General features: G+C 58.9%; 429 protein-coding genes, 10 tRNA genes and 9 pseudogenes (2 of these 448 only partly in view). 234 read left to right on the forward strand and 214 right to left on the reverse strand.

The window, feature by feature from the left end:
• Positions 1-1,323: the 3' portion of a S9 family peptidase gene (locus CU048_13240; GenBank protein ID QBR72071.1), read on the forward strand. It extends 648 nt beyond the left edge of the window; the window shows 1,323 of its 1,971 coding nt (coding positions 649-1,971); its start codon lies beyond the left edge, outside the window; it ends in the stop codon at positions 1,321-1,323.
• Between the two features lie 28 nt (positions 1,324-1,351).
• On the opposite strand, the gene CU048_13245 is transcribed toward CU048_13240, so the two are convergent.
• The 3 genes from CU048_13245 to CU048_13255 form a co-directional block, all read right to left on the reverse strand.
• Positions 1,352-2,029 carry a DUF1345 domain-containing protein gene (locus CU048_13245; protein ID QBR72072.1) on the reverse strand — a complete coding sequence of 226 codons (678 nt, stop codon included), beginning with the start codon at positions 2,027-2,029 and terminating at the stop codon, positions 1,352-1,354.
• Positions 2,030-2,183: 154 nt separating this feature from the next.
• Positions 2,184-3,950, reverse strand: a complete 1,767-nt coding sequence (locus CU048_13250) for a hypothetical protein (GenBank protein QBR72073.1) — start codon at positions 3,948-3,950, stop codon at positions 2,184-2,186.
• A gap of 175 nt (positions 3,951-4,125) precedes the next feature.
• Positions 4,126-5,058, reverse strand: coding sequence for a geranylgeranyl pyrophosphate synthase (locus CU048_13255; protein ID QBR72074.1), 933 nt, complete (start codon positions 5,056-5,058; stop codon positions 4,126-4,128).
• Positions 5,059-5,234: 176 nt separating this feature from the next.
• Between CU048_13255 and CU048_13260 the strand changes: the two genes are divergently transcribed.
• Together CU048_13260 and CU048_13265 are read left to right on the forward strand one after the other, a co-directional pair.
• Positions 5,235-5,930 carry a monofunctional biosynthetic peptidoglycan transglycosylase gene (locus CU048_13260; GenBank protein ID QBR72930.1) on the forward strand — a complete coding sequence of 232 codons (696 nt, stop codon included), beginning with the start codon at positions 5,235-5,237 and terminating at the stop codon, positions 5,928-5,930.
• A 132-nt stretch (positions 5,931-6,062) separates the two neighbouring features.
• On the forward strand, positions 6,063-6,251 hold the full coding sequence (locus tag CU048_13265; GenBank protein ID QBR72075.1) for a 50S ribosomal protein L32: 189 nt from the start codon (positions 6,063-6,065) through the stop codon (positions 6,249-6,251).
• A gap of 37 nt (positions 6,252-6,288) precedes the next feature.
• On the opposite strand, the gene tal is transcribed toward CU048_13265, so the two are convergent.
• The 8 genes from tal to CU048_13305 form a co-directional block, all read right to left on the reverse strand.
• Positions 6,289-7,245 (reverse strand): transaldolase, encoded by a 957-nt coding sequence (tal, locus tag CU048_13270; protein ID QBR72076.1) that lies wholly within the window; start codon positions 7,243-7,245, stop codon positions 6,289-6,291.
• 190 nt (positions 7,246-7,435) lie between these two features.
• Positions 7,436-7,855 (reverse strand): hypothetical protein, encoded by a 420-nt coding sequence (locus CU048_13275; protein QBR72077.1) that lies wholly within the window; start codon positions 7,853-7,855, stop codon positions 7,436-7,438.
• Positions 7,856-8,050: 195 nt separating this feature from the next.
• Positions 8,051-8,821: an energy transducer TonB gene (locus CU048_13280; GenBank protein QBR72078.1), complete on the reverse strand. Its 771-nt coding sequence runs from the start codon at positions 8,819-8,821 to the stop codon at positions 8,051-8,053.
• Positions 8,818-9,306 carry a TonB system transport protein ExbD gene (gene exbD, locus CU048_13285; GenBank protein ID QBR72079.1) on the reverse strand — a complete coding sequence of 163 codons (489 nt, stop codon included), beginning with the start codon at positions 9,304-9,306 and terminating at the stop codon, positions 8,818-8,820. The genes CU048_13280 and exbD overlap by 4 nt, the downstream gene beginning before the upstream one ends.
• 6 nt (positions 9,307-9,312) lie before the next feature.
• Complete coding sequence (exbB, locus tag CU048_13290) at positions 9,313-10,341, reverse strand: tonB-system energizer ExbB (GenBank protein QBR72931.1); 1,029 nt, start codon at positions 10,339-10,341, stop codon at positions 9,313-9,315.
• Between the two features lie 708 nt (positions 10,342-11,049).
• On the reverse strand, positions 11,050-12,222 hold the full coding sequence (locus CU048_13295; GenBank protein QBR72080.1) for a glycosyl transferase: 1,173 nt from the start codon (positions 12,220-12,222) through the stop codon (positions 11,050-11,052).
• Between the two features lie 83 nt (positions 12,223-12,305).
• Positions 12,306-12,494: a hypothetical protein gene (locus CU048_13300; GenBank protein QBR72081.1), complete on the reverse strand. Its 189-nt coding sequence runs from the start codon at positions 12,492-12,494 to the stop codon at positions 12,306-12,308.
• Positions 12,495-12,566: 72 nt separating this feature from the next.
• Positions 12,567-13,235 carry an exopolysaccharide biosynthesis protein gene (locus tag CU048_13305; GenBank protein QBR72082.1) on the reverse strand — a complete coding sequence of 223 codons (669 nt, stop codon included), beginning with the start codon at positions 13,233-13,235 and terminating at the stop codon, positions 12,567-12,569.
• Between the two features lie 414 nt (positions 13,236-13,649).
• Here CU048_13305 and CU048_13310 point away from each other — a divergent pair, with 414 nt between their 5' ends.
• From CU048_13310 to CU048_13325, 4 genes are all read left to right on the forward strand, one after another.
• Positions 13,650-14,129 (forward strand): glutathione peroxidase, encoded by a 480-nt coding sequence (locus CU048_13310; protein ID QBR72932.1) that lies wholly within the window; start codon positions 13,650-13,652, stop codon positions 14,127-14,129.
• 127 nt (positions 14,130-14,256) lie between these two features.
• Positions 14,257-15,558: a histidinol dehydrogenase gene (hisD, locus tag CU048_13315; GenBank protein QBR72933.1), complete on the forward strand. Its 1,302-nt coding sequence runs from the start codon at positions 14,257-14,259 to the stop codon at positions 15,556-15,558.
• Entirely contained in the window at positions 15,555-16,043 is a 489-nt protein-coding gene (locus tag CU048_13320; protein QBR72083.1) for a hypothetical protein, read from the forward strand. The genes hisD and CU048_13320 overlap by 4 nt, the downstream gene beginning before the upstream one ends.
• A gap of 41 nt (positions 16,044-16,084) precedes the next feature.
• Positions 16,085-16,540, forward strand: coding sequence for a low molecular weight phosphatase family protein (locus tag CU048_13325; GenBank protein QBR72934.1), 456 nt, complete (start codon positions 16,085-16,087; stop codon positions 16,538-16,540).
• Here the strand turns inward: CU048_13325 and mtnA are convergent.
• Positions 16,535-17,644 (reverse strand): S-methyl-5-thioribose-1-phosphate isomerase, encoded by a 1,110-nt coding sequence (gene mtnA / locus CU048_13330; GenBank protein ID QBR72084.1) that lies wholly within the window; start codon positions 17,642-17,644, stop codon positions 16,535-16,537. The two genes, CU048_13325 and mtnA, sit on opposite strands and share 6 nt — an antisense overlap.
• A 66-nt stretch (positions 17,645-17,710) precedes the next feature.
• Positions 17,711-18,055, reverse strand: coding sequence for a hypothetical protein (locus tag CU048_13335; GenBank protein ID QBR72085.1), 345 nt, complete (start codon positions 18,053-18,055; stop codon positions 17,711-17,713).
• A 152-nt stretch (positions 18,056-18,207) separates the two neighbouring features.
• Here CU048_13335 and CU048_13340 point away from each other — a divergent pair, with 152 nt between their 5' ends.
• The gene (locus tag CU048_13340; GenBank protein ID QBR72086.1) at positions 18,208-19,080 is read left to right on the forward strand and encodes a hypothetical protein; all 873 of its coding nucleotides are present in this window, start codon (positions 18,208-18,210) and stop codon (positions 19,078-19,080) included.
• A gap of 79 nt (positions 19,081-19,159) precedes the next feature.
• Here the strand turns inward: CU048_13340 and CU048_13345 are convergent.
• Positions 19,160-19,236 (reverse strand) — tRNA-His (locus CU048_13345).
• A 165-nt stretch (positions 19,237-19,401) separates the two neighbouring features.
• Between CU048_13345 and CU048_13350 the strand changes: the two genes are divergently transcribed.
• The 21 genes from CU048_13350 to CU048_13450 all read left to right on the forward strand — a co-directional run bounded on the left by CU048_13350 (position 19,402) and on the right by CU048_13450 (position 44,229).
• Positions 19,402-20,799, forward strand: coding sequence for a hypothetical protein (locus tag CU048_13350; protein QBR72087.1), 1,398 nt, complete (start codon positions 19,402-19,404; stop codon positions 20,797-20,799).
• Between the two features lie 77 nt (positions 20,800-20,876).
• Positions 20,877-21,065, forward strand: a complete 189-nt coding sequence (locus CU048_13355) for a hypothetical protein (GenBank protein ID QBR72088.1) — start codon at positions 20,877-20,879, stop codon at positions 21,063-21,065.
• A 256-nt stretch (positions 21,066-21,321) separates the two neighbouring features.
• Complete coding sequence (locus CU048_13360) at positions 21,322-21,816, forward strand: division/cell wall cluster transcriptional repressor MraZ (protein QBR72089.1); 495 nt, start codon at positions 21,322-21,324, stop codon at positions 21,814-21,816.
• A complete protein-coding gene (locus tag CU048_13365) occupies positions 21,813-22,853 on the forward strand; it encodes a 16S rRNA (cytosine(1402)-N(4))-methyltransferase (protein QBR72090.1) in 1,041 nt (346 codons plus the stop codon). Before CU048_13360 ends, CU048_13365 begins: the two co-directional genes overlap by 4 nt.
• 1 nt (position 22,854) lies before the next feature.
• Positions 22,855-23,247, forward strand: a complete 393-nt coding sequence (locus CU048_13370) for a hypothetical protein (GenBank protein QBR72091.1) — start codon at positions 22,855-22,857, stop codon at positions 23,245-23,247.
• A 33-nt stretch (positions 23,248-23,280) separates the two neighbouring features.
• On the forward strand, positions 23,281-25,092 hold the full coding sequence (locus CU048_13375) for a penicillin-binding protein (GenBank protein QBR72092.1): 1,812 nt from the start codon (positions 23,281-23,283) through the stop codon (positions 25,090-25,092).
• On the forward strand, positions 25,092-26,549 hold the full coding sequence (locus CU048_13380; protein QBR72093.1) for a UDP-N-acetylmuramoyl-L-alanyl-D-glutamate--2,6-diaminopimelate ligase: 1,458 nt from the start codon (positions 25,092-25,094) through the stop codon (positions 26,547-26,549). The genes CU048_13375 and CU048_13380 overlap by 1 nt, the downstream gene beginning before the upstream one ends.
• On the forward strand, positions 26,546-28,003 hold the full coding sequence (locus CU048_13385) for a UDP-N-acetylmuramoylalanyl-D-glutamyl-2, 6-diaminopimelate--D-alanyl-D-alanine ligase (GenBank protein ID QBR72094.1): 1,458 nt from the start codon (positions 26,546-26,548) through the stop codon (positions 28,001-28,003). Before CU048_13380 ends, CU048_13385 begins: the two co-directional genes overlap by 4 nt.
• Position 28,004: 1 nt before the next feature.
• Complete coding sequence (locus CU048_13390; protein ID QBR72095.1) at positions 28,005-29,087, forward strand: phospho-N-acetylmuramoyl-pentapeptide-transferase; 1,083 nt, start codon at positions 28,005-28,007, stop codon at positions 29,085-29,087.
• Positions 29,088-29,089: 2 nt separating this feature from the next.
• The gene (locus CU048_13395) at positions 29,090-30,484 is read left to right on the forward strand and encodes a UDP-N-acetylmuramoyl-L-alanine--D-glutamate ligase (protein ID QBR72935.1); all 1,395 of its coding nucleotides are present in this window, start codon (positions 29,090-29,092) and stop codon (positions 30,482-30,484) included.
• 11 nt (positions 30,485-30,495) lie between these two features.
• Complete coding sequence (locus CU048_13400; GenBank protein ID QBR72096.1) at positions 30,496-31,638, forward strand: cell division protein FtsW; 1,143 nt, start codon at positions 30,496-30,498, stop codon at positions 31,636-31,638.
• Positions 31,635-32,747, forward strand: a complete 1,113-nt coding sequence (murG, locus tag CU048_13405) for an undecaprenyldiphospho-muramoylpentapeptide beta-N-acetylglucosaminyltransferase (GenBank protein ID QBR72097.1) — start codon at positions 31,635-31,637, stop codon at positions 32,745-32,747. The genes CU048_13400 and murG overlap by 4 nt, the downstream gene beginning before the upstream one ends.
• Entirely contained in the window at positions 32,744-34,144 is a 1,401-nt protein-coding gene (locus CU048_13410; protein ID QBR72098.1) for a UDP-N-acetylmuramate--L-alanine ligase, read from the forward strand. Before murG ends, CU048_13410 begins: the two co-directional genes overlap by 4 nt.
• 46 nt (positions 34,145-34,190) lie before the next feature.
• Positions 34,191-35,111, forward strand: a complete 921-nt coding sequence (locus tag CU048_13415; protein QBR72936.1) for a UDP-N-acetylenolpyruvoylglucosamine reductase — start codon at positions 34,191-34,193, stop codon at positions 35,109-35,111.
• A 102-nt stretch (positions 35,112-35,213) separates the two neighbouring features.
• Positions 35,214-36,137, forward strand: coding sequence for a D-alanine--D-alanine ligase (locus CU048_13420; GenBank protein ID QBR72099.1), 924 nt, complete (start codon positions 35,214-35,216; stop codon positions 36,135-36,137).
• Positions 36,104-37,081 (forward strand): cell division protein FtsQ, encoded by a 978-nt coding sequence (locus CU048_13425; GenBank protein QBR72100.1) that lies wholly within the window; start codon positions 36,104-36,106, stop codon positions 37,079-37,081. The genes CU048_13420 and CU048_13425 overlap by 34 nt, the downstream gene beginning before the upstream one ends.
• Entirely contained in the window at positions 37,078-38,394 is a 1,317-nt protein-coding gene (gene ftsA / locus CU048_13430) for a cell division protein FtsA (GenBank protein QBR72101.1), read from the forward strand. Before CU048_13425 ends, ftsA begins: the two co-directional genes overlap by 4 nt.
• Before the next feature lie 107 nt (positions 38,395-38,501).
• Positions 38,502-40,235: a cell division protein FtsZ gene (locus CU048_13435; GenBank protein QBR72102.1), complete on the forward strand. Its 1,734-nt coding sequence runs from the start codon at positions 38,502-38,504 to the stop codon at positions 40,233-40,235.
• 716 nt (positions 40,236-40,951) lie between these two features.
• Positions 40,952-42,751 (forward strand): PQQ-dependent dehydrogenase, methanol/ethanol family, encoded by a 1,800-nt coding sequence (locus tag CU048_13440; protein ID QBR72103.1) that lies wholly within the window; start codon positions 40,952-40,954, stop codon positions 42,749-42,751.
• Between the two features lie 156 nt (positions 42,752-42,907).
• Complete coding sequence (locus CU048_13445; protein ID QBR72104.1) at positions 42,908-43,372, forward strand: c-type cytochrome, methanol metabolism-related; 465 nt, start codon at positions 42,908-42,910, stop codon at positions 43,370-43,372.
• An 11-nt stretch (positions 43,373-43,383) separates the two neighbouring features.
• Positions 43,384-44,229, forward strand: coding sequence for a quinoprotein dehydrogenase-associated putative ABC transporter substrate-binding protein (locus tag CU048_13450; GenBank protein ID QBR72105.1), 846 nt, complete (start codon positions 43,384-43,386; stop codon positions 44,227-44,229).
• Positions 44,230-44,265: 36 nt separating this feature from the next.
• Here the strand turns inward: CU048_13450 and CU048_13455 are convergent, their stop codons facing one another.
• Entirely contained in the window at positions 44,266-44,856 is a 591-nt protein-coding gene (locus CU048_13455; protein QBR72106.1) for a hypothetical protein, read from the reverse strand.
• Between the two features lie 380 nt (positions 44,857-45,236).
• Here CU048_13455 and CU048_13460 point away from each other — a divergent pair, with 380 nt between their 5' ends.
• The 4 genes from CU048_13460 (at position 45,237) to CU048_13475 (ending at position 47,962) form a co-directional block, all read left to right on the forward strand.
• Positions 45,237-45,626 (forward strand): 4a-hydroxytetrahydrobiopterin dehydratase, encoded by a 390-nt coding sequence (locus CU048_13460; protein QBR72937.1) that lies wholly within the window; start codon positions 45,237-45,239, stop codon positions 45,624-45,626.
• Between the two features lie 50 nt (positions 45,627-45,676).
• Positions 45,677-45,889 carry a hypothetical protein gene (locus CU048_13465; protein QBR72107.1) on the forward strand — a complete coding sequence of 71 codons (213 nt, stop codon included), beginning with the start codon at positions 45,677-45,679 and terminating at the stop codon, positions 45,887-45,889.
• Between the two features lie 253 nt (positions 45,890-46,142).
• The gene (locus CU048_13470) at positions 46,143-46,646 is read left to right on the forward strand and encodes a transcriptional repressor (protein QBR72108.1); all 504 of its coding nucleotides are present in this window, start codon (positions 46,143-46,145) and stop codon (positions 46,644-46,646) included.
• Positions 46,647-46,900: 254 nt separating this feature from the next.
• The gene (locus CU048_13475; protein QBR72109.1) at positions 46,901-47,962 is read left to right on the forward strand and encodes a ferrochelatase; all 1,062 of its coding nucleotides are present in this window, start codon (positions 46,901-46,903) and stop codon (positions 47,960-47,962) included.
• Between the two features lie 48 nt (positions 47,963-48,010).
• Here CU048_13475 and CU048_13480 read toward each other — a convergent pair whose 3' ends face one another.
• Positions 48,011-48,643 (reverse strand): nicotinamidase/pyrazinamidase, encoded by a 633-nt coding sequence (locus CU048_13480; protein ID QBR72110.1) that lies wholly within the window; start codon positions 48,641-48,643, stop codon positions 48,011-48,013.
• On the opposite strand from CU048_13480, the gene CU048_13485 reads away from it, so the two are divergent.
• Both CU048_13485 and CU048_13490 read left to right on the forward strand, forming a co-directional pair.
• A complete protein-coding gene (locus tag CU048_13485; GenBank protein ID QBR72111.1) occupies positions 48,636-49,838 on the forward strand; it encodes a hypothetical protein in 1,203 nt (400 codons plus the stop codon). The two genes, CU048_13480 and CU048_13485, sit on opposite strands and share 8 nt — an antisense overlap.
• A 205-nt stretch (positions 49,839-50,043) precedes the next feature.
• Positions 50,044-50,475: an inosine-5-monophosphate dehydrogenase gene (locus tag CU048_13490; protein QBR72112.1), complete on the forward strand. Its 432-nt coding sequence runs from the start codon at positions 50,044-50,046 to the stop codon at positions 50,473-50,475.
• A gap of 15 nt (positions 50,476-50,490) precedes the next feature.
• Here the strand turns inward: CU048_13490 and CU048_13495 are convergent, their stop codons facing one another.
• From CU048_13495 to folE (CU048_13505), 3 genes are all read right to left on the reverse strand, one after another.
• Positions 50,491-51,528 (reverse strand): NTE family protein rssA, encoded by a 1,038-nt coding sequence (locus CU048_13495; GenBank protein ID QBR72938.1) that lies wholly within the window; start codon positions 51,526-51,528, stop codon positions 50,491-50,493.
• A gap of 287 nt (positions 51,529-51,815) precedes the next feature.
• A complete protein-coding gene (locus CU048_13500; GenBank protein QBR72113.1) occupies positions 51,816-52,241 on the reverse strand; it encodes a phosphoribosyl-AMP cyclohydrolase in 426 nt (141 codons plus the stop codon).
• Positions 52,242-52,359: 118 nt separating this feature from the next.
• On the reverse strand, positions 52,360-52,995 hold the full coding sequence (folE, locus tag CU048_13505; GenBank protein QBR72114.1) for a GTP cyclohydrolase I FolE: 636 nt from the start codon (positions 52,993-52,995) through the stop codon (positions 52,360-52,362).
• A gap of 181 nt (positions 52,996-53,176) precedes the next feature.
• Here folE (CU048_13505) and CU048_13510 point away from each other — a divergent pair, with 181 nt between their 5' ends.
• Positions 53,177-53,623 carry an iron-sulfur cluster assembly scaffold protein gene (locus tag CU048_13510; protein QBR72115.1) on the forward strand — a complete coding sequence of 149 codons (447 nt, stop codon included), beginning with the start codon at positions 53,177-53,179 and terminating at the stop codon, positions 53,621-53,623.
• A 27-nt stretch (positions 53,624-53,650) separates the two neighbouring features.
• Here CU048_13510 and CU048_13515 read toward each other — a convergent pair whose 3' ends face one another.
• Positions 53,651-54,484, reverse strand: coding sequence for a hypothetical protein (locus CU048_13515; GenBank protein QBR72116.1), 834 nt, complete (start codon positions 54,482-54,484; stop codon positions 53,651-53,653).
• 120 nt (positions 54,485-54,604) lie between these two features.
• Here CU048_13515 and CU048_13520 point away from each other — a divergent pair, with 120 nt between their 5' ends.
• Positions 54,605-54,919 carry a membrane protein insertion efficiency factor YidD gene (locus CU048_13520; GenBank protein ID QBR72117.1) on the forward strand — a complete coding sequence of 105 codons (315 nt, stop codon included), beginning with the start codon at positions 54,605-54,607 and terminating at the stop codon, positions 54,917-54,919.
• Here CU048_13520 and CU048_13525 read toward each other — a convergent pair.
• Positions 54,916-55,755 carry a 23S rRNA (guanosine(2251)-2'-O)-methyltransferase RlmB gene (locus tag CU048_13525; GenBank protein ID QBR72939.1) on the reverse strand — a complete coding sequence of 280 codons (840 nt, stop codon included), beginning with the start codon at positions 55,753-55,755 and terminating at the stop codon, positions 54,916-54,918. The two genes, CU048_13520 and CU048_13525, sit on opposite strands and share 4 nt — an antisense overlap.
• A 229-nt stretch (positions 55,756-55,984) precedes the next feature.
• Here CU048_13525 and CU048_13530 point away from each other — a divergent pair.
• The 4 genes from CU048_13530 to CU048_13545 all read left to right on the forward strand — a co-directional run bounded on the left by CU048_13530 (position 55,985) and on the right by CU048_13545 (position 58,770).
• Positions 55,985-56,069, forward strand: a tRNA-Tyr gene (locus tag CU048_13530).
• Between the two features lie 44 nt (positions 56,070-56,113).
• A complete protein-coding gene (locus CU048_13535; GenBank protein ID QBR72118.1) occupies positions 56,114-57,517 on the forward strand; it encodes a histidine kinase in 1,404 nt (467 codons plus the stop codon).
• 85 nt (positions 57,518-57,602) lie between these two features.
• Positions 57,603-58,235, forward strand: a complete 633-nt coding sequence (locus CU048_13540; GenBank protein ID QBR72119.1) for an SAM-dependent methyltransferase — start codon at positions 57,603-57,605, stop codon at positions 58,233-58,235.
• A 67-nt stretch (positions 58,236-58,302) separates the two neighbouring features.
• Entirely contained in the window at positions 58,303-58,770 is a 468-nt protein-coding gene (locus CU048_13545; GenBank protein ID QBR72120.1) for a hypothetical protein, read from the forward strand.
• Here CU048_13545 and CU048_13550 read toward each other — a convergent pair.
• Positions 58,767-62,024, reverse strand: coding sequence for a multidrug transporter AcrB (locus CU048_13550; GenBank protein QBR72121.1), 3,258 nt, complete (start codon positions 62,022-62,024; stop codon positions 58,767-58,769). The genes CU048_13545 and CU048_13550 overlap by 4 nt on opposite strands.
• Complete coding sequence (locus CU048_13555; protein QBR72940.1) at positions 62,021-62,956, reverse strand: efflux transporter periplasmic adaptor subunit; 936 nt, start codon at positions 62,954-62,956, stop codon at positions 62,021-62,023. Before CU048_13555 ends, CU048_13550 begins: the two co-directional genes overlap by 4 nt.
• A gap of 119 nt (positions 62,957-63,075) precedes the next feature.
• Between CU048_13555 and CU048_13560 the strand changes: the two genes are divergently transcribed.
• The 5 genes from CU048_13560 to CU048_13580 all read left to right on the forward strand — a co-directional run bounded on the left by CU048_13560 (position 63,076) and on the right by CU048_13580 (position 66,375).
• Entirely contained in the window at positions 63,076-63,381 is a 306-nt protein-coding gene (locus CU048_13560; protein ID QBR72122.1) for an ArsR family transcriptional regulator, read from the forward strand.
• A gap of 18 nt (positions 63,382-63,399) precedes the next feature.
• Complete coding sequence (locus CU048_13565; protein QBR72123.1) at positions 63,400-63,603, forward strand: DUF2892 domain-containing protein; 204 nt, start codon at positions 63,400-63,402, stop codon at positions 63,601-63,603.
• 118 nt (positions 63,604-63,721) lie between these two features.
• Positions 63,722-65,038 carry a pyridine nucleotide-disulfide oxidoreductase gene (locus tag CU048_13570; GenBank protein ID QBR72124.1) on the forward strand — a complete coding sequence of 439 codons (1,317 nt, stop codon included), beginning with the start codon at positions 63,722-63,724 and terminating at the stop codon, positions 65,036-65,038.
• A 34-nt stretch (positions 65,039-65,072) separates the two neighbouring features.
• Positions 65,073-65,438, forward strand: a complete 366-nt coding sequence (locus tag CU048_13575; protein QBR72125.1) for a carboxymuconolactone decarboxylase — start codon at positions 65,073-65,075, stop codon at positions 65,436-65,438.
• A 55-nt stretch (positions 65,439-65,493) separates the two neighbouring features.
• Positions 65,494-66,375 (forward strand): acyltransferase, encoded by an 882-nt coding sequence (locus tag CU048_13580; protein ID QBR72126.1) that lies wholly within the window; start codon positions 65,494-65,496, stop codon positions 66,373-66,375.
• On the opposite strand, the gene psd is transcribed toward CU048_13580, so the two are convergent.
• The gene (psd, locus tag CU048_13585; protein QBR72127.1) at positions 66,269-67,204 is read right to left on the reverse strand and encodes a phosphatidylserine decarboxylase; all 936 of its coding nucleotides are present in this window, start codon (positions 67,202-67,204) and stop codon (positions 66,269-66,271) included. The genes CU048_13580 and psd overlap by 107 nt on opposite strands.
• Before the next feature lie 35 nt (positions 67,205-67,239).
• On the opposite strand from psd, the gene CU048_13590 reads away from it, so the two are divergent.
• Positions 67,240-68,946 carry a glutamate-1-semialdehyde 2,1-aminomutase gene (locus CU048_13590; protein ID QBR72128.1) on the forward strand — a complete coding sequence of 569 codons (1,707 nt, stop codon included), beginning with the start codon at positions 67,240-67,242 and terminating at the stop codon, positions 68,944-68,946.
• Here the strand turns inward: CU048_13590 and CU048_13595 are convergent.
• The 3 genes from CU048_13595 to CU048_13605 form a co-directional block, all read right to left on the reverse strand.
• Positions 68,943-69,557, reverse strand: coding sequence for a hypothetical protein (locus CU048_13595; GenBank protein ID QBR72129.1), 615 nt, complete (start codon positions 69,555-69,557; stop codon positions 68,943-68,945). The two genes, CU048_13590 and CU048_13595, sit on opposite strands and share 4 nt — an antisense overlap.
• Positions 69,558-69,736: 179 nt before the next feature.
• On the reverse strand, positions 69,737-70,417 hold the full coding sequence (locus CU048_13600) for an SAM-dependent methyltransferase (protein ID QBR72130.1): 681 nt from the start codon (positions 70,415-70,417) through the stop codon (positions 69,737-69,739).
• Between the two features lie 161 nt (positions 70,418-70,578).
• Complete coding sequence (locus CU048_13605; protein ID QBR72131.1) at positions 70,579-71,607, reverse strand: alpha-mannosyltransferase; 1,029 nt, start codon at positions 71,605-71,607, stop codon at positions 70,579-70,581.
• A gap of 453 nt (positions 71,608-72,060) precedes the next feature.
• Between CU048_13605 and CU048_13610 the strand changes: the two genes are divergently transcribed.
• The 4 genes from CU048_13610 to CU048_13625 all read left to right on the forward strand — a co-directional run bounded on the left by CU048_13610 (position 72,061) and on the right by CU048_13625 (position 76,611).
• Positions 72,061-72,852, forward strand: a complete 792-nt coding sequence (locus CU048_13610) for a hypothetical protein (GenBank protein ID QBR72132.1) — start codon at positions 72,061-72,063, stop codon at positions 72,850-72,852.
• A 689-nt stretch (positions 72,853-73,541) separates the two neighbouring features.
• Positions 73,542-74,147 carry a phosphatase PAP2 family protein gene (locus CU048_13615; GenBank protein ID QBR72941.1) on the forward strand — a complete coding sequence of 202 codons (606 nt, stop codon included), beginning with the start codon at positions 73,542-73,544 and terminating at the stop codon, positions 74,145-74,147.
• Positions 74,148-74,413: 266 nt separating this feature from the next.
• On the forward strand, positions 74,414-75,958 hold the full coding sequence (locus CU048_13620; GenBank protein QBR72133.1) for a hypothetical protein: 1,545 nt from the start codon (positions 74,414-74,416) through the stop codon (positions 75,956-75,958).
• A 134-nt stretch (positions 75,959-76,092) separates the two neighbouring features.
• Complete coding sequence (locus CU048_13625; GenBank protein ID QBR72134.1) at positions 76,093-76,611, forward strand: hypothetical protein; 519 nt, start codon at positions 76,093-76,095, stop codon at positions 76,609-76,611.
• A gap of 25 nt (positions 76,612-76,636) precedes the next feature.
• On the opposite strand, the gene CU048_13630 is transcribed toward CU048_13625, so the two are convergent.
• On the reverse strand, positions 76,637-77,467 hold the full coding sequence (locus CU048_13630; GenBank protein ID QBR72135.1) for a hypothetical protein: 831 nt from the start codon (positions 77,465-77,467) through the stop codon (positions 76,637-76,639).
• On the opposite strand from CU048_13630, the gene CU048_13635 reads away from it, so the two are divergent.
• The 7 genes from CU048_13635 to CU048_13665 are packed head-to-tail and all read left to right on the forward strand — an operon-like array spanning position 77,466 to position 84,071.
• Positions 77,466-77,822 carry a hypothetical protein gene (locus CU048_13635; protein QBR72136.1) on the forward strand — a complete coding sequence of 119 codons (357 nt, stop codon included), beginning with the start codon at positions 77,466-77,468 and terminating at the stop codon, positions 77,820-77,822. The two genes, CU048_13630 and CU048_13635, sit on opposite strands and share 2 nt — an antisense overlap.
• A gap of 30 nt (positions 77,823-77,852) precedes the next feature.
• The gene (locus CU048_13640) at positions 77,853-78,566 is read left to right on the forward strand and encodes a DNA-binding response regulator (GenBank protein ID QBR72137.1); all 714 of its coding nucleotides are present in this window, start codon (positions 77,853-77,855) and stop codon (positions 78,564-78,566) included.
• A 9-nt stretch (positions 78,567-78,575) separates the two neighbouring features.
• The gene (locus CU048_13645) at positions 78,576-79,976 is read left to right on the forward strand and encodes an ATP-binding protein (GenBank protein QBR72138.1); all 1,401 of its coding nucleotides are present in this window, start codon (positions 78,576-78,578) and stop codon (positions 79,974-79,976) included.
• 49 nt (positions 79,977-80,025) lie between these two features.
• Positions 80,026-81,126, forward strand: a complete 1,101-nt coding sequence (gene ccmI / locus CU048_13650; protein ID QBR72139.1) for a c-type cytochrome biogenesis protein CcmI — start codon at positions 80,026-80,028, stop codon at positions 81,124-81,126.
• Positions 81,127-81,132: 6 nt separating this feature from the next.
• A complete protein-coding gene (locus tag CU048_13655) occupies positions 81,133-81,597 on the forward strand; it encodes a cytochrome c maturation protein CcmE (GenBank protein QBR72140.1) in 465 nt (154 codons plus the stop codon).
• A 21-nt stretch (positions 81,598-81,618) separates the two neighbouring features.
• Positions 81,619-83,601: a heme lyase NrfEFG subunit NrfE gene (locus tag CU048_13660; protein QBR72141.1), complete on the forward strand. Its 1,983-nt coding sequence runs from the start codon at positions 81,619-81,621 to the stop codon at positions 83,599-83,601.
• Between the two features lie 2 nt (positions 83,602-83,603).
• Positions 83,604-84,071 (forward strand): cytochrome c-type biogenesis protein CcmH, encoded by a 468-nt coding sequence (locus tag CU048_13665; protein ID QBR72142.1) that lies wholly within the window; start codon positions 83,604-83,606, stop codon positions 84,069-84,071.
• Between the two features lie 142 nt (positions 84,072-84,213).
• Here CU048_13665 and CU048_13670 read toward each other — a convergent pair whose 3' ends face one another.
• On the reverse strand, positions 84,214-84,837 hold the full coding sequence (locus CU048_13670) for a L,D-transpeptidase (protein ID QBR72942.1): 624 nt from the start codon (positions 84,835-84,837) through the stop codon (positions 84,214-84,216).
• Positions 84,838-84,961: 124 nt separating this feature from the next.
• Here CU048_13670 and CU048_13675 point away from each other — a divergent pair, with 124 nt between their 5' ends.
• Positions 84,962-85,420, forward strand: a complete 459-nt coding sequence (locus CU048_13675; protein QBR72143.1) for a hypothetical protein — start codon at positions 84,962-84,964, stop codon at positions 85,418-85,420.
• A 26-nt stretch (positions 85,421-85,446) separates the two neighbouring features.
• On the opposite strand, the gene CU048_13680 is transcribed toward CU048_13675, so the two are convergent.
• Both CU048_13680 and CU048_13685 read right to left on the reverse strand, forming a co-directional pair.
• Positions 85,447-87,855 carry a copper-translocating P-type ATPase gene (locus tag CU048_13680; GenBank protein QBR72144.1) on the reverse strand — a complete coding sequence of 803 codons (2,409 nt, stop codon included), beginning with the start codon at positions 87,853-87,855 and terminating at the stop codon, positions 85,447-85,449.
• Positions 87,804-88,481: a leucyl/phenylalanyl-tRNA--protein transferase gene (locus CU048_13685; GenBank protein ID QBR72145.1), complete on the reverse strand. Its 678-nt coding sequence runs from the start codon at positions 88,479-88,481 to the stop codon at positions 87,804-87,806. Before CU048_13685 ends, CU048_13680 begins: the two co-directional genes overlap by 52 nt.
• 145 nt (positions 88,482-88,626) lie before the next feature.
• On the opposite strand from CU048_13685, the gene CU048_13690 reads away from it, so the two are divergent.
• Both CU048_13690 and CU048_13695 read left to right on the forward strand, forming a co-directional pair.
• A complete protein-coding gene (locus CU048_13690; protein ID QBR72146.1) occupies positions 88,627-88,947 on the forward strand; it encodes a hypothetical protein in 321 nt (106 codons plus the stop codon).
• 85 nt (positions 88,948-89,032) lie between these two features.
• Positions 89,033-89,572, forward strand: coding sequence for a transposase (locus CU048_13695; GenBank protein QBR72147.1), 540 nt, complete (start codon positions 89,033-89,035; stop codon positions 89,570-89,572).
• Positions 89,573-89,633: 61 nt separating this feature from the next.
• Here CU048_13695 and CU048_13700 read toward each other — a convergent pair whose 3' ends face one another.
• Both CU048_13700 and CU048_13705 read right to left on the reverse strand, forming a co-directional pair.
• The gene (locus tag CU048_13700; protein QBR72148.1) at positions 89,634-90,497 is read right to left on the reverse strand and encodes a hypothetical protein; all 864 of its coding nucleotides are present in this window, start codon (positions 90,495-90,497) and stop codon (positions 89,634-89,636) included.
• A 30-nt stretch (positions 90,498-90,527) separates the two neighbouring features.
• On the reverse strand, positions 90,528-91,577 hold the full coding sequence (locus CU048_13705; protein QBR72149.1) for a GTP 3',8-cyclase MoaA: 1,050 nt from the start codon (positions 91,575-91,577) through the stop codon (positions 90,528-90,530).
• Between the two features lie 89 nt (positions 91,578-91,666).
• On the opposite strand from CU048_13705, the gene CU048_13710 reads away from it, so the two are divergent.
• The 3 genes from CU048_13710 to CU048_13720 all read left to right on the forward strand — a co-directional run bounded on the left by CU048_13710 (position 91,667) and on the right by CU048_13720 (position 92,559).
• Positions 91,667-92,044 (forward strand): hypothetical protein, encoded by a 378-nt coding sequence (locus CU048_13710; GenBank protein ID QBR72150.1) that lies wholly within the window; start codon positions 91,667-91,669, stop codon positions 92,042-92,044.
• 152 nt (positions 92,045-92,196) lie between these two features.
• Positions 92,197-92,430, forward strand: coding sequence for a DUF1467 domain-containing protein (locus CU048_13715; GenBank protein QBR72151.1), 234 nt, complete (start codon positions 92,197-92,199; stop codon positions 92,428-92,430).
• A 53-nt stretch (positions 92,431-92,483) separates the two neighbouring features.
• Positions 92,484-92,559: transfer RNA gene (locus CU048_13720), tRNA-Lys, on the forward strand.
• A gap of 572 nt (positions 92,560-93,131) precedes the next feature.
• Here the strand turns inward: CU048_13720 and CU048_13725 are convergent.
• Together CU048_13725 and CU048_13730 are read right to left on the reverse strand one after the other, a co-directional pair.
• On the reverse strand, positions 93,132-93,323 hold the full coding sequence (locus CU048_13725) for a hypothetical protein (GenBank protein QBR72152.1): 192 nt from the start codon (positions 93,321-93,323) through the stop codon (positions 93,132-93,134).
• A 226-nt stretch (positions 93,324-93,549) separates the two neighbouring features.
• Complete coding sequence (locus CU048_13730) at positions 93,550-93,732, reverse strand: hypothetical protein (protein ID QBR72153.1); 183 nt, start codon at positions 93,730-93,732, stop codon at positions 93,550-93,552.
• Positions 93,733-93,992: 260 nt separating this feature from the next.
• On the opposite strand from CU048_13730, the gene CU048_13735 reads away from it, so the two are divergent.
• A complete protein-coding gene (locus CU048_13735) occupies positions 93,993-94,460 on the forward strand; it encodes a hypothetical protein (GenBank protein ID QBR72154.1) in 468 nt (155 codons plus the stop codon).
• A gap of 4 nt (positions 94,461-94,464) precedes the next feature.
• Here the strand turns inward: CU048_13735 and CU048_13740 are convergent, their stop codons facing one another.
• On the reverse strand, positions 94,465-94,890 hold the full coding sequence (locus tag CU048_13740; GenBank protein ID QBR72155.1) for a hypothetical protein: 426 nt from the start codon (positions 94,888-94,890) through the stop codon (positions 94,465-94,467).
• Between the two features lie 105 nt (positions 94,891-94,995).
• A complete protein-coding gene (locus CU048_13745) occupies positions 94,996-95,622 on the reverse strand; it encodes an autoinducer synthase (protein ID QBR72156.1) in 627 nt (208 codons plus the stop codon).
• Positions 95,623-96,137: 515 nt separating this feature from the next.
• Here CU048_13745 and CU048_13750 point away from each other — a divergent pair.
• Positions 96,138-96,623: a hypothetical protein gene (locus tag CU048_13750; protein ID QBR72157.1), complete on the forward strand. Its 486-nt coding sequence runs from the start codon at positions 96,138-96,140 to the stop codon at positions 96,621-96,623.
• A 106-nt stretch (positions 96,624-96,729) separates the two neighbouring features.
• Here CU048_13750 and CU048_13755 read toward each other — a convergent pair whose 3' ends face one another.
• The 8 genes from CU048_13755 to CU048_13790 form a co-directional block, all read right to left on the reverse strand.
• On the reverse strand, positions 96,730-96,960 hold the full coding sequence (locus CU048_13755; GenBank protein ID QBR72158.1) for a hypothetical protein: 231 nt from the start codon (positions 96,958-96,960) through the stop codon (positions 96,730-96,732).
• 822 nt (positions 96,961-97,782) lie between these two features.
• On the reverse strand, positions 97,783-98,154 hold the full coding sequence (locus CU048_13760; protein QBR72159.1) for a hypothetical protein: 372 nt from the start codon (positions 98,152-98,154) through the stop codon (positions 97,783-97,785).
• An 81-nt stretch (positions 98,155-98,235) separates the two neighbouring features.
• Positions 98,236-98,658 (reverse strand): hypothetical protein, encoded by a 423-nt coding sequence (locus CU048_13765; GenBank protein QBR72160.1) that lies wholly within the window; start codon positions 98,656-98,658, stop codon positions 98,236-98,238.
• Between the two features lie 511 nt (positions 98,659-99,169).
• A complete protein-coding gene (locus CU048_13770) occupies positions 99,170-99,445 on the reverse strand; it encodes a hypothetical protein (GenBank protein ID QBR72161.1) in 276 nt (91 codons plus the stop codon).
• A gap of 54 nt (positions 99,446-99,499) precedes the next feature.
• Positions 99,500-99,952 (reverse strand): hypothetical protein, encoded by a 453-nt coding sequence (locus CU048_13775; GenBank protein QBR72162.1) that lies wholly within the window; start codon positions 99,950-99,952, stop codon positions 99,500-99,502.
• A gap of 238 nt (positions 99,953-100,190) precedes the next feature.
• Positions 100,191-101,819 carry a hypothetical protein gene (locus CU048_13780; GenBank protein ID QBR72163.1) on the reverse strand — a complete coding sequence of 543 codons (1,629 nt, stop codon included), beginning with the start codon at positions 101,817-101,819 and terminating at the stop codon, positions 100,191-100,193.
• On the reverse strand, positions 101,812-102,261 hold the full coding sequence (locus CU048_13785) for a hypothetical protein (protein ID QBR72164.1): 450 nt from the start codon (positions 102,259-102,261) through the stop codon (positions 101,812-101,814). The genes CU048_13780 and CU048_13785 overlap by 8 nt, the downstream gene beginning before the upstream one ends.
• A 230-nt stretch (positions 102,262-102,491) precedes the next feature.
• On the reverse strand, positions 102,492-102,740 hold the full coding sequence (locus CU048_13790) for a hypothetical protein (GenBank protein ID QBR72165.1): 249 nt from the start codon (positions 102,738-102,740) through the stop codon (positions 102,492-102,494).
• Positions 102,741-102,820: 80 nt separating this feature from the next.
• Between CU048_13790 and CU048_13795 the strand changes: the two genes are divergently transcribed.
• Positions 102,821-103,006 carry a hypothetical protein gene (locus CU048_13795; protein QBR72166.1) on the forward strand — a complete coding sequence of 62 codons (186 nt, stop codon included), beginning with the start codon at positions 102,821-102,823 and terminating at the stop codon, positions 103,004-103,006.
• A 119-nt stretch (positions 103,007-103,125) separates the two neighbouring features.
• Here CU048_13795 and CU048_13800 read toward each other — a convergent pair whose 3' ends face one another.
• The 7 genes from CU048_13800 to CU048_13830 all read right to left on the reverse strand — a co-directional run bounded on the left by CU048_13800 (position 103,126) and on the right by CU048_13830 (position 110,061).
• On the reverse strand, positions 103,126-103,788 hold the full coding sequence (locus tag CU048_13800; GenBank protein ID QBR72167.1) for a hypothetical protein: 663 nt from the start codon (positions 103,786-103,788) through the stop codon (positions 103,126-103,128).
• Positions 103,785-105,896 (reverse strand): hypothetical protein, encoded by a 2,112-nt coding sequence (locus CU048_13805; GenBank protein ID QBR72168.1) that lies wholly within the window; start codon positions 105,894-105,896, stop codon positions 103,785-103,787. Before CU048_13805 ends, CU048_13800 begins: the two co-directional genes overlap by 4 nt.
• Complete coding sequence (locus tag CU048_13810; GenBank protein QBR72169.1) at positions 105,523-106,413, reverse strand: hypothetical protein; 891 nt, start codon at positions 106,411-106,413, stop codon at positions 105,523-105,525. Before CU048_13810 ends, CU048_13805 begins: the two co-directional genes overlap by 374 nt.
• 4 nt (positions 106,414-106,417) lie before the next feature.
• A complete protein-coding gene (locus CU048_13815; GenBank protein ID QBR72170.1) occupies positions 106,418-106,651 on the reverse strand; it encodes a hypothetical protein in 234 nt (77 codons plus the stop codon).
• A gap of 127 nt (positions 106,652-106,778) precedes the next feature.
• Positions 106,779-107,264 carry a hypothetical protein gene (locus CU048_13820; protein ID QBR72171.1) on the reverse strand — a complete coding sequence of 162 codons (486 nt, stop codon included), beginning with the start codon at positions 107,262-107,264 and terminating at the stop codon, positions 106,779-106,781.
• A gap of 35 nt (positions 107,265-107,299) precedes the next feature.
• The gene (locus tag CU048_13825) at positions 107,300-108,556 is read right to left on the reverse strand and encodes a hypothetical protein (GenBank protein QBR72172.1); all 1,257 of its coding nucleotides are present in this window, start codon (positions 108,554-108,556) and stop codon (positions 107,300-107,302) included.
• 647 nt (positions 108,557-109,203) lie between these two features.
• A complete protein-coding gene (locus CU048_13830) occupies positions 109,204-110,061 on the reverse strand; it encodes a porin family protein (protein ID QBR72173.1) in 858 nt (285 codons plus the stop codon).
• Between the two features lie 522 nt (positions 110,062-110,583).
• On the opposite strand from CU048_13830, the gene CU048_13835 reads away from it, so the two are divergent.
• Entirely contained in the window at positions 110,584-111,447 is an 864-nt protein-coding gene (locus CU048_13835; GenBank protein QBR72943.1) for a short-chain dehydrogenase/reductase, read from the forward strand.
• Positions 111,448-111,517: 70 nt separating this feature from the next.
• On the opposite strand, the gene CU048_13840 is transcribed toward CU048_13835, so the two are convergent.
• From CU048_13840 to CU048_13865, 6 genes are all read right to left on the reverse strand, one after another.
• A complete protein-coding gene (locus CU048_13840) occupies positions 111,518-112,123 on the reverse strand; it encodes a hypothetical protein (protein QBR72174.1) in 606 nt (201 codons plus the stop codon).
• A 71-nt stretch (positions 112,124-112,194) separates the two neighbouring features.
• Entirely contained in the window at positions 112,195-112,488 is a 294-nt protein-coding gene (locus CU048_13845; GenBank protein QBR72944.1) for a GlsB/YeaQ/YmgE family stress response membrane protein, read from the reverse strand.
• Positions 112,489-112,662: 174 nt separating this feature from the next.
• The gene (locus CU048_13850) at positions 112,663-113,451 is read right to left on the reverse strand and encodes a metallophosphoesterase (GenBank protein ID QBR72175.1); all 789 of its coding nucleotides are present in this window, start codon (positions 113,449-113,451) and stop codon (positions 112,663-112,665) included.
• A complete protein-coding gene (locus CU048_13855) occupies positions 113,448-114,359 on the reverse strand; it encodes a diacylglycerol kinase (GenBank protein QBR72945.1) in 912 nt (303 codons plus the stop codon). The genes CU048_13850 and CU048_13855 overlap by 4 nt, the downstream gene beginning before the upstream one ends.
• Positions 114,360-114,478: 119 nt before the next feature.
• Complete coding sequence (locus CU048_13860) at positions 114,479-115,186, reverse strand: PA-phosphatase (GenBank protein ID QBR72946.1); 708 nt, start codon at positions 115,184-115,186, stop codon at positions 114,479-114,481.
• Positions 115,187-115,380: 194 nt separating this feature from the next.
• Positions 115,381-116,262 carry a polyphosphate kinase gene (locus tag CU048_13865; protein QBR72947.1) on the reverse strand — a complete coding sequence of 294 codons (882 nt, stop codon included), beginning with the start codon at positions 116,260-116,262 and terminating at the stop codon, positions 115,381-115,383.
• A gap of 115 nt (positions 116,263-116,377) precedes the next feature.
• Between CU048_13865 and CU048_13870 the strand changes: the two genes are divergently transcribed.
• Complete coding sequence (locus CU048_13870) at positions 116,378-116,953, forward strand: hypothetical protein (protein ID QBR72176.1); 576 nt, start codon at positions 116,378-116,380, stop codon at positions 116,951-116,953.
• Positions 116,954-116,995: 42 nt separating this feature from the next.
• On the opposite strand, the gene CU048_13875 is transcribed toward CU048_13870, so the two are convergent.
• From CU048_13875 to CU048_13885, 3 genes are all read right to left on the reverse strand, one after another.
• On the reverse strand, positions 116,996-118,420 hold the full coding sequence (locus tag CU048_13875) for a hypothetical protein (GenBank protein QBR72177.1): 1,425 nt from the start codon (positions 118,418-118,420) through the stop codon (positions 116,996-116,998).
• Positions 118,421-118,521: 101 nt separating this feature from the next.
• On the reverse strand, positions 118,522-118,821 hold the full coding sequence (locus tag CU048_13880; protein ID QBR72178.1) for a hypothetical protein: 300 nt from the start codon (positions 118,819-118,821) through the stop codon (positions 118,522-118,524).
• Between the two features lie 199 nt (positions 118,822-119,020).
• A complete protein-coding gene (locus CU048_13885) occupies positions 119,021-121,987 on the reverse strand; it encodes a hypothetical protein (protein QBR72179.1) in 2,967 nt (988 codons plus the stop codon).
• A gap of 42 nt (positions 121,988-122,029) precedes the next feature.
• Between CU048_13885 and CU048_13890 the strand changes: the two genes are divergently transcribed.
• The 3 genes from CU048_13890 to CU048_13900 all read left to right on the forward strand — a co-directional run bounded on the left by CU048_13890 (position 122,030) and on the right by CU048_13900 (position 123,970).
• Positions 122,030-122,272, forward strand: coding sequence for a hypothetical protein (locus CU048_13890; protein QBR72180.1), 243 nt, complete (start codon positions 122,030-122,032; stop codon positions 122,270-122,272).
• Positions 122,273-122,332: 60 nt separating this feature from the next.
• A complete protein-coding gene (locus CU048_13895) occupies positions 122,333-123,505 on the forward strand; it encodes an FAD-dependent monooxygenase (GenBank protein QBR72181.1) in 1,173 nt (390 codons plus the stop codon).
• 66 nt (positions 123,506-123,571) lie between these two features.
• The gene (locus CU048_13900) at positions 123,572-123,970 is read left to right on the forward strand and encodes a hypothetical protein (GenBank protein ID QBR72182.1); all 399 of its coding nucleotides are present in this window, start codon (positions 123,572-123,574) and stop codon (positions 123,968-123,970) included.
• Positions 123,971-123,980: 10 nt separating this feature from the next.
• Here CU048_13900 and CU048_13905 read toward each other — a convergent pair whose 3' ends face one another.
• The 4 genes from CU048_13905 to CU048_13920 form a co-directional block, all read right to left on the reverse strand.
• Positions 123,981-124,535 (reverse strand): carboxymuconolactone decarboxylase, encoded by a 555-nt coding sequence (locus CU048_13905; GenBank protein ID QBR72183.1) that lies wholly within the window; start codon positions 124,533-124,535, stop codon positions 123,981-123,983.
• A 12-nt stretch (positions 124,536-124,547) separates the two neighbouring features.
• The gene (locus CU048_13910) at positions 124,548-126,272 is read right to left on the reverse strand and encodes a thiamine pyrophosphate-binding protein (protein QBR72184.1); all 1,725 of its coding nucleotides are present in this window, start codon (positions 126,270-126,272) and stop codon (positions 124,548-124,550) included.
• 103 nt (positions 126,273-126,375) lie between these two features.
• A complete protein-coding gene (locus CU048_13915) occupies positions 126,376-129,636 on the reverse strand; it encodes a cellobiose phosphorylase (GenBank protein QBR72948.1) in 3,261 nt (1,086 codons plus the stop codon).
• Between the two features lie 43 nt (positions 129,637-129,679).
• Entirely contained in the window at positions 129,680-130,744 is a 1,065-nt protein-coding gene (locus CU048_13920; protein ID QBR72185.1) for a hypothetical protein, read from the reverse strand.
• 136 nt (positions 130,745-130,880) lie between these two features.
• On the opposite strand from CU048_13920, the gene CU048_13925 reads away from it, so the two are divergent.
• Both CU048_13925 and CU048_13930 read left to right on the forward strand, forming a co-directional pair.
• Positions 130,881-132,263 carry a tyrosine phenol-lyase gene (locus tag CU048_13925; protein ID QBR72186.1) on the forward strand — a complete coding sequence of 461 codons (1,383 nt, stop codon included), beginning with the start codon at positions 130,881-130,883 and terminating at the stop codon, positions 132,261-132,263.
• 228 nt (positions 132,264-132,491) lie between these two features.
• Positions 132,492-133,325, forward strand: a complete 834-nt coding sequence (locus CU048_13930; GenBank protein QBR72949.1) for a hypothetical protein — start codon at positions 132,492-132,494, stop codon at positions 133,323-133,325.
• 42 nt (positions 133,326-133,367) lie between these two features.
• Here the strand turns inward: CU048_13930 and CU048_13935 are convergent, their stop codons facing one another.
• Positions 133,368-133,829 (reverse strand): hypothetical protein, encoded by a 462-nt coding sequence (locus tag CU048_13935; protein QBR72187.1) that lies wholly within the window; start codon positions 133,827-133,829, stop codon positions 133,368-133,370.
• A 394-nt stretch (positions 133,830-134,223) separates the two neighbouring features.
• On the opposite strand from CU048_13935, the gene CU048_13940 reads away from it, so the two are divergent.
• Positions 134,224-134,922: a hypothetical protein gene (locus CU048_13940; GenBank protein QBR72188.1), complete on the forward strand. Its 699-nt coding sequence runs from the start codon at positions 134,224-134,226 to the stop codon at positions 134,920-134,922.
• A 152-nt stretch (positions 134,923-135,074) separates the two neighbouring features.
• Here CU048_13940 and CU048_13945 read toward each other — a convergent pair whose 3' ends face one another.
• The 5 genes from CU048_13945 to CU048_13965 form a co-directional block, all read right to left on the reverse strand.
• Positions 135,075-135,476, reverse strand: a complete 402-nt coding sequence (locus CU048_13945) for a hypothetical protein (GenBank protein QBR72189.1) — start codon at positions 135,474-135,476, stop codon at positions 135,075-135,077.
• A gap of 34 nt (positions 135,477-135,510) precedes the next feature.
• On the reverse strand, positions 135,511-136,233 hold the full coding sequence (locus CU048_13950; GenBank protein ID QBR72190.1) for a bb3-type cytochrome oxidase subunit IV: 723 nt from the start codon (positions 136,231-136,233) through the stop codon (positions 135,511-135,513).
• A 122-nt stretch (positions 136,234-136,355) separates the two neighbouring features.
• A complete protein-coding gene (locus CU048_13955) occupies positions 136,356-137,018 on the reverse strand; it encodes a cytochrome-c oxidase (GenBank protein ID QBR72191.1) in 663 nt (220 codons plus the stop codon).
• On the reverse strand, positions 137,015-138,790 hold the full coding sequence (locus CU048_13960) for a cytochrome c oxidase subunit I (GenBank protein QBR72192.1): 1,776 nt from the start codon (positions 138,788-138,790) through the stop codon (positions 137,015-137,017). Before CU048_13960 ends, CU048_13955 begins: the two co-directional genes overlap by 4 nt.
• Before the next feature lie 133 nt (positions 138,791-138,923).
• The gene (locus tag CU048_13965; GenBank protein QBR72193.1) at positions 138,924-139,742 is read right to left on the reverse strand and encodes a cytochrome-c oxidase; all 819 of its coding nucleotides are present in this window, start codon (positions 139,740-139,742) and stop codon (positions 138,924-138,926) included.
• A gap of 217 nt (positions 139,743-139,959) precedes the next feature.
• On the opposite strand from CU048_13965, the gene CU048_13970 reads away from it, so the two are divergent.
• Positions 139,960-141,498 (forward strand): AAA family ATPase, encoded by a 1,539-nt coding sequence (locus tag CU048_13970; protein ID QBR72194.1) that lies wholly within the window; start codon positions 139,960-139,962, stop codon positions 141,496-141,498.
• A gap of 152 nt (positions 141,499-141,650) precedes the next feature.
• On the opposite strand, the pseudogene CU048_13975 reads toward CU048_13970, so the two are convergent.
• Positions 141,651-141,767: pseudogene (locus CU048_13975) on the reverse strand (SAM-dependent methyltransferase).
• A gap of 51 nt (positions 141,768-141,818) precedes the next feature.
• Between CU048_13975 and CU048_13980 the strand changes: the two are divergent.
• From CU048_13980 to CU048_13990, 3 genes are all read left to right on the forward strand, one after another.
• A complete protein-coding gene (locus CU048_13980; protein QBR72195.1) occupies positions 141,819-142,037 on the forward strand; it encodes a cobalt transporter in 219 nt (72 codons plus the stop codon).
• Positions 142,038-142,047: 10 nt separating this feature from the next.
• Positions 142,048-142,785 (forward strand): hypothetical protein, encoded by a 738-nt coding sequence (locus tag CU048_13985; GenBank protein ID QBR72196.1) that lies wholly within the window; start codon positions 142,048-142,050, stop codon positions 142,783-142,785.
• A gap of 67 nt (positions 142,786-142,852) precedes the next feature.
• Positions 142,853-143,950: a beta-N-acetylhexosaminidase gene (locus CU048_13990; GenBank protein ID QBR72197.1), complete on the forward strand. Its 1,098-nt coding sequence runs from the start codon at positions 142,853-142,855 to the stop codon at positions 143,948-143,950.
• A 58-nt stretch (positions 143,951-144,008) separates the two neighbouring features.
• Here CU048_13990 and CU048_13995 read toward each other — a convergent pair whose 3' ends face one another.
• From CU048_13995 to CU048_14005, 3 genes are all read right to left on the reverse strand, one after another.
• Positions 144,009-144,938 carry a metallophosphoesterase gene (locus CU048_13995; GenBank protein ID QBR72198.1) on the reverse strand — a complete coding sequence of 310 codons (930 nt, stop codon included), beginning with the start codon at positions 144,936-144,938 and terminating at the stop codon, positions 144,009-144,011.
• Between the two features lie 64 nt (positions 144,939-145,002).
• A complete protein-coding gene (locus CU048_14000; protein QBR72950.1) occupies positions 145,003-145,197 on the reverse strand; it encodes a hypothetical protein in 195 nt (64 codons plus the stop codon).
• A gap of 235 nt (positions 145,198-145,432) precedes the next feature.
• Positions 145,433-146,887: an amidase gene (locus CU048_14005; protein QBR72199.1), complete on the reverse strand. Its 1,455-nt coding sequence runs from the start codon at positions 146,885-146,887 to the stop codon at positions 145,433-145,435.
• Between CU048_14005 and CU048_14010 the strand changes: the two genes are divergently transcribed.
• A complete protein-coding gene (locus CU048_14010; protein QBR72200.1) occupies positions 146,886-147,071 on the forward strand; it encodes a hypothetical protein in 186 nt (61 codons plus the stop codon). The two genes, CU048_14005 and CU048_14010, sit on opposite strands and share 2 nt — an antisense overlap.
• Positions 147,072-147,110: 39 nt before the next feature.
• Positions 147,111-147,875, forward strand: coding sequence for a DUF1499 domain-containing protein (locus CU048_14015; protein QBR72201.1), 765 nt, complete (start codon positions 147,111-147,113; stop codon positions 147,873-147,875).
• Here the strand turns inward: CU048_14015 and CU048_14020 are convergent.
• From CU048_14020 to CU048_14045, 6 genes are all read right to left on the reverse strand, one after another.
• Entirely contained in the window at positions 147,849-148,382 is a 534-nt protein-coding gene (locus CU048_14020; protein ID QBR72202.1) for a hypothetical protein, read from the reverse strand. The genes CU048_14015 and CU048_14020 overlap by 27 nt on opposite strands.
• Positions 148,383-148,413: 31 nt before the next feature.
• Complete coding sequence (locus CU048_14025; protein ID QBR72203.1) at positions 148,414-149,331, reverse strand: MBL fold metallo-hydrolase; 918 nt, start codon at positions 149,329-149,331, stop codon at positions 148,414-148,416.
• A 162-nt stretch (positions 149,332-149,493) separates the two neighbouring features.
• Positions 149,494-150,864, reverse strand: coding sequence for a UDP-N-acetylglucosamine-peptide N-acetylglucosaminyltransferase (locus CU048_14030; GenBank protein QBR72204.1), 1,371 nt, complete (start codon positions 150,862-150,864; stop codon positions 149,494-149,496).
• A 137-nt stretch (positions 150,865-151,001) separates the two neighbouring features.
• The gene (locus CU048_14035; protein ID QBR72205.1) at positions 151,002-154,565 is read right to left on the reverse strand and encodes an error-prone DNA polymerase; all 3,564 of its coding nucleotides are present in this window, start codon (positions 154,563-154,565) and stop codon (positions 151,002-151,004) included.
• 14 nt (positions 154,566-154,579) lie between these two features.
• Positions 154,580-156,196, reverse strand: a complete 1,617-nt coding sequence (locus tag CU048_14040) for a hypothetical protein (GenBank protein ID QBR72206.1) — start codon at positions 156,194-156,196, stop codon at positions 154,580-154,582.
• The gene (locus CU048_14045) at positions 156,108-156,983 is read right to left on the reverse strand and encodes a hypothetical protein (GenBank protein ID QBR72207.1); all 876 of its coding nucleotides are present in this window, start codon (positions 156,981-156,983) and stop codon (positions 156,108-156,110) included. Before CU048_14045 ends, CU048_14040 begins: the two co-directional genes overlap by 89 nt.
• Before the next feature lie 382 nt (positions 156,984-157,365).
• Here CU048_14045 and CU048_14050 point away from each other — a divergent pair, with 382 nt between their 5' ends.
• On the forward strand, positions 157,366-160,854 hold the full coding sequence (locus CU048_14050) for a hypothetical protein (protein QBR72208.1): 3,489 nt from the start codon (positions 157,366-157,368) through the stop codon (positions 160,852-160,854).
• 122 nt (positions 160,855-160,976) lie between these two features.
• Positions 160,977-161,564: a cysteine methyltransferase gene (locus tag CU048_14055; protein QBR72209.1), complete on the forward strand. Its 588-nt coding sequence runs from the start codon at positions 160,977-160,979 to the stop codon at positions 161,562-161,564.
• A 58-nt stretch (positions 161,565-161,622) separates the two neighbouring features.
• Here the strand turns inward: CU048_14055 and CU048_14060 are convergent, their stop codons facing one another.
• Positions 161,623-162,567 carry a cation transporter gene (locus CU048_14060; protein ID QBR72210.1) on the reverse strand — a complete coding sequence of 315 codons (945 nt, stop codon included), beginning with the start codon at positions 162,565-162,567 and terminating at the stop codon, positions 161,623-161,625.
• Between the two features lie 13 nt (positions 162,568-162,580).
• Complete coding sequence (locus CU048_14065; GenBank protein ID QBR72211.1) at positions 162,581-163,228, reverse strand: cobalt transporter; 648 nt, start codon at positions 163,226-163,228, stop codon at positions 162,581-162,583.
• 67 nt (positions 163,229-163,295) lie between these two features.
• Between CU048_14065 and CU048_14070 the strand changes: the two genes are divergently transcribed.
• Together CU048_14070 and CU048_14075 are read left to right on the forward strand one after the other, a co-directional pair.
• On the forward strand, positions 163,296-163,703 hold the full coding sequence (locus tag CU048_14070) for a MerR family transcriptional regulator (protein QBR72212.1): 408 nt from the start codon (positions 163,296-163,298) through the stop codon (positions 163,701-163,703).
• Between the two features lie 68 nt (positions 163,704-163,771).
• Complete coding sequence (locus tag CU048_14075) at positions 163,772-164,737, forward strand: nitronate monooxygenase (protein QBR72213.1); 966 nt, start codon at positions 163,772-163,774, stop codon at positions 164,735-164,737.
• Positions 164,738-164,748: 11 nt separating this feature from the next.
• Here the strand turns inward: CU048_14075 and CU048_14080 are convergent, their stop codons facing one another.
• From CU048_14080 to CU048_14090, 3 genes are read right to left on the reverse strand one after another with little or no spacing between them, the layout of a single operon-like run.
• Entirely contained in the window at positions 164,749-165,504 is a 756-nt protein-coding gene (locus CU048_14080) for a carbonate dehydratase (protein QBR72214.1), read from the reverse strand.
• A gap of 60 nt (positions 165,505-165,564) precedes the next feature.
• Entirely contained in the window at positions 165,565-166,239 is a 675-nt protein-coding gene (locus CU048_14085) for a tellurium resistance protein TerC (GenBank protein ID QBR72215.1), read from the reverse strand.
• 9 nt (positions 166,240-166,248) lie between these two features.
• Entirely contained in the window at positions 166,249-167,025 is a 777-nt protein-coding gene (locus CU048_14090) for a hypothetical protein (protein ID QBR72216.1), read from the reverse strand.
• A gap of 394 nt (positions 167,026-167,419) precedes the next feature.
• Between CU048_14090 and CU048_14095 the strand changes: the two genes are divergently transcribed.
• The gene (locus CU048_14095) at positions 167,420-168,613 is read left to right on the forward strand and encodes a hypothetical protein (protein ID QBR72951.1); all 1,194 of its coding nucleotides are present in this window, start codon (positions 167,420-167,422) and stop codon (positions 168,611-168,613) included.
• A gap of 578 nt (positions 168,614-169,191) precedes the next feature.
• The gene (locus CU048_14100; GenBank protein ID QBR72217.1) at positions 169,192-169,596 is read left to right on the forward strand and encodes a hypothetical protein; all 405 of its coding nucleotides are present in this window, start codon (positions 169,192-169,194) and stop codon (positions 169,594-169,596) included.
• Between the two features lie 51 nt (positions 169,597-169,647).
• Here CU048_14100 and CU048_14105 read toward each other — a convergent pair whose 3' ends face one another.
• Genes CU048_14105 through CU048_14120 form a run of 4 tightly spaced genes read right to left on the reverse strand, consistent with a single transcriptional unit; the run spans position 169,648 to position 173,001 of the window.
• Complete coding sequence (locus CU048_14105) at positions 169,648-170,202, reverse strand: hypothetical protein (GenBank protein ID QBR72218.1); 555 nt, start codon at positions 170,200-170,202, stop codon at positions 169,648-169,650.
• Positions 170,157-170,888 carry a phosphoadenylyl-sulfate reductase gene (locus CU048_14110; GenBank protein ID QBR72219.1) on the reverse strand — a complete coding sequence of 244 codons (732 nt, stop codon included), beginning with the start codon at positions 170,886-170,888 and terminating at the stop codon, positions 170,157-170,159. Before CU048_14110 ends, CU048_14105 begins: the two co-directional genes overlap by 46 nt.
• Positions 170,875-172,533 carry a sulfite reductase gene (locus tag CU048_14115; GenBank protein ID QBR72220.1) on the reverse strand — a complete coding sequence of 553 codons (1,659 nt, stop codon included), beginning with the start codon at positions 172,531-172,533 and terminating at the stop codon, positions 170,875-170,877. Before CU048_14115 ends, CU048_14110 begins: the two co-directional genes overlap by 14 nt.
• Positions 172,534-172,572: 39 nt before the next feature.
• Complete coding sequence (locus CU048_14120; protein ID QBR72221.1) at positions 172,573-173,001, reverse strand: hypothetical protein; 429 nt, start codon at positions 172,999-173,001, stop codon at positions 172,573-172,575.
• Between the two features lie 349 nt (positions 173,002-173,350).
• On the opposite strand from CU048_14120, the gene CU048_14125 reads away from it, so the two are divergent.
• The gene (locus CU048_14125; protein ID QBR72952.1) at positions 173,351-173,920 is read left to right on the forward strand and encodes a hypothetical protein; all 570 of its coding nucleotides are present in this window, start codon (positions 173,351-173,353) and stop codon (positions 173,918-173,920) included.
• A 53-nt stretch (positions 173,921-173,973) separates the two neighbouring features.
• On the opposite strand, the gene CU048_14130 is transcribed toward CU048_14125, so the two are convergent.
• Together CU048_14130 and CU048_14135 are read right to left on the reverse strand one after the other, a co-directional pair.
• The gene (locus CU048_14130) at positions 173,974-174,843 is read right to left on the reverse strand and encodes an oxidoreductase (GenBank protein ID QBR72222.1); all 870 of its coding nucleotides are present in this window, start codon (positions 174,841-174,843) and stop codon (positions 173,974-173,976) included.
• 38 nt (positions 174,844-174,881) lie between these two features.
• Complete coding sequence (locus CU048_14135) at positions 174,882-175,646, reverse strand: ABC transporter substrate-binding protein (protein QBR72223.1); 765 nt, start codon at positions 175,644-175,646, stop codon at positions 174,882-174,884.
• A 101-nt stretch (positions 175,647-175,747) separates the two neighbouring features.
• On the opposite strand from CU048_14135, the gene CU048_14140 reads away from it, so the two are divergent.
• From CU048_14140 to CU048_14150, 3 genes are read left to right on the forward strand one after another with little or no spacing between them, the layout of a single operon-like run.
• Positions 175,748-176,005 carry a hypothetical protein gene (locus tag CU048_14140; protein QBR72224.1) on the forward strand — a complete coding sequence of 86 codons (258 nt, stop codon included), beginning with the start codon at positions 175,748-175,750 and terminating at the stop codon, positions 176,003-176,005.
• Between the two features lie 6 nt (positions 176,006-176,011).
• Complete coding sequence (locus CU048_14145) at positions 176,012-177,100, forward strand: sodium:proton antiporter (protein QBR72225.1); 1,089 nt, start codon at positions 176,012-176,014, stop codon at positions 177,098-177,100.
• 56 nt (positions 177,101-177,156) lie between these two features.
• On the forward strand, positions 177,157-177,420 hold the full coding sequence (locus CU048_14150; GenBank protein QBR72226.1) for a hypothetical protein: 264 nt from the start codon (positions 177,157-177,159) through the stop codon (positions 177,418-177,420).
• Positions 177,421-177,494: 74 nt separating this feature from the next.
• Here CU048_14150 and CU048_14155 read toward each other — a convergent pair whose 3' ends face one another.
• On the reverse strand, positions 177,495-177,704 hold the full coding sequence (locus CU048_14155) for a hypothetical protein (GenBank protein QBR72227.1): 210 nt from the start codon (positions 177,702-177,704) through the stop codon (positions 177,495-177,497).
• Between the two features lie 208 nt (positions 177,705-177,912).
• Between CU048_14155 and CU048_14160 the strand changes: the two genes are divergently transcribed.
• Positions 177,913-178,098, forward strand: coding sequence for a hypothetical protein (locus CU048_14160; GenBank protein ID QBR72228.1), 186 nt, complete (start codon positions 177,913-177,915; stop codon positions 178,096-178,098).
• A 73-nt stretch (positions 178,099-178,171) separates the two neighbouring features.
• On the opposite strand, the gene CU048_14165 is transcribed toward CU048_14160, so the two are convergent.
• Positions 178,172-178,450 (reverse strand): hypothetical protein, encoded by a 279-nt coding sequence (locus tag CU048_14165; GenBank protein QBR72229.1) that lies wholly within the window; start codon positions 178,448-178,450, stop codon positions 178,172-178,174.
• A 138-nt stretch (positions 178,451-178,588) separates the two neighbouring features.
• Here CU048_14165 and CU048_14170 point away from each other — a divergent pair, with 138 nt between their 5' ends.
• A complete protein-coding gene (locus tag CU048_14170) occupies positions 178,589-180,238 on the forward strand; it encodes a hypothetical protein (protein QBR72230.1) in 1,650 nt (549 codons plus the stop codon).
• On the opposite strand, the gene CU048_14175 is transcribed toward CU048_14170, so the two are convergent.
• Positions 180,191-181,084 carry a hypothetical protein gene (locus CU048_14175; GenBank protein QBR72231.1) on the reverse strand — a complete coding sequence of 298 codons (894 nt, stop codon included), beginning with the start codon at positions 181,082-181,084 and terminating at the stop codon, positions 180,191-180,193. The genes CU048_14170 and CU048_14175 overlap by 48 nt on opposite strands.
• Before the next feature lie 309 nt (positions 181,085-181,393).
• Between CU048_14175 and CU048_14180 the strand changes: the two genes are divergently transcribed.
• Together CU048_14180 and CU048_14185 are read left to right on the forward strand one after the other, a co-directional pair.
• Complete coding sequence (locus tag CU048_14180; GenBank protein ID QBR72232.1) at positions 181,394-182,059, forward strand: XRE family transcriptional regulator; 666 nt, start codon at positions 181,394-181,396, stop codon at positions 182,057-182,059.
• Between the two features lie 192 nt (positions 182,060-182,251).
• A complete protein-coding gene (locus tag CU048_14185) occupies positions 182,252-182,560 on the forward strand; it encodes a hypothetical protein (protein ID QBR72233.1) in 309 nt (102 codons plus the stop codon).
• Between the two features lie 145 nt (positions 182,561-182,705).
• Here the strand turns inward: CU048_14185 and CU048_14190 are convergent, their stop codons facing one another.
• The gene (locus CU048_14190; GenBank protein QBR72234.1) at positions 182,706-182,933 is read right to left on the reverse strand and encodes a hypothetical protein; all 228 of its coding nucleotides are present in this window, start codon (positions 182,931-182,933) and stop codon (positions 182,706-182,708) included.
• A 316-nt stretch (positions 182,934-183,249) separates the two neighbouring features.
• Between CU048_14190 and CU048_14195 the strand changes: the two genes are divergently transcribed.
• The gene (locus tag CU048_14195; protein QBR72235.1) at positions 183,250-183,576 is read left to right on the forward strand and encodes a hypothetical protein; all 327 of its coding nucleotides are present in this window, start codon (positions 183,250-183,252) and stop codon (positions 183,574-183,576) included.
• Positions 183,577-183,595: 19 nt separating this feature from the next.
• Here CU048_14195 and CU048_14200 read toward each other — a convergent pair whose 3' ends face one another.
• From CU048_14200 to CU048_14210, 3 genes are read right to left on the reverse strand one after another with little or no spacing between them, the layout of a single operon-like run.
• Positions 183,596-184,315, reverse strand: a complete 720-nt coding sequence (locus CU048_14200; GenBank protein QBR72236.1) for a glutathione S-transferase — start codon at positions 184,313-184,315, stop codon at positions 183,596-183,598.
• 25 nt (positions 184,316-184,340) lie between these two features.
• Positions 184,341-186,002 (reverse strand): hypothetical protein, encoded by a 1,662-nt coding sequence (locus CU048_14205; protein ID QBR72237.1) that lies wholly within the window; start codon positions 186,000-186,002, stop codon positions 184,341-184,343.
• A gap of 31 nt (positions 186,003-186,033) precedes the next feature.
• Entirely contained in the window at positions 186,034-186,327 is a 294-nt protein-coding gene (locus tag CU048_14210; GenBank protein QBR72238.1) for a hypothetical protein, read from the reverse strand.
• A 114-nt stretch (positions 186,328-186,441) separates the two neighbouring features.
• Here CU048_14210 and CU048_14215 point away from each other — a divergent pair, with 114 nt between their 5' ends.
• Together CU048_14215 and CU048_14220 are read left to right on the forward strand one after the other, a co-directional pair.
• Positions 186,442-187,317: a hypothetical protein gene (locus tag CU048_14215; protein ID QBR72239.1), complete on the forward strand. Its 876-nt coding sequence runs from the start codon at positions 186,442-186,444 to the stop codon at positions 187,315-187,317.
• 62 nt (positions 187,318-187,379) lie between these two features.
• On the forward strand, positions 187,380-188,591 hold the full coding sequence (locus CU048_14220; GenBank protein ID QBR72240.1) for a hypothetical protein: 1,212 nt from the start codon (positions 187,380-187,382) through the stop codon (positions 188,589-188,591).
• A 127-nt stretch (positions 188,592-188,718) separates the two neighbouring features.
• On the opposite strand, the gene CU048_14225 is transcribed toward CU048_14220, so the two are convergent.
• Complete coding sequence (locus tag CU048_14225) at positions 188,719-189,210, reverse strand: dehydratase (protein QBR72241.1); 492 nt, start codon at positions 189,208-189,210, stop codon at positions 188,719-188,721.
• Between the two features lie 280 nt (positions 189,211-189,490).
• Here CU048_14225 and CU048_14230 point away from each other — a divergent pair, with 280 nt between their 5' ends.
• The 7 genes from CU048_14230 (at position 189,491) to CU048_14260 (ending at position 194,354) form a co-directional block, all read left to right on the forward strand.
• A complete protein-coding gene (locus CU048_14230) occupies positions 189,491-189,769 on the forward strand; it encodes a hypothetical protein (protein ID QBR72242.1) in 279 nt (92 codons plus the stop codon).
• Between the two features lie 215 nt (positions 189,770-189,984).
• Entirely contained in the window at positions 189,985-190,224 is a 240-nt protein-coding gene (locus CU048_14235) for a hypothetical protein (GenBank protein QBR72243.1), read from the forward strand.
• Positions 190,225-190,648: 424 nt separating this feature from the next.
• Complete coding sequence (locus CU048_14240) at positions 190,649-191,830, forward strand: MFS transporter (protein ID QBR72244.1); 1,182 nt, start codon at positions 190,649-190,651, stop codon at positions 191,828-191,830.
• A 152-nt stretch (positions 191,831-191,982) separates the two neighbouring features.
• Positions 191,983-192,573 carry a hypothetical protein gene (locus tag CU048_14245; GenBank protein QBR72245.1) on the forward strand — a complete coding sequence of 197 codons (591 nt, stop codon included), beginning with the start codon at positions 191,983-191,985 and terminating at the stop codon, positions 192,571-192,573.
• Positions 192,573-193,298 carry a hypothetical protein gene (locus tag CU048_14250; protein ID QBR72246.1) on the forward strand — a complete coding sequence of 242 codons (726 nt, stop codon included), beginning with the start codon at positions 192,573-192,575 and terminating at the stop codon, positions 193,296-193,298. Before CU048_14245 ends, CU048_14250 begins: the two co-directional genes overlap by 1 nt.
• A 244-nt stretch (positions 193,299-193,542) precedes the next feature.
• Positions 193,543-193,755, forward strand: coding sequence for a hypothetical protein (locus CU048_14255; protein QBR72247.1), 213 nt, complete (start codon positions 193,543-193,545; stop codon positions 193,753-193,755).
• A gap of 167 nt (positions 193,756-193,922) precedes the next feature.
• Positions 193,923-194,354 carry an inosine-5-monophosphate dehydrogenase gene (locus CU048_14260; protein QBR72248.1) on the forward strand — a complete coding sequence of 144 codons (432 nt, stop codon included), beginning with the start codon at positions 193,923-193,925 and terminating at the stop codon, positions 194,352-194,354.
• Between the two features lie 42 nt (positions 194,355-194,396).
• Here the strand turns inward: CU048_14260 and CU048_14265 are convergent, their stop codons facing one another.
• The 3 genes from CU048_14265 to CU048_14275 form a co-directional block, all read right to left on the reverse strand.
• Positions 194,397-194,873 (reverse strand): transcriptional regulator, encoded by a 477-nt coding sequence (locus CU048_14265; GenBank protein ID QBR72249.1) that lies wholly within the window; start codon positions 194,871-194,873, stop codon positions 194,397-194,399.
• Between the two features lie 88 nt (positions 194,874-194,961).
• A complete protein-coding gene (locus tag CU048_14270) occupies positions 194,962-195,189 on the reverse strand; it encodes a hypothetical protein (protein QBR72250.1) in 228 nt (75 codons plus the stop codon).
• An 8-nt stretch (positions 195,190-195,197) separates the two neighbouring features.
• Positions 195,198-195,524 carry a hypothetical protein gene (locus CU048_14275; protein ID QBR72251.1) on the reverse strand — a complete coding sequence of 109 codons (327 nt, stop codon included), beginning with the start codon at positions 195,522-195,524 and terminating at the stop codon, positions 195,198-195,200.
• Positions 195,525-195,882: 358 nt separating this feature from the next.
• Between CU048_14275 and CU048_14280 the strand changes: the two genes are divergently transcribed.
• Positions 195,883-196,233 (forward strand): hypothetical protein, encoded by a 351-nt coding sequence (locus CU048_14280; protein ID QBR72252.1) that lies wholly within the window; start codon positions 195,883-195,885, stop codon positions 196,231-196,233.
• A 46-nt stretch (positions 196,234-196,279) separates the two neighbouring features.
• Here CU048_14280 and CU048_14285 read toward each other — a convergent pair.
• Both CU048_14285 and CU048_14290 read right to left on the reverse strand, forming a co-directional pair.
• A pseudogene (locus CU048_14285) lies at positions 196,280-196,396 on the reverse strand (thioredoxin reductase).
• A 126-nt stretch (positions 196,397-196,522) separates the two neighbouring features.
• Positions 196,523-198,286 (reverse strand): hypothetical protein, encoded by a 1,764-nt coding sequence (locus CU048_14290; GenBank protein ID QBR72253.1) that lies wholly within the window; start codon positions 198,284-198,286, stop codon positions 196,523-196,525.
• Positions 198,287-198,782: 496 nt separating this feature from the next.
• On the opposite strand from CU048_14290, the gene CU048_14295 reads away from it, so the two are divergent.
• From CU048_14295 to CU048_14325, 7 genes are all read left to right on the forward strand, one after another.
• Positions 198,783-199,520, forward strand: a complete 738-nt coding sequence (locus tag CU048_14295) for a DNA-binding response regulator (protein QBR72254.1) — start codon at positions 198,783-198,785, stop codon at positions 199,518-199,520.
• Entirely contained in the window at positions 199,507-200,946 is a 1,440-nt protein-coding gene (locus tag CU048_14300; GenBank protein QBR72255.1) for a sensor histidine kinase, read from the forward strand. Before CU048_14295 ends, CU048_14300 begins: the two co-directional genes overlap by 14 nt.
• A 105-nt stretch (positions 200,947-201,051) precedes the next feature.
• Positions 201,052-204,237: an RND transporter gene (locus tag CU048_14305; GenBank protein QBR72256.1), complete on the forward strand. Its 3,186-nt coding sequence runs from the start codon at positions 201,052-201,054 to the stop codon at positions 204,235-204,237.
• Positions 204,238-204,253: 16 nt separating this feature from the next.
• On the forward strand, positions 204,254-205,471 hold the full coding sequence (locus tag CU048_14310; GenBank protein ID QBR72953.1) for an efflux RND transporter periplasmic adaptor subunit: 1,218 nt from the start codon (positions 204,254-204,256) through the stop codon (positions 205,469-205,471).
• A gap of 236 nt (positions 205,472-205,707) precedes the next feature.
• The gene (locus CU048_14315; protein QBR72257.1) at positions 205,708-205,983 is read left to right on the forward strand and encodes a hypothetical protein; all 276 of its coding nucleotides are present in this window, start codon (positions 205,708-205,710) and stop codon (positions 205,981-205,983) included.
• Positions 205,984-206,077: 94 nt separating this feature from the next.
• On the forward strand, positions 206,078-206,362 hold the full coding sequence (locus CU048_14320) for a hypothetical protein (protein QBR72258.1): 285 nt from the start codon (positions 206,078-206,080) through the stop codon (positions 206,360-206,362).
• Positions 206,359-206,667: a hypothetical protein gene (locus tag CU048_14325; protein QBR72259.1), complete on the forward strand. Its 309-nt coding sequence runs from the start codon at positions 206,359-206,361 to the stop codon at positions 206,665-206,667. Before CU048_14320 ends, CU048_14325 begins: the two co-directional genes overlap by 4 nt.
• Before the next feature lie 2 nt (positions 206,668-206,669).
• Here CU048_14325 and folE (CU048_14330) read toward each other — a convergent pair whose 3' ends face one another.
• Positions 206,670-207,242 carry a GTP cyclohydrolase I FolE gene (gene folE, locus CU048_14330; protein QBR72260.1) on the reverse strand — a complete coding sequence of 191 codons (573 nt, stop codon included), beginning with the start codon at positions 207,240-207,242 and terminating at the stop codon, positions 206,670-206,672.
• A 351-nt stretch (positions 207,243-207,593) separates the two neighbouring features.
• Between folE (CU048_14330) and CU048_14335 the strand changes: the two genes are divergently transcribed.
• Entirely contained in the window at positions 207,594-207,797 is a 204-nt protein-coding gene (locus CU048_14335; GenBank protein QBR72261.1) for a hypothetical protein, read from the forward strand.
• A 10-nt stretch (positions 207,798-207,807) separates the two neighbouring features.
• On the opposite strand, the gene CU048_14340 is transcribed toward CU048_14335, so the two are convergent.
• Positions 207,808-208,038 carry a 50S ribosomal protein L31 gene (locus CU048_14340; protein ID QBR72954.1) on the reverse strand — a complete coding sequence of 77 codons (231 nt, stop codon included), beginning with the start codon at positions 208,036-208,038 and terminating at the stop codon, positions 207,808-207,810.
• A gap of 292 nt (positions 208,039-208,330) precedes the next feature.
• Here CU048_14340 and CU048_14345 point away from each other — a divergent pair, with 292 nt between their 5' ends.
• From CU048_14345 to phoB, 10 genes are all read left to right on the forward strand, one after another.
• On the forward strand, positions 208,331-209,626 hold the full coding sequence (locus tag CU048_14345; protein QBR72262.1) for an adenylosuccinate synthase: 1,296 nt from the start codon (positions 208,331-208,333) through the stop codon (positions 209,624-209,626).
• 57 nt (positions 209,627-209,683) lie between these two features.
• Entirely contained in the window at positions 209,684-211,369 is a 1,686-nt protein-coding gene (locus CU048_14350; GenBank protein ID QBR72263.1) for a hypothetical protein, read from the forward strand.
• Between the two features lie 299 nt (positions 211,370-211,668).
• On the forward strand, positions 211,669-212,832 hold the full coding sequence (locus CU048_14355; protein QBR72955.1) for a lysylphosphatidylglycerol synthetase family protein: 1,164 nt from the start codon (positions 211,669-211,671) through the stop codon (positions 212,830-212,832).
• A 216-nt stretch (positions 212,833-213,048) separates the two neighbouring features.
• Entirely contained in the window at positions 213,049-214,101 is a 1,053-nt protein-coding gene (locus CU048_14360; protein QBR72956.1) for a two-component sensor histidine kinase, read from the forward strand.
• A gap of 228 nt (positions 214,102-214,329) precedes the next feature.
• Entirely contained in the window at positions 214,330-215,373 is a 1,044-nt protein-coding gene (locus CU048_14365; protein QBR72264.1) for a phosphate ABC transporter substrate-binding protein PstS, read from the forward strand.
• A gap of 134 nt (positions 215,374-215,507) precedes the next feature.
• The gene (gene pstC / locus CU048_14370; protein ID QBR72265.1) at positions 215,508-216,491 is read left to right on the forward strand and encodes a phosphate ABC transporter permease subunit PstC; all 984 of its coding nucleotides are present in this window, start codon (positions 215,508-215,510) and stop codon (positions 216,489-216,491) included.
• Between the two features lie 3 nt (positions 216,492-216,494).
• Positions 216,495-217,337, forward strand: coding sequence for a phosphate ABC transporter, permease protein PstA (pstA, locus tag CU048_14375; GenBank protein QBR72266.1), 843 nt, complete (start codon positions 216,495-216,497; stop codon positions 217,335-217,337).
• Entirely contained in the window at positions 217,334-218,242 is a 909-nt protein-coding gene (locus tag CU048_14380; GenBank protein QBR72267.1) for a phosphate ABC transporter ATP-binding protein, read from the forward strand. The genes pstA and CU048_14380 overlap by 4 nt, the downstream gene beginning before the upstream one ends.
• 25 nt (positions 218,243-218,267) lie before the next feature.
• Positions 218,268-218,981 (forward strand): phosphate transport system regulatory protein PhoU, encoded by a 714-nt coding sequence (phoU, locus tag CU048_14385; GenBank protein ID QBR72268.1) that lies wholly within the window; start codon positions 218,268-218,270, stop codon positions 218,979-218,981.
• A gap of 55 nt (positions 218,982-219,036) precedes the next feature.
• Positions 219,037-219,753 carry a phosphate regulon transcriptional regulatory protein PhoB gene (gene phoB, locus CU048_14390; protein QBR72957.1) on the forward strand — a complete coding sequence of 239 codons (717 nt, stop codon included), beginning with the start codon at positions 219,037-219,039 and terminating at the stop codon, positions 219,751-219,753.
• Between the two features lie 40 nt (positions 219,754-219,793).
• Here the strand turns inward: phoB and CU048_14395 are convergent, their stop codons facing one another.
• Positions 219,794-220,324: a GcrA cell cycle regulator gene (locus CU048_14395; protein QBR72269.1), complete on the reverse strand. Its 531-nt coding sequence runs from the start codon at positions 220,322-220,324 to the stop codon at positions 219,794-219,796.
• Between the two features lie 583 nt (positions 220,325-220,907).
• On the opposite strand from CU048_14395, the gene CU048_14400 reads away from it, so the two are divergent.
• From CU048_14400 to CU048_14415, 4 genes are all read left to right on the forward strand, one after another.
• A complete protein-coding gene (locus CU048_14400; protein QBR72270.1) occupies positions 220,908-221,114 on the forward strand; it encodes a hypothetical protein in 207 nt (68 codons plus the stop codon).
• Between the two features lie 176 nt (positions 221,115-221,290).
• Positions 221,291-222,607, forward strand: a complete 1,317-nt coding sequence (locus tag CU048_14405; protein ID QBR72271.1) for a hypothetical protein — start codon at positions 221,291-221,293, stop codon at positions 222,605-222,607.
• 45 nt (positions 222,608-222,652) lie between these two features.
• The gene (locus CU048_14410) at positions 222,653-224,197 is read left to right on the forward strand and encodes a heme biosynthesis protein HemY (GenBank protein ID QBR72272.1); all 1,545 of its coding nucleotides are present in this window, start codon (positions 222,653-222,655) and stop codon (positions 224,195-224,197) included.
• Positions 224,198-224,298: 101 nt separating this feature from the next.
• Positions 224,299-224,374 (forward strand) — tRNA-Thr (locus tag CU048_14415).
• 255 nt (positions 224,375-224,629) lie between these two features.
• Here the strand turns inward: CU048_14415 and CU048_14420 are convergent.
• Together CU048_14420 and CU048_14425 are read right to left on the reverse strand one after the other, a co-directional pair.
• A complete protein-coding gene (locus CU048_14420) occupies positions 224,630-225,613 on the reverse strand; it encodes a PAS domain S-box protein (protein QBR72273.1) in 984 nt (327 codons plus the stop codon).
• Between the two features lie 431 nt (positions 225,614-226,044).
• Positions 226,045-226,791 (reverse strand): SDR family oxidoreductase, encoded by a 747-nt coding sequence (locus tag CU048_14425; GenBank protein QBR72274.1) that lies wholly within the window; start codon positions 226,789-226,791, stop codon positions 226,045-226,047.
• A 114-nt stretch (positions 226,792-226,905) separates the two neighbouring features.
• Between CU048_14425 and CU048_14430 the strand changes: the two genes are divergently transcribed.
• Complete coding sequence (locus CU048_14430; protein ID QBR72275.1) at positions 226,906-227,217, forward strand: hypothetical protein; 312 nt, start codon at positions 226,906-226,908, stop codon at positions 227,215-227,217.
• A 47-nt stretch (positions 227,218-227,264) separates the two neighbouring features.
• Here the strand turns inward: CU048_14430 and CU048_14435 are convergent, their stop codons facing one another.
• From CU048_14435 to CU048_14460, 6 genes are all read right to left on the reverse strand, one after another.
• Positions 227,265-227,660 carry a hypothetical protein gene (locus CU048_14435; protein ID QBR72276.1) on the reverse strand — a complete coding sequence of 132 codons (396 nt, stop codon included), beginning with the start codon at positions 227,658-227,660 and terminating at the stop codon, positions 227,265-227,267.
• Between the two features lie 189 nt (positions 227,661-227,849).
• A complete protein-coding gene (locus tag CU048_14440; protein ID QBR72277.1) occupies positions 227,850-228,677 on the reverse strand; it encodes a hypothetical protein in 828 nt (275 codons plus the stop codon).
• 41 nt (positions 228,678-228,718) lie between these two features.
• Positions 228,719-229,063, reverse strand: a complete 345-nt coding sequence (locus CU048_14445) for a hypothetical protein (protein ID QBR72278.1) — start codon at positions 229,061-229,063, stop codon at positions 228,719-228,721.
• Between the two features lie 17 nt (positions 229,064-229,080).
• Positions 229,081-230,391, reverse strand: a complete 1,311-nt coding sequence (locus CU048_14450) for an HlyD family type I secretion periplasmic adaptor subunit (GenBank protein QBR72279.1) — start codon at positions 230,389-230,391, stop codon at positions 229,081-229,083.
• Positions 230,388-232,298: a type I secretion system permease/ATPase gene (locus CU048_14455; GenBank protein QBR72280.1), complete on the reverse strand. Its 1,911-nt coding sequence runs from the start codon at positions 232,296-232,298 to the stop codon at positions 230,388-230,390. The genes CU048_14450 and CU048_14455 overlap by 4 nt, the downstream gene beginning before the upstream one ends.
• A gap of 96 nt (positions 232,299-232,394) precedes the next feature.
• Complete coding sequence (locus CU048_14460) at positions 232,395-234,014, reverse strand: hypothetical protein (protein QBR72281.1); 1,620 nt, start codon at positions 234,012-234,014, stop codon at positions 232,395-232,397.
• On the opposite strand from CU048_14460, the gene CU048_14465 reads away from it, so the two are divergent.
• Complete coding sequence (locus CU048_14465; GenBank protein ID QBR72282.1) at positions 233,991-234,398, forward strand: hypothetical protein; 408 nt, start codon at positions 233,991-233,993, stop codon at positions 234,396-234,398. The two genes, CU048_14460 and CU048_14465, sit on opposite strands and share 24 nt — an antisense overlap.
• 645 nt (positions 234,399-235,043) lie before the next feature.
• Here the strand turns inward: CU048_14465 and CU048_14470 are convergent.
• The 5 genes and pseudogenes from CU048_14470 to CU048_14490 form a co-directional block, all read right to left on the reverse strand.
• Positions 235,044-235,342 (reverse strand): annotated as a pseudogene (locus CU048_14470) (hypothetical protein).
• Between the two features lie 10 nt (positions 235,343-235,352).
• Positions 235,353-235,538 (reverse strand): hypothetical protein, encoded by a 186-nt coding sequence (locus CU048_14475; GenBank protein ID QBR72283.1) that lies wholly within the window; start codon positions 235,536-235,538, stop codon positions 235,353-235,355.
• A gap of 81 nt (positions 235,539-235,619) precedes the next feature.
• Positions 235,620-235,958 (reverse strand): hypothetical protein, encoded by a 339-nt coding sequence (locus tag CU048_14480; protein ID QBR72958.1) that lies wholly within the window; start codon positions 235,956-235,958, stop codon positions 235,620-235,622.
• A gap of 196 nt (positions 235,959-236,154) precedes the next feature.
• Positions 236,155-236,970 (reverse strand): hypothetical protein, encoded by an 816-nt coding sequence (locus CU048_14485; protein ID QBR72284.1) that lies wholly within the window; start codon positions 236,968-236,970, stop codon positions 236,155-236,157.
• 303 nt (positions 236,971-237,273) lie between these two features.
• The gene (locus tag CU048_14490; protein QBR72285.1) at positions 237,274-239,529 is read right to left on the reverse strand and encodes a hypothetical protein; all 2,256 of its coding nucleotides are present in this window, start codon (positions 239,527-239,529) and stop codon (positions 237,274-237,276) included.
• A 380-nt stretch (positions 239,530-239,909) separates the two neighbouring features.
• Between CU048_14490 and CU048_14495 the strand changes: the two genes are divergently transcribed.
• Positions 239,910-241,868 (forward strand): FAD-dependent oxidoreductase, encoded by a 1,959-nt coding sequence (locus tag CU048_14495; protein ID QBR72286.1) that lies wholly within the window; start codon positions 239,910-239,912, stop codon positions 241,866-241,868.
• A gap of 333 nt (positions 241,869-242,201) precedes the next feature.
• Here CU048_14495 and CU048_14500 read toward each other — a convergent pair whose 3' ends face one another.
• A complete protein-coding gene (locus CU048_14500; GenBank protein ID QBR72287.1) occupies positions 242,202-242,594 on the reverse strand; it encodes a hypothetical protein in 393 nt (130 codons plus the stop codon).
• Positions 242,595-242,712: 118 nt separating this feature from the next.
• Between CU048_14500 and CU048_14505 the strand changes: the two genes are divergently transcribed.
• Both CU048_14505 and CU048_14510 read left to right on the forward strand, forming a co-directional pair.
• Positions 242,713-243,108, forward strand: a complete 396-nt coding sequence (locus tag CU048_14505) for a hypothetical protein (protein ID QBR72288.1) — start codon at positions 242,713-242,715, stop codon at positions 243,106-243,108.
• A 202-nt stretch (positions 243,109-243,310) separates the two neighbouring features.
• The gene (locus CU048_14510; protein ID QBR72289.1) at positions 243,311-243,799 is read left to right on the forward strand and encodes a hypothetical protein; all 489 of its coding nucleotides are present in this window, start codon (positions 243,311-243,313) and stop codon (positions 243,797-243,799) included.
• A 63-nt stretch (positions 243,800-243,862) separates the two neighbouring features.
• Here the strand turns inward: CU048_14510 and CU048_14515 are convergent, their stop codons facing one another.
• The 4 genes from CU048_14515 to CU048_14530 form a co-directional block, all read right to left on the reverse strand.
• A complete protein-coding gene (locus CU048_14515) occupies positions 243,863-245,047 on the reverse strand; it encodes an acetate kinase (GenBank protein QBR72290.1) in 1,185 nt (394 codons plus the stop codon).
• A 3-nt stretch (positions 245,048-245,050) separates the two neighbouring features.
• Positions 245,051-246,451 (reverse strand): enoyl-CoA hydratase, encoded by a 1,401-nt coding sequence (locus CU048_14520; protein ID QBR72959.1) that lies wholly within the window; start codon positions 246,449-246,451, stop codon positions 245,051-245,053.
• A 39-nt stretch (positions 246,452-246,490) separates the two neighbouring features.
• Positions 246,491-248,152, reverse strand: a complete 1,662-nt coding sequence (locus CU048_14525) for a poly-beta-hydroxybutyrate polymerase (GenBank protein ID QBR72960.1) — start codon at positions 248,150-248,152, stop codon at positions 246,491-246,493.
• 385 nt (positions 248,153-248,537) lie between these two features.
• Positions 248,538-248,948, reverse strand: a complete 411-nt coding sequence (locus CU048_14530; protein ID QBR72291.1) for a hypothetical protein — start codon at positions 248,946-248,948, stop codon at positions 248,538-248,540.
• 218 nt (positions 248,949-249,166) lie between these two features.
• On the opposite strand from CU048_14530, the gene CU048_14535 reads away from it, so the two are divergent.
• Positions 249,167-250,732, forward strand: a complete 1,566-nt coding sequence (locus CU048_14535; protein QBR72292.1) for an aminoglycoside phosphotransferase — start codon at positions 249,167-249,169, stop codon at positions 250,730-250,732.
• On the opposite strand, the gene CU048_14540 is transcribed toward CU048_14535, so the two are convergent.
• The 4 genes from CU048_14540 to CU048_14555 form a co-directional block, all read right to left on the reverse strand.
• Positions 250,729-251,724 carry an alcohol dehydrogenase gene (locus CU048_14540; protein QBR72293.1) on the reverse strand — a complete coding sequence of 332 codons (996 nt, stop codon included), beginning with the start codon at positions 251,722-251,724 and terminating at the stop codon, positions 250,729-250,731. The genes CU048_14535 and CU048_14540 overlap by 4 nt on opposite strands.
• Positions 251,725-251,773: 49 nt before the next feature.
• Positions 251,774-252,583: a universal stress protein UspA gene (locus tag CU048_14545; protein ID QBR72294.1), complete on the reverse strand. Its 810-nt coding sequence runs from the start codon at positions 252,581-252,583 to the stop codon at positions 251,774-251,776.
• A gap of 72 nt (positions 252,584-252,655) precedes the next feature.
• The gene (locus CU048_14550) at positions 252,656-253,069 is read right to left on the reverse strand and encodes a hypothetical protein (GenBank protein QBR72295.1); all 414 of its coding nucleotides are present in this window, start codon (positions 253,067-253,069) and stop codon (positions 252,656-252,658) included.
• 2 nt (positions 253,070-253,071) lie between these two features.
• Positions 253,072-253,266 carry a hypothetical protein gene (locus tag CU048_14555; protein ID QBR72296.1) on the reverse strand — a complete coding sequence of 65 codons (195 nt, stop codon included), beginning with the start codon at positions 253,264-253,266 and terminating at the stop codon, positions 253,072-253,074.
• 98 nt (positions 253,267-253,364) lie between these two features.
• On the opposite strand from CU048_14555, the gene CU048_14560 reads away from it, so the two are divergent.
• Positions 253,365-254,852 carry a PAS domain-containing sensor histidine kinase gene (locus tag CU048_14560; protein QBR72297.1) on the forward strand — a complete coding sequence of 496 codons (1,488 nt, stop codon included), beginning with the start codon at positions 253,365-253,367 and terminating at the stop codon, positions 254,850-254,852.
• 3 nt (positions 254,853-254,855) lie between these two features.
• Positions 254,856-255,476, forward strand: coding sequence for a DNA-binding response regulator (gene fixJ, locus CU048_14565; GenBank protein ID QBR72298.1), 621 nt, complete (start codon positions 254,856-254,858; stop codon positions 255,474-255,476).
• A gap of 4 nt (positions 255,477-255,480) precedes the next feature.
• On the opposite strand, the gene CU048_14570 is transcribed toward fixJ, so the two are convergent.
• On the reverse strand, positions 255,481-255,945 hold the full coding sequence (locus CU048_14570) for a host attachment protein (protein QBR72299.1): 465 nt from the start codon (positions 255,943-255,945) through the stop codon (positions 255,481-255,483).
• Between the two features lie 65 nt (positions 255,946-256,010).
• Positions 256,011-256,469, reverse strand: coding sequence for a heat-shock protein (locus tag CU048_14575; GenBank protein ID QBR72300.1), 459 nt, complete (start codon positions 256,467-256,469; stop codon positions 256,011-256,013).
• A 221-nt stretch (positions 256,470-256,690) separates the two neighbouring features.
• Here CU048_14575 and CU048_14580 point away from each other — a divergent pair, with 221 nt between their 5' ends.
• Positions 256,691-256,993: a hypothetical protein gene (locus CU048_14580; protein ID QBR72961.1), complete on the forward strand. Its 303-nt coding sequence runs from the start codon at positions 256,691-256,693 to the stop codon at positions 256,991-256,993.
• Between the two features lie 88 nt (positions 256,994-257,081).
• Here CU048_14580 and CU048_14585 read toward each other — a convergent pair whose 3' ends face one another.
• From CU048_14585 to CU048_14610, 6 genes are all read right to left on the reverse strand, one after another.
• On the reverse strand, positions 257,082-257,729 hold the full coding sequence (locus tag CU048_14585; protein ID QBR72301.1) for an ornithine aminotransferase: 648 nt from the start codon (positions 257,727-257,729) through the stop codon (positions 257,082-257,084).
• A gap of 111 nt (positions 257,730-257,840) precedes the next feature.
• Positions 257,841-258,974 (reverse strand): ABC transporter permease, encoded by a 1,134-nt coding sequence (locus CU048_14590; protein QBR72302.1) that lies wholly within the window; start codon positions 258,972-258,974, stop codon positions 257,841-257,843.
• Between the two features lie 12 nt (positions 258,975-258,986).
• The gene (locus tag CU048_14595; GenBank protein ID QBR72303.1) at positions 258,987-261,731 is read right to left on the reverse strand and encodes a multidrug ABC transporter ATP-binding protein; all 2,745 of its coding nucleotides are present in this window, start codon (positions 261,729-261,731) and stop codon (positions 258,987-258,989) included.
• Entirely contained in the window at positions 261,712-262,869 is a 1,158-nt protein-coding gene (locus CU048_14600; GenBank protein ID QBR72304.1) for a secretion protein HylD, read from the reverse strand. Before CU048_14600 ends, CU048_14595 begins: the two co-directional genes overlap by 20 nt.
• Before the next feature lie 118 nt (positions 262,870-262,987).
• Positions 262,988-263,677, reverse strand: a complete 690-nt coding sequence (locus CU048_14605) for a transcriptional regulator (protein QBR72305.1) — start codon at positions 263,675-263,677, stop codon at positions 262,988-262,990.
• A gap of 159 nt (positions 263,678-263,836) precedes the next feature.
• Entirely contained in the window at positions 263,837-264,310 is a 474-nt protein-coding gene (locus tag CU048_14610) for an osmotically inducible protein OsmC (GenBank protein QBR72306.1), read from the reverse strand.
• A 157-nt stretch (positions 264,311-264,467) separates the two neighbouring features.
• Here CU048_14610 and CU048_14615 point away from each other — a divergent pair, with 157 nt between their 5' ends.
• Complete coding sequence (locus CU048_14615) at positions 264,468-264,944, forward strand: MarR family transcriptional regulator (protein QBR72307.1); 477 nt, start codon at positions 264,468-264,470, stop codon at positions 264,942-264,944.
• Complete coding sequence (locus CU048_14620) at positions 264,937-265,410, forward strand: hypothetical protein (protein ID QBR72962.1); 474 nt, start codon at positions 264,937-264,939, stop codon at positions 265,408-265,410. The genes CU048_14615 and CU048_14620 overlap by 8 nt, the downstream gene beginning before the upstream one ends.
• A gap of 236 nt (positions 265,411-265,646) precedes the next feature.
• Here the strand turns inward: CU048_14620 and CU048_14625 are convergent, their stop codons facing one another.
• The 3 genes and pseudogenes from CU048_14625 to CU048_14635 form a co-directional block, all read right to left on the reverse strand.
• Entirely contained in the window at positions 265,647-266,009 is a 363-nt protein-coding gene (locus CU048_14625; protein ID QBR72308.1) for a phasin, read from the reverse strand.
• Between the two features lie 620 nt (positions 266,010-266,629).
• A pseudogene (locus CU048_14630) lies at positions 266,630-266,836 on the reverse strand (hypothetical protein).
• Between the two features lie 327 nt (positions 266,837-267,163).
• Positions 267,164-267,239: transfer RNA gene (locus CU048_14635), tRNA-Asn, on the reverse strand.
• A 186-nt stretch (positions 267,240-267,425) separates the two neighbouring features.
• Between CU048_14635 and CU048_14640 the strand changes: the two genes are divergently transcribed.
• Positions 267,426-267,499: transfer RNA gene (locus CU048_14640), tRNA-Cys, on the forward strand.
• A gap of 39 nt (positions 267,500-267,538) precedes the next feature.
• Here the strand turns inward: CU048_14640 and CU048_14645 are convergent.
• A complete protein-coding gene (locus CU048_14645) occupies positions 267,539-267,835 on the reverse strand; it encodes a hypothetical protein (GenBank protein QBR72309.1) in 297 nt (98 codons plus the stop codon).
• 340 nt (positions 267,836-268,175) lie between these two features.
• Between CU048_14645 and CU048_14650 the strand changes: the two genes are divergently transcribed.
• From CU048_14650 to CU048_14670, 5 genes are all read left to right on the forward strand, one after another.
• On the forward strand, positions 268,176-268,784 hold the full coding sequence (locus tag CU048_14650) for a hypothetical protein (protein QBR72310.1): 609 nt from the start codon (positions 268,176-268,178) through the stop codon (positions 268,782-268,784).
• On the forward strand, positions 268,742-269,191 hold the full coding sequence (locus tag CU048_14655; protein QBR72311.1) for a hypothetical protein: 450 nt from the start codon (positions 268,742-268,744) through the stop codon (positions 269,189-269,191). The genes CU048_14650 and CU048_14655 overlap by 43 nt, the downstream gene beginning before the upstream one ends.
• Before the next feature lie 216 nt (positions 269,192-269,407).
• The gene (locus tag CU048_14660; protein ID QBR72312.1) at positions 269,408-270,883 is read left to right on the forward strand and encodes a hypothetical protein; all 1,476 of its coding nucleotides are present in this window, start codon (positions 269,408-269,410) and stop codon (positions 270,881-270,883) included.
• Positions 270,884-270,892: 9 nt separating this feature from the next.
• Positions 270,893-271,804: a hypothetical protein gene (locus CU048_14665; GenBank protein QBR72313.1), complete on the forward strand. Its 912-nt coding sequence runs from the start codon at positions 270,893-270,895 to the stop codon at positions 271,802-271,804.
• Between the two features lie 175 nt (positions 271,805-271,979).
• On the forward strand, positions 271,980-274,202 hold the full coding sequence (locus CU048_14670) for an adenylate/guanylate cyclase domain-containing protein (GenBank protein ID QBR72314.1): 2,223 nt from the start codon (positions 271,980-271,982) through the stop codon (positions 274,200-274,202).
• A gap of 47 nt (positions 274,203-274,249) precedes the next feature.
• Here the strand turns inward: CU048_14670 and CU048_14675 are convergent, their stop codons facing one another.
• Entirely contained in the window at positions 274,250-274,462 is a 213-nt protein-coding gene (locus CU048_14675) for a hypothetical protein (GenBank protein ID QBR72315.1), read from the reverse strand.
• A gap of 325 nt (positions 274,463-274,787) precedes the next feature.
• Here CU048_14675 and CU048_14680 point away from each other — a divergent pair, with 325 nt between their 5' ends.
• From CU048_14680 to CU048_14700, 5 genes are all read left to right on the forward strand, one after another.
• Positions 274,788-275,165: a hypothetical protein gene (locus CU048_14680; GenBank protein ID QBR72316.1), complete on the forward strand. Its 378-nt coding sequence runs from the start codon at positions 274,788-274,790 to the stop codon at positions 275,163-275,165.
• Positions 275,166-275,470: 305 nt separating this feature from the next.
• Positions 275,471-275,680, forward strand: coding sequence for a cold-shock protein (locus tag CU048_14685; protein QBR72317.1), 210 nt, complete (start codon positions 275,471-275,473; stop codon positions 275,678-275,680).
• A gap of 161 nt (positions 275,681-275,841) precedes the next feature.
• Positions 275,842-276,729 (forward strand): efflux transporter periplasmic adaptor subunit, encoded by an 888-nt coding sequence (locus tag CU048_14690; protein ID QBR72318.1) that lies wholly within the window; start codon positions 275,842-275,844, stop codon positions 276,727-276,729.
• A 43-nt stretch (positions 276,730-276,772) separates the two neighbouring features.
• The gene (locus CU048_14695; GenBank protein ID QBR72319.1) at positions 276,773-277,975 is read left to right on the forward strand and encodes a hypothetical protein; all 1,203 of its coding nucleotides are present in this window, start codon (positions 276,773-276,775) and stop codon (positions 277,973-277,975) included.
• A 31-nt stretch (positions 277,976-278,006) separates the two neighbouring features.
• Complete coding sequence (locus CU048_14700) at positions 278,007-279,059, forward strand: hypothetical protein (protein ID QBR72320.1); 1,053 nt, start codon at positions 278,007-278,009, stop codon at positions 279,057-279,059.
• 12 nt (positions 279,060-279,071) lie between these two features.
• On the opposite strand, the gene CU048_14705 is transcribed toward CU048_14700, so the two are convergent.
• From CU048_14705 to CU048_14735, 7 genes are all read right to left on the reverse strand, one after another.
• A complete protein-coding gene (locus CU048_14705; GenBank protein QBR72321.1) occupies positions 279,072-280,733 on the reverse strand; it encodes a hypothetical protein in 1,662 nt (553 codons plus the stop codon).
• Between the two features lie 436 nt (positions 280,734-281,169).
• Entirely contained in the window at positions 281,170-282,438 is a 1,269-nt protein-coding gene (locus CU048_14710; GenBank protein QBR72322.1) for a cytochrome P450, read from the reverse strand.
• Between the two features lie 7 nt (positions 282,439-282,445).
• Positions 282,446-283,744: an FAD-dependent oxidoreductase gene (locus CU048_14715; protein ID QBR72323.1), complete on the reverse strand. Its 1,299-nt coding sequence runs from the start codon at positions 283,742-283,744 to the stop codon at positions 282,446-282,448.
• Entirely contained in the window at positions 283,741-283,953 is a 213-nt protein-coding gene (locus tag CU048_14720) for a ferredoxin (GenBank protein ID QBR72324.1), read from the reverse strand. The genes CU048_14715 and CU048_14720 overlap by 4 nt, the downstream gene beginning before the upstream one ends.
• Before the next feature lie 27 nt (positions 283,954-283,980).
• The gene (locus CU048_14725) at positions 283,981-284,286 is read right to left on the reverse strand and encodes an acylphosphatase (GenBank protein QBR72325.1); all 306 of its coding nucleotides are present in this window, start codon (positions 284,284-284,286) and stop codon (positions 283,981-283,983) included.
• A gap of 2 nt (positions 284,287-284,288) precedes the next feature.
• Positions 284,289-285,539, reverse strand: a complete 1,251-nt coding sequence (locus CU048_14730; GenBank protein QBR72326.1) for an MFS transporter — start codon at positions 285,537-285,539, stop codon at positions 284,289-284,291.
• A gap of 100 nt (positions 285,540-285,639) precedes the next feature.
• On the reverse strand, positions 285,640-286,500 hold the full coding sequence (locus CU048_14735) for a pantoate--beta-alanine ligase (GenBank protein QBR72327.1): 861 nt from the start codon (positions 286,498-286,500) through the stop codon (positions 285,640-285,642).
• A gap of 193 nt (positions 286,501-286,693) precedes the next feature.
• Between CU048_14735 and CU048_14740 the strand changes: the two genes are divergently transcribed.
• From CU048_14740 to CU048_14760, 5 genes are all read left to right on the forward strand, one after another.
• On the forward strand, positions 286,694-289,024 hold the full coding sequence (locus CU048_14740) for an NADP-dependent malic enzyme (protein ID QBR72963.1): 2,331 nt from the start codon (positions 286,694-286,696) through the stop codon (positions 289,022-289,024).
• A gap of 132 nt (positions 289,025-289,156) precedes the next feature.
• On the forward strand, positions 289,157-290,215 hold the full coding sequence (gene gmd, locus CU048_14745) for a GDP-mannose 4,6-dehydratase (GenBank protein QBR72328.1): 1,059 nt from the start codon (positions 289,157-289,159) through the stop codon (positions 290,213-290,215).
• Between the two features lie 9 nt (positions 290,216-290,224).
• A complete protein-coding gene (locus CU048_14750; protein QBR72329.1) occupies positions 290,225-291,187 on the forward strand; it encodes a GDP-fucose synthetase in 963 nt (320 codons plus the stop codon).
• Between the two features lie 165 nt (positions 291,188-291,352).
• A complete protein-coding gene (locus CU048_14755) occupies positions 291,353-292,630 on the forward strand; it encodes a hypothetical protein (protein QBR72330.1) in 1,278 nt (425 codons plus the stop codon).
• 286 nt (positions 292,631-292,916) lie between these two features.
• The gene (locus CU048_14760) at positions 292,917-293,369 is read left to right on the forward strand and encodes a hypothetical protein (protein ID QBR72964.1); all 453 of its coding nucleotides are present in this window, start codon (positions 292,917-292,919) and stop codon (positions 293,367-293,369) included.
• Positions 293,370-293,576: 207 nt separating this feature from the next.
• On the opposite strand, the gene CU048_14765 is transcribed toward CU048_14760, so the two are convergent.
• Both CU048_14765 and CU048_14770 read right to left on the reverse strand, forming a co-directional pair.
• Positions 293,577-295,832: an RND transporter gene (locus tag CU048_14765; GenBank protein ID QBR72965.1), complete on the reverse strand. Its 2,256-nt coding sequence runs from the start codon at positions 295,830-295,832 to the stop codon at positions 293,577-293,579.
• Positions 295,833-296,223: 391 nt separating this feature from the next.
• Complete coding sequence (locus tag CU048_14770; GenBank protein QBR72331.1) at positions 296,224-296,838, reverse strand: TetR family transcriptional regulator; 615 nt, start codon at positions 296,836-296,838, stop codon at positions 296,224-296,226.
• A 732-nt stretch (positions 296,839-297,570) separates the two neighbouring features.
• On the opposite strand from CU048_14770, the gene CU048_14775 reads away from it, so the two are divergent.
• Positions 297,571-299,223 carry an energy-dependent translational throttle protein EttA gene (locus CU048_14775; GenBank protein ID QBR72332.1) on the forward strand — a complete coding sequence of 551 codons (1,653 nt, stop codon included), beginning with the start codon at positions 297,571-297,573 and terminating at the stop codon, positions 299,221-299,223.
• Positions 299,224-299,365: 142 nt separating this feature from the next.
• Here CU048_14775 and CU048_14780 read toward each other — a convergent pair whose 3' ends face one another.
• Positions 299,366-300,442: a hypothetical protein gene (locus CU048_14780; protein QBR72333.1), complete on the reverse strand. Its 1,077-nt coding sequence runs from the start codon at positions 300,440-300,442 to the stop codon at positions 299,366-299,368.
• A gap of 622 nt (positions 300,443-301,064) precedes the next feature.
• On the opposite strand from CU048_14780, the gene CU048_14785 reads away from it, so the two are divergent.
• The 3 genes from CU048_14785 to CU048_14795 all read left to right on the forward strand — a co-directional run bounded on the left by CU048_14785 (position 301,065) and on the right by CU048_14795 (position 304,003).
• Positions 301,065-302,360, forward strand: coding sequence for an ergothioneine biosynthesis protein EgtB (locus CU048_14785; GenBank protein QBR72334.1), 1,296 nt, complete (start codon positions 301,065-301,067; stop codon positions 302,358-302,360).
• Entirely contained in the window at positions 302,360-303,340 is a 981-nt protein-coding gene (gene egtD / locus CU048_14790) for an L-histidine N(alpha)-methyltransferase (protein QBR72335.1), read from the forward strand. Before CU048_14785 ends, egtD begins: the two co-directional genes overlap by 1 nt.
• An 84-nt stretch (positions 303,341-303,424) precedes the next feature.
• Entirely contained in the window at positions 303,425-304,003 is a 579-nt protein-coding gene (locus CU048_14795; GenBank protein ID QBR72336.1) for an NADPH-dependent FMN reductase, read from the forward strand.
• 27 nt (positions 304,004-304,030) lie between these two features.
• On the opposite strand, the gene CU048_14800 is transcribed toward CU048_14795, so the two are convergent.
• Both CU048_14800 and CU048_14805 read right to left on the reverse strand, forming a co-directional pair.
• On the reverse strand, positions 304,031-306,304 hold the full coding sequence (locus CU048_14800) for an exopolysaccharide biosynthesis protein (protein ID QBR72337.1): 2,274 nt from the start codon (positions 306,302-306,304) through the stop codon (positions 304,031-304,033).
• Between the two features lie 498 nt (positions 306,305-306,802).
• Positions 306,803-307,054 (reverse strand): hypothetical protein, encoded by a 252-nt coding sequence (locus CU048_14805; GenBank protein QBR72338.1) that lies wholly within the window; start codon positions 307,052-307,054, stop codon positions 306,803-306,805.
• Positions 307,055-307,282: 228 nt separating this feature from the next.
• On the opposite strand from CU048_14805, the gene CU048_14810 reads away from it, so the two are divergent.
• Together CU048_14810 and CU048_14815 are read left to right on the forward strand one after the other, a co-directional pair.
• Positions 307,283-308,113 carry an RNA methyltransferase gene (locus tag CU048_14810; GenBank protein ID QBR72339.1) on the forward strand — a complete coding sequence of 277 codons (831 nt, stop codon included), beginning with the start codon at positions 307,283-307,285 and terminating at the stop codon, positions 308,111-308,113.
• A gap of 113 nt (positions 308,114-308,226) precedes the next feature.
• Complete coding sequence (locus CU048_14815) at positions 308,227-308,958, forward strand: hypothetical protein (GenBank protein ID QBR72340.1); 732 nt, start codon at positions 308,227-308,229, stop codon at positions 308,956-308,958.
• A gap of 53 nt (positions 308,959-309,011) precedes the next feature.
• On the opposite strand, the gene CU048_14820 is transcribed toward CU048_14815, so the two are convergent.
• Entirely contained in the window at positions 309,012-310,448 is a 1,437-nt protein-coding gene (locus CU048_14820) for an MFS transporter (GenBank protein ID QBR72341.1), read from the reverse strand.
• Positions 310,449-310,655: 207 nt separating this feature from the next.
• Here CU048_14820 and CU048_14825 point away from each other — a divergent pair, with 207 nt between their 5' ends.
• On the forward strand, positions 310,656-311,513 hold the full coding sequence (locus CU048_14825) for a glutamate racemase (GenBank protein QBR72342.1): 858 nt from the start codon (positions 310,656-310,658) through the stop codon (positions 311,511-311,513).
• 59 nt (positions 311,514-311,572) lie between these two features.
• Positions 311,573-311,677, forward strand: a pseudogene (locus tag CU048_14830) (IS481 family transposase).
• Between the two features lie 25 nt (positions 311,678-311,702).
• On the opposite strand, the gene CU048_14835 reads toward CU048_14830, so the two are convergent.
• On the reverse strand, positions 311,703-313,271 hold the full coding sequence (locus tag CU048_14835) for an exodeoxyribonuclease VII large subunit (GenBank protein ID QBR72343.1): 1,569 nt from the start codon (positions 313,269-313,271) through the stop codon (positions 311,703-311,705).
• Between the two features lie 231 nt (positions 313,272-313,502).
• Here CU048_14835 and CU048_14840 point away from each other — a divergent pair, with 231 nt between their 5' ends.
• Both CU048_14840 and CU048_14845 read left to right on the forward strand, forming a co-directional pair.
• On the forward strand, positions 313,503-315,320 hold the full coding sequence (locus CU048_14840; GenBank protein QBR72344.1) for a potassium transporter TrkA: 1,818 nt from the start codon (positions 313,503-313,505) through the stop codon (positions 315,318-315,320).
• A gap of 98 nt (positions 315,321-315,418) precedes the next feature.
• Complete coding sequence (locus CU048_14845) at positions 315,419-315,829, forward strand: hypothetical protein (protein ID QBR72966.1); 411 nt, start codon at positions 315,419-315,421, stop codon at positions 315,827-315,829.
• A gap of 179 nt (positions 315,830-316,008) precedes the next feature.
• On the opposite strand, the gene CU048_14850 is transcribed toward CU048_14845, so the two are convergent.
• Positions 316,009-317,292: a DUF3422 domain-containing protein gene (locus tag CU048_14850; GenBank protein ID QBR72967.1), complete on the reverse strand. Its 1,284-nt coding sequence runs from the start codon at positions 317,290-317,292 to the stop codon at positions 316,009-316,011.
• A gap of 161 nt (positions 317,293-317,453) precedes the next feature.
• Positions 317,454-317,699, reverse strand: coding sequence for a preprotein translocase subunit TatB (locus tag CU048_14855; protein ID QBR72345.1), 246 nt, complete (start codon positions 317,697-317,699; stop codon positions 317,454-317,456).
• Positions 317,700-317,741: 42 nt separating this feature from the next.
• Between CU048_14855 and mobB the strand changes: the two genes are divergently transcribed.
• From mobB to CU048_14880, 5 genes are all read left to right on the forward strand, one after another.
• Positions 317,742-318,287, forward strand: a complete 546-nt coding sequence (gene mobB / locus CU048_14860; protein ID QBR72346.1) for a molybdopterin-guanine dinucleotide biosynthesis protein B — start codon at positions 317,742-317,744, stop codon at positions 318,285-318,287.
• A gap of 8 nt (positions 318,288-318,295) precedes the next feature.
• The gene (locus tag CU048_14865) at positions 318,296-319,552 is read left to right on the forward strand and encodes a molybdopterin molybdenumtransferase MoeA (protein ID QBR72347.1); all 1,257 of its coding nucleotides are present in this window, start codon (positions 318,296-318,298) and stop codon (positions 319,550-319,552) included.
• Between the two features lie 98 nt (positions 319,553-319,650).
• Entirely contained in the window at positions 319,651-320,046 is a 396-nt protein-coding gene (locus tag CU048_14870) for a fluoride efflux transporter CrcB (protein QBR72348.1), read from the forward strand.
• 3 nt (positions 320,047-320,049) lie between these two features.
• Positions 320,050-320,400, forward strand: coding sequence for a hypothetical protein (locus tag CU048_14875; GenBank protein QBR72349.1), 351 nt, complete (start codon positions 320,050-320,052; stop codon positions 320,398-320,400).
• Positions 320,401-320,605: 205 nt separating this feature from the next.
• Positions 320,606-322,285 (forward strand): MFS transporter, encoded by a 1,680-nt coding sequence (locus CU048_14880; protein ID QBR72968.1) that lies wholly within the window; start codon positions 320,606-320,608, stop codon positions 322,283-322,285.
• A gap of 42 nt (positions 322,286-322,327) precedes the next feature.
• Here the strand turns inward: CU048_14880 and CU048_14885 are convergent, their stop codons facing one another.
• The 3 genes from CU048_14885 to metC form a co-directional block, all read right to left on the reverse strand.
• Positions 322,328-322,522, reverse strand: coding sequence for a hypothetical protein (locus CU048_14885; protein QBR72350.1), 195 nt, complete (start codon positions 322,520-322,522; stop codon positions 322,328-322,330).
• A 306-nt stretch (positions 322,523-322,828) separates the two neighbouring features.
• Positions 322,829-323,632, reverse strand: coding sequence for a hypothetical protein (locus CU048_14890; protein ID QBR72351.1), 804 nt, complete (start codon positions 323,630-323,632; stop codon positions 322,829-322,831).
• Between the two features lie 747 nt (positions 323,633-324,379).
• Positions 324,380-325,567: a cystathionine beta-lyase gene (metC, locus tag CU048_14895; protein QBR72352.1), complete on the reverse strand. Its 1,188-nt coding sequence runs from the start codon at positions 325,565-325,567 to the stop codon at positions 324,380-324,382.
• A 190-nt stretch (positions 325,568-325,757) separates the two neighbouring features.
• On the opposite strand from metC, the gene CU048_14900 reads away from it, so the two are divergent.
• The 3 genes from CU048_14900 (at position 325,758) to CU048_14910 (ending at position 328,311) form a co-directional block, all read left to right on the forward strand.
• Positions 325,758-326,771: an amino acid ABC transporter substrate-binding protein gene (locus tag CU048_14900; protein ID QBR72353.1), complete on the forward strand. Its 1,014-nt coding sequence runs from the start codon at positions 325,758-325,760 to the stop codon at positions 326,769-326,771.
• A 347-nt stretch (positions 326,772-327,118) separates the two neighbouring features.
• On the forward strand, positions 327,119-327,421 hold the full coding sequence (locus CU048_14905; protein ID QBR72354.1) for a hypothetical protein: 303 nt from the start codon (positions 327,119-327,121) through the stop codon (positions 327,419-327,421).
• 89 nt (positions 327,422-327,510) lie between these two features.
• Entirely contained in the window at positions 327,511-328,311 is an 801-nt protein-coding gene (locus CU048_14910; GenBank protein QBR72355.1) for a hypothetical protein, read from the forward strand.
• 55 nt (positions 328,312-328,366) lie between these two features.
• Here the strand turns inward: CU048_14910 and CU048_14915 are convergent, their stop codons facing one another.
• Positions 328,367-329,338 (reverse strand): transcriptional regulator, encoded by a 972-nt coding sequence (locus CU048_14915; protein QBR72356.1) that lies wholly within the window; start codon positions 329,336-329,338, stop codon positions 328,367-328,369.
• A gap of 250 nt (positions 329,339-329,588) precedes the next feature.
• On the opposite strand from CU048_14915, the gene CU048_14920 reads away from it, so the two are divergent.
• The gene (locus CU048_14920) at positions 329,589-333,047 is read left to right on the forward strand and encodes a DNA polymerase III subunit alpha (protein ID QBR72357.1); all 3,459 of its coding nucleotides are present in this window, start codon (positions 329,589-329,591) and stop codon (positions 333,045-333,047) included.
• Between the two features lie 24 nt (positions 333,048-333,071).
• Positions 333,072-333,671 (forward strand): glutathione S-transferase family protein, encoded by a 600-nt coding sequence (locus CU048_14925; protein QBR72969.1) that lies wholly within the window; start codon positions 333,072-333,074, stop codon positions 333,669-333,671.
• Between the two features lie 11 nt (positions 333,672-333,682).
• Here CU048_14925 and CU048_14930 read toward each other — a convergent pair whose 3' ends face one another.
• The 3 genes from CU048_14930 to CU048_14940 all read right to left on the reverse strand — a co-directional run bounded on the left by CU048_14930 (position 333,683) and on the right by CU048_14940 (position 336,727).
• On the reverse strand, positions 333,683-335,170 hold the full coding sequence (locus tag CU048_14930; GenBank protein QBR72358.1) for an FAD-binding oxidoreductase: 1,488 nt from the start codon (positions 335,168-335,170) through the stop codon (positions 333,683-333,685).
• A 107-nt stretch (positions 335,171-335,277) separates the two neighbouring features.
• Positions 335,278-336,087 carry a hypothetical protein gene (locus CU048_14935; protein ID QBR72359.1) on the reverse strand — a complete coding sequence of 270 codons (810 nt, stop codon included), beginning with the start codon at positions 336,085-336,087 and terminating at the stop codon, positions 335,278-335,280.
• Complete coding sequence (locus CU048_14940; GenBank protein QBR72360.1) at positions 336,077-336,727, reverse strand: restriction endonuclease; 651 nt, start codon at positions 336,725-336,727, stop codon at positions 336,077-336,079. Before CU048_14940 ends, CU048_14935 begins: the two co-directional genes overlap by 11 nt.
• A 245-nt stretch (positions 336,728-336,972) precedes the next feature.
• On the opposite strand from CU048_14940, the gene rpsB reads away from it, so the two are divergent.
• The 4 genes and pseudogenes from rpsB (at position 336,973) to CU048_14960 (ending at position 340,251) form a co-directional block, all read left to right on the forward strand.
• The gene (gene rpsB / locus CU048_14945) at positions 336,973-337,995 is read left to right on the forward strand and encodes a 30S ribosomal protein S2 (protein QBR72361.1); all 1,023 of its coding nucleotides are present in this window, start codon (positions 336,973-336,975) and stop codon (positions 337,993-337,995) included.
• 123 nt (positions 337,996-338,118) lie between these two features.
• Complete coding sequence (locus CU048_14950) at positions 338,119-339,048, forward strand: elongation factor Ts (protein QBR72362.1); 930 nt, start codon at positions 338,119-338,121, stop codon at positions 339,046-339,048.
• A gap of 861 nt (positions 339,049-339,909) precedes the next feature.
• A pseudogene (locus tag CU048_14955) lies at positions 339,910-340,089 on the forward strand (hypothetical protein).
• A 45-nt stretch (positions 340,090-340,134) separates the two neighbouring features.
• Positions 340,135-340,251 (forward strand): annotated as a pseudogene (locus tag CU048_14960) (SAM-dependent methyltransferase).
• Here CU048_14960 and CU048_14965 read toward each other — a convergent pair.
• Positions 340,249-340,815, reverse strand: a complete 567-nt coding sequence (locus tag CU048_14965) for a hypothetical protein (GenBank protein QBR72970.1) — start codon at positions 340,813-340,815, stop codon at positions 340,249-340,251. The pseudogene CU048_14960 and the gene CU048_14965 sit on opposite strands and share 3 nt — an antisense overlap.
• Before the next feature lie 239 nt (positions 340,816-341,054).
• Between CU048_14965 and CU048_14970 the strand changes: the two genes are divergently transcribed.
• From CU048_14970 to CU048_14985, 4 genes are all read left to right on the forward strand, one after another.
• Entirely contained in the window at positions 341,055-341,786 is a 732-nt protein-coding gene (locus tag CU048_14970) for a protein-L-isoaspartate O-methyltransferase (protein ID QBR72363.1), read from the forward strand.
• Between the two features lie 278 nt (positions 341,787-342,064).
• Entirely contained in the window at positions 342,065-343,522 is a 1,458-nt protein-coding gene (locus CU048_14975) for a channel protein TolC (GenBank protein QBR72364.1), read from the forward strand.
• 466 nt (positions 343,523-343,988) lie between these two features.
• Complete coding sequence (locus tag CU048_14980; protein ID QBR72365.1) at positions 343,989-344,417, forward strand: hypothetical protein; 429 nt, start codon at positions 343,989-343,991, stop codon at positions 344,415-344,417.
• Positions 344,418-344,582: 165 nt separating this feature from the next.
• Entirely contained in the window at positions 344,583-347,423 is a 2,841-nt protein-coding gene (locus CU048_14985) for a valine--tRNA ligase (protein QBR72366.1), read from the forward strand.
• A gap of 8 nt (positions 347,424-347,431) precedes the next feature.
• Here the strand turns inward: CU048_14985 and CU048_14990 are convergent, their stop codons facing one another.
• A complete protein-coding gene (locus CU048_14990; GenBank protein QBR72367.1) occupies positions 347,432-348,760 on the reverse strand; it encodes a divalent metal cation transporter in 1,329 nt (442 codons plus the stop codon).
• 223 nt (positions 348,761-348,983) lie between these two features.
• On the opposite strand from CU048_14990, the gene CU048_14995 reads away from it, so the two are divergent.
• The 4 genes from CU048_14995 (at position 348,984) to CU048_15010 (ending at position 353,530) form a co-directional block, all read left to right on the forward strand.
• On the forward strand, positions 348,984-349,448 hold the full coding sequence (locus CU048_14995) for a transcriptional regulator MntR (GenBank protein QBR72368.1): 465 nt from the start codon (positions 348,984-348,986) through the stop codon (positions 349,446-349,448).
• 446 nt (positions 349,449-349,894) lie between these two features.
• Positions 349,895-351,625, forward strand: coding sequence for a dihydroxy-acid dehydratase (ilvD, locus tag CU048_15000; GenBank protein QBR72369.1), 1,731 nt, complete (start codon positions 349,895-349,897; stop codon positions 351,623-351,625).
• Entirely contained in the window at positions 351,612-352,445 is an 834-nt protein-coding gene (locus CU048_15005) for a sel1 repeat family protein (protein ID QBR72370.1), read from the forward strand. The genes ilvD and CU048_15005 overlap by 14 nt, the downstream gene beginning before the upstream one ends.
• A gap of 287 nt (positions 352,446-352,732) precedes the next feature.
• Entirely contained in the window at positions 352,733-353,530 is a 798-nt protein-coding gene (locus CU048_15010; protein QBR72371.1) for a DUF72 domain-containing protein, read from the forward strand.
• Between the two features lie 37 nt (positions 353,531-353,567).
• Here the strand turns inward: CU048_15010 and xth are convergent, their stop codons facing one another.
• Positions 353,568-354,344 carry an exodeoxyribonuclease III gene (gene xth / locus CU048_15015; protein QBR72372.1) on the reverse strand — a complete coding sequence of 259 codons (777 nt, stop codon included), beginning with the start codon at positions 354,342-354,344 and terminating at the stop codon, positions 353,568-353,570.
• Positions 354,341-355,651 carry a ubiquinone biosynthesis protein UbiH gene (locus CU048_15020; GenBank protein ID QBR72373.1) on the reverse strand — a complete coding sequence of 437 codons (1,311 nt, stop codon included), beginning with the start codon at positions 355,649-355,651 and terminating at the stop codon, positions 354,341-354,343. The genes xth and CU048_15020 overlap by 4 nt, the downstream gene beginning before the upstream one ends.
• A gap of 264 nt (positions 355,652-355,915) precedes the next feature.
• Here CU048_15020 and CU048_15025 point away from each other — a divergent pair, with 264 nt between their 5' ends.
• Entirely contained in the window at positions 355,916-356,461 is a 546-nt protein-coding gene (locus CU048_15025; protein ID QBR72374.1) for a hypothetical protein, read from the forward strand.
• Between the two features lie 60 nt (positions 356,462-356,521).
• Positions 356,522-358,609 carry a hypothetical protein gene (locus CU048_15030; GenBank protein ID QBR72375.1) on the forward strand — a complete coding sequence of 696 codons (2,088 nt, stop codon included), beginning with the start codon at positions 356,522-356,524 and terminating at the stop codon, positions 358,607-358,609.
• Positions 358,610-358,612: 3 nt separating this feature from the next.
• Here the strand turns inward: CU048_15030 and CU048_15035 are convergent, their stop codons facing one another.
• A complete protein-coding gene (locus CU048_15035) occupies positions 358,613-359,149 on the reverse strand; it encodes a GNAT family N-acetyltransferase (protein ID QBR72376.1) in 537 nt (178 codons plus the stop codon).
• A 192-nt stretch (positions 359,150-359,341) separates the two neighbouring features.
• Between CU048_15035 and CU048_15040 the strand changes: the two genes are divergently transcribed.
• A complete protein-coding gene (locus CU048_15040; GenBank protein ID QBR72377.1) occupies positions 359,342-361,615 on the forward strand; it encodes a hypothetical protein in 2,274 nt (757 codons plus the stop codon).
• Here the strand turns inward: CU048_15040 and CU048_15045 are convergent.
• Positions 361,352-362,164, reverse strand: coding sequence for a bifunctional 3-demethylubiquinol 3-O-methyltransferase/2-polyprenyl-6-hydroxyphenol methylase (locus tag CU048_15045; protein QBR72378.1), 813 nt, complete (start codon positions 362,162-362,164; stop codon positions 361,352-361,354). The two genes, CU048_15040 and CU048_15045, sit on opposite strands and share 264 nt — an antisense overlap.
• A gap of 76 nt (positions 362,165-362,240) precedes the next feature.
• Here CU048_15045 and CU048_15050 point away from each other — a divergent pair, with 76 nt between their 5' ends.
• The 7 genes from CU048_15050 (at position 362,241) to CU048_15080 (ending at position 371,092) form a co-directional block, all read left to right on the forward strand.
• On the forward strand, positions 362,241-363,479 hold the full coding sequence (locus CU048_15050; GenBank protein ID QBR72379.1) for an aspartate kinase: 1,239 nt from the start codon (positions 362,241-362,243) through the stop codon (positions 363,477-363,479).
• A gap of 261 nt (positions 363,480-363,740) precedes the next feature.
• A complete protein-coding gene (gene ptsP, locus CU048_15055) occupies positions 363,741-366,005 on the forward strand; it encodes a phosphoenolpyruvate--protein phosphotransferase (protein ID QBR72380.1) in 2,265 nt (754 codons plus the stop codon).
• A gap of 153 nt (positions 366,006-366,158) precedes the next feature.
• A complete protein-coding gene (locus CU048_15060; GenBank protein ID QBR72971.1) occupies positions 366,159-367,232 on the forward strand; it encodes a peptide chain release factor 1 in 1,074 nt (357 codons plus the stop codon).
• Between the two features lie 5 nt (positions 367,233-367,237).
• Positions 367,238-367,675, forward strand: coding sequence for a transporter (locus CU048_15065; GenBank protein QBR72381.1), 438 nt, complete (start codon positions 367,238-367,240; stop codon positions 367,673-367,675).
• A gap of 171 nt (positions 367,676-367,846) precedes the next feature.
• Complete coding sequence (locus CU048_15070) at positions 367,847-368,689, forward strand: transglutaminase (protein ID QBR72382.1); 843 nt, start codon at positions 367,847-367,849, stop codon at positions 368,687-368,689.
• A gap of 263 nt (positions 368,690-368,952) precedes the next feature.
• Positions 368,953-370,227, forward strand: a complete 1,275-nt coding sequence (locus CU048_15075) for an esterase (protein ID QBR72383.1) — start codon at positions 368,953-368,955, stop codon at positions 370,225-370,227.
• Between the two features lie 238 nt (positions 370,228-370,465).
• Positions 370,466-371,092 carry a hypothetical protein gene (locus tag CU048_15080; GenBank protein ID QBR72384.1) on the forward strand — a complete coding sequence of 209 codons (627 nt, stop codon included), beginning with the start codon at positions 370,466-370,468 and terminating at the stop codon, positions 371,090-371,092.
• Here CU048_15080 and CU048_15085 read toward each other — a convergent pair.
• The gene (locus tag CU048_15085) at positions 371,086-373,020 is read right to left on the reverse strand and encodes a hypothetical protein (GenBank protein QBR72385.1); all 1,935 of its coding nucleotides are present in this window, start codon (positions 373,018-373,020) and stop codon (positions 371,086-371,088) included. The two genes, CU048_15080 and CU048_15085, sit on opposite strands and share 7 nt — an antisense overlap.
• 160 nt (positions 373,021-373,180) lie before the next feature.
• Complete coding sequence (locus tag CU048_15090) at positions 373,181-373,966, reverse strand: Crp/Fnr family transcriptional regulator (GenBank protein ID QBR72386.1); 786 nt, start codon at positions 373,964-373,966, stop codon at positions 373,181-373,183.
• Positions 373,967-374,221: 255 nt separating this feature from the next.
• Here CU048_15090 and CU048_15095 point away from each other — a divergent pair, with 255 nt between their 5' ends.
• The 3 genes from CU048_15095 to CU048_15105 all read left to right on the forward strand — a co-directional run bounded on the left by CU048_15095 (position 374,222) and on the right by CU048_15105 (position 381,134).
• A complete protein-coding gene (locus tag CU048_15095) occupies positions 374,222-377,395 on the forward strand; it encodes a calcium-binding protein (protein QBR72387.1) in 3,174 nt (1,057 codons plus the stop codon).
• Positions 377,396-377,521: 126 nt separating this feature from the next.
• Positions 377,522-379,720, forward strand: a complete 2,199-nt coding sequence (locus CU048_15100) for a type I secretion system permease/ATPase (protein QBR72388.1) — start codon at positions 377,522-377,524, stop codon at positions 379,718-379,720.
• Positions 379,707-381,134 (forward strand): HlyD family type I secretion periplasmic adaptor subunit, encoded by a 1,428-nt coding sequence (locus CU048_15105; GenBank protein QBR72389.1) that lies wholly within the window; start codon positions 379,707-379,709, stop codon positions 381,132-381,134. Before CU048_15100 ends, CU048_15105 begins: the two co-directional genes overlap by 14 nt.
• A gap of 243 nt (positions 381,135-381,377) precedes the next feature.
• On the opposite strand, the gene CU048_15110 is transcribed toward CU048_15105, so the two are convergent.
• Together CU048_15110 and purH are read right to left on the reverse strand one after the other, a co-directional pair.
• Positions 381,378-381,665: a hypothetical protein gene (locus CU048_15110; GenBank protein ID QBR72390.1), complete on the reverse strand. Its 288-nt coding sequence runs from the start codon at positions 381,663-381,665 to the stop codon at positions 381,378-381,380.
• 156 nt (positions 381,666-381,821) lie between these two features.
• Complete coding sequence (gene purH, locus CU048_15115) at positions 381,822-383,414, reverse strand: bifunctional phosphoribosylaminoimidazolecarboxamide formyltransferase/inosine monophosphate cyclohydrolase (protein ID QBR72391.1); 1,593 nt, start codon at positions 383,412-383,414, stop codon at positions 381,822-381,824.
• Positions 383,415-383,690: 276 nt separating this feature from the next.
• Here purH and CU048_15120 point away from each other — a divergent pair, with 276 nt between their 5' ends.
• Positions 383,691-384,017, forward strand: coding sequence for a hypothetical protein (locus CU048_15120; GenBank protein QBR72392.1), 327 nt, complete (start codon positions 383,691-383,693; stop codon positions 384,015-384,017).
• 21 nt (positions 384,018-384,038) lie between these two features.
• Here CU048_15120 and CU048_15125 read toward each other — a convergent pair whose 3' ends face one another.
• Complete coding sequence (locus CU048_15125; GenBank protein ID QBR72393.1) at positions 384,039-384,248, reverse strand: transporter; 210 nt, start codon at positions 384,246-384,248, stop codon at positions 384,039-384,041.
• 991 nt (positions 384,249-385,239) lie between these two features.
• Here CU048_15125 and CU048_15130 point away from each other — a divergent pair.
• From CU048_15130 to CU048_15140, 3 genes are all read left to right on the forward strand, one after another.
• On the forward strand, positions 385,240-385,440 hold the full coding sequence (locus CU048_15130) for a hypothetical protein (GenBank protein QBR72394.1): 201 nt from the start codon (positions 385,240-385,242) through the stop codon (positions 385,438-385,440).
• A 61-nt stretch (positions 385,441-385,501) separates the two neighbouring features.
• Entirely contained in the window at positions 385,502-386,236 is a 735-nt protein-coding gene (locus CU048_15135) for a DNA-binding response regulator (protein ID QBR72395.1), read from the forward strand.
• A 175-nt stretch (positions 386,237-386,411) separates the two neighbouring features.
• A tRNA-Arg gene (locus CU048_15140) sits at positions 386,412-386,488 on the forward strand.
• Between the two features lie 26 nt (positions 386,489-386,514).
• Here CU048_15140 and CU048_15145 read toward each other — a convergent pair.
• Together CU048_15145 and CU048_15150 are read right to left on the reverse strand one after the other, a co-directional pair.
• Positions 386,515-386,835, reverse strand: coding sequence for a hypothetical protein (locus CU048_15145; protein QBR72396.1), 321 nt, complete (start codon positions 386,833-386,835; stop codon positions 386,515-386,517).
• A 6-nt stretch (positions 386,836-386,841) separates the two neighbouring features.
• On the reverse strand, positions 386,842-387,132 hold the full coding sequence (locus tag CU048_15150; protein ID QBR72397.1) for a hypothetical protein: 291 nt from the start codon (positions 387,130-387,132) through the stop codon (positions 386,842-386,844).
• Positions 387,133-387,270: 138 nt separating this feature from the next.
• Here CU048_15150 and CU048_15155 point away from each other — a divergent pair.
• Both CU048_15155 and CU048_15160 read left to right on the forward strand, forming a co-directional pair.
• Positions 387,271-387,346 (forward strand) — tRNA-Ala (locus CU048_15155).
• Positions 387,347-387,532: 186 nt separating this feature from the next.
• Positions 387,533-388,252 carry an extensin family protein gene (locus tag CU048_15160; protein ID QBR72398.1) on the forward strand — a complete coding sequence of 240 codons (720 nt, stop codon included), beginning with the start codon at positions 387,533-387,535 and terminating at the stop codon, positions 388,250-388,252.
• Positions 388,253-388,315: 63 nt separating this feature from the next.
• Here CU048_15160 and CU048_15165 read toward each other — a convergent pair whose 3' ends face one another.
• Positions 388,316-388,516: a hypothetical protein gene (locus CU048_15165; GenBank protein ID QBR72399.1), complete on the reverse strand. Its 201-nt coding sequence runs from the start codon at positions 388,514-388,516 to the stop codon at positions 388,316-388,318.
• A gap of 384 nt (positions 388,517-388,900) precedes the next feature.
• Positions 388,901-389,575, reverse strand: a complete 675-nt coding sequence (locus CU048_15170; GenBank protein QBR72400.1) for a histidine kinase — start codon at positions 389,573-389,575, stop codon at positions 388,901-388,903.
• 305 nt (positions 389,576-389,880) lie between these two features.
• Here CU048_15170 and CU048_15175 point away from each other — a divergent pair, with 305 nt between their 5' ends.
• Complete coding sequence (locus CU048_15175) at positions 389,881-391,500, forward strand: anion permease (protein QBR72401.1); 1,620 nt, start codon at positions 389,881-389,883, stop codon at positions 391,498-391,500.
• Between the two features lie 28 nt (positions 391,501-391,528).
• Here the strand turns inward: CU048_15175 and CU048_15180 are convergent, their stop codons facing one another.
• Together CU048_15180 and CU048_15185 are read right to left on the reverse strand one after the other, a co-directional pair.
• The gene (locus CU048_15180) at positions 391,529-392,563 is read right to left on the reverse strand and encodes a hypothetical protein (protein ID QBR72402.1); all 1,035 of its coding nucleotides are present in this window, start codon (positions 392,561-392,563) and stop codon (positions 391,529-391,531) included.
• Positions 392,564-392,811: 248 nt separating this feature from the next.
• Complete coding sequence (locus tag CU048_15185; protein QBR72972.1) at positions 392,812-393,810, reverse strand: aldo/keto reductase; 999 nt, start codon at positions 393,808-393,810, stop codon at positions 392,812-392,814.
• A gap of 166 nt (positions 393,811-393,976) precedes the next feature.
• On the opposite strand from CU048_15185, the gene CU048_15190 reads away from it, so the two are divergent.
• Positions 393,977-394,921, forward strand: coding sequence for a LysR family transcriptional regulator (locus tag CU048_15190; GenBank protein QBR72403.1), 945 nt, complete (start codon positions 393,977-393,979; stop codon positions 394,919-394,921).
• Positions 394,922-394,962: 41 nt separating this feature from the next.
• Here the strand turns inward: CU048_15190 and CU048_15195 are convergent, their stop codons facing one another.
• Positions 394,963-395,688 (reverse strand): class I SAM-dependent methyltransferase, encoded by a 726-nt coding sequence (locus CU048_15195; protein QBR72404.1) that lies wholly within the window; start codon positions 395,686-395,688, stop codon positions 394,963-394,965.
• 112 nt (positions 395,689-395,800) lie between these two features.
• On the opposite strand from CU048_15195, the gene CU048_15200 reads away from it, so the two are divergent.
• Positions 395,801-397,096 (forward strand): MFS transporter, encoded by a 1,296-nt coding sequence (locus CU048_15200; protein QBR72405.1) that lies wholly within the window; start codon positions 395,801-395,803, stop codon positions 397,094-397,096.
• Positions 397,097-397,647: 551 nt separating this feature from the next.
• Positions 397,648-398,670, forward strand: coding sequence for an aldo/keto reductase (locus CU048_15205; GenBank protein QBR72406.1), 1,023 nt, complete (start codon positions 397,648-397,650; stop codon positions 398,668-398,670).
• A 33-nt stretch (positions 398,671-398,703) separates the two neighbouring features.
• Here the strand turns inward: CU048_15205 and CU048_15210 are convergent, their stop codons facing one another.
• Together CU048_15210 and CU048_15215 are read right to left on the reverse strand one after the other, a co-directional pair.
• Positions 398,704-399,528 (reverse strand): SAM-dependent methyltransferase, encoded by an 825-nt coding sequence (locus CU048_15210; protein QBR72407.1) that lies wholly within the window; start codon positions 399,526-399,528, stop codon positions 398,704-398,706.
• Between the two features lie 102 nt (positions 399,529-399,630).
• A complete protein-coding gene (locus tag CU048_15215; GenBank protein ID QBR72973.1) occupies positions 399,631-399,933 on the reverse strand; it encodes a DUF4242 domain-containing protein in 303 nt (100 codons plus the stop codon).
• A gap of 151 nt (positions 399,934-400,084) precedes the next feature.
• On the opposite strand from CU048_15215, the gene CU048_15220 reads away from it, so the two are divergent.
• On the forward strand, positions 400,085-401,074 hold the full coding sequence (locus tag CU048_15220) for an AraC family transcriptional regulator (protein ID QBR72408.1): 990 nt from the start codon (positions 400,085-400,087) through the stop codon (positions 401,072-401,074).
• A gap of 116 nt (positions 401,075-401,190) precedes the next feature.
• Positions 401,191-401,283, forward strand: a pseudogene (locus CU048_15225) (SAM-dependent methyltransferase).
• Here CU048_15225 and CU048_15230 read toward each other — a convergent pair.
• Positions 401,281-403,701 (reverse strand): penicillin-binding protein, encoded by a 2,421-nt coding sequence (locus tag CU048_15230; GenBank protein QBR72409.1) that lies wholly within the window; start codon positions 403,699-403,701, stop codon positions 401,281-401,283. The pseudogene CU048_15225 and the gene CU048_15230 sit on opposite strands and share 3 nt — an antisense overlap.
• A 350-nt stretch (positions 403,702-404,051) precedes the next feature.
• The gene (locus CU048_15235; GenBank protein ID QBR72410.1) at positions 404,052-405,383 is read right to left on the reverse strand and encodes an N-acetylmuramoyl-L-alanine amidase; all 1,332 of its coding nucleotides are present in this window, start codon (positions 405,381-405,383) and stop codon (positions 404,052-404,054) included.
• Positions 405,384-406,215: 832 nt separating this feature from the next.
• Here CU048_15235 and CU048_15240 point away from each other — a divergent pair.
• Positions 406,216-409,188 (forward strand): ribonuclease, encoded by a 2,973-nt coding sequence (locus tag CU048_15240; protein ID QBR72411.1) that lies wholly within the window; start codon positions 406,216-406,218, stop codon positions 409,186-409,188.
• A gap of 53 nt (positions 409,189-409,241) precedes the next feature.
• Here the strand turns inward: CU048_15240 and CU048_15245 are convergent, their stop codons facing one another.
• Entirely contained in the window at positions 409,242-409,760 is a 519-nt protein-coding gene (locus CU048_15245; GenBank protein ID QBR72412.1) for an SRPBCC family protein, read from the reverse strand.
• Between the two features lie 6 nt (positions 409,761-409,766).
• Entirely contained in the window at positions 409,767-410,879 is a 1,113-nt protein-coding gene (locus CU048_15250; protein ID QBR72974.1) for a 1-aminocyclopropane-1-carboxylate deaminase, read from the reverse strand.
• A gap of 334 nt (positions 410,880-411,213) precedes the next feature.
• On the opposite strand from CU048_15250, the gene CU048_15255 reads away from it, so the two are divergent.
• The gene (locus CU048_15255; protein ID QBR72413.1) at positions 411,214-412,050 is read left to right on the forward strand and encodes a disulfide bond formation protein DsbA; all 837 of its coding nucleotides are present in this window, start codon (positions 411,214-411,216) and stop codon (positions 412,048-412,050) included.
• A 21-nt stretch (positions 412,051-412,071) separates the two neighbouring features.
• Here CU048_15255 and CU048_15260 read toward each other — a convergent pair whose 3' ends face one another.
• Positions 412,072-413,232: an adenylate cyclase gene (locus CU048_15260; GenBank protein ID QBR72414.1), complete on the reverse strand. Its 1,161-nt coding sequence runs from the start codon at positions 413,230-413,232 to the stop codon at positions 412,072-412,074.
• 44 nt (positions 413,233-413,276) lie between these two features.
• On the opposite strand from CU048_15260, the gene CU048_15265 reads away from it, so the two are divergent.
• Positions 413,277-413,642 carry a hypothetical protein gene (locus CU048_15265; protein QBR72415.1) on the forward strand — a complete coding sequence of 122 codons (366 nt, stop codon included), beginning with the start codon at positions 413,277-413,279 and terminating at the stop codon, positions 413,640-413,642.
• 96 nt (positions 413,643-413,738) lie between these two features.
• Here CU048_15265 and CU048_15270 read toward each other — a convergent pair whose 3' ends face one another.
• The 5 genes from CU048_15270 to CU048_15290 all read right to left on the reverse strand — a co-directional run bounded on the left by CU048_15270 (position 413,739) and on the right by CU048_15290 (position 418,492).
• A complete protein-coding gene (locus CU048_15270) occupies positions 413,739-414,080 on the reverse strand; it encodes a hypothetical protein (GenBank protein ID QBR72416.1) in 342 nt (113 codons plus the stop codon).
• Positions 414,081-414,309: 229 nt separating this feature from the next.
• On the reverse strand, positions 414,310-414,516 hold the full coding sequence (locus CU048_15275) for a hypothetical protein (protein ID QBR72417.1): 207 nt from the start codon (positions 414,514-414,516) through the stop codon (positions 414,310-414,312).
• Between the two features lie 706 nt (positions 414,517-415,222).
• Positions 415,223-415,300 (reverse strand) — tRNA-Trp (locus CU048_15280).
• Between the two features lie 114 nt (positions 415,301-415,414).
• Positions 415,415-416,749 carry a nitrate ABC transporter ATP-binding protein gene (locus CU048_15285; protein QBR72418.1) on the reverse strand — a complete coding sequence of 445 codons (1,335 nt, stop codon included), beginning with the start codon at positions 416,747-416,749 and terminating at the stop codon, positions 415,415-415,417.
• A gap of 9 nt (positions 416,750-416,758) precedes the next feature.
• On the reverse strand, positions 416,759-418,492 hold the full coding sequence (locus CU048_15290) for a sulfonate ABC transporter permease (protein QBR72419.1): 1,734 nt from the start codon (positions 418,490-418,492) through the stop codon (positions 416,759-416,761).
• A 293-nt stretch (positions 418,493-418,785) separates the two neighbouring features.
• Here CU048_15290 and CU048_15295 point away from each other — a divergent pair, with 293 nt between their 5' ends.
• The gene (locus CU048_15295) at positions 418,786-419,583 is read left to right on the forward strand and encodes a glycosyl hydrolase family 25 (protein QBR72420.1); all 798 of its coding nucleotides are present in this window, start codon (positions 418,786-418,788) and stop codon (positions 419,581-419,583) included.
• A 4-nt stretch (positions 419,584-419,587) separates the two neighbouring features.
• Here the strand turns inward: CU048_15295 and CU048_15300 are convergent, their stop codons facing one another.
• The 3 genes from CU048_15300 to CU048_15310 form a co-directional block, all read right to left on the reverse strand.
• The gene (locus CU048_15300; GenBank protein QBR72421.1) at positions 419,588-420,178 is read right to left on the reverse strand and encodes a hypothetical protein; all 591 of its coding nucleotides are present in this window, start codon (positions 420,176-420,178) and stop codon (positions 419,588-419,590) included.
• 236 nt (positions 420,179-420,414) lie between these two features.
• Positions 420,415-421,614, reverse strand: coding sequence for an L-2-hydroxyglutarate oxidase (locus tag CU048_15305; GenBank protein QBR72422.1), 1,200 nt, complete (start codon positions 421,612-421,614; stop codon positions 420,415-420,417).
• Positions 421,615-421,637: 23 nt separating this feature from the next.
• Complete coding sequence (locus tag CU048_15310) at positions 421,638-422,930, reverse strand: hypothetical protein (GenBank protein ID QBR72423.1); 1,293 nt, start codon at positions 422,928-422,930, stop codon at positions 421,638-421,640.
• 175 nt (positions 422,931-423,105) lie between these two features.
• Here CU048_15310 and CU048_15315 point away from each other — a divergent pair, with 175 nt between their 5' ends.
• Together CU048_15315 and bioD are read left to right on the forward strand one after the other, a co-directional pair.
• Positions 423,106-424,305 (forward strand): 8-amino-7-oxononanoate synthase, encoded by a 1,200-nt coding sequence (locus tag CU048_15315; GenBank protein ID QBR72424.1) that lies wholly within the window; start codon positions 423,106-423,108, stop codon positions 424,303-424,305.
• The gene (bioD, locus tag CU048_15320; GenBank protein QBR72425.1) at positions 424,287-424,964 is read left to right on the forward strand and encodes a dethiobiotin synthase; all 678 of its coding nucleotides are present in this window, start codon (positions 424,287-424,289) and stop codon (positions 424,962-424,964) included. The genes CU048_15315 and bioD overlap by 19 nt, the downstream gene beginning before the upstream one ends.
• Before the next feature lie 52 nt (positions 424,965-425,016).
• On the opposite strand, the gene CU048_15325 is transcribed toward bioD, so the two are convergent.
• Complete coding sequence (locus CU048_15325) at positions 425,017-425,367, reverse strand: hypothetical protein (protein ID QBR72426.1); 351 nt, start codon at positions 425,365-425,367, stop codon at positions 425,017-425,019.
• 494 nt (positions 425,368-425,861) lie between these two features.
• On the opposite strand from CU048_15325, the gene CU048_15330 reads away from it, so the two are divergent.
• Positions 425,862-427,595 (forward strand): class I poly(R)-hydroxyalkanoic acid synthase, encoded by a 1,734-nt coding sequence (locus tag CU048_15330; protein QBR72975.1) that lies wholly within the window; start codon positions 425,862-425,864, stop codon positions 427,593-427,595.
• Between the two features lie 87 nt (positions 427,596-427,682).
• On the opposite strand, the gene argC is transcribed toward CU048_15330, so the two are convergent.
• From argC to CU048_15345, 3 genes are all read right to left on the reverse strand, one after another.
• Positions 427,683-428,594: an N-acetyl-gamma-glutamyl-phosphate reductase gene (argC, locus tag CU048_15335; protein QBR72427.1), complete on the reverse strand. Its 912-nt coding sequence runs from the start codon at positions 428,592-428,594 to the stop codon at positions 427,683-427,685.
• A 210-nt stretch (positions 428,595-428,804) separates the two neighbouring features.
• On the reverse strand, positions 428,805-429,284 hold the full coding sequence (locus CU048_15340) for a 30S ribosomal protein S9 (protein ID QBR72428.1): 480 nt from the start codon (positions 429,282-429,284) through the stop codon (positions 428,805-428,807).
• A gap of 1 nt (position 429,285) precedes the next feature.
• Positions 429,286-429,756 carry a 50S ribosomal protein L13 gene (locus CU048_15345; protein QBR72976.1) on the reverse strand — a complete coding sequence of 157 codons (471 nt, stop codon included), beginning with the start codon at positions 429,754-429,756 and terminating at the stop codon, positions 429,286-429,288.
• A gap of 246 nt (positions 429,757-430,002) precedes the next feature.
• Here CU048_15345 and CU048_15350 point away from each other — a divergent pair, with 246 nt between their 5' ends.
• Positions 430,003-430,440, forward strand: a complete 438-nt coding sequence (locus CU048_15350; GenBank protein QBR72977.1) for a CoA-binding protein — start codon at positions 430,003-430,005, stop codon at positions 430,438-430,440.
• Positions 430,441-430,466: 26 nt separating this feature from the next.
• On the opposite strand, the gene CU048_15355 is transcribed toward CU048_15350, so the two are convergent.
• A complete protein-coding gene (locus CU048_15355; GenBank protein ID QBR72429.1) occupies positions 430,467-431,552 on the reverse strand; it encodes a heme A synthase in 1,086 nt (361 codons plus the stop codon).
• A 142-nt stretch (positions 431,553-431,694) separates the two neighbouring features.
• On the opposite strand from CU048_15355, the gene CU048_15360 reads away from it, so the two are divergent.
• Complete coding sequence (locus CU048_15360; GenBank protein ID QBR72430.1) at positions 431,695-431,910, forward strand: DUF2842 domain-containing protein; 216 nt, start codon at positions 431,695-431,697, stop codon at positions 431,908-431,910.
• Positions 431,911-431,927: 17 nt separating this feature from the next.
• Here the strand turns inward: CU048_15360 and CU048_15365 are convergent, their stop codons facing one another.
• The gene (locus tag CU048_15365; protein ID QBR72431.1) at positions 431,928-433,457 is read right to left on the reverse strand and encodes a hypothetical protein; all 1,530 of its coding nucleotides are present in this window, start codon (positions 433,455-433,457) and stop codon (positions 431,928-431,930) included.
• Positions 433,458-433,522: 65 nt separating this feature from the next.
• On the opposite strand from CU048_15365, the pseudogene CU048_15370 reads away from it, so the two are divergent.
• A pseudogene (locus CU048_15370) lies at positions 433,523-433,645 on the forward strand (SAM-dependent methyltransferase).
• A 37-nt stretch (positions 433,646-433,682) separates the two neighbouring features.
• Here the strand turns inward: CU048_15370 and CU048_15375 are convergent.
• Positions 433,683-434,663 (reverse strand): bifunctional methylenetetrahydrofolate dehydrogenase/methenyltetrahydrofolate cyclohydrolase, encoded by a 981-nt coding sequence (locus CU048_15375; GenBank protein ID QBR72432.1) that lies wholly within the window; start codon positions 434,661-434,663, stop codon positions 433,683-433,685.
• Between the two features lie 45 nt (positions 434,664-434,708).
• Positions 434,709-435,428 (reverse strand): hypothetical protein, encoded by a 720-nt coding sequence (locus CU048_15380; GenBank protein ID QBR72433.1) that lies wholly within the window; start codon positions 435,426-435,428, stop codon positions 434,709-434,711.
• A gap of 242 nt (positions 435,429-435,670) precedes the next feature.
• Here CU048_15380 and CU048_15385 point away from each other — a divergent pair, with 242 nt between their 5' ends.
• The 4 genes from CU048_15385 to CU048_15400 all read left to right on the forward strand — a co-directional run bounded on the left by CU048_15385 (position 435,671) and on the right by CU048_15400 (position 439,810).
• Entirely contained in the window at positions 435,671-435,853 is a 183-nt protein-coding gene (locus CU048_15385; protein QBR72434.1) for a hypothetical protein, read from the forward strand.
• Between the two features lie 97 nt (positions 435,854-435,950).
• Positions 435,951-438,281, forward strand: a complete 2,331-nt coding sequence (locus CU048_15390; protein ID QBR72435.1) for a histidine kinase — start codon at positions 435,951-435,953, stop codon at positions 438,279-438,281.
• Positions 438,278-438,643 (forward strand): response regulator, encoded by a 366-nt coding sequence (locus CU048_15395; GenBank protein QBR72436.1) that lies wholly within the window; start codon positions 438,278-438,280, stop codon positions 438,641-438,643. The genes CU048_15390 and CU048_15395 overlap by 4 nt, the downstream gene beginning before the upstream one ends.
• Positions 438,644-438,658: 15 nt before the next feature.
• Positions 438,659-439,810, forward strand: a complete 1,152-nt coding sequence (locus CU048_15400) for an adenylate/guanylate cyclase domain-containing response regulator (protein ID QBR72437.1) — start codon at positions 438,659-438,661, stop codon at positions 439,808-439,810.
• 28 nt (positions 439,811-439,838) lie between these two features.
• Here the strand turns inward: CU048_15400 and CU048_15405 are convergent, their stop codons facing one another.
• Positions 439,839-442,970, reverse strand: coding sequence for an ABC transporter permease (locus CU048_15405; GenBank protein ID QBR72438.1), 3,132 nt, complete (start codon positions 442,968-442,970; stop codon positions 439,839-439,841).
• Positions 442,970-443,902, reverse strand: coding sequence for an efflux transporter periplasmic adaptor subunit (locus CU048_15410; GenBank protein ID QBR72439.1), 933 nt, complete (start codon positions 443,900-443,902; stop codon positions 442,970-442,972). Before CU048_15410 ends, CU048_15405 begins: the two co-directional genes overlap by 1 nt.
• A 343-nt stretch (positions 443,903-444,245) precedes the next feature.
• On the opposite strand from CU048_15410, the gene CU048_15415 reads away from it, so the two are divergent.
• The 4 genes from CU048_15415 to CU048_15430 all read left to right on the forward strand — a co-directional run bounded on the left by CU048_15415 (position 444,246) and on the right by CU048_15430 (position 451,633).
• Complete coding sequence (locus tag CU048_15415; GenBank protein ID QBR72440.1) at positions 444,246-445,889, forward strand: B12-binding domain-containing radical SAM protein; 1,644 nt, start codon at positions 444,246-444,248, stop codon at positions 445,887-445,889.
• A gap of 259 nt (positions 445,890-446,148) precedes the next feature.
• Positions 446,149-448,887, forward strand: coding sequence for a hypothetical protein (locus CU048_15420; protein QBR72441.1), 2,739 nt, complete (start codon positions 446,149-446,151; stop codon positions 448,885-448,887).
• 56 nt (positions 448,888-448,943) lie between these two features.
• A complete protein-coding gene (locus CU048_15425) occupies positions 448,944-451,067 on the forward strand; it encodes a hypothetical protein (GenBank protein QBR72442.1) in 2,124 nt (707 codons plus the stop codon).
• Between the two features lie 80 nt (positions 451,068-451,147).
• Positions 451,148-451,633 (forward strand): DNA repair protein MmcB-related protein, encoded by a 486-nt coding sequence (locus CU048_15430; GenBank protein ID QBR72443.1) that lies wholly within the window; start codon positions 451,148-451,150, stop codon positions 451,631-451,633.
• Between the two features lie 10 nt (positions 451,634-451,643).
• Here CU048_15430 and CU048_15435 read toward each other — a convergent pair whose 3' ends face one another.
• Both CU048_15435 and CU048_15440 read right to left on the reverse strand, forming a co-directional pair.
• A complete protein-coding gene (locus CU048_15435) occupies positions 451,644-453,626 on the reverse strand; it encodes an AI-2E family transporter (GenBank protein ID QBR72444.1) in 1,983 nt (660 codons plus the stop codon).
• Positions 453,627-453,815: 189 nt separating this feature from the next.
• Entirely contained in the window at positions 453,816-454,031 is a 216-nt protein-coding gene (locus CU048_15440) for a hypothetical protein (protein ID QBR72445.1), read from the reverse strand.
• A 310-nt stretch (positions 454,032-454,341) separates the two neighbouring features.
• Here CU048_15440 and CU048_15445 point away from each other — a divergent pair, with 310 nt between their 5' ends.
• The 3 genes from CU048_15445 to CU048_15455 all read left to right on the forward strand — a co-directional run bounded on the left by CU048_15445 (position 454,342) and on the right by CU048_15455 (position 455,178).
• Positions 454,342-454,527 (forward strand): DUF465 domain-containing protein, encoded by a 186-nt coding sequence (locus tag CU048_15445; GenBank protein ID QBR72446.1) that lies wholly within the window; start codon positions 454,342-454,344, stop codon positions 454,525-454,527.
• A 222-nt stretch (positions 454,528-454,749) separates the two neighbouring features.
• A tRNA-Arg gene (locus tag CU048_15450) sits at positions 454,750-454,826 on the forward strand.
• 91 nt (positions 454,827-454,917) lie between these two features.
• Entirely contained in the window at positions 454,918-455,178 is a 261-nt protein-coding gene (locus CU048_15455; GenBank protein QBR72447.1) for a hypothetical protein, read from the forward strand.
• Here CU048_15455 and CU048_15460 read toward each other — a convergent pair.
• The 3 genes from CU048_15460 to CU048_15470 form a co-directional block, all read right to left on the reverse strand.
• Complete coding sequence (locus CU048_15460; protein QBR72448.1) at positions 455,172-456,116, reverse strand: tRNA nucleotidyltransferase; 945 nt, start codon at positions 456,114-456,116, stop codon at positions 455,172-455,174. The genes CU048_15455 and CU048_15460 overlap by 7 nt on opposite strands.
• A 63-nt stretch (positions 456,117-456,179) precedes the next feature.
• On the reverse strand, positions 456,180-456,608 hold the full coding sequence (locus tag CU048_15465) for a (2Fe-2S)-binding protein (GenBank protein ID QBR72449.1): 429 nt from the start codon (positions 456,606-456,608) through the stop codon (positions 456,180-456,182).
• A complete protein-coding gene (locus tag CU048_15470) occupies positions 456,601-456,819 on the reverse strand; it encodes a hypothetical protein (GenBank protein ID QBR72450.1) in 219 nt (72 codons plus the stop codon). The genes CU048_15465 and CU048_15470 overlap by 8 nt, the downstream gene beginning before the upstream one ends.
• 399 nt (positions 456,820-457,218) lie before the next feature.
• Between CU048_15470 and CU048_15475 the strand changes: the two genes are divergently transcribed.
• A protein-coding gene (locus CU048_15475; protein ID QBR72451.1) for a thioredoxin reductase crosses the window boundary here: on the forward strand, positions 457,219-458,404 show its 5' portion. Its footprint extends 488 nt past the window's final position; 1,186 of the gene's 1,674 nt are visible here — the first part of the coding sequence; the start codon lies at positions 457,219-457,221; its stop codon lies beyond the right edge, outside the window.

Below are 458,404 nucleotides of genomic sequence, written 5' to 3' on the forward strand. Positions count from 1 at the left end.
CTCGTGGCGGGTGAAACGCCCGAATCCATCGTGCAACCTCAATGGTCCACGGCGGGCGTCCTGCATTTTTGTTCCGACCGCACCGGCTGGTGGAATCCTTATCGCTTGCGGGGCACTGAGGTTGAAGCCTTGGCGCCGGTGGAAGCCGAGATCGGCGGCCCGCATTGGGTGTTCCGGCAGCGCTATTATGATTTTTTGCCTGACGGACGGATTGTCGTGGCGATTGTGCGCGAGGGGATCCGTACCGCCGCCGTGATTGCGGAAGGGCAAATCGAGCCGCTCGAGATTGGCCAGGTCGCGGACTGTCCGCGCGTGATCGGCGAGGGTCTCGGTTTTGTTGCTGCCCGCTCGGACGCAGCGCCCTCGGTCGACCTGCTGCCGAGGCTTGATGGCGGGGAGGCCATCGTCCTGCGCAGGGCCGCGCCCGATGTCCTGCCCAAGGAAGCGATTTCGATCGGTGAGCCGATCTCGTTCATGACGCCCCGCGGCCTTGGGCATGCGTTTTGGTATCCCCCAAAAAATCTCGATCACAGAGGTCCCGAGGCGGATCGGCCGCCGCTGATTGTCTTGTCGCACGGCGGCCCGACCAGCATGACGACAAACAGTTTTTCGCTGGCGATCCAATGGTGGACCACCCGTGGCTTTGGCGTCGTCGATGTCAATTATGGCGGTTCAACCGGCTTTGGCCGCGCCTATCGCCGCCGTCTCGATGGAAAATGGGGCATCGTCGATGTCGAGGACTGCGCCGCCGCCGCGACTCATCTTGTCGAACGTGGGCTCGTCGATGGAGCGCGCTTGGTTATTCGTGGCGGCAGCGCCGGGGGCTTCACCACCCTTGTCGCACTGACCTCGCTCCATCTCTTCAAAGCCGGCGCCAGCTTTTATGGGGTTGGCGATCTGATGTTACTGGCGACGGACACTCATAAGTTTGAGTCGCGCTATCTCGACCGGCTGATCGGCCCCTTGCCGCAGGCGCGAGACCTCTATGCCGAACGATCACCGATCCATCATATCGATCGGCTCTCCTGCCCCGTCATTTTTTTTCAGGGCGAGGATGATAAGACCGTGCCGCCCAACCAGGCACGGACCATGGTCGACGCCATGACGGCGAAGGGCTTGCCGGTTGCCTATTATGCTTTCGCCGGGGAGGGCCACGGCTTCCGCAAAGCCGAAACATTGCGTCACGTGCTCGAACTGGAGCTCGATTTCTACGGCCGAGTGTTCGGATTCCTGGCGCCGGGCTTGAGCGAACGGGTCAGGATTGCGAACTTTCCCAATGAGCAGCAGATGAAAACGGCCGAGGCGCAAACCCGCAGGACATGAGGCTACCCTGGTTAATTGGCCCCAGGCTTTAAATGAGTCCCGCGGCGATATTGATGGTAAGGGCCAGGACCGCGCTATTGAAGAAAAACGCAAGCACGCAATGAACAAGCGCGGTGCGCCGCATCGGCGACGAGGTAATATCGACGTCGGCGGTCTGACAGGCCACGCCGATCACATAAGAGAAATACAGGAAATCATAATAGTCGGGATCCGGGGTTCCAGGGAACCTCAGACCACCGCGCTCGGCCGGGGGTTTGCCGGGCTCCGTTTCAATTTCGTCGAAATAATCATGGGCGTAGTGCAAGGCGAAGGTCAGATGGATGAACAGCCACGCGCTGACGATCGTCGCCGCAGCGAGCCCCACGTGCAGGCTCTTGCTCAACCCATGGAGCTCCCTGACCGCGGCGAGCTGGGCGACGATGGCTGCGATGCTGGCAAGCGCGGCAAGGCTCGTGAACACGAGAATGAAAAACCTTCCCTCATCGGTCTGCTTCGCCCGCCGCTTTATCGATTCGGGCGAAGCACGGGCGATCATGATGCTGGAGGCAATAAAGTAGAACCAGGTTCCGGCATTCCAACCGATCAACAGTCTGGCTGAAAGTTGGGATTGAGCCGGCAGGAAATAAAACGCCAGAAAGCCGACCACCAAGCCCAAAAAGAGACGCGGATGGCCTCGCACGACGAGGTATGGAACGAGAGGTTTCATCAAGGCTTGTCTGGCAACCGTGATCAAGGATAGGCCGGTCGGCTCGCCCCCTCATCTGCGAGGCACGCTGGTCGCCGCTGCGGGGCGAAGATAGGCGCCCCTCAAAAGCTTGTCCAGCTTCAACCCATTCTGCGAATCGCCTGCTAACGCGGCTTCAGCTCTTGCCGAACCAGAATGCGAGTTCGCGTAGACGGCGCTTATCGTAACTTTGGGTCTTGGCGTCGGCGCCAGGCGCACCGATTTGCCATGCGTCATTGTCGGCGAGGCCGGACCAGCGCTGGGCTTCCGGCGCGGTTTGCCGCGAGGCGCGCCAGCGGTATTGATTGTAGATTTCCATGATCTTGGTCGCGTATTCGGAGGCAAGTTCTCCATTGCCTTCGATGATGACGAAATTTTCGTCGTTCACGCCGCTCGCCCTTGGCCCCATGTTATGGGAGCCGGTCATGAGCACGGGACGCTCGCCAAAGGGGTCGATGACGATGACCTTGCTATGGACCATCGCATGGGCGGTCGGCAGTTTCAGGAGTTCCTTGGTCCAAAATTTCAGCCGCTCGTTGATGGCGGCGGGGAGAACCACGTCGGCATTGGCCTCGATCCGGTCGCCCCGGTTGAAGAGGGTCACGGGATTCTTGGCTGTCCCGGGATTTTGGTTGACGACTCCCTGGATATAAAGATCGGGATTGAAATTTTGGCTCGAGGGCGCGGCGAGTTCGATGATGTCGTTCAGCAGCGTCCCGCGCGGTCCTGGATTGAACATCAGGAAGAGGATGCCGTTTTTCGCATTGGCGATCAGTTCGCCCGCCTGTTCGAGATCGTTGGGTTCCGTCATCGGCGTGAACCATAATGTCAGGCCCTTCGCGCGGGCTATCTTGTGCGGGGTTTCATTCTCCGCCTTTAGACTCTGAGGCGTATCGTCGGCCGCCTTGGCAATCGCCTTCCACTGATCGAGATAGGCGCTTGCAACGGCCGGATTTTCGATGACAAGCCCGTTGTTCGCCTGAGTGCAGAGCCCCGTCACCGTCCAATTGGTGCTTCCCGTCCAGACGGCCAGCGGATTCTTGTCGGCGTCGCAGATGATCAGGAACTTATTATGTGCGAGCGCGCGCGGCGCCGAAAAGCGATCGCGGACATCGCAGACCTCGGCGAGCTCTTGGCGCGCATCGGCGTTCTCGTCGTCGCCCTTCTTCTTGACGCTTCCATTGCCGAGCACAATATGCGCGCGCTTGCGGAGCAGCTTGAGAAGGGGGATCAGCTCGGGATCGCCAAGTTCGAACAAGGCCGCATAGACGTGTCCCTTCGAAGACTTGGCGTCATCGAGCAAACTGACGAGCTTCTCCCGCAAGGGACCTGCGAGAAAATTGCGGACGGTGTCTCCCGGTGTGGCGATGATCTCGGTGAGCTTTTCACCCTTTGCGGTTGAATCTTTTTTCGGATCCGGATCGGATGGCAGAAGCCGCGCCAACCATTGGCTCGCGACGATCCCCCGGTTGAAGAAGCAGGACATTCTGCCTTCAGTCATCGCGCCGATGCCGACATCGGGGCTCCACGGCGACGCAAGCCCTGTTTCTTCCCGCAGGGCGTTCCGGGGTCCGACCATCGCACCGACCTGATAGGATACGACGTCGCCCGCATTGACCGCAAAATCCGACCACAAATATTTCTGGATCGGCCAAATCGTCGTGGGTTCCCTTGTTCCTTCTGGAACATCCGGCCCATCCGCGAAGCCGACCCAGCTCGCCACGATTTCTTCGACGAAACCCTCAGGATCGGGGGCCGTCAGCGTGTTCGGACTCGGGGCACTCCCCGGGCCGCGCTTGACGCGCCGCCGCAGGACGAAGCCACGGCAATCCGGAATGAATTCAGAACTCCATGCGATGAACGCCTCGTCGGAGCCGGCATGCACCAAAATATCGATGCCCATGGCGGAAATCCCTCATGAAATAGACAAAAAATATACAAAGACGACCTATTATGACTCTGTCATTACGCCGAGCGGAATCCTTCTCGTGGCCCGGAGCTGTTGAAAACTCGATCCTACGGCGGGTCATTAAGATGACTATGAGACCCTAAGAATGACCTTTTAAAGTCGGCGGTCTCTAATGATGCCGTGCCGCGACAAAGCGCGCCGCCTCTTTCAGAATGCCGGTGTCGGCACCTGAGGGGAGGGCGTCGAGAGCGGCGATCGCGGATGCCACGAGGCTGTCACGGCGTTGCCGCGCCGCGTCGAGGCCGAGCGCGGCCACCAAGGTCGCCTTATTGCGTTCGGCATCTTTTCCGGCGCGCTTGCCGAGGGCCAGTTCGTCCGCCTCCACATCGAGGATGTCATCGGCGACCTGGAAGGCGGCGCCAAGAGCCAGTCCATAGGCGGAGAGGGCGGCGCGCGCGGCCGTTGGGGCGCGCGCCAGAATGGCACCGCCTTCAACCGCATAGTGCAAAAGCGCGCCGGTCTTCATCGATTGAAGCTTGATGACTTCGTCGGCGCGGTGCGGCTCGACCGCTTGTTCAGCTTCAAGATCGAGAACTTGGCCGCCGATCATGCCGCCAAGACCGGCCGCGCGCGCCAAAGCGAGGACGAGTTCGATGCGAACCGCTGGATCGGGATGGGTTGCCTCATCCGCCGTCACGTCGAAGGCATAGGTCAGAAGACCGTCGCCGACAAGAATAGCAGTGGCTTCGTCGAAGGCTTTATGGGTTGTGGGCCGTCCCCGGCGCAGATCGTCATTGTCGAGAGCCGGAAGGTCATCATGCACGAGCGAATAGCAATGAATCATTTCGAGCGCGGCCGCCGCACGCAAGACACCGGCTCCTTCGACGCCCAGCAGACGGGCGGTCTCGATCATGAGAAAGGGCCGCAGCCTTTTGCCGCCGCCGAGACTGGCGTAGCGCATGGCTTCGAGAAATCGCGCGGGCCGCGCCGTTTCACCCGGCAGGGTGCGAGGGCTCAATAGCGAATCGAGCATATGCTCCGTCGCATCGGCAATTTCCGTCAGCCTTGCCTCGAATTCGCTTACATGCGTGCGACCGCTCATCGTCTCGCCATCGTGCTGTTTTCCTCGTTGCATCCAAACTCCCGAAGTCCGAGTGGATCGGTTGGTCGATCGCCGTTTGGAAAAACCGGACATCAAGGGCTGCGCCGTGCCGCCAAAATGGCAACAAAGCCGAGGTTCGGCTTGCCCGATTGGGCGTGATCGGTCAAGGCTCGGGCATGGCATCAAAGTCCCGTCGCCGCGGTTTATTGGCCAATATCATCAGATTTCTCCTGATAGCAGGCTTGGCCCTAGCAGTTATCGCGGCTGGTTTAACCCTCCTTTATCGGTTTGTGCCCCCGATTTCGACGCTGATGCTCGCGCGCTGGCTGCAAGGCGAACCGGTCGACCGCCGCTATGTTCCGCTAGATCGGATTTCCGAATTTCTGCAGGTCGCCGTCATCGTCTCGGAGGACGCGCGTTTTTGCCGACACAGCGGAGTCGATTGGGGCGCGCTGCGCGAGGTGATTGACGAGGCCGACGGCGAAGGCCCGACGCGCGGCGCATCCACCATCGCCATGCAGACTGCAAAAAATCTCTTTCTCTGGCCGTCCCGATCCTATCTCCGCAAAGGGGTGGAAATCCCTCTTGCGCTGCTGATCGGAGTGGAGTGGCCGAAGCGACGCATTTTGGAGGTCTATCTCAATGTGGCCGAATGGGGCGACGGTATTTTTGGCGCCGAAGCGGCGGCGCGGCACTATTTCAATAAAAGTGCGGATCGGCTGGATGCGCGGGAAGCGGCGCTCCTCGCGACCGCCCTACCGGCTCCCTCGCGCCGCAATTCCGCACGGCCGAGCCGCCGACATGCCGGGCTTGCCGCGCGGATCGTGGCGCGCGCCCACAGCGCCGAGACGCTGGCCGAATGCGTTGAATAATCAGTATCTTGCATCCCTCCGCGGTCGTCTGAGCATTTTAGGATGGTCAAGTCCAGGATTTCATTGTAAGAGGCACCAACTCTTAATTTATTAGGCTTCGTGCCTGCATAACCCTAGTATCGAGACAGTGACATGGCCGTTCCGAAACGCAAAACATCCCCGATGAAGCGCGGGTTTCGCCGCTCAGCGGATGCTCTCAAGGCACCGACCTATGTGGAAGATAAGGATTCCGGCGAATTGCGGCGGCCGCATCACGTCGATCTGAAGACGGGAATGTATCGCGGCCGGCAGGTCTTTACGCAAAAGACCAAGGAAGCGTAACGCCAGCGAGGCTGGCGTTCGCAAAAAACGCGTGCCGCTAGGCAGCCTCAAGCAGGCGTTTTGAGACCAGCTCACGAAGGGCTCGCATATCTCGGGCGAAAACGCGGATCCCTTCGGAGAGCTTCTCCGTTGCCATGGCATCCTCGTTCAGCATGAAGCGGAAGGTCTTTTCGTCGAGCGACAGAAGCGCAGGGGCATGCTGCGCCGCCGACTTCGGTTCGAGCGCGCGTGGCAGATTGCCAGAATCCTTGGCGAGTTCTTCCATCAATTGCGGCGAAATGGTCAGACGGTCGCAGCCGGCGAGGGCCTCGATTTCGCCCTTGTTGCGAAACGACGCGCCCATGATCACCGTCTTGATGTCATGGGCTTTGAAATAGCTGTAGATTTCCCCTACGGAGCGCACGCCCGGATCGTTTTCCGCCGTGTAAATCTTGCCCTCCGTCTTGGTGTACCAATCCAGAATCCGCCCCACGAAGGGGGAGATCAGAAAGGCTCCGGCATCCGCACAGGCCGCCGCCTGCGTGAGTGAGAAGATCAAGGTCATATTGCAGTCGATACCCTCGTTCTGGAGGATTTCCGCTGCCCTTATGCCTTCCCACGTCCCGGCGATCTTGATCAAAATCCGGTCCCGGCTCAGGCCGAGTTTTTCATATTCCGCGATGATCGAGCGCGCTTTGATGACGGTTCCGTCGATGTCGAACGACAAATCCGCGTCGACTTCGGTTGACACACGGCCCGGCACGATCTTGGCCAGTTCCACGCCGAATTTAATGGCCAGCCGCTCGGTAATCTCGCTCGTGAGATGGCTATGGCTCCGTCCCCAAAGCACCGCCTCATCCAAAAGATGGGCGTAATGCGGCATGTTCGCGGCTTTGAGAATCAATGTCGGATTTGTCGTGGCGTCGACAGGTTCGAAACGGCGAATTGCGTCGATGTCGCCTGTGTCGGCGACGACCACCGTCATTGTTTTGAGTTGTTCGAGCTTGGAGGGCATGACCGGTCCATTGGAAGGGGGCGGATCTCTTTTACATAGGTCCTATTGAGCACCGCGCAAGCGCATGACGGGTTTTGCGCGGGACATTACGAGCCGAAAGGGGGGCGGGACCGCCGCTTGTGCCTGAGTTGGCCGGCACTTTCGCTATGGATTCGCTCCCGCCTTGTTGAGCCCTCCGAAATTGCGCGAACTATTCTTGGATCAAGCGAAGCAGCGCGCGGCCGGCTTTGGAGTGAAGTTCCTTGGAATCAACTGTCCCATCCTTGTCGGGGTCGGCAGCGGCAAAGAGCTTTTCAACCAAGGCGAGATATTCGTCCTTGGTCAAGGTTGCGTCATTGTCGGGATCCGCGGCCTTGAGTTCCTTCTTGGACAGGCGCTTGCGGAGCTCCTTGACGTCAAGCGTCGAGTCGCTGTCCTTTTCGAGCTTGTCGAAGACAAGTCCCGCGGCGGCTTTCGCTTCGGCGAGATCGAGCGTCTTGTCATTGTCCTTGTCCAAAGCCGCCATCGCGGAGGACGCGGCAAAGGCAGCTGGCCTTGTCAGGAGCGGGGCAATTGCCAGCGTGAGGCAGCAGGCCGAAAGTCCAGCCATTACGAGGCGACGGTCGATCATGAATTTTCTCCGTTTTGCGTGGCCCACGCTAAAATATGCAGCGTAAAACGAGCGCGACTATCTTTGGTTTTCCTACAAAAGTAAAATTTTAGGGCTCAAAGACGCAGGCGCTCTGGGGCCATCGAAACTTCGATAGCACCCTCCGCCCGCAATACCGCAAGGCAGAGCGCGCGCGAATCGCTGCGGTTCTCGCCGCTATCTGGCGCTGAAGTGGACCGGAACGCTAAAGGTGAAGGAGCCACCACCAACTTCTGGCGGCGGCGGCGGGAACGGATTCGCCCGATGGACCATTTCAAGCGCCTTGTGATCCAGAACCGCAGACCCGGCGCTTCCAGCCAGCCGCGTCGCAATCACGCTCCCGCTGCGGCTGATCGTAAAGGAGAGCGAGGCGGTTCCGCTGCCATCCGCGCTTGACGTACCGGGCTTGTGGCGAACGAGATGCGCATAGACTTGATTGCGCCAAGTCGCGTTCGAGGCCGCGGAACCGGCGGAGCCCTGCCTTGGCGCTGCTGCCGTGTGCGCTTGCGCGGACGCACTGCGGGTTGGCGCCGTCGTGCGGGGCGCCGGCGGCTCGTGATCAGGCTTGGGCACTTTCTTCGCGACTTTTTTTACCGGCTTCGGCTTGGGTTTCGGCGCTGTGATCAAAACAGCGTCCGGCTTTGGCGCCTTAGGCAACTCCTGAACCGCTATGGTTTGCTCCGGTTCGACTTCTTCCGGCTCGGCCAATGTCATTTGCGGACCCGGCTCGACCTCCGTCGGTGCATCGGCCGCCGGAGCGACGGCCAGCGGCGCAAGCTCGATCATCAAGGCTGCCGGCGGTTGTCCCGCGGACGTGTTCGGCTCATGCAAATACAGAAACAAAAACACGACTGCCGCGTGGATGAGAACGACGGCGACGGCGGCGATCATCCACCGCCGCAAAAAGGGCTCGTTTCCCGCAGGCAGAACTGTTCTGGCAACCGTCATGGTTTCGTCCCCGGCTGGATCTCCGGAGGAGTTGGAGTGGGTTGGCCGGCACTTGCGGCGCTGCCAGGTGGACCCGCTTCCAACGCGACGAGGCCGATCTTGAGATAACCGCCGGCACGCAGGAGATTCATGAGTTCCATGATTTCGCCATAGGCGACGACACGGTCGGCTCGAACGAAGACGCGCTGCTCCTTGTCGGCTTGCGTCGCCGCATCGAGCGCAGCTGTCAGGCCGTCCCGGCTGACGGTGGCTTCGCCGAGCGCAAGGGAGAGGTCCGATTTCACCGTGACGAAAAGCGGCTTCTCCGGGCGCGGCACGGGTTGGGCGGTGGAGGCCGGGAGATCGACATTGACGTCGACGGTGGAGAGGGGGGCGGCCACCATGAAGATGATCAGGAGAACGAGAATGACGTCGATGAACGGCGTGACATTGATCTCATGGGTTTCTTCGATCGTGTCCTCTTGAAGGGAAAGCCGAATAGCCATCTGACTTCACTCCGCCGATTGGCGCATCGGGACGACCGGAGCACCTTCGTGTTGCGGCAGCGCCTCTCGGTCGAGATCGCGTGACAGATGGCGAAGCACTTCCGCCGCCGCATCGCCGAGTTGTGCGCGGTAGCCTGTAATGGCGCGTGCAAAGGCATTGTAGAGCACGACCGCGGGAATAGCGGCTAGAAGGCCCATGGCCGTGGCCAACAAGGCTTCGGCGATACCCGGCGCCACCACGGCGAGATTGGTCGTGTTGCTCTTCGAAATGCCGATGAAACTGTCCATGATGCCCCAGACCGTTCCAAACAGACCCACGAACGGCGCCACGGCGCCGATCGTCGCGAGAATTCCCATTTCCCGTGAAATCGCGCGCGCGCCCTGTGCCTCGATGCGGGACAGCAAGGTCGCCGCGCGGTCCTTGATGCCCTCCGAAGCAAGCCCCTCGGAACGGTCGGCTTCTCCGACAGCGGCGGCGACGAGGCGGCCCACGGGAGATTTCGTTTGTCCGAATTCCTTTTCAGCCCGATGCAGGCTGGGCGCATGGGCAAGGATCTCAAGGCCACGCCGCGCCGAGCGCTTCGCGTACCAGAGTTCAACGATCTTCGCGAACATCACCGTCCAGGTCACGAGAGACGCGATGGCAAGCCCGACCATCACGATCTTGACGGTCAGCACGGCATTGAGAAACATCCCCCAGGGCGAGAGGTCCTGCGGCAGGATGGAGGGCGGCAAACCATTTGCGCGCGGCAAATGTCTGGTTTCCTCCATGACCGGCTCGGGCGCGGTCGCAGGCTGAGCGATCGGACCCGGCTCGCTTTGTACGGGCGAGGCCTGGGCGGGCGAGGCCGGCTCGGGAGTTGGGACCGCGGCATCCAGCATCGGCGGCGCTGCCACTTGAGGCGCCGCCGATGTCTGCGCCAGTGCGGCGGCGTTGCCGAGAATTGCACATAAGGCGGCGGCCGAGAAAAGCGTTGCGATCCTGCTCCTCAGCGGGCGAGGTTCCTGCCTGAACTCATTTTTGTTACTGATCATTTTTCGGTCCTTCTTCCCCATTCCTCCGATGGCCACGCGGGTTGGGGCCGGAGGCTCGGTTGTTGGGCGTGCAAAGTCGGGTCGACTTCGGCGAATTGTGATAGGGCGCGACCGCGCGTCAAACTCCCGCGAATATCGCCCAGGAGCTGTAGTGCCGACATTTGATGTAAGATTGAGGCAAGTCGCAAGGCGCACGAAAACCCTCGGGTTGCAGCCGGCATCGCGTCGCGGCGACTGGCCACCCGAGCTTTCAAACGCACTCTTGGAACACGAACGATCACTTAAACTGAAACGTCTGGTCATTGGAAATCACGACAGGAAGCCATCGGCATTTGTCACCCAATCGCCGGGCCTTGACCGGAGATAAAGTCGGAGCGAAGTCTCACGCAAATTCGATGCCGCTTATATCTATTTCTACGTCTAGGGATCAATAAAAAAGCCACTTTGTAATTTTTATAAATAAAAACCAGTGTCGGCTGGATAGTATTGCTCCTCTTATACAAAGAAATTTCAGGATTATATTCTATTTAACAAACGGCTACGAAGCTATGTATTTGTAAATGTAGCTCTACGTGAAATTGTAGCGCCTGCACGTAAGAAACTTCGCGGCGCAATTGCTTTCGTGCGCGCAGAATCCGTGGGAGGCTAAATATTTTCGCTGCAGCGAGGATCGGGCGCTCAGAAGAGCGCTCGCCCATTCTTGCTGCCTCACGCGCAATGAGGCTCGGCGGCTTTCGGCGAGACGGATTCCACGCCGCCGTGTGTAAACTCGCGCGGAAGGTTCAGGAAGCGCTCGTAGCCGATCTTGGTTTCGAGGAATTGGATGAACTCGGATTTGAACCGGTTTGTAGCGAATTTCTTGGCTTGCAGTTTGATTTCGCGGGGGTCGAAATGCATTGTCTCGAATTCGCGAACGGCGCGCTGGATCGCGGCCGCGGACTGCTCCTGAAAAAACCAACCCGTCACGCCGGCCGTCACCGTTTCGGTCACGCCGCCACGGTCATAGGCGATCACCGGCCGGCCGCTGGCCATGACTTCGACCGGGATGATCCCAAAGTCTTCTTCGCCCGGGAATACAAGTGCGCGGCAGTGCGCATAATGGTGACGCAAAATGCTGAACGGCTGTGGTCCCAACACTTTGACCGTGGGCCCAGCCATATTGCGGATCGCGTCAAGCATCTCCCCGCCGCCGATGACGATCAGACGACGACCCATCGTGTTGAAGGCTTGGACGGCAAGGTCCGGCCTCTTATAGGAAACGAGTTCGCCGGCGAAGAGGTAATAATCCTCGACGTCCTCCGCCGGAACGCTTTCGAACAGGTCGACGCTGACGGGCGGATGGATCACGGTCGCATCCCGCCGGTAGTATTTTTCGATGCGGGCGGCGACGGTCTGCGAATTGGCGATGAAATGATCGACCCGCATCGAGGCCACAGCATCCCAACTGCGCAGGTAGTGGCAGAGCGGCGGCATGAGAAGCCGGGTCAGGAGGCCCGCGCGCTCGCGGTAATCATGGAACATGTTCCAAATGTAACGCATCGGCGAATGGCAATAGCAGACATGGACCGCGCTGGCGGGCGGTATGATCCCCTTGGCCGGCCCGGATTCGCTGCTGATGATCAGGTCGTAACCGCGCAAATCGATTTGCTCGAGTGCGATCGGCATCAAGGGAAGATAACGCTTGTAAAAGCGCCGGGCGCGAGGCAGCGAATTGATGAAGGTCGGAATGATCCTGTGCTTCCGTATCGTCTCGGAAATCATGTCAGGATCGTAGACGTGGGTAAAAATATCCGCGTCCGGGAACAGCTCGCACAGCGATTCGAGGACTTTCTCGCCCCCTCGCATGGAGACCAGCCAATAGTGGACGATCGCCACGCGCATCCGAATACTCCCGCCTGGGATTGGCAAAGCGCGGAACCTTCAAAGTCAGGCGCCGGCCGACGAAGGGCCCCTGCCGGCCATACCTAGAGCCTGTTCCGAAAAAGTTGACCGACTTTTTCGATCAGAACATGCTCCAACTCGTTGAACTTGAGCGATTCCTTTTCGATCAGATGATTCCATCTGATCGGGAAGCGCTCTAGAGCCAGGCTATAAATGAAATAGCGCCCAACTGACGAATGCCTTCTGATGAAACCCCTCAGAGGTATCGCCAATTAGGGGCTCGAAGTCAAACCTGACTGCCGAAGGGACGCTGCGAATGCAGGCCTCTCAGGTTCCGTTCAGCCTCAATAACTGCCCTTGCGTGTAAGGACGGCAACAAATGTGCGGATCAGTATAGAGATATCGGCAGCGAAACTCCAATGCCGGACATAATTGGCGTCCATTTCGATTCGCTTTTTATATTCGCAATCGTTGCGGCCGCTGATTTGCCAGATCCCCGTAATACCGGGGCGAGCCTGCAAGTACAGATCAAGCTTATCGCCATATCGCGGCATCTCCGCGGGCACGATGGGGCGGGGTCCGACCAAGCTCATGTCACCGCGAATGACATTGAGGAGCTGGGGCAATTCATCGAGACTCGATTGGCGCAGAAATTGGCCCATGGGGGTGATGCGCGGATCGTTAATTAGCTTTTGCGTGCGCATCCATTCGTCCCGCCGCTCGGGGTCGTTCTCGAGCACGGATTTCAACACTTCGTCCGAGTTGACCACCATCGATCGGAATTTGATGCAGGGAAACCGGCGCCCCCCACGCCCAACTCTGACATGGTGGTAAAAAACCGGGCCGGGGTCGGTCAACTTTAAAGCAATAAACACGCAAAAGAACAGGGGTAACGCTGCGATAAGTGTAGCTATCGCAACCAATACATCAAAAACCCTCTTAGTTTTGCCACCAACTGTATATTGGCTATTATTCGACTGCCTCAATAACATTGATAATTCGGCGTCAAACATAATTCGTTCCTATTAATATGACATTCCGTTAAATGTAAGCATGTAATGCTTAAGACTTAGCCACTTGTTCTTGTCATAAACCCGAAGTTAACCGATTCAATCCCGCCTAAAGCTACTGAAATTTAACCTCTGTTGCAACCGGATGCGCAGTTAACTCAATTGGACCATGCTTAGTCATTAAGTAGGAATCGTATTAATCTCTAGGCCCAAAAGGGTCATGTTTATGCTGGTGTGCCGTTGAGCACCCGAAGCGCTGCCAATGCGGGGGGAATTGGGCTTGATTCGATGATGCTTTTCAGCCGCTCAAACGAGCGCGTGGCCCTTGGAGCCAGGTTAGTTTATGGTCGCGCGAGCAATCCGCCTTTTTGCAGAAAGGCCCTTCCCGTGCAAGGACTTGCCGACGTGGAGATGGCTATGGGGAACCTCTATGATTTTGCCGCCAACACGCTGCAAGGCGCGCCAAGATCCCTTGCCGATTTTTCCGGGCAGGTCGTCCTTATCGTCAACACGGCGAGCAAATGCGGCTTTACGCCACAATATGCGGGGCTTGAATCCCTCTACCGCAAATACCACCCAAGGGGCTTTGCGATTCTCGGCTTCCCGTGCAACCAGTTTGGTGCCCAGGAACCCGGTGACGCGACTGAAATTGCGCAATTTTGCTCGCGAAGCTACGAGGTGACTTTTCCATTGTTTGAAAAGATCGACGTCAACGGCGCCGACGCCCATCCGCTTTTCCGGTTTCTGAAGGGAGAGGCGAAGGGAGTCGTCGGAACCGAGGCCATTAAGTGGAATTTCACGAAATTTCTCGTGGATCGCAAAGGTGCGGTGAGCGGACGTTTCGCACCCACGGTGACCCCGGAGGCGTTGGAAAAGGACATAGAGAAGCTGCTTTGACCGGCGCTGTCCTGTCGCCCCTCATTTTTCCCGGGCCGCTCGCGGAGCGCCTCTAACAAGTTGCATCCCGCCATTAGTCGGTAGATACAGCGGGCGGCAAATGATGCCGCATCAAGGAGACGATCTGATGCCCTTGCGGCTGGATACGCGGAGCCCCGATTTCGAAATTGCGTTCAAGTCCCTCCTTACGATGAAGCGGGAATCGGCCGAAGACGTCGATCGGGCGGTTCAGGCGATCATCGCCGATGTCATGGCGGAAGGCGATGCCGCGCTCATTAGCTATTCAAGGAAATTCGATCGGGTCGACCTCAATCAGCTGGGGTTGGAAGTTGGCGCGACCGAGATCGATGCGGCGCTCGCGCAATGTCAGCTGGATGATCTGGAGGCCCTGCGCCTCGCGCACGCCCGAATCACCGCCTTTCATGAGCGGCAACGTCCGAACGATGAGCGCTTTACGGATCCGCTGGGGGTCGAGCTTGGCTGGCGCTGGCTTGCGGTCGACGCGGTCGGACTTTACGTGCCCGGCGGCACCGCCAGCTATCCTTCATCGGTTCTGATGAATGCAATTCCCGCCAAGGTTGCGGGCGTTCAGCGCATCGTCATGGTGGTCCCGGCGCCGGACGGTCGAATCAACCCGCTGGTGCTGGCGGCGGCCAAGCTTTCCGGCGTGGATGAGATTTATCGCGTCGGGGGCGCCCAGGCGATCGCGGCCCTGGCTTATGGGACGCAGACAATTGCGTCGGTCGCAAAAATCGTCGGCCCAGGCAACGCCTATGTGGCCGCGGCCAAGCGGAGAGTCTTTGGCACCGTCGGCATCGACATGATTGCGGGACCTTCCGAGGTTTTGATCATCGCCGGCGGCGACGCCAATCCGGAATGGATCGCCGCCGATCTTCTCGCCCAGGCGGAGCACGACGTTGCGGCTCAATCGATCCTGATCACCGATGATGAGCCTCTTGCCGATGCCGTGGAGGCCGCGGTCGAGCGGCAATTGGCCAGCCTCGCGCGGAAGGACATCGCAGCGGCAAGCTGGCGTGATTTCGGCGCGATGATTATCGTCGGAGATCTCGAGGAGAGTTCGGGGCTTGCCGACCGGATCGCTCCCGAACATCTTGAATTGATCACTCCGAATGCGGAGGCGCTCAGCGAAAGAATCCGCAATGCCGGCGCGATCTTCTTAGGCCCCCATACGCCCGAGGCCATCGGCGATTATGTAGGGGGATCGAACCACGTCCTGCCGACGGCACGATCCGCGCGATTTTCGTCGGGCCTCAGTGTTCTCGATTTCTTGAAACGAACGTCGATCTTGAAATGCACGCAGAGCAGTCTCGAAAAGCTGGGTCCGGCCGCGATTACGCTCGGGCACGCCGAAGGCCTGGACGCTCACGCGCGCTCTGTTGCACTCCGGATTGATCATCGAGCATCATGAGTCGCGACGACCCAAACCAGCGCAATCGCCTCATCTCCGTGACCCTTGATGAAGCCTCGATTGGCCGCGGGGCGGCAGACCAGGAGCATGAGCGTCAGATTGCGATCTATGATCTCATCGATGAAAACAGCTTTGCGCTGCCGGGGCGGGATGCCGGCCCTTATGGTCTGAAAATCGCTTTGCAAGATGCAAAGCTCGCGTTGGAAATCATCGATGAATCAGGTGCGCCGCTTGTCGTGCATATTCTGTCGTTGACGCCGTTTCGCGGTCTTCTCAAGGACTATTTCATGGTCTGCGAAAGCTATTACGCGGCGATTCGAACCGCGTTGCCGAGGCAGATCGAAGCAATAGATATGGGACGCCGCGCGCTCCACAATGAAGCTGCGGAACTTCTCATGGAAAGGTTGAAGGGCAAGATCGTCTGCGACCATGATACGGCCCGGCGGATTTTCACGCTTGTCGCCGCCTTGCATTGGAAAGGCTAAGGACCGATGCCGGCGGTGCAGGACGCCGAGGCACCGTCGAGATGAAGCCAGCGGTAAAGAACCGCCCGCAATCCGTGCTTTTCGCTTGCACACTCAACACGGTGCGCTCGCCGATCGCGGAAGCGCTCGGGCGGCACTTCTTCGGCAAAGGCATTTACTTCGCATCTGCCGGCGTCAAGCGCGGCGAAAGCGATGGATTTGCGGTTGCGGTGATGGAGGAAATCGGCGTCGACATGACCAAGCATCATCCGCATGATTTCGAGGATCTGGAAGATTCCAGTTTCGATCTCATCGTCACTCTGTCGCCGGAAGCGCATCACAAGGCGCTCGAATTCACCCGTACGCTTGCGACCGAGGTCATTTATTGGCCGACGTTGGATCCGACGGCGGTCGAAGGGTCGCGCGAACGGATCCTCGACGCCTATCGCGGCGTGCGCGACAGCCTTCTTCAGCGGATCAAGCAGTTGCTGGACTATCAGCCCATGGGCAATTTATGACGGCTCACGAACTTTCGCGACGGGCTCGGGGAAGGTTTTGGCGAGCGCGGTGCGATTGGCCTCGATCACGCCGCGCTCGGTGATCAGTCCTGTGACGAGACGGGCCGGGGTCACGTCGAAGGCGTAATTCAAGGCCTCGCTTCCGGACGGGGTGAGGCAAACGGTTTCGATGCGACCGTCGGCGCTGCGCCCGGTCATGTGGGTGATCTCTCGCGCCGATCGCGTTTCTATCGGGATTTCCGCGACGCCATCCTCGATCGCAAAATCGATGGACGGCGAAGGCGCGGCGACGAAAAAGGGCACGCCATTGTCCATGGCGGCCAGCGCTTTCAGATAGGTGCCGATCTTGTTGCAAACATCGCCTGAGGCGCTGGTACGATCGGTGCCAACCATCACCATGTCGACCATCCCATGCTGCATCAAATGGCCGCCGGCATTATCCACGATGATCGTATGCGGCACTCCATGTTGGCCGAGTTCCCAGGCCGTCAGCGATGCGCCCTGATTGCGCGGCCGCGTTTCGTCCACCCAGACATGCAGGTCGATCCCTTCATTATGCGCCTTATAGATCGGCGCGGTCGCGGTGCCCCAGTCGACGGTGGCGAGCCAGCCTGCATTGCAATGAGTTAGAATATGAATCCTGTCGCCCTTGGCGCGCGCCATCTCCCGGATAAGCTGCAGCCCATGCTCGCCGATCGCCTCGCAAAGGTCCACGTCTTGTTCGGCAACGGCGGCGGCGTGGGCGAAGCCCGCCGTGCCACGTTTAGATGCAGGCAAAGCCAAAAGATATTGGCGCATCGCCGCAAGCGCCCATTGCAGATTGACCGCGGTTGGCCGCGTTGCGGCAAGGAGGGCGCACGCTGTCTCGAGATTCGCATCCGAGGGATCGGCATTCATGGCAAGCGCCAAACCGTAAGCGGCGGTCACCCCAATCAGCGGCGCGCCCCGCACTTGCATGATCTTGATGGCGCGGGCAGCCTCATCCACCGTGCGGATCGAAAGGATTTCGAATTCATGCGGCAGCCGTGTTTGGTCGATGATTTCGAAACTGGCGCCGGTGCTGCTTGGCCAAATGGTTCGATAGGCTTTGCCTGCGACGCGCATGGACCTGCTTCCTCATTCGTCTCTGACTTTAAGCCGATGGCGTCCAGTTCACGCCGGTGCGCCCCTTCAGTTACAATTGGCGCAGATGCCTTGGTCCAGCTTATCGTCTTCTTGCTCGATCCGCCGGTCGAGGTCTGTGGTCGGGCCGCCTTGCGACTCGCCGGGGTGAGCGACCGTCTCGCCGGTGGGGGTCAAATATTTTTTGTTCAGCAATTCCCTAGCCTTGGGTGGTGTACCGGGGGCGCCTCTGTCTGAGCTACCCGACTGCGCTTGAACGGCGAAGGTTCCAGCGGCGGTCGCGAGCAGCGAGCTCAAGAGCAATGCCTTAATCATAGCCTGTCCCCCAAGGGTCAAAATAATGTTTTGACGGTATCGAAGTCGTCCGACGGATTTCGTCTTAAGTGCCGGCATTCTTTAATACAACTTTAATCGAATTCGCTCAGAGCTGTTAAGGAGCTTTAACCATCTCTGGAGGCGCCCGCATGGATGACACTCCGGACGACGCCCTGCCCGAACCTGGGCATTCGGGCGAGTCCCATGGGAACGTCCCCACTCCAAGAGGAGTGGTGCCGCCGCCGCGAAGCGGGCAGGGCTGGGAAAAACGCGGGTCTTCCGTCCTTGTGCCCTTCATCGATCGAGGCGACGCGGGTCCGAGGCGACAGATGGGGTCGCGGCTCGACCAGTTCTTCGCTTACAGCTCGCATGCGGCTTTGGCCGCTTTGCTGTTCGGTCTTGCCTGGATGGCCGGGTCACATTTTTCTGGCGATCATTCGCTGTTTGACACCCAAACCGCACCGCCGGCGCAGACGCAACGCGAAACCGCCGAGCGTGCGGAAATGCTGCGCGCGACGCAGAAGATGTCCGAGGACATTCGGATCCTCAAATCAAATGTCGAAGTCTTGCGGGCCTCACTCGCCCAGACTCATGCCGCCAACAAAGAAGCCTCGGCGCTCGATGCCCTGAAGGCTCGTATCGATGCCGTGAAGACCGGCACCAATGCTTCGATCGCCGAGCTTTCGAGCAAGGTCGAGCATATGCAACGCGAGCCAGCGGCAAAACTTGCCCAGGTCATCGAGCGGTTGGATCGGATCGAGCGGCAAACCGCGGCCCCGGTTGCCGCGGCTCCCCCAGGAAATGCTCCGATAGCGGCCAAGACCACGGTCGGAAAGCCCGCGCAAACTGCCATCGCACAGACAAAATCCGATGACGGGGCCAGTGAGCCAAAAGGCCCGCAATTGATCACCGATTGGGTTGTGCGCGATGTCTATGATGGGATTGCCCTCGTGGAGAATTCCCGGGGCGCAATCGAGGTCATGCCGGGCGAAACCATTCCCGGCGCGGGCACGGTGAAATCGATTCAAAGACGGGGCGGCGGATGGATTGTCATTACGAGCCGCGGTCTCGTCGATACCGCTCGCGACAGTTTTCAGCCCTGATGCCACGGACCGGTCGGGCGGGCGTGCGACCTGGGTCGACCAAAAAGGGTGGTCTTGAGGGGGAGTGCTGACCGAAATCTGGTACCGCCACCCCGGCTCGAACGGGGGACCTCTAGATCCACAATCTAGCGCTCTAACCAACTGAGCTATGGCGGCGTGGTCAATGGCGCCGGACCGTAAGATGATCGCTCCGCGATTGCAAGGCCCTGGGCCACCTTGCAAGAGCGGGAACGCCAAAAAAGGCCGGGCGCCGCTACGTTGGCGGGTCGCCTGAAAGACGGATAGAATAAGTCATCAAATGTACGGACCCGGCGCGTCAGCATGCCTAGTTTCGTCAAAGGATTCTTATTTTTTTGCCTTGCCTTTGCCGCCGGGAGCCTCGCGCTCGCGGCTCGCGTTCTGGATTGGAGCGCCCGCCACCTGCGAAATCTTGTCTTGAAAAAGCGAATCGCCGAACGGCCCGCCGACGTGGTCGCTTCGGTGACTTGGGACGCCCGTCGGCAGGACGTGGCAACCGGGCGCTGGACGGCGGCGCCCTCAACCGAATTTGAACGCACAAGTCTTGAAGCGGAGCTCCGCCGCCAGAAGAGCGAGGCGCGCGAGTTGAGCGCTATCCTGGATACGGCGATGGACGGGGTTGCCGTGCTCGATTCGCAAGGGCTCATCCTGAGCTTGAACCGTTCCGGCGAGGCGCTGTTCGGTTATGATCAGAACGACGTTATTGGCCGGCCCTTCACCCATTTGATCGCACCGGAAAGTCGGGCGCCCGCAAAAGACTATCTCGAAGCCGTGCAATCGAGCGGCGTGATCAGCCTTTTCAATCAGGGACGCGAGATCATCGGCCTCGCGCGCCAGGGCGGCACGATTCCGATATTCATGACGCTCAGCCGGATCGGCCCAGGCATCGGCGGCGATCCACGCAAGGAGATCCGCTTTTGCGCGCTCCTGCGGGATTTGACCCATTGGAAGAAAGTCGAGGGCGACCTTGAAGGGGCGCGCAAGGAAGCCGAGCGGGCGAATGCGCTGAAATCGGATTTTCTGACCCGAGTGAGCCATGAAATCCGGACGCCCCTCAATGCAATCCTTGGCTTTGCCGAAGTGATGATGGAGGAACGCTTCGGGCCCATCGGCAATGAGCGTTACAAAGCCTATCTGAAAGACATCCATAATTCGGGCTCGCTGGTGATGAGCCTTGTCAATGATCTGCTCGACCTCTCAAAAATCGAGGCGGGCAAGCTCGATCTCGATTTTGCCCCGATCGACGCCAATCGCATTGTCTCGGACTGCGTCTCGATGATGCAGCCTCAGGCCAGCAGCGAGCGGGTGGCTATCAAGCTCACCTTGTCGCCGGCATTGCCGAATGTTCTGGCCGATGAACGTTCGCTTCGCCAGATCGTGTTGAACCTTCTCTCGAACGCGGTCAAATTCAACCGGTCCGGCGGCTGCGTCATCGTAACCACCGCGCTCGCTGACGCGGGCAATGCCGTGATCCGTATTCGCGATACCGGGATCGGCATGTCCGAAGCCGAGCTCGACGTGGCATTCGAACCCTTCCGCCAGCTTCCGACATCGCGGTCGTCCGCCGGCACCGGCCTCGGTCTCCCGCTGACCAAAGCCTTGGTGGAAGCCAACCACGCCTGCTTCTCGATCAAAAGCAAGAAGAATGAAGGAACCGTGGTCGAGGTCGCTTTCCCTCCCGCGCGGGTCTTGGCTGAGTAGCGGTCTTTTGAAATAGGGAACACTGAGGCGGGTTCGCCGTTCCTCCAGCTGACAAGCACGTCCAGTTGGAGACAAGCATGGCCGACACCAAACAGCCCACGTCCAAAGAAAAAGCCGAAAAAAAGAAAGAAGAAGCTCGTGAAGAGCAGGAGGAACTGCTGAATAGTGAACTTGAGGATTCTTTTCCCGCCAGCGATCCCCCTTCGATGACGCAGCCGACCACCGAAATGGGCGGCCCGGACCGTAAGCGCCACAAAGACAAGTAGCGCACTCTTCAAAATCCGGAGCGCGGACCTTCCGGATCGCCTTGATCCGAAAGGACGCGCCTCCTTCCTCCTCCCATCGCCGCCATCTGCGAATTTCCCATCAAAGATCGGGAAATAGCTAGGCGATTCCATTGACGCCCAAATTTTCCCATGTTATCCCAAATTTTCCCTGGCCGTGTTCAAGACGCGGCTACGTGGCGCTTCAGGCGCATAGCTGCAGCGTCGCGGGGAGGGGATCGCGCAGGCGGGGTTTGGAGTGGAGGGATTTCTCTCAAATGCCAAAAGCCGGCTCGATGCCAAAGGCCGGGTTTCCATCCCCGCCGCGTTCCGGGCGGTGCTGGCACGCGACGGTTTTGACGGTCTTTATGTCCATCCCTCGCTTGATGAGGAGGCAGTCGACTGCGGGGGAAACGCCCTGCTGGCCGAAATTCACGATCTTCTTGGCAGGCTCTCTCCCTATTCGGAAGAGCGCGACATGTTTTCTACGGTTCTCCTCGGCACGAGCGAGATCTTGAAAATCGATTCGGAGGGAAGGGTGGTCCTGAGCGAAAGCATCAAGGCTCATGCGGGCATCTCCACCGAGGTCACGTTCGTCGGGCAGGGCAATAAATTTCAGATCTGGGAACCGGGACGTTTTCTCGCGCATCTGGCGGAGGCCAAAAGCCGGCTGCACGATTTTAGAAAACAGCTCAGTGCCAGACACGTGGCGCCGGAGGTTCCGCCGCCGCGATCACATGGAGCACGGGAATGACATCGGGTCGCGGCGATGAGGATTTTCTCGCCGCTGGCGGACCGGCCCGGCACGTTCCCGTGCTTCGTGACGAAGTCATGGCCGCGCTCGCTCCGTGCGAGGGCGGCCTCTTTCTCGATGCGACTTTTGGCGCGGGCGGCTACTCCCGCGCTCTACTGACCAATGCGGCAAAGCGGGTCCTGGCGCTCGATCGGGACCCCAACGCGGTGGCCGGCGGAGCCGAGCTTGTCCGGCAAGCGGAGGGACGCCTGGAGCTCGTCAACGAACGGTTCGGGAAGCTCGATGTGGTGGCACGGGAGCGGGGGCTTTCGGAGTTTGACGGTGTCGTGCTCGATATCGGCGTGTCGTCCATGCAGGTCGATGATCTGCAGCGTGGGTTTTCTTTCCGTGGCGATGGGCCGCTCGACATGCGCATGGATTGCACCGGGATAAGCGCCGCCGATCTCGTCAACACGGCGGAAGAAAAGACCCTGGCCAATATTCTGTTTTATTTTGGCGAGGAGCGCGCGTCCCGCCGCATCGCCCATGCCATTGTGACCGACCGCGCCAAGGCGCCTTTCACCTCGACCGCCACGCTGGCTTCGATGATCGCGCGCGTTGCCCCGGGAAAGCCGGGAGAAATGCACCCGGCCACTCGCGCGTTCCAAGCGCTCCGCATTGCGGTCAACGACGAACTCGGCGAATTGGTGCGGGCGCTCGTCGCCGCCGAAGCGATCTTGAAGCAGGGCGGGCGGCTCGTGGTGGTCACGTTCCATTCGCTCGAAGACCGCATCGTGAAGCAGTTTTTTGGCGCACGGTCGGGGCGCGGCCAAACGCGATCCCGACGCTTGCCGCACGAAGCTGCGCCGCCCGAGCCCACCTTCGACGTGCCAGGCAAGCAACCGGTCACGCCTTCGGCGCGAGAAATCAGCGCCAATCCGCGCGCCCGTTCGGCCAAGCTTCGCCATGGAGTTCGCACCGGTGCCGGCGCGCGCGGACTCGACGAAGGCCTGATGGCTCTGGCCAGAATTCCTCAAACCAATCCGGGAGGCGGCTGACGTGGTGAGGTTATTGAACTTTTTTGCGATCGCGGCGCTCATCGGTTCGGCGATCTATGCCTATACGATCAAATATGAGACGATCTTTCATGCCGAGACGATCTTGAAGCTGAAGCATGAGATCAAGGCGGAGCATGACAAGATTGGCACGTTGCGCGCCGAATGGGCGCATTTGACCCGGCCCGAGCGCGTCCAGGCGCTGGCCGATAAATTCCTTGATCTGCAACCCGTCGCGCTGAACCAGATCGTGAGCGCGGATGCCTTGCCCGGCAAGGCTCCGAGGATCGACGCCATTGGCCGCAAGCTCGAGGCGCTCGGATTGGCGGAACCGACCAACACGCCGGTGGATATCAATGCCGCCGGGGCCGGCGCGTCTTCTACACCGGCGAGATGAAGAACGCGCAAACGAGAGGACGCACGCAAGAAGATGAGCGACGGCTTCGACCCTCGGTTTCAAGATACGGCAAAAAGCGGCGCGCGGTTGGCGCCGCTTCGCGGCCTTTTGCATTGGCTTGCGCGTCTCATCTCGAGTCTTTTTTCGACGCGGCTCGATAAAAGCGCCAAGCGCATAAAACTCGTGGCGGGCATATTTCTGATCGTTTTCGTAATTATCGCCGCGAAGCTGATCCAATTCGGAATGCGTCCGGAACCTCCCCCCACCGTCAAGCGCGCCGCTGCCGACGCTGTCGCCGTGGCCCGCCCGGATATCCTCGACCGCAACGGCGAAGTCCTGGCAACCGACATCAAAGTCATGTCGGTCTTTGCCGAACCGCGCCGCATCATCGACAAAGACGAAGCAGTTGAATTGCTCACGGCCGTCCTTCCCGATGTCGATGCGCGCGAGCTGCGGGAGCGTCTCGGTTCCCGCAAGGGTTTCGTTTGGGTCAAGCGCGCCATTACTCCCAAACAGCAGCTGGAAGTCTATCGGCTCGGTCTGCCTGGCGTCGGCTTCCTGCCGGAAAACAAGCGCGTCTATCCCAACGGCCCGCTTGCCGCGCATGTTCTGGGATTTGCCAACCTCGACGGTGTCGGCATCTCCGGCCTCGAAAAATATGTCGATGGCCAGGGGCTTGCCGATCTGCACGGTGCGGGTTTCAGCCTGACGCCGGACAATTTGACCCCCATCACGACTTCGCTCGATCTCAAGGCGACCTATGCCGTTCGCGAGGAACTCGCCAAGGGCATCGCCAAGTTCAAGGCGAAAGCCGGCGCCGCCGCCATTCTCGATGTGAATACCGGGGAAGTCGTCGCGATGGCGTCCTTGCCGGATTACGACCCCAACACGCCGGCGGATGCGCTCGACCCGAACCACATTAACCGACTGTCGGTCGGCGTCTATGAAATGGGCTCAACCTTCAAGGCGATTTCGGTTGCCATGGCGCTTGAACTGGGCAAAGTGAATTTACGATCGCGCATCGACGCGCGCGATAATTTGCGCTACGGCCGTTTCACGATCCATGATTTTCACGCCACCCATCGTGTGCTAACTGTCCCCGAAGTTTTCACCTATTCGTCCAATATCGGCGCCGCCCGCATGGCTCTGATGGTCGGAGTCGAGGGGCACAAGAATTTCTTGGGTAAAATGGGGCAGCTCAGCCGTCTGCGAACCGAGCTGCCCGAGTCGGCTGAGCCGCTTGTTCCGAGAAACTGGGGCGAGCTTAATACGATGACAATTGCGTTCGGGCAGGGCCTTAATGTTGCTCCCTTGCAGGCGATGATGGCGGTCGGCGCCCTCGCCAACGGCGGATTGCTGATTACCCCGACCTTCTTGAAGCGCAACGAGGAGGATGCCAAAAAGAACGCTCCACGGGTCGTTAAACCCGAAGTTTCGGAGTCGATGCGGTATTTGATGCGGCTCAATGCGGAAATCGGTTCGGCGAAAATGGCCGACGTCAAAGGCTACTTCATCGGCGGCAAAACCGGTACGGCCGACAAGATTGTTCATGGCCACTATTCAAACGACAGGGTGTTAACGACATTCATGGCGATCCTTCCGGCCGATAAGCCAAAATATCTTTATTTGACTTTGATGGACGAGCCGCAGGGGCTGCCGGAAACTGCGGGCTATCGCACCGCAGCCTGGAATTCGGGGCAGGTGACGGGCCGGATCATCGAGCGGACGGGGCCGCTGCTTGGCATCGCGCCGCGCACCGAACCGCCGACGCAACCTTTTCCGCTCCTGGCGAAGCTTGGCTATGCCATCGCCAATCAACCGGCCAGCGGCACGGGCGGGCATTGATGCGCCTTGCCGACCTTTTTCCGCAGGCAGAAATTCCGGCGGCTTTCGCCGGGCGCGAGGTCAAGGATGTCAGCTCCGACAGCCGCGCCGTGAAACCGGAGATGGTGTTCTTCGCGGTGCCAGGAACAAAAACCGACGGCCTCGCCTACGCGCCGCAAGCGGTGCAGCGCGGGGCTGTCGCGATCGTTGCCGAGCGCGAACCGACGAGCCCGTTGGGGACGGCTACCTTCATCAAGGCCGATGACGTCCGCAGCGAATTGGCTCGCGCGGCGGCGCGCATTTATCCACGCCAGCCGGAGATGATCGTCGCGATCACCGGAACCAGCGGCAAAACATCGGTCGCCGCTTTTGTGCGCCAGATCTGGGCGGCGCTCGGCGCCAATTCTGCCTCGCTTGGCACGCTTGGCGTCGTGGCCCCGTCAAAATCTATCGCGGGTTCGCTGACGACGCCCGATCCGGTGACCCTGCATAAAATCCTTGATGGACTTGCGCAAAGTGGCGTCACGCATCTTGCGCTGGAGGCGTCGTCGCATGGCATTGTTCAGCGCCGGCTGGATGGGGTTCGACTGAAGGCTGCGGCCTTTACCAATCTCTCGCGCGATCATCTCGATTATCATGCCGATCTCGAAGATTATCTTTGCGCCAAGTTGCAGCTGTTTGATCGGCTGCTTGAGCCCGGCCAAGCCGCCATCGTCGATGCCGACAGCGATGTGTCGGAAAGAGTCGTTGCGGCTTGCGAAAAACGCGGTCTTCGCGTCTTTTCGACGGGATATAAAGGCACGGCGCTAAGGCTCCTTGACGCCGAGCCGGATGATTTTGCGACCAGGCTTCGGATTTCCCATGAAGGCCGAACTTATTCGGTTCGGCTTCCCCTCGCGGGCGCGTTTCAGGCGTCAAACGCGCTGGTGGCCGCGGGTCTCTGCATCGCGACCGGAAGTCCAGTGGACGCGGTCTTCGCGGCGCTCGAAGGACTCGAAGGCGCACCAGGCCGTCTCGAACTCGTCGGCAGACGAAAGGGCGCGCCCATTTTTGTCGATTATGCGCATAAGCCCGATGCCCTGGAAAAAACCCTGAAAACGCTGCGGCCCTTCGTGCCGGGAAAACTCATCGTGGTGTTCGGCTGCGGCGGCGACCGCGATGCCGGCAAAAGGCCCCTCATGGGCGAGATTGCGGCGCGCTTGGCCGATCGGGTTGTCATCACCGACGACAATCCGCGCTCGGAGGACCCAGTGTCGATCCGCAAGGCGGTGCTTGAAGGGGCGCGCGGTTTTGACAATCTTGAGGAGATCGGCGACAGGGCGCAGGCGATCTGGCGGGCGATTGCCAGGCTCGACCAAGGTGACGGCCTTCTTATAGCCGGCAAGGGCCATGAAACCGGTCAGACCATTGGGACGACGACACTCCCCTTCTCCGATGCCGACTGCGTGCGCGCCGCGCTGAAAGAAATCTCTGCATGAGCGAAGTTGCCACCGATGAAACCATATGGACAAGTCTTGGACTTGTGTCGCCGCTGGACGCGCGGGTGAGCGGAACTCTGCCACGCGGTGGCGCGACGGGAATTTCAATCGATACCCGCACGCTGAAAAAGGGGGATCTCTTTTTTGCAATCAACGGGGTCGGTTCGGACGGCCATGATTACGTCGAGGCGGCATTTGCCAAGGGTGCCCTTGCCGCGGTTGTCGATGAGGCCCATTCCGGAGCCCTGTCTTCGCTCGGGCCACTCTACGTTGTCCATGAGGTTCTCCCCGCGCTCGAACGGCTTGGGCTCGCCGCCCGCGATCGTTCGTCGGCCCGTATCGTCGCTGTGACCGGTTCGGTCGGCAAGACCTCGACCAAGGAGGCCTTGCGGCTGGTGCTTGGGCAAGCGGGGCCAACGCATGCCTCGGTCGCTTCCTATAATAATCATTGGGGAGTGCCGCTCACTTTAGCGCGGATGCCGAAGAGCACAAGGTTCGGTGTTTTTGAAATCGGCATGAACCATAAGGGCGAAATCCTGCCCCTCGTTGGGATGGTGCGGCCGCATATTGCCATCATCACGACGGTTGCTCCCGTTCATCTCGAATATTTCGAAAGCATCGACGACATAGCCGACGCCAAGGCCGAGATTTTCTCGGGTCTCGAGCCTGGGGGTGTCGCGATCCTGCATCGTGATATCCCCCAGTACGAGCGCCTCCTTGCGCATGCCAAGGCTTCAAGCGCTGGCTATGTCGCAAGCTTCGGCGAATATTCGGGTGCCGACGCCAAATTGGTGAGCGTGAAGCTTGCCGCCGATCATTCCATCGTCAAGGCGGAAGTCTGCGGCCGTTTGCTGACCTATCGTATCGGCGCGGCGGGACGCCACCTTGCGGTGAATTCGCTCGCGGTTTTGCTTGCTGCGAAAGCTCTCGGCGTCGATCTCGAAGCGGCCGCTGCCGCGCTCGCGTCTTTCTCGGCGCAGCCGGGGCGGGGCGAACGGCTACAGCTCTCCACCGAGGACGGCCCGTATACACTCATTGACGAAAGCTATAACGCAAACCCCGCGTCCATGCGCGCAGCCGTCGCTTTGGTCGGCGCCCTTCCTTTGCCGGGAAAGGGACGCCGCATTGCAATCCTCGGCGACATGCTTGAACTTGGAGAAAATGGCGGCACGATGCACGCGGAACTTGCCGATGAACTTGCGGCCCATCACATCGATCTCGTCTTTGCGGCCGGCCCTTTGATGAAACACCTCTACGATGCCTTGCCCCAAAAATTAAAAGGGGCGTGGCGTGACCACGCCAGTGACCTTGTGCCGATTGTCGGCGCGGCGGTTCAAAGCGGCGACATGGTGATCGTCAAGGGCTCTAATGGCATTCGAATGCGCGCGATCGTCGATGCTCTCAAGCAAAACGCCGGTACCGGTCACCCGGCGCAAACCGGTCAGGAAGGTTGAGATGCTAACTTGGCTAGCCGAATTTTCGAGCATCTTTAGCCCCTTCAACCTGTTTCGCTATATTACCTTCCGCACCGCCGGCGCCACGGCGACGGCTTTGTTCTTCGTTTTCTTTTTCGGGCCGTCGATCATTTCCGCCCTGCGCCTCAAACAAGGCAAGGGCCAGCCTATTCGCGACGATGGACCGAAGTCGCATATTCTGACCAAGACCGGGACGCCGACCATGGGCGGCTTGATGATCTTGTCGGGCCTCATCGTCTCCACCTTGCTTTGGGCGAATCTCCGTAATCATTTTGTGTGGATCGTGCTTCTGGTCACGACCGGGTTCGGCGCCATCGGCTTTTACGATGATCTTCTGAAGGTGACGAAACAGACTCATAAGGGGTTCTCCGGCCGGCGCCGGCTGGGCTTGGAAGTGGCGATCGGGGTGATTGCCTGCGCCGCGATGATGAAGCTTGGGACGCCCCACACGACTGCCTTGGCGTTTCCAGCCGTCAACGGGTTTGTCGCCGATCTCGGGATTTTCTTTCTGGCTTTCGGGGCGTTCGTGATCGTTTCCGCCGGCAATGCGGTCAATCTCACCGATGGCTTGGATGGGCTTGCGATCGTGCCCGTGATGATCGCGGGGGCGGCGTTTGGGATCATCGCCTATCTCGCCGGCAACGCGATATTTTCAACCTACCTCGGAATTAACTTTGTCCCTGGCGCAGGCGAACTCGCGGTCGTTTGCGGGGCGCTGATCGGCGCAGGTCTTGGGTTCCTATGGTTCAATGCGCCGCCCGCGCAAATTTTTATGGGCGATACGGGTTCGCTCGCACTCGGCGGGGCGCTTGGCACGATTGCCGTCGCCGTCAAGCACGAGATCGTGCTTGCCATTGTCGGCGGTCTTTTCGTTCTCGAAACCTTATCGGTCATCGTCCAAGTGGTTTCGTTCAAGCTGACCGGCAAGCGCGTTTTTAAAATGGCGCCGATCCATCATCATTTCGAGCAGTTGGGTTGGTCCGAGCCACAAGTCGTGGTTCGGTTTTGGATCATTGCTTTCATTCTCGCTTTGATTGGCCTCTCGACCTTGAAACTGAGGTGATGATGACACCCGTCACTTGCTGCCAGGGCAAGCATCTTGCCGTCTTCGGACTCGGCGGTTCTGGCTTCATCACCGCACAGGCGCTCGTCGCGGGCGGCGCGCGCGTATCGGTCTGGGACGACAATGAACATGCGCGGGAAAAGGCTCGCGCGGCCGGTCTCCGGATTGAAAATCTTGCTCTTGCAGACTGGCGAAATTTTGCTCTGCTGGTTCTGGCTCCTGGCGTACCATTGACGCATCCGGCGCCGCATTGGACCGTTTTGAAGGCCAGGGAAGCCGGGATCGAGATCGTCGGCGACATTGAATTATTCTGCCGGGAGCGGAATAAGATCGCGCCCGGCGCGCCGTTCGTTGCCATCACCGGCACCAATGGAAAATCGACGACGACCGCGCTCATCGCGCATCTCTTTCGGAATTTCGGTTTTGCGGTTCAGGTGGGAGGCAATATTGGGACACCCATCCTGGCGCTGCCGCCGCCCTCGCCCGAAAATGTGCATGTGATCGAATGTTCTTCGTTTCAGATCGATCTTGCGCCCTCGCTCAATCCCTCCGTCGGCGTGCTTTTGAATGTTACGCCCGATCATTTGGATCGGCATGGCACGATGGAAAATTACGCGGCGATCAAGGCACGGCTGGTACAGAAGGCGGATCGGGCGGTCGTCGGACTCGACGACGACATTTCAAGCGCAATCGCCGGTGAACTCCTCCGGGCCGGCCGCAAGACGACATGCATCTCGGTCACGCGGACCGACATCGAGGACGGCATTGTTCTCGACGGCACGCTGCTCCTGCGCCGGGACGGGGGCCACGCGTCACCGATCGCCGATCTTGCCGGGATTAGCTCGCTGCGCGGCACGCACAATGGGCAGAATGCCGCCGCCGCCGCCGCGGCGCTGGGGTCGCACGCGCACGATCTCGATCGTTTGAAGAAAGGTTTGCGGAGCTTTCCGGGGCTTCCGCATCGCCTGGAGGAGGTCGGCCGGCAGGGGAAGGTACTCTTTATTAACGATTCGAAGGCCACCAATGCTGATGCTGCCGAAAAGGCGCTGCTTTCATTCGACAAGGTTTTTTGGATTCTGGGCGGACGGGCGAAAAAGGGCGGCATCGACTCGCTGCGGTCCTTATTTCCTAAGGTGGTCAAAGCCTATTTGATTGGCGAGGCGAGCGAGCTGTTTGCGCAAACGATCGGAAACGCGTTCCCTTACGAGGTCTGCGAAACGCTGGAAGTCGCGGTTCCGCGTGCCGCGAGCGATGCCATGGCCAGTGGTATCGCGGATCCGGTGGTTCTGCTTTCGCCTGCCTGCGCTTCGTTCGACCAGTTCCCTGATTTCGAGAAGCGCGGCGATCGCTATCGCGAACTGGTCCAGGCTTTGCCGGGCGTAGAAAAACTGGGCTGAGGAGATCCGAAATGGTATCGCGCGCGGAACGTTCGGCCCCGGCCAATTGGTGGTGGACCATCGACCGTTGGCTGCTGGCGTCGGTCGGCTCGCTGATGGTTCTCGGCCTTGTGTTGACGATGGCCGGCAGCCCGCCGGTCGCCGAACGGCTCGGCCTTTCGACCTTCCACTTCGTCCATCGCCAAGTGCTGTATCTCTTGCCGTCGATTGTGGTTCTCGTCGCCGCCTCTTTTCTTTCCCCGCGGCAAGTCCGCCGCGTTGCGCTCTTGGTGTTTTTGGTGTCGATGACGTTGATCATCGTCGCGCTTCTTTACGGTCACGAAGTCAAAGGCTCGCGCCGCTGGATTTTTGGTCTCCAGCCTTCCGAGTTTTTGAAGCCGGCTTTCGTTATTCTTGTAGCCTGGGCCTTTTCGGAGGGCGGTCAGCGACGTGACCTTCCGGGAAATATCATCGCCGGCCTGCTCTTGCCGATCACAATTATCCCCTTGATTCTACAACCTGATTTCGGTCAGACGATGCTTGTCTCGCTGGTCTGGGCCGCGCTGTTCTTTATGTCCGGGGTGCATTGGTTTTGGATCGCGGGCATCGGGGGGGCGGGGTTCGGTGCCGCCTTGATCGCCTATCAATATGTGTCGCACGTGCGTGCGCGCGTCCTTAAATTCATCGATCCCGGGGCGGGCGGCGGCATGATCGATACGTTTCAGGTCGATACCGCGCTCGACAGCTTTCTATCGGGCGGTTGGTTCGGCAAGGGACCGGGCGAAGGGACGATTAAGCGCATCCTTCCCGACGCCCATACCGATTTCATTTTTGCGGTGACCGCCGAGGAATTCGGCGTGCTCGCTTGCCTTGTGATCGCTTCGATCTTCGCCTTTATCGTTTTGCGTGGCCTATTCGTGGCAGCGCGCCAGGAGGATCCGTTCTGCCGTTTCGCGGCGGCCGGATTGGTGATCCTTTTCGGCGTTCAAAGCGCGATCAACATGGCGGTCAATCTTCATCTCATTCCAGCCAAGGGCATGACTTTGCCGTTTATCTCCTACGGCGGCTCGTCTCTTATCTCGCTGGCACTCGCGATTGGTTTTTTGATCGCGGTCCTGCGTAAACGACCAGCGTCCGAGGTTCTCGCAAAGTCCCAGGCGGAAGCCTATTCATGAGCAGCCGGCACCCGATCGTGGTCGCGGCGGGTGGCACCGGCGGACATCTTTTTCCAGCGGCTGCCCTGAGCCATGCCCTTATGGCACGCGGTTTCGATGTCGAACTCATCACCGACGACCGGGCCGGCAAATATGATGGCGATTTTCCCGCCCGTGCCGTTCATAGGGTTGCGGCGGCCACCCCGCGCGGCGGCGGCTTGGTTTCGCGGGCGCTGGCCGTGGCAACCCTTGTTCGGGGGACTTTCGCCGCCCGGCGGCTGGTGAAGGCAATCGCCCCTCGTGCGCTAATCGGCTTTGGCGGATACCCGACGGTTCCCCCTGTATTGGCGGCCACCCAGCTTCGTGTGCCAACGATCTTGCATGAAGGAAACGCCGTGATCGGCCGCGCCAACCGGTTTCTGGCAGGACGGGTCGATGCGATCGCCAAGGGCTTTGAACTCCTCGGCGGCCTGCCGGAGAAGATTGCGGCTAAGACGCATTTGACCGGCAATCCGGTCCGCCCGATGGTGATTGAGGCGGCCCGCATCGCTTTTCCCGATATTGCCGAGGGCAAGCTTCGAATCCTGATTACCGGCGGTTCGCAAGGCGCCAGAATCTTTTCCGATATCGTGCCAGCGGCGATCGAACTCATGCCGGCGGCCGCAAGACAAAAACTGATGATCACCCAGCAGGCCCGTGGGGAGGACCTCGACAGAGTGCGCGAAGCCTACCGCCACCTTGGCGTTGACGCCGAGGTCGCGCCGTTCTTTTTCGATCTGCCGCTGAGGATCGCGAAGGCTCATCTCGTCATAGCTCGAGCGGGAGCTTCGACGGTGGCCGAACTGTCGGTCATCGGACGCCCCGCGATTCTGGTGCCACTTCCGCATGCGCTCGACCAGGATCAGGCCGCCAATGCAAAGCAGTTTGCCGCAACCGGTGCCGCATTTGTTGTGGCGCAGAGCGTATTTTCGCCGCAATGGCTGGCGACCACTCTCTTGGAGGTGCAAGGCGATATGGCCGGTCTCGCGCGCCGCGCCGTCGCGGCAAAGCGAGCCGGGATTACCGACGCCGCCGATCGATTGGCCGATCTTGTGCAAAGTCTCGTTGCTGCAAAGGAAAAGAATCGATGAAATTGCCGGCCGAGCTAGGCCCCATCCATTTTGTTGGAATTGGCGGCATAGGCATGTCCGGCATTGCCGAGGTTCTGCTGAATCTTGGCTATCGCGTGCAGGGTTCCGATACCTCCGAAAACGCCAATGTCGTGCGCCTGCGCAGCAAGGGCGCTCTGGTTAACATCGGCCATCACGCCGACAATCTGGGCGCCGCGCAGGTCGTCGTGGTCTCGACCGCGATCAAGCGCGACAATCCCGAACTCATCGCCGCCCGAAAAAAGCGTCTGCCGGTGGTGCGCCGCGCGGAAATGCTCGCCGAGCTTATGCGGCTCAAACAATGTGTCGCCATTGCCGGAACGCATGGCAAGACAACCACGACCTCGCTCGTTGCGACTTTGCTGGAAGCCGGCAAATTCGACCCGACCGTCATCAACGGCGGAATCATCAACGCCTACGGAACCAACGCCCGGCTGGGTGCCGGCGACTGGATGGTGGTCGAGGCGGACGAAAGCGACGGCACCTTCCTGAAACTCCCCGCCGACATTGCTGTCGTCACCAATATCGACCCCGAACATCTCGATTATTTCAAGACATTCGATGCGATCAAGCAGGCATTCCGGGCCTTCGTCGAAAATATCCCTTTCTATGGCTTCGCGGTCATGTGCCTGGATCATCCCATCGTGCGAGAGCTTGCCGGTCAGATCGAGGACCGCAGGGTGATCACCTATGGGGAAGATCCCGAGGCCGATGTCCGATTGGTCGACATTGACTTGAGCAACGGCGTTTCGCGGTTCACGGTGGTTATTCGGGATCGCGAGACCGGGCGCAAAACGGCGCTCGAAAAAATAGTCATGCCCATGCCCGGCCATCACAATGCGCTGAATGCGACCGCCGCCATCGCCGTCGCGCATCGGCTGGGCATGAGTGCCGACGTGATCAGGAAGGCGCTCGGAGGATTTGGCGGCGTCAATCGCCGCTTTACGCGGACCGGCGACTGGAACGGCGCGCTTATTTTCGATGATTACGGTCATCATCCGGTCGAGATCGCCGCGGTTCTGCGGGCCGCGCGCGCCTCCACCAAGGCCCATGTTATCGCCGTCGTTCAGCCCCATCGCTATACACGGCTCCACTCGCTTTTCGATGAATTCGCCAATGCGTTCAACGATGCCGACACGGTGATCATTGCCGATGTCTATTCGGCGGGCGAAGCGCCGATCGAAGGCGCCGATCGCGATTCTCTGGTTGCCGCTTTGAAGAAGCGGGGACATGGTCATGCGCTCGGTCTGAAGCGGCCGGAGGATCTGCCTGTCCTCATCCGTTCGCTCGCAAAGCCCGGCGACTACATCGTTTTTCTTGGCGCTGGCAATATTACCCAATGGGCGCATGCGCTGCCGGGCCAGCTCGCGGCGGCATAGGAGCACGGGTTCCATGCTGCCGTCCGCAACGGACAGGGATCGCTTCCTGCTCCTTCCCGACATCACGCCAAAACTTCGCGAGCAAATGCCCGATCTGCGAGGAAGGCTCGCCGGCAATGTCGCGATGGCGGGGCTCTCGTGGTTCAAGACAGGCGGCCCGGCGCAAGCCTTGTTTGAACCTGCCGACGAGAACGATCTCGCCTATTTCCTCAGCCGGCTCGATTCCGAAATTCCGAGTCTGGTGCTGGGCGCGGGCTCCAATATTCTGGTGCGTGACGGTGGCGTCGAGGGTGTCGTCATCCGCCTCGCCAAGGGTTTTCAGGACATCGCCGTCGCTGGTCTGCGGGTGACGGCGGGGACCGGCGTGCCCGATGTGAAACTGGCTTCGGCCGCCGCCAAGGCGGGGATCGCCGGACTGTCTTTTTATCGGGGCATCCCTGGCTCGGTCGGCGGCGCGCTGCGGATGAATGCCGGCGCTTATGGATCAGAGACGAAAAATGTCCTCGTCTCCTGCCGGGGCGTGGATCGCAAGGGCGAACTCCTTGAATGGTCCAACGCCGACATGGGGTTTACCTATCGCCATTGCGGCGTGGCGGAAGACGTCATTTTCACGCGGGCGACTTTTGCGGGGCAAGCCGGCGATCCCCAAGCGATCCTGGCGGAAATGGCGGACATCACGCGAGCCCGTTCGGAAACCCAGCCCGTCAACACCCGCACCGGCGGCTCGACCTTTAAAAACCCGCCGGGCCAAAAGGCTTGGGAATTGGTCGATAAGGCCGGTTGCCGGGGTTTTTCGATCGGCGACGCCCAGGTCTCGGAACTGCATTGCAATTTTTTGATCAATCGGGGGCATGCCACCGCAGCCGATATCGAAACGCTGGGAGAGACGGTTCGAGCCCGCGTTCTGGAGACGAGCGGCATCGCACTCGAATGGGAAATCCTGCGGGTGGGACGCGCGTCGTGCTGAAATTGAAACGCGGTGGTGTTTCCTTGGGTTTCCTTGAACCTATTGTCTTCAAAGAGAACCGAACCTCGAATTAAGCCTCACCAAACGAAGTGGACCGTAAATATGACCAAACACGTCGCCGTGCTCATGGGCGGCCTTTCGGCGGAGCGCGACGTGTCGCTGCGCTCGGGCGAGGCCTGCGCCAAAGCTCTCGAGGCCTTGGGTTTTGCCGTGACCCGGGTCGATGTCGACCGGAAGATTGCCGAAACACTGGCAAAACTTCGCCCCGATGTCGCCTTCAACGCCCTGCACGGGCGCTTCGGCGAGGACGGAATCATGCAGGGCATTTTGGAAATGCTGCGGATTCCCTACACCCATTCAGGGGTGCTCGCCTCGGCATTGGCGATGCAAAAGGACCGCGCCAGGGATCTTTTTCGCGCGGCTGGGATTCCCGTGGCCGAAGGGGTTACGGTCGATCGGCTGACTGCTTCCAAGAAACATGTCATGCCGCCTCCCTACGTCATCAAGCCTGTTAAGGAAGGATCTTCCGTCGGCATTCTGATCGTCCGGGAGGATCAAGCCCACCCTCCACAGGAATTAACGCGGGATGATTGGGAGCATGGTGATCTGCTCCTTATCGAACGCTTTATTCCCGGACGAGAGCTAACCTGCGCTGTGATCGGCGACAAAGCCTATGACGTCATAGAGATACGCGCGGCCGACGGCGGCTGGTACGATTATAATGCAAAATACGCAAAGGGAGGCTCGATCCACGTCCTTCCGGCAAAACTTAAAGAAATTATTTACCAAAATGTTCAAGAATTGGCCCTAGTGGCGCATAGGGCGCTCGGCTGTCGCGGCGTGAGCCGGACTGATTTCCGGTACGATGATTCACCCACGGGAGCGGGGGAGCTCGTCGTTTTGGAGGTCAATACCCAACCGGGGATGACCGAGACCTCGCTTGTGCCCGAAATCGCGGCCTATGCTGGCCTCAAATTCGGTGAGCTTGTTCGATGGATGGTCGAGGACGCCTCCTGCGATCGGTAAAAGTCGGGGACATGGGTTTCGCGCCGGCGGCTTTGGCCTATGCCGGCGCGCTGCGCGTGCCGGACCGGGACTCTGTGCGATCAAAAAACTATCCGCCCCTGCGCCAGCCCCGGCGGGGTTTGCGGCGCCGGATTCTCAACCGGTTGGCAGGCCCGGGGACCGGTATTTGTTTTTCGTTCGTGATTTTTTTGATCGTGGGTGCCTATGGAATTGTGAAAGGCGGCCACTACGAGGCTTTTGTCGCGTCCGAAGGGCATCCGGCCGAGGTGATTGCCAAAGCGCTCGGTTTTTCGATCAAGGCGGTGACGATCGCGGGCGAAAGTGAAATCAAGGAGCAGGATATTCTTGCGATCGCCGGGGTCGGTCCCCGCAATTCGCTCCTGTTCCTCGATGTTGCGAAAATCAGGGAGCGGCTGAAACAGCTGCCGCTCGTCAAGGAAGCCGCGATCACCAAACTTTATCCGGATCGGCTGCTGATCGAAATCGAGGAGCGCCAGCCGTTTGCCCTTTGGCAAAGCGGCGGCGTCGTCCAGATCGTCGCCGCCGACGGGGTTCCGATCGCCCATATGCGCGACCAGCGATTCATTCATCTTCCGCTCGTCGTGGGCGCCGGAGCCAACGAGCGGCTTCCCCAATATTTGGCGCTCCTGGACGCGGCCGGAGACCTGCGGGAGCGGATCGTGGCCGGCTTGCTGGTCGCCCGGCGCCATTGGACCCTCAAAACCACCAATGGAATCGACATTCTCTTGCCGGAAACAGATCCGGAGGGGGCGCTTGCCAGACTCTTGGAACTGCAACGCGCGTCGCATGTCCTCGACAAGGATCTTCTGTCGGTCGATCTTCGTCAGCCGGGCCGCATGGTCGCGCGCCTCTCCGAGGAAGCTGCCGCCGAACGCAATGAAACAATGGCCCATAAGGGCAAGGCAAAAGGCGGCCGCACATGAGTTCAAGACCGTTACCGCCGCGTCTGCCGCCGTTGTCGGCCCGAAAAACCGCGGTCCTTTCAGTCCTCGACATTGGGACATCGAAAATTGTCTGCCTGATCGCGAAACTCAATCCCAGCGATCCGTCCGAGACCTCGCGCGGGCGCACCCACCGGTGCCGAATCCTCGGCATCGGACATCAACGCTCGCGCGGCATAAAGGGTGGCGCGGTCGTCGATATGGACGCGGTCGAGGAAGCGATCCGCTTCGCCGTCGATGCGGCGGAACGCATGGCGGGCGTGCAGGTCGAAAGCGTGATCGTCAATGCCACCGGCGGGAGGCTTGCCTCGCGGCTCTTTGATGCAAAGGTTTCGATTGCCGGCCGCGCCGTCACGCAAGCCGACGTCCATCGCGTGCTGGAGGCTTGCACCACGCGCGGCGGGCTCGAGGGCCGGGCGGTCCTGCACTCGCTTCCAATTGGTTTCGCATTGGGAGAGACCCGTCACATTCGCGATCCGCGGGGCATGATCGGCGAGGAATTGGGTGCCGATATGCATGTGTTGAGTTGCGACGCCGCGGCGGCCCGCAATTTGATCCTTGCGGTCGAGCGATGCCACCTGACCGTCGACGCGATGGTCGCGACGCCCTACGCCGCCGGTTTGGCGGCATTGGCCGATGATGAGGCGGAACTTGGCGCCGCCTTGATCGATATGGGCGCGGGCACAACATCGGTGAGCGTTTTTTCCGGCGGCCACTTAACCCATGTCGATGCCTTCGCCGTCGGCGGCAATCATGTGACCATGGATGTCGCGCGCGGCCTCGGCATCAGGCTCGCCGACGCCGAACGTTTGAAAACCCTCTATGGCGCCTGCCTGACCTCGGTTTCCGATGAAAGCGAGACGATCGCGGTGGTCCAGGTGGGGGAGGAAGGCGAGCGTCCGGTGCATTTGCCGAAGGCGCAGCTGATTGGAATCATCAAGCCGCGGGTCGAGGAAATACTTGAACTCGTCCGTGACCGGCTTAAGAACGTAGGCCTGCCCGAACATGCCGGGCGCCGGCTGATTCTTACCGGCGGCGCCTGCCAACTCACCGGGATGCAGGCGGCGGTGAAACGAACCGTTTCCGGGCAGGTCCGGATCGGCCGTCCGCTGGGTATCAAGGGGCTTCCCGAATCGGCAAAGAATCCGGCCTTCGCGGCCGCGATCGGGCTTCTGGTCTATCCGCAAGTGAGCGGCATCGAGCATTTCCGTCCAGCGCGCCGACCCTCCCCTCAGGAGGCGGAAGCGAACGGATATTTCGGGCGGGTGGGGCGATGGCTCAAGAGTAGTTTCTAAGTATGCGTGCGGCGAGTGAAGGCGCGGCGTTTTTTTTCGCGCCGTGAAGAATGTAAACCAAAACCTGAGCGTCCTTGAACGGCGCTCCAACGTCGAGAGGCCAGACGATGACGATCAATCTTAAAGCTCCTGAGCTCAGGGAACTCAAACCACGTATCATGGTGGCCGGCATTGGTGGCGCGGGAGGCAATGCCGTCAACAATATGATTGTCTCTGGGCTGATCGGAGTCGATTTCATCGTCGCCAATACCGATGCTCAAGCGCTGACCGCCTCGAAGGCGGAGCGAATCATCCAGATGGGCCTTCAGGTAACAGAAGGTCTCGGCGCCGGGTCGCAGCCCGAGGTCGGCCGTGCGGCGGCCGAGGAAGCAATCGAAGAAATTCGGGATCATCTTTCCGGCGCGCATATGTGCTTTGTCACCGCCGGCATGGGCGGCGGCACCGGCACGGGTGCCGCGCCGGTCATCGCGCGGGCGGCCCGGGACATGGGTATTTTGACGGTCGGCGTCGTGACCAAGCCGTTTCAGTTCGAGGGCGCGCGGCGGATGCGCGTTGCCGAGGCCGGAATCAACGAATTGCAGAAATCCGTCGATACGCTGATCATCATCCCCAACCAAAATCTCTTCCGGATCGCCAACGAGAAAACGACCTTCGCCGATGCGTTCGCGATGGCCGACCAGGTGCTTTACTCCGGCGTTGCCTGCATCACCGACCTGATGGTCAAGGAAGGCCTGATCAATCTCGATTTCGCCGACGTTCGCGCGATCATGCGCGAGATGGGCAAAGCCATGATGGGCACGGGCGAGGCTTCCGGCGAAAAGCGCGCGATCCTCGCCGCAGAGGCCGCGATCGCCAATCCTTTGCTCGACGAAGTCTCGATGAAGGGCGCGCGCGGACTGCTCATTTCGATCACCGGCGGCAACGATCTTACCCTTTATGAGGTCGACGAGGCGGCGGGCCGGATTCGGCAGGAAGTGGATGAAGACGCCAATATCATTCTGGGCGCGACCTTCGACCAAAGCCTCGACGGTATCGTCCGCGTCTCGGTTGTCGCAACCGGAATCGACCATGTGGCTGGCGCCTATGAACCGACGGCCGCGGAGGCTCGGATCAATGAAGTCGCCAACCGCTTGAGGGCGCAGACGTCGCCGCGTCCGATCGACACCGCGCAGCCGCGGTTTGCCAATGCCCAACCCGAATACGGTCAGGGCCAGCACGAGCCGCGCTACGAAGACCGGGTTTTGCAGGCACCCGCTCAGCATGCTCAGCAATTTGCCGGGCCCGATGGATCCCAGCAGGGCGTCTATATTCAGGAAGTTCCGCAGCACGCGCGTCATTATGCGGAGCCGACCCAACAGGGAATACGATCCAACGAGCAATATGATTCCGGCCCGTTTATTCCTGCGGCGCCCGATTCGCCAGTTGTGCGGCCGCAAAGAATGCCGCAAATCGCCGACCTCCCGCTGCCCGCACAAAACCAGATACGCGCGCACCGTGGAGAATTGGCCAACGAACAGCATCCCGAGGCCAAGCGCCGTTCGCTCCTGGAAAGGCTCGCGTCCTTTGGCATCAGCCGCCAGGAAGAGGTGGCCGCGGCGCCCCCGCCACGGGAGCGCAGAGCCGCGCACGGCGCGCCGCAGCCGGCGCCTGGGCAAAGCCAACGGCCGCAGCAGCAGCCCAATCCGGTGCATGCCGAATATGGCAAACGCGCGCAGCATCCGCCGGCCCCTCAAAGGCCGCAGCTTCCGCTCGATACGCACGGCCGAGGTGCCTATCAATCCCGGGGGATTGAGGAAGACCAGCTCGAAATTCCGGCCTTCCTGCGCCGCCAATCGAGCTGATCGCCAGGGGATATGGGAAGCGGACGGCGCCGTGCCGACCGCTTCATTCATACGAAAGCTGCGACCTTGAAAACGCGGATAGCTTGCGTCCAAGGTGGCGTAAGTCGTTGCGGGCGCAAAACGCGACGGCGGTACGGGAGAACTTGGATTTGCGAACGGCTGGGGACGCGCTTTGAAAGACAACGGACGACCCTTCGCCTATTGATTTCCCAAGTTTAAGCGATGGATCTGTCGCCAAACTGACATTGTTTTCCCTTCACTCCCCCTCGGCTGGGTCGCGGCTAAGCTCCCCTCGCGAGCCCCGCTGCCCACGCGCGAAGATGCCGCCTTACCGCCACAATTCGGTTGGGATCGCCCAACCGTGGGCAAGGCCGGGCTTTACTGGCCGCATAGCGGGCGGATTCCCGAGCAAAATGGCGACCGGCCGGGAAACAACTTTTGCGAGGCAGAATGACTTGTATCAACGCGAACGCCAATATATACACTGGGCGGAGTTTTCCGACTTCACGGCATGAGCGGACAGGGCCGCTATTGCTTTTCGAAGATGAGGCGCGACTGCTTGCGGACAGCGCCTTACTGTGGAAACTGTCTTATTAGTAGATGCACTGTCTTGCCGACGTCCTGACTCGTTGTCGGCAAAGACAATCAAAGATAAGGCGCCGCCGACGCAATCTGAGCGTTCCAGGTGCCGCGCACAGAGTGTCCGGAGGAAATTAATGCGCAAGTTCCTGCTTATGTCCTGGGTCGCCGCCGCCGCGTTTTTCGCGCACGGCGCTGCCTATGCAAATGATGAATTGATCCGCCTTTCGCAAGACCCAAGGCAATGGGTCATGCCGACGGGTGACTACGCCAATCAACGCTATTCGAAACTCGAACAGATCAATTCCGACAACGTCAAGCGTCTGGTTCCGGTTTGGAGCTTCTCGACCGGCGTTCTGCGCGGCCACGAGGGCGGCCCCCTGGTGATCGGCAGCGTCATGTATTTCAGCACGCCGTTCCCCAACATCGTCTATGCGCTCGACTTGAACCACGACGGCAAGATCATCTGGAAATATGAGCCCAAGCAGGATCCCAATGTCATTCCCGTGATGTGCTGCGATACGGTCAATCGCGGCGTCGCCTATGGCGAAGGCAAGATTTTCCTGCATCAGGCCGACACGACACTGGTCGCACTCGACGCGCAAACGGGTGCGGTTGTTTGGTCTGTGAAGAACGGCGATCCGGCCAAGGGCGAGACGGGCACTTCGGCACCGGCGGTCATCAAGGACAAGGTTCTCGTCGGTATTTCCGGCGGCGAATTCGGTGTTCGCGGCTCGGTAACCGCCTATAACATCAAGACCGGCAAGAAAGTCTGGCGCGGCTATTCGATGGGACCCGACTCCGACATCCTGGTGGACCCGGCCCGCACGATGAGCCTCGGCAAGCCGGTTGGCCCGGATTCCGGCACCAACACCTGGAAGGGCGATCAATGGAAGATCGGCGGCGGCGCCACCTGGGGCTGGTTCTCCTTCGATCCTGAATTGAACCTCATATACTATGGCTCGGGCAATCCTTCGACCTGGAATCCGACGCAGAGGCCGGGCGATAATCGCTGGTCGATGACCGTTTGGGCGCGCGATGCCGACACTGGCATGGCAAAGTGGGTCTATCAGCTGACGCCGCATGACCAATGGGATTATGACGCGATCAACGAAATGATCCTCGCCAACCAGGAAATGCGTAAGGTCCTGGTCCATTTCGATCGCAACGGCTTCGCCTATACGATCGATCGTGAGACGGGCGAGCCGCTGGTCGCCGAAAAATTCGACGCGGCGGTCAATTGGGCGACCAAGGTCGATTTGGATAAGAACTCTCCGAACTACGGACGCCCGCTCGTCGTTCCCGAATATTCGACGGAACATAATGGCGAAGACGTCAATTCGCAGGGCATCTGCCCGGCGGCGCTTGGTTCGAAGGATGAGCAGCCGGCCGCTTATTCGCGGATCACTGGACTGTTCTATATTCCGGCCAACCACGTCTGCATGGACTACGAGCCGTTCCATGTGAGCTACACCGCAGGCCAGCCCTATGTCGGGGCGACCTTGTCCATGTACCCGCCGAAGGGCGATACCAACATGGGCTATTTCACGGCTTGGGATGCCAAGGCCGGGAAGATCGTCTGGCAGAAAAAGGAACTGTTCTCGGTTTGGTCGGGCGCACTTGCGACCGCCGGCAACGTGGTCTTCTATGGCACTTTGGAAGGCTATCTGAAAGCGGTGGATGCCAAGACCGGCGACGAACTCTTCAAGTTCAAGACGCCGTCCGGCATTATCGGCAACGTCTCGACCTACGAGCATAACGGCAAGCAATATGTCGCCGTGCTCTCGGGCGTCGGCGGCTGGGCCGGCATCGGTCTCGCGGCCGGCCTGACGAAGGGCACCGAGGGCCTTGGCGCGGTCGGTGGCTACGCCGCTCTGTCCAACTATACGGCGCTCGGCGGTCAGTTGACTGTCTTTGCTCTGCCGGCCGGCCTCTAAGTCTCGGCAAGGCGTACCAAACCTTAAACGCCCGGCGTTCAATGGCGCCGGGCGTTTTGGCAACTGGTTTCTTCTAACAAGGATAGTTTCGTGCAAATCAGCTCAGCGGTGCGGGCCTTGTCCCTGACCCTTCTTTTCGCGTGTGGGACTGCCGCCATGGCCGAGGCCCCCGGAAATTCAAAAGCGGTTAAGCAAGACGACAAAGGCAAATATCTCGACGAAAAAGGCGATCCCACGTTCAACGTCAAAGCCGATGGGGCGGTCGATTGGTATAGCTATTCCGGCTTTCGCCGTTACCATGCCGAATGCCATGTGTGTCATGGTCCGGATGGCGAGGGCTCGACCTACGCGCCAGCGCTCAAGGATTCAGTGAAGCGCATGAACTACGCTGAATTTTATGGGATCGTCGTCGGCGGCAAGCAGGATCTCGCTGGCGGCGAGAACAAGGTCATGCCGGCGCTTGGCGACAACAAAAACGTCATGTGCTACATCGACGACATTTACGTTTACCTCCGTGGCAGATCCGGCGATTCGCTCGATCGCGGCCGACCGGCAAAACACGAAGAGAAACCGCAAGCGGCAGCGGATGCGGAACGCGCATGTCTTGGCGAAGCCAGCTAAGCGTAAAGCGCATGAAATTTTGGCGGAGCTTGCTCCCGTTGGCGCTGGTTTGCTCCGTCTCATCGATCGGGGCAGACGTTCTGGCGCAAACCGCGGACGAGACCTCGATCGAGCTGGTCGACCCAAATGTGTTGCGGGTCTGCGCCGATCCCCGCAATCTGCCTTTCTCGAACGAAGCCGGCCAAGGGTTCGAGAATAAGATTGCCGAGCTTCTCGCCCAAAAGCTCGGTAAATCCTTGGCCTATGAGTATTACCCCGGCGCCACCGGATTTTTGCGTAATACTTTGAACGCGCATCGCTGCGACGTCGTTATGGGGATGCCGCAAGGCGATGATTCCGTTCAAGGGACCAATCCCTATTACCGGACGACCTATGCTCTCGTCTCGAAAGCGGGCGCCGGGCTCGAAGCGATCGACAGCCTCGAAGATCAGCGCTTGCAGACAAAGAAGATCGGCATCGTGGCCGGCACCCCTCCGGCGACCAATCTCGCGATCAATGGTCTTTTGGGAAACCTCAAATCCTATCCGCTTGTTGTCGATACCAGGTTTGATGCCCCGACCCGGTCGATGATCGAGGATCTCCAGGAGGATCGCATCGATGTCGCGATCCTATGGGGGCCGATCGCCGGCTATTTCGCGAAACAGTCGAAGACTCCGTTGAAGGTGACACCGCTCATCAAGGAAACGACCGGACCGCGCATGATCTATCGCATCGGCATGGGCGTGCGCCATTCCGACCAGGAGTGGAAGCGTCTCCTCAACAAGATGATCGCCGACAACCAGGCCGAAATCACCCGTATATTGATTGATTATGGCGTTCCGCTTCTCGACGAGAACAATGGCTCCGTGACCCATTGAGGAGGCCTTGCGCGCAAGAGCGCATGAGCATCTGGCCTAATCAAGATTGCGTTCGATGATTCTGGCGAGCGCGAAAAGTCTTTGCTCGATGAGTGTCGGCGATTCGCACACATAGGTGAGCGACTTTTGCCGTTCATCGAAAATCCGGAGATCCCATTCCAAATCTTGCGCCGCGGTTTGGCCGGTTGGCCGGCTTCTGTCCGCAGGGGGGGCGGCCGGTCCCTGGTGGATCTGGGCATTCTCGGCACGAATTTTTTCGGCCAGCTCCTTTTGTTTTGCGCCGAAGCGAAGAAGCCCTTCCATCACCTGGGCGCGTTCGTCGTTGAGCGTTTCGAATAGGCCGGCGAACACCGCGACGAGCTTTGCCTTCTTCGCGGCACCGCCAGTTTTGGCGAAATCCTCGATGGCATGTTCCGCCTCATCGAGCGGCGTGCGGCGTGCCGCCATTCTTGCCACCAGATCGGCAACAGCCTGATCGCTCCGCCAATTGGAACTCTCGATCGCAGGGCCGGACCAAACCGTGGCCAGGGAGACCCGGGGCACCATGATTTGACGGCAAGGCCAGTTCGGCTGGGTTGCTGTCTTTGGTTCAACCGCAACGGCCCCGGCAGAACCAAGCGCCACCATTAGCACGAGGCCGCTAAGCGCACGTGCGAGCCGGGATAATGAGGATCGGTGCCTAGCAAAGGGATCCGACGGCGCGTGCATGTTGACTCCGAGATCGGCTGTTTAGAGCATGTTTGGGGAGAGAGCGAAACCATGGCCGAAAAATTGCGTGCCAAGCACGGCCGGCATCTTTTGGCGTTTGGGGCGTGGATAAAGCAGAGCAGGAGCAGGTGAGCGGGATCGCAAGCGGAACGCTCCCCGCCCTTTTGCGTTTGAAGAGGATCGGCCGCGTTCTGGCTTCTGTGGCGAAGCCGGTGATTTCCCCTGGTTGCGGACTTCGTATTAGAGTGAATGCTGCGCCATTGGTCTGGCGTAAGGGCCACGAGCATGGGAACGCGAAGATGAGCGAAGCCGGCAAGGAAAAGGAAAAAACCTATAGCGAAGCCGAGATCAAGGCTCGGCTTGAAAAGGAGCTGCCGCGCTGGGTCTATGAGGGGGGATGGATCCGTCGCACGTTCAAGACCACCAGCTGGAAAGGCACGCTCATGGTGATCAACACGGTTGGCCATCTTGCCGAAGCCGCGTGGCACCATCCCGATCTCACGGCGTCTTATGCATGGGTTGAAGTGCGGCTGCAAAACCATGCGGCGAAGGGAATCACCGACAAGGATTTTGAACTCGCAAAAAAGATCGAGGAAGTCGTTCTTTGGCAGCCCGGCTTGGCGGGCGGCGCCTTGGAGGGAACGCCGGCCGATCACCGCTTTTCCTACATCGACTACAAAAAGAGCTGAGCGTCTTGCGGCCAAGTTGAATCAAGGACGGCTTCTAAAAGGAGAGACCGATGGGCCTGATTGAATTGATCCTGACAGTTTACAGCCTCGCCCAGCCGGCGGCTTGCGAGGAACGCCACCTTTCCTTTGTAGATAGCGGTTCGCTGAGGCAATGCATGGTCCAGGCGCCGCCGACCCTGGCCGAATGGTCGAACAGTCACCCTGGCCGCCAAATCATGAAATGGCGATGCAGCTATCCGGAAAAGGAAGGGAATGCGATTTGAGGGGATCCGCCCGTTGACCCTCTTGGAGGACGGCCCCGGAATTCCCTAAAATCGAGGCCGAATGGAATGTTCGTTGGAAATATGAGTATTCAAATAAGGTTTTGGTAGTGTTTAAGCTTAAAATTCGCCCTCAATCGCGGCTTCGGGTCAACGGTCCGCCTTTCTTGGCAAAGGTTGCCGCCCGCCGTCCCGTTCTCTATATTTGGCGGATGCGCTTGCTACCTCGTTATGGAACTGGCTGAAGGGACGAGACATGGTTTCTCGCAAGAGCCAGCAAACCGCGCCAAAGCCGCGCCGTGGCGCCGAAGCTCGCCCGGCGACTCCGCTCGGTCTGCTCGCCGGCTGTCCCTTTCACGACGTCCGCATGAAGCTTTGTTCGGCCGGACTGCGACCAACGCGCCAGCGATTGGCCCTTGGCTGGCTGTTGTTCGCGAAAGGCGATCGCCATCTGACAGCCGAGAATCTCCAGGAGGAGGCGCAGGCCTCGCGCGTCTCGATTTCGCTCGCGACGATCTACAACAGCCTGAACCAATTTACCCAAGCCGGCTTATTGCGCGAAATTGCCATTGACGGCTCCCGGACCTATTTCGATACCAATGTCTCCGATCATCATCACTTTCTCGTCGAAAGCACGAATGCCCTGATCGACATTCCCCGCGTTGCCGTCGATCCGCGCGGCTTGCCGCAGCCCCCCGATGGCAAGTGGATCGCCGATGTCGAAGTTATCGTCCGGCTGCGCGACAGGCCGAGTGATTGAACGCCGCCGTCACACGGGTGCAGCGTCCCCTTGACATTTTGAGGATGTTTCCGATCCGCTGAACATATTCCGGTTCATGTGGATAAGCCGTATTCGTTGGTTTCGCTTGTCTTTTAGGTCACGAGCTCGGGCGAGCGGGAAGAAAATGTGGAAACATCCTGGATTGCGGGGTTTCGGGTTTCCGTTTTGCGGCAAAGCACCCTAAAGGTGATGCGGCATTGGATCATCACGGACGAGCGGGGAATTATTGATAAATGGCCATCAATCTCTTCGCGAACAATAATAAGCAGGTTTTGCCGGGGAAGATCGGCATCCTTCTCGTCAATCTCGGTACGCCGGACTCTCCTAAATTTTGGTCGGTGCGCCGTTTCCTGAAGGAATTCCTGTCAGATCGGCGGGTTGTCGATCTGCCCCGCATTTTCTGGTGGCCTATTCTATATTTTTTCGTCCTGATCCTGCGACCGGGCCGGCTATCCAAGCAATATGCCGCGGTCTGGAACAAGGAGACAGGGGAGGGCCCTCTGAAGGCGACGACCAGGTCGCAAGCCGAGAAGCTGGCCGCGTGGATCAGCGCTGGCGGCCTCGATCCGAAGGGTCACCAGGCGGGCTCCGATCGGTTCTTCATCGCCTGGGCCATGCGGTACCGCAAGCCGGACATCGCGGAAGGAATCGTGAGCCTGAAGGATCATGGCTGCACGAGAATACTTGTCGTTCCGCTCTATCCTCAATATTCGGCGGCCACGACGGCAAGCGTCTACGATAAGGTTTTCGAGACCTTGAGAGCGATGCGCTGGCAGCCCGCCGTGCGGATCGCGCCCCCTTATTACAACGACCGCACGTATATCGACGTTCTGGCGACATCGCTTCGCGCCGGCCTATCGCGTCTCGATTTCGTGCCCGATATGATCCTCACCTCTTTCCACGGCTTGCCGAAAGCCCAGGTCGACAAGGGTGACCCTTATCTCGATCAGTGCCTCGAGACTTGGCGGCTGCTGTGCGAGGATTTGGGGCTTGGCTCGGATCGGATGCCAATCAGCTTCCAATCGCGTTTTGGTTCGGGGGATTGGTTGCAGCCTTATACGGCTGCGAGGGTCAAGAGCGCCGCGGCCCAAGGCTTGAAAGGCCTGGTGATCATATCGCCCGGGTTTTCCGCGGATTGTCTTGAAACACTTTATGAACTCGATGCCGAAAATCGCGCCATTTTCCTTGAGAATGGCGGCAAAAACTTCGCTGTAATTCCTTGCCTCAACGATAGCGAACTCGGCATGATGCTGATCTACGATCTGGTCTCACGCGAATTGAAGGGTTGGGTGTAGGCCCACGCCCAGCAAGCTGTGGCCGGTCTTTAGAAAGAGAGACCGCGCCTAAAGAAACCTTTGGGTCGTTAAGGCCTCGATCCCACGCGCGGCAAAACTCCGGCGCGCCTCGTTGATGGATCCCGCGACATCAAGGCCGCGGCAGGCGTCCTCGATGACGAAAACCCCAAAGCCTTGGCTATGGGCGTCCTCCGCCGAAAAGCGCACGCAATAGTCCAAGGCGAGCCCGGCAATAAAAATCCGCTTAAAGCCACGCTCGCGGAGATAGCCGGTAAGCCCGGTCGGTGTCGTTCGATCGTTTTCAAAGAACGCCGAATAGGAATCGATGGACGGTCGGAATCCCTTCCGCAAAATGAGTTCGGCATGGGGGATCTGAAGCCCGGCGTGGAAAGCTGCGCCCGGCGTATCTTGGACGGTGTGATCCGGCCAAAGGATCTGTTTCCCATAGGCCAATTCGACCGTCTCATAGGGCTGGCGGCCGCTGTGGGACGAGGCAAATGACTGATGCCCGCGGGGATGCCAGTCCTGCGTCAGAACAACATGATCAAAGCGGCTGGCAAGCCGATTGACCAGCGTAATAATTTCGTCGCCTTGCTGCACCGGCAGGCGGCCCCCGGGGCAGAAATCATTCTGGATATCGACGACCAGAAGAAGGTCGCTTGACTGGGTTTTATTGTTCATCGGCAATCCCTCTCGGGTTGCGAGTCTTTCCGAAGCAAGCGTAGGTGCGAGCGCGCACAACGCTCCTTATCGATTTTGGGCCATTCGCATATTTGTCCAAAATGAAACAAACGATCACAAACGTTATTTCACTGCCCTTAACCTTTACCCCTATCCCCTTCTGCGGCAAACTCAGCCCATGCTCGAATTAAAAAACTTTTGTTTGCGCAGTCTCATCTTCGGACTCTCCTTGGCTTGCGTGGCGGTTGCGAATGCGCAAGGAGATGTTCTGGCGCGCGTGAAATCCCAAGGCGTCGTCCATTGCGGGAGCGTAGCGCGGCCCGGTCTTGCCGAGCCAAACCCCGACCGATCCGACCCTTTTGCGCCAAGCGGTGAATGGTTCGGTCTCAATGTTGAGATCTGTCGGGCCATTGCGGTTGCGGTTCTTGGAACTTCAGGGCGGTTCGAATTTCGAAGCTACGAAACACGAAGAGATTTCGACGCAGTCAGAAAGCAAGAGGACGATATTTTCTTCCTGACCGGCTCGGATATCGTCGAGCAAGATCTTGGCGGGGCGCTTTTGCCGGGACCCAGCGTTTACTACGAAACGCGCGCCGTGTTGGTGCCTGAGATTTCGGCGGTGAAGCGTCTTGAAGACCTCAAAGGCGCAAGAATTTGTTTTGTGAACGGCACCAGCACGCAGCGCAGCCTTGAGGTCTATTTCGAGGCCAAGCACCTCGCTTTCGCCCGCCTCGGGTTCAGCCAACCGGACGATATGTTTGCGGCCTATCAGGCCGGGCAATGCGACGCTGTTGCTGATGAAACGACTGCGCTTGCCAAATCGCAATTGCACAGACACGCCCAGGCCATCCCCGGTCGGATCTTGGCGCAGCCACTTGCTGCTTTTCCCATTATGGCCACCACCTCTGCCGCCGACGCCAATTGGGCTGCTATTGTCAGCTGGGCCATACATTCGCTGATGCGGGATGAAATCCGAGAAGGCCGCTGGCTTGCCGATGGTGCGCGCGCGCCGCCGATCGAGGCTTCTTATCTAGGGCTCGGCCTGGGATGGCAAAGGCGGATGATCGAAGCGCTCGGCACTTACGCCGACATTTTCAGCCGGACGCTCGGTGCGAAATCGATTTACGGGGAAGCGCGGGGCCTGAGCGTGCGATCGCGCGACGCCGGGCTCTTTCTCTCCCCCTACGCGGACTAACGCCGGACTCAGCAGAGCAGAAAGCTGCCGCAGGGCTTACGATCGGGGTCGGCTGGAAGTTGCGGCGACCGACCCCTCAAGAACCAAGTCTATTGTTGCATGCGTTGAAGAACGGGTGCATTCTTTAGCGGAGATTTATTGCTGTACTACAGCTCAGGCCAGGAAGTTATTGGAGGCCGACAAGTATATTCTCAGGGAGGAAAGTATGACCGTTGCGCTTATTCTCTCCATGAAGGGAAGGGACGTGGTCGTCACGCAGCCCCATCGGACGTTGGCCGAAGCTGCCGCGATCTTGACTGCGAAAAACATCGGCGCGGCCGTGGTGGTCGATCCTCACGGCCGTGTGCTGGGATTGTTGGGAGAGCGTGACATCGTGCACGCGGTTGGCGTCGTCGGCGCCCTCGCCCTGTCCGATCCTGTTTCCAAATATATGATCACGGAGGTGGTCACAGCGCCCGAAGACGAATGCGTTGACGACACGATGCAAAAGATGACTGAGCGGCGATTCCGCCATATCCCGGTCGTCGACGGGGAAAAGCTGGTCGGCATCGTGTCGATCGGGGACGTCGTCAAATATCGGCTCGATCAAATCCAACACGAGCATCAGGCAATGCGCGAATATATCGCGACGGCATAAGCGCGCGGCGACGGCTTATGCCTTGGAGACGGCGCTCTCTGTGGGCGTCAATGCGATGTCTTCGGCGATGTCCGGAAGCACCCGACGCGTCGCTTCTCGGCCGATTGCGATGAGTTCCTCCGCGCGGTGAAAATCGAACAGGCCGACTTTGCCGAGCCGCGCATTGATCAGAACGTCCGGTGGATCGCCCGCGAGACGCGACCGCGAGATTCGTCCTTGCGCAATATTGAAAGCATCCATCATCGCATTGGCGATGCCGGGGGCTCCGTCCTCGCGATGGCCGAACAGCCGTCGCAAATTTCCGCCCATCCCGCCAAAAATTCGCGCGCTCAAGGTCCGCTCCGCTTCCGGGGGAGTGAGGGTGAAACTTTCCAGCGACCGCTCAATCGAGAGCGGATCATGGATGGTGGTTCCGCGGAAAGTTGTGTCGCTCACCAGATTGACGGCGACAACCACCTCGGCTCCAAGCGCGCGGCAGACCGTGACAGGGATCGGATTGACGAGCGCACCATCGAAGAGCCAGCGGCCATTAATCTTCACCGGCTCAAAAATCCCCGGCAAGGCGTAAGACGCGCGAATGGCGTCGGCGAGATTGCCTTTGGTCAGCCAAATTTCGTGCCCCGTGCCGGACTCGGTCGCGACGGCAGCGAAACCTTTTTCCAGATCCTCGAAGCTTTTCCCTTCCAGCTCTTTTTCGAGCGCCAGCCGCAGCTTTTCGCCCGCAAGAAAGCTTACGCCTGAAAATGATAAATCCATCAGGCTCATGACACGCTTCTTGGTCAGGCCACGCGCGAAGGCCTCAATGGCCTTGAGTTTGCCCGCCGCATAGCACCCGCCGACCAAGGCGCCGATCGAGGTGCCGGCGACAACATCTGGATAAATCCCGTGCTCGTTGAGTTCCAGCAAGACGCCGATGTGCGACCAGCCGCGGGCCGCTCCAGCGCCAAGCGCGACGCCGACCCTCGGTCCGTGCTTACGTACCTTAAAGGGATGCTTGCCCACGACTCCGTAATCGCCCGAAGTGTCCGGGTTTTGGCGGTAGAGCGGGGGCATTTCACTCAATTCATGAGGTTTCGCGGGCGGATTTTCGCGCGAAAACGCATTCTTTGGCGAAGTCAGCGATGAATCCTTGGCCCTAAATATCAACATGGTTGCCTCTTCGCGAGCTTGCCTCTTGTTGGTTGAAAAACTTTGAATAATCCCAAAGCAAGGGCGTAAAACTCGGACAAAACTCTTCACAGCTCCTAGGCACCGATTTCGCCACTTCCGGAACTCACGACGGTAACGGCTTATCGGCGCCAGAATATGGTTAGAATCATTCTATTTAAATCGGTGTGGCCTCAGTCGAAAACAAGCGTCACTGCCGCGCCGTCGAACTCGATTTTGCGGTAGAAACACGAGCGCCGTCCTGTGTGGCAAACGCCGCCATCGCCTCCGGGTTCAACCGTTAGAAGCAATGCATCTTGGTCGCAATCCGTCCTGATTTCAGTGACTTTTTGCACTTGTCCGGAGGTGTCGCCCTTGCGCCATAGGCATTTTCGCGAGCGGGACCAAAAATGTGCAATGCCTGTCTCAATCGTTAGGCGAAGGGCCTCGTCATTCATGTAGGCGAGCATGAGGACTTGGCCGTCCTGCACGGCCCGGACCACACAGACAATGAGGCCGTTCTCGTCGAATCGCGGCGAGAAAGTCGCTCCCTCCTCCTGTTCATGCTTCGCGGCCGGGTTGATGTTTGGCCCAGGCGGTGACGAGGAGGGCGAGCCCATGTCGGATGTCCTGCGTGGCCCCGCATCTTCGCGGGAGCCATTCACGTAAGATTGTCGCGTGCGGTTGCCATGTCGGACGCACCGCAAGCGATGCTGTTTCAGCCGATGCGCAGCCGGATTACTTGCCGCGCACCATGGTCAAGAACCTGACCTGCTCAGCGGGATCGTCCCGAAAGATGCCGGTAAATTGCGTCGTCACGGTGTCCGAGCCGTGTTTGCGGACGCCGCGCATCGACATGCACATATGCTCGGCCTCAAGCATCACCGCGCAGCCCCGAGGGCGCAATTCCCGGTCGATGGACCCGACGATCTGCGCGGTCAACGCCTCCTGGGTTTGCAGGCGTTTGGCATAGATGTCGATCAGCCGTGCGAGTTTGGAGAGGCCGACGACGCCCACTTCCGAGGGATAATAAGCGACATGGGCCACGCCGAAAAAAGGGACCATGTGGTGCTCGCAATGCGAAAAGAACGGGATGTCCCGCAGCAGCACCATATCGTCATAGCCATGGACTTCCTCGAACACCCGCGCCAGAACGCTGTTCGGGTCTTCGCGATAGCCGGAAAAGAACTCTTCGAACGCCTTGGCAACCCGTTTCGGCGTATCGCGTAAACCTTCTCGCGAAGGGTCGTCGCCAGTCCAGCGCAACAGAACGCGCACGGCCGCCTCGGCCTCCTCGCGGGTTGGACGGGTAACCGGGGAAGAATTGGGTTGCGGCTGCGGACGTTCAAGCAAGGACTTAACCACGGCATCCATGTGGCGCCTCCGTTAGAGTTCGAATGAGCGTCCTAGATCATGCTCCCGACAATCGAGCACCGGACGGACGTTTGTCCGGGGAGTTTCGCATGAAATGTGCCAGATCTCGTTCGCCAAACCCGATGCTCCTATATAGTATGCGCAGGGGTTCGTCACCTGGACCTTTGTCTCAAGCGAAGCCATGCTCCCAGACATATATAATCATCGAATTCTCGACTTGGCAGGAAATATTCCGCGGCAGGGGCGCCTTGCGGTTCCGGATGCGACCGCGAAAGCGCACTCCAAACTCTGCGGCTCGACGGTGATTGTCGATCTTGTCATGAAAGACGGCCAAGTCGCTGATTTCGCGCATGAAGTGAAAGCCTGCGCCCTTGGCCAGGCGGCCGCCTCGATCATGGCGCGCAACGTCATTGGCGCGACTGGACCGGAGCTTCGGGCGCTACGCGAGCAAGTGCGCGCCATGCTCAAGGAAAATGGCCCGCCGCCGGAGGGGAAATGGGCCGACATCGCCATGCTTGAGCCGGTGCGGGATTACAAGGCGCGACACGCCTCGACGCTTCTCACCTTCGATGCGACGGTCGATTGTGTCACGCAGATCGAGGCCAGGACGCGGGCGGCCGCAGAATAGGCCGCCTCGCCGACACCGACAAAAATGTCAGAACCCGTTCCAAACAAAGGAATAAGCTAGGATCGCACCGGCCGTGACATTGTTGAGCGAGCCGATCCGATTGGGGATCGGGCTGCCGCCGGGGCTGCTGACATAGCGGGTGACGCCGCCGAAAACCGTCGTGCTCCACGCGGGCGAAAACTCATATTTGACGGCGCCCAGCCCACCGACCGAGGTCAGCCCGCCATGCGCTTGATAGGGGTATACACTGCGGTTTAGGAATGCCTCGCCGGGTGTCACAGAGAAATAGGCGCGGTTGAATTGATCGTCGCCAAACTGGAAGCGCGGGCCAGCCGAAAAGGTGAAGGCGCCCAATCTCTGTACGTAATCCAATTCGATGTTGCCATCGAAGCCTTGCGCGCCGGTGATGCCCTGGCGTGCCTCGAGGCGGATACGGAAATTTTCGGTTGGCCAGAGTTCCAGAAAGCCGCCGAGCTCAGCGGTAAATCCGACATTATGCAGACCGTAGAAGCTCCAATTGCTGCCGCCCAGGAACCCACCGCTGAGGCCACGCCTTTCTATGAAGCGCGCGACCGGACCTGCTTTGATCCAGCCGAGATCGAGTAGCGCGATGCCGAGCCCGTCGTCCGGTGAAATGAAGGGTGCCGGGTCGCCGGGCCGGTGGTAAGAGATATAGCCGGTCGGCCAAACCGAATAGCTCTTCGCGCCGGGGAATGAGGTGAAAACATTGGGACCGACTCCCAAAGTTATGACCCAGCCTTCAACGGGGGCGGGAGCGACCGGAGCCAAATCGGCCGCGCGAACGGAAGACGTCGAAAGCGCAAGGAGGGTCGCAAGGCCAAAGCGTGAGGAGAAAGACACTTACGCACCTCGAATCTGGGAGCCAATTGGAATTGCGGCCATTATGTGCTTTCAGTTAAAAGCTGCCAGTGCATTTCTGCCACAGTTGATCTGAATGTGGGGCACCCGACGTTAATCGACATGCAACGATTGTCTCGTTTCGGCCGCCGCGCCGCGCATATGGCTATCCGCGGCTATCAGCTCACTTTGTCCTCGATCGCCGGGACCCACTGTCGCCACCTGCCGACATGTTCGTCCTATATGGACGAGGCGATCGCGCGGCATGGGCTTTGGGCGGGCGGCGTGATGGGCCTTGCGCGGCTTTGCCGGTGTCATCCCTGGGGGTCTTCAGGCTTCGATCCCGTGCCGCAGACCCTGCCTCCGCATGCCCACTGGCTGCGGCCGTGGACGTTTGTCACGCGGCCGACAGCAGACGGCGACAAGAAACAGTCTTAGCCGGCTGAGCGCTGGTGCAACAGGGCAAGGGCCACGGCGCAGGCATTGGACACATTGAGACTCTTGATGGCGCCGGGCATGTCGAGCCGGACCAGCAAATCGCAATTCTCCCGGCTGAGCCGACGCAGCCCCTTGCCTTCGCCGCCAAGCACAAGGGCGATGGGGCGCCGCAGCGGCGCCTCCGCGAAATTGTCTGCCGCGTCCGAGTCAAGCCCGACGCGCAGATAGCCGCTTTCCCCCAATTCTTCGAGCGCGCGCGCCAGATTGACCACGCTGACGATGGCGACATGTTCGAGACCGCCGGATGCGGCTTTGGCGACAACGCCGGTCATCTCCGGCGCATGGCGCTGGGTCATCACCACCGCGTCGACGCCAAAAGCTGCCGCGGTGCGCAAAATAGCGCCGGCATTATGCGGATCGCTGATCTGATCGAGCACCAGCACGATCCCGCTCTTTGAAACGATGTCGGAAAGATCGAGAGGCTCCAGCCGAAGCGTTTCAAGCATGACGCCTTGGTGGACGGCTCCGGCGCCAAGCCGGCGCGCGAGATCCTGGGCTTCGACAATGCGGGGCTGCAAGCCGGCGCCGGCGATTTCCTCGGCCAGCCGATCGGCGGCGGCCTTCGTTGCATAAATATCCAGGAGTTTGCGGCGCCCCGCGCGCAATGCCTCGCGAACGGCGTGGAACCCATAAAGAACGACGAGGTTGCCGGCCGCATGCCGGAACGCCGGTGCCTGGGCGTGATTTTGTTCGCCGGGCGCGGGTCGGGGCGTCGTCGACGGCTTGTGGCCCGTGACCCAGCTTTTGCCGGGGGCGGTGGGTCGGGGCGCGGCAATGCCGGCATGCTTATGCTTGCCGAATGCGTTGCTGTTGGCGCCGAAGCCCTTCGATCTGTCTCGTGTCAAATGCGCGGCTCCGGAAATTGAAGGATCCTTAGTACCTGTCACGGCGAACCGGGCCGCGCAATGTCCGGATCGTGGCAGCTGGGTGGTGGGAGCCGTTTTTGGTTGACAGCGGCGAGGCCGGTTCGCATAAGCGCGGGGATGAATGCCCTTTGGGGTGTTTGGGGGAGTGTCCCGAGCGGCAAAGGGGGCGGACTGTAAATCCGCTGGCTACGCCTTCGTAGGTTCGAGTCCTACCTCCCCCACCATCGCTCTCGCCGGCCGTTGTTGGCCTTATTGCTGAAGCGATCCTATGATGCTTTCGTTTATGCGGGCGACCGCCTCGATGCGGACGCGCCTGATCGTCATTCCGGCGGCCCTGTTGTTGCTGGGGATGGCAACCGCCATCCTCGTGACCCTTTTCGACGCCCAAAGCCGCATCCGTTCCGAGAGTGCTTCCGGTATCAAACACGGCAGCCTTGTTATTGAATACGCCCTCGACGATGTCGCCGCGGCGTCCGATCCCGACGCCGCCCTGCGGCGATTGCAGGCCGAACTCAAGCACGTCCGGCATATTTCGGTCCGTTATCTGCCCGAGGATGCGGCCTCGAAAAACGAGACGATCGAATCCGGCTCCGATACGGGCGTGCCGAAATGGTTTTTGAATTTCTTCGTGGGGCCGCAGATCGTCAAATCCTACCCGGTGACGATCAAAGGCGAACCGCATGGCGAACTTGTTATGTCGACAAAGCCCGCCGACGAGGTCGCGGAAATCTGGAACGACCTTTCCTTCCTGACCGTCCTTCTGGCCGCAATTTCGGCCGGCATCATGACGCTGATCACGCTGACCACGCACCAGACGCTCAAGCCGCTGAACGAATTGGTCGACGGGCTGTGCCGCCTGCAACGCGGGGAGTTCAGCGCCCTCAACGAAATCCGTATCCTTGAGCTGCGGCAAATAGGTGAACAATTCAATCGTCTGGCGCGGTCCTTGGCGCGAACCGAAGCCGACAATCATCTGCTCGTCGACCGGCTGATGTCGATTCAAGAGGCCGAACGCAAGGAACTCGCGCGCGAATTGCACGATGAATTCGGCGCCTCCTTGTTCGGGATCAGAGCCGCCGCGTCCTGCATCATGGAGGATGCCGCCGTCGGTCTCAATGAAGACGGCGTGCGAGAGATCGTGGGCCGTGCGAAGGCCATATCGAGCCTTGCCGATTCGATTCAAAAGCAGAATTACCGAATTCTCGAACGGGTGCGGCCGGTCATCCTGCATCAGGTCGGCCTCGTCAACGCGACCCGCGATCTCGTCGAGCAATGGCGGATCGCGCATCGCGACATAGCTTGCGAGGTGAGTCTTCCGGCGGAGCCGCCGCCCTGCGACGAAGACGTCAGCCTAACCGCCTACCGCATCGTTCAGGAATGTCTGACCAATGTCGCGCGGCATGCGAAAGCCAAGCATGTACGGGTCGTCATGGCGTGCAGCGGGGGAGATGCGAACCCAACGAGTCTCCCTGAGATGGGCCATCGCGCGATTCATGTTTCGGTTGAAGATGATGGCGTCGGGCTTGCGGACGACCTCCAATTTGGTTTCGGTTTTTTGGGAATGACCGAGCGGGTTCGCAAGCTCGGAGGACATTTCAAGATTTCGAACAGCCAACGTGCCGGGACCTTGATCGAAGCGATCATACCCTTGGCAGAGCGCGCGGCCGGGTAATCCGGGAAAGTCAATTGGCCCTCGGCTTGCTTTCTTTGAGTTCTCTTGTTTCGCGGCTGATGCTGGGCCACATGATCGGGTTGCCATGAAATTGAATTCGCGGGAACTGCAACAAATCGTCCACGTCACGCTGGAGCATTACGACCGGCGCGCCGAAGAATTCTGGGCGGGAACGCGTGACCACAATGTCAGCCAGAACATCGCGTCGTTGCTGCACCACATCGAAGGCGAGCCACCCTTCAGGATTCTCGATTTCGGCTGCGGACCGGGACGCGACCTCAAGACCTTTAGGGAACTTGGTCATATTCCCACGGGTTTGGAAGGCGCCGGACATTTCGCTGCCATGGCGCGCGCCTACAGCGGCTGCGAAGTGTGGCAGCAGGATTTCCTTAAGCTCGAACTGCCGGAGGATTATTTCGACGGTGTCTTCGCCAACGCCACGCTATTTCATGTCCCACGCCAGGAGTTGCCGCGGGTGCTGCGGGACCTGCGCGCGGCGCTGAAGCCGGGCGGCGTGCTGTTCAGCTCGAATCCGCGCGGTGAAAACCAGGAGGGCTGGAACAATGGGCGCTACGGCGTATATCATGACCTTGAGGCTTGGCGCCGTTATCTGGCGGCTGCCGGGTTCGTCGAACTGACGCATTACTACCGGCCCGAGGGCGTGCCGCGCGAACAGCAGGCCTGGTTGGCGAGCGTCTGGCGTAAATTGGCGTCCTGATCGCCGCTTTCCTCGGGCGAGCGCGAACTGATCGGTGAGTTCGTTCGCAAGCAGGAAGGAGCGATATATGAGCGAAGGACTTGCGCACAGCTCGCTTGCACCGCAGCGCAATGATTATGCGGTCGTCGAGGGCTCGCGCGGGCCGCGCCGCGATTTCAGGATCACGGTCGGATTGCGGGAAGGGTGGGATCCGGAAGGGCGGGTCTATGATGTGTCGGAGGCTGTGCGCACGGCGCGGGCCTGGATGAGCCGCAGGGTAGGAGCCGGCCTGCCGGCGCTGTCCGGCATGTTCACCCGCGCGGAGGTGACCTATGCCTGGCCTCGTCCCGACGGTTCGACCGGATCCGACCGGGAACCTGTCGCCGTCTTCACCGGGGAGGCCGTGCATGCCTATCTCGGACATCTGCCGGATGCGGAAATCGAGGCGATGCTGAACGAGCTTGCCGTCGAACTCGGCGCCGCCTTGGGGCAGGAACGACTCTATGTCGCTTTCTGCGATCGAACCTGGATTCTTGATGCCGGCGAGCGCGATTAGCCCTGCGTGGGCCTCTCCGCCGGCAAATATTCTTCCATTCCGTGATGATCGTCGCGCAGCCAGACATAGACCGCCGGGATCACAAGAACCGTGAGGGCAGTCGAGGAGGCGAGGCCGAAGACCAGTGAAATGGCAAGGCCCTGGAAAATCGGGTCGGCCATGATGAAAGCGGCGCCGATCATCGCCGCCGCGGCGGTCAGGAAAATCGGCTTGAACCGGATCGCGCCCGCTTCGAGCAGCGCTTGGCGCAGGAAGGCTCCCTCGGCCCGCCGATGGCGGATGAAATCGACGAGCAGGATTGAGTTCCGCACAATGATGCCGGCAAGCGCGATGAAACCGATCATCGACGTGGCCGTGAAAGGTGCTCCCATCAGCCAATGGCCCAACACGATTCCGATCAGAGTCAGCGGCACCGGAATCAGGATAACGAGCGGCAGACGGAATGAGCCGAATTGGGCGACCACCAGAAGATAGATTCCGAGAATGGCGACCGCGAAAGCCCCTCCCATATCGCGGAAGGTGACATAGGTGACTTCCCATTCGCCGTCCCACAGCAGGGAGGTCTTCGATTCGTCGAGCGGCTGCCCGTGGTAAAGGATTTGCGGTGGTCCGGCCTTGCCCCAATCCATTTTCTTGATCTGATCCTCGACCGCGAGCATCCCATAGATGGGGGCTTCGAACTCGCCGGCAACTTCCGCCTGGATCATTTCGGCGAAGCGGCCGTCACGCCGGAACAGGCTGTAGGAGGCCGGTTCACGTTTGACCGTGACGACATCGCCAAGCTCCACATTCCGGCCTTGGCGTGTCGTGCCGCCGGCGGGCAATGGCGTCGAAAGAATGCGCTCGCCCATCCAGGCCGCGCGCTTAGGCAGTTTGACGTCGATCTCGATTGGCTTGGCGCCAAACCCGCGTTGCGAGTAACCAACTTTCACCCCCCCAATGATGGCGGCGATCGTGTCATAGACGGCTTGCTCGTCAACCCCGTAGAATTCGAGATTTTCTTGGTTGATGGAAAAGCGGAGCCGTTCGCCCGGCTGATGGAAGGTGTCATCGATGTCGACGACAAAGTTCACCTTCCTGAAGGCGTCCCGCACTTTGAGCCCCGCGGCGCGCCGGGTCGCCTCGTCGGGTCCGTAGATTTCGGCAAGCAGGGTGGCGAGAACAGGCGGGCCGGGAGGTACCTCGACGACTTTGACGATGGTGCCCTCGGGCTTTGGCAGATCGGACAAACGGTGCCGGACATCGAGTGCAATAGCGTGGCTTGCCCGGATCCGCTCGCCCTTCGGCTTCAAATTGATCTGCAGATCCCCTTGCTCGGGGGCGCTGCGAAGATAGGAGTGCCGCACGAGGCCGTTGAAATTGAATGGTGAGGCGGTGCCGGCATAAGCCTGGATCGATGTGAGCTCCGGCAGATCCTTGAGCCGCTCGGAGGCGGCCATGAGAAAGCGTTCGGTGTCCTTCAGCGTCGTGCCACGCGGCATGTCAACCACGACCTGCAGCTCCGACTTGTTGTCGAAGGGCAACAGCTTGACGGTCACGTTCTTGGTCGCAAACAGAACGCAGACTCCGATTGTCGCGGCCGTAACAGCGAGCAGGAAAATGATGGAGCGTCGCCGGCCGGTCAGCAGCGGGCGCGCAATTTTGCGATAGAAGCGCCCCATGACGCCAATATCATGCGCCTCATGCGTTGGCGCTCCTGCCGGTCTTGGAGCTTCGAACCGGCGACGGGCAATATGATAGAGAAGCCAGGGCGTAATGGTGACCGCGACGAAGAAGGAGAACAGCATTGCCATCGAGGCGTTCGCCGGAATCGGGCTCATATAGGGACCCATCAGACCGGAGACGAACATCATCGGCAGCAAGGCCACGATGATGGTGAGGGTCGCCACAACCGTCGGATTGCCGACTTCGGCGACGGCCTCCACGGCCGTCGTGATCAGGTCCTTGTCGCCGCGCGACTGCCAATGGCGAACGATGTTCTCGACCACCACGATCGCGTCATCGACCAGAATGCCGATCGAGAAAATGAGCGCGAAAAGGCTCACGCGGTTGATCGTATAGCCCATCATCCATGAGGCAAAAAGGGTCAGGAGGATGATCGTCGGGATGACGACAAGCACCACGATTCCCTCACGCCAACCAACCGCCAGCGTGATGAGCGCGACGATCGAGAGGGTTGCCAAAGCGAGGTGAAACAGGAGTTCGTTCGCTTTCTCGGTGGCGGTCTCGCCGTAGTTGCGGCTCACCGTCACCGAAATGTCCTTCGGCACGAGGCGGCCTTCGACGGTCTTCAGCCGCGCAAGCAGCTGGTCGGCGACCACCACGGCGTTGGCGCCCTTGCGTTTGGCGAAGGCGACGGTCACCGTCGGGCGCCGCTCAAGCGTTCCAGAAGCCGTGGGGGTGAGGGTCCAAGCACTATGATCGGGCTCGGCCGCGCCCACGATGATGTCGGCGACGTCTTTGACATAGACTGGACGTCCCTCGCGGGAGGTTAGAAGCAGAAGACCGATGTCCGGCACACCTTGCAGGGTTTGCCCGGCAACCACCGGCGTGTTCCGATTGGTTTGGTCGAAGGCGCCGACCAGGAACGAGCGATTGGCATTGGTCAATTTGTCGACGAGTTGATTCAGGGTAATCCCGTAGAGAGCAAGCCGCTCGGGATCTGGCTCCACACGGATTTGGTTGCGGCTGCCCCCCACAATATAGGTGAAGCCGATTTCATCGGATTTGACGAGTTCGTGCTGCAGTTCTTGGGCGATCTGGTAGAGCCCATTGTCGTCCCACCGGGCCGCGGCCTCCGCTTTGGGCTCGAGGGTCAGGGTAACGATGGCGACATCGTTGATCCCCCGGCCGATGATGACGGGCTCGGGAATGCCTTTGGGCAGATCGGAGATATTGGCGCGGATCTTCTCGTGCACGCGCAGAAGCGCGGTGTCTTCGTCGGTTCCCACGAAGAACCGCGCCGTCGTGACGACGGAATCGTCCTGAGTGGTTGAATAGACGTGTTCAACTCCATTGATCGCCTTGACGATATCTTCGAGCGGCTTGGTGATGAGCTCGATGGCGTCGCCGGCTTTGTAGCCGTTGGCGGTGACCATGATATCCACCATGGGCACGCTGATTTGCGGCTCCTCTTCGCGCGGCAAGGCGAGGAGGGCGATCCCGCCGACGATCAGGGCCGCCAGCAAAAGAAGCGGAGTCAGCGGCGAAGTGATGGAGGCGCGGGTCAGAACCCCGGATATTCCGAGCTTCATGGCTTGACCACTAGGTCGTTCTCGTGGAGACCTGCGAGGATTTCGATGCCGTCATCCACAGGCAGTCCGACTTGAACGACGACCTCCGTTCCATCCGCGAGCTTGGCGTAGGTGACTCCAAACCTTCGATAAAGGTAGTCTTTCGGAATGACGAGCGCCTCGCGCGTTCCGGTGGCAATGTAGACGCGCGTGCGCTCGCCGACGAAATAATCGCCAAGGCCCTGGACCTCGACATCGGCGATGACCCGGCCTTGCTCGATAGCCGGATAGACGAGAACCACGCGTCCGCGCCGTAGCATTTCCTGCTCCTGCACCTGAAGACCCCGCGCGCCGATTAAAATCGTGTCTCCAGCCTTCAGGAACTGGGCATGCCGTTCGGGAAGCTGCAAACGCAAAATATAATTGTTGATCGCAATCGTGGCGATCGTCTCTCCCGGCATCACCACGCTGCCTTCGGAGACGGGCACCTTGAGCACGCGGCCCGTGGCCGGTGCAAGGACTGCACCTTGTGAAATTTGTTCTTCGACCACCTGGCGGTCGGACAGCAGCGCCTGAAGGGTTCGTTCGGCGACGTCGAGGCGGGTCCGCGCCAAGTCCAGCTGGGCCTGCGACGAAGTGCCTGTCGCCCGCAATTGCTGCACGCGGCCAAAATCGATCTGTGCCTGATCCCGATTGGCCTGTTGCGCCTGGATGCGCGACTGAAGCCCCTGAATCTGCAGCAGCAGTTTCTGGTCCGCAATCACGGCGATTCGGTCGCTCGCGTTGACCCAATTCCCTTCCTTGATCGTGAGCGAGGTGATCGTTCCCCCGATCCGGGCTCGCGCGAGAAGCTGACGGATCGGTTCGACCGTGGCGATCACGGCCTTTTGGTCTCCGACGGTCTGCTGCTTCACGGTTTGCTCCGCGGAATTGGCGGGCAAGAAACTGTTCATCGCGAAGAAGGCGCCGGCGAGGCTGGCAAGGGGAAGAGCGGAAGAGAGGCGGGCCACGTGTTGGCTCCTTGGGTTCATCGGTCTTGACACATATATTATAAGATACTAAATTAGCAAGTATGGATATAAGAGCGATGCAGAGTAACGCCTGCGCAGCGGCCGGCTTTCTGAAAATTCTCGCCAATGATCGGCGGCTGATGATCCTCTGCGAACTTTTGAAGGGCGAGCGCTCTGTCGGGGAACTCGAAAAGATTGTCGGCCTCAGTCAATCGGCTCTGTCGCAGCATCTTGCAAGGCTGCGACAGAGCCATCTGGTGAAAACGAGACGCGAGTCTCAGACGATCTATTACTGCATTGCGGACCCTGGCGTGACCAAGGTCATTGGCGCGCTTTACGACCTCTATTGCGGCCCCCAAGGCCGCTAACTCGGAAAGGACGAAGAAATGTCGATTGATCGTGCCGTCATGATATTTGCTGGTTGCATGGTGCTTTTTAGTTTGGCCATGAGCCAGCTCCACAGCCCTTATTGGTTGTTCCTCACCGCTTTCGTGGGCGTTCAACTAATCCAGTCGTCATTCACCGGCTTTTGTCCGGCGGCCATGGTTTTCAAACGGCTGGGGCTACGGCCGGGAAATGTTTTTCCCTGAAGCCTTTAAACTTTTCGAGGCCTGATCGAGCAGGCTCGAACTTCTGCCACTTGGCGCGTGTTGGCGGCCTCGCCAATGTGATCAAACTCCAAACAAAAAGCTGAAAAGGGAGAAAACAGTGACGGAGATTGTCGTATTAGGCGCCGGAATCGGCGGGATTTCGATGGCTTATGAGCTGCGGGCGCTCGTCGGTCGCAAGGCCAATATCACCCTTCTGTCGGATTCGGAGTGGTTCCATTTCGTCCCCTCCAATCCCTGGGTGGCGGTCAAATGGCGCGAGCCGAAAGACATCAAGGTTCACCTCCCGGAAGTTTGCAAAAAGCTGAAAATTGGCTTCGATGCGACCGGCGCCAAGCATGTCCTTCCCGGAGAAAACGCGATCGAACTCGATGATGGCCGCCGTCTTCCCTACGATTACCTTGTCATCGCGACCGGACCGGCGCTGGCCTTCGATGAGATCGAGGGGCTCGGCCCGCAGGCCAACACCAGTTCGATCTGCCATGTCGATCATGCGAAGGACGCCGCCGAGAAATGGGAGCGCTTTTGCAGTGATCCAGGCCCGATTGTTGTCGGTGCCGTTCAAGGCGCGTCCTGCTTCGGACCGGCCTATGAATTTGCCCTCATCATGAATGCCGATCTCCGCAAGCGAAAAATCCGCGACCGCGTGCCGATGACTTTCGTCACCTCTGAGCCCTATGTTGGCCATCTCGGCCTCGGGGGCGTTGGCGACACCAAGGGCGTTCTTGAATCGGCGTTCCGTGATCGCGACATCAAATGGATCACCAATGCCAAGCTCGACCGCGCCACGGCCGAGTCCGTGGAGATCACGGAAGTCGGCGAGGATGGACAACCAAAGCGTCAACACAGTCTCCCGTCCAAATTTACCATGTTCATTCCCGCGTTTCGCGGGGTTTCCTGCCTGATGGGAGAAGATGGCAAGGGGATCGCCGGTCTTGCCAATCCGCGCGGCTTTGTCCTGGTCGACAAATATCAGCGCAATCCAGCCTATAAGAACATATTCGCGGTCGGCGTTTGCATCGCCATTCCACCGTTCGAGCCAACGCCAGTGCCGGTCGGCGTTCCAAAAACCGGATACATGATCGAATCGATGGTCGCCGCCGTCGCCGAAAACATTCGCGATCTGATCGCCGGCAAGGAGCCGTGCCGGAAACCGACCTGGAGCGCCGTTTGCCTCGCGGATTTCGGCAATAGTGGCGTCGCCTTCGTCGCTGTGCCGCAGATCCCGCCGCGCAATATCAATTGGACCGGGGAAGGCTACTGGGTCCATTTGGCGAAAGTGGCGTTCGAAAAATATTTCATGCGCAAAGTCCGCAAGGGTCTGACCGAACCTGTTTACGAGCGCCTGATCATGAAGGCCATCGGTGTCAACCGGCTGCACCCTGAAACGCCGCCGGCGGCGCCTGGCTCCGTGTGAAGGGGTGAGCGTTGAAGTCGTAGAGAGAGACAATATGAATAAGGACTGGTCTGATATCACGGTGGAAATGTCGGCGGCGGTCAGGGAACTCCGCGCCGGGACGCCAAACGTCATGAAGGGCTTCTCGGCGCTGGCGCGCGCGGCTCTCGAACCACAGGCTCTGGATGTCAAAACCAAGGAACTGATTGCCCTGGCAATTTCCGTGGCGACGCGATGCGATGCTTGCATTGCGTTCCACGCGGAGTCCGCGGTCAAGCAGGGAGCGACCCGCGACGAAGTCATGGAGACCATGGGAATGGCCGTCTATATGGGCGCCGGCCCTTCCGTCATGTATGCGGCGCAAGCTGTCGAGGCTTATGACCAGTTCAAGAAACAGCTTGCTCCCGCGACGGTAGACTGATTTTCCAGTACCGCCCCGGCGCCAGAGGGTTTTTTGCAATCGTCATCAGTTGGTCATGCGCCGGGATTATCCGATTCGCATGGACGATTATTTGTTCAGTTATGCCGCGCCGTCGGATCCGCCCGTCAAGCGCCAGCTGATCCGGTTCGTCGAAAAGGCGACGGGTCAGCCGGCTCTTAAGCGCCTTTATCTTGACAATCACCGATCTCCACGGCCGGCCGAAAGCTTTTGGGCGGCGGCGATCCGCTGTTTGGCGCTCAATGTGGTCTACGACGCGGCAGCTTTGGCGCAGCTGCCCAGCACGGGGCCGGTGGTCGTGGTCGCCAACCATCCTTATGGCGTACTGGACGGCATCGTGATTTCCTGGCTTGTACAGAAGGTGAGGCCGGATTTCGTGGTGCTCACCAATGCGGTGTTGATGCGCGCCGAGGAAATCCGCGACTTCATTCTTCCGATTGATTTTTCCGACACGCCTGAGGCTCGCGAGATCAATATCAAATCGCGCGCCGCGGCCCGGGCTCATTTGGACAATGGCGGCGCGGTCGTCGTGTTTCCCGCGGGTGCCGTGTCGACCGCGCCCGATCGGCTGGGGCTCCGCCCGGCGGTCGACTCCCGCTGGCAGCCATTCGTCGCCCAGCTCATTCAAAGATCGAAAGCAACGATTGTGCCGTTCTGGTTCGGCGGTCAGAACAGCCGTCTGTTTCAAATCGCCAGCCACATCAGCCAGACATTGCGTCTTTCGTTGATCTTTCGCGAAGTCAAAACGAGGATCGGCGCGACACTGCCAGTGGTGATCGGGGCCCCGATTCCGTTCGAGGAAATTGCCGATATCAAGGATCGCCAGCTCCTGGCGGATGCCTTGAGGTCGCGCACCTACGCCCTCGCGCCTCAGCGTCCTCCGTCAGCAATCGCATCAGCCTTTGCCCAACACGAATAGTGCTTCCCTCCCGAATATTTTCGCACAAGGTAAAACCGTCCGGCGCGAAAACAATGATTGTGGAACCGTGCTCGAACCAGCCCATCTCCTCACCCTTCCGGAACGGTGCGTCGCAGGTAAAAATATCGGGCCCTCGATGCTTCGCGTTGAGCAGAACATTGAGGAAATGCAGCCGGATGCTTGCGACGAGGATCGCCGCGACCGGGACCAATGTGACGACGTGGTCGGTCTTTGTCAGCCTGGTTTTGAGCAAGGCGCGCTCATTCTTGCAAAACAGTCTCTCGATCCGTTTCAGCGCGATTGGATTGACGTTCCAGGTGTCCCCCGAAATATAGGTCACCTGTTCCACGTGGCAGTCGTAAGGGGCGTGGAAGCGATGGTACATGCTGGATGTCAGCCGCAAGGTCACGTAGCGCCCATTGCGATAGAGGCGCACGAGATCGGGATCACAAAGCAGATCCGGCAGCGTGTAGGGAAACCCTTTAATCTGGAGCAATTCGGTGCCGGCGATCGAGCCGGACGCACCAATGATTGCATCGCACGGGCTGACGAGCACAGTCGCGTCGGTCTCGATCGGGCGGGCGCCGTCCTTAAGCTGCCGGGTGAAGCAATCATGCATGCTCTTGAACTGCGTCGTCTTGGCTTCGCTGAGATCGAGGTCTGAGAAGAGCCGCCAAATGCCGATTGACAAATCTCGAATAAGGGGCTGCTCAATTTGGCTGAACCATCCCATAAACTGCGTCGCCAGACGGCGTGGAATTCGGTTGGTCAGAAGAAAATTGAGGTCCTCCTGTTGGGAGACCTGGTTGATGAGAGATCGAAGACTCATGATGCGCAAACCCTGTCGCGATAGGCATTGAATTGATGGCGTCGGACTACACAACAATCACATTGTACGCGCTGGGTGCAGCCGCTGTGACGGTGGCCCTGGCGAAATTGAAGACCAGGCTTGAGCTGTCGAAGGCAAAGCACCGGTCTTTGACCGGGCACGCCCGAATGGCGCGCCGGATCGCGTCGCTCATACCCTTCTATGAATATGACGAGGCGCGGTTCTTCCGCTCCGACAATCCGCCGGAAGAAATCGCGGCGCAGCGACGTGCCGGGTTTCAACGCCTGTCGGAACTCTATCGCGATCGGTTCGCAAAGACGCGAAAGCTCACGGAAGAGGTCAAGGAAAGCATTTCCGACCTTCAATTCACCGACGCCTATCGGGTGCCATTCCAATATAGCCGTTTCGTGCGCGAACATCTCGGCGCCGGCGCATTTGTGCAATCCTCCTGCGGTGTCACCCTCACCGATCTGGACGGCAATTGCTTCTACGATCTGACGGGCTCCTATGGCGTCAATGTGTTTGGCTATGATTTTTATAAGACTTGCATCGAGCGTGGCAGTCAACGTGTCCGCGAGCTCGGTCCGGTTCTTGGCCCTTATCATCCCGTGATTGCCTACAATGTGAGGCGGCTGAAGGAGATTTCCGGGCTCGACGAAGTTTCGTTTCACATGTCCGGAACCGAGGCGGTCATGCAGGCGGTGCGGCTCGCGCGCTACCAAACACGGCGATCTCATCTGGTGCGCTTCTGTGGCGCCTATCATGGTTGGTGGGGCGACGTGCAGCCTGGCATGGGCAATCCCGTTCCCGCGCATGAGACATACACTTTGCAGGACATGTCCGACGCTGCGCTTCATGTGCTGCGGAGCCGCCGTGATATTGCGTGCGTCTTGATCAATCCTCTCCAGGCGCTTCACCCGAACGCCGGCGCGCCGGCCGACTCCGCTCTTGTCGACAGCTCCCGAAGCACGCATTTCGACAAAGACGCCTACACGGATTGGCTGAAACGCCTGCGGTCGGTCTGCACCGAGCGCAACATCGTCCTGATCTTCGACGAGGTCTTCGTCGGCTTCCGCCTGGCGCCCGGCGGGGCGCAGGAATATTTCGGCGTGCGGGCCGATCTTGTCACCTACGGGAAGACTCTGGGCGGCGGCCTCCCGATCGGCGCCGTCTGCGGTCGCCGCGAGCTGATGAGGCGCTACCGCGACGACCGCCCCGTGGACATCTGTTTTGCGCGCGGAACGTTTAACTCCCATCCCTATGTGATGGGCGCGATGCATGAGTTTCTTGAGAGGCTCGACACGCCCGAGATTCGCGGATTGTATCGAAATCTGGATGCGGTGTGGGCAGATCGGGCCGACCGACTCAATCGGTTGCTGGCGAACAAGGGGCTGCCCGTCCAGGTGGCGAATATGTCCTCCATCTGGAGCGTCTTTTACACGCAGCCCTCGCGTTACAATTGGATGTTCCAATTCTATCTGCGTGCCGAGGGATTGGCGCTGAGTTGGGTTGGAACGGGAAGGATCATTTTCAGTTTAAATTATACCGATGCGGATTTTGAAGCGGTCGCGGAGCGCTTTGTGGCCGCCGCCAAAGCCATGCAGAACGACGGCTGGTGGTGGGGCGACGGGGTTACGACGAACAAATCGATCAAGCGGCAGATCCTGCGCGAAATGATCGCTCGCCGCTTCTCACCGGGGCGGCGCCCCGGCGAGCCATCGAAACCTAGCCGCAGCCCCTAATCGTATACGTGCTGTTCGGGGGTCATCGTATCGAACAGTTCGCCCCGCAGCAGATAGAGTGGGGCGCGGTGATACAGTTTGATATCGTGATAGGGATCGGTCAAAATCTTTGTCATCCATACCAGCCCGGTCTGGACGTCTTTGATAAAAAACAATTGCACGGTTCGGTAAAGGAGCCCGGCCGCGGCAAGGAATAGCCAAAGCAGCCCCATGTGCCGCACGAATTCTTCGGTATTGGCCGGCGGGTTAAAAATACCAAACAGTGTCGGATAGAAATAAAGCACGAGCGGGGATAACGCCCAAATCGCCAACAGAATGACTTTGCGCTTCAAATTATAGCCAACCTTCACGTCTTCCTTGTACTCATGCGTCGCATGATTCACTTCGTCGTAGCCGTCGGGCTCGAAGAAGAAGTGGCCGATCTGCCGAGTCGTCATGGCTGCCAGCCAGCCTGCCAATGCGGCCGCGACCGGATCGGTGAACACCAGCACATAGGCGCAAATGAAGCTGATTGCGCTGACCAGATGCAGGGCCTGGTTGATCCGGCTGTGATGATAATAGCGATGATCGTCCCATCGCTGCATCCTAAGTACCTCAAGAAAGCGGGCCATAATCCTCCCCTATTTACTTTTTGGTCTAAGCACCAAATGTGACAGTCCCGGAACGGTTTCCCAACGAACATCAACTGTGTGGAAGTTCTGCTCGGTTCCTGTCGGACGACAGGAGAGAGCGCTGTTGGGAAGGTCCAAGCGGCGTTTCGCGGTGAAGCGAGATGTGAAGAATTGAGTTTTTAGACGGGCTCCTCCAACCGAATCTCTTGCTTGGCGCGCGCTGCGACCTTGCCAAAACGGATGAGAGAGAAATGGCCGAATGGCGGCATTGGAGTATGCTCGAGCAAGCGCACGCGCTGCTGGCGTTCCGTCCAGCGTGCATAGCGCGCCCAAGGGAATTCCAGCCGCCAGCCGATCCTGTTGGTGATCGGCGTCAGACCCTGTTCGACAAAGCGACGGAAGCCTTTTTCCGCGCCGACGCGGCTCACCAGCACGATCTCACCGCCGGGTTTGAGCACCCGGACGAATTCATCGAGCGTCGCTTCTGGATTTGGAACCGTGGTGACGACCAATTGGGCGACGATGACGTCGAAGGATTGATCGGCGAAGGCCATCCGCTCGGCATCCATGAGCGCCAGGCCCTCGACATTTTTCAAAGATAATTCCTGGACCTTTTCCTGCGCCTTGCGCAGCATTGGTTCGGAGAGGTCGACCCCCACGAGGCGAGTTGAGCGTGCATAATCCGGCAGCGATATGCCGGTTCCGACCCCGACCTCAAGGACGCGTCCGCCAATCCGTTCAGCCGCCTTGATGGCCGCGCGCCGGGCCTGGGCGAACACCGCGCCGAAAACCAGATCATAGATCGGCGCCCAGCGGGCATAAGCCTTCGAAATCGTGTCTTTAGTAACCACCGTCCCCATCGCCCCTCCTTATCCCACAGGCACCCTTTTTGCGCCCGGGACGGCCACCAAGCGGTGGCCAGTTCGCGCTTCTCTAGATCACGATGATGAACGTGATCGATTCCAAAAGTTTAGAGCGGAATGCCGACGGAAAATCGGTTTCCACTTTTCCTCATCCCGCTCTAGGCAAGCCGTGGCTTGCGAGAACCGCCGATTACGACTTTGTTGATGTGCCCGATGAACTGCAGCGCACTCTTCTCCCACGAGCGGGTCAGGGCGAAAGCCCGGCACGCCTCGCGGGAGATTTGAAGCGCGCCCAAGCAAGCCGCGCGGAGATCGTCGTTGAGTACCCCGATGGGATGGTTTCCAACGACGTCTCTAGGGCCGGTCACGGGGAAAGCGGCAATCGGGACGCCGCTTGCAAGCGCTTCAAGCTGCACGATCCCGAATGTGTCGGTACGGCTGGGGAATACGAAGGCGTCGGCGGCAGCCACATGCGCAGCCAAAATTTCACCCTCCAACAACCCAAGAAATTTGGCGTCGGGAAAGCGATGCCGCAACTCGGCCTCCTGGGGGCCTTCGCCGATGACGACCTTGGTGCCGGGGAGGTCCAGCGAGAGAAACGCCTCGAGGTTCTTTTCGACCGCTAGGCGGCCGACGCTCAAGAAAATCGGGCGGGGAAAATCGAGGTCGATCGCGCGTTCCGGCTTGAACGCTTCGGTGTCGACGCCGCGCGTCCACATACCGAGATTCTTAAATCCCCGGTGCGCAAGCTCGGTCATCAGGGAAGGGGTCGCGGCCATCGTGACGGTGGCGGCGGAATGGAAGCGGCGCAACACCGCGTAGCTCCAATCCTCCGGGATCGGCAGACGCGCCGAGATGTATTCGGGAAATCGAGTCGTATAGCTGGTGGTGAACGGCAGTCCGTTTTTCACGCAATAGGCACGCACCACGTGACCTATCGGACCCTCGGTCGCGATATGAATGGCGTCGGGGCATGCTTGCTCGATCCGCCGCACGATTTCCCGCCGGCCTGGCAGAGCCAGCCGCAGATTGGGATCGGTCGGCAGGGGAATGGCATAAAAGCCTTCGGGCGAAAGAAAATCGATCGTGACCCCGAGGCTGCGGGCGCTGCGGGCGAGCGACGCCAAGGTGCGCACGACGCCGTTGACTTGGGGATGCCAAGCATCAGTGGCGATAAGTACTTTCATCGGTTCGCGCGCGCCTCATCCACGAGGTCTCCCCCCTTGTAGATTGCGCCCGGATCGTGACATCGAAGTAAAGTCACAGATCCTGGTGCAACGCTACGCTCGGGAGCCGAGAGATAAACGAAGAACCGGGGCTCTGCCTCCAGTTAGTGGCGGCTGAATGTCCCCCGTTTCGTTGCCGAACGGCAGGCAACAACAATTTCAACTTTGTGTTTCAGCCGTATGACGCTGCGGAACACTATTTGTTGGGCCCGCAAATCGCTCGTGAATTCACGCGCAATGCAATGCGCGGATGACAATCGATTGGAGAAACGACTCCGAATCGGCTCCGAAAATCACGAATCATGAGCCCGCCGCGGCGATTCGATTCGGACGGTACAGACCAAGCGCACGCGGATTGATTTGCGGGACGCGAGCAATCCTGTATGAACGCCGCTAAGAAACTGGAACAAAATTATGTGCTGGAGTGGAGAAGCGTCGGGGGTCCTAGCGGCAGCCGGCATCATTGGAGCTGGATATGCTGCCCTTAAGCGCAATCCCGAGCCACCTGCCCTTTGGGGGTGCCTTCTTTATTTCTCCAGCATGGAGGCGCTGCAAGGCGTGAGCTATGCCGTGGTCAACCAGTGCGGCACCCCGCTGAATCAAATTCTGACCCTGCTGGGTTATCTGCACATCACTTTTCAGCCCTTTTTTATCAACGCGGTCGCGCTGTATTTCATGCCGAAGGAGCTTGCCGCGCGGATTGCGCCTTGGGCTTTTACCGCCTGCTTCTTCGGCGCTCTGACCATGCTTTTGCAGCTTTATCCGTTCGATTGGGCGGGCCACTGCGAGCCAGGCCGGCCGCTCTGCGGCAAGATCCTGTGTACGGTTCGCGGCGAATGGCATTTGGCTTGGCTTGTCCCGACCAATGGGATCGGCAACAGCATGGCGCAGATCGCTTGGCTCGGGAACGGCTTTCCCGGCTATCTCTTTACCGCGTTCCTGATGCCCGCTCTCTATGGCAGCTGGCGTTTCATCTTATTTTCTTATGTCGCGGGGCCGTTCGCCGCCAATCTGACGACCTCCAATATCAATGAGTGGCCCGCGGTCTGGTGCCTGTTCAGCATCGCTCTCTGCTTGGCCATCATAAAAACCCCGCTTCGACGCCATCTCTATGTGGTGACGCCTTATTGGCGTCTCGCAGCATGGCTGCGGCGCAAGGCGGGTTCGACTCCAATGCCTCTGCCGGTCAATGAGGGCGGCGAATAGCGGCAGCTATCAAGTCTCGACGATGCGGCCGTTTGCCATGCGGATCCGCCGATCGGCAATTTCGCAATATCGGTCGTCATGTACGATGGCGATGATGGTTCGACCCTGCCGACGCAGCTCGGGCAGCAATTGTCAGAAGGCTCGATTTAACGGCGAGCATCTGAGAGGTTTGAAACCCTGAGAATGCCAACGGATGCCCCAAGTTGGCCTATGGCTGCGCTTAGGCTAAAGTACAGAGAGAACTTGACAGGGGGGTGAACGAACTTGTCGCGATGCCTGGCTCCTCCATATGCGGCCAAAGGGGCCAATCGGGCCCTTAAACCGCTGCCGTACGCGAAACTGGACGATCAAGCCCACTGCCGATATTTTGGCCCCAGTTTCCCGGCGGGACGATCATCGGTCAAGAAAGTGGTTGAAAATGAGATTTTCACTAAAGACACCCCTCATGAGCAAGGTATTGTTCCTGGCAATTCTCGTTGCGGGTGTGATCATATGGCGGCTTGGTGCTAGCTATCTGGAGACCTCTTCCTCGACGGAAGAGGAGCCGAGCCAAGTCGAACGATTCGAGATTAAGCCGCTCTGAGCTCTTTGAAGCATCGCGGACTAAGCGCGGCAGGGGGTATGCATTGGCAGCGAGCACTGTCACGAAAACGCCGTGCCGATGCTCTATTTGTTGCCAAATGGATTTTATGCCCAATCATTTGGCCATGCCAGACCACTCTGCTCAGCTTCGCGCGGTGCAAGGCGAAGCTTCTCCCAAGGCGTTGTGGACGGAAAAATTTCTGAGGGCAGACCTCGCCGCGGTTCGGATCATTTCTCGTTCAGCAAACTCGACCGTTGGACGCGTTTTCGCCGTCTCCATCAGCCGATTGGGGAATGGTTGGCTCTATCCGCTGATGGGGCTGATCATTTTCGAATGCTTGGGCCGCGCGGGATTGCGAGTTGCTGTCCTTGGAGGTCTGAACGCGGCCTTGCTGCACTGCCTTTTTCCCTACATCAAGCGCCGTATCGGTCGCCCTCGCCCCTTTCGGGTTGATCCACGCCTTCCGTCCTTACTCGCCGTTCTCGACGAGCACTCGTTTCCAAGCGGGCATGCGATGACATTGTCCGGTGTGCTCGTGCCAATCGTGCTTGTGTGGCCTGCGGCCGGCCTCTCGGCCGTCGCATTGATGACGTGCATGGCCTGGTCGCGAATCGCGACGGCGCATCATTATCCAAGCGATATTTTTGCCGGTACGGCCCTTGGCGTTTTTCTAGCCTATCCGCTGTCCATAGGTTTTCTCGCCGTTTGGTGAGTTACCGGCACGCATGAGCCTTGGACCGGCAAAAATTGGTCTGCTCTTCCAAATTGCAACCTCAAGCCGTTTTCGGCATTCCCCTGCTATCAAACGCGAGTTGCCAAGCCATTTCGCTGGGTATTAAGCTTTTCGCCGTCTTTTAAATGGTGTCACGCCGCGAACCGGCCCTATCGGGTTTCAACGAAGAGACATTCAACTTCGTGAAACGGTCCATTCGCGGCGGTCGTTGATTTTCTCAAAGAAATTTATCCGGGGAGGAACAAATGGAAAAGTATCGCAAGCCTGCGTTCGCCGGCCTTCAGCGCCGAAACCTGCTCAAGTTCATCGGTACGTCTGCGATCGCCATGGCTGGCTCCGCCACCGTATCCTTGGAGGCGTTTGCGCAAGGCTCGGACGATCCATCGGACTGCACGCCTCCAGGTACCGCCGGCAAGACCCCGGTTGCATTCAGACCCAATCCGCAATTGCCGGTCCGGACGCGAAAGAGCGCGTTTGAACTTTCGGCCGCGGAAGTCGACAGGCTGAAATCGGCCTATGCGGCATTGCGGAAGCTGACGACGCAACATCCCAGCGATCCACGCGGCTGGCTGCGCCAAGGCCATGTCCACTGCTGGTATTGCGGGGGCGGCAGCAACGGCGAGGCGGGAGAGGAAATTCACGGAAGCTGGCTCTTTTTCCCTTGGCACCGGGCGTTCCTTTACTTCCACGAACGAATCCTCTGCAAACTGATCAACGACGACACATTGGCCTTGCCTTATTGGGATTGGGATTCGCAAGGCAGACAGACCTTCCCCCGCGTCTATGGCGATCCCAACGACCGGTCCAACCCGCTCTTCGACATGCTGCGCTCGGCAAAACCGACAAGCCGCATCCCCTCCAGCGTGGTGTCGACGCGGATCATGAATTTGACCATGAATGCGCCGACGAACAGGCTTTTCATGGGAACCCAAAATGGAAGTTCGGGCGCGATGGAAAACCAGCCGCATGGGCCCGTGCATATCTGGACCGGCGACACGACTTTGCGCGCCGCCAATAATGACATGGGGGTTCTTGCGACGGCAGCGCAGGACCCGGTATTTTTCAGCCATCATGGCAATATCGATCGACTCTGGAGCGTTTGGCTTGCGCTTTCGTCGCAGCATCAAAACTTCACGGATGCGTCCTGGCTGACGCATGGCTGGGATTTTTACGACGAGAATTCAGTCTGGACGCGCATTGCCATTTCCGATGTGATCGATCCGGTAAATTCGCTGCGATGCGATTATCAGCCACCGAGCGTAAATCCGATCTGGACGTTTACCCCGCGGCCTCTGCGCCCAGCGATTGCCGCTTCGGAGGCGCTTCCGGCCCTTACCGCCCAAAGCGCAGCCGCCACGACGGCTTTAGGTTCGGCGCCGGTGACGCAATCGATCGCCTTGCCCCAGCCGGTCGCCGAAGCCTTTGCCGGTCTCGTGCCGGAAGCGGCCCCTGAATATGTCCTGCATATCGAGGGAATCGAGGTTCCCCCTACGGCTCAGACTTTCTTTCAAGTCTATCTCAATCTGCCGGACGCCACTGCGAAGACCGGGGTCGATGTCCCGAATTTCGTCGGAACGGTCACGATCCTCGCGAAAAACAACAAGGGGGAAGGAAAGGGACACGATCATCCCAGCACGAACGCCGCTTTCGATATTACCGAAGCCCTTGCCAATGTCGCCAAGGGACTGGCGGACAGTTTGACGGTCACTCTCGTGCCGGCTGCAGCCGAAGGCGAGGAGCCTGCGGCCCAGGGCGCGAGCTTTAAAAAGATCTACATCGACAGAATTTAGCGCCTGTCGAAAGCCTCGCCCTGAGAGTGCAATGTCCCGATCGGAGGCGTTTATCCGGTCGGGAGAAAAGGCAGGCTAGCCCACTTGTCACCCGGGAGCCTCGATATCCTCGCGTCAATGCATAAATAAGGGGGATGACCCGTTTTCTTTCTTGGACGGTTTTGCTTGGCGCTCTGGTTGCGGCCACCTCATCCGTCACGCTGGGACAGAATTTGCCGCTCACAACCACTGCCACGGGAGTTATGCTTCACGCGGCACCGGCGACCGTGACCTTGGCGCCGTTGCCCGCGTTTGCGCCCGCCTTAACAAACGCGCAGGCCGACAGGGTTCCCATCGTTCTAGCGATTGAAGGGGTGGCCGGGCAGCCAGCCCAGCCGGTGCGCATCAACGTCTTCGTCGGCAAGCCCGACGCGGACGCGAACACCTCGACCGACGATCCGCACTTCGTCGGATATATTGCGATCGCTCCCAAATATGGCGCGGACAAATCGAGCGGCCGGGAGATTGGCCGCAGTTTCGATGTCTCGAACTTGGATTTTGGAACGGGGACCACCGGATTGCCGGTGACGCTTGTCCCGGTGACCGGGATTGCGGAGGCTCCGCAGGATTTATCCTTGAGCGTGCGCCAGATCGGTTTCCATCGCGGCGAATAGGGCAGTCAACATGCCGGGGGTCTATTTACGGCACCACGCGCCCGGTCGAGTCCCAGCCCCGCAGCGTCCGACGGATCCAGGGCATTTGCGGCGTGATCTGTACCGCTTCGGTCATGGCACCGCATAGAAAGCCATTTTCCCCCTTGGCTTTGATTGCCACCGCAACAAGACGCGGTTCATCCAGAGCAAACACCGGCGCTCCCGAATCGCCCGTACAGCCGCCAAGGCCGGCGTCCTCAGGGTCCCTAAGCCAAACAAGCGCCGGCGATTTCGGCGGGTTGGTCACCACAACGCCCTGCCGCAAGACGCCCGACGTCCCGCCCCTTGTTTCATCCGCGCGGCCAAAACCCACGAGTCTCAGCAAGTCACCGATTCGGACCGCCCCAATGTCGGAGAGTTTCACCGGCCTGAATGAGGCGGGGAGGGGCGTGGCGAGCCGCAGCAGCGCAAGATCGATGGAGACGATGTGCTGGCGCCCAATGTTGGGCCGATAGCCCGGATGAATGGCGATCGTCGCAACACCGAAGGGAACCAGTTCCCCCTGCGCGTCGCGGTAGAAAACTTGCGTGTCGTCAAGGTCGGTAATGCAATGGGCGGCGGTCAGAACGACATTTTGCGAAATCACGCTGGCGGTACAAAAGTCGGCCTCGCCGCCGCTCCGGTTCATCACCATCACAACATAGGGGGCAAATTCGGGGGCCTGGTAGGCGGGACCGACGAGAGTGGTCGCGGGCGTCGCCAACACCATGGCGAACACCCACGTCAGCAGGGCGCGCACCCCAAAGCTTTGGGCCCTCGAACCGGCCGTTGCGGCCTTGGCGGAATAAAAATAACTGCGCATGCTCGCAATATTCATGGCTCATTCATTGTCGGCGCGCCAGCCTCGAAAAATGGTTTTTTTTGTCGTGGTCGCTTTGGCGAGTTATCTCAGTCTTGGCAATTATGTTCGGGCGGAGCCCGAGCGATCCCATATTTGCTTTTCTACGGCGGAGACGCGCGAAAAGATTGTCGTACATGAGCTTTCAGAGCCTTTTCATCTGATGCGGAGCACAGCGGGTCGGTTGAAGGCCGAGGCCATAGGTGTAAAGCTTTGTCGATTGGATGAGAATCTCGTCTATGAGATCAGCCTGTTGCGTCACGACGGACGGGTCATCAAGACTTTTGTCGATGCAAAAACCGGCGAAGCCATCGATTTAAAAAATGGACCGTGAACGGTTCGTCGGCCTGGAGGATTGCGGATCGTGCGGCTGCTCGTGGTGGAGGACGACAAGGATCTCAATCGCCAGATGGTCGCTGCGCTTTCGCAGGCGGGCTATGTCGTCGACCGCGCCTTCGACGGTGAAGAAGGGTGGTTTTTGGGCGATACCGAACCTTATGACGCCGTGGTTCTCGATCTGGGCCTGCCCAAAAAAGACGGCACCTCCGTGCTGATGGAATGGCGGCGGGCCGGCCGGCTCATGCCGGTATTGATTCTTACCGCGCGCGATCGGTGGACCGACAAGGTTCAAGGTTTCGACGCCGGAGCCGATGATTATGTGGCCAAGCCGTTCCATATGGAGGAGGTTCTGGCGCGGGTACGTGCGCTCCTGCGGCGCGCCGCCGGCCATGCACGGAGCGAATTCAGCTGCGGTCCGCTGCATCTCGATACCCGCTCAGGCCGGGTTGCTGTCGACGGCAATCCGGTCAAGCTCACGTCGCATGAATATCGGCTTCTTTCCTATTTGATGCATCATCACGGCCGGGTCGTTTCCCGCAGCGAGATCGTCGAACATCTTTACGATCAGCATTTCGACCGGGATTCCAATACGATCGAGGTGTTCGTCGGGCGGCTGCGCAAGAAACTCGGCGTCGATGTCATCCAGACGATCCGCGGTCTCGGCTATCTCCTGGCCGAGCCGGAAACCAAGATCACGGACGGCAAACCCCCGCGGGCCGATCCCTCCGCCGGCAACTGAGGCCGTTCCATGCGATCGGACGACGTTCCGGCAAAGCCGAGGCCACACTCGATCGCGAAGCGGCTGTTTTTTTCGGCGGCGCTTTTGAGTTCGGCGATCCTGCTCGTCGCGGGACTGGTTCTTTCGACCATCTACCGGCGCACGGCCGAGGCCAATTTTGATGAACGCCTCAGCGTCTATCTGCACGCTCTCGTCGCCGACATCGCAACGCCGAGAGAAGACAGCCGGACCGCGCCGGGCCAGCTTGGCGAACCGCAATTCGAACTGCCCTTATCCGGCTGGTATTGGCAGATCACGCGTCTCGACTTGGACAAGCCCGAGATCAGGAGTTCGCGCTCGCTGTTTGCGGCCAAGCTTCCACGGCTTTCCGAGAGCGGCATTCCCGCCGGTATCGGCGGTGCCCGCAGAGGCTATGCAAAAGGGCCGGACGAGCGCGTTCTGCGGCTGCTCGAACGCATCATCGATACCGGCGATCAAGGCATTTATCTTGTTCAAGTGGCCGCCAGAACCGACGAAATCGATACTCAGATTTCGCGGTTCGAGATCGAACTCATTATCACTTTTTCGGCTCTTGCTCTGGCCCTCGTCATGTCCTCCGCGGCCCAGCTTCGTTATGGCCTGAAGCCGCTTTGGCAATTACGGGAAGGCGTCGCAGCGATCCGGCGCGGCGAAGCCGAGAAGATCGAAGGCGATTTCCCGCAAGATCTGGCGCCGCTGGCGGGCGAGCTCAATCTGCTGATCGGGGCCAATCGCGAAGTTGTGGAGCGTGCCCGCACCCAAGTCGGCAACCTTGCCCATGCCCTCAAAACGCCGCTCAGCGTGATCGTCAACGAGGCTGCGATCGATCCCGGCCCGCTCGCCAACAAGGTCGAGGAGCAGGCGGCGATCATGCGCGACCAGGTGTCCTATTATCTGAACCGCGCCCGGGCGGCAGTGCGGGCCAGGACGACCGGTGGGGTGACCGAGGTCGGTCCAGCGGTGGAAGGCTTGGTCAGGACCTTTGAAAAAATCTATGCGCAGCGGGCAATCGAGTTTTCGGTTCTTATGCCGAGGCTGGTGAGGTTCCAGGGCGAACGTCAGGATTTCGAGGAGATGGTTGGCAATCTCGTCGATAATGCCGGTAAATGGGCGCATGAGCAGGTCATGATCGGCATTGTGGCGGAGCCCTGGCGCAACATCGCGGAGCGTCCTTTTTTCCACGTCACCATTGAGGATGATGGGCCGGGCCTTGCCGCCGAGCTGCGTCAGGCGGCGCTTGCCCGCGGCCAAAGGCTTGACGAAACAAAACCTGGGTCCGGCCTTGGGCTCGCCATCGTCGCGGATCTGGCCTCGCTTTATGGCGGCCAACTGACCCTCGACGATAGTCCCAAGGGGGGGCTCCGCGCCGACCTCAGGCTTCCCTCGGGGTGAAAACGAAGGCGGCCCTTGCATGCGCCGGGGCAATGGCTATTAAAGCTGCATGTTATGGGTGATCTTCGCGGTTTTGACCGCAATTGCTGTCATGGGCGTGCTGTGGCCGCTTGCAAAAGCCCCGCGCGGCAGGGCGCGGGCTGAACTTGATATTGCCCTCTATAAGGCTCAGCTTGCCGAAATCGGCCGGGATGAATCGCAGGCGCTGGTGACGCCGGAGGATGCCCAGGCCGCTAGGGCGCAAGCCGCCCGCCGGCTGATGGGCGTCGCGGAAAGCGCAACCGAACCCTCGCCGGCCACATCCGTAACCAGGGTCAGGCTTGCCGCCGTCGCCGTCCTTATCTTTGTCCCGGCTCTCGCGCTCGGTCTTTATTTAATGATAGGCCGGCCGGAATTGCCGGATGCGCCGCTTGCCGCCAGACTCGAAAATCCGCCCTCGCGCACGGATTTTGCCGCTGCCATCGCCAAAATCGAGGCGCATCTTGCGGAGCATCCGGAAGATGGGCGCGGCTTCGAGGTTCTGGCGCCGGTTTATCTGCGGATGGGGCGCCCCGAGGAGGCCGCGCGCGCGGCCCGCGCCGCGCTGCGTCTCCTGGGCGAGACGCCGGAGCGGCTCATTCTTTATGGGGAGGCTTTGGTGAATGCCGCCCATGGCAGCGTGACGCCGGAAGCCAAGCAATCTTTCGAAGCTGCGCTCGAAAAAGCCCCCTCAGCCGAAAAGCCCCGCTTCTTCCTTGGGCTTGCCGCCGAGCAGGCGGGAGACAAGGCAGGTGCCGCGGAATTTTGGAACAAGCTGATCGCAGATGCCCCCGCGGATGCGCCCTGGGTGCCCGTGCTGCGGGAGCGGATTGCGGCGCTCGAAGGCGTCGCCGAGCCACGCAACAATGAATTGGCGGCAAAGATCGAGGCGATGCCCGATGCGGACCGCATGAGCGCCGTTCGTTCCATGGTCGATGGGCTGGCCGCGCGGCTCGCTCAAAACGGGCAGGATCTCGAAGGCTGGCTTCGCTTGGTTCGCTCCTATACGGTTCTTCACGAACCCGGCAAGGCTCGCTCCGCTCTCAACGATGCAAAGCGCAATCTCGCAAGCGATCCGAGCGCCATTGCGCGCATCGATGCCTTGGCGCGCGAACTTGGACTCGAAAGTTAATCGCCCATGACGCGCAAGCAACGCCGTCTCGTCTTGATTTCTTCGGCGCTTGCCACGCTCGGATTCGCCGTGGGCCTCGTTCTGCTCGCCTTGCGCGACAATATCGTTTTTTTCTACGGGCCGACCGAGCTTGCGCAAAAGGCGCCGCAACCGGGCCAGAGGCTGCGCATCGGCGGTCTCGTCAAGCAAGGCTCCCTGGTTCACGAAGCCGGGCAAACCATTCGCTTTGCCGTCACGGATTCCAAGCAACAGGTCGAGGTGACCTACACCGGCTTCCTGCCGGATTTGTTCAAGGAAGGGCAGGGCGTGGTCGCCGAAGGCACGCTGGGCACGGATAAGATCTTCCATGCCGACAGCGTCCTTGCCAAGCACGATGAACGTTATATGCCGCGCGAGGTCGCCGATGCCTTGAAGAAGCAGGGTGTCTGGCGGGAGGGCGAGGACGTGCCCCATGCCGATGTTGGCAAGTGAGACTTTGCGAATGAGACTCGAATGATTGTCGAAACCGGTCACTACGCGCTTGTCCTCGCCCTGGCGCTTGCGCTCGTCAATTCGGTTTTGCCGATCTGGGGGAGTATCGCGCGGGACCAGCGGCTGATGGCTGTTGCCCCTCCGTCCGCGATTATCGGCTTCGGACTTGTCGCTTATGCCTATTTCGCCTTGACCGTCGCGCATGTCGTTTCCGACTTCTCGCTCGTCAATGTCGTCGAGAACTCGCATTCGGCGAAACCGTTGATCTATAAAATCACCGGCGTCTGGGGCAATCACGAAGGCTCGATGCTTTTGTGGGTGCTGGTTCTCTCGCTGTTTGGCGCAGCGGTCGCTGCGTTCTCGCGATCGATGCCGGAGGATTTGCGCGCCAATGTGCTGGCCGTGCAATCCTGGATCGCCGCGGCCTTTCTGTTGTTCATTCTTCTGACGTCCAATCCTTTCGCGCGGCTCGCGGGAGCCCCCGCCGAAGGAAATGATTTGAATCCGCTCCTGCAGGATCCGGGCCTCGCGATCCATCCGCCTCTGCTTTATCTCGGCTATGTCGGGCTCTCGATCACCTATTCCTTTGCTGCGGCAGCTTTGATCTCGGGCCGAATCGACGCGGTCTTCGCGCGTTTCGTGCGCCCCTGGACCCTGATCGCCTGGATCTCGCTGACGCTCGGGATCGCGATGGGGTCTTATTGGGCCTATTATACTTTGGGATGGGGCGGCTTCTGGTTCTGGGATCCGGTTGAGAATGCCTCGCTGATGCCCTGGCTTGCCGCGACCGCGCTCCTGCATTGCACGGTGGTGATGGAAAAGCGCGATGCCTTAAAAATCTGGACGATCTTTCTTGCGATCCTAGCCTTTTCCCTGTCGCTGCTTGGAACTTTCTTGGTTCGCTCCGGCGTTCTGACCTCGGTCCATGCGTTTGCCAACGATCCCCGGCGCGGGGTTTTCATTCTTCTCATCCTGGTGGTCTTCATTGGCGGTTCGCTTGCCCTGTTCGCTTTGCGGGCGGGCGGCCTGAAGCAGGGCGGCCTCTTCGCTCCGATCTCCCGCGAAGGCGCTCTCGTCGTCAACAATCTCCTCTTGACCACCTGCTGCGCGACGGTCTTCGTCGGCACCCTGTATCCGCTCGTGCTCGAGGCCCTGACCGGGGAAAAAATCTCGGTCGGCGCGCCCTTCTTCAATCTGACCTTTGTGCCACTCTTCATTCCGCTGTTCATTCTTATGCCGGTTGGACAGTGCCTGCCTTGGAAACGCGGCGATCTCGCCGCTGTCGCGCAAAGGCTCACCGCCGCTTTCGCGGTCGGGCTTGCCTACATGGCCCTTCTCTCGATCTGGCGCGGCGGTCCGGCGATCAGCGTGATCCTCTCCGGTGTCGCGGTTTATGTGATCCTCGGCTCTTTCGCCGATCTCGGCAGGCGCCTTTTCGGCGGCGGCTACTCTGCCGACATGGTCAGCCAGCGCCTGCGGGGGATCCCGCGCCATGCCTTCGGCACGGCCTTCGCCCATGCTGGGCTCGGCGTGACCTTGCTCGGCCTTGCCGCTACCGGCTGGGGCGCCGAAAAGATTACCGCCTTGAATCCCAGCGAAAAAATTGAGATCGGCCCTTACGAATTGACATTCGAAAGCGTCGTGCCGCGCAATGTGGCGAATTATTCCGAACTCGTCGGCCGCACGGTCATCCGCTCCAAGGGGGCCGTGGTCGCGACGATCGAACCGTCGACCCGCTTCTATCCTGCCCGCCGCACGAGCCGGTCGGAGGCCGGTATTGCGACCCTCGGCCTTGGTCAAGTCTATATGAGCATTGCCGACGTGGCGCAAAATGGCTCGGTCAATGCGCGGATATTCTGGAAGCCGCTCGTGTCCTTGATCTGGATTGGGGCCTTGGTCATGGCTTTTGGCGGCGGCCTATCGCTCAGCGACCGGAGCTTCCGAGTCGGCATCGCGCGGCGCGCCCGCAAGGCCCAGGCGCCGCACCCGCAGCCGGCCGAATGACAATGTTTGCCCGAGCTTTCATTCTTGCTTGCGTTTTTATGCTGATGCCGCTCGCGGCCCGCGCGGTTCAGCCCGACGAAATCATGGCGGACCCGAAGCTGGAGGCGCGGGCCCGCGCACTCTCTGCTGAATTGCGCTGCATGGTGTGCCAGAACGAGTCGATCGATGAATCCAACGCCGATCTGGCCCGCGATCTGCGCCTGCTCGTGCGCGAAAGGCTCCTGGCGGGCGACAGCGACGAGCAAATCCGCGCCTTCCTGGTTCGCCGCTATGGCGATTTCATTTTGCTGAAACCGCCGTTCAAATCCGAGACCTGGTTGCTCTGGGGCGCGCCCTTTCTCATTCTGATTGCGGGCGGGGCGGTGATCCTGTTCGCAAGGCGGCGGCAATCGCAGTCTGCCTCGGCAAGCGTCTTGACCGAGGCCGAACGCGCCAAGCTCGACACTTTGCTCGACGGCGACGGCTCGTAAGAAATTTTTGGTCCAATTATCCGCGTCAATCGTACCAAAATGTTTCACGTGAAACCTTTTGGTACGATGGGCGTATTATGCGCCTCGCCTGTGCCAACGCACTCCTCCGAGGTCGTCTCCTATAAGCGCGACAACTTGGCCTTCACCAAGGTAAAGAGGGCCATGGCGATCCATAGTAACCTTGGGATCCATTGTAATCAGGAACGCCAGACGAGCGCCCGGCCCCCGCCCCGCGCGGACTTGTCTGACCCCGAGCGACCACCTTATACTCGCCGCCCGGGCTCACGCCGGTCAGCGCCACCTGCGTATTCTCCAGGCCATTCTGCTTCACCAGCTCAAAAAGTGTGGCGGCATTCTCAGGCGAGATACGCACGCAGCCATGCGAGACGGGTCTGCCAAGATTCTTTAGGTCGTAGCTGCCGTGGATGGCATGACCGTCTTTCATAAAGAAAACGGAATGTGGCATGGGGGCGTTTTCCCACTGTTTGCTATACCAAATTTCGTTCATAGAGGTGGCAGTATAGGTTCCCGATGGAGTTGAATATCCTGCTCGGCCAGTTGATACCCGCCATCGATATGTTTCTGCCCCATTCAAATAAACTGTCATCAGTTGATTTGTTTTGTCGATGTTGACGAGGACGGCGACCCTCTTGGCTCCGGCCACACCCGCGTCATTCGCTCTGCGGAAGCCGGAGCCCGCACGAGCCGTCACCGGAAAGAGGACCAATGCCGCGTCAATGGCGATCAACAAGAGCGCAATTCTCATCAATTGATTTAAGGATGTGCACATATGCCCCCCCCAAGGCTGCGGAAATGAGCATATGCCCCGCCGCTTCGTAGCACGTTAGCCGGAAACCCCGGGATAAACGCCGAACCGGCACAGATAGTTCCTGCTTTCGGCTGGACCGGAGGCCGAATGCTGGGAGTGGACGGTTTTTAGCGGCGTTTGCCCGCCTGAGCGGCGTCTGGCCGCGCATGCCGACGTTTTTCCGTCATTTGGACGCAATCCCCCCGTGGGTTGGGCTCGAGGCGGCGACAGCGAGGAACAGATTCGCGCCTTCCTGATTCGCCGCTATGGCGATTTCATTTTGCTGAAACCGCCGTTTAAATCCGAGACCTGGTTGCTCTGGGGCGCGCCCTTTCTGATTCTGATTGGGGGGCGGGGCGGTGATCCTGTTCGCAAGGCGGCGGCAATCGCAGTCTGCCTCGGCAAGCGTCTTGACGGAGGCCGAACGCGCCAAGCTCGACACTTTGCTCGACGGCGACGGATCGTAAGAAATTTTTGGTCCAATTATTGTAAGTGCCGATCGTACCAAAATGTTTCACGTGAAACCTTTTGGTACGATTGACGCGAAGACTGTCACCGTCTTCATGGTTAGTCGATCTTAACGGTCCGCAGCCGGAGCGCATTGCCGATCACGCTGACAGAGGACAGCGCCATGGCGGCCGCCGCGATGATCGGCGACAGAACAATGCCGAAGCTCGGATAGAGAACGCCGGCGGCGACCGGCACGCCCGCTCCATTGTAGATGAAGGCGAAGAACAGATTCTGCCTGATATTGCGCATCGTCGCTTGCGAAAGCCGGCGCGCGCGCACGATCCCCTGCAAATCGCCCTTGAGCAGCGTAACGCCCGCGCTCTCCATTGCTACATCGGTGCCGGTCCCCATGGCGATGCCGACATCCGCCGCGGCCAGCGCCGGGGCATCGTTGACGCCATCGCCGGCCATGGCGACGATACAGCCTTGCGCGCGCAATTTTTCGACCACGGCGCTCTTTTGCTCGGGCAGAACCTCCGACTTGACATCTTCGATGCCAAGCCGGCGCGCAACCGCCTCGGCGGTGATCTTATTGTCGCCGGTGAGCATCACGACGCGCAGGCCTTCGCCTTGCAGCGCCTTGACGGCCTCGGGCGTCGTCGGCTTGATAGGATCGGCGATTGCCAATAGCCCAACGGCGTTGCCATCGATTCCGACAAAAATAACGGTGGCGCCTTCGGCGCGCAATTCATCCGCTTGGGTCACCAAATCCGCGGTCGCGATACTATCGGATTCGAGGAAGCTGGCCGTGCCGATGGTAAGTCTATGCCCGTCGACCGTCCCCTGAACCCCTTTTCCGGCGGGCGCTTCGAAGCCGGACGGTTCCGATAATTCGAGCGTCCGCTCCTTTGCAGCTTCGACAACCGCGCTGGCCAGGGGATGCTCGCTCGCGCGTTCGAGGCTGGCTGCGAGGCGCAGAAGTTCGTCTTCGCGATAATCGCCCGTGCTTCGTACCGCTACGACCTTGGGCTTGCCTTCGGTGAGCGTCCCAGTCTTGTCGATGACCACCGTGTCTATTTTTTCCATGCGCTCCAGCGCTTCGGCGTTCTTGATCAGAACACCCGATCGCGCGCCACGTCCGACGCCGACCATGATAGACATCGGCGTCGCGAGCCCGAGCGCGCAAGGACAAGCGATGATCAAAACCGAAACCGCCGCGACGATTGCATAGGCCAAGCGTGGCTCGGGGCCAAACAGCGCCCAGGCGGCGAAGGCGAGCAAAGCGATGCCGATCACCAAAGGCACGAACCAGGAGGAAACCTGATCGGCAAGGCGCTGGATCGGCGCCCGGCTTCTTTGCGCCTTCGCGACCAATTGCACGATCTGGGACAGCAGCGTATCGGCGCCGACCTTCTCGGCCCGCATGATGAAGGAGCCGCTTCGATTGAGCGTGCCGGCAATCACCTTGGCGCCGGCCTCCTTGCTCACCGGCATGGATTCGCCGGTGACTAAGGATTCGTCGATGGACACGCGCCCCTCGACAATCGTTCCGTCAACCGGCACTTTTTCGCCTGGTCGCACGCGCAGGCGGTCGCCGACCGCGATGGCTTCGAGCGGCACTTCCTCGTCGGTGTTATCCGCGCGGATACGCCGCGCGGTCTTCGGCGCGAGGTCGAGCAGGGCTTTGATGGCGTTTGAGGTCTGTTCGCGTGCCCGCAGTTCCAGAACCTGGCCGAGCAGGACGAGAACGGTGATGACGGAGGCCGCCTCGAAATAAATGGCAACCGAGCCGTCCGCGCCACGGAAGGCTTGCGGAAAAAGACCCGGCGCCAGGGTTGCGACGATGCTGTAGAGCCAAGCGACCCCGGTGCCGAGGGCAATCAAGGTAAACATATTGAGGTTGCGCGTGACGAGCGACTTTGCCCCGCGTTCGAAGAAAGGCCAGCCGGCCCACAACACGACAGGCGTGGCGAGAAGCAGCTGGATCCAGTTCGAGGTCTTCTGCCCGATCAACATATGAAGATTGAAAAGATGACCGCCCATCTCCAGAACGACAACCGGCAGGCTGAGCGCGAGCCCGACCCAGAAGCGCCGCGTCATATCCGCAAGTTCGGGGTTCGGACCCTCATCGGCGCGGGCCAGTTCGGGCTCAAGGGCCATCCCGCAAATCGGACAATGGCCGGGACCGATCTGACGAATCTGCGGATGCATGGGACAGGTGTAGATCGTTCCCTCCGGCGGCATGGGACGATCCGGGGCCTTGCCACTATCCTGCGCGTCCGGACGCGCTTCATGATGGGAGTGGTCATGCATTGACATTGGCTGGCTCCAACTTATTCCACTAATTCTGCGCACGTAGGTTCGTCGGTGTCGACTCGGCCTTGTCAGATAGTCGCGCAAGCTCTCGATGCCAAGGAGGGCAGGGGCTTCTTTATGATTGCGGTGACTGTGGAAAAGCGCGCCTGCCTCCGACGTCAACGGGCGGAGTTCGGCAGAGCCGCGAGCGCTTCGCGGCCGGAAACGCATTTGCCTTTCGGCCAACTCCAAAAATTGCCGAGATGCTCCATCGCATCGGCGAGCCTTCGCCGGTAGGTTTCCTTCGACACTTCGACGGCACCGAGCGAGGCGAGGTGGGGCGTCACAAATTGCGTATCGAGCAGGCGAAAGCCGCCGCGCGCCAGCCGCGCGACGAGATGGACCAGCGCGACTTTCGAGGCATCGCTTTTACGATGAAACATGCTTTCGCCGAAAAATGCGGCGCCCAAATGGACGCCATAGAGTCCGCCGACGAGCTCGCCATCGGCCCATGTCTCCACCGTATGCACACGGCCCATGTCGAACAATTGCCGATAAAGAACGCGAATTCGCCGGTTGATCCAGGTCTTGTCGCGTCCCTCATATGAGGCCGCGCAGGCGTCGATCACAGCGTCGAAGTCGTAATCGATTTTGACTTCGAAACGGTCCGAGCGAACGGCCTTGGCGAGGCTTTGCGATACGATCAAACCGTCGAGCGGGAAGATGCCGCGCAGTTCCGGATCGACCCAGAACAGATTTTCGTCCTCGGCGCTCTCCGCCATCGGGAACAGCCCGATAGAATAGGCGCGCAGCAAAATATCGCTGGTAATTTCGAACTGGTCGCGGGCACGGCTCATGTCACAAGAGTGGGGGCGAGGCAAAATCCCGTCAAGCGCGAAAACAGCGAGCGGGGCACCCCGAGCCTTGCCGCAGGCGGTAGCTTGACAAAAGCTCGATCCATGCTTCTTTCAAGAAAGCAACATATTCAGCTGAGCTTTTCCCATGATGGTTTCAACGACAAACGATGTGGCAGGCTTCAAGGTTGTTCGGCATCTTGGGATCGTGCGTGGGATTACCGTGCGTTCGCGCAGCGTCGTGGGCAATTTCGTCGGCGGGATTCAATCTCTTTTCGGAGGGCAGATCGGCGCTTATGTCGAACTTGCCGAAGCCGCCAGGCAGGAGGCCTTCGATCACATGTGCGCGCATGCAAACCAAGCCGGCGCCAATGCGGTCATTGGTATGCGGTATGACGCCAATGATATCATGGATGGCATTACCGAAGTCCTCGCCTATGGCACGGCGGTCGTGGTCGAGCCGGTCTAGGGCGTCGTCCCCATTTCAGGTCAAACTGCATCGGCAAAGCCATCGCTGGCCCGTCTTCCCAAATATCTTGAGTTCATTTTTCTCCATGTTGTCCGTGATCATCCTTTGCGAAGATAAGTTGCCAGCCGCACGGCCAGGAGGCGGAGATGCGGCGGAGATTTTGGCCCGTACACTTGCCTCTCTGGTGACGGCAAAAGTTCATGGCCTGCTTGCCGATGTCCGGATTGCCGGACCGTTCGAGATGAACCTTGGTATTCTTGCCAATCATGCCGGCTGTGCCTTCGTCGAAGCCGAGAAGGAAGCAGACAGGCTCCATCTCGGGTTGACGGCGGCGCGCGGTTCAGATGTTTTGTTGCTGCGTTCCGGACAGGCGCTCGATCCGGCCTTTATCGAGGAAGCCGGCGATTTCCTGACGCGGCGGCAAAGGGACAAGTCGAGCGCGGCGCTTCTCCGGGCGGCGCCCGAGACTTTCCTTGAGCGGATTTTTCCAACGTTCGCGCCGGCTTCGGGCCTGATTGCCACGCGCGATCTTATGCTGCGCGCGCCGCGCGGCGGCTTCCAAAGCCTTGCAAGCTTTGTCGCGCCGGCAACGACTTTTCGGGTGCGGACACGACCTATCGTCTGATGAGAAGCGGCTCTGCCGAGGATGATTGCTTCGGAAACGGCAGGCTCGACGGCGTTCCTGCTTACCGCGCAAATGTATTGCACGAATCGATTTCACCGGATTTCAAGCCGGCGTTGAGCCATTGAGCCCGTTGGGCCGAGGAGCCATGCGTAAAAGAATCCGGCACCACATATCCCTGAGAGGATTTTTGCAAACGATCGTCGCCGATGGCTTGAGCGGTCGTGACCGCCTTTTCAATGTCGCCCGGCTGAAGAAACTGATATTTGCGCTCCGCACTTGCGGCCCAGACGCCGGCGAGACAATCCGCCATGAGTTCAGCACGCACCGATAGATTATTGGCGACGCCGCGGCTGACAGCGCGCTGCTGAGCCGCTTGAACCTTGGGGAGGATACCGAGCAGATTTTGAACGTGATGGCCGATCTCATGCGCAATGACATAAGCGTAGGCAAAATCCCCGCCGCCGCCGAGGCGCCGCTTCATATCCTGAAAGAAGGATGTGTCGAGGTAGACCTTTTGGTCTTTCGGGCAATAAAATGGCCCCATGGCGGCCTGGGCGCCGCCGCAGGCGGAAGCCGTGCTCCCACTATAGAGGACGAGCTTCGGCTTGATGTAGGCGATGCCCTTCTGATCCGGCAGAACCTCGGACCACACATTTTCGGTGCCGGCAAGAACGGCGGCGACGAACTGGCCCATGTCATCGGATGGTGTTCCGGTCGATTGCGGCTGCTCTATCGAGCTCTGGCGCATGTTGTTCAGTCGTTCCGCGCCGCCGATCAACAAAAGAGGATCGATTCCGAGCGCCCAACTGAGAAGACCCAGGACCACGACCGTGCCGATACCGAGACCGCCTCCGCCACCTAGCATGCCACCTGAGCTGCGCCGGTCTTCGATATTTTCCGAACGGCCAAAATCCTGCCACTTCATGCCAAATACCCGTCTGTCAGGTGGGTCGCTTTATCCGCCGGTCACGCTCATGTGCCGCGTGACCGCAGGTTGGGTATGTTCACGATCGATGACGAAATCATGTCCCTTGGGTTTTCTCGCGATGGCGGCTTCGAGCGCTTCGTGCAAAAGCTCGTCGGATTGGGACGCCCGCAAAGGCGCGCGCAAATCGGCCGCATCTTCCTGACCGAGGCACATATAAAGCGTGCCGGTGCAGGTCACTCGCACGCGATTGCAGCCTTCACAGAAATTATGTGTGAGCGGTGTGATGAAACCAAGCCGGCCGCCGGTTTCCTTGACATGCACATAGCGCGCGGGGCCCCCGGTCTGATAGTCGAGGGCCCGCAGGGTGAAGCGTTCCATGAGCCGCGCCTCGACCACATTCAAAGGCAGATATTGATCGTCGCGCTCGCCGTCGATGCTGCCCAGCGGCATGACTTCAATCAAGGTGAGATCGAGCCCGCGCCCATGAGCCCATTCGAGCATGGGCACGATCTCGGCCTCGTTGACGCCTTTCAAGGCCACCATATTGATCTTGACCGATAGGCCGGCCGCCTGAGCTGCATCGAGTCCCGCCATCACTTCGCTGTGATTGCCCCAGCGCGTTATAGCCTTGTATTTGGCCGGATCGAGCGTATCGAGCGAGACATTGATGCGGCGGACGCCGGCCTGCGCGAGGTCCCGTGCAAAATGCGCGAGGCGCGATCCATTTGTGGTGAGCGTCAGGTCAGTCAGCGCGCCGGAGTCGACATGGCGGGACAGGGCCTGGAATAGGCTCATGATGTTCCGCCGAACGAGCGGTTCGCCGCCGGTGATCCTGATCTTGCGGACGCCGCGGCTGACAAAGGCCGCGCATAAACGGTCCAGCTCTTCCAGGCTGAGCAAATCGCGCTTCGGCAGAAAATTCATGTCTTCCGACATGCAATAGACGCAGCGCATATCGCAGCGGTCGGTCACCGAGACACGAATATAGGTGATCTCACGTCCAAAAGGATCGATAAGCGGCGCTGAGGCTTGCGCGAGCAACCGTTCGGATTTGGTATGCAAGACCGGGACGTTCATGGACCAACATTTACATAGGCGGGAGCGGGAAAGCCACGACTAAATGATACATAGGGGCAGGGGCGACAGGTTGCGAGGCGGGTAAACCAATGGCCGAAAATCGTCAATGGCCAAGCGAACTGCGGCTGCGGGAGAATGGCCGGGTCCTGCGGATCAGTTTCGAAAACGGCGCCGCTTTCGATCTGTCGGCTGAATATCTGCGGGTCATGAGCCAGAGCGCGGAAGTGCAGGGTCACCGGCGCGAGGATCGCTTGACCGTTGGGGGCAAGCGGGACTGCCGGGTGATCGGAATCGAAGAGGTCGGCACTTATGCGGTGCGGCTCATCTTCGACGATCTGCATTCTACGGGAATCTATACCTGGACCTATCTTTACGAGCTTGGTTCTCGCTATGATGAGAAATGGGGCTCCTATCAATCGGAACTTCAAGCCAAGGGATTGAGCCGCGACAGGCAGGGACAGGCATAGAGTTCAAATATCGAGCCAAGAAGGCGCATTCGAGCCGCTTTTTCTGCTACTTTGGGCCACGACGCCAAACGGTCTCGGTTCAGCGTAGCGATCCGCGACCCGTCCAAGATTTATATAGCGCGGAGATGCGCTGCTGATTTCAGGATCGATCCATGCCTTTTTCCACGCCGATGGCCGCAGCAATTTATTTGACCATCTGGTTTACGGTCTTGTTCGCGGTGCTTCCTTTCGGGGTCCACTCGCAGCATGAGCGGGGCGATTTCGTCGCTGGAACGGATCCCGGCGCGCCGGTCGCGCCTCGGCTGCTCCCGAAAATGATCTGGACAACTTTGATCTCCGCCGTCATTTTCGGGGGATTGGCCGCTTTTGCTCATTATGCCGGCTGAGGCTCCTATTGACCCCCCGCACCGATGAGGCTACTTCAGCGACGCCCCTTGTGGAGCGCGTAGCTCAGTTGGTAGAGCATCTGACTTTTAATCAGAGGGTCATGGGTTCGAATCCCATCGCGCTCACCAACAAAATCAATCAGTTATGCTAGTTTTTTGTCTCTATTGCCAAGCCAATTGTCGGCTGGGGCAACGCTTGGGGCAACGCTAGCTGTTCGCGTGGCCACCCTTACCCTGCGCCTTATGTTCTCGCCAGTTTGGCCGCACATCGATGGGCCTTTCCCTGCATGCGGAGCACCGCAGCAGCCTCCGAAGGTCTGGCAACTGCACCAAATCGTCTAGCCCGTCAGCGTCAACCAATGCGCTATGGCCGCAGCCGCATGTTACTTCGATCGACGTGACGCCGTGCGAGCGCATATTGCCAATCGTCATCGCCGGTCCGGTACAGCGATTCGCAGCCATTGACGCCTCGCATGGAACTTTCAAAGCCTTAAAGAGATATCTGGACTTCGCGGTGGCGTTGTGACGCCGCACCCGAAGAAGCCATGGGTCTTTCCCCCCGTTCGTGCCCAAGGCGCAGCCCCTGCTCTGCCGGAGGTACGCAGAGCAGGGGCTTTTCTGTTGGGCGTGAGGGGGTTTAGACACGGGCTAGAAAATACCCCACGTGAAAACGATTACGAACCTACGCCGTGCCCAAACGTTCAGGCGGTCGCACATTCAGACTTGGCGTCGATCTCGGACATCACGGCCTCGCGCACATCGTCGAGCTTTTCCGCAATATGTTCCATCAGAGAATTCATTGCATTGGAATTGTCCCCGAGGCCATGCGTCGCCAGACAAGCGGCTTCTATAAGGTGTGCCACCGTGTCCAGGTCGTCTTTAATTCGGATCATAGGTATCATTGTAAAACTCCCGTTGGGTTATTTGGTGGAAGGTTTGGGTGCCCAAACGTTCAGGCTGCTGCTTTTTCCGCGCGATGCCGTGCGTGTTCTTGAATTGCACAAATGGTGTCCAAAAAATTGGACAGATTGTCCAACGCGACGGAATTTACGCGCCATTGGAATCGTAAATCTCCGCAAAGTCGACGGAACGCGAGCTATGCAGCCTTGGGCGGCAGGATCAGGCTAACCATGTAAAGCGCTTGCTGCGGCGTCGCGCCGCCGCCCCATACCGCGTAGACGGTCGGTGCTTGATCCGCGACGTCGGCCAACGATCACCGGCCAGCTCGCGAAGCTCGGCGAACCAATCGGCAAAGGTCACGTCTTGCCTGCGCGCGATATGCTTTTGGATTGCCCGTGCCATTGTGGATTGCTCCCTTCGTTGATTGCAATTTTGCCTAACATATGCTAGGCGTATATGTATACGTATACGATTGCAAACAGGAATGCAATGCCAAAGTCTGAAAAAGGTCCGCCCCCCGCTGTTGTCCTAACTGCACGGATTCCCCAAGACGTGAAGGCGGCGCTTGATAAAGCCGCGCGCGAGGACGCCCGGACGACATCAAGCTTTGTGGCAAAAATTTTGGTGGATTGGCTGGCAGCCAAAAAGAAAAAGATGCCGAAATGAGACCGAAAGGCCTCCTCGCACCCACCGCTGTCTCATTAATGGACGCAGGCTATCGGTTTCGCGCACTGATCGACACTGCCGACAGATCAGCGCGGGGTGACCAATTTGAATTCTTCCCCGCTGGATCGTGCGGGGCCGTGTCAGAAATGTTTGGAAAGCACCTCATAGACACTTATGGCATCGACTCCGTTTATGTATCGGGTCGCTCTTCTAGCGGCGCAAGCCATGCGTGGATTGAGTGCCTCGGATTGATTATTGATTTGACCGGAGATCAATTCCTTGACGATCCCCTACCGCCTGTATTCGTATCTTCTGATCAACATTGGCACGCGCGCCGCTGGTCTGAGGATCAATTAAGATCATCCATTAGCGAAATCCTTCGCGACAATGTGGCCCAATGCCATTGGGCATGGGGCATAGCCTATCGACATTTGGCCGTAGCGCTGGGCAGCGAGGCCGCCTGATTTATCATCCACGAAATGGCCGCGCGCCAAGGGTGTGAAAATGGAACATACTGTCAAGGTGTGGGATAAGCCCCACGTAGTCAGCGTCCATCGGCAGTCGAAAAGTGTTTGGATTGCCGTAGGCAATTATATGGGAGAGCGTATTGAGGTAAAGGGGCGTAGCGAATCTGCGGCCGTCGCACAGTGGCGGGAAGCCACACGATACAAGGGCAACTGAAAGAGTGTTCCACGGTATGAGGAAGTGCCCAAGCGGCTGGCCCGTCCGGGCAAGGCCCACGAGCGTGGCGCTTTGGGAATACCTGAATTTAAAAACTTGGCCAAAAGGTTTGGACTGCACCCGCCAATTGGGGAGGAGCTGGCAAGGCGAGTTAATCGCCAACCGGGCGGCGAACTGATTGTAGTGGCGGGCTACCTGGAGATAGGCACCCATTCCAGCGTGCGGCGGTGGAGGCAGCACAAGCCTACAGGTACATTCAAAAACGCCGCTTTCTATCGCCAGCTTTCTCATGCACCCACGGAACGCAGTCTCTGCTTTTCACGCATAAAGCGGATCGGGATGGTGAGAATTTCCGACAAGGACGTTCTTTTTGTCAGCCCTCATCTCATGGATGCGATTGAGCGTCCGTTCATCGAAGCTAAGTATAACCGCCAACATCTCTTGCCCACCAATTTTCTGCGGTAGGCCAAGAGGAATCGGCTTGAAGTGGAGACTGACGAGAGGAATTAAACAGTCAGGCTCAATTTCTGTGATAAAGTTCGAAATACCGCACTCAAGTCCCCATTCAACCAAACCTGCCCAAAGGGCGGTAGCTATTTTACAACTTCCTGGAGCCCTATAATTCGGTTGAACGCATTGACGCGAAAGCTCGCAGACGTGAGCGCCAACCGGCGGACTGACTTCGCATAGTTCCGGCGAAACCTCCGACAATAAATTTGGCCGGCTGGTAGGAACTATTCGCTGATATCCACGCACCTTGCTACGATTAATGTAAAGCATATGCACGGCGTGGATGTTATCGAAGCGATCAAACTCGCGCCCTGGAAGTGGGGCCCGGCCGCGCAAACGCTTATTTCCTACCGAGATTCGATTTTGCAACCGGAAGGCCTGATCCATCTCATTTCGATAATGGTGTTGGTTTGCAAGCGTCACGAGGCGAATCATTTGGGTTCTCCAATCAAACGTTCTGGAGACGTCGGTGATAACGCTGCACCGGTAATTTCCAGCATGACGATAATCGGAAAATCAGGAGGACGCCGATAGTACCTCTTCCCGTACCTTTTTGCAGCGTCTGCCAAGTGCACCTCAAGAGTTAGCAAATCGACGGGCGATTGCTGCGCCCTTGGGTACAGGGGACCGGATAGGAAAAGCGTCGGCTGGGCGAATATGGGGAGGTCTGCAGCTTGCCTCCTGCGACTCGCTGTACCCCAGAAATACCGAACGCTGGCTCGGCGATGCCGCTGCCTATGGTGTGAAGGCTCTCAAATCGAAGAGGGCGCAGTGACTGCACACATTTGCTAGGATGATAGGGTCACCCCATGTGCGGACGCTTCACTCAAAGCTACAGTTGGCGTGAGCTGGTCGCCGTCGGAGGGTTGATCGCAGGAATGCCGCATTCGTCATACAGAATCCTGCCAGCTTGACCTGAATCGCGGGGCTATTCGCGTCACCCGACAGAAATGCAACGACGTCGTTCACCGACAGTCAAAACCCCGCACTGGCTTTCCATGTGGGTAAGCCGGCCAAGCCATCATCTTAAAGACAAACCGCACCTTCTGGAGGACTCTATGGAGTTTCGAAGAACGCCGATAGTTCTCATCGCAGAGGATGAGAGTTTAATCGCGATTTCGTACGAAGAAATGGTCATCGAAGCAGGTGCCACAGTGGGCGGATCGTTTCCGACGTGCAAATCTGCAGAGGAATGGCTGGACTTCCATCATCCCGACCTGGCCATCATCGACATAGAGCTACGAGACGGTTCCAGTGTTGAACTTGCGAAAAAGCTGTGCGGGAGGAATATTCCGTTTTTTATAGTATCTGGCTATCCCGCCAGCCAAGAAGTTGACGACGTTTTCAAATCTGCGCCATGGATCGAAAAGCCCCTGGTGTTCGGGGCTTTGCAATCCGCGTTGAGCGATCTGCTTTCTTCTAAGCAAATCCACTAAGCACGCGGCAGCTTGCGAACTTGCACCTCGCCGCTTCTTTGGAACAAAGCGCATGAGTGGAGTGGGAGCCGCCAATCGGCGACTCCCCGTATCATTTCAGCCTGCTTTACCTAATATCGCCACCTGGGGAGCGATACTCACTCGGCAAGCCCGTATCGTTGTATGCGGGAGCTAATTTTATCTCCTCTTGCGTGCGACTAATCACTAGCCAACTCTTGCCGTCACGCATGGAGACTTTCAACTCTTCGAACGGAACGACGATATCCTTTTGAGTGACGCCGGGGATAGTGCCGACGCGGATGATCGCACCCGATACCTTGCCGTCGCTTTCGATCATAAGATCCTTAACCGTTCCGGCTTTTTTTCGGAAGGATCGTAGATGCTGGCCTTATAGACGTTCGAGAGCATTGAAGGGGTTGCTACCCGAGCGCCCTGTGGTGTTCGGGCTCTCTGCAAAAGCGAAGCTACCAGCCAAGCTGAGAACCGAGGCGGAAATAGCAAGCATTTTTAACATTTTGACTCCTTTGCAGTTCCGACACCCATCGGGGTCGGTTCGCAAACGTCGGTCAAAATTCTTGGTTCCCCTATGGCGGCGCAAGGCCTTTAGGGCTCAGGCCAAGCCGCTGACTTTTATACTCGCTAACGCAACGGCCTGTGGGTGCTCGCGCACAACAGCTCGCAAATGCAATTCGCAGGACATTTCCGCGCGCAGCCGGGCACCCTTCGTTTGGCGCGTGAAGAGAGCGCCAGTTCTTGGGCAGTCGCGGTGGCCTTCGCTGCGGTTATCTCTCATAGTCCTCGGCTACAACAACAAATAAAAAATGATGAGCCAAGTGATGGCTTAGAAGACCTTCGACGGGCTGTTGAGAGGATACTAGATGAAAAGATCGATTATCATCAGCGCGTTAATAGGAACTATCATCTTAGTAATAACAAGATACTTCGTTCTCGCAGAAATGAAACCAAACGATCCACCCACTGCGAGCGGTAATTACGATCCTGCAACATATGGAAAAAAGAATCGCTTGTGGAAATAGAAGGGATGGTTCTTGGGGTGCCAACACTTATGTTTTCCGTAAAACCCTGGCTATGTTTGCATGTGCTCTTCGCAACCGCGAGCGCTCGAACCATGCCGATCCAGATGTAGGGCGAAACACGTTCAAACTACCAATGGGTCTTCAGCAGCCGCTTCGTGGCGCCTTTCCGAGAGCCTTCGCTCGAACGCTGAGTCGATGATAGCGGCTACGATCATATCGAAGTCGCCCTTTTCGGCGGCGAGTAAGGGAGCTAGTTGGTTAAGCTCGTTGCGGGCCACGGTCCTCACCGTTTCTATTGCGGTATTTTTCTCAGTTTCAAAACATTCACGGCTGATGTCCTCTGCCACGAGATGGTCGAAAAAAATGTCGGCCATATCCCTTGCGTCAGCCCAATAGAGCTTGAGCAACTGTTCGAACGTTTCGACACCAAGTCCGTGCGCCAGAGTGGCACTGAAGCGGGCTCGCCGCTTTTTCATTTGCAAGATAATGCTCATCTGATTGCCTTAAGCTGCATGCAACTCAAGGACCCGACAACGGGTAGATTTCGAGTTACTGAGGAAGCAGCAGAGCTGCATCTACCGTTTTGCATTTCGGAGGATATTGAATCGGAAATTTCTTAGAATTCTGCCCATCATAACACCAGCAAATTGGGCCATCAGCAATCCGCTGAAAGCGAATAACTTCATCCAGAATCTCACGATGTCCCAGTTCTCAGAGATGGGAGCATCTTCTGGTTCTGCTCCTAATCTCGCTTGTAGATAGGTGATGTCTTTGTCGACATCTGATTGGAGAAGACGATCCGCATCTTTCTTAACTTTCGCTTCTTTAAATGTTGAGGCCTTCGGCCTCGGCTGTGCTTGAGCGTTCATAATACCCTCGCCGCTCGAGCACCGCACGAAACCCGCCGGGCATGCTCGATTCAACATTTTGTTGTGAGCGCAACTCTTCGCCGCAGACTTGTAGCCAAACGGAGCGAATAGCGGTTGCGAGATTTTCATTACTGTCGATCATCGAAAGTTTTCAATAGAAAATTGGGCGACTGCAGTTAAATATTCCACCGTTGAGTGTGTTTAAAAAGACCCAAATAGGACTTTGCCAAAGCGCTCTACCAATCGAGACGCGCGTGCCACTTCAAGCGGGGTGGTAACCTCTCGTAACAACGGACATATTAACTCAGGGATGTTGACTCTGACCGCAAGATGCGTGCGCTCACACCTGCTGTGGTTAGCGTCACAAGGGGATCGTTTCTGAATAAGCAGCCGCAGTTCTCGCAAGCACGTACGCTTCGTTCGGGAACATACGATCTAGCGAACTCATAAAGTGCATGCGCGCCATGCTCGCCTATCATCGGCCAATGCCCATTTCAAAAAAAAGGCGGCGGCGGGTAAAAGGAACAAAACCCCGCCGCCGCCCAGTTCACCCCACAGTAGGTGGGACACCGCGGGCCAGTTCGGGAACCCGCGGCGCCCCTATCGACCGCAGCGCCGAGCAACGCAGCGGCCAATCTCATCAAACCCCAGCGTCTGCAAGGATTGCGAGGGCAAGTTCGCGTGCGCAGGTATGGCCACAAATATCCGCGGCTCTCGCGGTCGCTTTGGCCGCATCGACGCCAGCTCCAACGAGGGACGCTTGGATAACGGCTTGAACAGCAACTTTGATGACTGGATCCGCCATACCAGCGCCAGGAGCTCCGGGATGCAGAGCGTCTTTCAGCCCCGACAAGCCCCAAGGAAACAAGCGCCCAAACGCCCGCTGATCGGCGGCTGCAAGCGCGAAATTTTCCACGGGTTGCGGGGTGGAGACGCCGTCTACCCGGCACGTAAATTGAATTGTCATTTTTTAAACCCCATCAATTTCGCGAACGAATTTGTCGACAAGGGATGTGAACGCGGGTTCGCTTAGCCCAGATGCATCGCGCAACGTGCCAAGGGCCAAATCGTACGCGGCGCCGACGATCTCTAAGTCACTGTCGAGCACCTCAATCTCCGCGATCTCGGGGCCGAATTTCTCGGCGATGAAAGCATCACGGACGCGCTGATATTGATCTTCTGGCAGCCCACTCAGCGCGGCCGGCATAGCCAGCACGGCTAGAGGATGCTCAAGAGCAAAAACGAGGCGCTCGCCGATCGGTAGGCCTTTAATGTGATCCCGAATTTCCCGCCGTTGAAGCTCTCCGACAAGATCGTCCCGCGGCGGTGTTGGCGGCCTCAATGCGTCTTTGCGATTCGCATTCCAGCGCATCGCCTTTCGTGCCGGCCCCGTCCTTTCAACGACCGGGCGAATGGTGTCCATAGCAAATTTTGCCACTTCAGCCTTGCGGCCCGCGTCGGATAGGTGGGGGTTGCCGTCAGCACGCTTTTTTGCGGAGTCTACGGTCTCCCCAAGCAAGAAAGTTGAGTTCAAAATCGCTCTGAAGCCTTCTGCATGCGGGGCATTCGAAAATCGTTTCAGCAATTCGTTTTTTGCGCTCGGGTTCAATTGAGTGTCTCCTCGGGGTTAATCATTCGATTGTGGTCATGAATTATTTCGTTCAAATCCAGTTCGTTGCGCGGATCGCCTGGCGGGTATCTGTCGCCTCGATCGACCCATGCGGCTTGGGCAATGGGCCTGCCTCCGCCGTAGCAACCGTGTTCGAATTTGCGGGCCTGCTTGACGATATTTCCGTAGGGACCGCGCTCACCAATGCGATAGACACCAGGCGTCTCAGGTAGGCCGCCGACATCGACACCGCCGGTCGAGAATTTCCCGACCATGGCCACGGGGCCTCGATAGCCCACAGCCCCAACCAGACGCACTGCAATGCCAGCAACAGCGGCCGCAAGGTCGTCATGCCCCCCCCCACGGGGTGCCCAATCGTATCCTTGCCACCTGATCGGTTCGTCCGGCGCTCAAGTGCACATAGCTGCGAAGCGAGGCGCTTGTTGTCCAAGAGCGACACCTTTCCCGAATTCAAGATCGGCAGGAGGCCAGCAAAGTATTCTGACGTCGTCAGCTCGGCGCGGTCGTACATAATGCCGCAGTTAGCGAAGCCATCGACCACAAAACCCGCCGCATACCTGTCGCCGGATACTTCGAACAGGCCATAGCGTTTAAGCGCCTCTGCGCACCGTGCCACGGCATCGAGTGGCTTGCCGCCCTTGTCCTCCAAGAGGAAGTCAATGATCGCCGCATCGCCCTCCTTATGACCGATACAGAGCGTAAAGGAGTCGGCGCCGCCACCACTAGGATCGGCATGCGCGATGTAAACGTGCTGGGGCTCATAGGGGCGAATGACGACGCCTCGCGCCGTGCACGCATTTACCGTCTCTGGCGCAACATAGGACTCTAAGTCGCTGCGAAATTGGCCGCCCCATTCCGAGGCAGCAACCGCGGGATCGTCCTCATATGCACGATCGATAACGCTTTGTTTGATGGTCGGGTTAAAAACCCGCGTCGGGCCGTTGGCAACCAGGATTTCCGGGCTGCCGTTGGGACCAAAATGCCTGTTAAACGTCTTCCATGTCTCGCCGCGCCGAGCATGGGGAGAGCCAATAGCCAGTAGCGGCCCGCTAGTAGTTGCCAAGGCCGGCCGAGCGGCGGCCAGGATCTCTTTGTCGGCATTCCGGGAGCCGAATTCGTCGGAAAGCCACATTGAGCATTCCTCGGCTATAATCGCAACGGCCGAGATCCCGCGAATGGTTCGAAACGATGCAGGGCGGATTGATATGTCGATGCGGGTTTTCAAGCTGACCGTATCGCTGGTTTGATTCTCGACCAGCGCCCCGATCCTTGGCACCTTCGCAAAGATGCCCGAGACATAATTGAAGATCGTTCGCGCCTGCAGCGTCGAGGCCGCCAGGATTGGAAGAATGCCGCGCTCGCCGGGACCGAGTACCGCCCTGTAATCGCAGCAGGCGGCTAGATAACTGGCGATGATGGCGATAATCAGCGACTTGCCCGACCGGCGGCCGGCGATGATCCACAACTCGCCGCATGGCTCGGTCGGCGCAACGGTGCGACCGGTCACCGACGTGAAGATGACCATTTCCTCGGACGTCAGCGGCTCGCCAAAAGCGGCGACAAGCAGGATCCGCATGACGCGATAGGATTCGCCACCGACGATGGCACCGAACCAGGCAGGGCTCTCAAGGGCTTCTCTGACCGATACGAGCCTATTCATTGGACGAGGTCTTCGGCCGGACAGGCTTGGCGAAGTAGTCAACCAAAAGGGAATCGCTGTTAACGGGCTTGGCACGGCGCTCGAGGCCAAGGGTTTCAAGAACCCGGCGTTCATGACCCGCGATCCGGCCGAACTGATCAAGGTCGACGGCGAGCCCCATGGACAGCTTGCCCTCGATGATCTCGCGCTCCGTGCCGAGCGATGCTGCCAGTCGACAAAGGCTGTAGGCCACTGTGGAAACCGCGTCAGGCCCGCCCTGATCCGAAATGTACATGTGCATTAGGTCGCGATGCCGGCGGGCCCACTGGCTGTTGCCGTCTCCCACGACAAAGCTGCGCTTTCCGTTCGTCACGGCCGATCGGATACGCTTCGGGCGCGCGTCTTGATCGTCCTGCGCGGGACGGATCGCCGTCATGGTCTGAACGGTTTCGAGGGTTTCCAAGGTCTTTTACGCCGTCCAAATGGCCACATACGATGCCCAATTGTTGCCCGAAACGGCTGAAAACGCAACGCTATCAGCAGATACCGTTGATTAACAAGGGTTTTTATTTTCACAGCACAGGATGGATAGTCAGGCGATGACCAAGGTCCGGCGCAATTCAACGTGCGTGGCATGTGGATAGGCCGAGGCTGCGCTCAGGCTTTCGGAGCCGAAGAAAGTGATGGGTAAGCTTAGCTTTTCGCGAAGGGTCCGGGGGTAATCTCCTTGACGCTGCCGGGACTCATTCCTTGGCCGATCAATTCACTCTCGGAAACTTCCTTGACGGCCTCAGCGAGTTCGCCCTGATTTACGGGAACGTAAGCAATCACCAGCTCTAGGGCGGTTTGCTTATCAGCCTCGTAGGACAGGAAATACCGCACGATCTCCGGGTTGCCGACGCAGCTGAACGTCGTGGCACGAACATTCCATCCTGCCGACATCGACCCCTCCCTTATGCTGCCGTAGCGATCAGTGTGGTCAACTCTTAATCAGTAGGCGCCGTTCCGTAGAACCAGCATTTATGTGGCTCAAGCCGTGTCTTGTGCAGGATGATGGCGACGACTATGGCCCTGGCCTCGGCGCTTCCCTCAAGACTGTTCTCGGAAAGCCCTTTTTGGAATATTTGGACAAGCCCCCCCCCGTCGCATTTGCGGTCTCCGAGGCCGGCACGGCCGTTTTTTCTGTAGAGATCTTTATTGGTCGCTAAATTTTTTGCGTCATGGGCCCTTATTGGCTGCGAAACTTTTTGCGGCGAAACTTTTTGCGTCACGGCCAAAAAAATGGCGTTTTCCCCTATTGGTCGCTAAACTTTTTGCGTCACTAATTTCAATGCAAAATCCGGTTTGCGCTCACGGGCTCCGAAATCGTGGCGCTATCCATCAGTTCAGGAAGCGTACCGGCCGCCCGGCGCCGTTCCCATGTTCGGCGCGACATCGCAAGCTTCTTCCATGGCTTTGTGCGACTTAGGGATTGATCGTGCGGCTTGGCTCCGTTCGCTCGCTTCTTGTCCCTCGCACGGCACCTCTGGCGTTCGGTGTATTGCTGCATCAGCTCTTCCCGGGTCACTCCATATGGTACGATTGTCCATGCTGCAGCGTCCCTCCGAACCTCCGCTGTGATCCCTAGTAACCGGCCGATGGTATCGCCGCGCATGGCGACGTAATGGTTCCTACCAAGGCGAACGCTCTCTTTTCCGCGCCATTGCTCGGTAGCAGCTACTTGGGCGCGGATGTGATCAAGATCGACGCTCAGCCCAGCTCGCCGCGCCGCCAGCGACAGGGTGGACACAGAGAGGCCAAACCATTCTGGGGCGCTTCGCGCCTTCCTGTCGCCGAGCCATTTCTCAGGTGCGGCGCTGAGGAGGTTGGCGAACACAATGAGCCAGGGCGCGGGGTCGAGGATTTCTCCTCGATCCTTATGAAGTTGCGCCACCCTGTAAAGCTGCGAAAGCTTGATTGCGATGTCCCGCCGCCGGGACAAGCGACTCATGCGCCGCTCCCTTTCGAGAAGGCGATGTGCCGCGACCGAATCCAGTTCCGCGTCTTGACGTCGGGCGGCACTGCCGCCGCGCTTTGCACATAGCCCCACGAGCCTGGCTTTCGGCCAAACTTTTCCTTAAACTTATTCCACGCAAAGCCGTCGGGGTTCTGATATCCGCGCTCTTCAGCATACCCCTTGAGCATTTTTATAAATGTCGACGGGTCAGCCTTTGACTCGCTATCGCCAGGAGCTCCGGATCCATATTCGACCAAATCCCCGTCGAGCTCTGCAACTTTCGTGATGGCGAAAAACACATGGCCGCATTCGGGACAAGCCCGCACCGCCGGAGGGACCACGACGCGGCATTCAGGACAAAGCTTGATGCCGGGCTCGACCGCGATTTTGCCCGTATCAAAGTTCTTATTCCCTTCGCCATCATGGAGCGCGGGAACGTCAATTTCAGTAACGATCCCGAGGCGCTCAGTATTGCCCGCGTGGTCAAGTATAATGCAATGGTCTTTGCCTTCCGCTATCCTCAGGCCGCGACCAATACTTTGCACGTGCCTGATCCGGGACCGGGTCGGTCGCGCGTCGATGATGCATCGCACATCGGCGTCGAAGCCGGTGTCGATAGTGCCCACGTTGCAGAGGATCTTTGTCTCGCCGGACGCGAAGCGATGGAACATGTCATCGCGGTCGAGCTGGATTGTGTCGCAGTCGAGATATTCAGCCGCGACTCCTGCTTCGATGAAGCGCTCATGCAAGTGCTGGGCGTGCTTTCGGTCGACGCCATAGCAAACGGTTGGCATTCCTTCGCCCCGCTTTTTCCATGTGTCGATGACGTCGGCGATGATTTCACGCCGATTGCAGATGTCGCTTAGTTCGTCGTTTCTAAACTCGCCCTTGTCAATGTGAACCGAGCCAAGTTCGGGCGGCGGCGGGGCAAAGATCTTGAACCGAGATAGACGCCCGATGCTCATGAGGCCCGTCATCGACACCGGCTTGATCAGATCGTCATAAACCCTCCCAAGCCCGCGCGACCAGGGCGTCGCGCTTAGCCCGACAACGATGGTGTTTTGCATCTCCGGAGAAGCAAACCATTTCTTCACTGCGTCGAATTGCATGTGCGCTTCGTCGACGATGACGAGACCGAAATTTTGCGTCGGACGCCGAACTAGAGTTTGTTCAGAGGCGACGACGACTTGTTTCTGACAGCTATCCCTTCCCCTCATGCCTTGGAGGACGCCAACATCAGGAACTCCCCCGCGCCGAAAGTTCTCGACAGTCTGTTCAATAAGCACGGTGCGCGGCACTAGGAAGGCCACACGATGCCCCTTAGCAGCCGCGCTCCGTGCGATATTCATCGCGATCTCGGTTTTGCCCGATCCAGTCGCGAGTTGAAGCATCGGCCGCCTTTTTCCAGCCGCGATCGACTCCCGCAAGAGATCGATGGCCAGTTTCTGGTGGTCGTAAAGCTCACGTGGGGGAGTCACCTGCGGGGTTTGGAAGAGCGCATTCATTTCGCGCTCCCTTCGACCCGCTCTGCGAGTTCCTTCGCGTCTGCGGAAATCGATTGCCAATGCGCCCGCGCCCGCCTCAAGAAATGCAGCAGCCCTGCGTCCGATTTGACCGCGATGCAGGGCATTGCCGCGTCGAGTTCGCGGTGCAGAATATCGATGGTGTCGCCAATGTTTTGGCGAAGCTGCTCGCGGCAGATCTCGATGGCTTGGGGTGAGGGCGCGCTCATCGTGCGCCCCCTTTGCGGCGTCGCCGTTGCGGTCTGGGCGCCGTCTCAACTTCACTGATCGCGGCAACAATTTCCGCTTCGGAAAGCGCGCTGTGTTCGGCCGAAAACCCGCGCCATAACGATTTGGATAAGTCGTCGAGCTCCTGCATCCCAGTGCGTTTTCTAAATGCGTCGCCCTCTGGGCCGAGCCATTCATCAACATTTTGAAAAGGACGCTGCAAAATCCACTCAACGTGCATCCCGGCGCCTTCGGGGTCGCGCCAGCTCCGCGCGGCAAAGAGCGTGAAAATCGCCCACTCGCGCCGTTCGTCATCAGACCGGCCATGAAATGGGTCGTACCCAGGACCCTGGATGACGCCGATGTCTGCATCGAGGCAGGCTTTCAGCAGATCCTCGCCGTCGAGGCTCTCGATCTCTTTTGCGAAGCGAAAAAGCTTTCGGACGTCAGACGACAGCACGAGCAGGGCCGCTGCCTCGTTGAGGGTCAAATCCGCAATAGGTTGCGCATTTGGCCCCTCGATCTCAGTGCGGTTCCGTGCAAGGCGCATATAAAGTTGCGAGGTTCGCTCGCTGATTGAACAATGGTCGCGCAACCAGGGAAGCCACGCACCGTGCGGCACCATTTCTTTGGCTTCAATCAGCAATTCCCCGGCGGCGATCGAGTGACCGAGACTTTCGCGCAGGGCCAACGATACTGCGGTATGCTCGGCTCGAATCCGGGCCGCGAGTTCCGGGAGGGAATTTGAGAAGGCGATAGCGCCGTCATTTCCCCCTTGCTTATCAACGTCGTTTTTGCTATTTTCCGCATCGTCAGTCCTGCCGGAAATGACACGCAGATCCAGAGCCGCTGGCGTCGCAACCGCCGGCGGCTTTTCCCTTTGATGCATGGCGTCAAACGGTTTCCGTCAGGGAGGCTTGGACCGCTGGTTTGCCGCCGGTCTTCGGCGTCCGCCGCGGACGCTGGGCAAGCCATGCTTCGACTTCGTGGATATCCCACGCGATGCTGTTCGGGCCCATTTCGATAGGTTTAGGAAACCCGGCCGCCACCTTTCGGGCCGCGTCCATGCGATCACGAAAAACGCCCCGCTCGGCGAGCTCTTTATAGCGGACATACTGCTTCGACATATTCAATCCTCATTGCGCAACCGCGACCACGGCGTTGCTCATGTGAACTGAATATGCACGACAGAAACATCTTGTATATCAACTGGTTAGGGCACTCTTAAGAATGTCCGGACACTCTTAAGGAACGTCATGTGGACAACTTTTTTACCCATCGGTCCATGATGGTCTTCTCATCTCTGCGAGGCAGCTTGTCCGCTTCTAGACGAATGTTGACTCTGTCAGTTATCTCCCGCCTGCTTCCCCCTTTTGCAAGCTCCGCCCGCAAGATCGAGAGTTGCCGTTCCCTTCTTTGGGGCGAGTTGGCCGCACGTCGATCGCGGGCGCGCCCGAGCTTCTCGAATTCGGCAAGCTTTTGCGCACTGTCGCTCATCGTTCCCATGCTGCTGATCGAGACCGCCGCTGCTATGAAGTGGTGGATCTGTTCGTACCCGTAATCCGCACGGGATGGCTTTGTCTGTCTCAATGGCTCGATGAACCATTTTGCGAGCTCATCAAACGCCGGACGCAATCGGGTCAGCGCGGCTTCAAGTCTAGCTCGATCGGCAGGCGTTACGACTTTTTCAGCTTTCGGCGACAGCGCACCAAGTGCCATCTTTTCGAGATAATCGAGCATCGTTAGCGCGCCTGCCTTGCAATCGCTGCTTTCGCTCATCCTTGCTCCCTCATCTTGATGACGTTCGTGGGATCGCCAGGTTCGACGATCGACATGACGCGATTGGCCCACGCCTCGAACGCGTGCCTTTTCTCGTCAAGATAGCTGTGTTGATCATAGATCTTGTGCAGGCCCTTTTGGCTATGAGCGATGCAAAGCTCGCTGACGTTATCCGCGATCCGCAGCGAAGAAAGCCCGGTTCGCATTGTTCGCCGCAGATCATGGAACCGCCAAGGAGCTACGTCGGGGATCAGGGCGTCGATCTTGGCTTTCAAGCCGCTGAAATTTGCGATCGGCCGGCGCCCGCCGGTCGTCGTGAGGACGAAGGGGCCAGGCCACCGCGGCAGGCCGGCGAGGATCGCAATGGCTTCCGGCGCCAGGGGCACAATATGCGCCGTATCAGCCTTCATGCGATCGGCTGGAATGACCCATAAGCCTTTCGCGAGGTCGATTTCGGACCACGCCATTTCCCCGACCTCGCGAAGGCGTTGACCGGTCAAAAGCAAAAGGCGCACGAATGGGCCAGTCGGATAAGATAGGTCGCCCGCAGACTTCCATAGCGCCGCCAGCTCACTATCCGTGAGAACCCGAACTCGTGGGCTGGGCTTGCCAATCAAATCCTTGGCGGAGAGCGCGGCGCACGGCGACGCTGCCAGGCCGTAGCAGCGCTGCGCCAGCGCCCAGCGATAAAACTTCGAGAGGTATGCGAAGAGGTGCCGCGCTTGATAGGGGCGGTCCTTCGCAACCGCCTTCAGTAGCTTTGCGATTTCGAGGTCCGTGATCGAGGCAACGGGGCGTTTTCCGAAGGATGGCAGGATTTCACGCCTAAACGCGGCCTCGACCTCGGCGGCGGATCGCAAGCCGGCAACGTGATCCTCAAAGAAATCCTTAGCGACCGCTCCGAACGTCTGTTTCGCGGCTTGGGCCTCCGCCTCTTTTGCTGCCTCTCGTTTGGCTTTGGGATCAATGCCGCGACTTATATCGAGGATCGCGGCGCGGGCGTCCGCCCTGGCGTCGGAGAGTGCGTAGGGCAAAGGATGGGCCGCTGGGAACGGTACGGTCCAGCCGAAGCCGATTAGTCGGCGAATCAGCCTGCCATTTGGCAGGCGCCGCATTACATTGAAACTTGCGGCCCCGGTGTCGGTAACACGGACGCAGAAGCTAGGAATGGCGCTATCCCAAATTACCGTGCGCTTGCCAGCCGGGGCGGGTTTGAGCCCTCGCAATGCTCGGTCGGTTAACAGAGTTTTCATGGTCGCCCAAAAAATCAGATGCTGATATAGGTCAACTATGGGGCAACACTCAATATGTGTCAACGGGTGTTAGCGGATATTAACGGGTGATTGGATTGTGGGCATTAATATGCTGTGAAAACAAGGTCGAAGGCTGTTAAAATGTTGTGCAGTGTTAAGAGGTGATATGAAGCGCGACGGGACTTTTAATCAGAGGGTCATGGGTTCGAATCCCATCGCGCTCACCAACAAAATCAAAACATTATATCGCATCCACGAAAGATAGTCAGGCGAGGCGCTGGCTTGGTAAGCGTGCGGTAAGCAGAAATCGGAAATTCGGGGAAAATCGGACGCTTCATACGACACCCCCCAAGGTGCCCAGCGGCTGGTAGCCCCTATTTGTCTTCATCCGCCCCGAGAGACGGCAGTTTGCCGCCCGCGCTTTGACAGAAGGCTGCCAACTGGTGCGCCAGCATCCCACCTAGTTGGCGCGATGTTGTATCGAGGTGGCAAGTTCCGCGCCGGCTGGGTCAGCCGGTAAAGCTCGACCAGCTCACGCCACGTGTAGCTCTAGGTGAAGCGTCCGCACATGGGGACTTTTATTAGCGGATAACCCGGCCATTCCAATTGTACTGTTGGAAATTAGTCGAGACTGAGACCTGGGCGGCTTAATAGGGAGCCAAAGTGTCGAACCTGTAGCTGAAGCCGACCTGCACTTGGTTCTGCGTCAAATGATGGCGTACGGAAAGGAGGCCGCCCATGGGCGCAAACAAAGCCGCGAACGGATAGTCCGTGGTGCTGCCGAAGTCGGAATAGCGGTATTCGGCCCTGACCGACCAATTGTTGGTGACCGCATATTCGAGACCGCCGCCGACCGTCCATCCGGCGCGTGTTTTCGAAATGCTCTCGTTGAGGAACAGGGGGCCGGCAAGGCCGAACGAATAGGTGTTCTTGATGCCGGTGAAAGCGGCGCCGCCGGTTGCGTACAACAGGACCCGATCGAACGCGACGCCGGCGCGGGCGCGGATCGAACCTTGAACCTGCTCGCGGTTTGTCGAGGTGATGCCGAAGGGAATGAAAACTGTCTTGCTCACGCTCGTTCCGTCGACCGTGCCTTCAAGACCAATCACCCATTGGTTGATCTGCAGATTATATCCGACATGGGCGCCGCCGATCACCCCTTGCGGTTTTGTGCCGAATGGGGCGGAGAGGAATAGCGCGGAGGTGCCTGGGGTACCCGGCGTCGCGGGGACTGCCGGGGTTAGGATACATTGCGGGCTCCCAGGAGGGAAATCGCAGTTTGGAACCAGTACGGCGGGCGTCCCAGGCGTCCCGGGTGTTCCAGGCGTCCCAGGAACGAACGAAGTCGCATTAGCGGCATCGTTTGCCCAGGCGTATCCGATTTGACCACCGAGATAGAGGCCGGTCCAGCTGAACAACGGAACGGGCTGCGGTGGAGCCGCTAGCGCCGCCGATCCAGTGAGGGCAACGGCACCAGCCGCCGCCATGAGGACTTTACGGAACATGAGCCTCTCCTTAAGGGAGCGTGAATTCTGACAAAGCTACGCCCTTTCTGAAGGCCAGCAATCTTTTTCCGTCTTTGAACACTTGCTTTTTGAACAACTGTGGCGGCGGTGCAACTGACGGGAATAACGAAGACCGGGGCCGGATCGACCAAGCAAATTGCGAACGAGCCGAGGAACAGAGTGGCCGTCAGCAAAACTTAAAATAAGATCGGCGCCATCCGCTTCACTTGCCCCTCTTTTGTTCGAAGCCTTCAGCAATCTGATGCCAGGTCCAAGGCATTTTGGGATGAATTCGATATCTGCTGATTCGAGAGGGAAGCGGATTACATCGATTGTGCGCCCCCTCAAGGCCTCTCCCTTTTTTCGGTCGCCTCTCGATGTAACGCCGGATATTGGGAGGACTCTGCAGCCTATCAGTGGTACGCGGGGATTTGAAGGTCGCGCCGGCCTCGGTCGATGCGGCAAGCAGAACTCAGATGATCAAGCCCTCCGGCTGGCGTAACTCAGGCCTTCTGCATGATGATGACCCGCGTTCAAGCCAAGGTTCGCGCGCGCGACCCCGTTCTCATCACCGGCTGCTCGACCGGTGTCGGCCGCGCCGCGGCGATCATGTTCCAGGCTGCCGGCTTTGTGACCTTCGCCACCGCGCGAAATCCTGCCACGCTTGAAGAGCTGCGCGCCGCCGGCTGCCGGACTCTTGCTCTCGACGTGACGGATGAAGTCTCCCGGCAGGCCGCGGTCGAAACAATCGAGAAGCAATTCGGCTCGGTCGGTATTCTCGTGAACAATGCGGGCTATGGCCAATACGGCCCCCTCGAGGAAATATCGCTCGAGGCGATGCGGCGACAGTTCGAGACCAATGTTTTCGGCGCGATGCGTTTGTCTCAGCTGGTATTGCCGGGTATGCGTCGCGCGGGAAGGGGTCGCATTATCACCGTGAGTTCCGTCGCGGGTCGCGTCAGCATCATCGGCGGCGGGGCCTATCACGCAAGCAAATTCGCCCTCGAGGCTCTTGCCGATGCGCTGCGCCCCGAAGTCGAACCCTTCGGCATCGACGTGGTGAACGTGCTGCCGGGGCCGATTGCGACACATTTCGAGGCAACGCTCCTAAGGACTATCCCGAATAGGGACGAGGGCAGCCCCTATAGGCCGTTCAAGAAAAATCTTGCGCGGCGGATGCACAGATTTCTCACACCGGGCGGCTTCGGCGTCATGACGGCCGAGCATGTCGCGAGGGTTGTTTTCAAGGCGAGTACGGTGTCGCGTCCGCGCCCACGCTACAGCGTCGGTTTCATCGCAAAACTTGGCCCGTTCGGTCGCGCGCTGGTGCCCGATCGCTTGGTGGACAGGGTGACCCGTTTTGTGATGTCGGGGAAACTTGGCTGACTTCTCGGTTCAATCAAGGCGGAGTTTTAAGTCTCCGCCCTGTCCTACTTTTGCTGCAACCGCTCCGCGGTTAGGCCATCCGGGCGGCTTCCTCCGGGGTCGGGAGCCGACCTTTGGGCGTGAGCTGATCGATCAGCTCGGGCAGATGCTGAGCCAGGGAGGCCAGCAATTCCTCCTTGCCGAGGCCCGTCCGCTGGCTCAATGCGGCAAGCGCCTCGCTGCCCAGCACTTTTTCCAAGTCAGCCGGCGTAATATTCTGGTTCGGGCCGGTGCCGATCCAAGATTGCGCCAGGCGTCCCAGTCCGCCCTTTTGAAAATCATTGACAAGATTGCCGAGCCCGCCGCTCAGAACGCCGCCGGCTGCCGGGCCAAGGACCCCGCCAAATCTTTCCCGTATCATGTCGGCAAGGTTGCCACTGGGCGCCGGAGGCGGCGGCGCCGATCTGCCGCCGCTGCCCAATAGCCCGCCCAGGATGTCGCTGAGCCCACCAGCGGAATTGGGGACAACGGGGGGAGGGGCAGCCTGAGCGCCGCTCCCCTTCATCGCCTTATAGGCGAGAAGACCAAGGAGGGCTATCATGATGGGCGACATCCCGCCGCCGCTGCTGCTCGTGGTGGGCTGACGCCGTCCGCGAGGGCCGTTCATCATGCCGATAAAGATATCGCGCAGTCCCATGAGTATCTCCTGATTCCCCGCCTTCGGGATATGACCGACGCATATGTGCTGCTGAGGTAAATTGGCGTTTCCTAGAGCCACCGTCGCGGTGGTGCGCCCGTATTGCCTGGGTCAGAAATAACGCGGTGAGTCGAAAGCCGGTTCCAAATAAACAACACGAGCAGGGCCCCAATGGTCGCGCCGACGAGACCCGCGCCCTGATCGAGGCGGTACCAACCGATGGTCTGACCAATGAAGGTAGCCACGAACGCTCCCGCAATTCCAAGAAGCGTCGTCAGGATAAAGCCCTGCACGGTATTCGGACCGGGCGAAATAATACGGGCAATAATACCGGCGATGAAGCCGATCGCGATGATCCAGATGATGTTCGACACCATAATCTCCTTGGGTTAGCGCCTCGGTCATAGTTAGGGCGCAAGTTTCGGAATGCGAGCCTGCTACCGTCAAGAAATTGCCGAGCGGGTGGATTGGTTTCCAAGAAAAAGCCAGCAGCAAAATGTAGATTTCGCGAAGTCACGCCGCTGCTTTTCATGTTTGATTCAACAGCATGAACGGCGTGGCAATGACCAGGACAGGAAGGGCTCGAAGGCAGAGCCGGACCAGCTTAGCGCCGAAATTTTGATCCTAGCCGCATCCGCTTCGATGACGGAGAATCCCTCTGGGGTTCCCCGCGTGCGCAGCGAAAGAGTTCCGCCGCCAACGGCATAGGTCATGCCACCGGGGTAGGGGAGAAGAACGGCAAATGGATTGTGGACGTGGCCGGTGAGGATCAGGTCGATCCCGGCATCGGCAAGCAATAGCGCAGCGGCCTCGCCGCGATGCACGCCGCCGGAAACAGCGACGTACTCGGTTTCGATCAGCGGATGGTGGCAGACCAAGACTTTCAGCGCGGCCTTTGTCCGCTTCATTTCGCTGGCGGCTTGACGGATTGCGGCCAAGTTCACCGCGCCCTTCGACCAATTGAGTCTCGGTTGCGCGCCGCGCGCTGTATTCACCGCCCGCACAACGAGGTCAGGCAAGTCGATCTTAGTTTCACTCAACGGGGCGACATAGCGGCGATAGCGGTCGAAGGGGGCCATCGTCCTCAGCATGAGATTCCAATAGGGCGTATCATGATTGCCAGGGGTCACCAGAAGGGGCCTTGGCAACCGACACAACCAATTGCGCGCCGCCTTGAATTCGCGCGACCTTCCACGAAGGGTAAGATCCCCTGTCAGAATCACGGCGTCGGGCGAAAGAGCGCGTGTCGCGGAAATCGCAGCCTCCGTGGCGATAGGATTTTCCGCTCCGAAATGAATATCGCTGAGATGGACGAGACGCACGCTCAACGGGTTGAAGCGCTTTCAGGGCCGCTTGCCGAGGTGCTAGGCCCGTGGTTTGGGTTCGTTTCGCCCGCCGGAACCAAAGCACGGAAAGCGGTCGGCTTGAATTCAATTTCCACCCTGCGCCCGAGCACGTGCATCTCGCCATCAAGGATACAGGGGACAGGCCGCCGCGCCCAGGCATGAGCACGCAGGCACCGATCGGCGAGCACGGCCGGATCGCTGCGCCATTCGCCGCGCAGCATATTCACCCCGAGACGGAATGCATCGGCGGCGCCTCGCGGATCAAGCGCTGCGGCCTCGAAAGCCGTCTCATCCTCGCACGCACGGGAAACCATCGGACACATGACCGCCAGAGCCTCAGCCTTGAGTTCTGGCCCATCATCCAAGGAAAAATGGAGTTTGCGGGAAAACGCATGTGACAGTGCGTGGCGTGCCTTATCCCATGCAGCCTTCAGCTCCATGTTGCGGACGGCCTCCCGAGCCGGCGCCCAGAGTGCCGGCGCTCCGAGAATAGCTGCAACGTAAAAGGCTTGTCCGTCGACAACGCCGCCCGCCACGGGCCTGATCCTGCCGTCGCTCAAGGAGGCCTTCAAGGCTTCGCGCCAGGAAAGTCCGTTGTAAAGCGCATTTGGCAGCACATTCATGGTCCCCCCTGGCAAGGACGCGACCAAGGGGCCGTGAGCGCCGCATAATTGCGCTGCCAGACGAGCCGTACCGTCCCCCGCCAAGACCACGACGAGGTCGGGATCGGCTGACACGGCGTGGCGCACCGCCGTTTCGATCTTTTTCGGTTCCACGCTCGCGACATGAACCGCGATGCCAAACTCTGCGACAAGAGCCTCGAGCTCCTCCGCCGCGCCGGATTCGACGCGGCCCCCAGCGACGTTCACAATGGCTTCCACACGTTGAATCCGGACGCCAGCGGTCGGCGGAGCAGTCGTGGTCTCGGAGAATATTTGCTGATTCATGCAAAGGAGAATGCCGGGCAAGGGTCTCGGTTCCCTTGAAAAGCGGCAAGGGGGCTAAAGGCTTATGCGCCGGCCTCGTTTTCTTTCGATTCCGCGGCTCGCCGCATGAACACCCAAAACAACAGTGCCCACGCCGCACCGGCGCACCAGCCACCTACCACGTCCGAGGGCCAATGCACGCCGAGGTAAATTCGCGTAACTCCAATCAGGACGGTCATGCCCACGGCGAGGGATACCAGATAAATTCGCGCACGCTTGGTCTCTTGTGTGCTGGCCAGCATCATCCCGACAGTCAAATAGGCGGCCGCGGAAACCATTGCATGGCCGCTTGGGAAACTGGAACTCCAGAACTCCGTGAGATGAGCCGCGATGGCCGGGCGCTCGCGAAGCAGGCTCAACTTGATTGTGCTGCTGAGGATAGCGGCGCCGCCGACGGCGCTGATCAAAGTGAACATCCGTCTCCAGCGCTTATGGAGCGCCAGAAATCCGGCCGCGGCAATGGTCAACAGAGTGATAAATGTCGTCCCGCCCAATGCGGAAATGTCGATGGCCGATTGTACCAGCCAGGATGGCCCGATCGGCGTTGACGGATCGTCGGCGCGACGAAATGCGAGCAGGATCGCGTGGTCCGAGGCGGTGGTGTCGCCATCCCGCACTTCCTCTAAAATATGGGCGAACAGAAATGCGCTTGAGACGCAAAAGAAAGCGATGACGGGTTGAAAGCCAAATCGGTCGATCGTCGCCCATAGCGACTTCAGCCTGAAACCGATTGAAGCCTGCGCGCTGTCCACGTGAACCTCCCGACGATGACTGGCGATTCAGCGAGTCATGGCGTGACCGATGCTGACAAAATATCAAGCGATGGCCTTGCAAATATAGGCGGCTCGGGCTTGTTGTCGATGCATCCGGGCGCCAGTGAAATCGCCGCCGCGCGTATCTGGGCGGCGCGACAAACCGAGGGCGATTAAAACTCCTCGCTTTTTTTCCGCTTCAACTTCGCCTTGCCTTTGGGCGGGTGAGAGGCGCGCTCGATATCCGAAGCGGAGAGATCCAGTGCCCGCGCCGCCTCCTTGAGAAGATCGGGGTCCACCGGACGCGGCTCCAGCGACACGTCCTTGCCGAGCCGGTCGGCAATGATGCGACACGCCGCGACCCTGGCGAAGGGCTTATCGTTCGCCGGAACGAGATACCAGGGCGCATAGTCCGTTGAGGTTTCCTCGATCATATCCTCGATCGCCGCCTCATAGTCCGACCAGCGGGTGCGATTGCGGAAATCCTCATAGGAGAGCTTCCAGCGCTTTACCGGATCGAACAGCCGGTCGCGGAAGCGGCGCATTTGTTCGTCTGGCGTGATGTGGAGAAAGATCTTGACGAGGCGAATTCCGGAATCGGTGAGCATCAGTTCGAACTCGTTGATCTCGCGATAGGCGCGCCGCCATTCCTTTTCTGTTGCGATGCCTTCGATGCGCTCGACCAGCACGCGGCCATACCAGGAACGGTCGAACGCAACGATTTGTCCCTTTGTCGGCAAGCGCCGCCAGAAGCGCTGGAGGTAGTGCTGGGCTTGCTCGTGCTGATCGGGCGCGGCGATCGGGTGGACCTTGAAACTGCGGGGATCGAGAGCCCAGCCGAGGCGGCGAACAAGGCCGCCCTTTCCGGCGGTATCCCATCCCTCAAGGACCAGCAGCGCCCGCTCCGATGTTCCTAGATAGGCTTGCTGAATAAGTTGAAGCACCGCCTGCAGCGTCGTGAGACGCCGCTCATAATCGGCAAATTCCATTTTTGGATATTCGGTGATTTTCGCGAGCTTTGGGCGGCGCTTCATAATGAAATCGCGCGAGTTCATTTCTTCTTGAGGCATTGACTTACCCGCCTATATATCCCGAGGGTCGGAGATCGTTTGCAGCTAACTGCGGTGCAGCAAACGTTGACTATCGCGCGGCTCGCCTTTGTATGCCAAGATGGCTATGGCGGAAAAAAGATTCGTAGCTGCTCGGAGGGGTCCCATGCGCTTTGGCTTCGTTGCAATTATGTTGATTCTGTTTTCCGGGCCAGCCTTGGCTGTCGATGGAACAAATTTGCCGGGCCACGACTATGCGAATTTCGACGCGCCCTCGGCATGGGTGTGCCGGACCACTTGCGGCGGCGAGTCCCGTTGCCAGGCCTACACATGGGTCAAGCCGGGAATTCAAGGGCCGAGCGGGCGTTGCTGGCTCAAGCAATCCTTGCCTGCCATCGTAAAGGACGCCTGCTGCGACTCCGGCCCCCGCCGTTTCATCTCGGCGCGCGACCTGCGGGCGGAAGATAAAATCAATCGGCCCGGTTCGGATTTCAAGAATTTCGAGACCAACAGCTGGTCGACATGCCAAAGCGCCTGCGGCGAGGATCAGATCTGCTCGTCTTGGACCTATGTCCGTCCCGGCGTGCAAGGCCCATCGGGCCGCTGCTGGTTGAAAAATGTTGTCGCCCGTCCCGTGCCGGACGCAAATTGCATTTCCGGTGTGAAATACAAGCCGCCTTCTGTACGGATCGACTGATCGTTCGAGCTGCGGGATCAGGCCTGGCGATCGCCGGAAATCTTAATGTCGGGCGATCGAACCTAGAGCGTGCAGACCCGCGGGGAAGTGCAAGTTTCCCGCGCGCGGCGCGACGAGGAAGAAGGTCCGATAGGCGCCGATGCCTTTCAATTGTATCGTTCCGCGTTCCTCGAACGTGAAGCTGGGTTCGGTGAGCAAATGAAAGGCTTCGGTAAGTTGGATACGCCCAGGCAAGCCATGCGATTCCATGCGCGAGGCAATGTTCACCGCGTCGCCCCATACGTCATAAGCGATGCGACTTCTGCCGATCACCCCGGCCGTCGCCGGCCCGCAATGAATGCCTATCCGTAAGGTCAGCCTGCGGTAGCCGAGCGGCGGACATTCGCCGCTCGTCTCAAGCATCGCAAGAGCGAGCTGTGCGATTGCATTGGCACCCTCGGTGCCGTCGCCCCGCAGACCAGAGACCGCCATATAGCTGTCGCCGATCGTCTTGATCCTTTCTGCCCCATAGGTCTCGCACAAATTATCGAATGAGCACACCAGGCTGTCGAGATAATCGACCACGTCTCCGGGCGGCAAATTATGGGCGGCGCCGGTAAAGTCGACAAGGTCGGCGAATAGAACGCTGAGGTTTTCAATACGATCGGCGATCCGCACCTCTCCCGACCTGAGGCGAGCCGCGATCGAAGGAGGCATCACCGTCTCGACGAGAGCCTCCAACCGGATGTGCTGCTGTTCGAGCTCGGATTCTTTTCGCCTCAGTGCCACTAAAGCATAGAAGATCATGACAGCGTTGATCGCGATCACATTGAACATCGCCTGACTGGACAGGATCTGTCGCAGTTTGATATCCGCAGTGAACACAAGCCCCTGTTCGGGCGCCAATAGCATCAAGAGGGCCAGAGCCACGCTTGCCACAACGAAAAACACCAGGAAAAGCCGCCATTGCTCGACGCCGAACATGAACAATATGGCCCCGGCAAGCACCAAATAGATTTGCAGGCCGCTTGACAGCCCCAAAAGTGAAACCAGGACCACCACGCTCAAGATGATCAGGCACACCAGCGTAATCGCCACCGTATTCGAGCCCCACCGGTGCAATCGAGGAACCCAGAGAGACGCCAGCGTCATGAATGCGTAAAACGCGTAAACGACCGCAAGCTCGCGGTAGGCATAGACGAGGGTGACGACCAAATGCGACGCGCAAGCCGCCGCGGTCGCGTAAGCGGCAACATTCGTGAACCGCTGACGCGCTGCGACATGCGGATCCGTGGTCACGATCCCGATGGAAATCAATCGGTCGAGCCAAGTTGGGAAGTTGAACGTGTGTGTCGTATTACGACGAATAAGATCGCTCAAACGAACCATTGCATCATGCCCGGTCGCTTGCATAAGGTCTCCGCGATTTTCCTCGAAAATTGCACGCTTTGCAGCATTGCTCCGCCGGCAGACGGAGCCGCCGCTCAAATTAAATACTACAAAATGTTAAATCTCACTATTCATAAGCGTGGCAGCCGCCCGCAAGACCCGTTTGGGTTAGACCGGGCAAGGCGGGGCGCCTGTCAACCTCACGTCCGGCGCCTCCCAATGAGGCATTCGCGTCCATCCTCGAAGGAACATAAGAGGGCAAGGCTGGAATGCCCTTCCTTCAGCGTGGCGTCGTGATCCGGCGGGGCCGGACGCCGGATCAGCCAAACGCTGATCGCGATCAAAGCAAGGCAGGCGAGGACAACCAGGGTGTTGCGGGCGCTTCGCAACACATCCGGGAAATCATCGATGACCGGTTCCTGCGGTCGCATAAAGTATGTCAACAGGCCGGCCACGCCGATCACTGCGGGCACTGTCTTCAAGAAGCTCATCACATCCATGAAGCAAGATTCCCGAAATGAAGGACGCCTCGCGAGGGCGCAGCGGCGCCTGGAGCATAGTTTCCTTTTTGCAAACCGTCCACACCACTTTGAGCGTGCCAAAGGCGGACGACGAGGCCGTCGCTTGGGAGTTCAATAGTTTAGGCGGGATTACCCATCGCCGCACGGATAATTTGCCGAATATGGCCTTTGACAACGCTCAGGGCTTAGATGCTTCAGTCAAGGCCGCGATCCTGGCGGCCAGATCCGACTGGCGGAAGGGCTTGCCAAGACGGGGCAAGCCGCCTCCGACGTCTTGGGCGAGATCGGCGTAACCGGTAATAAGCAGCACTGGCAGATCCGGCCGGATCGCGCGGGCCTTGCGCGCCAGTTCCGCTCCGGTCATGCCGGGCATCAAATAGTCGGTCACGAGCAGGTCAATTCCGTCCTCTCGGCTCAGGGTTTCAAGCGCTTGATGGCCTGACGCCGACTCATGAACCTTGTGACCCAGCTCCGCCAACATGTCCGTTGTGCCCATCCGTACCAGCTCCTCGTCGTCGACGAGCAGGATGTTCAGGGGGCGGGTGTGCACGATGGGGGCGTCGCTGCCTTTCAACGCACCGCACATGATCTCCCCCGCGACAGGGAGCCAAAGGGTGACGGTTGTCCCTCGGCCCGGCAAGCTGTCGAGGACGAGGGCGCCGTTGGATTGAGCTGCAAGTCCATCGACCATCGACAGGCCGAGGCCGGTTCCCTTGCCGATTCCCTTGGTCGAATAAAACGGTTCGACAGCGCGTTTAAGTGTTTCGCCATCCATACCGCAACCTGTATCGGTGATGCGCAGGCAAATGTAATGACCGGGCGAAAGATTTTTCGGCCCGTTGGCAGTCGCCCATTCGACTTCATCGGCGCCAATTCTCAACTCTCCACCGCCCGACATTGCATCGCGGGCGTTAACGGCAAGATTAAGAATCGCAAGTTCGAGCTGGTTGGGATCGACCTGAACGGCCTTAAGCTTGCTGGCGAGGTCGAGAACGATCTTCACTTGCGGCCCGGTCGAACGCGCGATGAGATCCCCCATTCCATAAATAAGTTCCGCGAGGTCGACGGCGCGGGGTTCAAGGTGCTGCTGACGCGCGAATGTGAGCAGGCGCGAGATCAGAGTCCTTGCCCGTTCGGCCGATTGCTGGGCACGGTCAATAAGCCGCTGACCCCGGTCATCCCCTTGCAGCTTGCCACGGATGATATCGAGATTGCCGACGATCGGAGTCAGGAGATTATTGAAGTCATGAGCGACGCCACCGGTCAAACGACCAATCATCTCCAGCTTCTGCAATTCGTGGAGCTGAGCAAGCGCCATCTCGCGCTCGGCCGTGGCCGCCTGCACCCGATCTTCAAGAGTTGTCGTAAGCTCAAGCAAGGCGCGTTCCGCGGCCCGCTGCTCGGTCACGTCGGTGTGCACACCGACCCACTCTCGGACTACGCCATTGGCATCCAAGGTCGGTATCGCCCGAATTAAAAAATGCCGCCATTCGCCGTCATGCCGGCGCACGCGATGCTCGAAAACAAATGTGTGCCGCCCAGCAACGGCGGCGTTCCAGGCGTGGATCGTCGGCTGCACATCGTCGGGGTGGATGGCTTCTGCCCAGCCAAACCCCTGATAATCTTCATAGGTCTGGCCTGTCAGCGCGGCCCAGCCGGGCTGTTCCCCTTCCATCAGACCCGCAGCATTGTTGGTCCAAAGAATGCCTTGGACCGCGTCGACGGCCGCACGAAACCGGTGTTCGCTATCCGCGAGGGCGACCTCCATCTGCCTGCGCTCGCTGATGTCGATGATCGAGCCCACATGGCCGAGAAATGTGCCGTCCTCGCCAAATCGCGGGGTACCGGCATTGATAACCCAACGATACTCGTCGCTTCCTCGGCGCAAGCGGTACTCGATCTGGAATGTCTTGCGCTGAGCATTGGCTTCGCGGAACATGCGTTCGACGGCGCTCTTGTCGTCTGGATGCGTCGCATCGAGCCAGCCGGACCCCTGGCACATCTCTGGCGTCTGCTGCGTGAATTCATACCAGGATCGCGATAGATAGCTGCAAGAGCCGTCGGGTTCAGTCACCCATACCATCCCAGGTGCATTATCGGCGAAATTGCGAAAGCGTGCTTCGCTCTCGCGCAGGCTCGCTTCGGCCCGGGCTCGGCCGACCGCCGTCCGCAAACGCTCGGCGATCTCTTGGACGATGGCGACTTCACCCTCGGTCCATCCGCGCGTCTGCTCGTTCAAGACGAACAGGACACTTATCATGCGGCCATCGGTCAGCATGGGGGCGCAAATGAAAGCTTTTGCGCCGATGGTGGCGTAGGCAGCTTCAGCACCCTCGGTCAGCCAGTTCGTCGCCGTATCATTGACCCATACAGTGCGACCAGCCCGCAATTCGGCGATGATGCCGTGGCCGTAGTCCTGCAGCGTATACGCGCCCGAGACCCCGGCAAAACCTGGCGCCGCCCAATTGCAACCGACAAGTGCTTGATTGCCCTCGGCGTCGATCTCCGAAAAGCCGACGGAGCTTGCGTGGAGATGGCGCCCAAGTGCTTCGGAGGTTGTTGCGATCATATCCTCGGGGCTGGGCGAGGTACGCAGCCTATCCCCAAGTTCACCGCGGAATGCGAGTCGCTGCTCGGTGCGCACCCGTTCAGTGGTATCGTTCACAATGCAAAGCACGCCGCCAATCGTGCCGGTTTCATCACGAATTGCGGAATAGGAAATATCGAACACTGCGGTTTCCCGGTAGCCATGCCGCTCAATGTTAAAGGGGCGGTCTTTGGCGAACACGGTCTCTCCTTTCATGCGCACACTGCGCAGGAGAGGCTCAAGATCTTCCCATAATTCGGTCCAGTTTTCCTGCGCCGGCCGTCCCAATGCGCGCGGATGCTTGTTGCCGATCGTGGCCGCATAGGCGTCATTGTAAAGGGCGATATAGTCCGAGCCCCAGAAAATGACGACTTGGGCTCGCGCCGGAAGCATCAGAGCGATCGCGTTCTTGAGCGCCATCGGCCATTGCTCGATCGACCCCAGTGGCGACGCCGACCAGTCATGGGTCCGCATGAGCGCACCCAATTCGCCGTCGCCAAAGAAATACGCGGGAGCGTTACTGTCCGCGAAGGCATTTGAAGGATTTGGCAACGGCACTTCTTTCGATCGCTGATCAGGATTTCGGTCAAGCTTGGTTTAATGGGGGAAGCCACCCAGACCGTCGGTCCAACAGCCCTCGCGAAGAACCTTCCCCTTAACAGAAACTTTTCCCCGGCTAGAGGTTGGGAGCTCATCTGTTTTACCGCCTTAGGTGTTAGAGCTCACGACATCTCTGAACCCAAAATGGCTGCCACGAGCGAAGGTTCCGAAAATGATAGGTTTTCCAGATTTAAACGAATGGGGCTTGGCTTAATCGTTAAGCTTGATCAATGTGGTCTTTGAAAATCCGTCGTAACCTCACCGAATCATATTAATGAGGGGTTGGTCGGGGAGGGAGGCAGCATGACTTTGGCGGAAGCGACGGCGGGGGCGAGCGGGCGCCTGAAAACCCTGATCATTGGGGGAGGTATCGCCGGAATGGCGCTGGCCGCCTTGCTGAACCGGTGGGGTGAAAGGCCTGTCATTGTCGAGCGTAGCAAGCCGAGCCAGAGCGCCGGCTATAATTTGGCGATTTATCCCGTTGGCGGCCGGATCATGCACGGGCTCGGTCTGTTTCCGCAGTTCGTTCAGAGCAGTGTCGTCGCGCGGCGCTACCAATTGTGCAATGGGGTCGGCGAGCAGATCCAAGAATGGGACCTTGGCCCGTTGTTCGACATGTATGGCCCTATCGTCGGCCTCAGGCGCTCGGAGCTGATCGCGCTGCTGGCCAGCAAGATCGATCCCGGACAAGTGCTGTATGAAGCGACGGTGTCGTCGATTTCGCACCTCGACGGCGCGGCCTATGTCACCTTCAATGACGGATCCGTGGGACGTTTCGATCTTGTTGTCGGAGCCGACGGGATCCACTCGAGCGTGCGCGAACTGATCCTGCCGCCGGAAAAGATCCATGAGTTCGATACCCAGTGGGGCTGCCTTGTCTCGTGGGTACCCTCGGCGCTGCTCCCGGCGGAGACAATGCGGGAGTATTGGGGCGCAGGATTCTTGATCGGAATGTATGGGGTCAAGGGCGAGATCGGAGTGGTGGTCGCCGGTCCCCGCGCAAAGATCGAACAGGATCGCGCCGGTTTTTTTGCATATATTCGCGAACATCTGAGCGACCGGACGGCGACGACGGTTCTTGATACTGTCGAACGGGACCCCGACCCGTTTTTCTGGAAGCTCATGGACGTGCGGGTCGATGAGTGGACGCAGGACCGGGTCGTGCTTTTAGGAGATGCCGGGGATGCGTTCTTGCCGACTGCGGGGGTCGGGGCGTCCATGGCCATGCTGTCCGCGGCAGCGCTCGCCGATGAACTGTCGCGGACGGACGCCGCGCATCTGCCCGCGGCGCTGCAACTTTTTCAGCGTCGGCAGCAGTCCAAAGTGGTCGCGGCGCAGGAGAATTCACGCCAGCTCGCCCGCCTGATGATGGTGCAGTCCCCCGCCATGGCCTGGGGGCGGGAGATGCTGATGCATTTTTACAGCCCCGAACGGGCGCTCCATGACATCGTCAAAGTGATGGATGGAATCGCGTGAGTGCGCCGTCTCGAATGGCGGCAGTGGGCGCCGACTTTGTTTTCAGTTAAGGATTGGCCTCGTATCATGGCGTTTCCAAAAGGCAGGGGTGATCTCATGGAACTTCAGTTTTGCACGCTCACAAAATGGATGTTGGTGGGCGCGGCATGCGCTTGCCTCGGCGCGGCGATGGATGCGCGGGCGGAGGACGATCTCGACCTGACCTGCAGCGGAAATAGCTACAAAAAGGATGGGCCATTTCCGACGCCCGAAACTTTTTCCCTCAAGATCGCGGGAACGAATTCTGTCACGATCGGGCCGGCGGGCTCGGACAAACAGGACGCGGCCAAGATCCTAGCAAACAACGAAATCCAGCTGAAGTTCAAGACAGGAAAATTCGTGGGCGAATATTTTCGCTTTACCGGCGACTTGTTCCTCATTCATCCCGACAGCCGCCTGACAAGGCTGACATGCAAGCCCTCCTGAATCGAGACGCCTAAAAGGGCTTGGCAGCGCCGCTCGGCAAGGAAACGCCGAAGCCTTGATTGATAGCGGAAAACATCTGGTAAAAACCGGACAAAACCACCATCTCGACGAAGCCTTCGAGACCGAAGCGCGCAATGCTTTGGTCTTGAACAGATTGCGGAACATCTTTCCAGGACAAGGTGGCGGTCAACACCTTGGCGGCGAGATCGTAAGGTGCTGGGAAAGCCCCCTCTTGAAACCCATCTTTTTGGAGCGTGCCGATGACGGATTGCGGGACGCCGGCCGCTTCGGCATGCTTGACATGATCGATCCATTCGAACGCGGCGCCAGTGCTTCGGGCCACGCATAAGACGATGAACTGATAGATGTCGCGGGGCAAATGGCCTTGAAATTTTAAATAGAAGCCGAGCTCCTCCAGCCTCTTGCAAAGCTGCGGATGATTCATCAAAGCGGCATAGGGCCCGCCGAAATCGGCGCCCTCCGCTTTGCGCCGCTCCACCATGCTGTTGTAGAGGGCGAGATCCGATGGCGAAAGTCTTGACGGGTCGAACGGCAATTGGGCCATGAATGCCTCCGTTTATTCATGATAGGAAAAGGCCGCGCTGGCCGCCACCCAATCCTTCACCGGCGTTTTGAAGACCTTGTCAGTTTTCACATCGATGAGGCAGGGGCCGACGCCAGCCAGCGCCCGTTCGAAGGCGCCGGCGAGATCGCCAGGGCGGCGCACGGTTTCTCCGCGGCAGCCCAAAGCTTTGGCAAAAGCCGCCCAGTCGTGGTCCGGCAGTCTGGTCAGCTCGTCAGGGACCGGACCTATTGTGTGGGCCCGCAGCCAGACATTGCCCAGTGCCGCGTTGTTCAGGACTACGAAAACGATCGGCAAGCCATAGCGGGCCGCGGTGGCGACCTCAATGCCGCTCATCCGCATGCATCCATCGCCGGTGATCACGGCGACCCGGCGATGCGGCTGCGCGCATTGAACGCCGGACGCGGCGGCAACCGCCCAGCCCATCGGTCCGAGGTTGGTCGCCGAGATATAGGTGCGGGGTTCGTAGGCGTCCCAATAATGGCCCGCAAACGCCCGATGGGCGCCGGAGTCCACGAGCAGGATCCCATCGCGGGGAAACATCTTTCGTAGATCGCCGATGACGCGGGCCGGATGAATGGGAACAGCATCGCTGGCGCAGTTTTCAATATCTTGAAAGCGCTCCTGTGAACGAATGCCGGACAGCCATGCCGCCCGTTCCGTCGCGGTTGCCTGCAGGGGAGCCCGGAGATCGTCGCTGCGCGCGAGCAGATAGTTCAAATAGGCGCCGCAATCGCCAACCACGCCGCCACCTTGCGTATGCATGCCAATGCTCTCCGGCATCAGATTGACGCAGATCACCCGGTCCGGATTGAGTTCCAGCGACCAATGCATGGTGTCCCGCTCATTCAACCCGGTTCCCAGAACCAGCATCAGGTCGGGCGGTTCATCGAGGATGGCAAGGCGCGCATGATGGGTGCCGGCATAACCAAATACCCCCAGGGAGAGGGGATGATCTTCCGGGAAGACGCCCTTAGCCCTCAAGGTCGTCGCCACTGGGATTTGCCAGAGTTCCGCGAATTGCCGAAGCGGTTGCGATGCGTTCGCATGCTCAACTCCCGCTCCGGCGAGGATCACAATCTTGGCCGGCGGTTTGTCGCCGCTCGAAGCAAGGAAATGTCGGAAGGAGGTCTCGGCGGCGCCAAGCGACAATACCGAGGGGTCGGACAGAACCGAATCGATTTTGCAATAATCGACCGGCAACTCGTCTTCCTGGCAGTCGTTGGGCAAGGAGAGATGCACAGGACCCGTCGGACGGGTCCGAAGCTGCAACATGGCGTGCTTGAAAAGATGCGGCAGATTTTTCGGATTGTCGATCGAAGAGGAGTAACGCACGATCGGCTTCATGAGCGTCACATCGTCTAGCGTTTGCGGGCTGGCATCCTGGAACATGCCGAGCCCCTCGACGAGCGTGCTGACTTCGCCGCTCATCAGAAGAACCGGCGAGCCGTCGGTCTGCGCCGTGGCGATCGCTGTCACGGTGTTGGAGAGGCCTGGCCCCCCAATGCAAAGAGCAGCGCCGAATTTTCCGCTCGCCCGCGCATAGCCATCGGCCATGTAGGCGGCTCCGCCTTCCTGCGCGGCGACGATTGGCGTCACCGCCTTCTGTCTGCCCAGTGCGGGAAGAAACGGGTCGACTAAGCCGCCGGGAACCATGAACAAATGATCGATTCCCTCCGAGGCCAGGGCGTTCAGGATAAAATCCGTTCCGAGCCGCATCGCATACTCCTGCCGATTGTTGCGCGAGATGTCGCGTAGGGGGATGGGTTGGGTGAGAAGGGCATTCTAACGGGCGCGACTGGCGCGGAGGAATTGCATTTGCCTATACCGTCGGGTCGACGATCATCTCCCCCGTCACGTCGTTATAGGCCGTAGGCAATAAGGGTTGCCCCACGTTTTGGCCCCAGCGTCTCCGCTGGCCGAGGAGGTCGCAGACCAGAATGCCGGTATAAAGTCCCGGACCGCTGGAATAGATGCGCCAGCCTCCGTCGAGGCCGATTGTTCCGGCTTTGATTTGCCCATAGTTGGCGCTGGCCGCGTAGCGATCCGTGAACGCGGCGTCGCTGCTGCTGAAATAGGCATTGCGTTGGCGAAGCGTGGCTTGGGATAGCCGGTCCGTCACGGCCAAGGGGCTCGCGAGTTGGAGCGCTTCCCAAAGCGCCTCGGCTTCGCCAAGAACAGCCATGGCTTCCGCGTAACGCAGATGCGCGTGAACATACATGAGACCGATCTCGCGGCCAAAGAACGCGGACGATTCCGCGCGCTGAAAGACGGTCTGTGGACCGCCGTGGTAGGCGACGGGCCGATCGATCAGCCGGGCGCCGTCCGGGAACAGCAGATGATCGCGGATGAGCCGAAGATGGTGCTCCGTCTGCTCCGGCGTGAACAGACCCCCTAGAATGCTCCGGGTCATCGGCAACAGAGAATATTTAAGACCCGTACGCGTGTCGCTCGGATGCAGCAGCAGCTTCGGCATTCCACCGCCCGGTTCGAAGAGGCCGTAGCCGGCAACCGTATCGTCGCGCACGAGAAAATGATTGAAATCGAGACGCATGTCGCTGGCAAGTTCGATCAACGCCTTCGCTTCCCCCGCTCGACCCGCCCGGCGCAGCACTTCGGCATAGCGGTTCAGCTGTTGGAACAGCAACGCAACCGTCCAGCTGCTGACCATCCAATCTTGCATCTTGGGATCGACGGGTTGAAGCGAATCGTTCCAGTCGCCGTGACCATATCGAATGAGATGCGTGCCGGGAATGAAGCGTGCGCGCACGGTAGCCAGCAATTTTTCGACATGGACGGCTACGCTCTCCTTTTGCTCCGTCTGCTCGAATGTATCTTCGCGCCGCCACGCGATTTTTTCCTCGAGAAAGCTTAGGTCATTGGTGGCTTCGATGTAATCGTTGAGAGCCTTGAGCGGCCAGACGATGACGTCGCCGTGGCTGACCTTGTCCTGGATGATCGAATAGGGTTCGAGCATGAACCATTGCGGCCAATCGCCCTGCGATTCATATTGTTGCGCGAAGACAATGCGCAGGATCTGCTTGACCGGCTCGTCGTGGTGCAAGGCCAGAAAGAATTCCACCGGTCCCTGGCAGACGTCGCGGGTTCCCCAGGCGGCGCCGGTATATTGCTCAAGTCCATGCGGCACCGTCAGATGGATCATCGCATTATGCACGAGCCACGGGAAAATCGTGTTGAGGGCAGCACCCTCGTCCCCGCCGCCTGTGATGCGAAGATGACGGGTGACCCGCCCCCAGTAACGACGGGCCGGGGCCAGCAGAGCCTCATCTTCGACGCCTTGCTCAAATTTCTCGGCGAGCCGTAACGCGGCGGCTGCGTCGGTCATCGATCCGGCGACCGCAAAACAGAGTTCTTGCGTCGGCCGCGTGCGAAGCGCGAAATAAGCGCCGCCGCGGGATTTCCCGTCGATGTAGAGAAGCTCGTCCCCGCCGAGCGCTTCGACGGCGCCGGGCGTGCTGGTGACAAGATGATAAACGGCATTGGGATAGTTCTGGCCCCAAAACCAGTTGGGGTCAGGCCGGAAGGAGAAGCGTTTCAAACCAGGCTCAACCTCGATCAAGCTGTCGCTTTCAAGCTCCCGCTCGCCCAGGACCACATGCCCAAAGACCAAAAACCTGCAGGGATCGCCCTCGACCGAGACGCGCCATTGCATCGCCGGGTCGTCGCCCGAAGCAATCGCGCGGACGATGATCGTCCGCTCGCCAAAAAAATAGATCCAGCGGCAGTCGGAAAGACCGATCTCGAAGACCGATGGCACTTCCAGCAACCGCCAACCTTCGCCAAGGTCGATCAGCAGCCGCAAACCGCTGGCGTGGGTAATGTTGTAGGGATCGCGCGAGAGGGAGAAGAGCTTGTGAAACGATGTATTGCCGATCGTCAGCTGGGCGCCGAAGACACCATGCATCCAGCAGGTGGCGCAAAGCGCTGCCTCATCGGGCAGAATCGCTTGGCCGGACCGCAGCAGCGCGCCATGTCGGCGCTTGACGAGCAGCTCCTTGTCCCGGAGGACGACGTGGCGATTGTGCGGCGGATCGGAAAGGAAGAACGAAAGAAGCTCTCCGTTCAACCGTTCGTCATGCAGCCGGTTCGGATAGCGATGCGCAAGGTCTGCCGCACTGATTGGATCAGCGGCCGCAGGCGGCGCTTCCTGGATCAGACTTCGGACCGGGTCGGAGCTTTTGGCCTTCGAGGAAGTGTCTTGCTGCCATGTGACCCCATCGATCCGTGCGAGATCGGCCTCGCTTGATGCTTCGACGTGGTTGAAATCGTAAAGTGCAAAGAACCGCCATGCGGTGCTCGATCCGGGGGCGAGCGCAATTTTCGCAGATTGGATTGTAGGGCAGGCGGTTTCATATTGGAGGCGCTCGCTCGGCAAGTCCGCGCCGGCGGAAAAACTGATTTCGTTGCTGGCCCGAAAGGGCGGACCGAAGCTCTGGATCGCATCGGTGGCATAGCCGCTCGCCCCCTCAAGGCAACCGTGCAGCACCCAGGGATGGCATCCGCCTTGCGCAAGGTTCTGCCGGCTCATGACGACAGGGCCGCAATGCGGGTGGCGGGCGATATAATGGTCGATATATTGCGAGGCGTAGGCTTCGTTGTTCATGACGAAACCTCGGTCGCCGAGGCCAAGGTCCTGGATGAGAATGGCATCCAAGGAGCGGGCTGCGGCGCCGTTGTTGGTGACGTCCAGCCGCCAGAGCCAAGCGGTCTCGTTCGGATGCAGCGACAGCGTTGCGCGATGGCGAAGGCCGGCGGTCTCGCCTTCCCAGACGAAGCAGTCGCTCGCGGCTAAGGAAAGACCTCTGGCGTTCGGCCCGACGATCTCTATGCAAAGCGGCGGCTCGCCGCCGCTGCGCAAATAGAGTCGACCGATTCCCCCATCGATCGGAGAGCCGAGCACTTGATTGATCATCGTCGCCCCACCGCCGGGACGCCGATGTTCGATTGAGAAGAGGCAGCCGTTCGGCAGAACGCCGATCCTCATGCCGGCTTGGTTCTCGATCCAATGCAGGCCGAGATCCTTTTCGCGCGGCGTCTTCCAACTTCGCTGGCCCGAAGGCATCATTCTGCTTTCCGGTTCGGCGGCCCACCGCGCCGAATCGTTCCTACTCCATTGGCCGCGGCAGATCGAGCGCCGATGTTCCCGGCAGGCTCAAAATAAAGTTTTCTCCCATGAGCAGCGCCGGCGTCCAGCAGCCGGGCGGCGGGTCGTTCGACATCAAATATTCAACAATGGCCAGAGAGCTCTGGACCGTGAAGGAATAGCCGTTCAGAGTGACGATTCGCATCTCGCGGCTCTGTCCGCTGGCATCGCGGGCCTCACCCCACACCCAGGTTCGGCTTGCCTCGCGCGTTGCCGCCGCCGGTCCCTTCACGTTTTTCTCGATCATCCCAACGAGCCAATTTTGAACCCATGGCGACCGGAGGATGAATCCAAGGCCGTTGATCAGCCTTGCCACGTTGAGCGATGCCGAAGAGACGGGCGTGTAGACAGTGATGTTCGGAATTCCGGTGGTGTAATAGGCCGAGGCCACATCGCCCCAGGGGATCGGTATCGCCAGCTTTCTGCCGCGTCCAAAATCAATGTGCCGCGAACCCTGGCCGATCGGAAGTTCGACGATCCGGCCGGCGCGGCGAATTTTTCCGCTCTTGCCGAGACCTTCGACGGTTGTCTTGGCGGTGCCGGGGGACATGTGCCGATCGGCAATCTCGAAACCAAGCGCCAAATCGGTCGCTTCGGGCAGTTGCTTCTTGAGCATCAGGGCAATGCAATCGGTCGGGACCACGTCGAAACCCGCGCCGGGGCACAGAACAACGCCCGCCGATTTTGCCTCCGCATCGAGGCGATGGGCCGCTTCGAGAACTTCGATTTCGCCGGTGATGTCGAGGTAGTGGGTCTTGGTCGCAAGGCAGGCTCGGATCAGCGGGTCCGCGGTCTTTGAAAAAGGTCCCGCGCAATTCAACAAGACACCAACATTTTGCAAGGCGGCCGCGATTTCGGGCGGGGACTGGAGGGCAAACGCTTTCGAGGGCAGGTGAAGTTCACCGGCCAAACCGGCGATCTTGGAGGCATTTCGTCCGGCCAGGATCGGAGCCTTGCCGCGCGTTTTGGCCTCGCGCGCGATCAACTCTCCAGTGTAGCCGTTCGCGCCGTAGATCATCCAATCCATGATTGTCGCCTCTTCCAGACAGGATCACGTCGCACCGCAGCGTCATGGACAATCGGTTGGCCCGCGCCCAAATTCCAAGTCTAGTATCTTGGCGCGATCCGGCAATTGTTCTGTCTCAAAGCCTGAGGAAGTCTTCATGCATACGATCATCGAGCCGTTCCGGATCAAAATGACCGAAGCATTGCCGATCACCTCGCGCGAGCAGCGGGCGGCTTGGCTGGCGAATGCGCATAACAATGTCTTCTTGCTCGACGCGGAAACGATCACGATCGACCTTTTGACCGACAGCGGCACCGGCGCGATGTCGGCCCGGCAATGGGCGGCCATGATGCTCGGAGACGAAAGCTATGCGGGAAGCGCTTCCTGGCATCGGTTCGAAAATACGGTGCGCGAGATCGCCGGCTTCAAGCATATTTTTCCAACCCACCAGGGCAGGGCGGCCGAGCGCATTCTCGCGGTTACGCGTTTGAAGCCTGGCGATATGGTCCCAAACAACAGCCATTTCGACACCACCCGCGCCAACATTGAATATGTCGGCGCCACGGCCGTCGATCTGCTGACGCAGGAGGGCCAGAATATTTATTCGGAGCAGCGGTTCAAGGGCAACATGGATATCGGCCGGCTCGAATCTGTCCTCCAGTCGGAGGCCGGAAAGAACATCCCCTTTTGCATGATCACGGTGACCAACAATACCGGCGGTGGCCAGCCCGTGTCGCTGGAAAATGTCAAAGCCGTCAAAGAGACCTTAACAAAATATCGAATCCCGCTGGTGATCGATGCCTGCCGGTTTGCCGAGAATGCCTATTTCATCAATCAATATGAAAAAGGCTACGCGGACCGGAGCCTCATTGAAATTGCACAGGAGATGTTTTCGTTCGCCGATGCCGCCACAATGAGCGCCAAGAAGGATGGCCTGTCCAATATCGGCGGCTTTTTCGGATGCAACAACGAGGAATGGGCCGATGATTTCCGCAACATGCTCATTCTCACCGAGGGCTTCCCGACTTATGGCGGGCTTGCCGGGCGCGATCTCGAGGCCATTGCCGTGGGACTCAAGGAGGCCTTAGAACTCGAATATCAGCACTACCGGCATGCGACGGTGGAATACATGGCGAGCCGCCTGATCGCGCGCGACATTCCAATCGTGCGGCCGGCGGGGGGTCACGCGGTCTTCATCGATGCGGCGGCTTTTTGCCCGAATTTGGAGCCCCGCGATTATCCGGGCATTGGGCTCGTCAACGCGCTTTATCTCGAAGGCGGCATTCGCGGCGTGGAGCTGGGTAGCGTGATGTTCGGCCGCGCCCGGCCCGGCCTGGAGGAAATCGCCGCTCCGCGGGAATTGGTTCGACTCGCCTTTCCGCGCCGCGTCTACACGCAGAGCCACTTCGATTACGTCATCGAAGTGCTGGCACTCGTTTGGCAGAAGCGCGAGGCAATTTCGGCCTACAGGATTACGAAGCAGGCTCCCTTTCTGCGCCATTTTACGGCACATTTCGCACCCGCGTCGACGGCAAGCTAGCGGCTCCCAAATTTGTGCGACGCAAGATCAAGCGAACAACATTGCCTTAAGCCGCGCTGTTTTAAAAATTTCGGTGAAAGTGAAGCTTGAGTGGACGTTTGTAAGGAGAGCGCTATCTAGAAAATAGGGTATAACGAAAGGCTCGCAGTCCTCGCGTAATCTACCGCAGGGTGCTCGGTGTTTCGCGTGGCGCAGACCGCTTCAAACCCGGTTCAGGAGGAACAGCCCATGGTGCATTTCCACGTGATCGCCGGCCCGGACTCGGCTCCGGCCCGGCCGAGTATCCGCCATATCAAATTCGCGGATCTCAAGGAAGCTTTGACGAAAGGCATTGACGATTTCTGGGCCATGCCTTCGCAGGTCGTCTTCCTTGGCCTCATCTATCCGATTGTCGGTGTCTGCCTCGTTCCCCTGACCTCCGGCCAGAACGCCTTGCCCCTGCTTTATCCGCTCGTCTCGGGTTTCGCCTTGATCGGCCCCTTCGCGGCGATCGGCCTCTATGAAATGAGCCGGCGGCGGGAACTCGGTCTGGACACCTCCTGGCGCCATGCGTTCGAGGTGGTGCGCTCGCCGTCGATCCCCTCGATCTTGGCGGTGGGCCTTCTGCTCCTGGGCATTTTCCTTCTCTGGCTGGCGACGGCCAAGGGGTTATATGTCTGGTTCTTCGGTCCCCTGGCGCCGGACTCCTATTTCGATTTCCTCAAGGAGGTTCTTACGACCTCCGCCGGGTGGAGCCTGATCCTCCTTGGCAACGCCATCGGCTTTGTCTTCACCGTTGTCGTGTTCAGCATCAGCGTCGTTTCCTTCCCGCTGCTGCTCGATCGCGATGTCGGCGCGGTGTCGGCCATCGTCACCTCGATCAAGGCCGTGGCCACCAATCCCCTCGTCATGGGGCTGTGGGGCGTGATCGTTTCCACCTTGCTGATTATCGGCTCGCTGCCTCTGCTCATCGGGCTTGCCGTCATCATGCCGATCCTCGGGCACGCGACCTGGCACCTCTATCGCCGCGTCGTGGAACAGCCGGCAGGTCGAGACATCAACGCGGTCTCGTCGGGCAATTGAATTCAGGCGCGGGGGCCTGAAAGCGTCAGCCAAAGGAAGCGGTCAATCCGCTTCCTTTTGCAGCTTAAGCTCGGATTTTTGCTCTTTGGGATGTTCGACGGTTTCCGTCTGAGCACTGGCCTCGCTGGGTCCGAAAAAGATCAGGCGCGTCAGATGGGTGTAATCGGATTCCGCGACCATAATCGCCACGAACACCAACACCGCCCCCGGGGGGACCAGAATGGCATATTTCAGGGCCAGCCGCTCCCAGGCCATGTGCATGAACACGGCAACAATCAGGCCTGCCTTCACGATCATGAACAGCAGGATCAAGAACCACCTGAGATAGCTCTCGAAGCCGAAATAGTCGACGAGGTAGGAGCAGGTGCTCAGCACAAACAGCCAGCCCCAGACAATCAGGTAAAGCTTGATCGGGGGCGTATGGTGAGTGTGCGCTTGGTCCTGTGCCATTTTTAGGTCCTTACCAGAGAGCGATGCTACGTCGATGCTGCGTAAGAAGCTCATATTTATCAATATGTTGGCGTAGATGGGGCAGCGCGTCTAAGAGTCATCCATTCTAAATTATTCTAGCATACAGCAACCTTACGATGGCCTTACGACGGCCGGTAGGGAATTTGTGCGCAATTTAGCGTAGCAGTCTACAGAGAATTTATCGAGCGGGAGAGCGGGAAAGTTCCAGGGCGAACTTTGCTGTGGTGAATTGGCCCCAATTTTCTTGGACAATTGACTCACAAATTTCCCACGGCGGTTTCGTGAACCGGCTGTGAGAGTTGCAACCAATCGGCGCAACACCTAATCGTAACACCGCCGCCGGAGGTGGCTCATGGCCGATGTAGAAGACCTTCAACACGAATCATTCAAGACACCTACCAACCAAGACGTGCGAATTTGGCGTTATATGGACCTCGCGAAGTATCTCGCGATCCTGCAACGGCGATCCTTATTTTTCCCGCGAGCGACGCTGCTAGGAGATCCCTTTGAAGGTTCATCTACGAAGCCAATGGTTGCCGCTCGAGAGTATATTATTAAAAACAAAACCTCTGATCCCGCGCTCGTAGCGTATAAGGATGTGCCCGACCATATTATCGACATGGGCTATGTCTGGAAGAAGATGGTCGGGACACACCTTGTTTGCTGCTGGCACATGAACGAACACGAGTCAGCTGGCATGTGGAATTTGTACCTGCGGTCAAACGAGGGCGTCTGCATTCAGTCCACCTATCGAAGGTTACGGTCATGCCTTCCGCAATGCGTTTTCATTGGCGAAGTCAACTACATAGACTACGAGACTGAGGGATTTTCTGCTTCAAATGGCTTTAACTTCATCGTGCACAAGCGTAAGTCGTTTGAGCATGAGAGGGAGCTTCGTGCTGTGTTCTGGGAGGTGGATGGTACACCGGATGCACAACCCTACAAGATGAAGATCGAACCTGCGGGCCTGTCGATTGAGGTAGACCTACTGTCGCTGATCGAGACAGTCCACATCAGCCCGGCGGCAGAGACGTGGCTGGCGAGGGTGATTCAAGATGTGACGACCAAATACGACCTGCACATCCCTATCCTTCAATCAGCTCTGGCGGAATCGCCACTGTATTGATTTCACATGGCGCGATGCAACGACGGGGAGGAGACGGCCTAGAGGTCGGTAGCCTTCCCAACGAGACCAACGAGAGAGCCCATCCCGTGTGGCGCCCCAGGCAGCTATCTACTAAGCAGCTGCCAGCCAATCGCCTGACGTGATGACGTGCGTCAGCAAGTGTGATTCACTGTCCCCCGTTGATATAGGAAGAGATGGGGCGGGGCATGGAAATCGGAAATCCGACCTTGCTCCCCCGCAGCATAGACCTGAGTGGTGGCCTTGCGAAGTTCCGGTCCGATCTGATCCCAGGTGACGTAAGCGCTCAGCACGCCGAGGACGATGATTCCATAGCCCCAATATTCCATCGGAATCCAAAGCAGCGAGCTCCGCGGCTTTTCCGGCTTGTCGAGCTTCCGTCCGAAAATGACGCACAAGGGTCCCCAGAACAGAAACAACAAAACGCCGGTCAACTCATAACTGAAATGATAGGCCGTGCTGATTCCCCCCGCGATGAAGACAGCCACCATAAAAAACACCGCGACCAGATACCCGAAGCGAGAAAAAAACAGCATTGCACGAACCTGCGTTTAGGGGGCGAAATCCTACCTACCAAAGATAAAAAAGGGCAAAGATGAACACCCACACAAGATCGACGAAGTGCCAGTAAAGCCCCATGGTTTCGACGTTCTCGTAATTGCCTTTCCGGCTGGTGAAGAACCCCCGCCGTTCGTGGTCGTAATCTCCCCGCCAAACCTTTCGTGCGACGATCAGGAGGAAAATCACGCCGATCGTCACATGGGTTCCATGAAAGCCCGTGATCAGGAAAAAGCACGAGCCGAATTGGGGGGCTCCCCAAGGGTTGCCCCAGGGCCGGACGCCTTCGGTGATCAGCTTGGTCCATTCAAACGCTTGCATGCCGACGAAGGACGCCCCAAAGGCTGCGGTCGCCAACATCAAGACCGCGGTTTTGACGCGCTCGCGGCGATAGCCATAGTTCACGGCCATCGCCATCGTCCCGCTGCTGCTGATCAGGATGAAGGTCATGATGGCGATCAGGATGAGCGGAATTTTCTTTCCGGCGATGGTCAAGGCGAAGACCTCGGCCGGGTTCGGCCACGGCACGGTCGTCGACATGCGCACGGTCATGTAGGAGATCAGAAAGCAGCTGAAAATGAAGGTGTCGCTGAGGAGGAAGATCCAAATCATGACCTTGCCCCAGGGGACGTTCTTGAACGCCCGCTGGTCCGAGGACCAATCGGTGGCGAAGTCTTGCCAGCTCGACGGCGGCGTCAGGTTTTTTCCGGGGTCGGTCAACGCAGGGTCTGTCATAGGCGCGTGATCCTCTCTGAAGCATGATCCACGACTCGCGAAGGGTCATGTGAAAACGAGCAGGGGCCGGCTAGAAACTCCAAACTATCAAAAATGAAATCGCTGGCCGGTTCCATTCTTTTTTAGCGATGCAACAGGACAGCGAACAGGATCAGCCAGACAAACAGCAGGAAGTGCCAGTATGTTGCGCAGAGTTCCACGCTGAGGCGAATGGGGTCCACCCTATAATCTTGCCACGCCTTGTTCATGGTTCTGCCCAAAGCGACCAGGCCGCCGATCACATGCAGCCCGTGTACACCGGTGATCAGATAGAAAAAAGCAGCGGCCGCATTGCCCACCAGAAAATAGCCCGCCGCATCGAGCTGGCGCCATGCGAAGAACTGCCCAATCAGGAAGGCAATGGCCAACACGCTCGCGGCGAGGAGGCCGGCTCTGACGCCCTCCATGTTTCTGCGCCAGGCCGCCCGCCGCGCCCATTGCAGCGCAATACTGCTCAGGACCAGCAGGCCGGTATTGAGCCATAAGATTTTTGGCGCGGGCGCGGGCTTCCATTCGCCCATTTCCATCCGCATGAAATAGGCGCTGATGAGCAGCGCGAAGAGGGAACCAACCACCGCGAGAAAGACCCATAAGCCAATCTTCGCGGCGGGCTCGGAGGATTCAGGATCAGGAAGATCGCCGAGGGTGCCCGCCTCAAGCCAGGGCTTGGCCGTTAACCTCTGTTGCGCCAACCACCAAAGGACCACAGCCCCAATCGCCGCCAAGAAAAGCACAGCGGCATTCACAGCAATTTGCCCGTGGCTGCCGAGACGATGGGAGGCTGGTTTTGCGGCAGGAAATCCTGCTTGGCGCCTGGCACGCTATAATCGTAAGGCCAGCGATAGACGACTGGAAGCTCGCGGCCCCAATTGCCATGTTCCGGCGGCGTATGCGGGGTTTGCCATTCAAGCGTGGTGGCCCGCCAGGGGTTACCGCCGGCCTCCTTGCCCTTGAATAGGCTCCAAATCAGATTGAACAGGAACACGATCTGGGCGAAGCCCACCACCAGGGCGGCAATGGTGATGAAAATGTTCAACGTCGTGGCCGAAGGGGGGATGAAGGCCGTCTCGCCCATTTCATAATAGCGGCGCGGCACGCCCAACAGGCCGAGGTAGTGCATGGGGAAGAAAATCGCATAGGCCCCGAGGAAGGTGACCCAGAAGTGGAACTTGCCCATGGCCTCGTTGAGCATGCGCCCGGTCACCTTCGGATACCATTGGTAGATCCCGCCGAAGACAACCATAATGGGCGCCACCCCCATCACCATGTGAAAATGCGCCACGACAAACATGGTCGCCGAAAGCGGCACGTCGACAATCACATTGCCAAGAAACAGGCCGGTGAGGCCGCCATTCACGAAGGTGACGATGAAGCCGATGGCGAACAGCATCGGGACGGTGAAATGGATGTCGCCCCGCCATAAGGTCAGCACCCAATTGTAGACTTTAATCGCGGTTGGAATGGCAATGATCAGCGTCGAGGTGGCGAAGAAAAAGCCGAAATAGGGGTTCATCCCGCTCACATACATATGGTGGCCCCATACCACGAAGCTGAGCACGGCGATCGCCACGATCGCCCACACCATCATGCGATAGCCGAAGATGTTTTTTCGCGCATGGGTGCTGACGAGATCGGAGACGATCCCGAAGGCCGGCAACGCGACGATGTACACTTCGGGATGGCCGAAGAACCAGAAAAGGTGCTGAAACAGGATCGGACTGCCGCCGCCATATTTCAAATGCTCCCCGGCTTGAACGATGGCCGGCATGAAGAAGCTCGTCCCCAACACCCTGTCGAACAGCAACATGACAGCGCCGACGAACAAGGCCGGAAAGGCCAGCAAGGCGAGGATGGTCGCCGAGAAAATGCCCCAAATGGTCAAGGGCATACGCATCAGCGTCATCCCCCGGGTGCGGGCCTGCAGAACCGTTACGACATAATTCAGGCCGCCCATGGTGAAGCCGATGATGAACAGGATCAGGGAGGCGAGCATCAAAATGATGCCCCAGTCCTGCCCAGGGGTGCCTGTCAGGATGGCTTGCGGCGGATATAGGGTCCAGCCGGCGCCCGTTGGTCCCCCCGGCGCGAAAAAGCTCGCCACCAACACCATGACCGCGAGGAAATAAACCCAAAAGCTCAACATGTTCACATAGGGAAAGACCATATCCCTCGCGCCGATCATCAGGGGGATGAGGTAATTGCCGAAGCCTCCCAAGAACAGCGCGGTGAGCAGATAGATCACCATGATCATGCCGTGCATGGTGATGAACTGGTAATAGCTGCTCGGATCGATGAAGGAAAAACTGCCAGGGAATGCCAGCTGGATCCGGATCAACCACGACAAGACCAAGGCGACATAGCCGATCGACATTGCTGTGAGCGCATATTGAATGGCGATGACCTTGGCGTCTTGGCTGAAGACGTATTTCGTCACCCAAGATTTCGGATGATAAAGCTCGACGTCTTCGACCTCGGCAGGCGGAATGTTCTCGATCGGGTTACCAGTGACATCGACCATTGGAATGCTTTCCTCCGTTGCCGACGCGGCTCGATGAATTGTCTCATCGGCCGATCTGTTGTTTTTCGCTTGTTCCGACGCTCAGCTTCAGGGGATGCGGAGACTTAAAGCGGGCGCCGGCTGCATGCCGATCTTAATAGTTAAGCTCAACCTTTTTGGTTTGCGGCGTTAATTCCGCGAAGGTGTGCTGCTTTGCCAACCACGCTTCGTAGTCGCTTTCATTATCGACGATGACCGCGCCGCGCATTTCCGGATGGCCAATGCCGCAGAAGGCCGCGCAAAGGATTTCAAACTTTCCGGTTCTCGTGGGGATGAACCAGTAGTAGCTGACCAGCCCCGGCATCAGATCCATCTTGGCACGGAACTCGGGCACGTAGAAATCGTGGACGACATCCAGCGAGCGGAGCAATACCTTCACCGGCTTTCCGATCGGCAGATGCACATCATCGCCGACGACAATGATATTGGTTTGACTGTTGGGGTCGTCCGGATTCAAACCCAGAGGATTGTCGGTACTGACAAATCGTGCATCCGATGTGCCAAGCCGCCCGTTTCTGCCGGGGATCCGGTAGCTCCACTGCCACTGCTGCCCCACAACCTCGATCTCGGTTGCGTTGTTGGGCACGGTGATGAACTGGTTCCAGACAAACAGCCCGGGAGCCAGCATGGCCGCGACGCCGGCCGCGGTAATCACGGCCAGCCACGACTCGAGCTTCTTGTTTTCCGGTTCGTAGGCGGCCTGTCTTCCCTCCTTGTGCCGGAAACGAAACAGGCAATAGGCCATGAACAAAATGACGGCGGAGAAGGCGGCTCCGGTGATCCAGAATGTGATGGTGAGGGTGTCGTCGATATAGCGCCAGTTCGAAGCGATGGGGGTCCACCACCATGGGCTCAGAAAATGAAACAGCACGGAGCCCACGGCGACCAAGACCAATATGAGTGCGACGGCCATCTTGCGATAATCCTTGCCTCTGAGCCTGCGGATATATGGGTCGGCGACGAAAAGTTTAAAGCTTCAATTCAGCTTCCTGTGTTGGATTCGGCGGCACAACACCGAGAGTGGTTCAGACTGGCCTTAAGGCCAAATCACTTAATTTGTTCACTTATTGTTCTTGCGCCTGCGCCCGATCTCCGCTAAGCTTACACCAATTGGAAGGCGGGGGCTTGCGATGGTTGTCAGGGTCGCGACGGTTGCGTTCGAAGGCATCGAGGCGCGCCCTGTGGACGTCCAGGTGCAAATCGCCAACGGCAATGTCGTCTTTACCGTCGTCGGACTGGGCGACAAGGCGGTTACCGAATCGCGCGAGCGGGTTCGCGCCGCCCTGAACGCCTCTGGCCTGGCCATGCCGGCCAAGCGGATTACCGTCAATCTCGCGCCGGCGGATCTTCCCAAGGAGGGCAGCCATTATGATCTGCCGATCGCGCTTGGGGTCATGGCGGCCATCGGGGCTATACCCGCGGATGCGCTCGCGAATTATACCGTTCTGGGCGAGCTTGCGCTCGATGGCACGATCACCGCGGTCGCCGGCGTGCTGCCGGCGGCGATCGCCGCCAATGCGCGCGGTCACGGCCTGATCTGCCCGCACGCCAGCGGCCCGGAGGCGGCCTGGGCCGGCGAAGAGATCGATGTGTTGGCGCCGCTGTCTTTGATCCAGCTCGCCAATCATTTTAAAGGCACTCAGGTGATGGCACGGCCGCGCCCCGCGGTGCTGGGGCAAGCCGCGGCACAGCCGGACCTCCGTGACATCAAAGGTCAGGAAAGCGCCAAGCGCGCGCTCGAGATCGCCGCCGCGGGAGGCCATAATCTATTGCTGAACGGACCGCCGGGAGCCGGAAAGTCGATGCTCGCCGCGCGGCTCCCCTCCATTCTGCCCCCCCTCACCCCGCGCGAATTGCTGGAAGTTTCGCTGATCCATTCGATTGCGGGCGATCTTGCGGGCGGGGCGTTGACTGACCGGAGGCCTTTTCGCGCGCCGCATCATTCGGCCTCGATGGCGGCCCTCGTCGGCGGCGGCACGCGGGCGCGGCCGGGCGAAATCTCGCTCGCCCATCGCGGGGTCTTGTTTCTCGATGAATTGCCGGAGTTCCAGCCCCAGGTCCTGGATAGTCTGCGCCAGCCGCTCGAAACCGGCGAAGTGGCGATCGCCCGGGCCAATCATCGGATCGTCTACCCGGCACGGTTTCAACTCGTCGCGGCGATGAATCCCTGCCGTTGCGGGCATGCGACCGAGCCGGGCTTTACCTGTCACCGGCAACAAAATGCGCGCTGCATCGCGCAATATCAGGCGCGGCTTTCGGGTCCTTTGCTCGACCGTATCGATCTGCATGTCGACGTGCCGGCCGTTGCCGCCGCCGATCTGATGTTGCCGCCGCCGTCCGAAGGTTCGAAGGATGTCCTGGAGCGCGTCGCTGCCGCCCGGGAGATTCAGGTTCGCCGCTATGCCGGGCTGGGATTGCCGGGGATTGTGTCGAACGCCGCTGCCCCCGCAAATGTGATCGAGATCGTGGCGCAACCCGACGCGGGCGGCCTTGGCCTGATCCGGGAAGCCTCGGAGCGGCTGCATCTATCCGCGAGAGGATTTCATCGAATCTTGAAGCTGGCGCGCACGATCGCCGACCTGGATGGCGCCCAAGAAGTCGGCAGCCTGCATCTGGCCGAAGCGCTCTCCTATCGAGTCGACACCACGCGGCAGCTTCGCGCCGCGTAAAATTTCCGCTCATGTTAACCTGCCGTTTACCAGGCGCGGACGAAGCACGCTTGAAAAGCGTGCCTTTGAGCCTTGACCAAGGGTTTCGCCCCGAAGTTTTGCCGGGGCCGCTTCCCCATTCGCCGATCATGCTCTAGGGTACAAGCTCACCCGAGAGCGGGATGAGGAAAAGTGGAAACCGGTTTTCCGCCCGCATCCCGCTCTAAACTTTTGGAATCGATCACGATGATTTTGGATTGAGTCAATCCAAAATCATCGTGATCTAAGGCGCTGGCGAATCGCGCGCGGCCGTTGTTTCCACACATGATGGAACGTTAGTCATGAGGCAAGACATCATCAATTTAACCGATGCCCCAACCCGGCCGGTTGCCATCCCTATCGGCGAGATTCTGCCCTGGCTGGCCTTTGCCGGAACCCTGGCTCTCCTCTTCCTTTATTTTATCGGCGCCGAACAGGGAGCCACGGCTCTGCTCTCCGGCCAATATGTGCATGAAACCGTGCATGACGGGCGTCATCTTCTGGGTTTCCCCTGTCACTAAAGGCGCGCGCATGGTCGGAGGGATTCTTCTGCGCGGTTTGCTCGCAGGAATTATCGCGGGTCTTTTCGCCGCGGGGTTTTTAAGCTTCGCCGGCGAGCCTTCGATCGAACGTGCGATCGCTTACGAAAGCGCTGCGGAGTCGGCATCCGGACACATGGCGGAGCCTGAGCTCGTGAGCCGAAGCGTCCAGCGGGGGGCCGGACTTTGGATCGCCAGCACCGTCTATGGTGCGGCGATCGGCGGCTTTTTCAGCCTGGCTTTCGCCTTCGCTTATGGGCGCTTGGGGAGTCACGATCCGCGGATCCTGTCGGTCCTGCTGGCTTGCATGGGGTTCGTCGCCATGGTGCTCGTGCCGGAGCTGAAATATCCCTCCAATCCGCCGGCCATCGGCGCGCCCGAAACCATCGCCGCGCGCACTGCCGTTTATTTCGGAATGCTCGCCATTTCCGTGCTCGCGATGATTTTTTCCGCGACGCTGCTCAAACTGCTTGCGGCCCGCCTCGGCTCCTGGAATGGCGCGCTCGCTTCTGCTGCCGTCTTTGTCGCCATCGTCGGTTCGGCGGCGGTGGCTCTGCCGTCCGTCGATGAGGTTCCAAGCGATTTTCCGGCCAACGTTCTTTGGAACTTTCGCGTGGCGTCCCTAGGGGCGCGCGCAATATTGTGGACCACGCTCGGATTGGCTTTCGGGGCTATGACGCATATGTGGTTTAGTCTCGGGGAAGGGTGCTCGCGGCCACGTTCCGCTTGAGCGTCTTGCCGCGGGGTCGCCAGCACCCAAAGGTGGCAGCACTTTGTGAAATGAGGTCAGACCGAACATGCCCGCCAAATCCTTAGCCTCTGTCGGCGACCATTTTCTGATCGGCCTCAAGCCTTCGCCGGTCTTGGATGATCGCGACCGCGCGCTTCTTGCGGATTTGCGGCCTGCCGGTGTCATCCTGTTCAAGAGCAACTTTCGTCACGACCTGCCTTACGAAGCATGGCTCGAGAGCCATGCCCGGTTGATCGACGACATTCGCGCGGCGACCGGGCGCGAGCGCATGTTCATCGCGATGGATCATGAGGGTGGGAGGGTTTGCCGGACGCCGCCCCCAATTACGCGCTTCGCCTATGCGGCGCGATGGGCACCCCATGCAGCCGAGGTCGGCCACGCGATGGGGCGCGAGCTTGCTTCGCTCGGGATCAACCTGTGCTTTGCTCCGGTGCTCGACATTCACACCAATCCGGCCAATCCCGTGATCGGCGAACGCGCGTTTGGGCAAACGGCCGAGGCTGTGATCGCTGCGGCGCTGCCGTTCATGCAGGCGCTGCAGGCCGAAAAAATCATACCCTGCGGCAAGCATTTTCCCGGACATGGCGATACGAGCATCGACTCCCATTTCGGACTGCCGTCGCAAGCGCTCAGCCTTGCCTGCCTTCGCGGACGCGAGATCAAGCCTTTTGCCGCGGCGATCCAAGCCGGCATTCCGATGCTGATGACCTCGCATATTCTTTTTCCCAGCGTCGACCCCGATGCGCCGGTAACGCTGTCGCATCTTTTTGCGACCGGTATTTTGCGCGAGGAGCTCGGTTTTACTGGAGTTGCAATCTCGGATGATATTGGGATGGGCGCCATGAAGGGGCTGTTCGACAGCCCCGATGCGGCGGTCCGCTTTATTGAGGCCGGCTGCGACATGGTCATGGTCTGCGCGCATTTCACCGACGCCGGCCGCGCCAGGGGATTTGCCGGCGCGATCCTGGCGGCGGTCGAAGCAGGCCGTTTGGACCCGGACCTCTTGGCGCGGTCGCGCGCGCGGATCGAAAGCCTGCTGGCGCGAACATCGATCAACGCGGTCCATTCTTTGCCGGACGCCACCTTCCGGGAACACGCCGCCGCCGGAGCTTTGTACGAAGCGACGACCGTCGAAGTGGTTTAGGCTGGCAGGCCGAAGATTTGTTGTGTTTTGGTGGTCATGCTTGAGCCAGCGGACGCCTTCAAGATTGCGGGTTTGTCCCGTTTGGTCCGTCACCGATGATCAGTTCGACGATCTCCGGTGGCCGCATAAAGCGAACCGGCGCATAGGATGTGCCGAGGCCAGCCGAAATGATCAAATGGCGGCGTCTTTCGACGATATGTCCATAGATCAGATCCATCCCATAGTGGGACCGTAAATAGTCTTTGCTGAAAATCGGAAGATTGATCTGGCCTCCATGCGTGTGTCCGCAAAGGGTCAGCGAAACGCGGTCCGGAACACGCCTGAACACGTAAGGTTCATGCGCCAGCAAAATAACGGGAGCGGGGTCCCGGATCTGTGCCATCGTGCCAGGGAGATCGTCGAGCCCTCGAAAGCGTCTTGGCGCCTTTGGCTGGGCGATTTGATCGCCGAGACCGGCGACCCAGAAGGCTCGGCCGTCCTTAGTGAGGCGCAGCGCGTTGTTCTCGAGAACCGCGATGCCAGCCCCGCGCAAAGCGCTGCGAACGCCTTCCGCGTCATCGGCCGGCATCCCGGGCAGAGCGCCGTGCCACCAGTCATGATTGCCAAGGACCGCATAGCTGCCGAGCGGCGGCTTCAAGACGGACAGGGCCTCGCCCCATTGATCCGGCATCACGGGCCCGGTGACAATGCGATGGCCACCCGCGAAATCGCCGAGGAGGAAAACGACGTCCGGTTTTAAATCATTGGTCAATTCGGCAATGCCGCGAATGCGGCTGGCCGGCATCCAGGGTTCGCAGGCATGAATATCGGCCAGTACGACGGCCTTGAGGAGCAAGCCATCAGGCCAATTTGGCGGGGTCAGCCGATAGGAGGTTATGTTGAGACGTAAACCGGGTTCAAACGCAAAAGCGTAGGAGCTAAGGCCAGCGCTCGCCCAGACCGCGGCGCCGGCCCCTTGTAGAAAAAGCCGTCGGCTTATGCTGGTCATCAACGAACTTTACAATACGGCGTCCAAACCATCAAAATTAAATGGTGTTTGTCGCCGTGTTTCCTTACGCGGCCTCGTCGTCCCTGAGGACGGCCGGAATATCCTTACGGTTTTGCGCCGGCTTTTGCGGCTTGTGCGCGGTTGCCTCAAGCGCTGCCGCGACGGCCGAAATCCCAATTTCGCGATAAAGCTTGGAGAGGAGGTCGCGGGACCGGCCGATGGCGGCCGCAGGTTGGGAAATGTTTTGCTCGGTTACCATTTTTTTTGTCCATGCCTGATGCGCAATGAGGTGCGGAGCTTTGATCATGTGGTGAGGAAGTTAACGCTGTGTAACTTCGACCGTTCACTTTTCGAAATGATTGAGAAGCTCTGCTGTTCCGACTGTTAGAAAACACATGTGACGATTTTTATATGTGCGCAAACGCGCTCGTCGGCCAAGCTTGAATAACAATGCTGCAATCTCCTGTCATTTATCGTTCAAGCTCGACCGTGAGTCAGGACCCCATCGCGGGGGCGCGAAAACCCGCGCCGAGCTGCTCGATCATGGCCGCGCAGGCGATCGCCGTGCGATCCTCGAAGCTGGCGGCAATAATTTGCACGCCGCGCGGCAAGCCATCTTTTCCCAGCATTACCGGTGCTATAGCGGCCGGTAAACCGGATCCAGTAGCAAGACTAGCCCAATGCATGAGGTCAAAATAGGGCGTTTTCCGACCATTCACGAATATGTGCTTTTGATGGGGATCGGCCGCATGATCGTGGCGAATGGCTGCGGTCGGAGCGGACGGGCAAAGCACGACATCGGTCCGCTCGAAAAACCGTGCCCATTCCTGCTGGAGATAAGACCGACGCGCCTGAAGGCTGAGGAAATCCGCTCCGCTCAGGCTCATCCCGCGCACTTGTAAAGCGCGTTGGGAAAGGTCCCCGATTTCGAAATCCTTCGCGCTGGCCGCGAGTTTCTCCCGCACCCTTTCCGGCAGACCAGCGCCAATGATCGCATGGGTCAGGACGGCAAAGACCTCCCATGCTTCTTGAAAGGAGAATGCCGGGCGCGCGGTATTATCCACGATGGCTCCCGCCGCTTCGAGCATGAGCGCCGCCTTTTGCACGGCTTCGGCGACGGTCGCGTCAACCGGAGCAAAGGGCTCATCCAGCCAGAGCGCCACGCGCAAACCCTTTGGAAAAGTTTTGCGGGCCGGAGCAAAAGCTTCGGCCTGTGCCATGGGATCGCGCGGTCCAACCAGGACGTCGAGGGCTAGCGCCAGATCCGCGGCGGAGCGGGCGAGCGGCCCTGCGACGGTGAACTCGGGATTGCGTCCAAGGCGCAGATCCGGCATCGGCGGGATATGGCCATGTGTGGAGATTAGATTCCAGGTCGTTCTCAGGCCGAAGATGCCGCAGCAATGAGCCGGCCAGCGGATCGACCCGGCGAGGTCCGAGCCGAGTTCGAGCGCGCTCAAGCCGCTGGCGATCGCCACTGCGGCACCGCCGGAGGAACCGCCTGGAGAAAACTCCAGGTTCCAGGGATTATTGGTGGTTCCGTAGATGGCGTTGTAGGTTTGAAAGTCTCCCGTCAAAAGGGGGACATTGGTCTTGCCGAGAATGATCGCACCGGCATTTCGAAGCCGTGCGACGGCACTGGCGTCTTCGACCGGCACGTAATTGGCGAGGGCAGGGGACCCGACGCAGGTTCGCATCCCGGCCACCTCGAAGGAGTCCTTGATCGTTACCGGCAAGCCTTCCAGCGGGCGGGCGTCGCCCCGCGCGAGGCGGTCATCGGCGGTGGCGGCAGCCTGCCATGCCGAGGCTTCGTCTATCACGACGATCGCGTTCAAAGCCGGGTTATGGCGCTCGATCGCCGCCAAAGTGGCGGCCAGGAGATCACGCGCGGAAAATTCCCCTCGGCGCAGCGCTGCACGCAGATTGGTAGCGGAATCGAACAAATTTGGCATGACTCGCCCTTGTGAAAATGGTCTAGAACGTGATCCGCCGGTGCAGCTCAGATCGGATCGGGGCCGGATGTATCGATTGCCGAGCCGGCGCAAAGGCGCCGGCGGGCAGGATGGCTGGATTGGCGTGACGGCGAATACAAGGATTTTGGATTTTTTTCCAATGCGGATAGATCAGCTTGCGTAAGGCCAGACACCAAGTCGATCGCAAAAGGGACCAGTCGAAATGCGGCGTCTAATCATCGAGGAGCCCTATTCCCGGGCTGCGTTGCTCAGCCGGCGTCTTGCGGTTTTTTCGCTCGCGGTCGCTCTTGTTGGCATTTTGGGTGTCTGGCGCGGTTTCGATCTCCTTGCGGTGCTTGGCGGCGCTGCGTTGATCGCCTGCGTTGCGATTCTATCCGCGGTTTTGGCTTTTGTGATCATTTGGCGCAGCGGGCGCAAAGGGGCCGGAGAGGCGTTTGGCGGGCTTCTCCTCGCCGCCTTGCTGCTGGCCTATCCGGCCTATCTTGCGCAACGGACTCTGCGCCTGCCGCATCTGTCGGATATTTCGACAGACATTGCCGAACCTCCCGCCTTTTCGCTGTCGCATGAGGCGCTGGCTGCGCGTGGCGACGTGACGGCGCCAAGCATCCCGGTTTCGAGGCGCAAGGCACAGCTTTTGGCCTATCCTCATATCCAGCCGATCCTTCTCGATCTCGACGCGCCCGAAGCCTTCGACGCAGTTCAAAAAGCGGTCACGGCAAATGGCTGGAAGATCGTCGAACAAAAGCCGCCCGGCGGACGCGTCGGCGTCGGTCACGTCGATGCCATTGCAACCAGTTTTATCTTCGGGTTTCCCTCTGATGTGACGGTGAGGCTTCGGCCGCTGGCCGGTCAGACGCGCATCGACATCCGTTCCGTTTCGCGTTTCGGTTCCTTTGATTTTGGCGCCGACCCCCGCAATATCGAAAAATTCGAGGCCGCCTTATTGAATGTCGTCGACAAGAAGTGATGGCAAGGTTCGGATGAACTGCGGATCATGGGTCCGGTGATTCGGCGGTTGAGGCATCGGAATTTTGGGCACCCGGCCGGTTTCGAGCAGTGACTTCAAGCCACACAGAATAATGGGCCAGCCAGCCCGTCCCCCTTCCAGCAAATGTTCCGGTATGGGCGTCGGATGGGATTCGGTCATGGTCAAGCGAACGACTTCCCCCATCGGCTCAATCTCATAGGTGACGATTGCCTCGGGAAGATTCTTGAACGCCTCGACCGATTCCAGGATCCACGTCACCATCAATTTACGCGGCGGGTCGGCTTCGACGATTTTGCCCCTCACATCCACACTTCCGTCAGGACTGCGCAATATCCATTCCGATCCACGCTTCCAATCGGACTCAACACGGTGTCCGAAAAAATATTGGGTCGTGAATTCGCTCGCAGTGAGGGCGCCCCAGCATTTTTCAGGCGTGGTTGCTATGTAGGTGACGTAAACGGTCTCCTGCGTCGTCGCTTTACCCATCGGTTTTTCCCTCGAATCCGAAGCCCACACTCTAAACAGGACGATAGACGGCACCGAGCGTCGCCGTACCTTCGGTACTGACCAGCCCGCGTTCGGCAAGATCCTCCAAATGTGCGAGGACCGACAAGGACGCCGCATAAGTGAGGACGGGGTCGAGGTCCTTGTAGACATTGGCCACGATCGCGCCGATCGTCTCGTCCCCGGCCTCGAGGCGAGCACGGATGGATTTTTCGCGAGTTCGGCGATGCTGCGCGAGGGCACGTATGTAGCGCTGCGGTTCGTTGACAGGACCGCCATGGCCTGGCCAATAAATCCTATCGTTACGGCCGCTGAGTTTTTCAAGCGATGCCATGTAGTCCCGCATGGTTCCGTCTGGAGGCAAGACGACCGACGTCGACCAGGCCATGACATGATCGCCGGAAAAAAGCGCCTTTTCTTGTGGCAGGGCAAAGGCGAGATGGTTCTTCGTGTGGCCGGGGGTTTCGACGCAGACCAAGGCAAAATTTGCGGTTTCGATTGCCTCGCCCTCGCGCAGAATTTTGTCCGGCGCATAGTCTTGATCGTGGGCGGCATCGACGGCGGCGCCTATTGGCCGCTGTGTGAAGTCCTGTGGAGGGCAACCGATGATCCTTGCCCCCGTTGCGGCTTTCAGCGCGCGCGCTCCAGGGGAATGATCGCGATGCGTATGTGTAACAAGGATGGCTGTCACATTTTCGTTCCGCAGGGCTGCGAGCAAGGCGGCGATATGGGCAGGACCCTCGGGGCCCGGATCGATGACAGCGACGTCGCCATTGCCGACGACATAAGTGCAGGTTCCGGTAAAGGTCATCGGGCCTGGGTTGCCGGCGACCATACGGCGGACCAACGGCGAGAGCCGTACCAATTCGCCTGGGCCGCCCAGGAATGAACGGTCGAAGGAAATCTCGCTGTCCTGCGTTTGGTCGTTCATTTTGCGTCCCGATGCGGAACATACGGCGGGCGGGAGGAACCGCGGCATTTCCTATCACATATGGCCTGCGTCCCGCGCCTGGCAGAGGCCTGCAACCGCATTTTTTCAAGGATGCCGGTTTTGAACACGCGTAGGAAAGCGAAGGAACTCCGGGGGGGGGCTTTAGTCGGTGCCGGAAAACACGCCGATTTGGGCCGGCGCCTCGCCGTCGCGATAGCGTTGCCACATGATCTCGTAAAGCCCTTCCATGTTGCGCGTATAGGCCTCGATATCGAAAAGGGGAGTGGTCAAGCGGTTCGCCGTGAGTTTGGCTTTGACAATGGCCAGCCGGTTTGGATTCGTCGCCAGTTCAAAAGCCAGTTCAAAATAGGCGTCGAGATCGGCCGCGATCAGCTCATCGAGCCCGATCGCGTGCAAGATGCTTCCGGCGACTCGGGAAGGAAAAGTATCGCCGGCGCAGGTGATGAGCGGCACGCCCGCCCAAAGAGCATCGCTTGCTGTCGTATGGGCGTTATAAGGTAAAGTATCGAGTACGAGATCGGCGAGCTGGAGCCGGCTCAAATGTTCGATTTGCGGTCTATCCTCGGCGAAGACTAGCCGGTCCGCCGTAATGCCCCGCCACAACGCCTCATTCTTCAGGTTTCCTTCGACCATATCATTCTTCAGGAGCCAAAGCACGCTGCCCGGCACTTCGATCAGGAGGCGGCACCAGATGTCGAATATTTCCGGCGTGATTTTGTAGGCCTGATTGAAGCAGCAAAAGACGAAGCCATGCGCGGGTAAACCGGTGTCAGTGCGGCTGGGAGCCGTCTTGATCCGTCCCTTGCGGCCATGGGGGTGATAGCTGTGCGGCAGATAGGCAAAGGACTCGCTGTAGTCTTTGCGGCTCGCGAGCGGGGTGAGGAAAAGATCGGTGATGATGTAATCGCAGACAGTCGTGCCGAGCGTTCCCGGATAGCCGAGAAAGTTGACCTGAACAGGGGCAGGCCCGAACATCAGGATCGCCGTCCGCGTATTATGCGTATAGCCCTTGAGGTCGACGAGGATGTCGATGCCGTCGGTATGGATCGCGCGGGCTGCGTCGATATTCGACAAGGCTTCAATATCGATGAAATGATCGAAAGTGGCTTCGAGACGAGGCCGCATTCCTTTGCTGTCATCGGCGCCATAGGAATAAGCGAACAGTTCGAACCGCGCGCGGTCATGCGCTTCAAACATTTCCACGAGAAGCAGTGAAGTGGCGTGCTCGTGGAAATCGCAGGATAGGTAGCCGATTCGGATTTTGGGCCGGCTGGCGGTGTTGAAGGTGAAAGCAAGGGCGGCGCGATCGGCTGCACAGGCGGCCTGCCGGTCTTTCATCCAGAGTTCGGAACAAGCGCGCTGTTCGGCTGCACTGATGCCGGAGAAGGCGAGCAGAAGGAAAGGCGAGACCTTTCCTGATTCTCCTCGCGCGAGTTTAGCGCGGAAGCCCTCGCGCAAATCGATGAGCCCGGCCCACTCACACATGTCGCGGCTGACAAGGTTCAGCTTCATGAAAGTTCCTGCATGGGCCGGGCTCTGCGTTCGGCGCAGAACACGGGAAGAAGCTGAACGTTGGGATAGGGCGGCGTGGGCGGCGTAAATTGTTTGATATAAGGAGCAAGCAAGATCGAGGCCGGTTAGGCACAAAGCTATTGAAAGTTGCGGCCTTTCGGCAGGGCGTGCTGGATCCCCGCAGCGGGGGAGGGGTCCCGGGTTAGCATCTGCGGTTCGCCAAAAAGGCTCGCTTGGGATTTTTCGCTCTTGTCACCGGGAGGATTTGGCCGCTTTACGGCACGGGCAAGGCCAGGGAGGCTTCCCTGAGCGTTGAGGTCGGAAAGGAGAAACGTCAAATCCTTGGCGCGCTCCATGACGACATGGATCACGCCCGCCTCGTTTTGCAGGCGTCCTGTCACCGCGATGAAACGCGCACCGATGACCGCGGGGCGGTAAATCTCTAAAATCTTCGGCCAGACAATGACATTGGCAATTCCGGTTTCGTCTTCCAATGTGAGAAAGATAATGCCTTTGGCCGAACCTGGGCGCTGGCGCACGAGAACGAGGCCGGCGACGCTGACCCGGCCGCCGGGGGGAAGGATGGCGAGCTCCTCGGCGCGGCAAATTTTATTTTGTGTTAGAGCGGGATGAGGAAAAGTGGAAACCGGTTTTCCGCCCGCATCCCGCTCTAAATTTTTGGAATCGATCACGTTCATGATTTTGGATTGAGTTAATCCAAAATCATCATGATCTAGCCTCTCGCGCACGAAGGCAACAGGATGTCCTTTCAAGGAAAGCGACAAATGGCGGTAATCCTCGATCACTTGTTCGCCGGGCGGCATGGGCGGGAGCATGGCGTCAGCTTCGAGCGGGCACCAGCTCAGAGCTTGCAATAAAGGCAGATCATCCTTGTCGCCGGCACGGTTTAATCCGCGCACGGCCCAAAGCGCCTCGCGCCGGTCGAGACCGAGCGAGCCGAACACGTCGGCTTGCGCCAGAATTTCGAGAATGCCGGGAGAAAGCCCGGTGCGCAGCCAAAGATCGCGGATCGAATCATAACCATTCTTGCGCAAGGCCACGAGCTTCTGCATGTCGGCTTCGCAAAGTCCTTTGATCTGGCGGAAACCGAGCCGGAGCCGATGCGTCGAGAGGATCTCGCTTTGCATGGAGGCATGGCGGGGATGCAATTGCCTTGCTGTTGAATCAGGCTGGCTTGTATAGGGATCGAGTGTTGCGTCCCAATCGGAGAAATTGACATCCACCTCCTCGACGGAAATGCCATGCTCGCGGGCATCGCGCACGATTTGTGCCGGAGCATAGAACCCCATCGGTTGGGCATTGAGAAGAGCGCAGGCAAAGGCATCCGGGTAGCGGCATTTCATCCAGGCCGAGGCATAGACGAGGAGAGCGAAGGAGGCCGCGTGGCTTTCCGGAAAGCCATAAGTGCCGAAGCCCTCGATCTGCTTGAAGCAGCGCAGCGCGAAATCGCGTGGATAATTGCGCGCGGCCATACCTTCCACCATCTTGTCCTGGAAGGTACTGATCGTGCCGACATGTTTGAACGTCGCCATGGAGCGGCGCAGCCGGTCGGCCTCGGCCGGGGTAAAGCCGGCGGCGACGATGGCGATCTTCATCGCTTGTTCCTGGAACAAGGGGACGCCCAGCGTCTTGCAGAGCACAGCTTCGAGTTCCTTGGAAGGATAGGAGACAGGCTCCAAACCTTGCCGGCGGCGCAGATAGGGATGCACCATGTCGCCCTGGATCGGCCCTGGCCGCACGATCGCGACTTCGATGACGAGATCGTAGAACGTGCTTGGTTTGAGGCGCGGCAGCATCGACATTTGCGCTCGGCTCTCGATCTGGAACACGCCGATCGTATCGGCGCGCGAGATCATGGCATAGACGGCGCGCTCCTCGGCGGGCAGGCGCGCCAATGTCATGTCCCTGTCGTAATATTTTTTGATGAGGTCGAAGCCCTTGCGCAGGCAGCTCAGCATGCCGAGTGCCAGCACGTCGATCTTCAAAATGCCAAGGGCGTCGAGATCGTCCTTGTCCCATTCGATGGTGGTACGGTCTTCCATCGCCGCATTGGCGATGGGCACGGTTTCATCGAGGCGCGAGCGGGTAATGACGAAGCCGCCCGTATGTTGCGAAAGATGGCGCGGAAAGCCCATGAGTTCGCTGGCGAGTTCGATTGCTTTCGCGAGCCTGGCTTCGGTCGGATCCAGACCTGCCTTGCGTGTTTCTTGTGCGTCGAGTGTCGACGAATGGCCGAAGACCGTGTTGGATAAAGCTGAAACCGCATCTTCCGAGAAACCGAACGCCTTGCCGGTTTCACGAATGGCCGAACGCATGCGGTAGGTGATGACGCTCGCCGTCAGGCCGGCCCTGGCGCGGCCGTAATGCTCATAAATATATTGCATGACTTCTTCGCGCCGTTCATGCTCGAAATCGACATCGATATCGGGAGGCTCGTTGCGCTCGGTAGAAATAAAGCGTTCAAAAAGAAGATCATGAATGGCCGGATCGACCTCGGTGATGCCGAGACAAAAGCAGAGCGTCGAATTGGCTGCCGAGCCACGGCCTTGGCATAAAATGCCGCGCGAACGGGCAAAGCGCATGATGTCGTGGACAGTCAGAAAATAGGGCGCGTAATCGAGCTCCGCGACAAGCTTCAATTCATGCGCGATCGCTTGCCGCACATGTGGCGGAACGCCGTTTGGATAGCGCTGCCTTGCCCCCTCATGGGTGAAAGCCTCCAAAGCTTCCTGCGGTGTTGCAAAGCCCTCCCGCAATTCCTCGGGATAATCGCCGCGAAGCTCATCGAGGCTGAAGTTGATGCCTTCCAGAAAATATAAGGTCTCTGCGATCGCCTCGGGGGCCTCGGCAAAGAGACGCGCCATCTCGGTCGCGTCTTTGAGATGGCGCTCGGCATTGGCCTCGAGCCGATAGCCTGCTGCGTCCAGAGTCACGCCTTCACGGATAGAGGTGAGCACATCCTGCAAGGCGCGCCGCTGCGGCGCATGCATGAGAACATCGTTGGTGGCGAGAAGCGGAAGGCCGGTCCTGCGTGCAAGAGCGCGGCGGTTCATAAGATCGCGCCGCATGTGCCGGCCATAAGTCATCGACGCCGCAAGCCAGACGTTATTTTGCGTGGCGGCACGCAGCGAGTCCAGCAACGCAAAATGTGTGTAAGACGGCTCTTTGCCTTCGGTCACGGTTTTGGGGGCATCGGTTAAATCGGAATGGATTTTTGCCGCCTGCCTGCGCGTATCCTTGGCCTCCCAGCTGCTCTTTGGCATGACGATGAGTTGCATACCTTGCGCATGCTCGATGAGGTCGCTTTGCGTGAGCAGGCACGTCCCTTTTTGCGCGCGGGCGTTGCCGCGCGTGAGGAGCCGCGTCAGGCGGGCATAGGCGGCGCGGTCCTTCGGAAAGCTCAAAATGTCGGGTGTATGATCGCAAAAGACGAGCCGGGCGCCGCTTACCACGCGAAGGCCTTTCGCGGCAGCCTTATGCTCGCGGGCGAAAACATGGGCGCGCGCAATACCGGCGAGCGAATTGCGATCGGCGATCCCGATCCCGGCAAGGCCCAGATCCAGGGCTTGGGCGACAAGCTCTTGCGGATGCGAAGCGCCGCGTAAAAACGAAAAATTCGTCGTGACGGCGAGTTCGGCATAGCGCGGGGAATCCCTTTCCGTGCCAGGCTCTCTTGTCATGTCAGCATCTCTTGTCATGCAAAGAGACCGTGCATGAACCAGCGCGGCCGCGCCGTTTCGCCGTTGAAAAGACCTTCGCGAAAGAGCCAGAACCTGTGGCCCTCGCTGTCTTCGGCGCGGAAATAATCGCGGGTCAAGGCCGTCTCGTCGTTCCACCATTCAGGTGCGATGCGCTCCGGGCCTTCGATGGCCGCGACCTCGTGCATGACGCGGCGCCAACGAAATCGCAGAGGCGGCCCGTCGGGCACGCCAGCGATGGTTTCGATCGGCTCCGGCCGCTGCAAAAGCCGGATCGGACGAGAAGGGAGCGTGCTTGCAGGTTCGGCCCCCTCCCGCGCCTCGTCCTTGGCATGCACCTTGGCGGATGGGCGGGAGATCGAGGCGGAGCTGCGCGCCGCCGCGGCGGGAACCGCGACGACCGCGAATTCCGGCACATGCGTGGCGTTGAAAGCGAGCCGGGTGACCCGCCGCAATCCCAATCTCGCGCCGAGCCGGTCGATGAGATGGACGAGATCGGCGGTATCGGCGGCATCGCTTTGGCCAATGTCGAAATTCGTTTGCTCGGGATTCTGGCGCTCGACCACAAGGGCCGCGAGGCGAATGACATCGAAGCCACAGCCGGCGTCGAAAGCATCGCCGCCGGTCTCCACATTGGCTCTTTCGATGCGTTCGTGGAACAGTCTTGCGATGGCCTTGGGTTCGCGTAACGGCCGGCTCGTGCCCACCTCAAAATGTTTCACCATGCCATCGACACGAAACAAGCTTGCCTCAAGGCGCCGCGCGCCTTCGTCATGGAGGAAGAGAAGGCTTGAGAGATCCTGTGCGAGCGACAAGAACGTAGCTTCGATGTCCTCACGTTGCGTAATGCCTTCCAGAAAGCGCCGCTCCGCCAGATAGGCCGGCGCCTCGAAACGCGGCGATATCGCGGTTTTGGAAACCCCCAAAAGCGCATCGAGCCGGGCATGCAGAAAAGGACCAAATCTTGCGGTGATCGGCGCGCGCGGCCGCAGGATGATGTCGGAGATGCGGCGCAATCCCGCCTGCGCGAGATCGGCAAGAGTTGCCGCATCGACACACAAGGCTGCGAGCGGCAGATCGCCGAGACGGCGAGCGAGTTCTTTTTGGTCAAGATTTGGCGGCAGGATTTGCAGGGCGCCATAACGTGCCAAAGCCCAGGCCGCTTCCGGCGTCGATGCAAGGCCAGCGCGGGCGCCAAAGCCCTGGTCTTTGAGCCGGTCCTCGACTTCAGCGATAAGTTTTTCTTCGCCCCCAAAAAGATGCGTTGCGCCGCTCACATCGAGCATTACGCCATCGGGCGGATCGAGCGCCACAAGGGGCGTGAAACGACGGCACCAGTCGGTCAGATTTTCGAGTGTCTGCGCTTCGGCTCTCGCATCCGCATCGATACAGACGAGGGAAGGATGCATGGCACGGGCGTCGGTGAGCGTCATGCCAGGCTTAAGACCCAAGGCCATGGCCCGCGGGTCGACGGCGGCGAGTCTTTGCGCGCTCTTGATTTTGATGACCGTCGCGAGCAGAGCATCAGGCGGTTTTCGCAAGCCTTGCGCGCGCCTCAGCCGATTGATCCGGTCGATGGCGAGAAAAGGCAGCGAGAGGGAGAGGAAACGCATCGCGGAAACATGCCTCTTCGTGATCCCAGAGAACGGCAAAAAACCTATCCCGGTCGAAGCCGACGCCGGAGGGACCGGCGCGGGCCTTGAGGATGCGGACGGACCAGGAAGCAAGGCCCGGCGGCGGCAAGCCTGGAACAGGTCCCAGGCTTGCCAGGTCCTCCTTCCGAGATCCGGGTCGTGAAAGAATCTCGAAACGGGTTTTCGCGCTGCTCGAAAACCCACGCGCGCCGGGCGCGGCCATGAGCATCAGGCCTGGCGTTCCGCTTTTTTGCGCCCCGAGAACAAGGCGGCGGGACGCAACGAGGTCATAGGCCTTTTGCGGGTTTCCGATTTCGGCGATCACGGCGGCCGCGCGGCATTTCAAGGCCTCTTCCATGGTCCAGAGGCTTTCCTTTACATGCGGCGTATGGATCAGGAGGAGGCGAGCGGGATCGATGCCATGAAGCGCGAGCCCGGGCCCATAAGGCCTGCCATTCTCCAGTCCGGCGTAATCCTCGACGATCCAAATAATGGTCGATTGGGTTTGGTCGACTTTTGCGGCAAACCGGGCAGCCAAGGCCAGGGCGAAACCACATGCCGCCGCCGCATCATTGGCACCGGCCGGCACGATCTCATGCAAGGCGCTGCGGCAAAGGCCACCCTGCAACACCCTATCGAGGCTGCAATTCTCGCCTAGAGTTACTCCTGCGGGCTCGGGAGCCCGGCGTTGAAGGAAACCGTTTCTGGAGGGGCTCAGACCACAGCCGGCTTCGATCCAGGCGATTTTCTGGCGCAAAAAATCCACTCGTTCCGAACTGCCGCTATGCGACATCGGCCGCACTCCCGGCTCGCCATAAGTTCTCTATTTGTTCTCATTGATTCCCCTTTCGGGAATAAGAGTCAAGGGGGTCGGACAAGTGGCTGATTTCGCGGCGGCAGAACAATGATACGTCGAGGATGGCCCTCGTTTCCTGTGCATCAAACGTCGCCTTTCCCGATCGAGGAGCGAAATAATCGGTGGTAGCGACGCTGCCGGATCAAGGGCTACTGAGAGTAGGCTCATGGCAAACGATGACAAGCAGCCAGGGACGAGTTTAGCGAGCGGCAGCGTCGTCTTTGTTGCCCTTCTTGCGACCGGTACGTATCTCTTTCATCGAGAAGCACCGCTCGTGGGTTCGCGTCCGGCGATGACGGAGACGAACATCGGCGAGCAAGCCGACGCGCAGACGATCGATGCCCGCTTATGGCAGGATCCTTTTGCGGCCGTTGCCAGAATTATCGAAAAACTGGGAAAGAGCGAACGCGGACAGCAATGTCTGAATAGCAGTGACAAGACTTGCAACTCACCCTTGGATTCGGAAAACGGCGAAGAGACGCTGGTGATTGGCGTCACAGTCTCGGGGGCCCCTTATTCAGAGGATGCCGAGCAACGAAGACGCACGCGCTACGCCGTGTTGGCAGGCCTCGAACGGGCCGGCTTTGTGCCTAGCGACGCACGCCACATTGGCTATTTCTGGTTTCCACAACAACCGCAGACGTTTCTCCTCCCGCAACCGGTCTTGTCGCCGGCTATTCCACCCTCGCTTCTCTTGTCGGCGGACGCCTACACGAAGTGGTATGATCCCAATAAGCTCGCCCTAACTCCCATTATGGCGCAATTGCCGCCGGTTGCGTTGTCGCGACAGTCAAAATCCTCCAAGCGAGGTCAGGACCCGGACGAGATGGCGGCAATCGAGGGTGCGTCACAATCCTTCGTTCCCTTTGAATGGTTTGAGATGCCGCAACACAACCTCTCAGTGAATCGAAGCTCTTCTCGGAGCATTCTTCTGCTGTGGTTAAAAGAAGAAAGCTTGAAAAAGCGACCTCTCCAGAAAGTTCATGAACTCAAGACTTTCCTTCACATGCGAGAGGATCAAAGGCTGAAAATCATCGGCCCCTATTCGTCGGATATTCTGCAGGGCATGGTGAGGGAAGCGTGCCTGCCCGTTTCCGGCAGGCCTGAAGAAAAATGTGCAGCTCGGGATCAAGCCTACGGTCCCGACCTGAAGGACGTAAATTTTTATGCTTATGGCGCCAGCGTACCGGACGCCCAACTCCTGGGGACAATCGCTACTTCCCCCGAAAAAAATCGGGATATTTTTGAAAATCTATTAGGCCTCCACCTGCAAAGAACCATTGCGAGTGACGACACGCTGGCCAGCGGCCTTGTAAGTGAACTCAAGCTGCGGAACGTCAAAGTCGGTCCGGATAGAAAGGACGGGGATTTGGCGCTGATTTCCGAATGGGACACTTTTTACGGCCAAACTCTTCCCAAGGCGGTCGAGGCCGGGTTCGGTAGAAATCCATGTAAAGATGGCACGGTTTGCTGGATACACAAGCTCACCTATCTGAGGGGACTCGATGGTCTAACGCCCATGACAGACGGGGCGGAAGACCGGAGGCAAGACAAATCGGCGCCGCAAGATGCAAAACCAGCTGGCGCGGCAGGTTTCTTCAAAACTCAAACCGACCTCAAAAATTTGGACCGGCCTGTCGGGCAGGGTCAATTCGATTACCTCCGGCGGATGAGCAGGGATCTGCATAAAACGGACGATGAGCTTCGTAAGAAAGGCCGCCGATTACAGGCGATCGGCATCCTCGGCAGCGACGTGTTTGACAAGCTTCTCGTGTTACGGGCGCTGCGACCCGAATTCCCGGAGGCGTTGTTTTTCACCACGGATTTTGATGAAGCCTTCACCATCGAGAGCGAACTTCCCTGGACCCGCAATCTCGTCATTGCGTCGAGTTTCGGCTCCAAACTCACCGAAGCCATCCAAGGTGGGATCCCTTCTTTCCGCAGCAGTTATCAAACCTCTGCGTTCCTTGCTACCCTGGCGGCGATCGGCAATCCGGCCAATCATTGGGCGACGCCGGAAGGCTTTTCCGATGATCTCGCCCGACAGCTCTCAATCCCCCGTATTTTTGAAATCAGCCGAACCGGAGAGGTATTGTCTTTTACCGCGGAGCAGGTGCCCGTTCAGCCCATGAATTATGACCCGCAGCCCGAAGACTGCCCGCAAGGGTCCGGCTCGTGCAATCCGCTGCCGTTGCTCGCCAAAGCGACGACCCCTAACGAGGGGCGTTCTGCCGCGGAAGGCGGGATGCATGGGCTAATGAACATTCAGCCGGACAACGAAAAGCTGTTTCCGACGTTTGAGGAGAGTGGCCGAAAAAAATTGGCCTTGGGCCTCGCGGTTGCAGCCTTCCTTGCCCTTGCCTTACTTTATTTCCGTAAAGTCCCGAAGGATGCGCGCGTCGAGGTCGGCCTCGTCGGCCTCGGTCTTGCGGCGGGTGCGCTGGCCTCCGTCTATTGGGAGCAATTCGCGGAATTTGTGACCGACAATGGCAAAGGTGAACCGATCCTTATGCTGCAAGGCGTGAGCGTTTGGCCGACCGTCTTGCTGCGAGGTCTGGGTATCATTCTCTCGTTGTATTTCATTTGGCGCGCTCAAAGCGGCCTCCACGACAACCTCCGCGAGATCGCCGATGAAATGCACCTCGAACCCGCCGATAAGCGCGGCTTTTTGAAAAAGATCCTGAGCCGCATTCTCACCCTTAAGAAAGAGATTGCTTCTTTTTGGCGGGAAAGACGCTTTTTGGGCGTCTTCTCCTATTTGCGGAAAACGATTACGAGCATTTTTGATTATTCTCTTGATGCCGATCCGGACCAGACGGATGATCGCGCAAAGGAACCTCGATCGCTCCAAGTCAAAGCGGCTTGGAAGGCTTATGTCGGGCAAGAGCGATTTTGGTCTCGCCGCTTCTGGCGCGCGCTCACCTACACTCTCGCGATGTTTATGATCTTCAGGTTTGTCATCGCGCCCATGCTAGGTCAGCCCACAATCCCCGCGCGGGGGATTCTTGCCTATAATGCTTATTGGTGGACGACGCGGCTTGACGTCATACTCATGCTGTTTTTGACTTTCTTCGTTTTCGATGCGACCTGTTTCTGCCTGCTGTTTGTCAACAAACTGCGTCGCGCGGCAACGCAATGGCCGCTCGAGACGATAAAGCTGTTCGAAAAGCGCATGCAGCTGCAACCCGAAATTGTTCATGACTGGATCGATCTGGAATTCGTAGCCAAGCGCACGCGGTGCATCGGATGGCTGATCTATTATCCGTTTGTGCTGATCGCTTTGCTGATTATTTCCCGCAGCTCGGTGTTCGCCAATTATGCCCCAAGCTCGACGATACTCGTCGCGCAGGGCATTAGTCTTTCCGTCGTCTTCGGGTGCGCCATCATGTTGTGGTGGGCAGCGACGTCCGCGCGCGAGGCCACAAAGCAAAGTCTCACGGATAAAATCATCCGTCTGCAAGGCCCCTCTGCCAAGGAACGCGATCAATCCGCATCACGCCGAGAGGCGCATTCCCTCGGAAATGATACTGGGACAAACCAAGCTCCCTGCGCGGAGGAAGGTACACTCGCCGCCGCTCATCCATTGCCGCAGCAAAAGGACATAGACGACAATCCGCGCTACGCGGAACAGTTGGAAACCTTATTGCGGCGGGTCGAGCAACTCAGGGATGGTGCCTTTGGTCCGTTTACCCAACAACCGCTTGTGAGGGCAGTGATCTTGCCGATGGGCAGTTTCGGCTGGACGGTTTTCATTGAAAACGGACTGATCCCAGGTCTTTAGGGCAGAAAGCTACAGGCATCGGTTCTGGCCTGATCTGCGCTTATCGCGGCGCCCGGAAAATTTTAGGGGAATTTCCTCCTTCGCATTTTTGCCTCCACGGCGGCAAATGCTAGAATGCGAGCATGACCATACATTTTACCCTCTTCGACACACCAATTGGCCGATGCGCGATTGCGTGGGGATCGCGTGGCATCGTCGGCGCGCAGCTTCCGGAGGCCACCGTCCGGGAGACACGGAAGCGGGTGCTTGCAAGATTTGCCGGTGCTCGGGAAGCGCCGCCGCTCCCCGAGATCGAAGGCGCGCGAGACGGGATCGTCGCGCTACTGCAAGGCAAAGCCTGTGATCTTTCTTCGATTGTTCTCGACATGGAGAGGGTGCCGCCATTCCATCGTCGTGTCTATGCGATTGCCCGCGGCATTCCGCGCGGAGAGACGCTGACCTATGGCGAGCTTGCGATGCGGATGGGCGCGCCCGGCGCTGCCCGTGCCGTCGGACAAGCGCTCGGGCGAAACCCGTTTGCGATCATCGTGCCGTGCCATCGGGTGGTCGCTGCCAGTGGCAGGCTCGGCGGCTTTTCCGCCAATGGCGGCACTCTGACCAAACTCAGACTCCTCTCGCTCGAAGGCGCTGGAAATGGCGAGCCCGGATTTTTCGACGACTTCGCTATGGTGGTTGGCTCAGAACGCACCGGCGACGCGGTGCGGCCTTAGCGCTTGATCGATTCTTCTGTTGGGGCTGGCCGAAAGCTCCGCAGCTTCTGGAACCTGCTCAGACCACATGATCCGGTTGCAGTGCGCAGATGGTATTCTCATCCAGTTCGACTTGAATCGTCGTGTGGCCGATGTCATAGCGCTCGTGCAGCTGTTGCGCGAGTTCCACCAAATATACGTCGCCGGGATGCCCGCCCGGCATCAGGACATGGCACGTCAAAGCGGTTTCGGTCGTGCTCATCGACCAGATATGCAGGTCGTGAATCGCGACGACGCCCGGCTGGTGCCGCAGAAAATCGCCGACCTCGTCGAGCTTGATCCCGGCCGGCACCGCATCGAGCGACATGCCGACGGAGTCCCGCAGCAGGCTCCAGGTGCCGGCCAGAATGATCCCGGCGATCGCGAGGCTGACGAGCGGATCAAGCCGCGTCCAGCCGGTGAGCAGGATCACTCCGGCGGCGACCACAACGCCCGCCGATACAAGCGCGTCATAGGCCATGTGCAGGAAAGCGGCACGCAGGTTGATGTCGCCCTTGCGGCCTGAGGCGAACAGCCATGCCGTCACGCCGTTAATCACAATGCCGATCGCCGCGACGGCCATGACGGTCAGACTTGCGACGTCGCTCGGCTCCATCAGACGGCGCACCGCCTCGACCGCGATTGCGCCGACCGACACCAGCAGCAAAACCGCATTGCCGAGCGCGGCCAAAATCGTGCCGCGCCGCAGTCCATAAGTATAGGTGAGCGAGGGCGCGCGCCGTGCCAGCAGCGTTGCAACCCATGCCATCACAAGCCCAAGGACATCGCCGAGATTATGGCCCGCGTCGGCGATCAGGGCGATCGAGTTCGCAAACAGCCCATAGATGACTTCGACGATGATAAAACCCAGATTGAGGCTAATGCCGATCGCGAAGGCGGCGCCGAAGTCTTTCGGCGCATGCGCATGGGCATGACCGGCGTCGGGCGCGTGGCCGTCGTGATCGTGATGTTCATGCTTAGCCATCGGTCCCCCGTGTTTACTCGGCCGCCGTGACGGCGTGCGTTGCCCTTCCAGTACGCAGCTCATAATGCGCTTGAAAGACAATCTGCCAGCCACCCCACAGACCCAGCCCGCCGATAAGGGCGGCCACGACCAAATCTGGCCAGTTGGCGCCAGTACCAAAAACCCCCATCGCCGCGAGCATCACCGCGACATTGCCGAGCGCATCATTGCGTGAGCAAATCCAGACGGAGCGCATGTTCGCGTCACCGCCGCGGAAACGGTAGAGCATGAGCGCCACGCCACCATTGGCGATCAAGGCGGCAAGACCAACCAGGCCCATGACCTCGGCGTGTGGCAGAGTGCCGTAGAACGCGTGCCATGTGGTGCTTCCAAGCACCCATAGCGCGAAAACAATCAAAGTGCCGCCTTTGGCGACAGCGGCACGGGCGCGCCAAGTCAACGTCATTCCGGCCACACCAAGGCTAATGGCGTAGTTCGTTGCATCCCCGAAGAAATCGAGGGCGTCGGCCTGCAGGGCGGTCGAGCCGGCTGCGGTACCGGCGGCGATTTCGGTCAGAAAAAACCCAGCGTTGATGAGGAAGGCAACCCAAAGCGCGCGCCGCCAGCGAGGGCTGTTCAGCGGCTTGGCGCTGGCACCGTGGTCATGATGACAGCAGGCCATAAGGTCTCCTCGACAAAGTTCGGATGACCGCTTAAATAAACCCTGTAGCCACTACAGGGTCAAGGACATGTCGATTGGCACCTTCAGCATCGGCGAGTTGGCGCGCCTCACCGGCACCAAGGTTGAGACCGTTCGCTATTACGAACATATCGGCCTATTGCCATCAGCGGCGCGCACCGGCGGCAATTATCGCGTCTATGCCCGCAGTCACCTTGAACGCCTGAGCTTTATCCGGCGCGGCCGTGATCTTGGTTTCTCGCTGGACGAGGTGCGAGAGCTGCTGCGGCTATCCGATGACCGGGATCGGTCCTGCGCCGAAGTTGACCGGATCGCGCGGGTTCACCTGATCGAAGTGGAACGCAAGCTCGCCGATCTGATGGCGCTTGGCGCCGAGCTTCGCCAGCTCGTTGACCAATGCCAGCATGGCACGATTGCGGAGTGTCGTATTATTGAAGCCCTCGCCCCCGCTGCATAGTTCGTGGGGAACGTGTCACATTAATCAAAGTGTTGGCAACGCTAAAAACTCTATTCAACGGGAACGAAATGGCCTGGCCTCAGAATTTGCAACCCATGTCGTTGCCGGTCATCGGCGCGCCCCTTTTTATTATTTCAAATCCCCGTTTGGTGATCGCGCAATGCAAGAACGGCGTCATTGGCGCCTTTCCGGCCCTCAATGCACGGCCGAAGGAGGCGCTCGAGGATTGGCTCGCGACAATCACCTCCGAACTCGCCGCATTCGCAGTTGCAAATCCAGGCGCCGAAGTTGCGCCATTCGCGGTCAATCAGATCATTCATGCTTCCAACGACAGGCTCGCGCATGACCTCGCGCTGTGCGGCAAATACAAAGTGCCGATCATTATAACGAGCCTTTCGGCACCGAAAGAAATTGTGCCCCACGTACATGCCTGGGGCGGCCTGGTTTTTCATGACGTCATCAGCGTCCGCCACGCCAGGAAAGCGATCGATTCAGGGGTCGATGGGCTGATTCTTGTCTGTGCCGGAGCAGGGGGGCATGCGGGCACCCTGTCCCCTTTCGCGCTCGTGGAGGAAGTGCGCAAGTTTTGGCAGGGTCCGCTCGCATTGGCGGGCGCGATCGCAACGGGACGGGGCGTGCTCGCCGCGCGCGCGATGGGCGCCGACTTTGCTTATGTCGGCACGCGATTCATTGCCTCGGAAGAGGCCAATGCCGATCTGCGCTACAAGGAAATGATTGTCGCGAGTGACGCTTCCGACGTTCTTTATTCAGCCTATTTTACCGGCGTGGCCGGAAATTATCTCCGCCAGAGTGTGATCAACGCCGGGCTCGATCCCGACCATTTGCCGGAACGCGACAAAAGCGTGATGAACTTCGAGGCCGGTAAGGCCGCCGAAACAGTGAAGGCGTGGCGCGATATTTGGGGGGCCGGGCAAGGGGTCGGCGCCACCAGCGATATTTTGCCCGCCGCGGAAATCATCCAAAGAATGCGCCGCGAATATCTGCGCGCAAAGGAAGATCTTTGCGCGCATTGATGATGCCAGGCTCAGTCCGAGCGCAACACGAAGCGGCGTTCCAATCTTTGGGCCGGCCGCGCGTTCATGGGATAAAGCCTGGCGAACGCGGCGATGTCAGCCTCCGCCACCTCGATGGGATCGGTCAAAAGCATCCAGTCGACGATCTCGTCGCACGGCGGTGTCGTGAGCGACCCCGAATAGCGATAGTAACCGAGGTTTGGGGGAAGCAGACCGTTCGGATCGATGCCTGGATCGGCTTTGACCGGGGGACCCTCGGCCGCGGGCATGGTCGCCGCGACTTTGGCGAAGACCGGATTTGGCTTGCCAGCTGTCATCATCACACCGATCACGCCGGCAGATCCTTTGACATCGCGATGAACGAAATGAATTTCCATCGCGAAGTTCTTGCCGTTGACGACGTGCTCGCTCGGATGATGGAAGTGAAATTGATCGAGCGTGTAGAGCTCGGAGCCAATCTTCAGCGTCCCGCCCAAGCCGAAATTGAGCTGAATGGAATGGCCGTTGTTAACGATCGTGTCGGGGCGTCCCGCCCAAGCGATTTGGAGCGCCGGCAACTGCGCCTCGATGGCACCGTCGATGACGATGGGCGATTGCCTATCTCCGACTGTGCAGAGGCGGCTGGCCGGATCCAGATCGCCCCAATGATTGGGGCCGGTGGTGCCTTGATAACTCCAGTGCGATCCCTCGGCTGCGAATCCGGTATCTGCGCAAAGCGGGCACATCGCAAGTCCGGCAAGCGCTTTCAGTAGTCGTCGACGATGCATCGTTAAACCCCCGGAGAAAAAGAAACATATCGGTCAACGGATGACCAATATGTTCTTACATTACTCCACGCTTTTTTGTCGATTGCCGAGCCAACCCACCAGCATCACAAAAAAAGCGCCGGCGGCCGCGCACCAAAGCTCGAAATTTGGGAGGCGCGGCCGCAGCCAAACCTCGATCTCCGGATCGGCGCCGATAAGATCGCCCGCGACCCAGCCGAGCAGGGCCGCGCCAGCCCAGATGAGAATGGGAAACCGATTGAAGAGCGGAAGCAGCAGCGTCGATCCGAAAATGATAAATGGAATCGACAGGGCCAGTCCAAGGAGGATCAAGAGTTTCGATCCTTTGGCCGCGGCTGCCACCGCCATCATATTGTCAAGGGACATCACCGCATCCGCGACGACGATGATGCGGATCGCCGACCACAGCGTGTTGGCCGGTTTGATGGCTTTCTCGGGCGCTTCTTCACCGACGAGGCGGATCGCGATCCAAAGCAACAAGAGGCCGCCCCCAACCTTGACAAAGGGCAGCGCCAACAATTCCACGACCAGAAATGTGCAAACGACGCGCAACGCCACGGCCGCGCTGGACCCGAGAACAATCCCGGCTTTCCGTTGCCCATCGGGCAGCGACCGGCACGCGAGTGCGATGACGACGGCATTGTCCCCCGATAGCAGAATATCGATCCAGATAATCTCTAGAAGCGGGAGCCAAAAAGCCGTTGTACTGAAGTCCATCGTTTGGAGCTAGGCCATGAAGGGCGCAAGGTCAAGCGCCGGACCCTCTGCTGGCTTCATCACGAAATCGTAATGCTTCCGCGTTGAAAAAGAAACTTCGGTTGAGCCTTTGGCGAAATCAATCGCCCGGTCTTGGCGAATTTTCCGGGCGGTGATGAGGATCGCGATGAGCGCGACCTGGATCAGGTCGCGCAGGCTTGGGCGTCCTTTTCGCAAGGCATCGTTTCGCCGAGTGCTTGGCGCGATACGCGGCACATGAATGAAGCCGATCGCGCGCGCCTTCGATTGGGCGAGCGAAGCCATCAGCGACTGATTGCAGACATAGTCGCCGGCGTCGATCGACAATTGTCCGTGAAGCTTCGCACGACGGAGCGCCGCTTCGATTTGGCGGCCGGGAAAGGTCGACTTCGCGATATGCGGCGCGCCGGGAACAATGACGCGGTGCGGGGCACGTCGACCCGAAGCGTCGCAATGCAGAAGGCTCGACCGATTGAGCGCTCTTGTTTCTATTTTGAAGAGCTTTGAGCGTGCCGCAAGTCCGAAATGCAGAAGTGCGTCCGGCTTTAATGTTTCTTCAAGACGGCGGAGCTTTATGGGCACTTCACGATAGACGACCGGCAGGACGTCGAGTTCCAATGCGATCCCGAGGCGAGAGAGCCGCGCTCTATGCTTACGGAGTTCATGGATCAGCAATGCCGTCGGGTTCCGGCGGGCGCCTGGAAATTTGCCGAACCCGGTGACCAGGATGCGAATCCTCATGGCGACAAGCTTTGCCACGGCGAACAATGAACAAGATATGGCCCATAGGCCGGTTGCCGAAAACCCCGGCTTTTGAAGGCAAGGCTTGACGGATTCAGGAGGCACCGCCCTTCGCGCGCGCCCGTATTTTCTTTCCCCGACCGGATGCCAGTGGTCGCATTCCCGACACCTTTAGCAGTCATGAAGGAGCCAAATCATTTAGTCGTTGTCGAATTGCCGCCCTTGTCTTTAAGCAAGGCTCGATGGTCGATGGAATTTGACCGACTTCTGGCTGATTTCCGGATTGGACTCGCCCAGTGTGGAAATGGCCGGGTCGACAAGGTGGACCAACTCCTTACCGAAGTCGATCGGCTTTAATAAGATGCGCTCGGCTTGGGATCAAACATTGAATTGGAGCACGATGTCGCGAGGAAAAAGCAAAATGGTGCACGCCTCTGGCGGCCTGATCCCGCGAACGCAAGCCATCGCCGCGCTCGTGGCTTGTGGGATTGCCTGCTTTTTTATGAGCTTGCTTGTTTCTGGCTGTGCCTCGGTGGGCTTGTCGGGGATGGGCGAAGCTTCGGTCGAACCTCGCGCGATTTCCATTTTTGTCGCCTCGACTCGCAAGGGCGAGCGGGGCGCTTCAAGCGAGATCGCGGTCGACAAGGGTTCGCGCCTGTCGCTGCAAATGATCAGCGTGCCCCCCGGACATCAGCCCGGCGTGATAGAACGGCCCAGCTTCGGTTCTGAAGATCCGCAGAATCATTTCGTCGCGGCCAGCCGGCGAGCGCTGGACGAGACCGCGTTCTTGGGCGAAATCGCCAGCCATCTTTCCGGGCGAGTAGGCTCCAATCGGGATATTTTGCTTTACATCCATGGCTTCAACACGAGCTATGACGAAGCAAGGTTCCGGCTCGCCCAGATCGCCGCCGATGGGCGCTTTGGCGGTGTTCCCGTCCTCTATACTTGGCCGGCGACGGGCAGCATCCTCGACTATGGCGCGGCAAAGGAAAACGCGACCTCTGCGCGCGATGCCCTCAGCAGGCTCATTCACCAGCTTTCCGAAGTACCGGATGTTGGCCGCGTCCACATCCTCGCCCATTCGATGGGCGCGTGGCTGACCATGGAGGCCCTGCGCGAAAACGCAATTTCCGGCAGCCCGGATCTCAATGGCAAGCTCGGAGACGTGATGCTCGCCGCGCCCGATATCGATCTCAACGTTTTCCGCCAGCAACTGGCGCGGCTCGACCGTTCGCATATTTTTGTTCTTGTGGCTGCCAATGATCGCGCCCTGTCGATCTCGCGGACCCTCGCCGGGGACCGTCCCCGACTGGGTGGACTGGATCCCAACAATCCCAAGGATCTCGCGGAGCTGGAAGCGCTGGGGGTCAAGGCCTATGATCTCTCGCGGGAAACGCGAGGGCTGATCGGCCATGGCACCTATGCCGACGCCCCCCAAGTTGTGCGGACGATCGGCTCTCAGATCACCGAGCAAAGACCGCAGGACGCCAATGTCCAGGCCGTGCTGGGGGAGAAGCCGGTCGACCCCAAGATCATCGCCAAACCGCTTGCCCCGATTGATGCGGCCGCCGTAGTGCCGCCTTCGCCCGGCGCCCCTGCGGCTCCGCCTCAGTAAAAACGGGCAATCAGGGATGGTTCGGGCAAGGTAAACAGCCAAGAACGTCCGGTCGGCACAATTTGGGGAAATTCCCTCGGAACTTTCGTCGTCATGGGGGGTTGACGAGCTAGAGGGGTTGTGTGCCCGCAAACGCACAACAATTTGCCCATCCACTTCCAAGCTTTGAAGCAAAGGCCGAGCAAGCAGGCGCCAAGCTTTACGGAAGTCGATAGGATTGCCAAACGCTATTTAAACTCTGGACTTATTGCAAAGTGAGAAGGCCGATTTATTGGTCCTCTCAAGATCGGTTGGGACACGGGCCGTCCCATCTTGGTGGATACTATGCAATTGAGGTCATTCACGGTTTTTTGACGAGATTAAAAACCGAACCGAATTTTTATATTGCAAAGCAACATGGATTATAAGGTTGACGTCATAACAGTGTTAGAATTACTATTTAAAAACCTTCAGTCGGAAAAGGGCCGCGCTACAGATAAGCTTTAGGAACGTCTGAAAAACTTTCGAGAGGGGATGTCATCAAGCACTCAATGGGACCTGGGTCTCTGTTCAGTAAACCCGCGAAAGCGAGGGATGTCATGTGCTTAATCGCCGAAATAATCCATACGTGTTCGAACGAGGAGGTCGCCCATGCCGCCGTTGCATCGATGGGAGCCGATTTCGCGAGCAAGGTCGGCGCCACCGCCGGCAACTATGGATTATCAATTGGCGCCTTCACGGCTCGCGCGGTTCTTCATTTTGAGAAGATTGGCGGAGAACAGGAAAAAGAGGCTCTTCGGGCCGCTATGAATGGAGCGGATCAGCCGATCCTTTCTGGGCTGCAGCATATTTTGCTACCGGTCATGGAATCAAAGGGTTTGGATCGGTCGGACCTGTCGCTTGCCCTGACTAGGACGCGAGCAACCTCCGAACGGCCGCGTCCACGGCGGACTTCGAAAAAGTGCTGCCAGGAACATTTGCAGAGCGAAACGTCTTCCAATTGATGCGAGCCGGAAGCGGCCTTGGGCCGCTTCGTTGGCGGCGTCGCCTCGAGCTCAAGCCAGTGCGCGCCGCGCCCAGGGCCTCGTTTCTTCGGCGACTTCACGTCCAAGGCCTGGCTGGTAGAAAATGCCGAGATCGGGTCTCCGCCCTTCTTCCAGCAGCCGAAGCGTCGCCTCATCGCGGATGTCAAAACTATCGAAACCGCAGCGGGCCAGCAATTGCAGCTGATCGAAGAGAATGTCGCCGGTGGCGCGCAATTCGCCTCTAAATCCATAGCTGCGGCGAAATTGATGTGCGAGCGAGTAGCCGCGCCCATCCGTGAATTTGGGAAAAGCGATCATGACCAGGGCGAAGTGACGAAGCTCCGGCGCGATGGTTTGCGCCGACGTTCCCGGTTCCACAAATAGTCCGAGCGCGATATCGGCCGGTCGCGCTTGATGCTTCGCATCTTGCCACTGCGGCAAGGTCAAAATGACTTTGCCGCTAGGGGGAAAATCCTCTCCTTGCGCCAAGATCCGCCATTGGTCCGGCGCGAAAGCATCGCCTTTGTATAAGGGCATCTTCAATGATCCGATAAAGCGTCGAGGGCTTGCGTATGGACGCCGCATTCAATCTTGCCGCGCCCACGCCAGCGGCCCGCGCGCAGGTCTTCGCCGGGCTTTACCGGCGAGGTGCACGGGATGCAGCCGATCGAGGGATAGTTTTTCGCGACGAGCGAATGGCGCGGCAACGCAAAGGCATCAAGATAGCCAAGGATCTTGCTTGCGGACCAGCGCGCGAGGGGGTTGACCTTGATCCGCCCGCTTTCGGCTTCGAACAAGGGGAGTGTTGCCCGTGTTTGGGCCTGAAAGCGTTTGCGCCCGGTGATCCAGGCATCATTGCCTTTCAGGGCCTCTGCCAAGGGCACGACCTTCCGGATCTCGCAACACGCGTCAGGGTCGGTCGCCCAAAGGAAATCTTCGGGATCTTCGGCCGCGAGCCTGATTGGGTCGGGCCCAATGGTGATGACATTGCGGAGATCAAGATGAGCGGCGAGCTGCTCACGATAGGCAATTGTCTCTTTGAACAGAACCTTGGTATCGATAAAGAACACGGGCGTCGCTTTGTCGATTTGCGCGACCATGTGAAGAAGCACCGCAGAATCCGCGCCAAAACTGGAGACGAGCGCGATCCGGCCAGGAAAAAGATCTTCGATGGCAGCGCGCAGCACTTCTTGGGTGTCTGTCTCGGCATATTTGGCCGCAAGCTGCGCGGCCAGATCGGTATCACCGAAGAGGATGTCATCCCCGCGCATACAACGCCTCCTTGAACGGCTCCATCCCAATCCGCCGGTAGGCCGCGAGGAAATCTTCGCTTCGGTCAGTTCGGAACTTCAAATAGGTATCGACCACGGTTTCGATCGCGTCGACGATTTCTTCCGACGAAAAACTGCGGCCGGTGATCGCACCGACGCCGCAAGTCTCGTCGGCGGAACCGCCAAGCGTGATCTGATAGGCTTCGGCGCCGGTTTTCTCGAGGCCGAGAATGCCGATATGGCCGACGTGGTGATGTCCGCAGGCATTGATACAGCCGGAAATATTGATCTTGAGCTCCCCGATTTCCTTGGCCCTGACAGTGTCGCCGAAACGCTCTGAAATCTGTTGCGCGATCGGAATCGAGCGGGCGGTCGCCAGCGCGCAATAATCAAGGCCGGGGCAGGAAATAATATCGGTCACAAGGCCGGTGTTGGCGGTTGCAAGACCTTGGCTCACGAGTCCGTCGTAAACCGCCGGCAAATCATCATAGGCGACATGGGGGAGAACGAGGTTTTGTTCGTGGGCGACACGGATCTCATCATGCGAGAAACGTTCGGCGAGATCGGCGACAAGATCCATCGAGTCCGCGCTTGCGTCGCCGGGAATACCGCCGATCGGCTTTAAGGAAATAGTGAGGATCCCGTAACCGGGTGTTTTATGCGCCACCACATTTTGCGCGACGAAACGGGAGAACCCGCGGTCGGTCGCTTTGCGTTTTTCCAGGGCAAACGAAGACTCCGCGCGCGGCGGCAGTACGGGCGGAGCGAAATAAGCGCGGATGCGATCAATCTCGCTCTGCGGCAAGGTCAGGGCATCTTCACGATGATTGGCGAATTGATCCTCGACTTCGGCGCGAATGACGTCAGCGCCTTTCTCATGCACGAGGATTTTGATCCGCGCCTTATATTTATTGTCGCGCCGTCCTTCGAGATTATAGACGCGCAAAATTGCGTTGGTGTAGGCGAGCAGATCCGTCTTTGGCAGAAAGTCGCGGATCTTATGCGCAACCAAGGGGGTGCGGCCTAAGCCGCCGCCGACATAAACCGCAAAACCAATCTCGCCTTCCGCGTTTTTGACGATCTGATAGCCGATGTCGTGCACCCTGATCGCCGCCCGGTCCTTAGCCGCGCCATTGACCGCAATCTTGAATTTGCGCGGGAGAAACGAATATTCGGGATGCAGCGAAGACCATTGCCGCAAAATTTCCGCATAGGGGCGGGGGTCTTCGATCTCGTCGGCGGCCGCACCGGCAAATTGATCGGCCGTGACATTGCGTATGCAATTTCCGGACGTCTGGATCGCATGCATCTCGACTTCGGCAAGCTCATTCAAGATCGCCGGGCAATCTGCGAGCGCCGGCCAATTGAACTGGATGTTCTGCCGCGTGGTAAAATGGCCGTAGCCCTTGTCATAATGGCGCGCGATGAAGGCGAGCTTGCGCAGCTGCCGAGACGACAAGGTGCCATAGGGGATCGCGACGCGAAGCATATAGGCGTGGAGTTGCAAATAGACGCCGTTCATGAGCCGCAGCGGCTTGAATTGGTCCTCGTCCAGCTCGCCAGAAAGGCGGCGAGCAACCTGATCGGCGAATTGAGCCACACGGGCGGCCACAAAGCTTTTGTCGAATTCATCGTAGCGGTACATGCCAGGTGCGCCCATCCGAGCTAGCCGAGTCGCGTCAATTCAAGAAAACACACTGATGCCTTGGCGGGCCACGAGGTCCGGCGAAGGATCTGCTTCGCGCAGCTCTCGCAAAGGCGGCAAGAAGTCTATGGTTGGCCCACGGGCTCGAATGGCCTCGCGCAAGGTCACCGCATGCAAGCCGGCAGCATCCTCTGCGACCTCGACAATAAAAGGTTCAACGATAAGATTGCGCCTGGCGTCGTTGCGGGCGGCGCCCAGGCCTGCTTCGGCGTCCTCTTTGGTCGCAAAAACTTTCGCCTCTTCGATCGTTTCCGACCAGGATCCGTCGCGGCCGATATAAACCACCCCGCCATCGGCGAGCCGATTTGCTGTAACAACCTTGGACATAACGGTGCTCACCAGAACTACACTTTGACTTGCATATAGTCCAATTAACAGAGTTTGGCGAGCTTTTATATATAAATACATTTTATATATGTATAATAAGCCATTTTTTCGTTGGCTCGGTTCAAGTGCCGTTTATGCGACCCGGCGGGGGGGTCGCATAGCATCGGCCTATGAAGTTTTTTACTGCTCCCCTCGCATGCGCCCCAGGATCGCTCCAAATAGGGGAGGTCCGTTCGCCCGCGGCGCGGCCGACTGAGCTTTCGCTGTGCGCGGGAAGCTAGGCTTGCCTCTCCCGCTTCAATTTCGTATCGGATGCCCTCATTCGCGCCGACGATTTGTTGCGCGAGGCGTGTTTGGAGTCTTCGTGTTCGTCTCACACATTCAACCGCTCATCGCTCAACATGGCTATTGGGTCGTCTTTTTGATCGTCATGCTGGAGAGCGCCGGCGTTCCGCTCCCGGGCGAAACCGTGTTGGTGCTTGCGGCAGGCTATGCCGGTGCCACCGGGGAGCTTAACCTTTCCCTGGTCATCGCTTCAGCGGCGTCTGGGGCGATCATCGGAGACAATATAGGCTTCTGGGTTGGCAGAACTTGGGGAACCAAGTTTCTTCTGCGATACGGAAAATTCGTTCACCTTTCAGAGAGCCGCCTCAAGCTCGGGCAATATTTATTTGCAAAACATGGTGCGAAAATTGTTTTCTTCGGCCGTTTTGTCGCCTTCCTGCGAGTCCTCGCCGCCTTGCTCGCGGGCGTGAACAAATATGAGTGGCGGCAATTTCTGTTCTTTAACGCTCTCGGCGGGGTCACCTGGGCAGTTGTGATCGGAATTGGCGCTTTTCTTTTTGGCGATTCCATTCATCGGGTGAGCGGCCCGCTCGGCATCGCGGCCCTCGTCGCTGTCGTCGCCGGCGTGATTGTGTTTATGTATATCGTTCGCCGGGAAGAAAAGAAGATGGAAAAAAAGCTCTCCGAGCCCGACGCTGATTTTCGCGCGCTTTGAAGCCACGCGGGTTCAATTAAATTTCATTCGGAACACAGCCTAAACCCAAATAATTAGGGCTTTTCGAGACGCGCGATGAGGCTCGATGTGTCCCATCGCCGGCCTCCCATATTTTGGACATCGGCGTAGAACTGATCGACCAAGGCCGCGACGGGGAGGGTTGCGCCGTTCCGGCGGGCCTCGGCAAAGCATATGGCAAGGTCCTTGCGCATCCAATCGACCGCGAAGCCGAAGTCGAACTTGCCGGCGTTCATGGTTTTGTGCCGGTTGTCCATTTGCCAGGATTGCGCCGCCCCTTGGCTGATGATCTCGACGACAGCATCGGGATCGAGCCCGGCACGCTTGGCGAAATGGATGCCTTCGGCCAAAGCCTGAACCAGACCCGAAATACAGATCTGATTGGCCATTTTTGTCAGCTGCCCCGACCCTGATGGGCCCATCAGGCGGCAGGCCTTGGCATAGGCCGCGATGACCGGCTCCGCCTTGCGGTAATCTTCGGCAGCGCCGCCGCACATGATGCTGAGCGTCCCGTTTTCGGCGCCGGCTTGGCCGCCGGAGACCGGCGCATCGATGAAGCCAGCACCCCTCGCTTCGGCCTTTGCGTGAAGCTCGCGCGCGACTTCCGCCGAGGCGGTCGTATGATCGACAAAGACTGCTGAGGGCTCGAGCCCTTCAAAAGCGCCGTCCGCACCGGTCGTCACCGCGCGAAGATCGTCGTCATTTCCGACGCAGGCAAAGACAAACTCCTGGCCGACTGCGGCCTCTCGCGGGCTTGCAGCAAATCCGCCGTTGAATTCAGTTACCCATTTTTCCGCTTTGGCGACAGTGCGATTGTAAACGGTGACGTCATGGCCCTTTTTCTTGAGGTGGCCGGCCATCGGATATCCCATGACGCCGAGTCCGAGGAAAGCTACTTTTGCCATTGGTTCGTCTCCGGCGAGGCCCTTAAAGAGCGCTGCGGCTAATTGATTTGGAAATCAAAATATTTGCTGCTGAGTTTGGCAAAGGTGCCGTCGGCCATGCTCGCATCCAGGGCCTTCTCGAACATCGCTTTCAAGACCGTGTCTTGCTTGCGAAGGCCGATGCCAATGCCGTCGCCGAAATAGGCGGGATCGCGCGGCACGTCGGACGTGAGGATGCAACAGAGTGCCTCCCTGCGGGTCTTGATGTAGTCCATAAGTGCGTCCTTGTCGCCGATGAAGACGTCGAGGCGCCCTTCGGCAAGATCGAGAATGGCTTCCTCCAGCGAGGCGTAGGTCCGGATCTCCGACTGTTTGAAAATATCTTCGACATAGGCCGGGTGGGTTCCTCCCGACTCGACGCCTATCGTTTTGCCGGCAAGACCATTGGGGGTCGTATCCGTGATGACATTCTGCTTGGAACTCATGAACGCCGAGGGCATTCGGATATAAGGCTTGGTGAAATCGATTTTCTGACGGGCCTCGTCGGTGATTTCCATGGCCGCCATGATCGCATCATATTGATTGTCGAGAAGGCCGGGAATGAGTCCGTCCCAATCCTGCGCGGTGAATGTGCAGGTCACTTTCATGCGGGCGCATAGATCGCGTGCGAGATCGATCTCAAAGCCGGCAAGCTTATTGTCTTCGAGAAAATTGTAAGGCGGGCGCGCGCCTTCGCTGGCAATTCTGACCGTTTGCCAGACAGCATGCGAACCCTCTGCGGCCACCTTTGAGGGCAGCCCCATGAAGTTAAGGATCAAGCTCATTGCAAAAATCCAACGCGCATAAGAGGCTCGCACCCGGCCTGTTTGAACCCTGAGCGACAATCAACTTCTCCTTACAGTCCTATTCGGCCCATCTGCTTAGGGTGAAAAGGCGCGGCTATGCATTCGGCGGCGTGGGCGCCATTGCGGGCGCATTTATAGGATTGATTTCAGGTTTCGGGAAAGGGGCTCGGTCGGGCTTTGGCCTCTTTACGGCAATCGGCGCATATTTTGCTTTCGAACGCCAAAGAGTGGCTGCAGACCGCGCGCGGACGCAAGGCACCGGCGTCGCCACGGGCGAGCAGCTTGAAACGAGGGGCCCCGGCTCTTATAACTCGCCAGCCAGGTACAATGGAGCGTAGCCAAGTATGGTTAGCGATCAGGATGTTCTCGCCGCGCTTCAATCGGTTCCGGGTCCAGACGGCAAGACGCCGCTGCCTCAGTCCGGCGCCCTCTCCGGTCTTTCGATCAAGGAGGGAAAGGTCTATCTCTCCATTGCAATCGACCCGCGCCAATCGGCGGTGCTCGAGCCGATGCGGGCCGCCGCGGAGGCAGCGGTCAAGCAAACGCGCGGTGTGACTTCGGCTCTCGTCAGCCTGACCGCGGAAACGCAAGCGCCACCGGCGTCCGCCCCGCCTAAGGCCGCCGCCCCGCGCAATATCGCCATACCAGGGATTTCCAACATCATTGCCGTCGCGTCCGGCAAGGGCGGTGTCGGCAAGTCGACAAGCTGTGTCAATATTGCGCTTGGCCTTGCATCGCTGGGTTGGCGCATTGGCATCCTCGACGCCGATATTTATGGACCGTCGCTGCCGCGCCTTCTCGGACTCAAAGGAAAGCCCGAGTCCGAAGGCCGCACGATCAAGCCGCTCACCGCTTACGGGGTCAAGGCCATGTCGATCGGCTTCCTCGTCGAGGAAGAAGATCCGATGATCTGGCGCGGGCCGATGGTGATGTCTGCGATCCAGCAATTGCTGCGCGACGTCCAATGGGGAGAACTTGATTGTCTGGTGGTCGACATGCCGCCTGGGACCGGCGATGCACAATTGACATTGGCACAAAACGTTCCGCTGGCCGGCGCCGTCATCGTGTCGACGCCTCAGGATCTTGCGCTTATCGACGCGCGCCGCGGCATTGCGATGTTCAACAAGGTGGACGTTCCGGTCTTGGGCATCATTGAAAATATGAGCTATTTTCTCTGTCCGCATTGCGGCGGCCGCTCCGATATTTTCGCGCATGGCGGGGCCCGCCATGAGGCCGAAAAATTTGGCGTGCCGTTTCTCGGAGAAGTGCCGCTGGATATTGGGATTCGCGAAAATTCCGACTTGGGTCGCCCGGTGACGGCGGTTGATCCAAAGGGTGCCTTTGCGGGGATTTATCGTGCGATCGCAGCGCAGATCAAAGCCAGTCTCGAAAAGGAGCGTCCCCGCGCCGCCCCGAAGATTACGATTGAATAAACCGGATCCGCGTGCGACGTTTTGCGGAGACGGCAAAACGTCAGGGAGGGTTTTCGATGAAAAGCTCCCAGATCCTCGTAATGGGCGCCGCCTTGATGCTCCAGGGGCCTGCTCTCGCCGCCGACCGGGATCATCGCGGTGCCGCGCAGAATGGGACTGGTTATTACGTGCCCAATTTTAGCGATGGCTCTGGAGCCTCGACTCCGATTATGGAGGTTCCAGGCAGCGTCGTGGTCGTCCCGCAGCAGGTACTGCAAGACCAACAGTCCATCACGCTCTGCGATGCGCTGAGGAATGTCAGCGGCGTGACCTGCCGATAAATACCGACTGTACCCCGTTGTTATTTATTGAGTTTCTGCGGCACCTTAGAGATAGACCAAGCTTCCAGCCCTAGTTATGGTTGGGCCACTTCCGTCTCCAGAGTCCTCCTAATGTGCGCAAGGTAGGGTTTCAACATGTCGACTGTCTTACGTGTGTTTGGATTGTCGCCACCCGCTTGAAGCTCTGAGATCCTCTTTTGCAGGACGTCTATAGCCGTGCGGGCGACCCGGATACGCCTGGCATAACTCCGTCCCGTGTCGCCTGAGATCGATTGCTCGGTCACGACATGCCTCCGCTCGTTAAGACGATTAACGTCGGAAAGCATAGGGTGTGCCATATTGCTCGAGCTCTAGCTATGGTCGGGCCGCCTTTTCGTTTAGCCTGGCGTCCCGCGCGGGGCTCGTGTGGACAAGCCAGGCTAGGAACCCCGAATGAAAGATTTGCTCGGAATCCTAAACTTTCTTTCAGCGATTTGCGCATTTAGCGCCGCGATGTGCTGGCTAAAGGTCGCGCTGGTTTCACTGCCGGCTACCATGGGCCTCACCGTCGATATGACTAACTTCGATTGGCTGACCAAACCGGTTCTCGAGCAAGCAAACTGGAACAAGCGCGCAGCATACTTCGCCGTCGCGGCGGCTGTGCTGCAAGGCCTCGTTGCGGCCAGCGACCTCGTCTGATAGGCGCGACGGCTATAGGGAGAACGGCAAAAGAGTGGCTTTGGGCGCTAAAATTGGTTGATACGCTGCAGGCTTATGCTGGCACGCATCCATCTGCCAGATGCCGAACTTTGGATCGAAGGTCTGGCTCACCGACAAACTCAATGGCCTTAGGGGGCTCGGCAATAAACTCAGCCATCAAGCTGCGTAAGATAAACCCCAATATCAACGAACGGTAGCACCGGCACTGCCAGAAGATCGCGATGGGCCAGCTCGTCTTCGGGTCGATATAGGTCGTACTGGCAGCTACAAAGAAAATCACGAGCGGCAGGGCTTTCCAGCCGACCTGCCGCTGAACTTGGCGCAGCCGCATGCATTCGGTCCTCGTCCGCACGATCGACGAGGTTGATATCGATCTCAACTTTCCCCAAGCGGCATGATAGCCTGCAGGTTATCGTGCTTGGGGACTCGAAGTGGCGCTTGAAGTTTCGGATGCCTCCCTGACACATCGCTGCCGCCAGGCGGCGTCGCGCGTGGCCGGTCGGCCCCAGTGACTGCCGGGGGTGGGCCCATCGCGACCCGAGTCTGGATCGGCTATGCCTTCCTTCTGTTCTCGGTTGTCCTGATCATCGTCGACTATACCGTCGTTGACAGTGTTATCCCCGATCTGGTTCGGGATCTCGATCTCACTGTCGATGATGTCGGGACGGCCCTGACAAGCTATCTCGCGACGGCGGCTGCCTTCACCATCCCCGGAGGCAAGCTGGCCGACCGCATCGGTCGACGCCTGCTGTTTCTGATCGGGCTGGCCTTGTATGTGGCCGGAAGCACCCTGACCGGCTTGGCTTGGGGCTTCTGGCCTTTGGTCGCCGGGCGCGTTCTGCAGGGGCTATCGCTCGCCATTGTGCTGCCGACCGGGCTCGGCCTGCTCAACAGCCTGTTTCCACAAAATCGTCCCCGCCGGCACCGAGCCCTTGGCCTGTGGGCCACGGCGATCGGCGTTGCGGCCGGCATCGGGCCGCTTATTGGGGGGATGATGGCGGTCACTTTCTCCTGGCGTTGGGCGTTCCTGGCCGGCGTGCCCCTTGCGGCAATCGCTGCGATCGGGATTCGTTTGTGTCTCCCCGAAAGCCAAAAGCAGGCGGCCGCGTCTTTCGACGTCGGCGGGACGACGCTGCTGGTGCTTGCCGCGGGGAGTCTCGTCGTGGTGGCCGATCGCTGGACTCATTTGGGATCCGGTTCGGCGGCGCTCTTGCTGACCGGCACTGTGGCTGCATTTGCCGGCTTCGTTTGGGTTGAGAGAGCGCGGGAGCGGGCGGGACGTGACGTCGTCGCATCGCTGGGCCTGTTCCGAAAGCGAAGCTTTGCCGCCGGCACCGTGACCGCGGCCCTGATGTCCTGCGGCGATGTGGGCTTTCAACTCGTGCTGCCTCTTTTCACTGGGGTGGTGCTCGACTACGACCCTTTGGCAGTGGGTTTCGTGCTGGCCGCTTATGGAGTTGGGATCGGCCTTGGCGGCGGCCTCGCTGAGCAAGTCTGCAAATTTTTCGATGAGCGGACCGTGGCTTTGACCGCGGTCGGTGTTCTGCCGCTGACCCTGTTAGCGCTGATCCCGATGTTCAAGTCCAGCGGCTCCGGACCGCTCATGGCGGCGGTACTCGCGGTCTACGGCGTCGCCTGGGGTGTGGCCTATGCCACGCTCGTAAATATGATCTTTCGGGATGTGCCCCAATCGGCGTCCGCCATGGCCGGCGGCATGCAGAGTTCGATGCGGCTGCTTGCAGGTGCGCTCGGGGCGGCCATGCTGACGGCGGTCTTTGCCGGGGTCTCGACGACAAGTGTCGAATCCTCGGCGACCGCGCAGCAGCGCGAACACCTCAAAACCCATCTCGGGGCGTCGCCCAAGGTCCTCTATTCCCATCGACGGATTGGCCGGCTCCAACACGAGCAACGCGGGACGCCGCCATTCAACGAAGCCAATGTGGCGGTGGTCAACGAGGCCTATTCGGCCGGGGCGCGGGCCACCATCGCGGTCGCCGCCGGACTGACCTTGCTCGCCTTGGGAGCCGGACTTGCGCTCCCGCGCGGTTCGCCCCGTTTTCCGGGCGGCGGCCTATTCACCCGCGTTCGGCAGGCGGCCGGTGGCGCGCAACATCGGTAGGAAAGGATGCTCATCGGCATCGAGATAGTCATTGGGTGGACGCCAGTCGATCCGTCCCATCTTCCGCGCGAATAGCCCGTAGCCGATAAGCTCCTGGAGCCGAGGATCGAGTCGGCGCACCAGCTCGCGAGGGAGGCTGAGTTGCTGGTTGACCTGCTGACGGAGGAAGCCGGCGCAATAGTTGATGGTGAGGGCCGGGCGCTCCGCAGTCGTGCGGTTTTCTCCCGCGGTATGCCAAAGACTGCCGTTCCAGACCAGCGCCGAACCTGCCGGCATTTCGATTGCGTTGCTCTCGACAAAGGGCGGCTCGGGCTTCTCCTGCCAGCGGTGCGAGCCGGCCACGACCCGAGTTGCCCCATTGGCATCCGTGAAGTCGCAGAGGGCTATGAGGGCATTGCAGAGCAGAGGCTGGTGAGGTCGCGGCAGCGGATACATTTCATCGTCGCAATGCAGCCGCTGGGCGACGGCGCCGGGCAGCTGGTTGCTGGTCATGAACCAGGACAGCAGGCAATCCGGTCCGAGCACGCCCTCGATGACAGGCAAGATCCGCGGATGCACGGGCAGCGGCTCGTACCTTCGGCCGTGGATCAGCAAATTGTCGACCCGGACCCAATCATGATCCGGGACTTTGAGCGGCGCCTGGCCTTTTCGGAGGAAGCCCTTCACGACAGTGGTCGAGTTGGCGACAACTGTCGGCAGCTCCCGGTGGAGCCGTCGGGTATCGTCCAGAAACGCCTCGACCTCGTCGCGATCGAGAACGGCCTCAATGACGGTGTAGCCGCGTTCCGTGACCTCGGCGATGTGGCGCTCGGTCTCCGAGGGGACCGGCGCGGAGCGGGGGGCCAAGGGCGTCAGGCCGGAAGGAGGTCGATCTCTTCCTCGTCACGGGCCACTTCCGCAGTTTGCGGGGTGGTTTGAGGAGCAGTTTCGGGTTCGGCGGTTTCCGGACGACTCTCGTCTTGGTTCATGCTCCGTCTCCTTAGAGTTGCCAAGCGCGATATGGTGCAATGCCAAGCTACACCATTCATTTGACGTTAACAATCAAATGTTCAAAGACAATCAATTGTTCAAAGTGCGACCCTCGCGCCGTACAATGGCTGTTAAGAAAATCGCTTTTCGGTGGAATCGTACAACACGTTTTGTTATATTTCGTGAATGGAAGAACCCTATCAGCGGCTTCAATTCGCCCGAGAGAACGCCGGGTATGAAAACGCGACCGATGCCGCCCGCGCCTTCGCCTGGAACGAAAACACCTATCGCAGCCACGAGAACGGGGAGCGGGGTTTGCGGCCTGCCGTGGCCGAGCGCTACGCCAAAGCGTTTTGCGTAAGCGCCGCATGGCTTCTCACCGGCGAAGGCGATGGCGAGGCTAGGCCCGAGCCAAAAAATGTCGTCCGCCTGGTCGGACGGATCGGCGCCGGTGCGGTTATCGATGCCGATTTCGAGCAGGAGCCGGCGGAAGGTTTCGCCGAAATCGAAATTCCCTATCCCGTACCCGACGGAGCCGTTGCCTTCGAGATTGTCGGCGACAGCATGTGGCCCCGCTATGATCCCGGCGATATTGTCATCTGCTGGAAGGTCGCTCAAACACGAAGCGAGGCGGATGGTTGGGAGGCCGCCGTGCGGCTGACCGATGGACGGCGGTATCTGAAGACAATCCGGCGGGTCGGCAAGGATCGGTTTGATCTGGTGAGCCATAATGCGAGCCCGATCCACAACATCCAAATCGAATGGGCCTGCAAAGTGTTTGGGAATATCCGCGCCGGCGAATGGAACCTGCTCGAAAAGGCGCCGCGGAGCGTCCGGCAGGGGCTTCGCTGACCGAAGCGGAATAGCGCGATTTGTAGATTTTTTGAGCTGCTGTACATTTTGTGTTGCGCCGTTACTGTTCGTTATGTACAGTACTTTATCGGCGCAACGCGGCCATCCCGATCAACAGGCACCGGGGCGGGATCGGCAAGGCTAACGCCGGAAAAAACTGTTTCAATCAGCCTGGTCGACAGGAGTAGGGCGATGGCCAAGCGTGTCAAAAATCAACAGGCCCCTTCCCTCGTGAAAGAGGTATTTACCGATCTCGATAGCCAACGGATTGCTGGGGCCAGCGCGTCGGAAACTGCGGAATATGTCGCGCAAATGACTTCGGAACTTGTGATGATTGCCAAGTCTTCGGCTGACTACATCGCAACAATGACCTGCGAGCTTTCGACCCTCGCCAAATCCGCCCAGCTTGAACGGCTGACCCTCCTTTTGGAATTGGTTCAGCAGGAGGCCCAATCCGTGTTTCATCGCGAGCGGGGACATGAGGGCGTGTTTGCCGGATAGGATGCCGGGCCCCCTCCCGGCAATTGGCCAAGAAGGGCTTGAGCGGTTCCACTCGCGGAAAGAGGCAGGCTGGAGCGGCGCGCCTTTTGCGCCCTTTGCCTAACAAGGCTTGGGCTCATGAGGGTCCGGAAACCCGATCATTGCGTCAGGGAGAGGATTCCGTTCCTCCCTGTTGGGCGGTCCGATTTTCGAACCAGGCCTGGATCTCTTCCATCGGCACGCGCTCTTCATCCGGCCCCTCAACGGCGGTCACTTCATTGTCTCCCTGCGCCAAGGTCCAAGCCTCCTCAAGGGCCTCCTCTTCCGTATCCCATTCGCGCGACAGCATTTCGTGTTGCAGGGAATTATCGATATAACGCACATGCCATCCCATTTTGGGTCCCTCCCATTTCTTGAACGTCAGCCAATCTCTAATACCTCAGCCCCACACTTGAGCCGGGCTTGGAAAACTTAAGGAAGCGACAGCCGTCAGTGCGGGGGGCAATTCGGGCTTCATCTTCGGTGTTCAGGCGAAATCTGCGTTCGTAGACGCGAAATTGCTTCTACTCCCTTGGCGCAGGCGGAGGAAAGACCATCTATGCGATGGGGTCGCAATGGTCTCTTTTGGTGGGGCCACAACGGCAGGTCCGCCGGCCTTGTGGGGCGCCCACATTGAACGTCAACCGGATATAGATTGTGGTTTTGGCAATATGAATGATCAGCGACCGACCCCGCCAGACAAGGGCAACTCTCTTGAGCCGGAGATCATTCCCCCGGACCAACCGGATGCCGCGGAATTGGACACCGCCCATTGGCCGCGCCGGTTTGTCGATGTGCGCGGCGAACAAAGGATCTATGTGACCCGAATAGGGCCGCTTGGCCTGCTTCCTTTCGCTTTGCTGTTTGGTTTTGTTTCTGTTGCCCTGCTGATTTTCTTTATCGGCGCTTTCCTGATTTTGATCCCGGTGCTCGGCTTTGTCGTTGCCGCCACGATCATCGCTGGCCTGCTGCGCATCAACTCCCATAGGCCGCGCTAATCACAGCAAGTGAGCGCGCTTAACCGTCAAGTTCCGGATAATGGCGGAAGATGCCCTCTTCATTGAAGGGGATGCGGCGATCGCTTGACAGATAGGCCTGAATGCGCGGACGTTTGGCCACCGCTTTGTGCAATCCCTCAACCAGCCGAAATTCGGGAAGCGCCCGCCTCATGCAGCGCGGAAAAGCGTAGCTTAGGCCCTCGACAATCTGAAACAGCGATAAGTCGGCGTAGCTCACCGACTTCCCCACCAAATGCTTTTCTCCCTCCGGATTGCGTTTCAGGATGTCCTCGAACCAACCCAGAAATTTGGGGATGCGCTCCTTGCGAAACTGTTTTGATCGGCGCCGCGCTTCCGGTTTTTGATCCTCATAATAGAGATCTCCTCCCAAGGGGTGATGCGTGTCGTGGGCTTCCCCAACGAGGTCGGCAATGGTGAGCTGGATCTGATGGGTCCAAAGACGAAGTGCCTCTTCTCGCGGAGCCAAACCGTGACGATCGCCCAGATAAAGGAGTATTGCTGCGGTCTGTCCGATCAGAACGTTTCCATCCTTCAGGAAAGGGGGCGCGAATGGCGGATGGGAGATCTCTGCGTCCTCCAGGACCGCGGAGAGCGCGGCCATACCGCCGTCACCCGACCGGGCAACATCGACATAGTCCGCGCCGGCTTCCTCCAACGCCAGCCGGACGAATTCGCCCCGCCCCTGAATCTCTGGCCAATAATAAAGCTGGTAAGCCATGTTCAAGCTCCGTGCTGCGGTTAGCCTAGCCTATCCGCTCCCGCATCGATTGGGCAATTGAAGCGAATTTGTCTGCGGCCAGGCTGTCGCCTCCGTCCAACTCAAGCGAATGCGGCGGTCTCTGAAACGGATCACCCGCCGGGGGGCGTTGGTTGATCACGCTTTCGATGTCGTGCGCGACGTCCGACCATGACCGCAAGGGCGCGGACTCGATCTGTTGTTGAAGAGCGTAGCGAGTTTCGGGGTTCAAGAGGAGGCGAATGGCATTCTTCATTTCCCGAGGATCGTAAGGAGAGAAATAGGCGCAAAGATCGCGACCGACCGTCGGGATGGAACTCGTGTTGGAGGCCGCACATGGTTTTCCGAACCAGAAGCTTTCGCCAATCGGCAATCCCCATCCCTCGAAGAAGCTTGGGAAAATGGTGAAGAGGCAAGAGGAATACAACCATTGCAACTCACGATCGGTTGGCGCTTCGATGAAAATAATCCGGTCGGCGAAAGCACGTGCCGCGTCGAGCTTCGCCAATGCGTCATCGGCTTTCCAGCCTCTCCGCCCCGCGATGACAAGCAGCGGAAGGCGATGGCCGAGTTCCGTTGCAAGTTCGTCCCAAACGGCAAGAAGCGTGAGATGGTTCTTGCGCACTTCTATTGTCCCGACGCAGAGTACGAAGTCGCAAGCGATGAGACCTGCAAGCCGATCCGTGGCCGCGAGCGGAGGTGCATTGCGCGGTGAACCTGGAAATTCGTCGGCGAGCGGAACGATCGACGAACATGTCACCAGGCTCGCGGCGTTCGCTTGCTGCCGAACACGTTCCAGTTCGCGGCGGTTGAGGTGGGTCGTGACGATAAAATGGATCGGCAAACTGAGAATCTCAAAATATTCGGCTTGGAAATCATGCCCGGTAAAATCGGGATTGGTGACGGGTATGAGATCGTGAACCAGGACGAGGACAGTTGCACGGTTTGCTGCGGCCCGTTTGCAGAAATTGATTGTCTCTTTGTTGACCCAGAACGCGCCGCCGATAAACAGCGTGTCTTCAGCTTTTAATTCGGGTGCCCGGGCGTAGCGCTTGCTGCGGAACTTGCGACGCCGTTTGTTGAAGAAGGCGCGCAGGCCCTTGAGCGTCCGTCCGAATTCGAAGAATGTTTCTTTCAGTAAGGAAAAAATGGCATCGACGTCGCCATTCGCGGACTCGATGATCGGGCGCAGTTCGTACCATTGTCCGAGATGCAAGCCGAGTATGCTCACCGAGGGGTTCGACTGAGCAAGTTTCGTCGCCACTTCAAGCTGAACGCGGGGGATTCCCGCGCAGCTATCGTGCCAGATCGCATGCGACACGACATCCGTAAGGTCGAGATAGACACGCGGCAAGGCCTGCTGGGTGAAACGCGACAGATCCACCTGGAAAGGCTTTGAAGTCTTTGTCGGCGATCGCAAATTGTTTTGGATCGCACCTGCGTCTTCGAAAGAAAGGCAGCTTGCAGGGACGACACTGAGGCGCGCGCTCAGCAATGCGCGGATATCGGCTGTCAGACGAACCACGTAGCCGGAAGCAGCTTTGGCAAGATGCCGCAGGGCCGTGTGTCGAGCGATGAGCGCCACGGCGATCAGGCGCCACGTCTCGAGGGGAAGGTCGCTCGTCGCGTTGCTATAGACGCCGAGGATCGAACAGATGACAGAAAACATCGGATGTCCTTCACAAAAGCCGCGCAAGGGTTCAGCGGGGCTGCGGATCAAAACTGCGCGGGGGCATGAGCAGGACGGCGCCGAGGGGCGTTGCCGCGTTTCGAACAGGGTCGGCCAGCACAGCCCTTGAAATTTCTGGCTCCGGCCGCGCGCAACGCGCCGCTACAGCGACCGGAAGGATGAGCGAGAGAACCGCCGCGAAGAAAAATAGGCCTCGCCGCAAACCGGCGAAATGAAGGGCGCCAGGGGATGACGTCCACGGATCCAAGGAGCGGCGGCTGGACCGGGAGGGTTTCGTGGAGACCGGGATTAAACGTCGGATCATAGGGACGGACCTCGCGTGGGAATAAATCACACGCTAGCCTTAGGTGGGAAAATATCCCACGTCAAGTGTTTTGTGGGATTGTGTCCCACTCCGTCTTGGTTCATATGTTTTTGAATGAGTGATCAGTCTGACCGCACCCCGCCGGACGCAGCCAAGCTGCAGGCTCCGATTGCTCGCCTGCTGCGGCCGCTCGTTCGGCTGTTGATCAGGAGTGGGATTACTTTCCCCGCACTCAGCGATTTGCTGCGCGAACTTTACGTCAACGTCGCCGAATATGATTTTGCATTAGCCGACAAGGAGCAAACCGACAGTCGCGTCAGCCTGCTCACAGGTATCCATCGCAAGGAGGTGCGGCGTCTGCGCGGGGCAGGAGCGCCGATCAGTGTCGTGCCGGCGTCTGTGTCACGGACGAGCCGCATCATCGCGCGATGGCTGGCGGCGCCGAACTTCACCGATGAACAAGGAAGGCCGTTACCTTTGCCCAGGGTCGCTGACCTTGACTCATCGCCCTCATTTGAATCTCTCGTCGCGTCGGTGACTCGTGACGTCCGTCCCCGGGCGGTGCTCGACGAATGGCTTGATCGCAAGCTGGTGACGATCGATGCCGAGGGACGGATCGTTCTGTCCGAAGGGGCTTTCGTTCCGCAAAGCGGCAGCGATCAGCAGCTTTATTATCTCGGGCGCAATCTGCACGATCATGTCGCTGCCGCCGTCGCTAACGTCCTCGGCGAAGAGCCCCGTTATATGGAGCGCGCGGTCCATTACGATGGTTTGTCGTTGGACTTGGCCCAGCGCCTCGAAGACCGCTCACGGGAACTCGCGCTGGATGTGTTGCGGGAAGCCAATCGCGAGGCGCATGCCGCCTGCGAGGCCGATGTAGGAGGCGACTACCGCTGGACGCTCGGCGTCTATGTTTATCGAGAACGGGAACGTGACCCGGTTCCCGAGTCTGCAGATCCAGAGGGTAGTGCACAAGGGCCCGACCGGTGAGCGATCGTCATCCTATAACGCGCAGACGTATTTTGGCTCTGTTCGCCGCCTTGCCGACTTTCATGGGATCGTCCGGCCGCGTCACCATCGGGAAGCCGCTTGATCAAGGAATCGGCGGCACGGGCGTGGCTCCTTCGCCGAAGGAACGCGAAGGGGATAAAGGCATTGGCGGCACCGGCGTCATCGGCTCCATTCAACGCTTCGGCAGCATTTTCGTGAACGACCTCCGCATCGCCTATCCGCAGGACGTGATCGTGCGGATCGATGGCAAGGAAGCGGCGGCCGATGATTTGAAACTTGGACAGGTGGTGCGCGTGGTCGCGGAACAACGCGGCAAGGGGCTGACGACTCGAAGAATAGACGTGACGAGCGAAGTGGTCGGCCGCATCGATGGCGTTTCGCTCGGACGCTTCACGGTGCTCGGCCAGACCGTCTCGTTTTCCGGCCTCTCCTGGGCGGGAATGAAATGGCGTATTGGCGATCACGTTGCGGTCAGCGGTTTGCGGCGGCCGGACGGCGTGATCGTCGCGAGCTTGGTTGAGAAGCGACCCGGCGACGCGATGAAAGTTGCGGGGCCCATCGTAGAGACGTCTGACGGATCGTTGATGATTGGTGGTCTGAAGCTCGCCCGCGTGGACAGGACGTTGATCGGACGGCGTGTCGTATTGGAGGGCCAACTGGTCAAGAATGTTTTCGAGGTCTCCGAGGGCGTCACCGAGCGGGCTCTGCTTGGACCCAATGTCAAAAAGCTTTCGGTGGAGGCCTATGTCGAACGCAGCGACGGCGGTTTGCGCCTTGGCTCGGGGTTGGAGGTCGTCGGCGGCCGCACCGCCGGCCTCCCGGCTCACGGATCCGTACGTGCCTTCATTACAACGGGAGTTGGGAGTGGGGGACAATTGCAGGTGGAGTCCATCCATCTCGATCGACGGGAAGGAGGTCCGGCCAATGGAGGCGGTTCGGCACCGGGAGAGCGGAACGACAAAGGCGGCATGAACCAACCGGGATCCGGAGGCTTCGGCAACCCGCAAGGATTTGACACTCCAGGTGGATTGGGCGGAGTCCCCGATGGGCTTGGCACGCCTGGGCTTGGCACGCCTGGGCTGGGCGGGCCTGGGCTGGGCGGAACTGGCGGATTTGACGCTCCAGGTGGATTGGGCGTTCCTGGTAGCGTGCCGGGGCTCGGGGCCCCGGGCCTACCTGGTCGAATCGGTGTTCCGGGTGGCCTGCCGGGGCTCGGCGGCTTCGGCGGCCCTGGCGGCGTTCCCAAGCGTTAGCGGATCCTGCGAATTCGCTACCGAACATCGACAGCAAACCTATCAAGCCTCTTCCACCGGGACATCGGCCATATGTTCTAAATCGACTGTCCTGGATCGACCACTCGCCTTAGACGTGCCGGGGCTTTTAAGGTGTGCCATTCGCATTCGCCGTCGGACGGCGGGGCACAACGAGCTTGCCCACCAGAATCTGGACGATTTCATCCCGCTGATTTTTCGTTTCGATGCGGACCGTGACCATGCCGCGGTCCGGGCGTGAGCGCGATGGCTTAATGTCAACGATCTCGCTTTCGACCCGCAAGACATCACCGGGACGCGTGGGACAAGGCCAAGTGATCTCGCCTCCAAGGCCGATAATTCCGCCGCCGATCGGTGCCCCGCCACCGACCAGAAGCCGCATGGTGATGGCCGCAGTGTGCCAGCCGCTTGCCACCAGCCCACCAAATAACGAGGCCTTTGCAGCCTCTTCATCGAGATGGAAGGATTGGGGATCGAATTCCGCGGCGAAGGCTTTCACTTGCCTTTCGTCAAGAGCATGCGCGGCGCTGACGAAGCGCTGCCCCACGCGCATATCGTCCAAATAGAAGCGCCGGCTCGAATCATCTCGCGCGTCCGTCATGGTTGAGAGTCACCCATGCTGTGGTCAATCTCGCTGCGTTACGATCTCGCGCGAAGCGAACAGAGGCTCAAGGCGAAAATCACTCATGTTTTGTCGTCCTCGAAAAGAGCCGGCGAACATGCGCCCCGTCATTGGTTCACGACAAAATGAGCGGATCACGCATCGACAGTTGACGCTTTGCCGACACCTCGTGCGCAACAGCACGGCAGCGAATAAGAGTATTGTGAAAAAAAAGCAATTACCAAAACTCATTCGGGAGTGATTGCCTGTGTTAGGTGCCTTGATCCTTAGCCTCTTAACTGGCGCAATTCTTGGACGAATTTTTGCGGCTTTCATTCTCTTGCCGACCTGCTGCGGCTTGGCGATCGCCGTTTTGGTTTCGTCGTCCTGGCACGGACAGGCGAGCGCTATGCAAACCGGCTTTGAAATCGCTCTCATGATTGGGAGCCTTCAAATTGGCTATGCTTTAACGTCGGGCCTGTTGTCAGGCGTTTTTGCTGACATGATGCAACATATCCGTTTTCGTGTGCCATCGCAGACGCCGACGCCGCAACGCTAAAGTCACGACAGCTGTTTCGTTGCCGAGACTTGATCGACGACATCCCATATTCGGCTCTGTGTTTCACATGACGAAGCACATGAGCATCAAACTGGGCGCAAGAGGGCGAAGGGCAATGCATTTTGTTTGGGTTGCGCTGAATGAACAGCACCTCGAATTGGATCTATTGGATTTCTGCAATGGGGGATTTACGGGCGGTAAGAGGAGGTAGACACATGGTTGACGTGATTAAATTAAAAACCGGCGAAAGGGATACGGCGGAAGGCTCTGACGGTCCCTTGGGCGGAAAGATCAAGGAGATTCGCAGTGTGTTGCGGATGGCCTATGAAGCGGGCCGCGCAAAAGGGCGTGAAGAAGCAAGACGCGAGTTGCTCGGCAGTTTGGAAACCACCGAGAATATTGCCGCCGAGACCGCAGCGGAAACACCCAAAGAAGAAGACTCCGGGGAGAGCTGAAAGCTTCGTCCCGTGATGAGTGGAACTAGAGTCTGGCTTCGCGATTGTCCCGGGAAGGAAATGGAGTAGCGAGGTTGGAATGTTACTTGTTTTTCTGCTTCATGACGGCGCCCGTGCCGGGCATCGTCCCCGACGGAGCCGGCGGCTACTTGCCCTTCACAAACAGCCGGGTCCTACCGGACGGTTCGCTTCGGCCATATGATCCGTTGATTGATGGCTCTTTCGCGGGCGATCCGATACAAGCCCTTGTCGAGCCCTTTTAGGTTTTGCTCGACGCATGTTCCCGTCCTTAAATGGCCCTTATCTGATGACGAGAATTCGGGGCAGCTCCGGTCGCCAGGTCTTTTTCGTGAGCAAGGGGTTCATAGGCCCACCTCCGTAATGTCCGAGGCTCGGATCTCTGCGAGAAGGATTGGTCGTCGGCATGCGGTTAGATGCTCTGGACTGGCTTAATTTTTTCCTCGCCGATGTGCGTGGCGGGCTCGGCCCATATCTCAATGTTTTTTTGCTCACTAGAATGGATTGGAGTCAGGCCGCAATCGGCGCGGTGCTGACGACCAGCGGCCTCATCGGAGTCATGGCGCACCCGGCCGTGGGCGTTTTTATCGACAACACCCGGGCAAAGCGGGCTCTCATCATTGCCGGTGTCCTTCTCCTCTCATGCTGCGGTCTCGCGATTGTATGGATGCCGGTCACACCCGTCGTTCTCATCGCGGATATCTTCATGGCCGTTCTTGGCGGTGTTTTCGCGCCAACCGTGGCCGCGATCACTCTTGGCATGTTCGGACGCGACGCGCTAGCGGCCCGCCTCGGCCGCAACGCCGCATTTGATCGGGCCGGCAACATCTTCATCGCACTCTTTGTCGGCGTTCTCGGAGCGGCTTACACGCAAGAAACGCCGTTCTATCTCACACCGATTTTTGCGGGGCTGACGACGATCGCGGTGCTCTCGATTCCGGCCGGTGCCATTAATCATGATCAAGCCCGTGGTCTTCCGACGAATGGTTCTCACCATGCGCTGCCCACAAACTGGCGAGCGTTACTCAAGGTTCGCCCGCTTGTCGTGTTCGCGTCCGCCGCGGGGCTCTTTCATTTCGCCAACGCACCGATGCTGCCGCTCGTCGTCCAGAAGCTTGCACTGGCCAATCCCGGTTGGGAAACGAGCCTCACCTCCGCCGCCATTATCGTCGCGCAGTTCGCTACGATCTTGATGGCGCTGCTGGTGACCCGGGCGAATACGCTAGGTCGCAGGCCGCTTTTGCTGCTCGCATTCGCCGCGCTCCCGCTGCGTGGCTTTCTTTGCATGTCGTTCGATGATCCGTCCTGGCTCCTGGCGGTGCAAGTTTTGGATGGCGTTGGGGGCGGGCTTTTCGATGCACTTCTGCCGCTCGTCCTCGCCGATATTATGGGTGGGACCGGCCATTACAGTCTCGCCCGCGGCGTTCTTGGCACCCTTCAAGGTATCGGCGGCTCATCGAGCCAGGTCGTGGCAGGATATATCGTCGCGATGGTGGGGTATAGCGCCGCCTTTTTCACACTTGCGATGATCGGAACCGCGGGTCTCCTTCTCATCCTCATCCTTATGCCGGAGACCAAGCCGGTCTAACTGCGATTTCGTTGCCGCGTACAGCATAGTCATACACACGTCGTCATACATGCGTCGTACCGGCGTCACGAACTTGGCCTCGTCCAATCGATGGATCCATTGCAGCCTCCGGCGGAACCAAGCTTCGTGGGCGTACGTTGAGGGGCCGGTATGTGGTGATAGAGCGGATCGCCATCATTAGCAGCGCTTCGAATCATCTGCCCTGGTCCGACGCTTGTCTCTTCGCATTTTTGTTTGGCCTTCGGCCAACCGCACCCAATCAGAGGAAAAACATCATGGAAGAACGCCAATCGCAATCCAGATCTGCCGCTACCGGCGGCATCAATGATGGCCCCTACAGCGCAGTAGGAAAATCCGGTTCATCAATTGCGGAATCGGCGGCTCGCGGCAAGGAAGCCGTCGGCAATGCCGCAAGTGAGGCGATGGACTCGGCAGCAGCAGATTGGCAGTCGTTACGAAATGACCTGAACGGCGTCAAGGATACCGTCGCGAAGTTCATGTCGCAGGCAGGTACCGAGGCTGCAAGAACGGCACGTGACGTGACCTCCAACGTGGCGGGCCAGGTTACCACTGCGGCCACCAATATGGCCGGAAGCAGCGCGGAGATGGCTTCTGCGGCGAATGAACAGGCCAAGGCTTTTGCATCCGAAGTCGAAACTGTGATTCGGCGCAATCCGATCGGTGCGATGGCAGGGGCGGTGCTTGTTGGCATATTGATCGGGCTCGTAGGACGCCGAAGCTGATGTTGTTCCGAATCCTCAAGTTGCTGGGGCTTGATGTTCCAGCTCAAGTAGAAGCGGCAAAAGCGAGCGTTGAGCTGCGGGTCGAACAGGCGGTCTGTCAAGGCAAACGGCTCGCTCAGAAAGCAGCGGTGATCTTTGCCCTTTACGCGCTCGCCGGGATGACGGGGGTGCTGGCGGTGGGGATCGGCCTGATCGGGTTGTATCGTTGGGCCTTGCAAGAGTGGGGCGCCGATACATCGCTGGCAATCATTGGCGGTGTCTTGGGCCTATTGACTGTGGTCTTCGCGGCGGTGGCCGCGATCAAGGGCAAATCCTTGGCGTCCGAAGGGATAGGAATGCAAAGTGACGCCCCGAAGCCAACGGCCAATCTCAGTGCCCTCATGGGCGCGCCGGCCATCGGTGCGGACGCCGCAAGCGCGTTTGGTTCCGGCGCGAGTATGGATTTTGCTCCTTCGAGTGCGATGTCGATGGTGCCAAGTACATCCGCCAGCGATCTGGTGCAGCCTTTGGCTGCCTTTCTGAAGAAAATCGGCAAATATCCCGGCGCGGGCAATCCGGTCGTAGACGACCTCATCGAGAATATGGGGGCGACCGCGCGGGGCACGGCGGAAGAAGTGGTTGACCGCGCCGCCAAGACGATCCGCTACGGCGACCGCGGGCAGGTGGTTTTCGTCATGACCGGGGCCGCATTCGTTGGTTGGCTGCTCACCCGTACCCGGCAATAATCTTCAAGGAGCATCTACCGTTTCACAGCAAAATTTGCCGAGGCCTCCAATTGATTTTGGAGCCTCGGTCTCGTTTTGCTTGGCGGCGCAACCCAAGCTCGTCTCGGGGGTTCACAGAGTTTCGGGGGCTATCTTCGACGACGCAACGCCAGAAGGGCGGTCACCTGTTGACGCAGGTAAAAAAGCGGACTCAACTCGATGTTGGCGGCAGCAATGTCTTGGAGTTTCAGGAAGGCGATCATCCATGAAACATGAGCTGTGGCGTGAGAGGCTGGCTTATTGTGCTCTCGGGGTCGTTGCGGCGTTTATGCTGGCTTCGGTCGCACGGATGTGGGCTCATATGGCGGAGATGGTTTCAATCCTGGGCGCGGCCAGAGCCTATGCCATCGGATCGACGATCAGCGTGGCGGGCTTATTGGCAATCGTCATGGTCTTTTCGCCCGACCGAAACGTATGAGGGGTGAACTGTAACGGTTAAGGCTGGCGGAAGCCTGTTCGCGGCAAGACGCCGCACAGCGCTCTTGCTTAGGCTTGAGACCGGGTGCATCCTGACGCAATTCAGTGCACTGCCTGCGGGCAGCCGAAGCAAACCGATGGAAAATTGGTTGCGAAAGGGAGGCAAAAATGACAATCGCGCGCATTCTCGCCGCCAAGGGCGCAGACGTGGTCACGACCCAGCCGCATCGAACTTTGGCCGAAGTTGCCGAAGTTCTGGCGGCGAAAAACATTGGTGCGGTCGTGGTCGCCGATGCTCAAGGCAAGGTTATTGGCATTTTATCTGAACGCGACATCATCCGCGCAGTCGCCAAGCGCGGTGTCTCCGTATTCAATGACGCGGCGTCGATGCACATGACCGCCGAGGTCACCACCACACGTGAAGACGAATGCGTTCATGTCGCCATGGAGAAAATGACCGACGGCCGGTTCCGGCATCTCCCGGTTTTGCGCCATGAGAGGCTGGTCGGGTTGGTGTCGATCGGCGACCTCGTTAAGCAACGCCTTGCTGAATATGAATATGAGCAGAAAGTCTTGCGAGACTATATCGCGACGGCTTGAGCCGTTTCATGCCGCCAAAAGGCGCACAGCCGGAGACTTCGCTTAGCTTCCCGTCTCTGCCTTAGGTGCATGGTGCGGTTCGCAAAGCAGATGGTAAAGCGTTGTGCCACTTGCGGCCTTGCGCAGTTTCGCGGCGAACTCCTTGTCGCGCAAACGCCGTGAGATGGCGGCAAGTGTGGCAAGGTGTTCCCCGCCGGCTGTCGCGGGAATCAACAGAAGGAAAACCAAGTCGACAGGCTTGCCGTCGATCGAGTCGAAATGAATCGGTCGGTGAAGCCGGACAAACATGCCGAAGAACTGATCCAATCCCGCCACGCGCGCATGCGGAAGGGCAAACCCTTCACCGAGCCCGGTCGAACCCAATTTTTCGCGGGCTTGCAAGGCGTCGAAGAGCATTGTCGAATCGAGGTGAAGCGAGGTCGCCGCGCGTGAGGCGAGATCGAGAAGCAATTGCTCCTTGTTGCTCGCGCGGGCGCCGAAAACGACGCGGCTCGGATCGATCAGATCAGCGAGATCCATGACTATCCCGGTGTGGGCGGGGGAGGTGGCGAAGTTCGTACTGCAGCGTCGCTAACGAGGCTGCCTTTGCTTGTTTGAGCATGAGACACTAGCGCTTGGGTGTTCGCGACTTGAGGGCATCGGCGACCTGAAGGACCCACAATATACCAAAAAGCAGGAGTCCAAACCAAGCCAGAGGAATGAGCCAAGGATAGGGCTCGAGCGGCGGAATCAAGCCGTAATGGAGCAGAAGGATGACGATCCCGAATGTCGCGGAGATGCCCAAATGAGGGTCAGTCAGCTCCATTTTTAAGATTTCGAGCCATCTGGATGCCATGGAATGCCTCAAAATCCTGCGGTTTTGCGACCGCGCGACGAGGCGTCGGCACCGGCTTGGAAAACGGGTAGCTTCTTTCTGGCATCAAGGAAATAGCCCCATTTTGCTTTTTTGTTGGATTTGGGCCGGCGGCGCATGCCAGCTGGCTCGCGTCGTATGCTACCGGCCCAGGAGGGCGCCTGAAATGAGCCGCTCGCCGGCAATAGCGCTAGGATGGATCGCCGATAGCCGAAAGGATTCGCAATGATTGATTGGAAAATATGGGCCGACCGCGCGCTGAAAATTTGCGCGGTCGCCATTGTGATCGGGCTGATCTCGGCGGCGCTTGCCGCCATGTTAGCCCTTTTTGTAGTCAAATGACCGCGTTTTTGCCGATATGGCCAGATCACTGAAACGCGGTTGCCGATCGGCGGGTCGGCTAATAATTCGCGAAAAAGAGGGAAGAGTTCAGCTTACGCTGCTGAAGAGATCGCGGCGGCACTCCAAATATTTCCTGGCAGGACCCTTCAATTGAAAGGTGAGAGCAACAAATTTCTCTGTGAGGCGTTGCAATAAAATATGCGTCCCGATCAGGCTCTCCAGCCGTATTGATTTTGCCTACAGTTGCGATGAGGAGGCCCTTGGGTCGCTCTTTAAATGATTTGGCGGTCCGCCCCGCAAGTCTAGTTCCGTTTCAGCTTGACTTGCGCATCAATGAATCTTCCCGGATGCGTTCGGGCAAAAAAGGTTAGAACAATGACCGATTATTCAATGGAAGAGTCAATCGCTCGCTGCATTCTTGTGACCCTGCTTGGCTATAGTTGGACCGGCAGACATGCATTGACGTTCCATGCCTTCGTTTTGCAATTTGGCAAACGGGGTTGGAACCGCAGTGATTTCGATCGCGGCATACGATTTGCGGCCCAAAGACGATGGGTCGAGGTCAGTTTCCCGACCTCCTTCAGGCTCACCGAGGCGGGTTTTGCCGAGGCCAGCAAGATCACGGGAGAAAAGGCCGGGGGAGACCAGCATGTGCAGGGCGAAAGGCGCGGGCTGAGCAGTTGACCATACGCAGCCGCCTTGTCTGCCGGCTCTATCGTGACGATGCAGTTCAAAGAGATGTCTTGTTCAGTTTATTATGTATGGCGGTGGCGGCGATCGCGGCATGGCCCACCGCTACAGAGATCTGATTGAGTTCATTCACGACATCGCCAGCGGCGTAAAGACCCTCAGCGAGAAACAAGCGCGGTCGCGTTCTTGACGAATCATCGGCGCGCGTTGCGCAGTCGAATAGCAAAGAAAAAGGCCGGCGGATTAAACCACCGGCCCTGCGTACTTTGAGAAGATTGCGCGGTCAAAAAGGATAGTAGCGAAGGCTGGTCAGGAATATATTTTCATTCCGCTCTGGCGTCCCGCCGACGCCGGGAAAACCAATGCGCTGGGTGAAGGAATATTGCAGGCCGCCTGCTAAACGGCCGAAAGGCCCCTTATAAATATTGTCCCAGAAACCCGCCGTGATTTGCCGGATCAATTTGGTGTTGCCAGTGCAGGCACTTGCGCCGGTGCCGGTGCCGAAGAATTCGATTGCGCAACCGCTGTTCACGAAATTCGGATTGCCCCAGCCGAACGGTGTGTGGGCTCCGGGGATCGAAAGCCCCGCTTTGGAATTCTGGAATTCCTGACCGGCATAGGTATAAATGTCGAGCTCAGGGAAGGCATGCCAGACCGCGCCCGCAAGCAGCATGGTTTCCGGGATTGCCGCGAGGCTGCCATCCGCGTTGAAGGTGACGTCGGGGAGTTGGGCGGTGCCATAGCGGCCGATGCCCCGTCCTGTCATGCCGGAGAATTGGACTTCGAGAACCTTGGGAATAACCGGTATGAGGATCGAGCCCCCGACACCGCCGCCTGTGGTGTTGTTATTTTGATTGGGGATGCCTGTGCCGAAAGGAAACGCGGCAGTGCGGAAGGGATAGATGATTCTATCTTGGAAATTCCGGAAGATGCCAAAGGCTTCCATATGGAGGGTGCGATCGCCAATCGTCGGATCCCAGGCAAGCTTGCCGATCAGGTCCGGCATTTGATTGAGGGAAATCGCATTGGCGTTATTGAGCAGGGAACCGCCAACGATGCTGGTCTGAGGGAATGCGATGCCGGCAGCCCCCACCGTGTTGATGATGGCCCCGCCGTCGAACAGCGTTGGGGTGCCGCCGCCGAAAGTGGTCTGCGGATTTTCCGCCGATAGAGCGGCCCAGAAGGTTCTGTCGAAGTCTTTGACGATTCGGATCTGCGGGGTACGCTGCCAGACAAAGCCCGGAACGTACTGGGCGTCGATCGTCAGGGGAATATCTTCCTGCCGCGGCAGAATGCCTTTGGTATTCATGGTCGCCAGAGACCAGGTTTGACCGGCAAGCAGATGAGCGCCGAAATAGTCCTGATCCACCGTCAGGTAGAGGTGGCGGGCGCGGGGTTGGTAGGAATTGCTTTCGTTGGAATTGGCGGTTTGCGCAGCCCCGAGGAAATCCAGTTCCCCATAGCCGGCGAGATGTGTGGCTGGATCGACATCGCCTTGCACCAGCAAAGAGAAGCGGCTCTGGCGCGCGGAGAAGCGGAATTCATTGGTATGGCTCGCGGGAACATTGGAGAAAGGAATGTTTTGATAGGGCGTCCCTATATCGGCGCCGATGAAGGGGCTGCGGGTCACGCTTTCCAATGCCAGGAAGCCGCCAGGCGTAATGGTGACGCCTTTAAACCAGATCGTGGAGGGGCCAAGAGTCGGCAGGCCGCGGACATCCGTTTCGGATTGGGCGAGGCCGCCGGGTCCCGGCTGTGGCGGTACACCAATTCCATAGGCGGCTGGCGCGGGTGCCGGGCCCGGCACCGGTTGCGCTTCCACTTGCCGGATCTGGGCCTGGGTTTGCTTCTGTTTGCGGGCCTGCTCATTGACCTTTGCTTCGAGCTGCTTCAGCCGTTCCTTGAGGAAGCGGATCTCGGAGGTTGTATCCTCGGCATGGACTTGCGTCGCCTGGACAGCCACAAGAGCGCCAAGAGCCATCGCGACGGCTGCTCGCTTATGCTTGTAGCTCTGCTTCCTCCCAAGCTTAATGTCTTGCGTTTTCATGATGTTGTGTCCCCTCAAATCTGTCGTGGATGAGGAAATCGGATAGCAACGGTCCGTGACAGCGAAGCATCATCTAAGTAATGAAAATTAAAACCTATTTTAATGTTGCGCCCGAGCATTCGGTCAACAAATTGAATGAAAATAAGTTTTGGCCTTCTGGCCTAGATTCTGGCCAGGAATGGATCTGATCCTTTCAAATTCGGCGTGACGAAATTAGCACAGCAGTAGGACGTCCCATCGGAACAGCCGAAGGCAATGCCGTAATCACAATAGCTTGTCCTCCGCGATAGCTTTCACTCTCGGAATCGTCGTATTTGACAAATTTATGAACCTTGTTTCATGAAGTGAGTTTCATGAAACAAGTTTTATGAATCTTGAGTGTAAAAATCTATTAAAGCACCCAAGATTAAGCAGTGGTCCTAGTGAGCAAAATGAGCGCTCGCGGTTCGCGTCGCGGACAAATGAGCCGGCAAGATTCGTTGAAATCATGGTCTCAATGATTAATCCAGAGCAAGAGGTGGACCACGGACAGGCTCCGGCCTCTGCGTCCGCCTCAAAAATTCCCGTTCTGCTCGTCGAGGACGAGCCGGCCATGGCGTGGGAGATCGCAGCGGAACTGACGAGTCTCGGCTATTTGGTGCGTATCGCCGAAACTGCAGCGGACGGACTCGCGGAAGCCCGCTCGCACGCTGCCGAACTTCTGATCGTGGATCGCATGCTCCGGGGAACGGACAGCCTATCCATGATCGAGATCTTGCGGGGCGAAGGCATTCGAATTCCGGTGCTCGTCGTGAGCGCGCTCGCCTCCGTCGACGAGCGAATCCGTGGATTAAAGGCAGGCGGAGACGATTATCTCATTAAGCCCTTCGCCATGGGCGAATTAGCGGCGCGCGTGGAAGCTCTTTTACGCAGATCGAGCGACTCGCGGACCGTCATTCTTCAGCTGGGGCCGCTTAAGCTCGATCTGATCGAACGCACCGCGTGCCGGGGCGAGCGCATTCTCGATCTGCTGCCGACCGAGTTCAAGCTTTTGGAATATCTTATGCGGCGTCCTGGCCAGATCGTAACCCGCACCATGCTGCTGGAGGACGTTTGGCATTATCGCTTTTTGCCGCAGACCAATTTGGTGGACGTCCATATCGGCAAGTTACGGCGCAAGGTCGACTTGGCAGGCGATCCGCCGCTCATTCATTGCGTTCGCCGCTCCGGATTCATGCTTCGTGCGGACGAGTGAGCTTTTTAAGACTTCGACTTTCCGGTTGGCTCTCTTCTTCGCGCTGGCGGTGACAGTCTCGGCCGTCGTGGTGTTCATATTCATCTACGAACAGGTGGGGTCATACAATGTGTCCCGGCTGGACTATTTACTTGAGCAGGAGGTTGCGAGGGCCGTAACCCAACCCGAAGAGAGAATTAAACGTGAGCTTGAATTGCGGTTTACCGCCGACCTGCGCCATCTCGACTACGCGGCACTGTTCGACAAGACCGGCGAGCTTCGGTATGGCAATTTAGCGTCGATCCCGAAGGATCTTCCCATCGACGGCATGGCGCACACCTTGCACGTGCCGACCATGCGCGCTCCCGATACCGGAGCCGAGACGGCGGTCTTCGTCGCCGGCCGGAGGCCAGATGGCAGCATCGTGCTGCTGGGCCGAAGCCTCTACCTCGTGAACGCATTCAAGCGAGCTGTCGTTGAAGCCTTGATCATCGGTCTCTTGCCCGCGATCCTGTTGGCGCTTGTCACGGGAGCGATCTTCAGTTTTCGCAGCACCCGCCGCCTCAAGGCGATCAATGAGACGATCGTTCGCATTATGCACGGCGATTTGCAGGAAAGATTGCCTGCGAACGGTAAGATGGACGATCTGAACTATGTCACGAGCGCGGTTAATCTCATGCTCGACGAAATTGTTCGTCTCGTCGGTCAAATCAAAAGCGTAGGAGACAATATCGCCCATGATTTGCGCGCACCCTTGGCGGTCATGCATGCCAAGCTCGAACGAGGTCTGAAGAGCCAAACCGATCACGACTTGCGAGTCACGGTGGAGCACGCGCTTACCGACCTCGACCATGCGCTGACCACTGTTACGGCGTTGCTTCGGATCTCCGAAATCGAATTCGGTCGCCGGCAGATTGGCTTCTCCGAGGTGGATCTGTCGGAGGTTTGTCTCTCTGTCTTCGAGCTCTACCAGCCGCTGGCGGAAGCCAAGCAGATCGAATTTACGCTGAATGCACCGGCGCCGCTTTCGATCGAAGGTGATTTCGATTTGTTGGTTGAGGCGATCGCCAATCTTGTCGACAATGCGATCAAGTTCACGCCGAGAGGGGGCTCGGTCGCCATTACCGCAAAGACCATCGGAGATGGCTTTATTGCTCGGGTGTCGGATAGCGGTCCCGGTGTTGCGCCGGAGGAACGCGAGCATATTTTCAAAAGATTCTATCGCTCGGACAAATATCGGCACATTCCCGGTACAGGCTTAGGCCTGAGCATGGCGGCGACGATTGCCGACGTTCACGGCTTCGAACTTTGCATCGACGGTACTCAACTCGGGGCCACCTTCCAGATTTCCGGGCGCTTGGCAAAGGAGATCGCAGCTCCGTCGTTGGATAAGACGCCAACAATCGACCAGCAAAAGCGGGATGGTCGAGACGAGGCCAAAGGATAAATTTTTTTATAATAAACCTTGGCGCAAGGCGGGTGTATGCAAGCCCGGTCGGCAACTTAGCCGCCAGCGCGGCGAACCAGGCCGGAGTTGTTCGAGGCCATTTCGATGCTAGCCATCGTCCGATTGGCGCTTCGGCGTCCTTATACATTCGTGGTCATGGCGATCCTGATTTCGATCTTTGGCTCGCTGGCCGCGATTCGGACGCCCATCGATATTTTTCCCAACATCGGTGTCCCTGTCATCAGTGTGATCTGGACCTACAATGGATTGCCCTCCGACGATATGTCGGGCCGCATCGTCTATTTCTATGAACGTTCGCTCACGACGACGGTCAACGATATCGAACATATCGAGTCGCAATCCGTGCAAGGGTATGGAATCGTCAAAATATTTTTCCAACCTTCGGTGGATATCAACGCCGCGCAAGCTCAGGTCACTGCCGTATCGCAAACCGTGTTGAAGCTCCTTCCGCCGGGCGTTACCCCGCCGCTCGTCTTGACCTACAACGCCTCCAGCGTGCCGATCCTGCAGGTGGCGCTCTCAAGCGATACGCTCTCACAAGCCAAGCTCAATGATCTCGGGCTGAATTTCATTCGGCCTCAGCTGGCCACTGTCGCCGGCGCGGCGCTGCCTTCGCCCTATGGGGGCGTGGTCCGTCAGGTGCAAGTCGATCTCGATCAGCACGCTCTGCATTCGTATGGTCTTTCGGCGCAGGACGTCGGCAACGCCCTCTCCGCGCAGAATCAGATCACGCCCGTCGGCACCGAAAAGATCGGCAAGTTCGAATATACGGTTAATCTCAACGATTCGCCGAAACGCATCCAGGAATTCAACGACATGCCGGTGAAAGCGGTTAACGGCACCGTCATCTTTATGCGTGATGTCGCCTATGTGCACGATAGTGCTCCGCCCCAAACCAACGTCGTCCAATTGAATGGACGCAAGGGCGTGCTGATGACGGTTTTGAAATCGGGCTCTGTTTCAACCCTGGATATTATCGCCGACGTCAAGAAAATGTTGCCGATTATCGCGGAATCGATGCCTAAGGGATTGGAAATAAAGCTCGTTGGCGATCAATCTGGCTTCGTCAAATCCGCCGTCGGTAATGTCATCCAGGAAGGCGTGATCGCGGCTGCTTTGACCGGCCTCATGATTCTTCTCTTTCTCGGAAGCTGGCGCTCGACGCTCATCATCACGGTGTCGATCCCGCTGGCGATCCTTGCCTCGCTCACTGCACTGTCGGTGTTAGGACATACGATCAATGTTATGACGCTCGGCGGTCTCGCGCTTGCGGTCGGCATTCTTGTCGACGACGCAACGGTCACGATCGAGAACATCAATTGGCACCTTGAGCACGGCGAACCGGTCGAACCGGCCATCCTCGATGGCGCGCGTCAAATTGTGGTTCCCGCCACCGTTTCCTTGCTCTGCATTTGCATCGCTTTGGTGCCAATGTTCGGTCTTGCCGGCGTTTCGGGCTATCTTTTCCGTCCGCTCGCGGAAGCCGTCGTCTTCGCAATGATCGCTTCTTATGTCTTGTCGCGCACGTTGGTGCCGACAATGGCCAATCACCTCCTGCAACCCCACCAAGCGTTGCCTCATCGGGATAGCGACGCTACCCCTTCCCAGGCAAGAACCAATCCGCTGGCGCGTTTTCAAAAGGGCTTTGAGCAGCGTTTTGAGCAATTGCGTGATGCGTATCGCGGCCTATTGGGTCTCGCCCTCCGCCATCCGAGGGGTCTCATCGCCGGTTTTTTTGGCGTGACGGCTCTTTCGTTTGGGCTCGCGCCCTTTCTCGGCGAGAATTTCTTCCCCGACATAGATGCAGGCGCGATCAAACTTCACGTTCGCGCACAACCCGGCATGCGGATCGAGGAAACAACAGCCTTGTGCAACCGGATCGAGCAGAGGATCCGCGGCATCATTTTACCGGCCCAGCTCGAAAATATTGTTGATAATATTGGCATGCCGGTCAGCGGTATAAATCTTTCCTACGGAAATTCGGGAACGATCGGCGTATTCGACGCCGATATTCTTATCTCGCTAAAGGAGGGGGCGACCTCCACATCCGATTACGTCAAAATTCTGCGCGAGACTTTGCCACGCGCTTTTCCGGGGACGACATTCGCGTTTCTTCCTGCCGATATCGTGAGCCAGATTCTGAACTTTGGCGCGCCGGCACCTATCGATGTGCAAATTAGCGGCCGCGATTTAAATGCCAATCGGATCTACGCCAATAGACTGCTAGCTAAAATAAGACTGGTGGCGGGCGTGGCCGATTCACGTATCCAGGAAGTGTTCCAGGCCCCCGCCCTGAACATAGACTTCAACCGCTCGCTTGCCAGCTTGGTCGGGCTGACTGAACGCGACGCGGCGACAAGCGTTCAGACAACGCTTTCGGGCAGCACCCAGACTGCGCCGACGTTCTGGTTGAACCCTGGCAGTGGCGTGTCGTATCCGATCTCCATCCAGACACCCCAATATCGAATGGATACATTGGGATCTTTGAGGAACCTGCCGCTGTCGGCAAGCCAATCCACACAGCTTCTCGGCGGTCTCGCGACGATCGCTCCGAAGCCGGTCGATGCCGTGGTGTCGCATTACAACATCCGGCCCACGGTCAATATTTACGCGGCCACGCAGGGCCGTGATCTCGGCGCTGTCGCGGCCGACATAGAAAAGATCCTGGATGAAACCAAAGCGGAACTTCCGAAAGGCGCACGGGTCGTAACCCGCGGCCAAATCGAGACGATGAACAGCTCCTATCATCAGCTTTTCTTTGGCCTCGGCTTTTCGATCGTGCTGATCTATCTCGTGATCGTGGTCAATTTTCAGTCGTGGCTCGACCCGTTGATCATCATATTGGCGCTTCCCACGGCGCTGGCGGGAATTGTCTGGATCTTGTTCCTGACGCATACGACTTTGTCGGTGCCGGCCCTCACGGGCGCGATCATGTGCATGGGTGTAGCCACCGCGAACAGCATCCTTGTAACCAGTTTCGCGCGTGAAGAGTTAGCGCATGGCATGGACGCGATGAGCGCTGCTTTTGCCGCGGGCGCCACGCGTTTTAGACCGGTACTCATGACTGCGCTTGCGATGATCATAGGCATGTTGCCGATGGCTATCGAGCCAGGACAAAATATGCCGCTTGGCCGCGCTGTGATCGGCGGACTGATCTTCGCGACCTGTACGACTTTGATTCTGGTGCCGACCCTTTTCAGCATCGTCCATCGGCACGATCAGCCGAAGGATGCAGTGGTACAACCGCTTTCTGATTCCACACCGGCCTGAATTGGAGACGCCGCGCATGACCTCTAAATCCATACCTGCCGTTGGGTCGCGAAGGCTGCGGTTAATCGGCGTACTCGCCGCCGCCGCCGCGATCGGACTTGGCGGATATGGCATCGCCGATCGTGCAAGGAGCAAGCAAGATGTCCAAGTCTGGACAAATGACCAAGCTATTCCGACCGTCAAGCTGGTGAAACCGCAATTGGGGCCGAGCAAAGGGGAGCTTAATCTTCCCGGCAACGTAAGCGCATTTTATGCAGGCAGCATCTACGGACGAGTCAGCGGCTACGTGAAGGACTGGTACGAGGACATCGGCGCGCATGTAAAAAAAGGTCAGGTGCTGGCAGTCATCGATTCTCCAGACCTCGATCAACAACTGGCCCAGGCCCGCGCGGATCTCGTGAGAGCAGAGGCCAATCAGCAATTGGCCGACGTGACCTATGAGCGATGGAAGACCCTTTCAAAACAAAACATTGTGTCACAACAAGCAAAAGATGAGAAATACGGAGATGCGATGGCAAAAGCCGCTGACGTGCAAGCGGCTCAGGCCAATGTGGCGCGGCTCGAAGCAATGACGTCATTCAAGAAACTGACGTCGCCCTTCGACGGGATTGTAACCGCCCGCTCACTCGATATTGGCGATCTCGTCGATGCAGGCGGTAAAGCCGGCAAGGCCTTATTTCAGGTGTCCGATGTTCACATCATGCGCATCTACGTGAGCGTCCCTCAGGCGTTCCTCGGCGATATGAAGGAGGGCCTCAAAGCGACGCTACAACTCCCAGGCATGGATAAGACGTTCGAGGCGACGCTGCTCACGACTTCCAACTCGGTATCGGAACAGTCTCGAACCGCACTCATCCAATTGCTCGCTGACAACTCCGACGGCAAGCTCTGGCCGGGCGCCTTCGCCGAGGTCCATTTCCACATTCCTTCGGATCCGAATGTTTTGCGACTGCCAGCCACCGCATTGCTCTTTGGCCCGCAGGGAATGCAAGTCGCCAAAGTCGACGCTCAGAACAAAGTTGTGCTGAACAGAGTTCAGCTCGGCCGCAATCTTGGCAATGAAGTCGAGATCATGTCGGGTGTCTCGATTTCCGACCAGATTATTGACAGCCCTCAGGAATCGTTTGCGTCCGGCGACACGGTGCGGATTGCCAGCGCCCAAGACAGTGTCTCGAAAGTGCGCCCGAGGGTGCAGGCCGCGCGCGCGGCGGTATTGAACGCGCAAGACATGTGAGCCTGACAACCGTGCTGCCATTTTGATTGGCTGTTCCAGGCCGACTCCCCGCTCCATCCCGGAGATCGCTCCTGCCAGAGCAATTCCATTTATGAAAATACTTTCATGAAATGAAATATATAAAGATGATTTTAAAGTATAAGCATGTTATTTTTCCTGTTCCGGCGCCTATACTATTAGCAGAGCTCAGCTACTAACAGTTTAATACCAGAGCTCGACAACCGCTGGAGATTATTATGAAGCTTTGTAACGTGAGGGCAATTGTCGCCCATAGGGCGCCGATCATTGGGCTTGCTGCCGCGGCGCTGGCGGCATCGATCGGCGCCGCTTCCGCACAGGAGCGTTATCCTTCCAGCGCGGATCAATATTACAACGTCTATGCGAACCCCAATCCGCGGACCGCTCCCTCGCGCTGGGATCGGGCGCGTTTCGATCGTTCCGGAACGCGGGGCCGTGAAGGTTTGGGCGCCAGTCCCATGCGCCCCGAAGGTCCTGGCAACGTATCCAACTGATCTCCGACAAACGACTCCTAGAGCCGCTGCGCACGCATAGCGTCGATGACGTTGGGGTCATCCGGCGGCATAGGGTCGCAAGGGAGGGAAAGCCATGGCGCGGACGATCGGAAAGATCGCGATCTTTACCGCCGGTTTGATGCTTTGCGCTTCCGGATTTGCATCGGCCCGTCCATGCCATGTGAGGAGACACGGCTCTTTGACGCGGAGACCGTCCGTGTTCATTGGCCGCGAGCTTGGACCGCAGGCGCCGGACGTCACCGAGCTGCGACCGGATCCAACGGCTCAATATGGCTATATCAAAAATCCGGAGATGATGGGCGGTAGCCTCGGAGCCATGCTCCAAGGCAAAAATCCTGCCGCGGGAGCACTTCCATGACCTACTCGCGCCACGCCAGCGGAGTCGACCGCTGCAAACTGGTTTTGCCTCTTATTTCGTTTGGTCTTGCGGGCGTTTTATCGATGGCACTCCCCCTCGCGGCCGATGCACGTTCCCTTCATGCCTATCTACCGCCGAGCGTCGACGAAAATCCATGGCAGGAATATTATCAACGTCCGCCTCCTCCTTGCACGTCGCTCGATGATTGCGATCGAAAAGCCTATGGCGAATCGGGAACGCGCGGCCGAATGGGTTTGGGAGCCGATCCCGCACACCCGGAAGGCCCGGGCAACGTATCGGATTGACGCTATCCGCCGCGCACGAGACCGAGAAATTCCTCGCGCGTGCGGGGATCATCGCGGATGATGCCGAGCAACCGGCTGGTGGTCAGCGTCGCGCCGAGCGTGTTCACGCCGCGCAACGTCATGCAGCTGTGCTCTGCCTCGATCACTACGCCCACCCCTTGCGGCTCAAGAATATCTTGGATCGCTTCGGCGATCTCGGCCGTCAGCTTTTCCTGAATCTGCAGCCGACGGGCGAATCCGTGCACCACCCGGGCAAGCTTTGAGATGCCCACCACCCGATTGGTCGGCAAATAACCGACATGGGCGCGACCGACCACCGGCAGCATGTGATGTTCACAAAAGCTGACCACGCGAATGTCCCTGAGCACCACGAGTTCGTCGTAACCGCCGACCTCTTCGAAAGTACGCTTGAGATAGTCGCGAGGGTCGGCGTCGTAGCCGGCGAAAAGCTCGCGGTAGGATCGCGCCACCCGTCCAGGCGTATCGATCAGACCTTCGCGGCTCGGATCATCGCCCGCCCATTCGATGAGTACCCGAACGGCCGCTTCGGCGTCGGCTTGGGTCGGTTTGCCCATCCCCATGTCTCCAGAGTTGTGCCGGCGGCGGGCCGCTGGCGAGGAAACGCAATGGATACCATGCTGGCTGGGGCTGCGTCTTATGCTGTTTTGCGGCTGCTTTTGCGATGGGCGAAGCGACGGTGAAGGCCGAGGGGGCCGGCCGAGGCTTGGCACGATTACCTAGGAACGGCGACAAGGCGCAATTCGATTGAGCTTCAGGGGCTAGGTTCTCAGCCAGACGGCCTCGCGTATCGAGATAACCATGGGCAACGCGTAGAGCGTATTGGCGATTTCGTGCTGTTCGTTGGTCACGTCATCGTCCAGCAGCTTCGCGCCATAGGTCAAACGTCCAAGTGCGACTTCCGGTGCTTGGGCTTCAATGCTGAATTGGCCATCGATGGCTTCATTTTGTCCGGCTATCCTCACCTTGAAGAGGCCTATCTCTTTGCTTGCGCTATCGGAGGACGGCGTCCGGACATTGATCACGGGTCCGGTCGAAAGCCGTTTCGGCCGGCTGCGGCCAGACTTCAGGCGGATTGCGCCCGTCTGCATAGGGTGCCGCCCCATTCCTGAGAGGGCACGACTATTTCTTGCCGAAAGAAAGCCCGCTGAAACGCGAATTGAAGCGCGACAAACGGCCGCCGCGGTCAAGCAACTGCTGGGAGCCGCCGGTCCAGGCCGGATGGGTCGTCGGATCAATGTCGAGGTTGAGCGTGTCGCCCTCGCTGCCATAGGTGGAGCGGGTGAAAAACTCGGTCCCGTCGGTCATGACCACCTTGATCAGATGGTATTGGGGGTGAATATCGGCCTTCATCGGAGGAATTCCTTCTCTATCGGTCCGTTCGCGCTGGCTCTGAAGCGTGGCCGCGCGTTGCGCCGCCGCCCGCCGATTGCGACTGAAATGGATTTGGCCCCCAATACCCCAGTCGCCGGCCGGTGACAAGGCGGCGGGCGCGGGGAGGAGGATTCGGGGGGGTGTTTTGTGACAATCCTTTACTCTGGCGCCCCAAACGTGTACCCCGTCCGCGCAATGGACCCGGTGCAGCCAGTTTGCGCCGGGTTATTTTTTGGCGGTCCAGGGGCCGCGGTGAGAAGCGATCAATCCCATGGCGAATGTGGTGGTGGTCGGCGCCCAATGGGGCGACGAGGGAAAAGGCAAGATCGTCGATTGGCTGTCTATCGAGGCCGATATCGTGGTGCGCTTCCAGGGCGGTCACAATGCCGGGCACACGCTCGTCATCGACAATCAGGTCTACAAGCTGGCGCTGCTCCCCTCCGGCATCGTGCGGCCTGGAAAGCTGTCGATCATCGGCAATGGCGTCGTGCTCGATCCCCATCATTTCGTCGATGAAATCGCCACGCTTGCCGCGCGGGGCGTTGAGGTCACGCCGGACAATCTGAAAATCGCCGAAAACGTCACGCTGATTCTCGCTTTGCATCGTGAGCTCGACGCCCATCGCGAATCGGCCACGGTCGAGGGGCTGAAGATCGGAACCACCAAACGCGGAATTGGCCCGGCTTACGAAGACAAGGTCGGGCGCCGCGCGATCCGGCTCATGGATCTTGCCGAACTGGATACGCTTGACCAAAAAATCGCGAGGCTCCTGGCCCACCATGAGCCCCTGCGACGCGGACTTGGCCTCGATCCCGTTTCGGCAGCCTCCATCCGCGCGGAACTTGAATGCATCGCGCCCAAAATCCTTCCGTTTATGGATGCGACCTGGGATTTGCTCGAGGCGGCAAGGCGCGATGGCAAGCGGATTCTTTTCGAAGGCGCACAGGGCGCTCTGCTTGATGTCGACCACGGCACCTATCCTTTTGTGACGTCCTCGAACACGGTTGCCGCCAATGCCGCCACTGGCTCGGGTCTCGGTCCGAAGGCGATCGGATATGTGCTCGGCATCGCCAAGGCCTATACGACGCGCGTCGGAGGCGGTCCGTTTCCGACCGAATTGCACGACAACATCGGCGAGCGGATCGGCGACCGGGGTCATGAATTCGGAACCAATACGGGTCGGCGCCGGCGCTGCGGATGGTTCGATGCGGTTCTCGTCCGCCAGGCCATCAAAACCTCCGGAATTGACGGCATCGCACTCACGAAACTCGATATTCTGGATGGATTTGACGAGGTCAAGGTTTGCGTCGGCTATCATCTCGACGGCGGGCGGATCGACCGATTGCCGGCAAGCCAGGCCGCGCAGGCCCGCGTTGCGCCGATCTATGAGACGATCGAAGGATGGAAAGCCACAACGGCCGGTGCTCGCTCCTGGGCAGCGCTTCCCGCGCAGGCCATCAAATATGTCCGTCGTATCGAGGAATTGATCGAGGCGCCGGTGGCCCTTCTGTCGACAAGCCCCGAGCGAGCTGACACGATCCTCGTCCATAATCCCTTCCGCGATTGATCGTTAAAGTGTTGCGGCGGGATTGACGGAAGCCTTCTCAAATGCTCTGAACGCGACATGGCTGACTATTACCCGCTGCTTGCCAAGGCCGTCGCGGGCCTGCCGAATTCGACTGCCGAAGCGCGCTACGCTGTTTACGACCGCGCACGCAAGGCGCTTTTCGGCCAGTTGCGCAACCTTGATCCGCCGGTACCGGAGGAGGCCGTGGAGCGTGAAGCTCAGGCCTTGGACCTCGCCGTTGCGCGGCTGGAAGCGGAAATCGCGACAAAGTCCGAGCCTCAAAGCGGAGAGCCTCCGGCTGCAGCCGCTGCGAGCGCGCCGGCGGAGAGCCCTGTCGAGACCCGCCGCTCCAACGGACCAGGCCCACTGCAATGGCCCGAGCCCGATCCGCCGAAACCGGCTGACTCCGCGTCTTCTTCTTCTACCCAGCCGGATGCGGCTCCGCCGACGCGGACGCCGCGTCCTTCGCCGCCGCTTCGCAAAGAACCATGGCCGCGCGGCACGAATTTTGGCGCCCTTCCTGGCGCATCGCCGTCAAGCCCGCCCTTGTCTCCCCTGCGGCCGCCGTCGCGGAACCGAGGCCCGAAGGACGAGGGTGCAGCAAAACCGGCCTCTACACAGGGAGAGGCGAGCGGCGGCGTGCTTCCAGGCCAAGGGGCTGTTGGCCAAGGCGCCCTCAACCAGGGCGGTTTCTTTCCGCCTTCCGCGGCTGCCCCGGCAAACGAACGCCCCGTAAGCGAAAGTCCCACGAACGAAGCGCCGCCGGTATTCGAAAGCCCCACCTCCGAAGCGCAAGGTTTTGAACCGGCCGGTCCCGAAATGCCCGATGAAGGTCAGGAGTCTTCCGACTCCTTGGTCAGAACGCGGCCGGAAGCGCAACGTCCTTTTGCGCCGCCGCCCGCGCGAGATGTGAGTGCGGCGAAGCGGCTCTGGATCGTCGGCGGAATCGTTGGCCTTGTTGTCGTGTCCGTGGCGATCGCGGCCTTTAAGCTGCGCGACCGGCCGGAGGATCTGACCCATCCGCTGGTTTCATCCTCTTCGATACCCGGCGCGCCGGGGTCAAACGGCAAAATCGTCGACCGCGTTGGTGGCGGCAAGACGACTGCGGACTCACATGTCTCGGGTGGCGCGGCTTCTTCGATGGCCAATCGCACCGATACCGCCAAAAACACCTCCGAGGCTGTCAATCCCGCAATTCCGGTTGCCGGCCGCGCCGCGCTTCTCGTGGAAGCGCCCGATGAGCAAAGCAAGGTCAAAACCTTCCTCGGCACGGTTGTTTGGAAAGTCGACAACGTCAGCAATGGACCCGGCGAGCCGCTCGGAATGGCAGTTCGTGCCGACATCGAGATCCCGGAAGAAAAGATGCAGGCCGAAATGACGTTTCAAAAAAATCTCGACAGCACTTTGCCGGCTTCGCATACGATCAAACTTCGGTTTGCCATCGCCCCCGGCAGTGCATTGGGCAGCGTCAAGCAGATTAACGTCATGCAGCTCCGACGCGAGAATACCCCGACCGGAGAATCGCTGAAGGGCATCCCTGTGCCTATCATGGAGAACGCCTTTCTCGTTGGTCTTGCTCGTGGCGACGCCGAGGCTTCCAATCTCGACCTCATCCGAACCCGCGAATGGCTCGACGTTCCGATGCTTCTTGCCAATGGCCGGATCGCCAAATTGACTTTCGAGAAAGGGCCAGGTGGACAACGCGCTCTCGATGACGCATTGGCATCCTGGCAGACGCCATAGCGGTGCCGAGGCGATCGATCCGGCGGAGCAGCGAAGCCAGCGTCGTTGACTGCCTTGCTTTGGTCAAAAAGGGGGCTTCCGCCGACATTCCTTGCTGCTTCCAAAACACGAATAGAGGCTTATGTGTTGGGCATAAGGTCTTGTTCCTGTCGTCATACCGCCGCATAAGCCTTCCAGGATTGTAAGAATTAAAATAAACAGCCCCGAAGGGCAGCTGGATTAACCTTCGGGCGCGGGACCAACGCAGGGATGGAACTTTGGACCAAGGAGATGGGCGTTATGGTGCGGAGCAGGTGCATATGGAGCAAGCGCCCGGCAGCGGGCTGAGCGGCTTTGCCCGTAAGGCGAAACTGGTCACGCGCACGCCGGCGCAGAGCGATGCACATGTTCATGTAGGCCTCGACCATAAAAAGCATGCGCGCCGACGTTCGATAGGGGGAATTCTCGCGGCTCTTTTCAGCGTCGTGATCGCGGCTTTTTCCATCTATATCCTGGGGCGCACGGTTTCCGCTGTCAATCTAAGCGATTTGCGTCAGGCGATCGCCGCCACCAGCGCGCAGCAGATCGCGGAAGCTTTGTTTTTCACCGTGCTCTCCTTTCTGGCTCTGACCGGCTATGACGGGCTTGCCCTTCGACAACTGCGCGCCCGCGTTCCTTACAAAACGACGGCGCTGGCTTCATTCACCAGCTATGCGATCTCCTTCACGCTCGGATTCCCCTTAATCACCGGCGGCACCGTTCGCTATTGGATCTATTCCCAGGCGGGTTTGGCAGCGAGCAAGGTCGCGAGCTTGACGATCATCGCCGGGGTGACCTTCTGGTTCGGAATGATCTTCGTGATCGGTGCCGGGCTGGCTTTTCACGCGACCGCCATCAGCGAGATCAACCACATCTTTCCATTCCTCAATATGCTGATGGGCTATTGTGTGCTCGGCATGATCGTCGCCTATCTGGTGTGGGTGACGATCCGCAAGCGTCATGTCCGTATTCGAGGCTTTCGGTTGGAATTGCCGGGCCTTGGTTTGTCGCTGGGCCAGATCACGCTTGGCGTCATCGATCAATGCGCGGCCGCGGCTGTCCTTTATGTCTTGCTGCCGACTCACACGGAGCTCGACTTCTTCTCGTTTGCGGCAACCTATGTCTTTGCCTGCATTCTTGGAGTGGCGAGCAATGCGCCGGGTGGCATCGGCGTTTTCGAGGCCGCGATGCTGAAAGCCATGCCGGTCAATTCGGAAGGAGCGCTGCTCGCGTCACTGTTGCTCTTCCGGGTCATTTATTATCTTGTGCCTTTTCTTTTCGCTCTCGCGTTCCTTGGCGCCCATGAAGGCTTCCGCCGTTGGAACAGTTTGCGCGAGGTCATGCGCCGGACCGAGGAAGAAAACGCTTTGTCAGACGAGCCTAATAATCTTCCACGGCGCCGGCCTTTGGATCGGTATTTGGAAAAATGGCGGCTCAGACGGTGATTTGCTGTCCAGTTCGGCTGATGTACTGACGCGCCGCGGCTCCCGAGGTAATCTTGAGCATGAGCGGCTTTTCAGAACGAACCCTTTCATTTGATCGAAATCATATCGTTCAAAACTGAAATGTTTGAGATGCTCCCGCGCCCGCAAGGCCGGATCCTTCCGATCTCGCGATCCTGGTCAAGAAGGCTCATTGCGCCTGCTTTTATGAGGGGCTTCATGGAACAAGACCGACAAGGTCGGGACTGCTTGATCATGGGCAAGCTCATCGATGCTTTGCCCGAAGCGGTCATTGTCATCGGCACGGCGGATCGGGTGATTGCAGTCAACACGGCGGCGCGAAGCCTGTTTCCCGCGTTAAGGGCAAACGATCTTCTGGCGAGGACTCTAAGGGCTCCAGATGTTCTCGACGCGCTTAAACGGGCGCGCGTTTCCGGGGAAGCGCAACGGGTCACCTGGCTTGAGCGGGTTCCACTCGAACGGTTTTTTGAACTCAATGTGACGCCGATGGAATGGCCGGATTGCGAACCGGCGATGATCATGACATTGCGCGATTTGAGCGAGGCCCGTCGCGTTGAGCGCATGCGGGTGGATTTTGTCGCCAACGCCAGCCATGAATTGCGCACGCCGCTTGCCTCTTTGCTCGGCTTCGTTGAAACGCTCCAAGGATCGGCGCGCGACGATAAGGAAGCGCGCGACAAGTTTCTTTCGATCATGCGCGAACAGGCCCAAAGAATGGCCCGGCTTGTCGACGATCTTCTGTCTTTGTCGCGGATCGAGCAGAATTTGCATCTGCGGCCACAGACCTCGGTCGATCTCGTCGCAATTCTCCGGCATATCGCCGATACGCTGACGCCGATGGCGGATGATAACGGAGTTACCCTCAAACTCGACGTTCCCGCCAAGGCGATCGTCACGGGCGACCGCGACGAGCTTCTGCGGGTGGCCGAAAACCTGGTCGAAAACGCGATCAAATACGGCGCTTCGGATCCTCAATGCGTCAACAGGCAGGTCGAAATCAGGCTTGTTTTGGAACAGCGCCAATGTGTTCTGAGCGTGCGCGACCATGGCCCCGGAATCCCCCACGAACATCTGCCGCGCCTCACCGAACGCTTCTACCGGGTCGATGCGGGCCAAAGCCGGGCCAAGGGCGGCACCGGCCTCGGTCTAGCGATCGTCAAACACATCGTTGCCCGTCATTGTGGCCGCCTCGGGATCGAATCGAATCCCGGCCAAGGGGCGACCTTCAGTGTTTTCCTGCCTTTGCACTGATGCACTGACAAGGCAAAGCTGAATTCCAGGGCTGTCATCAAGGTGTCAAACAATTTTCATATTGGCCTCATGTGGAAACTCTAGTTTGCACGCCGAGGCAGGGAGCACCCGATCCTGGGCTTCGCCCCGTTGCTTTGGACCCAGCCCCCAATGCGGTTTCGAGCCTTCTTCCGTTCGGCCTCATTAGCCTTTTAGCCCGTTTTTCTGTCAGCCAATGTGAGGCATGAAATGACTCTGTTTCTGCGAACGTCCCTCGCTGCCGTCGCCATAAGCGTTGTGACCGGCCTATCGGCCGTCGCCATGGATATTTCTGGGGCCGGTGCGACCTTTCCATTTCCGATCTATGCGAAATGGGCGGATACGTACAAAAAGGAAACCGGTAACGGATTGAACTACCAATCGATCGGTTCCGGTGGAGGCATCAAGCAGATCAAGGCCAAGACTGTGACGTTCGGTGCATCCGACATGCCTCTGAAACCCGAGGAGCTGATGGAGGCGGGACTGGTCCAGTTTCCGACCGTGACCGGCGGCGACGTTCCGGTGGTCAATCTCGAAGGGATCAAGCCGGGCGAATTGGTGCTCGACGGTCCGACCATCGCCAAAATTTTTCTCGGCGAAATCAAGACGTGGGATGATCCCGCCATCAAGAAACTGAACCCGAAAGCCAAATTGCCGTCGCAGGCGATCGTGGTGGTTCATCGTTCCGACGGTTCCGGCACGACATTCATCTGGACCGATTATCTTTCTAAAGTGAGCCCCGATTGGAAGTCCAAGGTCGGAGCCAGCACCGCCGTCGAATGGCCGGCTGGCATCGGCGCCAAGGGCAATGAAGGCGTTGCCAATAACGTCATTCAGACCAAGGGCGCGATCGGCTATGTCGAATATGCCTATGCCAAACAGAATAAGATGACCTACACCGATCTGATCAATAAGGACGGCAAGTCGGTTGCCCCGGACGCCGAGAGCTTCAAGGCCGCCGCGGCCAACGCCGACTGGGCCAATGCGCCGGGTTTCTACCAGATCCTGACCGACCAGCCGGGTGCGAAGTCGTGGCCGATCGCGGGCGCCACTTTCATCCTGATGCATAAGGTCCCGGAAGATGCAGCTGCCGCTTCCGAGGCCCTGAAGTTTTTTGCCTGGGCCTATGACAAGGGTGACAAGGCCGCCGAAGAACTCGACTATGTTCCGCTGCCGGACTCGGTTGTCGCTTTGATCAAGAAGACCTGGGCTGCCGAAATCAAGAGCGCCGACGGAAAACCGCTTCTGAATTGAAAATCACGAGGAGGAAGGGTTTAATGCCCTTCCTTCTCCTCGTTCTCGCCGAGCATCAGAAGGTTCCGGGCCTTGCAGGCCGCTGGCATTGATGTTTGTAATAAACAATAAGGAAGAATGCGGTGGCCAACCAAATGGCAATAGACAACGCCGCGCGGGACTCCGCTGAAACGCGCCTTGCAAAGGCTTTGTTCGGCTTCAAGCTTCGCGACAATGCGTTCCATCTCCTGACTTTAGCTGCGGCTTGGACGGTCTTGCTCCTCCTTGGTGGGGTGATCGTTTCGCTTGTTGCGGGCTCGATGCCGGCGATTAAGGCATTCGGCTTCAACTTTCTTACGAGCGAAGCGTGGAATCCCGTCACCGAAAAATTCGGGGCGATGGCTCCGATCTACGGTACGGTCGTCACCTCGCTCATCGCGATGATCATCGCGGTACCGATCGGACTGGGCATCGCGGTATTTCTGACGGAGCTTTGCCCTTACGTGCTGCGTCGGCCAATCGGAATCGCCATCGAGCTGCTCGCCGGAATTCCCTCGATCATCTACGGGATTTGGGGCCTTTTTGTTCTTGCGCCCTTCGTGCAGGAACATATCCAGCCTGGGCTCATCGCTTTTTTCGCCGACGTGCCGGTTCTCTCCATGCTGTTTGCCGGGCCGCCCTATGGCATCGGAATGCTGACCGCGGGCGTGATCCTCGCGATCATGGTGCTCCCGATCATGAGTTCGATCTCTCGCGATGTCTTCGAAACCGTGCCCGCGGTGTTGAAGGAATCGGCGTTTGGGATTGGATGCACGACCTGGGAAGTGGTCCGCTTCATCGTGATCCCCTACACCAAGGTCGGGATCATCGGCGGTGTCATGCTGGGTCTTGGTCGTGCGTTGGGCGAGACCATGGCGGTGACCTTCGTCATCGGCAATGCGCATAAAATCACCGCCTCGTTGCTGGCCCCCGGAACCACCATATCGGCAACGATCGCCAATGAATTCACCGAAGCGGTCGGCGACCTTTATACCTCCGCGCTGATTGAACTTGGATTGATCCTGTTCGTCATCACCTTTTTTATTCTCGCGATCTCGCGATATATGCTGATGCGGATGCACCAGCAGGAGGGGCGCTAGATCATGGGGATCTACGACACGCGCCGCCGCCGCGGTAAGTTCAACATTGGTCTTTGCTACGTTTCCGTGGTGATTGGCCTCAGTTGGCTGGCGATCATCCTGGGCACGCTTTTCTATGAAGGTTTTCGTGGCCTGTCGCCGGCCGTATTTACGCAAATGACTCCCCCGCCAGGGTCCGCCGATGGCGGCCTGCTGAATGCGATTATCGGCAGCCTGATCATGACCGGCCTCGGCGTCGCCATCGGAACCCCGCTCGGGATGCTGGCGGGCACCTATATGGCCGAATACGGCCGCCATACGAAGCTTACCCTCGTCGTGCGGTTCATCAATGACATCTTGCTCAGCGCGCCTTCGATCGTGGTCGGTCTATTCATCTATGAAGTGATGGTCGTCAGAATGGGCCATTTCTCCGCGCTGGCCGGCGGCGTGTCACTGGCTGTCATCGTCATTCCGGTGGTCGTGCGCACGACCGAAGATATGCTGCTTCTGGTGCCCGATCCTTTGCGGGAAGCCGCGAGCGCACTCGGTTTGCCGCGGTCTATTGTCATCGGCAAGGTTGCCTATCGGGCCGCCCGGGCGGGTCTCATCACCGGTATTCTGTTGGCCATCGCCCGCATCAGCGGCGAAACGGCGCCGTTACTCTTTACCGCGCTGAACAATCAGTTCTTCAGCACGAATTTGAACGCGCCTATGTCGAGCCTGCCGGCGGTGATCTTCCAATTCGCGCTTAGCCCTTACAAGGAATGGCAACAGCTCGCATGGACCGGGGCCCTCATCATAACCTTGTCCGTGCTTGCGCTTTCCATCGGCGCGCGCGTTCTCCAAACTCAGAGGCACGCGAAATGAACAGCCTGAACGATATCCCAAGTCCGGCGCGTGAACCGGAGCCCACCGAAGCCAAAGTGGTGGCTTCCGAGGATGCCAAACCAGCGCCAGAGGAAGCCAAGCCCGCGGCTTCCCCCCAAGCCAAACCCGTGGCCGCCAAGAATCTGCATCTCGCGACCAAGGTCTCGGTCCGAAATCTCAATTTTCTGTACGGCAACTCGCTCGCGCTGAAGAACATCAATCTTCCGATCTACACGAATAAGGTGACGTCCTTCATTGGACCTTCGGGCTGCGGTAAATCGACCCTTTTGCGGGTGTTGAACCGGATGTACGATCTCTATCCCAAGCAAAGAGCGGAGGGAGAGGTCCTTCTTGATGGCGTCAATATCCTGCGCCCGGACCAGGATCTCAATCTCTTACGCGCCCGGATCGGTATGGTGTTTCAAAAGCCGACCCCTTTTCCGATGTCGATCTATGACAATATTGCCTTTGGCATCAGGCTCTACGAGAAGCTTTCCAAATCCGAGCTGAACGACCGCGTCGAGGCGGCGTTGAAGCGCGCGGCCCTTTGGGACGAGGTCAAGGATAAACTGCACAATTCAGGTTTGTCGCTTTCCGGCGGCCAGCAGCAGCGCCTTTGTATTGCTCGCACCGTGGCCGTTCAGCCCGAGGTCATTTTGCTGGATGAACCCTGTTCGGCGCTTGATCCGATTTCCACAGCGAAGGTCGAGGAAACGATTGACGAATTGAAGAGTAATTATACGATCGCAATCGTTACCCACAATATGCAACAGGCCGCGCGCGTCTCGGAATATACCGCCTTCATGTATCTCGGCGAGATCATCGAGTTCGGTTTCACCGCGCAGGTCTTTACCTCACCTGAAAAGAAGCAGACACAGAATTACATTACCGGCCGCTTCGGTTGATTGCAGTCGAGCAAGGAACAGGTTCATGTCCGATCACATCGTCAAAGCTTACGACAAAGAGCTTGAAATCCTCGGCCGGAAGATCGCGGAAATGGGCGGTATCGCCGAGAAAATGCTGTCCGACGCCATGGACGCCTTGATCGATTTCGATATCAGGCTCGCCCAGCAGACCGTCGACTGCGATCCGCGCCTCGACCTGTTGCAGCGCGACATCGAGGAGCAGGCGATCCTGACGATCGCCCGCCGCCAGCCGATGGCGGTCGATCTCCGCGAGATTATTGCCACCATCCGGATTGCCGGCGATCTTGAGCGGATCGGCGATCTCGCTAAGAACATTGCCAAGCGCGCGATCAAGATTGCCACGGAAATGCATATTCCGCGGGCGACCATCGGGCTCCGGTCGATGCACGAGTCCGCTGCGCTTCTTCTGAAGGACGTGCTCGATGCCTATGCCCAACGCGATGCCGAACGGGCGCGCGGGGTCTGGGTGCATGACGCCGATCTCGACTCTTTGGAAGATTCGGTTTTCCGCGATCTCCTGACCTTCATGATGGAAGACCCGCGCAATATCTCGTTCTGCACGCATCTCTTGTTCTGCTCGAAGAACATCGAGCGGATCGGCGACCATTCAACAAACATCGCCGAGACCGTGGTTTATCTCGTGACTGGTGAAAGTTTACCGATGGACCGGCCCAAAGGCCGGACCACATTATCAGAGGCACCCGCGCCGGTGGCATGATGCGATGAAAGAATTGCAGGATACGAATGAAAGCCGTTTCAGTTCGACGCGCGTTATGTCTACCTCGCCAACAGCGGCGCGCATCCTCGTGGTTGAGGACGAGGCGGCTTTAAGCCTGCTTCTTTCTTATAATCTGGAGGCTGAGGGCTTCACCGTGGATCGGGTCGAACGTGGCGACGAAGCCGAGATCAGGCTCAGCGAAACCACGCCGGATCTCGTCATTCTCGATTGGATGCTGCCTGGTGTCTCGGGGCTTGAGATCTGCCGCCGGATGCGGGCGCGCGCGACAACCCGCAGCCTGCCGGTGATCATGCTCACCGCGCGGGGGGAAGAGAGCGAACGGGTCCGCGGGCTCGCGATCGGCGCGGATGATTATGTGGTCAAACCGTTCTCCGTTCCGGAGCTGATGGCGCGCGTCCATGCCTTATTGCGGCGGACCCGGCCCGATCGGGCCAATGGGGTCCTTTCAGCCGGCGACCTCAATCTCGACAGGCAAAACTGGCGCGTTCGCCGCGCGGGGCGGGACGTTCATATGGGTCCGACCGAATTTCGCTTGCTGGAACATCTGATGGTCAAGCCGGGCCGGGTGTTTTCGCGAGCCCAGCTGCTCGACAGCGTTTGGGGCCTGTCCGCCGAGATAGACGAGCGAACGGTTGACGTTCACATCGGTCGGCTACGCAAAGCCTTGTCGAAGGGCGCCGAGAAAGATCCGATTCGCACCGTGCGCGGTGCCGGTTATGCGTTCGACGAGACTTTCGGCAAAGTCAGCTGAACTTTATAGCGGGCCGCCCGGGCTTCCCAGCGGCCCGGGATCAGGTGGTGGCCTTGTGCGGGCGCCGCTCGCGCCGGCGGTCATGCTGCGTTTGATAGGCGATGCCGGAATGGCAGGCGCAATAAGGTCCTTCGCCCGGCAGTTTTTTTGCACCGCAAAAACGAAAGTCAGCCTGTGTCGGATCCCCGATCGGCCAGCGGCACATGGCTTCGCGCAACTCCAAGATCGTGACCGGTTCCGACATGGGCACCACAACATCCTTCCTCGCGATCTGTGGCGAGGGGGCTTCCATTACGGTTGGGTGCAGCGCCAGGGCAGTGTTGCCTACGACCGAAGAACCGGTTGAACGTCGAGCGTGGGTTCGCCGCGGTGCTTTGGGATGCGGTGACGCAGCATGCACATGACCGGGGCCGGCCGCCGCCACGCGGCCCGATAGGCCCAAACGGTAGACCTTCCCGATCACCGCATTGCGGGTGACTCCATTGGACAGCTCGCCAGCAATCCGGCTGGCACTCCATCCGTCGAGCCAGAGTTTTTTCAACAACTCAATTCGTTCATCGGTCCAGGACATCGAGACCTCCTAGAAACTTGCCAATTGAACTGACGGTCATCTGGAGTTTTGCTCATCTTGTAGACAGCGAAAGTCACTCTTGGAATTCGTTAAGCGAGCCAAATAAGTCCATCTTGAATCCGCAGCATTGGTTCAAAACGCAAATGCACACCCATCCGACGCCGTTCCATGAGCTCTACTCTTTTTGCCCGAGCCAGTGTTCGACGTCTCAATAGTTAACGTAGGGCAAGCTACACTGCCGGTTGAAACGCATGCAAGCTTCACGTCGTGCCGCAGCATGTTTTCAACAAGAGCTTGCAAGACGCGCCGACATTCATCCAGCTTTCAAGCGTGTTGCGAAACGAAACGGGTCTCCTTCGTTTCGCAATACATGCCGAAGATTTATGTGGATGTTGGCGTATCGGACTTGGCCATCGCGTAAACTTTTGCTCTGTAGTGGTACGAGGCGGCGCGCGAGCCTAATTTAGGTATGGACTGTTCTTGCAAGGGCGTTCGCTTGCGTCGCATCGCGTTAAACAAGATGCGTGTGGTCCGGCAGGTTCGAAAGCTCTTATGCGTTTAGAGGTGGCAGCGCACATGCTCCGTGGAGCATGACCATGCTCGCCTCGATTATTCCAAGCTGGGCTTGCGTCTGGCTGGCGACGAGGTGGAAGCCTCGTTCATGAAGGTCGACAATGTTCGGCCGAATGCGGGTCGGCGCTTTAAAGCGAGGTCGGCCAGACAAGAAATTGCCACGCCCATTGGTTCGCCGATCGGCCGGTCGGGCAGGGGGAGGCCGGCAAACGGCTAACATGTGCGACGGAGAGTGCTGCGCTTGAGGTTGCCGTTTCGCCCAATCAATGGGAACGGGGGGCAAGCGATTGGCGGATGAGTGAAGCCGCTTGACGTGCTTGTGCCTCAGCCTGCCGGACCCGTTGCGAAAGCCGATGCGTTCCTTTACAAAGGCGCCAAATTAGAGTGCGCATAATGGCTAATGACGATCACGAGCTTTCCAAGACGCCTGCGGAGCCAGGTTTCGTGCGCCCGCATCCGCATGAAGAAAGCCAGTCTCCATCGCAAACCGAGTCGGAAGCATTCGCGGCCAAATCGTTTGAAGAAGCCTCGGAGCCGGCGGATCCCGAGTCGGTCTCCGCCCAGCCCCACTTGTCGGGCGATTCTGACCTTGCCCCCGAAACGCCGGAGTCCGAAAGTCCGGAAGCCGCTGTGCCGGCGGCTCTTGCTCCCGAGCTCGATTCGAAAACTGGCCATGACCGGGCCGGTGATCCTGTGAAACAGCGCGCACTCTTTCCGGCGCTCGCCGCCACCGCCATTGTCGGCGCCCTTCTGGGCACCGCCGGATCCTACGGACTTCGATATTTGCCAGGCGCGCCGACCAGCGGCGCGGTTGCCGACGATCGCATCGCGGCATTGAGCGCAAGACTCGATTCGCTCCAGAGCAAGGTGGATGCATCCGCTTCTCGCTCGGCCGTGGCCGCGATAGAAAGCCGTGCCGCGGCGGCGGAAAGCATGGCCAACAAAGCGACGGAGTCGGTCAATTCGGCTTTGGCCGACATTCAAAAAGCCTTAGCGGCGCGGCCGGCTTCCCAAGAGTCCGGGGCTGAGTCGACCCCCGCCCAAGCCTTCGATCCCGGACCGCTGGAGGCACGACTCGACGGCATTGAGCAAAAGCTCGCGCCGCTCGAAGCGGCACTTGCCGCGCCCAAAGGCGATGTTCGCGTGCAACAGGATCGCGAAACGCCCGTGGTCGAGCACGGTTCGCAGGCCAATTCGGTTGCGATTGTCGCCCAAAGCCTGCTGCGGAAGCTGGATCGCGGTGGCCCATACGCTGCGGACTTGGTGGCGCTGGAAAAACTTGGCGTTCCTCCGGCCTCCCTAGAACCTCTGCGAGGGGCCGCCGCGACCGGTGTTGCGAGCGACCGGCAGCTCGCCACGCAACTTGCGGCGCTCGCTCCGCAGCTTATCGCGGTCTCCTCTGCCAAAGAAGCCATCGAAGATGAAGGGTTTCTCGACCGCTTGACCCGCAATGCCAAAGGATTGGTGCATGTTCGCCGCGTCGGCGAGATGGAGGGCAACGATCCCCGCAGTCTTGTCACCCGGATCGAAAACGCTCTTGCGGATCATGATATCGAAACCGCATATGGTTTGTGGAAGGAATTGCCCAGCGCCGCCGAGGCGAAATCGGCGAGCTGGGGTGAGGCCGCGAAGGCGCGGCTCGATGCTGTAAACGCCGCGCGATCGATCGAGGCCGACGCCGTGGCGGTTCTAGGCAAGCCAAAACCATAGTTCTGCCTGCTAGGACCCTGAAACAAAGCCCTCGACGAGAAAAACATGTTCCGGGTTCTCCTGTTCCTTCTTGTTTTGATTGCCGCGGCGTTTGGCCTAGCTTGGCTTATCGACAGGCCCGGCGAGATTGTGTTGAACTGGCAAGGCTACCGGATCGAAACTTCGGTTTTGGTCGGTCTCGGGATCATTCTGACCCTTGTCGCCATTATTCTGACGATCTGGAGCCTGTTGCGCTTTGCGTTTCGACTCCCGCCGACCCTGTCAGGTGCAAACCGGACGCGGCGCCGCGAAAAAGGCTATGCGGCTCTCTCGCGTGGCATCATCGCCGTCGGTTCGGGAGACGCCGTGCTGGCCCTCAAATCCGCCGCCGAAGCGCAAAGACATTTGCGCGACGAGCCTTTGGCATTGCTGTTGCGGGCCGAGGCTGCCCAACTTGCCGGCCACCATCATGCGGTGGAGGCGGCGTTCAGGGAAATGACCCAGCGCAACGACATGCGCCTCCTCGGCCTGCGTGGGCTGCATGCGCATGCCCACCGGCGGGGGGACGTCGACACCGCGCATCACTTTGCCAGCACCGCCCATGGCATCACAGCTTTACCGTGGACATCGAGCGCGGTTATCGAACGCCATGTGGCGGCCAAGGACTGGCAAGGCGCTCTTGCTGCGGTTGAACACAGCGGGGCGGCGAATTTCATCGGCAAATCAACGCGGGACCGCCAACGGGCCGTGCTCACGACAGCGATCGCCCTCGATAACGAGCTGACCGCGCCGGATGAGGCCCTGCGCTTGGCGCGCACGGCGATCAAACGCGCCCCCGATCTTGTGCCGGCCCTGGCCCTCGCAGCGCGGCTTTCGACTCGCCGTGGGGAGATCCGCAGGGCGACGAAAATGATCGAAGCGGCATGGCCAGTGGCGGCGCATCCGGATCTCGCAAAAATCTATCTCGATTTGCGTCCCGGCGACTCCAATGCCGACCGGCTCGCGCGAGCCCGTATCCTGTTCAAGCTTTCGCCCCGCGACCCTGAAAGCCGGGTGGTCCTCGCCAGCGCGGCGATTGCCGCCTGCGATTATCAGACCGCACGCGACACCATGCTGCCGTTGATCCAAGGGGCGGAGCGGCCGACGGCCCGCATGTGTCTCATCATGGCCGAACTCGAAGAGGCGGAGCATGGCGATTCCGGATATATCCGGGAATGGCTGGCGCGCGCGTCACGGGCGCCGCGCGATGCCATCTGGGTCGCCGACGGTGTCATGTCCCAGCAATGGCTGCCGGCATCACCGGTGACGCGGAAGCTTGATGCGTTTGTCTGGCGACGGCCCGACGAGCATCTGGGTGCGGATGGGGAGACGGACGAGGCGGTTTTCAGCTCGATTCCCGGCCCGAGCGAATCGCCCGCCCTGATCGAACAAATGGAAACGAAAGCCATTGCGCCGCCGGCGCCGGAAGAAAAATTCGTTCCGGTTGAAGCCGCAGCCGGGGAAAGTGCCAGTGAATCCAGCACGCCGGAGGGTGAGGTGGGCCAGCAGCCAGACGATCGGGACGCCGATGCCGCGCAGACCTCGAAACGCCGTGGTTTGTTTGGGAATTGATGCGGAACGCCAAAGGCATACCCAAACCAAAAAGCGTTGATATTGTCTGCCGACCTGACTAAGAGGGTACGCTTTCCGCCGTAGTTTCGGTCCAGGTTGCCGCCGCAATAGCTCAGCTGGTAGAGCACCTCATTCGTAATGAGGGGGTCGGGGGTTCGAATCCCTCTTGCGGCACCAATAAAATCAAATAGTTGGTGCGTTGTGAAGACCATTTAGGTTTGCTAGGCGCCTGCCAGCTTGCGCTCGTGCCGTTTATGCTCATGGGCCCGCTCGCACCCGAAACCTTTCGGCCAGTAAAGAAACGACTTCTCGGATGCGACAGCATGCGACTCGAGGCAATGGAACGGGCAACTCATCGAATGGAAAGCCGTGCTGCATGCTTTCTCCGGGTCGATCGAGAATGCTCGATGCCGGCCTGCATATCGTGGCAATCTAAAGCGATATTTCCAAAGTACAAATAAGACCCTGGGGCGTGAACTCCAGGCGGGCTGCGCCCAACTCGGCTTGAAGCGCACGTTCGATCAAAAGCGTGCCAAACCCTTGATGCCCCGGCGCCTTGACCGGAGGGCCTCCCGACTCCTGCCAACGGAATGTCAGCCGATCCGATGGGCTGCTTGGAATTCGTCCCCAACCGATATGCACGCGTCCAGTCGTTTTGGAAAGGGAACCATATTTGACCGCATTTGTCGCAAGTTCATGCAAAGCCAACGCAAGCGGCAACGATTTGGTTGTAGGCAGCCAAACATCGTCCGGGCCTTCGATAAGGAATTGTTGGCGATGCGTTTCATTGAACGGCTCAAGCACGCTATCCACCAAAGAGCGCAACGATGTTCGATTCCAACTCTCGGGGGTCAGCAGATCGTGAGCGCTCGCGAGCGCCTGTAGCCGGGCTGTAAATGCCGCACGTTCATCGGCGGAGGAACTGCGCAATGTCCGCATTGCGATAGCCTGTACGATGGCCAAAGTGTTCTTGATCCGATGCCTCATTTCATTGAGAAGAAGACTCTGCAGCTCTTGAGCACGTCTGCGCTCGGTAATGTCACGGGCTATTTTTGATGCGCCAATGATCCTGCCGTCCGCGTCCTTAACCGGCGATACTGTCAGTGAAATATCGACCAGACTGCCGTCCTTGCATCGGCGAACAGTTTCATAATGGTCGATACGCTCGCCACGCCGGATGCGAGCCAGGATTCCGGGTTCCTCATCAATGCGCTCGGGCGGGATGAGGATTGTGATCGGCTTGCCGATGATTTCTTCCGCGGTATAGCCGAAGAGGCGTTCCGCGCCGAGATTCCACGTGGTGATAATGCCGTCGACGTTCTTGCTTATGATCGCGTCATCGGAGCACTCGACGATCGCCGCAAGCCACTGCTCGGCCTCCGCGGCCTGTTTGCCATCTGTGGGGTCAACCATCATGTTCAAGAGCCCGATAATGCACCAACGCCTTGTAGAACGGAGTCATCTTATATGGCCTCCCACGATCCGGTGGGTATCCTTTTGGAAAAGACCATGCATTCCCGCTCGTTGGGCGCAAATTGTGGACTGTTTAAGCCGATACCGATCAACTCGCGCCACGTGTGGCTTTGGGTGAAGCGTCCGCTCATCGCGGTTATGTTGTCGGCCCTGCCCAAAATTGCAGCTTAACCAATCACCCGGAGTCATGGCAAATTAACACGGCCCGCGACGCAGACGAGGACCCGTCCGGGGTCGGAATCGATCGTCAAAGGATGATCGGCTCCGGGGAGTTTGGTCGGCTTGGCTGTCACGGTTTTGGGTTCCTTCAACTGCTGATAGCGCGCCCGCGCTACGATAAAGGATGGCGCAGGCTGGTTTCGAAATTTTGTGACTTACGAGGCCGATTTGCCGCCGTCGACAGACACGATTTGACCCGTGAGGAAAGATGCCTTGCCGGATGCGAGAAACACGATGACCTGGGCGATCTCGTCTGGTCGCCCTGCGCGTTTGAGCGGCACGCCCGAGATCAAGCCGGCCTTCCTGTCGGCGCTGCCGGTGACGCGGTTCAGCATTTCGGTTTCAACCGGACCGGGAGCAACGGCGTTCACGCGTACGCCGAACTCCGCGCTTTCAAGCGCCGCCGCCTTTGTCAGTCCTTCGACCGCATGCTTGCTGGCCGCGTAGAGGGATACGCCCGGCGCAGCCTTATGGCCCAAGGTCGACGAAAGGTTAATAATGTTGCCGTGCCTTTGGGCCTGCATCACGCGCAGCTCATGCTTCAAGCTGAGCACCGTACCGAGCACGTTTGTCTCGAACGTGGCCGCGTAGCTTTCGGCAGACTGCTCGATCACCGGCCCGGATTTGCCTTCGGTTCCAGCGTTGTTGACAGCCACGTCCAGGCGACCAAAGCGCTTGACGGTCTGGTCGACCAGGAAGCTGACCTCGTCCTCATGACGCACGTCGGCGCGGATAAACTCGGCTTCCGCGCCGAGCGCGCGTAACTCAGTCGCGAACGTCTTCCCGGCTTCGTCGCCGCGACCGGAGATGACGATGCGGGCGCCTTCGTGGGCGAAGGCGAGGGCGGTGGCGCGTCCGATGCCGGTAAGGGCGCCGGTGATCAGAACGACGGGGGTAGTCATGTGAATATTCCTTGTGAGATGCCCGAAAACTTAGTCGATACGGCTGTGCCGCAAGCCCCTACACCCGTCCAGATATAGTGTGCCGCGAAAGAGTTTTGATGGCAGCCATCTGAAATGCTGCTTCAAATATTGGACAACTCGGCTGTGTCAGGCGTCCGCAGGACTCCACATGGCGCCGGCGCCAATCTTCTTTGCTCTCTCTTCAAGGGCAATCGGTCCGCCCCTCTCCAGCGGTCGCAAATTGTGCCCCAACGCGGACTGGGCCATGACCGTCGCATCCGCCAGTTCGTGCATGTCGGCGGCTTCTTTCGACCGGCGCTCAAATTCGGACACAGGGAATATTGCGTCGCTCGCAAACCAGACGGCGCAATTCTGCTCAAATCATTTGCAACGACAAAGCGCTTCCGCCACGCCTCGCGCCGTTGATTGATCAGACACCGCTGCGAAATCACAAATTGGCTGGATCAACGAACTCAATTGGCGGCTTTAGGAGCTGCCAAGCGGGCGGCACGATAAAACGCCCAGAAGGTCCAAATTGCGCTAGCAAGATCCAGCAATCCGAAGATAACGAGCGTTGGGAGCCCGTAGGCTAGAGCGAGGACCGAAAACAATAACAGGGCCGCAACGCGGCCGAACGCCGAAATCCAGGCGAAGGCGAGCTGCTCATGCCGGGCGCAGTAGACGTAGTAAAAACCTATGCCGAGGATGAATCCCCCGGCCACCCGAACCCATGGCTCTTGCGTGGGGGGCAGCGCGAACGCGTGAAGAAACAAGCCTTGGGCGAGAAGAGCCCAGGCGCCGAGCGGCATCATGACGAAAAGGCCGTAAAAGAAAATCGTTCTCGCCGGTGCGCTCATCTTCTGCTCCATCAATCGCTGTGGGCACTCTCCGGCATTGTCGGACGCGGCCTTACACTGCGCCACATTCGCTTGGCGCGCAATTCCGAAGTGCAAGGCGCCCTGTCGATGGGCATCGGGCCAGTCTGATGCCCTTTTCAGAACCGGGCGTGTCGAATTCCCTGTCCGGCAACATCTGAAAACAAAAACCTGCCGGCTTTGTCATGTTGGCATATCGGACGTGAACTTCTCGGCGCGTTCCCGGAATGCCTTGAGCACACCTAACCGCTTTAAAATCGGCTTGTGCAAACCGGGTGCAAGCTCCACGAGTGCGAGCAACGGCCGTATTGGCCCCGATGAAACGAGCTGCTCCGACGAGCCCGTCTTGATTACCTTGAGCACGGCATTCGCGCACTTTTGCGGCGAGACCTCCTTGAGCATCCACGGCGCCTTCAGGCCCGCATTCGCCCACATACCGGTGTCACTCACGAAACCCGGACATACGGTGCCGAGGGTCACGCCGGTCCCATCGAGCTCGAGGTCGACCGACAGGCCGAGAGCCACGAGGCCTGCCTTGGTCGCGGAATAAATCGCGTCGTACGGCGCACAGGATTTTCCGGCCAGCGAGGAAACGTTGACGATCGCGCCGCGCCGGCGCTCCACCATGAGCGGCAGCACTATCTTGATGAGCCAGATAGGCGCGCTGAGGTTCGTGCGGATAACCGCGTCAACCTCCTCGAAGGAGGTGTTCTGCAGGCTCTTGGTGATTTCGATACCGGCGTTGTTCACAAGGATATCGATCGGACCGAGTTCGCGCTGCGCGGTCTCGACCAGCTTGCGCAGATCTTCACGCGAGGTAACGTCCGTAGGAACAGCGATCGCACGTACGCCGAGAGCCTCACACGCTCGCCGCGTTTCTTCGAGCTTCGCGGCATCGCGCGCGGCAAGGGTGAGATTGACGCCCTGCGCTGCCAGCGTCTTTGCAATGAAAGTGCCGATGCCCCGCGAGGCGCCGGTGACGATGGCGTGCGAACCGCGAATGTCTTTCATGCCGTTCCTCCCTCCCTAGCGTTTACGAGGAACCGATCCTATCACAAGCCTTTGCGCAATCCGCCGGTGGCGGAAAGATGCAATCCTATGAGATGCGCTGCCAATGGACCGCGACAACTATGCACGCGATCGACACAGTAAAACTCGCGGTCAAGGGGGTATGTCGGGAGCCGACACTTGGATACAAGCTGACCCTTCCGCGGATTTGCCTGGAATTGTGCTTTGGCTAAAGCTGAATTGCAGACTGCGGCTTGGCTCTTTGAAGCCGTCGAACTGCATAAAAAAATTGCTACAAATATCGCCAGCTGCTGTGGAATCATCTGATCGAAAAGGAAACGCTCAAGTTCAACGAGTTGGAGCATGTTCTGATCGAAAAAGTCGGTCAACTTTTTCGGAACATGCTCTAGCGCTCGCGAAACGCGCGGACGATCTGGTCGGTCAATGGCTTGGTAAAATAGGACAGCACATTTCGATCATAGGTTTTTGCAAATATTTCCGCCGGCATACCGGGCAGCAGTTTGACATTGCCAAGGCGTGCCACTTCGTTCGGCGTGATTGAAACCCGAACCGTGTAGAAATTCTGGCCGGTTCGCTGATCTGCGATCACATCAGCCGAGATGCGGCTGATTGTGCCTTGGATTTCAGGGGTTGTGCGTTGATTGAAAGCCGAGAACCGCAGGCTTGCAGCCTGTCCAATGTAAAGCTGGTCGATGTCTTGCGGCGAAATCTTTGCTTCCACCGAGAGTAGATCGGATTCGGGCACGATCATCATGACCGGATCTGCAGCGGTCACCACCTCACCGATCGTGTGAATCCCGAGTTGATGGACGATCCCATCTTGCGGGGCGCGTATATCGACATGCTTGAGCTGATCTTGGGCCGTCACCTTGCGCTCGATGAATTCACCGATCTTACCGTCCACCTCCCGAAGTTCCTTTGCAACCTCACTGCTCAAATCCTGATCGATCTGGATGATTTGCAGTTCGGTTTCGGAAATTTTCCCCTGTGCTTGTGCAGCCGAGGCGATGGACTGGGCGAGTTCCCCTTTGAGCCGAGCGGCCTCGCGCTCCAAAATCGTCAGCCTGTTGAGCTGAACGAGATTCTTTCCCCAAAGAACCCGGACACCGACCAGCTCGCGTTGGATCAGCTCGATTTCGTCGGTTTTTGCTTTTTGCAAGGCGTGGTAGCCACGCACTTCATCATCGAGCTGAGCGATTCGCTGGCGGAGTTGAGATTTTTGTCCCTGCCGAGCGGCACGTCGCAGATCAAACAGCTTGCGCTCGCTATCGATTGCGGCCGCAAGCTCAATCGATGGTACGCCGTTGGTCAATTCGCGAGGAACAACAAGTTCATCCGTTCCATCGCGCTCGCTGGCGAGCCTGGCCTTGCGGGCGCGCATCTCGTCGAGACCCTTGGTAACAATTGCCAAGCCAGCCTGGAGAACGGTCTCGTCCAGTCGTACGAGCGTGTCTCCACTGTGGACGCGGTCGCCCTCATGAACGAGGAGCTCTCCGACGAGCCCGCCTGTGAGATGCTGCACCTTTTTGACGTTGGAATCCACAACGACAAATCCCGAAGCCGTGACGGCCCCCGACAGTTCCGTCGTCGCCGCCCACCCGCCAATCCCAACCGTCAAGACGAGGGCAATGACCGTGCCTCCGGCAAGATGATTGCGAAGGGAGCGGCTCTCGCCATTCACTGAATCGCTGGTCATGTCGAGGCTGCATTTTGCGGAACCACTTTCAAAGGCGCCGAGGGAGCCGCCTCCCGTCGCGCCAGCCGCGCAAGCACCTCCTCTTTGGGGCCAAACGCCTGCTGTCTTCCATTGAGCATGGTCATCACATAGTCCACAGCGACGAGGGCGCTTGAGCGGTGTGCAACAACCACAATGATCCCGCCTCTCGAACGGACTCCCATGATCGCCCGCGTCAGAGCTTCTTCGCCTTCCGCGTCCAGATTCGAATTGGGTTCATCTAAGGCGACCAGGAAGGGATCGCCGTAGAGTGCGCGGGCAAGCGCCACGCGCTGTTTCTGGCCGGCCGAAAGCAAAGCGCCCTGCTCACCGATCTGCGTGTTGTATCCCTCCGGAAGATTGACGATCATAGGGTGAACGCCCGCCGCATGCGTGGCCGCCAGAACCGCCTCCATCGGCGGATCCGGTGCAAATCGCGCGATGTTCTCAGCGATGGTCCCTTCAAACAGTTCGACGTCCTGAGGCAAATATCCAATGTGTTTGCCAAGAGTCTCCGGTGACCATTGTTCGATGGCTGCCCCATCCAGACGCACGACACCGCGCGAGGAACGCCATGCCCCCACCAGCGCGCGAATCAGAGATGATTTTCCAGACGCGCTGGCACCGATGATGCCCAGCGCGCTGCCGGCCTGCAAAGAGAAGTTGACTTCCGCAACCAGCACTTTTTCGGTGGCCGGTGCCGTCACGGACAATTTCTCGACCGCAAGGGACCTGACCGGCGCCGGCAATTGGAGCTGAGCCGCAGGAGCCGGTAGAAGTGCAAGTAGTTTCTCGAGGCGCTGCCAGCTCTGTCGGGTGGCGATAAAGTTTTTCCAGTTCCCGATGGCAAGGTCGACTGGCGCCAGGGCGCGGCCCGTCAGAATTGAACTGGCAATGATGATTCCGCCAGTGGCCTCTTGATGAATAACGAGATAGGCGCCAACCGCCAGGACAGCGGACTGCAGGATCATGCGCAGCACGCGGCCGGTGACGCCAAATCCTCCCGATACGTCACTGGCAATCTTCTGCTGCTCCCGATATGCGCTTCCAAGCGTACTCCAACGGGCCAGCAAATGCGCCGACATCCCCATCGACACCAGAACTTCCGCATTGCGCCGGCTGGAATCCGCCAGCCGGTTGCGGGCAGCCGCATAGGCCGATGCCTTTTGTACCGATTGCCGCGACAACCGGTCGGTCAGCAGCGTCAATATGACCAGGACAAACACCCCGGCGAGCGCGGTCAAGCCAATCAACGGATGAAACGCGAAACAAATCGCAAGGTAAATCGGCAACCATGGCAGATCGAACAGAGCGGCCGGACCTGAACCGGAGAGCACCGAGCGAATCGTATCGAGATCACGGATCGGCTGCAATCCGTCTCCGCCACCACGGGTTCGAAGCGGCAGGCGCACCACCAGATCATAAATGCGGTCGCTCAGACGCCAGTCTATCTGATTGCCTATGCGAACCAGCATGCGCCCGCGCGTGATCTCCAGGACGCCCTGGAAGACAAACAGCGCAGCGGTAATGATCGCCAGACCGACCAGGGTGGGAACGCTGCGGCTCGGCAAAACGCGGTCATAGACCTCCAGCATGAAAAGCGAGCCGGTCAGGGTCAGCAGATTGATGAGTCCGCTGAATATGGCGATGCCAATCAAGGCGGAACGGCAGGATCCAAGTGCGCCGCTCAGCTCCGATTTTGCATCACCGGTTGCGGAGGAGCTAGCTGGCTGGGCGGGCCTCGTCACGAACGCTGTCTCCGGGGAAGAAAGTTTCGATTGTTGAAGCGGAACAGCGACGAACCGCTCGGAGAGGAAGCATTCACGTCGATGCTCCACCAAGGTGTCGTTGCTAAAGGCCGAAAATGACAGTTCGGCAAATGGGCTCATGCTCCTGACATGAAGGTGCCGGCGGGGAGCCGGCACCTTCGAAGTCACGTCCCATCTCCGCCGAGCCGATAGTTCGGCTCGATCAACGATTTACCGTTACACGAGATAATGATGGATCAGTTGGAGCTGGCCGCCCTCAAACTGCTCGGTAGGGACACCGGCGGTGAAGTGGGCTTGTGTATCGACCAGATAGACGTTTTCGCCTGCGTTGCCGAGGATATGCGACACGTCGACGATACCGGATGATTCCTCGTCCTGGGTAAGGAAGTTCGCACCGCCTGTCTGGAAGCGGCTCGCATCGTGTTCCGCGAGTTGCGAAAGCTGGTCCGTTGCGGGATCATATTGCCAAACCTTGCCAAGATGGGGGTTGTTTCCCACGTCCTCGCAAAGCGCGACCTTGCCCTGCGCATCCACAGTGATGTTGTCGAACATCTGCTGCCCTTCGGTACCATTGAGCAGCAGCTTGATGCTGCCGCCGGCCACCGGGTTGCTGGCGTCGTTGAAGTCCGCTGCCCAGAGCCGGCTCGGCGCGTTGAAGGCGTCGGTCGTCACGAAGTAGAAGCGGTTCGGATTGATCGTATCCCATGCGCCGTCTTCCGGACGAAGGAAGCTGGTTACGCCTGCCGCCTCGCTCGCCGCGTCGATTTGCGCACCGTTCAGACCGCTCACGTCGCCGAGATCGAGCATGGTGAAGGCGGACTTTTCGTCCGCGCCGAGCGGGGAAGGGGTGTTCGGCTCGTTATTAAGCGTCGCTCCTTCCAGTTCGGTAACGTGGATGCCGAACAGGTGGCCGCCGGTCAGGCCCGCCTGGTCAATCGCGTTGCCGGTTGCCTGTTTGTCACCGGCATAGAAGTAGACTTGACCATTCTGGCCGTCGTCCATCATAGCGACCACGGTCTTGTCGCCTGTGTGCCCATTGGCGACCACGTTCTCATAGGCCATGTTGCCGAGCCAGGCGAGTTCGTAGCTGTTGCCATCCTGCGCGCCGCCCACGATGTGAGCCATCGCTCGACCTTCGACGCCCGATTCCTCGCCGTTGAGGAACAAGCGGCCCCCATTGAAACCCAGTCCGGTGTCGGCGTTGTAAAATGCGCTGGGGTCCGCCAGATCAGCCGAACAGAAGCGGCTGAATGCGACGCCATTGCCGAGGGCGGCGCTGTGATCGAGATAGCCGTCGGTGGCCGCATCATATGTGAAGACGTGCTGGATGAGATCGTGGCCAGATTTTGCTTCAAGCGTTGTCTTGTCGAACACCCACTCGGAAACGAACGCGCCTGCCGCGCCATGCGCACGAACGGCACCAAGCGGCGTTGAACCCGAAGTGCCGATTTCATGATTCATCAGAACGGTAAAGGTGCCATCGCCATTGTCGAAAGCGCCGAGACCGTCGGGAATGCCGGCCATTTTGTAGCCGTTGACGCTGTCGCCCGCCGTGAGCAAAGATTCGGTATAGACATGCGAATCGCTGCTGAGCAGATATGGCGTCTGCGAACTGGAGGGTCCCTTGACCTCGTTCGAAATGACGAACTGGTTGGCATGAAGGTTTGAAACGCGGGTATCCTCGATGACGATCTTGTCGCCTCCGCCGAGGTTGATCAAGACATCATGTCCAACCTGATGCGCGGAACTGAGGAGCGCCTGAAACGACGCGACATGGAAATCGCGGATATCGAGCCGATCACCGGCTTGGAGATGCTCGATGGTATCGATGCCCATCCCTTTGCGGAACAGGAATTTGTCATTTCCTTCGCCGCCATCGAGTTGGTCGCGTCCGGCGCCCCCGTAGAGCAAATCCCTGACCTGGCCGCCGTGAAGATCGTCGTTGCCTTCACCGCCCACAAGCGCGTCATTGCCTTGATCGCCAAACAGCCGATCGTTGCCATCGCCGCCGTCGATCAGATCATCGCCATGACCGCCATGGACAGTGTCGTTGCCGCGGCCGGCAAAAATAGCGTCGTTTCCACGAAATCCGAAGATGGTGTCGTCGCGGTTCGTCCCGAGAATGTCATCATCGCCATTCGTTCCGTAAATTCTATTGTGAAACGCATTCCCGTGATGATGCTCGTGATTCCGCGATTCGTGTTGGTCATGACGTTCTGACATATGAAGCTCCCCGATGGACAAGTGATCCAACGGGACTTCGTTAAGCAAAGAGCTGTGACACGGGCACGACGCCCTACACATATGGATGCAACTTGCGTAGCCAGTTTCGCTTCATCGCTTGATTATATTGGCAAAAAGGAGGGCAGGCGGACTTCACGAAAAAGGGCGGCCACCAACGCCGCCACTTACGGGAGTAGGATTTGCGCAGACAAGGGTTTCTTCAGAACCTTCGGCCTCCTTTGGTCATGGAAAAGAGAAAAGGATCTCAAGGAATTCATTACATTCGCTGAAGAGCATTCCTGGACGCAAAAAGCCGAACCGAGCTTCCGTCCCAGTCCCGATTGGCGTCGCGGCGTTCTCCATCAGGGCAGCGGCGACTTTCCCCGCCAAATGCGCTTGCCGGCCCGCTTCGTCGGCCCGGTCGAACGCGGCACGGCTTTGATGGTTCCTGCCGGGCTTGAGGAGAAGGATTGCGAAAAATGAGAGCCAAGTTCAAGCTTCGCTTGCTTCGGAAACCGTGGCGGGAGATAAGTCGGTCGCGGAGCCGCGAGTCACCTGGGAGGGGCGTTGCTACACGCTGGCTCGCGACTCCGCTTTTGCCTGTACAAAACCAACGCTGCCGGCACCTACTGGTTCCGCACCTCAATAGACAGCGGTGCCGTTTTCCTTACAAATCGCAACTACGCCGCCTTTTCCAAAATTCCTTCGGCCTTCCATCGCTTCGCGCTCCAAGTCGATGCCGAACGTATGGGTCCAGTTCAGAACCGTAAAGGCATAGGCGTCGGCAACTGTGAAGGTTGAGCCCGTCAGATAATCCCGCCGGCTAGGCGCTGATCGAGATAGGCAAACCGGCGGGCGAGTGCATCCTTCGCTGCCTGTTTCGTCGCGGGGGGCTGGAGGGCGCGCGATTGAACGCGGGTCTTCGCCGAAGGAAAGCCCATTCTTCAAACATCATTTGCGGCGTTTGAACCAAAGCTCCACCCACGGCAAGAGCGCAGCGACGATGAACACGCTGAGTTCATAGCGGCCCGTGAAGACAATGAAAATCACGCCGCAAACCGTCAAACCGGTACAGATGCTGATTGTGCCTATGCGGCTGTCCGAGAAATCGGCGATGTGTTCGTCTCCGCATGACATAAAGCAAATCAACTTTCGAGCCGGCGTAGCTTTGAAATACGAGACCACTACGCCGACTGAGCACGTGCAAGGGCGGCCGCTTTACTTGGCCTGTTCGAGATGCGTCAATGCCGCTTCCGCATGGGTTGTGGCCGAAGGCGCGTTGCCTTTTTTGCCTTCCGCGATCGATTCCTTCAAATGCTTGATGCCTTCTTCCGTGTGCGGATTGGCCTTGACGGTCTCTCCGGCTTCCGCGTGGGTGAGTGCCGCTTCGGCGTGCGTAACAAGGACGTCGGCATGCCCCTGTTTGCCGTGTTCAATGGCTTGTTTTGTGTGTGTGATGGCTTCGGCTATATGGTCTTCGGCGCTTAGGGAAACCTGCGGCGTAAGGAACAGAGCGACGCCAAGGCACAACATGGCGAAAAAAATTCTGCGGGACATAAGCGAATCCTCCTTCAAACATTGACCCTTAGTTGCAATCTCCCCGCCAGTGTCATCGGTCGGGAGGGCCATCTTAAACCGCATCGAACCGGGATGGTTGCACGGCGAAGGGATGCACACCGTATCGGACCGCGGTCGCCAAATTGCGCAATGCGGCAGGGAGCGACCGCATCGCGTCATGCTTGGGGCTTCTCGCCTAAACGCGAACTCCAACGCCGCCACTGGGGCTTGCGACCACCACAAGGCGATAGAGGTGCCAGGTGGCATGGGCGAGGATCGGCACAACGAAGGCGAGGCCGATCAGCAGCAGCAAAAAGCCAATCGTGAGGGACACCGCGACGATCAAACCCCAGAGCGCCATCGTCGATGGATTAAGCAACACGGCCCGAATAGATGTGAGGACGGCCACCGCTACGCCCACGTTGCGATCGAGCAGTAAGGGGAACGACACGACGCTGACACTCAGCGTCACAATGGCAAAGATAAAGCCGAGCGCACTGCCGAACAGGATCAGGCTCCAACCCCGGCCTGTGGTCAGAACCTCGTAAAGAAAAGCTCTTATGGACGGGGGTGGCGCTGAACCGAAGAGCGACACATAAAGCGCTTCCGCCGCGGCCTGCCAGCAGATGAACAGGACGAGGAGCAAGAAGCCGAGCGCGAGGATCGAGGGGAAGGAGGGCGCATGGCGCAGGTCGAACATTTTGGTCCACGAAATCGGTAGTCCGAGCTCCAGTCTTCTGCTCACCTCGTACAAGCCAATCACCGCGAAGGAGCCAAGCATCGCGAAGCCGGACATGATCGGGAACAGCAGCTCGACGGAATTGCCGGCAAGGCAAATGGCAATGATCGGGTAGAGCGGGTAAACAAGGCCGAAGAAAATAAGAGATGTCGGCATCGCCAAAAAGTCGCCGATGCCTTTCGCCAGAGCCTCTTTGAGGTCCGCGGGCCCGATCTTCCGTACGCTTGGATATTCCGTCGCGTTTGCGCCTTGAACTGCATGGAAATCCGTCATGAGCGCGCTCCTATGGAACCAGCAACACGCGGCCAACGGGTTAGGGCAACTCCGTTTTATGAGAGGGGGGTCACACGAAACCGGGACCGATACTCAAAAAGGATTATAGGCTTTTAGATGCGTTTCGTCTCCCCCGCCGAGCCCGATAAAGGATCAAGACAAGTTTTGCCTGCGCCGCTTATGTCTGTTGCTCGCCATGCTCGCGCTGGGCGCCGGCCGTCATGCTTTAGATTTGGAGAGCTAACCGTGCCCATATCACGGCGGGGCTAAACCCGCGCGGGAGACAGTGAGGGTCTTGCGCCGTTAACTGCACGTCACGTGGAGGGTATTGCTCCAAAGCGTCCCCGTGGCAGTATCGTTGGGATCCGGCCGTTCGTCATTGGCTGAGATATTCATGGTTTCGCTGGGCGCACAGCCGGTAAGATAACCAACCACATCGTCGAGGAACAAAGGCGGGAGGACTAGCAACGGATTGATCGCAGCCGTCAGATTGCCTTGTGCATCAGATGTGAAGTTGACAAAAACATCACGTCCATCAGGCACCCATTGACCATAGCTATTCTGGACGCTGCTGCCCATAAGACTGATGCGAACGTGGACTGCGTGGTTGGCGAGGAAGCCCGTCCCTTTCAGTGTCTTCGTCGTCACATCATAGGAGGTGAGGAACGGCGGCGGTGGCGGAGGCGCCTTTAATGTCGTGAATGTTGCGCTTGCCCAATTGTTGCTTGGGCCGCTTATATTGTGAGCGCGCACCTGCCACGTGTAGCCGGTTTCATATATGAGTGGGTTCGGGGCGGTGAAGCTCGTTGCATTGACCATGATATTGGCAATGACCGGGGTCGACTGACGTAACAAAGTAAATTCGTATTTGTCGGCGTGCCCTTCGCCATTTGCGCCTGGATCGTGCCAAGAGAAGGTTGGAGTCAGCGCGACCCCCGTCGCTCCATTCGGCGGCGAGTCGAGGACCGGTATTTGGGGTAAAGGCCGGATTACGGTCGCGTCAGGGCCCCAGTCGGACATAAGGGCGCAGAGCATTTGTCGCGCTCGCACGCGCTGGTTGGTCACCAATATGCGGTTCAACGCAACCGACGCCGGCACATCAGGGGCATCGCCCACACCTCCAAAGGCCCAGCCCTTATCATCGTCCAGCACCGACACTTCAATGTGAGCGCCGGGAACGCAATCGACTTTGACGCTGGTGTCGCCCGAGTATATGGGGCCGACAAGTTTCGGAAGCCCGAGTGCCGAATGCGGCTGTACCTTGATGGGCTTAGATTCGGTCCACACGGCACTGCAGGCCCATTGTCTTACAGTGATCTGGTCGTCTCTTCGAAGATAGGGTGTGACGTGCAACGTCACGTCCTTCTCGGTGGCTAACACAAAATCACTGATCGGCGCTGCTATGTTCTGCTTGTTTGTTGCCCATACTTGCAGATAAGCGTTTGGATGCGCGTTACTGACTTTGACCACGCGCGCGCATTCACTCAAGGGCTCGTGAAGCGTCACTGGCGTCTTCACGTCCTCATGCGGATCGATATTGACCGTGAAGCCCAAACTCTTAACGCCACATAGTTCTTGCACGGCAATCAACTTGCCGTTTGCTGGGAGAGGGTCGACATCAAATGCGACCCAAGACCGGGTCGGCGGAGTCATTCCAAGGTAGGATGTGCCTTGGACGTCAATATGTACTGTGGAGCCGGGCACCAGGTTGAACACCGTAATGCGCTGCGAACCGGCACACAGCGGCGGCACGAACGGCTTATCCAAGCCGGTCGCTTTGTCTACAATCACGGGCTTGCTGGCGTCGCCCATTATTTCGCAGCTCGGGAAATCCTGTTTTGCTGTGAGGCTTTCGCCCTCTTCCAGTGGCTTCAAGAGCAAGAACCAGAGCGCCGGCAAATCAAACCCGGCAATCTCGTCGCTGCCGGATGAACGCTTCAGCGTTACGCGCGCGCCGTCGAAAACGTCGCTCACAAGCGCCGCTGTTTGGCAGGCAAGAAGAATGGGCTTGTGAATGGTCGGCGGCGGGAGGGAGTTTCCTGTCAAGGGCAATGAATCCGGCGTTGCGTAAATCGCAGGTCCAGGTCCCACAGGGGATATCTGACGGGCGGAGATTTGTCCGGTCTTAGGTAAGCCGTTCTTCAGACCAATCCGCGCACCTTCCTCGCTCGCAATCGCCGATCCCTGAACTTTATTGTCGAAGCTGATCTCGACGGTTGCGCCGGGCACGACCCCCTGAGCCCACACATGCTGGCCGCATTGATACAAATGTGAGAGGAATCCCGGCGCGCCGAGTTCTGAAGTAGTGGTCGGTTCAGGCTGCACTGCTAATCCGAGTGCCTTTGGGGTGATCGAGCTCTTGTCCGAGCCGAGCATCTGCATCACGACCAGGATGTCATCGCAGCTGAGCTTCTCGTTGACCAACAGCGTGATCCGATCGTCGCCCCCATTGGCTGTGCCCTTGGCCACATCGCGCGGCTTCTTGCCCACCGACGAGATGACGATCGTTGCACTTTTGAGCGCACCTTGAACCCGAATATCCTGGCTGAGTTCAGACACAGGGCCGATGAGCGTTGGTGTACAGAGCCCCATGTTCACTTCCTCGCGTTTTGCGCTAGTGTTGGCGACCTCCCTCGCGAGGTCGGGAGAGGCTCAAACCTCCTCAGTTGCGAACTCAGACCCAGAGAAAAACAGTTGCAGATGCCCCATTAATCGCTATTCGTGATCAAATTCTGGATGTCTAATAACGCGTATATAAGTTTGCCTTTTGATAGATATCAATTCATTAAAAATATATGCATCACTGTGACACCTTAAGCGTGCCATCTCAAACCAATTCAACCGAACAAATGCGAGTCGTTTAACGGCATGCTCGGCGCATTAGGCTGAATGGACGGTGATAGGCTCGCCGTTATCTTGAATCTCCAGGGGAACGGGACATGGTCGAACGTTCAGATGATCGCCGGCTCGGCATGCACCGCTCGATCACGCGGCGTGATTTTCTGGATGGCCTCGCGGTCGCTGCGGGCGCGGCTGCCATTGATGGCGGTCTTGGAAAGGCCTTTGCACAAGCGTCGGTCTATCCGCCGGCCTTGATGGGCCTTCGGGGCCAAACCGACGCCGATTTTAATGCCATGCACGCGATCCGCAGCGGCGATTTCTGGGTCAATGCCGGCACGCCGGAATCGACCGGTGAACATTACGATCTCATTGTTATCGGCGCGGGGATCAGCGGGCTCGCCGCGGCTTTTCTATTCCGTCAGCGGATGGGAGGAGACGCCCGTATTCTCATCCTCGACAACACAGACGATTTCGGCGGCCATGCCAAGCGCAACGAGTTCACCGCGTCGAACGGGCGATTGATCATCGGCTATGGCGGCTCGCAGTCGCTGCAGTCGCCGAGTTTCTTCTCACCGGCGGTTGCCAAGCTGATCGCCGATCTCAACATCGATCTCGAGCGGTTCAACACCTGGTACGATCGCGATTGGGCCACGCGGCACGACCTCGCGGCAGGCGTCTTCTTCCGCAAGGAGCACTTCACTCGGGACGCAACCTTGCGCCTCTCCGAAAAGGCGGCTGGCTGGGTTTCAAATGCGCCAATGAACGATAAGGCGAAGCAAGACCTCATCGCGCTCATCGACACACCCCTCGATTATTTTGCCGGCAAGAGCCGCGCGGAGAAACGCGAGATTCTGGCCGCGACGACCTACGCCGATTTTCTCGCCAAAATCGTCGGCGCCGACCCGGAGGTCGTTGCTTATTTCAAGAAGTCGACAGCCGAATATTTCGGGGTTGGCATCCATGCCACGTCCAGCCTCGACGCTTGGGCGGCGGGCCTTCCCGGCTTCGACAAAATGGACCTTGGCGAAGCGGTCGATCCCGCGATGAGCCCCTCGGGCCGTCTGCTTTTCAAAGCAGCGGATAATTATATTTACCATTTTCCGGACGGCAACGCATCGCTTGCCCGCGCGATCGTGCGGGGGCTGATTCCAGCCGCGGTCGCGGGGGCCACGATGGAAGATCTCGTCCTCAATAAAACGGAGTATGGCCGCCTTGACGAAGCATTGAGCAAGATCCGCATTCGTCTTCAGGCACCTTGTGTCAAGCTGCGCCATCTCGGCGCCCCGGCCACGGCGCAGAGGGTCGAGGTGACCTATCTTCAGGGCGGCCGCCTCAAAACAGCGACAGCCGGCCGAAGTGTGATTGCCTGCTGGCACCGCGAAATTCATCTCATGTGCGATGAGATTGGTGTGGCGCAGAAGACCGCGCTCGACGATCAGCAAAAAGTGCCGCTTGTCTATGCCAATGTGCTGATCCGCAACTGGTCGGCCTTCAGCAAGCTTGGACTCTCCGGCTTCACCGATCCGACCGGTTTCTGGGATGGCGCCTTCCTCGATTACCCCGTATCGGTCGGCACCTATCGTTTTCCGGAGGATCCGTCCGAACCCATGCTCCTGCATTTGCCCAAGATCGCAGTCGTCGGCAATGGCGCCCCGCGCGAGCAGAGCTTGGAGGGACGGAGGGGACTCCTGGGGATTTCATTTGAGGATTACGAGCGGGAAATCCGGGACTTGCTGGCCAGAGCCCTCGGGCCAGGGGGCTTCGATCCGGCGGCCGATATCGAAGCCATCACCGTCAATCGCTGGTCGCATGGATATACCTATGAATATATGCGGCCATGGGATGCCTATTGGCCGGCCGGATCGATGCCGATCGAGGTCTCCCGCAAAGGCTGGGGACGGATTGCGATCGCCAATGCCGATGCCGGCGCCTATGCCTATGCCAATTCCTCGATCGATCAGGCGGCGCGGGCCGTCACGGAGTTACTGGGGCCCGTCCCGGGCGCGCCGGCTTTCGCCAGCTTTCCGGGGCCGCCGCTGAATATGATCGGCCTATGAGCAAGGAACCCAAAACTGCCGGGCGATCCAGCCGCCATCGACGACGAGAAGATGGCCGACGATGAGGCGTGCCCGATGTGCTTCATGTCTGACACCGGCCAGCGCATGAGACAGCGAGATTGAGAGGTGCCGAGATGTTCTTAATTGTGCCGAATGGAAGTTTGGGGAAATGATTGGGGAAGGATCATGGCGTGGACCGCACGGGTGCGGATGGCGCGGCAGGCTCGAGTAGATTGTTGTCACGGACGCGCGTGTAAATCGTGAAAGCAACAGCGATGAAAAGGATGACAACGGTAATTTCGAGAATATGATATTTTTTCACGTTCGCTTATCCTACGGTTTGGCATGAGCGTTCTTGGCTGCGATCAATTCATCCGTGCGGGTCTCGAAAGCCCGTATCATCACGGCGACGCATTGCGCGTCGAACGCGGGATCATACCGGTCTAGGTGGACGTTGATCGCAGGAATGGATTTGGTAAGCTCGATAAGTTCGTGTCGATATTGCAGAATTATTTGAGGGGAGGGGTTTGAGGGCGCTGTCTTGAAGGCATCAAACTTCCTTTCCGCGAACCAATTCCCCATGTGCTTGTGGAGTTCAAGAATTTCTCCCTTCCATTCGGCGACCGGCAGGGCAGAGAGCTTGTTCGAGAGCGATTCCCAGCGGTTCCGCAAGTAGGAATCGCGCGCCTCCTGATTTGCTTGCGGTAGATCTTGCGGATTCATCATTGCCGCCTCATGTCACTGGCGAGGTTTTGAACAAGATTAAATGGTCCAAGAGACATATGAGCGCGTTGGCGAAATAGGCAACGGCTCAACTTGCCCCGCAGCCGGTTTTTCTTGAGCCGTGCAAGGGTTCGTCCTATATAGCCAAGCTAATGCCTGGGTACTTATCCTGAAAAATCTGATCGTTACAATTGGTCTTTGTCTCGCCGCGGTTTTTCTCGCGGGTTGGTTCATCAACGACGCCTGCAGCAGCTATCGAGGCGTTTTTCGTCCGGCCGACCTCGTTTGCGATATGCCGTTTGGGCGCCAGTTGGAGATTTCCGTAGCGCGGCCTTCTCCTTTCCGCGCGCCTGCCGAACCGGCTGGGAACAATCGTTCGATCTGCCGGAGTTTCAGCAAAGGGACGTGGCAATTTGCGTGCGATCTGCCTTCGGGCCGGGAACTCGATGTCAGCCTGTCGCCCAACCGAGCGCGGATAAAATGCAAACTGTTTGTCGATTGCCCGGCTCAATATTAAGTAGGGGAGGCGCAGCCGGAAAGTAGAACCGACAGCAGCAAGGGCGGAGTCTCACTGCCATCGCCTGTTCCTTGCGGCTGTTCAAGGTTCACGAGACTGTGCTGTCAACGGTGTAAAGGAACTTTTAGTCGAGCTGAAGCATTGCCAATCCAACTTGTATCAATGAACCCCTCGCGGCAGGAATGGAACGAAGGCGTACCAGATGTTCTACACATGGAGGTCAGAAGTGAAGCTGTTATTTATGGCGACGATCGTCTTCGTTGCAACATCGGCTGTTGCACGGGCCGATGATTTGAGCTGCATCAGCACGACGTTCAATTTGCTCTCGCCCAACGACAAGGTGTGTGTCACGGATTTTGAGGATCCGAAGGTCCAGGGCGTCACCTGCCACATTTCTCAAGCGCGCAAGGGCGGATGGGGACAGCCGTTCGGGCTCAACGAGGACCCGTCGAATTTCTCCGTCGCCTGCCGTCAAACGGGACCGATCAGCGTCGACATGTCCAAATTAGAGGACAATGAGCAGGTGTTCAGCGAAAAGACGAGTATCTTCTTCAAGGCAACGCGCATCTATAGGGTCTTGGATAAGAAGCATAACACGCTTGTTTATCTCGCCATCAGCTCCAAGATCATCAACGGTTCGCCAGCCAACGCCATCAGCACCGTGCCGATTATGCCTTGGAGCTCGTCATAATACGACACCAGAGGATCCCCCCCGGAGGGTGGACATTCGTCCAAATTATCGCAATTGGCCGCCTCAAGCCGCCAATTGCAGCACCTCCAGCACATGGCGCGCGATCATGATTTCCTCATCGGTCTGAATCACGCGGATTTCGACCTTGCTTTCCGGGGTGCTGATCAGGGGCGTATTGTAGGCATTGGCATGGGTGTCGAGCACGACCCCGAGCCAGCCGAGGCGATGGCAGACTCTGGCGCGGATTTCGGGCGCGTTCGCGCCGATCCCCGCCGTAAAGACAAGCCCATCCAAACCTTCAAGCGAAGTTGCCAGCGCGCCGATTTCTCTTGCGATGCGGTATACGAAGAGGTCGATGGCCTCTTCGGCTCGGGCATCCTGACTGGCAAGCAGCGTCCGCATATCGCTCGAAATGCCGCCCGAAACTCCCAGCAAGCCGGAGTGCCGGTATAATAAATCTTCCACCGCTTGCGGGGATAGGCCGCGTTGCTGTTCGAGATACAAGATCACGCCGGGATCGAGCGCGCCGCAGCGCGTGCCCATCACCAGCCCATCGAGAACGGTAAATCCCATCGTGGTATCGACGCTGCGGCCGTCGTACATCGCGCACAAGCTCGCCCCATTGCCGAGATGGGCGACGATAACGCGGCCGCTGGCCAGGTCAGGCGCAATTGTTTGCAGCTGTTTGGCAATGTATTCGTATGAAAGGCCGTGAAATCCATAGCGGCGGATACCGGCATCTTCATATTCGCGAGGCAGCGCGAACCTTGTCGCGACCGGCGCCATGGAATGGTGAAAGGCCGTGTCGAAACAGGCGATTTGCGGCAGGTTCGGGCGGACCGCGGCGATCGCGCGGATGGCGGCGAGATTATGCGGCTGATGCAGAAGCGCAAGCGGCGTGAGCTGATCAAGCGCCGCCAACAGAGCCTTCGTCACCCGGGTCGGCAAATAATGATCGGGGCCGCCATGAACGACGCGATGACCGATGCCAACGAGCCGGTCACCGCCCAAATGCGCCTCCATCCAATCCAGAACTTCTGCAAGCAAGGCTTCGTAAGACTGGTTCGGCCAACGCTGTTCGGCGAGCCTCTCGCCGGAAGGGTCCTTCGCGATGAAGTGCGGGGCGGACTCAACGCTTTCCACCTCGCCATGGGCCGTGAGGCGCAGATCCGAGCCTGCATCGATTTCAAATAGAGCGAATTTGATGCTGGATGAACCGGCATTGAGCGTCAACACGGCGTCCGGCAAAGCTCAATCTCCAACCGCTTTTGGCGGGCGCGGGGGCTCACCACGGGCAAGCAGCACAGCAACGGCACAGGAAGCAAGGCGCGTCCGCTCGGTGTCGGCGCGGCTGGTCAGGATGATCGGAACCCGCGCACCCAAGACGACGCCGGCAGCATCGGCCCCCGCCAGGAACGTCAGCTGCTTGGCCAAAATATTACCAGCTTCGAGATCCGGCACAACCAATATGTCCGCCTGTCCGGCGACCGGCGAAATAATGTTCTTGTCGGCGGCGGCCTGGGGGCTGACCGCATTGTCGAAGGCTAGCGGTCCGTCAAGCAAGCCGCCCGTGATCTGGCCGCGTTCAGCCATTTTGCAAAGCGCCGCCGCGTCCAGCGTCGAGCGAAGTTTTGGATTGACGGTCTCGATCGCCGAAAGCAAGGCCACCCTCGGTGTGGCAATGCCCATAACATGGGCCATATCGATGGCGTTCTGGACGATATCCCGTTTCTGTTCGAGGTCCGGCGCGATGTTGATCGCCGCATCGGTAATCAACAGCGGACGTGGATAGCTCGGCACATCCATGAGATAGACATGGCTGAGCCGGCGTCCGGTCCGAAGCCCGGTGTCGCCGGACAGAACCGCATGCAGCAGTTCGTCCGTATGCAAGGAGCCCTTCATCAGAAGTTCCGCTTCGCCCGAACGCACCAGGGCCACGGCTTGGATGGCTGCCGCCTCACTATGCGGCGCTTCGACCAAGCGGAACTTGGAGATATCGACATGGGCCGCCTCGGCCGCCTTTTGAATCCTGGCCTTGGGCCCGACGAGGATGGGCGCGATCAGGCCGGCGCGCGCGGCTTCCGCGGCCGTGCTCACGGAATGAGCGTCGCAGGGATGCACGATCGCCGTCGACATCGGGGTCTGACCCGCTGCGCGAACCAGAATCGCGCGGAGGCTTTCATGCCGGCTCAGCTGAACGTCCGGCAGTTCCACCCGTGGCCGGCGGATTTTTTCCCTCGGCGCCCGCACGTGGGCGGTGCCGGTGATCACCTCGCGGCCGTCCTGGTTGGCGCAGCGGCAATCGAATGTCAGTTCATTCTTGTCGGCATGTTTGTGCGTGACCGTCAATGTCGCCGTGATCGTATCTCCGATAGACACCGGATAAACGAACCGCAGGTCCTGGGAGAGATAGATCGTTCCCGGTCCGGGGAGTTTTGTGCCAAGCACGTTCGAGATCAATCCGGCGCCGAGCATGCCATGGGCGATGACCTTATGGAACATGTCGGTCTTGGCATAGGCCGGATCCATATGCGCGGGGTTGACGTCGCCGGAAATCACGGCGAACAGATCGATATCCTGTTGGGTCACCATCCGCGAAACGCTGGCATGCTCGCCGACTTCGATTTCATCGAAGGTGCGATTTTCAATCATGGCTTCGGTGGCAAGAGAACCGCTCATTCCAGGTTCTCCTCAATCTTCCAAGACATAGCTGCCCGGCGCATTCATGAGCGGCGGATAATTCTTGGAGCCTAACGGCGGCGGATCGACGGATTCGGCGCAGCGCGCGTCGAGCCATTCGGCAAAGGACGGCCACCAGGATCCGTTTTGGACCGCGGTCAGCGCCAGCCATTCGTCCGGTCCGAGGTAAAGGGCGCCCGGCGGCCGGCGTCCGAGGCGGAAGTGCCGATGCGGATGGTTCGGCTCGTTCACCACGCCCGCGTTGTGGCCCCCCGAAGTCAGGATGAAGGTGAGGTCGGCGCCATTCAGCAGATGAATCTTATAAACCGAGCGCCAGGGTGCAATATGATCCGTCTCGGTGGCAACAACGAACAGAGGCACGTGAACATCGCTGAGCGCGATCGGCCGGCCTTCAACCAGGAAATGGCCCTCAGCTAGCTCGTCCTCCAAGAACAGGCGGTTCAAATAGTCCCCCTGCATGCGCGCCGGCAGCCGCGTTCCGTCCGCATTCCAGGCCATCAGATCATTGGGATGTTCCCGCTCGCCCAGGAGATAGGTCTTGATGAGGCGAGACCAGATCAGGTCGTTGGAGCGCAAGAACTGGAATGCGCCGGCCATCTGCCGTTTGTCGAGATAGCCCTTGGTGGACATGACGTCCGTGAGAAAGGCGATTTGATCCTCGGTGATGAACAGCTGGAGTTCGCCGGCCTCGTTAAAATCGGTCTGAGCGCAGAAGAGGGAGACGCTCGCCAGCCGGTCGTCGCCGTCGCGGGCCATCGTGGCGGCGGCGATGGCAAGCAGGGTGCCCCCGAGGCAATAGCCACAGGCATGGATCCTGGCCCCGCCGCAGATGTCGGTGATCGCGTCGAGCGCAGCCATGACACCCTTGACGCGGTAATCGTCCATGCTGGTATTCGCGAGGTCCGAGCCCGGGTTGCGCCAGGAGATCGTGAAAACAGTGTGGCCTTGAGAGACCAAATATCGGATCAGGGAATTATGCGGCGAGAGATCGAGAATATAATATTTCATGATCCAGGCCGGAATAATCAGGATCGGCTCGCGCTTCACACGGGGCGAAATGGGCTCGTATTGGATGAGCTCGATCAATTCATTGCGCAGCGTAACCTTGCCGGGCGTCGCGGCCACGTCCCGGCCGACCCGAAATTCTTCCGGTCCGCAAGGACGCCCACCCAGAACTTCCTGGAGGTCGGTGAGGAGATGCGCCGATCCGGTCAGAAAATTACGCCCACCCTTGGCAATCGTCGCCTCGAGAACTTCCGGATTGAGCCAAGGAATGTTGGAGGGAGAATAGATGTCGACCAGCTGCCGAATCGTAAAGGAAAGGATCCTTTGATTTGACCGGCTGACTCCGGGAAAAGCGGTTGAAGCCTCCGCCCACCATTCCTCGGCGAGAAGAAAAGACTGATGCATGAGATTGAACGGACGCTCTTGCCACGCGGGATCCTGAAACCGATGATCCCCCAGCGGCGGAACGATCGCCGGGCCATCAGCGGCTGCCGCGAAAAGCCGCTGCCATTGACGCATCGCCGTCTGCGCAAGGCCGAGACATGCGAAGGGAGCATTGCCGGCATGCGCGGCCCAATCCAGAAAGGCCAGTCCCTGGGCAAGCGGCGAAAGACCGAAAGTTATCCGCCCTTGTGCCGCATGCAGCATCCGATCGAGACTGGCTAGATCGAAAGCCGCGCCATCCTTGTCTTGACTGGCGCTTTTTGGGACGCCCCCGAGTTTCGGTTGTGGCCGCGTCCGTCCAACCACTTCTTGGTTCATTGCCAAAATCCAGGCCTTCAAGAAATTCTTCGTCAAAGGCGGTGTGGCCGTGCCGCGTTTGACCGAGTACCAAAGATGTAAGCCAGCTTTTTTAAAGAGGATCTATATGACGGGGAGATAACATCTGCGATTTCGCAGGATCTGCGCCAAAATTTTGTGATGAAACGTTCATCACGATAGGCCACGAAGGGACAAAAATCTGGCGATTAGTCCGCTTATAACAGCAAAGTCGCAAAAACATGTCCAAGCTTACGCCAAATTGCGGAAGATCCTAATATATCGAAAGCGCTTCCTGGATATATTTGACGAGTCCATCGTTCAGTTGCGGCTTGCGTAATACCTGCAGCACCCCCGCGCGTGCCGCCCGCTGGTCGATCGATCGGTCGGTTTGCCCGGTAATGAGGATGGCGGGGAGGGTGGATCGACGCGCGCGCAGCTGCGTGAGCAGTTCCAAGCCATTCATTAAAGGCATGCAATAATCGATGACAAAGCAACCTCGGCTGGGCAGGGCCGGCTGCGAAAGAAGGGCCTTTGCGCTTTCAAACGCTATGACGTCGAATCCTTCCAATTCCAAAAAGAACCGCAGCGAACCCAGAACCGCAAGGTCGTCGTCCACAAGTACGACCTTGGCCGACTCCGATGTGTGGCAGAGAGGCAAAAAGTCGGGAACTGAATCTGCCATTCAAATCTCGGGCGACGATGATGGTCTGGTATTTATTTTCGCCACATCGAGGATTTTCCGCATTGATCCATGTCATTCGATCCGCATGCAGGCCAGCCATTGTAGGCAGTCAACCAAGCTTTGGCTTGGGTCTGACGCGGAACTTTGCTAAGCTGCGAAGGGCTTTCTTCCGCTCCCGCGCGTTGAGTTTGACCGCATCCATTCGGTCAAACCGCTCTATGCAAGGAGCGCGCTTGAGGTGGCACGACGTGGAGCAGCAAGCCGTTACCGATCAAAGCGAAGTCTTTGCCTTCCTTAGCGACCCCGCGACGCATGGATTGCACGAACCTGTGACTCGGATCGATACGCATGGCGCCGCGGTGTTCCTCGCAGGAGCTGACGCCTACAAAGTCAAGCGAGCCGTTCGGCTTCCGTTCATGGATTTCTCCACGCTCGAAAAGCGCCGTCTCGCGTGCGAGAACGAGCTGGCTGTCAACAAGGAAAATGCTCCCGATCTTTACCTCGGCGTGGTGCCGATTTCCAAAGATCGTTCCAGGCTGAGCTTCGGTCATGGGGCGATCGTCGAATGGGCCGTTCATATGCGCAGGTTCGACGAGACTCGGACATTGGACCGTCTGGTCGCCCGCAATGAAATTGGTCTCGAAATTATTCATGAACTTGCAAATGTGGTCGCCGCCTCGCATCGGCGCGCGCCGATCGTCAGTGAAAAAGAGTCGACGGCAGCATTGCAACGGCACATTGAGGAAACTCTAACTTCCCTTGAAGCCGCCCTCGATGTTTTTGCAGCAGCAGATCTGGTGGCCCTTCGCCGCGCGATGCGGCAATCCTTCTCCGGCCTGCAGCCCTTGCTCATGGACCGCGAAAGACAAGGTCAAGTCCGGCGGTGCCATGGCGATCTGCATCTGCGCAACATAGTTCTGATTGAGAAGCAGCCGGTCTTGTTCGACGCCATTGAATTCGACGATACGATTGCGACCTGCGACGTGCTGTACGATCTTGCTTTTCTGCTCATGGATCTCTGGACCCGTGACCTGCACCGTCACGCCAATCTGCTGTTGAACCGATATTTGCAGATTTGCGATGAACGAGAAGGCCAGCTGCAAGGCCTCGCGCTCGTCCCTCTGTTCCTGTCGTTGCGCGCGGCCATTCGCGCCAAGGTGATCATTCTGCAGCCTGGGAATCCTGAAGAGAATGCCTCCGAGGCGCGTCGCTATTTCAAGGCCGCCTGTGCGTTTCTCGCGCCCGAGCGTCTTGAGCTCGTCGCCATCGGTGGCCTGTCCGGCACTGGCAAGAGTTCGTTGGCTACTCAGCTGGCGGCTTCGATTGGGCGCGCGCCCGGCGCCGTGCATCTGCGCAGCGATGTTGAGCGCAAGCGGTTGTTTCAGGTCCATGAATTAGATCGCTTGCCGAGCGAGGCATATCGCGCGGAACACACTTTTAAGACCTATCAACGCCTCCGGGATTTGGCCGCCCTCGCATTAGGATCCGGCCAGAGCGTCGCGATCGATGCGGTGCATTTGCGCCTTGACGAGCGGTTGGCAGTCGAGGACGTCGCAAATCGGTTCGACGCCCATTTCACCGGCCTTTGGCTTGAAGCTCCGGTCAAGGTCCTCAAGGACCGCGTAGCCAACCGCAAGAGGGATGCGTCGGACGCGACAGGCGAGGTTGTGGAGGCTCAGGCCCTGGAGCCGATCGGACCGATGGGCTGGCAAGTCATCGAGGCTTCGGGTCCGCTCGACCGATTGGTCGACCGTGCCACAGCTGCAATCCGTGAGACCTCTTAATCCACAGAAGGCGGTAACAGCACCGCCGCGCCTTCCAGCCGTCCGGCGCGTAAATCCGCCAGTGCGGTATTTGCCATTTCGAGCGGATAGGTTGTGGTCCAGGTGTCGATCCCTTCTTGCGCGGCAAAAGTCAGGAAATCAATGCCATCCTGGCGCGTGAGATTGGCGACAGAGACGATCCGGCGTTCCTGCCAAAGCAGACGATAGGGGAACCCCGGGATGTCGCTCATGTGAATTCCCGCGCATACGACAATGCTGCCCTTGCGCATGGATGCGAGCGCGATCGGCACAAGTTCTCCAACAGGCGCATAAATAATCGCGGCATCAAGCGGCTCGGGCGGCTTTTCATCGGAGCCTCCCGCCCATTCCGCGCCAAGCCGCAAAGCAAAGGCTTGTGCAGTCGTGTCGCCGGGCCGGGTGAAGGCAAAAACGCGTCGCCCCTGTTTGCGCGCGACCTGAACGATGATGTGGGCGGCCGCACCAAAACCATAAAGACCGAGCGTCTTGGCCTCGCCCGTAAAACACAGTGAACGCCAGCCGATCAAGCCGGCGCAGAGTAGAGGCGCGAGCGACGCGTCGCTACATTTTTCGCCGAGGCGGAAGGTGTAACGTGCATCGGCGATGGCATGAGTCGCATAGCCGCCGTTTCGGGAATAGCCGGTGAAGACGGGCCGATCGCAAAGATTTTCCCTCTTACTCACGCAATAGGGGCAAACGCCACAGGTGGCCCCTAGCCAGGGAATGCCGACTCTCGCACCGATCTCAAAGCCCTCGACTTGAGAGCCGAGCGCGTCGATCCGTCCGACGATTTCATGTCCGGGAATAATCGGAAGCGACAGATCCGGCAGCTCGCCATCGACGACATGGAGATCGGTTCGGCAGACACCGCACGCATGCACGCGAACCCGAACTTCTCCGGGGCCCGGAATGGGATCTGGCATTTCCTCCAAGACCAGAGGGGCGCCGATTTCATGCAGGACCATGCCGAACATTACCGGCTCTCCAGCAGCGCTAGGGGGTCAATCAGGCGCCGGGCCGTGATCAATGCGAAAGGAAATGACAACGTGACGTCTGGTGCAAGAGACTGCGAGTCACGCCGCCAAAAATCCATTCGCTGAATTTGCCGCGACCATAGGCGCCTGCCACAACGAGATCAACGCCCTCGTCGCGCGCCAGCGCGTCGATTTGCGCGGCTGCATCAATCTGTAAAGGCGCACTCCGGCCTGAAGCATTCACGCCATGACCGATCAGCCATCCGACAACATCCTGGACGCGTCGGTTCGCGGCCGCGGCATCCTGATCCTCGTCGATCTCTGCGACGATCGCTTTTTGGCAAAGCTGCAACAGGGGCAGGGCATCAAGAACCGCTCGGCGCGCTTCGCGGGTGTCTTTCCAGGCAATCAGGATTCGCTCGGCTTTTAGCGCTTCCACCGCTCCGGGGACGATCAGCAGGGGGCGTCCCGCGCGCATCACCAGATCGCCTGGATTGAGCGTCGCTTCGTTTCGGCTCTCCCCGAGGACGACGAGATCGGCCGCCCGGCACTCGTTGGCAACGAAGGATGCAGGGGCATCGATCCCACACCGCCAATCGATTTTTACGGAGCGGAGTTTGAAAGCATCGCGAAAGGCTCGCTCGGCCCGTTGCAGGCGGTTTTGAATATTGGACCTTTCCTGCTCCTCGATATTTGCCGCTGCGTAACCTTCTGCGAAATATAAGGGGACAGTCTCTGCCTGCGCGGCAATCCCGATCAGTCGGGCTTGAAAGCGCTCCGCGAGATCCGCTGCGGTATTGAGGAGAAGGCTATTGTCGACGTTCAGGTCGTAATAAACCATCAAACTTGAGTAGGACATGGAGACTCCGCCGCGTGCTGCTTAGCCAAATTTCGATGCATGTCCTACCCAACTTTACCGATAGCACCGCGATCAGATCGGCTCGATCGAGGCAACTTGAAACGTATGCAGGTTCTTGTCCTCGCGAATAGAGACATAATCGCCAATGACGAACCGATCGGTACTGAAATGGTATCCGGTCTCGTCCTCGTGACCACCCACAACGTCGTAGCGAAATGCCCAGGCTCCGCCTGGCTTGCGGACGAGATGGCCGATTTCATCTGCTTCGCCGGGGCGAAAACGAACCACGCGACAGAATTCGTGAAATTGGCGCCAGACATCGACATCAATCCGGCCCAGTGGATCGATGGGCGCAACAAGAATATATCCGATCGAAGCGCTGCCTTCCGGGTGACCTTTTTCGCGCGCCAACTCCAAGCGTATGCGTCGAAAAGAAACCGGAAGTTCTGCCCATGCAAGCTTCGCGATTGGATCAAATTGTTTCATTCTTATCCCTCTTGACTATCTCTCACTGTGTAAACGCTATGGCCTTGAACTACAGTTCGGTAGACGTCGGCCCCAAGCGCGAAGGGTTGTTTGAAATGGGCTTTTCTCGCGAAGCTTTTTTGGATGTTAATTGTACCATGGTAGTGACACACTATGTTGATCTCAATCAACTGCGCAAACAGAGTCTTGCACGTCATAATTCTACACAGTCCCGCTTGGCTCGATTATTTGGCAGAGTGACTCCAACCGCAAGACTGCGGTATCAACCCTAAATCGCCGGGGAGACGTTGTTACTGTGCAGCTTGATGATACGGATCGTGTAAGGTTTGCGACCGATGCGGCGGGGATCGGAACATGGGACTGGGACCTCGATCGCGATGTCATCACCTGCTCCAAAATCTGTGCCCGCTTGCACGGCGATGAAAATCGCCAAGAGCTAAAGCATCAAGATTTCAAGGATCTTCTGCACGAAGATGATCGCGAACGCATTGAGGCTGCCGTCTCCGCTGCCATTTCGAGCGGCGTTCTCGACGTCGAATACCGAGTTGTTCACACCAAAGATATCACGCAATGGTTGCGCGCCCGAGGCCAGTTTTTGCCGGATCGGAAAAGCTTTCCGAGGATGATGAGCGGCGTCGTCGTTGACATCGACCAGCGGAAGCGGACCGAACAGGAGCTGCGTTCCCACAAGCAACATCTTCAGTCGATCCTCGACACTGTACCGGACGCCATGATCGTCATCGACGAGGACGGAGTCATGCAATCCTTCAGCGTTGCCGCAGAACGGCTGTTTGAATATTCCGGAGGCGAGGCGATCGGCCAAAACGTAAAAATCCTGATCCCCGAGCCTGATCGCAGCCGCCATGATGGTTTCATCGAGCGCTACAAAAAGACCGGTGAAGCGCACATCATCGGTCGCGGACGCGTGGTCACCGGCCGGCGCAAGGATGGCTCGACATTTCCCATGCATCTCTCGGTTGGCGAAATGCGTGACGGTGATCGCCGGCATTTTACCGGCTTTATTCGCGATCTTACGGAACGGCAGGAAACGCAGGCCAAGCTACAGGAACTACAAACGGACCTTTTCCACGTTTCAAGACTCAGCGCGCTGGGAGAGATGGCTTCCAGTCTCGCGCATGAGTTGAACCAGCCGCTCGCCGCCATCAACAATTACATCAAAGGATCGCAGCGCCTGCTCCTCGATAGTCCAGATCCACGCGCGGCCACGATTCGTGATGCACTCGACAAGGCCGCGCATCAGGCGATGCGGGCCGGAGAAATCATCCGCCGGCTTCGCGATTTCGTCACGCGCCGGGAGAGTGACAAAACCATTGTGCGCATCGCGCGGCTCCTTGAGGAAACAAGCGCTCTCGCCCTCGTGGGCTCCCGCGAGTTGGGCGTCATGGTGCGGTTTCAGATTGCCCCGGGCGTTGACTGCGTCCTTGTCGATGCCGTGCAAATTCAGCAGGTTCTCGTCAATCTGCTGCGCAATGCGCTGGAAGCCATGCAGGAGTCGCCTCAGCGTGAGCTAAACGTTGAGGCGACGCTCACGGCAGACTCGATGGTGGAAATCATGATATCCGATACCGGTCACGGCGTTTCTGAAGAGTTTCTGCCGAAGCTTTTCGAACCGTTTGTGACGACCAAAAAAGCCGGCATGGGCGTCGGCCTCTCGATCAGCAAGGCGATCATCGAGGCCCATGGTGGTCTTCTCTGGATGGAGGCAAACCCCGTGGGGGGTACAATATTCCGGTTCACGATTCCGGCTGTCAACGAGGAGTGAGGGGTGAACTCCAACGATATCGTATACGTCATCGACGACGATGCGGCGCTGCGCGACTCGCTTCAGTTCTTGCTCGATTCCGCGGGTTTCTCGGTTCAACTCTTCGACTCGGCCGAGGCCTTCCTCGCAACTCCCCCGTCGTTGACCAGTGGCTGTGTGGTCACCGATATCCGCATGCAGCCGTTGGACGGGATCGAGCTTCTCTGCAAACTTCGTCAAGCCGGACATAATATTCCGGTGATCGTCATGACCGGACACGGCGACGTGCCCCTCGCCGTCAAGGCCATGAAACTGGGCGCCACGGATTTTCTGGAAAAGCCGTTCGATGGCGATGCCATGGTCGCGGTGGTACGGTCGACGTTCGACGCAGCTACAGCGACGTGCGGCAACTGCGATGAAGAGCTCGCGTCCCGGGTGGCTTCGCTGAGCCAGCGCGAGTCGCAAGTTCTCCAAGGACTTATCAGCGGCCAGACCAACAAAGAGATTGCCCGAGAATTTGACCTCAGCCCGCGCACGGTCGAGGTTTATCGCGCCAAGCTGATGACCAAGATGCAGGCCGGCAGCATTTCCGAATTGGTGCGTTTCGCGATCAAGGCGGGCGCCTTGCCGGCTGACTCCCGATGATCGATTATCCCCCGCGGGCCATTTCCTTCACCAGATGTTGTTCGATTTCATAGACCGGCAAATGCGTCAGATCATGGCCGAACTCAGCATGGATTGCTGATTTCACCGGTGCCGAACAATTTTTCCTGATCAAGCCGAGCACGCGCGCGGGGGCGACGACAATCAGATGTTTTGTCGTGCCATTGGAAACCAACTCGTTCAGCCTGGTGGTCAGGCCAACGATAAATTTTTCTTCTTCTTCCTGATGGCGGTCAGTCTGTTCGACCGAACTGCGGAAACTCGCCGCCGATTGGCGGACCCGTCCCGGTTTATCACTGTTCAAATCGCGATTTGGGGCATCTTCGTGTTCACGGACTTCTCGCGTTTTCAGATTGGGAAAAACCTCATCGCCTTCATTTTCAAGCAGGAGTGCCTTGCGGCCATCCGACACGATGATCCAGTCGCCGGCTCCGATTTTCGTTTTAGTCATTCTTGCTTCTCCATCGTCAAAAAAAGCGGATGCATCGCCGGCGGCGCGATGTATCCGCCCGGAACTCAACCAGCTGGCTTGATCTCGATCTTCTTCGTTACGCTCGGCGCGGGCTTAGGTGCCTTGACCGTGAGAACGCCATTGGCGATGCTGGCTTCAATTTTAGCAGGATCGGTCCCCGGGGGAAGTCGGATCGCCCGGTAAAATGAACCATAGCGCCGTTCCGTAATATGCCGATCCTTCCCTTTCTCTTCTTTTTCAGATTTCTTTTCGCCCTTTATGGTGAGCAGATCATCCGTAAAATCGATCTGGACATCCTTTTGTTCGAGGCCCGGAAGCTCAGCCGAGACTTCGATTGCACTCTCGGTCTCGGTTACGTCAATGCGCGGCACGAGATCGCCAGAGCGATTCTGATAGAAGCCGCGCCCGAAATCGTCGAAAAGCCGATCAATCTCGCCTTGGATCTGGGCGAACGGATCGGAGCTTGGCGTACGCTTGCCGAAGAGGGGTGGATTGAATGACATTGTTCGATCTCCATCTGCCGCACGACTTGGAGCCGGCATGAAATCGAATCAACCATGTTGATAGTTTTGCTGCATTGATGTCAATCAACCACGTAAACTGCTATATGCGTTTTATTGTAGGGGTGCCAGCTGGCACCAACTCACCGTTTTCGCCCTCCATTCCGGCTCGGTTGACCATGCTCCATTCAATTCGCTTTGTCGTTGCGGTGTCATTTTTCTCTCTGCTGGCTGCGCAAGCCAACGCCGAAGGCGGCAATGCTGGTGCCGGCCGCAGACTGGCGCAGGAATGGTGCGGAAAATGTCATGCGATTGGGCCGTTCGACGCGAGCCCCCTTGCGATCGCGCCTCCGTTCCGAGAATTGCATAAACGCTACAATGTGGAAGATCTGCAGGAGTCTCTGGCAGAAGGGATTCTTGTCGGCCACCCCACGATGCCGGTGTTTCGTTTCGATCCCGATCAGGTCAACAATCTGATTGCCTATTTAAAGACGCTGGAGAAGCCGCGTCATAAGGCGGCGGAATAGGAATTCCGCAAGGCCTGTCGCTCAGGACGAAATGCGGTCGACGTCGAATCGCCGTCCCGCATTTGCCGTTCTGATGCACCTGCGCTTCTCAGCCGAGGGTCAGCCGGTCTTCGACCGCCTTGACGCCCGGAGCGGACCATGCCGCGCGCTCGGCGAGCTTGCGTTCGTACCAAGCCTTGACCTTGCCTTCGAGCGTTACCTTGTCATTGTCGACAATCACACGAATGGACTCTGCTTCCACTTCGGCATTTCGATGTAATGAATCCATGATCTTCCGGTGAATGTCGGCCGCCGCCACATGCGGTTTGACCTCGATGAGATTGGTCACCCCGATGATTCCGGAAAGTCTGCGAACAGCGGATTGGGCCGCGAGCTTTTGGAATTGCCATTCCACGGTACCGGTAAGGGTGACCCAACCCTTTTGAACCGTGAGATGGATGCTGTCTGGCGGAACCTGCACGCTCCAACTCAGAATGCTGACGGCGCGCTGTGCGATCTCGTCGTCGGAGCGCTTTTTCTGCTCCGGATAGCGCACCTCGATCTCCTCAGCGATCGCCTTGACGCCTTTGATGCGCTGGACGGCGTGTTCGGCTGCGATCTTTTGGACGTAACTTCCGACGTGTCCCGTGAGCGTGACGACCCCATTTTCGACCGCGACGCCAATATTGGCCGCGTCAATGCTCGGTTCGAAATCGAGCTCGTCAATAATGAATTGACGTAGAATCCTGTCCTCCATTTCGGGTCTCCTTTGATGTGATCCGTGGCGGGGATTGATCTTCTGCCCAGGCAGTATAGCTGCCGATCCAAGAACCCTGGTTGATATGCGTCAAGTCGGCCAATGGCGCGGTTATATCGTTTGAACAACGTTCGTGCGGAATCGGAGCAGGGCAAGCGCAAGAAATAGGCCTCCTATAAGGGCGACGGCAAGATATTGCGGCCATACCACCGTGAAGCCAGCGCCTCGATAAAGGATGGCCTGCGCGAAGGAAACGAAATGGGTAGAGGGCGAGGCTTGCATCACCAACCGCAGCGCCTGTGGCATGCTCTCCAGCGGCGTATTGGTCCCAGATAGCAGGTTCATGGGCATCGCCACCAAAAGATAGAGCAGGCCCAGCTGCGGCATTGAGCGCGCGACGGTGGCGAGGAACAGTCCGACCGCGGTTGCGAAAAACAAATAGAGGGCGACCCCGCACATAAACAGCGGAATCGACCCTGCGATCGGCACCCCTAGAAGGTAACGCACAACGATCGTCAGCGAAAGTCCGACGGCGCCGGTAATGACCAGCCCATTTGCCCAGATCTTCGACATCGCGATTTCAAAAGCCGTGAGCGGCATGACCAGCAAATGGTCCATCGTCCCATGCTCGCGCTCGCGGACCACCGCGGCCCCGGCAAGTATGATCGCGAGCATGGTCACATTGTTGATGATACCCATCACGCTCATGAACCAGCCGGTCGTCACATTTGGATTAAAGGCAACGCGCACATCCAGGTTGACCGAGGACCTTGGAGCAGTTTTTGTCTCGGAGGTGCGGGAAACGTAATTATTTATTTCCGTTGTAAAAATCTGCTGAAGATAGCCGGCGCCCAATCCTGCTTGAGCCATCGCGGTCGCATCGACGTTGATTTGCAAGGCCGGGGTGCGTCCCGCCAAGACATCGCGCTGAAAATGGGGAGGGATGACGACCACAAAAGTGTAGGCGGCAATATCCATTGCATGGTCGATGTCTTGATTGAGGATCGCAACGGGCTTGTTGAACAGCGGCGGCAGGATCGCCGTGATGAGTTGGCGCGAAAGCATCGAGTGATCGTCATCGACGAAACCGACCGAGGCATTGTGGACTTCTTGCGCGCTGCTGCGAGCCTGGGCGTAGACGGCTACGGAAAACGAGTAAATGACAAGGCCGAGCAGGACAAAGTCATGAAAGAAACTGCGGAGCTCTTTCGTTCCAAGCCAAAAAATGTTGCGAAGTTTTCGCATGTTGCCTCGGCCTCAGGATTCTTGTTTCCGTAAAAGTGCGACGCTGAAGACGGTAAGAACGGGAATGAAAATCAACAAAGCGACGAAGCTGGAACCCAAATCCCAGAATCCAAGCGCTTTGGTGAATGTGCCAACGCTGATTTTTAAATAGTAGGTCATCGGGAAACTGCGGCCCATCAGGGCAGGCAGGCCGGACAGGGACGACACCGGGGCGAGCATCCCGGAGAATTGGGTTGCCGGGAGAACGGTGAGAATTGCGGTCCCGAACAGAGCCGCGATCTGGGTTCGGCAAAACGCAGAAATCAACATCCCAAATCCTGTTGTCGCAATCACGTAAATCAAGGTGCCCAACAAAAGAGTCGGGAAGCTGCCCTTCAAGGGCACGCCGAAGAAAAAAATCGCGAGCAGACAAAGCAGCGCAAAATTCACCATCGCCGTGAGGACATAGGGCACTTGCTTGCCAAGGAGGAATTCGATCCGGGTGACTGGCGTCACATAAAGATTGGTAATCGAGCCGAGCTCCTTTTCCCGGACGATGGCAAGAGCCATGAGAATGGCCGGAATGAGGGCGAGCAAAAGAGCCATGGTCCCGGGAACGATGGCATAGACACTGTCGAAGTCCTGATTGTAACGAAACCGGACTTCAATGGTCGCGGGCTGGACGGCGACCGCCGACTGGCCGTTCCGCTGCGCGAGATCAACAAGAGCCTGCTGGTGGACGCCTTGCAGATAGCCCCGGATCGTTTCGGCGCGAAACGGCATGGCGCCGTCGATCCAGGCTCCGATTACGACGGGCAGACCTTTTTTTATGTCTTGCCCGAAACGCGGGGGGATTTCGACCCCTGCCTTTATGTCTCCCGATTGCAGACGCCGCTCCAATTCCGCCTGATTTTGAAGCGGCGGCCGCTCCAGAAAATAGCGTGATCCTCGCAGTTCTTCGAGATAGGCGCGGCTTTCGGTCGTATTGTCCCGGTCGAGAACGGCGAATGTCAGATTATCCACGTCGGTCGATATGCCGGTTCCGAAGATGCCCATCAAAAAGACGGTGCCAAACAAGGCAAATCCGAGCCTAATCGGGTCGCGAATTAATTCGAGACTCTCGCGAATCGTGTAGGCGAAGAGGCGGCGCCAGCTGAACCATCGCCGCACGGCAGCTTGAGCCGTGTCGCCAGCGTGGCTCACGGCAAAATCTCGTGCAGGCTCAGCCGCGTGATTTTGTCCGCGCGCCGTTGCGGCCTCTTCGAGAAAACCAATAAAGGCTTCTTCCAGATTGGCGGCCTTGCGTTGCTTGACGAGCGCCAGGGGCGCGCCCATGGCGAGGACCCGGCCGGCATCCATCAGCGCAATCCGATCACAGCGCTCCGCCTCATTCATGAAATGCGTCGAGATGAAGATCGTCACGCCTTGGTTGCGGGAGAGATCGAAAAGCAAGGACCAGAATTGGTCGCGAGCGATCGGATCGACCCCCGAGGTGGGTTCGTCCAGGATGAGGAGTTCGGGCTGATGCACGATCGCGACGGCAAGCGAGAGACGCTGCCGAATGCCGAGCGGTAGATCGGACGCGTGCTGATCCAGATAGGCGTTGAGCTCGAATTGCTGCACGAGTTCGTGGATTCGCGCCTTGGCGTGGGCAATGTCGAACAAACGGGCGTGAAGGGTAAGATTTTGCTGAACCGTCAGCTCGGTGTAGAGCGAAAACGATTGCGACATATAGCCGACCCGCGTGCGGGACTGGAGATCGGACGCGTCTGCCCGCTTGCCAAACAACCAGGCGTCCCCCGAGGTCGCGGGCAAAAGTCCGGTCAGCATTTTCATTGTGGTGGTTTTGCCGCAGCCATTCGACCCTAAGAAGCCGAAGATTTCGCCGCGCTTGATGGAAAAATTGACATGGTCGACGGCGGTGAAGTTGCCAAAGCGGCGGGTTAGGCCGTGCGTCAGGATGACGATATCTTCATTCTCGCTGAGTCGCGGCGCCGCCTTGACCTGCTTTTGCCCACGCCTGCGTGCTTCAGGCAATAGAGCGACGAATGTTTCCTCCAAAGTGTTCGATCCCGTCGTTGCCTTCAGGTTCTTCGGTGTGTCCGTGGCAAGTATGCGTCCGGCATCCATCACGACGAGCCAGTCGAAACGCTCGGCTTCCTCCATGTAGGCTGTGGCGACCAGGATGCTCATCCAGGGGCGGCGTCGGTGCAGCCGCGCAATCAAATCCCAAAATTGCCGCCGCGAGAGCGGATCGACGCCCGTCGTCGGCTCATCCAGGATCAACAGATCCGGATCATGAATCAGGGCGCAACAAAGCCCGAGTTTCTGCTTCATGCCGCCGGAAAGCGCCTTCGCCGGACGGCTCTGAAAGGGTTCGAGTCCGGTACTCCGAAGGAGTTCTTTCACCCATTGTTCGCGCTCGGTGCCGCTCTGGCCGAACAACCGACCGAAGAAGTCAATATTTTCCCGTACGCTGAGATCCGGGTAAAGATTCTTACCCAGTCCTTGCGGCATGTAGGCAATTCGCGGGCAGACGGCGGCGCGATGCGAGGGGTCCGCCAAATCGCCGTCGAGGACCACGACGCTTCCGGTTTGTATGCGGCGCGCGCCGGCGATCAGGCTCAGCAGCGAGGATTTTCCCACCCCATCGGGGCCGATGATACCGCTCATTCGCCCGGCCGGAATCCGCAAATCGATCCGGTCGAGCGCAATCGTCGAGCCGTAGCGCAGCGAGACGCAACGAAGCTCTCCGACACTATTGCCGATGTTGATCATCGGATGCTGGACCTTTGAGCCTGGCCGGCCAATCCACATTCGGATCAAGCCGCACATAGGCAAGACCAGGCAGTCCGGAACTGACATCGGCGGCGTGCCGGCGCAGAAAATCCGCATCGACCCGCACCTTTACTCGAAACATAAGCTTGTCACGCTCGCTTTTGGTTTCAACGGTCTTGGGAGTGAATTGTGCCTGCTCCGCAACAAAGGACACATGAGCCGGGATGGCGAAGTTCGGATAGGCGTCGAGCACAATGCGCGCCTCCGATCCAACCCGGGTGCGGCCCGCATCGGCCGTTGGCAGATAGATATTCATATAGACATAGGCGGCGTCGAGAAGGGTGAAGACTTTTCCACCCGCCGGCAAAACCTCGCCGACATTGGCGATGCGATATTGAATGCGCCCTGCGCGTGGTGCGACAAGTGTATTGTCTGCGATATTGACCTGGTAAAGCTCGACATCATTCTGCGCGGCATGGAGGGCATGTTCGGCCTGGCCGACCCTTGCCGTCGCCGCGGCCAGAGCCGCGTTGGCGCCATCGAGGGCTTGCAGACGCTGGTCGTAATTCTCCCGTGTCGTGAATCCACGTTTGAGAAGCGTATTGGCCCTTTCAAACTCTGCCTTTGCCAGCGTGACGGAAGTTTCGCGCGAAGTGACGTTGGCTTGGGCTTCCTCGAGGCTCTGCCGAAATTGAAGGACTTGCGAACTCGCCTTTCTCAGCGAGGCCTCGAGATCTCTTGTATCCATGCGCGCGACGGTTTGGCCGGCCGTCACCAAATCGCCTTCGTCAACAAACAGCTCTGCAATACGCCCGGCAAATTTTGTGCTGATATCGATTTCATCGGCCTCGATTCGTCCATTGCTCCAAGCAATCCCTGGCGGCACAGGCGATAGATGCGAGCGCCAGTAAACAAAACCGCCTGCCGCGGCTCCACCAGCCAGGGCCAGAACAAGCAAAAGGCGCAGAATGATTTTCTTTTTCGGCTTTCCGAGGTCGGTTTGATCGCTGATGGGAACGGGCAGAGTTTCGCGAACCGGAACCAAAGCCATGGCCGGCGGCAGCGGGTCGGCCTGCCAATCGTGGTCCGCCGCCTGCTGCGGCAGGCTTTCAGGTTGCTCGGGGTCAAATCCGGTCATGTCGTCCCGGCTGGGCCTCGACCTTGCGGTTTTCCTTGGCGGATACGCTTCGGTCCATGCCTTACCAATTTCAACACACAAAGAGAGTTTGCTCAACCGGCTTGATCACATCAAGCGTCTAGGCGCCCATCTCCTCTAGCATGGCGCGCTTGCGCAAAGCGACATGGCGCGCTCCGTCAAGCTCCACCGCGCGCTGACTTTGAAGCTCGGAGAAGCTGCGCGACACCGTCTCCAAAGTGAGGCCGAGATAATCGGCGATATCGCGGCGTAACATGGGCAGCTCGATCAGCCCGGTGTTGCCATGTCGCGCATCCATCTCGATCAAAAAGGCCGCCAGCCGCTCCAGCGCCGTCTTCCGGCCGAGAAGCAGCATATGATTTTCAGCGTGGCGCAAATGCTGGGCCGTCATCAGCCAAAGCTCGCGCGCGGCATCGATATTGCGATGGACCAGACTTTCGACCTGGCGGCGGGTGAAGAGCAAAACCTTGCTCTGGGTGATCGACTCGGCGGTCAGATGATGCCGGTTGTCTGTTTCAAGGCCGAAGAAGTCGCCGGGGAGATGAAATCCGCCGATCTGCCGGCGTCCGTCGCGCATGATTTTATAGGTGCGTACGGCTCCCGAAACGACCTTGTAAATAAACTCGGTGTCCTCCCCCTCGCCGTAGATCTCTTCGTCGCGGCCATAATTGAAGCTGGTTCCCAAAACTTCGGGGGCGCAAGCAAAAAGCGGAACAGTCGTGCAGGGGGCGAAATCCCGCCAATCGATGATCGGTTGCTCTAATATCGTCGGGGTCGGGTGATCAAGCATTGGCGTCTCCTTTTTTGTTGCTGGAGCCTAGCCACCAATCGATCGAAACAGCCATTTGGGTCGATCCCCTACGTAGAATCCCGGAGGTCGCCGGGCGCGTGTGGGCCGTCCGTAAATTATTGATTTGCTGATAAAGCCTGAATCAAGACGGCCGCGGTATTAAGCCGCACTTGGGTTAGGCGATTTCGCCGCGCCGATACTGATCTTGGTCGTCACCGAATTGGCGATAAAGCATTCGTGGTGCGCCTTTTCATGCAGCCAGTCGATGTCGGCCTGCGTCGGCTGGTTGGCGCCCCCATAGACAATATTGGGATGCAGCTCGACGAAAGTGATGGCGAGCCGCCCGTCCTCGTTTTTCTCCAGTCGGCCCACGGCATTGTCTTCATAGCTGTCGACCACAAAACCCTTGTGCGAGGCCACGGCGAGAAACGTCAGCATGTGGCAGCTCGACAAGGCGGCGACAAATGCCGCTTCGGGATCGACCCGCTCGGGATTGCCCAGATAGGCGGGAGCCGCCGAAGCCGGTACCTCGACGCCATTGTCGAACCGCCAGACGTGATCGCGCGGGTAGCTTTTATAGCCGAAGTCCGAGCCGTTGCGTGCCCACCGAATGCTGACTTTGTGTTCGGACATGAGACGTCCTCCAATCCTTACTGTTTCCAATCCCTGCTGCTTCGACTCTGCCTGGGACTCATCATGAACGTGGCAGATGACAGGACAACCAATAACCGAAGCCGGCTTGAAATGCCCTTTTCGCGGATTTCCGTACAATTGACAACATAATGTCTAAATGACAATATATAGCATGGGTAAAGTAGACGTCCTCACAGAGCTTATTTTGGAGACGTTCCGCCTGAACGGTCGTCTCCTTGCAGCTGGCGATGCCCTCGTTGCGGACGTGGGTTTGACGAGCGCACGCTGGCAGGTCCTCGGTGCCATGGCTCTGTCTCCCGTCCCGCTGCCCGTCGCTCACATCGCGCGCAACATGGGACTGACCCGTCAGGCCGTCCAACGCCTGGTGAACGAAATGGAACGCGATGGTCTCGTGTGTTTCGAAACGAACCCCCACCATCAGCGCGCCAAGCTGGTGCGTCGGACCCCTCGGGGGCAGTCGGCCTATGAAGCAGCCATGAAGCGCCAAGACCCCTGGGCGAGCCGTCTCGCGGAGGGTCTCGGCGGTAAGCAGATTGAAGCGGCCGCCGCGACGTTGCGCACCATCCGACAACGCCTGGAAGACGACCGAGAAAAGGGAGATGCAGATGCTTAAGCGCGTTCATCCGATCGCGGGTCTTATCGGCTTTCTGATGATCCTCACGTTTTGGACTTCGACCGTGGGGGTTGAACTGTTCGGATCGAGGGACATGGTCGTCGCCGTCAAGCAAGCCATCCCGTGGGGCTTCTTGATCCTTGTTCCGGCGCTCGCGATCACCGGCGCATCCGGTTTCCGAATGGCCGGAGCCTCGACCGATGTTTTGATCGCGAGAAAGAAGCGCCGAATGCCCATCATTGCGGGCAATGGCCTCTTCATTCTGATTCCAGCCGCGCTCTATCTTGCAATCCTAGCGTCGCATGGCGCGTTTGGGACCGCGTTTTATATCGTCCAGACCGTTGAGCTTACGGCGGGCGCGGTGAACCTCATGCTCATGTCGCTCAACATTCGCGACGGCTTAAACCTGACCGGACGATTGAGCCGGCACGAATCGGCGCAGCCCGTGGAACTCGGCGAAAAATGAGTTTGGATTTTGAGCCCGCTGAAAGCGAAGCCGCGCCTCGCCGTGGCCATTGGGTCGGGCTTTGAAGGACAACTTTAGAAATACTGCGTGGCGGGGGCGACTCGCCGCCCGCGCCTGTCCTAGATTAGGTCCGGCGCGCGCGAACGAGTTGACCCAGGCGCGGATCTCCCACCGCCTCCGCTCGGAATGGATCTAGATCGAGTAGAAGCCGTCGCGCTTTATGGAGGAAATTGCGCCTATTTGTTTGGCGTCACTTTCTTGAGAACGGCGGCGCCGATCTCCTTGGCATGTTCCTCGATGCTGGCGAGTTGCTTCTTCACATATTCGGATTGATGAGCGAGGAATTCCTGCGGATCCTTCGCGTGGATGAGTTTTTGGGCGTGGTCGAACGCGGCCTTCACATTTGCTTCCGTGAAGCTGAGAGCCTTTGTGGTCGCCTCCTTGGCGCTCGTTTGCAGGGCATTTGCGGTACCTTCAGCCTGGGCGGTTGCCTTCTGCGCCGCCTCGATAAAACCTTCAAAGGCTTTGCGCGCTTCCTCGACGCTTTTCGCCGTCATATCACGGATCTCGGCGGGGATTTCGTAGGGGCTTTTTGTCATGTCAGCACTTCCCTAATTCGAGGCCATCGGTGGAACATTAATAGCCGGCCAGAGCGACGTCCACGCTTGTTAGCAGCCATCCCATTATAGATGAGGGGTTTTGCTGCCACAACGGCTGCCAAAATGTTTCCGGAGGCCAGGCCGGGGCGCCTTGCCAATCTTGCCTTTGAATTTCGCGTTCGGCGTAGAGTCGGACGTCTCAGAGAGAATGGACCGCGGCGGCGCGATTGCAGCGAGCGGTCCTGGGGGTCAATATTTGGGAACAACAGCTGCCGGTGGCGCTAACCAATCGAACTTATAGTGCCCGCTTACGGGAGCGCCTCAGGGCCGTCGCTAAATTCGTCCAGTAATCGACCGATCATTTCCTGCAGCTCCGGTCGAATTCCACCTCGGCCGGCAAATGTCGTTTCGACAAGTCCATCGTGAAAGTATTGCACCCATTCCTCATCAAGGACAGACTTTGGGTCGCCTGTACTCTTGAGTTGGCGCAAGCCTCGTCGCGCCAAAGGAGTGTAGCCGCGCAGAATGACCCTGAAATATTCTTCTTTTACCAATTCTCCTTGTCCAAAATCCTCTTGTTTCTCTTGGGCCCAAACCGTCTGCCTCAACTGACCGGGCCAGAGAACCGCGTCGACTCGAGCCAACCCTCTGAGCAAGTGATTGCCGTAGGGCAAGTTCCCCACGATTTCCTCCGTCCGCTCCGGTGCCTGACCCCACGCAATCAAGAACCCGGCCAGCACCAACAGCAATACGGAGAGCCAAATGGATACGAGCACCGCAAGAACCACAATCGCCAGGGCTATTCCGAGCTTAGTCCTATTGTTCAAAGTCATCTTTATCCCTCCCGTTTTTTTTGAAAATCTAGCACAGGGATTTCTAAAAACCGAGGAAGGACTGATTGATACTGACCGCAAGCTTCCTGATCCGACGACCCTGGGGATGCAACTGCTGCCGCCTGGCGGGGGAGGACCAACAAAGGTTGGCCTTGGCAAATGACCCGGCCTCGGTGCCCGCTGTCGCGGCGCAAGCCAGCAGGGCACATCTCGTTTTGGGACTGAAGGGGCGGCGTTGCCGCGTAAAATGGGGCCGAGCTTAGGGACCGCTCGATGCTCTCGATCATAAGTCAGTGGCATCAATGGGATATGTGAGCCAGCTGGCTCCCTGAGCAGGACTCGAACCTGCGACCGATCGATTAACAGTCGATTGCTCTACCAGCTGAGCTATCAGGGATCACGCGGCTTTTTTCGCGGCGACGCGCATATAACAAGCTCGCCGCAGCTTTGCAAAGCGCAAATGATGGCCCATCCTGGCTCTGTCCCCACGGCAAAGCCCACGGAGCGCAAGCCGGTTCTTGCGAGGATGCGGCAGCTTTGTTATAGCCGGGGGCGCTCTGGCCCCCGGGCTCGTTGCGGCGGGGGCCTCGTGGCGGAATGGTTACGCAGAGGACTGCAAATCCTTCAATCCCGGTTCGATTCCGGGCGAGGCCTCCACGGGGTTCTTTGACCATTGTTTTGTAAGGGTTTGTTGCCCTAAAAGTCCAAGATCAATGACACTGAACGTTGCGCAAGGCACGCATCCTGGCCGCGCGTCACTCTTTGCAAAATGACGTCGCCGGCACAAGGCGTCGGGATTCGGCTTTGAGCCAGGCACGCCAATAGGGCGGCCGCAGATTGCGCAGATTCGCGACCTGTGCCCTGCTCGGATTTGGCGGTGGCGGAAAACCTCAGCGCCTCCCTGCCCAGTTTTACCGCGCGGCCTGCGATAGCTTTCGCCTCTTTGCTTACTTTGATCCGAGGTTTCCAATCGTTCGATGGGGTTGCTTCCATGCGGTTTCCGTACGGGGCTCACACTAGTGGCGAAGGCCGGACGCTTCCTTGCCAATTTGATCAGGCCATTTAGAATATCTTGCAACACACTGAAAAATAGGCGGGAGAGACCGTAACACCTAACTCGCTCATACCGCCGAGCGCGCGGAACCGTGGGGGTTTCCAATCGTTCGCACCGCCGTTCGGAAACGTTCTAACCGGTTCGCCGCAGGCAAATCGCTCCGCGCCGCAAGGGGGACCTCACGTCGGGACTAGTTTTTGGGTAGAGTCAAAAAATACTGCTGATTCAGCATCCTCCGTCGATTCCTGCAGCGCAGCCCTACACTCTCCGAGGCCCCCCATGTTTGCGAAAATCCTCTTTGCGTGGCTCTGGCTGGCCCCCGCTGCGGCATTTGCCGAAGACCACGCAAAACCAAACATCATAGAAGAGAAGGACGGGAACGTTACAAATTACAGGGTTGAGGGAAGTCTGGCCGCGACAAATCCGGTGGGCTGTATTCCCCTGGCGGACGCGAAAAACAACCTCACCCCGGCCGATTTATACAAGGGCATTTCGGAATGCATCGATCAGAATAAATTCGAAATGGCGGTCGAATTATTTGCTCTCGCCGGCATATATGCGCGTTTCGATGCAGAGAGGGTCACGGACGAGACGGCGGGCCAAGCCGGAGAAGTGTTGATCAGCGACACATTCGCGAACGTGCCAGAGAAAAAAAAGTCGCAATTTTTCGCGATGTTCCAGCGCATCTCAAAGAGCCCGAAATTGCTGGAGCCGCTCTGCGTCAAGATTCGTCAGATGGGCGCCCCCGACTATGAGCCGAAATATATGATCCTGCATGGCATGAAGGCGTTCCTGGGCGACCCTTATGAGGGCGCGTTATCGGATAAATTTGACGCGGCGGCGACATGGCAACGTCTCCAATCGGACTATTTGCATTGTCCCAAGTAAGTGAAACCCAATCGATGAGGCCGAAGATGAATCGCATGCTTTCACGCGGCATTGGCGCCGCGATGGCCTTGTCCCTTTTTGCGCCGGCGTTCGCCCAGAGCCAGATGGAGTTGAACGAGGAGGCCGCAAAAGATTTTGCGGCGACCGACAAAAAGCTGAACGAGATTTACCAAAGTCTGATGACCAAGATCTCGACGTCAGGACAGGCCCATCTCCGGGACGCAGAGAAGGCTTGGATCGATTACCGCGATCGGGAATGCGCCTTTGAAACCCTTGGAACCGTCGATGGCTCCGTTCACCCATTGGTCCTGCTGAATTGCAAGAGCCGCCTCACCAGCCAACGCATCGCAGATCTCGAAGCGCAATTGAACTGCGAAGAAGGAGACCTCTCCTGCGGCGGCCAATGAGTCGCGGAGCATGGCGGTCGCATCGCTGATAGGCGCGCGGGAAGGGCGGGGCCAACAGGCTAGCTATTTGAGGCCTCTTTTGCGGCCTTTGCGGCAGCCTTACGGATAAAGCCGTTTCATCGCAAGGCGTTGACGATTTAGATCAAAATCACAGTTATCTAAAGAACAACCGCGCCACTTGTGGCCGCGATGACACACGGGTCCAGATTGTAATCTATGGGCCCGCCCATATCGCGACTCGTCTTGACCTTGTTAAGTCTTTCGGATGGCATTGCCTTCGCTGGAGCCATTGCCGGACTACGAAGCGCCCGCGATCATGCAATGGAATTTTTTCCGGCGTTCTCAAGGAGCGGTGAATTGGGCTGGTCGATCGTGCGAGCTGCAGTTCAAGCCTGGGCGATCGTGCTCCTCGGGATCGCCGGATTCTCGGGCACGTCCGTCTGCGCTCAAACGGCGCCGGAGCCCCTTGGCGGAGATCTCCTTTTCCAGACCATGCTGAGCAAACCGTCCAATCTGGACGCGACGCTGCAATATGCGGTGACCAGCAAGGATGCAGGGGATATCGAAGCCGCGATCGGCGCGCTCGAGCGGCTGCTGTTTTTCAACCGCAATTTGTCTCGGGTGCGGTTTGAGCTAGGGACGCTCTACTTTCGCCTCGGCTCCTACGAGATGGCGCGCGGATATTTCGAATCCGCCCAATCTTCTCCCGACGCCACCGCGGATCTGACGCAGCGCGCCCAGGAATTCCTCGACAAGATCGATAAAAAGCAGCAGCCGGACCAATGGAGCGGAAGTGCTCAGACGGGGCTCCGTTTTCAGTCGAACGCCAGCCTTGGCTCGAATCAACAAGCCTTGCTCGGCGCGACGCGGCCCCTCAATAGCCAGTTTGCGCCTCAGTCCGACGTGAACTGGTTCGGGATTGTCGCGCTGAATTATGTCCACGACTTCGGCAATCAGCAAGGAGATGTGTTCGAGGCCAGTATCCTTGGCTATGATGCGCAGCAATTTAAGGTCTCCGCGGTCGACGCGGGGTTCGTCGAGGTTCGCGCCGGTCCTCGCTTCGGCGTCTTCCAGGAGATTTTGAACGGCGCCTCGATCAAGCCCTACATCGTTGCGACGGGGGTGGCACTTGGAGGTGAGCCCTATCTCGGAAGCATCGGCGGTGGCGTTACGATGCATTTCGATTTGGCGAGTGTCGCGCTTGATCCTTACATTGAGTTCCGCCGCATGGGGTATCGTAACTCCAGCCTCTACCCGCTGGCGTCAGGGCTGAATGGGACACTTTCGACCTATGCTCTGCAAGGCGGAGGACAGATATTTTCGGGAGTGCGCTGGCAGGCTAAACTCGCCTACAACCATAGCGACGATGCCTTTCCCTGGTACAGCTACGACCGATATGGCTTTGACATTTTATTTCCCAGCACGGTTCCGTCCCCTTGGGGAGGACGGAGCTGGATCGTGACACCTTCCTTTGGTTTTGCGCAGTGGCAATACCGACAGCCCGACCCGACGTTTTCTCCCTTCACAAGAGAACACGATCTGGAATGGAGACTGGGCCTAGGGCTGGATGTTCCGATCTATGACCGGTTTGGGCTTGGCGTGCAGGTGCAATACCGTACATTCAACTCGAATATTCCCGGGAATACGTTTGAAGATCTTTCGGTCACGCTGGGTCCCACGGTCAGTTTTTGAGAAAGCAACATGGCGTTCAAGAATAACCCGCTGGTCGCATGGACTGCTGCAGTGCTGATGGCCGGCACCGCGTTTGCGGGTTTGCCGGCTGTCGCCCAGGAAGTTGGCGCTGCCGCCGCGGTCAATCCGCTTTCCCAAAGCACGCCGCCGGGCCGGCAAACGCGCGTGTTGCGAATTGGGGCGCCGATCGTGCATGACGAACGCGTCCAAACAACAGCGAGCGGGACCGCTCAACTTCTGTTCATTGACAAGACCACCCTCAATGTCGGTCCGAACAGCAATCTTGTGATCGATAAATTTATTTACGATCCCGCCTCAGGCACGGGCCAAATGGCAACGTCATTGACCAAAGGGGTCCTTCGCTTTGTCGGCGGACGGCTGAGCCACCAAGGCGCCGCCACGGTCAGTACCCCGGTTGCGACGATTGGAATTCGCGGAGGCACGGCGACGATCGCGCATGGACGGGAGGGTACGCGGGTCATCAATCATTTCGGCGCGATCACGATCACCAATGCCTGCGGCTCCGTCACCATCCGGCGCACGGGCTTTGCTGTTTCTCTCGCCAACCAGAACACCTGCCCGACCGATCCGCAACGCGCGTCCCAGGCTGAGGTCAATCACTATCTCGCGCTTCTGACGAGCCAACCGGGACAGAACGGCGGAGCGACGTCGATTCCAACCGACGCCCTGGTCGGCCAATTCGGGATCAGCCAATTGTCCGGTAACGTTGGGCCGGATAGCAGATCGATCCAGCAGCAGACCACCAATGTCGAAACCTTCGTCTTCGATACAATTCTGCAGGCGACGCAAAAGGCGGCTGTGAGGCAAGTCAATCCCTTCCCACGCCCGTCGCCAGAACCGCCGCCCCCACCCCCGCCTCCACCGCCCCCTCCGCCTCGCGATCCGCAAGTGTCGCCATAGCAAGGCGGCGGATGCCGATTGAAGCGGCGCCGCCAGCCGAGATCGCACTCGGTGGCTCAGCTTGTGAAGGAGCGGCGATCGCCCTCATTACGGGGATCAGTGCGATTGAGATTCATGCTTGCCGGTGATTTCTTGCTATGCTGTCTCCCCGGAGTTCGAAGACAGGCAGTAAGTCTTGCGACGCCAAAAAACGCGCATCAGCCGATTATTTTTCCCGCTCGTATGCGGATTTCTGCTGCTCGCGGTCGTCGTGCGCGGGGCCGATCCGTTCTTCGTCCAGGCGCTGCGCCTGATTGCCTTTGACGCCTATCAGCGGTTGGCGCCGCAATCCTACGATCCAGAGCTTCCGGTCCGTATCGTCGACATCGATCCAGAATCTATTGCGCGATTCGGACAGTGGCCATGGCCGCGAACGACCATGCGCGACCTCGTCGTCCGGCTCAACGAACGCAACGCTGCGGCCATTGCGTTCGATATCGTTTTCGCGGAGCCGGATCGCACCTCTTTCGAGGAAGTTGTAAAACATCTACCGCCCGATCAAGCCAGCGAACTGCGCAGCAAAGCCGGTTCTTCGACGAATGATGAATTGTTCGCGGAAGCCCTCAAGGCGGCGCCGAGCGTGCTGCAAATCATATTGACGAACCGACCGGAGTCCGAGCTGTTCACCCCAAAGGCCGGCTTCGTATTCGCCGGCGACGACCCCAAAGCCTTTCTGCGGGCCTACTCCGGCGTCGACGGCAATCTGCCCTTGCTGAGCAGCGCTGCAAAGGGTCTCGGCGCAACAAATCTATTTCCTGCTCGCGACGGGGTGGTTCGGCGCGTGCCGCTGTTTTTCCGGCTCGGTGACCAAATCGTTCCTTCGCTCGCGGCGGAGGCTTTAAGGGTGGCTCAGGATGCTTCGACCTATGTGCTCAAATCGTCGAATGCCAGCGGCGAGACGGCCTTTGGGCAAAACACCGGTCTCAATCATGTGCGCATCGGCAATCTCGATGTCGCCACTGACGAAGAGGGTGCCCTGGCCCTCAAATTTCGTCAGAGCAATCCCTCTGCCTTCATCCCGGCTTGGAAACTTATCGCCGGCGACGTCGACGAAAAAGAGATCGTGGGCAAGATCATTCTTATTGGCACCAGCACGCCCGGTTTGCTGGACCTGCGGGCAACGCCTCTCGATGCCGCCTTGCCCGGTGTCGAGATCCAGGCGCAAGTCCTTGAACATATTCTCGCGGGCCGCACGCTGACCCGCCCTGACTATGCCGTGGCGGCCGAGCAATTGCTGATCGTCGCCTTGGGCTTATTGATGGCGCTTGCCATGTCTCGGCTTTCCCCAGCATTCGCAGCAAGCCTTGGCGCCATCCTACCCCTCGCGGTTCTTGTCACCGGATGGATTTCCTACCGCTATTGGAATCTTCTGTTCGATCCCCTTTATCCCTCGCTCGCCTTGCTGATGCTCACCGCCGGCATGACGTTTTCCGTCTACCGTGAGGTGGAGAGGCAACGCCGTGAAATCCGCACTGCGTTCAGCCGCTATCTCGCACCGGCGGTCGTTGAGGAGATTATTGCCGATCCGGCGAAACTTGAACTCGGTGGCGAGGTTCGCGAACTCACACTGATGTTTTGCGACGTACGGGATTTCACGTCGATTTCAGAAGGACTTACCGCCAGCGAACTCACCATGTTCGTTCAGGAGCTTTTGACGCCGCTGAGCAATATTATTTTGAGGGAGCGCGGAACCATCGACAAATATATGGGCGATGGCATCATGGCTTTCTGGAACGCGCCGCTCGACGTGAGCGACCATCCCCAGCGGGCCTGTCGCGCCGCGATCGAAATCGTCGGCAAAATCGCCGACCTCAATCGACAATGGAAGGAGCGGGCGATGGCGGTCGGCCGGACCTTCGACGAAATCAGGATCGGGATCGGCATCAACACCGGCAATTGTTGCGTCGGCAATCTCGGCAGTGAGCAGCGCTTCGACTATTCGGCGATCGGCGATGAGGTCAATGTCACGTCGAGGCTCGAAGGTCTGGCCAAGCTCTACGGTCTGTCGGTGGTGGCGGGCGAGGCGACGGTCAATCGGTGCCCTTCGCTCGGCATCCTCGAGCTCGATCTGATCCAAGTGAAGGGCCGGGCGAGACCCACGCGGGTTTTTGCACTTCTTGACGTTTTGGGCTGCGGCGAGCCGGACCTAATGCGGCTGCGGCCGCTTCATGAAAAGTTCCTGCACGCCTACCGGGCGCAAAACTGGGACGAATGCGAAACCCTCGTCGCGCAATGTCGAAAGGCCGGCGTCACGGCCCTCGATTCTTATTATGCGTTGTTTGCCGCGCGCATCCAGAACCTGCGCGATGCAGCGCTCAACCACGATTGGGATGGTGCCTACGCCATGACCGAGAAGTGACGCTCATTCTGTCCGGTTCGCTTAAATCCGGGCCCTCGCGACACTCCTCACGACTTGAGTTGGGACATGACGCTGGCCATATCTCCCTTCACAATGATTTCGTGGCTCTCGGTGAACACGATTGTTACATTGCCATTGCCGGTATCGCGCAATAAGCGAATGAACAAAGGATTTACGGCGACCTTTGTGCCGGTCGGCAAGGTAAAGAGGCATAGTTCTAATTGCACGGTCCGTCCTCCCTTTTGCCAAACGCTTATCATAAAAAGCCATCTCGGACCCAGCTAACTCCTGGGGCTGGGTGCTGACGAGGGAGGCTTCTCTCACAGCGCGGCGGGGAGGCTAAATCGAGACAGACGCTTGCGTCTGTTCCTCATGTCTGTTCAGCCGTGAGCCCGGCTACGCCACGACGTTTTTGAGCCTATTGAGGTTGGCTTGCTGGTTGTCCATATAACGGCTGCCCGGTGTCGAGGGTTGTTTGGTGGGCGACGCTTCAACAAGAAAAACGATTGGATAAATCCAATGGGATATAAAATATCAGCCGACCCGCCGACGAAACGACCGGGGTCCGGGGTCCCTGTGAGCCGGATGATCATTACCCTCGGTGCGCTGGGCCTCCTCGGTCTGGTTGCCTTGGGCGCAAGGCAGATCATGGGCACGGTCAATATCGTCAGTGTCCCACTCGCCGGCGAATGGCAGGCGCGACACAAGCCCTGGCGCCTCGACTTTCGTCCCGACAAAACGATCGTAAGCTCAGCAAATCCGTCCGCGAGCCCAGCTGAATCGGGTGGTGTCGAGGCGAAGGGAACATATTCGGTGGATTATAGTGCCACGCTCTGGGTTAAGCTGAGCAATGGCAAAATTTACACGGCCGCTTTGTCGGAAGCCTCTCCAAACCGGTTCGATCTGATCGAATCGGGAACCGATGGTGTAACCGCGTTCGAACGCGTGCTGCCTTCGAAGTAAACCCGCCGGATCATTGAGGAAAAACCACATTCAGGCTTGCTGTTTGACCGATCCGCTTTGGCTGGATTTTCGCGTGATATATTGAAATCCAACCACGGCCTCGGGGACGAAATGTGATCGAACCCAAGGTCGGCCTTTTTCCTTAAAAAGCGTTCTATCCCCGTCAGCGCGCTACGTGATGGGATTCAAGCTTGATATCCACCACCAATATGGCTAAACCAGCCGATCATCTAGGTCGACGAACACATTGGGTTGTCCGCCGTTTGACGCGCATGACAGCGCGACCGTCACATTTGGAGAGTCATATGCCAAACGGCACCGTGAAATGGTTCAATGCAACAAAGGGATTTGGTTTTATTCAGCCGGATAGCGGCGGAGCCGATATTTTCGTTCATATCAGCGCCGTCGAGCGCGCCGGTCTGAGCAATCTGAATGAAGGGCAGAAGGTGTCGTTCGACGAAGAGCGCGACCCCAAAAAGGGAAAGACCTCTGCCGTCAATATCAAGGCCCTTTAAATAATCTGGGAGGGACTTCGTCGGTTTGGAAGGACCCTCCCTTAACGCATGACACTGCATGTTTATCGCCATCGGCGGCATGCCTGTAGAACCGCGACCATGACGACGTTGCGGGGTGAAACCGGGCGTGAGATCACGCTTGATGCCGGGGGAGAAACTCCATGAGATTCTCTTGCCCGCACAGAAGGCCGCTCGGCCTCTTGCTGTCTTCAATTCTTCTCATTGCACCGATGCCGTTCTCACGCGCAGCGGACTCCGCCGCCGTGGCGACGGGCATGGCCGTGAGCGTCGTGAAAGCCAAAAGCGCTTGCTTTGTCGATAATCTGCAATTGAACGGAACCATCATCCCACGGGAAGAGATTTTGGTCCGGCCCAATGTCGAGGGGTTGCAGTTAGCCAGCATCCTTGTTGACGACGGAGCCACAGTGAGCGTGGGTCAGGCGCTTGCTCAACTGACGCGGCCCGGATGGATGCCAGGTACGCCCACCAAGGTAACCATAACCGCGCCGGCGAAAGGCATTCTGGTCCGAAGACAGCTGGCCCTTGGAATGCCGGCTTCCTCGCGTGGCGCGCCGATGTTCAGCATTATTCGCGATGGCGAGCTCGAATTCGAAGCTGAAATTCCTCAGATTGCCCTTGCCAAGGTGAAGACCGGCCAGGCGGCACGGATAGAAACATTAAGTGGAGATGTATTTTCCGGGATCGTGCGAAGCATTCTTCCGGAAATCGATCCATTGACTCAGCTCGGCCACGCTCGCTTCGAGGTGCGCGGCGCGCAGGGCATTGTGCCCGGGGCATTCGCGACGGCCTCGATCGACCTGGAAAAAAGCTGTGGGACCGCAGTGCCGCTGGCATCGATCCTCTACGGACCGGAAGGCTCGGTGGTGCAGGTCGTGCGGAACGATAAGGTCGAGACCAGGAAGGTGAAGGTCGGCCTTCTGGACGGCAAGGATGCTGAAATCCTGGCTGGCCTAAACGCCGGAGACACGGTTGTGGCGCGCGCCGGATCTTTCCTGCGCGAGGGCGAGGTCGTCAGACCGGCGCCTTAGGTTTTGGTTCCCGCTTTTCCGCGGATTTTGCGAGGCTGGCTCAATGACGCCAAGGGCTCGACGCGCTTTCCTGCGCTCCCGGCACGCGGAGCAACATGCGCATGTGACCAATGTCGAACTCTTTTTCGATTTGGTTTTCGTCTTCGCGATCACGCAGCTGTCCCATTCCTTATTGACGACCCTGACGGTCCAAGGCGCGATCCAGACGTTGCTGTTGTTTTTGGCGGTCTGGTGGGCGTGGATTTACACCGCCTGGGTCACCAATTGGCTCGACCCGGACAGGACACCGGTTCGGCTCCTCTTGTTTGCAATGATGCTGGCCGGGTTGATGCTTTCGGCGTCGATCCCGGAGGCCTTTGGGGCTAAGGGCATCTACTTCGCCACGGCTTATGTATCCATGCAGGTCGGGCGTTCGGTCTTCATGCTGTGGGCGCTTGGCGATTCCAATCCGGGCAATACGCGCAATTTCCAGCGGATTACCTCATGGTTGGTGCTTTCCGGGGCGATCTGGATTATCGGCGCCAGCGTTGATGACGGCGCGAGGCTCACCCTTTGGACTTTGGCCTTGAGCCTCGAATATGTCTCGCCCTCGCTGGGATTCTGGACGCCTTGGCTCGGTCGCTCGACGAGCGGCGACTGGGATGTGGAGGGCGGACATATGGCGGAGAGATGTTCGCTGTTCATCATTATTGCGCTTGGCGAATCCGTTTTGGTCGCTGGAGCGGCGTTCGCCGGCTTGGCGTGGACCCCCGAAGCGATTGCCGCGTTTTTGGCCGCATTGGTCGGCAGTATCGCCATGTGGTGGCTTTACTTCGACACCGGCGCGCAGCGAGGCAGCGAGGTGATCGCCACCTCCGAAAACCCAGGGCGGCTGGCCCGACTGGTCTACACTTACATCCATTTATTGATCGTTGCCGGGATTATCGTTGCGGCGGTTGCCGACAATCTCGTGCTCATCCACCCGAGCGGAGTTTCAGAACCGGGAGTCATCGCAGCCATTCTCGGCGGGCCGGCAATTTATCTTCTCGGAAATCTGTTTTTCAAACGGGCCATTTGCGGTCGTCCGCCGCTGTCGCACATCGCCGGGCTCTTGATGCTTGTCCCTCTTGTTCCGGTGGCGTCGACGCTTGCGCCCTTGGCCCTTGGCACGCTAACAACACTGGTTCTCGTCATTGTTGCCGCTTGGGAATGGATTTCGCTGCGCCGCAGGCCGAAATCCGGTGCATCGGAAATTTTGTCTTGCTAATCGCCTGCGCACTTTTGGGAGGACCTGTTTGGTGAGCGTGCAGACATTCGAGGTCAGCGAGGATGAAGAAGGGATGCGGCTGGACCGATGGTTCAAGCGGCGCATGCCCATGCTATCCTTGTCGCATCTGAACAAGATCGTCCGCACAGGCGAGGTGCGTGTCGATGGTGCGCGGGTCAAGACGGCGACTCGCCTCGCAAAGGGCCAGAGCGTCCGCGTGCCGCCCTTGAAGCTTGAGGCGGCGGTTGCGCCGCCGCGCCCGGAAATTTCGCCAGCCGATCAAGGCGCTTTGCGCGACATGATCCTGTATGAAGACCGTGATCTGATGGTCCTCAACAAGCCTTTTGGGCTTGCCGTGCAGGGCGGATCGGGAACAACACGGCACATCGACGGGATGCTCGCTTCCATGCCGAACGAACGGGGCGACCGGCCGATGCTGGTGCATCGTCTCGATCGGGATACCTCGGGCGTATTGCTTGTCGCCAAAACAAGGGCTGTCGCCGCCGATCTCGGCGAAATATTCCGCTCGCGTCAGGCCAGAAAAATTTATTGGGCCCTCGTCGAAGGCGTTCCCAAGCCAGCGCAAGGCCGCATTTCCCTCTATTTGGCGAAGGGCCCCGGAATGGAGGATGCCCGGCCGGCCCGGCACAATCCACAAGCGCGCGGGCAATTGGAAAAAATGCGGGTCGCCCAACATGGCGACGAAGACGCCCGCCATTCCGTGACCTATTACGCGATTGTCGACAAAGTGGCGTCGCGCTTGGCTTGGCTTTCGCTCAAACCCATCACCGGCCGCACCCATCAATTGCGTGCCCATGCAGAGGCCATCGGCCATCCCATCATCGGCGATCCGAAGTACGGCACAAAGCCGGTAAACGATCCGCGCCGCAGCGATCCGTTGCGCTCAATTCCTGACGCGGTCGAACGCAAGCTGCATCTCTTGGCGCGCCGTCTGATCCTGCCACATCCCCGAGGCGGGACGCTCGACGTCACGGCGCCCTTGCCGCCACATATGCAGAGTTCGTTCGACTTGTTCGGTTTTGACGTGAAGGGCTATGACCCGATTGAGGACGCACCCGAGTAAGCTCGACAGACCTCAATATTTGGCGACCACCGGCGCGGGCACATCGCCGAACCTGTAGGAAGCCTGGACAAACGCGCCATAACGCGATGACGTGAATCTCTCCGGCGAAGGAGGACTACCCGGGAAATTGGTGGAGCCGTGCTGCGCAAAGAACTGCCAGTAGCGGCCTCCGATCCCGACATCGACCCGTTCCGTGAGCGCATAAGACAAAATGGATTCAAACTGGTAGCCGTTGAAGCCATGGCCTCTTTCGTTCAGCGGGTTGATATTCGCCCGAAGCCAGTGATTGTCCTTTCCATTGAAGGACATGTAAGGCAGCCACACGGCTTCGGCCTGCCACTTCAGCCGGTCGGTAAGAAAAATATCGCCGCCGATCCCGACACGCGCGGCTTGCCAATGCTCGGTCTCGCTCAGTGTCAAGGCATTCGCAGGCGCATTTCCTGGAGGCGCGCAAATGACGCCGCCGGAAATCTGGTTGCAACCAAAGGCGTTCATGCGTTGCGCATAATAATGGTAGCCAAGGAAGCCTTCAAGCTTCCAGCCTTCGCCGCGCAAGAAGGAGTAGCCAACATCGGCGCTCGCATAGAAATCGCGCCCATTTTTCGTTGAGCTGATCGTGTTTGAGTATGGAACCTCTGCCGGCGGAAAATCCTCGTCGTTCATGTGGCTGCCCAAGAGGTCGATGCCACCGACGTAGCCCTTGGCGAAGACGCCGGAAATGTGATCGGTGCGCGCGAAGCTCTCCAGCGAAATGCCGGTCTGACCGACCCAGGTCAAGCGAGAATTAAGTTGAGCTTGGTTGAATGGGTCGAACAGATTTTTGTGGAAGCGCCCATTTGAGAAGCCGACACGGCCGCCGAATTCTCCGGTGAGGTCGCCCACGAATGCGGGAGCGGGGGCCGACAAATCCGCGCCTTCGCCGGCGAACCGGTAATTCAAACCGAATTTGGCGAGATGTTGATCGCGGTTGATCAGAAAACTGCTGAAGCCGGGGAAAAGCGGAATCGCGAAGCTGACCGTTCGCGTACCGAAATTATAATAGTCATATTCGGCCTTCGCCGACCAATTTCCGCCGAGTGCGTATTCGAGTCCCGCGCCGAGCGTCCAGCCGTAGCGGCCAGCACTTTGCTGCGCGGGAGTCAACGGAGCGAAGACCGGATTGATCACATCATATTGCTCGTTGGCGAAGGCCCCGCCGGCCTTGGCGTAAAATAATGCTCGTCCGGCCGCGTAACCGATTCGGCCGGTGATGCTCGCCATCACATTGGTACGGGCATGGCAGGGGTCACCGGTGCCGCCGAATGCTACGGTCGCGCCGCAGACGGTATTACCATCCAGAGGGCCGCCCGAGACATCACCCTCAATGCCGAGAACCATGGCGCCGGATTGGCGATTATAGCCAAATTGCAGGCCGCCGAAGAGGCCTTCCTGCGGGCCCCGGCCGGAGACGTCCGAAGGCGGTCGCGTGAAATAACCAGTGGGGTGGCTCCAGACTGCTGAACCCTTGGCGAGACCGCCATGAATGCCGGCATAGAAACCATCCCAGTTCACGCCGACAGCGACGAAGACAGGAGTTGCCGGTAGGTCGGCCGCCTTGGTGATTTGCGGGAAAAAGGCAACCACCAACGTTGAGAGCGAGCTAAGCAATGCTCTTGAAATGCATTTTGCCAACATGTTCGGGGTCTCCGAAAATGCTTAAATTGATAAATAATGAATTCATATATTGATCGTTAAAGGCAAGTTTTAAGCGCTCTCAGGCGGCTCAATTGCTGCCTGTATGGCAAACGAGCCACAGGCCGCGCGGCAAGGATTCATTTTTCCTTGGGGGCGTCGTAGCAGGCGTTGGGCAGGCTCGGCACATTGAATCGGATCGGCTCACCGCATTTGTCGCAACCAGCAAGGAACAGAGACCCGAAGAGAAGACCTGCCAAGGCAAGCGCAATCCGTCGCATATGTCGTCTCCCCAATTTGGGCCGCTCTCAGCATGATCCGCGAAGCTGACTATCTCGCGATAAAGGCCATGTGCAAACAAAGACTTTACGGCGCCATAAAAGCTCAGCGAACGGAAGCTCTAGCATGCTCGCTGGCTTCTTGCCATGCAGGCCAGAACCTAAGCGGTGATCCCCGCGATTTTGATCGCCAGATGCTCCGGTCCCCGCAGGGATGCGCCCCGGCGATAGGGTGGCGGATCGACCACGAGGCTTGGGTCGATCAGTCTCTTGGCGAGGGCGACAAGCGCTGCTTCGGCTTCGATCCTGGCCAGAGGGGCGCCGATGCAATAATGAACGCCGCCGCCAAAGCCAAAATGCTGGTTGTCGACTCGATCGGGATCGAAGCGGTCTGGGTTCGCAAAGCGATTCGGATCTCGGCTGCCCGAGGCAAACAAAAGGACTAGGGGCGCCCCTTCTGGAATCATCGTTCCGGCAATGTCGATGGCGCCAAGCGTCTTGCGGGTGCGGAAATGGACGGGCGGCTCGTAGCGGAGCAGCTCCTCGACGAGGCGCGGCGCAAGGCCCGGATCCTGGCGTAATCGCTCCAAATAGGGGCGATGGCGCAAGAGCGTGAGCATCCCGTTGGTGATCAGATTGACAGTGGTCTCATGCCCGGCCACCAGAAGAAGGACAGCCGTGGCGATGAGATCATATTTGCCCATTCGACCGAGCTTTTTGTCCCTATACGTTGCCAGGCCGGACAAAAGATCATCGGTTGGGCGTTTGCGTTTCGCCCTGATGAGAGCGCCGAGATAGTCTGTGATCGCGTCGTAATCGGCGATGACTTTGAGAAGGTCCTCCTCGCTGGTCAATTGATCTGGATCGAGGACCCCGGCCAGTGTCGAGGCCCAGCCCTGAAACTTCTGCTCGTCCTCGCGCGGCACACCCAAAAGTTCGCAGATGACGGTAACCGGGAGCGGATAGGAAAAATCGCCGACGAGGTCGATTTCATTTCGCCCCTGCATTTTGCCAATCAAGTCTTCGACGATCGCGCTGATTTGGCCATGCATGGAGTGAACGCGTTCCGGGCCGAATTGACCGACGATGAGCCGGCGCAGGAAATCATGATCAGGAGGATCGCGAAAAATCAACGGCCGGTGATTTTCAATGATCCAGTCCTTAATCTTGTTCGTGATGAAGTCCTTGATCGGATTGCCGGTCTTTGCATGCTGCGGTTTTGGAAGATTGTCCGAACTCACCCTCGGGTCGTAAAGCAGGCCGCGAATTTCCTTAAAGGTGCTGACGACATAAGTCCCGTCGCTTTGACGTGAAATGGGCGTTTCGCGCAGGCGCGCATACAGAGGATAGGGATCGGCACGATTGATCGGGTCGAGGACTTCCGCGAACAGAGTCTGGTTCGTACTTTCCCTGACAAGCGTCTCTACCATCTTTTCGCTATGCTCCAGCGAGGCTTGAAGGAAAGCCGGGCGCCATGGTGATGAGGTCGGGCTGGTCAGAGCCCCCTTGGAGCGGCGCAAAAAGGGCACGCTCGGCGATGCGCTGCGCATAGGCCGGAAGCCAGCGCGCAGAATTGAACGAAAACGCCGCAATGCTTCGTTGCTCGCGCCCGAAGAGGGCAACGAACCGGCGTTCCTTGCGGCTGCCCTGCACGAACATCAGTCGGTCGGCGAAATCGGCAAGGCCGACCGATTTGATATTGATGCCGAACTGGCTTGACCAGAAGGCGGGCAGATAGACGTAGGGGTGTTGGTTGCCCGGCGGCGCCAGCATGTTATGCGCGCAAACGCCGGCCTGTTCCACCGCATTTCCCCAATGTTCGAGCGATACAATTCTGTCGTCATAGAGAGGATGCGGCCAGCGTGCGACATCGCCGGCGGCAAAAATATCCGCGGCGACCGTGCCATCCTCGTGCAGAGCGCGGCAAAATTTATCGCAGATGACGCCAAGCCCGCTGGATTGGAGCTTTGCATCCCGCAGCCATTCAATGTTGCGGAGGGCGCCGGTGGCGATCACGACGAGATCGGTGTCGATTATGGTCTTATCGGAGAGTTCGGCGCGGCGAACCCGGCCCTTGCCGTCGCCTTCGAGATGAGTGACCATGGAACCGCCGCGCCATTCGACATTTTGTTCCAGCATGATCGCGCCCAAAATCGCGCCGAGCGCGGAACCCATGACGCCGGCGAGCGGTGCCGGATAGGGATCGACGAGAGTGACCGGGAGCCCGAGGTCGCAGCAACACGACGCGATCTCGCAACCGTTGAAGCCTGCGCCGACGATTAGCACGCGGCGTGGCTTTCGGTCGAACGCGGACCGAAGCGCTTGTGCGTCGTCCCGAGTACGGAGGGTAAAAATGCCTGCGAGCCGCGCTTCTTCAAGATACGGCCAGGGCCGCGCCCGCGCGCCGGTCGCAATCAGGAGCTTGTCGAATCCGAGGCGCTCTCCATCGTCGAGTGTGACCTCGCGCGCATTGGGATCGAGACCGATGGCCGCTTTGCCTAACCGCCATTCGGCATCGAGGCGAAACAAATTGGGCAGATCGAGATGGTCGGTGTTCAGCGTGCCGGTCAGAACGCTTTTGGAAAGCGGCGGCCTGTCGTAAGGCCGATGCGGTTCGTCACCGATGATCGTGAGCTTGCCGCGAAAGCCATTTCTTCGAAGCGCCTCGGCTCCGCGCAGGCCCGCCAGCGAGGCGCCGACGATCAAAATATGCGCGCGTTCCCCGGCGTCGCTCACCTCTCCAAAACCTCTGCATCTTCTATATCGATACTGATCGCCTGGACCGGACAAGCGTGGATCGCGCGCAGAATATCGTCGCGGACCTCAGCCGGGGGTGCCGGATCGTAAACAAGGATTTCATCGCCGACGAGCTTGAAGCTCGAGGGCGCCGCAAAACAACATTGGGCATAGGCCAAGCAGCGGTTCAAATCGACAATGATTTTCATGGGCACCCTTCAGCACGCTTCGTGAGACTAGATCGTGGCAATCTGACGAAAGCCTGATCCCACGCTGCGTCCCCCCAGGGTGGCTGCATCCGCTTCCACAATTTCAACGCTCTCCACCCATGCGTGTGCGGGGCCGCGCCAACATGCCGCGCAAAGCGCTTCGACGGCGTCGCGTGGCCCGGCAAACAGAGCTTCGACTTCGCCGTTCGAGCGATTTCTGACCCAACCTTCGATCCCACGCGCATTGGCCTCCTTTTCGGTCCAGGCGCGAAAGCCCACGCCTTGGACTCTGCCGCCAATCCTCACGCGCACGATCCATTTCGCGCCGGTCATGCTCAATTCTTTCTTTTTGCGGGATCGGCCGGGGCACCGGCAAATTGGACGCCGCGCGCCTCGCTCCCGAAACCGGTCAGGATCGCAAGTGTCACGCAAACAATCGTGGCGACGCCGGCAAGCGCGAAAGCGTAATTGCCGCCATTGGCTTGCGCTATGGCCGCTTGAAGAGTGGCGTTCGCGGAGGCCAGTAAATTACCGAGCTGATAGGCGAAGCCGGGGAAGGTGCCGCGTAGCTCTTCCGGCGATAGCTCATTGAGATGGGCGGGAACGACGCCCCAAGCGCCTTGCACCGCGAACTGCATGAAGAAAGCACCGGCCGCCAGGGCGATCGGGCCTGTTCCATAGGCCCAGAAAGGAATGACTGGGAGAGTCGAGAGCGCCGCGATCACGATTGCCCGCCGCCGGCCAATATGCTCCGAGAGCGCTCCGAATAGGATTCCCCCGAGGATGGCACCGACATTGTAGATGATTGCAATCAAACCGACGGTTTGCGGCGAGAAATGATGTTGCACTTGCAGGAAGGTGGGATAGAGGTCCTGCGTCCCGTGGCTCAGGAAAGTAAAAGCCGTCATCATCACAACGACATAGAAAAAGCGTCCGGCATGGACCCGCAGCCGTTGCGGCGGCGGTACCAAGGTTGCCGTGAGAGGTTGCGCCGTACGCGCCAAGAATGCCGGCGACTCCTCAACCTTGGCTCGAATATAAACGACGAGGAGCGCGGGGAGGGCACCGACCATAAAGAGGCCGCGCCAGCCGACGAATTGAAAGAGAAAGAAATAAGCGATCGCGGCGAGAAGATAGCCGCTTGGATAGCCGGCCTGCAGGATCCCGGACACAAATCCGCGCGTTTGCGGGGGAATCGTTTCCATTGCAAGCGCCGCCCCAACGCCCCATTCGCCGCCCATCGCCACGCCGAAGGCAAGCCGCAGGATCAAGAAGACCGAGAGAGTCGGCGCCAGCCCGGAGGCAAATTCCAGGGCCGTGAAAAGCAGAATATCGATCATCAGGGTCGTGCGGCGCCCATAGCGATCGGCCGCCAGTCCGAACAAGAGCGCTCCGAAGGGTCTCGCCGCCAGCGTCAGGAAAATTGCGAAAGTGACCGTCGTGACGTCGGTTCCGAATGTTTGCGCGACATCCTTCAGCACAAACACGAGGATGAAGAAATCGAAGGCGTCGAGGGTCCAGCCGAGGTAGCTAGCCAGGACAGCGTTGCGCTGTGTGGGCGAGAGCGAACGAAGCGCGTTCAGCATATTTGCCTCGAAGGTCGCCTATGTCGAAGATCTCGCGGGTCAACCTGCCATATATTTTTGCAATCTGCTCGAAAAAATCGCGGCACTTCCAGATCACCGCTTATACGGCGATATTATCGATAAGCCGGGTTTTCCCAAGTTTGACGGCGGCAAGAAGCCGGATCGGCCCTTCCACGCGTGAGGCGATGGGGGCCAGGCTCTCTGCATGGCGTGCTTCAACATAATCGATGAGAAAGCCAGCAGCCGCTACTTCAGCCCGAGCGGTCTCAAGCGCGGTTGTAAGGTCTCCACCTCGGCGGATCTCCAAAGAACAGCGTTTGAGTGCGGCATGGAGTGTTGGCGCCAATGCACGCTCTTGCGCTGACAAATAGACATTTCGCGAGGACAGTGCGAGCCCATCGCTTTCGCGAATGGTCGGCACGCCCAAAATCATGGTCTCGAAATCGAGGTCTCGCGCCATTCGCGTTACAACTTTGAGCTGCTGATAATCCTTTTCGCCAAAGATCGCGACATCGGGCCGACAGAGGTTGAGCAGTTTCGCCACGATTGTTGCGACGGCGGAGAAATGCGTTGGCCGAAAGCGGTCTTCGAGCCCGACCGTCGCGGGGCCGGTCATGCTGAGCAGTGTTGCGAAATCTGCGGGGTAGATGTCCGGGATGCTCGGCGCGAAGACCAGATCGCCTTGGGCCGCCGCAAATTTTTCTGCATCGGCCTCAAGGCTGCGCGGATATGAGCCGAAATCTTCAGATGGGGCAAATTGCGTGGGGTTAACGAAAATCGACATGACCACGCGGTGCGCGTGACGCTTGGCGTGAAGTGCCAGTGAAATATGGCCCTCATGAAGGGCGCCCATCGTCGGCACGAGCGCGATTGTTTGACCGGCTCGCCGCCAGTCTGCAACTTTTGATCGCAAGCTGGCCACGTCATTGACAATGGCCGGGCGAGCCGCGGATAGGTTCATGCTCTGCCTCATGCTAAACATCCGCCACGGCGCCTAAAAGCTTGGCGCTGCGGTCTGGACCCGCTTTTGTCATTTTCGTCACGCTTTGGCTACGGGTCAGCCCTGCAACCGGGGGATGAGGTTCGCTTGCCCGGTAGACTTCATGCCAAGGTCCGGTTATCCCAATCCGCAGTTCTCACTGAAAGCCGGTTTCATGGTCGATTCCATCACGCCGGATTTGGCGTCGAGCGCGCTCCTGTATCATCGCTCGCCAAGGCCCGGCAAGCTTGAGGTCGTGGCGACCAAGCCGCTTGGCACGCAGCACGATCTTGCGCTGGCATACTCGCCCGGCGTCGCTGCGGCTTGTCTGACGATTGCCGCAGATCCCGCCACAGCGGCCGAATTGACCGTGCGGCAAAATCTCGTCGCCGTCATCACCAACGGGACCGCTGTCCTGGGGCTTGGCAACATCGGTCCCCTTGCGGGCAAGCCCGTGATGGAGGGCAAGGCGGTTCTGTTCAAGAAGTTCGCCGGGATCGACGTGTTCGATATCGAGGTCGCGGAGAATGATGTCGACCGACTGGTCGATATCGTTGCCGCGTTGGAGCCGACGTTTGGCGGGATCAATCTTGAGGACATCAAGGCGCCGGAGTGTTTCGAGGTCGAACGCAAGCTCCGCGCGCGCATGTCGATTCCGGTGTTTCACGACGATCAGCATGGGACCGCGATCATCGTCGGCGCCGCGATTCTCAACGCCCTGGAACTTTCCGGTAAATCCATTGACACCATCAAGATCGTCACTTCGGGCGCCGGCGCGGCCGCCCTGGCCTGCCTCGATTTTTTGGTGACCCTTGGGGCAAAGCCGGAAAATATTTTTGTGACCGATATCGAGGGCGTCGTCTACCGCGGCCGTAAGGCTTTAATGAATGAACGCATGGCCATTTATGCGCGGGACACCAATGCCCGTATGCTCAAGGATGTCATTGGCGGGACCGATGTGTTTCTTGGGCTTTCGGCGGGCGGTGTTTTGACGCAAGAGATGGTCAAGGAGATGGGCCCAAGACCGCTCATCATGGCGCTTGCAAATCCAAACCCCGAAATCGAACCGGCCGCGGCCTTCGAGGCGCGACCGGACGCGATGATTTGCACCGGGCGCTCGGACTATCCCAATCAAGTCAACAACGTGCTGTGCTTTCCTTATATTTTTCGTGGCGCTCTCGATGTGAGTGCCTCCGCCATCAATGAAGAGATGAAACTTGCGGCGGCGCGGGCCATCGCGCAATTGGCGCATGAGCCGCCCTCCGATGTCGTTGGCAAGGCCTATGGGGGCGAGCCTCGGCATTATGGCAAGGACAGTCTCATTCCTTCGCCCTTCGATCCGCGCCTCATTCTGCGGATTGCACCAGCCGTCGCAAAGGCGGCGATGGAGACGGGCGTCGCAAAGAAGCCGATTACCGATTTTGCCGCCTATGAAGAAACGCTCTCGCGTTTTGTGTTCCGTTCCGGCTTTATCATGAAGCCGGTGATGCATGCCGCCAAGGCTTGCCCAAAACGAGTAATCTATGCGGAAGGAGAGGACGAGCGGGTACTTCGCGCGGTCCAAACCGTCGTCGAGGAGGGGATTGCGAAGCCCATTCTGATCGGGCGGCCGGAGGTGATCGCGACCCGCCTCGAGCGGTTCGGCCTGTCGGTGAGACCGGGACGGGATTTTGAACTCATCGACCCCAATGACGATCCGCGTTATCGGGATTATGTCGCAACCCTTCTCGACGCGGCCGGGCGCCGCGGCATAACCCCTGCCAGCGCGCGAACCTTGGCACGGACCAATTCGACGGTGATCGCAGCGATCGCGGTCAAACGGGGCGATGCCGATGCGATGCTCTGTGGGCTCGACGCCCGCTTTGATTCGAGGCTGCGTTATATCAGGGACATTATCGGGCTTGTTCCGGGGACCACCGATTTCTCGGCGATGAGCCTGATGATCACCAACAAGGGTGCGTTTTTCCTCGCCGACACCCATGTCCGTCGCGACCCGTCCGCCGAGGAGGTCGCCGAAATGACCTTGATGTGCGCTTGTCACGTTCGAAGATTTGGCCTCGAGCCAAAAATCGCCCTGGTCTCCCATTCGGATTTCGGCTCGGACGATGCGCCGTCCGCAAAGAAAATGCGCCGGGCTCTGGCCATTGTGCGCGAACGCGCGCCGGATCTCGAAGTCGATGGAGAGATGCAGGCTGCCACGGCCCTGTCGCAAGCTGTCCGTGATGGAATCCTGCCTTCATCGCGACTGAAAGGCGTAGCAAATGTGCTTATCATGCCCAATCTTGAGGCAGCTAATATTGCCTACGCCATGACCGAGATGATGGCCGATGCTTTGCCGATTGGCCCGATCCTGATCGGAGCCGCCAAACCAGCCCATATTCTGACGCATTCTGTGACGACGCGGGGTGTCGTCAACATGACGGCTGTTTCCGTTGCCGATGCGCAGGACGAAAATCGAGCCGTCGTGACGCCACCAATTGGCCTTGCGGGAATGTTTGACTCTTGACTCAAGTGCTTACAATTTAACGTGCCGACCTAACGCGGTTTGAACATTGCTTTTTTGTTCCTGATGCGTTGATATATCGAGAGCATTGGGTCGTCCTTGCGAGCCGGACGCAGTTTGGGGTGTTTGTTGCACATGACATCAAAAAAAGTGGCTTTGATCACCGGAATCACGGGTCAGGATGGGGCTCTGCTCGCCGAGCTTCTTCTGTCCAAGGATTATACGGTCCACGGCGTGAAGCGACGGTCGTCGTTGATCAACACCGACCGGGTCGATCATTTGTACCATGATCCGCACGAGGCCGATGTCAATTTCCTGTTGCATTACGGCGACCTCACGGATTCGACCAACCTCATTCGCATTGTTCAGGAAGTTCAGCCGGACGAGATCTACAATCTTGCCGCGCAAAGTCACGTTCAGGTGAGTTTCGAAACGCCGGAATATACCGCCAATTCCGATGCGCTCGGTACGCTTCGTCTTCTCGAAGCCATCCGAATTTTGGGGCTAAGCCAGAAAACGCGTTTCTATCAGGCGTCGACTTCGGAGCTTTACGGCAAGGTGCAGGCCATTCCGCAAGATGAGGTAACGCCGTTTTATCCGCGCTCGCCCTATGCAGCCGCCAAGCTCTATGCCTATTGGATTACGATCAACTATCGTGAAGCCTATGGGATGCATGCGTCGAACGGCATTTTGTTCAACCATGAAGGACCAACCCGTGCCGAGACATTTGTGACGCGAAAGATCACGCGGGCCGTCGCGGCCATTCATCTAGGCATTCAAGACAAGCTCTTCTTGGGAAACCTCGATGCCAAACGCGATTGGGGTCACGCTCGCGATTACGTCGACGGCATGTGGCGCATCCTGCAGCAGGCAGAGCCCGACGATTATGTCCTCGCCACCGGCGAGGCTCACACCGTGCGCGAATTTGTCGAGCGGGCCTTTGCCGAAATCGGTGTCGAGATTGGCTGGAAGGGCACCGGTGTCGAGGAGCGCGGCTTCGATGCAAAAAATGGCCGGAGCCTCGTCGAGATCGATCCGCGTTACTTCCGTCCCACGGAGGTCGATCTTCTTCTGGGGGATCCGAGCAAGGCATTCAAAAAGCTCGGCTGGAAGCACTCGACGACGTTTCCGCAGCTCGTGGCGGAAATGGTCGCGAGCGACCTGGTCGTAATGAAGAAACGTGGCCGCGTTTGAGGAGATTTCATGACTAATCTCTTGGCCGGCTTGGGAGCCAAGCCGCGAATTTGGGTCGCGGGTCATCGCGGCATGGTTGGCTCGGCTATTCTGCGCCGTCTCGCAGGGGAGGACGTGGATGTCCTCACCGTCGACCGCAAGGATGTCGATCTCCGCGAACAGGAACCGGTTCGGCAATTCGTCGCACGCACCAGGCCGGACGCGATTATCTTGGCGGCTGCGACGGTCGGCGGAATTCTGGCCAATGATTCATATCCTGCGGATTTCCTCTTCGACAATCTTGCCATCGAGACAAATGTCATCCACGCCGCGCATCTGGCGGGAGTCGAAAGGCTGATTTTTCTCGGCTCGTCCTGCATCTATCCGAAATTCGCGCCCCAGCCGATCAAGGAAGAATCGCTTTTGACCGGCGCCCTCGAGCCGACCAACCAATGGTATGCGATCGCAAAGATCGCAGGACTGAAAATGTGTCAGGCCTATCGCAAGCAGCATGGGCGCAATTACATCTCGATCATGCCATGCAACCTTTACGGGCGTAACGATAATTTCGATCTCGAGACCGCCCATGTTCTGCCCGCACTGGTTCGTAAATTTCACACGGCCAAGATGTCCGGTAAAAGGGACGTCGTTGTTTGGGGTACCGGTACGCCGTTGCGGGAATTTCTTTATGTTGACGATCTGGCCGATGCCGTGGTGTTCCTGATGGATCGTTACGACAGCGCCGAACCGATCAATTGCGGCGCGGGGTCCGACGTTACGATTCGCACGCTTGCCGAGACGATTAGCCGGGTTGTCGGATTTGAAGGCAGTCTCGTCTTCGACCCGGCAAAGCCCGACGGCACGCCCCGAAAAATCATGGATTCAAGCCGTTTGGCAGCCCTGGGCTGGCGGCCGAAAACCAGCCTTGAAGCGGGCATTTCCGAAGTCTACCGATGGTTTGTCAGCACCCAAAGCGAACTTGCAGACACCTGACAAGCAAGTCTTCGAGGAGCGGACCCCAGGTTTGACCATTCGCCGTGACTTGCAAATAGCTTTGCTGTATCAAGGCTCCCGGTTTAAACCTGGGCCAAGACAAGCCTGAAATCTCCGGCTTGGCGCGGCGCAATTTTCATCTTCCGGCACTGAATAAAGTTCGTCATGTCCGCTGCGCTTGTCATTCTTCTTGGTCTTCTCAGCCTTTGTCCCGCGATCATCGCTGTCGACGGGCCGGTCATTGCTTGTCTCATTCCTCTGATTGTCTCGTTCGGCCTCGTTGTTGTAGCGCTGAGACTGCCACAGGGCGAGGCGCAGCATGTTGCAACCGTGGTCTCTTGGCCTGTCATCCTCATCGCGATTTTTCCGGTCGTCTGGATGCTGATTCAGATTTTGCCGCTCCCGTTCCTGGAGAACCCGGTCTGGACGAGTGTCGCAGCCGGTTTTGGGCAAAGAGTTTTGGGAAGCGTCAGCGTCGACACGGGCGAAACAGCGATCGCGCTGGTGCGCTATCTCTCCATCGTTGGCGCCATCTTGCTGACGGCCTCGGTGACGATCAACCGGGAGCGGGCGGAACTTGTCTTGATCGGCACGACAGCGGCGACGGTCCTGATTTCCTTGGTCGTCATCGCCCATGATTTTTTCGATTTTGAATTTCTCGCCATCCGCGAGGAAGCGCTGGATTGTTCCTGCCTCGGCGTCGTCCTGGCGGCGGCCTGCGCGTCCCTGGTCTTTGAGCGGCGGGAAACCCGCCGATCCCATCCCACGCAGACCCGGAAAAAATTTCTCCTTTCGTCGCTGGCTTGCCTCGTGGCTTTCCTTATTTGCGCCGCCGCAATCGCACAAACCAGATCCGGCTCGCTGACGTTTGCGGCGGGCTCCGGCTTCCTGACATTCTGTGCCGTCGTTGCCATTCGCCGCTGGTCTCTCGGCCGTTTGGGAGCCGCCGCGATCGGTGTCACCGCGACGGTCATCGCGGTCGCTCTGGTGACAATCTCGGCGACCGACCCCGACCCACGCTTCGCTTTCGTCAAAAAGGAAGCCGCGGCTGTCGAGCTGACCCAGCGGATTCTCAACGACACCTCGTTTTTTGGTGACGGGGCGGGCAGCTTTAACGCGCTGTTGCCGATCTACAGGTCGCCTGACGCCGGCTCACTCGACTCCGAAGCCGTGACGGCGGCGGCAAAGCTATCGATCGAGATGGGCAAGGTCATGCTGTGGGTCGCTGTGATCGCAACTTCATTTGCGGTGTTTGCATTGTTGCGCGGCGCGGCCCGCCGCGGCCGTGACTCATTCTATGCGGCGGCGGCAGGAGCCAGCCTCGTCACACTGCTGAATCTTGCGTTCGTCAACGTCGGGCTTTTCGGCTCGGCTATTCTTGTCCTGGCCGCGGTCATTCTTGGGCTTGGGCTGACCCAGTCGCGCAGCCGTCTGACATCCTAAGGACTTCGCTCGGAAACCGGGACCCAAGCCTGTTTTGGCTTCCCGATGCAACGAATCCGAAATTTCGGGTGTTATGTTGAGTTAAATGAAGATTTTCAAAATCTTTCGGCGGCGACCTCAGGGTTAACGGAACGGCAATGATGCTGAAATTTACTGCGCCGGTCTGGCTTTCGCCGATTCAAGCTCTTTGCGGGTTCCTCCCCCTTTAAAGAAAGCAAAACCGATGGCATTCATTTCATCGAAGGCGCCCGTCGCCTCTTTCAAGACCGCGCTGTGCGCGGCCGCGATCCTTCTGATTTCAGGGCAGGGGCATGCCGACCCGGGTCCGGACGGTCCCTTCGTCGGCCTATCCGGCTACTGGTCCGGTAGCGGCACGATTACGATGAGGAATGGTGGCACCGAGCGAATTCGGTGCAGGGCGAGTTATGCGGTGAATGGAACCGGCAGGGCCATTCAGCAAAGTTTGCGCTGTGCGAGCGACAGTTACAAGCTGGAAATCAGCGCAAATGTCATGGCCCAGGGGGGAAGCATTTCAGGCTCATGGTCGGAAGCCACGCGAAACGCTCAGGGCAGTGTTTCCGGCCATGCCTCCGCCGGCGTGATCCACGCCATCGTGCAAGGTCCCGGTTTTTCGGCCGGCCTCGATATCGTCTCCCGCGGCGAGAGACAGACGGTCGGCATTAGGATTCAAGGCGACACAGAGGTTTCCGGCGTGTCGATTGCTCTGCGCAAAGGGTGAGCCGACGGCTGTCCTCGAGCAGAAAAGGCATGATGCTTTGACAAGGATTCCTCCATTACGAGCGAATCCTTATCGAGTGACGACTTGCGCGTTCGTTAGAGCGCTTCCCGATCAGATGGAATCATCTGATCGAAAAGGAATCGCTCAAGTTCAACGAGTGGAGCATGTTCTGATCGAAAAAGTCGGTCAACTTTTTCGGAACATGCCCTAGTGGGCGTGGCCTCTGCGCGCGGACCATTTGACGCCGAGCCCGTCGCTGACCCGCCGCAAGAACATCGCCGTCGGGCGCAAGATGCAGAGATCGGCGGTTAGCGCGGCCATCATGGAGAAAGCGCTCAGCCACCCGAACAGGCGAAGCGACGGCAGGTCGGAAAACACCGTGACCGCCAACCCGCAGGCCAGCACGATCGACGTCAGAATCAAAGCTGGGCCGACAAGGATGGTCGCGCGTTCGACGGCGATGCCCGGATCCTGATCGGGCCGGACCTCCAGGCGCAGCCGATTAAGGAAATGGATCGTTGCGCTTAAACCCAGCCCGAAGGAGACAATCAGGGCGACGACGCTGGCGAATTGAAGGCCCTGGCCCGTGACGCTCAAAAGGGCACCGGAGGCGACGATCGGGAAAATGCCAGGCAATATGGCCGCGAGCATCACGACGAGGGATCGGAAGGCGAGGCCGATAAAGGCCGCCACGAATAGAAATTCGAACGTCAATCCCCGGTTCAATTTCTCAATCATATTGGCGCTGTTGCGCGCAGCGATGGCGGCCAGCCCGGTCACCGAAATGCTGTAGCCTGGATGTTCGAGGCGGACCTTGTCGAGCGACTTGCCCAGCTCGTCGACGACCGGCAGCAGACGGCTTGCGTCGGCATCCGGGATTCGGCCGGAGACGACGACCGCGTCCTGGTCGGCGGAGATGAAGCGCCGTGTCAAATATTTCGGCAGCATATCCACGTATTGCCGCAAAGTGGACACATCGGGCTTGCCAGCTTCGACGAGCCAGCGGCGCAAAGTTTCGAGTGACCAGACATTGCCGACACCGGCTTGCTTTTCGAGGATGGAGTGTACCTCCGCGATGACCGCCAGCGTTTCAGGCGCAAGCAGCGATGCGCCTTTCGGGAGCTCGATCAGCACATCGATCGGATTGGCGCCCGTAAGCTTGGCATCGAGACGGCCGCTGGCGGCTACCGCCTGCTGTTTGTCGGGCACTTGATCGGCGAGCCGATACCTCGGCTCGAGGCTGGCGTAGACGATGCCGAGTCCGACCACCACGAGCAGCCCGAGCAGGCTGTAAATACCCGGATGCCGGACCATTCGGGCGGCGATGAATCCACAAAATCTGCGGAGCGCTTCAACCGCGAAATCCGAGCCGGCCATGGTGCTCGCAAAGCTCGCCTCGTGGCGTAAAAGAAGAATGCCGAGGAGCGGCATGAAAATAAGGACAGCGCCGAGGGCGATCAGCGTCGCGATCAGACCGGCTTCGCCGAAGCTGCGGATCAGCTCCGATTCGGAAAACAGCAAGGCCAGAAATGAAACGGCCGCGGTCGCGTGGGTCAGAACACAAGCCGGCCCGACAACCAAAATCGCATTGCGCAAGGCGTCGCGTTTGTTTTGGCCAGCGAGCAACCGATCGCGAGTCGCAAAGGTCAGCTGCATACTGTCGGAAAAGCTGATCACCATGATCAATGGTGTCATGACATTAAGGAACATGTTGAGGCGGAAATCGAGCCACCCCAGCGCCCCGAGGGCCAGCAATATGGCGATGAGCGGTGGGCCGGCCGCGATGATCATGAAAGACAGGCGGCGGAAGAAAAAGATCGCGATCAGGCATCCCGCAACAAAGCCGACGGCATTGTAGATCAGCCTGTCCCGTTCGACCGCATTGCGGATCTCGAGCTGCATCACAGGGACGCCGGAAAGCTCGGCTTTCAGATTTGCCCCGGCGAGGTCGTCCGCCATCGTCTTGCGGATTTCACCGACGACCTCGCTTAGATTGCGGCCCTCCACGACGGAAGGATCCAGCGCGAGGACGACGAGGGTAAGTTCGCCGTCCGTCGACAAGAGCTTGCCGCGGATGATCTCATTGTCGAGCACCCGTTTGACCATGGTGTCAAAGGCGGCGCCTTCAGGCAATTGATCTGGGAAGAGGGGAGCGGGAATGTCGCCGTCTTCCGGCGGTTGACGTGCCGAGAAAATCGAGATGATGCCGCGCGTGCCATCGACCAATTGGAGATCTGTCACGAGATCGCGCAGCTTTTCGATCGACCCCTGAGAGAGCAGCTTCTTGCCTTCGATCACCACGAGCACGTCAAATTCGCTCGATGGAAAACGCCGCGTCACCTCTTCATATTGGCGGAACTCGGGCGTGTCCGAACGGAATAATTGGCTAAGCGAATCGTCGACTTTGATTCTTGACAAGCCGAAGCCTGCGGCGATCGCAAGCCCGATCAAAATGAGAGCCATGGCCAGGGGAAACCGCAGGGATACCAAGCCGATGCGCTCGATTCCGAGAGCCAGGGCGTGCAGCTTTTGATCGCCAGGATCAGCCGACGGGGTTGCCGCGTCAGCTCTTTCGATTTTCAAACGACTCTCCGCACGCAATCCGCCGTGGCTTCATTAGAGGCTCGGCGTCACCGTGACCAGAGGTGGTCTGTAAAAAAGAAAGCAATTAGTTGAATGTGCGCAGAGTTACATTCGAAACTCGGTTGCGCGGCGGGGTTCCAGCGGCGGGCGGGGGCGAAGGGGTCCCCGGCATCCTCAATTCCCTTTGTCAGGCCCTCATCCTGTTCGGACCGCAAGAAATAGCGAGTCCGGCCGGCAGAGCCAGGGGCATTTCCCCTGGCGACGAGTTTGTTTAGTCGTGCGGCCGAAGCGCGCCGAGACAAAAATCCATCATTTGGTCCAGCGTCGGCTCGGGTTCCTTTTCATATTCCACCATGAGCCGCGGATGCCAAAAACGGATGCAGGCCGTATTGACCAAATGCGCCGTCAAAGCGGCATCTGCCTTCTGGAACTCGCCCTCGGCGATGCCGCCTGCGATGATTTGTTCCAAAAGTGCGGCCATGCGGCTGTTATGTTCGCGCATGATCGTCCAATTTTCCGTAATCGCCGCTTCAACGAGTTCATGCAGCTTACGGTCGTTCATATATTGCTTGTAATGGGTCTTTTCGACGGAACTCATCAAGTTCCGCAATTTCTGGGCTGCTGTTCCGCGAGCCGTGGCGATCTTTTCCGCTTCCGCTTCGACTCGGGCGAGCAGATGCATGCAGACGGCTTCATTGATCTCGGATTTTGCCGCAAAGAAACGATAGACATAAGAACGATAGACATTGGCCGGCGACATGTGCAGTTCGCGCGCGATGTCGGCAACCGTCGTCTTCTGAAATCCGATTTGCCGGAACAAACGCTCGGCGACATCGACGATCAGTTGATGCGTATCTTTTTCTTTCGATTTCCTTGCAGTCCGCATGTCTTCACAACCCCGCCGAGTATCGACAGAACTATGGTCGTCATGCGTAGCTGCCGCTTCTCCCAAATGGGTTGAGCGATCGATACCCTGTTCTTTAGCTTCTATTACAGTGCGCATGTTTATGTAATCCACCTTGATTCTGCTCTGCAATATGCACAGGCTCTGGCAACGGCGCTTCCCCCAAATGGGTTTAACGAGCAGTCGGCGCATAATTGTTGAGTAAGAAACGCATTCAACGGCAAAGGAATCGCGTGCCCGGGCCGGCCAATAGGAGGTAAATTGTGCCAGTCCCAGGCCTCCAAGGGCAATACTTGCGCTGTATTGTCGCATTCGGTGCTTAATAAAGCGCAAAAGCGCCGATCATCTGTGTCTAAGCCCTTCATCGGCATCCACTCTTTTAGGATCGTCGGACGCGAAAAGCTTTGTCGCGGCGAAGCCTGCCGGGCCTGCGCCCAGCCCTACCGGCGCCGGCATAGGGCCCTTGGATTTCGAACGTTTCGGGAGCAAGAACGATTCTCCAACGATTCTCCGCATTTTGAAATAGAAACGTCGAATTATGGCTCTAAAAAGGATGCTTTACCGCACGCTTCAGGTTGTATTGAAAGAGGCGTTGCGGCAGGGCACAGGCTTTTTCGCGGACTGAAGGGAAGGTCGTTGACCGGCCTGGACCGCGCCGTGCCGCGCAGCTACACCTTCGCGAACTTACCCTTTTGGCAGAAAGATACGAGCCCCATGGCGCGGCAATTCATTTATCACATGCAAGGCCTTACCAAGACCTATCCCGGCGGGAAAAAGGTTTTGGAAAACATCAATCTTTCCTTTTATCCCGATGCCAAGATCGGTGTGCTCGGTGTCAACGGAGCCGGTAAATCGACCCTTTTGCGGATCATGGCCGGGATCGACAAGGAGTTTACGGGCGACGGCTTTGTCGCCGAAGGCGCCAGGGTTGGCTATCTTCCCCAGGAACCCCAACTGGACGAACATCTCGACGTGCGCGGAAACGTCATGCTGGGCGTCGGGGCGAAAAAGGCGATCCTTGATCGCTACAATGATCTCGCGATGAATTATTCCGACGAGACCGCCGATGAAATGACCAAATTGCAGGACGAGATCGAGGCGCAGGGCCTTTGGGATCTCGACGCCCAGGTCGATCAGGCCATGGACGCCTTGGGCTGCCCTCCCGATGATTGGGCGGTTGCCAAGCTGTCCGGCGGTGAGCGCCGCCGCGTCGCGCTTTGCAAGCTGCTGCTCGAACAGCCCGAACTCTTGCTCCTCGACGAACCGACCAACCATCTCGACGCGGAAACGGTGAATTGGCTCGAAGGCCATTTGCGCAATTACCCCGGAGCAATCCTGATCGTCACCCATGACCGCTATTTCTTGGACAATGTCACCGGCTGGATCCTCGAACTCGATCGCGGGCGCGGCATCCCGTACGAAGGTAATTATTCGGCCTGGCTGAAGCAGAAACAGAAGCGCCTCATGCAAGAGGGCCGCGAGGACGAAGCGCGCCAGCGTCAGCTCGAAGCCGAATCCGAATGGATTGCGTCGAGCCCCAAGGCACGGCAAGCCAAATCCAAGGCGCGTATTCAGCGCTACGAGGATCTCGTCCAGAAACAGAACGACAGGGTGCCGACCGCCGCCCAGATCGTCATCCCCGTCGCCGAGCGCCTCGGCAATAATGTCATCGAGTTTTCGCATCTCGCAAAAGGGTTCGGCGACAAGCTTCTCATCGACGATCTCTCGTTCAAATTACCGCCCGGCGGCATTGTTGGCGTGATCGGACCGAATGGCGCCGGCAAGACCACTTTGTTTCGCATGATCATCGGTCAGGAAAAGCCGGATTCCGGCACCATCGAGGTCGGGGAGTCGGTCAAGCTCGGCTATGTCGATCAATCGCGCGATGCGCTCGATCCCAAGAAAAACATCTGGGAGGAAATCTCCGGCGGCAATGAAATGATCACCCTCGGCAAGCGCGAGGTGAATTCGCGCGCCTATACGTCCGCCTTCAATTTCAAGGGTTCCGACCAGCAAAAGAAAGTCGGCCAGCTGTCGGGCGGCGAGCGCAACCGCGTGCATCTCGCCAAAATGTTGAAATCGGGTGCCAATGTTTTGCTGCTCGACGAACCGACCAATGATCTCGACGTCGATACCTTACGCGCGCTCGAGGAAGCCTTGACCGATTTCGCCGGCTGCGCGGTCATCATCTCGCATGACCGCTTCTTTTTGGATCGCATCGCGACCCATATGCTGGCCTTCGAAGGCGACAGCCATGTCGAATGGTTTGAAGGCAACTTCGCCGATTACGAAGAGGATAAGAAACGCCGTTTGGGGATCGACAGCATCATCCCGCACCGGCTGAAATATAAGAAGTTTTCGAGGTGAGGGCTGGGTTAGTTTATTTGGTTCGCGTCGCGCCAAAACCGGCATTCGCTGGCGGCTCGGCGTATTTCTGATTTCGAGCTAAAGCTGCCCTAGCATTCCTATCCGTGGATCAGGCCTCATTAGACGCAGCCGAAATGGGTGATCAGCGTAGAGTCCGATTTCGGTAAACCCGCATCGCTTTGTTGTTGGTCGGGCCTTGAGTAGCGATACGACGGCCCATCTCACCAAACGTGATTGGGATGGTGGTCCTGGTTCTCGGATCTACTCGATAGCCCATGACGGTATCATGATTATCTTCTTTCAGAGTCTGCACTATCCTCGATGGCAGCTTACCGACATGGACCACTGACTCGGGTACACCATTTCCGCCGAATAAGGACACGGCTATAAAACCATTTCCTTCCTGATTGGCTGGCAGAACGGCCACCGTGTGCTGAAAGGCATCGCGCACATCTGCAGTTTTTCCTAGCGCCAACCGCAGAGCTCGATCCCACTCTCCCGCGATAAAGCCCCTGGGAAAGGGTTCCCGCCAATTCTCACGAGGGTTCATAACCATACCCCGGATGGAATCAGCGTCTGGCCCGAACGTCCACTCGGGCCCAAGTATGTTGTGACCAGCAGACAAGACAATCTTCAGAATGCCTCTCGTCCAACTCTCGTGGTTGAAATACTCGATGTTGAAATTTAGGCGATCAACAAGAGTCTGCTCGGACGCGCTCAAAAAATCAGCGAGCGACTCGATTAGCTTTCCCTCTTGCGAATATGCCTGCTCCCCTCTCTTTTTCATACCCCTCAGCATGCCTTCGAGGATCGGTGTTAGGCGTTCCCGCGGTCCAGACACAATCGTCGGTCCATGTTGGCCACCCTTCGGTCTGTTGACACTTGGGTCTAACCGAACATCCACCGTGCCGTCTGATTGAATTGTCATCATTCCTCTGAAGCCTTCGGGGCTCTGTCCGCGCCAGACGATGGGGGTGATCTGACCATTTTGGCTCCTAAGTTGAAGCTCATGGCGTTTAATGGCGATTGGAAGGGTGTTCGCGAATGGCGCGTCGACCTCTGAGCCAAGATCATTGTTGGCTCGCCTCGACACATCTAGCGTTTGAAGGCCGTTTGAGCCGCCGATCGACCAAGGAATTATGTGCTCGACCGATGTAGTATCGTCATCCTCAGGCTTATTGGAGTTAAGCGTAACCTTCCGATAGATGCATTTCGCCATCTTTCCTCGCTTATATCTAAAGGCTGCGCACGTAGCACAACGTCAACCTTTCGGCGAAATCAACGTTTCAGAGGACCGCCCGCAGTACGGCCGCTTTCACTCGACTCGACCATTCGAATGGTTAAGCCGCAATGGGCGCTTTGTTTCAAATGCAGCCGTTCCCGACTGTGCAAGATCCAACCGCTTAAAGTACCAAATTTCCGCGCGATCCTACTTATCCAAAGCCCGCCAGCTGTACGACGCCTTAAGTACTCGGTCCCCCAGAATCGGACAAAAATGTTTCACGTGAAACATTTTGGTAAGATCGCCGCTATTACAAAGCTTTAGCTAGTCTTCCGCCACGAACCGAAATGCCGCCCGCGCGTTATGAGGGACACTTCGCATCAGGGTGGAAAGACCTCTCGTGGCCAATCCAACACAAGTTTGTGTTCACAGCCTGCCCCCTCAATTCAAAATCTCAGCGAAATCGTACGGTTACGTGGCCATGCTTGTTTTGTGGGGCCGCTCGGCTTGCCCGGCGGACCCGCCCTCGTCTTGCAATCTAGCGGTTGTGTTTGATTGCTAAGTTTCGGCTAAAATAGGCAGCGGCTGGTCCCACCGAGGTTCGGCGTAGGAGTCCAATATGGCGCAACCCATGGTTTCTTCCTCACCGGCCATGCGAGGGGAGTCCGTATCCCTCGGCGATCGCCTTTTCGAAACCCGGCAGCTGACGCTGGACCTCGTGCAGGGGCTCAGTGCCGAAGACATGACCGTTCAAGCCATGGATGATGCCAGCCCGACGAAATGGCATCTCGCGCATACGAATTGGTTCTTCGAAAATTTCGTCCTGGCGATCCATCGCGAGGGCTATGCGTTCTTCGACGAGACCTTCAACTATTGCTTCAATTCCTATTATGAGACGCTTGGGGCACGCCAGCCGCGCGGCAAACGTGGACTTCTGACGCGGCCCTCGTGCGAGCTTGTGTTTGCTTACCGCGAACATGTCGATCGGCAGCTTGAAGAGCTTGTCGGGCGCGAGATCGAGCCGGGGTCGGAACTCGCGCGCGTCATCGAGGTCGGCATCAATCATGAGCAGCAGCATCAGGAACTGCTGCTCACCGATATTTTGGCTCTTTTTGCCGCAAATCCATTGCGTCCGGCGTATCGGGCGTCCCGCCCGCGCGTGGATCAGGGTGAGCCGGAAGCGCTTCGTTGGATCGAATATACGGGCGGACTCCATGAAATGGGGCACGCCGGGAATGGCTTTGCGTGGGACAATGAGACACCGCGACATCGCGAATTGATCCATCCGTTCAAGATCGCCGATCGGCTGATCACCAATGCGGAATGGCTTAATTTCATCGAAGACGGAGGCTATCGGAATTTCAGCCTTTGGCTTGCCGATGGCTGGACAATGGTCAATCGGGAAGGCTGGAACGCGCCGCTCTATTGGGAAGAGCGGGAGGGGCAATGGCTCGCAATGTCGCTCGAAGGCCTGCGGCCGCTCGATCGTGCCGCTCCCGTTGCGCATGTGAGCTATTATGAAGCCGATGCCTTCGCGCGCTGGGCTGGCCGGCGGCTTCCAACCGAATTCGAATGGGAGCTTGCGGCCAAGGATGTTCCGGCAAGCGGTAACACGCTGGCCTCCAAGGCTCTGCGGCCCCTGCCGGCAGGATCGGGATCAGACGGTCGGCCGCGTCAATTGTTCGGCGACGTCTGGGAATGGACGGGGAACGCCTATCTGCCCTATCCAGGCTATCGCGCGGCCCTCGGGGCGCTGGGTGAATATAACGGCAAGTTCATGGTCAGCCAGCAGGTCTTGCGCGGCGGCTCCTGCGCGACGCCGGAAGGTCATGCGCGCGCGACCTATCGCAATTTCTTTTATCCTCATCAGCGCTGGCAGTTCATGGGCCTGCGCCTTGCCTCGGAGATCGCTTGATGTCGACGATCAATAAGGTTCTCCGCGCCACGGACGCTGTTCCCGGGCCCGATGACGAGTTCGCGGCGGGCGTGATCGAGGGTCTTTCGCGCCCGCACAAGAGCCTGCCGTGCCGGTTTTTTTACGATGCGCGGGGCAGCGAATTGTTTGAGCAGATTACCGGTCTGCCCGAATATTATCCGACCCGCACCGAGGTTGCCATTCTCGAGTCCCAAATGTCCAACATCGTCGCGGACATTTGCGACGGCGCGGTGCTCGTCGAGTTTGGCTCCGGTTCGAGCCGCAAGACGGAAATCCTGCTCTCCAGCCTGCCGCAATTGCGTGCCTATGTGCCAATCGATGTATCGGCCAGCGCTCTCAGCGATGCGAAACAGCGTCTGTTGGAGCGCTTCCCATCGCTCGACATACGCCTCGTCATCGGCGATTTTTCAAACCCGGTCGCTTTTCCGAGCGACCTCACTGATGCTCCCAAGACGGGTTTTTTTCCCGGATCCACCATCGGCAATCTGAATGCGCTCGCAGCGGGCCGGCTCCTTTCCACCATGCGCGATGTGTTATCGCCCGGTGGCCGCCTCATCGTTGGGGTCGACCTGAAGAAGGACGCCCGCAAGCTTGTCTGCGCCTATAATGACGCGGCCGGCGTCACCGCCGCGTTCAATCTCAATTTGTTGACGCGGATCAACCGCGAGCTCGAAGGTTCATTTGATCTCGACGGCTTTCGGCACAAGGCCATCTACGACCCGCGCGAGGGGCGGGTCGAGATGCATCTTGTCAGCGTGAGGGATCAAATGGTGAGCGTTCTCGGCCAATGGTTCAAATTTTTTGCCGGCGAAACCATTCACACCGAAAATTCCTACAAATATTCCGTCCATCAATTTCAGGAGCTCGCCCGTTCGGCGGGTTGGAACCCCGCACAAGTTTGGATCGACGACGATAATCTTTTCAGCGTGCATGAATTGATTTCCGGTTCGCGGCCTTAAGCGGAATGCTTGATCTCTGGTGGGGACGGCGGTTGGCCCCGCGCTTGCGAACCAAATCCACACACTTGCTAAAGGGAAGGGCAGATGCCGCTGAATTTCGTCATTCTCTACGGCTCGGTCCGGCCCGAACGACAAGGGATCAGGGTTGCACGCTTTATCGATGGCCAGATCCGCGGCCGCGGACATTCGACCACCTTGATCGATCCCATGATCTACCGCCTGCCGCTGCTGGAACGCATGTACAAGGAATACAAGGGCGCCGCGCCGGCCCCGCTCGAAGAACTTGCGGGCCTCTACCGGAAGGCAGACGGTTTCGTGATCGTGAGCGGCGAGTATAACCACGGCATTCCACCGGCGCTGAAGAACCTGCTCGACCATTTTCTCGAAGAATATTTTTGGCGGCCATCCGCGATTGTCTGCTATTCCGCCGGCATGTTTGGCGGGGTCCGCGCGGCGATGCAGCTGCGGGCCACGCTGAGCGAACTTGGCATGCCGAGCATTCCTTCGCTCTTGCCGTTTGGCCGCGTCGGAACCACCTTCACCGAAGACGGCGTATTGCAAGATCCTTCGGCGTTTGCATCCGCAACGGCTCGCTTTCTAAGCGAGCTGGAGTGGTATGCGCGCGCGTTTCAGGCCGAACGCGCGAAGGGCACGCCCTATTAGCGCGCTCTCGGCCCATTGGCTGCGCAATCAGTCGACGTAGCCGTATTTGGCGTAATATTTCTGGTGGTACGTATTGCCGTGATAGCGCTCGTAACGGCTCTGGGCGGAAGTATCCACCTTGTTGAGCACCACACCCAGGAGGCGGTCCGAAATATTTCCAGCCTCCGCCAGGCCGCGTTCGATAATTTCGACCTTCGTCTTTCCCCATTCAATGACATAGACATAGGTGTCGATGAAATGGCCGGTCGCGCGCACATCCACGATCGGAGCAACAGGCGAAAGATCGACAATGATGTAGTCATACCTCAATCGCAAAAGGTCGAAGACCTTCTTCATGGCAGCCGAGGCGAGAATTTCATTGGTATGCGGAAGGCGTGAAGTCGGTCCGGCCGGCAGAAAATGCAAATTCGTGAAGGGGATCATGGTGATTGCGTCTTCGAGCGGAATATTGCCCATGACGACACCGATCGATCCCAGGGCGTCTGGAGCAAATTTTTGGCTCAAGGTCGGGTTGCGCAGATCGGCATCGACCAAAATCACGCTTCCCCCCGCATCGGCAACAAGATGGGCGAGATTGCAGGCGATCGTGGACTTGCCTTCATTTGGCAGTGTCGATGTCATGCCGATGATCTTTGTCGACTTCAAAACCCCGCTGAGATCGGCGGCGATCTTCACCGACCGGATGGCTTCGGCATAACGGGAAAACGGGGCATCGACCACATATCGAAGCCAATCCGGGTTCGCCGTCTGCAGTCTCGGATTGGGTCTGCCGCGTTGCGCCTCATCGCTTCTGTTGGTGGTTCGTGGGGTGGGGGGTCTTAATACGGGGACCATGGCTAAACAGTCGACTTGCAGCACCTCCTCCACTTGGTCGGTCGTGCGCAAGGTGCCATCCGAAGCCTCGCGAAGGTAAGCGACACCAAAGCTCAGCAGCGCGCCGCTGACGATGGTGACGAGCAGGACAATCGTCAGTCTGGGCGCGCTCTTCTTCAAAGGCCGCATCGCGGGACTGATCAGGCGGGCTTCGCTGATCGGTACGGTTTGCTGCTGGACCGCCTCCATGTACCGCTGGAGAAAGCTGTCATAAAGGGTGCGGGAGGTTTCGGCGTTGCTTTCCAGTTCGCGAAGCTGAATTTGAGCCTGACCGGTCGTCTGTGAAATGCTTACGACATTGGCGAGACTGTTTTCGAAACTCTTCTCCCTTGTGCGGGCGATTTCATAATCGCTCTTGTAGCTTTCGGCGATCTTCCGCATTTCATCCTTGATGCTTCGCCGCAGTTCCTGCATTTGCGTGCGGAGATTGATGGCCGCCAGATGGTTCTCGCCATAGCGCTTCGCCCAGATTGCTTCACGTTGGGCAATTTCGAGATACTGGCCCCTCAATTTGATGATCACTTCGCTTTTTAAAGCGTCTGCCATCGATGCATCGCCGACGTCCTGGTCCATGACGGTCGTGATGCGATCGAGACGGGCCTTGGCTTCCGCGGTCGCCGCGCGGGCCAGGATGAGCTGGCTGTTGACCTCGGCCAGCTGCTGTTCGCTCATCAACCTTCCGCCGCCGGCATCGACGATATTGTTCTTGCTTTTGAAATCGACGACGGCGCGCTCGGCCGCGGTCGCCTGGGTGCGCAGCTCGGAGATGCGTTCCTGCAGCCACCGGCTCGCCCGGCGCGCGGCCTGATATTTGGAGTTCAATTGATCGTCGATATAGGCGTCGGCCAAAGTGTTGACGATCAGCGCGGCCTTGGCTGCATCCTGCGAGGTGAACCCAATATTCATGACATAGGTCAGACCAAGCCGGCTGACCGTGCGCTGCCTGTTGAACTTGAGCAAAGCCGCGCTTTCGCGCTCAAACTCAGTCTCCGATTCCTGCTTACTGAACAGCTTCGTTGCGAATGACACCGTCGCGCCAATCAGCCCCTTCGAGGGGCCGACGAATTCAGGGTCTTCGGTCAGATGCAGTTTTCGGATGACCGCGAGGCTTATGCTGTCTGATTTGAGAACTTCGACTTCCGTTTGGACGGTCGCGGTGTCGACATCGACGTTGCTCAGAACCGATTCTTGCTGGAACAGTTGAACCTTACGCTTGTCGATGACGATTGTTCCGTCAGCCGTAAAGCTCGCCGGGGTGATGAAATAGTAAAGGAACCCCAGCGCGAGGCAGCAGAGAAAAATCAAACTCACGAGAGGGCGTTGCCGCTTAAGAATTTTGAGTGAATTATTTAAGGAATGGAGGAAAGGCTTATCTGGCTGCCCTGAACCGTCGTCTGAATGAGGGGAGCGCTTGTTAATCTGCAGCATCTTTTTCGGTCACCATAGGTCTGGATTAAAAGCTTGCCGCGGCGATCCCGGTCACGTCATGACCCAGTTAACGATAAGCTTAAGCGATAAACTGCTCATAATTATGGCCCAGCTCTCGACCGGGGCAGTATCCGCCAGGCTCTGCATACACCCCGGGAAATCGGGGCATGCACGCAGTTTAGCACAGTCCGGGAGCCCAACGGATGAACTGAATACAGCCCTCTCTCGGTTCTTCGCTCATTGCCGCGACACTCACGTTCGCTGACGAATACTGCAGAGGTTTTGACCCTTCCATTGGCGCTAGCCAAGGGGTCAACTGAGCGAGCAGTACCAGACAAAGCCTTATTCAACAATACAGACAAAGTGTTATTAAATGACACAAGACACGCGGAACGGCCCGGCGTCTGCCCATCAGTGCGCGTGACAGATCCGAGGTCCCTTGGCCGAAACCGGCCCATGCGACGGCAGAATCAATTGTCTGGGCCAAAGGCGGCAGGTTCAATACCGCGCGCTGACGGGCGTGTCGCAGATATAGACCTCGACAAGGCGAGGGCCTGTCGGCGTATCAAGTTGCTGAACCGCGAAACAATCCAGGTTCGGCCGATGATAAATGTACCCATAGGGGTACGGAGCGCCAAAGAACGGCATGCCCTCAACGGTCCCGACGGGCCTGGCGTCGGCGGCAACCGGAAGGGCCATAATGCCCAGGCACGCGCCGTAGGTCGCCGCACGAAGCTTCCTGAACATCATTTCAGAATTCCAGTATTTCGAGAGTAATTCCCATTATATATGCCATGAATCAGGTTACCGAACAAGCTGGTCCGAGACCTGCGGAAGTGCGCTGTGATCTTATCGCCACAGTCGGGAGAAAGGACGTCGCCTTTCCATCGGCGCCGCGTGCGCTGATCGTTTGCGGATTTGAACCGGCCGAGACCGCATCGGAGCCAATAGTCAGGTTGTTAGCATGGGGGCGTTCCAATGACCGGCGCCGGGACCGACCGAACCAAGCCCAGTCATGAAGGGGGCCCGGCGATCATTCTGGTGCGTCCGCAACTTGCGGTAAATATCGGAATGTGCGCGCGGGCGATGGCCAATTTCGGCCTAGTCGACCTGCGTCTCGTAGCGCCCAAGGGGGGCTGGCCGCGGACCGGCGTTTTGCGAAAAGGGGCACATGCCGCGGCTGCGGGCGCCGTGCATTTGCTCGAAGCCGCTTCCCTGTTCGAAACCCTTGACGAAGCCGTTGCCGATCTCAATTTCGTTTGGGCAACCACGGCGCGCGAGCGAGGCCAACACAAGCGAATTCTCACGCCCGCGGAAGCCATGCCGGAATCCGCCGGGAAAATCGCGTTGGGCGAAAAACACGGCGTATTGTTTGGCCCCGAACGCACCGGGCTCACAAATGACGACGTCGCATTGGCCAATGCGATCATAACGTTTCCAGTGAACCCGGCTTACGCGTCGCTCAATCTGGCGCAGGCTGTGCTCCTCGTCGGCTATGAGTGGATGCGTGCGGCAACAGACGCTGCGGCTCCCTTCGCCGTTTCTCAAGGCTCGCCGGCCGCGCCCTTATTAATGGTGTTATCTTTTTTCGATTATCTGGAATCGGAGCTTGAACGCGCGGGGTTCTTCCGGCCCATCGGTAAGCAACCGGTGATGCGGCGGAATCTGCGCAACATCTTTCACCGGATGCAACTAAATGAACAGGACGTCCGGACGCTTCGTGGAATGGTTGTGCGCCTGGTCGAAGGTCGGCGCGATGGATCGGCGTCGGAGACCGAGCCCGAACAAGTGACCGGCGACAAAGGCTGAGTTTTGCCGTTTTGATTGGCCGAATGGCCAAACAAAGGACATGAAAGTTATTAATTATCATTTGTCGAAATTTGATACTTTGCTATTGTTAAGCCGATTACAGCGAGGCACCTATGGCTGCCGGATATATCTACGTATTGGCGAACGGTTCATTGCCCGGGCTGGTGAACGTGGGGATGACAACCACGCCTCTGCCCGATGGACCCAATGAGTTGTCGGTGGAAGGCAAGCTGATAACGCCATTCAAGGTCGTATTCGAAGATCATTTCGACAATGGCCGCGCTGCCGAGGCGGTTATCCATTCGGCGCTGACAAATAAAGGTCTGCGCGTCTCCAACACGAAACAGTTTTTTCGAACCTCGGTATCCGATGTCTTAAAAACCATCGCTTCGATCAGCCCGCCCTTGAAGCTGTGTGGCTCGCGCGCCGGCGCGGACGTGCTCAGCACCGAGTCTGACGATGGCGTCGGCGATCTGTTGGAGAGAGATCGCCTTGGCAAAGATACACTGATCGCCTTGGACTATTACAAGAAAGGTGCGCAGCGCGGGTACAGCGTTTGTTACGCAGAGATGGCAAAGGTCTTTATAGATGCGCGCCACACGGCAAACGCCAGAAAATCGTTTTTTCGATTTGTGGAGTGCAGCAAGGTTAGCAGGCAACGGTCGAAACCCCCGCGCTTCGTGAACGAAGTGTTGTGGGCTTTGCTCAAATGGGACCTGTCCACTACGGATGCCGATCGCCGGCTCAATGAGCCGATCCTTGAATATTCAAAGGAACTGATCACCCAGGCCGAGCACAATGTCGACAGCTACCATGTGTGGACTCTGCCTGGAAAACCATCTTAAAAGACCGCCATGGCCTCGATGCGCTGAGCGGTTTCCGCGCATATTCTAAAGATTCATTCCTTCAACGACGACAAGGGCCGCGCGACCGCTTCCAATGGCTTGCGCTCCGCCGCGATGCCCCAGAACAACTCGACGACGGCGGCCAGACCCATGAGCGCTGAAGCCAGCAGATAGCCGTTGAAAACACTGGCCCGTGAGCCGGTTGCAATCAGCCTCCCAAACAGCAATGGCGCGCCCACTCCGCCGACCGCCGTTCCCGCCGCGTAAAAAAAGGCTATGGCGAGCGCGCGCATTTCGACGGGGAAGATTTCAGACGCCGTCAAATAGGCGGCTCCGGCCGCCGAGGATGCAAAAAAGAAGATGACCGACCAGGCGATCGTCTGCTGCGTGGCATCGAGGAGATGATGCATAAACGCCCAGCCGCTTGCAGCAAGCAGCAAACCCGAAATTGCATAGGTAAAGACGATCATTCGCTTGCGGCCGATGGAGTCGAACAACGGGCCAAGCACCAATGGCCCAAGCACATTGCCAAGCGCGAAAGGAAGAATGTACCAGCCCACATTGAAGGACGGGACATCATAGAAATTCGTGAGGATCAGCGCATAGGTGAAAAAGATCGCATTATAAAAAAAGGCTTGGGCCATCATGAGGGTCAGCGCGAGAAAGGTTCGGATTCTCAAAGTGACGAAAAGCGTTTGAAAGACCTCCCGCAGCGGCGTGTGCGTGCGTGGACGCAAGCGCATGGGAGCGAGGATCGATTGATCCGGCAAATTTGTTCCATGCAGGCGAAATCCGGCCTCGATGTCATCGACCACTTTTTCCGCTTCCAGTTCCCTGCCGTGAATGACGAGCCAGCGTGGACTTTCAGGGATCCAGGTTCGGAGAAAAAGGATGACGAGGCCGAGGGCTGCCCCAATAAAAAAAGCAAGACGCCAGCCGATGTCGGGATCAAACCGGGTCGGATCGAGGACGTAAATCGAAGCCGCCGCCCCAAGCGCGCCGCCGATCCAGAAGGAACCGTTGATCGCAAGATCGGTCCATCCGCGATAGCGCGCCGGGATCATTTCCTGAATGGTCGAGTTGACCGCGCTGTATTCGCCACCGATTCCGGCGCCGGTCAACATTCGGAAAAGGCAAAAGCTTTCCAAATTCCAGGCAAATGCCGTCGCGGTCGAGGAGACAAGGTAGAGGCCCAATGTGATGAAGAACAGCAGCCTGCGGCCCAACCGATCGGTCATCCATCCAAAGACAAGCGCGCCAATCACCGCTCCCGCCAAGTAAAAGCTCGAGGCCAGGCCAATGTCGGTCGCGGTAAAATGGAGGACTGGGCTGGCTTCGAGCGCGCCAGCGACGGATCCTGCAAGCGTGACTTCAAGACCGTCGAGCACCCAGGTGATTCCGAGCGCGACCACCACCAGCGTATGAAATCTGCCCCAGGGGAGGCGGTCGAGACGCGCCGGAACACGGGTTTCGAGAATCTCGCCCTTCATGACCGTCCTTCACCACTCGTCCGATCGCATGTTAATAAGCCGTGCGGCCATTGTTTGACTGCTTTGAGCGGAGATGGCTGTCGGGCGCACGGGAAACGAATAGATTTCAATTGTTTTTAACCAAAATCTGCCTTGATCGTCGGTCATGCCAACCGTCCTGATGTCGGAACCGGCCGTCGAACTAAGTGTTTTCGTTTGGCTTTAGCTATGTCGCGCGCCCCAAAAATCCTGGTCTTCGATTCCGGCCTCGGCGGATTGACCGTTTACGCGGAGATCGCGCGTCTGCGGCCGGACGCCCATTTGATCTATGCCGCCGATGACGCAGCCTTTCCCTATGGGGATCTAAGTGCCGACGTTCTGATCGCGCGGGTCATGTCGGTGTTGGAGCGTTTGATTGACCGCTGCGGTCCGGATGCCGTCGTCATTGCCTGCAACACGGCCTCAACCTTGGCGTTGCCGCATTTGCGGGCCCGGTTTTCCCACATGCCGTTCATCGGCACCGTCCCGGCGATCAAGCCGGCGGCGGGTCTCTCGCGCTCGGGTTTGATTTCGGTGCTCGCGACTCCGGGAACCGTCGCACGCGACTATACCCATGATCTGGTGCGCACCTATGCGGCGCATTGCGTGGTCAATCTGGTGGGATCGAGCGTGCTCGCAAGCCTTGCCGAAGCGTTCATGCAAGGGAGCCATATTGCGGACGCCGCCATCGCCGAGGAAATTCTGCCTGCCTTCGTATCGGACGAACACCGCCGTACCGATTGTATCGTGCTGGCTTGCACGCACTATCCGTTGCTTCTGGAGCATTTCGAACGGTTGGCACCGTGGAAGGTCGAATGGATCGATCCTGCCTCGGCCATTGCGAGGCGCACCGATCATGTTTTGCGCGAAGTCGGATTCTCCCTCGCGCCATATCCGTCTTCGGTGCCTAATTATGCAATCTTTACCGGGGAAGCGGGGCCGGGGGCGCAGCTTTTGGCCGCCTTGCGCCTTCGCGGCATTGCGAATGCCGTGATAGCGAAAATGCCTCACCACAAAGAACATATTCTCGGACCGCAAGCGCTCTAGAGGTGTTTGATCCCGTATTTTGATGATGCATTATTTTCTCCTGAATGGAGGGATGCGCTATGGGCCAGGTTCTTCACGGCAGCGCCACAACGACAGAGGCGGTCCGTCGAGCGGCACAACATAGTCAAGAGAGCCTGAGGGCTCTGGCCAAGCGCTACAGGATCAAACACATAGCTCGAACACAGCCCATCAAAACAGGGAGCCCTGGTTTGGCTTCCGCTTGCCCTTGCTGGCCGCGCGTTCGATAGGTGGGACCTGTTTGTCGGAGCCGGCCCGCGCGGCACGGCGGCCATCCGCAAATTCAATATCAAGCAAGGCGCCATCCGTTATCTCGGCCGCGCTGCGCAGCGGTTTGTCGTTCTCGTCCCGGACGAGCGCGAAGCCGCGCGCCAGGACTTGCTTATAGCCAAGGCTGCCGAGCAATTGTCCCAGGGTGTCGACGCGCGTCTGGCGGAGACTAATGCAGGATTGAAAGCCGCGCTTTAGGTGGTTACCCAAGGCATGGAGCGCGGCCTCCGCCCGTTCCTTTTCAAGCCTGACCCTCGTGACGCGCGCCGCCGCAAGTCTTGCCGCGAGATACGCAAGCGCTTGCGCTCTTCGCTCATTGCCGGTGGTCCGATAGCGCAGCAACCTTTGTCCGAGCGCCTTGAGGTGTCCCGCTTCGCGGGCCATTCTTGTCTGCGGGGACTGTTGCGCGAGGCGATGCGACAGGCGCGCCAAGCCGAGGTGCCATCCGTCATAGGCTCTTGAACGCGCGCCGATCAGGCGGCTTTCGAGGTTGTCGAGCCGTTGACGGGGCAGGGCGACAATCGTGTCGCTCTGCGGCAGGGCGCGGACCAGGGCCCGGAACTCATTGCGGCGGCGCTCGAGACCCCGCAACGAGGCGTTGATGTGGCGGCGGCCAAGGTCGGCGAGGCCGGCGGCAAGTTCACCGCGCACAGGCACGGCCTTTTCAGCCGCAGCGGTCGGGGTCGGCGCGCGGAGATCGGCGGCGTAGTCGATCAAGGTCCAATCCGTTTCATGGCCGACGGCCGCAATAAGCGGAACATGGCTGCGGGCCGCCGCGCGCACGACGATTTCTTCGTTAAAGCTCCAGAGATCCTCAAGGGACCCGCCGCCCCGCGCCACGATAATCAAATCCGGCCGGCGCAGGCGACCCTGTTCGGGCAGGGCGTTGAGCCCGTCGATGGCGGCTGCGATCTCGGTTGCCGAAGACTCCCCCTGGACCCGTACCGGCCAGACCAGGACGTGGCGGGGAAACCGGTCGGCGATCCTATGCAGAATGTCGCGAATGACCGATCCGGTTGGTGAGGTCACGACCGCGATGCATCCCGGCAGGAACGGCAAGGGCCGTTTGCGGGCCTCATCGAAAAGCCCCTCCGCCGCGAGTTTGCGGCGGCGCTCCTCGAAGAGCGCCATGAGAGCGCCGATCCCGGCGGGCTCCAACGATTCAATAATAATCTGATAGGTGGATTTCCCGGGAAAAGTCGTGACTTTTCCAATCGCAATGACTTCCAGCCCTTCCTGGGGCTTGGTCTTCAATTTGGAAAAGACCCCCTTCCAGATCACCGCATCGATGCGGGCAGACTGATCCTTGAGGCAGAAATAGGCGTGGCCGGACGAATGCGGGCCTCGATAGTTTGAGATTTCGCCGCGCACCCGCACGAAGCCAAAACGATCCTCGACCGTCCGCTTCAAGGCGGCTGATAATTCAGTGACGGTGAGCTCGGGCGCGTTGCTTTGGGGCTGATCGGACATGGCGCGAACATGCAGGATTTCGGCGTCGCAGGAAAGAGCGGTTCAAAATCGGATTTCCTGCGGCATTTATGCTATGCGGCGGGCTGCATAAAAAGGCCCGCAACCGTGGCGCTGACACGCGTTGAGCGGTAGCGTTGCTTGGCGATTCGGCATTTCTCGAATGCCGCACGGCTTGGCGGGAACATGGCGGTGTTTTGATCTGGACCGCGTTATTTGACCATCGGGAATTGCATGACCACCTTCGCGCCAGAGCAATTGAAGGAAACGCTGATCTTTCTCACAACGGCAGGCGTCGTTGTGCCGCTGTTCCGGCGCCTGAAAATCAGTCCGATCCTGGGTTTTCTCGCCGCCGGCGTCTTGCTCGGCCCCTATGGCCTTGGGGCGCTCGCGCAACACATCCGCTGGCTCTCGCTTTTTGTTCTTGGGGACGTCGCTGATATTGCACCGGTTGCAGAATTCGGCGTCGTTTTTCTCCTGTTTATGATCGGTCTTGAACTGTCCTGGCAGCGCTTGGTCATCATGCGCAAGCTGGTGTTCGGGCTTGGCGCATTGCAGGTGTTCGGCTCGGCCGCCGCTTTGGGAAGCATCGCCTTGCTGCTGAAAGAGCCGCCGAACTCGGCCGCGGTTCTGGGCTTTGCGCTGGCCATGTCCTCGACCGCCATTGTCATCCCTGTCCTCGCCGAAGCCAAGCGACTCGGAACCACGGCCGGCCGGGCAACTTTCGCCGTCTCGCTTTTTCAAGATGTGATGGTGGCGCCGCTCCTGTTCATGGTCACGATGCTTGGCATTCATGGAGGTGATTTCGGCACCGCCATGATTGCGGCATTGGTTCCGGCATTGACCGGCCTCAGTATCATCGTGCTGGGTGGCCGGCTCGTCATGCGGCCCCTTTTTCATCATGTTGCCGCGGCCGGATCGACCGAGTTTTTCATGGCGGCCTGCCTGCTGGTGGTAATCGGAACCGGCGTGCTCACCGCAATGTTTGGCATGTCGATGGGACTTGGCGCGTTTATCGCTGGCGTTCTCCTCGCCGAAACCGAATATCGGCGCGAGATCGAAGTGACGATCGAGCCCTTCAAAGGCTTGCTGTTGGGCTTGTTCTTCGTCTCGATCGGGGCAAGTCTCGATGTCTCGGCGGTGATGTCGGATCCATTCAAAATTCTTGGGCTCGCGCTTGGGCTCATCCTCGTCAAAATCTGCACCACCTGGCTGGCGGCCCGCATTTTCCGGCTATCTTCGCGCGTTGCGACCGAAGCCGCACTGTTGCTCGCGCCGGGCGGCGAGTTCGCTTTCGTGATCATCACGGCCGCCGTCGCGGCCAAGGCCTTACCCTCCGCCATCGGCGCGGATGTGATGATCGCGGTGACCCTTTCGATGTTCCTTGTTCCGTCCTTGGGTGCGCTCGCGCGAGCCATAACCGGTCGGCGCGCAGGGATGGAACCCGAGGAGCTTTTGCCACCAGAGGGACGCGATCAGGCGCCCGATGCGATCATCGTCGGCTATGGGCGGGTCGGACAGCTTGTCGGCGAAATGCTTCGCGAGCATGGCATGGGATTTCTGGCGGTCGAGACGGACGCGACCATGGTCAAGCGATTCCGGGCATTGGGAATCGACATTTACTGGGGCAATGCCTCGCGGCCGGATTTTCTTGCCCGGTGCGGATTAGGCAAGGCCAAGGCTCTGATTATCACGATGGACAGACCCGCCGACGCGGAAGAGATCGTCGCCAATTCGCGCGCGGCCTTTCCAAAGCTCACCATCGTCGCAAGGGCACGCGACGCGCAGCACGCGACCGTGCTTTATAAACTCGGCGTGAGTGATGCGGTCCCCGAGACGATTGAGGCAAGTCTGCAATTGTCGGAGGCCGTGCTCGTGGACATGGGCATTCCGATGGGGAAGGTCATTGCCTCGATCCATGGCAAACGCGACGAATTCCGAAAGATTTTACGCCCTGTTGCCGGCCGCGCCGAGGAAAGACATGCGATCAAGAGGTCGCTGCGCCTGAAGGAAATCAACAAACAAAAGTCGAGACCAAACGCCACGGAATGAAGTCGGTGCGCTATCACACAGCCTGGGCTTGGCGCATGTTGCTTTTGGCGACAACCGCGCGTCTTTGGCGCGATCAGTTCGACTTTGGGGGGAATAGGATGAAAGCAGCTTCCTTGTGTTTCCAGTCCGCGGTGGGGTTGGCAGTCTTGGGAATGGCGTGGGGTCTTGGAATGGCCATTTCCGGGGATCATTCCACCATGCCCGCGCATGCCCATCTCGTTTTGCTCGGATGGGTATCCTTATTTCTGTTCGGGATTTTTTATAAGCTTCATCCGGCGCTCGACCGCGGCCGCATCGCCTTGCTGCAAGTCTGCTTGTGGATCACCGGCACCCTGATCATGACTTTGGGGGTCGCGCTCATTCACACGGGCCGTCAGATTGGCGTGCCCTTCGCGTCGATTGGTTCGTTCATGGTGCTGGCAGACATGCTGCTCTTTGGTTGGCTCGTGGTCCGGCGCGAACGTGTCGAAGAGATGGCCCGTGTATCTTCGGCGCTTCTTGGCGAATGATCGTCGGAACGGGGCAATTGGGGCCCATCTGAAAGACTAGAGCATGTTCCGAAAAAGTTGACCGACTTTTTCGATCAGAACTTGCTCCAACTCGTTGAACTTGAGCGATTCCTTTTCGATCAGATGATTCCATCTGATCGGGAAGCGCTCTAAGAGCGCGGGATGTTCCCGCGCTTTCATCACTCCACCGTGTGTTTTCCGCGCCGACGGAAAATCCACAGGATAAGAGCAAGGACGAAGGGGACGGCGAGCGCGGTGGCGACGACCGGATCGAATATTTCTATCTTTCGATGCAATCCCTCGAAAAGCAGATGCAAGATCGAAAGCAGATAATAGGTGATGGCGGCGATGGAAACGCCCTTGACCGCTTGCTGCAATTTCAACTGTAACTGGAACCGGTCGTTCATATTGCTCAAAAGATCCTTGTTCTGACTTTCGAGTTCGATGTCGACACGGGTGCGCAAGAGCTGCGCCGCGCGGGCAAGCTTACGTGAGAGGTTTTCCTGGCGCTCCTCGGTCGAGGCGCAGGTCCGAATGGCCGGGGTCAGGCGCCGTGCCAGAAAAGCGGCCAAGGTCGGGATATTCGGCAACGCCTCTTCGCCAATCGCTTCGAGCCGCACACTCACAAGTTCCTGATAGGCGCGCGTCGCGCCAAATCGGTAAAGACATTGCGCCGCGCTGGCCTCGAGTTCCGCGGCCAGAGCGGTCAGATGATCGAGCAGTTCGCGGCTCGCCTCCAGCCCCTCGCTCGCGCGCATCTTTTGCACGAGCAGCGGCAACTCGTTTTCGATGCGTCGAATCACCGGGCTTGCGCTCTCGGCTTCCGGAAGGCCGAGCAAGGCCAAAGTCCGGTAGGTCTCGACCTCGAGGAGGCGCCGCACCAGCGCGCCGGCTTCGACGGGAGTCAAACGGCGGTCGAGCACGAGCATTCGCACGAAGCCGAACGCATCCGGATGAAAATCGGTGGCGACAATGGCGGCGCCGCCTGCAACTTCCGAAGCGGCAAGCCGGTTCGGTTCAAACAGCGATTGCCAGTCCGCATCCCAGGGAGCTTCCGGTAGAAAATGAAGGTCGGCTGCGACGATCAACGGCCCTGGCTGCGGCAGGAGCCGCATATAGTTGGAAAGATCGCCGGCGCTTGGCTGAAACGCGGTATGCGCAATGCCGTTGGCGTCCGCCTTGGGAGAGGCTTGAAGAAACTCCCAGGAGTAGGTCATGAACTCGCCATGATGCTCCCAGCGCAAGACGACCTGCGAGAGTTCAACCAGATACTGCCTGGCCTCGGACGGGGGAGCGGGACAAGCGCGTGCGAGGCAAAAAGAATCGAGCGCTGCCCGTGCTTTCGTTGCGGCGGCCTGATCGGTCATGAAGGCAAAATGCAGGATGCGTCTGGGTCCGTCCAATTCGGCAAAAGGCCGGGCGTGCACTTCCGCCAGAACGCGGCCACGCTGGGCATGGGGCAGAAACGCCGTCGCTTTGTTGTCTTGTTGTTCCGGCACGTGATCCTATCCTTGATAGCTATGGAGTGTAAGGCAGCCCAGGCTTTCCAATTTTCGCGCGGGCCATCTGATGAATCGGCCGCTGGCCTATAGTTTCAAACGCGCGGGCGCAGTTCGTCTTGGCCTCATGCTTTTCTTCCCCGCCGGATGTGGAATATGTAGAGCCCGTTTGCTACCTCCTCGCGCTCCAGCGTATCACCGGTCTCCCGGACAAGATGCGGAATATCAATGACGGCCAGCCGATCGGTGCATTCCACAATGATAAGGTCACCCGAGGCCAGCCTTCGAAGGGCCTTGCGCGTTCGTAGCACCGGCAGGGGACATTGCAATCCGCGAAGATCGAGATAAATCGAAGACAAACAAAAATCCATGCTGGGCGACGCTGCCAAATTCGGCTTGGAGAGGGGCAAGCAATGCGGGTGATAGGCGTGGTCGGTTGGAGCGGCGCGGGTAAGACGACGCTGATCGTCAAGCTGATCCCGCGCTTGCGGGAACGCGGCCTGACCGTCTCGACGCTCAAGCACGCGCATCACGCGTTCGATGTCGACCAGCCGGGCAAGGATTCCTATCTCCATCGCGAGGCTGGAGCAACCGAGGTGCTCGTCGCCTCCACCCGGCGGTTTGCCTTGATGCATGAAATACGGGGGGCGGAAGAACCCAATCTGGCTCAGCTCTTGTGCCGCCTCGCCCCGGTCGATCTCGTGCTCGTCGAGGGGTATAAGCGCGACGCCCATGCAAAAATCGAAGTTCACCGCACGGCAAATGCCAAGCCTTTGCTGTATCCCGACGATCCAACCATTGTCGCGCTTGCGACCGACGCCAAAGAAAATCCGCCGCTCGATCTGCCGTGCGCCCATCTTGACGACATCGAGACCATCATTGGCCTGATCCTCTCGCGTGCGCGCCCATTGGAAGAAACAATTCGCACTCTCGCCGACGGCGACAAAGACAAAGCATAGGACAATTTATGGCTCAACTCGGCAATGATAGCTTCGCGGCCGGTGCAGCGCTGATGCCATTGGAGGAAGCAGCCGAGCTACTTTTGGCGCGGGTTCCCTGCGTCGAAGGCACCGAAGAAATCCCTCTCGCCGAAGCCGTCGGGCGGGTGCTCGCGAAGCCTGTCTTGGCCCCCATCGACTTGCCGCCCTTCGACAATTCCGCGGTCGATGGCTATGCGGTGCGGTTTCAAGATCTCGCCGCGAATGTCGAAACCACACTTGCGGTCTCGGGCCGCGTAGCTGCTGGGCAATCGTCGCTTGCTGCAAAGACCGATCGCAAGGCCGTGCGCATTTTTACCGGCGCCCCCATCCCGGAGGGAATGGACACGGTTTTCATGCAAGAGGATTGCCGGGTCCTCTCCGATGGCTCCGTGGTCTTCCCGGCCGGACTCGCGCAGGGTGCCAACCGCCGTTTGCGCGGTGAAGATATTCGGCGTGGCGACGCAGCGCTGCAGAACGGCCGGCTGTTGCAGCCAGAGGATCTGGGGCTCGCCGCGGCGCTCGGCCTCGCGTCGCTCGTCGTCCGGCGGAGATTGAGAGCGGCAATTTTTTCGACCGGCAATGAGATTGTTTCGCCGGGGGAGCCGCTGCGTTCGGCCGCCGTCTATGACGCCAATCGATTCATTTTGCATGGATTGTTGCGCCGCCTCGGTGTCGAGGTGACGGATCTCGGAATCCTTGCGGACGACCAACAGATCATTGGACCGGCGCTGCACGCGGCGGCGAAAACTCACGATCTTGTCTTGACCTCTGGCGGCGTCTCTGTTGGCGAGGAAGACCACGTCAAGGCGGCGGTTGCCCAACATGGTTCTCTGGTTTTTTGGCGTCTGGCGATCAAGCCGGGACGCCCAGCTGCGATGGGAGTGATCGAGGGCACGCCATTTGTGGGTCTGCCCGGCAATCCCGTCGCCGCCTTTGTGACCTTCGCCTATATCGTGCGGCCTCTGGTTGCGGCGCTCTCGGGGGCCTTGTTCGAACCGGTGCGTCCTCTCTCCGTCGTCTCTGGCTTTGCTTACGAAAAGAAAGCCGGACGCCGCGAGTACGTCCGGGTCTGCTTGCGGGGCAATGCCGCCGACGGCATGATCGCTGAAAAATACCCCGTCGAAGGATCGGGAGTTCTGACATCTCTCACCCGCACGCATGGTTTTGTCGAATTGCCGGAGGCCGTCACCATTGTAACGCCGGGAGAGAAGGTGGCCTATATTGACTATCGTCTGATCAGATAGTCCTTGGTTCCGTTGAGCTGTGCGGCTGACCCGCATGTCGCATACCGGGACATCTGCACGGGCAACAAGCCGGAGGCCAAGAGGAGAAAACGTCGTCGATGCTCTATCTGTGGATCATGCTGGGAAGCGCTCTGGGCGGTGCCGGGCGTTACTGGTTTTCCGGATTCGTCGCAAATCGCATTGGGGAAACCTTTCCCTGGGGCACAATTTTTGTGAATATTTCCGGCTGCTTCGTGATTGGGTTCTTCGCCACCCTGACCGGCCCCGATGGCCGCCTGCTGGTTGGCACCACCGCCAGGCAATTCGTGATGGTCGGTCTTTGCGGCGGCTACACCACATTTTCCTCGTTTAGCCTGCAAACGCTTACTTTGGTTCAAGATGGCGAATGGGCACGCGCCGCCGCCAATGTCGGCCTTTCGGTGGTCCTTTGCTTCGTCGCGGTCTGGCTAGGTCACATCGCCGCCAGCATGCTCAATCAATTGAAGGGAGTTTGAAGAATGCAAATCCCCCGCGATGCCTTGCTGCTGCGGATCTTCGTCGGTGAGGACGATCGCTACGACCATCAACCTCTCTATGAAGCGATCGTGATGAAAGCGCGCGAATTGCATCTTGCCGGTGCGACGGTGCTGCGCGGACCGATGGGATTTGGCCATTCAAGCCGACTGCACACGACGAAAATTCTCCGACTGTCGGAGGATTTGCCGTTTGTGATCGAAATCGTCGACAGCGAGGACAAGATCAACGCTTTTCTGCCCGTCCTCGACGGCATGATGACCAGTGGCCTCGTTACGCTTGAGAAGGTCCAGGTGGTTCAATATGGATCCACCACCAAGACTCAAGGGGGTTAGGCATCGCGCTGGCGTTCCGGGTGCGTCCCATGTCCGGCGATTGCGACGAGACTCCGGTTGTTCTTGTCTTGAACCTTGGCTAACGTGACGCCCACGTTTGCGTCAAAGTGCACCGGGACGGGGGCAGTATCCAGATGTTGGGCGAAAATCAGCGTTGGCCGAAGAGGTTTTCCCCGATAACGTCGCCGCTTCGGGACAGATAATCATGAACGAGACGAATATGACGGACCGCGCCATCGCAAAGGGCGGAATTCTTGGACGCGAACGGATTGTTGCCAAGCCAGGATTCAACCGTTGGCTGGTTCCCCCCGCGGCCCTCGCCATCCATCTCTGCATTGGCATGGCCTATGGTTTCAGCGTCTTTTGGCTGCCTTTGTCCCGCGCGGTCGGAACCGCGACCGGCGACAAAGTCCCGGCTTGCGCGGGCGCCGCGACGACGTTTTGGGAAAAGACCGTCGGGACTGCCCATGCGCTGACCGCGACGGATTGCGAATGGACGCAATTCGATCTCGGCTGGATGTTCACGCTTTTCTTTGTTCTGCTTGGCTCTTCGGCAGCCATTTGGGGCGGCTGGCTGGAACGCGCGGGCCCCCGCAAGGCGGGCGTCTACGCAGCCCTTTGCTGGTCCGGCGGCTTGATGATCTCGGCGGTCGGGGTCAACATGCATCAGCTCTGGATGCTTTGGATCGGGTCTGGCGTGATCGGCGGCATTGGGCTTGGTCTTGGCTATATTTCGCCGGTTTCGACGCTGATCAAATGGTTTCCCGATCGGCGGGGCATGGCCACCGGCATGGCGATCATGGGGTTCGGCGGCGGTGCGATGATCGGTTCGCCGCTGGCCACTTTGCTTATGAGCTATTTCAAAACCGCAACCTCGGTCGGCGTCTGGCAAACCTTTGTTGTGCTGGGCCTTGGCTATTTCGTTTACATGATAGCCGGCGCCTTTGGATACCGGGTGCCACCGGAGGGTTGGAGCCCCGAAGGCTGGACGCCCTCGGCGGTCCAGAAGGCCATGATTACGACCCATAATGTGGATCTGAAGGATGCGCATAAGACGCCGCAGTTCTGGCTGATCTGGGGGGTGCTGTGTCTTAACGTCTCCGCCGGCATTGGCATTATTGGCGCCGCCTCGCCGATGCTGCAGGAAACTTTTGGCGGCACTCTGTTTCGCGATCCTTCGGTCGGTTTCGTGCAGTTCACCGATGCGCAAAAAACCCTGGCGGCCGCGATCGGCGGCGGGTTCGTCGGCCTGTTCTCCTTGTTCAATATCGCGGGCCGGTTTTTTTGGGCGACGCTGTCCGACAAGATCGGCCGCAAGGCGACCTATTTCGCCTTTTTTATTCTGGGCACGGTATGCTACGCGCTGGCCCCGACACTGGCCAGCCTGAGGCTGCTTGGCGTATTCGCGGCCTCGTTTTGCCTGATTGCCTCAATGTATGGCGGCGGCTTTGCAACCATTCCCGCCTATCTTGCGGACATGTTCGGGACGCGATTTGTCGGCGCGATCCACGGTCGCTTGCTGACGGCGTGGTCGACCGCGGGCATCGTCGGACCGGTGATTGTCAATTATCTGCACGATACCCGCGTAGCCGAGGGCATGCCGCGCGATCATGTTTACGATCTGATCTTCTATATTCTCGCGGGGATGCTGGTTATTGGCTTTATTTGCAACCTGCTCATCCGTCCCGTCTCTCCCAAATGGTACATGACCGAAGACAAGCCCAAAATCCTGGCAGATGCGACGCTCGCCATTTCATCCAAAACTCACGGAATCGGCCGTGGCGGCCTGGATGTGAAGGCCTTGTTCGCCTGGGCGACAGTCGGTATTCCGCTCGCTTGGGGGATTTGGAAGACGATCGAAGGTGCCGCAAAAATCTTCCAATGAGGACCTGAAAATCACCAAAGGCCGCCTTGAGCGATCGCAGCGTCAGGATTTCTCTTCGATCTCAGAATTCACGTCATCCGATTCGGCGAATTGCAGGTCGAGCAAAGCCAAATCTCTCTTGATCGCATGAATTTTGCGTTCGAGCTGCAGCAGGATTGCCCGGCTGTGGCCCCCGCGCGCGGCAGAACTCCTTGCTTCGCAAAGCGTTTTTTCGGCGAGCTCGACGCGAGCCTCCATTTCTCGCCGGCGTAATTTTCGTTTATGCGGCATCCGGATTTCTCCCCCAAGATCCGCTCGGGCCGCCAACCCATGCCATGTGCGGCCGCCTCGACAACGACCCCATAGTGCAAGCCTCCATTTTCGCGGACCGGCTAGCGGTGCGAAAAAGAGTTATCAACAGCCCATCCCCGTGGCCGTTGCCATCAGCAAACCCAGCGTTTCAATTGGACAATGAAGTTGCGGCGGCAGTACGGCAACGCTGTTTTCGGCTCGATTTTGGAAACGGGTCTGCCTGACGTCACGGCGTCTGGAAATCGGTTCCCGTCATGATCGGGCCATGAGTTCCACGGCGAGGCCATAAATCCGCATCCGTTCCTCTTCGGGCATGGCCGCGAGGGTTTCCAGATAGACTTGGCCGGCGCGGCACATTTCCGCATCGTCGATCGGTGGATCGCTGGCCTTGCCGTCGAGGAGCGCCTCGATTTCGGACGTGTTGAGGCCTTGGGCGAACAGCGCTTTTTCGAGCGTTTCAAAGTCCGCGTCGGTTGGCGCCGGCCGCTCGACCCGCTTTATTTCTCCATCGTGAATGGCATCAATGCCGGCAATGGCCATTGCGGCTATGAGACCGCGGTTTTGGGCCGAGAATTCGAAAAAGCCGGCGTCCTCGCCACCGTAGAGAAAATCGACGCAAAGATGCCGATCCTTGGCTGCGAGCGCATGCAGAACCGCAAGTTGCATTTCAAAAATATGGTCCAGCGCCGGCTTGTCGGCCTTGGCCGCTAAAATTCCGCGCGACAGGCGCAAGGTCCGCGTCGCTTCCGAAAACAACGAATCTTCGCTCCCTAAATTTCCGGATAGGGCCGCACGCCGCGAAACCGTCGAGAAGAAAGATTCATATTCCTGCGGAAAGACGCTTTTCAGCCGTTCGAAAAAGGCCGCGTATTCGGGCACCGCAAAAAGCTTGCGCTCCAACGCTCGCCGGGTGGCCTCAATCGCTTCGGGAGAGACATTTGCCTTCACGGTTCGGGGCGAGGTCGCCGGATAAATCGCCTTGTGCAGAAGCGCCGCGCCGACGATGATCCCGGCAAGGGCCGCGAGGCCAAGGAGCACGAGCCGCAAAATATTCACACGAGGACTCCCCGCCAGAGTAGCCAAACTCGAACGCTGACCTTGCCCAAATCGGCGAAAGCCGGCAAGTCCGCTGCATTTCACTTGGCCTATTTCAACGCCCCGCCGTTCCCTCTCCCAGAGCGTCAGCAAAATCGAGGTTGGACTCTGCCGACCATTGAAGGGCTTTGTTTCCTTCGGCCGTGGGGGGAGGCGCCGTGATCCGAAAACGCGGGAATATCTCTCGACAGCTGGGGCTGCCATGACGTATTTGGGTCATGGACAGATGAATGACATTATATAATATTAGTTATAGTCAAGGTTTAGCTCCGGCAACGGCCGCGACTGGGTATTTACGAGTCAGATGGGGGTGGACCAGCCACGCATCGACGCGGCTTTTAAAGTGGCTCGATGAATAATCCCAATATATGCGGATCGATAGGCAGCCTTGATATGGCAGTGAACATTGAGGACGACCCTTCCGAAGAAGCCGAACTCTTGAACCGGGTGACAATTAATCTGCGGTATATCGCCGGAGATCTAAATAGTTTGGCGGAGGCCATAGCGTCTTCCGACAGCGACATCGAGGCGTTGGGTAAATCGCTAGACAATTGCATCGCTATGTTGATGGCTGCGCGTAGATCGGTTCCGGCGGTTGGGATGCGCGGCGCCGATGGGCCAAGAGCCACCAAGGGCGTTCGTCCCTATCGTCCCGTGCAAGTCCGCGAGCGTGCCCAGTGGCGCTATTTTGTGACGCCCGCTTCAGCCTCAAACAGTAGCGCGCAACCTTCCGAACCCCGCGTCGAGATCCGCCTTCAAGTCCTCGATGTCTTCGAGTCCGACGGAAAACCGTAACGAGGGGCCCGGCGGATTCCATGCGGTCGCGCTTCGATAGGCGCGGCAATCGAAAGGGATGACGAGACTTTCGAACCCTCCCCAAGAATAACCCATGCCGAACAGTTTGAGACCGTCCAGCATGGCGGCGAGCGCAACCGGCGAACAGGGTGCGAGAATGACGGAAAAAAGTCCCGACGAGCCCAAGAAATCCCGTTTCCAAAGCGGATGGCCGGGGCACGACGGGAAGGCCGGATGAAGGACCTTGACGACCTCCTTGCGGCCGCTCAGCCATTGCGCGAGATCGAGTGCTTGGCGCTGTGCTTCCCGCAGTCTCAGATCGAGGGTGCGGAGACCACGCAAAGCCAGAAAGACATCCTCGGGTCCGGCGCACATCGCAAAGGCATCGAAGGTTGCCCGAAGCCTTGGATACCAACGCTCATTCGCGGATACCAGACCGAGGAGAAGATCGGAATGGCCGGAAAGATATTTCGTGCCGGCCTCGACCGCCATGTCCATGCCGCGTTCATGCGGCGGAAAAAACAGCGGCGTTGCCCAGGTATTATCGAGGATCGTACAAATCCCCTTGGCCCGCGCAAGGACCGAGATCGCCGGGACGTCCTGGACTTCGAAGGTCTGCGAGCCGGGCGTTTCTATAAAGATCACGCTTGTATTCGGTCGGATCAAACTTTCGACGGAGGCCCCCATCAAGGGATCGTAATAGGTCGTTTCAACGCCCATGCGGGCCAAGATCGTGTCACAAAAAATACGAGAGGGACGGTAGACCGAGTCGGTTACGAGAATGTGATCGCCCGCCTTCACGGCGGTCAGCAGGGCGAGACTGATCGCGGCAAGGCCGGTCGGCGCGAGCACGGTTCCGGCCGCTCCCGACAATTCGCTCCAAGCGCTTTCGAGCGCCTCGGTTGTGGGCGTGCCTTGCGTTCCGTAGGAAAATCGAGTCTTGCGCGCGGCCAGATCCGCGAAGGTGGGAAAGAGCACGGTGGAACCGCGATAAATCGGCGTGTTGACGAACCCATATTGTTCGCTGGGGCTGCGCCCGGCATGAATCAATTTCGTCCGGCTTTTCAGGCGGCTGCGGTCGTGCGGGGTTGTCTCGGTCATTTTTGCGTCCGTTCTGCCGTATGTGCGCCGCAAACTGCGGTTTTGATCCTTTCCTCGTCAAGTCGGTGCCTGAAAAATGAACTTCGCGGTTGCATAATTGAACTCCCAGTCAAAGTTGCTGAAGCCTTCCCTCCCATCAATTATACCTGCCACATTCCGCAGCATCCTGCGGATTATTTGGAATTTTTCTATGCGCAAAATGGCTGTCTTAAACATTGTAGCCGCTTTTCTGCTTTCTGCGACCGCGGCACAGGCAGACACGCTCGACCAAGTCAAAAAGAGGGGGTATTTGACCTGTGGCGCCAATCCGAGGCTCGCCGGATTTGGGATCCCGGACGATCATGGCCATTGGAACGGCTTTGATATCGACTTCTGTCGTGCCGTGGCAGCCGCGGTCTTTTATGACGCCGGCAAAGTGAAGTTCATTCCGCTGAGCGGCAAGAATCGTTTCACCGCCTTGGAAAACGGCGAAATAGATGTGCTGTCCCATAATACGACCTGGACCCTTTCGCGAGAAACAGGGCAGGGCTTTCTCTTTCCGGGGATCAATTATTTCGACGGTCAGGGCTTTATGGCGCGCAAGAAGTTCAACTATTCATCGGCGCTTGAACTGTCGGGCGCTTCGGTCTGCGTCGAGCAAGGCACCACGACCGAGTTGAACCTCGCCGATTTCTTTCGCGCCAACAACATGAAATATGAAGCGGTAGCTTTCCCGAGCGCCGAGGAAGCGCTCAGGGCCTATGACAATGGCCGTTGCGGCGTCTTTACGACAGATGCTTCGGGTCTTTACGCCGAACGCTCGAGGCTCGCCGATCCGGAAGACAGTGTGGTTCTTCCTGAAATCATCTCCAAGGAACCGCTCGGACCTGTCGTGCGGCAAGGCGATGATCGTTGGTTCAATCTCGTGAAATGGGTGAACTTCGCCCTGATCGATGCCGAGGAACTCGGAGTGACCTCGAAGAACGTCGATGAAATGGCCAAATCCGAAAGCCCGGACATCAAACGGCTGCTCGGCTTTGAAGGAAACTTCGGCGCAGCGATGGGTCTTGAGTCGGATTGGGCCTATCGCATTGTGAAGCTGGTCGGCAATTATGGAGAAATATTCGACCGCAACCTCGGCGAAGGTTCAAAATTGAAGATCAAGAGAGGCCTGAACGCGCTTTGGACGAAAGGTGGCCTGCTCTACTCTCCGCCAATTCGCTGAGCCTCTCCCATTGGACCCATCGCCTTTCTGGAGTAAGGCAGACGGCTTCTCTGGATAAATCGAGCATGAACATGTTTTTCATGTGAGCTTCAGCACGCGCTTCGCACTATGCGCGATGTAGGCTCCGTATGGCCGAAGTTTGGCCTTTCGTGGAGCAAGACATCCAATAGGATGGAGCGAAATCATGAAGACAAGTCTGAAGTTTGTGCTGGCTGCAGGCCTTGGTCTTTCCGGGGTCGGCTTTGGATCCGCCTCGGCCCTGCCGATGAGCGGTCTTGATCCCGCGGTCGCGCGACCGGCGGATCAGGCGACGGGCGTTGATAAAGCCCGCTGGATTTGCGGTCCCTATGGCGGTTGCCGTTGGGTACCCGGTTGGCGCTATTGGGGACCCCGTTATCCTTACTGGCGGCCGTATGGCTACTGGGGGCCAAGGCGCTGGGGGCCTTATGGCTATTATCGCGGTTGGCGGCGCCCATATTATTGGTAACTGCATGCGAAGGCTGATCGAAGGATCAGTCCTGCGCAAGTCATTTGAAATATCGTTCGGGCAGCTGGTCAGCCTCCCACTCGGCAAATCAGAAAAGCGCACCCCGGCGCGACCGCACGCCGGGGTGCGCCGTTTCATGGATGCCCCCCCGAAAGCGGCTTGATTGAAATGAAATCTTGGCGCTTGACGTTTCACCCGTGATGGCGTGAGAATTTTCTTCTCTCGACACGCCTCCTCTCCCCACCCTCCGAAATTGCATCGTCCTTTGCTGGGAATCTAATCTTGGTCGACGCTTGGCTTTCGCTACCGCTCCCCGCGTTGATTTTGGCCTTGATCGGCTGTTTCGCCACTTCTGCGCTTCTCTTGATCGGCGTTTCCTTCGGCCCCGTCATCGGGCCACGGGTCCAAAGCTTCAGGGGTGTTGTCGGGCCATTTTTTGGCGCTATCGTCCTCATTTTCGGGATTTTGGTTGGCTTTCTCGCGACCGACGTTTGGGATCGAAGCCGGCGCGCGGCGGCAACGGTGCGCGCGGAAGGAGCCCACCTCGTCTCGTTGCATGATTTGGTGGCCGCCAACGGCCTGTCGGGCGACGAAATCGACGATGCCATTCGCGCCTATGTCATTGCGGTCGTGAATAACGAATGGCGGAGCATGGAAGATGGCAATGCCTCCGCCGAAGCCGAATCGGCGCAAGATCAATTGTTGAAAACGATCGCGCAGTCGGAATGGAGGTCCGGGGAGTTCAGTCGTTTGTTGCTCGACACAGCCATGAAGGTGAGGGAGGCTCGGGCCGAGAGGCTTGCGCTGAGTTCGGATTATTCCGAAAGCGCCAAATGGATGTGCGTCCTCTTAATGGCCTTGATGGCTCAGATCAGCCTCGCCGCCGTGCATCTCGACGCGATCCGCCCGCAAATTGCAGCCTTGTTCATCTATACGACCAGCGTCCTGATCGTGCTCAATCTAATTGCAATTCATGAAGCGCCTTTTCAGCCGCCGCTCGCCGTCTCGTCGGCTCCGATCGCCGCGCTTCTGGACATTATTCCGGCAAGATAGACAGGCGAACGCCCCTCGCAATTTATACGAGGGGAGATCGCGCGCCGGCAAAAGCCTAAAACGGTCGTTGACGACGAATGAGCCGCTTCGCGGTCCGCATCGCGGCGGTGACCGCCGCTTTCGACCGGTCGGCAATGATCGAATGGCCTGGGGGGTGCGGCGTGAAACCCAGGCGCCGAAGGTAATAGTTGGCCCGATACACGTCCGCCTGCAACCAGATGGGAAATTCCATATTGAGGCTGAGCGAAACCGAAATGGAATCGTGGTTCTGCACCCAGTGCGCGCCATGCGTCGGAATATGGACAGCATCGCCCGGTCCGAGGGAGAATTTGGTCGCCCGCTCCAGGGCATGCGGTTTGAAAGTTCCGGCGTTGTTCGACACGCCGTAATAGCGTTCGATCTCCTCTTCAGGGGTAATGCTACGGTCGAGCGGATCGCATACCCAAAGATCCTTCGTCCCATGCACCTGAACAAGGAAGTTCACTTCCGCATCGAAATGATAGGGCGTCTTCCGATTTGGCGACGTAATGAAGATCAACATCTCCGGATTGCGCAGGATCTTCGCGCCTTCCGGGCCGGCGATGCTGCGCACAAAATCGGCATAGTCATCGAGGAGGGCCTTGTACCTCGGATCCACCTCGACATGCTTCATGACAATCCACGCGCCGGCCGTCTCGATGCGGTCGATGATCTCGGGGATCGGCATGGTCGGGGCAGGGGTCGTGCCCCATTTGTCGGTGATCTTCAAATCACCCACATCGACATAGAGATCGTTATGGCGCTTGGCGGCTTCGCGCGCCACAGGGATCAGAGCATCGATCTTAAACAGCGGATGCTCGGCAAGTGGATGATGCACCTGAAATGGCTTTTTGTGGAGCGCCTGGCGACAGTCCTCGAGCGAGTCGACCGTTCTCCATCCATGGGCGGCGAACGGCGCACCGGCGTGATCAGCGCTTCGATTCGGGGTTGGACGATCGACGGCAACTGGATCGGCCGAGTCCAGCGGGGGCGAGATCTGCGTGTGCATCAGTCCCTCTCGGTCAATAATTCACAAGTTCCAGCCCTGGAACTTCATGTTTAGCGGGAATCGGAATAAACTGCAATTTCATACGGGTTGGAAGTGCCGATTTGCACTGTCGAGGCGGCCGATTTGAGTCGCCACAAATGTCCTTTGTCGATATGCGTCAATCCGTCAACCAAGATTTCGCAAAGGACCCCATGCGACCGTTGCAACGCCGGATCGGCACGCGCCCGATCCAAGTCAGCAAGGCCTTTCAATGAACGACGTCGGCTTCGTTCATCTTCATGTGCACAGCTCCTGCTCGTTGCGGGAAGGCGCCATGCCGATCGGCAGATTGGCCAAGCTCGCGGTCGCGGATGGGATGCCTGCGCTCGCCATTACCGACACTAACAATCTTTTTGGCGCCTTGGAATTCTCCGAAAAGCTCGCGAAGGAAGGCGTGCAGCCGATCATCGGCTTGCAAATTGCCCTCGATTTCGGGGATGGGGCGGCGATGGCGCCGCGCGCCGGGGTCAATACGGCCGGCCATGCCAACATCGTTCTCCTTGCCCAGGACGCGGCAGGATATTTGAACCTCATGCATGTTGCTTCCCGCGCTTGGCTCGATCCCGAGCCGGGAGATCTGCCGCACGTCGACATCGCGCGGCTCGAAGCGCGGACGCAAGGGCTGATCGCCCTGACAGGAGGTCCGAACGGTCCCCTCGACTTGGCCTTCGCGCATAATCGTCCCGAGCTGGCCCATGCCCGCATGGCCGCGCTTCAAGAGCTATTCGGTGGCCGCCTTTATGTCGAGATTCAGCGTCATGGCTTGAGCTCCGAACATGCCATCGAACCGCGTCTTCTTGATCTCGCCTATCGCTCGTCGCTTCCGCTTGTGGCCACCAACGAGGTGTTCTTCGCGGCGGCCTCCGATTACGAAGCGCATGATGCGCTGATTTGCATTGCCGAAGGCACGGTCATCGGCGACCAAAACCGCCGCCAGCTTTCTCCCGACCATCGGTTCAAGAGCCGGTCCGAGATGGTTGCGCTTTTTGCCGATCTTCCCGAGGCCACGCGCAACAGCGTCGAGATCGCTCTGCGGTGTGCCTATCGGCCGTTGACCCGCAAACCGATCTTGCCACGTTATGCAGCCAGCGGTGCCCTCGAGGACGAAGCGGAGGAACTCCGCATCGAGGCAGAGGCCGGATTGGCGGCGCGTCTTGCGGCGCATGGACCGGCACACGGCTTCTCTATCGAGGATTATCGCGAAAGGCTTGCCTTCGAACTCGACGTCATCATCAAAATGCACTTCCCAGGCTATTTCTTGATCGTCGCGGATTTCATCAAACATGCCAAAGCCCAGCAGATTCCGGTCGGACCCGGGCGCGGATCAGGCGCCGGCTCGCTGGTGGCCTATGCGCTCACGATCACCGATCTCGATCCGATCCGTTTCGGGCTCCTGTTCGAGCGCTTCCTCAACCCCGAACGCGTGTCGATGCCGGATTTCGATATCGATTTCTGTCAGGAACGGCGCGATGAGGTGATCGCCTATGTCCGGCGTCGATACGGCGACGACAAAGTTGCGCAAATCATCACCTTCGGATCGTTTCTGGCGCGCGGTGTCATGCGCAATGTCGGTCGGGTCCTCGAAATGCCGCTCGGCCAGGTCGATAAGCTGGCCAAGATGGTGCCGCAAAATCCGGCCGCCCCGGTAAGCCTTAAGCAGGCGATCGAGCTGGAGCCGCGGCTGAAGGAGGCGGCCGACACAGAGCCACGCGTTGCCAAAATGCTCCAGATCGCGCAAACGCTGGAAGGGCTTTACTCCAATGCCTCGACCCATGCGGCGGGCATTGTCATTGGTGACCGGCCGCTGGAAGAGCTTGTGCCGCTCTATCGCGATCCTAAGTCCGATATGCCGGCGACCCAATTCAATATGAAATGGGTGGAGCAGGCGGGCCTGGTAAAGTTCGACTTCCTTGGCCTCAAGACGCTGACCGTCCTGTCCTACTGTCTCAAACTTCTAAAAAAGCGCGGTGTCGCGATTGATCTATTAACAATCCCTTTGGACGATAAGAAAACCTTCGCCATGCTGGAGCGTGGCGAAACCGTCGGCGTGTTCCAGCTGGAAAGCGCGGGCATGCGCAAGGCCGTAACCGATATGCGGGCCGACCGTTTCGAGGACCTCATCGCGCTGGTGGCGCTTTACCGGCCCGGCCCGATGGCCAATATTCCGGTCTATTGCGCTCGGAAGAATGGCGAAGAGCCTATCGAATACGCGCTTCCCGAACTTGAGCCCATCCTGCGTGAGACGTTCGGAGTGATCACGTATCAGGAACAGGTCCAGCAGATCGCCCGCGATCTTGCCGGCTACAGCCTTGCCCAGGCGGATCTCTTGCGGCGTGCTATGGGCAAGAAGATCAAGGCCGAGATGGATGCGCAGCGCGAACGCTTCGTGTCTGGCGCGATCGAAAGAAAGATCGCCAAGCCGACTGCCGATGCTATTTTTGATGCCTGTGCGAAATTTGCCGAATACGGGTTCAATAAGTCTCATTCGGCTCCCTACGCCTTGCTTTCCTATCAGACGGCCTGGCTCAAGGCGAATTATCCGGTCGAATTTCTCGCCGCTTCCATGACGCTCGACAAATCGAATACCGACAAGCTGGCCGAATTCTGCAACGAGGCGCGGCGGTTGGGGATTAAAGTCCTGCCGCCTTCGGTGCAAACGTCGGGCGCCGATTTCGAGCCCGCCCAAATCGATGGCCAACCGGCTATCAAATATGCGCTCTCGGCGATCAAGGGCGTTGGCGAGGCGCAAGCGCTGGCGGTTGCAAGAATCAATGGCGTCATGACGCAAGATCAAAGCGGCCTTGGCTTTCGCGATCTGAACGATTTCGCGACGAGACTCGACTCGCGCGATGTCAACAAGCGGATGTTGGAAAGCCTCGCCTCGGCCGGCGCCTTCGACGAGCTCGAACCCGACCGGGCGCGGGTTGTTGCTGGCGCCGAAGCGATCCTTGCCTCGGTCCATCGGCGTCAGGAGGAGCGACTGGCCGGCCAAAGCGTGTTGTTCGGCGGCGAAATCCGCGAAACCATCGTCTTGCCGAAAGTGGAGTCCTGGTCGCTTGCCGAACGGCTGCGGCGCGAGTTCGATGCGGTCGGATTTTTTCTATCCGGCCATCCGCTCGATGCCTATGCGGCAATTCTCGCGCGATTGCGGGTGCAGCGCTGGGTGGATTTCGCGCACGCCGTCAAGCAGGGCGCCTCCGCCGGCCGGCTCGCCGCAACTGTTCTTGATCGATATGAGCGCCGAACCAAATCGGGCTCGAAAATGGGCATCGTTCAGCTCTCGGATCCCTCCGGCCAATATGAAGCGATCCTTTTTCAGGAAGGCCTCAACCAATACCGCGATCTTCTGGAAAAAGGCGCCGGCGTCCTCGTTGGCTTGCAAGGCAATGTCGAAGGTGAGGACGTGCGGGCGCGCATTGTTTCCGTCGAACCTTTGGATCAAGCGGCCAGCCGGATCGGCAAAGGGCTCCGGGTTTTTCTACGCGACGAAAATCCGCTGAGCCAGATCGCCCGGAAGTTGACGTCGCAAGGCGAGGGCGAAGTGTCGCTTATTCTCCTGACCCCCAGCGGCGAAGTCGAAGTGAAACTTCCCGGCAAGTTTTCGGTTTCACCGCAAGTCGCGGGCGCCCTCAAAGCCATACCGGGAATCGTCGCGGTCGAGCATGTTTAAGATTGTGGGAGGCAAACAATGCCGATGAAACTCTATTGGGCGCCGCATACACGATCGCTCCGCGCTCTTTGGGTTCTCGAAGAAGCCGGCCTGCCTTATGACCGCGAGTTCGTGGACCTGTCGGCTGGCGTGCAAGGGACGCCGGCTTTTCTCAAGATCAACCCAATGGGGAAAGTGCCGGCCTTGACCGATGGGGCGGCCACGGTCGCCGAGTCGGGCGCGATCTGCGCCTATGTGGCCGACACGGTCCCACAAGCGAACCTCGCTCCTCCGATCGGCGATCCGGCGCGTGGCCGCTATCTGCAATGGCTGTTCTTTGCGGTCGGCAACATCGAGGCGGCCTACATGCAGAAATTCACCGGTTTCTCGGTGTCGACGCAGTCGGCCGGCTTTGGCAGCTTTGATCGGGTGATCGATGTTTTGGAGGCGGCGGTCGATAAAGGTCCGTGGCTGCTCGGCGATCGGTTTTCGGCCGCGGATGTGATGGTCGGCAGCGATCTTTATTTTGGGCTTCAACGCTTCAAGATCGTGCCGTCGCGCGCGCCGCTCGAAGCCTATGTGGACCGCTGCCTCGCGCGTCCGGCGATGGAACGCGCCATGGCCATCGATGCGGCGGGAGCTTGAGGGATAAGAAATCAAAACCTGGGGATCTCCGGAAACGCCAGCTTCCCGCCATGCACATGCATTTGGCCCAGCTCCGCGCAGCGATGCAGCACCGGAAATACTTTGCCGGGATTGAGGAGCTGCTTCTCGTCAAAAGCGCATTTGACCCTGATCTGCTGGGCAAGATCGATGTCGTTGAACATCGCGGGCATCAAATCGCGCTTCTCCACGCCGACGCCATGTTCACCCGTCAGCGCCCCGCCATGGGCGACGCAAAGGCGCAAAATATCCGCGCCAAACTCTTCCGCACGTATAAGTTCTCCCGGCTTGTTGGCATCATAGAGAATGAGCGGATGCAAATTGCCATCGCCGGCATGGAAAACATTGACGACGCGTAGCCCATGACGCTCGGATAATTCTCGCATCCCAGCCAGAATGCGCGGCAGTTCCTTGCGGGGGATCGTCCCGTCCATGCAGAAATAATCGGGCGACAGCCGTCCGACCGCCGGGAAGGCTGCCTTGCGTCCCGCCCAAAAGGTGAGACGCTCGGCATCCGAGTTCGAAATCCGGCAATGGGTGGAGCCTCGCGCGTGCGCGATTTTCTCGACAAGGCCGACGAGGTGGTCGACCTCCACCGGCGGCCCGTCCAGCTCGACGATCAGCAAGGCTTCTGCATCGCGCGGATAGCCGGCATGCACAAAATCTTCCGCCGCCGCGATGGCCGGTCGGTCCATCATCTCCATGCCGCCGGGAATGATCCCCGCGGCGATAATGTCGGCCACACAAGCGCCCGCCGATTCGCTCGATGCGAAGGCGATCAGCAGCGCGCGGGCTGATTCGGGCGCGCGGAGGATACGCACCGTCACTTCGGTGACGACGCCCAGCATCCCTTCCGAACCAATGACAAGGGCCAGGAGATCGTAGCCGGCCTCGCCCAGATGGCAGCCGCCGAGCCGGATGATCTCGCCGGTCATCAAAACCATCTCGACGCCAAGCACATTATTGGTGGTGAGGCCATATTTCAGGCAATGCACGCCGCCGGAGTTCTCGGCTACGTTGCCGCCGATCGAGCAGGCAATTTGCGAGGAGGGGTCCGGCGCGTAGTAAAAGCCTCGGTGCTCGACCGCGCTGGTGATCGCGAGATTGGTTACGCCGGGCTCGACCGTCGCGCAGCGATTGTCGAAATCGATGTCCTTCACCCTGTTGAATTTCATCATTGAAAGCAAAATGCCGTCTTCCAGCGGCAAGGCTCCCCCCGACAAGGAGGTTCCGGCACCGCGGGGGACGACCTTCACGTTGTTTTCGTGGCAATAGGCGAGCACGGCGCTGACCTGCTCGACGGTCTCCGGCAGGACGACGACCAAGGGAAGGGTCCGGTAGGCGGTGAGGCCATCGCTCTCGTAAACGCGCCGGCCGGCCTCCGGCTCGATGACGCCCTCGCCGGGCACGATCTTTCGCAATGCCGCGACGATTTTGGTCCGCCGGGCGACAATGGTTTCATCGACGTCGATCGGCTTCAACTAGCGCACCCTCACGCCAAAACTGGCTTGTGGACTCTTGTCTGGATGATCGGAGATTTTGGGACCGTCTTGATGATCTTTGAGCGTTGGAGCTTCACTACGTCGGGCTACAGCAGTGGAACACCAGTCTCCCGATTATTAACTTCAAGATCGAGTTTCCGAGTCCACTCAGCCAAATCCTGGGAAATACGATTTCGTGCAATTTCTAAGTATACCGGATTTATGTCACTTAGAATTGCGCGTCGATTCCTGATTTTTGCGACAGCGCCTGCCGTTCCCGACCCGCACATTGGGTCAAAAATCAGGTCGTTCTCAACGGTGACCATCCGAATGAGTTTATCGTACACTGCGATCGGCTTCTGTGAAGGATGCCCTGTTTGTTCTTTCTTACCGACAAAGCCAATATTAAGGGAGCTCTCGATGACGCTCGCGGGCCCGGGCATGTAGCGCAGCTTCCCTTGCGTCATCTTCTGAAGCTGAATGGAATTTAGGAAGTGCTGCGGGTACAGAGGGGCGGCAGGCTTCGCGATGTGCAGGCAGGTCTGCTGAGCTGAACGCCAGCCGCGGATCACCGATGGATTGTTCTTATAGTACCAAGTGAGCCAGGCTACGAGTTGATGTCCTTGCGGAATCTTGCGTACGAATGGCCCCAGGATCTCCGGAAACCCCCATAGATATACGTGCGAAGATATCTTGCAGGCCCGCGCCAGGAGCTGCTCTATAAATACGTCGTATTTGTCCACGACGCCGCCTGTCCCTTTATTATACCAGGGGTCTAACATCGTTAAGGTCGGCTGGATTCTCTTCGCTTCAATGTAGTCAAAAGAAGCAAACACGTCTTGCGGTTCGAGAAAAACAACGCGCTCCTCCTGCATTTCATCGTTAGAAACCGGGTACATTTTCTGGCTACTTCTCATTTTTGACTATCTTTCCACTTTCAAGAAATGTGTAGCCGAAATATTCTAATAGGAAGCGGAACGCCTCCCGCTTTTCAGTCATACTTGCTGCTTGAATTATAGCATAGATGTTCAGCTTGCCGGTGGCGTTATCCCAATAATTCTTCTTTGTGACCTGATGCCGACCACATAAGGCTTGCCACTGTGCTGCGTCTTGTGGATCAGAATTCGGATTGACGGAATGCGGGCTCATGTGGTCCGGCGTGAGTTTCACGCGTCCACCACCGATGGGATCAATCGCGCCTGCATGAAGGCCGCAATACTCGCCCGCTTCGCGCCACTCACACCTGTCGCCAGCGCGTTCAAGAACCACTTTCCAAGTTTGTGGAGTTGGCCTTACGCGCTTACCAGCTATCTCACGCCGATTCGCGTGGGGCATCATATATTCACCTGGCCTCAAGCTCTCCATGTCTCTGCTAGCCCAGATTGTATAGCCCTCGTCAGTTCTTAGTTCAGATAGACGCTGATGCCAGTTCTCAGGCTCCACGCCAGTTAAGGGGTCTTTGCTCGCTTCGATGATTTGCTGGCGCGTGATTACCTTGCCTAATTTCCCAAGAAAAAGGTTTCTGATGCGATCTCGAACACCTGAACCGCGCGCCATCTTGCTCCGCCAATTTATATAGCGAAACACCTTACAAAATAGCTACGGATTATGAAACAGCTATACTTATATGGAACCCCAGCCTTGCCTTCCCGCGCCCGCCGCCCTATAAGCCCACCCATTCCACACGCGGATCGCGCGGCCCTGATTGAAGGGTCGCTCCCGGTGGCTCCTTCCCTTGGGAAATCCCGAGAGGAGGGGGTCCATAACGATCCGCGGCGGTCCTAACCGGAGAATGTATCACCATGGCTTTACCTGAATTCACTATGCGCGGCCTGCTCGAGTCGGGAGCGCATTTCGGCCACCAGTCGCACCGCTGGAACCCGAAAATGGCTCCGTTCATTTTCGGCACCCGCAACAATATCCATATCATCGACCTCGCTCAGACGGTGCCTTTGCTGCACCAGGCCCTGAAGACGATATCCGATACCGTCGCGAGAGGCGGCCGGGTTTTGCTGGTCGGTACCAAGCGGCAAGCTCAGGACGCAATCGCCGATGCGGCGAAACGTTCGGCGCAATATTATATCAATTCCCGCTGGCTCGGCGGCATGTTGACGAACTGGAAGACGATTTCAGCGTCGATTCAACGTCTTCGCAAGGTGGACGAACTGCTGAATGGCGGCGCGGTCGGACTGACCAAGAAAGAGCGCCTTATGATGTCGCGGGAACGCGACAAGCTCGAAAAGGCGCTCGGCGGCATCAAGGACATGGGGGGTACCCCCGACCTTATCTTCGTGATCGACACCAACAAGGAGCAATTGGCGATCAAGGAAGCGGTCCGACTGAAGATCCCGGTCGTCGCGGTCCTCGACACCAATTGCGATCCGGACGGCATCACCTATCCGATTCCCGGCAATGACGATGCCGGACGTGCCATCGCTCTTTATTGCGACCTTATTGCCCGCGCGGCGATCGATGGAATTTCGCGCGCTCAGGGTTCGACCGGTGTCGACCTTGGCGAAATGGAAGCCCCCGCTGAGGAAATTTTGCCGCAGAGCGGGACGGTCTTGAGCGATGTTTCCGAGACGCCTGGTGAAGTTTTCGAGCTTCTCACCGCGCCGCGCGGTGCACCGGACGATCTCGCCAAATTGCCGGGGATCGGGCCTCAAATCGTCAAGAAACTCAACGATGCCGGCATCTATCATTATTGGCAGATCGCCGCCATGACACCGGAAATTGCCACCAAGGTCGATCACGACCTCAAACTGGGTGGCCGTATCGAACGCGACGGCTGGATCGATCTGGCCCGCGCTTTCGTTGCCGCTTGAGTTGCGCCCCGCATAGGCTGCGGGAAACTGCAATGATGATGTCGTATTCGCAGGCTCATGGGAACGCGTCGGCGGTCGATGTTTCCACCACGAGCCTGCCGGAAACCGTGAAGGAACACCCCTATGGCAAACGTCACCGCGGCGATGGTGAAGGATCTTCGCGAGAAGACCGGCGCCGGCATGATGGATTGCAAGAACGCCCTCGGTGAGACCGAGGGAGATATCGAGGCGGCCATCGATTGGCTGCGCAAGAAAGGTCTATCCAAGGCCGCCAAGAAATCCGGCAGGATCGCCGCCGAAGGCCTTGTCGCGATCGCCGTCCGGGAAACCGATGGCGTCGTCGTCGAAGTCAACTCCGAAACCGATTTCGTCGCCCGGAACGAGGATTTTCAAACGCTTGCGCGGAATATCGCGGGAGTTGCCATGACCTCCGGCGTGACCGATGTCGAAGCTTTGAAGGCTGCCGCCTATCCAGGGGGCGCGACGGTCGCCGAAGCAATCGCCGGTGCCATTGCCAAGATCGGCGAGAACATGACGCTGCGGCGCGCCGCCGCTGTGCATGTACAGAAGGGTTTCATTGGTCACTATGTCCATAATGCGGTGGCAGACCGCCTCGGCAAGATCGGCGTGATTGTTGCCCTGGAATCAAACGGTGACGCTGCGGCTTTGGCGCCGCTCGCCCGTTTGATCGCTCTGCATGTGGCGGCGGCCAACCCGCTGGCCCTTGAGCCCTCCGCTCTGGATCCGGCGGTCGTCGCGCGGGAAAAGGCTGTGCTTGCCGACAAGAACGCCGGCAAGCCCGCGCATGTTCTGGAAAAGATCGTCGACTCGGGACTGAAAACCTATTTCAAGGAGGTTTGCCTTCTCGACCAGCCTTCCATTCACGCCGAACATGCCAATAAAACAATCGGTCAGGTGGTCAAAGAGGCGGAAGGTTCGGCCGGGGCGCCCGTCAGCCTGAAATCTTTCGTGCGCTATGCGCTCGGCGAAGGCATCGAGAAGCAGGAAACCGATTTTGCTGCCGAAGTCGCCGCGGCAGGGGGCCAAGTCTAGGACTCGGAGGGATGGGAAAGCGGGATCAGCCGACGTGCTTTAGAGCCGGTTTGGCCTCTCGATCAAAGAATGCCCGTTTTCCTATCGGCTTGCCTATTGTTTAAATTTGACTTCGCAAGAATTTCGCAGGAGTTTCGCAATTGTCTGGGTGCATGGGTTCATGCGCCGAAAATCGAAGTATTCGGGAGAAAATCCCAAGGAGAATACCAAATGCTGGTTCGTGGATCTTGGTCGCTTATCGGTTTCTCCGCATCGTCAATTTTGTTTGCTCTCGCATTTGCGGGGCAAAGTTCAGCGCAGGATGCACGCCAGATCTGCAGCGAAAAATATCAGGCCGCCAAAGCGGCGGGGTCATTGAACGGCGAGGCGTGGCCCCAATTCTACAGCCGCTGCACGACCGAGATTAAGGCGGGTTCCGCGGCCACCGAGGCGGCCGCGCCGACCCTCGACATTCGCCAAATCTGCAGCAAGAAATACCAGGCTGCCAAAGCAGCAGGGGCTTTGGAAGGCGCGACCTGGCCGCAGTTTTACAGCCGTTGCACGAGCGAAACCAAAGCCAATCCGCCGGCGGCCGAACCTGCTTCTCCGGCACCTGAGGCGGTGGCTGTCGCCCCGCCTGTTGTCGCGGCACCCGAACCGCCTGTAGCGGAGCCGGCTCCCCCGCCCGTCGTTGCTGCACCTGAGCCGCCGGCTGCCGAGCCGCCCGCCGCCCCTGTTGTCGCCGCGCCCCCGCCGCCCGTTCATACCCCCGCGCCGACAGTGGTCGCGACACCCGCGCCGGCGCCCGCCGTCAATCCGCTCAAGCCGGCCCCGACGGCGAAGCCTGTTGCGCCGGCCGCGCCTGCGGCCCCAACGACGGCAGCCGTGTTTCCGACTGCGATTTCGCCCGACTTCGCGAGCGAAAAGCCCGCCAAGGCGCGCCTCAAGACCTGTTCCAAACAGTTTCAGGCGAACAAGGCAACCAACGCCAATGGCGGCCTAAAATGGATCCAAAAAGGCGGCGGCTATTGGAGCGAATGCAATAAACGGCTGAAGGGTTGACGCGAAAGCGCCAATTTCTGCCTCCGCGTCTTGCGGACGTGGCGTCTAGATCACGATGATTTTGGATTGACTCAATCCAAAATCATGAACGTGATCGATTCCAAAAGTTTAGAGCGGGATGCCGGCGGAAAACCGGTCTCCACTTTTCCTCATCCCGCTCTAGCCAAGATAGGCGTAAGCGGCCCCCGCCGTTCCTAATGCACCGAGCACTAGGGCCGCGTACCACGGCCAGCGCTGTCCTCGGATGATGATCGCAATCGTCGAAATGGCTATTGCGACATGAAGTAGCGTCACCGCAATCGTGAGAACGTGGTGGCGCGCTTCGTGACGTTCACTGTCCCGCAGCTTTGCTTCGGTTTGATGCTCCAGCGTTTCCCCCTTGCTAAACAGCTCCTGCTCGTCCTCGCCATAGCGCTCCGCTTGTTTTTTGAAGCTATCGGCTGAGGGGCCGCCATTTGCCGCGGCAATGGCATACAGGTTTTTCTTGATGCTTTTCGCCTGATAAAAATTCCAGGTGTCGGTCGCCTTGTTTTCAAAAAGCACGGCGGCGTTCTTGTCGCCTATGGCTGCTGCTGTTTCGAGCGTCTCAAGACTGCCGACGGTCGCGGCAACGACGGCTAGGATCGCTATCGTGATCGAGACTTGCGTGAGAAACGGATCGCCCAAGAAGGCGGCATGCTGTGCATGTTCGGCGTGCTCAATATGCTCGATCGGAGATTCGGACATGGAGGTTTGTTCCCTTGAGGATGGATATTGTTGGCCTGCTGGAGCGCCGAACCCGCGGGGAAGCTCGGCTTCACAGAAGCCTGGAGCCTTCTCATTGCTGATTCGCGTCGCAAGCGTCCATTTGGCGCTCATAAATGTAGCGGCTTTTAATGGACAGGGAGAATCGAGCGACCTATAAACTGCCCCGTCACGGGCACCGACGCGGGAATTTCCCTCGGATATAGGACTCTGAACACATCATGCAGGATACCAGCGTACAAGACCGTAATATTGCAGACGTCCATTCTCAATCGGCGCTTCATCGGCGGACCATGGTCGACTGCCAGATCCGCACTTTTGACGTCACCGATCAGCTGCTTTTGGCGCGTTTGCTCGAGGTTCCGCGCGAGGATTTCCTGCCAGCGGAACTGGCCTCGCTTGCCTATTCCGACCTTGCCCTTCAACTGAAGACCAGCAATCCCGGCGAAAAGCCACGGACCTTGTTGCCTCCGCTCGTCCTGGCTCGGCTGATCCAGGGAGCCACCTTGGCCGCGACCGATCGTGTCCTCGATGTCGCATCGGGAACCGGCTATTCGGCGGCCATTCTCGCCGGACTCGCGGGGAGCGTGGTCGCGCTCGAATCCGACCCTGCGTTGTTTGCTCATTTGAAGTCCAATTTGGAGTCGTTCGGACTTTCTGAGGTGAAGACCGTGTTGGGGCCGCTTGCGGATGGCGTGGCCTCCGAAGGGCCCTTCGATGTCATTTTCGTCAATGGCGCGGTGGAAACCAATCTTGCGACTTTATTTGCGCAATTGAAGGAGGGGGGACGTCTGCTGGCCCTGACTTGCCTTCCAGGTGATTCGGGTGGGCGCGCTGGCAAAGCGGTCCGCTATGAAAAGATCGACGGCCAGACCGGATTCCGCGTTTTGTTCGATGCGTCCGCACCAGTCCTCGAGACCTTCCGGAAGGCTGAGGAATTCACATTTTCTTGATATTCCCGATGAGTTCTCTTCGATTTGATCGGCGTGCGTCGCTTTCCTCCTGCAATTGTCTGAGGATCGGGGCTGAGTGTCACATTTTTGCGACGAAGTTGGGAATTCTAGGAAGCGTGCCGCGAACATAGGTCGTCCGCCTTAGTCTGCGGATAAAGCTTACGTAAACACAGGCCGTTCGTTTTGATTCTGGCTCGCGGCATTGATAGCGGTTGGCGCAATAGATAATCGCTTTGGTCCGCGCCGGTTAGTTTCGAATTAGAGATTGGTTTTCTGGAATGCGCGGCGCCATTTTGACTCGTATCCATTTAGGTTTGCGGTCCGCTTTGGCGGGCGTTGCGGGCGCCTTGATCGTGATCGTGTTGCCGCCGAGTGTCACGACCGTCACCGCGGAAACCATGTCAAGCGCGTTGACACGAGCCTATGGCGGAAACCCGGATCTCAACCAGCAGCGGGCGGGCGTGCGTGCGACCGACGAAGATTTGCCGCGCGCGAGTTCAGGATGGCGGCCACAGGCCTATGCGAACGCGCAATTCGGATATAATTATTTCGACGTCACCACCAATGGTGCGACATCCACCGGTCTGAACAACACGCTGGAACAGGGCCGCATTCGGCAAAGGGCCGGAACCGATCCCGGCGGGTTCGGGCTCACGGTCACGCAAAATCTCTTCAACGGCAATCGTACGCTGAACGGTGTGCGCCAGGCCGAGTCCAATATTTTCGGCGCGCGGGAATCCCTGCGCAACACCGAGCAGAATGTGCTGCAAAACGGTGCCACCGCCTATATGAACGTGCTGCGCGATACGGCCATTCTCGATCTGCGCAAGAACAATATTATTGTTCTCGAAGAACAGCTGCGCCAAACCCGCGATCGCTTCATCGTCGGCGAGGTCACCCGGACCGACGTTGCCCAGGCCGAGTCGAGCCTTGCGTCCGCCCGTTCGGATTATTTTACGGCGCAGGCCAATCTGCAGACCAGCATCGCCAATTACCGCCAAGTGATCGGCGTCGAGCCGACCAAGCTCGAACCCGCGCGGACGATCGAGAGCCTGCTGCCACGCTCGCTCTCGAGCGCGGTAGAACTCGCCTTAAACGAACATCCGGGGATACAGGCAGCGCTCCATCAGGTTGATGTCTCGGCCCTGCAGGTGAAACTGGTCGAAGGCGAACTCTATCCGACGCTCAACGTCAGCGCCAATGTCCAGCAGAATTATAACTATACGGGGATTCCCGGAGAACGTTTCCTGAATGGCTCCATCACCGGCCAGCTCACCGTGCCGATCTATGAAGGAGGAGAAGTCTACGCGCGTGCTCGAAAAGCCAAGGAAACCTTGGGGCAAGCCCGATTGCAGGCCGATCTACAGCGCGATTTCGTGCGCGCTGCTGTCGTTTCCTCCTGGGGACAGCTCGATACCGCACGCGCTGTCATCCAATCGTCAAAGGCGGCGGTGAAGTCCGCCGAAATCGCTCTCGATAGCATCCGCCAAGAGGCTCAAGTCGGCCAACGCACCACTTTCGATATTCTCTTTGCGCAACAGACTTTGCTGAATACCAGGGTGACTCTGGTTGTGGCGCAGCGCGACCGCGTCGTCGCCTCTTATGCGGTCATGGGCGCGATCGGGCGGCTTTCGGCTGCAAACCTCAATCTGAATGTCTTGGAGTACGATCCGACCATCCATTTCGATCAGGTCAAGGACAAATGGATCGGCCTTCGCACCCCGGACGGGCGCTAGCTCGACGAGCGAAAGTTTCGCACAAGCCGTCTTCGCCATCATGGGCGTTCTAGGCGCGATCGATCTTCGCCCGCCGGAAACCTTGACCTCCGACATCAAAGCCTGTGAAACGCCGATACTTCATCTTGCCATTGAAGTTAAGCAAGGTTTAAGTTGGTTAAACCTGTCTGTTACCCCGTCCCGCGTCGTCAGCTCTTTTTGGATCGGTCATGGCGCGTCTTTCGGGCCATGTGATAAACGCCGAGGCGCTGGCTTTTTTATAAGTTTAGCGATTGTAAAGAGACCCTCCGACCCTCGATACAAAGACTACAGTGCGTTCGATCGACGTGCGGTCCAGTCTAAAGTGGCAAGTTTCGCGTATAAAGCGTTTTCACTTCATTGAATCGACGGATCGGCGCGAGTTACTTGTTGTCCAGATTAGCCTCTGTTGCTGTCGCATATAACTAAATTTGAAAGCAAAGAGCCCATGAACGCCCTTAATCCTCTGTTGAAAGATGGTTCTTTGCCGCAAGCCAGAGCGCAGGAACCTTCGATGGAAGACATCTTGGCATCGATCCGCCGAATCATTGCCGAGGATCATTCCGACGGTTTTGCCGGCGCCTACCCGCAACGGCTGGGGAGCGTCACGCCCGAGCCGCTTGGGCTCGACCAGACCGAAGGGGCCGCAAGCTCCGACCCAGAACAGCCGCTTCTCTCGGCAGCCACCGAAAACTCGGTCGTCACGGCATTCAACATTCTTCTCGCCAGCAAAGCCGTTCAGCAGAGCGATTTGGTCATTGATCTCGCCCGCGACATGCTTCGGCCCATGCTCAAGGCGTGGCTCGATGACAATCTCCCGGCGATTGTCGAGCGTCTGGTCAAGGCCGAGATCGAACGGCTGACCCGCGCGGACTAAGGAAACTCCCCTCGCAACGGCTCACAGCGATATTTGGCGGGGGTCCACCCGTCTTGAGAGCGGGCTTGCCTTTTGCTCGCCGGTTTGCCATCGCTCACGGATGACACGGCAGCCTGACACGCTGAGCCGCCAAGGGCGCGCCAGCGACACCGGACCAATGATCCCATGATGGAAAAGACTTTCGATCCCCAGGCGGTCGAAGGCCGTATTGCGGCGGCATGGCAAGCGGCAGGCGCATTCGAGGCCGGACGTCCCGAGCGGGCAGGGGCGGAGCCCTTCACGGTCGTCATTCCGCCGCCCAATGTTACCGGCTCCCTGCACATGGGCCATGCCCTCAACACGACCTTGCAGGACATCCTTTGCAGATTTGAGCGCATGCGAGGCAAGGACGTGCTGTGGCAACCCGGCACGGATCACGCCGGCATTGCGACGCAAATGGTTGTCGAGCGGCAGTTGATGGAGCATCAGCAGCCTGGCCGGCTCGCCTTGGGCCGGGAAAAATTTTTGGAGCGCGTTTGGGAATGGAAAACCCAATCGGGCGGCGCGATCGTCAATCAATTGCAACGGCTCGGCGCCTCCTGCGACTGGACGCGCGAGCGCTTCACCATGGACGAGGGTCTTTCCCGCGCTGTCGTGAAAGTCTTTGTTCAGCTCTATAAAGAAGGCCTGATCTACAAGGATAAGCGTCTCGTCAATTGGGACCCCCAGCTTCAGACCGCGATCTCCGACCTCGAAGTGGTGCAAGTCGAGACCAAGGGTCACCTCTGGTATTTCAAATATCCGGTTGTCGATGACTCCGGCGCCGACACCGGCGAATTTATCGTGGTCGCCACCACCCGGCCGGAAACCATGCTGGGCGATACGGCGGTCGCAGTGCATCCGAGCGATGAGCGCTATCTCCATCTTCACGGCAAAAAAGTGCGGCTGCCGCTCGTCGGGCGTTTGATCCCGGTCGTCGCCGACGAATATTCAGACCCTGAAAAAGGCACCGGCGCGGTGAAGATCACCCCCGCGCATGATTTCAACGACTTCGAGGTTGGTAAAAGGCATGGGCTGCCGCTCGTCAATGTGCTCGATGCGGAAGGCGCCATCACACTGCAAGGCAATGTCGATTTTCTCGACGGTTTGCCGGACTCTTATCCTTACGAAGAGACGATCGCCGCGCTCGACAGGAAATCGCGCGAGACAGCCCGTAAGATTGTGGTCGATATGATGGAGGCCCAGGGGCTTCTCGACAAAGTGGAGGCCAACCAGCACGCAGTTCCGCATGGCGATCGTTCGGGCGTCGTGCTTGAACCGCGACTCACCGATCAATGGTATGTCAATGCGAAGGTCTTGGCGGAGCCAGCGCTTGCTGCCGTGCGTGAAGGCAAGACCAAGTTCGTCCCAGAGAATTGGGACAAGACCTATTTTCAATGGCTGGATAACATCCAGCCCTGGTGTATCTCGCGGCAGCTTTGGTGGGGACACCAGATCCCGGTGTGGTATGGATTCGAGCCGGCCGGTTCGGGGTGGATCGCTCACTCCGATAAGCACGTCTTTGTCGCTGAAACCGAAGAACACGCGGTCTCTCTGGCGGAGGAGTATTACAAAGCAAAGGTAGTCGTTATTGGCGACGACTCGGAGATCTTTAAATCCGACTGGGTCAGTCGCATTCATTCGGGTGAGCGGCTCGATACCTATCCAATCCAGCGCGATCCCGACGTCCTCGACACCTGGTTCTCTTCCGCGCTCTGGCCTTTCTCCACCCTCGGCTGGCCGGACGAGACGGCGGAGTTGAAACGCCGTTATCCGACGAGCGTGCTCATCACCGGTTTCGACATCATCTTCTTCTGGGTCGCAAGGATGATGATGATGGGCCTGCATTTTATGGGCGAAGTGCCCTTCCACGACGTCTATATCCACGCCCTCGTCCGCGACGAGAAGGGCGCGAAGATGTCGAAGTCGAAGGGCAATGTCGTCGATCCCATAAACCTCATCGAAGCCTATGGGGCGGATTCCCTGCGCTTCACTTTGGCTGCCATGGCCGCGCAAGGCCGCGACATCAAATTATCGACGCAGCGGATTGAAGGGTACCGGAATTTCGGAACCAAACTTTGGAACTCCGCGCGCTTCGCGGAAATGAACGGCTGCGTGAGACAAGCGGGGTTCGATCCACGGCGAGTTCAGATCACCCTCAACAGCTGGATCATCGGTGAGACCGCCAAGTCGGTGGCCGAGGTGACAGCGGCGATCGAGGCCTATCGTTTCAACGATGCCGCGAATGCCGCCTATCGTTTCGTCTGGAATATTTTTTGCGACTGGTATCTCGAACTCGCCAAGCCGCTGCTGCAAGGTGCCGATGGCCCGCCGAAGGAAGAAACCCGCGCCACAACCGCGTTCGTGCTCGAACAGATCATCAAGCTCCTGCATCCGTTCATGCCGTTCATCACGGAAGAACTTTGGCTGATCAAGGGCGCGGAAGGGCAACCCCGGGAAACTTTGTTGGCGCTGGCGGAATGGCCGAGGCTCGAAGGCTACGATAATCCGGCTGCCGAAGCAGAAATCGGTTTTATCGTCGAACTCGTCTCGGAAGTGCGCTCGGTACGCGCGGAGATGAATGTTCCCGCCGCCGCGCAAATCCCCTTGGTGCTCGTCGCCGCGTCCAAGGAAGCAAAATCCTACGCGGAAAACTGGGACGAGACGCTGCGGCGGTTGGCCCGGCTTTCAGAAATTTCTTTTGCATCCGAGGCGCCGGAAAAATCCGTGCAAATGATCGTGCGGAAAACCCTCGCTGCGTTGCCGCTTCAGGGCGTCATTGACTTTGCGGCGGAAAAGAATCGGCTGGCCAAAGAGATTACGAAATTAAGGGGTGAGGTGGGCAAGATCGAAGCCAAGCTTGGCAACGCCGACTTCATCGCGCGCGCCCCCGAAGAAGTCGTCGAGGAAAACCGCGACAGGCTGGCGGAAGCGCTCTCCCGGGCGGACAAGCTCGAAGCCGCGCTGGAGCGACTGAGCGGTGCCTAAATCACGAATTAGCCGGCGATTGCGTCGAAGACGAGCTTGCTGTTCAGCGCGATGATGGCAATGGCGATCACCGCGGCGACGGCGCTCGTCAGCCAGGGCGCGACGAGGCTACCCATGAGCTTGCGCGAGGCGGTAAACCAAACCAGCGGGACAACGGCGAAGGGCAGGGTAAGGCTCAGCACCACTTGGCTCAGAACGAGCAAACCGTTGGTCGCACTCGCGCCACCAATAAGGATGGCGGCGACCGCCGGCACAATCGCGATGAGCCGTGTCAAAAGCCGCCGCGCCACGGGGTTGAGCCTGATATTGACGAAACCCTCCATGACGATCTGACCGGCAAGCGTCGCCGTCAAAGTCGAGTTCAGGCCGCAGGCGATGAGAGCGATGGCGAACAGCTTGGCGGCGAGCGCGCTTCCCAGCAGGGGCGCGATCAAGCGATAGGCGTCCGGCAGCTCGGCAACTTCCAAATGGCCATGTGCGTGAAACGCTGCTGCCGCGAGAATCAGGATCGACCCGTTGATCAGGAGCGCGAAGAAAAGCGCGATCGTCGAATCGAGAATTGCGAAACGGATCGCGGACGCCCTTTCGGCGGTGCTCGGGCCGACCGCTCGCGTCAGGACAATGCCGGAGTGCAGATAGAGATTATGGGGCATGACGGTCGCGCCCAAAATCCCAAGTGCAATATAAAGCATCGCCGGGTTGGTGAAGAGTTCGCGGCTGGGCAGAAGGCCCCTGGCGACTTCCGCCATGTCAGGCCGGGCGAGGACAAGTTCGATCGCGAAACAGGATGCGATCAAGATGAGAAGCGAGACGACGAAGGCTTCGAGCTTGCGGAAACCGAACCGCATGAACGCAAGGATGAGCAAGGCGTCGAGCGTCGTCAAAATAACCCCTGCACCCAGCGGCAAGCCGGTCAGCAGTTCGAGGCCGATGGCAGTGCCGATGACCTCGGCGAGGTCGGTCGCCACGATCGCCGTCTCCACGACCAGCCAGACCCCGATGCTAACCAGCCGAGGAAATGCATCGCGACAGTTCTGCGCGAGATCGCGCCCCGTCGCAAAGGCGAGCCGCGCCGACAGGGCCTGAAGGACGATGGCCATGAGGCTCGACAGAACGGCAACATAAAGCAACGCGGTGCCGAAGCTGGAGCCACCAGCCAGCGCCGTCGCCCAATTGCCGGGATCCATATATCCGGTGGCGACGAGATAGCCGGGCCCCGCAAAACCCAGAAAACGACGAAAGGGCGATCCGCCTTTGGGCACATGCACGCTGCCGTGCGCTGCTCCGAGTGAGCGCGCGGCCTCCTTTGGGAGCGTGTCGGCAGCGGACGACGACATGATGTTCCTTTCGTGCAATGGCCCCAATTATCGCTCTGCGTCGGCAAGCGACGAAAATGAGGCATGACCAATCGCGGTCGGCCACCCCTCTTCACCGCGTCTCCACCCTCAAGGTGTAGCATTGGCTACAAAACTAATCAAAACTAAAAAAGTTGACTCCGATATTTTTTCTTCGACTTTGGAGTGAGGGTGCGGAATTGGCCGGGGGGAGGCCCAACGTCAGATGCGCTTAAAAAAATTGGACCTGGCGGCACCGGTCGAGTTGCCGGCGGAAGCAACCCAGGCACTACGTTTTGAAAAGGCCCGCTCCGCTCAAGCGACGGCGGTCCTGGAGGATTACGTCGAGCTGATCGACGATCTCTTGGCGAGCGGCGGCGAGGCCCGCCCGACGGACATCGCGCGTCGTCTCGGCGTGACGCATGCCACCGCAATCAAAACCATTTCCCGCCTCAAGCGGGAAGGCCTCGCCACCTCTCGACTCTATAGAGGCGTTTTCCTGACAGAGGAGGGGCACGGGCTTGCCGACCGTGTCCGCGCCCGCCATCGCCTGGTCGTCGAGCTGCTGCGGGCGGTGGGCGTTCCGGAGCAATGCGCCGAGCTCGACGCCGAGGGAATTGAGCACCATGTTTCCGACGTCGCGCTGGCGGCTTTTGCGCGTTTTCTCAAGCGCCCGGCAGGGCAGCCGTGAGCCGCGGAAAGATTGGCGCGTGGGAAGGCCGGAAACTTTAATCAATCTTTAATTTAATGAACCTTTAATCATAACGCTGCGAAGGCAGCGCTTGCCGACTCAAGTGCTGGCTGCCGCCAAAATCTCGGTGCCGTGCGGACTTAAGGGGGACCGGAAGGCTGTGGTTTCGGTGCGTAAAAAAGGGCGTAGAAAATTTGTGGCTTTGAAGTCACAGAGCACAGCGCGTTTACTTCAACTTGGCGGTACAAGAAGAAGTTTCTTTTTTGCTCTTGAACAACTTGCTACTGTTGCTTGGAACACCACCCCATCGGCGGGGCTTTGGGTTAGCCGAGTTCTCGCAAACAGGATTGATCGCCAGCTTCCCAGCGCGGCACCAGGGCTACCTCGACCTCCTAAAATTTCGTTCCCATTCATCAATACGGCCATTTCGTCCGGAGCCATTTTTAATGGACTTGCGTGTGTTCGACAAAAGTAAGCTTCCCAGCCGCCATGTGACGGAAGGCACATCTCGTGCGCCGCACCGTTCATATTTGTACGCGATGGGGCTGACGCGCGAGCAAATTCACCAGCCCTTGGTCGGCGTGGCGTCTTGTTGGAACGAGGCGGCGCCCTGCAACATCTCATTGATGCGGCAGGCCCAGGCGGTCAAAACGGGGGTTTCCGCGGCGGGGGGTACGCCGCGCGAATTCTGCACGATCACGGTAACGGACGGGATCGCCATGGGGCACGAGGGGATGAAATCATCGCTGGTTTCGCGGGACGTGATTGCCGACTCCGTCGAGCTCACCATGCGCGGACATTGCTATGATGCGCTCGTGGGCCTTGCCGGCTGCGACAAGTCGCTGCCCGGCATGATGATGGCGATGCTGCGTCTCAACGTCCCTTCGATTTTCATCTACGGCGGATCGATCCTGCCCGGCACCTTCAAGGGCCGGCCTGTCACAGTGCAGGACCTTTTCGAGGCGGTCGGGAAATATTCGGTTGGCGAGATGTCGGATGAGGATCTCGACACGCTCGAAACCGTGGCCTGTCCCTCGGCCGGCGCCTGCGGCGCCCAGTTCACCGCCAATACGATGGCAACGGTTTCCGAAGCGATCGGGCTCGCGTTGCCTTATTCCGCCGGCGCGCCCGCGCCCTACGAAATCCGGGACCGCTTCTGCTCGACCGCCGGCGAAATGGTGATGGAGCTGGTGGCCCGGAATCTGCGCCCCCGCGACATCGTCACCCGGAAGGCGCTCGAAAATGCCGCGACGGTCGTGGCTGCGTCCGGCGGGTCCACCAATGCTGCGCTGCATCTGCCGGCAATTGCCAATGAATGCGGCATCAAGTTCGATCTGTTCGACGTCGCCGAAATCTTCCACAAGACGCCGTACATCGCCGACCTCAAGCCCGGCGGCAAATATGTCGCGAAAGACATGTTCGAGGCTGGCGGCGTTCCGCTGCTCATGAAGACGCTTCTGGATAACGGCTTTTTGCATGGCGACTGTCTCACCGTCACAGGTCGGACCATCGCTGAAAATTTGGCGAAAGTTGCCTGGAATCCGGACCAGGACGTTATCTGGCCGGCCGACAAGCCGATCGCGCCGACGGGTGGCGTTGTTGGCCTGAAGGGAAACCTCGCTCCAGAGGGCGCGATCGTGAAAGTCGCCGGTATGGCGCAGTCCGAGCTCACCTTCCGGGGGCCGGCTCTTTGCTTCGACAATGAAGAGGATTGCTTCGAGGCGGTGACCCATCGCCGCTATCAAGAAGGCTGTGTTTTCGTCATCCGCTACGAAGGACCCCGGGGCGGGCCGGGTATGCGGGAAATGCTGGCGACGACGGCGGCGCTCTATGGCCAAGGCATGGGATCGAAAGTGGCTCTCGTAACGGATGGCCGTTTCTCCGGGGCCACCCGCGGATTTTGCATTGGACATGTCGGGCCCGAAGCGGCCCTCGGCGGCCCGATTGCCCTCGTGCGCGACGGCGACATGATCGAGATCGACGCGATCAAGGGAACCATCGTCCTCCAAATAGAGGATGCGGAATTCGAAAAAAGAAAAAAAGAATGGCAACCGCGTAAAACCAATTTCGGTTCCGGCGCGTTATGGAAATATGCACAGCTGGTTGGTCCGGCTGTCACCGGAGCGGTAACGCATCCGGGGGCGTTGAGTGAAATAAATGTTTATGCTGACATCTAGCCGCATAGTCGGGATTGCGCTTTTTGGCTTGGCAGTCATGCTGCCGGGGTCTCGCATCGGCGCCTTCGAGCGCGCCGACGGGGCTGGCGTGGACAAATCTCCGCTGCAAAGCTTTCAGTCCCCAAAATCGGCGCTGAAGGCGGGCCTGGAAGGTTTCCGCTCAGGCGATTCCGACTCGGCGCTAGAAGCTTTGAAATATGCGGCGGCCGGCGGCGAAACGCTGGCGCGATGGAAGCTCGCCAAAATGTACGCCAACGGCGACGGCGTGCCTCGCGACGACCTCAAGGCCTATGAATATTTCTCACAAATCGTCGCCAGTTACGACGAGGACGACCCGAGCCGGCGGGACGTCTCGATGGTGTCGAGCGCCATTGTCGCGATCGGCGTGTATAATTTGAACGGAATTGCCAGCTCCAAGGTGAAGCCGGATCCGTCGCGCGCGCTTGAAATGTTTCGCTTCGCCGCCACCAATTTTGGCGACGCCAATGCCCAATATAATTTGGCCCGGATGCATCTGGACGGCGCCGGCGTCGAGAAGGATGGCCGCGAGGCGGCCCGCTGGCTTTTCCTTGCTGCCGACAAAGGCCATCTTCAGGCGGAGGCTCTTCTCGGGCAGATGCTTTTTGCAGGCCGCGAAGGCATCCAGCCCCAGCGTGCCCAGGGTCTGATGTGGCTCACCCTGGCGCGGGAAGCGGCGGTCGATTCCAAAAAGGATAAATGGATCATCGATCTTTACGACACGGCTGTGGCTTCCGCGAATGACGCCGATCGTCAAAACGCACTCAATTTCCTCGAAGCCTATCTGAAGCGCCGCAATTAACCGATCCCTGGCAGAAGCTGCGCCCGAGGCTGCGGGGTAGGTTGCCCGCGCCTTTGTGCGCATTTGCCTGGTTGTGGCAATTTAGACCGCTGAGACGCGAGCGCGGCGAAGGCGGAACAGCCAGCCCCCTCTGTCTCGATGACATCGAGCCGGCAAATGCGGGCCCGGAAAGTCGCACGCTGATGGAGAAATTCGGTCGACTGCATGCGGTGCGAAGCGGGCTGGCGTGACCGCGACAGTGCTATTTCTGTGGGCGTCTTTTCAATAGATCCAGCGGGATAGGGGCCATGGCGCGGATCAGGGTCGGAATTGGCGGATGGAATTTCGTCCCTTGGCGTGACAACTTCTATCCACGCGGGCTGCCCCAAGCGCAAGAACTGCACTATGCGAGCCGCCACGTTACGGCAATCGAAATCAACGCAACCTTTTACCGGACCCAAACCGCTCAAAGCTTTCGCCGCTGGGCGGCCGAAACCCCGGATGATTTCGTCTTTGCGGTCAAAGCGCATCGACTGAGCACCCATCGTAAGCAGCTTGCGGACTCCGGGCCCGCGATCGAACATTTTCTGTCAAGTGGGTTGCTGGAGCTTGGCCCCAAGCTCGGTCCTGTGCTTTGGCAATTTGCTGCGACGAAAAAATTCGAGCCGGAGGATTTCGAGGCCTTTCTTGCGGCCTTGGCTGAAAAAGATGGCTCACAGCTGCGCCATGTCGTCGAGGTGCGCCACCCAAGTTTCTGCGATCCGGCCTTCGTCGCTTTGGCTCGGCGCTACAACACCGCGATCTGTATTGCTGATTCTGACAAATATCCGCAGATCGCAGATATCAGCGCCGATTTCGTTTATGCCCGTCTGCAACGAACCAAAGCCTCGCGCGAGTCCGGCTATGCGGGAAGCGAGATCGAGTCCTGGTCTGAACGTGCCCAACTATGGGCCAAGGGCGGGGACCCGAAAGACCTTCAGCATTTCGCAACGATGGGGGCCAAAAAGCTGAAGGAGCGCGACAGCTTTATCTTCTTTATCTCCGGCGCCAAGGAACGCAATCCGGCCGCGGCTTGCGCGCTCCTTGAGCGATTGGAGCAAGAATAGCGAAGCTGGAGCTTTGGGCGTGGCGGCCAACTACCGCCTACGAAAGTTCAATCCGAACCGGCACATGATCGGAGGGCTTGTCATCACCGCGCCTCTCCTTGTCGATCGTAACCTCGGTCAACCGATCCGCCGCCCGTGGCGAAAGCAGGAGATGATCGATGCGGATGCCTTTGTTGCGTTGCCAAGCGCCAGCCTGATAGTCCCAGAACGTATAGAGCCCCGGTTCGTCCGTGGTCGCTCGCAGGGCGTCGGTCAAGCCGAGATTGATAAGGGCGCGAAAACGGTCGCGTGTCGCTGGCAGAAACAACGCATCGTTTGCCCAGGCGGCCGGGTCGGCGCAGTCCTGCGGTGTTGGGATGACGTTAAAGTCGCCGGCGAGCACAAGCGGTTCCTCAAGCGCCAGAAGGCTTCTGGCGTGCGCGATCAGGCGGTCCATGAACGCGAGCTTGTAGGTATATTTTTCGGTGAGAGGCGGATTTCCGTTCGGTAAATAGATCGAGGCGACCCGGACGATTCCCCTGGCGTCGGGAACGATGGCTTCGATATAGCGGGCCTGTTCATCCTCAGGATCACCCGGCAGCCCCCGCGCGATTTCGATCGGCGTCTTCGAGAGAAGCGCCACGCCGTTAAAGCCTTTTTGGCCGTGCACGGCGACGTTATAGCCAAGGGCCTCGACTTCCATATGGGGGAAGGCCGCGTCGACGCATTTGAGTTCCTGGAGGCACAGGACGTCTGGCGAGACTTCGCGCAAATAGCGCAACAGATGCTCGGTGCGTTGGCGAACCGAATTGACATTCCAGGTCGCGATCTTCACCGACCGTCCCCGACGCGCTCATTCCCGTCGAGCCCTGGAAGTGACCTTGCCTCGCGTGGGGAAACCCTCAATCGCCGGGGCGGCGGCCGCCGCATCAGACGGGGCAGGGTGCCATGCGTCAGGACGCCTTCGCGCATCAAGGCGCGGCGAAGCGGACCGATCGCCGAAAAGGCAAACAGCCCGGCGCCGCGCAGGAAGTCCACCGGAAAGAAATCCGAAAGCAAAGAGCGGTTGAGGATGTCGACGCCATTGGTCCGCAAAAAAATATCGCTCCGACGCGCTTTCGCATAAGCGGCGAGCGTCGCCACAGCGCCGATATCCCGGCCGAGTTCACGGGCGTCCTCCAGAACTTCGACGAGCGCGGCACTGTCCCGAAGACTAAGGTTTAGTCCTTGCGCGGCCAGCGGCGGGAAAATATGGGCGGCTTCGCCCACGAGCGCGACCCGATGGCCGAAAAGACGATTGGCGCTCATCCCTGCCATCGGAAAAAATCCGCCGGGGCCATCGATTTCCATTTTGCCAAGCAGTGATCCAACTTGATCCTCGATCTCTTCCGCGAGCTCGGCCTCGGAAAGCGCGCGTCGGCGTTCCGCCATCTCGGCGGACATCAGCCAAACCAAGCTCGACCGGTTCGGCTTGCCTTCGAGCGCGCACAGCGGCACCAGCGTGCAGGGACCCGACCTGGTATGGAACTCGGTCGAAATGTTGCGATGCGGTTTTGCATGCGACAAAAGCGCGGTGAAGGCGATCTGCGGATAGGCCCAGCCGCGGGTGCCGATGGAGGCCTTGCTGCGAGCAAGTGAGGAACGGCCGTCTGCGGCGACCAGGAGTTGAGCGGAAATCGTCTGACCATCCGCCAGAGTAGCCTGGACAGAGTCGGCCTCGAAGCGGATGTCGCTGATCATGCCTTCATGCAGAACAAGATTTGTGCTTGCGGCGGCAATTTCCGCGAGGCCCTCGACCAGCACATTATTTTCAATATTCTCGCCGAACGCGGCCAGGCCGATCTCGCTGGCGGCGAAGGAAACGGAGGGCACCGGAAACCGCGCTCCGGTGGCATCGATCATGGCGATCTTTTCAAGGGGCGCCGTCTTGCCGCGAAACCTTGGCCAAACGCCGAGCGATTTGTAAAAGCGCAGGGAGGCTTCAAACAGAGCGACGGTCCGGCCATTGGCGCGGCGATCGATCGCACCGACACAGACAACCGAAAAACCCGCCTGGGCGAGGGCGATCGCCGCCGAAAGACCGGCAGCTCCGGCGCCCGCGACAAGAATATCGGCCTGGATATTGGGAAGCGAGAGGGGCATCAATGAACCTTTGGGGTCTTTTTAGACCCGGACGAAGCTTTTGGCGATGATGACGTAGGGTCGGAGGGCTAGAGCGCTTCCCGATCAGATGGAATCATCTGATCGAAAAGGAATCGCTCCAGTTCAACGAGTTGGAGCATGTTCTGATCGAAAAAGTCGGTCAACTTTTTCGGAACATGCTCTAGCGGAAGCTGCAACATGCCCTTGCTTTAATCGATACCGACAAAGCGAGCGATCAATTTTCAATCGGGGGGCAACGTCACCATGAAAAAAATCCTGATCGGGGTGGGCAGTCTTGCTGTTGTTTTTGTTCTCGTATGGTTTGCCGCCCCAAAAATTATGTTGTTTTGCTGCGTCGATGACCCGCTGCCGCCATCGGTTCGTACTAAGTTTAATCAGCTCACTGCCGCCAAGCAGGAAATCGTGGCCCTCGTAAAGAGCGTTAAAAAGGGCGAGGATTTGACGCAAGAGCAGCTGATTTATAGTGACGTCGCACGCGGGGCGAATAACTTGCTTAATGTTGCAAGCAGTGGCCTCGATGTAAATAGCATCGATGTTATTTACATAGACAATACATTTAAAAATATTGCTGATAAATCGAAAAGCCTTATAGATATGCTGAATTCTAAGCAGTATCTACAGGCTTCAGCGTTAAGTGCTGCCGCGACCGGCGAGTATGGACTGTTGGAAATTTTGAGGACAAATAATCGTGACTGGGAAAGAGTCTTTGCCAAGGAGGAAAAATTGATAAGTGTAACGAAGAAACAACTGAACGAGATGAAATGGCCCTCCTGGCCCGGCCGAAGGTAAGGTGGTCTCCGGCAGGCGTTCTCTTGGCTTGATCGAGAACCAGTGAAAGCATCGCGCTGAATGAGCGAGTTCAATTTTTCCTTTGCACCGCTGCTGCCTTGGCCGGTCTTGATCGGTCTTGGTGCGCTTGCATTGGCGGTTGTCGGCTTGGGATTTTATGCGCGGCGACGCGGGACTTTTCTGCGTGCGCTCGGCCTTGGGTTGCTGCTGCTGGCCCTCGCCGACCCGTCGCTGGTCCGGGAGGACCGGAATCCCTTGAAGGAAGTGGTGGCGATCGTCGTGGACCAAAGCGGCAGCCAGACAATTGGCGAACGCCCCGCCCAGACCGAAAAAGCCCGCGCTGAGCTTGAGACCCGTCTCAAGGCCTTGGGCAATATCGATGTCCGTACCATCGACAGCAGCCGAACGGATAATGAAGCCGACGGCACAAGGCTGTTCGCGGCCTTGAACGCCGGGCTGGCCGACGTGCCCTTGGAACGTGTCGGCGGCGTCTTCATGATCACCGACGGGGTCGTGGACGATATTCCTGCCAGCGCGGAAGCGCTCGGCTTCAAGGCGCCACTGCATGCGCTCATCACCGGCCATGAAGGCGAACGCGACCGGCGAATTGAACTGCTCGAAGCGCCGCGCTTCGGCATCGTCGGCAAGGATCAAACGATTGAGCTGCGGGTGACCGATAGCACCAGCCAGCCGGAGCCCGTGCTGCTGAAGGTCCGCCGCGACGGCAATCCCGTGGCCAGCATTGTTGCGACGCCAGGGGAGCGCCTCCGTGTTCCGGTCAAGATCGACCATGGGGGCCAAAATGTCATTGAACTCGAGGTCGAGGCGCTGCCGGACGAGCTCACCGCCATCAACAACAAGGCGGTTCTGGCGATCGAGGGCGTGCGCGACAAGTTGAAGGTTTTGCTGGTTTCCGGCGAGCCTCATGCGGGCGAGCGCATGTGGCGGAACCTTCTGAAGTCGGACGCCAATGTCGATCTGGTGCATTTTACGATCCTGCGTCCGCCGGAAAAACAGGACGGGACGCCGATCAACGAATTGTCGCTGATCGCTTTCCCGACCAGCGATCTGTTCGGGCGTAAGATCAGCGATTTCGATCTCATCGTGTTCGACCGCTATTCGAACCAGAGCGTGCTGCCCCTGATCTATTTCGACAATATCGTCCGTTATGTCCGAGAGGGAGGCGCTCTGCTGCTTGCGGCCGGCCCTGATTTCGCCCGGCCGGAGGGGCTCTTTTATTCCCCCTTGGGGCGCATTGCGCCGGCGCGTCCGGACGGCACCCTGACCGAATATGCGTTTCGCGCCGCGGTCACCGAGGATGGCGGCAAACACCCCGTGACCCGTGGTCTGCCGGGCGCCGATCAAAATCCACCCGCGTGGAGCGAATGGTTTCGTCAGGTCAACGCCGAAGTCGCGCATGGCACCAGCGTCCTATCCGGCGCCAAGGGCAAACCGCTGCTCGTTCTCTCCCGGGAAGGAAAGGGCCGGGTTGCCCTTCTGCTTACCGATCAAATGTGGCTCTGGGCGCGCGGCTTCGAGGGTGGCGGTCCGCATCTCGACCTTTTGCGCCGTCTGGCCCATTGGCTCATGAAGGAACCGGAACTGGAAGAGGAAGCCTTGCGGGCCAATGTGCGTGGCCATGCCATCGAAATCGAACGCCAAAGCCTTAAAGCGGAAGTGCAACCCGTCACCGTCACGGCGCCTTCGGGCCGGCAAGAAAATGTCACCCTGACACTGGCGGAGCCGGGGATTTCACGGGCGACGGTGAGCGCCAGCGAACTCGGCCTTTATCGCCTGAGCGATGGCAATCTGTCGATCCTTGCCAATGTCGGCCCGGAAAATCCGCGCGAATTCCAAGAAGTTGTCTCAACGCCGGACAAGCTGAAACCCTTGGTGGACGCGACGGGAGGCACGGTGCACCGGATCGGAGCTTCGGCGAATGGGGAAATTTCCCTGCCGCGTCTCGTCGCGATGCGTGAGAGCCCGGTCTATGGCGGCGCCGATTATGCCGCCATCAAGCGGATTGGCGCCAGTGAAGTGAAGGGTGTTGGGGTTGCTCCGCTGGCCATCGGCTTCTTGGGCCTTCTCGCTCTGTTGGGAAGCATCCTGGCCGCGTGGGTTTTTGAAGGGCGCGGCGGGCTGGCCTAGACCCTAGGTGTCTGACCGTTCCAGCGTCGGCGCTGCCGATGGCCGGGCTCGCCGGACCTTCCCTTTCACGCCCTCAAAAGCGCCTTCGACCAGTTCGCAATAAAGCAGGCGTTTGGGGTCGACGGGTCCGGAGAAAACCAGCCGGCCCGGCGGGACAGGCGAAAAACCCATCTTGCCGTAATAGGACATATCGCCCACGAGCAGCACCAATTTGTGCCCGGCGGCTCTTGCGGCATCGAGCGATTTCATCACCAGCTCTTCACCGATTCCGCCCGAACGAAAGGGGGGATCGACGGTCAGGGGACCAAGCAGCAAGGCCGGCTGATCGCCACACAAAACGGGCGTCATTCGATTGGCGCCGACCATCAAAGTGCCGACCCGTGCGACGAAGGACAGGCTGAAATCCGGATCCACACCTTCTCTCAGCCGGTAGGCCGAACGCGCGAAACGGCCCGGCCCAAAAGCCCGTTCGTCGAGCTTTTCGATGGCCGCGAGATCAGCGGGCGTCTGGGGGCTGAGACTAAGGGACAGATCCGCCATGGCTCGTCATTGCAAGATGCGGGAGCGCCCCGCCGAAAATAATCCAATCACCTGGAGCATCGAGGCGATCCAGGTGCGCTTTTTGTCGGAATTTATCGAACATGGCCGACACGCTTCTGCATGGCTCCGATCGCAAGGTTATAGGCGCAAGGGACCTGCGTTGTCACCGGCCGGGACGCTGGCTCCAGCGCCGTGCAAGCCGAGGCGGTTCTTATAGGGACCATGCAAGCGAACGCCAAAACATTCAATGCGCGGAAACGGCTGAGACAGAAGCACCGCGCTGTGTCGCACCAGGCTTTGCGTCCGGCAATCGATGCCGAAATCAGCCGGGCGATTGGTCTTCTGGGGTCTGGAAAGGTCAAAGAGGCCCTCGGATGCCTTCGTAACGTCTATGCAGAAAGCGAGACGAGCGCTGTCAGATGCAATCTTGTGGGTTTGATTTATCTGAGCGCCAGGCAAAATTCGCTGGCGTTCAAATGGTTCGATCGCGCGGTGTCGCTGGATCCCGCCGATCCGGAAGCTTATTCGAACCGTGGCATGGCGCTGATGGAGCTTGGCCAGACGGCAGCGGCCCTTGCTTCCTATGGTGAAGCTGTCCGCACTGGCTGTGCGAAGCCGGCTCTGTTTTACAATCGCGGTAATCTCTTGCGTGAAATGGGACGGCTTGAGGAGGCGATTGCCTCCTACGACATGGCTCTGAAGCTCGACCCTGCTTACCCCGAGGCCTTGCGTGCCGGGGGGACTTTGCTTGCGGAGCAGGGCTATTTTGAAAGCGCGCTGAAGTTTCTCGACGAGGCCTTGCGGCTGCGGCCGGATTATTTGGAAGCCGCTCTCGATCGGGGCAATATTTTGCAAGGCCTTGGGCAATCGGGCGCGGCCATTGCCAGCTATGATGCGGCCATCGAGACGCATAAGGGCAATCCCGATCTTTACAATAACCGGGGCGTCGCCCTTCACCTGTCCGGAAAGCTTGCAAGGGCGCTTAAGGATTTTGACGCAGCCATCGTACTTCGTCGGGAGTTTCCTCAAGCTTGGTTCAACCGCGGCAATGTCCTCATTCGTCTCGATCGACCGGAGGCCTCGCTCGCAAGCTTTGAGGCGGCCCTCGCGCTTCGGCCCGACTATGGGGAGGCTTTGTGCAGCCGGGCGGTGGCGCTGAAATATCTCGGACGGATGGATGAAGCGCTCCGTGCTTTCGATCTCGCCCTGCACCACAATAGCCAATCGGCGCACGCCAAGAATAACAAGGCGGCGCTGCTGTTGCTTCTTGGCGATTTCGAACGCGGCCTGGACGCTTATGAATTTCGCTGGATTGCGGGTCAAACGCCAAAATCTGAACTCAAGCTCCCAAGTCCGGAATGGAGCGGCACCATCCGGCACGGGGAAAAGATCATCGTCTTTGATGAGCAGGGGCTTGGCGATGCGATCCAGTTTTCGAGATTTTTACCGCTGCTCGCGGACGCTGGAGCGGAGGTGACCTTCTTTTGCCGCAAGAAACTGCATAGACTTCTCGCTGGCCTGCCGCGGTCGATCCGGCTGGTGGACGATATCCCCGACGAGCAACAATTCGACGCGCAAATCGCTCTTTCCAGCCTGCCGCGCGCGTTTAAGATGCGGCTGGAATCAATCCCGGCACGGACGTCCTACCTTCGTGCCGAGGCGTCCCTCGTCAACAAATGGGCCGCGCGCATCGGCCAGCAAGGCGTTCGCGTCGGTCTTTGCTGGCACGGTAGTCCCGACTTTAAGGCCGATCCAAATCGGTCAATTCCGCTGAGCGCTTTCGCTCCGCTGGCGGCAATCGATGGCGTCCGCCTGATCAGTATTCAGAAAGTCCATGGCTTGGGGGAGCTCGAAGGCCGGGGAGCCGATTTCAAAATCGAGAGGCTCGGCGAGGATTTCGATGCCGGCCCGGATGCCTTCGTCGATACCGCCGCGGTGATGCAAAATCTCGATTTGATCATTACCTGCGACACATCGATCGCCCATCTCGCCGGGGCGCTCGGTCGGCCCGTTTTTGTTCTTTTGAAACAGATTCCGGACTGGCGCTGGCTGCTCGAACGTTCGGACTGCCCGTGGTATCCGTCCATGCGCCTGTTTCGGCAAAAGCAGCGCGGCGATTGGACTGGTGTTGTCGCTCAGGTCGCTGAGGTGCTGCGAAATTTTCAGAAGACAAGCGCCGCCGAGCTGCCCCAACCTCAGCACTCAGCTTGGGCGGTCGGCGCTTATGATGTAATTGACGTCCATGTCTTTCGACAGACGCCACCGACCAGTCAAAGGATCGTAGACCACGCCGGTCTCATCGCGGATGTGCAGCCCCGCGGCGCGCAGCGCCTTGGCGAGTTCCTGAGGTGTGACGAATTGGTTCCAGCTATGGGTTCCGCGCGGCACCCAGCGCAGCACATATTCGGCGCCGACAATTGCAAAAGCAAAGCTCTTCAAGGTACGGTTGAGCGTGGCGGCGACTAGAATACCGCCGGGCCGGACCATCGCGGCGGCTTGATTGATGAAGCCGGCGACGTTACGCACATGTTCGATGACTTCCATGGTGAGGACCACATCGAAGACAGCGCCCTCGGCCAGAAGGTCCTGGGCGGACATGCAGCGATAATCGATGGCAAGGCCTGTGGCCGCCGCATGATCCTTGGCGATTTCGATATTGCGCGGTGCCGGATCGATCGACGTCATTTGTGCCCCGAGCCGCGCGAGCGGTTCTGAAAGAATCCCGCCGCCGCACCCAATATCGAGGATTCTGAGCCCCCGGAGTGGTTCCGCCGCGTGTCGATCGCGAGGCTTTCCATCCAAGGGGAAGCGCCGGCAGAGCAGCTCCCGCAAATAGCCGACGCGGACCGGATTGAACCGGTGCAGCGCCTGCATCGCCCCGGTCGGATCCCACCATTCCGTCCCCAGCCGGTCGAATTGGGCGACCTCGGCGGGGTCGATCGTGGCGGTACGGCGGAGCTTTTCCTGCGGAGTCACAGCTGAATTCCCATTGACTTGATGTGCCGCGGTTTGCATGTATGCGCGGCGCGATCGAGGCCGCCCGTGCCGGCTTAACGTCCGATGAGGGCCCAAGGAGGCGTTTTTCGACCCGATGTCCCGTCTTGTCATGAAATTCGGCGGCACCTCGGTCGCAAACATAGAGCGCATTCGCAATGTTGCAAGGCATGTGGCGCGGGAACGCGAGGCCGGCCATGAGATCGCTGTGGTCGTCTCGGCGATGGCCGGAAAGACCAATGAGCTGGTCGGCTGGTGCGAGGAAGCCTCGCCGCTTTACGATCCGCGCGAATATGACGCCGTTTTAGCCTCCGGCGAGCAGGTAACCGCAGGTCTCCTGGCCATTGTCCTGCAGGAACAGGGAATTCCGGCGCGCTCCTGGCAAGGTTGGCAGGTCCCGATCCTGACGTCGGACTCGCATGGGTCGGGGCGGATCGAGGAGATCGATCCGACGGCAATTCTCGATGGGTTTCTGGCCCATCGGGAGGTCGCGGTGATTTCCGGCTTTCAAGGCTACCACCGGGCCACCGGCCGAATCGTGACGCTCGGCCGTGGCGGTTCGGATACGAGCGCGGTTGCCATCGCAGCCGCGATCAAGGCCAGCCGCTGCGATATTTATACGGATGTCGACGGTGTTTATACGACCGATCCCCGGATCGTTCCCAAGGCGCGGCGGCTCGACCGGATCGCTTTCGAGGAAATGCTTGAAATGGCCTCGCTCGGCGCCAAGGTCCTTCAGGTGCGCTCGGTCGAACTGGCTATGGCGCACAAGGTCAAGACCTACGTCCGGTCGTCGTTCGACGATCCAAAATACCCGAAACAAGGGACATTGATTTGCGCCGAGGAGGATATTGTGGAAAGTCCAGTCGTCACCGGCATCGCTTTTTCGAGAGACGAGGCGCAAATCACATTGCGGCAGGTCGCCGACCGCCCCGGCATCGCCGCAGCCATATTCATGCCACTGGCCGAAGCCAATATTAACGTGGACATGATCATTCAGGTGGCGTCAGAGGATTCGGGCTTCACCGATATGACTTTCACGGTTTCGGCGGCCGATTTCACGCGGGCCCGCGCGATTCTTTATAAGGAGCAACCGCAGATTGGCTTCTCCAGCCTGCACGGAGCAAATGACGTTGTTAAAGTTTCAGCAATTGGCGTCGGCATGCGCAGCCATGCCGGTGTCGCCGCCCTCGCATTTAAGGCTCTTGCCGAAAAAGGTATTAATATCAGAGCCATCACGACCTCCGAAATCAAATTGTCCGTGCTGATCGAAGCGGCCTATACGGAATTGGCCGTGAGGACATTACATGCCCTTTACGGCTTAGATAAAGCTTGATCCGCAACTATTTTTTTACGTTATGCTTTTGGATATTTTTCTGGTCCGAAGTTTGCTAGTTAGACGGACACCGCGCGAACGCACAACTAGGACCACCAAGCATCCTGCCTTGAACTGACTGGCTTGCCGCATTGAGCGCGGCTGGCGCCGGAAGGAACTTTGGCTTCCACGGAATATTGCTGGACGACCTGGTTTGCCGTTGGCTGATGCGGGGCCGGCAAAAAACGCAGTGAAACTTTGAGGGCTGAACAGGAAACACCCATGTATGGCACGCTCGGCGGCCCCCGCCTGCTGCTGCGCCGCCTTCGCGAGGTCATGGCGGAGCCGGTAAGCCCGCAAGCTCGGCTCGATAAGATCGTCGTCCATATCGCCGCGAATATGGTCGCGGAAGTGTGTTCTGTCTACGTTCTGCGCGCTGACGGCCGGCTCGAACTTTATGCAACCGAAGGCTTGAACCGGGAAGCGGTTCACTTGACGACGTTGCGGACGGGCGAAGGCCTGGTCGGCTTGATCGCGGAGACGGCCGAACCGCTGGCGCTCGCCGACGCCCAGCTTCATCCCTCGTTCTTGTACAGGCCGGAAACGGGCGAAGAAATTTATTCGTCCTTCCTCGGCGTGCCGATCCTGCGGGGCGGCAATACGCTCGGCGTGCTGGTCGTCCAAAACAAAGCGCGTCGCGCCTATTCCGAGGAGGAGATCGAGGCACTCCAGACGACCGCCATGCTGCTCGCCGAAATGATCGCGTCGGGAGAGCTGCAGTCGCTTGCGGCACCTGGTCGCGACATTGCCCTGCGCCGGCCGCTGGCCTTGAAGGGAACGCCCATCGCCGATGGCGTTGGTCTTGGCCACGTCGTTCTGCATGAGCCCCGCATCGTCGTGAAGCAGCTCGTTGCCGAGGACATCAAGCTGGAGATGGAGCGGCTCGACACCGCGATCGGCGCCATGCGCCAATCGATCGATCTCTTGATCGAGAACGGCAACATGGGGCCGGGCGAACATCGCGATGTTCTGGAAACCTTTCGCATGTTCGCGCATGACCGCGGTTGGCTGCGCCGTTTGCGCGAAGCCGTGACGACCGGTCTCACGGCCGAAGCGGCTGTCGAACGTGTGCAAAACGACGCGCGCGCCAAATTGCAGCGCCGGACCGAACCATTCATGCGCGATCGGCTGCATGATCTCGATGATCTCGCCAATCGGCTCCTGCATCAGCTGACGGGACAAAGCTTCGCCGCCGCTCACAAGAATTTGCCGAATAATTCGGTCATTGTCGCGCGCACCATGGGGCCGGCGGCGCTGCTCGAATATGATCGCGCCAAAATTCGCGGCCTCGTGCTGGAGGATGGCGGCGCCGGCAGCCATGTTGCCATCGTCGCCCGCGCACTCGGCATTGCCGCGGTGGGCGAGGTCGCCAATATCATCGATTTTGTTGAGCCGGGCGACGCTTTGATTGTCGATGGCGCGACCGGCGATGTGCATGTGCGCCCGCCGCCCGACGTCGAAAACACCTATGCCGAAAGAGCAAGGCTGCGGGCGCGGAAGCAGGAACAATATCACAAATTGCGTGAGGTTCCGGCGATCACCAAGGACGGCGTGCCGATCGATCTTCATATGAACGCCGGCATGCTGGTGGATCTGCAGCACCTGGCCGAGACAGGTGCGATCTCCGTCGGGCTGTTTCGAACCGAAATTCAGTTCATGCTCGCCTCGCAATTTCCACGGATGAGCGAACAGGAGGTTCTTTACCGGACCGCCCTCGATTTGGCCGGCGGCAAGCCGATCACCTTCCGCACCCTGGATATCGGCTCCGACAAGGTCTTGCCATACATGACCCAAGTCGAGGAGGAAAATCCGGCGCTGGGGTGGCGCGCCATCCGGATCGGTCTCGATCGGCCCGGGCTTTTGCGGGCGCAGTTGCGCGGCCTGCTGCGCGCCGGGGCCGGGCGTGAAATGCGGATCATGTTCCCGATGATCGCAACGCTGGAGGAATTTGAAATTGCGAAATCCATGGTCGAGCGCGAGCTCGTCCAATTGGAGCGCCATAACCGTAAGCCTCCGTGCGATCTCAAGCTGGGCATCATGCTCGAGGTCCCGTCGCTGCTCTGGCAACTCGACGAAATCTGCGAACGCGTCGATTTCCTTTCGGTTGGGTCGAACGATCTGGTGCAATATCTTTTTGCTGCCGATCGCGACAACAAGAGGGTCGCCACGCGCTTCGACGTGTTGTCGGCACCAATCCTTCGCGTATTGAAGCGCATCGCCGACAAAGCCAATGCAACGGCAACGCCGCTGACGCTTTGCGGTGAAATTGGCGGCAAGCCGCTGGAAGCCATTGTCCTGTTGGCGCTCGGCTTTCGCGGCCTTTCGATGTCTGCCGCCTCGATCGGCCCCGTCAAGGCGGCGGTGCTCGCCACTCACGTCGCTGAGGCGAAAGCTTTCGTCGAGACCCTTATCGATGAGGCGAAGGGCGGCCATTCCCTGCGCGATAAATTGCGCAAATTCGCGAAAGCACAGGGCATTCCGGTTTAGGTACCGGCCGCCCTTGCTTCAAACCTTTGGGCGCTCTGCCCTGCGAGTCCAGCAAAAACGCTAAGGTCGAGCAGGCCCTTCTCAAAAAGGCGGTCAACTTTTTTTAAAGTTGGTCTAGTGTTCTCTGTTGTATCGGTCGGGATGCAAGAAACCATGTTGCCCTCAGATAAACTCGATCTCATCTTGCGCCGCCACGCGGAGATCTCGGCTCGCCTCGCAGAAGCCCCTGAACCCTCCGTGATTGTCGCCTTGTCGCGGGAGCTGGCCGGCATGGAGGAGGTTGCCAGAGCCATCCGCGACTATCGCGGCCAAGTGGAAGAGGCCGCTGGGCTCGAAGCCATGCTGAATGATCCAAAGACCGATGCGGAAATGCGCGGCCTCGCCGAAGAAGAGCTCAAGGCGGCACGAGCCAGGCTTTTCGACCTCGAACAGGGATTGAGAATCGCGTTGCTGCCGAAAGACGCGGCGGATGAGAAAAGCGCGATCCTCGAAATTCGCGCCGGCACCGGCGGCGACGAAGCGGCCTTATTTGCAGGCGATCTTTTCCGAATGTATCAGCGCTATGCCGAATTGAAGGGTTGGAACGTCAGCATCCTGTCGGCGAGCGAGGGAACATCGGGGGGATATAAGGAAATCATCGCCGAAATTGCCGGACGCGGTGTCTTCGCGCGTTTGAAATTTGAATCGGGAGTCCACCGGGTGCAGCGCGTGCCGGACACCGAAACGCAAGGCCGCGTTCATACCTCGGCGGCGACCGTCGCCGTTCTGCCGGAGGCGGAGGACGTGGACGTCGATATCAATGAAGCCGATTTGAAGATCGATACGATGCGTGCGCAGGGCGCGGGCGGCCAGCATGTCAACAAGACCGAATCCGCCGTCCGCATTACCCACATTCCGACCGGCACGATCATCTTCGTGCAAGACGAACGTTCACAGCACAAAAACCGCGCGCGGGCCATGACCTTGCTGCGCTCTCGGATTTACGACACCCAACGCCAGAAGCTCGATGCCGAGCGGGCGGCCGACCGGCGGGCGCAGGTGGGCTCGGGGGATCGTTCGGAACGCATCCGCACCTATAATTTCCCGCAAGGCAGGCTCACCGATCACCGCATCCACCTCACACTTTATAAACTCGACAAAGTCATCGCCGGGGAAGCCTTGGACGAAGTGATCGACGCCCTTATCACAGAACATCAGGCCGGATTGCTCGCGGCGAGCGAAGGATAAGCCCCATGGCGCCTTGGCTGACGTCATGGCTGTTTTGGGCCCTATTGTCGGCGAGTTTTGCAGCCTTGACGGCGATTTTCGCCAAAGTCGGCGTCGAGAATGTGAGTTCGGATTTCGCGACCTTTTTTCGAACGATCATCATTGTCGCGGTGACTGCCACGATCCTTGTTTTCACCAATCAATTTCAACCGCTTGGCGCAATTTCACGGCGCAGCTATGTTTTTCTTACACTCTCGGGGCTTGCGACCGGCGCGTCATGGCTTTGCTACTTCCGGGCCTTGAAGCTTGGAGACGCGGTGCGCGTGGCGCCGATCGATAAGCTTTCGATCGTCCTCGTTGCTCTGTTCGGCGTCGCGTTTTTGGGTGAGCGCCTCTCCCCCATCAATTGGCTCGGGATCATTTTGATCGGCTGCGGCGCGCTCTTGGTCGTCTATCGTTCCTAAGGTCAGTCTCCGCCTGCGAGCCGTAGCCTTGGAACCAATTGTGGCACAAGCGGGTTTGCGAAGCTGCCACCGGCAAACCCGATATCAACAGACCACGTTGACCTTTGCGCCATCCCTTCAGGGAAGAGGGGGATTTCTGCGACCGGTCGCGCCTCAGCTGGATTTTGAAATATGCTCATTCGTCACGGCTATGAATTGACGTTCAGTTGCACCGCCCCAACCTTGATGGTTTGCCTGCTCGATGCGCATCATGACCACGCGCAGAACATCCGCTTTCAAACGCCCTTCACCACGACGCCGCAAATTGCCTCGTCGACCTACCTCGACACATTTGGCAATTGTGTGCGGAGATTTATAGCGCCCTCCGGCGATCTTACCATTTCCCGCGACGCCATCATCGAGGATAGCGGTCTGCCAGACCCGATTGAACGCGATGCCCAGGAGATTTCGGTCGAACGATTGCCAAATGATACCTTGGTTTTTCTACTCGGCAGCCGCTATTGCGAAACCGACAAGCTCTCCGATATCGCTTGGCAATTGTTCGGCTCGACGCCACCGGGCTGGCGCCGGGTCCAGGCGATTTGTGATTTTGTTTGCGGCCATTTGACGTTTGGCTATCCATTTGCCCGCTCGACACGAACCGCATACGAAGCCTATCAGGAGCGCATCGGCGTGTGCCGTGACTTCGCACATCTTGCAGTCGCGCTCTGCCGCTGCATGAATATTCCGGCGCGTTATGCCAATGGATTTTTGGGCGACATTGGTGTGCCGCCGGATCCGGCGCCCATGGATTACAATGCTTGGTTCGAAGTGTTTCTCGATGGACGCTGGTTCATCTTCGATGCCCGCCACAACATGCCACGGATCGGACGCATCACGGTCTCTCGCGGCCGCGATGCCACCGACATTCCGCTCGCGACGTCATTCGGGCCGCATATTCTGAAGACCTTCAAAGTTTGGACAGAGGAAGTCGATGCGGCGCTCGCGGGCACCTTGACCCGACGGATCGCCTGAGGGCGAAACATGCGGTGTCGCTGTGGTCTTTTGGCCACCCTCGCTGATAAAATCTGCGGGCCAGTTTTACGACGTAGCTCATAAAACGCTCGTATTTCAAACGCTTAAATGAATCTGCAACGAATTCGCGGGATAGCCTCCGCCTTCCGATCCCCTGCCTTTATCTTGACCACGCGAGGCTTGTAGCCTCAGCCTGTTCAAGCTCCCCTGCGCAGCCTTGCTCGATCGAGCGGGGTCCGCACGCGGCATTGCGGCTCGAACACATGCGTCGGTTTATTTCCTTGCGGAGCGAGACAGCGACTCGACAGAAAGCGATCGGTTCGAGCGGTCGCCTGCTGCTCATTCCGATCATCGTGTTGAGCCTTGGAGGTTGCGCCGGAAAGATCAGGGGCATTCTTGAACCGGTGGCTTACACAGCGCCCGGCACAAGCCAGGTCGAAATGGTCGTCGCAACGACGCGCATGAGGACCGTGCCCGCCGAAATGTTTTCTGGCCTGCGAGCGCCTTCGGCGGCCTTTGCCGACATCACCGTGTCGATCCCGCCGGACGGCGTCCGCCAAATCGGCGAAGTTCAATGGCCGCAGCAAATCCCCGGCAACCCGGCAACGGATTTCGTGACCTTGAAGGCCGATATCCTCGATAGGCCCCAGGCCCTTTCGGCGTTCCACAGGCTCGTGCAGAAAGTGCCCAAGCGGCAGGCGCTTGTCTTCGTCCATGGATTCAACAACCGCTTCGAAGACGCGGTTGTCCGCTTCGCGCAGATCGTCCATGATTCAGGCGCCGACGTTGCCCCCGTCCTGTTCACATGGCCCTCTAAGGGAAGTGCTCTCGCTTATGGATATGATCGGGAGAGCGCGAATTATTCCCGTGACACGCTTGAAGCGGTCCTGCGCGCGCTTGCTAAGGATCCGGAGGTTGGCCAAGTCTCCGTGCTGGCCCATTCGATGGGCAATTGGGTGACTCTCGAAGCCTTGCGCCAGATGGCCATTCGCGATGGCAAGGTCGCGGATAAGATCCGTACAGTTTTGCTCGCAGCACCTGATGTCGATGTCGATGTGGCCCGCCAGGAAATTGCAACCCTGGGGCCGAAGCGACCCAATTTTATCTTGTTCGTGTCCGAGGACGACCGCGCCCTCGCGATTTCTCGGAAGCTGTGGGGCGGCGCCCGGCTCGGTGCGATCAATCCCGACATCGAGCCCTATAAGAGCGAGCTCGAAAGCGAAAAAATCGAAGTGGTCAATCTGACCTCCGAGATCTCACCGGACCGCTTCCATCACGGAAAATTTGCGGAAAATCCGATGGCCGTGCAGCTGATTGGCCGGAGCCTCGCCAGCGGGCAGATTTTGACCGACTCGAGAGTTGGAGTCGGCGAAAGAATCATGGCGACGACGGCAGGCGCGGCAGCATCCGTCGGCCATGCGGCAGGCCTCGTCGTCTCGGCCCCGCTGACCATCGTTGATCCGACGACGCGAGAGAACTTTGGCGATCAGATCGACGCATTTGGCCGTTCAGTTGAGAACGCCGCGGCGCCCCCCTAAAGGTTGGTCGGCCCGGGTTTTGCGCGTGTAGCTTGCATAATCTTGCAACCATGCCGGCCTTGACACTCGCTTAAATGACCGCTCTTTGAAGCCGCTATGCGCTGCCGTGGCGGCAAGCGGGCAACGCTGCCTGTTGGGCTTGGCCCGGCAATTCGGGTTCAACGCGTGCATTGGTGCGAGAGCTTTGGATTTCCGCTCAAGCCTCACAATGCCGCGATCTGAGAGATGAAGGATTTCAATGCGCCAAACGCCGAAAACTTCAGCCCCATTTTTGGCGGATAGACGCAGCCTGCTCGGCGGGATGGCCTGCGCGGCCACGTTCGCATCCGCATCTTTCGCCGCAAATGCGGCTGGTTTGGTTGAAAGCTGCGTCGGCGTCGCCGACGCGGAAGCGCATGGCGCCGTGCGCTCGCTCGCCAAAGGATCCGACATCTTCGTTGGCGACCTCATCAGCACCCATGAAGCGCGTCTCATCATGCTGCTCGGCGCGGCAACGCGGGTTCATATGGGCGGCAACACGAGATTGCGCATCGACAAGTTTCTGGCCGAGACTCGCGGCGAACTTCGGTTCGATTCCGGTCCCGTGCTGATTGATCGGGACGAGGGGTCGCCCGGCATGGATTTGCGCCTGCGCTCTCCGTTTGGCACGATTGCCTTGCGTGGCACCCGTGTCTTTGCTGGACCTAGCAAAGGCGTCTTTGGCGTCTTCGTCCAGCGTGGAATCGTGGACTTTACGGCTGGCGGCACGACGGTGCGATTGACGGCGGGCGAAGGATCCGATGTCCGGCGTCCCGGAGACAAACCGACGCAACCGAGCCGGTGGGGATCCGAACGGGTCGTTGACGCGCTTGCGAGTGTTTATTGAGGTTTGGGTTCAAATACCTCAAGCACATCGCTGCGACCCCGCACCGTCAGCATGCCAACGGATCGCACGAGCCCTGGAGGGAGCCTCGCCGCCGCCACCGGACCTATGCAGATGGTGGTTCCAAGCTCCTTGTTGGCCGCTTCGAGCCGTGCCGCGGTATTGATCACCATTCCGTGGGCGGTGTAATCGAGTTTACGCTTACCCCCGACGTCGCCGATGATCGCAGCGCCGGTTTCCAGACCGATCCGCGTGCGGCCAAGGCGGAGTGCTCGCGCCAGCGGGCGCTCGCAAAACGCCACACTTGCTTCGTGGAGCGCAACCGCGCATTCGAAGGCTCGCAGGGGATGATCGGGCAGATCAAGGGGCGCGTTAAACAGCGCATGAATCGCATCGCCGACGATCTTGTCGACCATGCCGCCGTGCGCGACGACGATGTCGGCGAACAATTGGAAGTATACGTCGAGCAGGGCGATGAGTTCGCGCGGCTCGGAGCGCTCCGTCATCGCGGTGAAGCCCTCGATGTCGGTGAATAAAGCGGTCACTTCGCGTGTCTCGCCTTCAAGACGCACTTCGCCTGGACGCGCGAGAATGCGCGCGACAATGGCCGGCGCGAGGTGCTGTTCGAAGCGGTGACGGAGTCGCCGCTCGCGGCGCTCGGTATTGATCGCGGCCGTCAAAGCGCTGAGTGTAAATATCACCACGGCCACCATCGGCGGCCCTACTGGATCCACCAGTAGATTGCGCCACCGCAGCAGCAGCCCGGCCATGACGGCCCAGCCAAAAGCAAAAAGGGCGATGACGAGCAAGCCACGCGCGGGCCGTAACCGAGTCCCCGCTCCCAAAGCCAAAAGGCCGAGCATCAGCGCGCCGGCAGTCTCGAGCGGCGAGAGAAATGAAGGCCGTGTTGGGATTTGACCCGACAGCAGAGTGGTGATCGCATCTGCTTCGATCTGTACAGTGGACGCCGCTTCAGCCTGGGCGGTGCGACGAAGAATCCCGACTTCAGGCGCGCTGCTGCCAATGAGAACTATATTGCTTTTGATTGCCGTCACGTCAAAACGACGATCGAGAACGGTGACAGCCGAGATCGTGCGCCGCGCCCAGACGTCGGGTGGCGAGGCGCGAAAACGCAAGCTTGCATCCAGCCCGAGCGGCGCCACGCGATCGCCAATCCGAAGACGCGGGGGCGCGCCGTCGATGATCAGCGTGGAGGCCTCCTCGGCGAGGCGGACCGTTTCCACCGCGAAGCCCGGAATGGTCTCCCCTCCGGCGAGCGCCAGCAGCGGGGTTCTGCGCGCGACGCCGTCGGAGTCGTTTTCGAAGACGATAAGTCCGACGCCGGCCGCGGCCCGCGCAAGATCGGGCATCGGCCAAATCGCCGCTTCGGCACCCCACATGCCAGGCAAGCGCGGCGCGCCCCGCACGAGAATGGGCGCGGAGGGCCGGATCGCCGCACCCGGCTCCTGGGCCAGCACCGCGCCGAGGACCGTTTGCGTTCGCCGGAGGGCGCGTCCGAGTTCTGTGTCCCCATCAGGGAGCTCGCTGGCGATCGATCCGAGGTCGGCGCGTCCAGTTTGAATGGCGAGCCGGCGGGCGACCGCAGCCGGGGAAAGCCTATCCTCGCCCGCCAGCAGCATGTCGAGGCCGACGACGGCCGGCTCGGCGTCGACGAGTGCGTCGACAAGCCGCGCCAACTGCAGGCGGCTCCACGGCCAAGGGCCATACCGACGCAGGGCTTCGCTGTCGATGTCCACGACGACAATTGGCGGGGAGCTTGTTGCGCGCGAGGCCGATAGTTCAATGTCCAGGGCGTTTTCGCGCAGGAAGCCGCGCATCCCGCCGGCGTCGATGCTCCACAGAAAACCGATGGCGAGGAAGGATAAAACGCCAGCGCTCCACACACCGGACGCAAACAGCTTCCGCTTCATGCCCTTTCAATGCCAGCGTCGCGGTCGTACCGCAAGGAACGGCCTGATTGCCAGAGCCAAGGGCTTTGGCGCAATCCCGAAAACCAGCCCACGCTCGTGGCGAACCGGATCGTCGTCGCAGCGGCACCGGCAGGGTCGCCGCCGCATTGAAGAGCGCCCATTAGCAGGCGCCAATCGCGTCTGCGATCTCGTTCAAAGCATCGAGGCGACAGACCAGCATCTTGCCGCGGCGGCGGATAGCACCCCGTTCCTCAAGCGCGCTGAAAGCGACATTCACTTTCGGCCGGCTAGCCCCGATCAACGCTGCGATCTCGGATTGGGAAACACACAGCGTAAGCTCCATTTGGCCCTTGGCTGCTCCGGTGAGATTCAGCTCGCGCAACAAGAAGTGCGCCAGCCGCGCCTCCACGCAATACAACGCCTGCGCCTCAAGTTGCTCGCTCGTCTCACGCAGGCGGCTACAAAGGAATCGGCTCATGCCGATCGCCATCGTCGGCCGGGTCGCAATCAATCGCAGCAAATCGTCCCGCGCCAAGGTCAGCACCTCGGAAGCGCGCGCGGCGGTCACGTCGGCGCTACGACGACCGCCATCGATCACCCCGATCTCACCGACGATGGCGCCGGGACCGGCGATGCGGAACGCGAGCTCGCGCCCATCCAACGAGCACACGGAAATACGCAATTGGCCGCTGCGGATCTGAAACACTTCGTCAGCGGCATCGCCGCGCTGAAAAACGACGCGCCCGGCCTCGTAACGCCGCAAGTGCAGAAGCGGGGCCAGCGCCGCGCTGTCGGCCGCGTCAAGCGGGCCGAAAAGCGGAAAGTTCAACTCACCGTTGGCAGGCTGTTGGTGCATAGGACCACGCTGTCGCCAAGAACCGCGCATCTCTAGCATCGTCAAGCCTTCGCGGCAACTTGGGGCTGCACGTCGAGCTTGCGCGCGCATATGCGCGCCGATGCTCCATAGTCGGCGAGCGTCCTATGCGCCATGGCCTCGGGCGCCTTCTCCCACAGACACCAATCTCTGGCAAATTTCGCAGGTTTTTGTCCGTGTTGTTCCCCAGGGAACAGCGAACGGCAGGCAAAAGGCAAATAGTTGCGGCGCATTAGACGCCGAAAGGAGTCTGCCGGACGTCCTGGCCCCCTGACGAGCCTCGACGTGGCACTCCCTATTCGGGTCAAACACCGAAGGACAACTTCTATGGCCATTACCAGCAAAAACGCGAACGGAATCCTTTCTCTTTTTGGCGATAGCGCCGGCAATACCGTCAGAGTCAGCCGCGACGCTGCGGGGAAAATCCTCGCCAACGGCGGCGCGGTGCCGCTACCCGGCAACCCGTCGGTCGTCAACACCAGCCTCGTCGAAGTGTTTGGCGCGGACGGAAACGACACGATCAGCGTCGATGAAACCAACGGGGCTTTGCCGAAGGCAAATCTGTTCGGCGGCGCCGGCAATGACACGCTCATCGGCGGCTCCGGCAATGACCAGCTCTTTGGCGGCGCCGGCAACGACATACTCAGCGGCAAAGGCGGCGACGACTTGCTGTTCGGTGGCGCCGGCAATGATGTCCTGACGGGCGGAACCGGATCGGATCGGATGTTTGGCGAAGCCGGTGATGACCGCTTCATCTGGAACCCTGGCGAGGGCAGCGATGTGGTCGAGGGCGGCTCCGGCACCGACACGCTGGAAGTCAATGGTGGCAATGGTGCCGAGGTCTTCACTATCACGGCGAACGGCGGTCGTGTGCGGTTCGACCGTGTCGACCCGGCGCCCTTCAGCATCGACATCGGGACCACCGAGAACATTGTGCTGAGGGCTAATGGCGGTGACGATGTCATTACCGCAGGCAATGGCCTCGCGCCTCTGACCAATCTGACCCTCGATGGCGGCGCCGGCAACGACACGATCACTGGCGGTGATGGCGCTGATACGCTCATCGGCGGGGATGGCAATGATATCGTTACCGGCGGGCGCGGCAATGATGTCGCTTCCCTCGGTTCAGGCGACGATCGGTTCATCTGGAACCCTGGCGACGGCAGCGATGTGGTCGAAGGCCAAGGCGGTACGGACACGCTCGATTTCCGCGGTGCAAACGTCAGCGAGAATATCGACATTTCCGCCAATGGCTCGCGCGCGCGGTTCTTCCGCAATGTCGCAAACATCACGATGGATCTCAACGGCGTTGAAACCATCGACTTCACCGCCCTTGGTGGGGCCGATAACATTGTCGTGGCCGATCTCAGCGGCACCAATGTTAAGCAAGTCAACATCGATCTCGGCGCAACGCCAGGAGGTGCCGGCGACGGGCAGGCTGATACGGTCACGGTCAATGGCCGCGCCGGAAATGACGTGATCAACGTCGCGGCCAGCGGCGGCAATGTCGGCGTCGCGGGCGTCGCGGCACAAGTGGCGATCACCGGAGCGGAAGCGGCCGACGTGCTGATCATCAACGGTTTGGCTGGAAACGACACGATCGACGCCTCAACCGTGCCTGCGATGTCAGTGCAATTGCAGATCGACGGCGGCGCCGGAAACGACACCATCACCGGCGGCGATGGCAATGATGTCCTCATCGGCGGCGACGGCAACGATGTGGTGACGGGCGGCCGCGGCAACGACGTCGCCTTCCTCGGCGCGGGCAACGACCGGTTCATCTGGAACCCCGGCGACGGCAGCGACGTGGTCGAGGGTCAGGACGGCACTGACAGCCTCGTTTTCAACGGCTCGAACGCCAGCGAGAACATCGACATCTCCGCTAACGGCTCGCGCGTACGCTTCTTCCGCGATGTCGGCGCCATCACAATGGACGTTAACGGCGTTGAAAACATCAACTTTGCGGCGTTCGGCGGCGCCGACAACATCGTCGTCAACGATCTCACCGGCACCGATGTGAAGCAGGTTAAGATTGATCTTGCCGGGACCCCCGGCGGAAACACCGGCGACGGCCAGGTCGATACGGTGACCGTCAATGGGAGCGCCGGAGATGATGTGATCAGCCTGCAGCGTTCGGGCTCGGACATTATCGTCAATGGCCTTGCGGCAAAAGTGACCATCAGTCACGTAGAGCAGGGCGACGTGCTCAATATCAACGGTCTGGCCGGCAATGATACGATCGACGGCTCCGCCTTGCTCGCGACGTCACCGCATCTGAACATCAATGGCGGCGACGGCAATGACACGATCAAGGGGGGCGCGGGTGACGATGTCGTGGCCGGCGGCCGCGGCAATGATGTCGCCTTCCTTGGTGCGGGCAACGACCGGTTCATCTGGAACCCCGGCGACGGCAGCGACGTGGTCGAGGGTCAGGGCGGGACGGACACGCTCGATTTCCGCGGTGCAAACGTCAGCGAGAATATCGACATTTCCGCCAATGGCGGGCGGGCGCGGTTCTTCCGCGATGTCGCAAACATCACGATGGATCTCAACGGTGTTGAAGACATCGACTTCACTGCGCTCGGTGGCGCCGATAACATTGTCGTGGGCGATCTCAGCGGCACCGATGTGAAGCAAGTCAACATCGATCTCGGCGCAACGCCTGGAGGCGCCGGCGACGGGCAGCCGGATACGGTGACGATCAACGGGACCGGTGGAGACGACCTCATCAAGCTGTCGATCGAAAATGGCGCGCTGGTAGTCGACGGGCTTTCGTCCAGAGTGGTGATCAAGGACTTCGATCCGAACGACACGATCCATATCGCCGGCCTCGGTGGTGATGACGTCATCGACGCCTCGGGGCTTGGCGCAGGCGCCCCGAAACTGACGCTGGATGGTGGCGCCGGCAACGACGTCTTGCTTGGTGGCGGCAGCCCCGCCACTTTGCTCGGCGGTGACGGCGATGATGTGTTGTTGGGAGGAAACACCAACGACGTTCTGAACGGTGGTCCTGGCGACAACATCGAGATCCCGTCGTCGGCGCCGCCGGCTCTGGCGTCCACGCAAACGGGCGGCAGCGGATCCAATTTGTCGCTTTCCAGCCTTAACCAGGCGGGACCGGGACAAACCATCAATGGCCATGAAAACCTCGAAATCCAGAACGCCTCGGCGGCGAGCGTCACCTTCGCACCCGGCGCGGCTGGAACCCTGACGCTCGATCATTCGACAGAGTTCTCCGGCAAGGTTTCCGGGTTCGAGGCGACGGACAAACTCGACCTGAAGGACATTGCTTTCGGGGCGAACACGACCGTCGGCTTCTCCGGCGACGCCACCGGCGGAACATTGTCGGTCGGCGACGGCGGCCATTTGGCGAAGATCGCGCTTCTTGGCAATTATCTGGCGTCGACTTTCGTCGCCTCGGGGGATGGCCACGGCGGCACACAAATCACCGAGCCGCAAATGAGCCAGGCCCCGCTCATCGCGCATCCACAAACTGCCTGATGCGATGACGAAGGCCGCGTCGCGATCGAAGCATGATCGCGCCGCGCTCGATACCGACAAGGCGCGCCCGGTCGGCAAACGACTTATCACGGCTTCGGACCTTCGCTCCGATTCCATCTCTAATATGTGGTCTCGACGCGAACCGGTTTCCGCGTCGCTTTAAAATTCCTGTTGGAGGCTGCTGTGACCACTGAACAGAACAATGCGGAGCCTTTGGATCAGGGTCTATCCGTCCTGGTGACGCTTTTGCAATTTCAGGGCGTCGGTGTTGCCGCGGGTCAGTTGCGGCATCGGTTTGGCGGGGCATCGGTCGGGGTTTCCGACATGCTGCGCTGCGCCCGAGAATTCGGTCTCAAGGCGCGGGCGATCAAATCGAGCTGGTCGAGGCTCGCGGCGATTACGCTGCCGGGCATCGCCGTGCTTCGCGACGGAGGCTTTCTCTTGCTCGGCAAGGTCGGCGACGAAGAAGCAATTGTTCAATCGCCGCATTCGCCCCGCCCAACCTTGATGTCGCGGGCCGAACTCGAGGCGGCGTGGGATGGCCGACTGGTTCTGATGACACGGCGGGCCGGGCTCGTCGAGCTGTCGCGCCGTTTCGACATCAGCTGGTTCCTCGGTGCGATCCACAAATACCGCCGCGTGCTCGGGAGTGTCCTCGTCGCCTCCTTCTTTTTGCAGCTGTTCGGACTCGTGTCGCCGCTGTTCTTCCAGGTCGTCATCGACAAGGTGCTGGCCCATCGTAGCCTCGGCACGCTCGATGTTCTGATGGTCGGCCTCGTCGGTATCGCGGTGTTTGAGACGATACTGGGCGGCGCGCGGACCTATCTCTTCGCACACACCACCAACCGCATCGACGTGGAACTCGGGGCGCGATTATTCCGCCATCTGCTGGCGTTGCCGACTGCGTATTTTCAGGCCCGGCGTGTCGGCGATTCGGTCGCGCGCGTGCGCGAGCTGGAAAACATCCGCCAGTTTCTGACGAGCTCCGCGCTGACTCTCATCATCGATCTTTTTTTCACCTTCGTGTTTCTCGGGGTGATGTTTCTCTATTCGCCGTTGCTCACCTTCATCGTTGTCGCATCGTTTCCGTTCTACATCGCCATCTCTGCGACCGCGACGCCCTTGTTCCGGCGTCGCCTCAATGAGAAATTCGAGCGGGGTGCCGAAAATCAGGCCTTTCTGGTTGAGCGGGTTGCGGGCATTGAAACCCTCAAGGCGATGGCGGTCGAGCCGCAAATGCAGCGCAAATGGGAGGAGCAGCTTGCCGCCTACGTCAGCGCGAGTTTCCGCGTGCTCAGCCTCGGCAACACCGCGAGCCAGCTGGTCCAGCTGATCAGCAAGATCGTCACCGCCGCGGTGCTCTATTTTGGGGCGCGGCTGGTCATCGATGGAAGCCTGACGATCGGGGAGCTCGTCGCCTTCAATATTCTGGCCGGGCGGGTCAGCGCGCCTGTGTTGCGCCTCGCCCAGCTCTGGCAGGATTTCCATCAGGCCCGGCTGTCGGTGACGCGGCTCGGTGATATTTTGAACGCCGTCCCGGAGCCAACCTTCAATCCGGGCCAGACGGCCTTGCCGGCCATCCGGGGCGATATCGCATTCGAGCATGTCACCTTCCGCTACCGGATCGATGGCCCGGAAACCCTGCACGACCTCAGCTTCAACGCGCCGGCCGGACAGGTCATCGGGATCGTCGGTCCCTCGGGTTCAGGCAAGAGCACGCTGGCCAAGCTGATCCAGCGGCTCTACGTTCCGGAGAGCGGGCGTGTTCTCGTCGACGGCGTCGATCTCGCCATGGTCGACCCGGCCTGGCTGCGCCGTCAGATCGGCGTCGTGCTTCAGGAAAATGTGTTGTTCAATTGCTCGGTGCGCGACAACATCGCGCTTGCCGATCCGGCGATGCCGATCGAGCGGGTGATCGCCGCGGCGAAGCTCGCCGGCGCCCATGATTTCGTGCTGGAGCTTCCCAAAGCCTATGACACGATCGTCGGCGAACGTGGCGGCAGCCTCTCGGGCGGCCAGCGCCAGCGCCTTGCCATCGCCCGCGCGCTGGTGATGAACCCGCGCATTCTGATTTTCGACGAAGCGACCAGCGCGCTCGATTATGAGAGCGAGCGCGTGATCCAGGACAACATGGCGCAAATCGTCCGCGGCCGCACCGTGTTCATCGTCGCTCACCGGCTCTCCACCGTGCGGCGGGCCGACCGGATCATTACCATCGACCACGGCCGACTGACCGAGGACGGCGGCCATGACGAGCTGATCAGGACCAACGGGCGCTACGCGTCACTCCACCGTCTACAGGCAGGTCTCCATGAAGTACGCTGAGAACATCCTCCCTTTTTCATCGGCCAAATCGCGCCGGCGCGATGAGCTCGCCTTCCTTCCGGCCGCCCTCGAGATCGTCGAGACGCCGGCACCGCCGCTCGTCGGCTTGATGAGCGGAACGATCATCGCGCTGTTCTGCCTAGCGCTCGCCTGGGCGTGCTTGGCGCGCATCGACATCATCGCCTCGGCGCAAGGCAAGATCGTATCGAACGGTCGGACAAAAATTATTCAGCCCTTTGAGACCGGGGTGGTTCGCGAAATCCGCGTCCACGATGGACAATATGTCAAGGCTGGCGATGTTCTGATCGAACTCGATCCGACCATCAACCAGGCGGATGGCCGGCATCTTCATGGCGATCTCCTCGCCGCTGAACTCGATCTCGCGCGGCTCACCGCGGCGCTTGGCGAGGGGCCGGATCCCGCGGCGGCGTTTCAACCTCCGGAAGGTGCCAGCGAGACCCAAATCTCGACGCAGCGGCAATTTCTCATGCATGAGCTCGATGAGCATCGCGCCAAGCTTGCCGCCCTCGATCGACAAAAGACCCAAAAAGAAGCCGAACTCGTGACCGTCGCATCGTCGGTGAAAAAGCTCGAGACTGTCCTTCCTGTCCTCCGCGACCGGGTCGAGATCCGGCAGATTCTGTTCTCGCGTCAGATCGGCTCGAAAGCCAATTATCTCGAACTCTATCAAAGCCTGGTGGAAACCGAGCAGGAGCTGGCTGTAGAGAAAAACAAGATCCAGGAATCAGAAGCGGCCGTCGCGGCGATTGCCCAGGCGCGCGCGCAGGCCGACGCCGAATACCGCCGCACCCTTTTCGGCGAGTTGGCCGAGGCGCAGCGCAAGGCCGCCGGGCTGCGCGAGGATCTGATCAAGGCGGAGCAAAAAACCAAGCTCCAGGTTCTGACGGCACCGGTTGACGGCGCGGTGCAACAGCTTGCGGTGCATACGATCGGGGGCGTTGTCACGCCGGGGCAGGCGCTGCTGGCAGTGGCACCGGAAGATAACCATATCGAAATCGAAGCAATGGTTACGAACCGCGATATCGGTTTTGTTCACGCCGGCCAGGACGCCGAGATCAAGATCGATACTTTCAACTTCACCAAATATGGCCTCATTCACGGCCGCGTCCTGAGCGTATCGCAAGACGCCATCTCACGCAGCAAACCACAGGACAAAGCCGACGGCCAGAATGTCGGGAATGAAAACGAAACCAGCGAACCAAAGGGCCAAGAGCTCGTCTATGCCGCCCGGATTGCGCTTGACCGCACCCAGATGCAGGTCGACGAAAACCTTGTCAATCTCTCGCCCGGAATGGCGACCACCGTGGAAATCAAGACCGGCACGCGTCGGATCATAGACTACCTGCTGTCGCCGTTGCTCAAATACAAGCAGGAGAGCCTACGCGAAAGATGATCGTGGACGCCGGCTTTCGCACAGCCATCGCCGAGGCTGGCAAATTAGGGCGGGAACTTGTGGAACTCGCAACCACGGATCCTCGTCGGTTCGGGCGGGAGAAACTTGGCGGCCAATGCCACGCCTTGGCCCTTCGCACGGACCAGCCCTTCGGTTGATCCACCGCGCCGCGCGCAGCGGGTCAGCCGCGCTCAACTGGCTTAAAAAGGGGATTTGGCTCGTCGCCAAAAGCGCCGATCGATCTCAGGCGGCGCAGGAAAGCTTCACGGCAAAGCCGGTGGCGAGCACGCGCTTGAGTTTCATCCCGGTCTCGTCGATCCGGATCACGTCGTCGTTTTGATAATCCACCCGGATGATGGCGTCGGCATCGATGTCTTCAGCCTTGCGGATGAGTTCGCGCAGAACGAGTTCGCGCCAATTCTCTTGCAAAGGGGAGCCGTGCGCCGGGTGCCAGGTGGAGGCAGCCTCGATCTTGCCGATCGTGTAGAGAACGCGTCCTCCTTCGATGGCGCCGGTCGAGCTGATACGCATAAGCTTAGTCTCCGTAATCACTTACCATCAATGAGCAGATCATCTCTAATGAGCAGAGGTTTCTCTTGCCTTAATGCGTGAGCAAAGCGGCCATTTCGAGACGTATAATCGCAGTTTGGAGCGCTTCAAGCTGTGCCGTCCCGCACGGGAGGCGCGCTAATGCCGAAAATGCCGGACCCCGGTGAATACCATGGCCAAGCCGGCGGTGTCGGCGGCTTCGATGACTTCCCCATCCCGCATCGATCCGCCGGGCTGAATAATCGCGGTAGCGCCGGCCTCGGCGGCCGCGAGCAGGCCGTCGGCGAAGGGGAAAAAGGCATCGGAAGCAACAACCGAACCTTTGGCTAGACTGTCTTGTAGACCCAAGGCCTTGGCGGCTTCGGCCGCTTTCAGCGCCGCAATTCTTGAGGAATCGACCCGGCTCATTTGGCCGGCGCCAATGCCGACGGTCGCGCCCTCCTTGGCGTAGACGATGGCATTGGATTTCACATGCTTGGCAACGCGAAAGGCAAATTTGAGATCGCGGAGTTCCGCCGCGTTCGGAGCCCGTTTGGTCACCACACGCAAATCCATGTCATCGACATTTGCATTGTCGCGGGTCTGAACCAGAAGGCCGCCGGCAACCGGGCGAAAGTTCAGCCCCGCCGCGCGGGGATCCGGAAGACCGCCCGTGATCAGCAGACGCAAGTTCTTCTTGGTCGCAATAAGTTCGATGGCTTCGTCATCTGCATCCGGGGCTATGATGACTTCCGTAAAAATCTTGACGATCTCCGCGGCCGCAGCCGCGTCGAGCTTGCGATTTATTGCAACAATGCCGCCAAACGCCGAGACCGGATCGCAGCGCAGGGCGCGCTCATAGGCGAGCGCGACATTGTTTGCCTCGGCGACGCCGCAGGGGTTTGCATGTTTGATGATTGCAACGGCTGCCGTTTGCGTCGGATCGAATTCGCTGATGAGTTCGAACGCGGCATCGGTATCGTTAACGTTATTATACGAAAGTTCCTTGCCCTGAAGCTGACGGGCGGTGGCGACGCCGGGGCGCCGGTCGGCCGTCGCATAAAAGGCTGCCGCCTGATGTGGATTCTCGCCATACCGTAGGCTCAAAGCGAGCCTGCCGCCGAACGCGCGATAAGTCGGCGTCTCGACGTTGATGGCATTGGCCAGCCAATTTGAGATCGTGGCATCATAGGTTGCCGTCCGCGCAAAGGCCTTTTGCGCAAGCCATTGACGCAGAGCCCTTGTGGTCGAGCCGCGATGCTTCGCCAACTCGTCGACGATTTTGGCATAATCGTCGACGTCCACCACGACGGCGACATCGTCATAATTTTTGGCAGCGGCACGAATCATCGCCGGTCCGCCGATGTCGATGTTTTCGATGCATTCAGCAAACGCGGCGCCTTTGCCGATCGTCGCTTCGAACGGATAAAGATTGACGACCAGGAGATCGATCGGCGCGATGCCATGCGCCAGCATCGCCGCCTCATGTTCCGGATTTTCCCGGATCGCCAGAAGTCCACCGTGAACCTTTGGGTGAAGGGTTTTGACCCGTCCGTCGAGGAGTTCAGGAAACCCGGTCAGATCGGAGATGTCGCGAACCGGCAGGCCGGCCTCGGCAAGCTGTTTCCGCGTTCCACCGGTCGAAATCAGCTCGACGTCCGACGCAATGAGGCTGCGTGCGAAATCCAGGAGCCCGGTCTTGTCGGAAACGGAGATTAGCGCGCGCGTGACGCGGCGAAGGTCGCTCGGCATGGGATCGGCTTGCGGCTTTTGAGAAGCGGATGATGGCGTTTGAACAGGCTGTTAACACGCGCCGCCGGTAACGCCTATCGTCGAAACGACGGATCCTCAAATTCCTGGGTGGGCAGGCGGCATCGTAGCGCCCCGAAACAAGCGTAAGCTAAGGTTCTGTGAGGCAGCGACAAATTGTCCGGGGCAGGGGTGGCACATACTGCTGTGCCAACCGGCAAACCGACGCGCTGGCGACGCGTGCCGGGAAGGCTTAAATGACAGGCATTGGAGGAAGCCATGTCGAATTCAATCGTCATCACTGTGCCGCATCGCCTCGGTGCCGAAGAAGCGAAAAAGCGGATTGCCGAACGAATAGAAGTGCTACGGCGCGATTACATCGACAAATTGGCTTATAGCGAAGCCAAGTGGAATGGCGACAAGGCCGATTTGCGGGTCGTGGCCTTCGGACAGACGGCGACCGGGAAACTCGACGTCATGAACGATTCCCTACGCATTGAGGTCCAGCTTCCTTGGATTCTCGCCAGTCTCGCCGGAAAAATACAGGGAATCCTGAAATCCAACGCAGAGGATTCGCTGCGGATTGGCCACACGCCCAAATCCTGAGGCGCCCGGTGTCTCACACGCCTAATGGACGCCAATCATCACGTCGGACGCTTTAATCACGACGTAGACTTCCCTTCCTTTGGCCAGGGCAAGCTCTTGGATGGCTTCGTTCGTGATCGAAGATATGACGGTTTCGCCCCCCTTAAGCTCGACTTCCACATGGGCTGTGGTGGCGCCCTTATGGATTTCCTTGACCGTTCCTTTGAGAACATTGCGAGCGGAAATTTTCATCGGTAGCTGCCTTTTAAAAACTCGCTTCCGGCGAGGTCGTGGGTGAGAGCCCGGATTGATAGTGCGCATCGCTATCGGCGCCCTTCCGGCGGCAACGTGCTTTTATTTTAAAAGGAACTCTGCCGCAATTGACGCAACGCGGCGGATGCCTTGGAGCGAGCAAATCTTTCGTCTGGAGGAAGCCCGGCGGGGGAAAGAGTTCATTGCAATTGCTTGCAAATAGAGCCACGGCTGGCACGCATATTCATCCTTAATTGCAGCTTTGAATCGAGCTTTATTATAGGCTCTCAATCCGCCCGTAGGTTTGACGCTTGTTGGATCGCGTAAGTCGATGCCGGCGGCCTCAAGTTTACGTCAATTGCGGGTGTTAGATTTGGAATTTTGAGTCACGTTCCGCTTGACCGCGAGGAAGATTTGATTTTATAAGGTCGTAGCGGGGAAACTGGATAGGATCTAGGCTTAACCTAGATGGTTCGATGCGAACCGCGTGCATACGACTTTAAAGAGCCCGCGGCGAGAAAATATCCAGCTACACAGATGTCTGGCCAAGCCGGCTACTTGTGACGAGGAGCCTTCGGCGCAAGGGTTGTCCTGATTACCTCCAGGTAAAGGATGCGTGGGTTTTGCAAGGCGTGTAGTAAATTATCAATGGAGGAACTGATGGGTGCAATTCTTGACTTGGTGGGTTACTTGCAGACGCCTCTCGGCGCCATTTTAGGCATCGCGGGTGTGGCAGCGCTGTTCTTCTTCGGACGGTGGGTTCTCACGGATTGAGAACCGCGAAGTCTCTTGCGAGTCCGGCGCCTGGACTTTGAGCTAGGCTCGCCGGTCGCAAGCGCGTGATGGCCATCGTGTATCAACCGGGATGCCCGATGAGCCCCTGACCCACACAGGCGTCAAGCCAAAATGACATGACTGAAACGGCGGGCAATGAAGATCTGCGGTTCATGTCGTACTTCTAAGTTTGCATTTGGGCATCAGGTTGAAGCGCATGCGTCCATCGCGTCGCGGATTGCTTCTTCCTGCATCGCTCGACTATCTCGTCGGCGCGTCAATGGCTCGCGCCGCGGTGCCGACGATTTTTTATCCGCTAACAATAATAATTCAGGCGCTTTGGAATGACTTGAGGCGCAAAAAAGAATGTCGGGAGGAAGCCTTTGGCCCAGGAGCCGTCGACCAGGATCGGAGCTAAACAAATCCAGACAGTTGGCGCCTTGCGAACCCTGTCGCAACCGCATCCGTATCGTGGACGCATGCCGCAAACCATAGGCCTTTCGCTGAATGATAATCATATAATCGGCGACGACGATCATGCCAGTCTCGGCCGAATGGAAAATCGTGTCGCCGGGGATCATGTTCCCACTGGCCGCTTGCAACCTACGTTTCCTGTCAACATAGCGATCGCCGATAAGAACCCGATGGTTCTCGCTGCGCTCGAATCGCTTCTCACCCGTGACCGGCGCTTCAATCTCTTGTTCATGGCAAGCGACGGAGAGCATTTTCTCAATTCCCTGGCCCGCCTGCCGGTGAGCCTCGGCGTGATCGGCTGGGAACTACCGCCGATCCATGCCCGCGAAATCTTGCAGGCGCTTGCCAAGCGACCGACGGCGCCGAAGATCGTCGTTTATAGCGGCACAAAGGATCCCGCGGCCCCGGCTGAGACGCTGCGGCTCGGCGGAGCCGGCTTCGTGAGCAAGCTGTCGCCGCCCGAACGTCTGCTGGAGGTATTTGCCGCCGTTGCTTCGGGCGACATGGTGTTTCCCTTTGTGGACATTCACAAGGTGCGGCCGGATCCGCTGACCGGCCTGACGCATCGGGAACGTGACCTTCTCGCGGCTCTGGAAACGGGGCAGAGCAACGCGCAATTGGCGCGCGAATTCGGGGTGTCGATCAATACGATCAAATTTCATTTGCGTAATTTGTTCGGCAAGCTGGATGTCCGCAACCGGACCCAGGCCATTTGCCTTTATCTCGAGACAAAGCGGTAAGCGATCCCCGCTTCGGAGGGTCCCCGGGGTTCGGATGCGCAAGCGTCCCGGCTTGCCAACAACGGCGAACCTGCTAATCAAAAGCCTTGCGGGCGGGGGATGTCCGAGCCGCGATAAAGCGCATTGCCATTCTGTCGGCAAGGGCGTTTTGGTCTCGCCCCCGGTGATCCAACAGGTCCCGGTAGCTCAGCAGGATAGAGCAACGGTTTCCTAAACCGTAGGTCAGGGGTTCGAATCCCTTCCGGGACGCCACTTTTGCGATCATCGTGATGTCGTAGTTAGCCGGATGCGGACAGGCGTGCCAATTCCGCGGCCAGGGCTTCAAAATCGCCGGTCAAAACCAGGGTCTTCAATCGGCTGGACGCGCCGGCTTCGAGGCGGATTGCGCTGGCCGGGAGGCGAAGCCTCTTCGCCAAGAGGCGGATCAGCGCCTGGTTGGCCTCACCTTCGTGGGGGAGCGCCCGGACCCGGACCTTCAAAACCGTCCGGCCATCGGCGAGCCGCTCGAGGCCGCCGATTTCGTCACGGGCGCTTTTGGGCGTCAAGCGGATCGAAAGAACCAGCGAAGTGCCTTGCGCGCTCCAGGGGACATCGGCCAAATCAGGCTAGAATACGTTGGGATAGATATATTGTTCGATGATGCGCTCGAGCAAAAAGATCAGCAGCAGCAAGATGACCGGAGAAATATCGATGCCGCCGAAATTCGGAATCGCCTCGCGAATCGGGCGGAGCAGCGGCTCCGTCAGCGCGGTTACGAGGTTCCAGATCGAGCGGACGACGTCATTATACTTGTTCACCACGTTAAAGGCGACCAGCCAGGATAGGATCGCTGCGGCGATGATGACGTAGGTATAAAGCTGGAGAATGACCAAAACCACGTCGAGAATAGCGCGCATCGGAACTCCGAAACATTTGCTTAGGGTAAGCTCGTTTACGCGGCTAGAGCCGCACTGGCAAGTCGAGCTTTTATCCGGGGGGAACCGTCCGCCAACGACCTTGCATGCGCCGCGCCGCTCGCGTAAACAGCGTTTTCGGGGGCTGTAGCTCAGATGGGAGAGCGCTGCAATCGCACTGCAGAGGTCAGGGGTTCGATTCCCCTCAGCTCCACCAAACAATCCTGAAAAGATGGAATTTTAAGGCGCGCCCTAATTTCCCCGCCGATTCCCTGCTGGATGGCTGCTCGAAGCCAACAAGCCGACTTGTAAAGACTTGTAAAGGCAGGGTGGGGCCTTGTCACCGTTTGTAAGGATACGTGACTCCAAACAGGGGAAGCGCGTTGCGCGTCTCGGCTTCGTGATGATCGCCGTCTCGGCGTTCACGCTCCCCGCGCAGGCCACTTCCCCGCGCTTTGACGAGACCGTCCCTTTGCCGCCGCCGCGCCCCCAGGAACGCCAGCATCCTCCCTCAAGCGAACCCATGCCAACGGAGCCGGCCAAGCCGGAGCCCCACATCGATCAAGCCTGCATGGACCGGCTCACCGGCGCTGGAATCGAATTCGAGGCAGCCCCGCTTCCTCAGAGTACGCCACAAGCATGCTCAATCGAAACGCCGGTGCGGCTCAAGGCCATCGCGATGGCGCCGCGGCTTTCAACGATGATCCGCTTGCCCGATGAGCCAACGCTCTCCTGCCAATTCGGGGAACGGTTCGGCCATTGGCTCCGCGACCTTGTCGCGACACTCATTGCCGGCGAGCTGGCGGTTGAACTCAAGTCGGTTCGCACAGGTCCCGGCTATGAATGCCGTAACCGCAATCACGCCGAGGCCGGCAAGATCAGTGCCCACGCATCGGGTCTCGCCATCGATGTCGTCAGCTTCGTGCTGGCGGATGGTCGAACCTTGGCAATTAAGCCGGATGCGGATGACCATCTGCGCGGGACGGTCGATACCATCCGGGTGGCTGCCTGTGGATGGTTCACGACGGTCCTTGGGCCGGGATCCGATTCAGCCCACAGCGATCATCTGCACGTGGATATACAGCAGCACGGATCGAGCGACCGCTACCGCATCTGCCAATGAATCATTTGGATCGGTCCGGCATGGCTGCCAACGCGTGCGGGAGATTAAGTGTTGGCCTGAGGCTCACCGTTCGAACCCGACAGCATCCCATTTCGCGCGGAATTTCTGCAGCCATTTCTGCTGCGCGGCCGTGAGGTCATCATCAAGGTGATGCTCCTCGGCCGGACCGAGATTCAGGCCCTGCTCCTTCATCCACGCTTGATATTCCGCTGTCAAAGCCTCGAACTCAGCCTGGAGTTCCTCCTTCGTCTTGTACTTCTGCATCTCTCCTCCCTTTCGCGAAGCGCTTGGCGTCTCATGATCCCGCGAGCGTCTGGTCGTGTAGCGTGATGCTGAAAAGATAATATAGCTGCCGGTGGGATAGGTTCAAGGCAAAGTCCATGCTTCCCCGGTAATTCAGCTTGAAAGAACGAAGTTATACCACGAACGCAAGCGGCGCGCTTTAAGCGTCCGGGCGCCGCCGACGATCGGGACGGGTCGTTGATCTTAGCAAGCAAGGGGAGGGGCCCTCTCTCGCGGCCACGCCCTCAGATTTCCTCGTCGAGCCACTTCAAATGCCAATATGGCCGCGCACGGCAGTTTTCTCAGATGACCGTCTGTCGGGCAATTGCTGGCGCCACTACGCGCTCTGTCCATCAATCATTTGCGTCAATAGGATGCGATCATTTCATCGGAGACTTCGACCACGCCTTTGACGGACTCGGCGAGAGCGAGGAGCGCTTTGTGCTCTTCGGGCGATCCCACCAGTCCCCAAAGATGGACAACCCCATCGGAGACGACAACATTGCGCTCGCCAAAATCGGTCCAGGATTGCTCCGCCAATCGGGCCAGGATCGCCGATCGGATCCCCCGATCGGTCAAATGGTCTTGTTCAGGTCTGGGGTGCACCGATGCGAGTGCCTGGACGAGATTGGAACGGCTTACTATTCCGATCAGCTTGCCATCCTTGAGAATAGGAACGCGCTTGATCCGATGCTTCTCCAGCAGAGTCGCAATTTCCGAGATGGGCGTGTCCTCATTGGCCGAGATGATATTTTCGGACATGAGTTCCGCAACCCGCCGGCCGTGCGATTTCGCGTAATCCAATGCAAGCACACTGGGCGGCGTGACCGCCTCAAGCCACCACGCCCTGTGCTTCTCCGTCCCGATCTTTTCGCGATGAAGCAAATCGGATTCGCTGAGGATCCCGATGACCCGCAGATTGGCGTCGACCACCGGAAGCGCGCTGATATCATGATCCACTAGCAGCTGGACCGCTTTCGATACCGGGTCATCCGGACCCACCGTTACAACGTCGCTAACCATTACATCGCGCGCGTTCATGCCTAGTCCCTTTTGCGGTCGGTGACCCTGCGAATGCAACTCCGCTCAAGCCCGATGGAATCATCAAACGAGCGAACGAGCGACCGTTGCCGCCAAGTATAGCCGGGCCACTGTGACGCGAATATTTCATGCCGGACCGCACCCAAACGAGAGCAACGGCGGACCCCTCCAGCCAACTTTGGGACTTCCCTTGATCACGCCAACCCGGAGACCTCGGCCGAGGCAAAGACCAAGTCGTTTGCCGGTCATGTCATTTGCGCGTCATTGGACAAGTTTAGGCAAACAGGACCCAGCAGAGAAGTCCAATGACATCCATCCCTTCCACCGATTTGGCGTCCCCGTCGAGCGAAGTCGCTCGGCCAAAACTCGACCGCCCCATGGGAGTTAGGACGATCCTGATTTTCCTCGCCATCATGGCGCTTGGGCTCTTTTTCACGGCCTATAGCATTTATAGGGATCTGAGCGCCGCCGGTACGCCCGTGACCAGCTATCTGCCTTTCCTCCTGCTCGGCGTGGCGCTGCTCATTGCGCTTGGCTTCGAATTCGTCAACGGATTCCACGACACCGCCAACGCCGTAGCGACCGTCATCTATACCCACTCGCTGGCCCCCCCGATTGCTGTTGTCTGGTCGGGTTGTTTCAATTTTCTTGGCGTGTTGGTGTCGACCGGCGCCGTCGCCTTCGGCATCGTCTCGCTGTTGCCGGTCGAACTGATCATGCAGGTTGGCTCCGAGGCCGGGTTCGCTATGGTCTTCGCGATGCTGATCGCGGCCATCATCTGGAACCTCGGCACATGGTGGCTCGGCCTTCCGGCGTCGAGTTCGCATACTTTGATCGGGTCGATCATCGGCGTCGGCGTTGCCAATGCGCTCATGCGCGGGCGTGACGGAACCTCGGGGGTCGACTGGAACAAGGCAACCGAAATCGGCTATGCGCTGTTGCTTTCGCCGGCCGTTGGTTTCTTTTGCGCCGCCGGCCTCCTCCTAATTATGAAGTTCCTGATTAGGAAGCCGCAACTCTACGCCGAGCCTAAAGTCACCGGCGCGCCCCCGCTGTGGATTCGCGGACTGCTTATTTTTACTTCCGCCGGGGTCTCTTTCGCGCATGGCTCGAACGACGGACAGAAAGGCATGGGGCTCATCATGCTCATTCTGATCGGCACGGTTCCCACAGCCTATGCCTTGAACCGCGCGCTGCCCGAGAATCAAGTGGAGTCGTTCGTGCAAGCCTCGCTCGCGGCCTCGAAGGTCGTCGAGGCCAAGGCAGCGGGCTATGCTGTCCTTGGCGATCCGCGTCCCGCCGTAACCAGCTACGTGACCTCGCATCAGATCAACGAAGGTACCTATCCCTCGCTCGCGGTGCTGATCAGCGACATTGCGAAACAGGTCCAATCTTACAAATCACTCGCCAAGATTCCGGCGGCTATCGTTGGCAATACGCGCAACGATATGTATCTCACCTCCGAGGCGATCCGTTACCTGCAGAAGGACAAGGAAAACGATCTGACGAAGGCGGATGGTGCGATACTTGCCGCCTATAAGAAGGGTCTCGACAGCGCCACGAAATTCATTCCCGACTGGGTAAAGATTTCAGTTGCCCTCGCCCTCGGGCTCGGAACGATGATTGGATGGAAGCGGATCGTCGTTACCGTCGGCGAAAAGATCGGCAAGCAGCATATGACTTATGGCCAGGGCGCTGCAGCCGAAATTGTCGCAATGGGGACGATCGGCGCCGCCGACAGTTTTGGCCTCCCCGTTTCGACGACGCATGTGCTTTCCTCGGGCGTCGCAGGCACGATGGCGGCGAATGGATCCGGCGTTCAAATGTCGACCGTGCGCAGTCTTGCGCTGGCATGGGTCCTGACTCTCCCTTGCGCGATCGGCCTCTCGGCGTTTCTCTTTTTTGCGTTCAGCCATCTTTTTTAGGCAGCTGCGCTTGCTCCGAAGACGGCAGTTAAAGAGAAATGTCCAAAGTACAGAGAATACCCTTTGGCTTGAATTCGATTTTGGCCGACGCCAACTCGGGTTGCAGAGCACGCTCGATCAGAAGCGTGCCAAAACCTTGATGTTCCGGCGCTTGAACCAAAGGACCGCCCGATTCCCGCCAGAAAAGACTTACTCGATCCGAGGGGTTACCCTGAATCCGACTCCAATCGATACGGACACGGCCGGTCGGGCTGGAAAGAGCGCCGAATTTAACGGCATTGGTCGCAAGCTCGTGCAATGCCATAGCAAGGGGCAGCGCCTTATTCGCGGCGAGCCAGACGTTGTCCGGGCCGGTGATCAGGAATTGCTGGCTGTTATCTTCTTGGAACGGCTCGATCACGCTGTTCACGACGGCACGTAGCGACGCCCGATTCCAGCTTTCGAGCGTCAGCAGTTCATGAATCCCGGCGAGTGCCTGCAGCCGCGCCGTAAAGGCCGTACGTTCGTCTTCGGACGAACTCCGTAAAGTCCGTAACGCGATCGCTTGTACGATGGCCAATGTATTTCTGATCCGGTGCCGCATCTCGTTGAGGATCGCGGCAAGCCGCTGCTCTTGCTGTTCGGCCAGCTTGTAATCCGTAATATCGGTCAACAAGTTTGCCGCGCCGAGGAGCTTGCCGGAGGCATCACGGACAGAGAGGCCGGACGCGAGGAATGGCACGCGGCTGCCGTCCGGTCGTTCTGTAACGGCCTCAGTGCGGATGATCTGACCGTCCATCAAATCATGGGCCAAGGGGGCTCGGTCGTGAGGGAGCGGCGTACCATCGGGCAAGTAGAGTTTCCACGATTCGTACCAGCGCGGGTCGCCCAAAGCTGGGCGTAGGCCCCAGTGCGCCGCGGCCGCATCATTGTAAAAAATCAGCTGTCCAATGGGATCGGTGGCATAGAGCGCGGTGGGCACTATTTCGAGGATTTCCCGGAAGTGGCCGTCACCGCGGACTAAGGCGTCAGCTGCCTTGCTGAGGAATGACAGCTCCTGGTCGCGAGAGGAATTCCTGGGCATTCTCCCCCAACCCTCATCGGCAAGAGCATTGGCTGCCTCTTACCTCACTGCTCGTAAATATTGGCAGGCAATATACAACTTACTCCTATCTAAACTGGTCGTCGTCAGAAAGTTTTAGCTAACAAGGGCGACGGTTAAGACGACGTTGCCCGATATATTCGATTTGCTGTGAAACTCATGGACCATAACCAACGGTTGCAGCCCCGCTGCAACGGGGCTGCAACGTTGTGGCAAGACGGCGTTGCAACCTATCCTTGAAGCGCCGTCTCCCGCGCGTAATTGGGCGAGACCGGACCGGTTCCTGCCCCTGTTGTTTTGATCGCGTTGGCAATCTCCGCAAGATCTTCCTGCGTGAGCTCAAGCCGCGCCGCATCGAGCCAGCCATCGACCTGAACAGGGCTGCGGGCCCCCACGATCGCACCTGTCACGCCCGGCCATGCAAGAGTCCATGCGACCGCGACCGCTGCCACCGTGGTCTCGTGACGCTCCGCGATGGGCTTAAGCGCATCGGCGAGCTTCAAATTGCTTTCTAGCTTAGGACCAGAATAGTTCGCGTTGCGAGAGCGCCAATCATCCTTCGGCAAATTGCGGGCGCGCTCAACTGTGAAGCGGCCAGTGAGAAGACCGGACTGCATGGGGCTGTAAACGATGACCCCGGTTTGATGAGCGTGACACCAAGGCAGCTCGGCCTCGGCACTGTCCCGGTGGATCGCCGAGAAAGGCGGTTGAAGTGTATCGACATGTCCGAGGGTCTCCGCCACAGCGAGCTGCTTGGCGTTGTGATTGGAAAGGCCGACCGCGCGAACCTTGCCTTCCTTCTTTAGGTCGAGCAGCGTCTGCCAATAGACTTGCAGTGGCGTGCCATCCTCCGCCGGCCAATGCATCTGATAGAGATCGATGCGCTCCACGCCGAGGCGTTTGAGCGAGGCCTCCAGCTCCCGCCGAATGCTGGCCGGAGCGCCAACCTGACGGGGCGGGGCTTTCCGGTTGTTTTCATCCCAGACGAGGCCGCATTTTGTGAAGACATACGGACGCTGATCGCGGGGAATGTCGGCAAGCGCCTGTCGAACAATTTCTTCTGAGTGACCGAGGCCGTAAATCGCCGCCGTGTCGATCCAGTTGATGCCGGATTCGACCGCATGACGAATGGCGGCAATGGACTCTCCGTCGTTTTGGGCGCCCCAGCCAACCGCCCAATCGGGTCCACCGATGGCCCAGGCGCCGAAGCCGACGCGGGTGATTTCCATTGGAGTGCGGCCAAGCCGAAGGGTCGGCAGGCCCGCGCTGCGCTGAGCGTTGCTTTTGACCATGAGGGTTCTCCTTATCTGCCGCGCAATATGGGCAATCCTTGCTTATCATTCAAATAGATAATATAGATGATATTCATCTTGAATTTCGATGAGTAAGCTCTTTATGGAACTTCGGCAACTCCAGCACTTTGTCGCGGTCGCCGAGGAGAAACATTTCACCCGGGCCGCCCAGCGCGTAAATATTGTCCAATCCGCGCTTTCCAATTCCGTTCGTTTGCTGGAGGCGGAGCTCGACGCCAAGCTGCTGGTCCGCAGCACGCGGCAGGTGCGCCTGACCACGGCCGGGCGGGTGTTTCTCGACAAGGCGAGGGCCGCGCTAGACGCCGTTCAGAACGCTCGCGAGGCGGTCAACGCCCTTCGGGGCCTGCGTTCCGGGACCCTCAGCATCGGCACGGTGCAAAGCCTTCCCGCTTTCCTCGATCTGCCGCCGCTGATCGAAATGTTCCACACCCAATATCCCGACATCGAGGTGCGGTTATCTCAGGGTAGTTCGTCGCATGTTCTCGACAAGGTCAGGAGCGGCCAGCTTGATCTTGCGTTCCTGCCTTTGGGCGAGTCGCCAACAGGCGTCGAGACCGAGATGATTGCCTGCGAGGCTCTCGTGGTGGCCTGCACGCCGGAGCACGCCCTGGCTGGGCGTATCGATGTGCCGTTTGCTGCGCTGAAGGGCGAGTCCTTCGTCGATTTCGAACCGGATTGGGGAACCCGGAAGCTGGCCGACCGCGGATTTAGCGAGGCCGGGATCGAACGCCACATTGCCTTCGAGGTCAGCGACCTCGAGACGCTTTTGGAATTGGTCAGCCGTGGCCTCGGCATCGCCCTTCTTCCCGAGGCCATCGCCGAGGCGCGCCGGCCGTCGCTCGGGATCGCTCAACTGGCGGAGCCGGAAATTTGCTGGGAACTGGTCGTTGCCTATTTGGCCGGAGGCAAGGAAGGATCCCCGCCGGCCGATGATGCGCCTAAAGCGTTTCTTTCCCTGCTGCATGGCGCAAAGCACTCTCAGGGTACTTCGACGAGCGACGGCCATCGGCATGCTGAGAGCCCATGAGCGAAGCGCTTTTGTCAGACCCACTCCAACTCAATGCGTCATCATTGACCTTGATGCGATGCCGGTTCGCCAGCGGGGCGGAAACACACTACGCGATGCCAGCCATACCGGGCCACGGCGGTCGTGGCGCCCAAACCCGCAGCCTGGGCCAGGGCTCGTAGATCAGAAAAGGTCTCGGGCCGGTCGTTGTTGAGGATGTGATCGCACAGCGAGCTCTTCTCTTCCGCGTCTAAAGCGTTCCAATCTTGGCGCAGCCAATGGCAATAGCGCTCCACGTAGATCGGCAGGCTTTCGTTCTCTTCCCGCATGACGTCGGTGACCAGCATGATCCCGTCCTTCGCCAGTCTCAGCGCAACGCGGCGGAAAAACTCCCCCTTCTGATCCGCGGATAAATGATGCAGGGCATAGCTGGTATAAACCACATCAAAGCGGCGGGTCTCGGTCCCAAGGGCAGCCAGGACATCGCGGCATTCCAGCTCAACCTGACAACCCAAGGTTTTCAGATTTTCCGTGGCCAGAGCCAGGGCTGACTCTGAAAGGTCCACGCCGGTGTAACGTTGAAGCTGCATGTGCGCCAGCACGGGCGCCAAGGTGGCGGCATCTCCGCATCCCAAATCAAGGAATGAAAACGGCCGGTCGGAAAATTGCGCCCGCAAGACACGTTCGATATCGGCCTGGATTTCCCTATGGTGCATATAATTGGCGGAAATCACCTTGCCATAAGTGCGCCAACTATCGAAAAACGCCGTGGCAGAATGTTCTGACATCCGAAAGCCGTAGTGGTTTGAGCCGACCCAAGTCGTCGCCCATAGCACAGATTCTCAACTGTCTCATCCAGCTCTTTATGAATGAGCCAGCAACTATGTTCGAAAGGACAAGATGGAAGTTTCAAATCCCGACGAACGCACGCTCCGAGAAGCGGCCTACGCGAAGGTGACCAAGCGCCTCATTCCCTTGCTGTTTCTTTGCTATTTTATAGCCTATCTCGATCGGGTTAATGTTAGTTTTGCCAAGCTACAAATGCTCGGCGACCTCAAGCTCAGTGATACGGTTTATGGGCTAGGCGCAGGGATCTTTTTCATCGGTTATTTCATCTTCGAAGTGCCGAGCAATGTCGTCCTTCATCGGATCGGCGCCAGATATGGGATCGCCCGCATCATGATCAGCTGGGGGCTCATCTCGTCGGCGATGAGCTGGGTGAGCGGATCGACCAGTTTCTATGTGCTTCGGTTCTTGCTTGGAGCTGCCGAAGCCGGGTTTTTCCCCGGGATCATCCTCTATCTCACCTACTGGTATCCGGCCGAGCGGCGCGGCCGCATCACCGCGCTGTTCATGACCGCCGTCGCTGTATCGGGTGTGCTCGGGAGCGCTATTTCCGGCTGGATCCTGGAATATTTCGATAGCGCGTATGGCTGGGCCGGATGGCAATGGCTCTACCTGCTTGAGGGCATCCCCGCGGTGCTGCTGGGGATTTTCGTACTCGCTTTTCTGGACGATAATATTGCGGATGCGACTTGGCTAAGTGCCCAGGAGAAGAACATTCTTTCCGAAGCCATCGCGCGCGATGCGGGGCACAAGAAGGAGGGTTCAGTCCTTGCAGCGCTGGTCGACCCGCGAGTCTGGCTAACCGGAGCAATCTATTTCTGCTTCGTCGCAGGGCTATACGGGATCGGCTTCTGGCTGCCGACGATCATCTCGGGAATGGGCGTCAAAAGCGCCTTCGAGGTGGGAGTCCTGACCGCTGTTCCCTACGCGGCCGGCGCCGTCGGCATGGTCTTGGTCGGCAAGAGCGCCGACTATCGTCGCGAACGCCGATGGCACATCGCTGTCCCAGCCGGGCTGGGCGCCGCGGGGCTCATCCTTGGTGTCCTGCTCAAGGATCACACGGCGCTCGCGATGGTCGCCCTTTCGCTGGCGTCCTTGGGTATCCTTACGACCTTGCCGCTTTTCTGGAGCTTGCCAACCGCATTTCTCGTCGGCACCACGGCTGCAGCCGGAATTGCTTTCATCAATTCGATCGGAAATCTTGCAGGGTTTTTAAGCCCTTTCGCGGTCGGCTGGATCAAGGAACTGACTAAAAGCACGGACAGCGGCATGTATCTGATTGCGTCAATGCTTTTTCTAGGAGGCTTCCTGGTGATTGCCTTCCTGCCCGCGCGGCTTGTGAACCGCTGAAAATAGAAGGGCTGGCTGTATGCGGAGGCGCAGCGGATTTGCAGCGCTAAGGCGCGAACCCACCAGCTGAGATTGGCCAAATGTCCCAATCTCGCCCAAAGCCGTGCAGTGGATGAAGCGCCTGGAACAAAAAATGCGAACTTGAGTTCAGGTCAAAGACTGGACCATGGCGGGATCGCTCGATGTTTACACTCTGGCTCCTCACCTGCGCTGCGACCTTGAGCCCCAACGCTTGTACACCTGCGACTGCGACCGATGTGGTCAGGCGCGCCGCGACCGAACTGGAATGTACGCATCCGGGCCTGGTTTTTCAGACCGCTGCCGCGGGCGATCCGCGTCCACTCGGGTCGCTCTACCCGAAAGTGGTGTGCAGCCGTGAGTTTGCGGCCATGGAACGCTGAGCCGAACATCCCATGCTCAAGCCTTGCTGCGTATCTCGTGTTGGAAATGTCATTTCGCGGCTCTAGGAGTCATTCGCCATTGCCGCTCGGCAATGACCCCTCGCCAGGGGTTGGTCGAGCTGGCGAGAGCATCAGTTGGAAGGAATTCGCATGGACTATCGCCGCCTGGGACATTCTGGTCTTCGGGTGCCAGCTCTCAGCTTTGGCACTGCGACTTTCGGCGGCGGCAATGATTTCTTCAAGGCATGGGGCTCGACGGATTCCGCTGCCGCCGCCCGCCTTATCGATATCTGTCTCGATCATGGCGTGGCGATGTTTGATACGGCTGATGTCTATTCGGATGGCTTGGCCGAACAAATTTTGGGACAGGCGATCAAGGGCAAGCGGGACCGATTGCTGATTTCCACGAAAGTGACGTTCCCGACCGGCGACGGGCCCAATGATTTCGGTTCCTCGCGTCAGCATCTTTTGAAGGCGATTGACCAATCGCTCAAGCGGCTGGCGGTCGATTACATTGATCTGCTCCAGTTGCATGGGCAAGACAATAACACGCCCGTCGAGGAGACGCTGGCAACGCTCGACCAAATCCTGCGCGAGGGGAAGGTTCGCTACATCGGCTGCTCCAACTTTTCAGGGTGGCATCTGATGAAATCGCTCGCTGTGTCGGACCGCTATGGCTATCCGCGCTATGTGGCCCATCAGGTCTATTACTCGCTGCTCAATCGCGACTATGAATGGGAGCTGATGCCGCTCGGCCGCGATCAAGGAGTTGGGGCTGTGATTTGGAGCCCGCTTGGCTGGGGTAAGCTCACGGGCAAGATCCGCCGGGATCAACCGCCGAAGCCAGGGACGCGCGCGCATGATATCGCGGGGACCGGCCCCCATTACGAGGATGAGCGGCTCTTTCGTATCGTCGATACGCTCGACGCGGTCGCCCAAGAGGCCGGCAAGACCATTCCGCAAGTAGCGCTCAACTGGTTGCTTCAGCAGCCGACCGTCTCGAGCATCATCATCGGTGCGCGCAATGAGGAACAACTTCTCCAAAACATCGGCGCCTTGGGCTGGAAGCTGACCGGCGAACAGATTGCCAAACTTGATGAGGCCAGCGATGTGCCGGCCTCCTATCCGACTTGGCACCAGCTGGGCTTTCCCATGTTGAACGAACCTCGTTGACACGGCCCAGGACACGCTAATCCGCCAACGGCCTCATTTGGTGATGACCACTTGTAGATATTCGCCGGGGACGACCAGCGTCCCATCCTCCGCGGCATTGAATTTGTCGAGTAAGGCATAGAGATCGGCCACAAGCGCATTGCGTGCCTCGGGATCGAGCGCCGCGAAGGTCTTCACAATGGGGCCATAACAATTGCGGAAGATTTCCACCCAATGCTGAGGCGACTTGTAGCGGAAGACAAAATTCCTGTTCTCCGCGGCAATCGTCGGCTCCCGTCCGAACAAAGCATTAAGATGCGGCTTGCTACCCCATAGCGCCGGCGATTTCATGCCGGGTGCCGGCGGTACATATTTGCCGATGGTCTTGAATAAATTGCCGATGAAGCTGTCCGGCGTCCAATTGGCCAATCCGATTTTTCCGCCGGGGCGGCAAACGCGGCTCAGTTCCTGTGCGGCCTGCTCGTGATTTGGCGTGAACATCACGCCGAAGGTGGAGAGGACCACATCGAAGCTGGCATCTTCGAAGGGAAGGGCTTCCGCATCAGCTTCCTGGAAGATCACCGGCAGGCGTTCGGCCGCGGCACGCTTGCGCCCACTGTCAAGCAGTGCGCCGACGTAATCCGTCGAGACGACATCGGCGAAGCGGCGGGCGGCGGCGAGTGTTGCATTGCCATTGCCGGCGGCAACATCGAGAACGCGCTGGTTGCTGCGGAGATCGACGGCCTCGCAAAGCATCTCGCCGACGATCTGCAGCGTCGTGCCCACGATGGCGTAGTCCCCGGAGCTCCAGGCGGCCTGCTGGCGGCTCTTGATCGTAGAGAAATCAATGCGAGCAGGGGTGGCTGTTTGAAGGCTCATTGTTCTGTTCCTACTTGCTGAATGTGAGGCGGTTGAGGGATCGAAGCGAGCAGCTCTGGCTCCCCTCTTTGTTTAATATGCCGTCGGCGCTGGTTCGGCAGTTCAGGCCGCGGCGCCGACCTCGGCTGGGTCGTCGCGGATAAGGACGGTTGTGACGACCGGGAAAATCTGGTCGGCCGGCATGCCAACACGTCGGGCATGCTCGCGGATCGATTCAGGGTCCTGCGCCTGGTAGATGCAGAATGTTCCGAGCCGGCCGTCCGGCTCATTGACCACATAGCTGCGGATCCAGCGGACGCGGTCGGGCAGTTCCTCGTTCCCGACCTTGGCCGATTTGGCACCTGCGGCTTCGAGTTCCTGCAAGTCCGCCCATGCGCTTGGGCGGCGAATAACATATAGATCCATATCTTTCTCCCGATTTGGAGGTCGCATCCTAGACATTGACGTGGTGAGCGCGAATGATTGGCCGTCGGTATTGCTTGACAGAGCGTCGGAAATTCTGACGTCTCTTGATCGGGCGACCTAATCACATGCTCGGGCGTCGGGCGGAGACCGAATGGCAGCTGACGCGCTCTCTGATGTCTTGAAAACGGTGCGGCTGACCGGCGCGACCTATTTTGACGTGGTGGCCAAGGCACCGTGGGTTGCGGAATCGCCGCCGCGGGAAATGATCCTGCCGAAGATCCTGCCGGGCGCCGAGCATTTGATCGCCTATCATGTGGTGACCGAAGGCCGCTGCTTCGCCAATATCGTCGGCGAAGCGCCGGTCGAGGTCGCAGCCGGCGAAGTCATCGTCTTCACCAAAGGCGATCCGCATGTTTTGGCGAGCAATCCCGGCATGCGCGCCGTCCCGGCTGCACCGGGAGCGTTGGACGTTGCGACGGGCGGCCAATTGCCGTTCTTCATCAATTACGGCGGCGATGGACCGACTTCCGCCAAGTTAGTGTGCGGCTTCCTTGCCTGCGATGCGCGGCCGTTCAATCCGCTTCTCGACAACTTGCCCCCGGTCATCAAGGTCGGAGACCCTCAGGGCGGCGATGCAGGCTGGCTTGGCCAGCTCATCCGTCTGGCGATGACGGAGTCCGCGGACAAGCGCGCCGGCGGCGAAAGTGTCCTCGCCAGACTGAGCGAGTTGATGTTCATCGAGGTGGTTCGCCGCTATCTGGAGGTCCTGCCGCCGGAGCAGGCGGGGTGGCTCGCCGGTTTGCGCGATCCTTTTGTCGGCAAGGCGTTGTCCTTGTTGCACGCGGGCCCGGCGCGCGACTGGACGATCGAGGACCTCGCCAAAGGCGTTGGCCTCTCCCGTTCGGTGCTGGCCGAACGTTTCGCCGACTTCGTTGGGATGCCGCCGATGCATTATCTCTCAAAATGGCGGATGCAAATAGCTTCGGGGCTTCTGAGCGACGGTGGCGTCAATATCGCCACCGTGGCCGCCGAAGTCGGCTACGGATCCGAGGCGGCATTCAGCCGTGCATTCAAGAAAATGGTGGGGGTCTCCCCCTCGGCTTGGCGTCGACACCCCGGACAGAATGCGGACCGACGATGATTTAGACCGCGTGATCGGTCCCAAGATCTTGCGGCATTCTCCGAAGCGTCCGCTTTTGGCTTTTAGGCCCTGGTCCGCAGCGCTGTTCGCCGAACCTAGATCACGATGATTTTGGATTGACTCAATCCAAAATCATCGTGATCGATTCCAAAAGTTTAGAGCGAGATGCGGGCGGAAAACCGGTTTCCACTTTTCCTCATTCCGCCCTAGTACAATCCCCCGGTGCCGGTTCCGACCAAGCGATCCGTATCGTGATCGACTGTCTGCGCCTGTGGCGAGGCATCGCCAATGGCATAGGAGTCCGGCGGTGCCGTCCCCGGCTTAAAGGCTTCTTGGATCGCCCCAGCGGTGCTCGCACTGGTCCGCATTCCGGTCTTCGAGTTGACCCAGATCAACTTGATGCCCGGCGGCGCCCGGAACGGAATGTCGGGCTTTTTCGCCAGCGCCGTTTTCATGAAATCGCGGAAGATCGGAGCCGTATAATGCGCGGCTTGCGCTGAATCCCCAAGCGAACGCGGCTGGTCATAGCCCATGAAAACTCCGACCGCGAGATCCGGTGAAAAGCCGATGAACCAGAGGTCCTTGGCTTCGTTCGTCGTCCCGGTCTTGCCCGCGAGATGCCGGCCGACATCCCTGATCGACTGGCCGGTGCCGCGCTGGATCACGCCCTCCATGATCGAAGTGATCTGATAGGCGGTCAGCGGATCGAGGACCTGCTCGCGTTTGTCGATCAATCGGGGCTCTTCTTGATTTTGCCACGCCGGTGCATCGCAACCCTCGCACACGCGCTCGTCATGCCGGTAAATCGTATGACCCCAGCGGTCCTGGATGCGGTCGATCAAGGTTGCCTTGATTCTCTTGCCGCCGTTGGCAAGCATCGAATAGGCGGTCGTCATGCGCATCAAGGTCGTTTCGCCGGACCCAAGCGACATTGCGAGATAGGGCGGCAGGTCATCATAGATACCAAACCGCTTGGCATATTCCGCGATGAGAGGCATGCCGACGTCGCGTGCGAGCCGGACCGTCATCTGGTTGATCGAATGCTCGACGCCATAGCGCAAAGTGTGCGGTCCGCCTGACTTGCCTTCGAAGTTTTCCGGTCGCCACACGCCGAGACCGGGTCCTTGATCGATTTCAATCGGAGCGTCGAGAATGATCGAAGAGGGCGTATAACCATTGTCGAGCGCCGTCGCATACACAAAAGGCTTGAACGACGAGCCGGGCTGGCGCTGTGCCTGAGTCGCCCGGTTGAACTCGGATTGGTCGAACGAGAACCCGCCGATCATCGCAAAAACGCGGCCCGTATAGGGGTCCATCACCATGATCGCGCCGCTGATTTCCGGGATCTGACGCAGCCTGTATTGTTGCGGCTTGCCATCGACGGGCTCGGCATAGATCACGTCGCCCGGACTCAGAGAGGCCCGCGATCCGGCGCCGCGTGTCCAATGCAGCCCCGTCGAAGTGGAAAGAGTGCCGGATTCCCGCTCGCGCTCGATCTCGCCGGATTTTTCGCGGCGCGGCTGCAATCCAATCCGCGCCCCGGCTTCGTTTGCCTCAAGAACAACGGCTAGGCGCCACGGCGCGACATCGCCAAGAGCTGGAACTTCTGCGAGCGGAATGCCCCAATCCTGACTGACATCGATATGACGCATCGGACCACGGAAGCCATGCGCTTCATCGTAGCGCACGAGTCCATCGACCAGGGAGCGTCTTGCCATTAGCTGCATTTTGGGATCGAGGGTGGTTCGAACCGAAAGGCCGCCCTCGTAGAGCTTCTTTTCGCCGTACCGATCGCCAAGCTCGCGGCGGACTTCCTCCGCGAAGAAGCCGGCGGCGAAATCATTTGGCGACAGGCTCCGGGGGTTAACCCCAAGCGGCTCGGCCTTGGCCTTTTCGCCGTCCTGGCGTGGGACATGGCCGTTCTCGATCATCCGATCGATGACCCAATTGCGCCGTTCGATGGCCCGCTCGCGCTTCAGGAACGGATGGTAATTATTCGGGGCCTTCGGCAATGCGGCCAGATAGGCGGCTTGCGCGATCGTCAGCTCATGAACCGATTTGCCGTAGTAATTCAGCGCCGCGGCGGCGACCCCGTAATTGCCGAGTCCGAGGTAGATTTCGTTGAGGTAAAGTTCAAGAATCTTCTCTTTGGAGTAGGCGCCCTCGATACGGAAAGAAAGCAGAGCTTCCCGGATTTTGCGCTCGAAGGATCGTTCGTTCGTCAACAAAAAATTCTTGGCCACCTGCTGGGTGATGGTGGAGGCACCCTGAACATGTTTGTCGCCCTGAAGCAGCACAAACACCGCACGCAGAATGCCCTCGGGGTCGATCCCGGCGTGGTAATAGAAATTCTTGTCCTCGGCCGAGATGAACGCATCCTTGACAAGGGCGGGGATGGCGGCACTTGGCAGATAAAGTCGGCGTTCGCGGGCATATTCGGCCACAAGCGAACCGTCGCTGGCATGGACCCTGGTCATCACGCGCGGCTCGTAATCCTTGAGCGTCGTGTAATCAGGCAAATCTCGTTCGAATTTCCAGATCACGAATCCCGCGACGCACGCCCCAATCACGAACAAGATGGTGCAGGTCGCAAAGATGAAACCGAGAAAACGGGTAATCTGCCGCATGAAAACAGGCCTCTTGAATTCCGGAAGCTGTTACCGGCCGAAAAAGTAAAAAACAGCGGTCTCAAATGTTACCAACGCGTCAATAAAATCGCGGTCGGTCATTTGTAAGGCCACGACAAGCCAAAATATTTGGACATTCAGCCTCTAGGCATTCTCCGTGCGGCGCTTTTGTGTTGAAAATTTGTCCAGCGAACACTTGTTGCACTCAACCCGCCCTCAAGAATTATTGAACGAAGGCGTCACAGCAATAAATTGGCCTGATGCCGGCGGCTCGCAAGGGAGCGCGTAAAATACAGCTTGACTGCTGTTTGTTTTCACACGCTGCCAAACATTCAGCGGCAGGAAAAAAGTCAGTGGAGCGTCTGGCCGTCCGGTATTTTGGCGGCCTGCGCCTGATCGGAATTGGCCTTGGTCACCGAAGTGCCGGTTTCACGGGCCGAGAAAAATGCTTTGACCGCTTCAGCGACTTTCGCGGACGTTTTTTCGCGCCATTCCACGGAATTGAGCGCCATGCCGTCCTTCTGATTGGAAAGATATCCAAGTTCCAAGAGCACCGAAGGGACGTCGGGCGCCTTTAGAACGCGGAATCCGGCGGAGCGCTGTGGGTTCTTGTTGAGCCGAGCCGCGACACGCCAATAATTCACCAAGGTATGCGCAAAGAAATGGCTGTAGGCGCGGGTTTCCCGCCGCGTCAAATCGAATAAAATATCGGATACCCCGGCGGACTCCTCGGTCTTGTCCAAGCCGGCCACGGCGTCGGATTCGTTTTCTTTCTCGGCGACGCGGGCGGCTTCCGCGTCCGAGGCGCGGTCGGAGACTGTATAAACGGTCGCGCCTGCGACATCCGCCTCCGACAATGTATCGGCGTGGATCGACAGGAAGAGTGCGGCGTTGCGTTCGCGGGCCATTTTGACGCGTTCGGAGAGCGTTACAAAACTGTCGCCGTCACGGGTCAAGACGACGGTCACATGGCCGTCGGCTTCGAGCTTCGCCGCAAGCGATTTTGCGAAATCGAACACCAGCTCCTTTTCCACCAAACCTTTGACTCTGGCGCCGCGGTCGATGCCGCCATGGCCCGGATCGATCACGATGACCGGCTTTGCCGACGCCGGTTCAGAATTTGGGGTCGCATTGCTTTGAGCCAGTGCCGCCAATTTTGCTCGCGCATCTTGGACGGCGTTCCGGAAATTCGCTCGGTCGGTTTTCGCCAGCTCGATGACGAGGCGGGAATGGTCGTCCGTCTGGCTTTTTTCGCAGGACGCCCGGACCACCAGCGCAGGGGCGCTAAGATCAATGACGATGCGGGACTTCCCCGGGGCAAGCTGCCCGAAGCGGAAAGAGGCGACGAGATCAGCTCGCCGCGGCGAGGAGTTTGCCGGCTTACCCATGTCGGGATCGATCGCAAAATCGATCTGGGGAAGATCAATGATGACCCGATCGGGATTGGCGAGAACAAAAGCCTCTGCCTTCGCTTCCGCCGTAAGATCGAAAACGAGCTTGGCCTTGTCCGCGCCTTGGTCGATCCTCGCCGCCCCAGCCACCGGGTGCTTTTGTTCGCTTTCTGCGGAGGCGGATGCCAGAGCCAGCGTCAGCGAAGCGGCGGCAAGGGCCGTTTTCCCGAGGACGACCCAAAGGCCCTTCGGAATGGCCGCTTTGCGAAAAAAACCGCGCTCCGCTGACATGGATATTTACCTTCGTACCCTTGAGCCGCCGCCGAACCGCCCGAGATCGCGGATTTCCCCTGCAGAGACATGTTGATGACGCTTGAACGCTGCTGTCTGTCTTTGGATCAACGAAGTTAACAAGATATGATTATGTCAGGAATTCACCCCAAACGCTGCCGCATCCCGGACACAGTTTCAGGCAAAACTTGCCAAATGGCTCACAAACCTCATATAAAAGATAATTCTTTATGCGTGCTTGAAGATTTCTTGTCCTCGGGCGCCTTTATAGGATTTTACGTTTCCGGAGCTTATTTTCACATAAAGGTTTTGGTAATTTCTATTTCAGGTGCGCGCGTCGCGATTGGGCGGCTGGAGCGGATTGGGTTCGACCGCTACGAAAACCAGAGCTTTACGGGACTGATGACGGCCTGGACTCATTTTTGGATGGCTTCCTTATTAGGGGCGCCGTTCCGGATAGGTAACAAGGGCATGGTCCGTCCCGCAACGAGTCTTTCAGCGGTGGTTAAGCACAATGCTTTCGGTAGGCGCCCGGACGGGGGCTCGTCCCTCCCTGAGGCTTTCGCCAGCCGCGCTTCTTTAAAGAGTATGATTTCCAAGTTCCCGCGTCATCACCGCCGCCCCGGCTCAGTCCGCCCGACTAGCCGTGCGGCTGTTGCGGGGCTGCCCGTTGGCAGCTCTCGCTGTCATTCCGATTTTTCTTCACCTCACTCCCCCTTCCAACCACTGCGTGATGCGCCCGCGTGCCTGCAGAGCCGAACCCTTGAGTCCGGCTTGCGGACTTTGGCTGGTGGCCCCGGCCGTTCGTGCGTCGCGCCCAAACGAGTTTCACATGCCCAACAAAATGCTCATCGATTCATCTCACCCCGAAGAAACAAGGGTTGTCGTCCTTCGCGGTAACCGGGTTGAAGAATTCGATTTCGAATCCGCCAGCAAAAAGCAACTTCGCGGAAATATCTATCTCGCCAAAGTCATGAGGGTTGAGCCGTCGCTGCAGGCCGCATTCGTCGACTACGGCGGCAATCGACACGGTTTTCTCGCGTTCTCGGAAATCCATCCCGATTATTACCAGATTCCCGTCGCCGATCGACAGGTTCTCCTGGAGGAAGAGGCGAGGGCTCAACGCGACGAGGAAGACGACGCCTCCCGCTCGCAGCGCCGCAGCCGCCGTTTCAGACGCGGAGATCGCGAAGGTCAGCGGGCCGAAAAACGCCGCGGCGACGATGAAACCTTGTCCGAGCCCTACGTCGGATCCGAAAACGCCGCGCGCCCGGAGACGGAGAGCGAGCAATCGAACGCGTCGGCGTTTGAGGGCGAGCCTCGGGGCGAGGCTTTCTCCGAAAATCAATCTGAAAATCAGCCCGAAACTGCCTCGTCCGGATCCGTCGAGTTTGAACAAGAGTTTCCTGCATCAGCGCGGCAGGACTCCTTTGAGGAGGAAGCCGTGGCGACCTCTGAACTAGCGCCGGCCAATGGATTTGCCGCGAGCGGCTCGGGGGAAGACAACGAAGCTCCTACCAGGGCGGCTGCGGACGAAAGCGCAGAGAGCAGATCGGAAGAGGCCGAGACCCAGTCGCGCGAACGCCGGAATTCCGACGATGACGACAGGGATGGGGAAGACTCCGGCGAGGATGGCGCGGGCGAAATCGAACAGCTCGGCGGCGATGCCATGGAGGAGGTGCCGGTCCATCAATATCGCCACCGCAAGCAGTACAAAATCCAGGAAGTCATCAAGCGCCGCCAAGTTCTGCTCATCCAAGTCGTGAAGGAGGAGCGCGGAAATAAGGGCGCGGCGCTCACAACCTATTTGTCGCTGGCCGGACGCTATTCGGTGCTGATGCCGAATACGGCGCGGGGCGGCGGTATCTCGCGGAAGATCACCGATTCCGGTGATCGTCAGCGGCTGAAATCCATTGCTCAAGAGCTTGAGGTGCCAGAAGGCATGGGCGTGATCGTGCGCACCGCCGGCGCCGCGCGGACCAAGGCTGAAGTCAAGCGCGATTTCGAATATCTGCTTCGGATGTGGGAGACGGTGCGCGAGACCACCTTGCAATCTACCGCTCCGACACTGGTTTATGAAGAAGGCTCGCTGATCAAGCGATCCATCCGCGATCTCTACAACAAGGACATCGATGAAATCGTTGTCGCCGGCGATAACGGCTACCGCGAGGCCAAGGAATTCATGCGCTTGCTGATGCCGAGCCATGCCAAGACCGTTCAGCCTTATCGCGACCCGCAACCGATGTTCGCGAAGTCCGGCGTCGAGGCGCAACTGGACGCCATGTTCTCCAACCAGGTGACTTTGAAGTCCGGCGGCTACATCGTCATCAATCAAACCGAGGCGCTGGTTGCGATCGACGTCAACTCGGGCCGGTCGACGCGCGAACATAACATCGAGGACACCGCGCTGCGGACGAACCTCGAAGCGGCCGACGAGATCAGCCGGCAACTGCGGCTGCGCGATTTAGCCGGGCTCATCGTCATCGATTTCATCGATATGGAGGAGAACCGGAACAATCGCACCGTCGAGCGCCGCCTGAAAGACGCGCTCAAGAATGACCGGGCGCGTATTCAGGTTGGCCGGATGTCGCATTTCGGTCTCTTGGAAATGTCGCGCCAACGCATGCGCACCGGCGTCATCGAAGGCTCGACGGTCGCCTGTCCGCATTGCGCCGGAGCCGGCATGGTTCGCTCGACCTCTTCGATCGCCCTGCATGTCCTGCGGGTTCTGGAGGACTCTCTGATCAAGAGTTCGAGCTACGATATCATCGTCAAAACCAGAACCGTCGTCGCGCTCTACATTCTCAATCAGAAGCGCGCTCATTTGCGCGAACTGGAAAAACGGTTCGGCGTATCGGTGACAATCGCGGCCGATGACACGCTCACGGGCGCGAATTATTACACGCTGGAACGGGGCGAGCTGGCAGTCGCCAAGGAGATGCTTGTCTCCGCCGTGCCAAGCGAGGCACAGCAGCCCATGATCCCAGTAGCCGCAGAGAGCGAGGACGAGGTCGAAGCATCCGCTGATGTCGCTCGCGAGGGGCCGGAGACGGGTGGCGAGCGTCGCGACGGTGAAAACGAGTCCGATGTCCGGCAAAGGCGCAGGCGCAGGCGCAGGCGTGGCCGGGGTGGCGATCGCGAAGTCTCGGGAATCGCCGCGAACGCGCCGCAGCCCCCCGACGATGCCCTGGAAGTCATGGCCAACATGGGAGGGCTCGCAACTCCGGGAGTCGCAGCCGAAATTGAGGTGGAGGGCGAAGCCTTGCCGCCTGCAACGGACGATGACCGTGAGGCGCGCCATCAAGGCGGGCGTCGGCGCTCTCGGCGCGGCGGGCGCGGGCCGCGCGAAGCATCCCGCACTGGCGAAGCCGAGGCAGGAGCGCCGGCATTGGCGTTCTCGTCCGAATCGGACGCCGCGATGACGGGTGCCGAACCAAGTGCGGAAGGAGACGAGACGCCGCCCGCAAGACCACGGCCCGATCGTCGGGGACCACGGACACGCGGCCCACGCTTTGTTCAAGAGATTGCGGCGACGCCCGAATCCCAGTTTGAACCGCACGCCGTGGCGCTTGCCGAACCGCAAGGCCGGGAATCCGCGATGGCTGTTTCCGCCGGAGAGGAGTCAAGGACGCCTTTCGGGGAAACCGCTCGCGGTTCCGAGAACGCTGCGACGCAGGAACACGAAGTGGCGCTCGCAACTGGCGAGCCTTCGCCGCGCGTGAAAGACTCATCGCAGCAAGAGGATCCGTCCCGGCCGAAACGTTCTGGCTGGTGGCAGCGGGCTAGAGCAAGCTGGCGCGGTTAACCGCCAGCGCGCACTTCGATCCAGGCAGAGAGGGTCCTTTCGCAAGGATTGCTCTACCTGGATTCAAGCTGGCCCTTTAAAGTCTTCAATCCCGTGGAATAGGTTTCCGAGACAAGGCTTTTGGCCTTGGCTGCGGGGCCAATCGGCTTGTAAGAGCTTATCCAGACAATGTTGACCTTGCCGCTGTCGATGGGCAGAACCCGAATTGTTGAGGTGTAGTTCTCGACGGGCAGAGGACTTTGCAAATTTCGGTAGCTATAGGCGTGGGTCTGATCGTTCCAGTAGGTCGCTTGCTCGACGAACTTCCCGCCCTCCTTGGTGGTGAGAATACGGACGTCGGCGGTGATGGCGTTTTGAAATTCGCACGAGGCGATCGAGGGATGCCAATTTTTGATTCCGCAAAAATCGCCGATGGCGGACCAGGCCTTATCGGGTGTGGTATTGATCTCGATTCTTTCCATGACTTGATCCGCCGAAACAGCGTTCGCGGAAGCAAGTAAGAAAAACGCGGTTAGCACCCACCATCTTCGCATCGTGCCGTTCCTGATCCCGCGCGCGAGACCTTCCATCATTGCTTTTCAGCGTAGCCATGACCTCAGCCGCTGAATTGCCTCGACGATATCATTTTCGGGTCCGGCAAAGGATAGTCGGATGGTCGATTTGCCGGCAAGCCTGTCGAAATCGAGACCGGGCGTCGTCGCAACGCCGGTTGCCTCGAGCATTCTGTCGCAAAAATCGAGGGAGTTGTCGCTGAAGCGTGAAATGTCGATGTAGAGATAAAACGCGCCGTCGGCGGGAAGAAAATCACTCAGTCCAACGCCGGGCAATTCGTTGATGAGGACAGCGCGGTTGCGCGCATAGCCCGCAAGAATGCCTTGCAATTCCTCTTGCGCATCGAAAACAGCCTCGGCTCCGACTTGACTTAAGAACGGGACGGAGACCGCCAAGCTTTGTTGCAAACGCTCGATCGGGCGCACCAGATGTTCGGGCAGGACCAGCCAGCCGATGCGCCAGCCGGTCATGCAAAAATATTTGGAGAAGGAATTGGCGACTATCGCTTCGGATGAAAATTTCAGCGCTGTTTCAGCGGGTTCGCCATAGGTCAGGCCGTGATACACCTCATCGGAAATGAAGGTAATACCGAGCTGCTCGCAAGTCTCGCAAATGTCCCGCAACTGCTGTTGGTTCATCATAATCCCGGTCGGATTGGCCGGGCTCATCAGCAAGAGCCCGTCGAGCTTTTTCCGCGCCTGGGCGGCCTCGATCATCGCGGGCGTGACACTGAAACGAGTCGCTTGGGTGGTTTCGATCATGACCGGCTCGATACCAAACGCCTCGAGGATGTTGCGATAGGCCGGATAGCCGGGCGCTGCGATCGCGACCCGCGCGCCCGGATCGAAGAGCGCTAAAAACGCCAGGGCAAAACCGCCCGACGAACCGATGGTCACGGCGATTCGTTCGGGCCCGATCGCGACCCCGTAGGTGTCGCTATAGTAGCGGGCGATGCGGGCGCGAAGGCTGGGTCTGCCGAGCGCCTCAGTGTAGCCAATGCGGCGCCCGTCGAGAACAGCCATGGCAGCCTCACGCACCGCGCGCGGCGGCGGCGCTGCGGGCTCGCCAATTTCGAGGTGGATAATATCATGGCCCTCGCGCTCCCGGCGGGTGGCTTTGGCCAGAACATCCAACGCCATGAAGGGCGCGACATTCGATCTAAGGGACAAAGGCGCCTTCGAGTGGGGCGGAGCTGCGGGGCCTGTATCCTTTTTCATGGTTTATCCCAACGCCTTGCGCCAAAACGCGGCCTCATTGCGAAGCTCCAGGAGTTTTACGTGGCTAGCCAAAGCTGTTTTGCGTTCAAGCTAACGTGAATTCAGCATCAAGGCCAATTTTCAACATGATCCCTCGCCAATGGAAGCGACTTTAATTCCTAATAAATCGTGGTTCGAGCGACGCCTGTGGGTTTCGCGACGTTTCCATAGACGTTGGCATTGCTCTATGATGGTACCCTAGGCAGGAGGATGATTCATGTTTCGGCAAAGCCCTTTTTCAAGTCCCGTAGTATTTGACTCTGACGTAAGCCATTCCTGTCATCGCCGCTTGTTCCGAGCCGGTTGGGCGGTCTTGGCTTTTGCCGGTCTCGCGCTCGCCTTCACACCAGCGCGTGCGGAAGGATTTTCAGCCAGCCAAAAAGCCGAGATAGAATCCATCATCAAGGATTATCTCTTGCAAAAGCCCGAAGTCCTGCGTGAAGCGATCGGCGTGCTTGAGGCCCGCGAGAAGGAAGCCGAGTCCAAGGCGCGCGCGGATATTGTGTCGGATCCCGCGAGCAAGCTGTTCAGCTCAGCCAATCAGGCGGTGGTTGGCAACCCGAACGGCAAAGTCACCCTCATCGAATTTTTCGATTACAATTGCGGCTACTGCAAGCGCGCCTTGGGCGATCTCGTTCACCTGATGAAGGATCACCCCGACCTCCGGGTCGTTCTGCGCGATCTTCCGATCTTGTCTCCTGGCTCGCTTGAGGCGGCACGGATCGCGAATGCTTTCCGGGTTCAATTCCCCGGCGACAAATTCTGGGCGTTTCATCAAAAACTACTTGCTGCGCGCGGTCCGGTGGGCAAGGCGGAAGCGCTGGCCGTCGCCAAGGATTTGGGCGCCGATATGGACAAGCTCGCGAAGGATTCGGCGCAGCCCGAAATCGTGGTCGGCATCGAGGAGTCGGAGAAACTCGCCAAGTCGCTACAGATCAACGGCACGCCAACCTATGTGATCGGCGAGGACGTCATCGTGGGCGCCGTCGGCTACGACGAGTTGCAGACAAAGGTCGTCAACATGAAGAAATGCGGCAAGGTCGCCTGTTCATGACCCCGCAAACGTCGAGAGGGATCACGCGGCTTTCGCCTTCAGCGCCATGGCTGCCGCCGCGTAGCCGCCTCGGGCTCCATCGATAAAATGGACGTGGTTGCTGTTGGTGGGGGAGGGCGTAAAGCAGGTCATCACCGCAGCATCCTGGCGGTGCAACCCGTAGCGGACCGTTCCCGCCGCGGCCGCGGCCTCAAGCCGCTTTTCGATCGCGTCGGCAAGCTCAGGCGTGCAATCGAGGATCATGCGCAAGCCGTCCGCAAATTTTCGGAAATCGGAATTTTCAACGACTTGTTGCAGATAGACTGCAGGCACGAAACTCCCGACGCGGATCTTTAAATTCAAAATGAGGTAGTAGAGAAACGTCCGCGCGAGGACGAGGCCACGCCGAAAGAATAAAGGCGTGCGAACTCTGCGCAGGGTTCGCGCCTCCAGTTCAACTCCGGCCGAGGGCCATCGTAGCCGGGGCCCCGCCGGCGGGACGGGCTTCGACATGTCCGGACTCTTGGCGATGACCGCGACCACATCTTCGATCACGGCTCGAAAGGCGGCGGTCTCCGCGTCCGCGCCGGGCACGATCAGCAGCGAGAGCACCAGACCGCGCGCCGCAGGCATCTCCTCGAAGCGGCACGATAGTCCTGTCAGATCCGGACGAATAGTTGGCGACGCGGGAACCACCGCGAACTCGCCCCGCCGCATGGCAGCTTCTGCCCATTCCAATCCACCACCCGAGAACATCGCGTAGGAAATATTGGGCGATGGAGCGAAACGGGCCACGCGCACATCCAAGCCCTGCGCGCGCACGATAGCAAGGGGCACCAGCGCCACGCGCATGACAAGGCTAAGATCGCTTTTCACCCAGGCCGCGGTCGCGGCAAGTGCGTCGCGGGCCTTTGCAATGTCGTGGGGCGGCACGGCGAAAGTCGCCCCATCGCCGGCGAAAACATAGGGAAACTCGCGGCCGTCGAGGGCATTCTTGAGCGCGGCGATGACCGCGGCGCCGGCCATGTTTACGGCCTTATAGTGGTTCTCGCGAATGGCCTTTGTCGATTGCACAATGTCGGCGATGCCGATTGCCCAGCCATCCGGTAAGGCTTGATAGAGGGCCGGCTCCATCAGCCTGCCGAAACCCTCGAAGACGGGAATGTTCTCATAGAAAGGATCGTTGTCGGTGCCTTCGCTCATAGCCGCAAGCCGCTGGTTTGTGCGGAGCTGAGGGCTCCGCAAGCTTGGAAGCAGGGAGAAGAACCGGCGATCATCAAAGAATTCCCTTGCCTTTGATTGGCCAAAGCTTTGCCCTTTTCAGGGTGCTGATGGCCTCAACTTCAACCCGTGGAGTCCCCATGCGCCTAAAACTATCTCTCGTGGCGATCCTGATAGCCGGAGCCGCCTTTGCCCAGCCAGCGTCACCGCAAGACGATATCGATAATGAGGGCCAAGGCGATGAGACCCCGTCCACGCAATGCATCATTGAGGCGCCCCAGCCCGATGTCGGACCGATCACCTGTGATACGCCGCCCGGACCGCCCGGCCTTCCCTGCTATTGTCCGGATGGCGGCTCGGCTCCAGGCCATAGGGTGCCCTCGGACTTTTAATTCGGCCGCCCATTTTCTTGGAGCACGTTCAGGGGAAACAAAAGGGCGGAATTTCTTCCGCCCTTTTTGACTCTCAATTGGTTCGGCGAGGCTGCGTTACTTCGCGTGGGCGAGGTGACCCAAAGCTATGTCTGTCGAAGCGATTGCGTTGTCGAGCTTGCCGGCCTTCGCAAGCTCGATACCCGCCTTCAGATCCCTGATCGCGGCTTTCGCAAGAGGATTGGCGTTTTCTGCATCGGCCGCTTCTGCGTGCTGCACCGCGATTTGAACTTGCTCCACAAAAACTTCGGTGCGGCCTTGTCTGCCATTATTCGTGGCGGCTTCCGCGTGCTCGATCGCCTCGGCGATATGGTCTTCCGCAGCGAAGGAGATGCTCGGCGCGAAGCTCGTTGCAATACCAAGACAGAGAGCGATCGCGGCAAGTTTGCGAGTTATCATTTTTGTTCCTCCCGAGAGTTGCAATTCCTCCCAAGAGTTGACGCTTCATGGAAAGAAATTCGACAATCCTGTCATAAAGATAGGTGGCATGCGTGCCGAGTCGTTGTCAAGCGCACAGCCAAGACGGCCGGCTTAGGTTTCGAGGGAGACCAAGACGAAGGTCCGAGACAGAGCGCGCGATCCTCTCGCGTCTGCTGGAATATGCGAGTTGGGCGACTATTGGCAAGCATCACGAAAACGGGCCGATGACGGAACTGATCAACGTCATCCAAACCAACCTCAACGACGCGCGTGAAGCCGAGGGCGGCGTCCCATGATCGTCGAGACTGTCCTCGCTCAGCCGATAGTCGGCCTTAAAAAAGCGAGAGCGATGTTGCGACCAGATCTGCGCTATGCGTGAATGGCTGATGCGGCCTGGCCGCACGTTTTTTGGCACGCGGCGAAACGATTATGGATCGTGGAGCGTTTCTCAAGCAACGCTCAGCTCTGTCGATAAGGCGAAATAAGGCCAATCTGAGGTTCCAGTTCCCGGCAATCTGGGGAATGGCAATTTAGATGAGTAATTTTGAAGAGGGAGGTAGATTGATGCGCATTGCAAGCATAGCTTTCTTGGTATCTTCGTTGATCGCGGGGTGCCTTTTGTTCACAGCAGGTTCCACAAACGCTGAGGTATCTGTATCGAACGTCATCGTCGCCCAGGCTGGCTCTGATGTGAAGAGTTTCAAAAAACAAAAAAACAGGGAAGGCGGGGAATCATGTTCGGTTGTGTGCAATAGCGGCGCTACGGCTAATCAGTCGTGCACTGCAAAATATCCTACCTGCAGGTGCAGTTGCAGCAGCAGCAGCGGGGCGTCCTGTTATTGTGGCCCTTGATCTTGATGATGGCTGAGCGGCAAGAGGAGTGCCCGGGCCGAGTCAATCGTGGCTTCGAAATTCTTCGCCAGCCTACGGTTTCGGTTGATCCACGATAACTGCGTTTATGCGACCGCGAGACGCTCACGCCCGTTTGGGCTGTCATGATCCGAATGCGCGACGCGACGCCACGACGCGGTCCGCCACAGATGCGCTGCGGGCCGCATTGCGTTGGGGCCCTTGCCGAGGCAGGGCTGTCACTGCCATTAGATACAAGTATTTGATTTTACTGGCAGGAGAGGAGGGACTCGAACCCCCAACCCCCGGTTTTGGAGACCGGTGCTCTAACCAAATTGAGCTACACTCCTAGGCAGGGTTGAATTTAGCGTGAACCGGCGCGCTGGCGCAAGAGGATGCGCCTCGAACCGAGGAATTAGGGCAAAATAGATGGCAAGATCCGCTGTTTGGACCTCCGCTCGGCGTTACTGGGGATTTTCCAGGCTGAAGGTTTCGGAGGTTTCGTCATAAGCGAAGAGTTCGCCGTAGCGGCCCCAGTTGACGACGCTCTTCAAGGTCCGCTCCGCATAGTCCTGGGACATATAATCCTCCAGTTCCTCCAAGAAGCGGACCGCCCGGGCGCTGTGGGTTGGACGTTCGTCGAGCACCAGTTTGATTCGCGCGGCGAGCGGCAGATAGGCGAGAAGATGGTCGCCAAACAGTTTTTTGCGCACATCGATGTCGGCCTCGGCGAAGCGATGCCCGGCCGGGGTCAGTTTGATATCGCCTTCCTCGATTTCGGCGAAGCGTAGCAATTGCAGGGTTTCGCCGACCGGGAAAAGCTCGTCGACTTCCATCTGCAGGCTATCGGCCAGTGCGGGAAGATCGGCGCGGCCATGATAGGGCTCGGCGGCGATTTCCTCGATCATGCCGGCAAGCGTATTGGTCGAAATCCGCGGCAGGGACATCCCGAACCCCAGACCGGCAAAGGTTCCATCTCGACCGGCCGGCACATGCGTCGACCGTTTGGTCATCAGAGCATAAATCTTATCCACCAATTGCCGGAACTCCGGGTCCAGTCGATTGCGCGGATGATGCAGCGAGACGCGAATTTCGGCGGCGATGCGGCCGGGATTGCTGGAAAGCACGATAATGCGGTCGCACATCAAAACCGCTTCTTCGATATTATGGGTGACCATGAGGATGCTCTTGATCGGCATGCGTCCCTCGACCCAGAGGTCGAGAAGGTCGGTGCGCAAGGTCTCGGCGGTGAGTACGTCGAGTGCCGAAAAAGGCTCGTCCATCAACAAAATACTGGGATGGACGACAAGCGCTCTTGCAAAGCCGACACGCTGGCGCATGCCGCCGGAGAGTTCCTTGGGAAAAGCGGATTCGAAACCATCGAGGCCAATCAGATCGATCGCCTTGAGCGCGCGCCGGCGGGCTTCGTCCTTGGCGATCTGTTTCGCGCGCAATCCGAGTTCGACATTGGCAAGCACGGTTAGCCAGGGAAACAGCGCGAAGCTCTGAAACACCATGGCGACGCCCTCAACCGGTCCGCGAACCGGCTGACCCTGGTAGATGACCTCGCCACCGGCGGGGCTGACCAAGCCAGAGACAATGCGCAAGAGTGAGGATTTGCCGCAACCGGAGCGGCCGAGCAGGCCAACGATTTCGCCGTCTTTCAGATCGAGCGAAACGTCGTCGAGAACGGCTGGGCCCTGATCGCCGGACCCGGTCTGGTAATGCTGGAAAATATTTTTGACTTCGAGCAAAGGCTGTTTTGCCGTGATCGTGGTTCGTGCAGTATTGTTTTGCATGCTCTGCCCTCAATCCAGTCGCAAACGCCGTTCCGCAAGCTGGAACAGCGGCCGCCACAGCAGGCGGTTGAACATAATGACGAAGATGGACATCACAGCGACGCCCAGCACGATCTTGGGATAATCGCCGGCCGCGGTCGCCTCGGCGATATAGGCGCCGATTCCATGCGCTGCTACCGTGTCATTGCCCCATTTCACATATTCGGCGACGATCGCGGCGTTCCAGGATCCGCCCGAGGCGGTCAGCGCTCCCGTCACGTAATAGGGAAAAATCGCCGGGATAATGACGCTCTTCCACCAGGACCAGCCGTGAATATGAAAATTCGCGACGGCCTCCTTGAGGTCGTTGGGAAACGCGGAGGCGCCAGCGATGACATTGAAGAGAATGTACCACTGGGTGCCGAAGACGATGAGGAAGCTCAGCCAGATATCCGGATTGAGAGAGAACCGAAGTATAAGGACGACGACGACGGGAAAGATCACGTTCGCAGGGAAGGCCGCTAGGAATTGCGCCAGCGGCTGCACCTTCTCGGCGACAGCGGGACGCAGGCCAATCCAGACTCCAATCGGGACCCAAACCAATGTCGCGAGAGCCATGAGGAGGATCACGCGGATCATCGTGAACAGCGTGTAGAGCACGCTTTGCCAAAAATCGCTCCAGCTGAGTTCCTGGCGCACATAATCGACAATCAGCCAAATAGCCCAAAGCGTCGCGAGACTGATGAAAATGATCCACAAAAAATCGATCAGCCGACTGATGGCCGGCCTTGGTGACGAGGGCTCGGCCGCACGAATCGGAAGTTCGAGACGTAAAAGCGCGAAGCTCTGGAACAACTGCGCTGGCGTCCGCATCAGCGCGCGCATCCAATGGGTTCGCGCAAATACTTGGGCGACGATCGATTTTTCCTGAACCTGCCCGGCTGACAGCTCGACCCTGAACCGGGCGCCGAAAGCGACCAGCGGCCGGAACAGCAGTTGATCATAGGCGAGGATCACCGCCAGCATGGTCACGATCGCGGCGAACACTCCGTCGATCCGCTTTTCATTGATGGCGAGGGCGAGATAGGAGCCGATGCCTGGCAAGCTGATCGTGGTGTCGCCGACCGAAATCGCCTCCGAGGCGACCACGAAAAACCAGCCGCCCGACATCGACATCATCATGTTCCAAATCAGCCCGGGCATCGCGAACGGTGTTTCCAGCTGCCAAAACCGCTGCCACCCCGAAAGGCGAAACCCACGCGCGACCTCGATCAAGTCGCGCGGCACGCTGCGGAGCGACTGGTAGAAGGAAAAGGCCATATTCCAGGCTTGAGAGGTAAAGATCACGAAGACCGCTGCGCATTCGGCGCCCAAAGTGGAGCCCGGAAAAAGCCCGAGGAAAAAAGTCACCGTGAAAGACAGAAACCCCAAGATCGGCACCGATTGCAGGACATCGAGCAGGGGAATGAGAACGAGGGCGGCGCGCTGGCTCTTGGCGGCCAAGGTCGCATAGAGAAAAGTGAAAACCAGCGAGGCGGCAATCGCCGCGAACATGCGCAAGGTGGTGCGGAGCGCATAATAGGGCAACTCCTTGTAGTCGAGGGTGACCGTAGACTCCGGGACTGTCAGGGGCAGATTCAAGCCGTGGGTCGCGTGCGAGATCGCCACGAACACGGCAAAGATCAAGGCGGCGGCAAAAAGATCATATTGGTTGGGAAGCGCCCTGCGGCTGACCGAGGTGAAAGTGACGAAACGGGAGAGCATGGCGGTCTTTCACGAAAGTCTGCGCGTGCAAATCGCGGCCAACTGTGTACGGGGATGGGGGAGCGCCAGGAATGGCAGGAAACCTATGCCCTTTTACGCTGACCGCGTGACATGAAAAATAGATGACAGAAAAAGTCCAGCCGTTTCAGGGGCCAACGCGCCTCCCGGATTTCTTGTAAGGGCGAACCTAAAAATTGAACGCTGAAAGTCTGGCAGCCGTTTTTTTGACTTTTTAACGACATATTACGGATTTCAATTTAATTTTAGCAGGTCGTTCTCTGGCTCTCACGTCCATGCATTGTTTTTCTCGTTCCCTTTCAGCCCTTGGCTCAATTTTTGGGCTCGGCAGCCTATTGGTCCTCGCCGGCTGCGCCGGCAGCGTGATGGAGGATGATCCGTTTCCGCGTCCGACGGATTACGAGGTGAGCGGGATCGATGTCTCGAAATACCAGGGCGACATCGATTGGGACAGCGTGCACAAGTCCGGCGTGCGCTTCGCCTGGATCAAGGCCACCGAGGGCGGCGACCGGCTCGACGAGAAATTCGGCCGGAATTGGACTTTGGCGAAAGATGCGGGCGTGACACGCGGCGCCTATCATTTTGCCTATTGGTGCAGGCCGATGGAGGAACAAGCGGCATGGTTTACCGCAAATGTTCCCAATGATCCGGATGCTCTGCCGCCGGTGCTCGACGTCGAATGGAACGGGCAGTCGAAGACCTGTCCGAAGCGGGTTCCGCGCGATTATGCCATCGCGCAGATGAAAATCATGCTGGCCGCCATGGAACGCGCCTATGGCAAGAGGCCCGTCATCTACACATCGATCGATTTCCACCGCGATGTGATGCAAGGGGAATTCACCGATTACCCGATCTGGGTGCGCAGCGTGAAATGCCACCCGGCCATCCGCTATGGCCAGCGACGCTGGCATTTCTGGCAGCACACCGCCGAAGGTCATGTCGCCGGCATTCGCGGTTATGTCGATCGCAACGCCTTCAACGGCACGATGAGCGAGTGGCAGTCGTGGCTCGCCGATATCAAATCGGCGGGCTCACGGGGAGCAAGTCTGCCGCGAAATCCGCAGGCCTCCTGACGGCTCACGCCGTCTTGACGGGGTGCTTCTTGCGATGCTGGTCCCAGACATAAAACCCGATCAGGCCAGCGACCAACAAAGCGCAGACGACCAAGGCGGCAAGCCATATTTTGAATGTCTCCCCCACGGACATGACCAGCTTTCCCGACATCGTCATGTCCTTGTCGTCCCTGACAGTGACAAGAACCGCATATTTTCCGGGCTTCTCGAAATTGACTGGGAAGGTGATGACTCCCTGAGGGTAATTTTTGGGCGGTAGATAGGCCAGCGTGATCGGGTCCAGATTTTGCCCCGGCGCCGGTTCGACCCCCGTGTCCTTCACGACACGGACTTCGGTCGTCATATCCCGCAGTTCCTTCGAGGTCGCGCTGATCGAAATCAAGGCGGCCCCGGTGGACGGGATGTCTTGGCATGAATCGTCCCTGGCGCCTGATTGATAGACCGCCAATTGCATCTCGTGCATGCCGGCCATCAGCATGCAGCCCATGTTCATATTCATGTCCATGAAGCTGGTATCCTGGGCCGCCGCCGGCCTTCCCGCCAAAATGACGATTCCGAAAACCAAGGCTGCCGCGAGCTGGCCTATCCGAGCCATGGGTTCATTTCCTCCGCCTGATAATTGTTCACCTTATGGTGCCGCCTTGTACTGAATGGCGAGCGTTTTGCCAATTGCGCAAATTGCGCGCACCGCTGAACCCTCGCGAAGAGGCCAATCCAAAATCATCGTGATCTCGCGCAATTATACGAAGCCAGAGGCCGCAAAGGAAAGCTGGCAAGGATCGATAGGCTATTGAAATATCAGCCATTACATCTCGATCAATGAGATCATCTTCACTCTGCGAAGCGCTGCAGAATTTTCTCGGTGATCTTCCGTGCGATTGGGATGGCCGATGTCGCCGCGGGGGAGGGTGCATTGCACACATGCAGCATTCTGGGCGAGTCCGCGAAGAGAAAATCATGGACCAAAGTTCCGTCGCGCAAGACCGCCTGGGCGCGTATCCCGGCAACCGCCGGCTCCAGATCCTGAAGCGAGAGGCTCGGACAATATTTGCGGCACTGCGCGAGGTAATTCCGCTTCCAGATGGAATTCGTCGTCTCCGCCAAGCCGGCGGAAAGATGCGCTCCGATCGCCCGCCAAAAGCCGGGAAATGTCAGGCAATCCGCGATGTCGCGACCATCAAGAGAGAACTTGCCATAACCTTCCCGAGCAAGCCCCAATACCGCATTCGGACCCACGAGAATCCGCCCGTCAATCGTTTTCGTCAGATGAATACCGACAAAGGGCAGAGAGGGGTCCGGGATGGGATAGATCAAATGTTGGATCAAACCGGCCCGTGACTTTGGCAGACGGAAGAACTCGCCGCGAAACGGCACAATTCGGTGATCGATCCGCAATCCGGCCAATTTGGCGAGCCGGTCTGACTGCAGCCCGGCGCAAACGATCAGCGCCTTCGCGCTCCAACTTTGGTTTGCGGTCGCAATCTCGACAGCGTCGGCGTGTTCGTGGATATCGACAATTTCGGCGCCGAGGTGCAGATCCCCTCCGTTGGAGGCAACGCTTTCCGCGAATGCGGCGGCAACCATTTTATAGTCGACAATGCCGGTGGAAGGCACGAGGAGCGCCCCGACACCGGTAATGCTAGGCTCGAGTCGGGAGAGTTCGGTGGCGTCGATCCGGCTGGCTTCAATGCCATTTTGTTGGGCGCGCTCGAATAAAGCCTCCATGCGAAGGCGTTCGCTTTCAGTCGTGGCAACCAGCAGCTTGCCGCAGATTTCGAATTTTATTCCGCGTTCGGCGCAAAATGCTTTGGTTGCCTCGGAGCCTTCGCGGCAAAGTCGGGCTTTCAAACTGCCCGGGGCATAATAAATCCCGGCATGGATGACGCCGCTGTTATGCCCGGTTTGGTGCCACGCAACGTCGGTTTCCTTTTCCAAAATGAGGATCGATGCGCGCGGGCGGGCGCGCAAAATCTCGCGGGCGGTCGCCAAGCCGACGATTCCGGCGCCGATGATGGCAAAATCATATCTCATGCGGCTTCCGGCCAGGTCCTTGGCTACTTAAGGCGGCTGGTTGGCTCGGCGAGCCATGCAGGAAAGAACCTGCCTTGCGCAAGGTTCACGGCTCTCTGGATCGGCCATTTGCTCCACGATCGGAGAATGGGTTCGACCAGCAGAATAAGGGTGGCGGCCAACAGAACGACACCGATGGCGGCGGCAAGCGCCAGGATGGGAGAGTGCGTGGTCTGGAAAACATGTTGCAAGACCACCAGCCCCAACGGTGAATGAATCAAATAGAGCGGATAGGTCAAAAGCCCCATTTGCCGAACCACCGGCATTGCCGACCCGAAGGCGCGCGAGATTGGTTCATTGAAAAGCACAGAGCCGACCATCGCCAAAACCGCGGCGAGCCAAATGATCAACGGAAGCCATTCCGCAAAGCCGCCCGCGGCACCGCCATGGAAAAAAGCCAGCCCCGAAATAAGTTTCGCGCAGACTCCGAGACCGCAAATCGCAAGCACGGTGAACCGAAGCAAACTCGGGCCCACGAATAGGATCAAATAGAGAAAAGCACCAAACACGAATTCCGCTCCATTGAGCAGGAGCAAGAGTTTCGCCGGCCAGGAATTGATCAAGGTGTATAAGAAGGGATTGCCCGGCAAGAGCAAAAGCGAGGCGAAGGCGATTGCCGACACCCAGATACCCAGAACCGCAAAAATCTTATCGAAATCGCCCATCTTGTTCTTGCAGAGGACTGCGAAGATGAGCGCGTAAAAACTTATTTCAACGCAAAGGGTCCAGAAGGATCCGTCGACCCACGGACCTTTCGGCGAAAGAACGAGGGATCGCAAATAGGTGGCGAAAATCTCGCGCCATTCCAGATGCGTTGCGAACATCAAAACAATGGCTGAAAATGTCGAGGCGATCCAGACGGAGGGCATCAAACGGAAAAAGCGGCCTTTTGCGAACCGGCGCGGCGAATTGCCGTTGGCCGAACCGGCGATGACGAGACCTGAAATAACAAAGAAAATATCGACGCCAACGCCTCCGGCATCGGTAAAGGGAGAGAGAAACGGAAAAGAAGGCAAACCTCCGCCAATTGCGTTGGCAAGCCATTCATTTCTGCCGATTGAGGAGGTGTAGTGGTCCAAAACGACAAGGATCGCCGCCGTCAACCTGATTAGATCCAGCCCGGCGATATGCGGGCTTGTCGGTCCCTTCATTAAAGTCCTCGCGAGAGTAATATCTTGGCTTAGAGCATGTTCCGAAAAAGTTGACCGACTTTTTCGATCAGAACATGCTCCAACTCGTTGAACTTGAGCGATTCCTTTTCGATCAGATGATTCCATCTGATCGGGAAGCGCTCTAGTATGTTGATTTGTACCGAAAGTCGACCTTAAGCAGTAACCGGTCGCCCCCTGGAAAGCATCATTTTCTAGGCGCTTACTTTGACGCAGGCATTGCCGCCCTCCTGAACGGGCTGTAGGCACGCGAGATCACATTCGCGTTAGGCAGTATATTCGAATGCCGAGACAGTCTTTGGACGAATTCGCACTTAGCAAACTGGCGGAGCTTGAGCGTGCCCATTTGCGCCGTGCGCCGGTCGTCTGCTGGCGCGAGGACGGACTTTGGATCAAGCGCGGCGGGCGCCGCTTGTTGTCGTTTTCCTGCAATGATTATCTCAATCTTACCCATCATCCGGCCCTCAAAGCCGCGGCCATTTCTGCGATCCAAATGTATGGGGTGGGCGCCGGCGCCTCGCGCCTCGTCACCGGCAATCATCCGCTGTTTCTGGAGCTTGAAGCGCGGCTCGCCCGGCTCAAGGGAACCGAAGCGGCTTGCGTCTTCGGATCGGGCTATCTCGCCAACAGCGGCATCCTGCCAGTGCTGGCCGGGGCAGCGGATCTCATTCTCATCGATGAACTCGCCCATTCCTGCCTTTGGGCCGGAACCCAATTGTCGCCGGCGCAAAGGCAGGTCTTTCGTCACAATGACCTTGCCCATGCGCAGTCGTTACTGGCGGAAAACCGCTCCCGCTTCCGCCACGCGCTGCTTGTCACGGACGGGGTTTTTTCAATGGACGGCGACCTTGCGCCATTGGCTGAGCTCAGCACGCTTTGCGCCGCCTACGACACTTGGCTCATGAGCGACGACGCCCATGGATTGGGCGTCATCGGCGGAGGGCGCGGCTCGGCGTTCGCAGCAAGCGGGGCGACGGTACCATTGCAAATGGGAACATTGTCCAAGGCGATCGGTGCCTATGGGGGCTATTTATGTGCCTCGCAGCCGGTGGTGGATTTGATGAAAACCCGCGCCCGGACGCTGATCTATTCGACGGCCCTTCCGCCAGCCATGGTGGCCGCGGCGATCGCGGCCTTGACGATCGTCGAAAGCGAGCCGGAATTGACGCAGAAGCCGCTGGCCAAAGCGCTGGCCTTTACGCGCCGCGTGGGCCTTCGCGATGCGCAAAGTCCCATTGTCCCGTTGATCATCGGCGCGCCGGAGGCGACCCTGCGCGCCTCGCAAAAACTGGAGGAGGAAGGATTTCTGGTCACGCCGATCCGGCCACCGACAGTTCCCGTTGGGACGGCGCGGCTTCGGTTCGCGTTCACCGCCATGCATCCCGATGAAGAGATCGCCCGACTCGCCGACGCAGTTCGCGGTCTGGACTGTTTCCCGCCAGCGCCGCAGAGTGATTTGCCCGCATGTCCGCCGTCTTCATAACCGGCACGGGGACCGACGTCGGCAAGACATTCGTTGCCGCAGCGCTCATCCGCCATTTGCGTGGGCTCGGCCAAGCCGTCGATGCTTTGAAGCCCATTGTGAGCGGTTTCGATCCCGCCACACCATCCGGCAGCGATCCAGCCATTCTTCTCAAGGCCCTTGGCCGGGACCAAGATGATGGGGCGCTCGCGCGTATTTCGCCCTGGCGCTTTCGGGCACCGCTTTCTCCGGACATGGCCGCGCGGGCCGAGAACCGGCGGATCGATATGGATGCGATCGTCGATTTTTGCGCGGAAGCGATTTCAAAAAATAGAGGAACCCTGCTCATTGAGGGCGTTGGCGGTATCATGGTTCCGCTTAATGAGAGTCAAACCGTGCTCGATCTGATGGTTGCGCTCTCTTTGCCGGTGATCCTCGTCGCCGGCAGCTATCTGGGGACGCTCAGCCATATTCTTTCGGCTCAGGATGTGATTGAGCGCCATGCGCTCAGCTTGCGTGCGATTGTCGTCAGCGAAACGGAAAGGTCCCCGGTACCCCTCGACGCCACGCTGGCGACGCTCGCCAATTTTACGGCTGCACCTCTGCTCGGCTTGCGGCGGGAGTCTTCAACACAGGCGAATGAGGCGGTGTTTCACCGTTTGGCCGATCTGATCGCATAGCATGACACGTGGGCGGGTCATCGCTTAGGTCTACGCGCTTGCAAGGCTCGGTTTAGGGCGTGTGTTTTTTTCCAGCTTTCCGTTCATTCTGAACGGTCGCACCTTCAAGCTCGCTTTGAAGCGCCTTGAGCTCCGCCTTGGTTCTAAGCTTCGGCCTTTCCGGATCGGTACCGGTCACCGGTTGATAGCCGAGCGTGTCCGTCGGCGGCCGCGTCGCCTGGACAAACCCTTTCGCCTCCGGCACGTCGGCCCAGAGCCGCGTGCTCATCAACGTGTCCAGCGGCGAGCCGGCCTTCTTTGCCGGTTCGGCATGCACGCCGGACCCAAAAGCGACAAGAATCCCCGCCACAAGGGCGCTGGCGGCAGGTGACACTTTGTTCCGGACCAGTTTTTGACTTCTCATTCGGCGTTGCCAGCATCGTTTGTTTGGTTGCTTCGCGGCAGGATCCGAGTTTATTGTGTCGGAACCGCGACGTCCTTGTCGTTGGATGCTTCAAAGCCGGCGGGATCATTAACTTGTGATTGAGCGAGCCTTGCGCTGACGTTATTTCGTTGCGCGAACCGCCTGCTTTTTCGCCAGAAAACGCTCCGAAAGGCGTCGTACCGAACCAGGAATTTGCCATGAGCGCGAAAAAAAACGAGCGCTCCGACCTAGGACCGCGCGGGGCAGACCTGGAAGGTGCAGCCAGTTCGGAGACGACCTCTCGGGAAACGAGCAGCGTACCGAAGACCGCACCGAAAAACCGTGCAAGTCCGGGTTCCAAATCGAGTGCGGCAAAAAGTCCCCGCAGCAAAGTCTCCTCACCGCGTTCCGCCGCCGTCCGCCCGGCGGCGCAGAGTACGTCACAAGAAGATAAGGCCAAGGCAACGCCTGACCTCGAACGCCTGTCGTACAATATGGCGCGTCTGGTCGAGCAAGGGGGCAGGGCGCTCGCAGCCTATTTCAATCCGTCGGAGCCCAAGGCCAAGACCGATCTTACGAATGAGATTGCCGATGGGGTTCGGTCGATCGGCCGGGTTGCGGAACATTGGTTGAGCGATCCGACCCGGACACTCGAAGCGCAATCCGCGCTGACCTATAAGCTTTTCGGTCTCTTTGCTCATAGCTTGCGGCGAATGTCGGGCGAAGAGGAACAACCCTTCGTACCCTTTAACCCCTCCGATAAAAGATTCGCGGCGCCCGAATGGCGGGAGAGCCCGTTCTTCGATTTTCTTCGCCAAGCGCATGCCATTCTCTCGCATTGGGCGGAGGATCTCATTCTGCGCTCCGACGATCTCGACCCGCATGTGCGGGACAAGGCCAGATTTTATTTGCGGCAAATATCGAGCGCCCTCTCGCCATCGAATTTCCTTGTCACCAATCCCGAGCTTCTCAAGGAAACCTGGGCCTCAAGTGGAGACAATCTCGCCCGCGGGGCGGCATTGCTTGCGAAGGATTTGGAAGCCGGCAAAGGCACGCTGAAGATCAGTCAAACCGATTCTTCCAAATTCGAACTCGGCGTCAACATCGCAATGACCCCGGGCAAGGTGATTTTCCGCAACGATCTGATGGAGCTCATCCAATATGCGCCGACGACCGAAACGGTTTACAAAAGGCCGTTGCTGATTGTCCCGCCGTGGATCAATAAATTCTATATTCTCGATCTCAACCCCGAAAAAAGCTTCGTGCGCTATGCGGTGTCGCAAGGCCTGACGGTCTTCGTCATATCCTGGGTCAATCCGGATTCGCGCCATCGCGACAAGGGGTTTGAAGCCTATATGCGGGACGGCATTCTCGCCGCGGTCGATGCGATCGAAAAAGCAACCGGTGAAAACAAGGTTACCGCGATCGGATATTGCATCGGCGGCACTCTGCTTGCCATGACCTTGGCCTATATGGCGGAAACCGGGGACAAGCGGATCTCCAGCGCATCGTTCTTCACGACACAGACCGATTTCAGCCACGCCGGCGACCTCAGGGTGCTGGTCGATGAAGAGCATTTGCGTGCGCTGGAAGGAAAAATGGCCGCGACCGGCTATCTCGATGCATCAGCCATGGCGACGGCTTTCAACATGCTGCGCCCGGAAGATCTCATCTGGTCCTATGTCGTGAATAATTACATGAAAGGGAAAGCTCCGGTCGCGTTCGATCTTCTGGCATGGAACGCCGATTCGACGCGGATGACGAGAGCCAATCATCTTGCCTATTTGCGTCACTGCTATCTCGAAAACAGGCTCGCCAAGCGCAGGGCGAAGTTTGGCGGCAAAATCCTCGATCTGTCGAAAGTGACCATCCCCGTCTACCATCTGGCGACCCGCGAGGATCATATCGCGCCGGCGCAATCGGTCTTTATCGGCGCCAAGCTTCTCGGCGGCAAGGTGCGTTACGTCCTTGCCGGATCAGGCCACATCGCCGGCGTCATCAATCCGGCGGGCAAACCAAAATATCAATATTGGCGCGGCAAGCCTCCGGCCGGGGAGTTCGAGGATTGGCTTGAAAGCGCGGTCGAGCACAAGGGCAGCTGGTGGGTCGATTGGGTCAAATGGGTCAAGCGGCAATCGCGCAAGCAGGTGCCGCCGCGCATTCCGGGGAAGGGCGAACTTCCCGCGATCTGCGATGCGCCGGGCGAATATGTGCGGGTGCGATATTGATGCCGAGGTTGATCGCGCCGGCATTTGTCCAATACCACGGGCCAATCGTACCAAAAAGTTTCACGTGAAACATTTTGGTACGATGGTTCATCCCAGCATCAGCTCCAGATTCTGAATCGCCGCGCCGGACGCGCCCTTGCCCAGATTGTCGAGCTTGGCGATCAGGACGGCGTGGCCTCTGGCCTCATTGGCGAAAACCCGCAGTTCGAGATCGTTGGTGCCATTGAGAGATTGCGGCTCGATCTTGCCGGACGCCTCGGCCGGCATCACCCGGACATTGCGGCTGCCTGTATAACGAGCCCGCAGCGCAGCCTCAAGATCAGCACCTTTCGGCTTTTGCGGCAGATCGCTAAGAAACAGAGGGACGCTGACCAGCATGCCTTGGGCGAAATTGCCGACCGATGGCGTAAAAATAGGGCGGCGCGTAAGCCGGCTATAAAGCTCGATCTCGGGCAGATGCTTATGTTCGAGGCCCAACGCATAGGCTTCGAAGGCGGGCGCGCGGCCGGCCTCATAGTCGGCGATCATCGTCTTGCCGCCGCCCGAGTATCCCGAGATCGCATGGATGCAGAGCGGGTGATCCGGCGCCAGAAGGCCGGCATCGACGAGCGGCCGCAACAACGCGATGGCGCCCGTCGCGTAGCAGCCGGGGTTGGCGATGCGCTTCGCCTGTTTGATGGCCTCGGCCTGGCCTGGTCCAAGTTCAGGAAATCCATAGGTCCAGCCTTCCGCCACCCTATGCGCGGTGGAAGCATCGAGAATGCGGGGGCTTCTTTCGCCGATGGCCGCCGCGATCGCGACCGTTTCCCGAGCGGCTTCGTCGGGCAGACATAAAATGACTATGTCGGCGGTTTCCATCAGCGCCTTCTTGGCACCTGCATCCTTGCGCTGATCGGGGAGGAGGCTGAGCCGCTCGATCCCGGGATAGGCATCGAGGCGGGCCCGGATTCCAAGCCCGGTTGTTCCGGATTCGCCATCGATAAAGATTTTCGCGGTCATAGGACGGACTCTGCACAAACCCAGCGGGTGTTGGACCTAGAGCGCTTCCCGATCAGATGGAATCCTCTGATCGAAAAGGAATTGCTCAAGTTCAACGAGTTGGAGCATGTTCTGATCGAAAAAGTCGGTCAACTTTTTCGGAACATGCTCTAGCATAACAAAAAGGCGGCCGATGGCCGCCTTGCTGTTGAATGATCGCGAGGCACTGGCTCAGCGTTTCGAGAACTGGAAGCTCCGGCGGGCTTTCTTCTTGCCGTATTTTTTGCGCTCGACCACGCGCGAGTCGCGAGTCAAGAACCCTTCCTTTTTAAGGACGGTACGCAGCTCCGGTTCGAAATGGACAAGCGCCTTGGAAAGCCCATGCCGGACCGCGCCGGCCTGACCCGAGAGGCCGCCACCCGAGACGGTGACCATCAGATCATATTGGCCGACCCGCTTGGTGATCCCCAGCGGCTGCTGCAGAATCATGCGCAGCACGGGACGCGCGAAATAGACTTCGAGCGTCCGGCCATTGACCACGGCTTTACCTGAACCGGGCTTGATCCAAACGCGGGCCACAGCGTCCTTGCGCTTGCCGGTGGCATAGGCACGTCCTTGCGCATCGAGCTTTTGCACGTAGCGGGGTCCCGCCTCGGCTGCCGGCTCCGTCGCGCTCTTCAGATCCTGTAGCGATGAAATGGTCTCGGACATATCAGACGAGCCTCGCGTTCTTGCGGTTGAGGCTCGCGACATCGAGCGTCACCGGCTGTTGTGCGGCATGGGGATGGTCGCTCCCTTTATAGACACGCAGATTGGCAAGCTGCTGCCGGCCAAGCGGGCCGCGCGGAAGCATCCGCTCCACAGCCTTTTCGACAATGCGTTCGGGAAAACGGCCTTCGAGAATGAATTTGGCTGAACGTTCCTTGATGCCGCCCGGATAGCCCGTATGGTGATAATAGATCTTCTGGTCGCGCTTGCGGCCGGTCAAAACCACCTTCTCGGCATTGATGACGATGATATTGTCGCCGTCATCAAGATGCGGCGTAAAGGTCGCCTTATGCTTGCCGCGCAGGCGCAGGGCGATCAATGAAGCCAGCCGGCCGACGACCAGACCTTTGGCGTCGATCAGGACCCACTTCTTTTCTACGTCCGCAGCCTTGGCGGAATATGTTTTGCCAAACATGATGTGATTCCATGGAGCGCAAAAAAATCCACGCAAAAGCGTGGACTTGCAAATCATAGCCCCTTTTAGCGCCCCATTTCAGCAGGGTCAAGGCCTCACTTGGTCATGAAAGCTATACTAAAACAGGAGCTTAAATGATTCGGTATTATGATACCGTAAACGAAGGCTCCGCAGATCCGTGGGGGTCGGCGAAGCAGCCTGAACCCGAGGCTTTGCGCGCTTGATCTTTGTCGAATGGAACCGCCGATGAACCATGACGCCTATGCGGACGATTTTTTGCGCGGGATCCTTCATTCCGTGAAAACCATTGCGATGGTTGGCGCCTCCGACAGGCAAACGCGGCCGTCTTTCGGCGTCTTCGCCTATCTCCTCGGCCGCGGCTACCATGTGATCGGGGTCAATCCCAGCCTTGCCGGCAAGCGGGTGCATGGCACCGTTTTTATGAGGAGCCTCGGCGACATTTCCGAGCCCATCGACATGGTCGACATCTTCCGTAACTCCGAGGCGGCAGGCGGCATCGTTGACGAAGCGCTTAGGCTCGATCCTCGACCGAAAGTGATCTGGATGCAGCTTGGGGTGCAAGATATTGCGGCGGCCGAGAGGGCGCGGGCGCTTGGGGTAAGCGTTGTCATGAACCGCTGCCCCAAGATCGAATATGAACGCCTGTTGATCGATCGGACCTGAGCGAGGGCGATGATACCGGCCCTGCCCTAATATCCTTTGGAAAGCGCCTGGGCATGCGCGACGGCCATGCCGAGGACGATCATGGCAAACGCCTGATGCAGAAGCCCGGCCCAGAGCGGAACCACCAGGACGAGAGTCGCAATTCCGATCGCCACCTGCGTCGCCACCAGCCCCGTAAGGGCCACAGCCCGTCGGAAAGCTCGGCTTTTCGCCACCATTCGCCAGGCGACGACAGCCTGGACCGCAACCAGCGCCAGCAGCGCATAGGCGGCCATTCTGTGCTGCAATTGGACCAGCAGCATATTGTCGAGGAAATTGCTCCAGAGTGGAACGAGCAGGGTCAATTTTGCGGCGGGCGGAAAAAAATAGCCATCCATCAGTGGCCATGTATTGAAGGCCCGCCCGGCGCGTAGTCCGGCCACGAGGGCGCCAAGCCCGATCTGGAGCAGCACCAGCAAGACAACCCCGCCCGCAAACCCTCGGAGCGCCGGCAGATATCGTTGCGGCAGGTCTGCCGCACGTGTTTTGAGTGAAGCGGCCAGCCAAACCAATGCGGCAAAGGTGATTGAAGCCAGCAGAAGATGGATCGCGAGCCGCTCCTGGGCGACCTCGATGCGGTCTGTGAGACCGGATTTCACCATCCACCAGCCGACAAAGCCCTGCAAGGCGCCCAGCGCCAGAACACCAATGAGCTTCAGCTTCATGCCCGCGGGCAAAACCCCCTTTGCCCAGAAAAAGATGAGGGGCAGGGCCATGGCGGCGCCGATGAGGCGGCCGAGAAGCCGATGACTCCATTCAAAGAAAAAAATGAACTTAAATTCACTCACGTCCATGTTGGGAAAGACTTGCGCATATTGCGGAATCTTTTTGTAGTTCTCGAATTCCGCCAGCCAGTCCGCTGGAGAGAGGGGCGGGATGATTCCGCTGATCGGTTTCCATTCGGTGATGGAAAGGCCCGATTCGGTGAGCCGCGTTGCACCCCCGACGACAACCATTAAAAATACGAGCGCGGCGAGGCTCCAGAGCCAAACCGCCACCGCGCGAGACCATGCAGGTTGCCCGGCGCCTCGGGCCCCTTGCAAAACGCCAGGATGGATCGGCAGCTCGCTCATGCGGCTTTCCTGAAGTCAGTGACGAATGATCTGGGCTGGGATAAAGCCCCGGGGGCCGGCTGTCCATGTTTTAGAGTGCATTTCAGTCCTAGGGGGCTCGGGCAGAAACAAAATCGGCAAGCGTCAAGGAAAGGGAGACATAATGCGCCGCCGGACCCGGAAATTTATCGGCACGAGCGTGATGGCGGGATTTGTCCCGGTGTATGCGCTCATGGCCATGGGGTTGGCGCAAGCGCGTCCTCTGCAGCAAGCGGCGCCGTTTCTCCAGCTGCTCTGCTATGCGTTTCTTGGCCTCGCTTGGATCGTGCCGATGATGCCGCTGATCAGATGGATGGAAAAGCCAGATCCCGAGCGGTGAGCTTTTCATCGGTGCAGTCAGGCGGCGTTGCGTCCGAGCGTTTGTGGGCGATCCGTTGGAACGCCAACGAGCAAGACTTCGCGGGCGCCACTCGCCATCAATTCCAATTCGGCTTCATAGGCGACTTCCGCGCTCTGCTGAGCCGGCGTCGCCAGCACGACGAAATCCGCCTTTGCGGCGAGGGTTTTGGCAATCTCGCTTTCGTCGAGCGGCGGCGAGATCAGCAAGATGAAATCATAGGTTTCCGCCAGCGCTTCGAGAGCGCTTCCGAATTCTTCGAGGTCCAATCCGTCATGGCGGCCGACCGGCAGAAAATGAAGCCGCGAGGCCGGATCCCGGCGGATCACCTCGGCAAAGGAGGCCGCGCCGGCGAGGAGATCACTAAGTCCCGGTTCGGTGGCGGGTGGCATGCCGTTGCTGTTCGAGGCGCCGGCAATGCGGATCCAGAAATCCAATAGGCTCGCTTCGTCGAGACCGACGACGATCGCACGGCCTTCGCGCTCGAGGTCTCGGGCCAGACCCATCATCATCTGCGACGTCCCGCCCGTAGCCTGCAAGCTTGTCACGACGATACGTGCACCTCGGCCGATCAATGGAGCCGACAAAATGCGCTCGGCAATTTTTGTCATCACCGGCTCTTCGTCTTCTTCGTCGGCTTCCACCTCTTGGCTCAGGCTCGGACTTGGGGCCAAAGTGGGGATGGACTGCGGATTGAGTCGCGGCAGATCGGTCAGCCGGACCATAATGCGTTCATGGCCGACGGGTCGCGGCGCCACGGTTTGGAACCGGTTTTGCCGGGTCCGCGGCAAGGCGATGGAAACGACCGCGCCGAACGCCAGAAGAAACATTGCCGCGCCCGAAACGACCAGCAAGGCCTTATCGGGATAAAGCGTTTCAGAGGCACCCGCGCGCGAGATGATCCGGGCGTCCGCATGTTTTGGCATTGCGCTTTTGGCATCCGCGCGCATCTGCAGATAGAGTTCGGCAATGCGATTGACGGTGTTGGCCGCAAGCTCCCGATCTTCGGACTGGAATGCGATCGTGACGATGCTTGTCTTATTTTCGCCGCTCACGCGCAGCCTGTCCTGATAGGCTTCGAGCACGCGGTCCTCCGGACTCTTTCGGGCCGGATCGCGCAAGAGACCGAAAAAGACCAGGGTGCGGGAGAGGGGCCCGAGGCCCTGCCGCACGGGGTCGAATTCGGGTTTGTCCTGGATGGCAAGATCCTTGATGGCGCGGCGGCCGAAGTCGCGCGAGGCGATCAGCTGCGCCTGGCCGCTCGCGGCGGCAAAGCCGGCCGGGCCTTGCAACAAGTCAAGATTCGATCGAAGCCCGATTAAACCTGTGGCCGGCCGGCCAATCATGATTCGGGCTTCGGCTCCGTATCGGGCTGGCTGGAGGGCTAGAAAAATGCCGAAAAGGATCAGTGCCACGAGGGGCGGCACGATCAACACCCATTTTCGGGTGACGAGAGCCTCGCAAACAAGGCCGAAATCCAATTCGCGGGAACGCACATTGCGCGGCGCGTTCCAATCGCGCCAATCCATAGCCGCCGACTCCACGATCCAAACGACGCCATGTGACGCCGTTAAGGTTTCAGCGAAGTTAACGTTTAGATCATGATGATTTTGGATTGACTCAATCCAAAATCATGAACGTGATCGATTCCAAAAGTTTAGAGCGGGATGCGGGCGGAAAACCGGTCTCCACTTTTCCTCATCCCGCTCTAGAATTGCGCACAATCCGGCGAGCTGCCTCGCCGGGCGAAATCGTCAAGCGGTGAGGCCCGGTCTTTCCTTGAGGATCGCCGCGCGAAGCGTATTTTCCATCAGCATCGCAATCGTCATGGGCCCAACCCCACCGGGGACCGGCGTAATCGCGCCAGCACGCCCGATCGCCTCGGCGAAGGCGACATCGCCGACGAGCTTGGTTTTTGGCTTGCCGGCCGCATCCAGGCCCTCACCGGGGACCCGGTTGATGCCGACGTCGATGACGATTGCACCGGGCTTGATCCAATCGCCGCGAATCATTTCAGGCCGGCCAACGGCAGCAATCAGAATATCGGCCCTGGCGACGGTTGCCGGGAGATCGCGGGTGCGTGAATGCGCGATGGTCACGGTCGCATTGCGGCCCAACAGCAATTGGGCGATCGGCTTTCCAACCAGATTCGAGCGTCCGACAACGACGGCTTCGCTTCCCGCCAGGTCGACGCCAAGCGCGGCGGCCGCTTTTTCCAGCAGGACCATCCCGCCCGCGGGTGTGCAAGGCACGAGCGCGCGCGTGACATCGCCAATCGCAAGAAGTCCCGAATTGACGGGGTGGAGGCCGTCGACATCCTTGCCGGGCGAAATAGCGTCGATGACGCGGGCGGGATCAAGCCGACCCGGCAATGGCAATTGCAAAAGAATCCCATGGATCGTCGGATCGGCATTGAGCTGCTGCACGAGAGCGAGCAACTCTGCCTCGGTCGTCATCGCGGCAAGATCATGCTGAACCGAATGAAAACCGCAGGCTTTCGCGGCCTTGCCCTTGGCTTTGACATAGACCTGACTGGCCGGGTCTTCGCCGACCAGCACCACTGCCAGGCCGGGCTTGATTCCCTTGGCGGCCAGAGCGAGCGTTTTCGCCGCCACTTCCGCCAACACTTGCTCGGAGGCACGTTTGCCATCGATCAAAAGAGCCTTCCCGCCCGAAGGTAGCAGGATGCCACCCCCCGTGGGGGGCGTCGTTGTCTTGGTCTCCGCCAGGGACATAGCGTTTCCTTTAAGGTCGATACGAACCGTAAAGGAGGCTATTTGTCAGAGTTCGGCGGCTCTGCCAAGCCCACTTCGACTGCGTGCAACCGGACTGAGCGCGTGGTCGACGGCGGTCAGAATGACTCCGAGGCCGAAAAAAACCGCGAGCAAGCCGAACGCGTTGAGAGAAACCCGTTCAATCCCAAGCTTCTCGGCATCAATGAACGGATAGGGGTAGATCCCAAAGGCGATGCCTCTTGCCATGCTGTAAACGAAAAACAGGATTGGATAGATGAGCCAGATCAGCGGATCTGTCCATCGCAGGCTCCCCTTCGGGAGAAAGGCCAGCCAAAACATCGGATAAAAAAACGGAATAACGTCATGAAGCACAATATCAGCTAAAAGCTGCGCGCCTTGTGGATGCCAGAGATGCCGAAGGAGCGCCGCATAAACGAGGCCGACCACGACGACATAAATGACCAGCGCCGATCTTAAGCTCGGGCGGACCTGAATTTGCTCCGCCTGCGGCGCCGTTGCTGCGATGCTGGCGACGACCGTGATCGCCACATTGGTTTCGGTGGTGAAGTAACTGAAGAACTGAACCAGATGCGAGGTCACGGATTCGTTCCGTGTGAGCGCCTCCTCAATGTGGAAATAGAACTCGGTGCCCAGGGCAAACCAGCCAAGGAAAGCGATAATTGCCGCGCTGATGCGTTTTGCGTAGAACGGCTTTGCATTATTGTCTGGCAAATTCAGGTCAGCGGCGCCATCCATGTCGCCCATCCTCCACCATCTCGGATTGTGTCACCTTTGCTAAATATGGAGGTGACCCGAATGTTCCAAAAAGCCAGATCGAGGATCACACCGTGTTCTTGAGTGTGAACCGCCTTTTGCGCCTGCTCGATGCAACTTTTATTGGCTGACATCCCCGACGATGTGCCAAAGGTCACAAAGACTTGGCTGGGAGTCCTTCATTCTGAAACCGCCGGATATTGCCCGGCGCCCGCTCCGGCCGGACCCCTAGTATGAATTGTCCCCAGACCATTGCTATTCGCCATGCCAGCGCGCTCGCAATTGCGGGCCGAGAATTGCGCGCCGATCGCGAAATGGATCCCGCAAAGGTAACGCTGCCAAGCGAAACCACTCTGGCGTTCAAGGCTGTCGAGGGAGCGGATTTCGGCAGCCCACCGGGGTTTTGGCTGAAGTGAACCCTCAAGCACTGGGGAATTCACCGTTTCTTCGAAACCGGCTACATTCCGAATCTTCATTAGCGCGCGTGAGAGCCGCAAAGTGGTGGCGTTTCGCATGAACTGGTTTCGAAGACGCGGCCTTTTTGGGAAATACGTCATATCCTTCGTCGGATTGGTGGCTTTCGTGCAGGCGATCAGCGGCGCGGTGGACATGTGGATCACCTATCGCGACACCCAGAAAACTCTCATCCAAGCGCAATCCGACAAAGCGGACATGGCGGCGCGCCGGGTCGAACAGTTTATTGCCGAGGTCGAGCGGCGGATCAGCTGGGCGGCGCGGCCGACCACAGCCAGCGTCGACCAACGCCATGGCGATTATGTTCGCATCCTCGACACGCCGGGGATCGCCGAGGTCACCCATATCGGTGCAAACGGCAAGGAATTGATGCGGGTCTCCCGCAAGGGCACGAAAATGGGAGGTGGCGACGATTGGACCTTGGCCGCAGCCTTCCGCGAGGCCCAAACCGATTCGGCGTGGATCGGGCCCGTGGCCTTTACCGACGCGGGCCCGCGCTTGCAAATCTCCATGGCGCACCCCGAGCGCACCGGCGTGACGATCGCCGAAATCGAGCTGAAATTCTTGGCCGATCTCTTGAAGGGGATTCAGGGGTCCGAGGGCATTTCCGCTTACATCACCACAAACAACGGGATCCTTATCGCTCATACCGATACGGGGTTGCGGCACCGAAATCTGGATTTGTCGAAACTGCCGCAAGTAGCGGCGCGAAAAAAGTCAGAGGAAATCGGTGTTGCGCAAAATCTCGATGGCGGCTCGGTTTTGTCGTCATCGGCTACGATCCCCCGGATGAACTGGCTGTTGTTCGTCGAGCAACCCATCGAGAAGACCTATGGCCCGGTCTATGATCATCTCATTCGCCTGAGCTGGCTTTTTGTGCTGGGGTTGGTCCTCAGCGCCGCTGTTGGGACGCTTCTCGCCCGCAGGATGACCGTCCCCATCAAGGCGGTGCAAGCGGGGGCTGCGCGCCTCGCGGCAGGAGATTTCAACCAGGAGATAAAGGTTCGCACCGGAGATGAAATTGAAATCCTTGCGGATGAATTCAACCGCATGGCCGGACAATTGCGCGAATCCTACGCACGCCTCGAACAAAAGGTCGAAAACCGAACGCGCGACCTCGCCCAATCTGTACGTGAATTAAAAGCCTTGGAGGAAGTCGGCCGGGCTTTGGCGGGTTCGCTCGAACTCAAGGATGTCCTGGCCACGATTCTGACCCGCGCGGTCGAGCTTGTCGGCGCGGACGGCGGCGCCGTCTACAGCTTCGATCGCGAGCGAAGGGCTTTCAATCTCGCCGGAGCGCATGGGCTCGACCCTTCTTTCGTCAATGCGCTGCGCGAGGTGCGAATGACCCGGCTTGACGGCCTCTTGGCCGAGGTCGCCGACCATGGTCGACCGGTGCAAATTCCAGAAATTGCGGAGACCAATGGATTTCCCTTGAAAGCGGCGACGCTTGCGGCCGGCTTCAGATCGGCGCTGGTTGTTCCACTGGTCGGGCCCGACGGCGTTCTCGGCGCGCTGCTGGTCGAGAGCCGGAGAGTTGGGCGATTCGCCGCCAACAAAATCGGACTGATGCAGACATTTGCTCACCAATCTGTGCTGGCGATGCATAATGCGAAACTGTTCCGGCAGTTGGAAGAGAAAAGCCGGCAGCTTGCCCGCGCGAGCGAACACAAATCGCGTTTCTTCGCCAATATGAGCCATGAATTGCGGACTCCGCTGAATGCCGTCTTGGGCTATGCGGAACTCTTGCAGGACGGTCTCTATGGAGAAATGCCAGAGCGAGCCAAACAGGTTCTCGAGCGCGTGCAAACAAATGGCGCGCATCTGCTTGGCCTCATCAATGATGTGCTCGATCTCTCCAAACTCGAAGCCGGGGAGCTATCTCTCGTGCTCGACGACTATTCGATGCAGGCCATCATCGACCAGGCGGTGAGCACGACCTATGCGCTGGCTCACGCGAAGGAGCTCGACGTCACCCGGGAAATCGACGGAGAACTGCCACTCGGTCGCGGCGATGAAAGGCGTCTAATGCAGGTGCTTTTGAACATCGTCGGCAACGCCATCAAATTCACCGACAAGGGCGGTGTGACGATCCGCGCGCGTGCCATCGGCGGCCATTTCGAGATCGCGGTTGAGGACACGGGCCCCGGTATCGCACCGGAAGATCAGGCCCGCATATTCGAGGCTTTCCAACAGGGAGACAATACCAACACCAGGCTGAAAGGAGGGACCGGGCTCGGTCTCTCGATCAGCCGGCGTTTCATTGAAATGCATGGTGGCACGCTCGAGGTCGCTTCAACTCTGGGCGTCGGATCGACGTTTACGATCACGCTTCCAATCCGAGTCGATCGGCAAAAGGCGGCGGCGTGAAAAAGCGCATTCTGATCGTCGAAGACACCGAGGACAACCGCGCGATCTTGCGCGACCTCCTGACCTTCAACGGCTTCGATCTCATCGAAGCGGCCGACGGCGAGGCGGGGGTTGCGATGGCGATCAAACACAGGCCAGATCTCATTCTGATGGACATACAACTGCCCATTATGAATGGTTATGAAGCAACTCGCCGGATCCGGGCTGTGGCCGAACTGCGCCATGTTCCGATCATCGCCATTACCTCCTATGCGATGGCCGGCGATGCCGTCAGGGCGATCGAAGCAGGCTGCACGGCCTATGTCGCCAAGCCGTTCAGTCCGCGCGCGGTTCTCGCGCGGATCAAAGAATATATCCTTTGAGGGGGCGCGAGCCACTTGCATAATCCGGCGCGTATCCTGGCGATCGACGACACTCCGGAGAATTTGGAAATCGTTTCCATGCGTCTTTCCGCGCATGGATATGAGATCGTGACAGCCGCCGATGGCGAGGAAGGTCTCGCCAAGGCCCGCGCTCTTCGCCCCGATCTCATACTCCTCGACATCATGATGCCGAAGCTCGACGGCATTTCGATGTTGAAGGAATTGAAACGCGACGAAAGCCTCGGTTTCATTCCGGTGATCTTGGTGACGGCGAAGGCGGACCGCAGCGACATTGTCGCCGGATTGGACGCCGGCGGCGATGATTATCTGACCAAACCCTTCGATCAGGCGGCCTTGGTGGCGCGGGTTCGCGCGATGCTGCGGATCAAGGCTCTGCATGACATCGTTCAGGAACAAGCCGCGACGCTTGCCCTTCAGACGAAAGAGCTCGCGGCCTGGAACACGACCCTCGAAGGGCGTGTCGAAAGACAGGTCTCGGAGATCGAGAGAATGAGCCGGCTGAAGCGGTTTCTGTCCCCGCAGATTGCCGATCTTGTCGCGGCGAGCGGCGACAGCCAAAATCTGCTCGAAAGCCACAGGCGTGAAATCACTGTGCTCTTCTGCGATTTGCGCGGGTTTACGGCGTTTACCGAAAGCGCCGAGCCTGAAGAAGTCATGCAGGTCCTGCATGAATATCACAAGGTCTTGGGTGCCCATATCGACCGATACGAGGCCACCTTGGAGCGATTTGCCGGGGATGGACTGTTGTGCCTCTTCAACGATCCGCTTCCTTGTGCCGGCCACCCGGAGCGGGCCTTGCGCATGGCCCTCGATATGCGGGCGAGCATGTTCGAGCTTGCCAAACTTTGGCGCAAACGCGGACATGACCTCGGCTTTGGGATCGGGGCCGCGCTTGGGTATGCCACGCTTGGCCGGATCGGCTTCGAAAGGCGGTTCGACTATGCCGCCGTCGGCAGTGTCATCAACCTCGCCTCGCGCCTCTGCGACGAAGCCAAATCCGGCCAGATTCTGGTCGACTCGCGGGTTTTCCATGCGGTCGAAAATGCGGTTGCGGCGCGAGCGTTGGAACCGATGCAGCTCAAAGGCTTTCGACGCCCGGTCGAGGCGTATGAAATCATCAAACTGACAAGCCTTACCTCGGGTTGAGAACCTGGAGGCCTTGGGAGGCGCAGTTTTATTCCGCCGGCCGCCGGACCGAGCCTTGCCCTTCCGTTTTGGCCGCCGGCTCGGCCGGCGTTTCGGGTGTGCCGTTCCGCTCAACGACGAAGCGGCGCCAGAGCCGCCAGATCGCCCCGCCGATGTCGTCCATCATCGCGAAGAAGGCGGGAACGAACAGAAGCGAGAGAAGCGTGGAAACGATCAGGCCGCCGATGACGGCGATCGCCATCGGCGAGCGAAACTCGCCGCCCGGGCCGATCGCGAACGCGCTCGGAAGCATCCCGGCGACCATCGCGACCGTGGTCATGACGATCGGGCGGGCGCGCTTCTTCCCGGCTTCGACAATGGCGATCGTGCGCTGCATGCCAGCCGCCATCGCCTCGATCGAGAAATCGACCAGCATGATGGCGTTCTTGGTTACAATCCCCATCAGCATCAAGATACCGATGATGACGGGAAGGCTCATCGGCCGGCCTGTCAAGAGCAGGCCCAAAATTGCGCCGCCGATCGAAAGCGGCAGGGAAAATAAAATCGTGACGGGCTGAAGAAAACTTGCAAACAGAACCACAAGCACCGCGTAGACCATGATCAGGCCGTCACGCATCGCATCGGTGAAGCCCTCGAACAATTCGACCATCGCCTCCGCATCGCCGGATTTCTCGATCCTTATTCCCTTGGGCGGATATTTCATCAAGGGCAGATCATAGATGGCTTTCTCGGCGTCGCTGAGCGCCGCGCCGCTGGAAAGATCGGCCTGAATAGTGGCTTCCCGTTCGCGATCATAGCGGCTGATACTGGCCTCGCCTTGACCGAGCGCGATTTCGGCGATGGTTTGGAGGGGAACAGCGCCGCCGTTGCCGGTTGGCACTTTCAGATTTTCGAGAACCCGCCAATCGGTGCGGGCCTTGGAATCCAGTTGCGCCCGGATCGGGACCAGCCGGTCGCCGGCGTCGAAATGGGCGAGAGCAGGGCCGACATCGCCGATCGTCGCAATCCGCAGCGTATCCGAAAGCGCTTCGGTCGAAACCCCGAGACGCGCGGCGAGATCCCGGTTGGGCTTAATGACCAGTTCCGGTCGCTCCAGCGACGTCGATGCGATCACATTGACCAGCAGGGGGATCGGTTTCATCTGGCCGACGAGTTCGGACGCGAAATTTGCGACTTCAAGCGCATTCGAGCCGGTCACGACATAGGACACCGGACGCTGTCCGTAATCATCGACAAACCAGCTGCGGATATCGGGGACGTTTGCGAGTTCCTTGCCGATTTCGAGTTCCAGCTGATGAACGCTCTTATCGCGATGGGATCGCGGTACGTAGTTTAGAACGAGTTCCGCCTTGCGCACATCGGCGGTATTGGGTGGAATTCGACCGCCGTTGATAAAGACATGGGTGATTTCGGGATATTTGTGGAGGCGCCCGACGATCGTGTCGGTGACGGCTTGCGTTTGGCTCAGGTCGGCCCCCGAGGGAAGTTCCACCGCCAGATGGGAGCGGGCCGAATCCTGCGTCGGTTGAAAATCGGTTCCCAGCAGTTTGGTGCTCAGGATCGAGAGCGTGAAAAGCACCAGGCCGATCGCAACCGTCCGGTACCGGTTTTCGACCGACCATTCGACAAGCCGGCCGTAGCGGTGCGTGAAGGGTCCCTCGCGCAGGTGCTCATGTCCGCCGCGCGCTTTGAGAAAATAAGCGGCGAGCATCGGCGTGATCAGCCGCGCCGCGAGCAATGAGAACAGGACTTCGGCGGAAACTGTCAAGCCGAACTGCTTGAAATATTGCCCCGCGATATTGCTCATGAAGCTCACCGGAACAAACACCGCGACAATCGTGAGGCTGATGGCGATGACGGCGAGACCGATCTCATCCGCTGCCTCCATCGCGGCCTGATAGGCCGATTTGCCCATTCTCATGTGACGGACGATATTCTCGATCTCGACGATGGCGTCGTCGACAAGAATGCCGGTTGCAAGCGTGATCGCCAGGAGGCTGACCAGATTGAGGGAAAAGCCGAGCGCATCCATGACGAAGAAGGCGGGTATGATCGACAGAGGCAAGGCAACGGCGGTAATGATCGTCGCCCGGAAATCCCGGAGGAAAACGAACACGACGATCACCGCGAGCGCCGCACCCTCGAACAGCGTGCTCATGGCCGCGTGATAATTGCCCATGGTATAGGCCACGGAGCTGTCGATCAGCTTCAAGGCGACATCCGGATGGGCCGCTTCGAGCTCGTCGAGGCGCTTTTGCACTTCAGCGGCAACCGTGACATCGCTCGCTCCTTTCGAGCGCATGATGCTGAAAGCGACGACGGGCTCGCCGTCGAGCCGCGCGAAGGTCCGGGGCTCGGCGATCGTGTCGGTCACGAGGCCAAGATCATCGAGGCGTACCGTTCCGCCGTGCGGCAAGCCAAACATGGTTGCCGCGAGTTCGCCGATGCTGCGCGCTCCGGCAATGGTGCGGATCGATTGATCCTGACCACCAAGTTCGGCGCGTCCGCCGGTCAGATCGACATTATTGCCGCGCAGGCGCCGGCTGACGTCGGCGGCGGTCAGACCGAACGCCAAAAGGCGCGCGGGATTGAGAGAAATCAGAATTTCCCGATCGACACCCCCGACACGCTCGACGTTACCCACGCCGCGTATTTCGAGCAGTTTGCGTTTGACGATATCGTCGACGAAATTCGACAATTGCTCGGGCGTCCGGCCTGGCGCGATCGCGGCGTAGGTGAGAATACTGGAGCCCACGACCCCGACTTGCCGGATCAACGGCTCACCGATGGAACGCGGCAAAGATCCTCTGATTCGGGTGATCGCGTCTTTGACGTCGTTCAAGGCGCGGTCCGTCTTCGTGTCGAGCGCGAGCGTAATGGTCGTGGCCGAGACGCCATCGCTCACTTGCGACATAATATGGCGCACGCCCTCGACGCCGGAGACCGCGTCCTCCACCGGTTTCGTGACCTGCGTTTCGAGCTCTGCCGGGGAAGCGCCGAACTGGCTGATGACAATGGTGATGATCGGCTGATCGACATTGGGCAGGAGGGTAATCGGGAGTTTTTTGAAGCTGGCCGCGCCCAAGACGAGGAGGACCAGAGCCAGCACGATCGCGGGCAGCGGGCGTTTGATGGACCATGCAGAGACATTGATGGCCATCAGTTGTGCCCCACGGGTTGGCCTGCTTCCTCGCCGAATACGGGCGCGACTTCATCGCCATCCCTCAGTGAAGTGCCCGCATGGGCGACGACCAATTCGCCGCCGCGCAATCCCTCCCGGATTTCGGCGTCGCTGCCGGACAACAGTCCGACCCTGACCCTGACCGTTTCGATGACATGGCCGCGAACGACCTGGACGCTGGTCCCGTCGGTCTTGTAAAGGACCGCCGAACGAGGCACGGAAATGCCGCAGCTCTTCTTCCCGTCGATCGTCGCCCGCACGAAAGCGCCGGCACGCAGTGTCGGATCCGGTGTGATCGCAATGCGGACATGCCCCATTTGCGTGGCAGAGTTAATTTCCGAGCCGATCTTGCGCACCTTGCCGCTGATTTCGCGTCCTCCCATGGTTTCGATATGCACGCCCTGGTCTTCCTTGATGTCGGTGAAGTAGATGCTCGAGACTTCCGCATCGACCTCTAAGATCCCGCCAACCGCCAATTGAAACAAAGGTTCGGCCGAAACCGATGCCGCTCCGCCAATTCGGGCGCTGGATTTGATGATGGTCCCGGCAGCCGGTGCGCGCAGAAGAATAGAGGAGGCCAAGCCGGCGGTCGGGCCGGCCCGGTTTTCCTTCCCGATGCGGCCAAGGCGAGCCACGGGCTGGTCCTCGGCGACTGAGTCGCCTTCGTTTGCGAGAACTTCGGTGACCTCGTACCCCTCAAGCCCAGGATTGACGACCGCGCTGGTGCGCGGCACCAGATATCCCGTGACTCGGGCGGATGCCAGAAAGCAGGCTGGGGTCGCTTGCGCCACAAGGACTCGCGTGCCCGTCTCCGCCGCGCAAATGGCCGCCGAATGGTACAGCCAGATTGAAACCCCCGCTAAGGCGTAACTCAACCGGCCGTGGCGACTAAGAACTCGGGGAAACTTCATGCAATTGGCTCACTGACAGGCTTGATGAGCGGCCCTTTGCGCCGCGGCAACTGGCCGGACCAGTTCGGCGCGCAAACCGCCACAGTGCCAGGTGGTCGGGACTTTGGCGGCATATTCCGATTTCGTCTTGCTGGGAAGCCACAAAGTTGACCCAGCTTCGCCCAAATTAGGAGGAAAGCCGCCGCCAAAAGCAAGCGCTTCACCTGGGGCTGGCCCATTTTTGACTCTTTTTCGGAAGCTTAATGGGTTCCCCTGAAGCGCTGAGGCAAGGCAGGGATCGAAGCCGCGCCAAGAAGATTTTTCGCCTTGGTTCGCCGCGCAACCTATGTCTTGGGTGCAATGAATGTCTCAACTCAGCCAGGGTCAAATCCAACCCGGAAGCGATAAGGGAACCGTCAGCGGGCGCAAAGTTCTCTGCGTTTTCCCGCGGTATGTTCCCTCGTTCGGCACGTTCGAATACGCCTATCCCTTGACCGACGGGGTTCGCGCGTTCATGCCGCCCCAGGGGCTTCTGGTCATTGCGGCGGTTCTGCCCAAGAATTGGGAAGTTCGATTCATCGACGAAAATATGAGTCCCGCGACCAGCCAGGACTTTGCCTGGGCGGATGTGGTCTTCGTCAGCGGAATGCATATCCAGCGCCGAAAAATACTGGATATTTGTGCCCGGGCCCATGCCTTCGGCAAGGTAACGGTGCTCGGTGGCCCGTCCGTCTCGGCCTGTCCCGAACATTATCCAGAGTTCGACTTTCTGCACGTCGGTGAGCTTGGCGACGCAACCGAGGCGCTGATTGCGCGTCTCTCTCAGGACGTGTCGCGCCCGAGCGAGCAGATCATATTGTCAACGAAGCTGCGCCGCGACCTTTGCGACTTTCCGGTGCCGGCTTATGACCTCGCCCGGATCGACCGCTATTTTCTGGGCAGCATTCAATTCTCGAGCGGCTGTCCGTACACTTGCGAATTCTGCGATATTCCGGGGCTTTATGGGCGGGTTCCCCGCCTCAAATCGGCCGCCCAGGTGATTGCCGAACTCGACAAGCTTCTCGCCTGCGGCGTCAACGGTTCGATCTATTTCGTCGATGACAATTTCGTCGCCAACCGGCGTGCCTTGCGTGATCTCCTGCCGCATCTCATCCAATGGCAAAAGCGCAATGGCTATGCCGTCTCGCTATCTTGCGAGGCGACGCTCAACATTGCCCGCTCGCCGGAAATCCTCCGCTTGATGCGGGAGGCGGCCTTCGACACGATTTTCTGCGGAATCGAGACGCCCGAACCCGAGGCTTTGAAGGCCATCGATAAGCAGCACAATATGATGGTGCCGATTTTCGAAGCCGTGCAAGCCATCAATCGTCACGGGATGGAAGTTGTCTCGGGAATCATACTCGGTCTCGATACGGATACGAAAGACTCGGGCCAGGGCATTCTCGATTTCCTCGAGCAGTCAAAAATCCCGATGGCCACCATCAATCTTTTGCAGGCCCTGCCGCGCACGCCGCTTTGGGACCGCTTGCAACAAGAAGACCGGCTATTGGACGAGGAGGAATGGGCGCGCGAGTCGAATGTGGATTTCAAGCTGCCCTACGAGGACGTGCTTCGGATGTGGCGGACCTGCATGGGCACCGCCTACCAGCCGCAAACTTTGTTCGCCCGCTATGAACATCAGATGCGCGCCACAAGGCCCAACCGGCTGAAGCGGCCAAAAAGCCGTCAACGTCTTTCAGGGCGCAACATTGCCAAGGGCCTGGCGATCTTGGCACGGCTCTTCTGGTTCGTCGGCGTGCGCGGCGACTACCGGCTCGTTTTTTGGAAGTTCACGCTGGCCCGCTTGATGCGCGGCCAGATCGAGCCAGTCCTAAGCGTCGGCCTCTGCGCGCATCATCTCATCATGTTCGCGCGCGATGCGTGCGAGGGCAGAGGCAACGCATCGCATTATTCGGCCAAGGCGAGCGCGCTGGAACTTGAGGGATTTTTGCCCGCGCGGCATGCCTGACCCGCCTTTGGCGATCTTTGATTGCAGTCTGTGGCCGTGACGCAACAGGGCTGAACAATCAAACGCCGCCACAAGCTTCGTCTTGAAGCCAGGCATCACCGCAGATATTGCGGTAAGCCTTTAAAATCATAGATAGCTTCGAATTTTTGGGCAAAGGGACCCGAGCGGCAGCGTTTGCGCTCGCTCCGCGGCCCTCTACACCCGCATGGCGCCACCGCAACGGACAAGCTAAGGTCAGGCTGAATCATTGAGGCGAGCGATGGGCGGACGTGCCTTTGACCATAAAAACAGGGCAGGGGCGCTCCTCGGCGGCGTGGCTCTCAGCCTTTTCTTGCCGTTGTCCCTCGCGCGTGCCGCCTGCATTCCTGTTGGGTTAGGTCCCCTGACAATCAATTGTACGGGGACTTCGAACTACGCGTTTCTTCCCTTTCTCCCTTTTATCTTTAACGTTCAGGTGAACATTGGGGGGCCAGGCAACATTCCCGCTCTGATTACGACCACTCCTCCTAATCCGCTCTTTCCCAATGCGGTGGATCTTACGGTGCACACGCTCGGACCCTTCGGGAACGTCGCATCGGTGGATACGGTCAATGGCGGCACTCCGAGCACCATTATTGGTACCAACGATGGTATCAGGCTGGAAGGACTCAACGGTTCAGCGCTTTGGATCGGGCAGAACTCCTTAGGCGGCAATGGCCTCAACGCCAATGTGACGGGCCAAACGGGTCATGGCATCGAAGCTCTGACCGACACCAACGGACAGATTTTGATCACCACCGCGCCGGGCACGACCGTGTCGGGCGCTGCGGAAGGCATTCGGACCTCGGCAGCAGACGGCGCGACGTTCATCACGCTGAATGGCAATGTGACGACCAGCACCCCAGCCAGTTCTTTTGATGTTCACGCGATCTCGACCGGCTCCGGATCCATCACGATCGGGGGATCCGGAAATGCGACCTCTGGCGGGATCAAAGCTGAGAGTACTGGCACTGGCACCGGCGCCATCATTATTCAAGGCTCCGGCAACACCGTCGATCTTCAGAATAGCGCAGGAATTTTCGCGGTCATTTCCAACGCGGCCAGCATCGCTCCCATCCTGATTACCAGAAGCGGTTCCGTTTTTGGAGCGGTTGATGGTATTCGCGCGATCTCGCTCGGCTCCGGGCCGATCAGCGTGGTCGGAACAGGTCCGATCACCACGGCCGCCGGCGACGGCATTTTCGTGGAGGCGGCTGGCGGCCTAATAACGATCGCCCCCTCCTCCACCGTATCTGGCGCCCTCAATGGGATCAGGGCGATCAACGTGGGTGCCGGCGATATCAATGTCACGACAGCCGGGCGGGTCACCGGGGCCAATGGCTTTGGCATCGCTACGCGGGCCAATACCGGCTCCACCTCCGTGACGATCGGCGCCAACAGCATAGTTTCGGGAAATGGCACCGTCGCGGGACAGTCCGGTACCTTCGCAATGCAGCTTCTGAGTTTCTCCGGCAACCAAATCTCGCTCGTCAATCATGGCACGATCAATGGTAGAGTTTTCGTCGACGGTACCGGCGATCCGACCATCGATAATGCCGCCACCATGAATGGCGGACTTTCGATCGTCGGCGATCTTCTCCTCAACAATTCCGGTCTTTTCAACGGCAATGTTTCGGCAACCGGCCTGTCGACGATCAATAATTCGGGCACGATCAGCCTGATCAATGGAGTGCCGACCGACGTGATGTCGGTCACGAACTTCAACGGTCTCGGCGGCAGGTTTGCCATCGATGTCAGTCCCTCGACCGGTACCGCCGATCGTCTGGCGGCACAAACATTAAGCGGCGGCACGTCGATTGCCGTCCACATCGTCGGGCCACCTGGACTGATCAGCACCCCGATCCCGGTGATCAAGGCGGGGCTTCTGGCTCCCGGAACGAGCATAACTTCGGACAGTGTCACCGGCCTCATCGACTATAGTATTATTCAAACCGGCGATACGTTCAGTCTGATCTCGACGGTCAACACCAGCAAGGCCTCGGCAACGCCCGCGGGAATCACCGCCGTCGTCACCGCGCTTAACACTGGGTTTTTCCAGGCCGCCAGCGCTTTCCTCGCCGAGCCGCCAAATCCCGTCGCTAATCAGATCAATGGCGGCCCTTGGATTCGGGTGGCCGACGGGCAAAATGACGTCAGCGCCTTGACCAGCGCCCAAAATCCGACCGCTGTCTCGACCGCTCCCTCAAAAGTCCGCACCAATTTCAACGGGTTTCAAACCGGCCTCGACCTTGGCGTGGCAAATATAGAGGGGACAGGCTGGAATACGCATCTGGGCGTGACCACCGGTCAGGTCGTCTTGCGGACCAACGATCTTTTGACCACCAATATCAGCAGCGATGTTCAGGTGCCCTACCTTGGGCTCTACGCCGCGGTGACAGGCCATAATTTCTTCGCCGATATTTTGGTCCGCGAAGATTTGTATCGGATGAATCTGATCAACCCTGGCGCGTTTCTGCAGGGCAACAGTCTCGATGGGCGAGCGGTTGCGGTCGATGCGTCGGCTGGATACCGGATCGACCTCCCGTCCTCGTGGTTCGTTGAGCCCTCCGGCGCCTTCATGTATTCAAAGCTCAAGGTCGATACCTTGCGCGTCGGACTCGACGAGACCGGCACGTCCTCCGCCAATCTGGTTTTCGATCCATTCACCAGCGTCCTCGGGCGTCTTGGGGTGAGGGCCGGGACAAGCTTTGTGGTCAATTCGTTTCAACTCGCCCTCCAGCCATTCGTCACCGCCAGCGTGTGGCGCGAATTTGCCGGCAATACCCGTTCCTTTTTTACAACCGCCGAGACCTCGGTTCCGCTGTCGATTTCCCGCGTGGGGACATTTGGCCAGGCGGGTGTCGGTATCTCGGGTCAGGTCCTGCAGTCGGGTTTCCTCGGTTTCGTGCGCGGCGATTACCGTTTCGGCGACCATCTCACCGGTTATGCTCTCGTCGCGGGTCTTCGCTACCAGTTCTGAGATCCGCTGGAAGCACTCCCGGCCTTGTGACAAGATGTGTGGGGAAGGGGAACCAGATGTCGAGGCGGCTTCGGGAGATGCGGCTTTCCCGTGCGCGAGCGCAGCGCGCGGACGGTGCTCCCGGCGCGCCCGAAAAAGGCGAACTCTCAGCCGAACAGGCGAAGGAACTCGAAGCTCTCCGCAAGAGCATCGACGATGCGGCTTCCGTCGGCACCGGACTGTGGCTGAGTTATTTATTTGCGCTGTTTTATATCGGCATCGCCGCCGGCGGCGTCAGCCATCGCGATCTGCTGCTGGAAAACCCGGTCAAACTGCCGTTTCTCGGTGTCGAACTGCCGCTTCTCGCTTTCTTCTTTTTGGCGCCAATCCTGTTCATTGTTTCCCACGCCTATACCTTGCTGCATTTTGTTATTCTTGGACAAAAAGCCGGCGAGTTTGAGCAGAAGCTTCCGCCGTCGCCAGAGCTAAGCGAAAAGCTGAGGCGGCAGTTGCCGACCAATATTTTTGTGCAATTCCTCGCTGGGCCGAAGGAGATCCGCGAAGGAGGTTTGCGGCTGCTGGTGAAGACAATCGTCTGGAGCAGTCTGATGGTCGGACCAGTTCTTTTGCTGCTGCTGCTTCAGGCGCAATTCTTGCCCTACCATCGGGAGACGATCACCTGGGTCCATCGCCTTGCCGTGCTTGCCGACATCATTCTGCTTTGGCTGCTTTGGCCAGCCGTGCTCGACAAGCGAAGCAGGCTGACCTGGCCCCACCTTTGGCGATATAAAAGCATGGCGCTCTTTAGCGTCGCTTGCGTCGGGCTTGCGTTCACGACCGCAACATTTCCGGGAGAGGGGATGCACAAATGGACGGGTGATTGGCCGCTGATCCCGCCCAATCGCCTGACCAAAGCGCTCGGGCAGGACGGCTGGACCTCGGTTCACAATCTCCTGTTCAACGGCAGGGCCGATCAGGCAAGCCGCCGGCGGTTAAGCCCCTTTTCGACGACGTTGGTGTTGTTCGATGCTTTCGAAAAGGAGGCCGGGCCGCAAAAGCCCCTGGTCCTGCACGGCCGCAATCTTGTGGGTGCAATTTTTATCGGGAGCAATTTGCGCGGCGCCGATCTGACCCAAGCCAATCTTCAGGGCGCCTCGCTTCATGGAGCCCATCTTCAGGAGGCAACGCTGGACGATGCCGAGCTTGCCAACGCATGGCTCGACGAAAGCGAGCTCCAGGGGGCTTCTCTCGACCGGGCGGGGCTAGAGGGCACTGTGCTCGAAAATGCACAGCTGCAAGGCGCGTCGCTGGAGAACACAAAGCTACAGGCGGCGTCGCTGGCAGGCGGTGCGCTTCAGGGTGCGTCGCTGGTCGGAGCGCGTTTACAAGGGGCTTCGCTTGCGGGCGCCGATTTTCGGGGCGCAGTGTTGGATCGAGCCAATCTACAGGGCGCCGTTCCGCCGCAGGGGTTCAAGCAAACCCTCGGCCAGCTCGAGGGCGTGCAACCGAGCCAAGAAGGCGCCAGCGCCATCTGGTTCGAACAAACGCGGCTTCAGGTTCCCGCTGTTGCGGGACCGCAGTTTCAGGGCGCGTCACTTTTGGGCACGCGGATGCAGGGCGCATGGTTGGAAAATGCGGTTTTCAAAGCGACACGACTGACCGGTGCGGATCTTTGGCGCGCCAATCTCGGAGGGGCCTTGTTCGAAAACATCCTAAAGCCGGATCTAAGTGGCGGAGCCAAACCAGCCACGTCTATTTCTCGATTTCCGTGGCTGCGCCCTTGGACGGAGGCGAATTATCTGGCCCTCGAAAGAGCGATTGCCAACGTGCCCGAAGGGGGTGGTCGTGACGCGGCCGAGAGGCAAATCGAAGTCTTGAAAACGCCCGCCCAAAGCAAAGCCAAATTTGAAAACTCGGACGGAGAAATCAAACGCGCGACGATCAAGCCGCAGGCCTTCGAGCAAGCCCTATTTCTGGAATTGAACGGGCTGGTTTGCGGCGGCGATCCCGATGCCGCCTATATTCTGCGCGGCCTCATCGAGAATGGGCGGATCGCCGCGACCGGCGCGAAAGTGGACAATCTGGTCAATCTTATCCTCGATGGTAAAAAATGCCCGGTCTTCGATCTGCTCACTCCGGCCGATAAAATGGCGTTGCAAAGACTCGCCAAAGCGGTGTGGCCCGGTGAACCCGCGAATTGACGTCAAAGCGGAGATGGTCAGGCTCGCGCGAGCCCAAACTGCTTTAAAAACTTCATCCGTTCCATTAGGCTTGCCGCTTCATGCCGAAACTGCTTCAGCCCATCGCCCCGCAAGACGGACGCCAATCCGAGACGGCGCTCTTTGTCGCGCGGGGTACGCGGCGGCTGCTGCGGCGCCTTAACTTTTCGACCATTACGGAATTGCCGCTGCTTTCCGGGCGCCGCGCCGATATCGTCGCTTTGGCATCCGATGCGACGATTCATATCGTCGAAATCAAATCCTCGATCGCCGACTTTCGCGCCGACATGAAATGGCGCGACTATCGCGCCCATTGCGACCGGCTTTATTTCGCCATTCCCGAGTCGGTGCCCGTCGAAATCATGCCCGAAGATGCGGGCCTGATCATGGCCGATGCCTATGGCGCCGAAATCGTGCGGGCGGCTCCAGAGCATCGAATCGCGGCGGCAACGCGGCGTGCGGTTCTCATGCGGTTTGCCCATGCGGCCGCCCATCGCCTGCATGGGCTGAACGACCCGGAGGTTTTGGGACTTGGACCCATCGGCTGATGCCGGGGACTTACGCAGCTCCGGCGACGGCGCGCGGCGCCGCATTGGCCGGGTGAACCTCGGCTTCGGTTTCCTTGATGCAAAATGTCACGGCTTCGGCGAGTTTGACCGCGCAGAAATCGGCATTGGTCTCCGCACATAGCTCGCCGGTTTTGGTCGGGTCGCTTTGCCAGAATCCGCCAAGAATTTTAATTCCCGGCAGGCGGCGGCGCAGCCTGCGAATGGCGTAGCGCGCACTTGCCGGGCTCACATCGGCATCGAGATAAGAGAGGCAGATGATTTTTGCGCCCTCGCCGGATAGGCGCGAAATTCGGCCAACCGTAAGCGCTCCAGGCGGCTCGATCTTGGCGCCAATGCCGTGTTTTTCAAGAATCTGCGCAAATAATGCGCCGGCGGCTTCATCGATGGGGCTACGGCCCGCGATACAGAGGACAGGCTTTTGGTCCAGGGCGCTGTTTACATTGCCCGGTAGGGCGTCGGGCGGCGTTTCGGCGTTCGGCAAGGATGCCGCGTCGGAGCTCCGCAAAGCATAAGGGTGAGATTCGCTCGTATCGGCGGCGGGTTGTTCATCGACGTGGTCCGATAAATCCTCGATGACCTCATCGATGGTATCTTTGACCCGTCGCTGCCGTCCTTCATCGAGCACGCCGCGTCGCAGATCGGTCTGCGCCATCATCAGAGCCGGAAGGGCGACCTCGTCATAGTACGCGATCAGCGAATTTTTCTTTAAAAATTCTTCGGCTTGATCGGCAACTTCCGAGGCATCCCCGACCAGCATGCGCTGATAAAAGCTTTCCACCGGAGTCAAAGCCGGGGCATCACCCAAAATGACGTCCAAAAAGTTCAACTGCTTCACATGTCGTCCGAGCACGACGAGACAGACCGTGAGCGGCGTCGACAGAACCAGTCCGACCGGCCCCCAAAGCCAGGTCCAGAATGTTGCCGAAACCACGACAGCAATCGGGGAAATGCCAGTGTTGTGACCATAGAGCCAAGGCTCGATGACCTGTCCGACCAAACCTTCGACGATCAGAAAAAGCGCGAAAGTTTCGAGCGCCATCGCCCAACCCGGATCGACCGCCGCAGCCAACGCGATGGGGAAACCCGCGGCGATGAAGGCGCCGATGTAGGGGACGAAGCGCAAGAGAAATCCCATGATGCCAAAAAGAATTGGACTTGGGACCCCGATCAGATAGAGACCTGCCGCGACAACGGCGCCAAAGGAGGCGTTGACGAGTGTTTGAACCAGGAAAAACCGGCTCAGCCGTCCCGCCGCATCATTCATTGCCAAGGTCGTCCGCTGCAGGTCGTCAGAGCCGACCAGACGTATGAACCGATTGCGGAGATCTTCGCGCTGCAAAAGGACGAACACAACGAAGACGACGACAATGCCGATTGTCTCAAGGGGCGACAGCGCCGTTCCCGCAATGGTCTGCAAAATGGTGAAAGGTCCAGGGGAGGGCTGATGGACCTCGACCGGAATCGGACGCTGCTCTTCTTCCACCTTCGCCGGGGCGGAGTCTTGCCGCTTTGCGGGCGCAACCTCTTTATGGGGACGCATCGGGTTGGCATCACCCAGGGATTTGAGGGCGGCCGCGGCCTTTTCGAACAGTGCGTTGCCGGCAGTCGCATCCCGCAATTTGGCAATCTTTGTGGTGACCGTCGCCTGATATTTGGGAAGGTCGATCGCCAACTCGGATACTTGTCGGGTCAAAACCGCGCTGACCGCGAAAGCAATGACAAGCGCCGCAAACACAATCGCCAAAACCGATATGACACGATTGACGCCCCAGCGTCGCAGCAGGAGAATGGGCGGGGATAAAACAAAACTGAGGACGATCGCGATGGCGATCGGCACGAAGATGTCGCGGCCGAAATAAAGGGCGCAAACAACCAGCGCTAGCACGACCGACCTGGACAGAATTTCGAGCGAATGGGAATTTGGATAGCCGCGGTTCGCTTCGGCGACAGGGTCCTGAAGGATATTGCTCATCGCCGATCCGTGAGAGTTGAATTGTCGGCCACGACCAATAGCGTTGACTCCGGCGCGGCTGAAAGCCTTAAGCCTGAAGCGAACTCCCGGCCTGAATTTGATGCCCGAAATGAAACGCCCGCTCAACGCTTGAGGTTCCCGCACTTAAGGTTCCCGCCCTTTGCGCCGGAGATCGGTAGAGGAAAGCCTTCAGGCAATGATGTCGGGCGTGAGCTGATCTTCCAGGAAAGCCAGTCGGTCGCGGAGAACAAGCTTGCGTTTTTTAAGCCTCTGGATTTGCAGCCGGTCGGAAGTGCCGAGGTGAAGCAGCGCTTCGATCGCGGAATCGAGGTCGCGGTGCTCCTGACGCAGGTGCTCAAGTTCGGCCTGCAACATCGCGCGTTCTTCCTCGCTCAAGCCTGTCATGAACGGCCGCTCTCCAGGTTGGTGTAAGGCTGTGTGTCTATTTTAGCGCAAAGGCGGGAGTGGCTAAAGAACGCGGCGAATAATACTGGGAAGTTTTGCTGGAGGGACGACGGCTGGGGCGTTATGTCCTTTGCGCCCGGCGCCACCCATTGCGCAGCTTTGGCCCGGCCGGTCTGCAAGGCCTTTCCGGCCTTTGTTAGGGTCCGGGGAGTCACAAAAATTCATCTGCACGGCCTGTAAACAGGCTTCGCGAATTCCAAATTCTATGGCAGAATTCCATTCATGTGTGAGCTTTAAAAAGGAGTTCTGCATGTCACGTGAGACTCATTTGGCCGCGCTCGGTCAGCGTCATGAGGCGCTCGACAAGGAAATATCGAAAGAACTGGTTCACCCCGCCAAGGACGAGCTGAAACTGGCCGAATTGAAACGGCGAAAGCTGCAGCTTAAGGATGAGATCGCCCGATTGCAAGGCGCACCTTCCCCCACATTGCATTAACAATTTTCCAAATCCGCTTTTCCGACCCTCCCGGCATGGGAAGGACCCGGTAAGCTCGGACTCCGGGCGAGAGCCAAAGGCAAGCGATCCCTTGCCGTGGATCGCCCGCCTTCGACAGACTTTCCTTAGTTTCTCCCGGATTTTCGCGTTAAAAGCCGCCTGAGGCGAGACGGCGCTTGGCGTGCCGCCTCGACATCGCTAGGATGTCGGCGGCTCCACAAAGCACCCGTAGCTCAGCTGGATAGAGCGCTGCCCTCCGAAGGCAGAGGCCAGGGGTTCGAATCCCTTCGGGTGCGCCACTTCGGAATACGCTATCGACGCCAAAAGCCGCCGATTTCCCGATGCAAGCCGTCAAGTTGCATCCGCAGACCGCGGGCCTTTATCGATTTGATGAAAGCCCCCCGCGACAGCAGTAACCATCGAGTCACCGTCGATGCCGACAAAGTCGCCGGCCCGTCCGACCGTTCAGGCGTCCTTGACCGGGTAGGCTGGGCGGTAGCCCTGCTCAGCGTAACCTTATCGCCCCTCGGCGTGGAGCAGCCGGAAAGCGAGCCACAGCTCGGGCTGATTGTTGATTTGTCCAGGTTATACGGTGAACTTGGTCTGACGCAGCGGGGCGCGGTGAGTCGTGGCTGGCTAAGCTGTCACTGATAACAAGCCGGAGGGGTGGGCTTGGTCACCCCTCCTGCATCGTACACATCGTCTACTTCGTCGGACCAGCGTTGCGAGCGGAAAGCCTGCGCGATCGCCACAGCACGCGCTGTCTGCACGGCATCCAGTGATTTCGCGGCGCTTTGGTCATCGGCGAATTCCGTTTCGACGACTTCGGCGCACGCCCTCAGCGCGGTATCCAACAACGTGGCCTTGGGATAATCCTGTCCGGAGCGGCCCCCGTAAGCGCGGTAATCACAAGCGCAAACCATCATCAACAGCTTGAAAAGGTCCGGGGCGGCAAATGCCCCCAACCTGTCCAGCATCAAGGCGACAGGTCCGGCGCGCACCTCCGACACGCGGTGCACGCGCTCGCATTCGGCAAGTGCGAGGAGAGCAAGATCACGGCAGTCCGCCGGGACCTCGAAGCGGCTGCAGATCGCTTCGATCCGCGGGCGGCCGCGCTCAATATGCCGATAATGGACCGGCAAGTGCTCGCGTGGCGAATCCGCCTTGCCGACATTCATCACCAGCAAGGAGAAACGCACCGCCAAAGGCGCGTCGCATTCCGCCGCCTCGGCAAGGCTATTCAGCAAATGATCGCCAAGGTCGACCTCCGCTGGATCGTCAGCGATTTGGGGGACCCCGAACAGGGCTGCAACCTCCGGCAGCACTTCTTGGAGCGCACCGCATTGGCGCAAAGCCTGGATCATCTTGGCGGGTGAGCGCGCCATCAGGCCGCGAACCAGCTCCGGCCACATTTTGGCGGGCGCCGTGTCAACCAGTTCGCCGGCCTCCACTTGTTCGAACATGGCGTCGAGCGCGTCTTCATCGAGCGCGTCATTCCCTTCGGCGAGCAAGGCCGCCAATCGCAGGATGCCGAGTCCGGGATGCGCTTGCACCAAGTCCGCAGGAAGGGGGGTCAATTTGCGAGCCATTGTGAAGGGATAATCACACGTTCAGAATATCAAGACAATGTTCCGGCGGCCGCCGAAACAAGGTCAATCTCCCGTGATCATGACTTCCGGGATCTCCTCCGGATCGGGGATATCGAGCCCATCCTCTTCCGCCAGTTCAACTCCCGTCAGGCACACATCTCCATCGTCGATCACCAGCGTGATGGGAGTCAGGCTCTGGCCCTGGCAGGGCCCGATAAAGCAATGGCCCGTATCCGGATCGAATTGGGCACGATGATTGCCACAGGTAATGAAATTGCCTTCCTCGTCCAGAAATTCGCCCGGCCTCGTATCCAGGCGCAAGCCTTGATGCGGGCAGGCATTTTCGAAGCCGAAGAATTGGTTGGCCTTGCGCGTGATCAAAATCGGCCACGGCTTGGCCACATTGGCGTCCCCCGCCCGCATCAGAACAAATCCTCTTACTTGCCCGTCGTCGATCTCGAATGTCCGACATATCGCAAAAAGCTCATTCATCAGCGGATCCCTTTTGGACAAAGTTGAACACGTCGGCTGCGGAGACGCGGAACAGCCGTTTCTGAAGCAATTGGCGAACCAACAACCAGCCGCGGCCTCGGCGGTTGAACCGGCCACTTCCGTTTCCGTCCGAACCACCGATCCGGTTGGGAATTGCCGCCGCTTCGCGGATGCCGGCTTGCCCCGGCTTGACCAGGGGGATCCGAGCCATCCCGGGATGATCGGAAGGCGATTCAACTCCCGGCAAGTGAAGGCGTTCGATTCATGACGAAATTGCGAAAGGAATCGGTGTGCGGATAATCGAGGTTGATCCTATAGAGCGAGGTTTTGTCGTCGGTCAGCGGGCACTGGCATCGACCGACGTTCGGGCCAAGGCCCAGGATCCCGCTTGCTCCTGGATTGCGTAATAGGGCGTCTCCACAGCGATCATAAAGTTCGAACCTCCCATCAACGCTGCGCTTCTATGCAAGGTCCACCCCGCCAGCTCTTGCAATCGCCAATTGGCATATTACGATTATCATGCGACCAGAGCGGCGCTAATTAACCCAGGGCCGCCCTGCTTTCAAAATCATGCATCCGCGCGCCAACCCCCACTTTACTCGGCTGGGTCATGTCCACGATCGAGACTCGCCGCGACCAGATGTTTCCAAAACTCCGGCAGGAGGAGATCGACCGTCTCCGCCGTTTCGGCGAGGTCCGGCGCTACGCTCCAGGTGATCTTTTATTTGTCTCGGGCGAACAGAGCCCTGGCATGTTCGTCCTCATTGCCGGGACCGTGGCGGTCAGCTCGCGGGACGGTTTGGGCCATGTCATCCCGATTGTCGAAGAAGGACCGGGCGAGTTCCTTGCCGAAGTCGGACAATTGTCGGGCCGGCCCGCGCTCGTCGACGCGCGTGCCAAAACCGATGTCAAAGCGCTTCTCATTTCTTCCGAGCAGCTGCGTAGCCTCATCGTCGCCGAAGCCGAACTCGGCGAAAAAATCATGCGCGCGCTTATCCTTCGCCGGGTCGCCTTGATCGAGAATGGCGCCGGCGGTCCGATTCTCATTGGGCCGGCATGGAACCCCGACATGATTCGCCTGCAGGGTTTTCTTGCCCGCAACGGCTACCCGCATCAGGCGCTTGACCCGGCCGAGGATGCCGACGCGCGGGAGCTACTCCAACGTTATACATCGAACCCTTCAGATCTGCTTCTTGCCATTTGCCCCGATGGAACCGTGCTCAAGAATCCGAGCCCCACGGAACTCGCACGCTGCCTCGGTATGGTGAGCTGCGATTCGCCGGACCGAACTTATGATGTCGCGATCGTCGGCGCCGGGCCGGCGGGTCTTGCGACCGCCGTTTATGCCGCCTCGGAAGGTCTGTCGGTCATCGTGTTCGACGCCTGCGCCTTTGGCGGGCAGGCCGGCGCGAGCGCCCGCATCGAGAATTATCTCGGATTCCCGACCGGCATCTCTGGCCAAGCGCTCACCGGACGCGCCTTCGTGCAAGCCCAGAAATTCGGGGCGGAGATGGCAATTCCAACAGAAGTCACCGGGCTTGATTGCAGCGACGCCCCGTTTTCCTTGGCCTTGGCCGATGGCCGGCAAGTGAAGGCGACAGCGGTTGTGGTGGCTGCCGGTGCGCGCTACCGGCGCCCTTCTATTCCCCGTCTTGAGGAGTTCGAGGGCCGTGGCATTTGGTACTGGGCGTCCCCCATTGAAGCCCGCATGTGTCGGCAGGAGGAGGTCGTGCTGGTCGGCGGAGGCAATTCGGCCGGGCAGGCCGCCGTTTTTCTCTCCGGCTTCGCCGCCAAAA

The organism is Beijerinckiaceae bacterium, assembly GCA_004564215.1.
GTDB lineage: Bacteria > Pseudomonadota > Alphaproteobacteria > Rhizobiales > Beijerinckiaceae > Methylocapsa.

Excerpts from the sequence above, each read along its gene's own strand:
- CU048_13810 (QBR72169.1), bottom strand. The coding sequence starts at position 106,413 with ATGCATCAAAGGGAAAAGCCGCCGGCGGTTGCGACGCCAGCGGCTCTG.
- CU048_14475 (QBR72283.1), bottom strand. The coding sequence starts at position 235,538 with ATGTCATGCGGAGACGAACACATCGCCGATTTCTCGGACAGCCGCATA.
- CU048_14845 (QBR72966.1), top strand. The coding sequence starts at position 315,419 with ATGAAAGCAGCTTCCTTGTGTTTCCAGTCCGCGGTGGGGTTGGCAGTC.
- CU048_14625 (QBR72308.1), bottom strand. The coding sequence starts at position 266,009 with ATGACAAAAAGCCCCTACGAAATCCCCGCCGAGATCCGTGATATGACG.
- CU048_14995 (QBR72368.1), top strand. The coding sequence starts at position 348,984 with ATGCGCTTAAAAAAATTGGACCTGGCGGCACCGGTCGAGTTGCCGGCG.
- CU048_13705 (QBR72149.1), bottom strand. The coding sequence starts at position 91,577 with ATGAACGTCCCGGTCTTGCATACCAAATCCGAACGGTTGCTCGCGCAA.
- CU048_15135 (QBR72395.1), top strand. The coding sequence starts at position 385,502 with ATGCCGCAAACCATAGGCCTTTCGCTGAATGATAATCATATAATCGGC.
- CU048_14905 (QBR72354.1), top strand. The coding sequence starts at position 327,119 with ATGGCGGTTGCCGTTGGGTACCCGGTTGGCGCTATTGGGGACCCCGTT.
- CU048_13420 (QBR72099.1), top strand. The coding sequence starts at position 35,214 with ATGACCAAACACGTCGCCGTGCTCATGGGCGGCCTTTCGGCGGAGCGC.
- CU048_15315 (QBR72424.1), top strand. The coding sequence starts at position 423,106 with ATGCCGAGACAGTCTTTGGACGAATTCGCACTTAGCAAACTGGCGGAG.
- egtD (QBR72335.1), top strand. The coding sequence starts at position 302,360 with ATGTCGACGATCAATAAGGTTCTCCGCGCCACGGACGCTGTTCCCGGG.
- CU048_14345 (QBR72262.1), top strand. The coding sequence starts at position 208,331 with ATGGCGAATGTGGTGGTGGTCGGCGCCCAATGGGGCGACGAGGGAAAA.
- CU048_13880 (QBR72178.1), bottom strand. The coding sequence starts at position 118,821 with ATGGATGTGATGAGCTTCTTGAAGACAGTGCCCGCAGTGATCGGCGTG.
- CU048_14545 (QBR72294.1), bottom strand. The coding sequence starts at position 252,583 with ATGTCCTACTCAAGTTTGATGGTTTATTACGACCTGAACGTCGACAAT.
- CU048_15415 (QBR72440.1), top strand. The coding sequence starts at position 444,246 with ATGTCTCAACTCAGCCAGGGTCAAATCCAACCCGGAAGCGATAAGGGA.
- CU048_13560 (QBR72122.1), top strand. The coding sequence starts at position 63,076 with ATGGATATAAGAGCGATGCAGAGTAACGCCTGCGCAGCGGCCGGCTTT.
- CU048_14240 (QBR72244.1), top strand. The coding sequence starts at position 190,649 with ATGCGGTTAGATGCTCTGGACTGGCTTAATTTTTTCCTCGCCGATGTG.
- CU048_15435 (QBR72444.1), bottom strand. The coding sequence starts at position 453,626 with ATGAGCAATATCCTTCAGGACCCTGTCGCCGAAGCGAACCGCGGCTAT.
- CU048_13425 (QBR72100.1), top strand. The coding sequence starts at position 36,104 with ATGGATGGTCGAGGACGCCTCCTGCGATCGGTAAAAGTCGGGGACATG.
- tal (QBR72076.1), bottom strand. The coding sequence starts at position 7,245 with ATGCCCTCCAAGCTCGAACAACTCAAAACAATGACGGTGGTCGTCGCC.
- CU048_15065 (QBR72381.1), top strand. The coding sequence starts at position 367,238 with ATGGCGCCTTGGCTGACGTCATGGCTGTTTTGGGCCCTATTGTCGGCG.
- CU048_15180 (QBR72402.1), bottom strand. The coding sequence starts at position 392,563 with ATGCCCAGGAATTCCTCTCGCGACCAGGAGCTGTCATTCCTCAGCAAG.
- CU048_14675 (QBR72315.1), bottom strand. The coding sequence starts at position 274,462 with ATGATAAGCGTTTGGCAAAAGGGAGGACGGACCGTGCAATTAGAACTA.
- CU048_13480 (QBR72110.1), bottom strand. The coding sequence starts at position 48,643 with ATGAACAATAAAACCCAGTCAAGCGACCTTCTTCTGGTCGTCGATATC.
- CU048_15270 (QBR72416.1), bottom strand. The coding sequence starts at position 414,080 with ATGATAACTCGCAAACTTGCCGCGATCGCTCTCTGTCTTGGTATTGCA.
- CU048_15165 (QBR72399.1), bottom strand. The coding sequence starts at position 388,516 with ATGCAGAAGTACAAGACGAAGGAGGAACTCCAGGCTGAGTTCGAGGCT.
- CU048_13250 (QBR72073.1), bottom strand. The coding sequence starts at position 3,950 with ATGGGCATCGATATTTTGGTGCATGCCGGCTCCGACGAGGCGTTCATC.
- CU048_15235 (QBR72410.1), bottom strand. The coding sequence starts at position 405,383 with ATGTCAGCGGAGCGCGGTTTTTTTCGCAAAGCGGCCATTCCGAAGGGC.
- gmd (QBR72328.1), top strand. The coding sequence starts at position 289,157 with ATGACATCAAAAAAAGTGGCTTTGATCACCGGAATCACGGGTCAGGAT.
- CU048_13550 (QBR72121.1), bottom strand. The coding sequence starts at position 62,024 with ATGAAGCTCGGAATATCCGGGGTTCTGACCCGCGCCTCCATCACTTCG.
- CU048_14540 (QBR72293.1), bottom strand. The coding sequence starts at position 251,724 with ATGTTCGGCATGGTCCTGCATGAAATCGGCGCCCCTCTGGTCTTGGAG.
- CU048_14380 (QBR72267.1), top strand. The coding sequence starts at position 217,334 with ATGAACAGCCTGAACGATATCCCAAGTCCGGCGCGTGAACCGGAGCCC.
- CU048_14035 (QBR72205.1), bottom strand. The coding sequence starts at position 154,565 with ATGACAAGAGAGCCTGGCACGGAAAGGGATTCCCCGCGCTATGCCGAA.
- CU048_15170 (QBR72400.1), bottom strand. The coding sequence starts at position 389,575 with ATGAACGCGCGCGATGTAATGGTTAGCGACGTTGTAACGGTGGGTCCG.
- CU048_14040 (QBR72206.1), bottom strand. The coding sequence starts at position 156,196 with ATGCGTTTCCTCTCCCTCTCGCTGCCTTTTCTCGCCATCGACCGGATC.
- CU048_15010 (QBR72371.1), top strand. The coding sequence starts at position 352,733 with ATGGCGCGGATCAGGGTCGGAATTGGCGGATGGAATTTCGTCCCTTGG.
- CU048_14465 (QBR72282.1), top strand. The coding sequence starts at position 233,991 with ATGCTCGATGGTATCGATGCCCATCCCTTTGCGGAACAGGAATTTGTC.
- CU048_14265 (QBR72249.1), bottom strand. The coding sequence starts at position 194,873 with ATGGATCTCGCTGATCTGATCGATCCGAGCCGCGTCGTTTTCGGCGCC.
- CU048_14610 (QBR72306.1), bottom strand. The coding sequence starts at position 264,310 with ATGTCCGAACACAAAGTCAGCATTCGGTGGGCACGCAACGGCTCGGAC.
- CU048_13945 (QBR72189.1), bottom strand. The coding sequence starts at position 135,476 with ATGCTGTTTTTTTCTCGCTTCGGGTATCTGGTCGCGGTGTTTTTTATG.
- CU048_13795 (QBR72166.1), top strand. The coding sequence starts at position 102,821 with ATGTGGCTCAAGCCGTGTCTTGTGCAGGATGATGGCGACGACTATGGC.
- CU048_14735 (QBR72327.1), bottom strand. The coding sequence starts at position 286,500 with ATGAACCTATCCGCGGCTCGCCCGGCCATTGTCAATGACGTGGCCAGC.
- CU048_15420 (QBR72441.1), top strand. The coding sequence starts at position 446,149 with ATGGGCGGACGTGCCTTTGACCATAAAAACAGGGCAGGGGCGCTCCTC.
- CU048_15365 (QBR72431.1), bottom strand. The coding sequence starts at position 433,457 with ATGGATTGGCGCGATTGGAACGCGCCGCGCAATGTGCGTTCCCGCGAA.
- CU048_13740 (QBR72155.1), bottom strand. The coding sequence starts at position 94,890 with ATGGGTGCCTATCTCCAGGTAGCCCGCCACTACAATCAGTTCGCCGCC.
- phoB (QBR72957.1), top strand. The coding sequence starts at position 219,037 with ATGTCTACCTCGCCAACAGCGGCGCGCATCCTCGTGGTTGAGGACGAG.
- CU048_14225 (QBR72241.1), bottom strand. The coding sequence starts at position 189,210 with ATGACGGACGCGCGAGATGATTCGAGCCGGCGCTTCTATTTGGACGAT.
- CU048_14810 (QBR72339.1), top strand. The coding sequence starts at position 307,283 with ATGACCGGCGCCGGGACCGACCGAACCAAGCCCAGTCATGAAGGGGGC.
- CU048_14645 (QBR72309.1), bottom strand. The coding sequence starts at position 267,835 with ATGGAAGCAACCCCATCGAACGATTGGAAACCTCGGATCAAAGTAAGC.
- CU048_13745 (QBR72156.1), bottom strand. The coding sequence starts at position 95,622 with ATGATTCGCCTCGTGACGCTTGCAAACCAACACCATTATCGAAATGAG.
- CU048_14115 (QBR72220.1), bottom strand. The coding sequence starts at position 172,533 with ATGTACCGCTACGATGAATTCGACAAAAGCTTTGTGGCCGCCCGTGTG.
- CU048_14360 (QBR72956.1), top strand. The coding sequence starts at position 213,049 with ATGGAACAAGACCGACAAGGTCGGGACTGCTTGATCATGGGCAAGCTC.
- CU048_14685 (QBR72317.1), top strand. The coding sequence starts at position 275,471 with ATGCCAAACGGCACCGTGAAATGGTTCAATGCAACAAAGGGATTTGGT.
- CU048_15460 (QBR72448.1), bottom strand. The coding sequence starts at position 456,116 with ATGGCTCGCAAATTGACCCCCCTTCCTGCGGACTTGGTGCAAGCGCAT.
- CU048_13440 (QBR72103.1), top strand. The coding sequence starts at position 40,952 with ATGCGCAAGTTCCTGCTTATGTCCTGGGTCGCCGCCGCCGCGTTTTTC.
- CU048_13475 (QBR72109.1), top strand. The coding sequence starts at position 46,901 with ATGGCCATCAATCTCTTCGCGAACAATAATAAGCAGGTTTTGCCGGGG.
- CU048_15095 (QBR72387.1), top strand. The coding sequence starts at position 374,222 with ATGGCCATTACCAGCAAAAACGCGAACGGAATCCTTTCTCTTTTTGGC.
- CU048_13790 (QBR72165.1), bottom strand. The coding sequence starts at position 102,740 with ATGTCGGCAGGATGGAATGTTCGTGCCACGACGTTCAGCTGCGTCGGC.
- CU048_14570 (QBR72299.1), bottom strand. The coding sequence starts at position 255,945 with ATGACTAAAACGAAAATCGGAGCCGGCGACTGGATCATCGTGTCGGAT.
- CU048_13470 (QBR72108.1), top strand. The coding sequence starts at position 46,143 with ATGGTTTCTCGCAAGAGCCAGCAAACCGCGCCAAAGCCGCGCCGTGGC.
- CU048_13305 (QBR72082.1), bottom strand. The coding sequence starts at position 13,235 with ATGTTTGACGCCGAATTATCAATGTTATTGAGGCAGTCGAATAATAGC.
- CU048_14915 (QBR72356.1), bottom strand. The coding sequence starts at position 329,338 with ATGCACACGCAGATCTCGCCCCCGCTGGACTCGGCCGATCCAGTTGCC.
- ccmI (QBR72139.1), top strand. The coding sequence starts at position 80,026 with ATGTTATGGGTGATCTTCGCGGTTTTGACCGCAATTGCTGTCATGGGC.
- CU048_15385 (QBR72434.1), top strand. The coding sequence starts at position 435,671 with ATGAATTGTCCCCAGACCATTGCTATTCGCCATGCCAGCGCGCTCGCA.
- CU048_13835 (QBR72943.1), top strand. The coding sequence starts at position 110,584 with ATGACCCGCGTTCAAGCCAAGGTTCGCGCGCGCGACCCCGTTCTCATC.
- CU048_13365 (QBR72090.1), top strand. The coding sequence starts at position 21,813 with ATGACATCGGGTCGCGGCGATGAGGATTTTCTCGCCGCTGGCGGACCG.
- CU048_14395 (QBR72269.1), bottom strand. The coding sequence starts at position 220,324 with ATGTCCTGGACCGATGAACGAATTGAGTTGTTGAAAAAACTCTGGCTC.
- CU048_13905 (QBR72183.1), bottom strand. The coding sequence starts at position 124,535 with ATGGCCCAATTGCCGTTCGACCCGTCAAGACTTTCGCCATCGGATCTC.
- pstA (QBR72266.1), top strand. The coding sequence starts at position 216,495 with ATGGGGATCTACGACACGCGCCGCCGCCGCGGTAAGTTCAACATTGGT.
- CU048_13750 (QBR72157.1), top strand. The coding sequence starts at position 96,138 with ATGCAACGACGTCGTTCACCGACAGTCAAAACCCCGCACTGGCTTTCC.
- CU048_14440 (QBR72277.1), bottom strand. The coding sequence starts at position 228,677 with ATGAAAGACATTCGCGGTTCGCACGCCATCGTCACCGGCGCCTCGCGG.
- CU048_13490 (QBR72112.1), top strand. The coding sequence starts at position 50,044 with ATGACCGTTGCGCTTATTCTCTCCATGAAGGGAAGGGACGTGGTCGTC.
- CU048_15085 (QBR72385.1), bottom strand. The coding sequence starts at position 373,020 with ATGAAGCGGAAGCTGTTTGCGTCCGGTGTGTGGAGCGCTGGCGTTTTA.
- CU048_15070 (QBR72382.1), top strand. The coding sequence starts at position 367,847 with ATGCTCATTCGTCACGGCTATGAATTGACGTTCAGTTGCACCGCCCCA.
- CU048_14885 (QBR72350.1), bottom strand. The coding sequence starts at position 322,522 with ATGGAGGCTCGCGTCGAGCTCGCCGAAAAAACGCTTTGCGAAGCAAGG.
- CU048_13310 (QBR72932.1), top strand. The coding sequence starts at position 13,650 with ATGGGGAACCTCTATGATTTTGCCGCCAACACGCTGCAAGGCGCGCCA.
- CU048_14235 (QBR72243.1), top strand. The coding sequence starts at position 189,985 with ATGGTTGACGTGATTAAATTAAAAACCGGCGAAAGGGATACGGCGGAA.
- CU048_13555 (QBR72940.1), bottom strand. The coding sequence starts at position 62,956 with ATGAACAGTTTCTTGCCCGCCAATTCCGCGGAGCAAACCGTGAAGCAG.
- CU048_14280 (QBR72252.1), top strand. The coding sequence starts at position 195,883 with ATGAATCTTCCCGGATGCGTTCGGGCAAAAAAGGTTAGAACAATGACC.
- CU048_13700 (QBR72148.1), bottom strand. The coding sequence starts at position 90,497 with ATGAAGTGGCAGGATTTTGGCCGTTCGGAAAATATCGAAGACCGGCGC.
- mobB (QBR72346.1), top strand. The coding sequence starts at position 317,742 with ATGCGGGTGATAGGCGTGGTCGGTTGGAGCGGCGCGGGTAAGACGACG.
- CU048_14970 (QBR72363.1), top strand. The coding sequence starts at position 341,055 with ATGCAGGATACCAGCGTACAAGACCGTAATATTGCAGACGTCCATTCT.
- CU048_15205 (QBR72406.1), top strand. The coding sequence starts at position 397,648 with ATGGACTATCGCCGCCTGGGACATTCTGGTCTTCGGGTGCCAGCTCTC.
- CU048_14555 (QBR72296.1), bottom strand. The coding sequence starts at position 253,266 with ATGACGTGCAAGACTCTGTTTGCGCAGTTGATTGAGATCAACATAGTG.
- metC (QBR72352.1), bottom strand. The coding sequence starts at position 325,567 with ATGACCGAGACAACCCCGCACGACCGCAGCCGCCTGAAAAGCCGGACG.
- CU048_14365 (QBR72264.1), top strand. The coding sequence starts at position 214,330 with ATGACTCTGTTTCTGCGAACGTCCCTCGCTGCCGTCGCCATAAGCGTT.
- CU048_13510 (QBR72115.1), top strand. The coding sequence starts at position 53,177 with ATGCTCCCAGACATATATAATCATCGAATTCTCGACTTGGCAGGAAAT.
- CU048_14725 (QBR72325.1), bottom strand. The coding sequence starts at position 284,286 with ATGACCGGCGCGAAATGGATCGTGCGCGTGAGGATTGGCGGCAGAGTC.
- CU048_13495 (QBR72938.1), bottom strand. The coding sequence starts at position 51,528 with ATGCCCCCGCTCTACCGCCAAAACCCGGACACTTCGGGCGATTACGGA.
- CU048_14800 (QBR72337.1), bottom strand. The coding sequence starts at position 306,304 with ATGCTGCAGATTAACAAGCGCTCCCCTCATTCAGACGACGGTTCAGGG.
- CU048_14520 (QBR72959.1), bottom strand. The coding sequence starts at position 246,451 with ATGATTGAAAATCGCACCTTCGATGAAATCGAAGTCGGCGAGCATGCC.
- phoU (QBR72268.1), top strand. The coding sequence starts at position 218,268 with ATGTCCGATCACATCGTCAAAGCTTACGACAAAGAGCTTGAAATCCTC.
- CU048_14120 (QBR72221.1), bottom strand. The coding sequence starts at position 173,001 with ATGTATTTATATATAAAAGCTCGCCAAACTCTGTTAATTGGACTATAT.
- CU048_15185 (QBR72972.1), bottom strand. The coding sequence starts at position 393,810 with ATGGAAATCACCCGCGTCGGCTTCGGCGCCTGGGCCATCGGTGGACCC.
- CU048_13690 (QBR72146.1), top strand. The coding sequence starts at position 88,627 with ATGATGGTTTCAACGACAAACGATGTGGCAGGCTTCAAGGTTGTTCGG.
- CU048_13435 (QBR72102.1), top strand. The coding sequence starts at position 38,502 with ATGACGATCAATCTTAAAGCTCCTGAGCTCAGGGAACTCAAACCACGT.
- CU048_15355 (QBR72429.1), bottom strand. The coding sequence starts at position 431,552 with ATGAGCGAGCTGCCGATCCATCCTGGCGTTTTGCAAGGGGCCCGAGGC.
- CU048_15405 (QBR72438.1), bottom strand. The coding sequence starts at position 442,970 with ATGGCCATCAATGTCTCTGCATGGTCCATCAAACGCCCGCTGCCCGCG.
- CU048_13460 (QBR72937.1), top strand. The coding sequence starts at position 45,237 with ATGAGCGAAGCCGGCAAGGAAAAGGAAAAAACCTATAGCGAAGCCGAG.
- CU048_14180 (QBR72232.1), top strand. The coding sequence starts at position 181,394 with ATGGAAGAACCCTATCAGCGGCTTCAATTCGCCCGAGAGAACGCCGGG.
- CU048_15380 (QBR72433.1), bottom strand. The coding sequence starts at position 435,428 with ATGGGCGACATGGATGGCGCCGCTGACCTGAATTTGCCAGACAATAAT.
- CU048_13660 (QBR72141.1), top strand. The coding sequence starts at position 81,619 with ATGATTGTCGAAACCGGTCACTACGCGCTTGTCCTCGCCCTGGCGCTT.
- pstC (QBR72265.1), top strand. The coding sequence starts at position 215,508 with ATGGCAATAGACAACGCCGCGCGGGACTCCGCTGAAACGCGCCTTGCA.
- CU048_13780 (QBR72163.1), bottom strand. The coding sequence starts at position 101,819 with ATGAATAGGCTCGTATCGGTCAGAGAAGCCCTTGAGAGCCCTGCCTGG.
- CU048_13410 (QBR72098.1), top strand. The coding sequence starts at position 32,744 with ATGAAATTGCCGGCCGAGCTAGGCCCCATCCATTTTGTTGGAATTGGC.
- CU048_15330 (QBR72975.1), top strand. The coding sequence starts at position 425,862 with ATGGCGCGTCTGGTCGAGCAAGGGGGCAGGGCGCTCGCAGCCTATTTC.
- CU048_14785 (QBR72334.1), top strand. The coding sequence starts at position 301,065 with ATGGCGCAACCCATGGTTTCTTCCTCACCGGCCATGCGAGGGGAGTCC.
- CU048_14705 (QBR72321.1), bottom strand. The coding sequence starts at position 280,733 with ATGTTGGCAAAATGCATTTCAAGAGCATTGCTTAGCTCGCTCTCAACG.
- CU048_14310 (QBR72953.1), top strand. The coding sequence starts at position 204,254 with ATGACCTCTAAATCCATACCTGCCGTTGGGTCGCGAAGGCTGCGGTTA.
- CU048_13760 (QBR72159.1), bottom strand. The coding sequence starts at position 98,154 with ATGAGCATTATCTTGCAAATGAAAAAGCGGCGAGCCCGCTTCAGTGCC.
- CU048_13685 (QBR72145.1), bottom strand. The coding sequence starts at position 88,481 with ATGAGCCGTGCCCGCGACCAGTTCGAAATTACCAGCGATATTTTGCTG.
- CU048_14250 (QBR72246.1), top strand. The coding sequence starts at position 192,573 with ATGTTGTTCCGAATCCTCAAGTTGCTGGGGCTTGATGTTCCAGCTCAA.
- CU048_13325 (QBR72934.1), top strand. The coding sequence starts at position 16,085 with ATGAAGCCAGCGGTAAAGAACCGCCCGCAATCCGTGCTTTTCGCTTGC.
- CU048_14740 (QBR72963.1), top strand. The coding sequence starts at position 286,694 with ATGGTCGATTCCATCACGCCGGATTTGGCGTCGAGCGCGCTCCTGTAT.
- CU048_14350 (QBR72263.1), top strand. The coding sequence starts at position 209,684 with ATGGCTGACTATTACCCGCTGCTTGCCAAGGCCGTCGCGGGCCTGCCG.
- CU048_14135 (QBR72223.1), bottom strand. The coding sequence starts at position 175,646 with ATGAGCTTGATCCTTAACTTCATGGGGCTGCCCTCAAAGGTGGCCGCA.
- CU048_13870 (QBR72176.1), top strand. The coding sequence starts at position 116,378 with ATGGCTATGGCGGAAAAAAGATTCGTAGCTGCTCGGAGGGGTCCCATG.
- CU048_15245 (QBR72412.1), bottom strand. The coding sequence starts at position 409,760 with ATGATGGAAGGTCTCGCGCGCGGGATCAGGAACGGCACGATGCGAAGA.
- CU048_13915 (QBR72948.1), bottom strand. The coding sequence starts at position 129,636 with ATGCCTTCGGGCCAGCGAAGTTGGAAGACGCCGCGCGAAAAGGATCTC.
- CU048_15240 (QBR72411.1), top strand. The coding sequence starts at position 406,216 with ATGCCCAACAAAATGCTCATCGATTCATCTCACCCCGAAGAAACAAGG.
- CU048_14620 (QBR72962.1), top strand. The coding sequence starts at position 264,937 with ATGCTTAAGCGCGTTCATCCGATCGCGGGTCTTATCGGCTTTCTGATG.
- CU048_14060 (QBR72210.1), bottom strand. The coding sequence starts at position 162,567 with ATGGCTAAGCATGAACATCACGATCACGACGGCCACGCGCCCGACGCC.
- rpsB (QBR72361.1), top strand. The coding sequence starts at position 336,973 with ATGGCTTTACCTGAATTCACTATGCGCGGCCTGCTCGAGTCGGGAGCG.
- CU048_13980 (QBR72195.1), top strand. The coding sequence starts at position 141,819 with ATGAGGCAAGACATCATCAATTTAACCGATGCCCCAACCCGGCCGGTT.
- CU048_14430 (QBR72275.1), top strand. The coding sequence starts at position 226,906 with ATGCTGCTTCAAATATTGGACAACTCGGCTGTGTCAGGCGTCCGCAGG.
- CU048_15030 (QBR72375.1), top strand. The coding sequence starts at position 356,522 with ATGAGCGAGTTCAATTTTTCCTTTGCACCGCTGCTGCCTTGGCCGGTC.
- CU048_14080 (QBR72214.1), bottom strand. The coding sequence starts at position 165,504 with ATGCATCGTCGACGACTACTGAAAGCGCTTGCCGGACTTGCGATGTGC.
- mtnA (QBR72084.1), bottom strand. The coding sequence starts at position 17,644 with ATGCGCGTCGCAGGCAAAGCCTATCGAACCATTTGGCCAAGCAGCACC.
- CU048_14270 (QBR72250.1), bottom strand. The coding sequence starts at position 195,189 with ATGGCATCCAGATGGCTCGAAATCTTAAAAATGGAGCTGACTGACCCT.
- CU048_15310 (QBR72423.1), bottom strand. The coding sequence starts at position 422,930 with ATGGAATCATCTGATCGAAAAGGAATCGCTCAAGTTCAACGAGTTGGA.
- CU048_15455 (QBR72447.1), top strand. The coding sequence starts at position 454,918 with ATGAAAGCCCCCCGCGACAGCAGTAACCATCGAGTCACCGTCGATGCC.
- CU048_14325 (QBR72259.1), top strand. The coding sequence starts at position 206,359 with ATGACCTACTCGCGCCACGCCAGCGGAGTCGACCGCTGCAAACTGGTT.
- CU048_14530 (QBR72291.1), bottom strand. The coding sequence starts at position 248,948 with ATGGCAGATTCAGTTCCCGACTTTTTGCCTCTCTGCCACACATCGGAG.
- CU048_14075 (QBR72213.1), top strand. The coding sequence starts at position 163,772 with ATGGCCTGGCCTCAGAATTTGCAACCCATGTCGTTGCCGGTCATCGGC.
- CU048_14355 (QBR72955.1), top strand. The coding sequence starts at position 211,669 with ATGGAGCAAGCGCCCGGCAGCGGGCTGAGCGGCTTTGCCCGTAAGGCG.
- murG (QBR72097.1), top strand. The coding sequence starts at position 31,635 with ATGAGCAGCCGGCACCCGATCGTGGTCGCGGCGGGTGGCACCGGCGGA.
- CU048_14575 (QBR72300.1), bottom strand. The coding sequence starts at position 256,469 with ATGTCATTCAATCCACCCCTCTTCGGCAAGCGTACGCCAAGCTCCGAT.
- CU048_15340 (QBR72428.1), bottom strand. The coding sequence starts at position 429,284 with ATGTCCGAGACCATTTCATCGCTACAGGATCTGAAGAGCGCGACGGAG.
- CU048_13960 (QBR72192.1), bottom strand. The coding sequence starts at position 138,790 with ATGGTCGATGTCACTGGTAACCCGATCGAGAACATTCCGCCTGCCGAG.
- CU048_13635 (QBR72136.1), top strand. The coding sequence starts at position 77,466 with ATGGCTCATTCATTGTCGGCGCGCCAGCCTCGAAAAATGGTTTTTTTT.
- CU048_13725 (QBR72152.1), bottom strand. The coding sequence starts at position 93,323 with ATGATCCGAATTAAAGACGACCTGGACACGGTGGCACACCTTATAGAA.
- CU048_15260 (QBR72414.1), bottom strand. The coding sequence starts at position 413,232 with ATGAGCGAAGGCACCGACAACGATCCTTTCTATGAGAACATTCCCGTC.
- ftsA (QBR72101.1), top strand. The coding sequence starts at position 37,078 with ATGAGTTCAAGACCGTTACCGCCGCGTCTGCCGCCGTTGTCGGCCCGA.
- CU048_14680 (QBR72316.1), top strand. The coding sequence starts at position 274,788 with ATGATCATTACCCTCGGTGCGCTGGGCCTCCTCGGTCTGGTTGCCTTG.
- CU048_13665 (QBR72142.1), top strand. The coding sequence starts at position 83,604 with ATGTTTGCCCGAGCTTTCATTCTTGCTTGCGTTTTTATGCTGATGCCG.
- CU048_13275 (QBR72077.1), bottom strand. The coding sequence starts at position 7,855 with ATGATCGACCGTCGCCTCGTAATGGCTGGACTTTCGGCCTGCTGCCTC.
- CU048_15305 (QBR72422.1), bottom strand. The coding sequence starts at position 421,614 with ATGAGATATGATTTTGCCATCATCGGCGCCGGAATCGTCGGCTTGGCG.
- CU048_13545 (QBR72120.1), top strand. The coding sequence starts at position 58,303 with ATGAGCGAAGGACTTGCGCACAGCTCGCTTGCACCGCAGCGCAATGAT.
- CU048_13755 (QBR72158.1), bottom strand. The coding sequence starts at position 96,960 with ATGATCGAAAGCGACGGCAAGGTATCGGGTGCGATCATCCGCGTCGGC.
- CU048_14605 (QBR72305.1), bottom strand. The coding sequence starts at position 263,677 with ATGCTTGATCACCCGACCCCGACGATATTAGAGCAACCGATCATCGAT.
- CU048_13805 (QBR72168.1), bottom strand. The coding sequence starts at position 105,896 with ATGCAGACATCGGCGTCATCCAGGGTCCTGGGTACGACCCATTTCATG.
- CU048_14665 (QBR72313.1), top strand. The coding sequence starts at position 270,893 with ATGGCGTTCAAGAATAACCCGCTGGTCGCATGGACTGCTGCAGTGCTG.
- CU048_14070 (QBR72212.1), top strand. The coding sequence starts at position 163,296 with ATGTCGATTGGCACCTTCAGCATCGGCGAGTTGGCGCGCCTCACCGGC.
- CU048_15195 (QBR72404.1), bottom strand. The coding sequence starts at position 395,688 with ATGTCAGAACATTCTGCCACGGCGTTTTTCGATAGTTGGCGCACTTAT.
- CU048_13670 (QBR72942.1), bottom strand. The coding sequence starts at position 84,837 with ATGAGAATTGCGCTCTTGTTGATCGCCATTGACGCGGCATTGGTCCTC.
- CU048_14025 (QBR72203.1), bottom strand. The coding sequence starts at position 149,331 with ATGAACGACCAAACGCAGGACAGCGAGATTTCCTTCGACCGTTCATTC.
- CU048_14295 (QBR72254.1), top strand. The coding sequence starts at position 198,783 with ATGATTAATCCAGAGCAAGAGGTGGACCACGGACAGGCTCCGGCCTCT.
- CU048_14985 (QBR72366.1), top strand. The coding sequence starts at position 344,583 with ATGATGGAAAAGACTTTCGATCCCCAGGCGGTCGAAGGCCGTATTGCG.
- CU048_14765 (QBR72965.1), bottom strand. The coding sequence starts at position 295,832 with ATGGCTCTCATTTTGATCGGGCTTGCGATCGCCGCAGGCTTCGGCTTG.
- CU048_15470 (QBR72450.1), bottom strand. The coding sequence starts at position 456,819 with ATGGCTCGGATCCCCCTGGTCAAGCCGGGGCAAGCCGGCATCCGCGAA.
- CU048_14050 (QBR72208.1), top strand. The coding sequence starts at position 157,366 with ATGACGGAGACGAACATCGGCGAGCAAGCCGACGCGCAGACGATCGAT.
- CU048_15325 (QBR72426.1), bottom strand. The coding sequence starts at position 425,367 with ATGAGAAGTCAAAAACTGGTCCGGAACAAAGTGTCACCTGCCGCCAGC.
- CU048_14920 (QBR72357.1), top strand. The coding sequence starts at position 329,589 with ATGAACGACGTCGGCTTCGTTCATCTTCATGTGCACAGCTCCTGCTCG.
- CU048_13710 (QBR72150.1), top strand. The coding sequence starts at position 91,667 with ATGGCCGAAAATCGTCAATGGCCAAGCGAACTGCGGCTGCGGGAGAAT.
- CU048_13500 (QBR72113.1), bottom strand. The coding sequence starts at position 52,241 with ATGGGCTCGCCCTCCTCGTCACCGCCTGGGCCAAACATCAACCCGGCC.
- CU048_14855 (QBR72345.1), bottom strand. The coding sequence starts at position 317,699 with ATGGATTTTTGTTTGTCTTCGATTTATCTCGATCTTCGCGGATTGCAA.
- CU048_15410 (QBR72439.1), bottom strand. The coding sequence starts at position 443,902 with ATGAAGTTTCCCCGAGTTCTTAGTCGCCACGGCCGGTTGAGTTACGCC.
- CU048_14260 (QBR72248.1), top strand. The coding sequence starts at position 193,923 with ATGACAATCGCGCGCATTCTCGCCGCCAAGGGCGCAGACGTGGTCACG.
- CU048_14865 (QBR72347.1), top strand. The coding sequence starts at position 318,296 with ATGGCTCAACTCGGCAATGATAGCTTCGCGGCCGGTGCAGCGCTGATG.
- CU048_15045 (QBR72378.1), bottom strand. The coding sequence starts at position 362,164 with ATGCAAACCGCGGCACATCAAGTCAATGGGAATTCAGCTGTGACTCCG.
- CU048_13940 (QBR72188.1), top strand. The coding sequence starts at position 134,224 with ATGGACCTCGCGAAGTATCTCGCGATCCTGCAACGGCGATCCTTATTT.
- CU048_14410 (QBR72272.1), top strand. The coding sequence starts at position 222,653 with ATGTTCCGGGTTCTCCTGTTCCTTCTTGTTTTGATTGCCGCGGCGTTT.
- CU048_15230 (QBR72409.1), bottom strand. The coding sequence starts at position 403,701 with ATGCGGCAGATTACCCGTTTTCTCGGTTTCATCTTTGCGACCTGCACC.
- CU048_14730 (QBR72326.1), bottom strand. The coding sequence starts at position 285,539 with ATGCTGAACGCGCTTCGTTCGCTCTCGCCCACACAGCGCAACGCTGTC.
- CU048_13910 (QBR72184.1), bottom strand. The coding sequence starts at position 126,272 with ATGCGGCTCGGAACGGATTTTATCCTGAACGCCCTGGCCTCGGAGGGA.
- CU048_14425 (QBR72274.1), bottom strand. The coding sequence starts at position 226,791 with ATGACTACCCCCGTCGTTCTGATCACCGGCGCCCTTACCGGCATCGGA.
- CU048_14720 (QBR72324.1), bottom strand. The coding sequence starts at position 283,953 with ATGAAAATCATTGTCGATTTGAACCGCTGCTTGGCCTATGCCCAATGT.
- CU048_13610 (QBR72132.1), top strand. The coding sequence starts at position 72,061 with ATGTGCTGGAGTGGAGAAGCGTCGGGGGTCCTAGCGGCAGCCGGCATC.
- CU048_15250 (QBR72974.1), bottom strand. The coding sequence starts at position 410,879 with ATGGCGTTGGATGTTCTGGCCAAAGCCACCCGCCGGGAGCGCGAGGGC.
- CU048_13320 (QBR72083.1), top strand. The coding sequence starts at position 15,555 with ATGAGTCGCGACGACCCAAACCAGCGCAATCGCCTCATCTCCGTGACC.
- CU048_13400 (QBR72096.1), top strand. The coding sequence starts at position 30,496 with ATGGTATCGCGCGCGGAACGTTCGGCCCCGGCCAATTGGTGGTGGACC.
- CU048_14660 (QBR72312.1), top strand. The coding sequence starts at position 269,408 with ATGGGCCCGCCCATATCGCGACTCGTCTTGACCTTGTTAAGTCTTTCG.
- CU048_14965 (QBR72970.1), bottom strand. The coding sequence starts at position 340,815 with ATGTCCGAATCTCCGATCGAGCATATTGAGCACGCCGAACATGCACAG.
- CU048_13265 (QBR72075.1), top strand. The coding sequence starts at position 6,063 with ATGGCCGTTCCGAAACGCAAAACATCCCCGATGAAGCGCGGGTTTCGC.
- CU048_14840 (QBR72344.1), top strand. The coding sequence starts at position 313,503 with ATGACCACCTTCGCGCCAGAGCAATTGAAGGAAACGCTGATCTTTCTC.
- CU048_13815 (QBR72170.1), bottom strand. The coding sequence starts at position 106,651 with ATGTCGAAGCAGTATGTCCGCTATAAAGAGCTCGCCGAGCGGGGCGTT.
- CU048_14950 (QBR72362.1), top strand. The coding sequence starts at position 338,119 with ATGGCAAACGTCACCGCGGCGATGGTGAAGGATCTTCGCGAGAAGACC.
- CU048_14750 (QBR72329.1), top strand. The coding sequence starts at position 290,225 with ATGACTAATCTCTTGGCCGGCTTGGGAGCCAAGCCGCGAATTTGGGTC.
- CU048_14160 (QBR72228.1), top strand. The coding sequence starts at position 177,913 with ATGTGCTGGCTAAAGGTCGCGCTGGTTTCACTGCCGGCTACCATGGGC.
- CU048_14805 (QBR72338.1), bottom strand. The coding sequence starts at position 307,054 with ATGATGTTCAGGAAGCTTCGTGCGGCGACCTACGGCGCGTGCCTGGGC.
- CU048_15035 (QBR72376.1), bottom strand. The coding sequence starts at position 359,149 with ATGGCGGATCTGTCCCTTAGTCTCAGCCCCCAGACGCCCGCTGATCTC.
- CU048_14875 (QBR72349.1), top strand. The coding sequence starts at position 320,050 with ATGCAAATCCCCCGCGATGCCTTGCTGCTGCGGATCTTCGTCGGTGAG.
- CU048_14005 (QBR72199.1), bottom strand. The coding sequence starts at position 146,887 with ATGCCAAATTTGTTCGATTCCGCTACCAATCTGCGTGCAGCGCTGCGC.
- CU048_14020 (QBR72202.1), bottom strand. The coding sequence starts at position 148,382 with ATGGGTAAAGCGACGACGCAGGAGACCGTTTACGTCACCTACATAGCA.
- CU048_14940 (QBR72360.1), bottom strand. The coding sequence starts at position 336,727 with ATGGCGCGCGGTTCAGGTGTTCGAGATCGCATCAGAAACCTTTTTCTT.
- CU048_14990 (QBR72367.1), bottom strand. The coding sequence starts at position 348,760 with ATGTCGTCGTCCGCTGCCGACACGCTCCCAAAGGAGGCCGCGCGCTCA.
- CU048_14690 (QBR72318.1), top strand. The coding sequence starts at position 275,842 with ATGAGATTCTCTTGCCCGCACAGAAGGCCGCTCGGCCTCTTGCTGTCT.
- CU048_14485 (QBR72284.1), bottom strand. The coding sequence starts at position 236,970 with ATGACGGATTTCCATGCAGTTCAAGGCGCAAACGCGACGGAATATCCA.
- CU048_13775 (QBR72162.1), bottom strand. The coding sequence starts at position 99,952 with ATGGACACCATTCGCCCGGTCGTTGAAAGGACGGGGCCGGCACGAAAG.
- CU048_15345 (QBR72976.1), bottom strand. The coding sequence starts at position 429,756 with ATGTTTGGCAAAACATATTCCGCCAAGGCTGCGGACGTAGAAAAGAAG.
- CU048_14220 (QBR72240.1), top strand. The coding sequence starts at position 187,380 with ATGGGATCGTCCGGCCGCGTCACCATCGGGAAGCCGCTTGATCAAGGA.
- CU048_15465 (QBR72449.1), bottom strand. The coding sequence starts at position 456,608 with ATGAATGAGCTTTTTGCGATATGTCGGACATTCGAGATCGACGACGGG.
- CU048_13260 (QBR72930.1), top strand. The coding sequence starts at position 5,235 with ATGGCATCAAAGTCCCGTCGCCGCGGTTTATTGGCCAATATCATCAGA.
- CU048_13445 (QBR72104.1), top strand. The coding sequence starts at position 42,908 with ATGGCCGAGGCCCCCGGAAATTCAAAAGCGGTTAAGCAAGACGACAAA.
- CU048_14825 (QBR72342.1), top strand. The coding sequence starts at position 310,656 with ATGTCGCGCGCCCCAAAAATCCTGGTCTTCGATTCCGGCCTCGGCGGA.
- CU048_14030 (QBR72204.1), bottom strand. The coding sequence starts at position 150,864 with ATGAAGCTGAACCTTGTCAGCCGCGACATGTGTGAGTGGGCCGGGCTC.
- CU048_14710 (QBR72322.1), bottom strand. The coding sequence starts at position 282,438 with ATGGTAGAGACGCTTGTCAGGGAAAGTACGAACCAGACTCTGTTCGCG.
- CU048_14275 (QBR72251.1), bottom strand. The coding sequence starts at position 195,524 with ATGGCGGCAAGCGCCGCCGAGATCAGCCCGATCACAATGGCGACCGCG.
- CU048_13255 (QBR72074.1), bottom strand. The coding sequence starts at position 5,058 with ATGAGCGGTCGCACGCATGTAAGCGAATTCGAGGCAAGGCTGACGGAA.
- CU048_13950 (QBR72190.1), bottom strand. The coding sequence starts at position 136,233 with ATGACAGACCCTGCGTTGACCGACCCCGGAAAAAACCTGACGCCGCCG.
- CU048_13680 (QBR72144.1), bottom strand. The coding sequence starts at position 87,855 with ATGCGTTTCCGGCCGCGAAGCGCTCGCGGCTCTGCCGAACTCCGCCCG.
- CU048_13935 (QBR72187.1), bottom strand. The coding sequence starts at position 133,829 with ATGAGCTTCTTACGCAGCATCGACGTAGCATCGCTCTCTGGTAAGGAC.
- CU048_14925 (QBR72969.1), top strand. The coding sequence starts at position 333,072 with ATGAAACTCTATTGGGCGCCGCATACACGATCGCTCCGCGCTCTTTGG.
- CU048_14055 (QBR72209.1), top strand. The coding sequence starts at position 160,977 with ATGACCATACATTTTACCCTCTTCGACACACCAATTGGCCGATGCGCG.
- CU048_15445 (QBR72446.1), top strand. The coding sequence starts at position 454,342 with ATGTCACGTGAGACTCATTTGGCCGCGCTCGGTCAGCGTCATGAGGCG.
- CU048_14755 (QBR72330.1), top strand. The coding sequence starts at position 291,353 with ATGTCCGCTGCGCTTGTCATTCTTCTTGGTCTTCTCAGCCTTTGTCCC.
- CU048_14795 (QBR72336.1), top strand. The coding sequence starts at position 303,425 with ATGCCGCTGAATTTCGTCATTCTCTACGGCTCGGTCCGGCCCGAACGA.
- CU048_14015 (QBR72201.1), top strand. The coding sequence starts at position 147,111 with ATGCGGCGTCTAATCATCGAGGAGCCCTATTCCCGGGCTGCGTTGCTC.
- CU048_14525 (QBR72960.1), bottom strand. The coding sequence starts at position 248,152 with ATGCTGCATGCGGCACAAGGGCGGATAACTTTCGGTCTTTCGCCGCTT.
- CU048_13830 (QBR72173.1), bottom strand. The coding sequence starts at position 110,061 with ATGTTCCGTAAAGTCCTCATGGCGGCGGCTGGTGCCGTTGCCCTCACT.
- CU048_15300 (QBR72421.1), bottom strand. The coding sequence starts at position 420,178 with ATGGCTCGGATAGGCCAGCTCGCGGCAGCCTTGGTTTTCGGAATCGTC.
- CU048_14435 (QBR72276.1), bottom strand. The coding sequence starts at position 227,660 with ATGGAGCAGAAGATGAGCGCACCGGCGAGAACGATTTTCTTTTACGGC.
- CU048_14655 (QBR72311.1), top strand. The coding sequence starts at position 268,742 with ATGGCAACGTCTCCAATCGGACTATTTGCATTGTCCCAAGTAAGTGAA.
- CU048_14185 (QBR72233.1), top strand. The coding sequence starts at position 182,252 with ATGGCCAAGCGTGTCAAAAATCAACAGGCCCCTTCCCTCGTGAAAGAG.
- CU048_13800 (QBR72167.1), bottom strand. The coding sequence starts at position 103,788 with ATGAGTCGCTTGTCCCGGCGGCGGGACATCGCAATCAAGCTTTCGCAG.
- CU048_13280 (QBR72078.1), bottom strand. The coding sequence starts at position 8,821 with ATGACGGTTGCCAGAACAGTTCTGCCTGCGGGAAACGAGCCCTTTTTG.
- CU048_13920 (QBR72185.1), bottom strand. The coding sequence starts at position 130,744 with ATGGATTGGATGATCTACGGCGCGAACGGCTACACTGGAGAGTTGATC.
- CU048_13375 (QBR72092.1), top strand. The coding sequence starts at position 23,281 with ATGAGCGACGGCTTCGACCCTCGGTTTCAAGATACGGCAAAAAGCGGC.
- CU048_15160 (QBR72398.1), top strand. The coding sequence starts at position 387,533 with ATGATCGCCGTCTCGGCGTTCACGCTCCCCGCGCAGGCCACTTCCCCG.
- CU048_14600 (QBR72304.1), bottom strand. The coding sequence starts at position 262,869 with ATGACCGGATTTGACCCCGAGCAACCTGAAAGCCTGCCGCAGCAGGCG.
- exbD (QBR72079.1), bottom strand. The coding sequence starts at position 9,306 with ATGGCTATTCGGCTTTCCCTTCAAGAGGACACGATCGAAGAAACCCAT.
- CU048_14510 (QBR72289.1), top strand. The coding sequence starts at position 243,311 with ATGTTCTACACATGGAGGTCAGAAGTGAAGCTGTTATTTATGGCGACG.
- CU048_13930 (QBR72949.1), top strand. The coding sequence starts at position 132,492 with ATGGTGCATTTCCACGTGATCGCCGGCCCGGACTCGGCTCCGGCCCGG.
- CU048_14320 (QBR72258.1), top strand. The coding sequence starts at position 206,078 with ATGGCGCGGACGATCGGAAAGATCGCGATCTTTACCGCCGGTTTGATG.
- CU048_14980 (QBR72365.1), top strand. The coding sequence starts at position 343,989 with ATGAACGCCCTTAATCCTCTGTTGAAAGATGGTTCTTTGCCGCAAGCC.
- CU048_14145 (QBR72225.1), top strand. The coding sequence starts at position 176,012 with ATGGTTAGCGATCAGGATGTTCTCGCCGCGCTTCAATCGGTTCCGGGT.
- CU048_14535 (QBR72292.1), top strand. The coding sequence starts at position 249,167 with ATGCAAGGAGCGCGCTTGAGGTGGCACGACGTGGAGCAGCAAGCCGTT.
- CU048_15285 (QBR72418.1), bottom strand. The coding sequence starts at position 416,749 with ATGCAAAACAATACTGCACGAACCACGATCACGGCAAAACAGCCTTTG.
- CU048_13350 (QBR72087.1), top strand. The coding sequence starts at position 19,402 with ATGCCTAGTTTCGTCAAAGGATTCTTATTTTTTTGCCTTGCCTTTGCC.
- CU048_13630 (QBR72135.1), bottom strand. The coding sequence starts at position 77,467 with ATGAATATTGCGAGCATGCGCAGTTATTTTTATTCCGCCAAGGCCGCA.
- CU048_15130 (QBR72394.1), top strand. The coding sequence starts at position 385,240 with ATGCGTCCATCGCGTCGCGGATTGCTTCTTCCTGCATCGCTCGACTAT.
- CU048_14495 (QBR72286.1), top strand. The coding sequence starts at position 239,910 with ATGGTCGAACGTTCAGATGATCGCCGGCTCGGCATGCACCGCTCGATC.
- CU048_15090 (QBR72386.1), bottom strand. The coding sequence starts at position 373,966 with ATGCGCGCGCAAGCTCGACGTGCAGCCCCAAGTTGCCGCGAAGGCTTG.
- CU048_14585 (QBR72301.1), bottom strand. The coding sequence starts at position 257,729 with ATGGAGGACAGGATTCTACGTCAATTCATTATTGACGAGCTCGATTTC.
- CU048_14200 (QBR72236.1), bottom strand. The coding sequence starts at position 184,315 with ATGGCTTACCAGCTTTATTATTGGCCAGAGATTCAGGGGCGGGGCGAA.
- CU048_13565 (QBR72123.1), top strand. The coding sequence starts at position 63,400 with ATGTCGATTGATCGTGCCGTCATGATATTTGCTGGTTGCATGGTGCTT.
- CU048_15060 (QBR72971.1), top strand. The coding sequence starts at position 366,159 with ATGTTGCCCTCAGATAAACTCGATCTCATCTTGCGCCGCCACGCGGAG.
- CU048_14205 (QBR72237.1), bottom strand. The coding sequence starts at position 186,002 with ATGTTTTCTGTCATCTGTTCGATCCTCGGCGTCTATAGCAACGCGACG.
- CU048_14065 (QBR72211.1), bottom strand. The coding sequence starts at position 163,228 with ATGGCCTGCTGTCATCATGACCACGGTGCCAGCGCCAAGCCGCTGAAC.
- CU048_13245 (QBR72072.1), bottom strand. The coding sequence starts at position 2,029 with ATGAAACCTCTCGTTCCATACCTCGTCGTGCGAGGCCATCCGCGTCTC.
- CU048_14105 (QBR72218.1), bottom strand. The coding sequence starts at position 170,202 with ATGCGGCGTCCATACGCAAGCCCTCGACGCTTTATCGGATCATTGAAG.
- CU048_14770 (QBR72331.1), bottom strand. The coding sequence starts at position 296,838 with ATGCGGACTGCAAGGAAATCGAAAGAAAAAGATACGCATCAACTGATC.
- CU048_13590 (QBR72128.1), top strand. The coding sequence starts at position 67,240 with ATGGCGTCGGACTACACAACAATCACATTGTACGCGCTGGGTGCAGCC.
- ilvD (QBR72369.1), top strand. The coding sequence starts at position 349,895 with ATGGACTTGCGTGTGTTCGACAAAAGTAAGCTTCCCAGCCGCCATGTG.
- CU048_13925 (QBR72186.1), top strand. The coding sequence starts at position 130,881 with ATGCATACGATCATCGAGCCGTTCCGGATCAAAATGACCGAAGCATTG.
- ptsP (QBR72380.1), top strand. The coding sequence starts at position 363,741 with ATGTATGGCACGCTCGGCGGCCCCCGCCTGCTGCTGCGCCGCCTTCGC.
- CU048_15390 (QBR72435.1), top strand. The coding sequence starts at position 435,951 with ATGAACTGGTTTCGAAGACGCGGCCTTTTTGGGAAATACGTCATATCC.
- CU048_15290 (QBR72419.1), bottom strand. The coding sequence starts at position 418,492 with ATGCTCTCCCGTTTCGTCACTTTCACCTCGGTCAGCCGCAGGGCGCTT.
- CU048_15020 (QBR72373.1), bottom strand. The coding sequence starts at position 355,651 with ATGCCCCTCTCGCTTCCCAATATCCAGGCCGATATTCTTGTCGCGGGC.
- CU048_14650 (QBR72310.1), top strand. The coding sequence starts at position 268,176 with ATGTTTGCGAAAATCCTCTTTGCGTGGCTCTGGCTGGCCCCCGCTGCG.
- folE (QBR72260.1), bottom strand. The coding sequence starts at position 207,242 with ATGGGCAAACCGACCCAAGCCGACGCCGAAGCGGCCGTTCGGGTACTC.
- hisD (QBR72933.1), top strand. The coding sequence starts at position 14,257 with ATGCCCTTGCGGCTGGATACGCGGAGCCCCGATTTCGAAATTGCGTTC.
- CU048_14815 (QBR72340.1), top strand. The coding sequence starts at position 308,227 with ATGGCTGCCGGATATATCTACGTATTGGCGAACGGTTCATTGCCCGGG.
- CU048_13965 (QBR72193.1), bottom strand. The coding sequence starts at position 139,742 with ATGGCCGTCGCACTCATATTGGTCTTGGTCGCCGTGGGCTCCGTGCTG.
- CU048_13715 (QBR72151.1), top strand. The coding sequence starts at position 92,197 with ATGCCTTTTTCCACGCCGATGGCCGCAGCAATTTATTTGACCATCTGG.
- folE (QBR72114.1), bottom strand. The coding sequence starts at position 52,995 with ATGGATGCCGTGGTTAAGTCCTTGCTTGAACGTCCGCAGCCGCAACCC.
- CU048_14195 (QBR72235.1), top strand. The coding sequence starts at position 183,250 with ATGAATGATCAGCGACCGACCCCGCCAGACAAGGGCAACTCTCTTGAG.
- CU048_13580 (QBR72126.1), top strand. The coding sequence starts at position 65,494 with ATGCGCCGGGATTATCCGATTCGCATGGACGATTATTTGTTCAGTTAT.
- CU048_15360 (QBR72430.1), top strand. The coding sequence starts at position 431,695 with ATGCGCCGCCGGACCCGGAAATTTATCGGCACGAGCGTGATGGCGGGA.
- CU048_13695 (QBR72147.1), top strand. The coding sequence starts at position 89,033 with ATGTTGTCCGTGATCATCCTTTGCGAAGATAAGTTGCCAGCCGCACGG.
- CU048_14150 (QBR72226.1), top strand. The coding sequence starts at position 177,157 with ATGAAAAGCTCCCAGATCCTCGTAATGGGCGCCGCCTTGATGCTCCAG.
- CU048_15295 (QBR72420.1), top strand. The coding sequence starts at position 418,786 with ATGCATTGTTTTTCTCGTTCCCTTTCAGCCCTTGGCTCAATTTTTGGG.
- CU048_13295 (QBR72080.1), bottom strand. The coding sequence starts at position 12,222 with ATGCGCGTGGCGATCGTCCACTATTGGCTGGTCTCCATGCGAGGGGGC.
- CU048_15210 (QBR72407.1), bottom strand. The coding sequence starts at position 399,528 with ATGAGCCTTCAAACAGCCACCCCTGCTCGCATTGATTTCTCTACGATC.
- CU048_13765 (QBR72160.1), bottom strand. The coding sequence starts at position 98,658 with ATGAAAATCTCGCAACCGCTATTCGCTCCGTTTGGCTACAAGTCTGCG.
- CU048_14695 (QBR72319.1), top strand. The coding sequence starts at position 276,773 with ATGACGCCAAGGGCTCGACGCGCTTTCCTGCGCTCCCGGCACGCGGAG.
- CU048_15255 (QBR72413.1), top strand. The coding sequence starts at position 411,214 with ATGTTTCGGCAAAGCCCTTTTTCAAGTCCCGTAGTATTTGACTCTGAC.
- CU048_13990 (QBR72197.1), top strand. The coding sequence starts at position 142,853 with ATGCCCGCCAAATCCTTAGCCTCTGTCGGCGACCATTTTCTGATCGGC.
- CU048_13540 (QBR72119.1), top strand. The coding sequence starts at position 57,603 with ATGAAATTGAATTCGCGGGAACTGCAACAAATCGTCCACGTCACGCTG.
- CU048_14100 (QBR72217.1), top strand. The coding sequence starts at position 169,192 with ATGTGCTTAATCGCCGAAATAATCCATACGTGTTCGAACGAGGAGGTC.
- CU048_13535 (QBR72118.1), top strand. The coding sequence starts at position 56,114 with ATGATGCTTTCGTTTATGCGGGCGACCGCCTCGATGCGGACGCGCCTG.
- CU048_13450 (QBR72105.1), top strand. The coding sequence starts at position 43,384 with ATGAAATTTTGGCGGAGCTTGCTCCCGTTGGCGCTGGTTTGCTCCGTC.
- CU048_14110 (QBR72219.1), bottom strand. The coding sequence starts at position 170,888 with ATGCGCGGGGATGACATCCTCTTCGGTGATACCGATCTGGCCGCGCAG.
- CU048_13595 (QBR72129.1), bottom strand. The coding sequence starts at position 69,557 with ATGGCCCGCTTTCTTGAGGTACTTAGGATGCAGCGATGGGACGATCAT.
- CU048_15175 (QBR72401.1), top strand. The coding sequence starts at position 389,881 with ATGACATCCATCCCTTCCACCGATTTGGCGTCCCCGTCGAGCGAAGTC.
- CU048_14455 (QBR72280.1), bottom strand. The coding sequence starts at position 232,298 with ATGAGCCCATTTGCCGAACTGTCATTTTCGGCCTTTAGCAACGACACC.
- CU048_13985 (QBR72196.1), top strand. The coding sequence starts at position 142,048 with ATGGTCGGAGGGATTCTTCTGCGCGGTTTGCTCGCAGGAATTATCGCG.
- CU048_13995 (QBR72198.1), bottom strand. The coding sequence starts at position 144,938 with ATGACCAGCATAAGCCGACGGCTTTTTCTACAAGGGGCCGGCGCCGCG.
- CU048_13730 (QBR72153.1), bottom strand. The coding sequence starts at position 93,732 with ATGGCACGGGCAATCCAAAAGCATATCGCGCGCAGGCAAGACGTGACC.
- CU048_13390 (QBR72095.1), top strand. The coding sequence starts at position 28,005 with ATGCTAACTTGGCTAGCCGAATTTTCGAGCATCTTTAGCCCCTTCAAC.
- CU048_13465 (QBR72107.1), top strand. The coding sequence starts at position 45,677 with ATGGGCCTGATTGAATTGATCCTGACAGTTTACAGCCTCGCCCAGCCG.
- CU048_14215 (QBR72239.1), top strand. The coding sequence starts at position 186,442 with ATGAGTGATCAGTCTGACCGCACCCCGCCGGACGCAGCCAAGCTGCAG.
- CU048_14595 (QBR72303.1), bottom strand. The coding sequence starts at position 261,731 with ATGATCAACATCGGCAATAGTGTCGGAGAGCTTCGTTGCGTCTCGCTG.
- CU048_14590 (QBR72302.1), bottom strand. The coding sequence starts at position 258,974 with ATGCGAAAACTTCGCAACATTTTTTGGCTTGGAACGAAAGAGCTCCGC.
- CU048_15220 (QBR72408.1), top strand. The coding sequence starts at position 400,085 with ATGGCAGCTGACGCGCTCTCTGATGTCTTGAAAACGGTGCGGCTGACC.
- CU048_14775 (QBR72332.1), top strand. The coding sequence starts at position 297,571 with ATGGCGCGGCAATTCATTTATCACATGCAAGGCCTTACCAAGACCTAT.
- CU048_14460 (QBR72281.1), bottom strand. The coding sequence starts at position 234,014 with ATGGGCATCGATACCATCGAGCATCTCCAAGCCGGTGATCGGCTCGAT.
- CU048_13355 (QBR72088.1), top strand. The coding sequence starts at position 20,877 with ATGGCCGACACCAAACAGCCCACGTCCAAAGAAAAAGCCGAAAAAAAG.
- CU048_14405 (QBR72271.1), top strand. The coding sequence starts at position 221,291 with ATGGCTAATGACGATCACGAGCTTTCCAAGACGCCTGCGGAGCCAGGT.
- CU048_14500 (QBR72287.1), bottom strand. The coding sequence starts at position 242,594 with ATGATGAATCCGCAAGATCTACCGCAAGCAAATCAGGAGGCGCGCGAT.
- CU048_13520 (QBR72117.1), top strand. The coding sequence starts at position 54,605 with ATGCAACGATTGTCTCGTTTCGGCCGCCGCGCCGCGCATATGGCTATC.
- CU048_14420 (QBR72273.1), bottom strand. The coding sequence starts at position 225,613 with ATGATGGTTGACCCCACAGATGGCAAACAGGCCGCGGAGGCCGAGCAG.
- psd (QBR72127.1), bottom strand. The coding sequence starts at position 67,204 with ATGAGTCTTCGATCTCTCATCAACCAGGTCTCCCAACAGGAGGACCTC.
- CU048_13840 (QBR72174.1), bottom strand. The coding sequence starts at position 112,123 with ATGGGACTGCGCGATATCTTTATCGGCATGATGAACGGCCCTCGCGGA.
- CU048_14975 (QBR72364.1), top strand. The coding sequence starts at position 342,065 with ATGCGCGGCGCCATTTTGACTCGTATCCATTTAGGTTTGCGGTCCGCT.
- CU048_13575 (QBR72125.1), top strand. The coding sequence starts at position 65,073 with ATGAATAAGGACTGGTCTGATATCACGGTGGAAATGTCGGCGGCGGTC.
- CU048_14935 (QBR72359.1), bottom strand. The coding sequence starts at position 336,087 with ATGAGAAGTAGCCAGAAAATGTACCCGGTTTCTAACGATGAAATGCAG.
- CU048_15350 (QBR72977.1), top strand. The coding sequence starts at position 430,003 with ATGAACCATGACGCCTATGCGGACGATTTTTTGCGCGGGATCCTTCAT.
- CU048_13615 (QBR72941.1), top strand. The coding sequence starts at position 73,542 with ATGCCCAATCATTTGGCCATGCCAGACCACTCTGCTCAGCTTCGCGCG.
- CU048_13620 (QBR72133.1), top strand. The coding sequence starts at position 74,414 with ATGGAAAAGTATCGCAAGCCTGCGTTCGCCGGCCTTCAGCGCCGAAAC.
- CU048_15075 (QBR72383.1), top strand. The coding sequence starts at position 368,953 with ATGCGTCGGTTTATTTCCTTGCGGAGCGAGACAGCGACTCGACAGAAA.
- CU048_13625 (QBR72134.1), top strand. The coding sequence starts at position 76,093 with ATGACCCGTTTTCTTTCTTGGACGGTTTTGCTTGGCGCTCTGGTTGCG.
- CU048_14780 (QBR72333.1), bottom strand. The coding sequence starts at position 300,442 with ATGGCGAAATGCATCTATCGGAAGGTTACGCTTAACTCCAATAAGCCT.
- CU048_15110 (QBR72390.1), bottom strand. The coding sequence starts at position 381,665 with ATGCGTATCAGCTCGACCGGCGCCATCGAAGGAGGACGCGTTCTCTAC.
- CU048_15425 (QBR72442.1), top strand. The coding sequence starts at position 448,944 with ATGTCGAGGCGGCTTCGGGAGATGCGGCTTTCCCGTGCGCGAGCGCAG.
- CU048_14615 (QBR72307.1), top strand. The coding sequence starts at position 264,468 with ATGACAATATATAGCATGGGTAAAGTAGACGTCCTCACAGAGCTTATT.
- CU048_15120 (QBR72392.1), top strand. The coding sequence starts at position 383,691 with ATGTCGAATTCAATCGTCATCACTGTGCCGCATCGCCTCGGTGCCGAA.
- CU048_13600 (QBR72130.1), bottom strand. The coding sequence starts at position 70,417 with ATGGGGACGGTGGTTACTAAAGACACGATTTCGAAGGCTTATGCCCGC.
- argC (QBR72427.1), bottom strand. The coding sequence starts at position 428,594 with ATGACCGCGAAAATCTTTATCGATGGCGAATCCGGAACAACCGGGCTT.
- CU048_14835 (QBR72343.1), bottom strand. The coding sequence starts at position 313,271 with ATGTCCGATCAGCCCCAAAGCAACGCGCCCGAGCTCACCGTCACTGAA.
- CU048_13890 (QBR72180.1), top strand. The coding sequence starts at position 122,030 with ATGGGGGAAGCCACCCAGACCGTCGGTCCAACAGCCCTCGCGAAGAAC.
- CU048_15430 (QBR72443.1), top strand. The coding sequence starts at position 451,148 with ATGCCGAAACTGCTTCAGCCCATCGCCCCGCAAGACGGACGCCAATCC.
- CU048_14255 (QBR72247.1), top strand. The coding sequence starts at position 193,543 with ATGAAACATGAGCTGTGGCGTGAGAGGCTGGCTTATTGTGCTCTCGGG.
- CU048_13335 (QBR72085.1), bottom strand. The coding sequence starts at position 18,055 with ATGCCGGCACTTAAGACGAAATCCGTCGGACGACTTCGATACCGTCAA.
- CU048_15080 (QBR72384.1), top strand. The coding sequence starts at position 370,466 with ATGCGCCAAACGCCGAAAACTTCAGCCCCATTTTTGGCGGATAGACGC.
- bioD (QBR72425.1), top strand. The coding sequence starts at position 424,287 with ATGTCCGCCGTCTTCATAACCGGCACGGGGACCGACGTCGGCAAGACA.
- CU048_13895 (QBR72181.1), top strand. The coding sequence starts at position 122,333 with ATGACTTTGGCGGAAGCGACGGCGGGGGCGAGCGGGCGCCTGAAAACC.
- CU048_14900 (QBR72353.1), top strand. The coding sequence starts at position 325,758 with ATGCGCAAAATGGCTGTCTTAAACATTGTAGCCGCTTTTCTGCTTTCT.
- CU048_14165 (QBR72229.1), bottom strand. The coding sequence starts at position 178,450 with ATGCGGCTGCGCCAAGTTCAGCGGCAGGTCGGCTGGAAAGCCCTGCCG.
- CU048_13825 (QBR72172.1), bottom strand. The coding sequence starts at position 108,556 with ATGAAAACTCTGTTAACCGACCGAGCATTGCGAGGGCTCAAACCCGCC.
- CU048_14315 (QBR72257.1), top strand. The coding sequence starts at position 205,708 with ATGAAGCTTTGTAACGTGAGGGCAATTGTCGCCCATAGGGCGCCGATC.
- CU048_15105 (QBR72389.1), top strand. The coding sequence starts at position 379,707 with ATGAAGTACGCTGAGAACATCCTCCCTTTTTCATCGGCCAAATCGCGC.
- CU048_14010 (QBR72200.1), top strand. The coding sequence starts at position 146,886 with ATGACTCGCCCTTGTGAAAATGGTCTAGAACGTGATCCGCCGGTGCAG.
- CU048_15190 (QBR72403.1), top strand. The coding sequence starts at position 393,977 with ATGGAACTTCGGCAACTCCAGCACTTTGTCGCGGTCGCCGAGGAGAAA.
- CU048_14125 (QBR72952.1), top strand. The coding sequence starts at position 173,351 with ATGCTGGAGAGCGCCGGCGTTCCGCTCCCGGGCGAAACCGTGTTGGTG.
- purH (QBR72391.1), bottom strand. The coding sequence starts at position 383,414 with ATGCCGAGCGACCTTCGCCGCGTCACGCGCGCGCTAATCTCCGTTTCC.
- CU048_15200 (QBR72405.1), top strand. The coding sequence starts at position 395,801 with ATGGAAGTTTCAAATCCCGACGAACGCACGCTCCGAGAAGCGGCCTAC.
- CU048_13970 (QBR72194.1), top strand. The coding sequence starts at position 139,960 with ATGGTTGTCAGGGTCGCGACGGTTGCGTTCGAAGGCATCGAGGCGCGC.
- CU048_14550 (QBR72295.1), bottom strand. The coding sequence starts at position 253,069 with ATGAAACAATTTGATCCAATCGCGAAGCTTGCATGGGCAGAACTTCCG.
- CU048_13645 (QBR72138.1), top strand. The coding sequence starts at position 78,576 with ATGCGATCGGACGACGTTCCGGCAAAGCCGAGGCCACACTCGATCGCG.
- CU048_13455 (QBR72106.1), bottom strand. The coding sequence starts at position 44,856 with ATGGTGGCGCTTGGTTCTGCCGGGGCCGTTGCGGTTGAACCAAAGACA.
- CU048_15050 (QBR72379.1), top strand. The coding sequence starts at position 362,241 with ATGTCCCGTCTTGTCATGAAATTCGGCGGCACCTCGGTCGCAAACATA.
- CU048_14000 (QBR72950.1), bottom strand. The coding sequence starts at position 145,197 with ATGGTAACCGAGCAAAACATTTCCCAACCTGCGGCCGCCATCGGCCGG.
- CU048_15025 (QBR72374.1), top strand. The coding sequence starts at position 355,916 with ATGAAAAAAATCCTGATCGGGGTGGGCAGTCTTGCTGTTGTTTTTGTT.
- CU048_14305 (QBR72256.1), top strand. The coding sequence starts at position 201,052 with ATGCTAGCCATCGTCCGATTGGCGCTTCGGCGTCCTTATACATTCGTG.
- CU048_14190 (QBR72234.1), bottom strand. The coding sequence starts at position 182,933 with ATGGGATGGCATGTGCGTTATATCGATAATTCCCTGCAACACGAAATG.
- CU048_13605 (QBR72131.1), bottom strand. The coding sequence starts at position 71,607 with ATGAAAGTACTTATCGCCACTGATGCTTGGCATCCCCAAGTCAACGGC.
- CU048_14480 (QBR72958.1), bottom strand. The coding sequence starts at position 235,958 with ATGTCCCGCAGAATTTTTTTCGCCATGTTGTGCCTTGGCGTCGCTCTG.
- CU048_14290 (QBR72253.1), bottom strand. The coding sequence starts at position 198,286 with ATGAAAACGCAAGACATTAAGCTTGGGAGGAAGCAGAGCTACAAGCAT.
- CU048_14210 (QBR72238.1), bottom strand. The coding sequence starts at position 186,327 with ATGATCCGACGTTTAATCCCGGTCTCCACGAAACCCTCCCGGTCCAGC.
- CU048_14880 (QBR72968.1), top strand. The coding sequence starts at position 320,606 with ATGAACGAGACGAATATGACGGACCGCGCCATCGCAAAGGGCGGAATT.
- CU048_13865 (QBR72947.1), bottom strand. The coding sequence starts at position 116,262 with ATGAACTCGCGCGATTTCATTATGAAGCGCCGCCCAAAGCTCGCGAAA.
- CU048_15150 (QBR72397.1), bottom strand. The coding sequence starts at position 387,132 with ATGCGCGCTATTCTCGACGTGGTTTTGGTCATTCTCCAGCTTTATACC.
- CU048_14085 (QBR72215.1), bottom strand. The coding sequence starts at position 166,239 with ATGGACTTCAGTACAACGGCTTTTTGGCTCCCGCTTCTAGAGATTATC.
- CU048_13820 (QBR72171.1), bottom strand. The coding sequence starts at position 107,264 with ATGCTCGATTATCTCGAAAAGATGGCACTTGGTGCGCTGTCGCCGAAA.
- CU048_13735 (QBR72154.1), top strand. The coding sequence starts at position 93,993 with ATGAGACCGAAAGGCCTCCTCGCACCCACCGCTGTCTCATTAATGGAC.
- CU048_14340 (QBR72954.1), bottom strand. The coding sequence starts at position 208,038 with ATGAAGGCCGATATTCACCCCCAATACCATCTGATCAAGGTGGTCATG.
- CU048_13395 (QBR72935.1), top strand. The coding sequence starts at position 29,090 with ATGACACCCGTCACTTGCTGCCAGGGCAAGCATCTTGCCGTCTTCGGA.
- CU048_15125 (QBR72393.1), bottom strand. The coding sequence starts at position 384,248 with ATGAAAATTTCCGCTCGCAATGTTCTCAAAGGAACGGTCAAGGAAATC.
- CU048_13900 (QBR72182.1), top strand. The coding sequence starts at position 123,572 with ATGGCGTTTCCAAAAGGCAGGGGTGATCTCATGGAACTTCAGTTTTGC.
- CU048_13380 (QBR72093.1), top strand. The coding sequence starts at position 25,092 with ATGCGCCTTGCCGACCTTTTTCCGCAGGCAGAAATTCCGGCGGCTTTC.
- CU048_14130 (QBR72222.1), bottom strand. The coding sequence starts at position 174,843 with ATGGCAAAAGTAGCTTTCCTCGGACTCGGCGTCATGGGATATCCGATG.
- CU048_13385 (QBR72094.1), top strand. The coding sequence starts at position 26,546 with ATGAGCGAAGTTGCCACCGATGAAACCATATGGACAAGTCTTGGACTT.
- CU048_13655 (QBR72140.1), top strand. The coding sequence starts at position 81,133 with ATGACGCGCAAGCAACGCCGTCTCGTCTTGATTTCTTCGGCGCTTGCC.
- CU048_15215 (QBR72973.1), bottom strand. The coding sequence starts at position 399,933 with ATGGATCTATATGTTATTCGCCGCCCAAGCGCATGGGCGGACTTGCAG.
- CU048_14450 (QBR72279.1), bottom strand. The coding sequence starts at position 230,391 with ATGACCAGCGATTCAGTGAATGGCGAGAGCCGCTCCCTTCGCAATCAT.
- CU048_14820 (QBR72341.1), bottom strand. The coding sequence starts at position 310,448 with ATGAAGGGCGAGATTCTCGAAACCCGTGTTCCGGCGCGTCTCGACCGC.
- CU048_14095 (QBR72951.1), top strand. The coding sequence starts at position 167,420 with ATGGTGCACGCCTCTGGCGGCCTGATCCCGCGAACGCAAGCCATCGCC.
- exbB (QBR72931.1), bottom strand. The coding sequence starts at position 10,341 with ATGATCAGTAACAAAAATGAGTTCAGGCAGGAACCTCGCCCGCTGAGG.
- CU048_15375 (QBR72432.1), bottom strand. The coding sequence starts at position 434,663 with ATGTCCCTGGCGGAGACCAAGACAACGACGCCCCCCACGGGGGGTGGC.
- CU048_14870 (QBR72348.1), top strand. The coding sequence starts at position 319,651 with ATGCTCTATCTGTGGATCATGCTGGGAAGCGCTCTGGGCGGTGCCGGG.
- CU048_15005 (QBR72370.1), top strand. The coding sequence starts at position 351,612 with ATGCTGACATCTAGCCGCATAGTCGGGATTGCGCTTTTTGGCTTGGCA.
- CU048_15440 (QBR72445.1), bottom strand. The coding sequence starts at position 454,031 with ATGACAGGCTTGAGCGAGGAAGAACGCGCGATGTTGCAGGCCGAACTT.